This is a genomic window from Thermotoga sp. RQ2, assembly GCF_000019625.1.
Classification (GTDB): Bacteria; Thermotogota; Thermotogae; order Thermotogales; family Thermotogaceae; genus Thermotoga; species Thermotoga maritima.
Genome location: NC_010483.1, coordinates 458,504 through 919,876, shown reverse-complemented (window position 1 = coordinate 919,876; position 461,373 = coordinate 458,504). Strand labels below are relative to the sequence as shown.

417 protein-coding genes, 17 tRNA genes, 3 rRNA genes, 2 pseudogenes, 3 CRISPR repeat arrays and 1 riboswitch (1 of these 443 running past the window's edge) are annotated in these 461,373 nt (G+C 46.1%); of the genes and pseudogenes, 272 read left to right on the top strand and 167 right to left on the bottom strand.

Annotation, left to right across the window (positions count from 1 at the left end; genetic code table 11):
• Positions 1 to 13: 13 nt before the first annotated feature.
• On the bottom strand, positions 14 to 1,102 hold the full coding sequence (locus TRQ2_RS04575) for an ABC transporter permease (RefSeq protein WP_012896099.1): 1,089 nt from the start codon (positions 1,100 to 1,102) through the stop codon (positions 14 to 16).
• 28 nt (positions 1,103 to 1,130) lie between these two features.
• Positions 1,131 to 2,117 (bottom strand): ABC transporter permease, encoded by a 987-nt coding sequence (locus TRQ2_RS04570; protein WP_004082548.1) that lies wholly within the window; start codon positions 2,115 to 2,117, stop codon positions 1,131 to 1,133.
• A gap of 318 nt (positions 2,118 to 2,435) precedes the next feature.
• Between TRQ2_RS04570 and xynA the strand changes: the two genes are divergently transcribed.
• Positions 2,436 to 5,615, top strand: a complete 3,180-nt coding sequence (gene xynA, locus TRQ2_RS04565) for an endo-1,4-beta-xylanase XynA (RefSeq protein WP_012310801.1) — start codon at positions 2,436 to 2,438, stop codon at positions 5,613 to 5,615.
• Positions 5,616 to 5,650: 35 nt separating this feature from the next.
• On the opposite strand, the gene TRQ2_RS04560 is transcribed toward xynA, so the two are convergent.
• Both TRQ2_RS04560 and uxaC read right to left on the bottom strand, forming a co-directional pair.
• Complete coding sequence (locus tag TRQ2_RS04560) at positions 5,651 to 6,097, bottom strand: hypothetical protein (protein ID WP_012310800.1); 447 nt, start codon at positions 6,095 to 6,097, stop codon at positions 5,651 to 5,653.
• An 11-nt stretch (positions 6,098 to 6,108) separates the two neighbouring features.
• Positions 6,109 to 7,464, bottom strand: coding sequence for a glucuronate isomerase (gene uxaC, locus TRQ2_RS04555; protein WP_012310799.1), 1,356 nt, complete (start codon positions 7,462 to 7,464; stop codon positions 6,109 to 6,111).
• A gap of 101 nt (positions 7,465 to 7,565) precedes the next feature.
• On the opposite strand from uxaC, the gene TRQ2_RS04550 reads away from it, so the two are divergent.
• From TRQ2_RS04550 to uxuA, 5 genes are all read left to right on the top strand, one after another.
• Positions 7,566 to 8,306 (top strand): IclR family transcriptional regulator, encoded by a 741-nt coding sequence (locus TRQ2_RS04550; RefSeq protein WP_011943443.1) that lies wholly within the window; start codon positions 7,566 to 7,568, stop codon positions 8,304 to 8,306.
• Positions 8,307 to 8,375: 69 nt separating this feature from the next.
• On the top strand, positions 8,376 to 8,987 hold the full coding sequence (locus TRQ2_RS04545; RefSeq protein WP_004082560.1) for a bifunctional 4-hydroxy-2-oxoglutarate aldolase/2-dehydro-3-deoxy-phosphogluconate aldolase: 612 nt from the start codon (positions 8,376 to 8,378) through the stop codon (positions 8,985 to 8,987).
• Positions 8,984 to 10,003, top strand: coding sequence for a sugar kinase (locus tag TRQ2_RS04540; RefSeq protein WP_012310798.1), 1,020 nt, complete (start codon positions 8,984 to 8,986; stop codon positions 10,001 to 10,003). The genes TRQ2_RS04545 and TRQ2_RS04540 overlap by 4 nt, the downstream gene beginning before the upstream one ends.
• Before the next feature lie 12 nt (positions 10,004 to 10,015).
• Entirely contained in the window at positions 10,016 to 11,635 is a 1,620-nt protein-coding gene (gene uxuB / locus TRQ2_RS04535) for a D-mannonate dehydrogenase UxuB (RefSeq protein ID WP_012310797.1), read from the top strand.
• Positions 11,632 to 12,714, top strand: coding sequence for a mannonate dehydratase (uxuA, locus tag TRQ2_RS04530; RefSeq protein WP_011943439.1), 1,083 nt, complete (start codon positions 11,632 to 11,634; stop codon positions 12,712 to 12,714). Before uxuB ends, uxuA begins: the two co-directional genes overlap by 4 nt.
• Positions 12,715 to 12,735: 21 nt before the next feature.
• Here the strand turns inward: uxuA and TRQ2_RS04525 are convergent, their stop codons facing one another.
• A complete protein-coding gene (locus TRQ2_RS04525; protein WP_012310796.1) occupies positions 12,736 to 13,779 on the bottom strand; it encodes an endo-1,4-beta-xylanase in 1,044 nt (347 codons plus the stop codon).
• A 219-nt stretch (positions 13,780 to 13,998) separates the two neighbouring features.
• Here TRQ2_RS04525 and TRQ2_RS04520 point away from each other — a divergent pair, with 219 nt between their 5' ends.
• The 7 genes from TRQ2_RS04520 (at position 13,999) to axeA (ending at position 23,147) form a co-directional block, all read left to right on the top strand.
• The gene (locus TRQ2_RS04520; protein WP_012310795.1) at positions 13,999 to 15,876 is read left to right on the top strand and encodes an ABC transporter substrate-binding protein; all 1,878 of its coding nucleotides are present in this window, start codon (positions 13,999 to 14,001) and stop codon (positions 15,874 to 15,876) included.
• A gap of 76 nt (positions 15,877 to 15,952) precedes the next feature.
• Positions 15,953 to 16,960 carry an ABC transporter permease gene (locus TRQ2_RS04515; protein ID WP_012310794.1) on the top strand — a complete coding sequence of 336 codons (1,008 nt, stop codon included), beginning with the start codon at positions 15,953 to 15,955 and terminating at the stop codon, positions 16,958 to 16,960.
• A 16-nt stretch (positions 16,961 to 16,976) separates the two neighbouring features.
• Positions 16,977 to 17,831 (top strand): ABC transporter permease, encoded by an 855-nt coding sequence (locus TRQ2_RS04510; protein ID WP_012310793.1) that lies wholly within the window; start codon positions 16,977 to 16,979, stop codon positions 17,829 to 17,831.
• Between the two features lies 1 nt (position 17,832).
• On the top strand, positions 17,833 to 18,840 hold the full coding sequence (locus TRQ2_RS04505; protein WP_012310792.1) for an ABC transporter ATP-binding protein: 1,008 nt from the start codon (positions 17,833 to 17,835) through the stop codon (positions 18,838 to 18,840).
• Positions 18,827 to 19,789, top strand: a complete 963-nt coding sequence (locus TRQ2_RS04500) for an ABC transporter ATP-binding protein (RefSeq protein ID WP_012310791.1) — start codon at positions 18,827 to 18,829, stop codon at positions 19,787 to 19,789. Before TRQ2_RS04505 ends, TRQ2_RS04500 begins: the two co-directional genes overlap by 14 nt.
• A gap of 37 nt (positions 19,790 to 19,826) precedes the next feature.
• Positions 19,827 to 22,163: a glycoside hydrolase family 3 N-terminal domain-containing protein gene (locus TRQ2_RS04495; protein ID WP_012310790.1), complete on the top strand. Its 2,337-nt coding sequence runs from the start codon at positions 19,827 to 19,829 to the stop codon at positions 22,161 to 22,163.
• Between the two features lie 6 nt (positions 22,164 to 22,169).
• Positions 22,170 to 23,147: a cephalosporin-C deacetylase gene (gene axeA / locus TRQ2_RS04490; protein WP_012310789.1), complete on the top strand. Its 978-nt coding sequence runs from the start codon at positions 22,170 to 22,172 to the stop codon at positions 23,145 to 23,147.
• On the opposite strand, the gene TRQ2_RS04485 is transcribed toward axeA, so the two are convergent.
• The 8 genes from TRQ2_RS04485 to flgM form a co-directional block, all read right to left on the bottom strand.
• Positions 23,130 to 23,900 carry an ABC transporter ATP-binding protein gene (locus tag TRQ2_RS04485; RefSeq protein ID WP_011943432.1) on the bottom strand — a complete coding sequence of 257 codons (771 nt, stop codon included), beginning with the start codon at positions 23,898 to 23,900 and terminating at the stop codon, positions 23,130 to 23,132. The genes axeA and TRQ2_RS04485 overlap by 18 nt on opposite strands.
• A gap of 1 nt (position 23,901) precedes the next feature.
• Positions 23,902 to 24,870 (bottom strand): iron ABC transporter permease, encoded by a 969-nt coding sequence (locus tag TRQ2_RS04480; RefSeq protein ID WP_012310788.1) that lies wholly within the window; start codon positions 24,868 to 24,870, stop codon positions 23,902 to 23,904.
• Positions 24,867 to 25,760 carry a cobalamin-binding protein gene (locus TRQ2_RS04475; RefSeq protein ID WP_012310787.1) on the bottom strand — a complete coding sequence of 298 codons (894 nt, stop codon included), beginning with the start codon at positions 25,758 to 25,760 and terminating at the stop codon, positions 24,867 to 24,869. The genes TRQ2_RS04480 and TRQ2_RS04475 overlap by 4 nt, the downstream gene beginning before the upstream one ends.
• A 52-nt stretch (positions 25,761 to 25,812) precedes the next feature.
• A riboswitch (cobalamin riboswitch) is annotated at positions 25,813 to 26,013 on the bottom strand.
• Positions 26,009 to 26,458 carry a flagellar assembly protein FliW gene (fliW, locus tag TRQ2_RS04470; RefSeq protein ID WP_012310786.1) on the bottom strand — a complete coding sequence of 150 codons (450 nt, stop codon included), beginning with the start codon at positions 26,456 to 26,458 and terminating at the stop codon, positions 26,009 to 26,011. It overlaps the preceding riboswitch by 5 nt.
• A gap of 4 nt (positions 26,459 to 26,462) precedes the next feature.
• Entirely contained in the window at positions 26,463 to 27,377 is a 915-nt protein-coding gene (gene flgL, locus TRQ2_RS04465) for a flagellar hook-associated protein FlgL (protein WP_012310785.1), read from the bottom strand.
• A 5-nt stretch (positions 27,378 to 27,382) separates the two neighbouring features.
• Complete coding sequence (flgK, locus tag TRQ2_RS04460) at positions 27,383 to 29,959, bottom strand: flagellar hook-associated protein FlgK (protein ID WP_012310784.1); 2,577 nt, start codon at positions 29,957 to 29,959, stop codon at positions 27,383 to 27,385.
• Positions 29,960 to 29,962: 3 nt separating this feature from the next.
• Positions 29,963 to 30,409, bottom strand: a complete 447-nt coding sequence (gene flgN / locus TRQ2_RS04455) for a flagellar export chaperone FlgN (RefSeq protein ID WP_012310783.1) — start codon at positions 30,407 to 30,409, stop codon at positions 29,963 to 29,965.
• A complete protein-coding gene (gene flgM, locus TRQ2_RS04450) occupies positions 30,406 to 30,684 on the bottom strand; it encodes a flagellar biosynthesis anti-sigma factor FlgM (RefSeq protein WP_011943425.1) in 279 nt (92 codons plus the stop codon). Before flgM ends, flgN begins: the two co-directional genes overlap by 4 nt.
• Before the next feature lie 67 nt (positions 30,685 to 30,751).
• On the opposite strand from flgM, the gene murJ reads away from it, so the two are divergent.
• Positions 30,752 to 32,173: a murein biosynthesis integral membrane protein MurJ gene (gene murJ, locus TRQ2_RS04445; RefSeq protein ID WP_012310782.1), complete on the top strand. Its 1,422-nt coding sequence runs from the start codon at positions 30,752 to 30,754 to the stop codon at positions 32,171 to 32,173.
• Here the strand turns inward: murJ and amrB are convergent.
• The 14 genes from amrB to ligA all read right to left on the bottom strand — a co-directional run bounded on the left by amrB (position 32,154) and on the right by ligA (position 46,884).
• Positions 32,154 to 32,987: an AmmeMemoRadiSam system protein B gene (gene amrB, locus TRQ2_RS04440; RefSeq protein ID WP_012310781.1), complete on the bottom strand. Its 834-nt coding sequence runs from the start codon at positions 32,985 to 32,987 to the stop codon at positions 32,154 to 32,156. The genes murJ and amrB overlap by 20 nt on opposite strands.
• Positions 32,984 to 36,832 carry a type II secretion system protein GspD gene (locus tag TRQ2_RS04435; RefSeq protein ID WP_012310780.1) on the bottom strand — a complete coding sequence of 1,283 codons (3,849 nt, stop codon included), beginning with the start codon at positions 36,830 to 36,832 and terminating at the stop codon, positions 32,984 to 32,986. Before TRQ2_RS04435 ends, amrB begins: the two co-directional genes overlap by 4 nt.
• 15 nt (positions 36,833 to 36,847) lie before the next feature.
• The gene (locus TRQ2_RS04430; protein WP_231556614.1) at positions 36,848 to 37,276 is read right to left on the bottom strand and encodes a hypothetical protein; all 429 of its coding nucleotides are present in this window, start codon (positions 37,274 to 37,276) and stop codon (positions 36,848 to 36,850) included.
• A 29-nt stretch (positions 37,277 to 37,305) separates the two neighbouring features.
• The gene (locus TRQ2_RS04425) at positions 37,306 to 37,722 is read right to left on the bottom strand and encodes a hypothetical protein (RefSeq protein ID WP_011943420.1); all 417 of its coding nucleotides are present in this window, start codon (positions 37,720 to 37,722) and stop codon (positions 37,306 to 37,308) included.
• Positions 37,719 to 38,138, bottom strand: coding sequence for a hypothetical protein (locus TRQ2_RS04420; protein WP_235280273.1), 420 nt, complete (start codon positions 38,136 to 38,138; stop codon positions 37,719 to 37,721). Before TRQ2_RS04420 ends, TRQ2_RS04425 begins: the two co-directional genes overlap by 4 nt.
• 100 nt (positions 38,139 to 38,238) lie before the next feature.
• Positions 38,239 to 39,219, bottom strand: a complete 981-nt coding sequence (locus tag TRQ2_RS04415) for a hypothetical protein (protein ID WP_011943418.1) — start codon at positions 39,217 to 39,219, stop codon at positions 38,239 to 38,241.
• 1 nt (position 39,220) lies between these two features.
• Positions 39,221 to 39,604, bottom strand: coding sequence for a hypothetical protein (locus tag TRQ2_RS04410; protein WP_011943417.1), 384 nt, complete (start codon positions 39,602 to 39,604; stop codon positions 39,221 to 39,223).
• A complete protein-coding gene (locus TRQ2_RS04405) occupies positions 39,601 to 40,800 on the bottom strand; it encodes a type II secretion system F family protein (protein ID WP_011943416.1) in 1,200 nt (399 codons plus the stop codon). The genes TRQ2_RS04410 and TRQ2_RS04405 overlap by 4 nt, the downstream gene beginning before the upstream one ends.
• Position 40,801: 1 nt before the next feature.
• Positions 40,802 to 41,272 (bottom strand): ferritin family protein, encoded by a 471-nt coding sequence (locus TRQ2_RS04400; protein WP_012310779.1) that lies wholly within the window; start codon positions 41,270 to 41,272, stop codon positions 40,802 to 40,804.
• A 2-nt stretch (positions 41,273 to 41,274) separates the two neighbouring features.
• The gene (gene dusB / locus TRQ2_RS04395) at positions 41,275 to 42,195 is read right to left on the bottom strand and encodes a tRNA dihydrouridine synthase DusB (RefSeq protein WP_011943414.1); all 921 of its coding nucleotides are present in this window, start codon (positions 42,193 to 42,195) and stop codon (positions 41,275 to 41,277) included.
• Positions 42,185 to 42,802 (bottom strand): nicotinate (nicotinamide) nucleotide adenylyltransferase, encoded by a 618-nt coding sequence (gene nadD / locus TRQ2_RS04390; protein WP_038033216.1) that lies wholly within the window; start codon positions 42,800 to 42,802, stop codon positions 42,185 to 42,187. Before nadD ends, dusB begins: the two co-directional genes overlap by 11 nt.
• Positions 42,759 to 44,066 (bottom strand): GTPase ObgE, encoded by a 1,308-nt coding sequence (obgE, locus tag TRQ2_RS04385; protein WP_012310777.1) that lies wholly within the window; start codon positions 44,064 to 44,066, stop codon positions 42,759 to 42,761. Before obgE ends, nadD begins: the two co-directional genes overlap by 44 nt.
• On the bottom strand, positions 44,063 to 44,827 hold the full coding sequence (locus tag TRQ2_RS04380; protein ID WP_011943411.1) for a hypothetical protein: 765 nt from the start codon (positions 44,825 to 44,827) through the stop codon (positions 44,063 to 44,065). The genes obgE and TRQ2_RS04380 overlap by 4 nt, the downstream gene beginning before the upstream one ends.
• Positions 44,818 to 46,884, bottom strand: a complete 2,067-nt coding sequence (ligA, locus tag TRQ2_RS04375) for an NAD-dependent DNA ligase LigA (protein WP_011943410.1) — start codon at positions 46,882 to 46,884, stop codon at positions 44,818 to 44,820. Before ligA ends, TRQ2_RS04380 begins: the two co-directional genes overlap by 10 nt.
• Positions 46,885 to 46,934: 50 nt before the next feature.
• On the opposite strand from ligA, the gene TRQ2_RS04370 reads away from it, so the two are divergent.
• From TRQ2_RS04370 to TRQ2_RS04350, 5 genes are read left to right on the top strand one after another with little or no spacing between them, the layout of a single operon-like run.
• Positions 46,935 to 48,803, top strand: a complete 1,869-nt coding sequence (locus TRQ2_RS04370) for a hypothetical protein (RefSeq protein WP_012310776.1) — start codon at positions 46,935 to 46,937, stop codon at positions 48,801 to 48,803.
• Positions 48,800 to 49,879: a BMP family protein gene (locus TRQ2_RS04365; RefSeq protein ID WP_011943408.1), complete on the top strand. Its 1,080-nt coding sequence runs from the start codon at positions 48,800 to 48,802 to the stop codon at positions 49,877 to 49,879. The genes TRQ2_RS04370 and TRQ2_RS04365 overlap by 4 nt, the downstream gene beginning before the upstream one ends.
• A 35-nt stretch (positions 49,880 to 49,914) precedes the next feature.
• A complete protein-coding gene (locus TRQ2_RS04360; RefSeq protein ID WP_011943407.1) occupies positions 49,915 to 51,438 on the top strand; it encodes an ABC transporter ATP-binding protein in 1,524 nt (507 codons plus the stop codon).
• Positions 51,435 to 52,469 (top strand): ABC transporter permease, encoded by a 1,035-nt coding sequence (locus tag TRQ2_RS04355; RefSeq protein WP_011943406.1) that lies wholly within the window; start codon positions 51,435 to 51,437, stop codon positions 52,467 to 52,469. Before TRQ2_RS04360 ends, TRQ2_RS04355 begins: the two co-directional genes overlap by 4 nt.
• Complete coding sequence (locus TRQ2_RS04350) at positions 52,466 to 53,425, top strand: ABC transporter permease (RefSeq protein ID WP_008194051.1); 960 nt, start codon at positions 52,466 to 52,468, stop codon at positions 53,423 to 53,425. Before TRQ2_RS04355 ends, TRQ2_RS04350 begins: the two co-directional genes overlap by 4 nt.
• Here the strand turns inward: TRQ2_RS04350 and TRQ2_RS04345 are convergent.
• Complete coding sequence (locus TRQ2_RS04345) at positions 53,407 to 54,591, bottom strand: TM0106 family RecB-like putative nuclease (RefSeq protein ID WP_011943405.1); 1,185 nt, start codon at positions 54,589 to 54,591, stop codon at positions 53,407 to 53,409. The two genes, TRQ2_RS04350 and TRQ2_RS04345, sit on opposite strands and share 19 nt — an antisense overlap.
• A gap of 76 nt (positions 54,592 to 54,667) precedes the next feature.
• Between TRQ2_RS04345 and TRQ2_RS04340 the strand changes: the two genes are divergently transcribed.
• The 10 genes from TRQ2_RS04340 to xylB all read left to right on the top strand — a co-directional run bounded on the left by TRQ2_RS04340 (position 54,668) and on the right by xylB (position 65,622).
• A complete protein-coding gene (locus TRQ2_RS04340) occupies positions 54,668 to 55,240 on the top strand; it encodes a diguanylate cyclase domain-containing protein (protein WP_011943404.1) in 573 nt (190 codons plus the stop codon).
• Positions 55,241 to 56,506 (top strand): UDP-N-acetylglucosamine 1-carboxyvinyltransferase, encoded by a 1,266-nt coding sequence (murA, locus tag TRQ2_RS04335; RefSeq protein WP_011943403.1) that lies wholly within the window; start codon positions 55,241 to 55,243, stop codon positions 56,504 to 56,506.
• Positions 56,487 to 57,449, top strand: coding sequence for a radical SAM protein (locus tag TRQ2_RS04330; protein ID WP_011943402.1), 963 nt, complete (start codon positions 56,487 to 56,489; stop codon positions 57,447 to 57,449). Before murA ends, TRQ2_RS04330 begins: the two co-directional genes overlap by 20 nt.
• 107 nt (positions 57,450 to 57,556) lie before the next feature.
• Positions 57,557 to 58,693 carry an ROK family transcriptional regulator gene (locus TRQ2_RS04325; RefSeq protein ID WP_012310775.1) on the top strand — a complete coding sequence of 379 codons (1,137 nt, stop codon included), beginning with the start codon at positions 57,557 to 57,559 and terminating at the stop codon, positions 58,691 to 58,693.
• Positions 58,694 to 58,706: 13 nt separating this feature from the next.
• Positions 58,707 to 59,870: an iron-containing alcohol dehydrogenase gene (locus TRQ2_RS04320; protein WP_012310774.1), complete on the top strand. Its 1,164-nt coding sequence runs from the start codon at positions 58,707 to 58,709 to the stop codon at positions 59,868 to 59,870.
• A gap of 12 nt (positions 59,871 to 59,882) precedes the next feature.
• Entirely contained in the window at positions 59,883 to 60,836 is a 954-nt protein-coding gene (locus tag TRQ2_RS04315; RefSeq protein ID WP_011943399.1) for an ABC transporter permease, read from the top strand.
• Positions 60,837 to 60,850: 14 nt separating this feature from the next.
• Positions 60,851 to 61,570, top strand: coding sequence for a polysaccharide deacetylase family protein (locus TRQ2_RS04310; protein WP_012310773.1), 720 nt, complete (start codon positions 60,851 to 60,853; stop codon positions 61,568 to 61,570).
• Positions 61,571 to 61,594: 24 nt separating this feature from the next.
• Complete coding sequence (locus tag TRQ2_RS04305; protein WP_011943397.1) at positions 61,595 to 62,566, top strand: sugar-binding protein; 972 nt, start codon at positions 61,595 to 61,597, stop codon at positions 62,564 to 62,566.
• 15 nt (positions 62,567 to 62,581) lie between these two features.
• Positions 62,582 to 64,144 (top strand): sugar ABC transporter ATP-binding protein, encoded by a 1,563-nt coding sequence (locus tag TRQ2_RS04300; RefSeq protein WP_012310772.1) that lies wholly within the window; start codon positions 62,582 to 62,584, stop codon positions 64,142 to 64,144.
• Positions 64,144 to 65,622: a xylulokinase gene (xylB, locus tag TRQ2_RS04295; RefSeq protein WP_011943395.1), complete on the top strand. Its 1,479-nt coding sequence runs from the start codon at positions 64,144 to 64,146 to the stop codon at positions 65,620 to 65,622. Before TRQ2_RS04300 ends, xylB begins: the two co-directional genes overlap by 1 nt.
• A gap of 21 nt (positions 65,623 to 65,643) precedes the next feature.
• On the opposite strand, the gene TRQ2_RS04290 is transcribed toward xylB, so the two are convergent.
• Entirely contained in the window at positions 65,644 to 66,372 is a 729-nt protein-coding gene (locus TRQ2_RS04290; protein WP_011943394.1) for a DUF5131 family protein, read from the bottom strand.
• A 158-nt stretch (positions 66,373 to 66,530) separates the two neighbouring features.
• Between TRQ2_RS04290 and TRQ2_RS04285 the strand changes: the two genes are divergently transcribed.
• Genes TRQ2_RS04285 through TRQ2_RS04275 form a run of 3 tightly spaced genes read left to right on the top strand, consistent with a single transcriptional unit; the run spans position 66,531 to position 70,441 of the window.
• On the top strand, positions 66,531 to 69,014 hold the full coding sequence (locus TRQ2_RS04285; protein WP_012310771.1) for an adenosylcobalamin-dependent ribonucleoside-diphosphate reductase: 2,484 nt from the start codon (positions 66,531 to 66,533) through the stop codon (positions 69,012 to 69,014).
• Positions 69,015 to 69,026: 12 nt separating this feature from the next.
• Entirely contained in the window at positions 69,027 to 69,884 is an 858-nt protein-coding gene (locus TRQ2_RS04280) for an acetamidase/formamidase family protein (protein ID WP_012310770.1), read from the top strand.
• A 2-nt stretch (positions 69,885 to 69,886) separates the two neighbouring features.
• Positions 69,887 to 70,441 carry a nitroreductase family protein gene (locus tag TRQ2_RS04275; protein ID WP_011943391.1) on the top strand — a complete coding sequence of 185 codons (555 nt, stop codon included), beginning with the start codon at positions 69,887 to 69,889 and terminating at the stop codon, positions 70,439 to 70,441.
• Positions 70,442 to 70,457: 16 nt separating this feature from the next.
• Here the strand turns inward: TRQ2_RS04275 and TRQ2_RS04270 are convergent, their stop codons facing one another.
• Positions 70,458 to 71,555 (bottom strand): KamA family radical SAM protein, encoded by a 1,098-nt coding sequence (locus tag TRQ2_RS04270; RefSeq protein ID WP_012310769.1) that lies wholly within the window; start codon positions 71,553 to 71,555, stop codon positions 70,458 to 70,460.
• A gap of 255 nt (positions 71,556 to 71,810) precedes the next feature.
• Between TRQ2_RS04270 and TRQ2_RS04265 the strand changes: the two genes are divergently transcribed.
• The 6 genes from TRQ2_RS04265 to TRQ2_RS04240 are packed head-to-tail and all read left to right on the top strand — an operon-like array spanning position 71,811 to position 76,002.
• Positions 71,811 to 72,176: a Fur family transcriptional regulator gene (locus TRQ2_RS04265; protein ID WP_011943389.1), complete on the top strand. Its 366-nt coding sequence runs from the start codon at positions 71,811 to 71,813 to the stop codon at positions 72,174 to 72,176.
• A complete protein-coding gene (locus TRQ2_RS04260; RefSeq protein WP_012310768.1) occupies positions 72,173 to 72,976 on the top strand; it encodes a metal ABC transporter substrate-binding protein in 804 nt (267 codons plus the stop codon). Before TRQ2_RS04265 ends, TRQ2_RS04260 begins: the two co-directional genes overlap by 4 nt.
• Complete coding sequence (locus TRQ2_RS04255; RefSeq protein ID WP_011943387.1) at positions 72,973 to 73,695, top strand: metal ABC transporter ATP-binding protein; 723 nt, start codon at positions 72,973 to 72,975, stop codon at positions 73,693 to 73,695. Before TRQ2_RS04260 ends, TRQ2_RS04255 begins: the two co-directional genes overlap by 4 nt.
• Positions 73,692 to 74,489 carry a metal ABC transporter permease gene (locus TRQ2_RS04250; RefSeq protein ID WP_011943386.1) on the top strand — a complete coding sequence of 266 codons (798 nt, stop codon included), beginning with the start codon at positions 73,692 to 73,694 and terminating at the stop codon, positions 74,487 to 74,489. Before TRQ2_RS04255 ends, TRQ2_RS04250 begins: the two co-directional genes overlap by 4 nt.
• A complete protein-coding gene (locus TRQ2_RS04245; RefSeq protein WP_011943385.1) occupies positions 74,486 to 75,148 on the top strand; it encodes a response regulator transcription factor in 663 nt (220 codons plus the stop codon). Before TRQ2_RS04250 ends, TRQ2_RS04245 begins: the two co-directional genes overlap by 4 nt.
• The gene (locus TRQ2_RS04240; RefSeq protein WP_011943384.1) at positions 75,145 to 76,002 is read left to right on the top strand and encodes a HAMP domain-containing sensor histidine kinase; all 858 of its coding nucleotides are present in this window, start codon (positions 75,145 to 75,147) and stop codon (positions 76,000 to 76,002) included. Before TRQ2_RS04245 ends, TRQ2_RS04240 begins: the two co-directional genes overlap by 4 nt.
• Here TRQ2_RS04240 and TRQ2_RS04235 read toward each other — a convergent pair.
• Both TRQ2_RS04235 and TRQ2_RS04230 read right to left on the bottom strand, forming a co-directional pair.
• Positions 75,948 to 77,336: a pyruvate carboxylase subunit B gene (locus tag TRQ2_RS04235; RefSeq protein ID WP_012310767.1), complete on the bottom strand. Its 1,389-nt coding sequence runs from the start codon at positions 77,334 to 77,336 to the stop codon at positions 75,948 to 75,950. The genes TRQ2_RS04240 and TRQ2_RS04235 overlap by 55 nt on opposite strands.
• A complete protein-coding gene (locus TRQ2_RS04230) occupies positions 77,326 to 78,402 on the bottom strand; it encodes a M20 family metallopeptidase (protein WP_011943382.1) in 1,077 nt (358 codons plus the stop codon). Before TRQ2_RS04230 ends, TRQ2_RS04235 begins: the two co-directional genes overlap by 11 nt.
• Positions 78,403 to 78,462: 60 nt before the next feature.
• On the opposite strand from TRQ2_RS04230, the gene TRQ2_RS04225 reads away from it, so the two are divergent.
• The 6 genes from TRQ2_RS04225 to TRQ2_RS04200 all read left to right on the top strand — a co-directional run bounded on the left by TRQ2_RS04225 (position 78,463) and on the right by TRQ2_RS04200 (position 83,461).
• A complete protein-coding gene (locus tag TRQ2_RS04225; protein WP_011943381.1) occupies positions 78,463 to 79,617 on the top strand; it encodes an MFS transporter in 1,155 nt (384 codons plus the stop codon).
• Between the two features lie 216 nt (positions 79,618 to 79,833).
• Positions 79,834 to 80,610, top strand: a complete 777-nt coding sequence (locus tag TRQ2_RS04220) for a flagellin (RefSeq protein ID WP_011943380.1) — start codon at positions 79,834 to 79,836, stop codon at positions 80,608 to 80,610.
• Position 80,611: 1 nt separating this feature from the next.
• Positions 80,612 to 81,196, top strand: a complete 585-nt coding sequence (locus TRQ2_RS04215) for an isochorismatase family protein (protein ID WP_011943379.1) — start codon at positions 80,612 to 80,614, stop codon at positions 81,194 to 81,196.
• Positions 81,157 to 81,951, top strand: a complete 795-nt coding sequence (locus tag TRQ2_RS04210; protein ID WP_012310766.1) for an NAD(P)/FAD-dependent oxidoreductase — start codon at positions 81,157 to 81,159, stop codon at positions 81,949 to 81,951. Before TRQ2_RS04215 ends, TRQ2_RS04210 begins: the two co-directional genes overlap by 40 nt.
• Positions 81,948 to 82,520, top strand: coding sequence for an MBL fold metallo-hydrolase (locus TRQ2_RS04205; RefSeq protein WP_011943377.1), 573 nt, complete (start codon positions 81,948 to 81,950; stop codon positions 82,518 to 82,520). Before TRQ2_RS04210 ends, TRQ2_RS04205 begins: the two co-directional genes overlap by 4 nt.
• 5 nt (positions 82,521 to 82,525) lie before the next feature.
• Positions 82,526 to 83,461 carry a radical SAM protein gene (locus TRQ2_RS04200; RefSeq protein ID WP_011943376.1) on the top strand — a complete coding sequence of 312 codons (936 nt, stop codon included), beginning with the start codon at positions 82,526 to 82,528 and terminating at the stop codon, positions 83,459 to 83,461.
• A 22-nt stretch (positions 83,462 to 83,483) separates the two neighbouring features.
• Here TRQ2_RS04200 and trpA read toward each other — a convergent pair whose 3' ends face one another.
• From trpA to TRQ2_RS04165, 7 genes are read right to left on the bottom strand one after another with little or no spacing between them, the layout of a single operon-like run.
• Positions 83,484 to 84,203, bottom strand: coding sequence for a tryptophan synthase subunit alpha (gene trpA, locus TRQ2_RS04195; RefSeq protein ID WP_011943375.1), 720 nt, complete (start codon positions 84,201 to 84,203; stop codon positions 83,484 to 83,486).
• Positions 84,200 to 85,369: a tryptophan synthase subunit beta gene (gene trpB / locus TRQ2_RS04190; RefSeq protein WP_011943374.1), complete on the bottom strand. Its 1,170-nt coding sequence runs from the start codon at positions 85,367 to 85,369 to the stop codon at positions 84,200 to 84,202. The genes trpA and trpB overlap by 4 nt, the downstream gene beginning before the upstream one ends.
• 2 nt (positions 85,370 to 85,371) lie before the next feature.
• Complete coding sequence (locus TRQ2_RS04185) at positions 85,372 to 85,989, bottom strand: phosphoribosylanthranilate isomerase (RefSeq protein ID WP_011943373.1); 618 nt, start codon at positions 85,987 to 85,989, stop codon at positions 85,372 to 85,374.
• On the bottom strand, positions 85,977 to 86,735 hold the full coding sequence (locus tag TRQ2_RS04180) for an indole-3-glycerol-phosphate synthase (protein WP_012896140.1): 759 nt from the start codon (positions 86,733 to 86,735) through the stop codon (positions 85,977 to 85,979). The genes TRQ2_RS04185 and TRQ2_RS04180 overlap by 13 nt, the downstream gene beginning before the upstream one ends.
• Positions 86,710 to 88,341 (bottom strand): bifunctional anthranilate synthase component II/anthranilate phosphoribosyltransferase, encoded by a 1,632-nt coding sequence (locus TRQ2_RS04175; protein WP_238514483.1) that lies wholly within the window; start codon positions 88,339 to 88,341, stop codon positions 86,710 to 86,712. The genes TRQ2_RS04180 and TRQ2_RS04175 overlap by 26 nt, the downstream gene beginning before the upstream one ends.
• A 5-nt stretch (positions 88,342 to 88,346) precedes the next feature.
• The gene (locus tag TRQ2_RS04170) at positions 88,347 to 89,720 is read right to left on the bottom strand and encodes an anthranilate synthase component I family protein (RefSeq protein ID WP_011943370.1); all 1,374 of its coding nucleotides are present in this window, start codon (positions 89,718 to 89,720) and stop codon (positions 88,347 to 88,349) included.
• A 28-nt stretch (positions 89,721 to 89,748) separates the two neighbouring features.
• On the bottom strand, positions 89,749 to 91,101 hold the full coding sequence (locus tag TRQ2_RS04165) for a PleD family two-component system response regulator (protein WP_012310764.1): 1,353 nt from the start codon (positions 91,099 to 91,101) through the stop codon (positions 89,749 to 89,751).
• Between the two features lie 99 nt (positions 91,102 to 91,200).
• On the opposite strand from TRQ2_RS04165, the gene TRQ2_RS04160 reads away from it, so the two are divergent.
• Together TRQ2_RS04160 and TRQ2_RS04155 are read left to right on the top strand one after the other, a co-directional pair.
• Positions 91,201 to 91,277, top strand: a tRNA-Pro gene (locus TRQ2_RS04160).
• Positions 91,278 to 91,323: 46 nt separating this feature from the next.
• Entirely contained in the window at positions 91,324 to 91,551 is a 228-nt protein-coding gene (locus TRQ2_RS04155; RefSeq protein WP_011943368.1) for an FmdB family zinc ribbon protein, read from the top strand.
• Here TRQ2_RS04155 and tsaD read toward each other — a convergent pair.
• Genes tsaD through TRQ2_RS04120 form a run of 7 tightly spaced genes read right to left on the bottom strand, consistent with a single transcriptional unit; the run spans position 91,548 to position 97,626 of the window.
• Positions 91,548 to 92,531 (bottom strand): tRNA (adenosine(37)-N6)-threonylcarbamoyltransferase complex transferase subunit TsaD, encoded by a 984-nt coding sequence (tsaD, locus tag TRQ2_RS04150; protein WP_011943367.1) that lies wholly within the window; start codon positions 92,529 to 92,531, stop codon positions 91,548 to 91,550. The two genes, TRQ2_RS04155 and tsaD, sit on opposite strands and share 4 nt — an antisense overlap.
• Positions 92,528 to 93,748, bottom strand: coding sequence for an ATP-dependent Clp protease ATP-binding subunit ClpX (gene clpX, locus TRQ2_RS04145; RefSeq protein ID WP_011943366.1), 1,221 nt, complete (start codon positions 93,746 to 93,748; stop codon positions 92,528 to 92,530). The genes tsaD and clpX overlap by 4 nt, the downstream gene beginning before the upstream one ends.
• 13 nt (positions 93,749 to 93,761) lie before the next feature.
• Positions 93,762 to 94,094: a ribosome silencing factor gene (gene rsfS / locus TRQ2_RS04140; protein ID WP_004082754.1), complete on the bottom strand. Its 333-nt coding sequence runs from the start codon at positions 94,092 to 94,094 to the stop codon at positions 93,762 to 93,764.
• Positions 94,095 to 94,111: 17 nt separating this feature from the next.
• A complete protein-coding gene (glmS, locus tag TRQ2_RS04135) occupies positions 94,112 to 95,932 on the bottom strand; it encodes a glutamine--fructose-6-phosphate transaminase (isomerizing) (protein ID WP_012310763.1) in 1,821 nt (606 codons plus the stop codon).
• Positions 95,904 to 96,887: a phosphate acyltransferase PlsX gene (gene plsX, locus TRQ2_RS04130; RefSeq protein WP_012310762.1), complete on the bottom strand. Its 984-nt coding sequence runs from the start codon at positions 96,885 to 96,887 to the stop codon at positions 95,904 to 95,906. The genes glmS and plsX overlap by 29 nt, the downstream gene beginning before the upstream one ends.
• Positions 96,888 to 96,891: 4 nt before the next feature.
• Positions 96,892 to 97,074, bottom strand: a complete 183-nt coding sequence (gene rpmF, locus TRQ2_RS04125) for a 50S ribosomal protein L32 (RefSeq protein ID WP_004082761.1) — start codon at positions 97,072 to 97,074, stop codon at positions 96,892 to 96,894.
• 3 nt (positions 97,075 to 97,077) lie between these two features.
• Positions 97,078 to 97,626 (bottom strand): DUF177 domain-containing protein, encoded by a 549-nt coding sequence (locus tag TRQ2_RS04120; RefSeq protein ID WP_012310761.1) that lies wholly within the window; start codon positions 97,624 to 97,626, stop codon positions 97,078 to 97,080.
• 557 nt (positions 97,627 to 98,183) lie between these two features.
• On the opposite strand from TRQ2_RS04120, the gene TRQ2_RS04115 reads away from it, so the two are divergent.
• The gene (locus tag TRQ2_RS04115; protein ID WP_004082766.1) at positions 98,184 to 98,831 is read left to right on the top strand and encodes a lactate utilization protein; all 648 of its coding nucleotides are present in this window, start codon (positions 98,184 to 98,186) and stop codon (positions 98,829 to 98,831) included.
• A 23-nt stretch (positions 98,832 to 98,854) separates the two neighbouring features.
• Here TRQ2_RS04115 and TRQ2_RS04110 read toward each other — a convergent pair whose 3' ends face one another.
• Positions 98,855 to 100,726, bottom strand: coding sequence for a DUF4914 family protein (locus TRQ2_RS04110; RefSeq protein ID WP_004082768.1), 1,872 nt, complete (start codon positions 100,724 to 100,726; stop codon positions 98,855 to 98,857).
• 197 nt (positions 100,727 to 100,923) lie between these two features.
• Here TRQ2_RS04110 and pheA point away from each other — a divergent pair, with 197 nt between their 5' ends.
• Positions 100,924 to 102,582 carry a prephenate dehydratase gene (gene pheA, locus TRQ2_RS04105; RefSeq protein WP_012310760.1) on the top strand — a complete coding sequence of 553 codons (1,659 nt, stop codon included), beginning with the start codon at positions 100,924 to 100,926 and terminating at the stop codon, positions 102,580 to 102,582.
• Between the two features lie 16 nt (positions 102,583 to 102,598).
• On the opposite strand, the gene TRQ2_RS04100 is transcribed toward pheA, so the two are convergent.
• A complete protein-coding gene (locus TRQ2_RS04100) occupies positions 102,599 to 103,903 on the bottom strand; it encodes an alkaline phosphatase (RefSeq protein ID WP_012310759.1) in 1,305 nt (434 codons plus the stop codon).
• Between the two features lie 92 nt (positions 103,904 to 103,995).
• Positions 103,996 to 104,445: a flavin reductase family protein gene (locus TRQ2_RS04095; protein WP_012310758.1), complete on the bottom strand. Its 450-nt coding sequence runs from the start codon at positions 104,443 to 104,445 to the stop codon at positions 103,996 to 103,998.
• A 51-nt stretch (positions 104,446 to 104,496) separates the two neighbouring features.
• Here TRQ2_RS04095 and TRQ2_RS04090 point away from each other — a divergent pair, with 51 nt between their 5' ends.
• Entirely contained in the window at positions 104,497 to 104,742 is a 246-nt protein-coding gene (locus TRQ2_RS04090; protein WP_004082776.1) for a DUF370 domain-containing protein, read from the top strand.
• A complete protein-coding gene (gene lgt, locus TRQ2_RS04085) occupies positions 104,739 to 105,620 on the top strand; it encodes a prolipoprotein diacylglyceryl transferase (RefSeq protein ID WP_011943360.1) in 882 nt (293 codons plus the stop codon). Before TRQ2_RS04090 ends, lgt begins: the two co-directional genes overlap by 4 nt.
• Here lgt and rdgB read toward each other — a convergent pair.
• On the bottom strand, positions 105,568 to 106,158 hold the full coding sequence (gene rdgB, locus TRQ2_RS04080; RefSeq protein WP_004082779.1) for an RdgB/HAM1 family non-canonical purine NTP pyrophosphatase: 591 nt from the start codon (positions 106,156 to 106,158) through the stop codon (positions 105,568 to 105,570). The two genes, lgt and rdgB, sit on opposite strands and share 53 nt — an antisense overlap.
• Before the next feature lie 117 nt (positions 106,159 to 106,275).
• On the opposite strand from rdgB, the gene TRQ2_RS04075 reads away from it, so the two are divergent.
• From TRQ2_RS04075 to TRQ2_RS04055, 5 genes are read left to right on the top strand one after another with little or no spacing between them, the layout of a single operon-like run.
• The gene (locus TRQ2_RS04075) at positions 106,276 to 106,821 is read left to right on the top strand and encodes a bifunctional nuclease family protein (protein ID WP_004082781.1); all 546 of its coding nucleotides are present in this window, start codon (positions 106,276 to 106,278) and stop codon (positions 106,819 to 106,821) included.
• Positions 106,802 to 107,620: a polyprenyl synthetase family protein gene (locus TRQ2_RS04070; protein ID WP_012310757.1), complete on the top strand. Its 819-nt coding sequence runs from the start codon at positions 106,802 to 106,804 to the stop codon at positions 107,618 to 107,620. The genes TRQ2_RS04075 and TRQ2_RS04070 overlap by 20 nt, the downstream gene beginning before the upstream one ends.
• A complete protein-coding gene (locus TRQ2_RS04065) occupies positions 107,617 to 109,932 on the top strand; it encodes an alpha/beta fold hydrolase (RefSeq protein ID WP_012310756.1) in 2,316 nt (771 codons plus the stop codon). Before TRQ2_RS04070 ends, TRQ2_RS04065 begins: the two co-directional genes overlap by 4 nt.
• Entirely contained in the window at positions 109,911 to 110,747 is an 837-nt protein-coding gene (locus TRQ2_RS04060; RefSeq protein WP_038033289.1) for a tol-pal system YbgF family protein, read from the top strand. Before TRQ2_RS04065 ends, TRQ2_RS04060 begins: the two co-directional genes overlap by 22 nt.
• A gap of 2 nt (positions 110,748 to 110,749) precedes the next feature.
• Positions 110,750 to 111,538 (top strand): DUF368 domain-containing protein, encoded by a 789-nt coding sequence (locus TRQ2_RS04055; protein WP_012310754.1) that lies wholly within the window; start codon positions 110,750 to 110,752, stop codon positions 111,536 to 111,538.
• Here the strand turns inward: TRQ2_RS04055 and ruvA are convergent.
• From ruvA to TRQ2_RS04040, 3 genes are read right to left on the bottom strand one after another with little or no spacing between them, the layout of a single operon-like run.
• Positions 111,515 to 112,081: a Holliday junction branch migration protein RuvA gene (gene ruvA / locus TRQ2_RS04050; protein ID WP_012310753.1), complete on the bottom strand. Its 567-nt coding sequence runs from the start codon at positions 112,079 to 112,081 to the stop codon at positions 111,515 to 111,517. The genes TRQ2_RS04055 and ruvA overlap by 24 nt on opposite strands.
• On the bottom strand, positions 112,078 to 113,370 hold the full coding sequence (locus TRQ2_RS04045; protein ID WP_148186749.1) for a folylpolyglutamate synthase/dihydrofolate synthase family protein: 1,293 nt from the start codon (positions 113,368 to 113,370) through the stop codon (positions 112,078 to 112,080). Before TRQ2_RS04045 ends, ruvA begins: the two co-directional genes overlap by 4 nt.
• Positions 113,371 to 113,381: 11 nt before the next feature.
• Positions 113,382 to 114,554 carry a phosphopentomutase gene (locus tag TRQ2_RS04040; protein ID WP_012310751.1) on the bottom strand — a complete coding sequence of 391 codons (1,173 nt, stop codon included), beginning with the start codon at positions 114,552 to 114,554 and terminating at the stop codon, positions 113,382 to 113,384.
• Positions 114,555 to 114,645: 91 nt separating this feature from the next.
• Here TRQ2_RS04040 and leuS point away from each other — a divergent pair, with 91 nt between their 5' ends.
• From leuS to TRQ2_RS03955, 17 genes are all read left to right on the top strand, one after another.
• Positions 114,646 to 117,120 (top strand): leucine--tRNA ligase, encoded by a 2,475-nt coding sequence (leuS, locus tag TRQ2_RS04035; protein WP_012310750.1) that lies wholly within the window; start codon positions 114,646 to 114,648, stop codon positions 117,118 to 117,120.
• A gap of 9 nt (positions 117,121 to 117,129) precedes the next feature.
• Positions 117,130 to 117,756, top strand: a complete 627-nt coding sequence (locus TRQ2_RS04030; RefSeq protein WP_012310749.1) for a redox-sensing transcriptional repressor Rex — start codon at positions 117,130 to 117,132, stop codon at positions 117,754 to 117,756.
• A gap of 1 nt (position 117,757) precedes the next feature.
• On the top strand, positions 117,758 to 117,979 hold the full coding sequence (locus tag TRQ2_RS04025) for a DUF4911 domain-containing protein (RefSeq protein ID WP_004082801.1): 222 nt from the start codon (positions 117,758 to 117,760) through the stop codon (positions 117,977 to 117,979).
• Entirely contained in the window at positions 117,976 to 118,431 is a 456-nt protein-coding gene (locus tag TRQ2_RS04020) for a YqeG family HAD IIIA-type phosphatase (protein ID WP_012310748.1), read from the top strand. Before TRQ2_RS04025 ends, TRQ2_RS04020 begins: the two co-directional genes overlap by 4 nt.
• On the top strand, positions 118,428 to 119,642 hold the full coding sequence (locus TRQ2_RS04015) for an adenosylhomocysteinase (RefSeq protein WP_012310747.1): 1,215 nt from the start codon (positions 118,428 to 118,430) through the stop codon (positions 119,640 to 119,642). The genes TRQ2_RS04020 and TRQ2_RS04015 overlap by 4 nt, the downstream gene beginning before the upstream one ends.
• Positions 119,639 to 122,947: a reverse gyrase gene (gene rgy / locus TRQ2_RS04010; protein ID WP_238514482.1), complete on the top strand. Its 3,309-nt coding sequence runs from the start codon at positions 119,639 to 119,641 to the stop codon at positions 122,945 to 122,947. The genes TRQ2_RS04015 and rgy overlap by 4 nt, the downstream gene beginning before the upstream one ends.
• 3 nt (positions 122,948 to 122,950) lie before the next feature.
• A complete protein-coding gene (locus tag TRQ2_RS04005) occupies positions 122,951 to 125,122 on the top strand; it encodes a sodium-translocating pyrophosphatase (protein WP_012310745.1) in 2,172 nt (723 codons plus the stop codon).
• Between the two features lie 58 nt (positions 125,123 to 125,180).
• The gene (locus TRQ2_RS04000) at positions 125,181 to 125,447 is read left to right on the top strand and encodes an acyl carrier protein (protein ID WP_029683257.1); all 267 of its coding nucleotides are present in this window, start codon (positions 125,181 to 125,183) and stop codon (positions 125,445 to 125,447) included.
• Positions 125,428 to 126,309, top strand: a complete 882-nt coding sequence (locus tag TRQ2_RS03995) for a DUF89 domain-containing protein (RefSeq protein WP_012310743.1) — start codon at positions 125,428 to 125,430, stop codon at positions 126,307 to 126,309. The genes TRQ2_RS04000 and TRQ2_RS03995 overlap by 20 nt, the downstream gene beginning before the upstream one ends.
• A 24-nt stretch (positions 126,310 to 126,333) precedes the next feature.
• Positions 126,334 to 127,185: a YitT family protein gene (locus tag TRQ2_RS03990; protein ID WP_012310742.1), complete on the top strand. Its 852-nt coding sequence runs from the start codon at positions 126,334 to 126,336 to the stop codon at positions 127,183 to 127,185.
• Position 127,186: 1 nt separating this feature from the next.
• A complete protein-coding gene (gene priA, locus TRQ2_RS03985) occupies positions 127,187 to 129,397 on the top strand; it encodes a primosomal protein N' (protein WP_011943343.1) in 2,211 nt (736 codons plus the stop codon).
• 230 nt (positions 129,398 to 129,627) lie between these two features.
• Positions 129,628 to 131,188: ribosomal RNA gene (locus TRQ2_RS03980) — 16S ribosomal RNA — on the top strand.
• A gap of 42 nt (positions 131,189 to 131,230) precedes the next feature.
• A tRNA-Ile gene (locus tag TRQ2_RS03975) sits at positions 131,231 to 131,307 on the top strand.
• 5 nt (positions 131,308 to 131,312) lie between these two features.
• Positions 131,313 to 131,388: transfer RNA gene (locus tag TRQ2_RS03970), tRNA-Ala, on the top strand.
• A 40-nt stretch (positions 131,389 to 131,428) separates the two neighbouring features.
• Positions 131,429 to 134,450, top strand: a 23S ribosomal RNA gene (locus TRQ2_RS03965).
• A gap of 42 nt (positions 134,451 to 134,492) precedes the next feature.
• Positions 134,493 to 134,609: ribosomal RNA gene (gene rrf / locus TRQ2_RS03960) — 5S ribosomal RNA — on the top strand.
• Together the 16S, 23S and 5S rRNA genes with 2 tRNA genes alongside form the textbook arrangement of a ribosomal RNA operon.
• Before the next feature lie 57 nt (positions 134,610 to 134,666).
• Positions 134,667 to 134,945 carry a hypothetical protein gene (locus tag TRQ2_RS03955; RefSeq protein WP_008193941.1) on the top strand — a complete coding sequence of 93 codons (279 nt, stop codon included), beginning with the start codon at positions 134,667 to 134,669 and terminating at the stop codon, positions 134,943 to 134,945.
• Positions 134,946 to 134,972: 27 nt separating this feature from the next.
• On the opposite strand, the gene TRQ2_RS03950 is transcribed toward TRQ2_RS03955, so the two are convergent.
• The gene (locus TRQ2_RS03950; RefSeq protein ID WP_012310741.1) at positions 134,973 to 135,542 is read right to left on the bottom strand and encodes a hypothetical protein; all 570 of its coding nucleotides are present in this window, start codon (positions 135,540 to 135,542) and stop codon (positions 134,973 to 134,975) included.
• Positions 135,543 to 135,624: 82 nt separating this feature from the next.
• On the opposite strand from TRQ2_RS03950, the gene holA reads away from it, so the two are divergent.
• From holA to glmM, 4 genes are read left to right on the top strand one after another with little or no spacing between them, the layout of a single operon-like run.
• Positions 135,625 to 136,599, top strand: a complete 975-nt coding sequence (holA, locus tag TRQ2_RS03945) for a DNA polymerase III subunit delta (RefSeq protein ID WP_012310740.1) — start codon at positions 135,625 to 135,627, stop codon at positions 136,597 to 136,599.
• Positions 136,568 to 137,761 carry a TIGR04013 family B12-binding domain/radical SAM domain-containing protein gene (locus TRQ2_RS03940; protein WP_012310739.1) on the top strand — a complete coding sequence of 398 codons (1,194 nt, stop codon included), beginning with the start codon at positions 136,568 to 136,570 and terminating at the stop codon, positions 137,759 to 137,761. Before holA ends, TRQ2_RS03940 begins: the two co-directional genes overlap by 32 nt.
• Positions 137,742 to 138,524 carry a carbon-nitrogen hydrolase family protein gene (locus TRQ2_RS03935; RefSeq protein WP_012310738.1) on the top strand — a complete coding sequence of 261 codons (783 nt, stop codon included), beginning with the start codon at positions 137,742 to 137,744 and terminating at the stop codon, positions 138,522 to 138,524. Before TRQ2_RS03940 ends, TRQ2_RS03935 begins: the two co-directional genes overlap by 20 nt.
• The gene (gene glmM, locus TRQ2_RS03930; RefSeq protein ID WP_041434300.1) at positions 138,521 to 139,810 is read left to right on the top strand and encodes a phosphoglucosamine mutase; all 1,290 of its coding nucleotides are present in this window, start codon (positions 138,521 to 138,523) and stop codon (positions 139,808 to 139,810) included. Before TRQ2_RS03935 ends, glmM begins: the two co-directional genes overlap by 4 nt.
• Here glmM and TRQ2_RS03925 read toward each other — a convergent pair.
• Genes TRQ2_RS03925 through TRQ2_RS03915 form a run of 3 tightly spaced genes read right to left on the bottom strand, consistent with a single transcriptional unit; the run spans position 139,790 to position 142,482 of the window.
• Positions 139,790 to 140,239 carry an SRPBCC domain-containing protein gene (locus tag TRQ2_RS03925; protein WP_012310736.1) on the bottom strand — a complete coding sequence of 150 codons (450 nt, stop codon included), beginning with the start codon at positions 140,237 to 140,239 and terminating at the stop codon, positions 139,790 to 139,792. The genes glmM and TRQ2_RS03925 overlap by 21 nt on opposite strands.
• Complete coding sequence (locus tag TRQ2_RS03920) at positions 140,166 to 141,272, bottom strand: cyclic di-GMP phosphodiesterase (RefSeq protein WP_012310735.1); 1,107 nt, start codon at positions 141,270 to 141,272, stop codon at positions 140,166 to 140,168. The genes TRQ2_RS03925 and TRQ2_RS03920 overlap by 74 nt, the downstream gene beginning before the upstream one ends.
• Positions 141,247 to 142,482 carry a HAMP domain-containing sensor histidine kinase gene (locus tag TRQ2_RS03915; RefSeq protein WP_238514467.1) on the bottom strand — a complete coding sequence of 412 codons (1,236 nt, stop codon included), beginning with the start codon at positions 142,480 to 142,482 and terminating at the stop codon, positions 141,247 to 141,249. The genes TRQ2_RS03920 and TRQ2_RS03915 overlap by 26 nt, the downstream gene beginning before the upstream one ends.
• 485 nt (positions 142,483 to 142,967) lie before the next feature.
• Between TRQ2_RS03915 and TRQ2_RS03910 the strand changes: the two genes are divergently transcribed.
• The 5 genes from TRQ2_RS03910 (at position 142,968) to TRQ2_RS03890 (ending at position 146,421) form a co-directional block, all read left to right on the top strand.
• A tRNA-Ala gene (locus TRQ2_RS03910) sits at positions 142,968 to 143,043 on the top strand.
• 55 nt (positions 143,044 to 143,098) lie between these two features.
• Positions 143,099 to 143,530, top strand: coding sequence for a tRNA (N6-threonylcarbamoyladenosine(37)-N6)-methyltransferase TrmO (gene tsaA, locus TRQ2_RS03905; RefSeq protein ID WP_004082829.1), 432 nt, complete (start codon positions 143,099 to 143,101; stop codon positions 143,528 to 143,530).
• Between the two features lie 4 nt (positions 143,531 to 143,534).
• Positions 143,535 to 144,611 carry an iron ABC transporter substrate-binding protein gene (locus TRQ2_RS03900; RefSeq protein WP_012310733.1) on the top strand — a complete coding sequence of 359 codons (1,077 nt, stop codon included), beginning with the start codon at positions 143,535 to 143,537 and terminating at the stop codon, positions 144,609 to 144,611.
• The gene (locus TRQ2_RS03895) at positions 144,605 to 145,639 is read left to right on the top strand and encodes an iron ABC transporter permease (protein ID WP_012310732.1); all 1,035 of its coding nucleotides are present in this window, start codon (positions 144,605 to 144,607) and stop codon (positions 145,637 to 145,639) included. The genes TRQ2_RS03900 and TRQ2_RS03895 overlap by 7 nt, the downstream gene beginning before the upstream one ends.
• 5 nt (positions 145,640 to 145,644) lie before the next feature.
• Positions 145,645 to 146,421 carry an ABC transporter ATP-binding protein gene (locus TRQ2_RS03890; RefSeq protein ID WP_012310731.1) on the top strand — a complete coding sequence of 259 codons (777 nt, stop codon included), beginning with the start codon at positions 145,645 to 145,647 and terminating at the stop codon, positions 146,419 to 146,421.
• A 56-nt stretch (positions 146,422 to 146,477) separates the two neighbouring features.
• Here the strand turns inward: TRQ2_RS03890 and TRQ2_RS03885 are convergent, their stop codons facing one another.
• From TRQ2_RS03885 to TRQ2_RS03855, 7 genes are all read right to left on the bottom strand, one after another.
• Entirely contained in the window at positions 146,478 to 146,741 is a 264-nt protein-coding gene (locus TRQ2_RS03885; RefSeq protein WP_004082838.1) for a stage V sporulation protein S, read from the bottom strand.
• Positions 146,742 to 146,811: 70 nt separating this feature from the next.
• A tRNA-Arg gene (locus TRQ2_RS03880) sits at positions 146,812 to 146,888 on the bottom strand.
• 5 nt (positions 146,889 to 146,893) lie between these two features.
• A tRNA-His gene (locus TRQ2_RS03875) sits at positions 146,894 to 146,969 on the bottom strand.
• Between the two features lie 11 nt (positions 146,970 to 146,980).
• Positions 146,981 to 147,057 (bottom strand) — tRNA-Arg (locus TRQ2_RS03870).
• Between the two features lie 11 nt (positions 147,058 to 147,068).
• Positions 147,069 to 147,144, bottom strand: a tRNA-Gly gene (locus TRQ2_RS03865).
• Positions 147,145 to 147,232: 88 nt separating this feature from the next.
• Positions 147,233 to 148,021 (bottom strand): iron export ABC transporter permease subunit FetB, encoded by a 789-nt coding sequence (fetB, locus tag TRQ2_RS03860; RefSeq protein WP_011943334.1) that lies wholly within the window; start codon positions 148,019 to 148,021, stop codon positions 147,233 to 147,235.
• Positions 148,021 to 148,641: an ATP-binding cassette domain-containing protein gene (locus tag TRQ2_RS03855; RefSeq protein WP_012310730.1), complete on the bottom strand. Its 621-nt coding sequence runs from the start codon at positions 148,639 to 148,641 to the stop codon at positions 148,021 to 148,023. The genes fetB and TRQ2_RS03855 overlap by 1 nt, the downstream gene beginning before the upstream one ends.
• Positions 148,642 to 148,696: 55 nt before the next feature.
• Between TRQ2_RS03855 and TRQ2_RS03850 the strand changes: the two genes are divergently transcribed.
• Positions 148,697 to 148,786, top strand: a tRNA-Ser gene (locus TRQ2_RS03850).
• Positions 148,787 to 148,799: 13 nt separating this feature from the next.
• A tRNA-Arg gene (locus TRQ2_RS03845) sits at positions 148,800 to 148,876 on the top strand.
• A 15-nt stretch (positions 148,877 to 148,891) separates the two neighbouring features.
• On the opposite strand, the pseudogene TRQ2_RS10025 reads toward TRQ2_RS03845, so the two are convergent.
• Positions 148,892 to 149,659 (bottom strand): annotated as a pseudogene (locus TRQ2_RS10025) (guanosine polyphosphate pyrophosphohydrolase); the annotation flags it as partial.
• A 61-nt stretch (positions 149,660 to 149,720) separates the two neighbouring features.
• Between TRQ2_RS10025 and TRQ2_RS03835 the strand changes: the two are divergent.
• The gene (locus TRQ2_RS03835) at positions 149,721 to 150,212 is read left to right on the top strand and encodes an adenosine-specific kinase (protein WP_012310728.1); all 492 of its coding nucleotides are present in this window, start codon (positions 149,721 to 149,723) and stop codon (positions 150,210 to 150,212) included.
• A gap of 8 nt (positions 150,213 to 150,220) precedes the next feature.
• On the opposite strand, the gene ttuA is transcribed toward TRQ2_RS03835, so the two are convergent.
• Positions 150,221 to 151,135 carry a tRNA-5-methyluridine(54) 2-sulfurtransferase gene (gene ttuA, locus TRQ2_RS03830; RefSeq protein WP_012310727.1) on the bottom strand — a complete coding sequence of 305 codons (915 nt, stop codon included), beginning with the start codon at positions 151,133 to 151,135 and terminating at the stop codon, positions 150,221 to 150,223.
• 214 nt (positions 151,136 to 151,349) lie between these two features.
• Here ttuA and TRQ2_RS03825 point away from each other — a divergent pair, with 214 nt between their 5' ends.
• The 7 genes from TRQ2_RS03825 to TRQ2_RS03795 all read left to right on the top strand — a co-directional run bounded on the left by TRQ2_RS03825 (position 151,350) and on the right by TRQ2_RS03795 (position 160,367).
• The gene (locus TRQ2_RS03825; protein WP_012310726.1) at positions 151,350 to 153,812 is read left to right on the top strand and encodes an ATP-dependent Clp protease ATP-binding subunit; all 2,463 of its coding nucleotides are present in this window, start codon (positions 151,350 to 151,352) and stop codon (positions 153,810 to 153,812) included.
• Positions 153,809 to 155,134, top strand: coding sequence for a DNA repair protein RadA (radA, locus tag TRQ2_RS03820; protein WP_012310725.1), 1,326 nt, complete (start codon positions 153,809 to 153,811; stop codon positions 155,132 to 155,134). Before TRQ2_RS03825 ends, radA begins: the two co-directional genes overlap by 4 nt.
• Entirely contained in the window at positions 155,112 to 156,170 is a 1,059-nt protein-coding gene (gene disA, locus TRQ2_RS03815) for a DNA integrity scanning diadenylate cyclase DisA (protein ID WP_012310724.1), read from the top strand. The genes radA and disA overlap by 23 nt, the downstream gene beginning before the upstream one ends.
• A 96-nt stretch (positions 156,171 to 156,266) precedes the next feature.
• Positions 156,267 to 158,015, top strand: a complete 1,749-nt coding sequence (locus tag TRQ2_RS03810) for an NADH-dependent [FeFe] hydrogenase, group A6 (RefSeq protein ID WP_012310723.1) — start codon at positions 156,267 to 156,269, stop codon at positions 158,013 to 158,015.
• Between the two features lie 44 nt (positions 158,016 to 158,059).
• Positions 158,060 to 158,962, top strand: a complete 903-nt coding sequence (locus TRQ2_RS03805; RefSeq protein ID WP_012310722.1) for an ABC transporter substrate-binding protein — start codon at positions 158,060 to 158,062, stop codon at positions 158,960 to 158,962.
• The gene (locus TRQ2_RS03800; protein ID WP_012310721.1) at positions 158,959 to 159,690 is read left to right on the top strand and encodes an ABC transporter permease; all 732 of its coding nucleotides are present in this window, start codon (positions 158,959 to 158,961) and stop codon (positions 159,688 to 159,690) included. The genes TRQ2_RS03805 and TRQ2_RS03800 overlap by 4 nt, the downstream gene beginning before the upstream one ends.
• The gene (locus TRQ2_RS03795; protein ID WP_012310720.1) at positions 159,675 to 160,367 is read left to right on the top strand and encodes an ABC transporter ATP-binding protein; all 693 of its coding nucleotides are present in this window, start codon (positions 159,675 to 159,677) and stop codon (positions 160,365 to 160,367) included. Before TRQ2_RS03800 ends, TRQ2_RS03795 begins: the two co-directional genes overlap by 16 nt.
• Here the strand turns inward: TRQ2_RS03795 and recG are convergent.
• The 5 genes from recG to pfkA all read right to left on the bottom strand — a co-directional run bounded on the left by recG (position 160,351) and on the right by pfkA (position 166,265).
• A complete protein-coding gene (gene recG, locus TRQ2_RS03790) occupies positions 160,351 to 162,642 on the bottom strand; it encodes an ATP-dependent DNA helicase RecG (protein ID WP_012310719.1) in 2,292 nt (763 codons plus the stop codon). The two genes, TRQ2_RS03795 and recG, sit on opposite strands and share 17 nt — an antisense overlap.
• A 98-nt stretch (positions 162,643 to 162,740) precedes the next feature.
• Complete coding sequence (gene hpt, locus TRQ2_RS03785; protein ID WP_012310718.1) at positions 162,741 to 163,253, bottom strand: hypoxanthine phosphoribosyltransferase; 513 nt, start codon at positions 163,251 to 163,253, stop codon at positions 162,741 to 162,743.
• Complete coding sequence (locus tag TRQ2_RS03780; protein WP_012310717.1) at positions 163,253 to 163,879, bottom strand: MBL fold metallo-hydrolase; 627 nt, start codon at positions 163,877 to 163,879, stop codon at positions 163,253 to 163,255. The genes hpt and TRQ2_RS03780 overlap by 1 nt, the downstream gene beginning before the upstream one ends.
• Positions 163,880 to 163,891: 12 nt before the next feature.
• Positions 163,892 to 165,292, bottom strand: a complete 1,401-nt coding sequence (gene pyk / locus TRQ2_RS03775) for a pyruvate kinase (RefSeq protein ID WP_012310716.1) — start codon at positions 165,290 to 165,292, stop codon at positions 163,892 to 163,894.
• A 13-nt stretch (positions 165,293 to 165,305) separates the two neighbouring features.
• Positions 165,306 to 166,265, bottom strand: a complete 960-nt coding sequence (gene pfkA / locus TRQ2_RS03770) for a 6-phosphofructokinase (RefSeq protein WP_012310715.1) — start codon at positions 166,263 to 166,265, stop codon at positions 165,306 to 165,308.
• Positions 166,266 to 166,420: 155 nt separating this feature from the next.
• On the opposite strand from pfkA, the gene TRQ2_RS03765 reads away from it, so the two are divergent.
• Genes TRQ2_RS03765 through glyS form a run of 8 tightly spaced genes read left to right on the top strand, consistent with a single transcriptional unit; the run spans position 166,421 to position 174,106 of the window.
• A complete protein-coding gene (locus tag TRQ2_RS03765) occupies positions 166,421 to 166,630 on the top strand; it encodes a putative signal transducing protein (RefSeq protein WP_008193898.1) in 210 nt (69 codons plus the stop codon).
• Positions 166,627 to 167,721, top strand: coding sequence for a glycine cleavage system aminomethyltransferase GcvT (gene gcvT, locus TRQ2_RS03760; RefSeq protein ID WP_012310714.1), 1,095 nt, complete (start codon positions 166,627 to 166,629; stop codon positions 167,719 to 167,721). The genes TRQ2_RS03765 and gcvT overlap by 4 nt, the downstream gene beginning before the upstream one ends.
• A complete protein-coding gene (gene gcvH / locus TRQ2_RS03755; RefSeq protein WP_148202910.1) occupies positions 167,718 to 168,092 on the top strand; it encodes a glycine cleavage system protein GcvH in 375 nt (124 codons plus the stop codon). Before gcvT ends, gcvH begins: the two co-directional genes overlap by 4 nt.
• Positions 168,093 to 168,120: 28 nt before the next feature.
• A complete protein-coding gene (gcvPA, locus tag TRQ2_RS03750) occupies positions 168,121 to 169,434 on the top strand; it encodes an aminomethyl-transferring glycine dehydrogenase subunit GcvPA (RefSeq protein ID WP_012310712.1) in 1,314 nt (437 codons plus the stop codon).
• Positions 169,431 to 170,855 (top strand): aminomethyl-transferring glycine dehydrogenase subunit GcvPB, encoded by a 1,425-nt coding sequence (gene gcvPB, locus TRQ2_RS03745; protein WP_012310711.1) that lies wholly within the window; start codon positions 169,431 to 169,433, stop codon positions 170,853 to 170,855. The genes gcvPA and gcvPB overlap by 4 nt, the downstream gene beginning before the upstream one ends.
• A gap of 1 nt (position 170,856) precedes the next feature.
• Positions 170,857 to 171,243, top strand: a complete 387-nt coding sequence (locus tag TRQ2_RS03740; RefSeq protein ID WP_012310710.1) for a RidA family protein — start codon at positions 170,857 to 170,859, stop codon at positions 171,241 to 171,243.
• A 3-nt stretch (positions 171,244 to 171,246) separates the two neighbouring features.
• Complete coding sequence (locus tag TRQ2_RS03735; RefSeq protein ID WP_012310709.1) at positions 171,247 to 172,107, top strand: glycine--tRNA ligase subunit alpha; 861 nt, start codon at positions 171,247 to 171,249, stop codon at positions 172,105 to 172,107.
• The gene (gene glyS / locus TRQ2_RS03730) at positions 172,088 to 174,106 is read left to right on the top strand and encodes a glycine--tRNA ligase subunit beta (RefSeq protein ID WP_012310708.1); all 2,019 of its coding nucleotides are present in this window, start codon (positions 172,088 to 172,090) and stop codon (positions 174,104 to 174,106) included. The genes TRQ2_RS03735 and glyS overlap by 20 nt, the downstream gene beginning before the upstream one ends.
• Here the strand turns inward: glyS and fliI are convergent.
• From fliI to fliF, 5 genes are read right to left on the bottom strand one after another with little or no spacing between them, the layout of a single operon-like run.
• Entirely contained in the window at positions 174,083 to 175,399 is a 1,317-nt protein-coding gene (gene fliI, locus TRQ2_RS03725; protein WP_012310707.1) for a flagellar protein export ATPase FliI, read from the bottom strand. The two genes, glyS and fliI, sit on opposite strands and share 24 nt — an antisense overlap.
• Positions 175,359 to 175,565 carry a FliH/SctL family protein gene (locus TRQ2_RS09955; protein WP_238514465.1) on the bottom strand — a complete coding sequence of 69 codons (207 nt, stop codon included), beginning with the start codon at positions 175,563 to 175,565 and terminating at the stop codon, positions 175,359 to 175,361. Before TRQ2_RS09955 ends, fliI begins: the two co-directional genes overlap by 41 nt.
• A complete protein-coding gene (locus tag TRQ2_RS03720; RefSeq protein ID WP_238514464.1) occupies positions 175,540 to 176,070 on the bottom strand; it encodes a flagellar export protein FliJ in 531 nt (176 codons plus the stop codon). Before TRQ2_RS03720 ends, TRQ2_RS09955 begins: the two co-directional genes overlap by 26 nt.
• Before the next feature lies 1 nt (position 176,071).
• Positions 176,072 to 177,079 (bottom strand): flagellar motor switch protein FliG, encoded by a 1,008-nt coding sequence (fliG, locus tag TRQ2_RS03715; protein ID WP_012310706.1) that lies wholly within the window; start codon positions 177,077 to 177,079, stop codon positions 176,072 to 176,074.
• A gap of 4 nt (positions 177,080 to 177,083) precedes the next feature.
• Positions 177,084 to 178,682 (bottom strand): flagellar basal-body MS-ring/collar protein FliF, encoded by a 1,599-nt coding sequence (gene fliF / locus TRQ2_RS03710; protein ID WP_012310705.1) that lies wholly within the window; start codon positions 178,680 to 178,682, stop codon positions 177,084 to 177,086.
• Positions 178,683 to 178,731: 49 nt separating this feature from the next.
• Between fliF and ecfA2 the strand changes: the two genes are divergently transcribed.
• Both ecfA2 and TRQ2_RS03700 read left to right on the top strand, forming a co-directional pair.
• Entirely contained in the window at positions 178,732 to 179,532 is an 801-nt protein-coding gene (ecfA2, locus tag TRQ2_RS03705; protein ID WP_038033346.1) for an energy-coupling factor ABC transporter ATP-binding protein EcfA2, read from the top strand.
• Positions 179,529 to 179,762: an RNA-binding S4 domain-containing protein gene (locus tag TRQ2_RS03700; RefSeq protein WP_011943305.1), complete on the top strand. Its 234-nt coding sequence runs from the start codon at positions 179,529 to 179,531 to the stop codon at positions 179,760 to 179,762. The genes ecfA2 and TRQ2_RS03700 overlap by 4 nt, the downstream gene beginning before the upstream one ends.
• Here the strand turns inward: TRQ2_RS03700 and TRQ2_RS03695 are convergent.
• Positions 179,731 to 180,426 carry a biotin--[acetyl-CoA-carboxylase] ligase gene (locus tag TRQ2_RS03695; RefSeq protein ID WP_011943304.1) on the bottom strand — a complete coding sequence of 232 codons (696 nt, stop codon included), beginning with the start codon at positions 180,424 to 180,426 and terminating at the stop codon, positions 179,731 to 179,733. The genes TRQ2_RS03700 and TRQ2_RS03695 overlap by 32 nt on opposite strands.
• Before the next feature lie 52 nt (positions 180,427 to 180,478).
• Here TRQ2_RS03695 and TRQ2_RS03690 point away from each other — a divergent pair, with 52 nt between their 5' ends.
• From TRQ2_RS03690 to TRQ2_RS03665, 6 genes are all read left to right on the top strand, one after another.
• Entirely contained in the window at positions 180,479 to 181,417 is a 939-nt protein-coding gene (locus TRQ2_RS03690) for a pyridoxal-phosphate dependent enzyme (protein ID WP_011943303.1), read from the top strand.
• Positions 181,417 to 182,091, top strand: coding sequence for a DUF554 domain-containing protein (locus TRQ2_RS03685; protein ID WP_011943302.1), 675 nt, complete (start codon positions 181,417 to 181,419; stop codon positions 182,089 to 182,091). The genes TRQ2_RS03690 and TRQ2_RS03685 overlap by 1 nt, the downstream gene beginning before the upstream one ends.
• 67 nt (positions 182,092 to 182,158) lie before the next feature.
• The gene (nuoE, locus tag TRQ2_RS03680; RefSeq protein WP_011943301.1) at positions 182,159 to 182,632 is read left to right on the top strand and encodes an NADH-quinone oxidoreductase subunit NuoE; all 474 of its coding nucleotides are present in this window, start codon (positions 182,159 to 182,161) and stop codon (positions 182,630 to 182,632) included.
• The gene (nuoF, locus tag TRQ2_RS03675; RefSeq protein WP_012310703.1) at positions 182,629 to 184,266 is read left to right on the top strand and encodes an NADH-quinone oxidoreductase subunit NuoF; all 1,638 of its coding nucleotides are present in this window, start codon (positions 182,629 to 182,631) and stop codon (positions 184,264 to 184,266) included. The genes nuoE and nuoF overlap by 4 nt, the downstream gene beginning before the upstream one ends.
• 59 nt (positions 184,267 to 184,325) lie before the next feature.
• On the top strand, positions 184,326 to 185,183 hold the full coding sequence (locus tag TRQ2_RS03670; RefSeq protein ID WP_012310702.1) for an AEC family transporter: 858 nt from the start codon (positions 184,326 to 184,328) through the stop codon (positions 185,181 to 185,183).
• A gap of 5 nt (positions 185,184 to 185,188) precedes the next feature.
• Positions 185,189 to 185,665: a metallophosphoesterase gene (locus TRQ2_RS03665; RefSeq protein ID WP_011943298.1), complete on the top strand. Its 477-nt coding sequence runs from the start codon at positions 185,189 to 185,191 to the stop codon at positions 185,663 to 185,665.
• Here the strand turns inward: TRQ2_RS03665 and murC are convergent.
• Genes murC through TRQ2_RS03630 form a run of 7 tightly spaced genes read right to left on the bottom strand, consistent with a single transcriptional unit; the run spans position 185,617 to position 194,037 of the window.
• The gene (gene murC, locus TRQ2_RS03660; RefSeq protein ID WP_012310701.1) at positions 185,617 to 186,990 is read right to left on the bottom strand and encodes a UDP-N-acetylmuramate--L-alanine ligase; all 1,374 of its coding nucleotides are present in this window, start codon (positions 186,988 to 186,990) and stop codon (positions 185,617 to 185,619) included. The genes TRQ2_RS03665 and murC overlap by 49 nt on opposite strands.
• Entirely contained in the window at positions 186,987 to 188,006 is a 1,020-nt protein-coding gene (gene murG, locus TRQ2_RS03655) for an undecaprenyldiphospho-muramoylpentapeptide beta-N-acetylglucosaminyltransferase (RefSeq protein WP_012310700.1), read from the bottom strand. Before murG ends, murC begins: the two co-directional genes overlap by 4 nt.
• Positions 188,003 to 189,097: an FtsW/RodA/SpoVE family cell cycle protein gene (locus TRQ2_RS03650; protein WP_012310699.1), complete on the bottom strand. Its 1,095-nt coding sequence runs from the start codon at positions 189,095 to 189,097 to the stop codon at positions 188,003 to 188,005. Before TRQ2_RS03650 ends, murG begins: the two co-directional genes overlap by 4 nt.
• The gene (murD, locus tag TRQ2_RS03645) at positions 189,094 to 190,386 is read right to left on the bottom strand and encodes a UDP-N-acetylmuramoyl-L-alanine--D-glutamate ligase (RefSeq protein ID WP_012310698.1); all 1,293 of its coding nucleotides are present in this window, start codon (positions 190,384 to 190,386) and stop codon (positions 189,094 to 189,096) included. The genes TRQ2_RS03650 and murD overlap by 4 nt, the downstream gene beginning before the upstream one ends.
• The gene (mraY, locus tag TRQ2_RS03640) at positions 190,383 to 191,291 is read right to left on the bottom strand and encodes a phospho-N-acetylmuramoyl-pentapeptide-transferase (protein WP_012310697.1); all 909 of its coding nucleotides are present in this window, start codon (positions 191,289 to 191,291) and stop codon (positions 190,383 to 190,385) included. Before mraY ends, murD begins: the two co-directional genes overlap by 4 nt.
• Positions 191,288 to 192,568, bottom strand: coding sequence for a UDP-N-acetylmuramoyl-tripeptide--D-alanyl-D-alanine ligase (murF, locus tag TRQ2_RS03635; RefSeq protein WP_012310696.1), 1,281 nt, complete (start codon positions 192,566 to 192,568; stop codon positions 191,288 to 191,290). Before murF ends, mraY begins: the two co-directional genes overlap by 4 nt.
• Entirely contained in the window at positions 192,565 to 194,037 is a 1,473-nt protein-coding gene (locus TRQ2_RS03630; protein ID WP_012310695.1) for a UDP-N-acetylmuramoyl-L-alanyl-D-glutamate--2,6-diaminopimelate ligase, read from the bottom strand. Before TRQ2_RS03630 ends, murF begins: the two co-directional genes overlap by 4 nt.
• 67 nt (positions 194,038 to 194,104) lie before the next feature.
• On the opposite strand from TRQ2_RS03630, the gene TRQ2_RS03625 reads away from it, so the two are divergent.
• From TRQ2_RS03625 to hup, 28 genes are all read left to right on the top strand, one after another.
• Entirely contained in the window at positions 194,105 to 194,647 is a 543-nt protein-coding gene (locus TRQ2_RS03625; RefSeq protein ID WP_011943291.1) for a hypothetical protein, read from the top strand.
• Positions 194,648 to 194,686: 39 nt separating this feature from the next.
• A complete protein-coding gene (gene glgD, locus TRQ2_RS03620; protein WP_012310694.1) occupies positions 194,687 to 195,799 on the top strand; it encodes a glucose-1-phosphate adenylyltransferase subunit GlgD in 1,113 nt (370 codons plus the stop codon).
• Positions 195,800 to 195,810: 11 nt separating this feature from the next.
• Positions 195,811 to 197,082, top strand: coding sequence for a glucose-1-phosphate adenylyltransferase (locus TRQ2_RS03615; RefSeq protein WP_012310693.1), 1,272 nt, complete (start codon positions 195,811 to 195,813; stop codon positions 197,080 to 197,082).
• A gap of 3 nt (positions 197,083 to 197,085) precedes the next feature.
• Positions 197,086 to 198,111, top strand: a complete 1,026-nt coding sequence (locus tag TRQ2_RS03610; RefSeq protein ID WP_012310692.1) for a DUF4899 domain-containing protein — start codon at positions 197,086 to 197,088, stop codon at positions 198,109 to 198,111.
• A gap of 11 nt (positions 198,112 to 198,122) precedes the next feature.
• Positions 198,123 to 198,380, top strand: coding sequence for a hypothetical protein (locus TRQ2_RS03605; protein WP_012310691.1), 258 nt, complete (start codon positions 198,123 to 198,125; stop codon positions 198,378 to 198,380).
• Positions 198,377 to 199,228, top strand: coding sequence for a radical SAM protein (locus tag TRQ2_RS03600; protein WP_012310690.1), 852 nt, complete (start codon positions 198,377 to 198,379; stop codon positions 199,226 to 199,228). Before TRQ2_RS03605 ends, TRQ2_RS03600 begins: the two co-directional genes overlap by 4 nt.
• 4 nt (positions 199,229 to 199,232) lie before the next feature.
• A complete protein-coding gene (gene rsxC, locus TRQ2_RS03595) occupies positions 199,233 to 200,540 on the top strand; it encodes an electron transport complex subunit RsxC (protein ID WP_012310689.1) in 1,308 nt (435 codons plus the stop codon).
• On the top strand, positions 200,537 to 201,493 hold the full coding sequence (locus TRQ2_RS03590) for an RnfABCDGE type electron transport complex subunit D (RefSeq protein WP_004082949.1): 957 nt from the start codon (positions 200,537 to 200,539) through the stop codon (positions 201,491 to 201,493). The genes rsxC and TRQ2_RS03590 overlap by 4 nt, the downstream gene beginning before the upstream one ends.
• Positions 201,490 to 202,164, top strand: a complete 675-nt coding sequence (locus TRQ2_RS03585) for an RnfABCDGE type electron transport complex subunit G (protein WP_004082950.1) — start codon at positions 201,490 to 201,492, stop codon at positions 202,162 to 202,164. Before TRQ2_RS03590 ends, TRQ2_RS03585 begins: the two co-directional genes overlap by 4 nt.
• On the top strand, positions 202,161 to 202,763 hold the full coding sequence (gene rsxE / locus TRQ2_RS03580) for an electron transport complex subunit RsxE (protein ID WP_004082951.1): 603 nt from the start codon (positions 202,161 to 202,163) through the stop codon (positions 202,761 to 202,763). Before TRQ2_RS03585 ends, rsxE begins: the two co-directional genes overlap by 4 nt.
• Entirely contained in the window at positions 202,760 to 203,335 is a 576-nt protein-coding gene (gene rsxA / locus TRQ2_RS03575; protein WP_004082952.1) for an electron transport complex subunit RsxA, read from the top strand. Before rsxE ends, rsxA begins: the two co-directional genes overlap by 4 nt.
• 13 nt (positions 203,336 to 203,348) lie before the next feature.
• Positions 203,349 to 203,642, top strand: coding sequence for an RnfABCDGE type electron transport complex subunit B (locus tag TRQ2_RS03570; RefSeq protein WP_004082953.1), 294 nt, complete (start codon positions 203,349 to 203,351; stop codon positions 203,640 to 203,642).
• Positions 203,629 to 204,642 carry a DNA-processing protein DprA gene (dprA, locus tag TRQ2_RS03565; protein ID WP_004082954.1) on the top strand — a complete coding sequence of 338 codons (1,014 nt, stop codon included), beginning with the start codon at positions 203,629 to 203,631 and terminating at the stop codon, positions 204,640 to 204,642. The genes TRQ2_RS03570 and dprA overlap by 14 nt, the downstream gene beginning before the upstream one ends.
• A gap of 4 nt (positions 204,643 to 204,646) precedes the next feature.
• A complete protein-coding gene (csrA, locus tag TRQ2_RS03560; RefSeq protein ID WP_011943281.1) occupies positions 204,647 to 204,898 on the top strand; it encodes a carbon storage regulator CsrA in 252 nt (83 codons plus the stop codon).
• Positions 204,861 to 205,151: an Asp-tRNA(Asn)/Glu-tRNA(Gln) amidotransferase subunit GatC gene (gene gatC / locus TRQ2_RS03555; protein ID WP_004082956.1), complete on the top strand. Its 291-nt coding sequence runs from the start codon at positions 204,861 to 204,863 to the stop codon at positions 205,149 to 205,151. Before csrA ends, gatC begins: the two co-directional genes overlap by 38 nt.
• Positions 205,148 to 205,474, top strand: coding sequence for a YraN family protein (locus TRQ2_RS03550; RefSeq protein ID WP_004082957.1), 327 nt, complete (start codon positions 205,148 to 205,150; stop codon positions 205,472 to 205,474). The genes gatC and TRQ2_RS03550 overlap by 4 nt, the downstream gene beginning before the upstream one ends.
• A 1-nt stretch (position 205,475) precedes the next feature.
• Entirely contained in the window at positions 205,476 to 205,928 is a 453-nt protein-coding gene (gene smpB / locus TRQ2_RS03545; protein ID WP_011943280.1) for an SsrA-binding protein SmpB, read from the top strand.
• 50 nt (positions 205,929 to 205,978) lie between these two features.
• On the top strand, positions 205,979 to 206,191 hold the full coding sequence (gene rpmB / locus TRQ2_RS03540) for a 50S ribosomal protein L28 (protein WP_008193812.1): 213 nt from the start codon (positions 205,979 to 205,981) through the stop codon (positions 206,189 to 206,191).
• Between the two features lie 403 nt (positions 206,192 to 206,594).
• Entirely contained in the window at positions 206,595 to 207,605 is a 1,011-nt protein-coding gene (locus TRQ2_RS03530) for a 3'-5' exoribonuclease YhaM family protein (RefSeq protein ID WP_008193805.1), read from the top strand.
• Positions 207,598 to 209,499, top strand: a complete 1,902-nt coding sequence (topA, locus tag TRQ2_RS03525) for a type I DNA topoisomerase (protein WP_004082962.1) — start codon at positions 207,598 to 207,600, stop codon at positions 209,497 to 209,499. Before TRQ2_RS03530 ends, topA begins: the two co-directional genes overlap by 8 nt.
• Entirely contained in the window at positions 209,414 to 210,325 is a 912-nt protein-coding gene (locus TRQ2_RS03520) for a D-alanine--D-alanine ligase (protein ID WP_010865083.1), read from the top strand. Before topA ends, TRQ2_RS03520 begins: the two co-directional genes overlap by 86 nt.
• Positions 210,322 to 210,990 carry a DUF47 domain-containing protein gene (locus TRQ2_RS03515; RefSeq protein WP_012310688.1) on the top strand — a complete coding sequence of 223 codons (669 nt, stop codon included), beginning with the start codon at positions 210,322 to 210,324 and terminating at the stop codon, positions 210,988 to 210,990. Before TRQ2_RS03520 ends, TRQ2_RS03515 begins: the two co-directional genes overlap by 4 nt.
• 12 nt (positions 210,991 to 211,002) lie before the next feature.
• Positions 211,003 to 212,211, top strand: coding sequence for an inorganic phosphate transporter (locus TRQ2_RS03510; RefSeq protein ID WP_012310687.1), 1,209 nt, complete (start codon positions 211,003 to 211,005; stop codon positions 212,209 to 212,211).
• A 13-nt stretch (positions 212,212 to 212,224) separates the two neighbouring features.
• Positions 212,225 to 213,325 carry a DNA polymerase III subunit beta gene (gene dnaN, locus TRQ2_RS03505; protein WP_012310686.1) on the top strand — a complete coding sequence of 367 codons (1,101 nt, stop codon included), beginning with the start codon at positions 212,225 to 212,227 and terminating at the stop codon, positions 213,323 to 213,325.
• Between the two features lie 10 nt (positions 213,326 to 213,335).
• Positions 213,336 to 215,216, top strand: coding sequence for a tRNA uridine-5-carboxymethylaminomethyl(34) synthesis enzyme MnmG (gene mnmG / locus TRQ2_RS03500; RefSeq protein ID WP_012310685.1), 1,881 nt, complete (start codon positions 213,336 to 213,338; stop codon positions 215,214 to 215,216).
• Positions 215,213 to 215,932, top strand: coding sequence for a pseudouridine synthase (locus TRQ2_RS03495; RefSeq protein ID WP_012310684.1), 720 nt, complete (start codon positions 215,213 to 215,215; stop codon positions 215,930 to 215,932). Before mnmG ends, TRQ2_RS03495 begins: the two co-directional genes overlap by 4 nt.
• Entirely contained in the window at positions 215,892 to 217,565 is a 1,674-nt protein-coding gene (gene uvrC, locus TRQ2_RS03490) for an excinuclease ABC subunit UvrC (RefSeq protein WP_012310683.1), read from the top strand. The genes TRQ2_RS03495 and uvrC overlap by 41 nt, the downstream gene beginning before the upstream one ends.
• 180 nt (positions 217,566 to 217,745) lie before the next feature.
• Positions 217,746 to 218,018, top strand: coding sequence for a DNA-binding protein HU (gene hup, locus TRQ2_RS03485; RefSeq protein WP_004082970.1), 273 nt, complete (start codon positions 217,746 to 217,748; stop codon positions 218,016 to 218,018).
• A gap of 28 nt (positions 218,019 to 218,046) precedes the next feature.
• Here the strand turns inward: hup and mnmE are convergent, their stop codons facing one another.
• Genes mnmE through TRQ2_RS03465 form a run of 4 tightly spaced genes read right to left on the bottom strand, consistent with a single transcriptional unit; the run spans position 218,047 to position 223,134 of the window.
• On the bottom strand, positions 218,047 to 219,399 hold the full coding sequence (gene mnmE / locus TRQ2_RS03480) for a tRNA uridine-5-carboxymethylaminomethyl(34) synthesis GTPase MnmE (RefSeq protein ID WP_012310682.1): 1,353 nt from the start codon (positions 219,397 to 219,399) through the stop codon (positions 218,047 to 218,049).
• 4 nt (positions 219,400 to 219,403) lie between these two features.
• Positions 219,404 to 221,710 (bottom strand): homocysteine S-methyltransferase family protein, encoded by a 2,307-nt coding sequence (locus TRQ2_RS03475; RefSeq protein WP_012310681.1) that lies wholly within the window; start codon positions 221,708 to 221,710, stop codon positions 219,404 to 219,406.
• Positions 221,694 to 222,302: a vitamin B12 dependent methionine synthase activation region gene (locus tag TRQ2_RS03470; protein ID WP_012310680.1), complete on the bottom strand. Its 609-nt coding sequence runs from the start codon at positions 222,300 to 222,302 to the stop codon at positions 221,694 to 221,696. Before TRQ2_RS03470 ends, TRQ2_RS03475 begins: the two co-directional genes overlap by 17 nt.
• On the bottom strand, positions 222,289 to 223,134 hold the full coding sequence (locus TRQ2_RS03465) for a methylenetetrahydrofolate reductase (RefSeq protein WP_012310679.1): 846 nt from the start codon (positions 223,132 to 223,134) through the stop codon (positions 222,289 to 222,291). The genes TRQ2_RS03470 and TRQ2_RS03465 overlap by 14 nt, the downstream gene beginning before the upstream one ends.
• A gap of 64 nt (positions 223,135 to 223,198) precedes the next feature.
• On the opposite strand from TRQ2_RS03465, the gene TRQ2_RS03460 reads away from it, so the two are divergent.
• The 5 genes from TRQ2_RS03460 to TRQ2_RS03440 all read left to right on the top strand — a co-directional run bounded on the left by TRQ2_RS03460 (position 223,199) and on the right by TRQ2_RS03440 (position 230,437).
• Positions 223,199 to 224,431 carry a hypothetical protein gene (locus TRQ2_RS03460; RefSeq protein WP_012310678.1) on the top strand — a complete coding sequence of 411 codons (1,233 nt, stop codon included), beginning with the start codon at positions 223,199 to 223,201 and terminating at the stop codon, positions 224,429 to 224,431.
• Positions 224,432 to 224,505: 74 nt separating this feature from the next.
• Positions 224,506 to 227,151: a pyruvate, phosphate dikinase gene (gene ppdK / locus TRQ2_RS03455; RefSeq protein WP_012310677.1), complete on the top strand. Its 2,646-nt coding sequence runs from the start codon at positions 224,506 to 224,508 to the stop codon at positions 227,149 to 227,151.
• A gap of 47 nt (positions 227,152 to 227,198) precedes the next feature.
• Entirely contained in the window at positions 227,199 to 228,140 is a 942-nt protein-coding gene (fba, locus tag TRQ2_RS03450) for a class II fructose-1,6-bisphosphate aldolase (protein WP_012310676.1), read from the top strand.
• A 12-nt stretch (positions 228,141 to 228,152) separates the two neighbouring features.
• Positions 228,153 to 229,364, top strand: coding sequence for an acetate kinase (gene ackA, locus TRQ2_RS03445; protein ID WP_012310675.1), 1,212 nt, complete (start codon positions 228,153 to 228,155; stop codon positions 229,362 to 229,364).
• A 17-nt stretch (positions 229,365 to 229,381) separates the two neighbouring features.
• A complete protein-coding gene (locus TRQ2_RS03440) occupies positions 229,382 to 230,437 on the top strand; it encodes a GntR family transcriptional regulator (protein WP_012310674.1) in 1,056 nt (351 codons plus the stop codon).
• Between the two features lie 18 nt (positions 230,438 to 230,455).
• Here TRQ2_RS03440 and araA read toward each other — a convergent pair whose 3' ends face one another.
• Positions 230,456 to 231,946: an L-arabinose isomerase gene (gene araA / locus TRQ2_RS03435; RefSeq protein WP_012310673.1), complete on the bottom strand. Its 1,491-nt coding sequence runs from the start codon at positions 231,944 to 231,946 to the stop codon at positions 230,456 to 230,458.
• A gap of 192 nt (positions 231,947 to 232,138) precedes the next feature.
• Here araA and TRQ2_RS03430 point away from each other — a divergent pair, with 192 nt between their 5' ends.
• From TRQ2_RS03430 to TRQ2_RS03415, 4 genes are all read left to right on the top strand, one after another.
• The gene (locus TRQ2_RS03430) at positions 232,139 to 233,449 is read left to right on the top strand and encodes a sugar ABC transporter substrate-binding protein (protein WP_012310672.1); all 1,311 of its coding nucleotides are present in this window, start codon (positions 232,139 to 232,141) and stop codon (positions 233,447 to 233,449) included.
• Positions 233,450 to 233,511: 62 nt separating this feature from the next.
• On the top strand, positions 233,512 to 234,369 hold the full coding sequence (locus TRQ2_RS03425) for a carbohydrate ABC transporter permease (protein WP_238514478.1): 858 nt from the start codon (positions 233,512 to 233,514) through the stop codon (positions 234,367 to 234,369).
• Positions 234,369 to 235,220 carry a carbohydrate ABC transporter permease gene (locus TRQ2_RS03420; protein WP_012310670.1) on the top strand — a complete coding sequence of 284 codons (852 nt, stop codon included), beginning with the start codon at positions 234,369 to 234,371 and terminating at the stop codon, positions 235,218 to 235,220. Before TRQ2_RS03425 ends, TRQ2_RS03420 begins: the two co-directional genes overlap by 1 nt.
• A 202-nt stretch (positions 235,221 to 235,422) precedes the next feature.
• Positions 235,423 to 237,285 (top strand): glycoside hydrolase family 127 protein, encoded by a 1,863-nt coding sequence (locus tag TRQ2_RS03415; RefSeq protein ID WP_012310669.1) that lies wholly within the window; start codon positions 235,423 to 235,425, stop codon positions 237,283 to 237,285.
• 25 nt (positions 237,286 to 237,310) lie between these two features.
• On the opposite strand, the gene TRQ2_RS03410 is transcribed toward TRQ2_RS03415, so the two are convergent.
• The 6 genes from TRQ2_RS03410 to TRQ2_RS03385 form a co-directional block, all read right to left on the bottom strand.
• Positions 237,311 to 238,054 (bottom strand): LamG domain-containing protein, encoded by a 744-nt coding sequence (locus tag TRQ2_RS03410; RefSeq protein WP_012310668.1) that lies wholly within the window; start codon positions 238,052 to 238,054, stop codon positions 237,311 to 237,313.
• Between the two features lie 5 nt (positions 238,055 to 238,059).
• The gene (locus TRQ2_RS03405; protein WP_012310667.1) at positions 238,060 to 238,836 is read right to left on the bottom strand and encodes a LamG domain-containing protein; all 777 of its coding nucleotides are present in this window, start codon (positions 238,834 to 238,836) and stop codon (positions 238,060 to 238,062) included.
• Positions 238,837 to 238,851: 15 nt separating this feature from the next.
• On the bottom strand, positions 238,852 to 239,604 hold the full coding sequence (locus TRQ2_RS03400) for a LamG domain-containing protein (protein WP_012310666.1): 753 nt from the start codon (positions 239,602 to 239,604) through the stop codon (positions 238,852 to 238,854).
• Positions 239,605 to 239,620: 16 nt separating this feature from the next.
• Positions 239,621 to 240,991: a glycoside hydrolase family 43 protein gene (locus TRQ2_RS03395; protein WP_304411910.1), complete on the bottom strand. Its 1,371-nt coding sequence runs from the start codon at positions 240,989 to 240,991 to the stop codon at positions 239,621 to 239,623.
• A 70-nt stretch (positions 240,992 to 241,061) separates the two neighbouring features.
• Complete coding sequence (locus TRQ2_RS03390; protein WP_012310664.1) at positions 241,062 to 241,814, bottom strand: LamG domain-containing protein; 753 nt, start codon at positions 241,812 to 241,814, stop codon at positions 241,062 to 241,064.
• A 30-nt stretch (positions 241,815 to 241,844) separates the two neighbouring features.
• Entirely contained in the window at positions 241,845 to 243,260 is a 1,416-nt protein-coding gene (locus tag TRQ2_RS03385; RefSeq protein ID WP_012310663.1) for an arabinan endo-1,5-alpha-L-arabinosidase, read from the bottom strand.
• Between the two features lie 251 nt (positions 243,261 to 243,511).
• Here TRQ2_RS03385 and TRQ2_RS03380 point away from each other — a divergent pair, with 251 nt between their 5' ends.
• From TRQ2_RS03380 to TRQ2_RS03320, 13 genes are all read left to right on the top strand, one after another.
• Positions 243,512 to 244,759, top strand: coding sequence for an extracellular solute-binding protein (locus TRQ2_RS03380; RefSeq protein WP_012310662.1), 1,248 nt, complete (start codon positions 243,512 to 243,514; stop codon positions 244,757 to 244,759).
• 21 nt (positions 244,760 to 244,780) lie between these two features.
• The gene (locus TRQ2_RS03375; RefSeq protein WP_012310661.1) at positions 244,781 to 245,725 is read left to right on the top strand and encodes a carbohydrate ABC transporter permease; all 945 of its coding nucleotides are present in this window, start codon (positions 244,781 to 244,783) and stop codon (positions 245,723 to 245,725) included.
• Position 245,726: 1 nt separating this feature from the next.
• Complete coding sequence (locus TRQ2_RS03370) at positions 245,727 to 246,581, top strand: carbohydrate ABC transporter permease (RefSeq protein ID WP_011943244.1); 855 nt, start codon at positions 245,727 to 245,729, stop codon at positions 246,579 to 246,581.
• A gap of 16 nt (positions 246,582 to 246,597) precedes the next feature.
• Positions 246,598 to 248,502, top strand: a complete 1,905-nt coding sequence (locus tag TRQ2_RS03365) for an alpha-L-arabinofuranosidase C-terminal domain-containing protein (protein WP_012310660.1) — start codon at positions 246,598 to 246,600, stop codon at positions 248,500 to 248,502.
• The gene (locus TRQ2_RS03360; protein WP_238374316.1) at positions 248,502 to 250,943 is read left to right on the top strand and encodes a hypothetical protein; all 2,442 of its coding nucleotides are present in this window, start codon (positions 248,502 to 248,504) and stop codon (positions 250,941 to 250,943) included. Before TRQ2_RS03365 ends, TRQ2_RS03360 begins: the two co-directional genes overlap by 1 nt.
• Before the next feature lie 14 nt (positions 250,944 to 250,957).
• Positions 250,958 to 252,412 carry an alpha-N-arabinofuranosidase gene (locus TRQ2_RS03355; protein WP_012310659.1) on the top strand — a complete coding sequence of 485 codons (1,455 nt, stop codon included), beginning with the start codon at positions 250,958 to 250,960 and terminating at the stop codon, positions 252,410 to 252,412.
• Between the two features lie 28 nt (positions 252,413 to 252,440).
• The gene (locus tag TRQ2_RS03350; RefSeq protein WP_011943240.1) at positions 252,441 to 253,511 is read left to right on the top strand and encodes an aldose epimerase family protein; all 1,071 of its coding nucleotides are present in this window, start codon (positions 252,441 to 252,443) and stop codon (positions 253,509 to 253,511) included.
• 76 nt (positions 253,512 to 253,587) lie between these two features.
• Positions 253,588 to 254,226, top strand: a complete 639-nt coding sequence (locus TRQ2_RS03345; protein WP_012310658.1) for an L-ribulose-5-phosphate 4-epimerase — start codon at positions 253,588 to 253,590, stop codon at positions 254,224 to 254,226.
• Between the two features lie 11 nt (positions 254,227 to 254,237).
• Complete coding sequence (locus TRQ2_RS03340) at positions 254,238 to 255,758, top strand: FGGY-family carbohydrate kinase (RefSeq protein WP_012310657.1); 1,521 nt, start codon at positions 254,238 to 254,240, stop codon at positions 255,756 to 255,758.
• A 3-nt stretch (positions 255,759 to 255,761) separates the two neighbouring features.
• Positions 255,762 to 256,973: a sn-glycerol-1-phosphate dehydrogenase gene (locus TRQ2_RS03335; RefSeq protein ID WP_012310656.1), complete on the top strand. Its 1,212-nt coding sequence runs from the start codon at positions 255,762 to 255,764 to the stop codon at positions 256,971 to 256,973.
• A 67-nt stretch (positions 256,974 to 257,040) separates the two neighbouring features.
• The gene (locus tag TRQ2_RS03330) at positions 257,041 to 257,493 is read left to right on the top strand and encodes a PadR family transcriptional regulator (RefSeq protein WP_004082997.1); all 453 of its coding nucleotides are present in this window, start codon (positions 257,041 to 257,043) and stop codon (positions 257,491 to 257,493) included.
• Positions 257,490 to 259,223, top strand: coding sequence for an ABC transporter ATP-binding protein (locus tag TRQ2_RS03325; protein WP_012310655.1), 1,734 nt, complete (start codon positions 257,490 to 257,492; stop codon positions 259,221 to 259,223). Before TRQ2_RS03330 ends, TRQ2_RS03325 begins: the two co-directional genes overlap by 4 nt.
• On the top strand, positions 259,216 to 261,009 hold the full coding sequence (locus TRQ2_RS03320; RefSeq protein WP_012310654.1) for an ABC transporter ATP-binding protein: 1,794 nt from the start codon (positions 259,216 to 259,218) through the stop codon (positions 261,007 to 261,009). The genes TRQ2_RS03325 and TRQ2_RS03320 overlap by 8 nt, the downstream gene beginning before the upstream one ends.
• A gap of 29 nt (positions 261,010 to 261,038) precedes the next feature.
• Here the strand turns inward: TRQ2_RS03320 and pfp are convergent, their stop codons facing one another.
• Entirely contained in the window at positions 261,039 to 262,298 is a 1,260-nt protein-coding gene (gene pfp / locus TRQ2_RS03315; protein ID WP_012310653.1) for a diphosphate--fructose-6-phosphate 1-phosphotransferase, read from the bottom strand.
• Positions 262,299 to 262,515: 217 nt separating this feature from the next.
• On the opposite strand from pfp, the gene TRQ2_RS03310 reads away from it, so the two are divergent.
• The 11 genes from TRQ2_RS03310 (at position 262,516) to ptsP (ending at position 273,717) form a co-directional block, all read left to right on the top strand.
• Positions 262,516 to 263,619 (top strand): citrate synthase/methylcitrate synthase, encoded by a 1,104-nt coding sequence (locus TRQ2_RS03310; protein ID WP_011943233.1) that lies wholly within the window; start codon positions 262,516 to 262,518, stop codon positions 263,617 to 263,619.
• The gene (locus tag TRQ2_RS03305) at positions 263,612 to 264,868 is read left to right on the top strand and encodes a 3-isopropylmalate dehydratase large subunit (RefSeq protein WP_012310652.1); all 1,257 of its coding nucleotides are present in this window, start codon (positions 263,612 to 263,614) and stop codon (positions 264,866 to 264,868) included. Before TRQ2_RS03310 ends, TRQ2_RS03305 begins: the two co-directional genes overlap by 8 nt.
• A gap of 13 nt (positions 264,869 to 264,881) precedes the next feature.
• Complete coding sequence (locus TRQ2_RS03300; protein ID WP_004083008.1) at positions 264,882 to 265,382, top strand: 3-isopropylmalate dehydratase small subunit; 501 nt, start codon at positions 264,882 to 264,884, stop codon at positions 265,380 to 265,382.
• Between the two features lie 12 nt (positions 265,383 to 265,394).
• Positions 265,395 to 266,642, top strand: coding sequence for a glutamate-5-semialdehyde dehydrogenase (locus TRQ2_RS03295; protein WP_012310651.1), 1,248 nt, complete (start codon positions 265,395 to 265,397; stop codon positions 266,640 to 266,642).
• A 2-nt stretch (positions 266,643 to 266,644) separates the two neighbouring features.
• On the top strand, positions 266,645 to 267,700 hold the full coding sequence (gene proB, locus TRQ2_RS03290; RefSeq protein WP_012310650.1) for a glutamate 5-kinase: 1,056 nt from the start codon (positions 266,645 to 266,647) through the stop codon (positions 267,698 to 267,700).
• A gap of 525 nt (positions 267,701 to 268,225) precedes the next feature.
• Positions 268,226 to 268,996 (top strand): DeoR/GlpR family DNA-binding transcription regulator, encoded by a 771-nt coding sequence (locus tag TRQ2_RS03285; RefSeq protein ID WP_008193719.1) that lies wholly within the window; start codon positions 268,226 to 268,228, stop codon positions 268,994 to 268,996.
• Positions 268,993 to 269,928 carry a 1-phosphofructokinase gene (gene pfkB / locus TRQ2_RS03280; RefSeq protein WP_012310649.1) on the top strand — a complete coding sequence of 312 codons (936 nt, stop codon included), beginning with the start codon at positions 268,993 to 268,995 and terminating at the stop codon, positions 269,926 to 269,928. Before TRQ2_RS03285 ends, pfkB begins: the two co-directional genes overlap by 4 nt.
• Positions 269,928 to 270,380 carry a PTS sugar transporter subunit IIA gene (locus TRQ2_RS03275; protein WP_008193715.1) on the top strand — a complete coding sequence of 151 codons (453 nt, stop codon included), beginning with the start codon at positions 269,928 to 269,930 and terminating at the stop codon, positions 270,378 to 270,380. The genes pfkB and TRQ2_RS03275 overlap by 1 nt, the downstream gene beginning before the upstream one ends.
• A gap of 17 nt (positions 270,381 to 270,397) precedes the next feature.
• A complete protein-coding gene (locus tag TRQ2_RS03270; protein WP_008193714.1) occupies positions 270,398 to 271,768 on the top strand; it encodes a PTS fructose transporter subunit IIC in 1,371 nt (456 codons plus the stop codon).
• A 16-nt stretch (positions 271,769 to 271,784) separates the two neighbouring features.
• Positions 271,785 to 272,045: an HPr family phosphocarrier protein gene (locus tag TRQ2_RS03265; RefSeq protein ID WP_008193712.1), complete on the top strand. Its 261-nt coding sequence runs from the start codon at positions 271,785 to 271,787 to the stop codon at positions 272,043 to 272,045.
• A 19-nt stretch (positions 272,046 to 272,064) separates the two neighbouring features.
• A complete protein-coding gene (gene ptsP, locus TRQ2_RS03260) occupies positions 272,065 to 273,717 on the top strand; it encodes a phosphoenolpyruvate--protein phosphotransferase (RefSeq protein WP_008193710.1) in 1,653 nt (550 codons plus the stop codon).
• A 32-nt stretch (positions 273,718 to 273,749) separates the two neighbouring features.
• Here ptsP and fsa read toward each other — a convergent pair whose 3' ends face one another.
• Together fsa and TRQ2_RS03250 are read right to left on the bottom strand one after the other, a co-directional pair.
• A complete protein-coding gene (gene fsa, locus TRQ2_RS03255; protein WP_012310648.1) occupies positions 273,750 to 274,406 on the bottom strand; it encodes a fructose-6-phosphate aldolase in 657 nt (218 codons plus the stop codon).
• A 98-nt stretch (positions 274,407 to 274,504) separates the two neighbouring features.
• Positions 274,505 to 275,452, bottom strand: a complete 948-nt coding sequence (locus tag TRQ2_RS03250; RefSeq protein ID WP_012310647.1) for a carbohydrate kinase — start codon at positions 275,450 to 275,452, stop codon at positions 274,505 to 274,507.
• 108 nt (positions 275,453 to 275,560) lie between these two features.
• On the opposite strand from TRQ2_RS03250, the gene TRQ2_RS03245 reads away from it, so the two are divergent.
• A complete protein-coding gene (locus TRQ2_RS03245; protein ID WP_004083016.1) occupies positions 275,561 to 276,334 on the top strand; it encodes an SDR family NAD(P)-dependent oxidoreductase in 774 nt (257 codons plus the stop codon).
• A 12-nt stretch (positions 276,335 to 276,346) separates the two neighbouring features.
• On the top strand, positions 276,347 to 277,300 hold the full coding sequence (locus tag TRQ2_RS03240; protein WP_004083017.1) for a mannitol dehydrogenase: 954 nt from the start codon (positions 276,347 to 276,349) through the stop codon (positions 277,298 to 277,300).
• 43 nt (positions 277,301 to 277,343) lie between these two features.
• Here the strand turns inward: TRQ2_RS03240 and TRQ2_RS03235 are convergent, their stop codons facing one another.
• Positions 277,344 to 278,378, bottom strand: coding sequence for a LacI family DNA-binding transcriptional regulator (locus TRQ2_RS03235; protein WP_004083018.1), 1,035 nt, complete (start codon positions 278,376 to 278,378; stop codon positions 277,344 to 277,346).
• Between the two features lie 237 nt (positions 278,379 to 278,615).
• Between TRQ2_RS03235 and TRQ2_RS03230 the strand changes: the two genes are divergently transcribed.
• The 8 genes from TRQ2_RS03230 (at position 278,616) to TRQ2_RS03195 (ending at position 289,247) form a co-directional block, all read left to right on the top strand.
• Entirely contained in the window at positions 278,616 to 280,451 is a 1,836-nt protein-coding gene (locus tag TRQ2_RS03230) for an ABC transporter substrate-binding protein (protein ID WP_004083020.1), read from the top strand.
• Positions 280,452 to 280,515: 64 nt separating this feature from the next.
• Positions 280,516 to 281,520, top strand: a complete 1,005-nt coding sequence (locus TRQ2_RS03225; RefSeq protein WP_004083023.1) for an ABC transporter permease — start codon at positions 280,516 to 280,518, stop codon at positions 281,518 to 281,520.
• Between the two features lie 18 nt (positions 281,521 to 281,538).
• Positions 281,539 to 282,408 (top strand): ABC transporter permease, encoded by an 870-nt coding sequence (locus TRQ2_RS03220; protein WP_004083025.1) that lies wholly within the window; start codon positions 281,539 to 281,541, stop codon positions 282,406 to 282,408.
• A gap of 2 nt (positions 282,409 to 282,410) precedes the next feature.
• The gene (locus tag TRQ2_RS03215) at positions 282,411 to 283,397 is read left to right on the top strand and encodes an ABC transporter ATP-binding protein (protein ID WP_004083027.1); all 987 of its coding nucleotides are present in this window, start codon (positions 282,411 to 282,413) and stop codon (positions 283,395 to 283,397) included.
• Positions 283,394 to 284,344 carry an ABC transporter ATP-binding protein gene (locus TRQ2_RS03210; RefSeq protein ID WP_004083029.1) on the top strand — a complete coding sequence of 317 codons (951 nt, stop codon included), beginning with the start codon at positions 283,394 to 283,396 and terminating at the stop codon, positions 284,342 to 284,344. Before TRQ2_RS03215 ends, TRQ2_RS03210 begins: the two co-directional genes overlap by 4 nt.
• A gap of 15 nt (positions 284,345 to 284,359) precedes the next feature.
• Entirely contained in the window at positions 284,360 to 286,483 is a 2,124-nt protein-coding gene (locus TRQ2_RS03205) for an endoglucanase (RefSeq protein ID WP_004083030.1), read from the top strand.
• A 5-nt stretch (positions 286,484 to 286,488) separates the two neighbouring features.
• Positions 286,489 to 287,829, top strand: coding sequence for an alpha-L-fucosidase (locus TRQ2_RS03200; protein ID WP_012310645.1), 1,341 nt, complete (start codon positions 286,489 to 286,491; stop codon positions 287,827 to 287,829).
• Positions 287,826 to 289,247, top strand: a complete 1,422-nt coding sequence (locus TRQ2_RS03195; protein WP_012310644.1) for an L-fucose/L-arabinose isomerase family protein — start codon at positions 287,826 to 287,828, stop codon at positions 289,245 to 289,247. The genes TRQ2_RS03200 and TRQ2_RS03195 overlap by 4 nt, the downstream gene beginning before the upstream one ends.
• Positions 289,248 to 289,263: 16 nt before the next feature.
• Here TRQ2_RS03195 and yicI read toward each other — a convergent pair whose 3' ends face one another.
• Positions 289,264 to 291,558 (bottom strand): alpha-xylosidase, encoded by a 2,295-nt coding sequence (gene yicI, locus TRQ2_RS03190; protein ID WP_012310643.1) that lies wholly within the window; start codon positions 291,556 to 291,558, stop codon positions 289,264 to 289,266.
• 319 nt (positions 291,559 to 291,877) lie between these two features.
• Between yicI and TRQ2_RS03185 the strand changes: the two genes are divergently transcribed.
• The 5 genes from TRQ2_RS03185 to TRQ2_RS03165 all read left to right on the top strand — a co-directional run bounded on the left by TRQ2_RS03185 (position 291,878) and on the right by TRQ2_RS03165 (position 298,512).
• Positions 291,878 to 293,854: an ABC transporter substrate-binding protein gene (locus tag TRQ2_RS03185; protein WP_012310642.1), complete on the top strand. Its 1,977-nt coding sequence runs from the start codon at positions 291,878 to 291,880 to the stop codon at positions 293,852 to 293,854.
• 43 nt (positions 293,855 to 293,897) lie between these two features.
• Positions 293,898 to 295,916: a beta-galactosidase gene (locus tag TRQ2_RS03180; RefSeq protein ID WP_012310641.1), complete on the top strand. Its 2,019-nt coding sequence runs from the start codon at positions 293,898 to 293,900 to the stop codon at positions 295,914 to 295,916.
• A 97-nt stretch (positions 295,917 to 296,013) separates the two neighbouring features.
• On the top strand, positions 296,014 to 296,502 hold the full coding sequence (locus tag TRQ2_RS03175; protein WP_011943218.1) for a DUF6512 family protein: 489 nt from the start codon (positions 296,014 to 296,016) through the stop codon (positions 296,500 to 296,502).
• 59 nt (positions 296,503 to 296,561) lie between these two features.
• Positions 296,562 to 297,539: a Gfo/Idh/MocA family protein gene (locus TRQ2_RS03170; RefSeq protein ID WP_012310640.1), complete on the top strand. Its 978-nt coding sequence runs from the start codon at positions 296,562 to 296,564 to the stop codon at positions 297,537 to 297,539.
• 13 nt (positions 297,540 to 297,552) lie between these two features.
• Positions 297,553 to 298,512, top strand: a complete 960-nt coding sequence (locus tag TRQ2_RS03165) for an aldo/keto reductase (RefSeq protein ID WP_012310639.1) — start codon at positions 297,553 to 297,555, stop codon at positions 298,510 to 298,512.
• A 22-nt stretch (positions 298,513 to 298,534) separates the two neighbouring features.
• Here the strand turns inward: TRQ2_RS03165 and TRQ2_RS09615 are convergent, their stop codons facing one another.
• A complete protein-coding gene (locus TRQ2_RS09615) occupies positions 298,535 to 298,708 on the bottom strand; it encodes a YHS domain-containing protein (protein WP_012310638.1) in 174 nt (57 codons plus the stop codon).
• A gap of 94 nt (positions 298,709 to 298,802) precedes the next feature.
• Between TRQ2_RS09615 and TRQ2_RS03160 the strand changes: the two genes are divergently transcribed.
• Genes TRQ2_RS03160 through TRQ2_RS03145 form a run of 4 tightly spaced genes read left to right on the top strand, consistent with a single transcriptional unit; the run spans position 298,803 to position 301,747 of the window.
• On the top strand, positions 298,803 to 299,060 hold the full coding sequence (locus tag TRQ2_RS03160) for a PLB family transporter (protein WP_012310637.1): 258 nt from the start codon (positions 298,803 to 298,805) through the stop codon (positions 299,058 to 299,060).
• A complete protein-coding gene (locus tag TRQ2_RS03155; protein WP_012310636.1) occupies positions 299,053 to 299,379 on the top strand; it encodes a carboxymuconolactone decarboxylase family protein in 327 nt (108 codons plus the stop codon). The genes TRQ2_RS03160 and TRQ2_RS03155 overlap by 8 nt, the downstream gene beginning before the upstream one ends.
• A complete protein-coding gene (locus TRQ2_RS03150) occupies positions 299,336 to 301,516 on the top strand; it encodes a cation-translocating P-type ATPase (RefSeq protein WP_012310635.1) in 2,181 nt (726 codons plus the stop codon). The genes TRQ2_RS03155 and TRQ2_RS03150 overlap by 44 nt, the downstream gene beginning before the upstream one ends.
• Positions 301,517 to 301,543: 27 nt before the next feature.
• Positions 301,544 to 301,747 carry a heavy-metal-associated domain-containing protein gene (locus TRQ2_RS03145; RefSeq protein WP_011943213.1) on the top strand — a complete coding sequence of 68 codons (204 nt, stop codon included), beginning with the start codon at positions 301,544 to 301,546 and terminating at the stop codon, positions 301,745 to 301,747.
• Here the strand turns inward: TRQ2_RS03145 and TRQ2_RS03140 are convergent.
• On the bottom strand, positions 301,732 to 302,316 hold the full coding sequence (locus TRQ2_RS03140) for a ThuA domain-containing protein (RefSeq protein WP_011943212.1): 585 nt from the start codon (positions 302,314 to 302,316) through the stop codon (positions 301,732 to 301,734). The genes TRQ2_RS03145 and TRQ2_RS03140 overlap by 16 nt on opposite strands.
• A gap of 152 nt (positions 302,317 to 302,468) precedes the next feature.
• Here TRQ2_RS03140 and TRQ2_RS03135 point away from each other — a divergent pair, with 152 nt between their 5' ends.
• The 8 genes from TRQ2_RS03135 (at position 302,469) to TRQ2_RS03100 (ending at position 309,009) form a co-directional block, all read left to right on the top strand.
• A complete protein-coding gene (locus tag TRQ2_RS03135) occupies positions 302,469 to 303,479 on the top strand; it encodes a C4-dicarboxylate TRAP transporter substrate-binding protein (RefSeq protein ID WP_011943211.1) in 1,011 nt (336 codons plus the stop codon).
• 62 nt (positions 303,480 to 303,541) lie between these two features.
• Positions 303,542 to 304,021, top strand: a complete 480-nt coding sequence (locus TRQ2_RS03130; protein ID WP_011943210.1) for a TRAP transporter small permease — start codon at positions 303,542 to 303,544, stop codon at positions 304,019 to 304,021.
• Position 304,022: 1 nt separating this feature from the next.
• The gene (locus TRQ2_RS03125; protein WP_011943209.1) at positions 304,023 to 305,306 is read left to right on the top strand and encodes a TRAP transporter large permease subunit; all 1,284 of its coding nucleotides are present in this window, start codon (positions 304,023 to 304,025) and stop codon (positions 305,304 to 305,306) included.
• Positions 305,307 to 305,321: 15 nt separating this feature from the next.
• Positions 305,322 to 306,077, top strand: coding sequence for an SDR family NAD(P)-dependent oxidoreductase (locus TRQ2_RS03120; protein WP_011943208.1), 756 nt, complete (start codon positions 305,322 to 305,324; stop codon positions 306,075 to 306,077).
• Positions 306,078 to 306,089: 12 nt separating this feature from the next.
• The gene (locus TRQ2_RS03115; protein WP_011943207.1) at positions 306,090 to 306,932 is read left to right on the top strand and encodes a MurR/RpiR family transcriptional regulator; all 843 of its coding nucleotides are present in this window, start codon (positions 306,090 to 306,092) and stop codon (positions 306,930 to 306,932) included.
• A gap of 17 nt (positions 306,933 to 306,949) precedes the next feature.
• Positions 306,950 to 307,933 carry a phosphoglycerate dehydrogenase gene (locus TRQ2_RS03110; protein ID WP_011943206.1) on the top strand — a complete coding sequence of 328 codons (984 nt, stop codon included), beginning with the start codon at positions 306,950 to 306,952 and terminating at the stop codon, positions 307,931 to 307,933.
• 39 nt (positions 307,934 to 307,972) lie between these two features.
• Positions 307,973 to 308,049 (top strand) — tRNA-Thr (locus tag TRQ2_RS03105).
• A 33-nt stretch (positions 308,050 to 308,082) separates the two neighbouring features.
• The gene (locus TRQ2_RS03100) at positions 308,083 to 309,009 is read left to right on the top strand and encodes a site-specific DNA-methyltransferase (protein WP_008193633.1); all 927 of its coding nucleotides are present in this window, start codon (positions 308,083 to 308,085) and stop codon (positions 309,007 to 309,009) included.
• Here the strand turns inward: TRQ2_RS03100 and TRQ2_RS03095 are convergent.
• Genes TRQ2_RS03095 through TRQ2_RS03055 form a run of 9 tightly spaced genes read right to left on the bottom strand, consistent with a single transcriptional unit; the run spans position 309,000 to position 317,623 of the window.
• Complete coding sequence (locus TRQ2_RS03095) at positions 309,000 to 309,674, bottom strand: hypothetical protein (protein ID WP_004083091.1); 675 nt, start codon at positions 309,672 to 309,674, stop codon at positions 309,000 to 309,002. The genes TRQ2_RS03100 and TRQ2_RS03095 overlap by 10 nt on opposite strands.
• Complete coding sequence (locus TRQ2_RS03090; RefSeq protein ID WP_011943205.1) at positions 309,649 to 310,953, bottom strand: amidohydrolase family protein; 1,305 nt, start codon at positions 310,951 to 310,953, stop codon at positions 309,649 to 309,651. Before TRQ2_RS03090 ends, TRQ2_RS03095 begins: the two co-directional genes overlap by 26 nt.
• Positions 310,950 to 311,513 (bottom strand): orotate phosphoribosyltransferase, encoded by a 564-nt coding sequence (gene pyrE / locus TRQ2_RS03085; RefSeq protein ID WP_011943204.1) that lies wholly within the window; start codon positions 311,511 to 311,513, stop codon positions 310,950 to 310,952. The genes TRQ2_RS03090 and pyrE overlap by 4 nt, the downstream gene beginning before the upstream one ends.
• The gene (pyrF, locus tag TRQ2_RS03080) at positions 311,510 to 312,115 is read right to left on the bottom strand and encodes an orotidine-5'-phosphate decarboxylase (RefSeq protein ID WP_011943203.1); all 606 of its coding nucleotides are present in this window, start codon (positions 312,113 to 312,115) and stop codon (positions 311,510 to 311,512) included. The genes pyrE and pyrF overlap by 4 nt, the downstream gene beginning before the upstream one ends.
• Positions 312,112 to 312,924, bottom strand: a complete 813-nt coding sequence (locus TRQ2_RS03075) for a dihydroorotate dehydrogenase (protein ID WP_012310634.1) — start codon at positions 312,922 to 312,924, stop codon at positions 312,112 to 312,114. Before TRQ2_RS03075 ends, pyrF begins: the two co-directional genes overlap by 4 nt.
• Entirely contained in the window at positions 312,912 to 313,565 is a 654-nt protein-coding gene (locus tag TRQ2_RS03070; protein ID WP_010865096.1) for a dihydroorotate dehydrogenase, read from the bottom strand. Before TRQ2_RS03070 ends, TRQ2_RS03075 begins: the two co-directional genes overlap by 13 nt.
• The gene (locus TRQ2_RS03065; RefSeq protein ID WP_004083103.1) at positions 313,528 to 314,658 is read right to left on the bottom strand and encodes a dihydroorotase; all 1,131 of its coding nucleotides are present in this window, start codon (positions 314,656 to 314,658) and stop codon (positions 313,528 to 313,530) included. Before TRQ2_RS03065 ends, TRQ2_RS03070 begins: the two co-directional genes overlap by 38 nt.
• A gap of 26 nt (positions 314,659 to 314,684) precedes the next feature.
• The gene (gene estD, locus TRQ2_RS03060) at positions 314,685 to 315,923 is read right to left on the bottom strand and encodes an esterase EstD (RefSeq protein WP_004083104.1); all 1,239 of its coding nucleotides are present in this window, start codon (positions 315,921 to 315,923) and stop codon (positions 314,685 to 314,687) included.
• Entirely contained in the window at positions 315,920 to 317,623 is a 1,704-nt protein-coding gene (locus TRQ2_RS03055; RefSeq protein WP_011943201.1) for a YgiQ family radical SAM protein, read from the bottom strand. Before TRQ2_RS03055 ends, estD begins: the two co-directional genes overlap by 4 nt.
• 371 nt (positions 317,624 to 317,994) lie before the next feature.
• Here TRQ2_RS03055 and TRQ2_RS03050 point away from each other — a divergent pair, with 371 nt between their 5' ends.
• From TRQ2_RS03050 to aroQ, 11 genes are all read left to right on the top strand, one after another.
• Positions 317,995 to 318,378, top strand: a complete 384-nt coding sequence (locus TRQ2_RS03050; protein ID WP_011943199.1) for a DUF2089 domain-containing protein — start codon at positions 317,995 to 317,997, stop codon at positions 318,376 to 318,378.
• Positions 318,371 to 318,871: a hypothetical protein gene (locus TRQ2_RS03045; RefSeq protein ID WP_011943198.1), complete on the top strand. Its 501-nt coding sequence runs from the start codon at positions 318,371 to 318,373 to the stop codon at positions 318,869 to 318,871. Before TRQ2_RS03050 ends, TRQ2_RS03045 begins: the two co-directional genes overlap by 8 nt.
• 21 nt (positions 318,872 to 318,892) lie before the next feature.
• Positions 318,893 to 319,054 (top strand): hypothetical protein, encoded by a 162-nt coding sequence (locus TRQ2_RS09875; RefSeq protein WP_162009635.1) that lies wholly within the window; start codon positions 318,893 to 318,895, stop codon positions 319,052 to 319,054.
• A 12-nt stretch (positions 319,055 to 319,066) separates the two neighbouring features.
• Entirely contained in the window at positions 319,067 to 320,308 is a 1,242-nt protein-coding gene (locus TRQ2_RS03035; RefSeq protein WP_011943197.1) for an MFS transporter, read from the top strand.
• Positions 320,309 to 320,564: 256 nt separating this feature from the next.
• A complete protein-coding gene (aroF, locus tag TRQ2_RS03030) occupies positions 320,565 to 321,581 on the top strand; it encodes a 3-deoxy-7-phosphoheptulonate synthase (protein ID WP_004083125.1) in 1,017 nt (338 codons plus the stop codon).
• Positions 321,578 to 322,339, top strand: a complete 762-nt coding sequence (locus TRQ2_RS03025) for a prephenate dehydrogenase (protein ID WP_004083127.1) — start codon at positions 321,578 to 321,580, stop codon at positions 322,337 to 322,339. Before aroF ends, TRQ2_RS03025 begins: the two co-directional genes overlap by 4 nt.
• Complete coding sequence (gene aroA / locus TRQ2_RS03020; RefSeq protein WP_011943196.1) at positions 322,336 to 323,601, top strand: 3-phosphoshikimate 1-carboxyvinyltransferase; 1,266 nt, start codon at positions 322,336 to 322,338, stop codon at positions 323,599 to 323,601. The genes TRQ2_RS03025 and aroA overlap by 4 nt, the downstream gene beginning before the upstream one ends.
• Positions 323,598 to 324,359: a shikimate 5-dehydrogenase gene (gene aroE / locus TRQ2_RS03015; protein WP_011943195.1), complete on the top strand. Its 762-nt coding sequence runs from the start codon at positions 323,598 to 323,600 to the stop codon at positions 324,357 to 324,359. The genes aroA and aroE overlap by 4 nt, the downstream gene beginning before the upstream one ends.
• The gene (gene aroC / locus TRQ2_RS03010; protein WP_011943194.1) at positions 324,356 to 325,486 is read left to right on the top strand and encodes a chorismate synthase; all 1,131 of its coding nucleotides are present in this window, start codon (positions 324,356 to 324,358) and stop codon (positions 325,484 to 325,486) included. The genes aroE and aroC overlap by 4 nt, the downstream gene beginning before the upstream one ends.
• Complete coding sequence (gene aroB / locus TRQ2_RS03005; protein ID WP_012310633.1) at positions 325,434 to 326,912, top strand: bifunctional shikimate kinase AroK/3-dehydroquinate synthase AroB; 1,479 nt, start codon at positions 325,434 to 325,436, stop codon at positions 326,910 to 326,912. Before aroC ends, aroB begins: the two co-directional genes overlap by 53 nt.
• Positions 326,909 to 327,343 carry a type II 3-dehydroquinate dehydratase gene (gene aroQ / locus TRQ2_RS03000; RefSeq protein ID WP_011943192.1) on the top strand — a complete coding sequence of 145 codons (435 nt, stop codon included), beginning with the start codon at positions 326,909 to 326,911 and terminating at the stop codon, positions 327,341 to 327,343. Before aroB ends, aroQ begins: the two co-directional genes overlap by 4 nt.
• Here aroQ and TRQ2_RS10000 read toward each other — a convergent pair.
• From TRQ2_RS10000 to TRQ2_RS02970, 7 genes and pseudogenes are all read right to left on the bottom strand, one after another.
• Positions 327,336 to 327,593, bottom strand: coding sequence for a LysE family transporter (locus TRQ2_RS10000; RefSeq protein ID WP_369700800.1), 258 nt, complete (start codon positions 327,591 to 327,593; stop codon positions 327,336 to 327,338). The two genes, aroQ and TRQ2_RS10000, sit on opposite strands and share 8 nt — an antisense overlap.
• A 97-nt stretch (positions 327,594 to 327,690) precedes the next feature.
• A pseudogene (locus TRQ2_RS09995) lies at positions 327,691 to 327,870 on the bottom strand (LysE family transporter); the annotation flags it as partial.
• Between the two features lie 691 nt (positions 327,871 to 328,561).
• A CRISPR array of direct repeats spans positions 328,562 to 328,990; the repeat unit is 20 nt; unit sequence TTCCTTAGAGGTATGGAAAC.
• Between the two features lie 69 nt (positions 328,991 to 329,059).
• Positions 329,060 to 330,274 (bottom strand): ABC transporter permease, encoded by a 1,215-nt coding sequence (locus TRQ2_RS02990; RefSeq protein ID WP_012310632.1) that lies wholly within the window; start codon positions 330,272 to 330,274, stop codon positions 329,060 to 329,062.
• Positions 330,261 to 330,965: an ABC transporter ATP-binding protein gene (locus TRQ2_RS02985; RefSeq protein WP_008193575.1), complete on the bottom strand. Its 705-nt coding sequence runs from the start codon at positions 330,963 to 330,965 to the stop codon at positions 330,261 to 330,263. Before TRQ2_RS02985 ends, TRQ2_RS02990 begins: the two co-directional genes overlap by 14 nt.
• Positions 330,962 to 331,969, bottom strand: coding sequence for an efflux RND transporter periplasmic adaptor subunit (locus TRQ2_RS02980; RefSeq protein WP_012310631.1), 1,008 nt, complete (start codon positions 331,967 to 331,969; stop codon positions 330,962 to 330,964). The genes TRQ2_RS02985 and TRQ2_RS02980 overlap by 4 nt, the downstream gene beginning before the upstream one ends.
• The gene (locus TRQ2_RS02975) at positions 331,966 to 333,228 is read right to left on the bottom strand and encodes a TolC family protein (RefSeq protein ID WP_012310630.1); all 1,263 of its coding nucleotides are present in this window, start codon (positions 333,226 to 333,228) and stop codon (positions 331,966 to 331,968) included. The genes TRQ2_RS02980 and TRQ2_RS02975 overlap by 4 nt, the downstream gene beginning before the upstream one ends.
• 15 nt (positions 333,229 to 333,243) lie before the next feature.
• Entirely contained in the window at positions 333,244 to 334,230 is a 987-nt protein-coding gene (locus tag TRQ2_RS02970) for a TolC family protein (RefSeq protein WP_012310629.1), read from the bottom strand.
• Between the two features lie 167 nt (positions 334,231 to 334,397).
• Here TRQ2_RS02970 and ilvA point away from each other — a divergent pair, with 167 nt between their 5' ends.
• From ilvA to TRQ2_RS02950, 4 genes are all read left to right on the top strand, one after another.
• Positions 334,398 to 335,603 carry a threonine ammonia-lyase gene (gene ilvA / locus TRQ2_RS02965; RefSeq protein WP_011943186.1) on the top strand — a complete coding sequence of 402 codons (1,206 nt, stop codon included), beginning with the start codon at positions 334,398 to 334,400 and terminating at the stop codon, positions 335,601 to 335,603.
• A gap of 81 nt (positions 335,604 to 335,684) precedes the next feature.
• Positions 335,685 to 336,893, top strand: a complete 1,209-nt coding sequence (locus TRQ2_RS02960; protein WP_008193562.1) for an iron-containing alcohol dehydrogenase — start codon at positions 335,685 to 335,687, stop codon at positions 336,891 to 336,893.
• Positions 336,894 to 336,974: 81 nt separating this feature from the next.
• The gene (locus TRQ2_RS02955) at positions 336,975 to 337,181 is read left to right on the top strand and encodes a hypothetical protein (protein ID WP_004083158.1); all 207 of its coding nucleotides are present in this window, start codon (positions 336,975 to 336,977) and stop codon (positions 337,179 to 337,181) included.
• Between the two features lie 2 nt (positions 337,182 to 337,183).
• Positions 337,184 to 338,092: a diacylglycerol kinase family protein gene (locus tag TRQ2_RS02950; protein ID WP_012310628.1), complete on the top strand. Its 909-nt coding sequence runs from the start codon at positions 337,184 to 337,186 to the stop codon at positions 338,090 to 338,092.
• A gap of 13 nt (positions 338,093 to 338,105) precedes the next feature.
• Here TRQ2_RS02950 and mds read toward each other — a convergent pair whose 3' ends face one another.
• The gene (gene mds / locus TRQ2_RS02945) at positions 338,106 to 339,176 is read right to left on the bottom strand and encodes a GDP-mannose:di-myo-inositol-1,3'-phosphate beta-1,2-mannosyltransferase (RefSeq protein ID WP_011943183.1); all 1,071 of its coding nucleotides are present in this window, start codon (positions 339,174 to 339,176) and stop codon (positions 338,106 to 338,108) included.
• A gap of 234 nt (positions 339,177 to 339,410) precedes the next feature.
• Here mds and tnpA point away from each other — a divergent pair, with 234 nt between their 5' ends.
• Genes tnpA through TRQ2_RS02930 form a run of 3 tightly spaced genes read left to right on the top strand, consistent with a single transcriptional unit; the run spans position 339,411 to position 341,394 of the window.
• Entirely contained in the window at positions 339,411 to 339,800 is a 390-nt protein-coding gene (gene tnpA, locus TRQ2_RS02940) for an IS200/IS605 family transposase (protein ID WP_012310627.1), read from the top strand.
• Positions 339,785 to 340,993: an RNA-guided endonuclease TnpB family protein gene (locus TRQ2_RS02935; protein ID WP_012310626.1), complete on the top strand. Its 1,209-nt coding sequence runs from the start codon at positions 339,785 to 339,787 to the stop codon at positions 340,991 to 340,993. The genes tnpA and TRQ2_RS02935 overlap by 16 nt, the downstream gene beginning before the upstream one ends.
• Positions 340,994 to 341,043: 50 nt before the next feature.
• Positions 341,044 to 341,394 carry a MazG nucleotide pyrophosphohydrolase domain-containing protein gene (locus TRQ2_RS02930; protein ID WP_012310625.1) on the top strand — a complete coding sequence of 117 codons (351 nt, stop codon included), beginning with the start codon at positions 341,044 to 341,046 and terminating at the stop codon, positions 341,392 to 341,394.
• Here TRQ2_RS02930 and TRQ2_RS02925 read toward each other — a convergent pair.
• The gene (locus TRQ2_RS02925) at positions 341,391 to 341,714 is read right to left on the bottom strand and encodes a hypothetical protein (RefSeq protein ID WP_012310624.1); all 324 of its coding nucleotides are present in this window, start codon (positions 341,712 to 341,714) and stop codon (positions 341,391 to 341,393) included. The two genes, TRQ2_RS02930 and TRQ2_RS02925, sit on opposite strands and share 4 nt — an antisense overlap.
• Before the next feature lie 55 nt (positions 341,715 to 341,769).
• Between TRQ2_RS02925 and TRQ2_RS02920 the strand changes: the two genes are divergently transcribed.
• From TRQ2_RS02920 to TRQ2_RS02885, 8 genes are all read left to right on the top strand, one after another.
• Positions 341,770 to 342,633 (top strand): deoxyribonuclease IV, encoded by an 864-nt coding sequence (locus TRQ2_RS02920; RefSeq protein ID WP_012310623.1) that lies wholly within the window; start codon positions 341,770 to 341,772, stop codon positions 342,631 to 342,633.
• A 1-nt stretch (position 342,634) separates the two neighbouring features.
• Positions 342,635 to 344,284, top strand: a complete 1,650-nt coding sequence (locus TRQ2_RS02915; protein WP_012310622.1) for an NFACT family protein — start codon at positions 342,635 to 342,637, stop codon at positions 344,282 to 344,284.
• Positions 344,281 to 345,606 carry a 4-alpha-glucanotransferase gene (mgt, locus tag TRQ2_RS02910; RefSeq protein WP_012310621.1) on the top strand — a complete coding sequence of 442 codons (1,326 nt, stop codon included), beginning with the start codon at positions 344,281 to 344,283 and terminating at the stop codon, positions 345,604 to 345,606. The genes TRQ2_RS02915 and mgt overlap by 4 nt, the downstream gene beginning before the upstream one ends.
• Positions 345,606 to 346,961 (top strand): aminopeptidase, encoded by a 1,356-nt coding sequence (locus TRQ2_RS02905; RefSeq protein ID WP_012310620.1) that lies wholly within the window; start codon positions 345,606 to 345,608, stop codon positions 346,959 to 346,961. Before mgt ends, TRQ2_RS02905 begins: the two co-directional genes overlap by 1 nt.
• A gap of 9 nt (positions 346,962 to 346,970) precedes the next feature.
• Complete coding sequence (nth, locus tag TRQ2_RS02900; protein WP_011943175.1) at positions 346,971 to 347,612, top strand: endonuclease III; 642 nt, start codon at positions 346,971 to 346,973, stop codon at positions 347,610 to 347,612.
• Complete coding sequence (locus TRQ2_RS02895; RefSeq protein WP_008193539.1) at positions 347,584 to 348,261, top strand: TIGR00266 family protein; 678 nt, start codon at positions 347,584 to 347,586, stop codon at positions 348,259 to 348,261. The genes nth and TRQ2_RS02895 overlap by 29 nt, the downstream gene beginning before the upstream one ends.
• Positions 348,262 to 348,308: 47 nt before the next feature.
• The gene (locus TRQ2_RS02890) at positions 348,309 to 350,291 is read left to right on the top strand and encodes a methyl-accepting chemotaxis protein (RefSeq protein WP_012310619.1); all 1,983 of its coding nucleotides are present in this window, start codon (positions 348,309 to 348,311) and stop codon (positions 350,289 to 350,291) included.
• A 139-nt stretch (positions 350,292 to 350,430) separates the two neighbouring features.
• The gene (locus tag TRQ2_RS02885) at positions 350,431 to 351,540 is read left to right on the top strand and encodes an MFS transporter (RefSeq protein ID WP_011943172.1); all 1,110 of its coding nucleotides are present in this window, start codon (positions 350,431 to 350,433) and stop codon (positions 351,538 to 351,540) included.
• Positions 351,541 to 351,549: 9 nt separating this feature from the next.
• Here the strand turns inward: TRQ2_RS02885 and TRQ2_RS02880 are convergent, their stop codons facing one another.
• Positions 351,550 to 351,993 carry a transcriptional regulator gene (locus TRQ2_RS02880; protein WP_012310618.1) on the bottom strand — a complete coding sequence of 148 codons (444 nt, stop codon included), beginning with the start codon at positions 351,991 to 351,993 and terminating at the stop codon, positions 351,550 to 351,552.
• Complete coding sequence (locus tag TRQ2_RS02875; RefSeq protein WP_011943170.1) at positions 351,990 to 352,718, bottom strand: KaiC domain-containing protein; 729 nt, start codon at positions 352,716 to 352,718, stop codon at positions 351,990 to 351,992. Before TRQ2_RS02875 ends, TRQ2_RS02880 begins: the two co-directional genes overlap by 4 nt.
• Positions 352,719 to 352,889: 171 nt before the next feature.
• Here TRQ2_RS02875 and argR point away from each other — a divergent pair, with 171 nt between their 5' ends.
• Positions 352,890 to 353,348, top strand: a complete 459-nt coding sequence (argR, locus tag TRQ2_RS02870; RefSeq protein WP_004083185.1) for an arginine repressor — start codon at positions 352,890 to 352,892, stop codon at positions 353,346 to 353,348.
• On the opposite strand, the gene TRQ2_RS02865 is transcribed toward argR, so the two are convergent.
• Positions 353,338 to 356,340, bottom strand: coding sequence for an efflux RND transporter permease subunit (locus tag TRQ2_RS02865; protein ID WP_012310617.1), 3,003 nt, complete (start codon positions 356,338 to 356,340; stop codon positions 353,338 to 353,340). The genes argR and TRQ2_RS02865 overlap by 11 nt on opposite strands.
• A 233-nt stretch (positions 356,341 to 356,573) precedes the next feature.
• Between TRQ2_RS02865 and dnaK the strand changes: the two genes are divergently transcribed.
• Together dnaK and TRQ2_RS02855 are read left to right on the top strand one after the other, a co-directional pair.
• On the top strand, positions 356,574 to 358,364 hold the full coding sequence (dnaK, locus tag TRQ2_RS02860) for a molecular chaperone DnaK (RefSeq protein WP_004083187.1): 1,791 nt from the start codon (positions 356,574 to 356,576) through the stop codon (positions 358,362 to 358,364).
• A gap of 15 nt (positions 358,365 to 358,379) precedes the next feature.
• Positions 358,380 to 358,823, top strand: coding sequence for an Hsp20/alpha crystallin family protein (locus tag TRQ2_RS02855; RefSeq protein ID WP_004083188.1), 444 nt, complete (start codon positions 358,380 to 358,382; stop codon positions 358,821 to 358,823).
• A 29-nt stretch (positions 358,824 to 358,852) separates the two neighbouring features.
• Here the strand turns inward: TRQ2_RS02855 and TRQ2_RS02850 are convergent, their stop codons facing one another.
• Both TRQ2_RS02850 and TRQ2_RS02845 read right to left on the bottom strand, forming a co-directional pair.
• Positions 358,853 to 359,440 (bottom strand): phosphate propanoyltransferase, encoded by a 588-nt coding sequence (locus tag TRQ2_RS02850; protein ID WP_008193527.1) that lies wholly within the window; start codon positions 359,438 to 359,440, stop codon positions 358,853 to 358,855.
• A 78-nt stretch (positions 359,441 to 359,518) separates the two neighbouring features.
• Positions 359,519 to 360,244 (bottom strand): sulfite exporter TauE/SafE family protein, encoded by a 726-nt coding sequence (locus TRQ2_RS02845; RefSeq protein ID WP_004083192.1) that lies wholly within the window; start codon positions 360,242 to 360,244, stop codon positions 359,519 to 359,521.
• A 626-nt stretch (positions 360,245 to 360,870) separates the two neighbouring features.
• A CRISPR array of direct repeats spans positions 360,871 to 362,510; the repeat unit is 30 nt; unit sequence GTTTCAATAGTTCCTTAGAGGTATGGAAAC.
• A 94-nt stretch (positions 362,511 to 362,604) separates the two neighbouring features.
• On the opposite strand from TRQ2_RS02845, the gene TRQ2_RS02840 reads away from it, so the two are divergent.
• Genes TRQ2_RS02840 through TRQ2_RS02830 form a run of 3 tightly spaced genes read left to right on the top strand, consistent with a single transcriptional unit; the run spans position 362,605 to position 365,595 of the window.
• Positions 362,605 to 363,510: an ABC transporter ATP-binding protein gene (locus TRQ2_RS02840; protein WP_010865109.1), complete on the top strand. Its 906-nt coding sequence runs from the start codon at positions 362,605 to 362,607 to the stop codon at positions 363,508 to 363,510.
• Positions 363,507 to 364,592, top strand: a complete 1,086-nt coding sequence (locus TRQ2_RS02835) for an ABC transporter permease (RefSeq protein WP_012310616.1) — start codon at positions 363,507 to 363,509, stop codon at positions 364,590 to 364,592. Before TRQ2_RS02840 ends, TRQ2_RS02835 begins: the two co-directional genes overlap by 4 nt.
• Positions 364,585 to 365,595: an ABC transporter permease gene (locus tag TRQ2_RS02830; RefSeq protein WP_004083210.1), complete on the top strand. Its 1,011-nt coding sequence runs from the start codon at positions 364,585 to 364,587 to the stop codon at positions 365,593 to 365,595. The genes TRQ2_RS02835 and TRQ2_RS02830 overlap by 8 nt, the downstream gene beginning before the upstream one ends.
• On the opposite strand, the gene TRQ2_RS02825 is transcribed toward TRQ2_RS02830, so the two are convergent.
• The 4 genes from TRQ2_RS02825 to TRQ2_RS02810 form a co-directional block, all read right to left on the bottom strand.
• Positions 365,592 to 366,557, bottom strand: a complete 966-nt coding sequence (locus TRQ2_RS02825; protein ID WP_004083209.1) for a nitroreductase family protein — start codon at positions 366,555 to 366,557, stop codon at positions 365,592 to 365,594. The genes TRQ2_RS02830 and TRQ2_RS02825 overlap by 4 nt on opposite strands.
• Before the next feature lie 81 nt (positions 366,558 to 366,638).
• A complete protein-coding gene (locus tag TRQ2_RS02820) occupies positions 366,639 to 368,594 on the bottom strand; it encodes an anaerobic ribonucleoside-triphosphate reductase (RefSeq protein WP_012310615.1) in 1,956 nt (651 codons plus the stop codon).
• On the bottom strand, positions 368,560 to 369,111 hold the full coding sequence (nrdG, locus tag TRQ2_RS02815; protein ID WP_012310614.1) for an anaerobic ribonucleoside-triphosphate reductase activating protein: 552 nt from the start codon (positions 369,109 to 369,111) through the stop codon (positions 368,560 to 368,562). The genes TRQ2_RS02820 and nrdG overlap by 35 nt, the downstream gene beginning before the upstream one ends.
• Positions 369,112 to 369,236: 125 nt before the next feature.
• Complete coding sequence (locus TRQ2_RS02810; RefSeq protein ID WP_012310613.1) at positions 369,237 to 369,737, bottom strand: nitroreductase family protein; 501 nt, start codon at positions 369,735 to 369,737, stop codon at positions 369,237 to 369,239.
• A gap of 27 nt (positions 369,738 to 369,764) precedes the next feature.
• Here TRQ2_RS02810 and TRQ2_RS02805 point away from each other — a divergent pair, with 27 nt between their 5' ends.
• Positions 369,765 to 370,427, top strand: a complete 663-nt coding sequence (locus tag TRQ2_RS02805; protein WP_012310612.1) for an endonuclease III domain-containing protein — start codon at positions 369,765 to 369,767, stop codon at positions 370,425 to 370,427.
• On the opposite strand, the gene lpdA is transcribed toward TRQ2_RS02805, so the two are convergent.
• The 4 genes from lpdA to TRQ2_RS02785 all read right to left on the bottom strand — a co-directional run bounded on the left by lpdA (position 370,404) and on the right by TRQ2_RS02785 (position 374,563).
• Complete coding sequence (gene lpdA / locus TRQ2_RS02800) at positions 370,404 to 371,753, bottom strand: dihydrolipoyl dehydrogenase (protein ID WP_012310611.1); 1,350 nt, start codon at positions 371,751 to 371,753, stop codon at positions 370,404 to 370,406. The two genes, TRQ2_RS02805 and lpdA, sit on opposite strands and share 24 nt — an antisense overlap.
• Before the next feature lie 45 nt (positions 371,754 to 371,798).
• Positions 371,799 to 372,134 carry a carboxymuconolactone decarboxylase family protein gene (locus TRQ2_RS02795; RefSeq protein ID WP_012310610.1) on the bottom strand — a complete coding sequence of 112 codons (336 nt, stop codon included), beginning with the start codon at positions 372,132 to 372,134 and terminating at the stop codon, positions 371,799 to 371,801.
• 24 nt (positions 372,135 to 372,158) lie between these two features.
• A complete protein-coding gene (locus tag TRQ2_RS02790) occupies positions 372,159 to 373,490 on the bottom strand; it encodes an FAD-dependent oxidoreductase (RefSeq protein ID WP_012310609.1) in 1,332 nt (443 codons plus the stop codon).
• A gap of 107 nt (positions 373,491 to 373,597) precedes the next feature.
• Positions 373,598 to 374,563, bottom strand: a complete 966-nt coding sequence (locus tag TRQ2_RS02785) for an NAD(P)H-dependent glycerol-3-phosphate dehydrogenase (protein ID WP_012310608.1) — start codon at positions 374,561 to 374,563, stop codon at positions 373,598 to 373,600.
• 109 nt (positions 374,564 to 374,672) lie between these two features.
• Positions 374,673 to 375,694: a CRISPR direct-repeat array (repeat unit 30 nt; unit sequence GTTTCCATACCTCTAAGGAAGTATTGAAAC).
• 656 nt (positions 375,695 to 376,350) lie between these two features.
• On the opposite strand from TRQ2_RS02785, the gene TRQ2_RS02775 reads away from it, so the two are divergent.
• A complete protein-coding gene (locus TRQ2_RS02775; protein ID WP_012310607.1) occupies positions 376,351 to 377,571 on the top strand; it encodes a glycosyltransferase in 1,221 nt (406 codons plus the stop codon).
• Between the two features lie 4 nt (positions 377,572 to 377,575).
• Positions 377,576 to 378,691: an ROK family transcriptional regulator gene (locus tag TRQ2_RS02770; RefSeq protein WP_012310606.1), complete on the top strand. Its 1,116-nt coding sequence runs from the start codon at positions 377,576 to 377,578 to the stop codon at positions 378,689 to 378,691.
• A gap of 26 nt (positions 378,692 to 378,717) precedes the next feature.
• On the opposite strand, the gene TRQ2_RS02765 is transcribed toward TRQ2_RS02770, so the two are convergent.
• The 6 genes from TRQ2_RS02765 to TRQ2_RS02740 form a co-directional block, all read right to left on the bottom strand.
• Positions 378,718 to 379,455, bottom strand: a complete 738-nt coding sequence (locus TRQ2_RS02765) for a hypothetical protein (protein ID WP_008191950.1) — start codon at positions 379,453 to 379,455, stop codon at positions 378,718 to 378,720.
• Positions 379,443 to 380,720 carry an NAD(P)/FAD-dependent oxidoreductase gene (locus TRQ2_RS02760; protein WP_011943153.1) on the bottom strand — a complete coding sequence of 426 codons (1,278 nt, stop codon included), beginning with the start codon at positions 380,718 to 380,720 and terminating at the stop codon, positions 379,443 to 379,445. The genes TRQ2_RS02765 and TRQ2_RS02760 overlap by 13 nt, the downstream gene beginning before the upstream one ends.
• Positions 380,717 to 381,163, bottom strand: a complete 447-nt coding sequence (locus TRQ2_RS02755) for a 4Fe-4S dicluster domain-containing protein (protein WP_024103735.1) — start codon at positions 381,161 to 381,163, stop codon at positions 380,717 to 380,719. Before TRQ2_RS02755 ends, TRQ2_RS02760 begins: the two co-directional genes overlap by 4 nt.
• Positions 381,164 to 381,168: 5 nt before the next feature.
• A complete protein-coding gene (locus tag TRQ2_RS02750) occupies positions 381,169 to 382,692 on the bottom strand; it encodes a glutamate synthase-related protein (RefSeq protein WP_004083229.1) in 1,524 nt (507 codons plus the stop codon).
• 7 nt (positions 382,693 to 382,699) lie between these two features.
• The gene (locus tag TRQ2_RS02745) at positions 382,700 to 383,818 is read right to left on the bottom strand and encodes a glutamine amidotransferase family protein (RefSeq protein ID WP_012310605.1); all 1,119 of its coding nucleotides are present in this window, start codon (positions 383,816 to 383,818) and stop codon (positions 382,700 to 382,702) included.
• Between the two features lie 217 nt (positions 383,819 to 384,035).
• Positions 384,036 to 384,109, bottom strand: a tRNA-Gln gene (locus TRQ2_RS02740).
• A 115-nt stretch (positions 384,110 to 384,224) separates the two neighbouring features.
• Between TRQ2_RS02740 and TRQ2_RS02735 the strand changes: the two genes are divergently transcribed.
• The gene (locus tag TRQ2_RS02735; RefSeq protein ID WP_012310604.1) at positions 384,225 to 384,896 is read left to right on the top strand and encodes a response regulator transcription factor; all 672 of its coding nucleotides are present in this window, start codon (positions 384,225 to 384,227) and stop codon (positions 384,894 to 384,896) included.
• The gene (locus tag TRQ2_RS02730) at positions 384,877 to 386,094 is read left to right on the top strand and encodes a HAMP domain-containing sensor histidine kinase (protein ID WP_012310603.1); all 1,218 of its coding nucleotides are present in this window, start codon (positions 384,877 to 384,879) and stop codon (positions 386,092 to 386,094) included. Before TRQ2_RS02735 ends, TRQ2_RS02730 begins: the two co-directional genes overlap by 20 nt.
• On the opposite strand, the gene TRQ2_RS02725 is transcribed toward TRQ2_RS02730, so the two are convergent.
• Positions 386,078 to 386,632, bottom strand: a complete 555-nt coding sequence (locus TRQ2_RS02725) for a thymidine kinase (RefSeq protein ID WP_012310602.1) — start codon at positions 386,630 to 386,632, stop codon at positions 386,078 to 386,080. The genes TRQ2_RS02730 and TRQ2_RS02725 overlap by 17 nt on opposite strands.
• A gap of 307 nt (positions 386,633 to 386,939) precedes the next feature.
• On the opposite strand from TRQ2_RS02725, the gene TRQ2_RS02720 reads away from it, so the two are divergent.
• The 9 genes from TRQ2_RS02720 (at position 386,940) to TRQ2_RS02680 (ending at position 393,385) form a co-directional block, all read left to right on the top strand.
• The gene (locus TRQ2_RS02720) at positions 386,940 to 388,247 is read left to right on the top strand and encodes an ammonium transporter (protein ID WP_011943148.1); all 1,308 of its coding nucleotides are present in this window, start codon (positions 386,940 to 386,942) and stop codon (positions 388,245 to 388,247) included.
• A gap of 13 nt (positions 388,248 to 388,260) precedes the next feature.
• Positions 388,261 to 388,602, top strand: coding sequence for a P-II family nitrogen regulator (locus TRQ2_RS02715; RefSeq protein ID WP_011943147.1), 342 nt, complete (start codon positions 388,261 to 388,263; stop codon positions 388,600 to 388,602).
• A 142-nt stretch (positions 388,603 to 388,744) separates the two neighbouring features.
• Positions 388,745 to 389,254, top strand: a complete 510-nt coding sequence (locus TRQ2_RS02710) for a cytidine/deoxycytidylate deaminase family protein (RefSeq protein WP_004083243.1) — start codon at positions 388,745 to 388,747, stop codon at positions 389,252 to 389,254.
• A complete protein-coding gene (locus TRQ2_RS02705; RefSeq protein ID WP_004083245.1) occupies positions 389,251 to 390,051 on the top strand; it encodes a 2-oxoacid:ferredoxin oxidoreductase subunit beta in 801 nt (266 codons plus the stop codon). The genes TRQ2_RS02710 and TRQ2_RS02705 overlap by 4 nt, the downstream gene beginning before the upstream one ends.
• Positions 390,048 to 390,650, top strand: a complete 603-nt coding sequence (locus tag TRQ2_RS02700; protein WP_004083247.1) for a 2-oxoacid:acceptor oxidoreductase family protein — start codon at positions 390,048 to 390,050, stop codon at positions 390,648 to 390,650. The genes TRQ2_RS02705 and TRQ2_RS02700 overlap by 4 nt, the downstream gene beginning before the upstream one ends.
• Positions 390,631 to 391,113 (top strand): diacylglycerol kinase family protein, encoded by a 483-nt coding sequence (locus tag TRQ2_RS02695; RefSeq protein ID WP_012310601.1) that lies wholly within the window; start codon positions 390,631 to 390,633, stop codon positions 391,111 to 391,113. Before TRQ2_RS02700 ends, TRQ2_RS02695 begins: the two co-directional genes overlap by 20 nt.
• Positions 391,076 to 392,110, top strand: coding sequence for a chemotaxis response regulator protein-glutamate methylesterase (locus tag TRQ2_RS02690; RefSeq protein WP_012310600.1), 1,035 nt, complete (start codon positions 391,076 to 391,078; stop codon positions 392,108 to 392,110). Before TRQ2_RS02695 ends, TRQ2_RS02690 begins: the two co-directional genes overlap by 38 nt.
• Positions 392,111 to 392,123: 13 nt before the next feature.
• Positions 392,124 to 392,939, top strand: a complete 816-nt coding sequence (locus TRQ2_RS02685) for a peptidoglycan DD-metalloendopeptidase family protein (RefSeq protein ID WP_012310599.1) — start codon at positions 392,124 to 392,126, stop codon at positions 392,937 to 392,939.
• The gene (locus tag TRQ2_RS02680; RefSeq protein ID WP_008191986.1) at positions 392,936 to 393,385 is read left to right on the top strand and encodes a DUF523 domain-containing protein; all 450 of its coding nucleotides are present in this window, start codon (positions 392,936 to 392,938) and stop codon (positions 393,383 to 393,385) included. The genes TRQ2_RS02685 and TRQ2_RS02680 overlap by 4 nt, the downstream gene beginning before the upstream one ends.
• 139 nt (positions 393,386 to 393,524) lie before the next feature.
• Here the strand turns inward: TRQ2_RS02680 and TRQ2_RS02675 are convergent, their stop codons facing one another.
• The 10 genes from TRQ2_RS02675 to TRQ2_RS02630 form a co-directional block, all read right to left on the bottom strand.
• The gene (locus TRQ2_RS02675) at positions 393,525 to 394,619 is read right to left on the bottom strand and encodes a glycerol dehydrogenase (RefSeq protein WP_011943134.1); all 1,095 of its coding nucleotides are present in this window, start codon (positions 394,617 to 394,619) and stop codon (positions 393,525 to 393,527) included.
• 286 nt (positions 394,620 to 394,905) lie between these two features.
• The gene (locus TRQ2_RS02670; protein WP_012310598.1) at positions 394,906 to 395,796 is read right to left on the bottom strand and encodes an AEC family transporter; all 891 of its coding nucleotides are present in this window, start codon (positions 395,794 to 395,796) and stop codon (positions 394,906 to 394,908) included.
• Between the two features lie 12 nt (positions 395,797 to 395,808).
• Positions 395,809 to 396,795 carry a Gfo/Idh/MocA family protein gene (locus tag TRQ2_RS02665; protein WP_011943132.1) on the bottom strand — a complete coding sequence of 329 codons (987 nt, stop codon included), beginning with the start codon at positions 396,793 to 396,795 and terminating at the stop codon, positions 395,809 to 395,811.
• Positions 396,789 to 398,006: a Gfo/Idh/MocA family protein gene (locus TRQ2_RS02660; protein WP_012310597.1), complete on the bottom strand. Its 1,218-nt coding sequence runs from the start codon at positions 398,004 to 398,006 to the stop codon at positions 396,789 to 396,791. The genes TRQ2_RS02665 and TRQ2_RS02660 overlap by 7 nt, the downstream gene beginning before the upstream one ends.
• Before the next feature lie 17 nt (positions 398,007 to 398,023).
• The gene (locus TRQ2_RS02655; RefSeq protein WP_012310596.1) at positions 398,024 to 400,018 is read right to left on the bottom strand and encodes an FAD-binding protein; all 1,995 of its coding nucleotides are present in this window, start codon (positions 400,016 to 400,018) and stop codon (positions 398,024 to 398,026) included.
• Positions 400,015 to 401,322, bottom strand: a complete 1,308-nt coding sequence (locus tag TRQ2_RS02650) for an NADH:flavin oxidoreductase (RefSeq protein ID WP_012310595.1) — start codon at positions 401,320 to 401,322, stop codon at positions 400,015 to 400,017. The genes TRQ2_RS02655 and TRQ2_RS02650 overlap by 4 nt, the downstream gene beginning before the upstream one ends.
• Before the next feature lie 11 nt (positions 401,323 to 401,333).
• Positions 401,334 to 403,304, bottom strand: a complete 1,971-nt coding sequence (locus TRQ2_RS02645) for a methyl-accepting chemotaxis protein (protein WP_012310594.1) — start codon at positions 403,302 to 403,304, stop codon at positions 401,334 to 401,336.
• 28 nt (positions 403,305 to 403,332) lie between these two features.
• Positions 403,333 to 404,151, bottom strand: coding sequence for a carbohydrate ABC transporter permease (locus tag TRQ2_RS02640; protein ID WP_012310593.1), 819 nt, complete (start codon positions 404,149 to 404,151; stop codon positions 403,333 to 403,335).
• Between the two features lie 6 nt (positions 404,152 to 404,157).
• Positions 404,158 to 405,015 (bottom strand): carbohydrate ABC transporter permease, encoded by an 858-nt coding sequence (locus TRQ2_RS02635; RefSeq protein WP_012310592.1) that lies wholly within the window; start codon positions 405,013 to 405,015, stop codon positions 404,158 to 404,160.
• A gap of 61 nt (positions 405,016 to 405,076) precedes the next feature.
• Entirely contained in the window at positions 405,077 to 406,348 is a 1,272-nt protein-coding gene (locus TRQ2_RS02630) for an ABC transporter substrate-binding protein (protein WP_012310591.1), read from the bottom strand.
• Positions 406,349 to 406,594: 246 nt separating this feature from the next.
• Between TRQ2_RS02630 and pelA the strand changes: the two genes are divergently transcribed.
• The 9 genes from pelA to TRQ2_RS02585 are packed head-to-tail and all read left to right on the top strand — an operon-like array spanning position 406,595 to position 417,404.
• On the top strand, positions 406,595 to 407,698 hold the full coding sequence (gene pelA / locus TRQ2_RS02625; RefSeq protein WP_148202898.1) for a pectate trisaccharide-lyase: 1,104 nt from the start codon (positions 406,595 to 406,597) through the stop codon (positions 407,696 to 407,698).
• A 57-nt stretch (positions 407,699 to 407,755) separates the two neighbouring features.
• On the top strand, positions 407,756 to 409,723 hold the full coding sequence (locus TRQ2_RS02620) for an ABC transporter substrate-binding protein (protein ID WP_012310589.1): 1,968 nt from the start codon (positions 407,756 to 407,758) through the stop codon (positions 409,721 to 409,723).
• Positions 409,724 to 409,781: 58 nt separating this feature from the next.
• A complete protein-coding gene (locus TRQ2_RS02615; RefSeq protein ID WP_011944095.1) occupies positions 409,782 to 410,765 on the top strand; it encodes an ABC transporter permease in 984 nt (327 codons plus the stop codon).
• A 10-nt stretch (positions 410,766 to 410,775) separates the two neighbouring features.
• The gene (locus TRQ2_RS02610) at positions 410,776 to 411,879 is read left to right on the top strand and encodes an ABC transporter permease (protein WP_012310588.1); all 1,104 of its coding nucleotides are present in this window, start codon (positions 410,776 to 410,778) and stop codon (positions 411,877 to 411,879) included.
• Positions 411,880 to 411,890: 11 nt separating this feature from the next.
• Positions 411,891 to 412,886, top strand: a complete 996-nt coding sequence (locus TRQ2_RS02605; RefSeq protein ID WP_012310587.1) for an ABC transporter ATP-binding protein — start codon at positions 411,891 to 411,893, stop codon at positions 412,884 to 412,886.
• On the top strand, positions 412,873 to 413,895 hold the full coding sequence (locus TRQ2_RS02600; RefSeq protein WP_012310586.1) for an ABC transporter ATP-binding protein: 1,023 nt from the start codon (positions 412,873 to 412,875) through the stop codon (positions 413,893 to 413,895). Before TRQ2_RS02605 ends, TRQ2_RS02600 begins: the two co-directional genes overlap by 14 nt.
• A gap of 20 nt (positions 413,896 to 413,915) precedes the next feature.
• Entirely contained in the window at positions 413,916 to 415,328 is a 1,413-nt protein-coding gene (gene aglA / locus TRQ2_RS02595) for an alpha-glucosidase AglA (RefSeq protein ID WP_012310585.1), read from the top strand.
• A gap of 1 nt (position 415,329) precedes the next feature.
• On the top strand, positions 415,330 to 416,319 hold the full coding sequence (locus TRQ2_RS02590; RefSeq protein WP_012310584.1) for an acetylxylan esterase: 990 nt from the start codon (positions 415,330 to 415,332) through the stop codon (positions 416,317 to 416,319).
• Positions 416,316 to 417,404 carry a dienelactone hydrolase family protein gene (locus tag TRQ2_RS02585; RefSeq protein WP_012310583.1) on the top strand — a complete coding sequence of 363 codons (1,089 nt, stop codon included), beginning with the start codon at positions 416,316 to 416,318 and terminating at the stop codon, positions 417,402 to 417,404. Before TRQ2_RS02590 ends, TRQ2_RS02585 begins: the two co-directional genes overlap by 4 nt.
• A gap of 4 nt (positions 417,405 to 417,408) precedes the next feature.
• Here the strand turns inward: TRQ2_RS02585 and TRQ2_RS02580 are convergent, their stop codons facing one another.
• The 3 genes from TRQ2_RS02580 to TRQ2_RS02570 form a co-directional block, all read right to left on the bottom strand.
• A complete protein-coding gene (locus TRQ2_RS02580) occupies positions 417,409 to 419,727 on the bottom strand; it encodes a glycoside hydrolase family 3 N-terminal domain-containing protein (protein WP_012310582.1) in 2,319 nt (772 codons plus the stop codon).
• A gap of 83 nt (positions 419,728 to 419,810) precedes the next feature.
• Positions 419,811 to 421,160 (bottom strand): pectinesterase family protein, encoded by a 1,350-nt coding sequence (locus tag TRQ2_RS02575; RefSeq protein ID WP_148202897.1) that lies wholly within the window; start codon positions 421,158 to 421,160, stop codon positions 419,811 to 419,813.
• A 12-nt stretch (positions 421,161 to 421,172) separates the two neighbouring features.
• A complete protein-coding gene (locus tag TRQ2_RS02570) occupies positions 421,173 to 423,104 on the bottom strand; it encodes an ABC transporter substrate-binding protein (RefSeq protein ID WP_012310580.1) in 1,932 nt (643 codons plus the stop codon).
• A 220-nt stretch (positions 423,105 to 423,324) separates the two neighbouring features.
• Here TRQ2_RS02570 and TRQ2_RS02565 point away from each other — a divergent pair, with 220 nt between their 5' ends.
• The 8 genes from TRQ2_RS02565 to TRQ2_RS02530 are packed head-to-tail and all read left to right on the top strand — an operon-like array spanning position 423,325 to position 432,779.
• Positions 423,325 to 424,428 (top strand): zinc-binding dehydrogenase, encoded by a 1,104-nt coding sequence (locus TRQ2_RS02565; RefSeq protein WP_012310579.1) that lies wholly within the window; start codon positions 423,325 to 423,327, stop codon positions 424,426 to 424,428.
• Positions 424,425 to 425,771: an exopolygalacturonase PelB gene (pelB, locus tag TRQ2_RS02560; RefSeq protein WP_148202895.1), complete on the top strand. Its 1,347-nt coding sequence runs from the start codon at positions 424,425 to 424,427 to the stop codon at positions 425,769 to 425,771. The genes TRQ2_RS02565 and pelB overlap by 4 nt, the downstream gene beginning before the upstream one ends.
• A 17-nt stretch (positions 425,772 to 425,788) precedes the next feature.
• A complete protein-coding gene (gndA, locus tag TRQ2_RS02555; RefSeq protein WP_012310577.1) occupies positions 425,789 to 427,198 on the top strand; it encodes an NADP-dependent phosphogluconate dehydrogenase in 1,410 nt (469 codons plus the stop codon).
• A complete protein-coding gene (locus TRQ2_RS02550) occupies positions 427,195 to 427,839 on the top strand; it encodes a GntR family transcriptional regulator (RefSeq protein ID WP_012310576.1) in 645 nt (214 codons plus the stop codon). Before gndA ends, TRQ2_RS02550 begins: the two co-directional genes overlap by 4 nt.
• 6 nt (positions 427,840 to 427,845) lie before the next feature.
• On the top strand, positions 427,846 to 429,291 hold the full coding sequence (uxaE, locus tag TRQ2_RS02545; RefSeq protein WP_011943119.1) for a D-tagaturonate epimerase UxaE: 1,446 nt from the start codon (positions 427,846 to 427,848) through the stop codon (positions 429,289 to 429,291).
• Between the two features lie 5 nt (positions 429,292 to 429,296).
• Positions 429,297 to 430,055 (top strand): SDR family oxidoreductase, encoded by a 759-nt coding sequence (locus TRQ2_RS02540; RefSeq protein ID WP_004081525.1) that lies wholly within the window; start codon positions 429,297 to 429,299, stop codon positions 430,053 to 430,055.
• A 13-nt stretch (positions 430,056 to 430,068) separates the two neighbouring features.
• Positions 430,069 to 431,352, top strand: a complete 1,284-nt coding sequence (locus TRQ2_RS02535) for a lactate racemase domain-containing protein (protein ID WP_011943117.1) — start codon at positions 430,069 to 430,071, stop codon at positions 431,350 to 431,352.
• Positions 431,349 to 432,779, top strand: coding sequence for a gluconokinase (locus TRQ2_RS02530; RefSeq protein ID WP_011943116.1), 1,431 nt, complete (start codon positions 431,349 to 431,351; stop codon positions 432,777 to 432,779). Before TRQ2_RS02535 ends, TRQ2_RS02530 begins: the two co-directional genes overlap by 4 nt.
• Here the strand turns inward: TRQ2_RS02530 and TRQ2_RS02525 are convergent.
• From TRQ2_RS02525 to TRQ2_RS09840, 7 genes are all read right to left on the bottom strand, one after another.
• Positions 432,767 to 434,143: an aspartate ammonia-lyase gene (locus TRQ2_RS02525; RefSeq protein ID WP_011943115.1), complete on the bottom strand. Its 1,377-nt coding sequence runs from the start codon at positions 434,141 to 434,143 to the stop codon at positions 432,767 to 432,769. The genes TRQ2_RS02530 and TRQ2_RS02525 overlap by 13 nt on opposite strands.
• Complete coding sequence (gene hydF, locus TRQ2_RS02520; protein WP_011943114.1) at positions 434,140 to 435,354, bottom strand: [FeFe] hydrogenase H-cluster maturation GTPase HydF; 1,215 nt, start codon at positions 435,352 to 435,354, stop codon at positions 434,140 to 434,142. The genes TRQ2_RS02525 and hydF overlap by 4 nt, the downstream gene beginning before the upstream one ends.
• Before the next feature lie 120 nt (positions 435,355 to 435,474).
• Positions 435,475 to 435,990, bottom strand: a complete 516-nt coding sequence (purE, locus tag TRQ2_RS02515) for a 5-(carboxyamino)imidazole ribonucleotide mutase (RefSeq protein ID WP_004081520.1) — start codon at positions 435,988 to 435,990, stop codon at positions 435,475 to 435,477.
• Positions 435,978 to 437,120: a 5-(carboxyamino)imidazole ribonucleotide synthase gene (purK, locus tag TRQ2_RS02510; RefSeq protein ID WP_012310575.1), complete on the bottom strand. Its 1,143-nt coding sequence runs from the start codon at positions 437,118 to 437,120 to the stop codon at positions 435,978 to 435,980. The genes purE and purK overlap by 13 nt, the downstream gene beginning before the upstream one ends.
• A 13-nt stretch (positions 437,121 to 437,133) precedes the next feature.
• Positions 437,134 to 439,269 (bottom strand): outer membrane protein assembly factor, encoded by a 2,136-nt coding sequence (locus tag TRQ2_RS02505; RefSeq protein ID WP_012310574.1) that lies wholly within the window; start codon positions 439,267 to 439,269, stop codon positions 437,134 to 437,136.
• Positions 439,266 to 439,928, bottom strand: a complete 663-nt coding sequence (thyX, locus tag TRQ2_RS02500) for an FAD-dependent thymidylate synthase (protein ID WP_012310573.1) — start codon at positions 439,926 to 439,928, stop codon at positions 439,266 to 439,268. The genes TRQ2_RS02505 and thyX overlap by 4 nt, the downstream gene beginning before the upstream one ends.
• 90 nt (positions 439,929 to 440,018) lie before the next feature.
• Positions 440,019 to 440,171 (bottom strand): hypothetical protein, encoded by a 153-nt coding sequence (locus TRQ2_RS09840; RefSeq protein ID WP_004081516.1) that lies wholly within the window; start codon positions 440,169 to 440,171, stop codon positions 440,019 to 440,021.
• 56 nt (positions 440,172 to 440,227) lie between these two features.
• On the opposite strand from TRQ2_RS09840, the gene TRQ2_RS02495 reads away from it, so the two are divergent.
• The 14 genes from TRQ2_RS02495 to rpoC all read left to right on the top strand — a co-directional run bounded on the left by TRQ2_RS02495 (position 440,228) and on the right by rpoC (position 453,581).
• A tRNA-Met gene (locus TRQ2_RS02495) sits at positions 440,228 to 440,303 on the top strand.
• A gap of 106 nt (positions 440,304 to 440,409) precedes the next feature.
• A tRNA-Met gene (locus TRQ2_RS02490) sits at positions 440,410 to 440,482 on the top strand.
• Between the two features lie 23 nt (positions 440,483 to 440,505).
• Positions 440,506 to 440,581, top strand: a tRNA-Thr gene (locus tag TRQ2_RS02485).
• Between the two features lie 9 nt (positions 440,582 to 440,590).
• A tRNA-Tyr gene (locus TRQ2_RS02480) sits at positions 440,591 to 440,677 on the top strand.
• A 25-nt stretch (positions 440,678 to 440,702) separates the two neighbouring features.
• Complete coding sequence (gene rpmG, locus TRQ2_RS02475; protein WP_004081515.1) at positions 440,703 to 440,852, top strand: 50S ribosomal protein L33; 150 nt, start codon at positions 440,703 to 440,705, stop codon at positions 440,850 to 440,852.
• A 4-nt stretch (positions 440,853 to 440,856) separates the two neighbouring features.
• A tRNA-Trp gene (locus TRQ2_RS02470) sits at positions 440,857 to 440,932 on the top strand.
• A 26-nt stretch (positions 440,933 to 440,958) separates the two neighbouring features.
• Positions 440,959 to 441,156, top strand: a complete 198-nt coding sequence (gene secE / locus TRQ2_RS02465; protein WP_004081514.1) for a preprotein translocase subunit SecE — start codon at positions 440,959 to 440,961, stop codon at positions 441,154 to 441,156.
• 11 nt (positions 441,157 to 441,167) lie between these two features.
• A complete protein-coding gene (gene nusG, locus TRQ2_RS02460; RefSeq protein WP_012310572.1) occupies positions 441,168 to 442,229 on the top strand; it encodes a transcription termination/antitermination protein NusG in 1,062 nt (353 codons plus the stop codon).
• Positions 442,230 to 442,276: 47 nt separating this feature from the next.
• A complete protein-coding gene (rplK, locus tag TRQ2_RS02455; protein ID WP_004081512.1) occupies positions 442,277 to 442,702 on the top strand; it encodes a 50S ribosomal protein L11 in 426 nt (141 codons plus the stop codon).
• A 23-nt stretch (positions 442,703 to 442,725) separates the two neighbouring features.
• Positions 442,726 to 443,427 carry a 50S ribosomal protein L1 gene (rplA, locus tag TRQ2_RS02450; RefSeq protein ID WP_012310571.1) on the top strand — a complete coding sequence of 234 codons (702 nt, stop codon included), beginning with the start codon at positions 442,726 to 442,728 and terminating at the stop codon, positions 443,425 to 443,427.
• A 141-nt stretch (positions 443,428 to 443,568) separates the two neighbouring features.
• Positions 443,569 to 444,108: a 50S ribosomal protein L10 gene (gene rplJ / locus TRQ2_RS02445; RefSeq protein WP_011943106.1), complete on the top strand. Its 540-nt coding sequence runs from the start codon at positions 443,569 to 443,571 to the stop codon at positions 444,106 to 444,108.
• Between the two features lie 15 nt (positions 444,109 to 444,123).
• Positions 444,124 to 444,510: a 50S ribosomal protein L7/L12 gene (gene rplL, locus TRQ2_RS02440; RefSeq protein WP_011943105.1), complete on the top strand. Its 387-nt coding sequence runs from the start codon at positions 444,124 to 444,126 to the stop codon at positions 444,508 to 444,510.
• Positions 444,511 to 444,700: 190 nt separating this feature from the next.
• Entirely contained in the window at positions 444,701 to 448,492 is a 3,792-nt protein-coding gene (locus tag TRQ2_RS02435; protein WP_012310570.1) for a DNA-directed RNA polymerase subunit beta, read from the top strand.
• 16 nt (positions 448,493 to 448,508) lie between these two features.
• Positions 448,509 to 453,581 carry a DNA-directed RNA polymerase subunit beta' gene (rpoC, locus tag TRQ2_RS02430; RefSeq protein ID WP_012310569.1) on the top strand — a complete coding sequence of 1,691 codons (5,073 nt, stop codon included), beginning with the start codon at positions 448,509 to 448,511 and terminating at the stop codon, positions 453,579 to 453,581.
• Between the two features lie 50 nt (positions 453,582 to 453,631).
• Here the strand turns inward: rpoC and TRQ2_RS02425 are convergent, their stop codons facing one another.
• From TRQ2_RS02425 to TRQ2_RS02400, 7 genes are all read right to left on the bottom strand, one after another.
• Complete coding sequence (locus TRQ2_RS02425; RefSeq protein ID WP_012310568.1) at positions 453,632 to 455,476, bottom strand: ABC transporter substrate-binding protein; 1,845 nt, start codon at positions 455,474 to 455,476, stop codon at positions 453,632 to 453,634.
• 64 nt (positions 455,477 to 455,540) lie between these two features.
• Entirely contained in the window at positions 455,541 to 458,069 is a 2,529-nt protein-coding gene (locus tag TRQ2_RS02420) for a DNA polymerase III subunit alpha (RefSeq protein WP_012310567.1), read from the bottom strand.
• Positions 458,066 to 458,947: an RluA family pseudouridine synthase gene (locus tag TRQ2_RS02415; protein WP_238514476.1), complete on the bottom strand. Its 882-nt coding sequence runs from the start codon at positions 458,945 to 458,947 to the stop codon at positions 458,066 to 458,068. Before TRQ2_RS02415 ends, TRQ2_RS02420 begins: the two co-directional genes overlap by 4 nt.
• Entirely contained in the window at positions 458,859 to 459,419 is a 561-nt protein-coding gene (lspA, locus tag TRQ2_RS09950; RefSeq protein ID WP_012310565.1) for a signal peptidase II, read from the bottom strand. The genes TRQ2_RS02415 and lspA overlap by 89 nt, the downstream gene beginning before the upstream one ends.
• Positions 459,420 to 460,268 carry a protein-glutamate O-methyltransferase CheR gene (locus TRQ2_RS02410; RefSeq protein ID WP_012310564.1) on the bottom strand — a complete coding sequence of 283 codons (849 nt, stop codon included), beginning with the start codon at positions 460,266 to 460,268 and terminating at the stop codon, positions 459,420 to 459,422. It abuts the gene before it with no gap.
• Positions 460,210 to 460,926 carry a hypothetical protein gene (locus TRQ2_RS02405; protein WP_012310563.1) on the bottom strand — a complete coding sequence of 239 codons (717 nt, stop codon included), beginning with the start codon at positions 460,924 to 460,926 and terminating at the stop codon, positions 460,210 to 460,212. The genes TRQ2_RS02410 and TRQ2_RS02405 overlap by 59 nt, the downstream gene beginning before the upstream one ends.
• 8 nt (positions 460,927 to 460,934) lie before the next feature.
• Positions 460,935 to 461,373, bottom strand: the 3' portion of a protein-coding gene (locus tag TRQ2_RS02400; RefSeq protein ID WP_012310562.1) for a YebC/PmpR family DNA-binding transcriptional regulator. It continues 323 nt past the right edge of the window; 439 of the gene's 762 nt are visible here — the last part of the coding sequence; the start codon falls outside the window, past its right edge; it ends in the stop codon at positions 460,935 to 460,937.

Sequence of the window (461,373 nt, the reverse complement as noted above, 5' to 3'; positions counted from 1 at the left end):
GACTCTCCTCCCTTCATGTCTTGTATGGGTCGGCGGCGTCTCTCAGACCATCACCGACGAAGTTGAAGCAAAGGACAGTGATGATCACAAAGAGACCAGGTATCAGAAGCCATGGATAGAGAGCGACAGTTCTTATGTTCTGTGCTTCCTGTAGAAGAACACCCCAGCTGATTGCTGGTGGTCTGAGTCCCAGTCCCAGAAAGCTGAGCCCAGTCTCACCGAGTATCATCCCGGGTATCGAAAGTGTGGCAGAAGCTATAAGGTGACTCGTCAGAGATGGAAGCATGTGTTTGAAAATGATTCTCCATTCCGAAGCTCCAGCAAGCCTTGCAGCTACAACAAAGTCTTCATCTTTGAGCGAGAGAAATTTACTTCTCACGACTCTCGCAAGCCCTGTCCAGCCTATCAATGAAAGGATCACGGTGATGGCAAAGTACACCTTTATCTGTGACCAGTACCTTGGAAGCGCCGCAGCCAGTGCCATCCAGAGAGGAATGGTTGGAATACTAATCAGAAACTCTATAGTTCTCTGAATGAAGTTATCGATTTTTCCTCCGTAGTATCCGGATATGCCCCCTATGATGATCCCAAGAACCATGCTGAGAAAGACTCCCACCAACCCTATTGTGGTGGAGATCCTGGCACCGTAAAGAATTCTGGAAAAGACATCTCTTCCGAGTCTGTCAGTTCCAAAAAGGAAGATAGTACCTTCTTCTACTCCAAAGAAATGAACGTCGGATTCCCACGTGTTCCAGAGTTTGTATTTGTCACCGTGAACAAAGAGCTTTATTTTATATATCTTCGTCTTATCTTCCTTATAGATTCTTCTGAACGTCTCCGGATCTCTTTCCATCTTGTATCCATAAACAAAGGGACCTATGAATTTTCCTTCGTGGAAGAAGTGAATCTTCTGTGGAGGAGCGTATACGTACCTTGCAAAGATCCTGTTTGGATCGTACGGTGAGAAAAATTCGCAGAAAATACCAAGAACGTAGAGTATTCCGAGAATCACCATTCCAATAACTGCGAGTTTGTTTTTCTTGAACCTCCACCACATCAACTTCCATTCTGAAGCAAGATACAGTTCTTCTGTTTTGTCCATCTTCTTCCTCTTCCACACACCTATCACCTCATTCGAATCTTATTCTGGGATCGAGCCAGGCAAGTAAGATGTCGGATATGAGAGTTCCTATGATCGTGAAGACACTCAATATCAAAACGAGACTCCCTGCGAGGTACATATCCTGGGAAGTGAGTGCGTCAAGAAGAAGCGTACCAACCGTGGGAAGGTTCAAAACGATACCCGTCACAACTGCACCTGAGACTATCTGAGGAAGTGCCCACCCAGCAGTGGAAGCAAAAGGAATGACGGCAACTCTCAACGGGTACTTCCAGACGAGTTCTCTCTCAGGTACTCCTCTTGCTCTCGCTGCAACCACATAAGGCTTGTTTATTTCATCGAGGAGATTCGCTCTCAAAACCCTTATGAGACCGGCCATGCTTCCCGTTCCCAGGACAACTACTGGAATCCAGATGTGCTTCAAGAGATCAACAAATTTGGCCCACGACCAGGGAGCACCGGCATATTCCGGAGAAAATAGTCCACCTAAACTAACACCGGTCGTTACAAACATGAACCACAAAAGAATCAGAGCGAGGAGGAAGTTAGGTGTAGCGAGTCCTATATAACCAAGCACGGTAAAAACATAATCACCGATAGAATACTGATGCGTTCCAGAATAAACACCTATTAAAAATCCGAAAACCCACGCGAAAGCCGTTGAAAGAACGGATATCAGTATTGTCCACCAGACCCTCTGATTCAACAAATCACTGACAGGTTTTTCCCACATGAAAGAGTATCCGAAGTCACCTTTCGTAATGATGTTGCCGATCCAGTAAAAGTATCGGACTATCACTGGTTTGTCCAGACCATACCTTTTCTTCAGAACTTCCAGAGCCGCCTGATCGATGGTCTCTCCACTCTGCCTGAGCGTCATAACATATGTGGTGAGATAGTCTCCTGGAGGAAGTTCGATGATGATGAAAGAGACAATAGAGATAACGAACAACAAAGGAATGGCGTAGAGAACTCGTTTTGCTATATAAGCGAGCACACAGTACACCTCCTCGAAAATTGTTTTCAAAATCAGAAGTTACAATAACAAGTTGCATCGTTTCTTCTTGGAATGAATTCTACACTATCACATCAAAAGAAATCAAGTGCCATTAACGGTGATTACACCACATTAACTGCGAATAGCAGAAATTATTGCAGAATATTTTCGTTTTTCTAATTTGAAAGTTCCTTTCACAATAATGGTATAATTTTTTATCGAAGAAGGTCAATTTTTTCTTTACAAAAAATAACTTTAGGATGATATAATTTCCCAAAAGAAGGTTGGTTAATTTTATGCAGGGAGGTGTGTGGATCTATGCGAGTCAGGAAGAGACGGGGTCTTCTGGATGTTTCAACCGCCGTACTGGTGGGGATTTTAGCGGGTTTTCTCGGTGTCGTACTGGCAGCATCGGGTGTTCTGAGTTTCGGGAAAGAAACCTCTTCTAAGGGAGATTCTTCTCTCGAAACAGTTCTTGCTTTGAGTTTTGAAGAAACAACAGAAGGTGTGGTCCCATTTGGAAAAGGCGTTGTTCTCACAGCTTCGAAGGATGTAGCAGCAGATGGCGCGTACTCTCTAAAGGTCGAGAACAGAGCCTCCCCATGGGATGGGGTAGAAATCGACCTGACCGGAAAGGTGAAATCCGGAGCAGATTACCTTCTTTCCTTCCAGGTCTATCAGTCTTCCGGTGCTCCACAATTGTTCAACGTAGTCGCGAGAACAGAAGATGAGAAGGGAGAGAGGTACGACGTCATACTCGACAAGGTTGTCGTATCAGATCACTGGAAAGAGATCTTAGTACCGTTCTCACCCACGTTCGAAGGCACACCCGCAAAATACTCTCTCATCATCGTAGCGTCTAAAAACACGAATTTCAATTTCTACCTTGACAAGGTTCAGGTACTCGTTCCAAAAGAATCGGGCCCAAAGGCCATCTATGAAACATCCTTTGAAAGCGGTGTTGGAGACTGGCAACCCAGAGGAGACGTGAACATCGAAGTCTCATCTGAAGTAGCACATTCAGGTAAGAGTTCACTCTTTATCTCCAACAGACAGAAGGGCTGGCAGGGTGCCCAGATCAACCTGAAAGGAATTCTGAAAACAGGAAAAACTTACGCCTTTGAAGCCTGGGTCTATCAGAACTCCGGTCAAGATCAAACGATCATCATGACGATGCAGAGAAAGTACTCATCCGACGCGAACACACAGTATGAGTGGATAAAATCAGCTACTGTACCATCTGGTCAGTGGGTACAGCTCTCTGGAACGTACACGATCCCGGCCGGAGTTACCGTGGAAGATCTCACGCTTTACTTCGAATCTCAAAATCCAACCCTTGAGTTCTACGTGGATGACGTGAAGATAGTGGATACAACTTCCGCAGAGATAAAGATTGAAATGGAACCTGAAAAAGAGATACCCGCTCTGAAAGAAGTACTGAAAGATTACTTCAGAGTCGGAGTTGCACTGCCGTCCAAGGTCTTCCTCAACCCGAAGGACATAGAACTCATCACGAAACACTTCAACAGCATCACCGCAGAAAACGAGATGAAACCAGAGAGCCTGCTCGCAGGCATCGAAAACGGTAAGTTGAAGTTCAGGTTTGAAACGGCAGACAAATACGTTCAGTTCGTTGAAGAAAACGGCATGGTCATAAGAGGTCACACTCTTGTGTGGCACAGCCAGACACCCGACTGGTTCTTCAAAGATGAAAACGGGAACCTCCTCTCCAAAGAAGCGATGACGGAAAGACTCAAAGAGTACATCTACACCGTTGTCGGACACTTCAAAGGAAAAGTCTACGCATGGGACGTGGTGAACGAAGCAGTTGATCCGAACCAGCCGGATGGACTGAGAAGATCCACCTGGTACCAGATCATGGGGCCTGACTACATAGAACTCGCCTTCAAGTTCGCAAGAGAAGCAGATCCAGATGCAAAACTCTTCTACAACGACTACAACACATTCGAGCCCAGAAAGAGAGACATCATCTACAACCTCGTGAAAGATCTCAAAGAGAAGGGACTCATCGATGGGATAGGGATGCAGTGTCACATCAGTCTTGCAACAGACATCAAACAGATCGAAGAGGCCATCAAAAAGTTCAGCACCATACCCGGTATAGAAATTCACATCACAGAACTCGATATGAGTGTCTACAGAGATTCCAGTTCCAACTACCCAGAGGCACCGAGGACGGCACTCATCGAACAGGCTCACAAAATGATGCAGCTCTTTGAGATCTTCAAGAAGTACAGCAACGTGATCACGAACGTCACATTCTGGGGTCTCAAGGACGATTACTCCTGGAGAGCAACAAGAAGAAACGACTGGCCGCTCATCTTCGACAAAGATCACCAGGCGAAACTCGCTTACTGGGCGATAGTGGCACCTGAGGTCCTTCCACCACTTCCAAAAGAAAGCAGGATCTCCGAAGGCGAAGCAGTGGTAGTGGGGATGATGGACGACTCGTACCTGATGTCGAAGCCGATAGAGATCCTTGACGAAGAAGGGAACGTGAAGGCAACGATCAGGGCAGTGTGGAAAGACAGCACGATCTACATCTACGGAGAGGTACAGGACAAGACAAAGAAACCAGCAGAAGACGGAGTGGCCATATTCATCAACCCGAACAACGAAAGAACACCCTATCTGCAGCCTGATGATACCTACGTTGTGCTGTGGACGAACTGGAAGACGGAGGTCAACAGAGAAGACGTACAGGTGAAGAAATTCGTTGGGCCTGGCTTTAGAAGATACAGCTTCGAGATGTCGATCACGATACCGGGTGTGGAGTTCAAGAAAGACAGCTACATAGGATTTGACGTTGCGGTGATAGACGACGGGAAGTGGTACAGCTGGAGCGACACGACGAACAGCCAGAAGACGAACACGATGAACTACGGAACGCTGAAGCTCGAAGGAATAATGGTAGCGACAGCAAAATACGGAACACCGGTCATCGATGGAGAGATCGATGAGATCTGGAACACGACAGAGGAGATAGAGACGAAAGCGGTGGCTATGGGATCGCTTGACAAGAATGCGACAGCGAAAGTGAGGGTGCTGTGGGACGAGAACTACCTGTACGTACTTGCGATCGTGAAAGATCCCGTTCTGAACAAAGACAACAGCAACCCGTGGGAGCAGGATTCCGTGGAGATCTTCGTGGATGAGAACAACCACAAGACAGGATACTACGAAGACGACGACGCGCAGTTCAGGGTGAACTACATGAACGAGCAGACCTTTGGAACGGGAGGAAGTCCAGCGAGGTTCAAGACAGCGGTGAAGCTGATCGAAGGAGGATACATAGTTGAGGCAGCGATCAAGTGGAAGACGATCAAGCCAACACCGAACACAGTGATAGGATTCAACATCCAGGTGAACGATGCGAACGAGAAAGGGCAGAGGGTCGGTATCATCTCCTGGAGCGATCCCACAAACAACAGCTGGCAAGATCCTTCAAAGTTCGGAAATCTGAGATTGGTGAAGTGATGGATTAACCCCCCGCACGAGCGGGGGGTTATTCTTCATACACTGTGTAGATACTCATTTTTCAAATATCTGGAGGAAACGAAAATAAGAAGAGATCCACCGATGAGTTTCAGGAGGTAGATGATGATTTCCGGTAATCCCAACTTATAACCGACCGAGAAGAAAAATGGAGCCTGAAACCCTGCCCAAACAAACATGAGGATTCCTGAAACTGTGAGAACCGCCCTTAGAAGATCCTTCATACTATTTTCTGCCCTTTTTCTGAAGTAACCCTCGTTGAACATAAAAAATCCAAGGAACGCGATGCCCAAAACTATCACAACGAATTTGTCTACAGCGTTTATGGTTTGTAAACGAGCACTTGTGAGTCCAAGCAAGGTGAAGAAGAATCTTCTACCTTCTATGAATATCACGTAAAATCCAAGAACACTCGTCACTGCAAGAAAGAGATAGGCCAAAACGTAATTGAAAATTTTTTTCATAATTTCCCCCCTCATCTAAAGAAGAGAGACTTCGGGCCATCGTAACTAACGTGCTTCACGAGTTCTCTTGCTTCCTTAATAGGAATCTGCCCTTTTTCAACCATCTCTCCCACCACATTCGAAAGAACCCTCCTGAACATCTCTGTTCTGGAACCGAAGGAGAGAAGTTTTCTGGAATCTGTGACCATTCCCGCAAGGTTGTACAGAAGATCGACTGAAGCGAGGTATTTCAGGTGCATCTCCATACCGAATGGACTGTCGTTGAACCACCATGGAGCACCGACATAAACATTCGGGAAAGCACGTGCAATGGTGGCTATCGTTGGAAGATGCGTGGGATCGAGTACATAGAGAACGATCTTGAGCTTTCCGTCGAACTCGTTCAGAAAGTACCTCAGCCCTTCTGCAATTCTCAGAAAGTTCGTCGAAATATCTCCTCCTGAGTCCGGTCCGAGTGTTTTGAAAAGACTGTCTCTGTAGTCCCTCAAAGCACCGATGTGAAGCTGTGTCACCCAGTTCGTTTCCTGGTTCATTTTCCCAAACTGAATCATCATGAAAGCCTTGTAATCGTTTATTTCATCCTGAGTGAGTTTCTCCCCACTGAAGGCTTTTTCATGAACTGCCCTTGCTCTGTTTTCGTCCACATAATACACCGATGGCTCCAGGAGAGCATGGTCACTCGCCACACAACCATGCTCTTTGAAATGTTCGTGGGATTTCCAGAGCGCACTCAGGAAACCCTCCAGCGTGGAGGTATCTTCACCGTAACGCTCCCCCATCTTCTCCACGTACTCTTTCCATCCCTCTTTGTCCACGTTCATTGCTCTGTCCGGCCTCCAGGTGGGAAGGATGGTAACACCTTCCACCACTTCTTTTGCCTTCCTGTGATGTTCCAGAGTGGAAACAGGATCATCTGTCGTGCAAAGGATCTCCACCTTCATGTCTCTGAGAAGTTTCTGAGGTGTCATCTCAGGAAGCTTCTTTTTCGTTTCTTCCCATATCTCTTCTGCCGTCTCTTCTGAAATTACCTTCTTTATGTTGAACCTTCTCCAGAGATCAAGGTGTATCCACTCGTAGGTTGGATTCCCCACAAATCTTGGAAACACCTTTGCGAGTGCAAGCCACTTCTCTTTGTTACTTCTCGACCCGGTTATGTACTCTTCTGAAATACCACAGCGTCTCATGAGTTCCCACACATAATGATCTGTTGCACCCTCTACCTCCCAGATATCGCTCCAGGGTTTGTTCTCAACGATGTCTTTCGCATCCAGATGGTTGTGTGGATCCACAATGGGAAGATCCTTGACCTCATTGAACAATCGCACAGCTGCTCTGTTTGTCAGAAGGTAATCCTCTCCAAGAAACATACATCCACCTCCATTTGAAAATGGTTTTCTCAAAAAGAAAATCTTCATGGTATTATTATAATTGATTGTAGACAAAGAAGAAAATCAGGGAGGCAGATAATTTGAATACCCTCAAAAAAGCCTTTGAAATACTGGATTTCATCGTAAAGAATCCTGGCGATGTAAGTGTTTCTGAAATAGCCGAAAAGTTCAATATGAGCGTTTCAAACGCATACAAATACATGATCGTTCTCGAAGAGAAAGGGTTTGTTCTCAGAAAAAAAGACAAGAGATACGTACCGGGGTACAAATTGATAGAGTACGGTTCATTCGTTCTGAGGCGCTTCAACATTAGGGATATAGCTCACGACCATCTCGTGGATATCATGAAAAGAACGGGGGAAACAGTACACCTGATTTTGAAAGATGGCTTCGAGGGAGTTTACATAGACAAGGTGGAGGGTGAGCAGAGCATTCCTATGGTCTCAAGACTTGGTATGAAAGTCGACCTTTACTCCACAGCCTCTGGTAAATCCATTCTCGCCTTCGTTCCCGAAAAAGAATTGAAGGAATACCTGAAAATTGTGGAACTAAAACCAAAAACCCCAAACACCATCACGAATCCCAGAGTACTGAAGAGAGAGCTTGAAAAAATTAGAAAGCGAGGATACGCCGTAGACAACGAAGAAAACGAAATAGGTATCATGTGTGTGGGAGTTCCTATATTTGATCACAACGGATATCCGGTGGCTGGAGTGAGTATTTCCGGGGTTGCACGAAAGTTCACAGAGGAAAAAATAGAAGAATACTCCGATGTACTCAAAGAAAAGGCAGAAGAAATATCCAGAAAACTTGGATATTGAAATCCGTAGATCTATGATTTTTGGTTTTTTCGAAACATTATTAAACATCACATATCAGGAGGGATGAAGATGGAAGAGCTCTTCAAAAAACACAAGATTGTAGCCGTGCTGAGGGCAAACAGCGTGGAAGAAGCGAAAGAAAAGGCGTTGGCTGTTTTTGAAGGAGGAGTTCACCTCATCGAAATCACCTTCACTGTTCCAGACGCTGACACAGTCATCAAAGAACTCTCGTTCCTCAAGGAAAAAGGTGCCATAATAGGTGCAGGTACAGTGACGAGTGTCGAACAGTGCAGAAAAGCTGTAGAAAGTGGAGCAGAGTTCATCGTCAGTCCACACCTTGACGAGGAAATCTCTCAATTCTGCAAAGAAAAAGGTGTCTTCTACATGCCCGGTGTGATGACACCCACCGAACTTGTAAAAGCCATGAAACTCGGTCACACGATTTTGAAACTCTTCCCTGGAGAAGTGGTGGGACCTCAGTTTGTAAAAGCGATGAAAGGACCGTTCCCCAATGTGAAATTCGTGCCCACTGGAGGCGTGAATCTGGACAACGTGTGTGAGTGGTTCAAAGCCGGAGTCCTCGCTGTTGGTGTTGGAAGTGCTCTTGTGAAAGGAACACCAGACGAGGTGAGAGAAAAAGCAAAAGCGTTCGTAGAAAAGATCAGGGGGTGCACAGAATGAAGGTGGTAACTTTTGGAGAGATCATGTTGAGACTCTCACCACCAGATCATAAGAGGATCTTCCAGACAGACAGCTTCGACGTCACCTACGGCGGAGCAGAAGCGAACGTAGCGGCTTTTCTTGCTCAGATGGGACTCGATGCGTACTTTGTGACAAAACTACCAAACAACCCGCTGGGGGACGCTGCAGCAGGACATCTCAGAAAGTTCGGTGTGAAGACAGACTACATAGCAAGAGGTGGAAATCGAATAGGTATTTACTTCCTCGAAATAGGGGCTTCTCAGAGACCGAGTAAAGTTGTCTACGACAGAGCACACTCTGCCATTTCTGAGGCAAAAAGGGAAGACTTCGACTGGGAGAAAATTTTGGATGGTGCCAGATGGTTCCACTTCTCAGGAATTACTCCTCCCCTTGGAAAAGAACTTCCTTTCATCCTTGAAGACGCCTTGAAAGTCGCCAGAGAAAAAGGTGTGACGGTGAGCTGTGATCTCAACTACAGAGCAAGACTCTGGACAAAAGAAGAGGCACAGAAGGTGATGATTCCATTCATGGAATACGTGGATGTTCTGATTGCAAACGAAGAAGACATAGAAAAAGTCCTTGGTATCTCGGTTGAAGGTCTCGATCTTAAGACAGGAAAACTGAACAGAGAATCGTACGCGAAGATAGCAGAAGAAGTCACCAGGAAATACAACTTCAAGACGGTTGGTATCACTCTCAGAGAAAGCATATCCGCAACTGTGAATTACTGGTCTGTCATGGTTTTTGAAAATGGTCAGCCCCATTTCTCAAACAGATATGAAATACATATCGTGGACAGAGTGGGAGCCGGAGACAGCTTTGCAGGAGCTCTCATCTACGGAAGTTTGATGGGATTTGACTCGCAGAAAAAGGCCGAATTTGCGGCAGCCGCTTCCTGTCTCAAGCACACAATACCCGGGGATTTTGCGGTGCTCAGCATAGAAGAAATAGAGAAACTCGCGTCCGGTGCTACCTCCGGTCGAGTGGAAAGATAAGGAGGTGAAAACGTGCGTCTCAACAGGGAAACGATAAAAGATAGAGCAGCTTGGGAAAAGATAGGTGTCAGGCCTCCGTATTTCGATCTCGACGAAGTAGAGAAAAATACAAAAGAACAACCGAAATGGGTTCATTTCGGTGGTGGAAACATATTCAGGGGATTCGTTGCGGCAGTGCTTCAGAATCTCCTCGAAGAGGGAAAGGAAGATACCGGAATCAATGTGATAGAGCTTTTCGACTACGAAGTCATAGACAAAGTCTACAAACCGTACGACAATTTATCGATAGCGGTCACAATAAAACCCGACGGAGATTTTGAAAAGAGAATCATAGCGAGCGTGATGGAAGCCCTCAAAGGAGATCCTTTGCATCCAGACTGGGAAAGAGCAAAAGAAATCTTCAGAAATCCTTCTCTTCAGCTCGCTTCTCTCACCATCACAGAAAAAGGCTACAACATAGAAGATCAGGCCGGGAACCTCTTTCCTCAGGTGATGGAGGACATGAAAAACGGTCCTGTCTCACCCCAAACATCGATGGGAAAAGTGGCTGCACTTCTTTACGAAAGATTCAAAGCAGGAAGACTTCCTATCGCTCTTCTCAGCCTCGATAATTTCTCAAGAAATGGCGAAAAACTCTACAGCTCTGTGAAAAGAATTTCCGAGGAGTGGGTTAAAAACGGTCTGGTGGAAAAAGATTTTATTGATTATCTGGAAAAAGACGTTGCTTTCCCATGGAGTATGATAGACAAGATTGTACCGGGTCCTTCAGAATTCATAAAAGAGCACTTAGAAAAACTTGGAATAGAGGGAATGGAAATCTTTGTTACTTCCAAGAGGACCCACATCGCTCCTTTCGTAAACATGGAATGGGCTCAGTATCTGGTGATAGAAGACAGCTTTCCGAACGGCCGGCCAAAACTCGAAGGAGCAGATAGGAACGTTTTTCTGACAGACAGAGAAACTGTTGAGAAGGCAGAAAGAATGAAGGTGACAACCTGTCTCAATCCTCTTCACACAGCGCTGGCCATCTTCGGTTGCCTTCTGGGATACAAAAAGATCGCAGACGAAATGAAAGACCCCCTCCTGAAAAAACTTGTAGAAGGTGTGGGAGAAGAGGGAATAAAAGTTGTGGTAGATCCCGGCATCATAAATCCAAGAGAATTCTTGAACGAAGTGATAAACATCAGACTTCCCAATCCATATCTGCCAGACACACCGCAGAGAATAGCAACGGATACCTCTCAAAAGATGCCTATCAGGTTCGGCGAAACTATAAAGGCATACCACGAAAGACCAGATCTGGATCCAAGGAATCTGAAATACATACCACTTGTGATAGCGGGATGGTGCAGATACCTCATGGGAATAGACGATGAAGGAAAAGAAATGCAGCTCAGTCCAGATCCCCTTCTTGAGAACCTGAGGTCTTACGTTTCAAAGATAAAATTCGGCGATCCCGAATCCACGGATGATCATCTGAAACCAATCCTTTCCAGCCAGCAGCTTTTCAGAGTGAACCTGTACGAAGTAGGACTTGGAGAAAAAATAGAAGAACTGTTCAAGAAAATGATCACAGGGCCACGAGCTGTGAGGAAAACACTCGAAGAAGTCGTTGGGAGGGAAAATGAATGAAGCTTGTCTTCAGATGGTATGGTGAAAAACACGATACCGTGACACTGGAACAAATACGTCAGATCCCAGGAGTAGAAGGAGTCGTAGGGGCTTTGTTTGACATACCTGTGGGAGAAGTCTGGCCACTTGAGGAAATAATGAAGCTGAAAGAAACCGTTGAAAAAGCGGGATTGAAACTCGAAGTTATCGAGAGTGTGAACGTCCACGAAGACATAAAACTGGGTCTTCCCACAAGGGACAGGTATATAGAGAACTACAAGGAAACGATCAGAAACCTGGCAAAGGCCGGTGTGAAGGTAGTCTGCTACAACTTCATGCCCGTATTCGACTGGATGAGAACGGATCTACACAAAAAACTCCCGGATGGTTCTGAAACGATGGAGTACGATCACCGTCTCATCGAAGGGGTAACACCAGACGAACTCATAAAACGAGTGAAAGAGGGCTCTCAGGGTTTCGTCCTCCCAGGATGGGAATGGGACAGACTGGAGAAACTGAGAGAAACCTTCGAACTCTACAAGAACGTAGATGAAGAAAAACTCTTCGAAAACCTGGTTTATTTTCTCGAAAGAGTTATCCCCGTTTGTGAAGAATGCGATGTGAAACTCGCAATACACCCGGATGATCCACCATGGAGTATTTTTGGCCTGCCAAGGATTATAACAAACAAGGAAAACATAGAGAGAATGTTGAAAGCTGTTGACAGCCCCTACAACGGAATAACGTTCTGCATGGGATCACTCGGAGCAAATCCTGAGAACAACATACCTGAGATGATCAGATATTTCGGAAAAATGGGAAGAATTCATTTTGCACACGTGAGAAACCTGAAGTTCACCGGTGAGAAGAGTTTCTACGAAACTGCACATCCTTCCTTCTGCGGTTCTCACGATCTCTTTGAAGTGATGAAAGCGTTCCATGACATAGGCTACGAAGGGTACATACGTCCTGATCATGGAAGGCTGATCTGGGGTGAAAAGGCACGTCCCGGCTATGGACTCTACGACAGGGCACTCGGAGCAACCTACATTCTCGGTCTCTGGGAAGCTATCGACAAAATGAAAAAGAGATACTGCTGAAAATAAGGGGGCATCGCCCCCTCATTTTCTTTCTTCTATCTTTTTCTCCAGCACCTCTTTTATCGCGTAATAACAAGGCTTGGGATTGTAATTCTCGTCGAATAGCAACGCTTTTCCGTACCCTTTGAAAAAGCCGGGAACCCAGGAGTATTTGTCTGTGAATCCCCAAAACTGGATCGCTTTAACTGCAGGGTTGTCCAAGCATATATCGAAGATCTTCGCACAAACTTCAGCCTGTTTTTTCAAATAATACTCCTCCGAACCACTGAGAGGAATTCTCACATCCATCTCTGTGATGTATATTTGAAGACCGAGTTTCGCAAATCTCTCCAAATTCCTTCTGAAACTGTCATAATTGAGCCCTCTGTAGTCTATGTGCATCTGAAATCCTATTCCATCTACAGGTACTCCCTTTTCTTTCAGCTCTTTTATCATGTTGTAGACGAAGTTCGATTTTGCGTTGATTTCTTCTATGCTGTAGTCGTTGTAGATGAGAATCGCATCTGGATCGGCTTCTTTTGCCCATCTGAACGCTTTTTCAATGTATTCAGGACCGATCGTCTTGTACCAGATACTTTCTCTGTATGTTCCAGAGTCGCTCACCGCTTCGTTCACCACATCCCAGATCTTCACTCTACCTTTGAAATGAGACACCACCGTTTTTATGTGGTCTTCAAGAACGTTCAAAAGTTCTTCCTTTGTCCATTCCCTACCAGTGATCCATCCAGGAAGCTGGTTGTGCCAGACAAGAGTGTGCCCATGCACGATCATGTTGTTTTCTTCTGCAAACTCAACGTGTTTTTCAGCGGGAGTGAAATTGTATCTGTCTCTTTCTGGATGGATCGTATCCCACTTCATCTGGTTCTCGGGAGTCAGGATGTTGAATTCTCTTCTTGCAACTTCCATGTACTTTTCTGCGTCGGAAAGAGACCAAAAGTTGTTGATTGCGGCAAAACCGACATAGATGTTCAGCTTTTCTGCGAGCTCTCTCAGAGATACATTTTGAGAGCTGAAAACCGGAACACATCCCAACAAAAGGATCAGCACAGAAGGTAATATTTTCATAACATGAAACCTCCTTCCCTATGATTTAACGAAAATATGATACCAGAAAGGAAAAAAGAGAAAAAAGAAGAAAAACGACAATATTTTGAAATAATCCTCTACAAACGCGAATAACCTCCATTATCACGAAAAAACGTACCTTGATTTTCTCGGAGATTTACATTAAAATATTTCCCGAAAGGAAAAAATATAACATACAATCAAGGGAGGTGAGTTTTCATGAAGAAGTTTCTTGTAGTTTTGTTCGTCGTTTCCATGTTCAGTCTGTTCTTTGCACAGCTTCCACCCAATATTCCGAGAAATGAGACTTTCATAGCACAGGTTTTGACCGGAAGAGCAGCCAACCCCACCAACTTCAACGTGTGGACAGGATGGGTTTGGCAAGACAGGGGTGTTCAGAACCTGCTTCTGGAACCGCTCTGGTACGTGGATTTCGCAACTGGAGAGATCATAAACGCACTTGCCGAATCTCTCCCGACCTACAATTCTGACTTCACAGAACTCACCATCAAATTCAGAAAAGGTGTATACTGGAGCGACGGAGAGCCGTTCACAGCAGATGACATTGTGTTCACAATCGAAACAATCATGAGCACTCCAGCGTTCGGATACCATCAGGAACTGGTCAACGAAGTTGAAAGCGTCGAGAAATTGGACGACTACACCGTGAAAATAAAACTCAAGAGACCAAATGCCAGATTCCACGGCTACTTCATCGACAGATGGGGCGGAATAAGACCTATGCCAAAACACGTTTTTGAGAAAGTAGAAGATCCCGTTAACTTTGAATTCAATCCACCCGTTGGAACTGGTCCATACGTGCTCCATTCTGTCGATCCAGGAGGATACTGGACACTCTGGCAGAGAAGAGAAGACTGGGACAGAACACCGACTGGTATGCTCTTTGGAATGCCACAGCCCAAGTACGTACTCTTCATAGATTACGGTTCCCCGGAAAAACAGGTACTTGCTATGGCACAGCATCAGCTTGACGAAGCAATCCTCACGATAGAAGCGCTCAAAGCGGTTCTCAGCAGAGTCAAAACAGCCAGAGCCTGGAGGAAAAACTTCCCGTGGACTGTAAACAACGATCCGTGTGTGACGGGATTTGTCTTCAACACGGCGAAAGAACCATTCAACAACATCGAAGTAAGATGGGCTCTCACACTCGCAATTGATATTGTTGAATACGCTGCCAACGCTTTCGATGGTGCCGTAACACTTTCGCCTATCCACATACCACTTTCAACCGCATACTACAACTGGTATTTCACAAGACTTGAAGACTGGCTCAAAAATTACGAAATCGATCTTGGAAACGGAGAGAAATTCAAGCCATACGATCCAGAAGCAGGCCTTAGGTTAGCAGAATATGCAAAGAAGAGAGGCTATTCTGTACCTGATAATCCTGAAATAATTAAGAGAACTTTCGGACCTGGTTGGTGGAAGTATGCCCCCGATGTTGCAACAAAACTTCTGGAAAAGAACGGATTCTACAGAGATAAGAATGGAAAATGGCATCTGCCGAATGGAGATCTGTGGCAGATAACGATAATTGCCCCCACCAATCCATCTGATCCTGCTTACAGAAACGCATTTGCTCTCTCCCAGGCGTGGAAGAAATTCGGAATAGATGCGGTCGTTCAGACTTCCGAAAATGCAAACTCGTTTGGTTCGGAGGGTAACTTCGATGTTCACACCGCATGGCCAGCCGCAGAACCTTGGGGTGGTCATCCAGACCTTTACAGAACACTTTATCCATTCCATTCTGAGTACGTTGTTCCAATAGGTGAAAATGCACCATGGGGTAATTACTGCAGATGGTCTGATCCAAGGCTTGACAAAATAATCGAAGAGCTTAAGAACACACCATGGGGTAACACTCAAAAACTCATAGAACTCGGCACCGAAGCTCTTAAGATAATCGTTGAAGGACTTCCAAGTGTTCCGACATTCAACTATCCTGGTGTTATCGCATGGGATGAATACTACTGGACGAATTATCCTGGAGCAGAAAATCCATACTCGCAGCCCTATCAGCACTGGCCGAACTTCAAGTACATGCTTCCGTTCTTGAAACCTACCGGTAGAAAATAATGATGTAAAATACTTTCAAACAGGGGGCCGGGGGGACAACCCCCGGTCCTTTAAAGAGAAGAGGAGGGCAGATACCTTGAGCTTTGTAAGGAGATACCTGCTTCCAAGATTGATAACTTACTTTCTCGTAGTTTTTGTGGGTTTAACGATTGTGTTTTTCTTGCCAAGATTTCTTCCGAGTGATCCTATACAGGCTTACATCGATCGACTTATAACACAGGGAGGAAATATGAATCCAGAGTACTTCGACAAACTTGTGGAAACGATCAAGGAACTTTATGGTTTGCAGGGAAGCCTGTGGGATCAGTACATCAACTTCTGGAAAAGACTTTTAAAAGGTGATTTTGGTCCTTCATACTTTCAGTTTCCAACCCCTGTGATGAAGTTAATAAGACAATCACTGCCCTGGACCGCCTGGCTTTTGTTTGTAACAACTGTCATTTCCTGGATCATAGGAAACATTCTTGGAGGACTCGCAGGATACTTCTCTGACAGAAAATGGGTGAAAATTCTCGATGGTATTGCGATGGTGATAAGACCGATGCCGTACTACATCCTCGCTCTCGGACTTTTGATCCTCCTTGCGTATATACTTCCCATCTTTCCAATCGGCGGAGGTTTTGCAATAGGAATGAAATTCACCTTCAACTGGGAAAATCTGTTGATACTCCTAAAACACGCTTTCCTTCCAGCTCTTTCTTTAGTTCTAATAGGTGTGTTTTCCTGGTTTCAAGCCATGAAGCTTGTGGTTCAAAGTGTGAAAACAGAAGATTATGTGAAATACGCAAAGATGGGAGGAGTAGAGGAGAGAAGAATCGTTCGAAGATATGTAATAAGAAACGCCATGTTACCACAGATAACGGGACTTGCTCTCTCTCTGGGACAGATCTTCGGAGGTGCTTTGATAACAGAGATCGTGTTCTCCTATCCCGGTATTGGATCTCTCCTTTATAATGCCATTTTCACAGGTGATTACAATCTACTGATGGGTATAAGTACCCTCTCCATACTTCTCGTCACAACCAGTATACTCGTTATAGATCTGTTGTATCCACTTTTCGATCCAAGGGTGAGATACAGATGAAAAAGGAGTGGAAAGAATGCAGGTGTTGAAAGATCTGTTGAGAGATACACGTTTCAGATTCGGTTTCATAGTTCTTCTGGTACTTTTGACACTCTCTATCCTGTCTTTCTTTTCACCGTACAACCCGTACCTGTGGAATCAGGTCCCGAGGGATCTTCCACCCCATTGGCCTCACATACTTGGAACCAACTCGATGGGACAGGACATTTTCTGGAAACTCACTTTCGCTGTGAGAAACTCACTTGTCATGTCACTGATCGCGGGACTTGTATCGAGAGTCATAGCCATGATCGTCGGTATGATAGCCGGATACAAAGGAGGAGCCGCAGATAGGGTCCTGACATTTCTCAGCGATTCTTTCCTTGTGATACCACTTTTCATAATAATAGTTCTGGTTGCTTCTATTGTAAAGGGACGTTTGAGTCTTCCCATGCTTGGGCTTCTCCTTGGAGTCTTTGGTTGGGCATGGGATGCGAGAGTGATCAGGTCTCAGGTTTTGAGTTTGAGGGAAAGAGATTTCACCTACACTGCTCTTCTCTCTGGATCAAAAGCTCTTTCGATCGTTTTCAAAGAGTATCTACCGTTTCTGATACCGCTCATATTCGCCACTCTCATAGGTAACATGTCCTGGGCTATTGGAATGGAAATCACACTCGCGATACTGGGTGTGTCGAACCTGGACATACCCACACTCGGTACCATGCTTCAATGGTCGATAAACTACCAGGCCCTTCTACTGGGATACTGGTGGTGGGTGCTGACTCCTGTTTTAACGTCTATCTTTTTGTTCATAGCGCTGTATCTGATCTCAATCAGCATCAGTGAGTACTTGGATCCGAGGATGAGGATACAGAGAATAGGACAGGCATGAGGTGATAGCGGTGGAAGTGTTGAGAACAGAAAATCTCAAGTCTTATTACATTCTGGACATATTCGGAAAAAAGAGAGTAGTGAAGGCAGTGGACGACGTGAACATTTCGATCATGGAGAACGAGATATACGGTATCGCAGGAGAGAGCGGATGTGGAAAGAGCACTCTTTTGAGAGCTCTCTTTGCTGCAATAGAACCACCACAGAGAATAGTGGGAGGAAAGGTCTTGTACAGAGAAAACGGAAAAGAAGTGGATGTTTATTCTCTGAACGATGAAGAGAGAAGAAGGCTCAGATGGAGTTTCATTTCTTACGTTCCACAGGGATCTATGAGCGTTCTCAATCCCGTGGTGAAGATAAAGGAGACCTTCAAAGACTTCATAGAGAGCCACACGACCGGAAAGACGAAAGAAGAAGCCTATGAGATGGCAAAAGAACACATAAGAGAGCTTGGCCTTCCGATAGAAATTCTCAACGCCTATCCACACCAGCTATCCGGTGGAATGAGGCAGAGGGTGACGATCGCCCTTGCAACTGTTCTGTCACCGAAGGTGATCATAGCAGACGAACCAACGACCGCTCTCGATGTTGTGACTCAGAGAGGCGTGGTCCAGCTCCTTAAGGAGATACAATCTTCAAGACAGAACACCATCATCCTTGTCACACACGATATGGGGGTTCATGCGAACGTGACAGACAGGATAGCGATCATGTACGCAGGAAAGATCATAGAAGAAGGGAAAACAGAAGAGATCTTTGAAAACCCCATGCATCCCTACACGAAGTATCTGATCTACTCGCTTCCAAAGTTTGGAGACAAAGGAAGAAGAGAAAGCGCTCCTGGAAGTCCTCCATCACTCGCCGATCTTCCACCAGGATGCAGTTTCCATCCAAGATGTCCACATGCGTTCGACAGGTGTAAAAAAGAAGTACCCCCTCTCAAGGAATACCTGCCGGGCCACAGAGTTGCATGCTGGTTAGTAGAGGAGGGAAAGAATGCCGCTTCTTGAGATAAAAAATCTGACGAAGATCTTCACCATAGGGAGTATCTTCTCCAGAACGAGGATAGTGGCTGTAGACAACGTGAACTTCGATATAAACGAAGCAGAGATCTTCACCCTCGCTGGAGAGAGCGGCTGTGGAAAGACCACGACCGCCAAGATCATCCTTGGCTTTGAAGAACCCACCTCTGGTGAGATCGTCTACAAAGGAAGAAAAATCGATCGGGTGCATCAAAAAGAGAAAGAAAGAAGAGAACTTCTGAAGGAAATACAGGCTGTCTTCCAGAATCCGTTCTCCACGTTCAACCCCCTCAGGAAGGTGGACAGGTACTTCTATGAGACACTCTTCAACCTTGGCATAGCGGATACAAAAAAGAAGGCAGAAGAGATCATCAAAGAGAAACTCTCCGCAGTCGGTATCTCCTTTGAAGAATTCTCCGAGAAGTACCCAAGTGAGTTCTCAGGAGGTCAGCTTCAAAGAATTTCCATCGCAAGGGCGCTTCTCACGAATCCTTCTCTTCTTGTCGCAGACGAACCCGTCTCGATGGTCGACGCTTCTTTGAGAATGTCGATCGTGAACCTCTTCAAGGATCTCAAAGAACAGTACGGTGTGAGCGTGCTCTACATCACCCACGATCTCACAACGGCTTATTACGTCTCTGACAGAATCGCCGTCATGTTCAGAGGAAATATAGTGGAACTGGGACCTGCAGAGAAAGTTCTCATGGAACCAAAGCATCCATATACCCAGCTTTTGAGGGAATCCGTCCCAGAGCCGGATCCGAAGAAAAAGTGGGACATCAGGATAAAACTGTCCGAGACAGAGCAGGCAGAGTATCTGAGACAGGGCTGCAAGTTCGCAGGAAGATGTCCAAAGGCCATGGATATATGCAGAAAGGAGCCTCCTCCATATTTTGAAGTAGATGGTGTGCAGGTGAAGTGCTGGTTGTACAGATGATCTTTATGGTTTCAATAACGGATGAGGAGGGAAAAATATGGAACCGTACAGGGATCCTTCGCAACCCATCGAAGTGAGAGTGAGAGATCTTCTTTCCAGAATGACGCTGGAAGAGAAAGTAGCCCAGCTTGGGTCTGTCTGGGGTTACGAACTGATAGACGAGAGGGGAAAGTTCAGTAGAGAAAAAGCAAAAGAACTCCTCAAAAATGGTATTGGTCAGGTCACGAGGCCCGGTGGATCAACGAACCTTGAACCTCAAGAAGCCGCGGAACTTGTGAACGAAATACAGAGATTTCTCGTGGAAGAAACACGTCTTGGAATTCCTGCGATGATACACGAGGAATGTCTCACCGGTTACATGGGACTTGGAGGAACCAACTTCCCTCAGGCAATAGCAATGGCGAGTACATGGGATCCAGATCTCATAGAAAAAATGACCACCGCCATCAGAGAGGATATGAGAAAGATAGGAGCACATCAGGGTCTCGCACCTGTTCTGGATGTCGCAAGAGACCCGAGGTGGGGGAGAACAGAAGAGACGTTCGGAGAATCTCCCTATCTGGTGGCGAGGATGGGAGTCTCTTACGTGAAAGGCCTCCAGGGGGAGGATATCAAAAAAGGTGTCGTTGCCACAGTGAAACACTTCGCCGGATACAGCGCTTCTGAAGGCGGAAAGAACTGGGCACCAACGAACATTCCAGAGAGGGAATTCAAAGAGGTCTTTCTCTTTCCGTTCGAAGCGGCCGTTAAAGAAGCGAATGTGCTTTCTGTGATGAACTCCTACAGCGAAATAGACGGTGTCCCATGTGCAGCGAACAGGAAACTCCTCACAGACATTCTCAGAAAAGACTGGGGATTCGAAGGAATCGTCGTTTCTGACTATTTCGCTGTGAAAGTTCTGGAAGATTATCACAGAATAGCAAGGGATAAGTCAGAAGCCGCAAGACTCGCACTTGAAGCGGGGATAGATGTTGAACTTCCGAAGACAGAATGTTATCAATATTTGAAAGACCTTGTTGAAAAAGGCATCATCTCCGAAGCTTTGATCGACGAGGCAGTCGCCAGGGTGCTGAGGCTGAAGTTCATGCTTGGGCTCTTCGAAAATCCCTACGTTGAGGTGGAAAAAGCAAAGATAGAAAGCCACAGAGACATCGCGCTCGAGATAGCAAGGAAATCTATCATACTCCTCAAAAACGATGGGATACTGCCGCTTTCGAAAGAAAAGAAAGTGGCGTTGATCGGACCGAACGCGGGTGAGGTGAGAAATCTCCTCGGAGATTACATGTATCTTGCACACATAAGGGCTCTCCTCGACAACATAGACGATGTCTTTGGAAATCCTCAGATCCCGAGAGAAAACTACGAAAGACTGAAGAAGAGCATAGAAGAACATATGAAGAGTATTCCGAGTGTTCTCGACGCCTTCAAAGAAGAAGGGATCGAATTCGAATACGCAAAGGGCTGTGAAGTGACAGGGGAAGACAGAAGCGGCTTCGAAGAGGCGATAGAAATTGCAAAGAAATCCGACGTTGCCATCGTTGTCGTAGGAGACAAATCTGGACTCACCCTTGATTGCACAACCGGTGAGTCCAGAGACATGGCAAACCTCAAGCTTCCAGGAGTCCAGGAAGAACTCGTCCTCGAAGTCGCAAAGACAGGAAAACCCGTCGTTCTTGTCCTCATCACGGGAAGACCCTACTCACTCAAAAACGTCGTCGACAAGGTGAACGCCATCCTTCAGGTGTGGCTTCCGGGGGAGGCGGGAGGAAGATCGATCGTTGACATCATCTACGGAAAGGTGAATCCCTCTGGAAAACTCCCGATCAGCTTTCCAAGAAGCGCTGGTCAGATTCCTGTCTTCCACTACGTCAAACCCTCCGGAGGAAGGTCTCACTGGCACGGAGACTACGTAGACGAGAGCACAAAGCCTCTTTTCCCGTTTGGGCACGGTTTGTCTTACACGAAGTTCGAGTACAGCAACCTCCGGATCGAGCCGAAGGAAGTGCCACCGGCCGGTGAGGTGGTGATAAAGGTGGACGTGGAAAACACTGGAGACAGAGACGGAGACGAGGTGGTTCAGCTTTACATCGGTCGTGAGTTTGCGAGCGTCACAAGGCCTGTGAAAGAGCTGAAGGGCTTCAAGAGGGTTTCTTTGAAGGCGAAAGAGAAGAAGACTGTTGTGTTCAGGCTTCACATGGACGTGCTCGCCTACTACGACAGAGACATGAAACTTGTAGTTGAACCCGGTGAGTTCAGGGTGATGGTGGGAAGCTCTTCTGAAGACATAAGACTCACAGGTTCTTTCTCCGTCGTCGGTGAAAAAAGAGAAGTGGTGGGAATGAGGAAATTCTTCACGGAAGCCTGCGAGGAGTGATAAAAGATGGCCTTTTTCGATTTACCACTCGAAGAACTGAAGAAATACCGTCCGGAGCGGTACGAAGAGAAAGACTTCGATGAGTTCTGGAAAGAAACACTCGCAGAGAGCGAAAAGTTTCCCCTGGACCCCGTCTTCGAGAGGATGGAGTCTCACCTCAAAACGGTCGAAGTGTACGATGTCACCTTCTCCGGATACAGAGGACAGAGGATCAAGGGGTGGCTCCTTGTTCCAAAATTGGAAGAAGAAAAACTTCCCTGCGTTGTGCAGTACATAGGATACAACGGTGGAAGAGGATTCCCTCACGACTGGCTGTTCTGGCCTTCTATGGGTTACATATGTTTCGTCATGGATACTCGAGGACAGGGAAGCGGCTGGCTGAAAGGAGATACACCGGATTACCCTGAGGATCCCGTTGACCCTCAGTATCCAGGATTCATGACAAGAGGAATACTGGATCCCAGAACTTACTACTACAGACGAGTCTTCACGGACGCTGTCAGAGCCGTTGAAGCCGCTGCTTCTTTTCCTCGGGTAGATCACGAAAGAATCGTGATAGCTGGAGGCAGTCAGGGTGGCGGAATAGCCCTTGCGGTGAGCGCTCTCTCAAAGAAAGCAAAGGCTCTTCTGTGCGATGTGCCGTTTCTGTGTCACTTCAGAAGGGCAGTGCAGCTTGTGGATACGCATCCATACGCGGAGATCACGAACTTTCTAAAGACTCACAGGGACAAGGAAGAAATCGTGTTCAGGACTCTTTCCTATTTCGATGGAGTGAACTTCGCAGTCAGAGCGAAGATCCCTGCGCTGTTTTCTGTGGGTCTCATGGACAACATTTGTCCTCCTTCAACGGTTTTTGCTGCCTACAATCACTACGCTGGGCCGAAGGAAATCAGAATCTATCCGTACAACAACCACGAGGGAGGAGGCTCTTTCCAGGCAATTGAACAGGTGAAATTCTTGAAGAGACTATTTGAGAAAGGCTAGCGGTCTTCCTGTGACAGGATGTTCGAGTACCACGAATTCCGTTTCGAATGTATTCCGGAGCACCTCTTCGGTCACCACCTCTGGGGGTGCTCCGGTTTTTATCATCTCACCGTTTTTCATAACGCCTATTCGATCACACAGAGCAGATGCCACGTTTATGTCGTGGAAAACGGAGATGATGGTTTTTCCCGATTCTTTCAACCTTTTCAACACGTTTCCCACAAGACTCACGTTGTTGTAATCCAGATGGGCTGTGAGTTCATCGATGAGTAGGATTTCCGTGTCCTGCGCAATCGCTTTCGATAGCACAACCTTTCTACGCTCTCCAGAGCTCAATGTCCAGAAGTTTCTGTCGACAAATTTCAGTGTTCCGGTTAGCTTCAGACTTTTCAGGACTATCTCCTCATCCTTTCTGGACGTTCCACTCAGAAGACTCAAGTGTGGAAGCCGTCCCATTTCGACTATCTCTTTTACAGTGAAGTCGTAGGAGGGAAAGAAATCCTGAGAAACGAGGGTTACTATCTTCGCCATCTCTTTTCTCGAAGTCTCCCACGGTATCCTACCGAGGAGCTGAACCGTTCCTTTCTGAGGACGAAAAATCCCCACAAGGATCTTTAAAAGAGTAGTCTTTCCGGAGCCGTTCGGTCCGACGATGCCGAAAAACTCCCCTTTTTTCACAGAAAGGTTTATGTTTTTCAGAGAGAATCCGCCTCTGTATTGGAAGAACAAATTTTCAATCCTTACAATCTCCACTTCACACACCTCTTTTCATGAGGAAAGCAAGGAAAGGTGCTCCAATCAACGCCGTTACAACGCCGACTGGAAGCTCCGTGGGAGAAAAGAAGGTTCTGGCTGCCGTGTCGCATAGTGTAAGGAGAACTCCTCCCACAATCAAACTTGAAAGGACGGACTTCAGAAAATTCGGACCAACGAGGTAACGAGAGATGTGAGGAACTATGAGACCGACGAAACCGATAACACCGCTTCTGGAGACGAGAAATGCCGTGATGAGATTCCCAAAAAGAAAAGTGACAACCTTCAATCTCTCAACGTTGACTCCGAGAACGAAGGCCTCTTCTTCTCCAAGCGCCATGGCGTTCAGATGTTTGGAGAAGATCAAAGAGTAAAGTAGAAACGGGATGACTACCACCAGGTAGAAGAGAACATCCCCCCACGTGCTCCCTGAAAAGCTTCCAAAGAGCCACATAGAAATGGTGGTCACATTCCTTTTCAAAAGAACGATCGTCATGTAAGTGAGAGAGCTGAACAACGTGCTTACCACCACTCCAGAAAGCACGATGGTTGTTACCGGAAAGCGGCCCTCTTTCCTTGCAATGAGAAGGGTCAAGAGTGACGCTATCATAGAGAAACCAAAGCTGAGAAGTGGAATTCTGTATATCCAGGAGATTCCAAGGGTTTCAGCGAGGTAAAACGACACAACAGTACCGAAAGATGCACCCGAGGAGATTCCAAGGAGATACGGATCAACAAGAGGATTCTTCAAAAGATTCTGAAACGAATTTCCCACGATCGAAAGACCGGCTCCAACCAGAAAACTTGCCAGAACCCTTGGAATTCTGAGAGAAAGAATCCTTTCGACCCCGGGGTTTTCTTTCAAACCAAAGAGGACCCCCAGCACTTCAAGGGGGTCCAGAGGCACACTTCCAAAGAAGATTCCAAGAAGAAAACTGAGTATCAGTATCGGAAAAACGAGTTTTCTCACTCACCTTTTCCTCCGTAGAAAAATTCATAGAACAAATCGAGGAGTTCAAACACATCGGGAGAAGGTTGAGAGGCCACGTTTCCATCCACTGCAAAGACCCTTTTGTTCTTCACTGCGTTTATTTCTTTGAAAGGTTCAAAATTGAGTATTTTCTTTATCTCTTCGTTCTCCGTTCCAGAGATGTAAACTCCAACTATTATCACATCAGGATTTTGAGACACAACATACTCAAGAGAAAGCTGTGGCCAGCCGTTCGGCCCTGCGATTCCAGAAGCAATGTTCACCCCGCCCGCCAGTGAGATGATCTCGTTGAGATAGGATCCCATACCACACGTCCAGATCTCTTTCACATCAGGACCGGGAGATGAGATCAGGTAGAGTACCTTGGGACGCTTCGATGGAGGAACGTTGTAGGTCTTCTTTCCTATCTCAAGCATTTTCTCTCTCAGCTTTTCCGATTTCTCCAGGGCAAGGTCTCGACGATCAAAGATCGTTCCAAGAAGGACCACGTCTCTAATGATGTCGTTGAGAGAATTCGGATTCACAACAAGGACCTTTAAGCCTGCTTTCTCAAGTTTTGGAACTTCGGGAAGCTGAAATCCGCCGAACATCAGAACGAGATCGGGATTCAGACTCACCACCTTTTCGATGTTCACAGGAACCATTGCACCGACTCTTTCAGCTTCGTAGCTGTCGTAATCTGTGACTCCAACAATTTTGTCTTCCAGTCCGAGGAACACAAGAAACCTCGTTGCGGCGGGAGACAGACTGACCACCCTTTCGGGTGCGGATGTGATCTCCACCACTCTCCCAGCATCGTCCACAACCGTTACGGCGAGCGCAACGGCGGTGGCAAAAAGAAGGATCAAAGAAACCAGTTTTCTGAACACTTCCATCCCTCCCTGAAAAAGAATATTCCCACCTTCCTGGTGCCGAGGAAGGTGGTTTCCCTTCACCGTGGGCGGGTTTCCCGGCTTCCGGATCATCCTACTCCCCGCGCCTTCCCAGGGTGATCACCCCAGTGGCGTTCTGCGGGTTTCGTCCCCGGTCACGGTGGCGGCCCCGCGCCGGATTCTCACCGGCTTCCCCTTTGAACCCCGAAGGGTACCGCACGGTGAGGGAGGCCTCTATTTGAAGATCATACCACAGTCTTTGAACGCTCCATCTCTTCGGAAAGAAGGTGTCTCAACTGGTAATCTTCGTTCTCCAGTATCGTTTGAATTCCCTTCTTTTTCTTTTGATTCAAAATTATCGGTGCCCTGAGATTTATCGTGGTCTTTTCCGGTTTCCCTGGGGGAATCGTTAACACACAGAAGAAAAGGAGCGCTTCCTGATTTTCGGCTTCGATCTCCTCGAGATCCTCACTTGGCACTACAGGATCGTAATCGGCTCTCACGAGCTTTGGATCCACAACGGGAAGTCCCACTTCCGGATCCTCGAGTGAAAGCAGCCATCCTATGGGAAAGGTTTCCTGAGGAAAAACGAGCGCGAACTTTCGCAGATGTTCGAATCCGGGAATTCCTTTTTCGAACGTGAAGATACTTTCATCCGAAATTTCCATCTCTCCGAGTTTGGTTTTGTAAACCACGTTATCACCTCACGAAGTCTACCAGGGTCGCCTGAAGCACTCGACTGGCCGATTTCAAAGCAGCTTCAAGAACCGACTGCTGCATAGCAAGATCTGTCACGAGTTCTGTGATGTCCGCGTCTCTCTCCTTTGAAAGGTACTCGGTGAAGAAGAAATCGAGATCCTGCACCCTCGAGTTCACCATATCGATGAACCTGCTCACACCACCGACCTTTCCTATCGTTTTGATTATACGCTCTTCGAAGGAGGACAGTTCCTCCAAGAAAACGTTCGACACACGTTCAGATATCTGAGTTTCGTTGAGATTGGAACGGAGAGTGGCAGAAACTTCTTCAAGCATCTGGAACACATTCTTTCCGCTGTCCAGTTCAAAAACCTCACTGGCCGTGACACCGTAATCAATGGAATGTCCCAGCACCAGAATAGAGCGACTCTTATCTGAGGCCGGAAGTGTTGAGATCTTCCAGGTGCCGTTTTCGTTTTCGACCGGCTGACTGAAAACATCGTATCCAGAAAAGATGTACTCGTTCCCTATTCTTGTGTTCGCCACTTCCACCAGATTCTCTTTGATTTTATCGATCTCCTCTGCTATAGCCTCTCTCTCTGCTTTCGAAAGAGTCCCATTCGCTGCTCTAACCAGCAGCTCTCTGAGTCTTTGAGTAATGGAGGAAACGGTTTGAAGGGCACTGTCGTACGCGTTTACGTAGGTTTGGACGTGATCCACGCTTCTTTGAAACTGCTCGAGTTCCCTCTTTCTCGTCAGAATGTCACTGGCCCTCTTCGCAACGACGGCATCGTCACTCGGATACCTCACCTTGTATCCCGAAGAGAGTTGATCGTGGAGCTTCGCTATTCTTTTCAAACTCGTCTGTATGTTGAACAGTACCCTATCACTGATCATTTTGTTTGTAACCCTCATTCAGATCACCCCACCATGTTGATCACGGTCTGTATCATCTGATCGACAGCGGTGATGACTTTGGCAGCAGCGCTGAACGCGTGCTGATACTCTATCATGTTCGCCATCTCCTCGTCGAGAGAGACTCCCTTCACTTCTTCACGGGCATTGTCGATCTCCTGTCTGAGGATTTCCGTGTTGTTCTTGAGATTGCTGGCAGTTTCCGCCTCCACACCGAGCTCCGAGATCACTCCACCGAAGAACTCGTAGAAACTCTCCTTGCCGTTCGATAACATCTTTTTAGTGTAAAGATTCTGTATGGTTTCGAGAAGCTCTGGATTGGCTCCACCCGAAGGTTTGATGCTCGTCGCGTTCCAGTCGGAATTTTCCAGAGCGTATCCCACATCGACCGCGAGATTTGCCGGGTTCGTAGCGAGAGAAGAACTCACCTCGAACTGATTGACGATGTTCAGGGGTTCATCGTACAGTGCCCTGTCAAAAGTCAGAATGTCCGCAACCTTGAAACGTTCGCTCAACGTGGTGAAATCGTCAGATTTTGAAACCAGGGTGAAGGAAGAGCTCCAGTCAAAAGTAGTGGGGTCACCGTCTGGATCAATAAATCCAACGGCTTCGAAAAATCCCTGCGGACCTTTTATTTCCATCATTCTGAGATCGAAATCGTAGAGCGACGACGCCCTGAAGACGAGCGAATGATGGGGTGTCAAATCCGCGAGAACTCCCGTGTTCTTTTCGTTGATCTTTTCAACGAGTGTTTCCAGAGTGTCCACAGCTGGATCTATTTCTATATCCGTGGAGTTAATAGTGATCGTGAAAGGCCTTGTTGGGTCAAAACCGGTTTGACCGTAGAAAATGTTTTCCAGAGTGTCTTTGTATTCCAGCACCTCGTAATTTCTCACGAACGCGTTCGATTTCGTGAAGAAGTCATCGTCGCTCAACACCTTGACGGCCGAAGGATCGAAACTGAGCTGCTCATCTGGAACGATCACAAGCATGTTTTCTCCAGTGGATGGATCCGCGTAAATCTGCGCCCTCAGATGCGAAGAAGAATTTATGGAAGCTTCTATATTCGAAAGGTTCACCCCGGAAGAAAGATCCACGCTGATTGTTTCTGTCTGCCTTGTGCCATCTTCAAGAGTGTACTCCACGTTTATGTTGTAAACACCGGAAGACAACCCGGAAAGGTCGGATTCTTTTATGGTTATATACCCTTTTGTCTCGGTGTCGAATCCCATCTGCGATAGAGAATCCCCCAGTGAGAGGAAAAGCTTGTTCCTCAAAGAACCGGTGCTGTCCTCCAGGTAAAGTCTGTATCCTCCCGCATGTGAACCCACCCTAAGAGAGGTACCGAGCAGGTTCCACGAACCAACGAGGTCACCAATGGTCGTTCCAGCCGAGACGTTCAAAACGTTCGATGAGCCACCACCGAAAGAGAGAACGATGTCATCAGAGTTGAAGCGTCTTCCTTCTATTTCAACTTGGCTGCTTGCGGAATGAATTCCTGTTACAGTGTGGTAAGGTCCCATCTCGAGCTTTCTACTTCCTTTGATTCTGAAGATGGAAGGATCATCGCTGAAGGCCTCAATTTTCTTGAAGAAGTTGAGGTTCGTTGTCACTCCGTTCGACTCAAAACCATCCCTGTGAACAAGATTCAATGAGTCCGTTATAAAAAGCACGAATTCATCGAGTTTTCTCATGTACTTCACTATGCTGGAATCCCTCAGATCCATCAACGCTTTCAGCTTCCCATCCGAGAGAATCAACTGAGAGTTTCCAACGAAGAGCTCATGGTATCCTTTTCCGTAAGGTCTCTCCAGTGCCCTGAGTTCTCTATAAGTAGAACCGTTCAAAACGATCTGATTTCCTATCCTCAGGGTAATCTGTCCGTCCTCCGCTTCGGTGTAGTTGATATTCGCAAGATTGGAGAGCTCGTCAAGGATCCTGTCTCTTTCATCGAGAAGGTCGTTCGGTGGAGAGTTGAGCATCATGCTGGTTCTGATCTTGTTGTTGAGATCTGCCAGTCTTTTTATCATCTGGTTTATCTCGGACACTCTCTGAACGATCTCATCGTCTATATCTTCCCTAAGCTGCTCCAGTCTTCCGTAGAGATCTTTTATCTGAGAAACCATCTGTTGTGCTCTGGAAACAACCTCCGCCTTCGAGGCTGTGCTACTGGGGTCGGACATGACTTCTTTGAAAGCGTTCCAGAAGTTGTCCACAAGGCTTCTTATACCATCTTCACCTGGCTCTGCCAGAAGCTGCTCTATGAAGTGAAGGTTGGAAAGGACAGTGTCCCAGTAGTTGTATCTGTTGTTCACCTGTCTGTACTGCACGTCGAGGAAGGCATCTCTCAACCTCACAATCGTTTTAACCTTTGCACCGGTTCCCATCTGCAAGGGAAAAGAAGGCTGTGTCAGGGTAGTGAGGGGAATGGGGGGATTCGCCTCTATGACTGGTCTCTGTCTCGAGTAACCGGGTGTGCTGGCATTCGCGATGTTGTGCCCCACAACGTTCATCGCCAGCTTGTGCGCGTGTATTCCTGTGAGCGCCGTGTTGAGTATTCCAAACATGGACATATCGGGCATTTTTCAGGACCTCCCGTTGAACATCGAAGGACCATCTCTATCGAAGGATCCATTTCGATTGTAGGTGAGTTCATTCCTTTGAAGATTGAACACAAAATCTATGTAATTCAAATGAAAACCTATTGCCTGTTTTAACTTTTCTATCTCGAAGACCAACTTGTTCAGCGTTTCAAAGAAACTCCTTAGCTCTGAAAGCATTTCTTCATCGTCCTTGTAGATTTCCAGAAGATCGATGAGCTTTGTGCCATTTCCGTGTGATTCCAGTGAAGATTTCAATATTTCGTTGCAGGTTTCCATCGAAACGGAAAGCTCCTCAATGTGCGGCAGGATGCTTTCAAGACGTTCGAAGTCCTTATTTACAATCGCTTCCAGTTCTTCTTCCAGAAGATTTCTCATATTCTCCATGAGTCTTATCTTCTCTGTGAGAACCCTCTTCAATTCCTCTCTCATTCGGACAGCTCCTCCAGAATTTTTCGGGCAAGCCTTTCAGTATCGACGAAGTAATTTCCACTCTCTATGGCCTTTTTCAGCTCTTCTACCAGCTGCTCGCGGACAGTTGATATGTTTTTCGCCTCTTCAGCGAATTTTCTGACATCTTCGACGTGCCGAAGCTCAACATTATCGGTGCTTTCCTTTTTCCTCTTCTCCTTTGATTTTTCTACAGAAGGCTTCTTTATTCCTTCGATAGGATTTATATCTCCCGGTCCGTTTATTCTGTCTATCATTCCCTCACCTCCTTCCGTATAATATTATCGGGTGCTTTTCCGCAAACTTAAATCAGGAGGAAGAAGAGTGTCCAGCATAAAGAAAACGCTCGCTTTCTCTCTGGGAACCTTTTTCTCGCGTATCACGGGCCTCGTTCGTGATGTAATTCTCGCAAAAACTTTTGGTGCTTCCTCTACTCTTGATGCCTACTATGTTTCCATAGTCTTTCCGTTCTTCCTCAGGAGGACCTTCGCTGAGGGTGCGATGAGCTCAGCCTTCATGGCAATCTACAAAAAGCTGAAGAACAAAGAAGAAAAAGCACAATTCACCTCGGCCGTACTCACCTCTCTCGGGCTTGTTACTCTCGTCATTGTCTTTCTTTCCGAAGTTTTTCCTTACTTCATGGCATCTATCTTCGCCACAGGTGCCGATGAAGAAGTGAAATCGCTGGCAGCCGATCTCATACGCCTGACAGCTCCGTTCATAACCATCGTTTTTGTGTGGGCAGTTTTTTATTCGGTACACAACGCCTCACACAGATACTTCCTTCCCGCGTTGACTCCGATGTTCTCGAACGTAGGTGTGATAGTGGGATGTCTATTCGGCGATGTAAGGTGGGCAGCCGCTGGATTCACGATAGGAGGTCTGGCTGCACTACTGGTTTTACTTCCCTTCGGAAAATTTCGATACAGACCAACATTCAAAGGCCTTGGAGAATTCTACAGACTCTTCTTTGGAACGTTTATGACAATGGCAGTCTCCCAGATAACCACACTGATCGACGTAAACGTTGCCTCTTTTTTAGACCCGGGTTCACTCTCTTTGATCCAGCTTTCCAGCCGGCTCTACCAGCTTCCACTCGGTATCTTCGGTGTTGCGGTATCCACCGTTGCGTTATCCACCCTCAGCGAAAGCGAAGGGGATTTTCACGAAAATCTGAAAGATTTCATAAGCAAAAGCCTCTTTCTGACCCTTCCTTCCTCGATTGGATTGATGATTCTTTCCGAGAGAATCATTTCCCTACTTTTCGGATATGGAGCGTTCACCCATGAAGACGTGAAAAAATCGGCTCAGATACTCCTCATGTACGCAATTGGATTGTGTTTTGTGTCTCTGTTCAATCTCTTATCTCGTGCTTACCATGCTTCAAAAGAAGTGAAGACTCCCTTCTTTGCCACTCTGCTTGTCTCTGCTGTGAACATATCGCTCGACGTGATACTTGGTTTCACCATGGGAGCCTCGGGTATTGCACTTGCAACGAGTGTTTCATACATTGCTGGATTCGTTTTTCTCGCTCTAAGAATGAAACCCTCCTTCGACAAAAAGATTTTCAAAATCAGCCTGGCTTCTGCAGTCATGGGAATTGTGATTCTTCTGCTGAAAGATTCATTCAAAGGGAATCTCGGAACGATCTTTCTGGTACTGATCGGTGTTTTTGTCTATGTGTTACTTTCAAAACTTCTGAAAATAGAAGAGCTCGAAGAAATCCTCAGAAGAGGATCGCACTGAGATACCCAACGACTTCTAATTTATCACCGGATACATCTCCACTGGTAGCATGTTTCAAAATCCTGGCGTTTTTGAAATTCATATTCAAAAGGGTGGCCACTCCACCGTACCCACACATGCTGATATCTTCTTTCACGAGATATTCGTACAGAAGGCGTGGGTCATTACTCTTTATCGCTTCTATGATATAGGAATCTTTCCTCAGAGTTGTTCTCTGATCTTCATAGTGATTCAGATCTGTTGAGGCTATTATCAGAACACCCGGAAACTCGGCTGCAAGTTTCATCAAAGCACTTGCAAGATCTTCAGCAACCGCAGGACTCTGATCCATCAGACATATGGGAACCATGGAAACCTCTCCAAACACGAACTGAAGAAACGGAATTTGGACCTCAATAGAATGCTCTCTGATGTGAGACATGAAGTCTTCCTCGGCGTATCTAGAATTGCTCAAGATGACCTCTACTGCACGCTGATTCACCGGAACAGTTCCAAGCGGGGTTTCCCACTCCCCCTCTGGCCACACACCCACGGGTCTTCCCAGACCCGTGTGATTTGGTCCGATAATAACCACGACAGAAGGTTCGCCGAACTTAACTGCCTCGAGAAATCCCCACGCAGCAACAGGCCCACTGTAGATGTAACCAGCATGGGGAGAGACAAGGCCAATGGGATTTTGAAGCTTTGTTTCGACAGGGACAGGCAGCTCGCCCGGTCCAATCCTTTTGTCAAGAAAGCACATCCTGATTTGTTCGATGAGTTCATCTCTCCTGGAGGGATAAAAAAGGCCGGCCACGGCCGGCTTTCTTTTCATGGTTCCACCACCCTCACGGTGAGGAATATGACAAGATCTCGCTTTTCTTTGTTTTCGGACTTTGTTCTGAAGAACTGACCTATCACCGGTAGATCACCGAGGAAAGGTAGCTTACTTTCTGTTACGTTCGTTACTTCTCTGATCAGACCTCCTATCGTTATGGTACTTCCGTTCTTCACGATGAGGTGCGTTTGGGCTTCTCGCGTCCTTTCCCCCGGCACTTCATTTATGTAGTTTCCAGGCTCACTGGCCTTCACAAAGAGATCGAGCTCTATGGTGTCGTCGCTTCGTACGAACGGTGTGATACTGAGTTCTATACCGGTCTCGAGGAATTGCACTTCTGGAGTTCCGTCTCCGTTGGTATCTGTAACGTACGGTATTCTGTCACCTATCAATATTCTCGCCTCTTTTCCGCTGGTGGTGACGATTCTGGGGCTCGCAAGAATGTCATCGAGAGTGTTGGTCTTTTGATCTGAGAACTGAAGAGAAAGAGTGCTGTTCAAAATTTCTCCGAGGATCTTTTCGAAATCAAGGTAGTCGGTCACGAAGAAAGATATCCCTGCACCAGAGGACCCTACATTCACATTTCCTCCAGTCAATTCGAGAACAGTTTCTTTGCTCAATCTGTCGATCAAAGATCTATCCACTATCTTTGCAGATATCTCTACCTGTTTCGTCGGTTTTTTCAATTTTTCTATGATGTCATCCAGCTCTTTTTTTATCGTCTCAGAAATCCCTGTTACCACCATGAAGTTGTTCAGGGAATCCACATAGACCGTTCCTCCGTAGAATTCGATCAAAGCTTTTATTTGATCGAAATTGTGCGGCACATCGTAGATGTAGCGCCTTGCAAGATCCTGTTTGGGTTTTGAGACAACGTACACACCGTTTTTGTTGTCAAATAAATAACCATAGTTCTGAGAGATCAGATCAATAAACTTTTCCCATGCGACATTATCTGCCTTCATCGTGATCTTCTCCGAAGGGATGGAGACAAACATCACCGAAATTCCAAGTTCACCGGCGATCTCTTCGAGAAGATCGTAAAGCGGAGCATCCTCTGCGTTTATAGTCAGCTTACCATCAGAAACCTTTACGTAATCTTTCTTTTCCTTCAAAACGATCTTTTCTTTTTCCGTTTCTACGAGTTCTACAGCTTTTCTCACTTCGTTCTCTGGTCCCTCTACGATCATCTGCCCCATGTTCGGAAAGACCGTGATCTCGACATTTCTGAGGAGTTTCTTCAAGTAAGAAGAAAGTTCGTCAGGGTTCACACCGGAAGGTATGGTGACACTTTTCACCGCTTTCTTTTCTGATACAGCTTCTTCCTTTTTCAAGAACGTATCGAGGAGACTTTTCACTTTCTCCGATTGTGAAACAGGAACTTCCACCAGAAGCAGGTTCAACTTGTCAAGATAGACAACTTGTTTGACTTCTGGAACGAGAACTTCCAGGAAGGTCTTGAATTCCTCGAAAGAAAAACCGCTCGGAACTTCCAGCATGAGTCGATCGAACACGTTTTCTTTGACTATCTTTTGGTGCCTCTCGAAGAAAGAACGGTAAATGCTCGAAAGATCTTCCACCGCTTCTGAAGATCCCTTGAGAACCAGAAGGCCCAGTTGATCAAGATTGAAACAGGTAACATCCGGATACAGCTTGCTGGAGAGGTTTATAAATTCTTCAACAGGGAAGGAAGAATCCACTTCGAGGAATTCCACTGTTTCTTCCTTACGTACTTCTCCAAGTTTTTCCACTATGTCTGAGAAGAGTTCCTTTGCCTTTTCGACATTCTCCTTTGTCCCTTCAAAGTAAACTACTCCGTCCAGTATTTCGTAAGTGATCCCGGCGCTGTTTTTCACAACTTCGAGGAGTTTCTCTTGTTCATCAATCCAGCTGGGCAACTTCACAAAGTCACGCGAGATCTCTACTTCGGAAGAGAAGATTTTCTGAAGAAGATCAGCAGCCTTTTCGACCTCTTCTCTTTCACCGATGACGGCAAGTTCATTCCCTAACTCTTCTATTGATACACTGTACAGTTGCGAAACAACATTTTTCGCTTTATCGATCGGTACATTCTCAGTTTTTTTCACGAACCTTATGATCCTCTCCTCCGAAGAAATTATCTGCAATTCCTCAGCGGCCTTTTGAACGTTTTCTTCTTCCTTCCCACTCAGCATTGCCATCTTCAGAGAAGAAAAGTACTCGAATTCAACACCGTACTTTTCCTTCATGAATCTGCTCAAATCTTCCACATTCTCAGTTTTTAAGGCGATTTTCAGAAATTGTGTGTGTTCAATCTGAAGTTTCTTCAGCTGCTCTTCAGCGTTTTCAACGGAACTCCTGGCTCCCTCTATGAAGAGGAAGTTCCCTATTTTTTCCATAGAAACCCCGTACATTCTCGTTATCGCGTCTATCATTTCCTGCTGAATCTCCTTTTTCAATTCCACACTTTTCACGATGAAGTTCTTTCTTCTGAGTGACAACAATTTTTCCAGAATGGGGGATACTTTCTCATAGACTGCTTTTGAAACTGACAGTCCTGCCTTTACATTCTCACCATCAATGTTGAGAAATCTCAGCCTTGAATCCGGTACTCCAAGAAATTGTGCCACTTCTCTGAGAAAGTCCTCTTCACCTTTTTTGATATCCAGATAGAACATCTCACCGAGTTCCAGGTTGTTTTCTGCAATGAAATCAACCAGTTCCTGCTCCTTGTCTATCGGCACCTGGCACACCACCAGATTCATGTCCTTGAAAGGCTGGGCATCTATTCCGAGGAGCAAAGTGATAAGCGAAGCAGCGGATTCTGGGTCGTAGGCATAAAAAACGAATTTTTTAGCCGGAATCTGGACCTGTTCTTCTACAGACACCTGCTCACGAGTTTCCAAAATCCTGATATATCTTTCCACTTTCGAAATCGTCTCAGAATCTCCCACAAGAATCACTCTGGATACCGGCTTTAAGAGATGATACTCGAACTGATACACACTTTTGAGAGCGGTCAGGAGTTCTTCCACTCTCGCTGAATCTACCGAGAAGGAAACTTCTTTTTGCCGAAGGGGTGGAGAAACAGAAAGAAGGCTCGCCACGAGGTCATGTTCTTCCGAAGTTCCATAGACGAAGAGAACAGATTTTGACGGAAGGTAGTCTATCATGGCTTCCTGAGAAATGAGACTCTTTATCCTGTCGGCAACTGTTTGATTCTCTACTCTGTATATACCCCAGAATCTCTGAAACCTTCCGGATACTTCTTCGTATTTTCCTATGAACATAGTCCCATCCGGAAAATAAGCGTAGGCAACTTCTCCGAATGTAACGAGAAGGTCTCTCAGCGCATCTTCGGGTGTGACATCGTTCAGTTTCAAACTCGTTGTTGCACTTTTGACACTATCTGAAACGATTACGTTGAGATTCAATCTCTCAGAGAGGTACTTTACCATATCTTCAAAAGGCATGTTTTCAAAGGACACATCGATTCTTTCCTTACTTCTTGGAAATTCCATCACTATCGTCTTGTCTTCTAAACGGTAGCTTCCTGGGAATGGAACCAGCAGACTCGCGGACACCATAACTCCATTGCCAACGTTCACCACTCGTACACCTTCAACAGGACCAACACCAACGGGAACCATGAATCTGCTGATCTTCATTTGAACCCCTTTCATGAAAATGGAGAACACAGTCTTTGAAGAATTCATTTCTGCCGAAACATCTTCAACCGGTGAAGAAACCTGAATCTTTATGATCACTCGATCATTCTCTATCTTAGGAAGTACCCCTACGAGCTCTGCAGAGAACAACACACTGAACATCAACATGACAAGAATAAGAAGTATTCTCCTCACAGATACCACCCCTCCTCATCTTATTGAAAAAAATCTACCATTTTCCACGTCGAGAACCAGAACACCGAGACTCGAAACGTAGGTGACCACATAATTTCCAAAAGATGGGCTCTCGCCCGACACCTCAAAGAGTTTTTCTCCATCGGAGAGAAATACTTTTAATCCATCACCTGTTCTTATGAAACCCAGGAATCGATACTTCAGAGGAGGAAGCGTCACGATCAGAGTGTCGGCTGCCTCTTTCCCAAAGCTGAGCGTCACGGGATTGAAAACCCTGTACGAGAATTCTGGAGGATTTTCCTGAGCCGTTTTCTTGAGCAAGGGGTTGATCTGTATTTTGTTCACCAGCGCCGTAAAATCCGTTGGCCTTTCCACCTGAAGAGTTCCGGACTCCCTGTTGCCAGCGAACAAATAGAAAAGAACAAATGACCACACAACCCCCATAATTACGAGAAGAATCACCGTTCTTCGGTTCATTGTTTCACCCTTTCTAATTCAAGGGTGATCTTCACACTGGGTTGAGATATTGGGGTACCGAAGAAATTGATCGGTATAACTCTTTTCGCATCAATGGTCAAGGTCTTCACTGTCACCCTTCGTGTCTCAGCAAGTTCCTTTAAGAGATCTTCAACTTCTTCAACACTGATTTCTTTTTCGGTGAAATTGTATTGAAACTCAGGTGTACTCATGATCGTCTTTATTATTTCCTCGTATTCCCTTTGCTTCAAGGTGAAAACCTTGAAAGCAGGTGCCAGGTTTTGAAGTTTCTGTTCCAGTTTTTTGGTGTTGGACATGAAGATCACAAAATCTGGCACCACAAGTCCAAAGACCAGCACGAGGAGAGTCAAAACAGCGAACCAGATAGCGAACTTTCTGTTTATTCCCCTCACTTTCCCACCGCCTTGTACTCAAGCCTGTACTTTCTCAGATAAAAACCTTCCGGTAGTTTTTCTTCAAACAGGAGACTTGTACTCACATTCGAGTTTTGAAAAGTACTACTTACAACGTTTTTGGAAACTTCGTAAAACTCAACAATGGCTTTTTCTTGAGAGAAATCAAGATAGCACAGAGTTCGATTTTGATCTTCAAAAATGTTCAGCAAAACCTTCAAAAAATCTTCCCATTTCTTCCTTTTGTCAAGGAAAGCATTCAGTTGATTGACTCTCACTTCCAATGATTTTATTTGGTTCATAAAAACGCTTTCCACACGGGAGATTTCCTCCAGATTTTTGGAAGAATCTTTCGAAAGCTTCACAGAATACGCTCTCAAAACCTCGGAGTAATCACTTTGCAGTCTTTCTATCATTTGCTCTTTCGCATAACTAAAGTAGATATTAAAGGAAACAGGAGGAAGCAACATGACGACCAACAGTACCAGAAAAGTAGATAACTTTACCTTTCGTTTCTTAAACGGATAGATGTTTAACTTTTCCAATTTCCCTGCCCCCCCTTATCATCAAACCAAGGGTTCCTAAGGATACACCAGGTTTAAAAGAAGGAACGATTCCTTGCTTCAACGCTACTCCCTCGAACTTTTCCAGCGTCTGAGAAAGAACTGGTGAAAGGATTGGGGGATCAACGATGTAGAAGAACTGATCGACCCTGCTCAGATTAACTTCATCCAAAGACACTTTGACTTCTCTGTCGAGTTCAATCAGGAAATCACCAAAATATGGTTGTAAAAAGTCAAGATCTACATTCACTGTTCCTTCCATCAATTCCTTGGGCTGAACTCCCGTGTTCTCCACCACAATGTCCATATAGTCCCAGAACATCGAAAAAAGCAACCTGAGAGAACGATAGTGGTTGTTCTCGAGAACAACTATGGAATAATAGTCACTCAAGAAAGAAATCACCGTAAGAACACTGGTTCCTTTCAAACGCTTCCCAAAATAGAATTCGAACACTTCAAGATATTTAACGATATCGGGAATAACCACATCCGTTTCTGGGAACTCTTTTTTCATGAGGTCTGTTACAAAACTCTTCACCTGGTCAACCTTTGAAACAAAAAACAATCCCTCACCACCGTGAATATCCAGAGGAGCAACAACAAGCTGTTCAGGGAGTATACCAAGATTTCTTGATATTTCCATCGTGGCATACTCTACAGCATTTTGCCTGTTCAACGTAGGAGGAACTTTTATATTCATCACCAGCACGTTCTCCATGGACACGTTCGCAACGACTATATCTTCAAGATCTTTTTTCACGTTTCTTGAAAGATTCAGTATAATTTCATCTGATTTCTCCTCATCTGTTATTTCCAGAAGAGATAATTTGTGATCTAACAGCTTCAATTTGGACCCTCTCATTCTCGCACGGGATATCTCCACACAATGTGAACACCAATTCAGGGAAAGGATATCATTGTAGAAAAGCTGCAAGCTATCTCCCCCCGTACAATCTCATTCTGCCAGTGACTGGTTCCACGGTGATCCACCACCCATCTCCATAGACAGTACCTGCTGTGGAGACAAACCCATTTTTGAAAGTGATGTCTTCTCCATCTACAGCCGTTTTGGAGAGAAAAGTGAATGGAAATTCATAGATTTTCTTTTCATTCTTATGAGGATCGTAAGTTACTATTTTCCCATTATCTTCTATTATCAAAAGTCCGTTTCTGGATGTTCTTTCAATCATTCTAATCGCCATGATCTTAAAAGCAACAGCCTGATGATCTTTTCCCAGCTTGAACATCAGAGTCGGTATGAAAAATCCCATTATCATCAATGAAATAGCGATGACTATGAGAACTTCGATAATGTTCATCCACCTATACTCCTCTGAAGCTGAAATACCGTGGTGTATATCGAATACGCGAGGAAAGCCACAAATCCACCAACACCTGCTATCAATAGAGGCTCTACCAGAGAAACAAGCTGCTTCACACTGTTTTTCACTATGTCCTCGTAGAAGTCGGCCACTCTTTCCATCACTTCGTCGACTTTTCCAGTCTCTTCTCCTGTTCCGATCATCTCATAAATCAACTGTGGAAAAACTCCACTTTCTGCAAAAGTATCTCGAAGGGTTTTCCCTTCGGATATCTTCCGAACCATTTCTTCGGTTTTTCTGATAATGGAAGGTGAACTGGAAGCCTGAGCGGCCATCTTTATGGCATCGGTTATTCTGACACCGCTTCCCACAAGAATTCCCAGTGTTCTGGCGAATCGTTCGAGCCCCATGTTCTGTCTGAGCTTCCTGACAGGTGGAAAAATAAAGGATAGATATTCCTTTATGTAAACACCGTATCTTGATTTCATCAAAACGAAAATACCGGCTATGATACCCACCACAAGCACCGAGAACCACGGCCAGTTTTCACTCAAAAATTCGTTGGCTTTTAGAAGAGATTGAATCGTGGGTGAGAGTGGAATAGAAGTTCCAAAAGCCCTGACGAGGTTGGGGAGTATGTAAAAACTGATCACAAGTACGATTACCACTGCAAAGAAGAGAACAAAGAGAGGATAAGCCATGGCGGATTTTACCTCATCCTGAAGCCTTTTCATACTTTCGTAAAAGTCCGCAGCCCTCTTCAGGGTTCTGTCAAGGACTCCACCTTCTTCTCCTGCTTCTAACATACTGATCAAAACACTGTCGAAAACACCTGTTTTTCTGAAAGCTTCTGCTAAAGAATCCCCTGTTTCAACGCTGAGAGCGATTTCCAGTATAACTTTTCTGAAACGCTTTGAAAAAACCGTCTGACGAGCCAGAATGTTCAACGCTTCTTTTATCCTTATACCGGCCGAAATCATTATGGAAAGCTGTCGGCAGAACGTGGCTATTTCGCTGATTGAAATCTGAAAGAACGGCGAACTTTTCTTTGGATTTTTTTTCTCCTCCACACGAACAACCATCAATCCTCTCTCAGAAAGGATCGATATCGCCTTCAACTTGTTCTCTGCCTCTATGACCCCCGTTATCTTCTTACCGCTCCCCTCCACGGCCACGTATTTGTAAAAAGGCATATCAGGCGATCATCCCCTTTATCCTGAGAAGTTTTACCACGTGCTGTTTCTCCTGCTCTATAATACCTTTAACAAGGGATCTTGCTTTTTCATTCTTCAAGAGCTCTAAAATTTCGTAATAAAAGATGATGGTTTCCTTTTCAACCGATATGGAAAAATCTACTGCTTCCTCGACAGACTTCTCTTTCAGATATTTTTCCATAACTTCAGGAGATGGAAAGAATCTTCCCTCCACAAAGCTTTTGAGATACTCTTCGGCATCTTCCATGTCGAGGTAAGTCTCCTCTTCGGCTCCCACTTCTTCTCCGATCTTTTCAAAGGTTCTGGCATGTTCGGCTTCCTGCCTGGACATGTAAGAGAAAAATTCCTTTATGTCCGGCTGAGTGAAACGCTCGGCAATCCTTCTGTAGAATTCTTCTCCCTCTTTCTCTACTCTTACTGCTATGTTCAGCAATTCCTTTGCAGAAAACATGCTCACACCTCCTTGATGAAATTATAAAACATCTCTTTTAAAATTTGAACTTTTTCTATTTTCATAACTTTCTCTCTGAATCTCCTTGCGCCTTTCAAATCTTTTGTATAACCTGCCAGAAACTTTCTCATTTCCACAACTGCTTTTCTTTCACCCTTCGTCTTTATCAACAATTCGAGATGTCTTTCGAACGTTCTAAGAATTTCTTCCCGGGACGGTTCAGAGTACCTTCCGCTTCGGAGGAAATCCTTTATCTGTTTGAAAATCCAAGGCCTTCCTATCGCGCCTCTCGCTACCAGAAGGCCATCACATCCGCTTTCTTCCAGAGCCCTTTTGGCGTCTTCTGGGGTGAAAACATCACCACTCACAAAGGTAGGAACTCTCTTTTCCAGAACACTCAACGCCTTCCATTCAGCCTTCCCAGTGAAACCCTGAACCACCGTTCTCGTGTGAATGAATACCTCATCCACTCCTTCCTCAACGAGTATTCGATATATCTCCTCGACTTCATTTTTCTCCCATCCAAGGCGAGTTTTCACAGAAAATTTGCCAGAAACACTCTTTCTGAGCTCCCTCACAATGTATCGAAAATGTCTCAAATCTTTCAACAAAGCTCCGCCTGCTCCTTTTTTTACAACTTTTCTCACAGGACAACCAGCGTTCAAATCTATCCACTTGTACTTTTCAGAGAGAATCCTCGCTGCCTCAGAAAGTTCGCTCGGTTCGCTTCCAAAGATCTGGACCGCCACGTTTCTTTCATGTGGTTGTGGTAAGAGTTCTTCTGTCTTCTGAGAATTCATGAGAAAACCCTTTGCACTCACCATTTCAGAGAACGCAAAATCCGCACCCCATTCGAAAGCCAGAGTGCGGAATGCCGAATCAGTGTATCCTGCCATCGGCGCAAGACCGACTTTAAGCTCCATAGAAAACCTCCACTTCCTCCCTGATCTCCTCTGGTACGAACCCTTTCAAAGTCTTCCCAATTCTGGCCCTTTCACGAATCTCCGTAGAAGAAATTTGAACGATAGGCATATCCAGAAACACAATCTCGCTCAGATCTCCTAATACTCTCCTGGCGTGCTCATGATAAGGTTTCCCGCAGTACCTCGGATAAACAACCAGGGTGGATTTTTCCAGGATATCGCGGTATCTGTACCATTTCTCAAAGTAAGAAAGCGCATCTTCGCCAACGATAAAGAACGGTTTTGTCTTGTAGATCTCTGAAAAATACTCTATTGTGAAGATAGAGTAAGAAACGCCTCCTCTCCCTTTCTCATAATCACTCACTTCCACCTTTTCCATTCCTTCGAAAACTTTTTTCAACCACTCGAATCTCTTTTCAAAGGGGGCGACCGTTTTCTTGTGCGGCGGATTGAAAACGGGTACAACGATCAACCGATCCAGATCGAGAATTTCAAGCGTGTAGACACTCACAAGTACATGACCGGTATGAACGGGATCGAACGAACCTCCAAATATGCCTATTCTATTCCCTGTATTCAAACTCGAAATCTCCGATCCTGACAACATCCCCTTCCTTCACCCCGGCTTCTTTCAATTTATTGTTCAAACCGTTTTTCTCCAGAACCTGTAAAAGCATCAATCTCGCATCCCTCTGATTCAGGTCGAATCTCTCTATCCAGACTCTAAGGTTCTCTCCTTCAACCACCCAGTATCCCTCATCTTCTTTGACAACTTCTAAATGGAACTTCTCAGGAAGCCTCCTCCAGACAGGTGAAGGCTTCACGAATTTTTCTTCTTTTCTTTCCGATTTCTCTACTTTCATTTCCCTGACAATGGAGGCTAGCTTTGAAACTAGCAGATCTATTCCCTCACCTGTCAAGGCAGAGACGGGGATCACCTCTCGGTTGGTAGCATCTCTCAGTCTCTTCAGAATCTTCTCCAATTCTTCTTTACCGATAAGGTCTATCTTGTTTGCAACCACTATCTCGGGTTTCTCCAAAAGGAATGGAGAATACTTCTTCATTTCTTCTCTTATGACGAAGTAATCTCTCACCGGATCTTCCCTCTCATAGCCACTCACATCGATCACATGGGCTATCAAGTAGCACCTTTCAACGTGCCTCAAAAATACGTTTCCGAGACCTACACCCTCACTTGCACCTTCGATGAGACCGGGAATGTCCGCTACCACAAAGCTGAAGTCATCGTATTTCACCACTCCCAGATTAGGTATGAGTGTTGTGAACGGATAATTCGCTATTTTGGGTCTTGCGTTGCTGATGCGCGATATGAGGGAAGACTTTCCCACGTTCGGGTATCCAACGAGTCCAACATCTGCCAGTATCTTCAGTTCAAGTTCGAGCCATCTGGACTCACCTTTCTCGCCGCGTTCTGCTATCAAAGGAGCCTGCTTTGTGGATGTTGCAAAATGGGCGTTCCCTCTTCCGCCCTTTCCACCGCGCGCCACACACACGATTTTTCCCGGTTCGTTCAGATCAGCGATGATCTCTCCGGTAACGGCGTCTTTGACCACAGTTCCTACCGGCACGTCTATGAAAAGATCCTTACCGTTTCTTCCTTTCATTTTCTTTCCCATGCCGTGTTTTCCGTTTTCCGCCACGAATTTTCTTTTGTTCACAAATTCTATCAGTGTGGAAACAGAAGGATTGGCCCTGAGGAAGACGAACCCTCCATCGCCGCCGTCTCCACCATCAGGACCGCCCTTTGGAACGTATTTCTCTCTTCTGAAGCTCACACAACCGTTTCCTCCGTCACCGGCTTTCACGAAGATTTTCACTCTGTCAACAAAATCCGCTCTCTCTATGTTCAACTCGAGACCCTCCTGAACATCTTTTCAATCGCGTCTATCTTTTTCAAAAGATCCAGATTTTCCAGTTCCTCCAATGCATCTCTTATCGAGACCTTTTCCTTTTTGAAAATGTTCAGATTTATAAGGAGATCAACCGTTCCTTCTGTTGTCTCCAGTTGTTTAGCCAGTGAAGCCTTGAATCTGTCCTTGTATTTAGAGATTTCATGGAATGGAGGAAGACGGAAATTCTTTCCATAGTGTATCCTATCCCCGATCGGCGAAAGCTCCAGGAAGACCTCTCCCGCTGTTTCTTTTAGGAAACTATAAAGGAAAATCGTTTCCAACCTGCTCAGGTTAAACGTCTTGAAGAAATTTCTCGGTTTGATATGAACCTTTGGAGCTTTTGAAGGCTTGGGAAATTTCATTCTTTCCAGTTCATTCAACACTTCCGATTTCATAGCACCGGCTGCCACCGAAAAGATCAATCCACCACCAATTTCCAGGAAGATCTGTGGGGGAAGCGCCAGCACTTTATGAACTGCCTCCAGAAGGATTTCCGCTTTGTCAGAGGTTCCCCAGATCTTGAGTTTAGAGAATTCTGCATCAATGTGCTTTGAAACATCGAAGTATTCGGGAAGTTCTTTCTTCAGAATTCCCACAAGGTCATCGAAGGTTCTCAACAGAGAACCTCGTAATTCAGGTGGTTCGTGTCTCCAGCCAATGTTGAAAACCATCGAAAAACAAAAGCTCTTCAGTGGTTTTCCTTCGAATATCAACTCCATTCCTTCCAACTCCTCATTATCTCATCGAAGTTGTACCCTTTCAATTCTGCTCTTTTTCTGACAAACTCGAGGAATTCTTCCTCACTCATCGTTTTTACTTTCAACATCTTCGCTTTTTCGTACTTGGAACCGGGATTTTCACCCACTATGAGATAGTCCGTGTTCCTGCTCACAGAGTTGACGACTTTCGCTCCCAGCTTCTCGAAAAACTCTACTATTTCTTCTCTCGTAAAGTTCTTCAAGGTACCTGTCACGGCGAAAGTCAATCCCTTCAGAATATCGAGTTTCATAACTCTCTCTTCGAGTTTCACTCCAGCTTTTTTGAGTTTTTCAATGATTTCCCTTGTTTTTGGATTTCGGAAGTACTCAACGATGCTCTTTGCGATTTCTGGACCGATTCCCGGTATGTCCTTCAGTGTTTCATAAGAAGCATCTGCGATTGCTTCCAGGGATTTGAAATGTTCCGCGAGGATTTTCGCCGTCTTCTGACCTACCATGGGAATTCCAAGACCCGTTATCAGTTTATGGAGCGGCCTCTTCTTCGCCTCTTCTATCTCTTGGAGAATCTTAGCTATCGTTCGCTGACCGATCCCCGGTCCAAGCTGAGCGAGATCGAAAGGAGTGAGGTAGAAGATATCCGCTATATCCTTTACAAGGCCAGCATCGACCAATCTGTCTATCAGCTTCTCCCCGAGTCCTTCAATATCGAGAGCCTCTCTGGAAACCAGAGTCCTCAAAGCCCTCTTCAGTTTGGCAGGACAATGCGGGTTTAGACACCTGAGAGCAACCTCTTCGGGATCCAACTTTCCTACTTTCCCGCCGCAGACAGGACACTTATCGGGTGGTTTTATTTCCTTTTCGCTTCCGGTTCTCAATTCCGGTATCGATTTGACTATTTGAGGAATGATTCCACCGGCTTTTTCCACAAAGACATAGTCTCCTATCCTGATATCTTTTTCTCTTATGTACTCGAAATTGTGCAGCGAAGCTCTCTTCACAATCGTTCCAGCGAGCTGAACGGGTTCGAGCTCGGCAACGGGTGTGAGAACACCTGTTCGTCCAACCTGGATGGTGACATCCAGCACCCTGGTTCTTGCCTGCTCAGCAGGAAATTTGAATGCGATAGCCCATCGCGGTGCTTTCGATGTTTCGCCGAGAATTCTCTGGAAATCGAATCTGTTCACCTTCACCACAACGCCATCAACCCAATAATCCAGCTCCTTCTTTCTTTCTTCCCACTCCCTCCAGTAATCGATCACTTCCTGAATGTTTTTACACAGTTTAGAGTGTGGATTCACCTTGAAACCGAGTTCTTTCAGAAACTGGAGAGCTTCCCATTGTGTCTTCAAACCGTAGTTTTCGGGATGAACCACATAGTAAATGAACGAATCCAGACGCCTTGCCGCAACGAGTGCCGTGTTCAACTGCCGAAGCGTTCCTGCAGCGGCATTCCTCGGATTGGCAAAAGGAGGTAGTCCTTCTTCTTCTCTTTCGTCGTTCAACCTTTTGAATTCATCCACAGGCATGTATATTTCCCCTCTCACTTCTACGGTGACGGGCTTTCTCAGACGAAGTGGAATACTGCGTACGGTCTTCACATTCTCAGAGACATCCTCTCCTTCTATCCCATCTCCCCGTGTCGCTCCCAAGACGAACTTTCCGTTCTCATATCTGAGAGCTATGGAAACGCCGTCTATCTTCAGCTCGGCAACGTACTCGACTTCTGCCTCCTGAAGAGTTTTTTTAACACGCCGATCGAATTCGAGAATCTCTTCTTCGTTGTACGTGTTATCCAGACTCAACATAGGAACGGAATGCTTTACCGTTTTAAAACCTTCGAGTACCTTTCCCCCTACCCTCTGAGTTGGCGAATCCGGTGTAACCAGTTCTGGATACATCCTTTCCAGTTCAATGAGCCTTCTCATGAGTTTGTCATATTCCTCGTCCGTAATAACTGGATCGTTCAAAACGTAGTATCTGTAGTTGTGATACTCGATCTCCTCTCTGAGCCTTTCCACTTCTTCAATTACTTCCTTTGGGATCTTTCTCTCACTCATTCTTGATCACCCCTTGTCTATAGTATAATCCCGAATGGGGAGTTGAGACGATGAAAAAATGGATTTTTCTGTTCTTGTTATTTCTGGTTGTACCCGTTCTTTCCCTTGCCATCGATTTAGAAAATGTCACCGCACAGTTTCAAAAGCTGGTGGAAGATTACGAAAGTGGATCCCCGCAGGATCCATTCGTGAGTTATGTAAAAGAAAACATCCCTCAACTTCAAAAGTACAGAATCTTTCGAAGATTTCTTGCAGGAAGTGTGGAAAAAACTGAATTTGCAAAAACACCGGGTGACTACCTTTTCGTGCTCTATCAAAGCTGGAAAGAAACCAACTGGGAAAGAAAACTCTCCAACGTTCTTTTCCTCTCTTACTTTCAGTCCACGATGTCCGGCTCAAAGCCTTCAGAGAGTGTCCTGAAAAATTCTCCTGCCTTCAATTCCTTCTTTGCCGAATACAGAATGTTCGTTCGCTCCAACGCGTTGAACTTGATTAGATGGATCTTAGCCTACTACACAGGAGGAACAAACACTCCCCCACCTGTTGAATTCAACCTTGGCATCAGAAAATTAGGGTTCTCTTTCAATGTGAATCATGATGTTCATCCAGATATTTTGAAACTCCTCCCTGAAGATCTGGAAACAAAATTAAAAGAAGCGATCGAGGAAATCGCCTCTTCGAAAAACCAAGCCGAGTACACTCGAAACATAAACAGGCAGGCGAGTCTTCTGTGGAAAGAATTCGAAAGTAATATCTCCGCACTCCAGAACGAAGTAGCGGGTATCTTTGAAAACACATCACTATCGATATCCAACTTCTGGTGGATCCGGTTTGTCGTCTACGGTGTTCTTCTGGTGATTTTCCTGAGAAAGTATCGAACGATACTGCAGTTCATCATCGCCGCAGAGATTCTGTTCATCTGGGTGACAAAATCGCTGTATCTCAACACCGTTGAAAACATGATCTTTTCAACTTTTGTCGTTTTCACGTTCATCTTTTTCAATTTTATCTTTCTTGTCAGGAAAAGGTATCTCTATCCACTGCTATCACTGATATTTGTCTTCCTCCTTTTCATCCCGTCGTACATCTCAGTCAGAGAAATGGGTATGGATAGTGCTTTTGAGAACTCACCGTATTACAATCAGCTGAAAGTTGAGATATTTGAAGATCCTGACTCACACGTAAAAACGATCATAAACAGAATAAACACGATAGCCCTTTCAAGTAAAGAACACACAAAGCAAATAGTGGAAACCCTTGGATCTTTACCGGAAGAACTGCTAAAAATCGAAGCTCTAAAATCGATAGAATCCACTAAAAACGGCATTTTCCTTCAGCTGAATGATCGCTCAAAATTCTTCACCACAGCCGGGTTCGAAGACAGATTGAATTTAACCGGTAAAATCGAAGGCGATCTGAGTGATTACCTCTCACAGGAAAAATCCAGGTATAGAAAGTACAAAAGAGAAATCAAATCACTGGACCAATTTGTAGAAAGGATCACCTCGTACACTTCCGAAAAATTCTCACAGGATTTCGAAAGAGAACTGACAAACACCATTGAAAGGTACCCACTCATTGAAGGTGTTTCTTTCTCCTATTCAACGGAGAAAAGGTATCTCTCGCTGAAACCTTATCGCACCGTGAATGGATTGATCGGCATCTTCACTTTCTTTTTGCTTTTCTTCTCCGCTGTTCTTGGAGGAAGATATCTGATCTTTCCCGCAGCAGCGACTCTGTTCACCTCCATCCTTTCGATGATCAAATGGAAACACCTCGAAGTTTTCGTTGAAAGCGGAATTTTCCCTCTGATCATCGAAACTTCGTCCACTCACACCTTCCACATCGAAGTGTTTTTGATATTCGTTTCTCTGTTTCTTCTCTATAAAAACTTCATGAAAAGGAGGGTGAAAGCATGAAAAAGTTTCTCGTGATTTCTTTGATGATTTTCGCGGTTGCTCTGTTTGGTTTCAAAGTCATCATGGTGACGGACGTCGGGGGACTCGGTGACAAATCCTTCAACGATGGAACGTGGGCAGGAGTAAAGCAAGCTGCAGAAGAACTCGGAATAGAAGCGAAAGTGATACAATCTTACGAGCAGTCCGACTACATACCGAACCTCAGCAAAGCAGCGGAAGAAGCTGATCTCGTGTTCGCTGTTGGTTTCATGATGACGGATGCCCTCTTTAAAGTGGCAAAACAGTACCCAGACACGTACTTTGTGGGAATAGACATCACGCCTCCCGAGGGCCAGATTCTCCCGAACGTACTCACATTCACCTTCAAAGAACAGGAAGCCGCCTTCCTGGTAGGTTACGTGGCGGCCGCCATGACGAAGACCGGAACGGTTGGATTCGTCGGAGGAATTCCGATACCTCCTGTGGAAAGGTTCAGATACGGTTACGAGGCCGGTATAAAGACTTACTCGGTTCTCCACAAAAAGAACGTGAAGATCTTGAGAGGCTACACACAGGACTTCGAAGATCCGAAGAAGGGTAAGGACCTCGCCATGTCCCAGTTTGCGGAAGGAGCCGATATTGTGTTCCACGCCTCCGGCGCCTGTGGAAACGGCGTTATAGAAGCTGCCAGGGAGAAATTCTCAGCACTGGCCGGTTCTGACAAACTCGTTGACCTTATAGATTACTACACGACGAACGGAAAAGGATTCTTCGCCATAGGAGTGGACATGGATCAGGATTACATGGCTCCCGGTGCAGTTCTGACGAGTGCCATGAAGAGAGTGGACGTTGCGTCTTATTACGGAGTTGTCTGGGCTTACGAGGGAACGTTCGAAGGTGGACACAGGGTTCTTGGAATCTCCGAAGATGCAGTTGGAATAAGTCCTATGAAGTACACGAAAGGACTCGTTCCCAACAGAGTCATAGCCGAACTCCTTTACCTTGAAAAATTGATGAAAGAAGGCACTCTGAAAGTCCCAGAGACTCAGGAAGAACTCGATGCTTTTGAAGTGCCACAAATCGAATTCCCATTCTGAGGGGGAGTCCTCCCCCTCTTTTCAGGGGTGATCCGGTGGAGTACGCAGTTGTGATGAAGGGAATCGTTAAAAGGTTTCCAGGAGTTCTGGCAAATGATCACGTGGATCTCTTCGTCGAAAAGGGTGAAATCCACGCTATCGTTGGTGAAAACGGCGCTGGAAAAACCACTCTCATGAAACAACTCTACGGCCTCTTAAAGCCCGATGAGGGGGAAATCTACATAAACGGAAAAAGAGTAGAATTTTCCGGTCCCGCTGACGCGATAAAAAATGGTATAGGTATGGTTCACCAGCATTTCATGCTCGTTGACAACCTGACGGCTTACGAGAACGTGATCATCGGGATGGAACCAAGGAAAGGAATTCTTCTGGATAGGAAAAAGGCGAGAAAAGAAGTTAAAAAACTCTCGGAAGAGTACGGATTAACAATAGACGTCGATATGAAAATAGAGGACATGCCCGTGGGGTTGCAGCAGAGAGTAGAGATCATCAAGACACTCTACAGAGGAGCAGAGATTCTCATATTAGATGAACCTACTGCCGTCCTCACTCCACAGGAAACAGAGGAACTCTTCGAAGTCTTGAGACGATTGAAAAAGAGCGGGAAGACGATCATATTCATTTCGCATAAATTGAACGAAGTGATGGAGATCTCCGATAGAATCACCGTTATGAGACAGGGAAGGGTCACAGGAAACCTCATTACTTCACAAACCACACCACAGGAAATAGCGAGATTGATGGTGGGAAGGGAAGTCGTTCTCACGGTTGAGAAAAAGCCAAAAGAAGCCGGTGAAACACTCCTCAAAATAGAAGATCTCTGGGTCAAGGACAACAGGAAACTGGACGTTGTAAAGGGAGTTTCTTTCGAGGTAAAGAGGGGAGAGATAGTAGGGATAGCCGGTGTTGCTGGAAACGGTCAGTCCGAACTGGTAGAAGCGATCACAGGACTTCGCAGAGCGGAACGCGGAAGAGTCCTCTTCAGAGGTGAAGATATAACGGGATACGACCCAAAAAGATTGCGAGATCTCGGAATGTTCCACGTTCCAGAAGATCGACTCAAAAGAGGTTTGATAGTGGATTTTCCGGCATATTTCAACACCATTTTGGGAAGGCACATGATAGAGCCTTTCGTGAAGAGCGGTTTTCTCAACATGAAGGAAATAAAAAGATTTTCAAAACAACTTTTTGAAAAGTTCGATATCAGGCCGAGAAATATAGAACTCCTCGCGGGAAGTTTCTCCGGTGGGAATCAGCAGAAGATCATCGTTGCGCGTGAAATGAGTTTCTCCCCCGAACTTCTCGTTGTGGCTCAACCGACACGTGGTCTGGACGTGGGTGCGATAGAATTCATCCACAAAACACTCGTATCGATGAGAGACGCAGGTGTTGGTATTCTTCTCATATCCATGGAACTGGACGAAATCTTCTCGCTCAGCGACAGAATACTGGTTATGTACGAAGGACAGATAATGGGAGAAGTCAGACCGGAAAAAACCACTCCAGAGGAAGTAGGGCTCATGATGGCAGGTAAAAGACTGGAGGAGATCAGAAGATGAACAACAGGGTGTGGTCATTTCTTGTCCCGTTCTTTTCGGTCATCATAGCACTTCTTATAGCAGCCGTGGTGATCATTCTGATCGGGCAGAACCCCGTGATAGCGTACAAAGCCATGATCGAAGGGGCTTTCGGAAATATCCAGGCTCTGGCCGATACGGTGATAAAAACCACGCCGCTCATCCTAACAGGACTCGCCGTTGGATTTGGTTTCAGAGCAGGGCTATTCAACATAGGAGCGGAAGGACAGATGATCATGGGAGGGATTCTGGCAACTGTCGTTGGAATGCACATGAGAGGAATACCGCCATTACTCGCTATCCCTCTTACGATGATTGCCGGCATGCTGGGAGGTGCCGTCTGGGCCTCTATAGCCGGTTATCTGAAGGCAAAAACGGGAGCACACGAAGTTGTGTCAACCATAATGCTGAACTGGATTGCAACCTACATATCCTCCTACCTCATCACGGGACCACTGGCAGTGGGATCGGGTACCCCAAAAAGCCCAGAAATTGCTCCTTCTGCCAAACTTCCTCCTATTGTTACAGTTGGCGCCTTAGAAATGACCTCCGGTATTCTGATTTCAATCCTTTCAGCGGTGGTTATATACATCGTTCTGGAGAAGACGAAAACTGGCTATGAGGTGAAAGCAGTTGGATTCAATCCGTACGCGGCAGAATATGGAGGAATAAACATCTCAAAGAACATCGTCATGTGTATGGCAATAAGCGGAGCGCTGGCGGGTCTTGCTGGAGCCCTGGAAGTGATGGGGTTACATCACAGGTTCCTAGGAACACTCTCCGGCGGAAAGGGCTTCGATGGAATCTCGATCGCGCTGATCGGACAAAACCATCCCATAGGCATCATCTTCGCCTCATTTCTCATAGCTGCTCTGCGAACTGGATCGAGCAACATGCAGTTCGTTGGGGTACCAAAACACATCGTCACAATCATACAGGGTATCGTCATATTCCTCGTCGCAGCCGACAGGATTGTTAAAACCCTTCTCAGGTTCAGGAAGGTGAAAAGATGAAAATACTGGAAGTGCTCTGGAACATTTTCTCGAATCCCCTCTTTTACAAGCTCACTCTCACAGCTTCCACTCCTCTTCTTTTCGCATCCCTTGGAGGTGTTTTCAGTGAAGTTACAGGGGTTGTGAACATCGCCCTTGAAGGAATAATGCTCCTTGGAGCGTTTTCTTCGGTGGTGATCACATACTACACCGGAAACGTGTGGCTCGGTTTCTTGCTTTCCATCCCCATAGGGATCGGATTTTCCTGGTTCCACGCCTGGGCGAGTATCAAATGGAGAGGTAACCAGATAGTGAGCGCGACGGCGTTGATACTGGTCGCGCAGGGTCTGACAGGTTTTCTCATGGAACCGATATTCGGTCAGCCGGGGCAGACACCTTATGTGGGTCGAATCGAAGAGATCACACTACCTGGAATTTCCTCCATTCCTTTCATCGGAGAAGCCATCGGAACCATCAGTCCAATAGTTCTCATAGCCTTCGCAATGGTCTTTTTTGCGTGGTTTTTGATCTACAAGACCCCACTGGGTCTCAGAATGAGGGCAGTAGGTGAAAATCCCGAGGCCGCCGATACTCTCGGTGTTGACGTCTTCAAAATAAGGTACTTCGGAGTTCTCATGAGCGGTGCTCTGGCGTCCATGGGAGGAGCGTTCCTTTCCATAGGAGAGGTCGGTAACTTCAGGGAACTCATGACGGGAGGAAGGGGCTTCATTGCCCTTGCGGCCATGATCCTTGGAAATTGGAATCCCATAGGTGCCATGTGGGCCTGCCTCATGTTTGGTATGTCAGAAGCTCTGGCCAATCAACTTCAGAGCAGTCCCATTCTCAACGTACCCGCTACGGCAAAACCGTTGTTCAATCTCTTTCCGTTCGTTGTTACCCTCGTTGTCGTGGCTGGCCTGATAGGAAGAACTAGACCACCAGCAGCCGATGGTGTTCCCTATGAAAAAGAAGAGTAAGACCTCATGAAATCCAGGACCAACTTCGTTGCCCTCACATCATCTTCGTTGTACAGGAGCATCTGCTTTAGAAGCTCCTCGTTTCTCGTTTTTTTCCATTTCTCATAAAGCCGCAGTATTTCATAACCATTCAGAGACGTTCTCCAATCGTACCCCAGATACTTAGCGATTCTTTTGAGTGAGTAGGACATAACCGGAAAAACGAAGTGATTCCTCAGAATTGAGAACACATCGAGAAAATTCATCCTTTTGTTTCTGCCGATCAATGAAATCAGCTTTCTCTTCTCTGGTCCATGATAATGGTAGAGAACACTTCCATCATCCAGAGAGTTCAAAAATGCGATCAGATCTTCTTGATCTTCTTCCAGAAAATATCTGTACTCATCACCTATTAAAAACCCATAGAGAAAATCACTCTCTTCCGCTGGATGATACTCTATGTCAACTATTGTTCCTTCTGGAAGATCTTCCGGAGGAGTTATCATTATCACTCTATTCTCGAGAAACGCCCTCGCCGCCATGATGAACCTTTTTCCCTTCTCTTTTCCAAATACCTTTTCCAGGATTCTCTGGTCCGCCCCTGCGAGATCTTCCAGCGTTTCTATACCCATTCCATAGAGAACCCTGTACGTTTCTTCTCCTATCCCGTTCACCAGAAGCAAACTCTTCTCTTCAAGAAGCTTCCCTTCGCAATCTTCGAGAAAATCACAGTATCTACAGTGTTTTCCCACTCTGGGATGAGGATCATCATCTAATGTCAACATTTCTCTCAAAACATCTTCGACGATGGGTATCAGATTTTTCCAGTTTTCCATCTTTCTTGAGAAGCTGTCGGATACGATCTCCACTCCAGAAACCTTCAGACCAGCTTTTGAGAAAACCAGGGCATGATAAGCGCTCTCAAGGATGTATTTGTCTTTAAACCTTTTTGCGTTCTTTCTTAGAATAATTCTCCATCCATCCCTTTCTTTCACAACCAGATCGGGATTTGAAACCAATCCATGACCCTCAAACTCACACACGATCACAGGATTTTCGAGAGGGAATCCAGCCTCCATTAACTCCTCCGAAAAATTCGGAGAAACCTCTTTTGAAATTTTTTTTGAAAGGTAATATCGCCTTGGACACACCAAGAAATTTTCCATATCTTCGTAGCTTATTGTCATCGAATAATCCCTCCACAATTTCGACGTGGTAGAATATTTCTGAAGTTTATTATACTGACAATCGGAGGTGCTCAACATGGATGAACGCACGGAACTTTTGAAAAGAATAGAAGAGCTGGAAGAGAAGCTGCGGCAATGCCAGCAGAGAGAGCAGGAGCTCGAGGCTCTGATAGAAGAATACAACGAAGTCATGAAGAAACAATTCCAGGTGTTCGACGATTTCTTTGAAAAGCTGGGAACTACAAAAATGATCGATCCACTGACAAGAGTGTACGCGAAAGACCATTTCCTGAGACTCCTATCTTATCAACATCAGAGGGCCTTCGAAGAGAACACACCTTACACGATATTCTTTGTGAAAACAAAGGTATCTGAGAATGAAAGAGAAAAAGCGCTGATGAAGATAGGAAAAGTTCTCAAAGAATGCGTGAGGGTACCCTTAGATAGTGTGGGCAGATACTCCGATGATACTTTTGCACTCTTCGTAATCGGTGTTGGAAAAGAAACGGCTCCGAATATAGAAGAGAGAATAAAAAATCACATCGAAAGTATAGGAGACATCGAATACTCGATTGCATACAAAAGCTATCCTGAAGATTTCATGGATCTGGAAAAGGCGATCCTCGATCTTGAAAAGGCGGTGGCTTGATTGGGCAAACTGGTCGTTCAGGGTGGTACCGTTCTCGAAGGAGAAGTGGAGATATCGGGTTCAAAAAACGCTGCTCTTCCAATAATGGCAGCGGCGATTCTATGCGATGAAGAGATAATTCTCAAAAACGTACCGAGACTCCAAGATGTCTTCGTCATGATAGACATCCTGAGATCCATTGGATTCAGAGTGGAATTCGACGAGAACGAACTGAAGATCAAAAGAGAAAACGATATCTCACAGGAAGTACCTTACGAACTTGTCAGGAAGATGAGGGCGTCCTTCAACGTGCTCGGTCCGATCGCTGTGAGAACTGGAAGGGCGAAAGTTGCTCTTCCAGGCGGGTGTTCCATAGGTGTCAGACCTGTGGACTTTCATCTTGAAGGTCTCAAAAAAATGGGATTCTCGATAAAAGTGGAACACGGCTTTGTTGAAGCCACCTTTGAAAGAAGAACCGACCAGGTGACGATTACCCTTCCTTTTCCAAGCGTTGGTGCCACGGAACACCTGATGACCACAGCGGCTCTCCTGGAAGGCACTCGTGTGGTGATAGAAAACGCCGCCATGGAACCTGAAATCGTGGACCTTCAAAATTTCATAAACAGAATGGGTGGACGTATTGAAGGAGCCGGAACCAGCCGAATAGTGATTGAAGGCGTGGAGAAAATGCAGGGAGTTGAATACAGCATCATTCCCGATCGAATAGAAGCTGGAACGTACCTGGTAGCCATCGCAGCAAGTCGAGGAAAAGGTCTGGTGAAGAACGTGAACCCGGATCATCTCACGAACTTTTTTGAGAAACTAGAAGAAACAGGGGTAAAACTTAAAGTTTTTGGAAACGAAGTAGAGATCGAAATGAGAGAAAGACCAGAAGCGGTGGATGTTACAACGAATCCGTACCCTGGTTTTCCCACGGATCTCCAACCTCAGATGATGGCGTATCTATCGATAGCGTCGGGAGTCTCGGTTATAACCGAAAACGTCTTCAAAACGAGGTTCTTACACGTGGACGAGTTGAAAAGAATGGGAGCGGACATAGAAGTTTCTGGAAACGTTGCCATAGTGAAAGGAGTTGAAAAGCTCAGCGGTGCCCCTGTTGAGGGAACGGATCTCAGAGCAACCGCTGCCCTTCTCATAGCGGGAATCATAGCGGATGGTGTTACAGAGATAAGCAACGTTGAACACATATTCAGAGGTTACGAAGATGTCATAGACAAATTCAGTAAACTGGGAGCAAAAATCGAGTATGTCGAAAAAGAAAATTGAGAGAATAAAAGAGATCGAAACCACACTTTGGGACAACCTTGAAAAGTGCGAACTCTGTCCTCGAAAGTGTGGTGTTGATAGATACAGAACCACCGGAATCTGTGGACTGCCCGCCAGAGCGAAGATATCCAACGCGGTTCTTCACTTCGGTGAAGAACCTCCCATCTCTGGAAAAACGGGTGCGGGTACGGTGTTCTTCAGCGGTTGTAACATGAAATGTGTATACTGTCAAAACATGGGATTCAGTCAGAAAGGAATAGGAACAGAGGTTGAAGTGGAAGACCTTGCGGAGATATTCTTGATCCTGCAAAAACACGGTGCGAAGACCCTGAATCTTGTCACCCCCACACCACACCTTCCGTTCATAATCTCAGCCCTGAGAATCGCCATTGAAAATGGATTGAACCTTCCCATCGTCTACAACACCAGCGGATACGAAGACCTCGAGATTCTCAGACTTTTAGAAGGTGCCGTTGATATCTATCTTTCCGATGTGAGATATTCGGACAACGAAGCTTCTAAAAAGTACTCAAAAACCCCGGATTACTGGACAGTTGTTCAGAAGGCCATCATCGAGATGTTCAGACAGGTGGGTGTCTTCGACGAAGAAAAAATGAAAGGCCTCATTGTGAGAATTCTTGTTCTTCCTGGAAACGTGGTGGATTATTCTGAAATTTTTTCTTTCCTTTCAAGCCTGTCCACACGAATTCCTCTCTCCATAATGAATCAGTACATCCCTCACTTTGACGCCCAGAAATTTCCCGAAATAAGCAGAAAACTGAACCAGGACGAGTACGAAAAAATTTTAGAACTGGCTGAAAGATACGGTTTTACCGAAGGATGGTATCAATCTGAAGAAAAAGAGAGAGTGACCGCCAGAGGCCTGAAGGAAATCTCCGAAAAATTACAATTTTTAAGGTTAAAAACCCATAATTCCTATTAAGCAGTCGAAAATGGAGAAAACAACAGATATCCGACCTTGATTTTAAATTATTTCCCGCATATAATTAATGAGAAGATAATATTACGATCCAAAAGGAGGAATCGAAGTTGAAATACAACTCTCCGAGAATAAAAATCCTCAACAAAAAGAGCATCCTCAAGGTGATTCACGAAAACCATCCCATCTCCAGATCAGACATATCGGAGGTCACAGGGCTCACGCCGAGCAGTGTAACAAGACTCACGAAAGAACTCATAGATGAAGGTTATATAAGAGAGATCGGTACGATGGGGAAAAATTCTCCCGGAAGAAGAAGAATTCTCCTCGATCTAAGAAAGAACGCCTTTTTGAGTTTAGTCTTCGATATAGGAGTGAATATAACGACCTACGGTGTTGGATTTTTCGACGGAGAAGTAGAACCGAGGGGAACTTTCAACACACCGAGGGAACCAGTGGAATTCTTCAACATAGTCAAAGAAATCTACGAACGCATCTCAGGTGAATATAGAATTTCAAGAATCTCTCTTTCCGTTCCAGGAATGGTTGATATGGAAGAAAAGAAAATACTTCTCGCCCCAAACCTTGAGTGGGAGAACGTGAGTATAAAAGAACTCCTCAAAGTCGATGTTCCCGTTCTTGCGGACAACGAGGCGAATCTTTCCATGCTCGCCGAAAAGTACCACTCAGAAGATCTGAGAAACGTGAAAGAAGCCGTTTTTATCATCATAAGAGAGGGTGTTGGAGCGGGATTGATGATCGATGGAAAGATCTTCAGAGGTCCTTCTTTTACAGCGGGTGAAGCAGGGCACATGACAGTGAACATGTACTCCGACAGGCAGTGCCACTGTTCCAACTGGGGTTGCTGGGAACTCGTCTCTTCGATCAACTGGGCGATCGAGCAGTACGGGAAAGAACTCCCTGGAAAAAACGCAATAGAGAAATTCCAGGCGCTGAAGCAGAGAAACGATGCAAAAAGAATACTGATGAAATTTGCGGAAAACATAGCGGTCGGCATCGTGAACCTGGTGAACATATTGAATCCTGAACTCGTGATCCTTGGTGGGGAAGTCGTCGATCTTGGTGATAGTTTTCTCGATATTGTAAAAGACTTTGTCCATCAAAGAGCTTTGAAGGCCGCTGTGAAGGATCTGAAAATCAGAACCACAGAATTCAGAAACATCAGTTCCAACCTCGTGGGTGCGGCCGTACTGGCTGTCGAGGACATAATAGAAGAAGTCAAATAAAGGAGGTGACAGTATGTTCAAAATTTCATCCTATCTTCCAACGGAGATCATTTTCAGGGTGGGAGCGGTGGACGAACTGGAAGAAAGGGCAAAAAAGCTCGGAAAAAAAGCATTGATTGTGACAGGGCGCTCCAGCACTAAGAAGACCGGCCTTTTGCAGAGAGTGGTAGATCTTCTCAAGAAAGCAGGAGTGGAAAGTTTCGTCTTCGACAAAATAATTCCCAACCCGATATCGGATCACGTCGATGAGGCTGCAGAAATCGTGAGAAAAGAGAAAATAGATTTCATCATAGGACTTGGTGGAGGAAGTCCAATAGACAGCGCAAAAGCGATTTCTATTACCGCTCCGAATGAAGGAAAATTCTGGGATTACGTTCCCGTAGGTGGTGGAAAGATTCCAGAAAAATCCATCCCCGTTGTTGCTATACCCACCACACACGGAACGGGAACCGAGGCAGATCCATTTGCGGTGATCACAAATCCCCAAACGAAAGAAAAAGTGGGAATAGGCTATAGAAACACCTTTCCCGTTCTCTCCCTTGTGGATCCTGAAGTGATGAAGACATTACCGAAAGACCAGACCGCGTACACCTCTATGGATGCGTTCTATCACGCTATAGAAGCCTTCCTCAACGTGAATGCGAATCCTTACTCGGATGTCCTCGCCCTGGACGCCATGAAAAGGATTGTGACATATCTCCCAGTTGCTTACGAGAACGGAGAAGATATGGAAGCCAGAACGAACCTCGCCTGGGCCAGTACTGAAGCAGGAATCACAGAGACTCTGACCGGTGTGATCGCAAACCACGCGCTGGAGCATGGTCTCAGTGGTTTCTATCCAGAAATCACCCATGGTCTTGGTCTGTGCATCACAGGTCCGTACCTGTTCGAATACATCTTCGATCACGCCTACGAGAGACTCGCCATCGTTGGAAGGGAAGTGTTCGGCGTTTACGAAACAGACGATAGAAAAGCTGGAAGGATCGCTATCAAGAAACTGAGAGACTTCCAGGAAATGTTCGGTCTCAACAAGAGACTCAGTGAACTGGGTGTGAAAAAAGAGGATATTCCAAAGATGGCAGAAACCGGCTACAGGATACTGAATGGAGTGGTTGTTGTAACTCCCGGTAACTTAACCGCGAAGGACATGGAAGAAATATTCAACAGGTGTTACTGAGGAGGAGATAGCTTGGCTTCGAAATTTAAGAAGAGAACTTTCAGAGAACTCGGCCCTTTAGTTGCTCTCGTCAGTCTGGCTGTCTTCACGGCTATCCTGAATCCCCGCTTTCTGACGGCATTCAATCTTCAGGCTCTCGGAAGGCAGATAGCGATCTTTGGCCTGTTAGCTATCGGTGAAACCTTTGTCATCATCTCCGGGGGAGGAGCCATCGACCTCTCCCCCGGTTCTATGGTGGCGCTCACAGGGGTAATGGTCGCCTGGCTCATGACTCACAGTGTTCCCGTGTGGATCTCTGTGATTCTCATTCTATTGTTTTCTATAGGAGCAGGTGCGTGGCACGGCTTGTTCGTCACAAAACTCAGGGTTCCCGCCTTTATCATCACCCTTGGAACACTGACAATCGCCCGAGGCATGGCAGCCGTGATCACAAAGGGATGGCCTATAATCGGACTCCCGTCTTCTTTTTTGAAAATCGGGCAGGGTGAATTTTTGAAGATACCGATCCCGGTGTGGATTCTCCTTGCAGTGGCTCTTGTGGCAGATTTCTTCCTCAGAAAGACCGTTTACGGAAAACACCTGAGGGCTTCCGGCGGTAACGAAGTCGCCGCAAGATTTTCCGGGGTGAACGTGGACAGGGTGAGAATGATAGCGTTCATGGTATCAGGGTTCCTTGCCGGTGTGGTGGGGATAATCATTGCGGCAAGGCTTTCTCAAGGGCAACCAGGTGTTGGTAATATGTACGAACTCTATGCCATAGCCTCTACCGTGATCGGTGGAACGAGTCTCACGGGAGGAGAAGGAAGTGTTTTAGGAGCAATCGTAGGCGCGAGTATCATTAGTCTTCTCTGGAACGCTCTCGTTCTTCTCAACGTTTCGACGTACTGGCACAATGTAGTCATCGGAATCGTCATAGTTGTGGCAGTAACTCTCGACATATTGAGAAGGAGACTTGCAAGCAAATAACAGGTGGGTGGGTCATGAAAAGACTTCTGGTTTTTCTTTCGATCTTTTTGACAACAGTTTTGCTTTTTTCAATTGATTCAAAAGTGAACTCCAAGGAGGAAAACGGAGTGAAACTGGTGGCGCTCACTTTCGATGACGGTCCTGATGTAAAACTCACCTCCGCAGTACTGGACACTCTTGAAAAACACGGTGTTGTAGCTACCTTTTTCGTTGTGGGACAGAGGTTGAACGAAAGTACTCGAGCTATCCTCGAAAGAATGATATCCATGGGATGTGAAATAGGAAATCACTCGTGGAATTATGAACCACTTGACAAAAAAGATCCTGAGACGATAAAAGATCACATCGAACGCACGAACAAGCTTATCAAGAAATACGCAGGAAAAGAACCTCGATTCTTCAGGCCACCAAACTTGGCAGTGAGCGGTACCATGTTCGATGTGATAAACATGCCGTTTGTGAGTGGCGTTCTCGGTTACGACTGGGCAGGATGCGATAGAGATCCCCAAAAGATAGTAAACAACGTACTGAAAGGCGTAAGAGATGGTGCAATAATTCTTCTTCACGACGTACAGCCGGAGCCGCATCCGATCGTCGAAGTCCTGGAGATACTGATCCCAGAATTGAAAAAACGTGGATACGAATTCGTCACTCTGAGCGAGCTTTTCAAAAGAAAAGGAGTGAACCCTGAAGATCCGGTGTACAGAAAAAAGATGTGGGTGTATGTGGAATAAACCATCTTTCAAGGGGGTGTTATCATGAGGAAACTTCTGGTTTTTCTTTCGGTTCTCCTGGTTGCTGGTCTGTCGCTGGCTCTCACCATAGGTGTTATCGGAAAATCCGTCCATCCTTACTGGTCACAGGTGGAACAGGGTGTTAAAGCGGCGGGGAAGGCCCTCGGAGTGGATACGAAGTTCTTCGTCCCACAAAAGGAAGATATCAACGCCCAGCTTCAGATGCTCGAATCTTTCATAGCCGAGGGCGTGGACGGTATTGCGATCGCACCGTCCGATCCAACTGCAGTCATCCCCACCATCAAGAAAGCCCTTGAGATGGGTATTCCTGTTGTCACTCTCGATACAGACTCTCCAGACAGCGGAAGGTACGTCTACATCGGAACGGACAACTACCAGGCGGGTTACACAGCCGGTCTCATCATGAAGGAGCTCCTTGGAGGAAAGGGTAAGGTCGTCATAGGAACGGGTTCACTGACGGCTATGAATTCCCTTCAGAGAATCCAGGGGTTCAAAGACGCCATCAAGGATTCAGAGATAGAAATAGTCGACATTCTCAACGATGAAGAAGACGGTGCAAGGGCTGTGTCTCTGGCGGAAGCTGCCCTCAATGCCCATCCAGATCTCGATGCATTTTTCGGTGTGTACGCCTACAACGGACCTTCTCAGGCACTCGTGGTGAAAAATGCTGGAAAAGTTGGGAAAGTGAAGATCGTCTGTTTCGATACAACACCCGATATTCTTCAGTACGTGAAAGAGGGAGTTATTCAGGCAACAATGGGGCAGAGACCTTACATGATGGGATACCTGTCAGTCACAGTTCTTTATCTGATGAACAAGATAGGTGTTCAGAACACTCTGATGATGCTTCCGAAAGTCAAGGTTGATGGAAAGGTTGACTACGTGATCGACACAGGTGTTGACGTGGTCACACCAGAGAACCTCGATGAATATTTGAAGAAGATGGAAGAACTCGGAATTCCAATAAAATTCTGAAAAACACGAGGAGGGGTGTTTCCCCTCCTCGTTTTCAGGGGTGATCGAATGGAGATACTGAAAGCAAAGGGCATAGTGAAAAGATTCCCTGGAGTTGTGGCTGTGGACAACGTCGATTTTGAGGTTTACGAAAACGAGATTGTCTCTCTGATAGGTGAAAATGGTGCTGGTAAATCCACCCTCATAAAAATTCTGACGGGTGTCCTCAAACCTGATGCGGGAGAAATTCTGGTCAACGGCGAAAGGGTAGAATTTCACTCTCCGGTCGACGCGTTCAAAAAGGGTATAAGTGTTATCCATCAGGAACTGAACCTGTGTGACAACATGACTGTGGCGGAAAACATCTTTCTCGCCTATGAAGCTGTCAGAGGACAGAAAAGAACCCTTTCCAGTAGAGTTGATGAGAACTATATGTACACAAGATCTAAAGAACTGCTCGATCTCATCGGCGCCAAATTCTCTCCAGACGCTCTGGTGAGAAATCTCACCACCGCCCAGAGACAGATGGTGGAGATATGTAAGGCACTGGTTAAAGAACCCAGGATCATCTTCATGGATGAACCCACATCATTTCTCACTGTCGAAGAGACAGAAAGACTCTTCGAAATCATAGAAATGTTGAAAAGTAGAGGTATTTCTGTCGTTTTCGTTTCACATAGACTGGACGAAGTTATGAGGATAAGTGACAGGATCGTTGTGATGAGAGACGGAAAAAGAGTCGGCGAGTTGAAAAAAGGAGAATTCGATGTGGACACGATCATAAAAATGATGGTAGGACGTGAAGTGGAGTTTTTCCCACACGGAATTGAGACCAGACCCGGAGAAATTGCACTCGAAGTCAAAAACCTGAGATGGAAGGATAAAGTGAAGAATGTTTCTTTTGAAGTGAGAAAGGGAGAAGTTCTGGGATTCGCGGGACTTGTGGGGGCTGGAAGAACTGAAACGATGCTCTTGGTGTTCGGAGTGAATCAAAAGGAATCTGGAGACATATACGTTAACGGAAGGAAAGTTGAAATAAAAAATCCGGAAGATGCCATAAAGATGGGGATAGGACTCATTCCTGAAGACAGAAAACTTCAGGGACTCGTTTTGAGAATGACTGTGAAGGACAACATCGTGCTCCCATCACTGAAAAAAATCAGCAAATGGAGGCTCGTGCTCGATGAAAGAAAAGAAGAAGAGATCTCAGAAGACTATGTAAAAAGACTCTCCATAAAAACGCCTTCCATTTATCAAATAACAGAAAATCTATCGGGCGGAAACCAGCAGAAAGTGGTCCTTGCCAAATGGCTCGCCACGAATGTGGATATTCTGATCTTCGACGAACCAACACGCGGAATAGACGTTGGTGCAAAGGCAGAAATACACAGAATGATCAGAGAACTCGCCGCACAGGGAAAAGCTGTGATCATGATCTCTTCGGAACTCCCAGAAATACTGAATCTCAGCGATAGAATAATCGTCATGTGGGAAGGTGAAATCACAGCCGTTCTGGACAACAGAGAGAAAAAAGTCACCCAGGAGGAAATAATGTACTACGCATCTGGACAGAAAAAACAGAACGGGAGGGTCGCATAATGAACCTGTACGTGGGACTCGATGTGGGAACGACCGGCGTCAAGGGAATTCTTGTGAACGAGAAGGGAGAGATTCTCGCTACTGCGAACGAAAGACTAATGATGCTCACTCCTCAGCCCGCCTGGGCAGAGCAGGATCCCTTCTCCTGGTGGGAGGCGGTGAGAAAAATACTGAAAAACCTCTCCGACAGATCGAAAGAAATGGGCGGCAAAATAAGAGCGATCTCCACCAGCGGGCAGATGCACAGTCTTGTAGCAATAGATGACAACGGTAAAGTCCTGAGAAATGCCATCCTCTGGTGCGATCAGAGAACATACAAAGAGTGTGAAGAAGCCACCCAGATCCTCGGCGGAGAGGAAAACGTTCTCAAGCTCGTCGGAAATCCTATTTTGCCCGGTTTCACACTCCCAAAAATACTCTGGATCCGAAAGCATGAACCTGAGATCTACGAAAAAATCTCAAAAATCATGCTTCCGAAAGATTTCATAAACTACATGCTCACCGGTGAGGTGAAAACGGAGCATTCCGACGCCTCCGGAACGGTGATGTACAGTGTGTCAAAGATGGAATGGAACAAGGACGTATTGAAAGAACTCAACATACCGGAAAGTGTTCTTCCAGAGATAATACCGTCGAACGGCGTGGTTGGAAATGTGAAACCCGAAGTAGCGTCGGATCTCGGTCTCTCCGAAGACACGCTTGTGATAGGCGGAGGAGCCGACAACGCCTGTGCAGCTCTTGGAATAGCCGTCGTAGAACCGGGTGACGTGATGGTGAGTCTCGGTACTTCAGGAACCGTTCTGGCACCCACAAAAGGGAATCAGCCCGATCCAAAGGGTAGAGTACATTTCTTTGCACACACCGTTCCAGAAACAAGATACCACATGGGTGTGATGCTCTCCGCTACCTATTCACTGGAGTGGTTCAAGGAAAAATTCCTGAGCGAAGATTACGAAACAATCAACGAAGAGGTGGATAAAATTCCTGCAGGATCAAACGGGATAATCTTCCTGCCGTATCTCAACGGTGAAAGGACACCACACAGAGATCCATTCGCGAGGGGTGTTTTCTTCGGTATATCCTCGTACAACACCAAGTGGGATATGGTGAGAGCCATATTCGAAGGCGTTGCCTTCGGTATCAAAGATTCGTTCGATATACTGAGAGAACTCAAGGTGGTTCTCAACAGTGTGAGAATTACAGGAGGAGGTTCAAAGAGCAGGGTATGGAACAAAATGCTCGCAGATATGACAGGATTGAGAATACAAAAACCAGCCGTGGATGAAGGGGCGTCTTACGGTGCAGCGATCCTCGCAGTGTCTGGCTCAATGGGAGAAAATCCCGCGAAAATTTCGAAAGAGTGGTTCCGCGTGAAGAGTTACACTGACCCTGCTGTTGAAAACACAGAAACCTACGAAAAACTACACGAGAAATTCAAAAAACTCTACACATCTCTCAAAGAGATGTTCAGATCTTGAAAAGAGGGCGCTCTGCCCTCTTTATTGAAAGAGTTCAAGTAGTTCTTTTCGAGTTCTTTCGAAGTACTCATTCTCAAGTGCCCAGGAAAACCCTAGTTTTTCGTAAAAATCCTTCACACGCCATCGATAGTGCATGTCGTCGATAAACACGCAATCCACGTGAGGTTTCAACACGCTCGCCAGCTTTTTCGGGTTCATGGGAAGCATGGGACTGATGAAAACACAGGTCCTTATTCCATTTTCTTTCAGCACCTTCAAAACCTCCACTCTCTCCTCTATGGAACTCGCGTTGGGCTCGAACATCTTCCGGATTTCGTCGTCATCAGTTGTGACGCTGAGTCCAACCGAGATTCTTCTCATCTTCTTAAACAGGTCCAGGTCCCTTAAAACGAGTGTGGATTTTGTGAGAATCATCACCTCGATTTCCAGAAGCGGGAACTCCAGAAAGACTTCGAGACATCTTCGAGTGAGCTTGTACTCTTTCTCGATAGGTTGATACGGATCACACATGGTGCTCATGAAAACGTGGTGTGGTTTCTTCTTGATGATATCTTTTCTGAGAACTTCGGCTATGTTTCGTTTCACGATGATTTCTGACTTCCAGTTCATCTCTCTGTATCGCCGTGCGTAATCACTGGCGTAACAGTACACACAGGCATTGGTACAGCCCACGTAAGGGCTGAGAGTGTACCTTCTTTTCGATTCGGAATAAGTCAGTGCGCTCTTAACATTTATCTCTTTTACTCTCATCTTCAAAAGGATACCATGGGAAATTCTTTAGAAATTTTCCGATACTGTTTCAGAATATCCACCGGGATGGTGATGTATAATTTCTCGGGAAACCCTACCAAATGTTGAATCGCTGTGAAAAAATACACAATATGTTGTTAAAAAATAGGAGGGAGAGCATGAAGTTGTCCGATTTGATCTCAAAGTGGATCGATGTTGAACCTTCAAAAAATGCTCAGATAATCCTCAGAGACAGGTATTTCATGAAGGATCTGGATGGGAATTATCTGGAAACGAAATGGGAAGACGTGGCAAGAAGGGTGGCAAGAGTTGTAGCAACGGCAGAGCTTCTGAACCCATCGTACAAGAAGAACGAAAAACTCGACAGAATAAAAGAATGGGAGGATACCTTCTTCAGAGTTTTGAAAGCGAGGATCTTCATTCCAAACAGTCCCACCCTCTTCAACGCAGGACTCGGGGTGAAGCACGATCTCCTGTGGAAGCCCATCGATCAGATGACACTGGAAGATTACGAAGAAATTTACAGATCGAGAAACCATCTTCATATGCTCTCCGCGTGCTTCGTAGTACCCGTTGGCGACAGCATCGAAGAGATCTTTGAAGCGGTGAAAGAGTACGCACTCATAACGAAAGTGGGAGGAGGAGTGGGGAGTAACTTTTCTGAGTTGAGGCCGAAGGGCAGTTTTGTGGCAGGCACACACGGAAAAGCGTCCGGTCCCGTTTCTTTCATGCACGTTTTCAACTCCGCCATCTCCGTTGTGAAACAGGGTTACAGAAGACGCGGGGCACTGATGGGCATCTTGAACATAAACCATCCCGACATAGAAGAATTCATAGACGCAAAGAAAGAAAACACGGGAGAAGCGGTGCTGAACTTCTTCAACCTCTCTGTTGGATTTCCAATGGACAAGAAAGAGATTCTGAAACTCTACGAAGAAGACGGTGAACTCGAGCTTTCTCATCCAAGAAGCACGATCAGGAAGAAGGTTAAGATCAGAGAACTCTTCAGAAAGATCGCTACAAATGCCTGGAAGAGTGGAGACCCGGGACTTGCCTTCCTCGGAGAGATGAACAAATACTATCCACTCTACCCGCACAGAAAGATCAACTCGACCAATCCGTGCGGTGAAATCGGGCTTTCAGATTACGAAGCCTGCAACCTCGGTTCCATCGACGTTGCAAAGTTCTATAACAATGGTTTTGTGGATTTAGAAGCGCTTCAGGAACTCGTCCAGATAGCCGTTCGTTTCCTCGACAACGTCATCGATGTGAACGTGTTTCCAATAGACAAGATCACAAAAGCAGTCAAAGAGAGCAGAAGGCTCGGTCTTGGAATAATGGGATTTGCCGATCTCCTCTACAAGCTCGAAATTCCTTACAATTCTCAGGAAGCTCGTGATTTCGCGGCCAATCTCATGGCTTTCATAGCGCTCCAAGCACACAGAACTTCCTATGAACTCGGAAAAGAAAAAGGGAACTTCCCGCTCCTTGAGATCTCGAGGTACAGAACGGAAGACAACTTCGTGCCTTTCGCTATGGGTATGAGCAACTACGACGATGAAATAAGAGAAGTCATGAAGATGACAAAAGAGTTCAGAAGAAACGTCGCTCTTCTGACGATCGCACCCACCGGTTCGATCTCGAACATAGCAGACACTTCGTCAGGATTGGAACCAAACTTCCTCCTCGCATACACCAGATTCGTGACGAAGGAAGACGGGACGAAAGAGCCTCTTCTCTACGTGAACCAGGTGCTCAGAGAGAAATTGAATCCGGAGATCCTCAAGAAGATAGAGAAAGAACTCATAGAGAAGGGAAGCTTGAAGGATATCCCGGATGTTCCGGAGAAAATAAAGAAAGTCTTTGTGGTCGCACTCGATATAGATCCGATGGATCACCTGCTCATGCAGGATGCATTCCAGAGGTACGTTGATAACAACATCTCCAAAACGATCAACATGCCTCAGAGCGCAACCGTGGATGATGTTCTCAACGTGTACCTTGAAGCCCTCAGAACAAACGTTAGGGGCATCACCGTGTACAGAGATGGCTCTCTGCAAACGCAAGTGCTGACGAAAGCCTTGAAGACACCGGAGGCTCCAAAGGTCCAGTTCTTCGTCGTCGATGAGAAGCTGAAGCTCCACCCAAGACCGAGAAAAGATACTCTCAGAAGTGTCACAAGGAAGTACAAGAGGCCCGATGGTACCACTTACATAACGATATCTTTCGACGACACGGGAGAAGCAGTGGAGATATTCATTTCCAACGGCAGTGAAATGGCCGAAGCGATAGGAAGACTCTCTTCAGTAGCGCTCAGAGCTGGAGTTTCAATAGATGAAATAGTGGAACAGCTTTCGAAGGTGAAAGGAGAATACTGCAAGGGTCTCGCCGAAGAAATCAAGAAAGCGCTTGAAGACTTCGCAAAACTGTGGCTCAGAACGGGTAAAGAGGCACCAGAGAGCGAGGAAGAGCCGATCGAAAGAGAAAAGTTCATAGTGGCACACAACCTCAGATGGCAAAGCGGTTACTACGTGGACGACGAAGGAAACGTGTACTGTCCCGTTTGTCTCTCGAAGAACTCTCTGATAAAGCAAGAAGGATGTGTGAGCTGTAAGAACTGCGGCTGGTCAAAGTGTGAGTGAGGAGATGAGAACATGAAGATTGTACCAGCCCAGAGGTGTGTATACTCGTTTTCTGCGAGCATGGTACCCGTGGAAGAGGTATACCCTGGTGAACAGGTCGTGTTCGAAACACTCGATGCACTTGGTGGTAATTACGATAAAATCGATTTTTCGAAGGTGAATCCAGCGGCGGGACCTGTATTTGTCAACGGTGCAAAGCCCGGAGACACACTGAAGGTTCGGATAAAGAGGATAGAACTTCCTCGAAGAGGAGTGATCGTAACTGGCAAGGGGTTCGGAGTTCTCGGTGACGAAGTGGAGGGTTTTCACACAAAAGAACTGGAAATAGAGAAATGGGCCGTTCTGTTCGATGGTATGAGGATTCCAATTCACCCGATGGTAGGAGTGATCGGTGTCGCACCTCAGGAAGGAGAGTACCCAACAGGAACAGCCCACAGACATGGGGGAAACATGGACACGAAAGAGATAACAGAGAACGTCACGGTGCACCTTCCAGTGTTCCAGGAAGGTGCACTTCTTGCTCTGGGAGACGTCCACGCAACGATGGGAGACGGAGAAGTGTGCGTCTCCGCGTGCGAAGTCCCTGCAAAAGTGGTTGTGGAGATCGATGTATCCAAGGAAGAAATCAAATGGCCCGTGATTGAAACGAACGATGCCTACTACATCATCGTTTCTCTTCCAGATATCGAAGAGGCTCTGAAAGAAGTCACACGCGAAGCGGTGTGGTTCATCCAGAGGAGGAAAACCGTTCCCTTCACAGATGCCTACATGCTTGCCAGTCTCTCCGTCGATGTGGGTATCTCTCAGCTCGTGAATCCCGCTAAGACTGTGAAGGCTCGCATTCCAAAATACATCTTCACGGGGGTATGAGGATGCTCTACGACCTTGCAAAACAGCGAAAGACCGTGAGAAAATTCAGAGAAGAAAAGCCTTCCATTGAGAAGTTGATGTACTGTCTGAAGATGGCGAACGAGGCTCCCTCGGGAATGAATGCTCAACCCTGGAGATTTCTCGTCGTAGAAGATGAAGAAATGAAAAGACAAATCAGGGAAACCTGTGAAAAGGCCGAGAAAGACTTCTACGAAAACGTGAGAGGAAAACTTAAAGAATGGCTCAACGAAAACAGTTTCAACTGGAAAAAACCCTTTCTCGAAGAAGCACCATATCTTCTGCTCGTGTTCTCAAAAAAAGACGCACCCTATTCGAGAGAATCTGTCTGGCTCGCGATCGGATATCTTCTCCTCGCATTGGAAGAACAGGGACTTGGAACCGTCCCGTACACACCGCCGAATCCAAATGAAATAGCAAAAATCGTGAACACACCATCAGATTTGAGATTTGAGGTAATACTCCCGGTTGGATACCCGGACGATCCGAAACCCAAGTATCCAAGAGAAGAAGTGAAAGTGAGTTTCAACCACTTTTAATCTCCGGCAGGGGGATTCACACGGTGTATTCTTCCAAAAGTTCACTGTAGTCGTCGAACCAGAGCGCCTGGGAATTCCTCTTGTACACCATGACTTTTCCTCTATTCTTCTCATCGTGTGCTCTATGGTATTTGAAAACGATGAAATTTTTCGTGAGGGCTGCGATTTCTATCTTCCCTGTTCTGTGAGACATAACGTATCTGACCCGCTTGGCGACACCAGATATGTTCGAAATCGCCTTCGTGAAGATCTCGTAACCCTCTTCAATCGGAACGGCGAATTTCCTGTTTCCAGAAACAGGCCTGTTCTGGAACACGTAGTAGGGAGTCACTCCAACAAAGGAAAGTCTGTCCAGAAGCTCACCGAGCACTTCAGGATCGTCGTTTATTCCCCTCAGAAGAGGAGTCTGATTGCAAAGCATCGCTCCTGCGTCTTTCAAAAGATTCACCGCTTCTATCGCTTCCCTGGTCAGTTCCCGGGGGTGGTTGAACTGTGTCATCACGTATATCTTCTTCTCTTTTGTGCTGTACTTTCTGATCATCATCAACAGATCCGGATCGTCTATTATTCTGTAAGGGTTAAACGCTGGTATCTTGCTACCTATTCTGATAATTTGAACGTGATTTATCTCTCTCAAGGAACTCACTATCTTTTCCAGCTTTTCTGTCGATAAAAGCAGCGGATCTCCTCCCGTGAGCAAAACGTTCGTTATCTCTTTGTGAGTGCGGATGTAATCGAGTTGAGGTGTGATGTCTCGTATGACTTCGGCTCCAACGTTTATGAAGAGTCTCTTCCTGAAACAAAATCTGCAAAATCCACCACAAACATCGTTCACAAGAAAGAGGGCCGTGTCCGGGTATTTGTGCTGAAGCCCCTTCGCAACGGTGTAAGATTTTTCGTTAGAAGCATCCAGCGTTCCCCACTCCTCAAGTTCATCCTCCTCGGGTACTACGATCTTCCTGATAGGGTCATCAGGGTCTGACCAGTCTATGAGACTCAAGTAATAAGAGTTGGCTCTGAATCGGTACTTTTCCTCTATCCTCTTCAACCTCTCTCTTTCTTCAGGAGACAATTGTTCCACCTGTGTTATGCTGGTGTAGTATTTCACCTTCAATCGAATCACCTCCTGATTTTTGTTTTAACAAAGTTATATTTTCTAAAATAAACCCCTTAAAAAATCGAAGAACTCAGCTTCGACGAATACGACATCTGCCATCCATTTTCATTATACCATAATACGGTATAATCGGAGAGCACGATGAATACTGAGAAATATATCATCAGTACAATGTTTGAATGATATCTTGAAATCAGCGACTGTGTGTAGTACAATATAACTTGCAAATGCTTTGCATTTGCAGGTGAGAGTATGAGGATGACAAAAAACAGGGAAGCCGTTTTCGAAATAATCGAATCTTCCAGAGTTCCTCTCACTGCCGAGGAGATACATCGAAAACTGGATGTGAACCTCTCCACGGTCTACAGGGCTTTGAAGTTTTTAGAGGAAAGAAATCTCGTGGGTTCTTTCAGTGTGGGTGGCCCGAGATACTTCTTCAAGAAGAAAAGACACTATCACTTTTTGATCTGTGAGAAATGCGGGAAGCTCTTTCCTTTCGAAGAATGCGTGGATGAATTTCTTAAAAAACTCCAGGAAAAGTACGATTTTTCTGAAGAAAGTCATCTGTTTTTGATTCACGGAATCTGTAAGGAATGCAAAAAGGAGGTGGAAAAATGAGGAGGATTCTTCTCCTTCTAGTACTCGCTGTCACCGTTTTGAGTTTCGGCAAAACTATCGTGACCACGATAAACCCGTACTACCTCATCGTTTTTCAACTGCTCGGCGATACGGCGAGCGTAAAGCTCCTTGTTCCCCCTGGAGCGAATCCACACTTGTTTTCACTAAAGCCTTCCGACGCTAAGACTCTGGAAGAAGCGGATCTGATCGTAGCGAACGGACTCGGATTGGAAACGTATTTGGAAAAATACAAAGAAAAGACAGTTTTCGTTTCAGACTTCATTCCAGCACTTCTTCTCGTCGACGAGAACCCTCACATCTGGCTCGATCCTTTCTTCCTCAAATACTACATTGTTCCTGGACTGTACCAGGTTCTCATCGAGAAATTCCCGGAAAAACAGAGTGAAATAAGACAGAAAGCAGAAGAGATCGTAAGCGGACTGGACACCGTGATCAGAGAATCTTTCGAAACTCTCCTTCCCTACACCGGAAAAACAGTGGTGATGGCTCATCCGAGTTTTACGTACTTCTTCAAGGAATTCGGCCTGGAATTGATACCACTCTCCAGCGGTCATGAACACAGCACGAGTTTTTCCACGATCAAAGAGATCCTCAGGAAAAAAGAACAGATTGCTGCCCTGTTCAGAGAACCACAGCAGCCGGCAGAGATTCTTTCGAGCCTCGAAAAAGAACTGAGAATGAAGAGCTTCGTGCTCGATCCCCTCGGAGTGAACGGAGAAAAGACGATCGTGGAACTCCTGAGAAAGAATCTTTCTGTGATCCAGGAGGCGCTGAAATGAAAATCGTGGAAGTGAAGAATCTGACCTACAGAATAAACGATTTTGAGATCCTGAAGAATGTAACCTTCTCCGTGGAAGAAGGTGAATTCGTTGGAGTAATCGGCCCGAACGGAGCAGGAAAAACCACACTTGTGAGAATTCTGGTGGGGGAGATAAAGAATTACGAAGGCAAGGTAGAAGTCAGAGGGAAGATAGGATACCTTCCACAGCTCCATCAGGTTCAGAGAGAGTTTCCCATCACCGTAAAAGAGTTCGCTGCGATGGGAATGTACGGCAGGTACAGAAAGATAGACTGGGAAAAGGTGAGATCGACCTTGAAAGATGTGGGGATCCTTCACAAAGAAAACGATCCGATAAAGAACCTCTCAGGTGGTGAATTCCAGAGACTCTCACTCGCGAGGGCCCTTCTTTCAGATCCGGATATTCTCGTATTGGACGAACCTGAGGCTGGAGTGGATGAAATGGGAAAGGCTTCCTTTTACGAGCTTCTGAACCGATTGAGGAAAGAAAAAAATATCACAGTCATCATGGTCAGCCACGACATCGGAATGGTGTTCAAAGAATGCAGCACCATCATGTGTCTCAACAGGACCCTTCACTGTCATGGTCCAACTGAAACGATCAACCCTGAAGACCTCAAGAGAATCTTCACAGACTTCGACATATGGATCAGAGGAACAAGACACTACGAGATCTACCATGGGAGGGAGAGAGATTGAGCTTCTTTCACGATCTCGTTGAGTACAGTTTCTTAAGGACAGCTTTCGTTGGGGGAATCCTGGTCGCGTCTTTATCCGGCCTTGTTTCTCCAATAGTGGTTTTTAGAAGGATGGAGTTCATAGGAGATGGAACCGCACACGCAGTCTTTGCCGGGCTTGCTGTAGCCACTCTCATCGGAGCGGATCACAGATTGATTGCCTTTGCCACGGCTCTTCTTTTCGCTTTTGCGGTGAGTCTCTTTTCTCGCTCCAGGATCAGCGAAAGCAGTGCCATAGGCATCCTCCTTCCCTTCTTCATGGCCGTTGGAGTGGTTCTCTTTTCTGTTTCGGGAAGGTATCAGACAGATGTGATGGGGTATCTGTTCGGTGACGTACTTCTTGTGAACAGCACCGACGTCGCGATAACGGCCGTTGTCCTTTCCCTGAGCGTGATCCTCACCGTGGTGTTCAGATGGGACATCAAGTATTTCATAGTAGATGAAAAAATGGCCAGGTTTTATGGCATAAAAACAGATCTCATCCGTTTTCTGATCACCTCGTTCATCGCTATCACCGTGGTGACGACCGTCAAAGTGGTTGGTGTGATTCTCACAGGTGCTCTTCTGATCCTTCCCGGACTCGTCTCGAAAATATTTGGAAAATCCTTCTGGTCACTCACAACAATATCCGTCATCTTCAGCACCGGCGTTTTCTTCGCGGGGTTTCTGACCGCTTACAATCTCGACCTGCCACCAGGTCCGGTCATTGTGATCATCGCTTTCGTTTCTTTCCTTCCAATGCTAAAATTCTCATGATGTGGGAGATAGCCGTTGTGGATGACGACAAAAATATTCTGAAAACGGTGAGTGAAAAACTCCAGCAGTTGGGACAGGTGAAAACCTTCCTCACAGGAGAAGATTTTTTGAACGACGAGGAAGTCTTTCATGTTGTGGTTCTGGACGTCATGCTTCCAGACTACAGTGGTTACGAGATCTGCAGGATGATAAAAGAAACCCGACCCGAAACCTGGGTGATACTCCTAACGCTCCTTTCCGATGATGAAAGCGTTCTGAAAGGATTCGAAGCGGGGGCGGACGACTACGTGACAAAACCGTTCAATCCAGAGATTCTCCTCGTGAGAGTGAAAAGATTTCTGGAGAGGGAAAAGAAGGGACTGTACGACTTCGGGGATCTGAAGATAGATGCCTCTGGTTTTACTGTGTTTTTGAAGGGGAAAAGAATACATCTTCCCAAAAAAGAATTCGAGATACTGCTCTTTCTCGCAGAAAACGCCGGAAAAGTCGTCACGCGAGAGAAACTCCTGGAAACCTTTTGGGAAGACCCTGTCTCACCAAGGGTTGTGGACACAGTCATAAAGAGAATCAGAAAAGCCATAGAGGACGACCCAAACCGTCCTCGATACATAAAGACCATCTGGGGTGTGGGTTACATGTTCACGGGGGGAGAAAGATGATATCTTTGAGAACCTTTCTTATCACCTTTCTTGTGAATATAGCCTTACTTGGAATCTTCTGGGGAAACAGGATGAACTTTGTGGATGTCGTTATTTTCTCTTTCTTTTCAGCGCTCTTTGTTAGTCTCGCTACTCATATTCTGGTGACCAGCAGACTGAGGAAGCTCAGAGAAGCTGTAGCCAGAAAAAGTCGATTCGAAGATTTCCTGAACGATGAGATCACAAAACTTGCCGAAGAGGTGAATTCGATAGTCGAAAATTCGCTGATTCAGGAAAAAGAAACGGAAAAATTGAAAGACATCGTCACCGGTTTTGTGCACGATGTGAAATCGCTCGTATGGAATGAGGTTGAGGACGAAAATTTGCAGAAAATCATAGAAGAATTCTACGAATTTGCCAAGCTCGAAGCTGGTCTTGAAAGGTTGAGAAAAGAGCCGGTTAATCTCGTCGAACTCGTGAACGACGTGGTGGAAAAATTCCCAGGAAAAGTCATTTTCAAGTACGATGACGTCGTGGAAGTCGAAGCTGATCCCATGAAGCTTTTCAGAGCCTTTTACAACGTGATAGAAAACGCTGTGAAGTATTCTGCGGGACCGGTGGAGGTCCACGTGAAAAAAGACAAAGTCATCGTGAAAGGTCCCGGACCAGAGATCCCCTATGAGGTGCGTGCAAATCTTTTCGAGAAAAAGAAAAAAAGCAAAGGTACAGGACTGGGCCTGTACCTCGCAAGAGAATTCTTCGAAATGCATGGCTTCAGAATCGCTTACAGGAGAGAAGGAGATTACAACGTTTTTGAGATTTACACTGGATACACCGGCATGTCATCGGTAAAGTCAGAGAGAGACTCGAGATAGTTGAAGTCCACACCGATCTTCTCCTCGTACTTCTTCCTCAAAAATTTCTTACCAACCTCTCCCAGGATCACAGCAATGAGGAGATCTTCGTCTGTTTCAGCAAGAATTCCCAATTCTTTCCTTGCTTTGTCCAGTTCGGGTTCCAAAAGATCAGCAGGTCTGAAATCTATGGGCTTCTCATCACCGAGAATTTTTCTCATCAGTTCTGGATCGATCGGTGCGGGTGGCCTACCATAGAGTCCCTTCACGTAATTCTTCGTTTCGTTGGTTATCCGCTCGTATCTACCATAGACCACGTTGAGAAACGCCTGAACACCCACGATCTGACTTGTTGGTGTGACGAGTGGTGGATAACCGAGGTCTTTTTGGACCCTCGGAACCTCCTCGAGCACCTTATCAAGCAGGTGTTCCATCCTCTGCTCCTTCAGTTGCTTGAGAAGGTTGGAGTACATACCACCGGGAATCTGCGAGAATATGATCCTCGAATCTGGATACTTCATCCCCACATCGTACTCAACGTATTTCATTCTCACCTTCGTGAAATGATCCACCAGAAACTTCAGCGCTTCTCTGTCAAAATCCTCTTTTCCGTTTCCTCTGAAAGCGTAATACATGGTTTCAAAAGTTGGCTGAGACGTTCCCATAGAAAACGGAGAAATAGCCGTATCGAAAAAATCCGCCCCTGCTTCGTAAGCCGCTTGATACGCAAGGGGAGCAAAGCCTGTGGTACAGTGAGAGTGGACCTCAACGGGAACACCGAACTTCTCTTTCAAAGCCCTGACGAGTTCGTAAGCCCTTTTTGGAGTGAGAAGCCCCGCCATGTCCTTTATACAAATCGAGTCCACTCCCATATCCAGAAGTTTTCTTGCGAAGTCAAGATAGTAATCGAGAGTGTGGACAGGACTCACCGTGTAACTGATCGCTACCTGAACATGAAGACCGTGCTTTTTTGACTCTTCAATAGATTTCTGCAGGTTTCTTTCATCGTTCAGCGCATCGAAGATACGTATGATATCCAGTCCATACTCCGCCACTTTCTTTATGAAAAGCTCCACAACATCGTCCGCGTAGTGCCTGTAGCCAACGAGATTCTGTCCTCTCAGAAGCATCTGAATCTTCGTGTTCTTCAAACCCTCTCTTATCTTTTTCAACCTCTCCCATGGATTTTCGTTCAGAAATCTAACGGCGACATCGAAGGTTGCTCCTCCCCAGACTTCCATGGAGTGAAAATTCATTCTGTCGAACGCTTCGAGAGCAGGCAGCATATCTTCCGTTCTCATCCTCGTCGCAATCAGAGATTGATGTCCATCTCTTAAGGTTGTATCAACGAACATTTTTTTCACCTCCAAGTTTTCTCAAAAGATGTACAACCAGATTCACCCTATCTTCAAATTGATCGAGTCTCGCGTATTCATCCTCGGAGTGCATCTTACCACCGGGAATACCCAGGCCGTCTATGGAAGGAACGCCGTTCTGCGAGAAAAACGCCACGTCTCCTCCACCAGTTGCCCTCACAAAACTCACAGTCATTCCAATCTCTTCGGCAGACATCTTCACGATGTTCACAAAATCAGGATCTTCTTTCATAGGAAGCCTTCTGAGTTTCAAGCTGTAAGAAACGTTCGCTTCAGGATGTACAGCAGAGAGTCGTTTCAGTGTTTCTTCGAGAAACTCGTACTCTTTGTCATCGTAGTACCTGACATCGAAATAAACCTCCGCTTTGTCCGGTGTCACGTTGCTTTCCGCACCACCCTTTACGATCGTTGGATTCAGAGTAAGGTTTGGAAATCTCCCGTTCAGTGAAGTGAGTTCCATCACTTTGAAAGCCAGTTCAACGATCGCGTTGGCTCCTTCGTCCAGTCTCGAAGCGTGTCCTTTTTTTCCGCGAGCGAACAACCACAGGGAGATGATTCCCTTCCTGGAGGATATGAGCTCTCCGTTTTCTCTTCCCGGCTCGAAGGATAGACAGTGGGAACTCATACCGGCAACTTCTTTGAACAATTCTCCACTGAGCGGTGATCCCAGTTCTTCATCCACATTCAGAACCACACAGAGATCGGTGTCGTTCTGTTGGAGGAATCTTTTCAAAGACTCAAGGAGAATCACAACTCCCCCTTTCATGTCACAAACACCAGGACCCTTGGCGATGTTTCCTTCTATTGTGAAAGGTCTTCTCTTCGATTCACCTTCGGGAAAGACGGTGTCGAGATGTCCTATGAGGGTAATGTAAGGCGGTTTCCCACGGAAGGCCACGTAAGCGGCTTCCCTTTTTTCCACTCTGAAACCAAGGTCTTCGAGGATTTCTGTCAGAAACGACGTTCGCCTCAGCTTCTCTTCGAATGGAAGATCGGGTCCTGTGTCGATGTTCACGAGTTTTTTGTAAATTTCGATCCACTTCATTTTTATCCCTCCAATTACATTATACTATCTTTTGAGAAAACCCTGGTGAGGAGGGATGTTATGTCCAGAAAAAAGGCCTTTCTATTCATCGTGCTTTTGGGGCTGGTCAGTCTCTTCGCGGACGTTACTTACGAAGGGGCAAGGAGCATCATTGGACCGTTCATGAAGACACTGGGAGCGAGCGCCGCCGCTCTTGGATTTGCCGTAGGACTCGGTGAGCTCACAGGATACGCCTTCAGATTGATTTCGGGAATTCTGAGCGATAAGACACGGAAGTACTGGCTTTTCACCATCCTGGGATACGCGATAAATCTCTTTGCGGTACCGGCTCTCGCACTTGCAGGAAACTGGCAGACAGCGCTTGTTCTCATCATCGCCGAAAGATTTGGGAAGGCCCTGAGAACTCCCGCAAGGGATGTCTTGCTCTCTTTCGCTTCTGAAGAAGTTGGAATGGGCAAAGGCTTTGGCATTCATGAGGCACTAGATCAGATCGGTGCCATCTTGGGACCTCTTGCGCTCACATTCGCCCTCGCATTTGGAAAAAGTTACAGATTTTGCTTTTTCATCCTTCTCATACCGGCTCTCGTTGCAATGGTTCTTCTCCTCACGGCACGTATAACTTTCCCAGCTCCTCAGGAAATGAAGAAGAGAAAAGACAATCCAGTGGATCGAAATCTGGGAAAGACTTACTGGTTCTATCTTGCCATCGTTTCGATGGTGGCCTTTGCCTTCGTTGATTTTCCTATCATCGCATACCACATGAAGAGTTTTGAAGTCACGAAAGATTTCTTCGCCCCTGCGACTTACTCACTCGCGATGGCCGTGGATGCGGTGGCTGCGCTGGTTTTCGGTCATTTGTTCGATAAAAAGGGTTTCGTTGCCCTGGCCTACGCGCTTCTTCTCTCTTCTTTCTTTCCCTTGCTTTCTTTTTCGAACAGTTTTCCGCTCATCTTTGCCGGAGTGATTCTCTGGGGAATCGGTATGGGAGCGCAGGAATCGATCATGAGAGCGGTTGTAGCGAAGATCGTACCTGCAGAAAAGCGTGGATTCGCTTACGGAATGTTCTTCACCGTGTACGGTGTTTTCTGGTTCTCTGGATCGTGGATCATGGGAACGCTCTACGATATCAACCGGTTCTATCTGATACTGTTCTCTTTCGTAATACAGTTTGCAGCGGCTCTGCTCCTTCTTAGAATGAAAAGATACGAATGGTGAACCATCCTGCCTCTTATGAGGCAGGGTTTTCTGCTTCAACCCGTGATGGCTCGTAGACCCTTTTTAGGTTCCGCCGCCAGAGCACGGTCAACGGGCATGAACTCGGACAGCTCCCGCCCTACTCAACGATCGTGATTTTTGGCCGCAATTTCATTATGGCGTATTAAGGTGGAGCCTTAGTCTGATAAAATTCATTATGGAAAGGGGGGATTCAGGATGAGGGTGAACGATGTAAGTCTGATGCGGTACATTCAGCAACTCAGCCTTGAAAGAAAAGCCCCCACACCGGGAAGTTTTCTCTTCAACACAGTATCCGAACTTACCATTCAGCAGAAATTGAGAGGACAGATAGAAGGATACAAAACGACACTTTCACAAATATACAACGGAATAGGTCTTCTGAACACGGCCGATTCGGGACTTGAAAGCATATCAACATCGCTTCAGAGGGCAAGAGAACTCGCCGTTCAGGCTTCGAACGCTACTCTCACAGACGTAGAAAGATCCATGACACAGAAAGAATACGAAGAAATAATGCGCGGTGTGAAAAGGATTATCCAGCAGACAACTTACAACGAACAGAGGGTGCTCGCTGGAGACGTTCGAAACCTTGTGATCCAGACGGGACCCAATGAAGGACAGAACGTAACGGTGAACATACCAAACCTCGAAGAGACTCTCTCCGAACTGTTTGAAGTGGACCTTTCCACCTTCGAAGGAGCACAAAGATCTCTTGAAACCATAGATCAAGCTCTGGAAAACATCTCTCAGATCAGAGGAAACGTTGGATCCTGGATGAACAGGCTGGAGTCTTCAGCGAGAAGTGTGATGAACAGCTACACGGAGCTCTTCAAAACAGAAAGCCTTTTCGAACCGAACGTGGCAGAACTTCTCCTCGAGTCAACGAAGGAAGACATTTTGAGACAGACGGCACTGACCGGAATTCTCTTCAGAATGGAAAATGCGGGAAACGTACTCAAACTCTTGATGTAGTATGTTTTATTTCCCAGAAAGAGAAAAGAAAAGATTCACTTTGAAAAGGCCAGCACTTCTCATCATCGATCTTCAAAGTTATTTCACCTCTCCTGACTCCCCAGCATACCTCCGGGGAGTGGAGGTTGCTATCGAAAACATCAGAAAACTGAAGATCTCCTTCGAAAGAGCGAAACTTCCCGTGATAGCCACAGTCCACGTAGGAGCGTCCCCGATGATGAAGAAGTGGTGGGGAAACGAAGTGGATAAAAGGTGGGCCGTTCCCGTTTTTTCCGATGTTCTTCTTTTTGAAAAGAACACGTACGACGCGTTTTATTCAACGAAACTCGAAGAGGAGCTCAGATCAAGAAACGTCAACCAGCTGATCATAACAGGTGTGATGACACATCTTTGCTGTGAAACTACAGCCCGAAGCGCTTTTGTGAGAAACTTCGAAGTGATAATGGTGGAGGACGCGCTGTGGGATAAAAACGAATGGTACCACTTCTCTTCACTGAAAAACCTGGCACATGGAGTCGCGTACATCGCAAAGACGGAGGAGATCCTGTGCGCGTTGGAATCGTTGGAGCAGGGCCAGCAGGAGTAGCAGCCGCTGTGTTTCTGAGGAGGTACAACGTTCACGTTACAGTGTTCGAAAAAAACAGGGTGGGGGGACTTTTGCGGAACGCCCATCTCGTTGAAAACATCCCGGTTTTGCCTCCAGCCCCCGGTGAAGAGATCTGCAAAACACTGGAGAAAAGATTATTTGAATCTGGTGCTGAACTCATAAGGGAAGAAGTTGTAAAGGTGGAAAACGAAAAGATTCTGACAGAAAGAGAAACTTATTCGTTCGATTACGTGATCGTTGCAAGTGGCACGATTCCAAAGAGGATTCCAGAGTTCGAAGTATCTAAGAATGTGGTCTATGAATTCATCGATCTTCCAGAATTCGAGCAACTCGCAATCTATGGAGCAGGAGACGCTGCATTCGACAGCGCTTTGAACGCTCTCAGGAGAGGAAAAGAGGTACATCTTTTCAACAGAGGCAGCAGAATCAGAGCGCTTCCCCTCCTGGTCGAGAGAGCGAAAAAATACGAGAAATTCTATTATCATGAAAGATGCCCCATCCTCAAGGTGGAAGAAGAGGGCAAAATGGTTAAACTGAAAACAGAACACGGTGTTTTCACCTTCGACGCTCTCCTTTTGTCTGTGGGCAGGGTCCCAAATACTTCTTTCGTTGAACCTGGAGAAAGAACTTTCATTGTTGGGGATGCGAGAGGTGGTTTCAGACAGGCATCGATAGCGATGGGCAGTGCCATCGAAACAGCGATGGAGATCCTGAGAAGAGAGGGAACAGTATGAAAGTCAGCAGATACACAACTTCGCCGCCGTTCGATGTGAACACCTACGTGTTTGAGATTGATGGTACTCTCTACGTGATAGATCCAGGAGAAGGGATCTCTCAATTCGTCAGCAAGCCAGTCGTTGTCCTCGTCACACACGGCCACTGTGACCACATATCGGGAATCCTGGAACTGGATGTGAGAGGTCTTTTCATCTCTCCCGAAGACGCCTTCACGCTGACAGATCCTGCCGCGAACCTTTCCAGTGATTTCATGGACCATTCGGTGATCGTCGATCTTCCATGGGAGAACATCGATCTTCATTTCAGAACCCTTAAGGTGCCAGGTCACACAAAAGGGTCTCGATTCATCATCTTCGACGGAGTGGTTTTCACCGGAGATACGGTCTTTGCCGACACGATCGGAAGAATAGACCTTGGAGGATCGGAAGAGAAAATGAAAACCACGCTGAAAAAGGTGAAAGAGTTCTTCAAAAATCTTCCAGAGGACTGGCTCGTGTGTCCGGGCCACGGCGAGATCACAACTGTGGGAGATCTTCTGAAAAGGAACATATTCCTGGGGAGGTAAAAGCTGTGAAAATTCTCAAGAGAGTGGGAAAAGAAGAAGTCGCATACGTGTATCTTGGAGAAACTTCCAGAGGGAATCTGGTGGAATTCGTTGAATCGATTCAGCCGCCCATTCCCCGCGAAAAGAAATGGGTTCTTATTGTTTCAACACTCGCTGGATGTCCCGTGGGATGTCTCATGTGCGACGCAGGAGGTTTTTACAAAGGTAAACTCTCCGCCGATGAAATCTTCGAACAGATCGATTTTCTGGTGAAGAGCAGGTACCCAAACGGAAGGATCCCTTCGGAGAAGTTCAAAATACAGTTTGCAAGGATGGGAGAACCCGCCCTAAACGAAGCCGTTCTCGATGTTCTGAAGGAACTTCCAGTAAGGTACGAAGCGCCTGGACTGATGCCTTCGATTTCCACAGTCGCCCCTCACGGGACGGATTCTTTCTTCGAAGAGCTTCTTAAAATAAAGGAAAAACACTATAGAGGTAAGTTCCAGCTTCAGTTTTCCATTCACTCCACAGACGAGAAAGAAAGAGATCGGATCATTCCCGTAAAAAAATGGTCTCTCGACAAGATATCAGAGTTCGGAAAGCGGTTTGTGAAAGAAAACGACAGAAAAATCACCTTGAATTTCGCTGTGGCACAAGAGTACTCGCTGGACCCGGAAGTGATCATAGAAGTCTTCGATCCTGAGAAGTTCCTTGTGAAAATCACACCGGTGAACCCTACCTATCGTTCAAAGGAGAACAATCTGAATTCAGATGTTGACGTCGAAAGAAAAGGACTTCTGAAGCATCAGAACTTCATAGAAGAGCTCAAAAACGCTGGTTTTGAGGTGATCCTGAGTATCGGTGAACTCGAGGAGAACAAGATCGGCAGCAACTGCGGTCAATACGTCCAGAGACACTTGATGAGCGAAAAAAAGATCGTGGATGGTTACCAGTACGTGTGAAAACCCCGCGCAGGCGGGGTTTTTATTTTCCGAGGAGTTCTTTCACTTTCTCAACAACCTTCTTAGGAATCTCATCCTTCGGACTTTCTTCCATTATTCTCACAAGCGCGCTCCCGACGATCGCACCGTCGGCGATCTCCCACACCTTCTCCACCTGTTCGTGCCTGGAGATTCCAAAACCCACGAAGAGAGGAAGTTTTATTCTTTCTTTCACCCTCTTTATGTGATCCGCGAAAGGAAGGTCTTCCCTCTCACCTGTGACGCCGTACCGGGATATGTAATAGACGAACGGAGCCTGAACGGAATTGATAAACTCTATTTCCTCATCTTTGGTGTTCGGTGCAACGAAGGGAACTATGGGATACGCTATATTGACGTTCTTTACCTCCCTCAAGGGCAGGTCAGGTATGATCAAGCCCTTCACACCGAGTTTTTTCAATTCATCGAGGAGTTTTTCTTTTCCCTCTGGATAGTTCACTATCGGATTCAGATAACTCATCAGGTAGAGATCGTAATCAACAGATATTTCACCCAGCATCTCCAGGATCTTCTTCATAGTGACTCCATTTCTCAGAGCCACGCTGTGGGCAAGCTGAATAACAGGACCGTCAGCCACCGGATCGGAGAACGGAACTCCTATCTCCACACCTGTGATGCCGAGTTCGTTGAGAGCGATAAGTATTTTCCTTGTGGTTTCAAGATCGGGAAATCCAGCGGGGATGTATGCAATAAAGCCCTTCATCCTATCCTCTCCCTGACGTACGGATGGTTCAAAACTGATTCTAAATCCTTGTCGCCGCGCCCTGAAAGGTTCACAACGACGACCTTACCCTTTATATTGATCTTCTTCAGGTAAGCCAGTGCGTGAGAGCTTTCGAGTGCTGGAATGATCCCTTCCAGCCTTGAAAGTTCGATGAAGGCATCGAGAGCTTCTTCATCCGTCACCGCATCGTACAGAACTTTTCCAGTCTCCCTCCAATAAGCGTGTTCAGGCCCCACACCGGAATAGTCCAGTCCCGCCGAAACCGAGTGTGTCACCTGAACCTGGCCCCAGTCATCCTGAAGAACGAAGGTCTTACTTCCGTGTAGGTATCCAATTTTCCCTTTGAGAAGAGAAGCTGCGTGCTTTCCGGTTTCGAGGCCTTCTCCACCGGCTTCCACTCCGATCAGCTTCACACCGGAATCTATGAACGGGTAGAAGATACCGGCAGCGTTGCTTCCTCCTCCAACACACGCAACGATGTAATCCGGCAATCTCCCTTCCTTCTCAAGGATCTGCTTTTTTGTTTCCTCACCAATCACCTTCTGAAAGTTTCTCACTATGATCGGATACGGGTGAGGTCCCACGACGGATCCGATAACGTAGTAGGTGGTCTGAAGGTTCGTGATCCAATCCCGAAGGGCTTCGTTTATGGCGTCTTTCAGCGTTCTGCTTCCGCTCTTCACGGGAACCACTTTCGCGCCGAGGAGTTTCATTCTCTCAACGTTGGGTTTCTGTCTGATCGTGTCTTCTTCGCCCATGTATATGACGCACTCCATTCCAAAGAGCGCAGCGGCCGTCGCGGTGGCAACGCCGTGCTGCCCCGCTCCTGTTTCCGCTATTATTCTTGTTTTTCCCATCCTCTTCGCGAGAAGCACCTGACCTATGGCGTTGTTTATCTTGTGAGCACCTGTGTGAAGAAGATCTTCACGCTTCAAATAAATCCTGGCGTTGTACTTTTCACTCAACCTTCTGGCGAAGTAAAGAGGAGTGGGGCGTCCAGCGTAATCCCTTAGAAGGTCGTTGAACTCTCTCCAGAACGATCCATCCTTCATGATTCCCTCGTAAGCCGCCTCGAGTTCTTCAAGGGCAGGCATGAGAATCTCGGGAACGTACTGACCTCCGTAAGGACCAAAGTAACCTTTCATTCTCACAACCCCTTTGCATTTTTAATGAACGTCTTTATTGAATCGTGATCTTTCTTTCCCGGAAAGGCCTCAACACCGGAAGACACATCCACCGCGAAAGGCCTAACCATATCTATCGCACTTCTGACGTTATCAGGATTCAAACCTCCCGATAGTACAAGATACCTGAACTGGTCTCTGTAGGGGAGGATCAGAGACCAGTCGAACGTTTTTCCACTTCCCCCATACTCCGGTGTCTTCGTATCGAGAAGAACCGGAAACTCCCTGTAATTCAAAGCACGCTCTATATCCCTTTCGTTCGAAATCCCAACCGCTTTTATCACCAGGATTCTCTCCGCTATTTTTCTGCACAGTTCGATCGGTTCTTCTCCATGTAACTGGACCGCGTTCAGCTGAACATAAGAGGCCACATCCAGAATCTTTTCTGGTTCTTCGTTCACAAAGACCCCCACACGAAAAACGAAAGGAGGTAATTCAACAGAAATCCTCCTGGCATCTTCAGGAGAGATGTACCTTTTGCTCTTCGGATAGAAAACGAATCCCACAGCGTCAGCGCCACTCTCCACAGAAAACAGCGCATCTTCCAGATTAGTTATCCCACAGATCTTCACTCTGACCATGCTCTCATCTCTTCCAGAAATCTTCTTGGATTCTCGGCTTTCATGATGGATGTACCAACGAGAACAGCGTTCACCTTCCCCCGCAGATCCTTGAGTTCTCTGGGATCTTTTATGCCACTTTCAGCGACCACAACCGTATCATCCGGCACGAGTGGTAGAAGTTCCCACAGCACATTCTTCCTTATCTCGAAAGTGTCCAGATCTCTCGTGTTGATACCGATTATCTTCGGTCTGATCACCGAAAAGACCTTCTCCAGATCTTCTCTGGAGTGGACTTCTACGAGACTGTCCATTCCGAGCTCTTCCGCCGCTTCATAGATCTCTTTTATCTGCTCTGCAGTGAGTATTCGGGCGATAATAAGAACGGCGTCTGCTCCCACACTGGAAGCCAGTTTCACCTGGACCTTGTCTATGTAGAAGTCCTTAGCGAGAATGGGTCTGCAGGTCAAGGCCCTCGCTGCTTTTACGAAAGAAATATCTCCTTTGAAATAATGCTTTTCCGTGAGGATGCTGATCGCATCCACCAGCTCGTCGTACATCCTTATGAAATATTCCAGAGAAGCATCAGCGTTTATATCTCCAGCAGATGGAGAAGCCTTCTTGAATTCCGCTATGATCTTTACTTTCTCTTTTCCCGACAGAACCTCCAGAAATCTGTGGTTTCTTCTTTGAACGATCAAGTTCTCGCCGTCTATCTCCAGAATATCTTTCTTTTTGGCTTCAACTATTTCCCAGAGTCTTCTGATAGTCCATTACCTCCCTCAATTTTTTGTAGGCCTCACCCGTTCTGATGAGATCAAGTGCCTTCCCGACACCGTCCTTTATAGTGTCACATTCACCCACCAGCCAGAAAACAACCCCTGCGTTCAAAGCCACCGTCTCCACCTGTGTTCTGCTGGCTTCTCCTTTCAGAACACTTTCCATCATCCGGTACGCCTCTTTGGGATCGGAAGGACCTTTCAGCTCCTTGGGATCTCCCCTCTTCAATCCGAGTTCTTCGGGATCCAGCGTCATAGGTACGATCTCTTCCTGGGTAACGAGGAGTACGTTGTTCTTACCACACGTGGTGAGTTCGTCTGTGAAACCTCCGTTGACCACTGCCGAGCGTTCCGTACCAAGACGTTGAAGGGCCGTTGCAAGTTTGGAAGCGAAAGAAAGATCGAAGACCCCCACCACCTGGTACTTCACCCTGGCAGGGTTCGTTATGGGACCAAGAAGGTTGAAAGCCGTTCTTATCTTCAGCTGTCTTCTCGCGGGCATCACGTGCTTCATCGCTGGATGAAGAAGCGGTGCGAAAAGGAAAGAAAAACCAGTCTCTCTGAGCTCTCTTTCCATCTCCTCCGGTGTCTTTTCAAGTTTGTACCCACCGGCTTCGAGAACGTCGGCACTCCCCACCTTGCTTGAGACAGATCGGTTACCGTGTTTTGCAACGGGAATACCAGCCGCAGCAACGACAAAGGCCGTTGTCGTTGAAATGTTGAACGTGCCAAAACCGTCTCCACCGGTTCCACAGGTGTCGACCGTTCTCGGAGAAGGTGCTCTTATATGAACCGATTTCTCTCGCATTACGCTGGCCATTCCACCGAGTTCGTCTCCCGTTTCCCCTTTCATCCTGAGCGCCACAAGGAAACCTGCGATTTGAGCGTCCGTGGCATTCCCAGACATGATGAAGTTCATCACTTGACGGCTCTCTTCGAAAGTGAGATCTTCGAACTCCACAAGTTTTTTGAGAGCGGAAACGATGTCAATTTCCACTTCTTCGGAAACTTTCTTTTCCTGAATATTCTGGATGTTCAGGAAGTTTTTTATGATTCTCTTTCCTTCTTCGGTCAGTACGGATTCTGGATGAAACTGAACTCCAAAGGTTGGGTGTTCTTTGTGCTGGAGTCCCATGATCTCTCCATCGTCACTTTTGGCGGTGATTTCCAGAACCTCAGGAAGGGATGCCTCCTCAACGACGAGTGAATGGTACCGCGTAGCAACGAGTGGATTTCTCACACCAGAGAATACACCCTTTCCGTTGTGTACGATCTTCGATGTCTTTCCATGAAGAATCCTCTTTGCATGCACGATCTTTTCACCAAAAGCGTAGCCGATCACCTGGTGTCCAAGACACACACCGAGTATTGGGACCTTCCCGCTGAAGTGTCTTACAACATCAACAGAAATACCCGCTTCTTCGGGTCTTCCGGGACCAGGAGATATAACTATGTGAGTAGGATTTTTTCTCTCTATCTCTTCAATCGTTATCTCATCGTTTCTGAAGACTTCGATTTCACAGCCCGGTTCTACCTCACCGATGTACTGAACGATGTTGTAAACGAACGAATCGTAGTTGTCTATAACGATCACTCTTTTCAAAACAATCCCCCCTGGATCTTCTGCGCAACTTCCAGGCTTCTGAACAACGCCCTGAGTTTGTTCAGAGTCTCCTGATACTCACGCTCCGGAACGGAATCGTAAACGATACCCGCTCCTGCCTGGAGCCATCCCTGTTTACCTTTGAAGAAAAAGGACCTGATGGTGATAGCAGAATCCATGTTCATCTTTCCTTTATCATCGGGGAAAGAGAAATACCCGACGGCTCCAGCGTATGGCCCTCGTGGGGTGGGTTCGAGTTCTTCTATGATCTCCATTGCCCTCACTTTGGGTGCGCCAGAGACTGTCCCCGCAGGGAAAGTCGCTTCGAACACATCCACAGCATCTTTATCGTCCTTCAATTCACCGCTCACCTGCGAGACTATGTGCATAACATGGGAGTACCTTTCGATAACCATCTTCTTCTCCACTCGCACGGTTCCTTCTTTACAGACTCTTCCAAGGTCGTTTCTTCCAAGATCCACAAGCATAACGTGCTCTGCTATCTCTTTTTCGTCGTTCAAAAGTTCTCTCTCCAGCTTCAGATCTTCTTCAACAGTTCTTCCCCGCGGTCTGGTGCCGGCAATTGGCTTCACAGTGGCCTTGTCTCCTTCCACCTTCGCCATGGTTTCGGGAGAAGATCCCAAAACGACCGTGTCTCCGAACTTCAGATAAAACATGTAGGGAGAAGGATTGATCATTCTGAGCGCCCTGTAGATGTAGAACGGATCCAGCGTCGTTTTGAATGTGAAAGCCTGAGAGAGAACCACCTGGAATATGTCACCTTCTACAATGTACTTTTTGGCCTTTTCAACCACTTTGTAGAACTGCTCTCTTTCGAAGTTCGATTCCGGTTCTGTCACAAAAACGTTCTTCTCTGGTTCCTCTTCAAAAGGGCTCAAGACCTTCGATGCGAGTTCCTCAGGACTATCGCTGATGATGAAGACGTTGTTCTTCAGGTGATCGAATATTATGAGATGCTCAGGCACCACGAAATAAAACGTGGGAAACACAGAGGCTCTGACTTTGACTTTCTCTATGTAAGAAATGTAGTCATAACTGACGAAGCCAACTGCTCCTCCCCTGAACGAAGGGAGTTCGTCGTGTTTGACGTTGTATCTATAGACCTCAAGCCAGTCTTTTATCGCTTTGAGAGGAGAGGAAGTATAATCGAGCTGCTGATTCGAAGTTCTCAAGATTCCCTTTTCGAAAACGAGCACGTCTTTTTTTCCTATACCTATGAAGGAATGCCTTCCGAAAGCGGAACCGAGCTCCACGCTTTCAAGCAGGAAAGCGAATTCTTCTCCTCTGGAAACCTTCATAAAAGTGGAAACCGGTGTTTCCAGATCCGAAACGAGCTTCAGCACGTGCATGCTATCACCCACTGTGATTTTTCAGTTATTATATCACGTAACGATCTTTCCCAGAACGCTTAGCTGTGTAAAGTTTTTTGTCTGCTTCCTCTATCAATTCCACCGGTGAGGACTCTTTCTTTGAAAACGCAACTCCTCCACTCAAAGTTACTTTCTTTTCACTTCCGAATATCTTCTGCCAGTCGAAGTTTCTGATGTTCTCCATGATGCTATTCATCGTTTTTACCACCGCGTCTCGTTCACCTGTTTCAAACACCACCATGAACTCCTCTCCACCGTATCTTCCCACTTTTCCGCTTTTCACAGTTTCCCTCAGTATGTTTGCCACCGCCCTCAACACTTCATCTCCCACAGGATGGCCGAACGTGTCGTTTATCTTCTTGAAATCGTCTATATCCATCATAGCCACTGCGATATTCTTTCCGCTTCGAAGAACCTCCTCCAGAAATCTCATGATGGCCCTCTTGTTGAACAAACCCGTCAGTCCGTCTGTTTCTGAAGCGATCACGTAATCTCGAAAGTCGTTCAGATTTCTGAAAAGAACCATGAGACTCGAAAGAGAATCTTCTAAAGCATTTCTCAAGAGGAATGGATTTTCAACATCTTCGAATAGGACAACCCCGAGTTCTGTTCCGTCATCTTTCACGACTGCAGAAATGTTATCATCCGAAATCGAGCCCTCACCGAAAACACCATGAAAGGACCAGAAAGATGGAGATGTCGGTTTTTCCAGTTTGGAGATCAAAAACTTTCTGAGAACTTCTTTATCAACCGGCTTTCCAAAGGAGTAAATCCTTCCTTCACTCGTGGAAATAAGAAGCGCTCTGAAGCTTCCAAACAGAGAGAAATTTCTGAACAACACGGCAAGAAGGGAAATCACGTATCTCTCGTCACGGGAGTACCTTAGATAAGAAAGAATTTCTTTCTCAAGAATCTCCCTTTTCAATCGCTTTTCAACGATATGAAAAACGTTTCCAGATTCGCTGCTCTCATAGTTTTTGAGAGACTCGTATGGAGTGTTCAGAAAAACCTGAAGTTCCTTCTCGATTTCCTCTTTTTTTCCTTTGTTTATGAACAGATTCGCTCCACTCTTTTTCGCCCAGAAGGGATTGATCGTGTCAGAGGATGCCGTTAATATGACTATTCCTGAGTCTTTGAAAGCTTTCATTTCTCTCAAAACAACAGAAAGATACAGCCCAGAAAAATCAGGCATGTTGTAATCGATGATGAAGTAGTCAGGTCTGTGATTCAAAGCCTTCTGTAACCCGTCCATTCCACCCTCTGCGAGGAGGATCTCTACGTCTTTCTTGATGTTTTTTACGATATCAGAAACGACAAGCCGCCAGAATTTGCTGTCGTCAACGATGAGAACTTTCTTCATCAATCTCCACCCTATCCCTGAGTTTTCATAATAATATATTATCAGAAGAAAAAGCGAGTTGAACTGGCGACAGATTAATGGTATCATTTAAAAATGGATCGGGGCGTAGCGCAGGTGGCTAGCGCGCCTGCCTTGGGAGCAGGAGGTCGCTGGTTCAAGTCCAGTCGCCCCGACCATTTTTTTATCGAAGAAGACAAAGCATTATTGAAGGAGGTGAAAGACATGCCAATCTATAGATACGTGTGCGAAGAATGTGGATACGAAACAACGGTTATGCACGGCATAAACGAATCACCGGAGGTTATCTGTGAAGAGTGTGGTGCTAAAATGAAAAGAACGATAGGAAGAGTGGGAATTATTTTCAAAGGAAGCGGTTTTTACATAACAGATTCGAGGAAGAGTGAGAAAAAGAAAGAAACGGCGTCCGCTTCAAGCGAAAAGAAAGACTAAACATTCAAGTTGGGATCGGCGTTCAAATTCAAGGGGGAAAACATCCCCCTTTTCGCTTTTTCATAGCCCGCCTTTGCGACCATCAGAGCGTTGTCCGTGCAGAGTTCTAACGGTGGGAAGAAAACCTCGTAATTCCATCTTTCCGCCCTTTTCCGTACCTCTTCTCTCAACATAGAATTCGCGGCAACTCCTCCGACGAACGCTATTTTTCTGATTCCAAGATTTCTCGCCAGTCGGAAGGTTTTTTCAACGAGAATATCAACGACCGCCTTCTGGAAAGAAGCCGCAACATCTTCTACCTTGTAGTCTTTTTCCCTCTGAAGGAAATAGAGAACAGAAGTCTTCAAACCCGCAAAGCTGAAGTTGTAACTGTCATCATCCAGCATTGGACGAGGGAAGCTGTACTTTTCAGGATCTCCTTTCTTTGCCACTCTGTCGATCACAGGACCTCCAGGATATCCGAGTCCGAGGAGGCGAGCTACCTTATCGAACGCCTCTCCCGCTGAATCATCGAGAGTCTCCCCCAGTACTTCCATAGAATAGTCCTCATTCACTTTCATCAGCTGTGTGTGCCCACCTGAAACCATCAAAACAACGAGGGGTGGTTTCAGATCAGGGTTTGCCAAAAAAACCGCCTGCACATGAGCTTCTACGTGATTCACTCCAACAAAGGGTTTTTCAAGCGAAATGGCGAGTCCTTTTGCTGCGGACAGACCAACGAGGAGGGCACCGATTAGGCCAGGTCCATAGGTGGCCGCAACGACATCTACTGTTTCCGGTGGGACTTTTTCAAAAGCTTTCTTCAAAAGAATGGGTAAATTTTTGAGGTGGTGCCTGGCCGCCACTTCAGGCACCACCCCTCCAAACTTCTGGTGGATTTCTATCTGAGAAACTGTGAAATTCACAACAACGTTTTTACCATTGTCCAGAACAGCGACCGCCGTTTCATCGCAGGACGTTTCTATTCCAAGAACTCTCATGCCGATTCCCTCATAACAACGATGGGTTTTTCCTTTCCAAGAGCAACTTCTTCCGTGATAACGACCTTTTCCACGTTCTTCAAATTTGGAAGTTCAAACATCATATCTATCATCATTTCCTCAAACACGTTCTTCAGAGCGCGTGCACCTGTGCCTCTCTTGATCGCCTTCTTCGCTATGATCCTGAGGGCTTCGTCCGTTACTTCCAGTTTCACACCGTCGATCTCGAACAGTTTTTGATACTGCCTCACAACGGCGTTCTTCGGTTCTTTCAGTATCCTAACGAGATCGTCTTCCGACAGATCATCGAGCGTCGCTATCACAGGAAATCTTCCAACAAATTCTGGAATGAGACCGTACTGTACCAGATCGTCCGGTGTTACATGTTTCAGGATCTCTCCAAGTCTCATCTCTTTTTTGCTCTTTATCTCCGCACCGAATCCCATGGTGGTACTCTGAATACGCCTCTTTATAATTTCCTCAAGACCGTCGAACGCTCCTCCGGCTATGAAAAGGATGTTCCTTGTGTCCACCTTTATGAACTCCTGGTACGGATGTTTCCTTCCACCCTGTGGTGGAACGTTCGCTATCGTTCCCTCCAGTATCTTGAGGAGAGCTTGCTGCACTCCTTCACCGGAGACATCTCTTGTTATCGAAGGATTTGGGGATTTCTTGGCTATCTTGTCGATTTCATCTATGTAGATGATTCCGTACTGTGCTCTCTCAATGTCGAAGTTCGCTGCTTCCAGCAGCCTGAGAACAACGTTTTCCACGTCCTCTCCCACATATCCTGCCTCTGTGAGAGGTGTTGCATCGGCTATGGCGAATGGAACATTGAGAATTTTGGCGAGAATTCTCGCAAGATAGGTTTTCCCGGTGCCTGTGGGACCAATGAGAAGAACGTTCGATTTCTCTATCTCCACATCGTTAGAATCCAGGTTTGAGAACACCCGTTTGTAATGGTTGTAAACAGCCACAGAAAGGACTTTCTTCGCCCTTTCCTGTCCTATTATGTACTTGTCGAGTTCGGCCTTGATTTCCGCAGGTGTTGGAATTTCTTTTATCTCGTTTTTTATACGGACTTTTCTATCGCTTCTCAGAAGATCGTGAAACAGATCGATACACTCGTTACATATGTAAACGTTGTTTGGGCCTGCTATCAGCCTTTCCACCTGCTGAATATCGCGTCCACAAAAACTACAGAACTTTCCTGCCATTCTCTCATCCTCCTCAAACACTTATCCTGTCCGCGTCTATCCAGAGTCCTTCAAGGTCGTAGAAATCTCTTCCTTTCTCCGTGAAGATGTGGATCACAACACTGCCTGCATCTATGATCAACCATTCGTATTCTTCGCCTTTGTCATAGTAGATCAAGGGTAGCGACAATTCCTTTATCAGATCGATCAGTTCGTCCCTCATCGCCCTCATATGGGTGTAGGAATTCGCCGTAAAAATCACAAAGTAATCCGTTGGAACAGGTGTTTTTCTCATATCGAGCACAACTGGGTTCTCTCCGCCTTTCTCAGAGATCTTTTTCAGGATCTTCCTCAAAACATCTATCACCTGGTTTCACCTCCAGATCACTCCACAGTGACACTCTTCGCAAGATTTCTGGGCTTATCCGGATCCAGTCCTTTCAAATCCGCTATATGATAAGCAAACAGCTGTATAACCGGAGCCATCATGAGCGGATAGAGACTCTCATGGGTTGGGGGAACATGAATGATATCACCTGTGATCTCTTCGAGACTTCTGTTACCCTCCGTTCCCAGAACAATCACAGGTGCATTCCTCGATTTAGACTCGATCACGTTGCTCTTGGTTTTGAAGAATAGGCTATCGTCCGGCATCACAGCGAAAACTGGAAAATCAACATCCAGAAGGGCTATGGGACCGTGTTTGAGTTCGCCCGCCTGATAGGCTGTGGCATGTATGTACGTTATTTCCTTCAGTTTCAAAGCGCCTTCCAGTGCAGTAGGATAACCGTATCCTCTTCCTATGTACATGAAGTTCCTGTAATCTTTGTATTTTTCAGAAAGCTCCCTTATTTGAGGATCCTTTCTCAGCACGTTCTCCAGAAGTTCTGGCATACGAACGAGCTTGTCCAGAATCTCTTCTGCTTCCCTATCCCAGTAGCCGTTTATCTCCATTACTTTCAGTCCAAGAAGGTACAGCACAGCGAGTTCAGCCACGTAGGTTTTCGTCGCGGCAACTCCTATTTCGGGACCCGCGTTCATGAAGAGCGTCACATCGGATTCTCTATCGAGTGTGGAACCCACCACGTTCACAATTGAAACGATCTTTGCACCGTGTTTCTTGGCAAGTCTAACGGATTCAAGGGTATCTGCCGTTTCCCCAGATTGTGAGATGGCTATCAGAACATCTCCTTCCTTTATGTGAGGCCTCTTGTATCTGAATTCAGAAGAGACCTCGACTTCAACATCTATATCTGTGTGATTTTCCAGAAAATATTTGAACACCAACCCTGCATAGTAACTGGTTCCACACGACACCACACGGATTCTATCTGCATCCTTTAGAAGCTCTTCGTAGTACTCGAGCTCTTCAAAAAATGGTCGATTGTTCTTCACTCTTCCAACGAGTGCATTCACAAGGGCTTGCGGATCCTCCATTATTTCCTTGTACATGAAGTGTTTGTATCCACCCTTCTCTGCCGCTTTTTCATCCCAGTCAACGTGGTAAACCCTTCTTTGCTGCTTCACTCCGTCCGTGTTGTAAATTTCAAATCCATCCTTTCTCAAAACCATCACGTCGCCGTCTTCCAGAAAAACGACGTCTTTCGTAAATCTCAAAAGGGGAGTCACATCCGACGCGAGAATCCCCACACCGCTTCCAATCCCAGCAACAAGGGGACTGCCTTTCCTTGCAGCAACAATGGTGTCAGGAACATTTTTGTGAACAACCGCGATCGCGTAGGCTCCTTTCAACTTCTTGACGGCTTTCAGGACGGCATCAAGCAGATCGCCTTCGAACTCTTCTTCCACAAGATGAGCGATCACTTCGGTATCCGTTTCCGACGAAAAAACGTGTCCTCGTTGTTCCAAAAACTCCCTTATCTCTCTATAATTTTCAATTATGCCGTTGTGAACCACCGCGATTTCTTCCTTACAATCCATATGAGGATGGGCATTCATATCGTTCGGCTCACCATGTGTGGCCCATCTTGTGTGAGCGATCCCAACGAAGAATCTATCGTTCAGCTTTTGTTTGAGTCCGTTCTTTAGAACATCTATCCTTCCTTTCTTTTTGTACACTCCGAAACTATCACCCAAATAAGCGATACCCGCTGAATCGTAACCTCTGTATTCGAGCTTCTGAAGCGATGTCACAAGATCTTCGAGTTTCAAATTCTCACCGACCATCCCCACTATTCCGCACATGGGAGATCCCCCTCTCTATCTCCTGAACGATGTTCACTCTAATACCCTTCTCCGCAACTTTTATAGCATGCTTTATGGCCTTTGCATCTGAAGATCCATGCGCTTTCACAACGATTCCTTTCACTCCCAATATAAAAGTACCTCCATAGGACCTGGGGTCGAGCTTCTCTTTCATCTTGTCAAAACTTCTCTTCATGAGAAGCGCCCCAAGGAGGGAAAGAAAACCTCCATCCTTTATAGACTCCTTCAACACACTCGTGACCAACTTTGCAGTACCCTCCATGGTTTTCAACGCGACGTTCCCTGAGAAACCATCAGCCACCACAACATCAACGGTGCCAAGGTTTATATCGTGGCCTTCAACGTTTCCAAAAAACGTATCTCCGAGAAACTCCTTCAAAAGCTGATAGGCTCTTTTGATATCATCTGGTCCTTTGTTTTCCTCAGATCCCATATTCAGAAGACCAACTCTTGGGTTTTCTGCTCCCAGAACCTTGGAGTAAGCGATTCCCATGAAAGCAAAATCAACCAGATGCTCTGGTCTGACCTTGGCGTTCGCCCCCGCGTCGATGAGAACAGTAGCTCCCTTGAGCGAAGGTACGGCTACTCCAAGTGCGGGTCTTTCGATGCCTTCCAGTTTACCCACGATTGAAGTGGCACCAAGAAAGAGAGGACCAGTGGCACCAGCGCTCACAAACGCATTCACTTTTCCCTCGGAGAGCAACTTCAAGCCCACATGCATCGAAGAGTTCTTTTTTCTGAGAACTTCCAGAGGAGGATCGTCCATTTTAACGATTTCAGAGGCAGAAACAAAGGGAAGACCTTTGTTCTTCACTATTTCTTCGGGTCCGATGAGTACTATCTCTCCCTCAACTTCTTTTGAAGCCAAAAGAGCGCCCTTCAAAATTTCATCGGGCGCTCTGTCACCACCCATCACATCGATCGCTATCTTCACTCTATCACTCCGATATCTCAAGCACCTGTTTTCCTTTGTAGTAACCGCAGTGTAGACAGACCCTGTGTGGCATCTTGTATTCTCCACAGTTTGGACACTTTTCAAGAGGCACGCTTATCGCTCTGTAGATCTTCGCTCTCTTGTGATGAGTTCTCGATCTGGACCTCTTTTGCTTTGGAACAGCCATCTTTTATACCTCCTCGTTTTTGAGTTTATTTTTTAACTCGGCAAGGATTTCGAATCTGCTGTCAACCACAGGAATTTTATCACATTTATGATCGGGCTCTTCATTCAAATTGGCACCGCAGTAGGGACACAACCCTTTGCAGTCCGGTTTGCACAGAACTTTTTCTGGAACGGCGACCACTATTGCTTCAATGATTCTTTCCGACAGATCGAATTCCGTTTCATGATAGTATATGATGTTTTTCAAAGATTCAAGTTTCTCTTCTTTTACATTTTTTCTCATGCTTTCCGGTAGATAAAGAGCTTCTATAACTCCACTTATTTCGACACGAGCGGGTTCAAGACATCTGGCACAGGGGTGTTCTATTGCCGTGTGAACGTATCCACCGACTGTAAAACCATCTTTCGTTTTTGCAACGACCATTTTCACCTGAACAGGTTCCAGGAATCTACAAAAGCCAACATCGAGTTCTATACCGTCTTTCTCAAAAATGCCTTCTAGAAAGAATCGCTTCTTTTTTTCTATTTCCGAGAGCTCTACCTTCCAGTTCATTTTTTTACCACCTCTTTTCAGATCAATTATACTGCTATTATTAGTAGTAGTAAATAATAGGGGACGCAGGTGGTAGGTTTCGAGTATTGAAATTTTTGAACAAGCTTCTGATGAGGTTTTTAATAATGTCTGCAACTTACCACCCGGGTGGTAGGTAAGTGGTAGGTAAGTGGTAGGTTTCTCTGAAATCGGCTTGGATACTGGATTTTAGGTGGTAGGTTTTCTGCAACGCTCATTAAAAGGACGTTGTAGAATCTTGAATCTGAACGGTAATATTGTTTGTAAAGACTAAAATAGTCTATTGATGAGAGCTTCAGAAACCTACCACCCTGAAGTTGTCCTAAAATGGTCAATACAGAGTTTGGTGGTAGGTTTGCTTTGCATATATTCAGTTTCATGCAATTGTTCGTCAATTTAATACAATATACGGTATGTAATTAAAAATCAGATACTACAAAATGTATACAAAACCTACCACCAAACCTACCATTTTAGTTTCAGTTAATAAGATTTTCTCTATAAATCACACAAATTCGACAAAAAGGAGGTATAGAGTTATGAGCTTGAGAGAGGAACTATGGCTATGGAAAAAAGAGAAACTCGCAGAGCACGTGGCTAACAACTTAAGAAAAAAGAAACATGAGGTATGGATTGCTCGTGATCGTGAAGAAATTCTTGAGAGAGTGAAAGAGCTTATCCCGGAGGGTGCAACGGTATCGGCTGGTGGTTCCCTCACCCTGGCAGATACAGGTGTGATTGAACTTTTGCGCAGCGGCAGGTACAACTTCCTTGACAGGGCAGCTGCCAAAACGAGGGAGGAAGTGGAGGAGATATACAGAAAGAGTTTCTGGGCCGACTATTACTTCACCAGTGTGAATGCCATAACGGAAGATGGAAAATTGGTCTTTCTCGATGGGAACGGTAACAGGGTAGCCGCCGTTGTTTTTGGACCAAAAAACGTGGTTGTGATAGCGAGTGTGAACAAGGTGGTGAAAGACGTAGAGGAGGCGAGAGAAAGGCTGAGATACATCTCTCCGATGAATTCGAAACGACTGAATCTGGAAACACCGTGCACAAAAACAGGATTCTGTGCAGACTGTTCTTCTCCTCAGAGGATCTGTGACTACTTTCTGGTAGTGGAATCTGGGGTGAGACAGCCGGGAAGGTTCAAGGTGATTCTGACGCTGGAAGACTTCGGACTTTAAAAAAGCGGGGAATTCTCCCCGCTTTAAAAATTCATCGGTATGATCTTGAGATAGTCATCGAGAGATCCGTCGTCGAGACAGCACTGGATGATTTCTCTTCCCACGGGATTCAGGTCTTCGGTCAGGAATTTTTTCAGTTCTCTCTTGAAGAAGTCTTTCAACTCTTGGGCACCTTTTTCATAAGCTTCCTCACCTACTTCGGATTGCAAGTGTGGCTGCAGAAGTTCTTTCGGAATGGTGTTTCCTTCGATCTTCATCTCTTTGAGAGAAAAACCGAGGAGCGAACATTTCGATGGAACGAGCTGGTCTGGTCTGAATCTGACGCCGCCCCTCCTTGAGAGATACTCTCTTGCAATCCACTCCGGCATGAACCCTACTTTGTAAGCGCCGATGTACTGATTTGGTACGAGGATGTATCTTGTCTCTGGTGTATCTATGATCTGTTCGAGAAGAATGTTAGCGAGTCTTACCATTTTTCCAGAAGAGAAGGGCCAGAAGGATCCTACTCCTTCGCTGGTCATACCTTTGGTGCTGACAATGCTTGGATTTGCGTGTCCTCTTGGTGCTACCAGTCTCCAGAGCCATGCCAGCGCAGGGGGCAGAATCTGCATCAAACCCACGATCCCGTACGTTGGTTTTTCTTTCGTGCAAGGAGGAGTTCTCACTCCAAAGCTTCTCACATCCACTTTCACGGGTTCGGAAACCGCGTTCTTCATAAAACGTTTCGGTATGATGACACGCGGGTTCGGACATGGTTTTCCTGGCTCATCTTCGATGTGTTCCCAGATCAATGCGGTTGAGTTTGGAACGGCGTAGATGTTGAGGAATATGAGCGGTTCAGGTGGATGTATGGTCAGCCTTTCCAGATCCGGAGCGCTTCCGTATTCTGTTATGTGGTCGACCCTTATGAACCATCCAGCTTCCGCGTCTTTGGCCACGAGTTTCTTTCCCGTCTGGAGCTTTGGATGGCACATAAACATGTCATCCGCTACAGGCATGAGTACACAGGATTGTTTCAGTTCCATATAGAATTTTTCACCGGTCACAATGTTTTCGGCGAGCTTTATTCTTCCATCCGGTTCTCTGTGTATCTCTTCGAGGATTTCACTCTTTCCTCCTCCGCTTGCTCCTTCATGCATGATCACGAGCTCGTTTTCGTAGGGTGTGATAACCTTCACTGCAGATGCGTGCGCGGTGACCCATTTTTCTTTCTCGCCTACGTGGAGAAGAAATCCATAGACTCCTTTCTTGGCGCTGGGACCTGGATAAAGATTGTAGGAGAAGATCTCGTAGTGGGAGTTGTGTCTGTAGTGGACGACCACCTGTTTGCCGTCGAAGTGTGTGTGTCTGAAAGGCGGGGCTAAGAACATGTAGAGTTTGGGTTTGAAATTCTCGGGGACTTCGCTGGCCGGTACGAAGAACTGGAGATCGGCAAGACCGCCGACGAAGAACCCGGCGTTTTTGGGGGCTATCAGAACGGCAGGATATCCGTAATCGTATCCACCGGCCATGAAAGGTAGCAGGATCAACTCCTGTTTTTTCAGCCACTCGAAGGTTTCCTGTCGAATAGGTTCGAATTCTTTTCCGAATCTTTCTCTGAAACGCGGCTTGTCCGTTTCCAGATTGTCACCAACTACGAGTGCGTTTGGGTCTCTTCGTCTCATGTAGGGTTCGGGGTAATTGACCACCAGACCATTTTTACAGCGGGTAACTGTTGCTTCGACCACGAAGCCTTTGCCAGGAACTTCGTAGCCTACTTCGAAAAGGTCTCTACCGGCTATGGCAAGGTCAAGTATTTCTTTTCTGCTCTCTGGTATTATTATCTCGGGGGCGTTTTCTATGATATCTCTAACTTCGTCAGAAAACACGAATCTGTCGAGAATAGCTGTTTTCACTTTATCACCCCTCCACGATATGGTGTTCAAGCCAGATTATACCACGCATCATTATGTAATAATTATGTGTGAATTCAAATTTCCTTATACGTAATTTGAAGTTTCCTTTAATAGAACCAACGAAAAAGCGATTGATGATTAAAAATTCCGTGTTGTAGAATATTTTGAGAGATCAGAGTTCAAGGAGGTAGGATAATTTGAAAGTTTATGTTTCCGGGAAAGGAACTCTTATGGACGCTTTGAGAAAGGAACTGGAAGATTCAGAGTGGCAGCTTTCCGAATCGATTGAAGACGCGGGTCTCATCGTCTCGAGTGAGATTCTCGAGATATTATCTTCGAATCAGAGAATCGTTGATCTCTATCCCATCAAGGAAAAATCAATTCCGTTTTATAAGGAAGAATCGATTCGTTTTGCAAGCATCTTTCCGGTCTTTCACGGAGAATTCGCTTACTCTGAGTTTTATGTTGTTGAGAAGGTCTCCGATGAAGCAATCGAGAATTTTCTTGATTTTCTGAGAAAATTGGGTGTTGTGTTAAAGGACGTGTTATGGGATGATTATGTGAAACTTCTGGACAGGTCGTGTGCTGTTTTCTATCTTGGCTCAGCGTTTCGGGATCCCTTTTTGATCGATCACGTTTCTCATCTTCTTTCTTGGGAGGAAGAGAAGGAATCGTTTCTGAGACGGGGGAAAGAAGTCATTGCAAACCTCAGCGAAGGAAGTACTCCTGAAGAGACACCCAACATCGTCTCAAAAGTCCTCGCTGCTTTGAGAGATCCTTCCAATATCACTGAGATGAGGCACAAAATCAGGTTGATAGATTTCATACTGCTCAGGTTTATCGAAGAGAGAATGAAAGTGGCAAGAGATGTCGCAAGGGAAAAGAAAAAGACAGACTCTCCCATCGATATAAGGGATATAGAAGAACAGAAGATAAAGGAGATTCTAGACAGAACAGACCTCAATCCTGTTAGAATGAGACGCATATTCGAGGAGATAATGAAACTTGCCAAAGAAGAAGAGTACAGATTACTTGGAATTTCCAGGACGGTGGCAGTGCTGGGGCCCATGGGAAGTTTCAGTGATGAGATGGCCATGAAACTGATAGGTTCAAGAATACCCCTGAAGTACTGTTCCACAACTGACGAGATCATAGAAATGGTGGAAAAAGGTGAGGTAGATTATGGAATCGTGCCTATTGAGAATTCCACCTACGGGACAGTCATCCCTGTACTGGACGCCTTGCTCAACCACGAAGTAGAGGTGTTTGGCGAGGCAAAGCTCGAGATACACCACTGTCTCGTGTCAAAGAAAAAACTGGATCTGAAGGAGATAAAAAGGATCTACTCTCATCCCCAGGCCATATCTCAGTCTCTTGGATTCATCAACACGTACCTTTCGCACGCTGAGATTCGGTACACTTCTTCGACGAGCGACGCTGTGAACCTCCTGGATGACGAATCCGCTGCCATCATGTCAGAGAGTGCTGCAAAGATGTATGGGTTACTCATATTGCGGAGGAGCATTCAGGACTTGAAAGAAAAGAATATAACGAGGTTCTACATCATAAGAAGGAAAACAGGAAAGATGGAAGGGAAATACACCTCCCTTTTCTTTGGAGTTCAGGACAGACCGGGCTCTTTGAAGGCAGTTCTGGATATCTTCGCAAGCAGAGGAATAAACCTCAGAAAGCTGGAGTCAAGGCCCGCAAGGACGTTCTTGGGAGATTACGTGTTCTTTGTGGAAGTTGAGGCACCTTTGAAAGAAGAGGATATTAGGGACCTGGAAAAGGTCACGGCGTTTTACAAGATCATAGGTGTGTTTGATGAGGTAGAAGAGCTCGATGTGTTCAAATGAGGGGGCAGATCGCCCCTCATTTCGTTACGGGTTCTTTCAGAAGTGGATATTGAAGAGAGTACCCTGTGAGTTTCATTATGATCCTTGGAATCTCGGTGTTGTCGAGAAATCCGGTGAAGTTTTCGGCACCCGGACCAAAAGCGAAGATGGGAACGGGAGTTCCTGAATGTGTTGTGGTGGTCCACCCAACGCTAACCTTTTCTCCCAGGATCCTTCCAAGTTCGATCTTTGGATTTTTGGACATGGAAATCCTGTTCAGATCCTCATCAGAAAGAGTCAAACCGAAATACTCTTCGATGGCCTTTTTGAATTTCTCTTGATCTTTTGGAGAGTAATTTGCCATGATCCAGTCCGTTGTTTTTTTGAAGTTTCTGATTTTGTCCACATCTACTCTGTAGTCGCCCGAAGAAAGCCCTAATCCACCCGTTTCGTGGTCGGCAGTTACAATGACGAGGGTGTCTCCCCTCTTGAGGGCGAAATCAAGCGCCACCTGAACGGCTTTGTCGAATTCCTTGACTTCTTTCCAGACCCCGTAGATGTCGTTATCGTGGGCTTCCCAGTCTATCTGGGAGCCTTCCACCATGAGGAAGAAGGGTTCATCATCTTTCGACAGTATCTCGAGCACTTTTTCCACCATTTCATAGAGCATCGGCTGCTCCTTTCTGCTACTTGCAGGATCCAGGTGACTTGGTGCAAAGAGAGCGAGTATTTTATCTGAATCCGCGGAGATTTTTGAGAGTTCCTCTCTGGTTTTCACGTATATATACCCTTTTTCTTTTGCAAGTTCAATCAAGTTGAGGTTGTCATCTCGTTTTCCACCGAGATCCTTGGGAAGAAAGTTTGCCCAACCTCCCCCCATCACCACATCGACTGTTTCATTCTCAACGAGTTGTCTTGCTATTTCGTTCTCTTCATCTCTACTTTTAACGTGTGCGTAGAAAGCAGCCGGCGTCGCATGTGTTACTCTGCAGGTAACAACGATACCCGTTCGAACTCCGTAGGTCTTTGCCACTTCGAAGATAGTGGGTACCACCGTTCCATCGGGGAGAATGTTGATCATACCGTTGTTCGTTTTGAACCCCGATGCCAGCGCTGTGCCCGCTGCTGCGGAATCAGTCACCCAGCTGTTTGCGGAGTGTGTCTTCACAAGTCCGATGTAAGGAGTCTTCATGAGCGAGAGTGGTCTTCCTTCGAGCATGCTGGTGAGATAGACTTGAGAAAGACCCATACCATCTCCAATGAAATAGATAACGTTTTTCACCTGAGAAAAAACGAGCGCGACCAGCAGGGAAATCAGTATCAGCGTAAAAAGCCTTTTCATCCTCGATCACCTCCCGCCTCCAGTGTACGGGGACTTTTTTCGAGCTGTTTTAAGAAACGTGAAAAAATAAAGGCAGGGGCGAGCCCTGCCTTTCACAACAGTTCGTGTTCTCCGAATATGAGAGGAGGCTCATCTTTCAGTGCTTTCTGCCTTCGCACAGTTCCGATGTAGACGATGTGATCCCCCGCTTCAAACTGTCCAGTCTTGTCGCACTCAATGTAAGCGATTGTTCCTTCTGGAATGGGAAGGTTCCCTTCGCTCATCGTGTAGGGATATTTTTTGAATTTGTCTGTGTTTCTGCCAGAAACAGTTCCGAAGTATTCAGCTATTTCTTTTGCGTCTTTTCCGAGAATGCACACAGCAAAGGAATCTGTCCTGTCCATGAGTTCTCTTGTGTATCTGGTTTTTCCTATCGAAACGGCCACCATGGGAGGTTGCCAGGAAACTCTCGTCACCCACGCTACAGTGATCCCGTTGAGTTTCCCTTCCACGTTCACGGTTACTATAGCGGTCGAGGTGTAAAGTTTTCCCAGAGCATCCATTATTTCACCCCCCTAAAAAATGGTATCATACTCACTGTGGGGGGTGGAAAAGTGAGTTTTGTTTCCTTTGGAAGAAAGGTGTTTCTTCCAAGAGAAAGAGTGATAGCCGTTATGCCTATCAGTACTTCTGTGGAAAAGAGGCTCAAGAACGTGGATTTTTACGCGAACAAAATAATAAACGCGACGTTTGGAAAACAAGCAAGAACCGCGGTAGTTATGGATAGTGGACATGTTGTACTCATTCCTACCAGATACAAAATAGCACTGAGGGTTATCTGGGGGCGGAGAAGAAAATGAAAAAAATCCTCGCCTTTCTCTCAATTGCTGCTGGATCGACGCTTTTCTTCGTTTTTCTGTTTATTTTTCTATCAAAGGTTTTCAGCGGAGAAATTCTGCTCAGCAGGTACATATTTCGAATCGGCGGTTTTGAACTCAGATGGTATTCCACTTTGATCCTCACGGGCTTTTTGATCAGCTACTTTGTGGCAAGAAAGAGAGCGAAGAATGAAGGCATAAACTTGGAAGAATTCGATGAGCTCATTTTCTATGGAGTGATAGCCGGTATTGTTGGAGCGCGCCTTTATTATGTCTTGTTCAATTTGAAGTATTACAGAAGTTTGTGGGATGCTTTGAAGATCTGGGAAGGAGGACTTGCCATACATGGAGCTGTGATTGGTGCTCTTCTCACAGGCTTCTTGTATGTTCGATTGAAAAAGCCTTCCTTCACTTTTTTGCAGGCAACAGACTTGTTCACCTCCGTATTGCCGCTGGGGCAGGCGATAGGAAGATGGGGAAACTTCTTCAACTACGAGGCATTCGGTGTTCCCACGAACCTTCCGTGGAAAATGTTTGTGCCAGAGCCCTACAGACCCGTTGTGTACAAAGATTATTCCTTTTTTCATCCTACGTTTCTTTATGAGTCCATATGGGATCTGCTGGTGTTTTTCATGTTGAGTGTTTATTTCAAAAGGTACAGGAAAAGGCACGGCGAAGTAACGTGCCTCTATTTTGTCCTCTACTCACTTGGAAGAATCGTGATAGAGAGATTGAGGGTCGATAGCCTCATGATTGGAAACATAAAAGCTGCTCAGCTGCTGAGTGCCGTGCTGATTCTCCTGGGATTCACCGGTTTTCTGATTCTAAGATCTTCTCAAGAACCGAAAAGAGCTTTCTGAAGGCCTTTGATCTGTGACTGATTTTTTCTTTGAGATGAGGAATTTCGCCGAAGGTCTTATCGTATCCATCCGGTATGAAGAACGGATCGTATCCGAAACCGCCTGTCCCTCTTATTTCGTTGGCTATTCGGCCTTCTACTCTGTCTTCAACAGAAATAAGGGTGTTTTCCACAGGATCGAAAAAGGTAGCACTGCACACGAAAGCAGCTCTTCTATCTTTTCCTTCAAGCATCTTCAGTATGGTTCTCATCTTCTCTTTGTAGGAATGTTCCTCCATGAACCGGGCAGACATGACACCGGGGAATCCTCCCAGGGAATAGATGACCAGTCCGGAATCGTCCGCCATCACAGGATGTTTGAGTTTTTTCCCGTAGACCACGGCCTTTTTCACGGAGTTTTCCAGAAACGTTTCACCGTCCTCGACTACTTCGATTTTTTCGGGAGAGGGCAGAATCTCCATCCATTCTGGAGCGATCATCTTTATTTCTTCAACTTTGTGCGGATTCGTCGTTGCAAGGTAGACGGTCAGTTTTTTCATGTTCTCTTCCCCCTTTCAAATAGGATTCTACAGGAACTGGTTGGTTCCTTTTTCGTATTGAAATTTAGTTGTAAAATAAAGTCTGGTGCGGAGTGTTTCAGAAAGGAGGGAACTGTCTTGAGGAAGGCATGGGTGAAGACTCTGGCGCTCGATAGAGTGAGTAACACGCCAGTAGTTATTCTCGGCATTGAAGGTACAAATAGAGTGCTTCCCATCTGGATAGGAGCGTGTGAAGGGCATGCTCTGGCCCTCGCGATGGAGAAGATGGAGTTTCCGCGTCCTCTGACTCACGATCTCCTTTTGAGTGTTCTTGAATCTCTCGAAGCACGCGTGGATAAGGTGATCATTCACTCTTTGAAGGATAACACCTTCTACGCAACCCTCGTGATAAGAGATCTCACGTACACGGACGAGGAAGATGAAGAGGCTGCTTTGATAGATATCGATTCCAGACCTTCCGATGCGATCATACTCGCTGTGAAGACCGGGGCACCCATTTTCGTATCGGACAATCTGGTGGAGAAACACTCTATCGAGTTGGAAGTAAACGAAACACAGGACGAGGAAGAGGAATTCAAGAAGTTCGTTGAAAATCTGAACATAGATACGTTCAAACAGATGATAGAAAAGAAGAGGGAAGAAGATGAAGAAGGAGAAAGTTGAAGAAAGAATACGCGAGATTTTGAGGCCTGGATGGGATCTTCTCACAGAAGAAGCCATGCTGTACTCCGCGACGGTTGGAGGAAAGAGGATCCGTCCTCTCCTCGTCTTGACACTGGGTGAGGATTTGGGAGTGGAAGAGGAAAAGCTTCTCGATGTGGCGGTGGCCGTTGAACTCTTTCACACGGCTTCTCTGATACACGATGATCTTCCCCCAATAGATAACGCGGATTTTCGAAGAGGGAAGCCTTCTTGTCATAGGACCTATGGTGAAGATATCGCCCTTCTTGCGGGAGATGGTCTGTTCTTCCTCGCTTTTTCTCAGATATCTAAAATCGGAAATTCAAAGATTTTTGAAGAGTTTTCGGAAACGGCCTACAAACTTCTTTTGGGGGAAGCGATGGATGTGGAATTCGAAAGAAGAAAGATGGAAATCTCGCAGGAGATGGTGGAGAGAATGTACGCTTTCAAAACGGGAGCGCTATTTGCTTTCTGTTTCTCAGCTCCATTTATCCTGAAAGGAAAGGATCACACCAAGATGAAACTCCTCGGAGAGAAGTTCGGGGTGGCTTTCCAGATATACGACGATCTGAAAGACATTCTTGGGTCTTTCGAAAAGGTGGGAAAGGACCTCGGAAAAGACACAGAAAAAGTGACGCTTGTGAAAAAGGTGGGGATTCAGAAAGCTCGTGAGATGGCCGATAAGTATTATGAAGAAGTTTTGAAAGGTATCGAATCAGAAGGTCTCTTTCGCACGCTGTTTCTTCTGAAAGAACTCAAACAGATGGTGGAGGAGAGATGAGTTTTTTAAAAAAACTCCTAGAAATTGTTTTGAAAAGGAAGATTCTGTTTTTTACCCTGGTGTTTATAAGCATAACGGTGTTTTTCCTTCTGATCTTTTTTCAAAAAGAAGGCTCCTTGAAGATTGGAAAAGAAGGAGCGGAATCTGGTTTTATCAATTTGAGGGTGGAGATACCACCTGGAGCTTTTGGAAAACAAAAGGTTTTGAAAATCACGAGGCTTTCCGATGAAGAAAGAAAGCTTTATCCGGATGTGTTCGTGGGAGATCTTTACAGGGTGGAATTTGCGGACGGCGTAGATGAGTTTGCTCTGAAACCGATACGTCTCAAATACTATTTCGACGCCAAATACCTCAGAGGGGAGAATTACAACAATCTCACCTTTGCGTACGCGACAGAGGATGGTGGATACCGTATCATTCCCGGATCGATGATAGGAAAGGACGAAAGAGGATATTATGTGGAGGCCTTCACGTACCATCTTTCCGTTTTTGGAGTGGTTTTGAGATCGGCCGGTTTTCAAAAACATGGGATAAGGCTTCTGAGGGAAGCTGTGAACAGCTCCGGGCCAGCTGTTCTTCTGGTACCTGGAGAAGATCCTACCTTTGAAGGTGTCGTTAAGGACAACAACATATGGGAGACGATTTTCCCCGACAGAACGATCATGACGTACGAATACGCCCTTTATGAACCGCGTTCCCTGGCTTACAGTGAGATGTACAGAAGCTTCATAGAAAAAGAAGGAAGAAGAAGCTTCATTGACTTCGAATCGGATTTTCTCTCCCAAGAGATCTTGAAATATTCACAGTACGAGTTCGACATCCTTGCACATGGAACGGGTGGACTGATCGTCTTGAGGATGCTGCAACGTCATCCTGAGGTGAACAACGTCAGAAAAGTCGTTCTTCTTTCAACGCCGGTTCAGGGTACCAACGTGGTGAATCCCCTCTACTTCTCTTCTATCTTCTACGGCAAAGACCCAGAGGTGTTGGAAGACATATTCGGAATAGAGTGGACGAAGCTGAAGATGTTGACATTGCACATCAGAAATCTCATAGACACCCTGGGTGAGGTGGTGCAGGAAATCCTTCCGGATTCTCAACTTGTGAAAGAACTCAGGGAATTTGCAAGAAACGATGTGGAAATAGTATCCATCTGTGGAGACACACCGCCTTACGGAGTTGATGTGTCCGGAACGGAACTTGAGAGGTTCTATCCGGAGTTCGTGAAAGGAAAAGGAGATGGTTTCGTTTCCATTCAGTCCTGTCGGGTGGGTAAAGTTGAGCAGTTGAGCGGGAATTTTTACGATCTCTATTCCCGTGAGGAGAACGTAGCCTACATAAGAAAACTTTTGAAGTACGAGGTTCAGGTTTTTTCCGGTTTCAGGAGCGATGATTACGAGGAATACCTTCCATCGAAAAACCCGGAGCTCTCTGAGGAAAGTGTTCAAAAGGTTGTTGAAGCTAAAGAGACGAAAGGTACTGAACTTTCTGTGCTGCCAGTTAAGATTCTCTTTGAAAACTTTTTAGAACGGATCAGGTCTCTGGAGCTTTCTTCCTATTTGTCTGGAGCCCTGGTGGGTAAGGAAGTCTACATCGCTACCGAGTCGGGAGTTTTTGCCTGGGACAAGAAAGTTTTCGACAAGAAAATAGAGTTTTTTAAAAAGGTAGAAGATTACGCGTCGTTCGTAGATGAAGGCGACATTTTCATAGTGGACAACATAGGAATAAAGAAATACGCACCCTTTCCTCTTGTCGGTGATATCAGTGATGCTCTGATAACAAGGAATGCGATTATCTATGCCAGAGTGGTTCCGGGTGGTGTGAGGTACTATCTTTTCAGGAATGGAGCGGAAAAACTTCTCGCTACCTCTCCCGGTACAACGGTTCGAATGAAATCAGAGAATGGAAACTACCTTCTCATAACGGATGGAGAGGTTGTTGCAATAGGTTCGGATTTCAAGGAGAAAGGAAGAGTGTTAAGTTCTCTGTTCGGAGAGAAGGTGAAAATAGTAGATGCTTCTTTCAAAGACGATGCGTTCTATATTTTGCTCAACGATGGATCTATCGCCTTCGTTTCCAGCAGCAGATCGGAAACAAAAAATTACGGTCTCACTGTTCCAAAAAAGGTCCTGAACTTTCAGGGCAGGATACTGGTTGTTTACGATGGCGTCATTCTGGATCTTTCTGCTGGAAAAGCTCAGCGGTTCGACAGGGGGATCATCGATGTGTTCCCGGGGAACGAGGGTCTTTTCATTGTGTTTGATGAGAAGGTGAGAGTATCGGTAGAAGAGTGGCGGTTGTCAAAGGATTGATTTTGATTTTCATCTTGCTTTCTCTTGTTTCTGTTGCCAATGATCTCTATTCCAATGCTTTGAGTGCATACCTCGAAGGTGACTACAGAAGGGCACTCGAACTTTTTGAGAATGCGCTTCGAGAGGATCCAACCATTGAAGAAAGAGATTCCCTTGTGAAACTGAAAATGGGAATCTGTGCCTACGCAATAGGTGACTACGAGAAAGCCCGTGCTTACCTTTCAAATTTTCCGGATAACGTAGTGGCACAAGAAATTCTGAAAAGATTGAGTGTCCCGGAAGAGGTCTGGAAAAAATATATAGAAACCGGGAAGGCAGGTTCTGAATCAAAAAAGGTTGAAGCTACAAAGAGTATCCCTTTCTGGCTGCCGATGGTTGTTTCTGCTGCCACCTTCTTATCAGTTTTCTTTCTTCAAAGGTTCTTGATGAAACGCCTGGCGATGCGCTCTGAGAAGAAATCCAGTGTTGCTAAAGAGACTCCAGAAGTTGTTGAGGAACTGCCAGAGGGTACCGTCGAAGGGATTCCGGAGGAGAAACCAAGTGAAGCCTTTGCGGAAAAACTCGATTTTCTGGAAGAACTCCTCGGTAAAGTTCAGGAATCTAATCGTGAAGAATATGTAGATGTCGATGAGGTGAAAAACAGAGCCAGAGAAATTCTCGAAAATTCAGAGGAGATACCAGATGATCTCACGGCAGAAGAAGTGAACCTTGATGTGGAAGAAGTCATCAAAGAGTTGGAAGAGAAAGAAGCGTACGATGAAGAGGATGCAAGGAAGCTAGTTCTTGTGGCCAAGAATAAACTCAGGGAGGAATGAAGGTGTGGTTCTTCTTTTCAGGTGTTCTTATGGGAATAGCGAACGTGGTACCGGGTGTCAGCGGTGGTACAATCGCCGTTCTCATGGGTATCTATGAGAAACTGATAGAATCGGTGAATTCTTTTTTTCATGGAAATTCGAAATCTCTGAAGGTGCTGATACCTGTGGGAACAGGTGTTTTGGTGGGAGTATTTGGTATAGCGCGCTTCTTAGAAATCTCCCTTTCGAAGTATCCGATTCCAACACATTTCTTTTTTTTGGGACTCGTCATCGTTAGCTTTGTGAAAACAAAGGAGTATTTCTCGATCAAACCTGTGAACATATTCTTCGTCTTGCTTGGAATGTTTTTGATTTTTATGTTGCATTTTTCAGGTGGAACAACTGCAAAAGAAAACATGTTCCTTCTCGTCTTGGCGGGTTTCGTAGCGGCGATGGCCATGGTAGTGCCCGGTATCAGTGGTTCGCTGATCCTTCTGATTTTCGGTGTTTACGATCACGTTCTTTATCTGGTTTCGCACCTGATAATTGGTGAGCTTCTGATATTCTCCATCGGAGTTGTCGCCGGAATTCTTGTCTCCGTAAAGATCATGAACTTTCTTTTGAAAAGATTCCGGGAGGAAACTTACAGTTTCATCGGTGGGATGATTCTCGCGTCTCTCTACGAGGTCCTTCCGAAAAAGATGAATACAAACGTCGTTCTGCCATCTATCTTGAGTCTTGTACTCTCACTAACTCTTGGATTCTTTCTGCTTTACATTGAAAAGAAACTATCTGTGACTCAGAAACTTTAAAGCTTCTTTTATCAACTCGGATGTTTTCATTCCCTCTCTGTACACGTGTTTCACCGCTTCTCTTGCCTGTTTCTCCGGGTATCCCAGTGATATCAGGGCCTCTAAGGATTCATGATAGATCCTCATGTCTTTTATTCCAGCACTTTCGAATTCATCTTTCAGTTCCATCACGATCCGTTCCGCTGTTTTCTTACTGATGCCGGGAAGTTTTGAAAGGCCTTCCACGTCCTGAGAGGCGATCATTGCTACCAGTGTTTCCGCATCTTCGTTCGAGATGATCTTCAAGGCCGTTTTTGGCCCAAGCCTGGAAACCTTTGTGAGAGAAAGGAAGAGTTCCTTCTTCATCTCGTTTGAAAACCCGTAGAGGGTGATGCCATCCTGTGAAACGCTCAAAAACGTGTGGAGAAAACATTCCCCGCCTTCTTCCACTTCCTCACTGGTTTGAACATCGCAGACGATTTCAAAAACGACTCCAGATTTTGTCTCTACGAGGAGAACGTTTCCACTCTTTTTCAAAACCCTTCCAGAGATTCCCGCTATCATAGTTTCCACTCCTCATTTATCTTTCCGGTTGTCAGGAACTCCCTTACGTATCCCACCAGAAACAGTGATCCTGTAACAACTGTGTCTCCCTCACTGGATTCGATCGCTTCCAGGGGATCTTCTATGACTTCCACGTTTTTGAAGAATTTCTTTGCCGTGTCAACAAGGCTGTTCATGTCTTTCATACGAGGTGAAGGAACACAGGTGACTATGACCCTTTCGAAGATTCCGGTGTACTTTCGAAGAATGTCCTCCCGGTTCTTGTCGTCCAGAATGCCTATTACCAGGTTCAAGGGTTTGTCGTTGAAGTACAATTTCAAGCTTCTGACAAGGCTTTCCGCTCCGTGAGGGTTGTGCGCTCCATCGAGGATGTACGTCTTTCCATCTTTCTCCAGGATTTCAAATCTTCCCAGATTTTTCGCATTTTTCAAGCCTTCGCGTATTGCTTTCTCGCTCAACGGAAGTCCTGTTGCTTCAAGAGTCTTCAGGGCAACACCGGCGTTTTCTATCTGGTGAGGACCGTTCATGGTCAGGACGAGATCTTCGAAGGTGTTTTCCCCACAGTAATCGAATCTGTTTTCGTGAAGTTTCAGAGATTTAACCTTAACGGAAAAATCCTTGTCGATGACGTACATCCTTGAGCTCTTCTTTCGGGCAACATCTTCCATCACTTTGAGGGCTTCTCTTTTTCTTTCCCCTGTCACAAGGGGAACTCTTTCTTTTATTATTCCGGATTTTTCCCACGCGATCTGTTCTATGGTGTATCCCAGCGTTTTTTCGTGATCTCTGTCCACCGTGACGATGGTGGAACAAAGAGGGAACACCACGTTCGTTGCGTCCAGCCTGCCTCCAAGACCAACTTCCAGGACGGCGATGTCAACGTTTTTTTCCGCAAAGTAGAGGAAAGCCATCGCCGTTACAACTTCAAAAAAGCTTGGGGAGAATATTTCTTCTTTGTCGAGCTCGTTCAGAATCGGCTCCATTTTTTCGTAGATCTTCACCACGTCCTCTTCGGATATGTACTCTTCGTTTAACCTTATCCTTTCTCTGAACGTGCTCAGATGAGGGGAGTAATAGGATCCCACTCTGTACCCTTGAGATATCAAGATATGACTTATCATGTTCGTTACGGAACCTTTCCCATTCGTGCCACCTACGTGTATGCTTTTGTATTTCAGATGGGGATTTCCCAGTTTTGAAAGTAGCATTGAGATCCTCTCAAGACCTGGTTTCACCTTTCCCATAGGTCTTTTGTGATAGAGATATTTGAGAACTTCGAGGTATGCCATGGTCTCATCTTTCACTCCCATATGAGGTTTTTGAAGGAGGTTCCGTTTTCAAGAGGGGGAACTCCGAAGATATCGGCGATGGTTTGGCCCAGGTCGGCAAAGGTTTCCCTGATGCCAACGTAAACGTCTTTTTTCAGTCTTCCTCCGTATCCAAGGAGGGGGACCATTTCCCGGGAATGGTCCGTTGAGGGAGTCGTGGGATCACATCCGTGATCTGCCGTGATGAAAAGAACGTCGTCCTCGTTCAGATTATGCATGATCTCAGGTAATCTTGCGTCGAACTCCTCGAGGGCTTTGGCGTAAGAAACGGGGTCGTTTCTGTGGCCGTATTTGGTGTCAAAATCCACAAGATTTGTGAAGATCAGACAGTCATGATTTTTCTCCTTCATGAGTGAGATCGTTTTGTCTATTCCATCGTTGTTATCCTTCGTCTTGTAATTTTCCGTCACGCCTCTTCCAGCGAATATATCTGCGATCTTGCCAACACCGTAAACGGGTATTCCATTCTCTGTGAGGACATCGAGAAGTGTTTTACCTTCCGGTTCGAGCGAGAAGTCTTTCCTTTCGGGTGTTCGAACGTAGTTGGGCCACTCTCCTGTGAAGGGTCTTGCGATAACCCTGGCAACTTTGTATCCCATTTCGTTCAGAAGTTCCCTGGCGATTTTGCAGTACCTGTAAAGTTCCTCCAGGGGAACGATTTCTTTCTTTGCCGCTATTTGAAACACACTGTCCGCTGATGTGTACACGATCAGAGCACCGGTCTTCTCGTGGATCGGACCAAGTTCTTTTATGATTTCCGTACCGGATGCAGGTTTGTTACCTATGACTTTCCTCCCCGTTCTTCTCTCGAACTCTTTTATCAGTTCCTTGGGAAAACCATTTGGAAACAGGTCAAACGGCTTCTTGAGGATGACTCCCGCTATTTCCCAGTGTCCGGTCGTCGTGTCTTTACCGGGGCTTTTTTCCATCATTTTCCCGTAGATGCCTTCTGCGGGTTTCACAGGCTCAACACCTGGTATGTCGTCGAGGTTGCCGAGACCCAGTTTTGCCATATTTGGAAGGTGCAACCCACCCACCGCTTTTGCGGTGTTCACAATGGTGTTGCTCCCTTCATCGCCGTACAGATGAGCGTCGGGCATCTCACCTATTCCCACACTGTCCAGAACTATCAGTACCACCCTCATACTTCCAGCTCCTTTCCGAAAAATTCTATCACAAATGGCTGAAAAATCTGATATTATTAACTTTGAGAAGGAAATATCAGGAGGTGTAGACATGAAGGAATACAGACCACAGGAAATAGAGAAAAAATGGCAGGAAGTATGGGAAGAAAAGAAGGTTTTTTATACACCTCAGAGGTCTGAGAAACCCAAGTATTACGCTCTCGTGATGTTTCCGTATCCCTCTGGAACCCTCCACGTAGGGCACGTGAAAAACTACGTCATAGGTGACATAGTCGCAAGATACAAGAGGATGAGAGGATACAACGTCCTCCACCCGTTTGGATACGACGCATTCGGACTTCCCGCCGAGAACGCCGCAATCGAAAAGGGAATTCATCCTGAAGAGTGGACAAGGAAGAACATCAACACTATTCGAGGACAGGTGAAAAAACTCGGTATAAGCTACGACTGGAGCAGAGAAATCGCGACCTGCGACGAGGAGTACTACAAATGGACCCAGTGGATATTTCTCCAGCTCTACAAGAATGGTTTGGCCTACAAGAAGAAGGCAGCTGTCAACTGGTGCCCCAAGTGTAAAACTGTTCTTGCGAACGAGCAGGTGAAAGACGGAAAATGTGAAAGGTGTGGGACGAGCGTCACCATAAGGCACCTCGAACAGTGGTTTTTCAAGATCACGGATTACGCGGAAAGGCTGCTGAACGACCTGGACAAGCTCACAGGATGGCCGGAGCACGTCAAGACCATGCAGAGAAACTGGATAGGAAAGAGCACCGGTGCGGAAATAGATTTTCCTGTCGAAGGATCGGATACAAAGATCAGGGTCTTCACAACCAGGCCCGACACACTCTGGGGTGTCACTTTCATGGCTCTTGCACCGGAGTCTCCCCTTGTTGAAGAGCTCGTTCCTGAGGAGAAGAAAGAAGAGCTTCAGGAGTTTCTTGAACGTGTAAAGCAACAGGACAGATTCAGAAGAACCTCTGTCGAGGCCGAAAAAGAAGGGTTCTTCCTGGGAAGGTACGCCATAAACCCCGTGACCGGCGAGAGGATACCGATCTACGTGGCAAACTACATCCTCATGGAGTATGGAACGGGTGCCATCATGGGAGTTCCTGCCCACGATCAGAGGGACTTCTCCTTCGCTAAAAAATACGGAATTCCGATAAAGGTTGTGATTAAACCAGCAGACAGAGATCTCGATCCGGAGAAGATGGAAGAAGCCTACGAAGGCGAGGGTATCATGGTGAACTCCGGACCGTTCGATGGAACACCGAGCGGCGAAGGAATAGAAAAAGTCATAAATTGGCTCGAGGAAAAAGGCATTGGAAAGAGGTCGGTCCAGTACAAGTTGAGAGACTGGCTCATATCGAGGCAGAGATACTGGGGCGCTCCAATCCCCATCATCTACTGTGAAAAATGTGGTATTGTACCCGTCCCAGAGGAGGACCTTCCAGTGAGACTTCCAAAAGACGTGGAATTTCTTCCAACGGGTCAATCTCCTCTTTCTTTCCACGAAGGTTTCAAGAGGACAAAGTGTCCCATCTGTGGTGGAGAAGCCCAGAGAGAAACGGACACCATGGACACTTTCGTTGATTCTTCCTGGTACTTCCTCAGATACGTGAATCCTCACCTGGAGGACAAACCGTTCGAGCCCGATGATGTGAACTACTGGTTACCGGTGGATCAGTACATCGGAGGGGTGGAACACGCCGTACTGCATTTGCTGTACTCCAGATTCGTAACCAAGGTACTGCACGATCTGGGTTATCTCAATTTCGACGAACCCTTCACCAACCTCTTCACACAGGGAATGATTTACAAAGACGGTGCCAAGATGTCCAAGTCGAAGGGGAACGTGGTGTCCCCGGATGAGATGATAGAGAAATACGGGGCGGATACCTTGAGAATGTACATACTCTTCATGGCACCTCCAGAGAAAGACGCCGAATGGAGTGACGCCGGTATCGAAGGTGTTCACAGGTTCATCAAAAGGCTCTGGAACACTTTCTACACGGTTCTTCCGTTTGTGAAAGAAGAAAACACGGAGAATCTTGTGTTGAAAAACTCCACAGAGAAGGAACTCAGAAGAAAGCTTCACAGTATTATCAAGAAGATAACGGAGGATATAGAAGGTGGATTCAAGTTCAACACCGCTATAAGTGGTCTGATGGAACTCGTGAACCACCTGAGCCAGTACTTGAACAGTGTACCGCAGGAGGAATGGAACAGAAAACTCCTGCGAGAGATAGTAGAAAAACTCACACTCGCTCTTTCACCTTTCGCACCGCACCTTGCAGAGGAGTTCTGGCACGATCTCGGAAACGATAGTCTTGTTGTCCAGCAGGCCTGGCCTTCCTACGATCCAAAAGCGCTCGAAGTGGAGGAAGTCGAAATCGCCATCCAGATAAATGGAAAGGTGAGAGACAAAGTGGTTGTGCCTGTGGATATCTCTGAAGAGGCTCTGAAGAGGATCGTCCTCGAAAGAGAAAGGGTCAAGGAATACGTCGATGGCAAACCAATAAGGAAATTCATTTACGTGAAGGGAAGAATCGTAAATATCGTGGTATGAGGTGATAGAATGGCGGAAAAGATACCGAAGCCTGTTTCAAAAAGGTTGGTAAGTTACTACATGTGCCTTGAAAGGCTCCTCGATGAGGGTGTAGAGGTGGTATCCTCGGAAGAGCTCGCAAGAAGGCTCGATCTCAAAGCGAGTCAGATAAGAAAGGATCTGTCATATTTTGGAGAGTTTGGAAAGCGCGGGGTTGGCTACAACGTGGAACATCTTTACGATGCGATTGGTGAGATTCTCGGTGTCAAAAAGGAGTGGAAGCTGGTCGTTGTGGGAGCTGGAAACATAGGAAGAGCAGTTGCGAACTACACAGTGATGAAGGAAAAGGGTTTCAGGATAATAGGAATTTTTGATAGTGATCCGTCAAAGATAGGAAAAGAAGTGGCACCTGGCCTCGCTGTGAGTGATGTGAGTGAACTCGAAAAATTTGTTGAAGAACACGGTGTCGAAATAGGAGTGATAGCCGTTCCCGCTGAACACGCTCAGGAGATAGCTGAAAGATTGGAAAAAGCAGGCATCAAGGGGATTCTGAATTTCGCCCCCGTGAAGATAAAGGTATCTGTCCCGGTAGAGAACATAGACATAACCGCTTCTTTGAGAGTTCTTACCTTCGAGATTGTGAGGAGGAATTCTTGATATGGAATACGATGTTTACGTGAGGGTTTCAAAAGAGGATGTTCACCTTCTGAACTACCTTCTTGAGGTGGAAGAGCATATGTTCAACATCAGAAAATACGAAGATGGAGTTTTGAAAATTATCACTCCTTTTCCTGAGGAGGCCATAAAGCTCCTTGAAGGATGTAAGGAGATGGTGGATCTTGAAATCCTTGAGGTAAAGGAGAATCCCGGCGAGGCATGAAAGTCGAAAGAGTTGAAAGGGTCGAAGACATAGACTTCGAAGGTCTCTTGAAAGAAGGCTACACCTGTTTCTTTTTTGACTTCGATAACACTCTTGTTCCGTGGAAAGAGAGCAAACTTGAAGAGAGTAAGAGAAGATTGTTGATCGAACTGGCAAAAAGAGCTCGTGTGATTGTTGTTTCTAATGGAAAACCAAGAAAGGTCGATCTTCCAGTCACGTTCATCTGGAGGGCGGGGAAGCCTTTCAGCCTGAAGCTCTGGAGATTCCTGAAAAAGGAAAAAATCGATCCAGAGCGCTGCGTGATGATAGGAGATCAGATTTTTACAGATGTGCTCACTGGTAAGATTTTCGGATTTCGTGTGATAAAAGTAGAACCGATCAGTGCGAAAGAATTTTTTGGTACGAAGATTCTGAGGTTCTTCGAGAAAATAGTGGAGGGAAAAGTACGATGAACACAGGTGAAATGAAGATAAACTGGGTTTCCAGATACATGCCCCTTCTGAACAAAATCGCCGAGGAGTATTCGAGCGAAAAGCCGCTATCTGGTTTCACCGTTGGAATGAGCATACACCTTGAAGCAAAGACGGCCTATCTCGCGATTACTCTGTCAAAGCTTGGAGCAAAAGTGGTGATCACAGGAAGCAACCCACTTTCAACGCAAGATGATGTAGCGGAAGCGCTCAGATCAAAGGGAATAACCGTTTATGCGAGAAGAACACACGACGAGAACATTTATCGAGAAAATCTCATGAAAGTTCTCGACGAAAGACCGGACTTCATAATAGACGACGGAGGAGATCTCACGGTGATTTCTCACACCGAAAAAGAAGAGGTTCTCGAAAATCTCAAAGGGGTATCCGAAGAAACCACGACGGGCGTGAGACGTTTAAAGGCATTGGAAGAGACAGGAAAACTGAAAGTACCCGTTATCGCTGTGAATGATTCCAAGATGAAGTATCTCTTCGATAACAGATACGGGACGGGTCAGTCCACATGGGATGCCATCATGAGAAACACAAATCTTCTCGTTGCTGGAAAAAACGTTGTGGTGGCGGGATACGGCTGGTGCGGACGAGGGATCGCTCTCCGTGCAGCGGGACTAGGAGCCAGGGTGATCGTAACGGAGGTCGATCCTGTAAAAGCCGTCGAAGCGATCATGGATGGGTTCACAGTTATGCCTATGAAGGAGGCCGTGAAGATTGCCGATTTCTTGGTGACGGCCACAGGAAACACCGACGTTCTCTCAAAGGAAGATATTCTTTCTCTCAAAGACGGGGCAGTTCTGGCAAACGCTGGGCATTTCAATGTGGAGATCCCGGTGAGGGTACTGGAAGAAATTGCGGTTGAAAAGTTCGAAGCACGGCCGAACGTGACAGGATACACTCTTGAGAATGGTAAAACGGTCTTTCTTCTTGCGGAGGGAAGGCTGGTCAACCTGGCAGCGGGAGATGGCCACCCAGTAGAAATAATGGATCTGTCCTTTGCACTTCAGATCCTCGCCGTGCTTTATCTTCTTGAAAATCACGGAAAGATGTCACCGAAGGTGTACACGCTCCCAGATGAAATAGACGAAAGAGTGGCCAGGATGAAACTGGATTCTCTAGGAATAAAGATAGATGAGCTGACAGAGAAACAGAGGAGGTATCTGAGAAGTTGGCAGTGAATTCCAAATACCATCATTCCTGTATCAACTGTGGGGGATTGAACACCGATGAAAGAAACGAAAGGGGACTTCCTTGTGAAGTTTGTCTTCTCGAGGAGTCCCCTTCTGATATTTATAGGGCTCTTCTTGAAAGAAAGACTCTGAAAGAGTATCGTTTCTATCACGATTTCTGGAACGAGTACGAAGATTTCAGGAGTTTCTTCAAGAAAAAATTCGGAAAGGATTTGACGGGTTATCAGAGGTTGTGGGCAAAGAGGATTGTTCAGGGAAAAAGTTTCACGATGGTTGCACCAACCGGTGTAGGGAAAACGACTTTTGGAATGATGACAGCCCTGTGGCTGGCAAGGAAAGGGAAAAAATCCGCTCTCGTTTTCCCAACGGTTACTCTGGTGAAGCAAACTCTCGAAAGGCTTCAAGAGTTTGCCGATGAAAAGGTGAAAATCCTCGGTTTTTATTCCTCGATGAAAAAAGAAGAGAAAGAAAAGTTCGAGAAAAGCTTTGAGGAAGACGATTACCATATCCTGGTTTTCTCCACTCAGTTCGTTTCGAAAAACAGAGAAAAGCTTTCCCAAAAAAGATTTGACTTTGTTTTCGTGGACGATGTGGATGCTGTCCTAAAGGCCTCCCGGAACATAGACACTTTGCTCATGATGGTTGGAATACCGGAGGAGATCATAAGAAAGGCTTTCTCGACTATAAAGCAGGGAAAGATTTACGAAAGGCCCAAAAGCTTGAAGCCAGGTATTCTTGTGGTTTCTTCTGCCACCGCCAAACCGCGTGGTATAAGGCCCCTTCTCTTCAGAGATCTCCTTAATTTCACCGTCGGAAGGCTGGTTTCGGTAGCAAGAAACATCACCCATGTCAGGATCTCCACCAGATCGAAAGAGAAATTGATAGAGCTGCTGGAGATTTTCAGAGATGGGATATTGATCTTCACACAAACTGAAGAAGAGGGTAAAGAGCTTTATGAGTACTTGAAAAGATTCAAATTCAATGTTGGGGAAACATGGTCTGAATTTGAGAAGAATTTCGAAGATTTCAAAGTTGGAAAACTCAACATTCTGATAGGTGTTCAGGCGTACTACGGAAAACTCACAAGAGGTGTCGATCTTCCCGAAAGAATAAAATACGTGATCTTCTGGGGAACTCCTTCCATGAGATTTTCACTGGAATTTGACAGAGCACCGAGGTTTGTTCTTGCCAGGGTTTTAAAGGAAATGGGTTTGATAAAAGCTCAGGAGAACCCAGATGTCGAGGAGCTCAGAAAGATAGCGAAAGAGCATTTAACTCAAAAAGAATTCGTTGAGAAAATAAAAGAAATTTTCAGAGGAGTGGTTGTTAAAGATGAAGACCTGGAGATGACCATCCCAGATGTTTACACATACATACAGGCGTCTGGGAGATCCTCCCGAATACTGAACGGTGTACTGGTCAAGGGTGTTTCTGTGATCTTCGAAGAAGACGAAGAAATTTTCGAATCGCTGAAAACAAGGCTCCTTCTTATCGCAGAAGAAGAAATAATAGAGGAGTCCGAAACGAACTGGAAAGAACTGGTTCACGAGGTAGAGGAAAGCAGAAAAAGAATTGAAGGGGAACTGACCGACACATCAAAATCTCTCCTGATCATTGTGGAGTCTCCGACCAAAGCAGAGACGCTCTCCAGGTTCCTTGGAAGGGCTTCTTCTCGGAAAGAGAGAAACATAATTGTCCATGAAGCGGTGACAGGCGAGGGAGTGATACTCTTCACCGCGACGAGGGGACACGTCTACGATCTTGTTACAAAGGGAGGAATCCACGGAGTAGAGGAAGAAAATGGAAAATTTGTTCCCGTGTACAACTCTCTGAAAAGATGCAGAGATTGTGGATACCAGTTCACGGAGGATAGGGATGAGTGTCCTGTATGTTCTTCGAAAAACATAGATGATAAGACAGAAACGCTCAGAGCCCTAAGAGAGATTTCACTGGAGGCAGACGAAATCCTTGTGGCAACAGACCCAGATGTTGAAGGAGAGAAAATATCCTGGGATGTGACTCAGTATCTTCTTCCAGCCACCAGATCTTTGAGGAGAATAGAAATGCACGAAATCACAAGGTACGGTTTCAAAAAAGCGAGGGAAAGCGTCCGGTTCGTTGATTTCAATCTGGTGAAGGCACAGATCGTGAGGAGAGTGCAGGACAGGTGGATAGGGTTTGAACTCAGTGGAAAACTGCAGAAAAGATTTGGAAGATCGAATCTCTCGGCAGGCCGGGTGCAATCCACCGTTCTGGGATGGATAGTAGAGAGAGAAGAAGAATACAAAAAAAGCGAAAAGGATTTCACTCTCCTTGTTCTGGAAAACGGTGTGAATCTGGAAGTCGAAGGGAAAATCGCAGATGACGTGGTAACCGTTGTGGAACTACAGGAAGTCGAAGAAGAAAGAAATCCGCTACCACCTTACACGACATCTTCGGCATTATCAGAGATTTCACAAAAATTGCGGCTCGGTGTTCAAGAAGTGATGGACATCCTTCAAGATCTTTTTGAAAAAGGTTTCATCACCTATCACAGAACGGATTCAACAAGGATTTCTCTTGAGGGTCAGAACGTCGCGCGAACCTACCTCAGGAAGATAGGAAAAGAGGATATATTCATGGGAAGAAGCTGGTCAACAGAAGGTGCTCATGAGGCGATAAGGCCCGTGAAGCCTATAGATGCCAGGGAACTTGAGGAGATGGTCGAGGAAGGTTTGATAGCCGATCTCACCAAGAAACATTTGAGAGTTTATGAACTCATCTTCAACCGCTTTCTTGCCAGTCAATCCGCGGCTGTGAAGGTGAAAAAACAGATCGTGACAGTCGATGTGGATGGTAAGCGGATTGGAATAGAACAGATAGTCGAGATTTTGAGAGACGGCTGGAATCTCTTCGTGCCGTTAACAGTTTCTCCAAGATTTGAACACAGAAACTACAAGATAAAAGAAAAAAAGTTTTACAAAAAACACACCGTTCCTCTCTTTACTCAGGCTTCTATTGTGGAAGAAATGAAGAAAAGAGGTATTGGGAGACCTTCTACTTATGCAAAAATAGTAGAGGTGCTTTTCAGAAGAGGCTATGTGTACGAAGACAAATACAAAAGAGTTCGACCAACCAGACTTGGTGTAATGGTTTATTCCTATCTGAAAGAGCGTTATGAGAAATACGTCACAGAAGAGACCACACGAAGATTAGAGGAGATCATGGATAAGGTGGAAAGGGGAGAGGAAGATTATCAGGCAACTCTGAGGCTTTTATATGAAGAAATAAAATCTCTCATGGAGGAGGGGTAATGTATGTGGCTGCTCTTTTTAATTCCGCTTGTTGCACTCGGTTTTGCTGCCGCAAACTTCGCAGCCGTCGTCAGAAAACCAGAGGGGACCGAGCGGATGAAAGAGATTTCCTCTTACATCAGAAGTGGAGCAGATTCCTTCCTTGCACACGAAACAAAAGCCATTTTTAAAGTTGCCATCGTCATAGCGATACTCCTCATGATCTTCACAACCTGGCAGACGGGCGTGGCGTTTCTTCTGGGAGCCGTTATGAGTGCATCTGCTGGTATCGTGGGAATGAAGATGGCCACCAGGGCAAACGTCAGGGTGGCGGAGGCTGCCAGAACCACAAAGAAGATAGGCCCCGCTCTGAAAGTGGCGTATCAAGGTGGAAGCGTTATGGGTCTTTCCGTTGGTGGATTCGCTCTGCTTGGACTCGTCCTGGTGTATCTGATTTTCGGAAAGTGGATGGGACAGGTGGACAATCTGAACATATACACGAACTGGCTTGGAATAAACTTTGTTCCTTTTGCGATGCCCGTTTCTGGATACGCCCTTGGATGTTCAATCATTGCCATGTTCGATAGGGTCGGTGGAGGAGTTTACACGAAGGCCGCTGACATGGCAGCTGACCTCGTTGGAAAAACCGAATTGAACCTCCCGGAAGACGATCCCAGGAATCCGGCAACGATCGCAGACAATGTGGGAGACAACGTGGGAGACGTTGCGGGGCTCGGAGCGGACCTTTTGGAGAGCTTTGTTGGAGCGATAGTTTCTTCCATAATCCTCGCTTCTTACATGTTCCCAATCTACGTTCAGAAGATAGGCGAGAATCTGGTACATCAAGTACCGAAAGAAACGATACAAGCTCTCATCAGCTATCCTATCTTCTTTGCTCTTGCTGGTCTTGGCTGTTCGATGCTTGGAATACTGTACGTGATCGTGAAGAAACCATCTGATAATCCTCAAAGAGAACTCAACATCAGTCTCTGGACATCTGCGCTGCTCACAGTTGTCCTCACAGCCTTTCTGACGTATTTCTATCTGAAAGATCTTCAGGGACTCGATGTAGTTGGATTCCGATTTGGAGCCATCTCACCTTGGTTCTCAGCGATTATAGGCATCTTCTCAGGGATTCTCATAGGATTCTGGGCCGAGTACTACACGAGTTACCACTACAAACCGACCCAGTTTCTGAGTAAATCTTCTATCGAAGGGACCGGAATGGTCATTTCGAACGGACTTTCACTGGGAATGAAGAGCGTGTTTCTCCCCACTCTAACACTTGTTCTTGGTATCCTCTTTGCTGATTATTTTGCGGGTCTCTACGGTGTGGCGATTGCCGCGCTTGGAATGCTTTCGTTTGTTGCAACATCCGTCTCTGTTGACAGCTACGGTCCCATTGCGGACAACGCGGGTGGAATAAGCGAAATGTGTGAACTGGATCCCGAGGTCAGAAAGATCACGGATCACCTCGACGCGGTCGGTAACACCACCGCAGCCATAGGAAAGGGATTCGCTATAGGATCCGCTATATTTGCAGCGCTTTCGCTCTTTGCGTCTTACATGTTCTCCCAGATCAGTCCTTCTGATATTGGGAAGCCTCCTTCACTCGTGCTTCTTCTGAACATGCTCGATGCGAGGGTCATAGCAGGCGCCCTCCTTGGTGCAGCCATCACATATTACTTCAGTGGATATCTTATTTCGGCAGTTACCAAGGCAGCTATGAAGATGGTGGATGAGATCAGAAGACAGGCTCGAGAAATCCCAGGACTGCTGGAAGGTAAGGCCAAGCCTGACTACAACAGGTGTATTGAAATCACCAGTGACAACGCTCTGAAGCAGATGGGTTATCCTGCGTTCATAGCGATTCTCACACCGCTTGTGACTGGTTTCCTCCTCGGAGCGGAGTTCGTTGGAGGGGTGTTGATAGGAACGGTCCTCAGCGGTGCGATGCTCGCAATTCTGACGGCCAATTCTGGAGGAGCCTGGGACAACGCGAAGAAGTATCTGGAAGCGGGTAATCTGGAAGGGTACGGAAAAGGTTCCGAGCCGCACAAGGCACTGGTTATAGGAGACACGGTTGGAGATCCTCTCAAGGACACCGTTGGACCTTCCCTTGACATTCTCATAAAGATCATGTCGGTGGTCTCGGTGATAGCTGTCTCCATATTCAAACACGTTCACCTGTTCTGATAAACGGGGGCTTCGGCCCCCTTTAAAATTGTGGTAGGATTTCATGGGGGGACTTCACGTGGAAAGGAAAAAGCTCATGGCGAAATTTGTCGAAATCGCGTCAGAGAAAATGGGGAAAGATCTTGAAACGGTTGATGAAGAAAACACATTTGAAGAGCTTGGATTCGATTCGATAGACGTGATAGATCTTGTGATGTTCTTTGAAGATGAATTTGCCTTGAGAATAGAAGATGAGGAGATATCGAAAATTCGAAAGGTTAAGGATCTGATCGATATCGTAATCAAGAAGCTGGAGGAGATCGACGATGAGGTATCTGAGGGCTGACGAAAGGTGTCTGATCTGCAGTCTCAGACAGGCGGAGAATCTTCTGAAGAAAACCATCACTTCTCCTGAAAAGAGATGGGTGATCTTCAGGGAAGTTTTCAGGATTATGAGTGAAATGAAGTGGGGTATGAAGCCTCTCGAAGTGAACGGAGAGGTTCACAGGTTCATAATGGAGTACATAAAGGAAGAAGATCCTTTCAAAGAGGAGAAAAGAAGATCGAACGATATGGCCATGAAACTCGTTGAAATGTTCAGACCAGAGATTTTGAACTCTCCCGATCCTGTGTATTCCGCCGCAAAACTCGCCGTTTCTGGGAATCTGATAGATCTCGGGATACCGGGATGGAGTGTTGATGAAATCTTTGAAAAACTACACGAGGCTTACGAAAGGCCGTTCGACAGAGAAGACTTCGAGGAATTCAGGAATGTGTTGATGAACGCTTCCACTCTGTTCTATGTGGCTGACAACGCGGGAGAAATCGTGTTTGACAAGTTCTTCATAGAAGTCCTGAAGATGGAGAATCCATCGCTGGAGGTAGTTGTGGCGGTTCGTGGCAAACCCATTATCAACGATGCAACCATTGAGGACGCGAAGTACATCGGTCTGGAAGAGATCGCCACTGTTATTAGCTCTGGAGTGGACGAACCTGGTGTCATGCTTGATAAGGCGAGTGAGGAGTTCAGAAAGGCATTCTTTGAGTTCGATGTTGTGATCTCCAAAGGCCAGGGAAACTTCGAAGGTCTCTACGAAGAGGAGAAAAAGAATCTCTTCTTCCTCCTGACAGCAAAGTGTGATTTCGTTGCCGAAGTACTGAACGTTCCTCTGGGCGGTAAGGTCTTCATCTCTTCTTCCTCCCTCTGATTTCTCTTGTGGAGGTGAAAGAAGTTGATAGGAAAAATCAAAGAGTACGTGCTGAGTACTCTTGGAACGTTGATCACTGCCGTTGGACTCGTTGTTTTCCTCATACCGAACGATATAGCGGCTGGTGGGGTGAGTGGACTTTCGATAATACTTCACAGTTTTGTGCCGATCCCCGTTGGTGTGTGGATGTACATACTCAACGGTTTGCTCTTTTTGATAGCTTTCTTGACGATAGGATTCGATTTCAGCGCGAAGACTATTTATTGCACCTTTGTTTTTAACTTCTTCGTGGATCTTTTCGACCGCATTATTCCCCTTCCAAAGTACACCGGTGATGATCTGTTTCTTGCCGTGTTTTTTGGAACCATCCTCACAGCTTCCGGCCTTGCCATAACTTTCTCTCAGAACGCTTCCACAGGAGGAACGGATATTCTGGCCAGGATTCTGAACAAGTACTTCTGGATATCTATGGGAACGGGGCTGCTCATGGTGGATGTCGCGATAGCGGTACTTGCAGGACTTGTTTTCAGTGCCAGAACAGGTATGTACGCACTTCTTGGAGTTATTTTGAACGGTATAATGGTGGATTTCATGATGAGAGGTATTGAGCAGTCGAGTGAGGTGATCATTATCTCTGAAAAATGCGACGATATAAAAGACTTTGTGCTGAACGTTCTTCAAAGAGGGGCTACTTACATTCCCGCAAAGGGAGCTTACACCGGCAAAGAAAGGAAGATACTTCTGGTGGTGGTGAGGAGAAGGGAATTGAACGAACTGATCAGGTTCATAAAGAAGGCTGATCCAAAAGCCTTCGTCATAATCAAGGAAGTGAGGCAGGCCCTTGGAGAAGGGTTCAAAGAACTGGAGGAGTTGTGAGATGTACTACAAGGTGGCTGTCTCCGGTTCGGGAAAAGTGCTTAATGTTTTCTCTTCAGAAGAGCTTTTGACTGGTGAAAGAGTGTGGTTGAAGTGGCGAAATGAAAAAGTCAAGGGCTACGTACTGGAACGATCATTTTCACACGAAAACGAAGCAACGCTCAGTGAAAGGGACGGTAAAAGTTTTCTAAGCGAAGGACATGTGAAAATAGCAGAATGGGTGTCTGAAAGGTTTTTCTCACCTGTAGGAATGGTTTTCGATCTGTTTTTCCCACAGGGTATCGACGATTACAAGGAGGAAGTGGTTGTTTCGGAGAGTCCGTTTCTGGATTTCGACAGGATGACTCTGCGCGATTTTCTTGAAACTTTCGGGGAAAAAGCTCTGAAAGAAATGGTGAAAAAAGGCCTGGTGAGGGTGGAGAAAAATTTCTATGTGAAAGAGCCAAGACCTCGTGTGAAAAAACGATTGTTTCTGAAAAAGGGAATAAGTGAAATCGTTCGAGAACATCTAACTGTGAAGCAGAGAATGGTGGTGGAATACCTTCAATTCAACGATGGGGTCCCTCTTGAGGAGCTGCTGGAGGATCTGGAGGTTTCAAAGAGTGTGATTGAAACTCTTCAAAGGAAGAATATAGTAGAAATAGTGAGTGGTGACGTTCTTCCAAAAAAGAGAAGGATCCTTCGCGGTGATTTCAAAGGAAATATCTCGAAGGAAAATCTTTTTTTTGGTCCTACTGGAAGTGGAAAAACCGAGGCTTTGTTCGAGTTGATCGATGTGTATTCGAGGAAAGGAACTGTGCTTTTCCTCGTACCGGAAGTTTCTGTTCTCACCCACACGCTTTCACGTCTGAAGGGAGCCTTCCCGGACTTGAAAATAGGGATTTATCACAGCTACCTTTCCAGAGCGAGGAAAAATCTGGAATGGTACAGGGCGGTTAGCGGAAAAATCGATGTGCTTTTGGGAACACGCAGTGCTGTTTTTGTTCCAGTTAAGAATCTTTCCCTCTTGATAGTCGACGAAGAACACGATGAGAGTTTTTATCAACACACTCGACCTTCTTACGATGCCATCGTGGTTGCAAGGAAAATCTCTGAAGTTTTCGATGTTCCCATAATTCTGTCTTCTGCAACACCGGATTTGTGGACCTACAGAGAGGCAAAAGAGGGTCGCATCAGGACGTTCAATTTTACGAGAAGGTTCGGGAGTTTGTCTGTGGAAGTTGTCGATATGCGAAATGAAGAGAAGATAGGAAGTTTTGCGAAAAAGACCCTTGACAGAATAGAGGAGACCCTCGAGGAAGGCAAGAGAGTTCTCATCTACGTAAGGAGAAAAGGTTTCTGGGGTCGTGTCCAGTGTGAAGTGTGTGGGTACGTGCTCAAATGTGAGAATTGTGATGTGTCTCTGGTGTACCATTCAGATACGCATTCCTTGAAATGTCATCAATGTGGGCGTGAGTACGGATTGGTTGAATCCTGTCCTCGCTGTGGAGGGCGTCTCGTCGGAAGAACAGCGGGAACAGAAAGAGTGGAAAGGGAACTGAAAAGGTACTTTCCGACTCGCAGGATAGCGAGAGTCGATAGAGAGGTTGTCGATAACATCATGGAGCTGGAAAGTTACATAGACAAATTGATCAGAGGCGAGATAGATATACTCGTTGGAACCAGGTTGATCACAAAGAGTCTCAGTGTACCCGAAATAGGTCTCGTATGTATCATGGATGTGGATTCTTTGATCTTCAACCCTGATTATTCGTCTTCGCTTCGTACGTTTCAGTTGGTCGTTCAGGCACTTGGGAGAGCATCAAGAGGAGATCAGGGGAAGGCGATTATCCAGACTTACAACCCGGAGGACACGATCATCAGAAAAGCTCTGGAAGAAGATGTGAACGGTTTTTATGCCGAGGAACTCGAAAGAAGAAAAGCCCTTGGTTATCCTCCATATCGTCACCTCATTCAGGTTGCTGTGAAGTCCAAGAATCCGGAAGTTGGAAAGAATTCTCTGACTTCTCTAAAAGAATTTCTGAAAGGCGAGGAGGTTCTTGGACCCGTTGAGCACTGGGTTTTCAAACTGAGAGGATTCTACAGGCACCATCTCATTGTGAAAACAGAAGACTTGGAGAGAGTACTTCCAAAACTGGAAAAAGCGTTGAGAATACTGGGAATCGATGCGATTGTTCGGGTCGATCCACCCACGCTCGAGGTATCAGATTAATCTTGATGTTACTTTATCGTATCTTTTTCTTAATTGAAAGAGGTTGAAGGGGGTGCTATTATTAATCTCGGCGACGTTGAGATGAAGGGTCTTCAGAAAGCAGAAAAGAAGAATAGAACCCGGAAAGAGAAGTTACGAACTCAGAGCCGAAGCAAACTTCAAGGTTTTTGTCCCCGGGTCATTGAAATATGGATAGCAGCCCCCCAGTTTGTTGAGCCTGGATCGAATCTTATATGGAGGGTTTGATCCTGGCTCAGGGTGAACGCTGGCGGCGTGCCTAACACATGCAAGTCGAGCGGGGGAAACTCCCTTCGGGGAGGAGTACCCAGCGGCGGACGGGTGAGTAACACGTGGGTAACCTGCCCTCCGGAGGGGGATAACCAGGGGAAACCCTGGCTAATACCCCATACGCTCCATCAACGCAAGTTGGTGGAGGAAAGGGGCGCTTGCCCCGCCGGAGGAGGGGCCCGCGGCCCATCAGGTAGTTGGTGGGGTAACGGCCCACCAAGCCGACGACGGGTAGCCGGCCTGAGAGGGTGGTCGGCCACAGGGGCACTGAGACACGGGCCCCACTCCTACGGGAGGCAGCAGTGGGGAATCTTGGACAATGGGGGAAACCCTGATCCAGCGACGCCGCGTGCGGGACGAAGCCCTTCGGGGTGTAAACCGCTGTGGCGGGGGAAGAATAAGGTAGGGAGGAAATGCCCTACCGATGACGGTACCCCGCTAGAAAGCCCCGGCTAACTACGTGCCAGCAGCCGCGGTAATACGTAGGGGGCAAGCGTTACCCGGATTTACTGGGCGTAAAGGGGGCGTAGGCGGCCTGGTGTGTCGGATGTGAAATCCCACGGCTCAACCGTGGGGCTGCATCCGAAACTACCAGGCTTGGGGGCGGTAGAGGGAGACGGAACTGCCGGTGTAGGGGTGAAATCCGTAGATATCGGCAGGAACGCCGGTGGGGAAGCCGGTCTCCTGGGCCGACCCCGACGCTGAGGCCCGAAAGCCAGGGGAGCAAACCGGATTAGATACCCGGGTAGTCCTGGCTGTAAACGATGCCCACTAGGTGTGGGGGGGGTAATCCCTCCGTGCTGAAGCTAACGCGTTAAGTGGGCCGCCTGGGGAGTACGCCCGCAAGGGTGAAACTCAAAGGAATTGACGGGGGCCCGCACAAGCGGTGGAGCGTGTGGTTTAATTGGATGCTAAGCCAAGAACCTTACCAGGGCTTGACATGCCGGTGGTACCTCCCCGAAAGGGGTAGGGACCCAGTCCTTCGGGACTGGGAGCCGGCACAGGTGGTGCACGGCCGTCGTCAGCTCGTGCCGTGAGGTGTTGGGTTAAGTCCCGCAACGAGCGCAACCCCTGCCCCTAGTTGCCAGCGGTTCGGCCGGGCACTCTAGGGGGACTGCCGGCGACGAGCCGGAGGAAGGAGGGGATGACGTCAGGTACTCGTGCCCCTTATGCCCTGGGCGACACACGCGCTACAATGGGCGGTACAATGGGTTGCGACCCCGCGAGGGGGAGCCAATCCCCAAAGCCGCCCTCAGTTCGGATCGCAGGCTGCAACCCGCCTGCGTGAAGCCGGAATCGCTAGTAATCGCGGATCAGCCATGCCGCGGTGAATACGTTCCCGGGCCTTGTACACACCGCCCGTCACGCCACCCGAGTCGGGGGCTCCCGAAGACACCTACCCCAACCCGAAAGGGAGGGGGGGTGTCGAGGGAGAACCTGGCGAGGGGGGCGAAGTCGTAACAAGGTAGCCGTACCGGAAGGTGCGGCTGGATCACCTCCTTTCTAGGAGATGAATGGGGGCTGCTATCCATATTCCAATGGCTCGGGCTCGTAGCTCAGTCGGTCAGAGCGCACGCCTGATAAGCGTGAGGTCGGTGGTTCGAGTCCACCCGAGCCCACCATTGGTGGGGACGTAGCTCAGCTGGGAGAGCGCCTGCTTTGCAAGCAGGAGGTCAGGGGTTCGAATCCCCTCGTCTCCACCAAGGTGAAGGGTCATTGAAAACTGCATAGGGGAAAGTAGGAGGTCAAGGTACTAAGGGCACGCGGTGGATGCCTTGGCGGCGGGAGGCGATGAAGGGCGTGGCAAGCTGCGATAAGCCCGGGGGAGCCGCAAGCAGGCGTTGATCCCGGGATTCCCGAATGGGGAAACCTGGGTGGCCGTTGAGGCCACTCGCCGCCGAAAGGCGGTGCGACACCGGGGGAAGTGAAACATCTCAGTACCCCGAGGAAAAGAAATCAACCGAGATTCCCCTAGTAGCGGCGAGCGAACGGGGAGGAGCCCAAACCAGCGTGGTGTCAAAGCCCGTGGGCGTTGCCACGCTGGGGTTGTGGGACACGGCCGGGCGAGGCCACGGACTCGCCGGGGAGTTACAAATCCCTCCTCTAGCCGAACCACCTGGGAAGGTGGGCCGGAGAGGGTGACAGCCCCGTAGGCGAAAGGGGAGGGACTCCCTGGGCCGTGCTCCCGAGTACCACGGGACACGTGGAATCCCGTGGGAAGCTGGGGGGACCACCCTCCAAGGCTAAATACTACCCGCCGTCCGATAGCGCACCAGTACCGTGAGGGAAAGGTGAAAAGCACCCCGGAAGGGGAGTGAAAGAGGACCTGAAACCGCGTGCCTACAAGAAGTCGGAGCCCCCATTTGGGGGTGACGGCGTGCCTTTTGATTAATGAGCCCGCGAGTTGCCGTCGGTGGCGAGGTTAAGCCGACGAAGGCGTAGCCGTAGCGAAAGCGAGTCCGAACAGGGCGCTCAGTCACCGGCGGCAGACCCGAAGCCGGGTGAGCTACCCCTGGGCAGGGTGAAGGTGGGTTAAAACCCACTGGAGGCCCGAACCGGTGGACAGTGAAAAGTCCTCGGATGACCTGGGGGTAGGAGTGAAAAGCTAACCGAACCCGGTGATAGCTGGTTCTCCCCGAAATGCATTGAGGTGCAGCCTCGGGCGGTCTGTGCAGGGGGTAGAGCACTGATGGGGCTAGGGGGGTTTCCTCCGAACCCCGTCAAACTCCGAATTCCTGCACACAAAGCCCGGGAGTGAGCCCGCGGGGGATAAGCTCCGCGGACGAGAGGGGAACAACCCAGACCGCCGGCTAAGGGCCCGAAGAGGTGGCTAAGTGGTAAAGGATGTGGAGCGCCTAAGACAGCTGGGATGTTGGCTTAGAAGCAGCCATCATTTAAAGAGTGCGTAACAGCTCACCAGCCGAGGCGCTCTGCACCGAAAATGTAACGGGGCTCAAGCCACCCCCCGAAGCCGCGGGTCAGTACCTCCGCTGGAGGTACTGGCGGTAGGGGAGCTTTCCGCTGTAGGGTGAAGGCGGACCCGCGAGGGCCGCTGGACGAGGCGGAAGTGAGAATGCGGGCATGAGTACGCGAAAGGAGGGTGAGAATCCCTCCCCCCGTAAGCCCAAGGGTACCTGGGGAAGGTTCGTCCGCCCAGGGTTAGCCGGGACCCTAAGGTGAACCCGAAAGGGGTAGCCGAAGGGAAGCCGGTTAATATTCCGGCGCCACCTGCGGTCGATGGTACGAGGGGTGACGCAGGAGGGTAGGCGCCGGGGGCAAGTGGCATGCCCCTCCAAGCGGTTAGGGCGATGACGGGCGTAGGTAAATCCGCGCCCCGAGCCTGAGCCGTGATGGGGAGGTCCCTTCGGGGACCAACGGCGCTGACCCCACACTGCCGAGAAAAACCTCGCGTACCGCTTGAGACCGTAGGTGCCCGTTCCGCAAACCGACACAGGTGGGCGGGCTGAGAAGGCTCAGGGGAGCGGGTTAACCCTCGCCAAGGAACTCGGCAAATTGGCCCCGTAACTTCGGGAGAAGGGGTGCCGCGTTAGGGTGAACCCAGGGGAAGGGGCAACCCGGAAACTGGGGGAGCCCGAGGCGGTCGCAGTGACAAGGCCCTGGCGACTGTTTACCAAAAACACAGGTCTCTGCTAACTCGAAAAGAGGAAGTATAGGGACTGACGCCTGCCCAGTGCCGGAAGGTTAAGGGGAGGGGTGAGGCTCCCCTTGTGGGAGCGTAGCTCCGACCCGAAGCCCCGGTAAACGGCGGCCGTAACTATAACGGTCCTAAGGTAGCGAAATTCCTTGTCGGGTAAGTTCCGACCTGCATGAATGGCGTAACGACTGGGGCACTGTCTCGGCGGGGGGCCCGGCGAAATTTCAGTCTGGGTGAAGATGCCCAGTACCCGCGGCTAGACGGAAAGACCCCGTGGAGCTTTACTGCAGCCTGGTATTGGGCTCCGGTGCATCGTGTATAGAATAGGTGGGAGGCTGTGAAGCCGCCTCGCCAGGGGCGGTGGAGCCGCCAGTGGAATACCACCCTCGGTGCACTGGAGTCCTAACCTGACCCTGTGAAGAGCAGGGTGGGGACAGTGCCAGGTGGGCAGTTTGACTGGGGCGGTCACCTCCTAAAAGGTAACGGAGGTGTGCAAAGGTCGGCTCAGGTGGGTTGGAAATCCACCGCAGAGTGCAAGGGCATAAGCCGGCCTGACTGCGAGGCCGACAGGCCGAGCAGGGGGGAAACCCGGCCCTAGTGACCCGGCGGTCCCGTGTGGAAGGGCCGTCGATCAACGGATAAAAGTTACCCCGGGGATAACAGGCTGGTCCCGCCCGAGAGTTCACATCGACGGCGGGGTTCGGCACCTCGATGTCGGCTCATCCCATCCTGGGGCTGAAGCAGGTCCCAAGGGTTGGGCTGTTCGCCCATTAAAGGGGTACGTGAGCTGGGTTCAGACCGTCGTGAGACAGGTCGGTCCCTATCTGCCGCGGGCGTAGGAGGCTTGAGGGGGGTCCTCCCTTGTACGAGAGGACCGGGAGGAGGGGGCCTCTGGTGTACCGGCTGTCGCGCCAGCGGCATACGCCGGGTAGCTACGCCCCTAAGCGATAACCGCTGAAAGCATCTAAGCGGGAAGCGCGCCCCAAGATTAGGCCTCCCATCCCGTTAAGGGAGTAAGGCCGGTCCGAGAAGAGGACCTTGATAGGCCGGGGGTGTAAGCGCCGCAAGGCGTTGAGCCCACCGGTACTAATCGGCCGAGGCCTTGACCTCCGAAATCCCCTATGCAGTTTCCAGTGACCCTTCGAAGTATCCCCGGGTGCCGATACTGGGGCGGGAAACACCCGGTTCCATTCCGAACCCGGCCGTTAAGCCGCCCTGGGCCGATGGTAGTATGGGGGCAGCCCCATGCGAGAGTAGGTAGCGCCCGGGGATTTGTTTTTTTTTATAGATCACCTTTTGTTATAATAGTAACAAGGGGGTGATCTCGTGGCGGAAAAACTTCCTATAAAAACTGTGATGGCAATCCTTGTGGAAAACAGAAGAGAAACGGCAGAGAAAGTTCAGAAGATTCTCACAGCCTGGGGCTGTCTGATCAAGACAAGGCTCGGACTTCACGATGGTGTTCTCGATAACTGCTCAGAAGCGGGTCTCATAGTTCTTGAACTTGTGGGAAGTCCCGAGCAGCACAGAGAACTGTGTGACAAACTCAACAAACTCCCGGGTGTGAAAGCAGATTACATGGAACTTTCATTCGACGAAGAATGAAGCCCCTCGAAAAGAGGGGCTTTTGTTTTACCAGGCGGTCCAGGTGACCCAGAGCCTCACGTTGGTGATGGTGACCGTGACGGTGGCATCAGTGGTGGACTCGTATTCGTTTTGACCAAAAATCACCCATAGAGTGACATCTTCGCCGTTGTTTATCTTGTCGAGTGCTGCTTTCAAGGCGCTTGAGTTGTTGGCGGAGATGGAAAGAGGGTATTCGCTCTGCTGCGAGGTGTCAATTCTGATAGTCACATCACCGGTTGTGGGCGTAGATGATGGCTCCTCAAGCGCAAATCCTATGAATCCATCGAATCTGAGATCTCCTTCAACTGTGATCTTTCCAGACACTTCGATGTTGTGGAAATGTACTGTTCCAGGAACTCCCGCACTTTGCTGTGCGTTTTTCACATCTTCTGCTTTAATTGTGAAGCTTGTCCACGTTGCTTCTAGTGTAGAAGAACTTCCCGCCGGCACTTTGAACGCCTGAGGTTCGATACCGAGGTTTCCAAGATCGATGGGAATGGGCACCGGGATACATCCAGAAACCAGCACGAGAATACCAGCTGTGATCAGAGCCGACCAGATGAGCACCCTTTTCATATTTTCACCTCCTTCTCTCTGAATGATAACACTTTGAAATTGTTTCTCAAAGCGTGTTAAAATCACCATGAGAGGTGGTTGTATGCCAGTCACGTTTCTCACAGGTACTGCAGAAACTCAGAAGGAAGAATTGATAAAGAAACTCCTGAAGGATGGTAACGTGGAGTACATAAGGATCCATCCTGAGGATCCTGACAAGATCGATTTCATAAGGTCTTTACTCAGGACAAAGACGATCTTTTCTAACAAGACGATCATTGATATCGTCAATTTCGATGAGTGGAAAGCACAGGAGCAGAAGCGTCTCGTTGAACTTTTGAAAAATGTACCGGAAGACGTTCATATTTTCATCCGTTCTCAAAAAACAGGTGGAAAGGGAGTAGCGCTGGAGCTTCCAAAGCCATGGGAAACGGACAAATGGCTTGAATGGATAGAAAAGCGCTTCAGGGAAAATGGTTTGCTCATCGATAAAGATGCCCTTCAGCTGTTTTTCTCCAAGGTCGGAACGAACGACCTGATCATAGAAAGGGAGATTGAAAAGCTGAAAGCTTATTCCGAGGACAAAAAGATAACGGTAGAGGACGTGGAAGAGGTCGTTTTCACCTATCAGACTCCGGGATACGATGATTTTTGCTTTGCCGTTTCCGAAGGAAAAAGGAAGCTCGCTCACTCTCTTCTGTCGCAGTTGTGGAAAACCACAGAGCCCGTGGTGATTGCCACTGTCCTTGCGAATCACTTCCTGGATCTCTTCAAAATCCTCGTTCTTGTGACAAAGAAAAGATACTACACCTGGCCTGATGTGTCCAGGGTGTCCAAAGAGCTGGGAATTCCCGTTCCTCGTGTGGCTCGTTTCCTCGGTTTCTCCTTTAAGACCTGGAAATTCAAGGTGATAAACCACCTCCTTTATTACGATGTGAAGAAGGTTAGAAAGATACTGAGGGATCTCTACGATCTGGACAGAGTCGTGAAAAGCGAAGAAGATCCAAAGCCGTTCTTCCACGAGTTCATAGAAGAGGTGGCACTGGATGTATATTCTCTTCAGAGAGATGAAGAATAACTGGTACAGCCTCGCGGCCCTTCTCTCAACCATATACAGCAGGCACCTCGATGTGGAAGCAAGACCTGTGAAGTTTGAGGAAATAAAGAAGTTCCCTCCAGAAAAGACCATCGTTGCCTATTCCTTCATGAGTTTTGACCTTGATACCGTCAGAGAAGAAGTCAAAGCGTTGAAAGAACAGGGATACACGCTCATCGCGGGAGGACCGCATGTGACAGCCGATCCAGAAGGCTGCTTGAGAATGGGATTCGATCACGTTTTCACGGGGGATGGAGAGGAGAATATTTTGAGGTTCTTGATGGGGGAGAGAAAAAAGATCTTCGATGGTATCTCAAAGAGGGTCAACTTGAACCACTACCCACCTTTCCTACCTTCGAAAGGAATCTACATGCCCATCGAAATCACAAGGGGATGCCCGTTTTCTTGTGCGTACTGTCAGACACCGATCATCGCTGGAAGACAGGTGAGACACCGTGATGTGGACGTCGTTGTTCACTACGCGAAACTCGGTGTGAAACACGGAAGGAAGCTCGCTCGTTTCATAGCTCCCAACTCCTTCGGCTATGGTTCGAAGAATGGAGTAACACCCAATGTAGAGAAGATAGAAGAACTCCTGTATGGACTCAAAAGGGTTGGTATCGAAGAAATATATTTCGGAACGTTTCCTTCCGAAGTGAGGCCAGAGTCTGTGACCGACGAAGTACTCAAAGTGGTGAAAAAGTACGTCAACAACCGTTCCATAGTGATAGGTGCCCAGAGCGGAAGCGACAGGATCTTGAAGATCATAAAGCGTGGCCACACGGTTGAACAGGTAGAGGAAGCGATAGAAAAGATCTCTCTTCACGGTTTTATTCCACACGTTGATTTCATATTCGGCTTCCCGTTCGAAACGGAAGAGGATGTGGAGAAAACTTTCAGCTTTATTGTTAAAATAGTGGAGAGATACGGCGCAAAGATCCATGCGCACACCTTCATGCCGCTTCCCGGGACGGAACTTTTCAATGCTGGGCCCGGAAGACTCACAGAGGTTCATTACAAATTTCTGGGGAGGCTCGCTTCAAAGGGTATTCTCGACGGTTACTGGATGAAGCAGGAAATGCTTGCGAGGAAGGTGTACGAAATTGCGAGTGGCGGCAGTACAGATGTTACCAGCGATCGGTGACTTCGAAGGAAATCTGGAGAGAATAGAACAGTTCATAGAGATGGCTGTTTCGGAAGGAGCCGAAGTCGTTGTCTTTCCGGAGCTCACAATCAGTGGGTACACCTGGGACGAGGCGATTCTGAAAAGGGGAGCCTTGTTTTTTTCAGAAGTCGCAAAGAAAAAGCTCTTGAAGCTTTCAAGGGAAGGACAGATACTGATAGCTGTTGGTACACCAAGGATCGTTCTGGGAAAGCTCAGAAACTCGCTTGTGATTTTCAAGAAGAAAAAGGAATTGCTTTTCTACGATAAAACACATCTCTTTCGTGGAGAGAAAAACGTCTTTGAACCTGGGGAGTATTTTCTTGTGTTTTCTTACAGAGGGGTAGTTTTTGGCACGTTGATCTGTTATGAGATCGGCTTCCCTGAAATATCACGTATTTTAACATTCAAAGGGAGTAAAGTGATTCTCTCAGCCTTTGCTTTTGGGAAGGCTCGGGGGTACACGTACGATGTTGCCACGAGATCCAGGGCAGTTGAGAACGGAGTTTTCCTTGTGGCATCCTCCATGTGCGGCGAAGGTTTTGTGGAATTCGTCGGAAGAACGAGGATAGTGGGTCCAAACGGAAAGGTTATGAACGAGATAGAGAGCGGTGAAGGTTTGATCTGTGAAGATCTCGATCTAGATGCTGTTTATCATTACAGATACGACGAAGAAGGAGATTCTCACGCTTACCTTAGAAACTACATGTCCCACCTTTACACGCTTCAGAAGGGGAGGTTATGAGGGTGAAATACTTCGGAACCGACGGAATAAGGGGAATCTTTGGTGAAACACTCACAGATGAGCTGGCCTTCAAGGTGGGCAAAGCGCTGGGAGAGATTGTCGGAGAAGGAAGAGTCATTGTGGGAAAGGACACGAGAGTTTCGGGGGATTCGCTCGAGGCGGCTATTTCCGCTGGCCTCACGTCTATGGGGGTGGACGTCCTTCTGTGCGGCATCATTCCAACACCAGCGGTGGCTCTCCTCACGAGGATCACCAGGTCGTTCGGTGTTGTCATTTCGGCTTCTCACAATCCTCCAGAATACAACGGTATAAAGGTGTTGAAGGGTGGATACAAGATACCGGACGAGATGGAAGCGGAGATAGAGGAGAGACTGGAAAACGGGAGTTTCCCGCCCCGCTTGGTTGTCGGCAGGACAAAATCGTTCAGAGAAGGAAGAGACATGTACATCGGAGCGGTTCTTGAAATATTCAGGGATCTCGATCTCACGGGTGAGATGGTATCCCTTGACCTTGCGAACGGTGCCACCACGACAACGGCCAAAGAGGTTTTTGAATTCCTTGGAGCGAAGGTAGAGGTGTTCAATGACTCCCAGGACGGACTTCTCATAAATCAAGGGTGTGGCGCCACTCATCCCAGGTTTTTGGCTGAAGAGATGAAGAACGGGAAGGTAGGATTCACCTTCGATGGTGATGGAGACCGTGTGATAGCTGTAGACGAAGAAAGAAACGTTGTGAACGGAGATAGGATCATAGGAATCCTCGCAGTTGGGTTGAAAGAAGAGGGGCGTCTAAACAGCGATACCGTGGTGGGTACCGTTATGACGAATGGAGGCCTCGAAGATTTTCTCAAAGAAAAAGGAATAAAGCTTCTTCGAACGAAAGTTGGGGACAAATACGTCCTTGAAAAGATGCTCGAAAGTGGAGCGAATCTGGGAGGAGAGAGATCCGGTCACATAATAATCCTCGACAGAAGCACTACGGGAGATGGTTTGATAACCGCTTTGGAGCTGATGAGAGTTCTCAGGCGATCAGGAAGAAATCTTTCTGATTTTGCGAAGGAGATACCAGATTATCCGCAGATCACAAAGAACGTAAGGAGAACGGAGCGAATGTCTCTCGAAAATGAGAATCTGAGAAAGATCGTTGAAGAGAGCACTTCCAGGGGCTACCGTGTGGTGATAAGACCGTCCGGTACAGAGCCCGTTATAAGAATCACGGTTGAAGGGAAAGACAGAGAGGAGATAGAAAAGATCGTGGAGGAGATTTCAAGGGTTCTCGAGAGTTGATATCCCGTATTCTATCCATATCTTCGCGAGGGTCAACATTTCTCCCCATCCGACTGCACACTCGAGCTTTATTTTCATGTCCTCTTCGTTGAGGACAATTGTGTGGTCTTCCACTTGAACCCAGGTGCCGGTGTAGCTTGAAGGGAAGAACTCCATCTTGACGCGGGATCTGAATCCATCTTCGTATGTGTTCCAGGAGAACTCTATGAGATTGGGGGGTTCTAACCTATGGATGATGCCTTCGTCCGTCACTTCCTCCCCGAACGTTTTTCTGAACCACCTGAAGAAGATCTTTCCCCCTTCTTTGAGTTCCATCTTCATACCATCGGTGAACCAGCCGTCCCAGCCGTTTTCGTTAACGAATACCCTCCACACCTTCTCCAGAGGAGCTCTGATGTGAACGCCTGCCGTTGTTGGAGGTATCTTCATCCTTCTCCCTCCTGTAGACATCAGTTATTTCTTTTTCCAGTTTCAGGAAGGCTTCGACTACTTCTGGTGAATAGAGCTTTCCGGAGAGGGATTCTATCTCTCTGAACGCTTCTTCAAGTGGTTTTGGGTTTTTGTAGGGTCTTTTGGAAACCATGGCGTCGAAACTGTCCGCCACCGCTACGATGAGACCAGAAATGGGTATTTCTCTCCCCTTCAGTCCCCTGGGATACCCGGCCCCATTCCATCTTTCGTGGTGCGTGAGAGCGATCTCCGCTCCGAGTTGAAGGATAGGGGAGTTGCTCCGGCTGAGGATTCTGAATCCGATGGTGGTGTGCTGTTTCATGATTTCGAACTCTTCCGGTGTGAGAATACCGGGCTTCAACAGAATTCTATCGGGTATTCCGATCTTTCCAATATCGTGGAGGGGAGCAGCGAACTGAATCTCTGTGACGAAAACCTCGCTCATTCCCATCTCTTCAGCGATCCTTCCTGAGAGCCATCCAACCCTCTCTGTGTGTTTGTGTGTCTCCATGTCCCTGTATTCGGAAAGCATGTTCAGTATTTCCAGAACTTCGAAGAGAAAGTCTTCGTATTCTGTGAAGAACTCCTCCGCAGTTTTTTCCAAAAGGAAAAGTTTTTTCTTCAACGATTTCAGATAGCTGTTTCTGTACATATGGAAGACTCTGTTTCTGAGGGCGTGGGTTATTTTCAGTCTCAAAAGTTCGAGATTGACGGGTTTTTTGATGAAATCATCGGCTCCCACTTCCACACATTTCTTTACTACTTCAGTGTCGTCGTACGCGGTTACGACGAAGACCACACAGGATGGATTCTTCGCTTTTATCTCGTTCACCACTTCTATTCCACTCATCCCTGGAAGCATCACATCCACCAACGCGACATCGACGTTTTCCGAAAGCTTGACAGCTTTTTCTCCGTTCTCTGCTTCGATCACGTCGAAACCGGAGAGCTTCAGGTACTGTCCCATGGCTTCCCGTGTGATGTCATCATCTTCCACGATCATTACTGTCATCTTTATCCCTCCTGAGGGGAAGGGTTATTACGAATGTGGTCCCGTCCTTTTTTATGACTTCCATCGAACCGTTTAGATAGTTCACCAGTTTCTTCACTGTGAAGAGTCCAAATCCGTTTTGTTCCTTCAAACCCGGTCCTGTGTCAGAAACACGCAAGTTGATTTTATCATTTTTCTTTTCTATTTTGAGAACCACTCTTCCAGAAGGTGTGTACTTCACCGCGTTTGAAAACAGGTTCAAAACCAGTGCGAGGAAAGCATCTTTGTCGATTTCGAGTTCGTTGAATTCCATTTCGATGTCTGTTTCAAGGTTTTTGAGCCGAGCCATTTCCAGAATCGGTTCCAGGGCTTTTTCCACGTCATTCTTCCTCAGAACTTCGCTTCTTCCTATCGACGTTTTGAGGACCCTTTCTATCTCTTCTGTCATTTCGTGACAGAGTTTTTCTATGTTTCTAACCACAGGCGAGGTCTCTGGGAACTGTCGTTTCAAAAGTTGAGCACTCACGTAGATGGCGTTCACCGGGTTTTTCAAATTGTGGGTGAGGTTCTTGGTGAGTACAACGTACATATCCTGAAATTTTTGTTTTTCTTCCAGAAAGGATATGTACTCCTCGACAAACTTTGAAAAAGCATCTCTTAACTTTGGAAAGTAAGAAGACGCTTCTTGTGAAAAATATTTGCTGAACATCTCTCTCACTCTGTTTTGATCATATTCGCGCAGAATTTCCGGTATGATTCGCAGGATTTCGATGAGAAAGTTGTAAAGGTTCGTGACGGCAGAAGAGATTCGTTCGGGAGGAATCTCGAGTTCCTTTGAGAGCTTTTCTGCTTCTTCTTTGAGTGTCTCCACGTACTTTTTAACAAAGTGCCACATCAAAAAGATACTGCCCGATGCCACATGGTAAGGATATGCACTTCTGAAAAAATAGAAAAAAATCGAAGAAATGGAATAAAGAAACAAACTCACTGAAAGGAGTGTTGTCTGCGGTTTTCTGATGAGTAGAAGAAGTGAAAAAAGAGCGAGCGAAATGCTTTCGAAGTAGATGAGAAGGTCAAATCTCAAAACTGATACAGCGAAAAGAATAACAAATGTGAGAACAACGAGCCATTTGAAAGAATTCTTTTTCTTCCCGATCAGAAAGAAAAAGAAACCTTCAGCGAGGATCAGCTTGGAGCTACTCAGAAACATCCACGCGTTTTTCGGATCCATGAGGAAAACCCGAAGAAAAAAGAGAGAAAGTAGAGAAGAGAACAAACAGGAAAAAGCGAGGATGGTTAAATCCTCGTCCTTTCTTGAGCTGGTGTAGTGTGTGAAAAATGAGAGAAAGAGCGCCACAAAGTTCAAAGCGGAGACAATCACCACATTTGTCGTTTCAGGAAATAGGAAATACATAACGACCATGCCAAAAAGTGAAATTACGATAAAGGGTCCATGCTATCTACCCCCTGATTTAATCTAACACATGAGTTTGTAATGTGTCAATAATTCACTGTTGTTTCGTCAATTGATTCAGTTGAAAACTATCATTTGTTAAAGCAGTTTCGTTTGATGCTGAATTTAATAAAATGAATCAAAACGAAAGACTGGGCAGGCAGTATGCTGAGAGTCATAAAGATCAACAGAGTCTTCAGGAATGGCTCTCAGGATAGGACTTGAATAAATAGAAGAGATCGAGTATAATAAATCACGGATGTGGGGCCGTAGCTCAGCTGGGAGAGCGCTACCTTCGCACGGTAGAGGTCGTGGGTTCAAGTCCCATCGGCTCCACCAAAAAGCCCCTGCGCGTGCAGGGGGTTATTTTTTTAATTTAAAGGGGGAGTTGGATGTGTTTCTGTTGAAACAGATCGGTGTAATTAGATCTCCTTTCAAAAGTCCATCCGAGTGCCCTTTCCAGGGGAGATTTTCTCAGGAGAGATTCACGATCGAACTCTTTCCTGAATACGAAGAAGGGCTGAAGGACATCGAAACGTGTACACATCTGATCGTTCTTTACTGGCTTGACAGAGCGAACAGAGACAGATTGATCGCTATTCCTCCGTTTGACAAGCGTGAGCACGGTGTTTTCGCGACACGCTCTCCCCACAGACCGAATCCCATCGGTTTTTCTGTTGTGAAACTTTTAGAGGTGAGAGGTAGAGAACTGGTTGTGGAGGGGCTGGACGCTGTTGATGGAACCCCCGTTGTCGATATCAAACCCTACTCTTCGAAAATAGACTGCGTAGAGAACGCCAGAATTGGATGGTTCGAGGAGGTGTAGAGAAATGAAATTCAAGGTTTTCATCTCTGTTTTTCTGATTCTCTCGGTCGTGTTGTTTTCAGAAGGGATCGTGATAAAGGATCTTCTTGGAAGAGAAGTGGAGGTTCCTTCGAACGTGAATCGAATCGTGGCAGTGGGTCCCGGGGCGCTCAGGTTGATTGCGTATTTGAAAGCCACCGATATGGTTGTCGGTGTGGAAGACTTTGAAAAACTCAGACCTTCCGGGAGGCCCTACATACTTGCGTATCCAGAGCTCAAGGAACTTCCGAGTGTTGGACCTGGAGGACCGGGGAAGCTTCCAGATCTGGAGTCTTTGATAGCCCTGCAACCCGACGTTGTTTTCATCACGTACGTTGACAGGAAGACAGCGCAGGACATACAGGAGAAAACGGGGATTCCCGTTGTCGTTCTCAGTTATGGGAATCTGGGGACATTTGAAGACGAGGATCTCTTCAGATCGATCGAGCTGGCAGGAAAGATTCTTGGAAGAGAAGAAAAGGCCCATGAAGTGGTTGATTTCATAAAGAAAGCGCAGGAGGATCTCACGACTCGATCTGAGGGTGTCGAAAGCCCTACCGTCTACGTTGGTGGAATCGGATACAAAGGAGCTCATGGAATCGATAGCACGGAGGCGAAGTATCCTCCTTTCGTGGTCCTACAAGCAAGGAACGTTGTGGACGAGCTGGGAGAAGGACACAAATTCATAGATCCTGAGAAGCTACTCGTTTGGGATCCAGAGTACATTTTCATCGATGAAAACGGTTTGAACCTCGTACTGGACGATTATTCGAAACACAGAGAGTTCTACGAGAGTTTGAGTGCTGTCAAAAGAGGAAAAGTTTACGGCATTCTTCCTTACAATTACTACACCACCAACATCGGAACAGCTCTGGCCGATGCGTACTTCATCGGAAAAATCCTCTATCCCGAACGTTTTACCGACATCGATCCGGAGGAAAAGGCGGATGAAATTTATGAATTCCTCCTCGGGAAAAGGGTTTATGGGGAGATGGCTGAGCAATTTGGAGGATTTGGAAGGATAGATTTTTCTTCAGGAAGGATCCTCCGTGGAACGTGGTGATTTACAAGAATTACGTTGCGAAAAGAATTTTCACGATTCTGTTTTTATCATTTTTGCTGGTGCTTGTAGGGATCTATTCTCTATCACATGGTGGATACTCTCTGTCGCTCAAAGATATTATCGGCGCATTTCTGGGGAAGGGTGACAGGAAGGCGCAACTTGTGATCTGGAGTGTCAGATTTCCAAGAGTAGTCACCGGTATCCTAGTTGGTGCTTCTTTGGCGGTCTCTGGAGCTGTTATGCAGGGAGTTTTGAAAAATCCTCTTGCCAGTCCCTTTACAACGGGTACATCTCATGGCGCCATGTTCGGTGCTTCCTTAGCCATCGCACTGGGAGCAGGGTATTCTGAGAGCACTGGTAGTGTCACACTGAACAATCCCTACACCATCGCTCTCTTCGCTTTTCTTGGGGCGATGAGTTCTTCTCTTGTCATTCTTTTGATTGGAAAACTAAAGGAAATCACTCCAGAAGCGATAGTGCTGATGGGTGTCGCCATGGGTTCTCTCTTCACGGCTGCCACCACGTTGATCCAGTACTTTGCCGATGATCTGGAACTCGCCACGATGGTTTACTGGAGCTTTGGAGATCTTGGAAGGACAACCTGGAGAGAAAACCTCATACTTCTGGTGGTCTTTTTGACGGTTTTCGCTTATTTCCTCTGGAAGGCGTGGGATATCAATGCGATGGTTGTGGGAGACGAAATCGCAAAGTCGACGGGGATTGAAGTGGAAAAAGTGAGATTGATTCTGGTAATGCTCTCTACTTTGCTGACAGCCATCAGTGTGGCGTTCGTCGGTATAATCGGCTTCATAGGACTGCTGGCACCCCACATGATGAGAATCCTCTTTGGAGAAGATTACAGATTTTTGATTCCTCTTTCCGCACTGTGTGGTAGTGTTTTGCTGTTATCGGCCGATACTGTGGCACGCGTTCTTCTATCTCCCACAGTTCTTCCTGTGGGGATTGTGACTTCTTTTCTCGGTGCACCTCTTTTCATCTATCTGCTCCTTCACGGGGAAGAAAGGTGACAGAGATGCTCCGAATAAGAAACCTTTCGTTCAGTTACAGAAACAAAAAAGTTCTGGATAATGTCACTTTTAGCGCACAGAAGGGAGAACTCATTGTTATCCTGGGGCCAAACGGTGCAGGAAAGAGCACGTTGTTGAAGTGCATAGCAGGTATCCTGAAGTGCCAGGGCGTAGAGATTTTTAGTAAACCTCTCGAACAATACACCAGAAGAGATCTGGCCAGGATAGTTGGGTACGTTCCACAGAGATTCGATCCCGGTATGTTGAACGTTTACAATCTGATCCTTCTCGGGAGGAAGCCATACGTAAGTGTAAGTCCTTCAAAGAAGGATATCGAGATTGTAAACAGGGTGGTAGAACGATTGAATCTCCAACATCTGATGTTTCAGAGAGCGAAGAATTTGAGCGGTGGCGAACTTCAAAAGGTGAGTATTGCCAGGGCACTCGTTCAAGAGCCGGAGATACTTTTGCTGGACGAGCCAACGAACGATCTCGACCCGAAGAATCAGATCGAGATCATGGAGATAGTTCAAGATTTTGTGAAATCAGGAAAGATTGCGTTGGTCGTGATGCATGAGATAAATCTGGCTCTGCGATTTGCTGATAGGTTCATTTTCATGAAGGATGGAAAGATTGTAAGCGACGGTGAAAGAGCGATTTTGACACCAGATCTGTTCTGGGAAGTGTACGGGGTGAACGGAGTTGTGAAAGAGATTCTTGATACACCTGTTTTTGTTCTGAAAGGCAAGGAATCTCCGGAATCCCGTGAAAATACTGGCTAACAAAAACAAAAATCCCCGCAAAAGCGGGGATTTTGTTTGCTTTTTCTTGTGAAAACTCAGTCTTTCGGGAAGACGATAAATTTGATTGCCGTTCTGGTTTCTCCGTTGATCTGAACTTCTGCAAAGGCAGGAACGCAAACGAGGTTAATACCACTTGGAGCAAGATAACCCCTTGCGATGGCTATGGCCTTCACGGCCTGGTTAACGGCACCCGCTCCAATTGCCTGAAGTTCGGCCTTTCCCTTTTCTCTGATAACTCCCGCGAGAGCTCCTGCGACTTTGTTGGGGTTGGAATTAGAAGCAACCTTGAGTACTTCCATGTGTTTCTACCTCCTCTACGGTGAGTGTTCTTCTATGCCTTTCAACGACATTGGTTTATTGGTTTTCGGGTGGCGCGCCCGGCAGGACTCGAACCCGCAACCATCGGATCCGAAGTCCGACGCTCTATCCAGTTGAGCTACGGGCGCGTAGCTGGGGTGACCAGCGGGACTCGAACCCGCGACCACCTGATCCACAGTCAGGCGCTCTACCAACTGAGCTATGGTCACCACGAAAAAAATGGCGCGCCCGGCAGGACTCGAACCTGCAGCCCTCGGATTAGAAATCCGATGCTCTATCCTGTTGAGCTACGGGCGCACCAGAAACGTTGGAGCGGGCGACGGGACTCGAACCCGCAACCCTCGGCTTGGAAGGCCGATGCTCTACCAGTTGAGCTACACCCGCCCTTCAAAGACCCTCCAAGCACTAAAAATATTATCATAACTCTTTGGGAACGTCAAGTGGGGTGCGTAACACGTGAGTTTTGAAGTTCTCAAACGATCAGCTGATCTTCTCTGTTGAAGAAAGCTTTGTATCCCAGATAGAGAAACACGCTCACACTGATCGTGACTCCACCGAGTATTCCAAGCATTATTGCGATCTGATACTTTATCGCAGTGATCGGAGAAGCTCCAGAGAGGATCTGTCCCGTCATCATGCCTGGGAGAAACACGATACCCATGCCAATCATGGAGTTGAGAGTTGGCAGTATCGCCGAATCGAACGCCCTGTCACTGAACATTCTCACAGCGTCTTTTGGCCTTGCCCCCAGCATCAAAGCGGCTTCCACAATATCTTTTTGAATTGTTATTGACTCAGAGAGTGTCTTCACTCCTAGTGAAACACCGGTCATGGAGTTTCCGATGATCATACCCGCAAGAGGGATCACGTACCTCGGATCGAACCAGGGAGAGATCCTGACTACCACATACAGAAAGTACACAAGGCTGAGAAGCGTTCCCGTACTCACGGAGATCGCTATGAAGAACTCCAGACGTTTTTTCACCTTCGATGGAAGAGAAAGCCTTGCCCTTTTGTAAACGTTGTAGATGGCGAATATCTCCATAACGAGAACTGCCAGAACTGTGTAGAGAGGTGAAGGATGATCGAGTATGTAACTCAGTACAAATCCTGCCAGCACCAGCTGGAAAGTCATCCTGATGGATGCCACCAGAACTTCTTTTTCCCGCGGTATCCTTCTTATTCTCAATATGAACATCAGAATCACAACGAAAATGTAGGCGCTCAAAAGCTGTATCAGGCCGATATCAACTGGTCCCATCACAAAACCCTCCCGTTTTTGAGTTCGATCAACACGTCTGCGAATTTTCTCAATTCCGGGTTATGAGTCACTATGACAAGCGTTTTCTCCCGATTTTTTGCAAAGTTAGACACTTTTTTGATGATTTCAATGCCGGTTTTTTCGTCCAGAGAGGAAGTGGGTTCATCGAGGAGCAGCACCTCGGGATCCATGAGAAGAACCCTTGCCAGAGCGAGACGTTGTTTTTCACCACCGGAGAACTTTTCTGGATCATCGTTCAGGTCTTTTTCGAGTATGACAAACCTTAGAATGTTTCTCAATTCTTCATCGTGTGGTATATCTTTTCCAGAAAATTTCAAGCCTATGAGGAGATTCTCCTTCACGTTACCGGGAAACACAACGGGAAACTGAGGAAGCATCACTACCTTTCTTCTGAGTTCAACCGAGTCGATCTCCTTCAACGGTGTGCCCTTGAATAAAATTTCTCCACTGTCCGGTGAAATCAGTTTGTTCAGCATCTTCAGAAGAGTTGTTTTTCCTGTGCCGCTTTTTCCTGTAATAACGGTAATTTTTCGAGCCGGTATGTGGAGTTCCTCGATGTTCAATATATCCTTGTATTTCACATTCTTTAGAACAAACACGATTTTTTCCTCCCCTTGAATATTCCTGGATGTGTTGCTATAATAGATGACAGGTGGAGAGGTGGCCGAGCGGCCGAAGGCGCTTGCCTGCTAAGCAAGTGTGGGGGTTTCCCCACCGTGGGTTCGAATCCCACCCTCTCCGCCAGTTTTTTGTATATGTGCCCGTAGCTCAGTTGGATAGAGCGCCAGACTGCGGATCTGGAGGTTGGGGGTTCGAATCCCCCCGGGCACGCCACCTTTTCTCAAGGATCTCCCACACTATTCCGTATCTGTAACCCCTAGTGCTCACTGTCATCTTCGGCGAATATTTTCTCAAAAGAGCAACGGTTACGATTCCTCCTGCGAGTATTGTTTTCTCTCGTCCTACGGGAAGCACATTCAAATTCTTCACGTCTTCAAAACTCAGCCTTTTGATCTTGTCCACGAGTCTTTCAACCTCTTCTAATTTTAAAACGCTTCCGTGAAGAATTTCCAGGTCCCATTTTCCTTTCATCAATGCAGCGAGCGCGACAAAACTTCCTCCAACTCCAAAAAGTTCGTCCTTTTTTACCTCGGGAAGTTGCTTCATCACGTACTCAACTATTCTATCCACCGGTTCGATGTAGGGAAGTGTCAGGGAAAAAGTGCGGTTCAAAACGTGTGTTCCAAGCTCTAAACTCACGTATCCATCTTTCCAAGCAAGTTCGAGGCTACCCCCACCGAGGTCAGCTACCAGGATATCCTTTTTCCCGAAATCTTTCGCTACAGAAACATAAGAATAGTACGCTTCTTTTTCTTCCGGTAAAATCTCTCCCCGGTCCCCTGTTATCTGTTGGAAGATGTCGGGATGCCTTCTGAAAAATGCCGTTCCAAATACGTGAAGTTCCGCCCCCATTTTTTCAGCTTTTTCCACACATTCTTTGAACACCTCTTTCGCCTTCTCGAGGTTTCCGGAGGCTATTCCGACTTCGTAAACCTCTTCAAGAACGGTCTTCCCTTTCTCCGAAACGACAAGGAGAATGAAGGAGTTGCTCCCCATATCCAGCACTGCGATCATTTCCCCACCTCCTGGTGTTAGAATATTCCTGGGAGGTGAAAGCGTGAGTATACAGCTCGAGGTCGTGGACGTTGCCATTCCGGAAAATGCCAATATTATTCTGGGACATTCTCATTTTATCAAGACGGTTGAGGATCTGTACGAGGTGATGGTGACAACGAATCCAAACCTCAAGTTCGGTATAGCCTTCAACGAAGCGAGTGGGCCGTGTCTCATCAGGCACGAAGGAAACGACGAAGAGTTAGTGAATCAGGCGATCGAAACGGCGAAGAAAATAGGTGCCGGCCACACCTTTGTGATCTACGTAAGAGGTGGTTACCCCATCAACATCCTGAACCAGATCAAGAACGTTCAGGAGGTATGCAGGATATACACGGCAACAGCGAATCCTTTACAGGTGATCGTGGGTATCACTTCTCAGGGAAGAGCGGTACTCGGAGTGGTTGACGGGTACTCACCCAAAGGTGTGGAAGGCGATGAAGACAAAAGGAAAAGACACGCGTTTCTCAGGGAGATCACAAAGTACAAAAAATGATCCCCCGCTCATGCGGGGGCCTTGTTTTTTCTTTTCTCTACCTGTTTTCTGAGTCTGCAGAAGGAACACACCTCTGCCGTCGTTGGATATCCACACTCTTTACATTCCCTGAGTCCTTCCACTTCGAGTTTCGGCTCTTTCTTTCTTTTCAAAAATCCAAGATAAAAATTCAGAGTGATTCCGGGTTGTTCTTCTTCGAGTTCCCGCAGGATCTTCTTGTACACAAGCGAAGTCGCGCCCACAGAGAATGGGCAAGCCATCTCTAGGTGTGGTATCTCGTTCAGAGTTGCGTACAGTTTTATGTCTTCTTCGTAGTTCAAAACGAGTGGTTTGGCCTTTGGAACGAGTTTTTCATGGGTTTTTGGAAGGAGCGGCCACTGCCTTTCCAGATATCCTTCCTGCCAGTGAAGGATGTTCCCCAGCAAAACAGACGCTTCATCGTTCAGGTTGTGCCCCGTGACCACCACGTCGTAACCGTTTTCGTAAGCGAATTTGTTCATCAGATACCTTCTCACGACCCCACAAATAGAACAAACAGGCCTCCTCAACATGATGGAGATTTCCTGAGTGGAAAGGCCTTCGAAGTATTCCGTTGCATCGACTATGTGAAGTTTAGTGTTGAGAAGCTCTGCGTTTTTTTCAACGATTTCCTGAGCTTTCTGGACCATTCCGCTTTTTCCGGCTCTGATGAACAGTGCGTCCACCTCGTAGCCAAGTTTTTTCAACATGTGCCACAGGGAAACACTGTCCTTTCCACCGGAAACAGCTATCAATATTTTCGAATTTCTGCCGAACATTTTGAACTTTTTTATCGCTTTCTCCACCCTTTGTTCTATGAATTCGTTGAAGTGTTCTTTGCAGAGCTTTATGTTGTAGTGTCTCAACTTAACCGAGGCGGGTTTTCCACACTTGGTACACTTCATTTTTTCCCTCCTTTCGAGAAAAGTGTCGTTTAAATTCGGTTCGATTAAATTGTATCATGGATATTTCACCGGTTGTAGATCCGTACGAAAAATCGAATTTGGTGAATCTAATTGTTACCTTTTGCTTTACTTCTGAGAGAACTTTGAACATTTCTGAAAGATGTTATGTCCATAAGGGTGATATAATGAAATTGGAAGACCCGGAGGTGATACTATGTTTGATAAGTTCTCGGAGAAGACAGCTCAGATATTTGTAACAGCCCAGGAGGAGGCAAAAGAACTCGGGCATTCGTACGTCGGAACGGAGCACCTTCTGCTTGCAATTCTAAAAGTAGATAGAAGCCCGGCCGTCGAACTCCTGGAAGAAATGGGAGCCTCGTACTCCAAGGTGAGATCCGAGATCATCTCCATGGTTGGCATGGGGATGAGAGGCTTTGTCCCTTCTCCTCAGATGACTCCAAGAGCCAAAAGAGTGACCGAACTCGCATACGAAGAGGCGAAGATTCTTGGAAGTGACAAGATAAACCCGGAGCATCTTCTCCTTGGTATTCTGAGAGAGGGAGAAGGGATTGCAATACACATTCTGAGGAAACTCGGAGTAGATATCGCTACTCTGAGAAGAGAGATCATAGATATCTACTCCTACTCCTCGAACAAAAATCTGGAGTATGAGGAAGAGGAGGATTACACTTACAGAAGCGTGAAGCAACTTGAAGGCTTCGGTGTGAATCTCACAGAACTTGCAGCCAAAAAAGAGCTCGACCCAGTTATTGGAAGAGAAGAAGAAATAGAGAGAGTGATGCAGGTCCTCGTCAGAAGGAAGAAAAACAATCCTGTTCTCATTGGAGATCCTGGAGTTGGAAAGACAGCGATAGTCGAAGGTCTGGCTCAGAGGATAGTCGCTGGAGATGTGCCCGAGATCTTGAAAAACAAGGTGATCTTCTCTCTTGACGTGGCAGCGCTGGTTGCGGGAACCAAATACAGAGGTGAATTCGAAAAGAGGATGAAGAAGCTCCTTCAGATCGTGACCAAGGATAAGAACATTATCCTCTTCATAGACGAGATACACACCATAGTTGGTGCTGGATCGGCTGAGGGAGCAATCGATGCTGCGAACATTTTGAAGCCTGCTCTCGCACGTGGAGAGATAAGCTGTATAGGTGCCACCACACCGGACGAATACAGAAGGTACATTGAAAAGGATGCGGCTCTGGAGAGAAGGTTTCAGAAGATATATGTGAAAGAACCAACTGAGGAAGAAACGCTCGAAATATTGAAAGGTTTGAAGAGAAAATACGAAGCGCATCATAAAGTGATTTATACCGACAAGGCTCTGGAGGCGGCCGTTTACCTTTCCAAGAGATACATAACCGATCACTATCTACCTGACAAGGCGATCGATGTGATAGACGAGGCAGGTGCCAGAGCGAGATTGAAGGTGTTCGTGCTTCCTCCAGAACTGAAGGATATGAAGCTAGAACTGGAAAGAATAAGAAGCGATAAGGAGCTCGCTGTTCTGAACCAGGATTACGAAAAGGCTGCACAACTGAAAGAAGAAGAGATGGAGCTGGAGGCGGAATACAGAAAAAGGTACGCAGAGTGGAGAAGACGCGCAGAAACAGCTGTGGTAAAGGTGGATGTAGACGACGTGGCTGAAGTGGTGTCTTCCTGGACGGGTGTTCCTCTCAGAAAGATCGAGGAAACAGAAGTCGAAAAGCTTCTCAATCTCGAAGAGGCTCTCCACCAGAGAATCGTTGCTCAGGACGAAGCTATAAAAGCTGTAGCCAGGGCCATAAGAAGAGCAAGAAGCGGTTTGAAAGATCCGAGAAGGCCGATAGGTGTGTTCCTGTTCCTTGGTCCAACGGGTGTTGGAAAGACAGAACTCGCAAAGGCGCTCGCAGAGTACCTGTTCGGGGATGAAAGGGCCCTCATCAGGTTCGACATGAGCGAATACATGGAGAGGTTCTCCGTTTCAAGGCTCATAGGAGCACCTCCAGGGTACGTGGGTTACGAAGAAGGCGGTACTCTCACGGAGAAAGTGAGAAGAAGACCGTTCTCGGTGATCCTGTTCGACGAAATAGAGAAGGCACATCCGGACGTGTTCAACATACTGCTCCAGATAATGGACGATGGAAGACTCACGGATTCCCAGGGACGTGAAGTTGATTTCAGGAACACGATCATCATCATGACCAGCAACATCGGAAGCTCTTACATCAACAAATCCAAGAGAACTCTTGGGTTTGTGGGTGACAACAACGAAGAGAGGGAATTCGAGAAAATAAAGGATCTCGTTCTGGAAGAGGTGAAAAGAACGTTCAGACCTGAGTTCCTGAACAGGATCGATGAAACGATCATATTCCATCCGTTGAAGAAGGAACACATCGAACAGATCATCGACATACTCTTGAGAGACCTCAGAAAGAGACTCTCGGAGAAGAACATGAAGCTTGTACTGACAAAGAGTGCAAAAGAGTTCCTGGTCGAAAAAGGATTCGATCCGGTGTACGGGGCAAGACCTCTGAAGAGAGCGATACAGAGATACGTGGAAGATCCTCTCTCTGAAGAGATCCTGAGAGGTAAGTTCAACGAAGGAGATACGATTGTCTGTAGGGCTCGCAAAGATGCTCTTCGATTCACCAGAAAGGGTGAAAAGAAGGAGAAGGTGGTCCAGTGAAAAAGTTCGTCTGTTCCAACTGTGGCTACGTTTCTCCAAAATGGTTCGGAAGGTGCCCTCAGTGCGGTGAATACGATACAGCAGAAGAAGTGGTTCAAAGAAGGAAAAACAGGGAGGGAAGCCCCTCCCTGTTTTTAAATTTAGAAGACGCTGGAGAAATTTCCCTTGAAAGGCTATCCACGGGTTTTTCAGAACTGGACAGGGCTTTCAGGGGAGGAATTGTTCCCGGACAGGTGATCCTGCTCTCCGGTGAACCCGGGATAGGAAAGAGTACGATAGCGCTTCAGATCGCTGAAAGGTTCGCTGAAAGAGGGCTGGTTGTTTACGTTTCTGGTGAAGAGTCCCCCCAGCAGTTGAAATTGAGGGCGGACAGGCTTTTGTTGAAGAGGAAAAAGGACATCCTTTTGACCTTGGAGAACGACATCGATGAAATAATATCTTCTCTACAAAACAAAAGAGTGAGTTTTATGGTGGTTGACTCTATTCAAACGGTTTTTTCTTCGGATCTTGGAAGCAGTCCTGGAAGCATCTCTCAGGTAAAAAACGTGACGATGAAAACGATCGACTTCGCGAAGAGAAGAGGTGTGCCAGTTCTCCTGGTGGGACATGTGACGAAAGAAGGGGAAATAGCAGGACCGAAACTGGTGGAACACATGGTGGACACCGTGGCGTATTTTGAAGGGGACAGACGTACAGGATTGAGACTCTTGAAGATTACAAAGAACAGATTCGGACCTTCCGACGAAGTGGCGGTTTTTGAGCTCAAAGAAAACGGTTTCGTCCAGGTGGAGAATCCTTCCTTTACTGAAGGAGATGCGGATCTTCCAGGAAATGTCCTCACGTGTGTTTTTGAAGGCACGAAGCCCTTTGTTGTGCAGATACAGGCACTCGTCTCCAAGAACAGAACGTTCTCTCCCAAGAGGGTGTGTAAAGGCGTAGATGCGAACAGAGTGATGCTTTTGATTGCCGTGATCAGTAAATATCTGAAGCTTCCCATAGAAACACACGATGTTTATGTCAACGTTGTAGGGGGACTCAGAGTAACGGATCCCGCAGCGGATCTTGCGATAGCGCTTTCCATTGTGTCTTCCTATCTGGAAGTTTCCCTGCACAACACGGCGGCCGTTGGCGAAATTGGTTTGGATGGAAAGGTGAGGAAGGTTTACAATATTAATAGAAGATTGAACTCTTTGAAGAGTTCTGGAAGGATAATAGTTCCTCCGATCGAAGAAGAGCAAAAAGGAGTTTTTGAGGTGCGTGACCTCAAAGAGGCCGTCTCTATAATTGGGGGTGAAATCCTTGGTACCCCAGGAGCTGATTGAAAAGATAAAACTCATATCACCGGGAACGGAGTTGAGAAAAGCACTGGATGACATAATCAATGCCAACTTTGGTGCGCTTATTTTTCTTGTTGATGATCCAAAAAAATACGAAGATGTTATCCAAGGGGGATTCTGGCTGGACACCGATTTTTCGGCGGAGAAACTGTACGAGCTTTCAAAAATGGATGGTGCGATAGTTCTTTCTGAGGATATCACAAAGATATACTACGCGAATGTTCATCTTGTGCCGGATCCTACGATACCAACGGGAGAAACCGGTACAAGACACAGAACGGCAGAAAGGCTGGCGAAACAAACGGGAAAAGTCGTGATAGCAGTTTCAAGAAGGAGGAATATCATCTCACTCTACTATAAAAATTACAAGTACGTTGTGAACCAGGTGGATTTTCTCATATCGAAAGTGACACAGGCGATCAGCACTCTGGAAAAATACAAGGACAATTTCAACAAACTTCTTTCGGAACTTGAAGTTCTGGAACTGGAGAACAGAGTTACTCTCGCTGACGTGGTGAGGACACTGGCAAAAGGGTTCGAGCTTTTGAGGATAGTAGAGGAGATAAGACCCTACATAGTAGAGCTCGGTGAGGAAGGAAGACTCGCAAGGATGCAGCTCAGGGAGTTGACGGAAGACGTGGACGACCTTTTGGTTCTTCTCATAATGGATTACTCTTCCGAAGAGGTGGAAGAAGAAACGGCTCAAAATATCTTGCAGGATTTCATCACAAGGAGAGAACCGTCTCCCATTTCGATTTCCAGAGTTTTGGGATACGACGTGCAGCAAGCTGCACAGTTGGACGATGTGCTTGTTTCCGCAAGAGGCTACAGACTCCTTAAAACAGTGGCGAGGATTCCGCTCAGCATCGGTTACAATGTGGTCAAGATGTTCAAAACACTCGATCAGATCAGTAAAGCCTCTGTTGAGGATTTGAAGAAAGTCGAGGGAATAGGAGAGAAAAGAGCGCGTGCCATTTCAGAAAGTATCAGTTCCTTGAAGCATAGAAAAACTTCCGAGTAGTTGTGGTAATATATCCCAATGAGGAGGTTTTTTAAAAATAATTTGAGAAATTTATCACAAAATGGTGAAACCAATTCTGTGAGGAGGTGCTTTGCCTTGGCGGACGTGACGGTTGTTATAAATGGTAGAACGCTTGCGGTACCTGACAACTTGACGGTCATTGAAGCCTGTGAAAAGGCGGGAATAGAGATTCCTGCTTTGTGTCACCACCCAAGGCTTGGGGAATCAATAGGTGCGTGTAGAGTCTGTGTCGTTGAGGTGGAAGGAGCGAGGAATCTTCAACCTGCGTGTGTGACAAAAGTGAGAGATGGTATGGTGATAAAGACCTCTTCTGACAGGGTAAAAACAGCCAGGAAGTTCAACCTCGCGCTTCTTCTCTCTGAACACCCCAACGATTGTATGACGTGTGAAGCGAATGGAAGGTGTGAGTTCCAGGATCTGATCTACAAGTACGATGTGGAACCCATTTTCGGATACGGTACCAAAGAAGGGTTGGTCGACAGGAGCAGTCCTGCTATAGTCAGAGATCTTTCCAAATGTATCAAGTGCCAGCGTTGTGTTAGAGCATGTTCCGAACTTCAGGGAATGCACATCTACTCTATGGTGGAGAGGGGTCACAGAACTTATCCCGGAACTCCTTTCGACATGCCCGTTTATGAAACAGATTGTATAGGTTGTGGTCAGTGTGCTGCGTTCTGTCCAACGGGCGCTATAGTTGAAAATTCGGCGGTAAAGGTTGTTCTGGAAGAACTGGAAAAGAAAGAAAAGATCCTCGTCGTTCAAACCGCACCATCGGTGAGAGTGGCGATTGGCGAAGAATTTGGATACGCCCCTGGTACCATTTCTACTGGCCAGATGGTTGCTGCTCTCAGAAGACTCGGCTTCGATTACGTCTTCGACACGAACTTTGGGGCAGACCTTACCATAATGGAAGAAGGAAGTGAATTTCTCGAAAGACTTGAAAAAGGCGACCTTGAGGACCTTCCCATGTTCACTTCCTGTTGTCCTGGATGGGTGAACCTTGTGGAAAAGGTCTATCCCGAACTCAGGACGAGACTTTCTTCTGCCAAGTCACCACAGGGAATGCTCTCTGCTCTGGTGAAAACCTACTTTGCGGAAAAACTCGGAGTGAAACCGGAAGACATTTTCCACGTATCCATCATGCCCTGCACCGCGAAGAAGGACGAGGCTCTGAGAAAACAGCTCATGGTGAACGGAGTTCCAGCGGTGGATGTTGTTCTCACCACAAGGGAACTTGGGAAGCTCATAAGGATGAAGAAGATACCGTTCGCGAACCTTCCAGAAGAAGAATACGACGCACCGCTTGGAATCTCCACGGGAGCGGCGGCACTCTTTGGTGTTACAGGTGGTGTGATGGAGGCTGCTTTGAGAACTGCGTACGAACTCAAAACGGGAAAGACACTACCGAAGATCGTTTTTGAAGATGTGAGAGGACTCAAAGGTGTCAAGGAAGCCGAAATAGATCTGGATGGCAAAAAGATAAGGATTGCTGTGGTTCACGGTACAGCCAACGTGAGAAATCTGGTGGAAAAGATTCTGAGAAGAGAAGTGAAGTATCATTTCGTTGAAGTGATGGCGTGTCCCGGTGGATGTATCGGTGGAGGAGGTCAGCCCTACAGCAGAGATCCAGAGATCCTCAGAAAGAGGGCGGAAGCCATCTACACCATCGACGAGAGAATGACTCTGAGGAAGTCTCACGAGAACCCTGCCATAAAGAAACTGTACGAAGAGTACCTCGAACATCCGCTCAGTCACAAAGCTCACGAGCTGCTTCACACCTACTACGAAGACAGATCGAGGAAGAAAAAACTTGCGGTAAAATAAACAGGGAGGGGAAACCCTCCCTTTCTTTTTCAGGAGGTGATTAGATGAAGAAAGTAACGATCGTGGTTTTGCTCCTGACGATATCCATTCTTTTCGGAGAAACACTTTTGAATCCATTCGGGCCCGCGTTGATTCCTGTTGTTCCTATCATGGACGGGAAGATACCGACGGATGTGAAGATCGAAATCTGGAAAAATCCAGAGGAAGCGGTTGCGAAGATAGTTTCAAAAGAGGTTGATTTCGCTGTCCTTCCCGTGACCGTTGGTGCGAATCTATACGGAAAGGGAGTAAGGATAAAACTCGTGGGTGTACACGAGTGGAAGGTGTTCTATCTTGTTGCATCCGATGATGCTACCTTTGATGGATGGGAGAGTCTTCGAGGGCAGGAAATTTACACACCTCACGGAAGAGGACAGACGGTGGATGTTCTGATGAGGTACTTTTTATCAAAAGCAGGACTCACTCCCGACAGAGATGTGAAGATACTCTACGCACCTCCCCAGGAAATAGTCGCACTCTTCAAATCTGGAAAGGTGAAGTACGCAGCTCTCCCCGAGCCATTCGTTTCCATGTGTCTTGACAGGGGAAAAGTGGTTCTCGATTTTCAGAAAGAGTGGGGAAAAGAACTGGGAGTACCCGGAAGGATTCCGATTGCCGGTCTGTTTGTGAGGGAAGGTGTGGACGAAGAAACCGTTGAAAAAGCAGAGAAGGCCCTCATAGATTCTATCAGGTGGATGAAAGAAAATCTCGATGAAACCGTTCAACTTTCTTCTGAAAAATTGGGTATTCCCGCAAAGATTCTGAAATCCTCACTGGAGAGAATAGAGTTCGAATATGTACCTGTTGAAAAATGCAGAGAGGAAGTCGAGACCTTTCTGAAAAAGCTGAACGAACTCTATCCCGAAGGGCTTGAAAAGGTACCAGACGAAGGATTCTACTGGAAATGAGAGCGGTTTTTGGAATACTTCTTGTTCTGATAGCGTGGTACCTTTTGCACTTTCTTTTCCCATCTTCTCTCATATTGCCGGGTCCTGTGGAAACCTTCGAAGTCTTCGTTAAAATGTTGAATCGTGAAACCTTCGAGGCCCTTTTGAGCACACTCTTGAAGGGCCTTGCTTCCACTCTCATCGTCATCGCTGTGGGACTTCCCGTTGGTTTCTTCATGGGTATCAGCGACAGGGTGTACGAATTTCTACGTCCTTTGGTCACGGTGGTGCAGGCGGTACCCGTTGTTTCCTGGCTTGTCGTCGTGATCTTTCTGTGGGGAATAGGCTGGCAGGGTCCTGTCGTCATCTCTTCCCTTTCCCTCATTCCAGTTGCCATTTTCACAACGGTTTCCGGGGTAAGAAGCGTGGACAGAAAGCTGTTGGAAGTGATGAAGGTCTACAGGGTGCCGCGGAGGATGATTTTGAAGGAGGTGTATCTTGGTTCGATCTGGCCCTTCGTTCTCTCGATTCTGGAGGTGTCTTCTGGAAACGTGTGGAAAGCGGTTGTTATGGGGGAGTACCTTTGCGGTGACAGTGGACTGGGAGTTCTGATATCCTGGGCACGGCAGTACGTGGACGTTCCTCGGGTGTACGCACTCACCATTTTCACAGTGGTTCTGGGGATATCTTTTGAAAGATCTGTGAAGGTTCTCGCAAGGAGAGTGTGGAAGAAGTGGAGGTTATCCTGAAGGTAGAAGGATTGAGGAAAGACTTCAACGGTGTTAAGGTGATAGAAAACTGGGGTTTTTCAGTTGGTAAGGGTGAGAGGGTGGCTCTTCTTGGGCCGTCTGGCTGTGGAAAAACAACCTTTTTGAGGATTGTATCAGGTCTTGAAGACTATCAGGGAAAGGTGAAGGTTTTCACGGATAAAATCGGATACGTGTTTCAGGAACCCAGGCTGATTCCGTGGAAAACGATAACGGAGAATTTGATGTTGATCAGAAGAGATCCAGACAGAATAGCATCCCTTCTTGAGAAAGTGGAGCTGAAAGGTTTTGAAAATCACTATCCATGGCAACTCAGCGAGGGAATGAAACAGAGGGTAAACTTTGTGAGGGCACTCCTTGTGGATCCTGATCTTCTCCTTCTCGACGAACCTTTCGACGCACTGGACTTGAAGACAAAGATGAAGGTGATGGATTTGCTGATTGATTTGTGGCAGAAGAGGAGGTTCTCCATCGTTTTTGTGACACACAACGTGAAGGAAGCTGTTTTTCTGTCGGAAAGGATCTTTCTCCTCTCGGGAAGGCCTTCAAAGATACTCGACGAAGTGAAGCTGAAAGAGAAAGCCATAGATTTCACTGATGAGAAATTGTTCAGGCTGGAAAAGATGGTGATCGAAAGGCTCCTCAGCCTACTTCGATGAGTTTTATCTCTTCCGGGAGTTCTATTCCTTCCACGTCGATTTCCTGAACGTCTTCTCTTGCCCACTCCAAGAGTTTCAGATCTCTGTATAGATCGGCCACTTTGAAGCCGCTCAAACCGTGCTGTTTCACACCGAAGAACTCTCCAGGGCCCCTCGTTTTCAGGTCGTACTCGGCTATTTTGAACCCATCTGTGTTGAGTGTGAAGAATCTCAGCCTCTCCATTGCCTCCTCTCCCACGTCTCCAACAACGAGGAAGCAGTAAGCCTCCTGACCTCCCCTTCCCACTCTTCCACGAAGCTGGTGGAGCTGGGCGAGGCCAAACCTCTCTGGGTTTTCTATCACCATCACGTTCGCTCTCGGAACGTCTATCCCGACTTCTATAACCGTTGTGGAAACGAGGATGTCGTATCTTCCTTCTGCGAATTCCAACATGACTCTGTCCTTTTCCTCCTGAGAAAGCCGTCCGTGCATGAGACCCAGTTTGAACTCCGGGAAGACTTCTTTCGAGAGGTATTCGTACATCTCCACAGCGGACTTCACGTTCAGTTTGTCCGACTCTTCGATGAGCGGATAAACGATGAAAGCCTGTCCTCCCTTCATCACTTCTTGCCTCACGAACTCGTAGATTTCGTTCACTCTATCCATCGGAACGAGCATGGTTTGCACTTCTTTCCTTCCAGGAGGCATCTCGTCTATCACTGTGACATCGAGGTCCCCGTAGAAGGCAAGGGCCATGCTTCTGGGAATGGGAGTGGCACTCATCACCAGTGTGTCCACCATTTTTCCCTTGTTCATGAGGGCTTCTCTTTGCTTCACACCGAAGCGGTGCTGTTCGTCGATTATGACCAGTCCCAGGTTCTTGAAATGAACGTCTTCCTGTATCAGTGCATGTGTTCCTATCACCACGTCTATCTGACCGTTCCTGAGGCCGGATTTTATTTTCTCCTTCTCTGAGGGCGTGGTTGCTCCTATGAGGAGTGCCACGTGGATGTTGAACTTCGAAAAACTCTCGACGGTTCTTCTGTAGTGCTGGATCGCGAGGATCGAGGTTGGCACCATGAAGGCCGTCTGGAAACCCGCTTCGTAGTTGTCGAGTATGGCAAGCTGTGCCACGACGGTCTTTCCAGAACCCACATCTCCTTGAAGAAGCCTGTTCATCGGTTTTTCAGAGATCATATCGTTTCTTATCTCCTGGTGAGCTCTTTTTTGAGCATTTGTCAGCTTGAAGGGAAGGGACTTTATAAACTCCTCTGCGAGTTTTCCTTCTATTTTCTTTGGAATCCCTCCGTGCTTTTCCCGCTCTTTTCTGATCTTCTGGAAAGCCAACTGAAGTACGAAGAGTTCTTCGTAAGCCAGTCTCTCTCGGGCCTTTTCGAGGTGATAGAAGGTTTTGGGAAAGTGCATGCCGTAGTACGCGTCTTTCACACCAAGCAGTTTTCTCTTCTCAAGAATCCTTTCTGGAAGGGTTTCTTTCAACGAACAGCAGAGCGATGGGATGTTTTCCTCGAAGATCTTTCTCATTTGTTTTTGTGAAATTCCCGAGGTCAAACGGTATATGGGAAGTATCCTTCTTACGTATTCTCCCTCTTTCGGTGTTACCTCGGCGTTGTGAATTTCGTACTGGCCCGTGTACGCGTTCGATTTCACGGTGCCGGTCACGAAAACTTCTTTTCCAGTGAGCTGTTTCAGATAGGTCTGGAGGTATTCCTGGTTGAACCATTTCAAGGGGACGTGCACCAAACCGTCAGACAGAACGGCAGTCAAGATGTTCATGTTCTGGAATCTTTTTGTCTCAACGCTCACGATCTTTCCCTGGGTTGTCACCTTTTCACCTGGAAGAAGATCGTTCAGTTTGAAGATCTTCCTTCTGTCTTCGTAATCCCTTGGGAAAAACTCGAGGAGGTCTCTCAGCGTTTCTATTCCGAGTTTTTTTAGTTTCTTCTTTCTGTTGGGTCCCACTCCTTTTGCGTACTGGATATCCGTTGAGAGATCGACTTCTTCTCCAGAACATTCCAAATAGTCTATGAGAAACCAGCTTCTCAGCTTTTCTATCATTTCCAGAGATTTCTGGATTCTGTACCTTTTTCTTGCTTCCGGAAGGTTGGGAATTTCTTTCACGTAGTCAAGAAAAGCTTGAAGTTTCTCCTCGAGGTCTTTGTTTTCCAGTAAAGGATCATCCAGCTCCTTCAGGAGCTGGTGAATTCTCCGCGTGTTCACCTGATTCTTGAGCATTTTCTCGACTTCGTTGAGGAATTCTTCTAACAGTGTCGGCAACGCTTCACCCCACAAGAAAAGAGAGGATGTAAAGTATCTGGAACACAACGAAAGACACCATCATCAAAACGATGAGGGCGAAGACAAGCACGAACCCCTTATTCCACATAGCCTATGTAGGGAAGATTTCGGTATTTTTCATCGATGTCGAGTCCGTAACCGACCAGGAACTTATCGTCCACTCTGAATCCCACGAAATCCAAGGGAACTCCGTGATCGTGAACTGTTTTTTCTATGAGACTCACTATCCTGAAATCTCTTGGGTTGTATTTTTTCAGGTATCGAACTATGTACTGCAAGGTGAGGCCGGTGTCAACGATGTCTTCCACAAGGAGCACGTATTCATCGTGTATCGACTCATCGATCCAGGATTTCACTCTGATCCTTCCCGTTGAAGAGGTACCTTGATAGCTCGAGACATGAATGAAGGAGTATTTGACATTCAGTTTTCTTATGTTCAACATGAGGTCGCTGAAGAAGTGTATGGATCCCTTCAAGATGCATACAGCGTGTATGGTGTCTGTTTTACCCAGGTAGTACTCTTCTATTTCCCGTGCCAGTTCCTTGATTCTCTTCTTGAGAGTCTCTTCGTCTATCAGCACCTTTATCATCACTGCACCTCCATGACGACTACTTTTCTTTCTTTCGGCTTTTCAAAGAGCTCGAGGATGTTTCCCACACGTTCGTACGAATCGAAGAGTTTCAAAAAATCATCAACGGGCAGGAGATTGAATTTCAGGTACTTCGTCTTGTAGTGCATCGGAATGATGACTTTCGCATTCAGCAAATCCGCTACTTCCTTTGCCTCCTTCGGCCCAATGGTGTAAGTTCCACCGACGGGTACCAGCAGGACATCGACCTCACCTATTTCTTTTACCTGAGCAGGAGTAAGCACGTGTCCAAGGTCTCCCAGGTGGCATACTTTTATGCCTTCCCCTTCGAATACGAAGACGATGTTTTTGCCCCTTTCTCTTCCATGTAATGGATCGTGAAAGGTCTCCATACCTTTTATCCTTACACCGTTCACGGTGTAAGTACCGGGCTTGTCTATCACACGAAAGTTTCCCTTCACAAGATGATGTGCGTTGTGATCGAAATGCTGATGACTTTCCGTTACAACATCAGCGGTTACGTTTGGTATGGGATATCCCACACTCTCATCGAAAGGATCTGTAACGATCGTTTTCCCTTCCATCTCCAGGGCAAAACATGCGTGTCCAAACCAGGTGATCTTCATAGCGATCCCCCCTCAATCCACCTTCAACACCCTTATGGTGTTCGTCGTTCCCACCTTCCCTGGAACGCCGGAAGTGAGAACCACCAGATCCCCTTTTTCTGCTAAACCCATTTCTTCCACTTTCTTCAATCCTTTTTCGATGAACTCCAGCTCCTGAGAGCACTTTTCGGCGAGAACGGGTATCACCTTCCTCACGAGAGAAAGTCTGTAGTAAGTTCTCTCTTCTGGTGTCAGAGCCACGATAGGTTGAGAAACGTTGTACTTTGAAACACGAACAGCGGTACTCCCGGATATGGTAGGTGTGATGATCAGCTTCGCGTTTAGAGATTCAGAGAGCTGCCAGCAGGCGTGTGATATAGCCTCAGATATGTCGCTGGTATCGTATTCTATCGTTCTGAAGAATTCCAGTTTCTTCTCGGCTTCTTTTGCTACTTTACTCAGCACCTTTATGGCTTCAAGGGGATGTTTTCCAACCGCTGTTTCCGCTGTGAGGAGCAGGGCGTCCGCTCCATCGAAGATGGCGTTGGCTATGTCGGTGACCTCTGCCCTCGTGGGGAACGGATTTTCTATCATCGATTCGAGTATTTGAGTTGCGACTATAACTGGTTTGGAGTAGTACTTGGAGAGTTTGATGATTTCTTTTTGAACGATAGGAACTTCTTCTATGGGTATCTCCACTCCCAGGTCACCGCGTGCGACCATGATTCCATCGCTTACCTTTATTATCTCTTCGAGACGTTCCAGAGCCTTTTTCGTTTCTATTTTGGAGATTACAGGTATTTCCTTTCCGTGTTTTCTGATCTCTTCTTTTGCCTTGAGCACGTCCTCTGGTTTTCTCACGAAAGAGAGAGCGAAAAACTCAACGTCGTGCAACGTTCCGAGTTTTATGAATTCTCTGTCTCTGTCCGTTATGGATTCCACCGAAAGATCGGCCGTCGGTACGTTCACACCTCTCCTGTGTGTGATCTTTCCACCGACTTTCACCACTGTTTTCACTTCTGTATCGGTTGTTTCAATTACCTCAAGCACTATCTCTCCATCGCTCAGCAGAATGGTGTCTCCTTTCTTCACGTCCTTTGGAAGAGAGCTGAGATTCACCGAGACTATGTGTTCGTTTCCAAGTATTTCCTTTGTGGTGAGAGTGAAGATCTGGCCCTCTTTCAATTCCACAAACTCTTTTTCGAGGTATCCGGTTCTGATCTTCGGCCCCGCAAGATCGATCAGAATGGCTACGGGTTTTTTCTTTTTCTCTCTCAGATCTTTTATTTTGAGTATTTTCTGTTCCTGCTCGTTCCAGTCGCCGTGTGAGGTGTTTATTCTGAAGACGTTCACTCCAAGGTCTATCATCTTTTCTATCATTTCGTAGCTGTCTGTTCTTGGTCCGACTGTACATACGATCTTTGTACTTCGCACGATTTCACCCCGTTCATGAAAGCATATAGGCTATTTCGTAGAGTTTCTTGTCGATCGTTTTTTTCGTAGAGAGCGCTTCCATTATGGGGACTCTCACGAGCTTGTTCCCTTGGAGCGCTATCATCACGTCTACCTCTCCGTCCAGAAGAGCATCGACCGCTTCAACTCCCATACTCAGTGCCAGTCTTCTGTCGAAAGCCGTTGGAGAGCCACCTCTCTGTACGTGTCCGAGGATGGTAATCCTTGTTTCGTAGCCTATCCTGTATTCGAGGTGTCTTGCGACGGTATAAGCGCTCGCTGCACCTTCAGCGACTATGATTATGCTGTTGATCTTTCCTCTTCTCCTTTCTTCGAGAATTCTATCGGCGAGCTGTGAATAATCCACCGGAATCTCTGGTACGATGATGGCTTCTGCACCAGTCACCAGTCCTGCCATGAGGGCGATGTAGCCGGAATGCCTCCCCATGACTTCCACAATGAAGGCTCTCTCATGCGAGCTGGCGGTGTCCTTGAGCTTTTGAACAGCATCCATCACCGTGTTCAAACACGTGTCCACGCCTATGCACATGTCGGTCAACCCAATGTCGTTGTCTATGGTTGCTGGTATACCGACAACAGGTATTTTGTGTTCTTCGTAAAGAAGATGAGCGCCGGTGAGACTTCCTTCACCACCTATGACGACGAGTCCTTCTATACCATGTTTTTTTATCTGTTTCGCAGCGAGTTCTCTACCCTCTTCTGTCTTGAATTCCTCACATCTGGAAGTTCTCAGAATTGTTCCTCCCTTTTCTGTAATTCCTGCCACATCTTTGTACTCGAGTTTTACAAAATCGCCGTCGATGAGACCCGAGTAACCTCTTCTCACTCCGATCACTTCCAGTCCCTGCCTGACACCGTACCTGACCACGGCTCTCACAGCTGCGTTCATTCCAGGTGCGTCTCCGCCGCTTGTAAGTACTGCTATCTTCTTCAAGGCGATCAGCCTCCCCGTGAACTGTTTGTTCTCTTCAATGAGAGTTTAGCATATGCGTCAAAAGTGATAAAATGTACATGGGTTCCCTATGTCAATTTACCACTTCTTCGTGATGTTAACAAACCCTGAATCTTGGTGTAAGGAGGATTAAAATTTTGAGGTGGGAAACTTTAATTGAGGGAAGTGAACTGGAGGTAAAGATGATCGAAGATATATTGAAAGAAAACGAAATACCTTACGTAGTTGAAACGTGTGATGATGTTACACCGAGAGCGATTTTTGGTTCTTCAGCCCTCATGGTGATAAAGGTACCAGAGGAATTTTTAGAAGAAGCAAAGAGAATTCTGGAGGAGATGCGGGAATGAAGAGAACGCCTCTATTTGAAAAGCACGTTGAACTCGGTGCGAAAATGGTAGATTTCGCGGGGTGGGAGATGCCTCTTTATTACACATCCATATTCGAAGAAGTGATGGCAGTCAGAAAATCGGTGGGGATGTTCGATGTCTCTCACATGGGGGAATTTCTCGTTAAAGGGCCCGAAGCGGTTTCTTTTATTGACTTTCTTATAACGAACAACTTTTCTTCACTTCCGGATGGTAAAGCGCTTTACTCTGTCATGTGCAATGAAAACGGTGGAATCATCGATGATCTTGTTGTGTACAAGGTAAGTCCTGATGAGGCTCTCATGGTGGTAAACGCGGCAAACATTGAAAAGGACTTCAACTGGATAAAATCCCATTCGAAGAATTTCAATGTCGAAGTATCGAACATTTCAGATACGACCGCCCTCATAGCGTTCCAGGGCCCCAGGGCACAGGAGGCCCTCCAGGAGCTTGTTGAAGACAGTCTCGAGGAAATTGCCTATTATTCTTTCAAAAAGAGTATTGTAGCCGGTGTAGAGGCTATTGTCTCAAGAACGGGATACACGGGTGAGGACGGTTTCGAACTGATGATTGAAGCGAAGAATTCACCGAAAGTCTGGGATGCTTTGATGAATCTGCTCAGAAAAATCGACGGCAGACCAGCAGGTCTTGGGGCGAGAGACGTTTGCCGACTCGAGGCGACTTATTTGCTGTACGGTCAGGACATGGATGAGAACACGAATCCTTTCGAAGTGGGACTTTCTTGGGTTGTAAAACTGGACAAAGACTTCGTGGGGAAGGAAGCGCTGCTGAAAGCGAAGGAAAAAGTGGAAAGAAAACTTGTGGCGCTTGAGCTCTCTGGAAAAAGAATAGCAAGAAAAGGCTATGAAGTTTCAAAGAATGGAGAGAGAGTGGGAGAGATCACAAGTGGTAACTTCTCTCCAACTCTTGGGAAGTCGATAGCGCTGGCTCTCGTTTCAAAATCGGTGAAGATAGGAGACCAACTGGGAGTGGTGTTTCCTGGTGGAAAGCTTGTAGAAGCTCTGGTAGTAAAAAAACCATTTTACAGAGGCAGTGTGAGGAGGGAGGTTTGAAGATGAAAAAGTACACGAAAACTCACGAATGGGTGGTGGTTGAGGACAAAGTGGCAACGGTTGGGATCACGAATCACGCTCAGGAACAGCTCGGCGATGTGGTCTACGTGGATCTTCCTGAAGTCGGCAGAGAGGTGAAGAAAGGGGAAGTTGTGGCGAGTATAGAGTCTGTGAAAGCCGCAGCGGACGTGTACGCTCCTCTCAGTGGGAAGATCGTGGAAGTGAACGAGAAACTCGATACTGAACCTGAACTCATAAACAAGGATCCAGAAGGAGAAGGCTGGCTTTTCAAAATGGAAATATCCGATGAAGGCGAACTCGAAGATCTTCTGGATGAACAGGCTTATCAGGAATTCTGTGCTCAGGAGTAGTTTCTCATAGAAATCCGGAGGTGTCCTGATGAACTATCCTTACATTCCCCACACGGATGAAGACGTCCGTGCCATGTTGGACTTCATAGGGGTTTCTTCCATAGAAGAACTGTTTTCTTCGATTCCTGTTTCTGCCAGGTCGTCTCTGAATCTTCCAGAGTCCAGAGATGAGTTCGGTGTTTTCAAGCGGTTGAAAGAGATTTCTGAGATGAACACTTCTCTTGAAGACCACGCTGTTTTTCTCGGAGCTGGTGTTTATAAAAGGTACGTTCCCATGGTTGTTTACGATCTTGCGATGAAGCCCGATTTTCTCACTGCTTATACACCGTATCAGGCGGAGGTATCCCAGGGAACCCTCCAGGCTCTGTTTGAATACCAGACCATGGTATGCGAACTAACGGGAATGGAAGTGGCGAACGCGTCCATGTACGATGGAGCCACCGCTCTGGCAGAAGCGGCTTTGATGAGTTTTCGACTCACCGGAAAGGAAAAAGTGGTTGTGGCAAGGTCCGTTCATCCCGAGTACAGAGCAGTTTTGAGAACTTATCTCGAAAAAAGAGGTTTCACCGTGGTGGAAGCCGGATACGACGAAACGGGAAGGGTCTTGTTAGAAGAGGTCGATGAGGAAACGGCAGCGATAGCCGTTCAGTATCCCAATTTCTTTGGAGTCATAGAAGATCTCGATTATGTCAGGAGCCGATCGGGTAACGCTCTGCTGATAGTGGTTGTAGAACCAGTTTCACTCGCTCTTCTGGAACCTCCAGGAAGCTACGGGGCAGACATCGTGGTTGGTGAGGGCCAGTCGCTGGGACTTCCCATGTGGTTCGGAGGATATTCCCTTGGAATCTTTGCCACAAGAGAGAAGTACGTGAGGCAGATGCCAGGGAGATTGATTGGACAGACCGTGGATCAAGCCGGTAACACAGCCTACACCATGATCCTTCAGACCAGAGAACAGCACATAAGGCGCGCCAGAGCCACTTCGAACATATGTTCCAACCATGCCCACGCCGCTCTGATCGCGGCTGTTTACATGAGTGTGATGGGGCCTGACGGTCTGAGGGAGGTAGCCAGGCGTTCTTACAGCGCCGCTCATTACCTCCAGGAAAGACTGGAAGAAATGGGATTCAAACTGCGCTTTTCGGGAGAATTTTTCAACGAGTTCGTTTTCAACGTGCCGGAGGATTATCCTGAGCGGTGGAAGTGGATGATGGCGAAAAAGATCCTTGGGCCTTTGCCTCTGAAGGGTTTTTACCCGGAACTTGGAGACACAGCACTCGCGTGTGCCACAGAGGTGACTTCCAAAGAGGATATAGAAAAGCTCCTGGAGGCGATGAAATGACGATATTCGAGAGGTCCAAAAAGGGAAGAAAAGCATTCCGGCTTCCCGAGAGTGACATTCCAGAATATTCGCTTCCGGATCGATTTCTCAGGAGCACACCTCCGAAGCTTCCCGAGGTTAGCGAGCCTGATGTGGTGAGGCATTACACCGATCTTGCCAGAAAGAACTACTCTGTGGATCTCGGAATCTACCCCCTCGGTTCCTGCACCATGAAGTACAATCCCAAATTGAACGAAAAAGCTGCGAATCTCGAAGGATTCAGAGAGATACACCCGTATCAGCCCGTCGAAACTGTTCAGGGCAGTCTTCGGCTCATGTACGAGCTGAAAGAAATGCTGTGTGAGATAACGGGAATGGATGACATGACACTTCAGCCCGCTGCCGGAGCTCACGGGGAGCTCACAGGAATGCTGATAGTGAGAGAGTACTTTAAAAACAGAGGAGACACTGGGAGAAAGAAAGTTCTCGTACCGGATTCTGCACACGGTACTAATCCAGCATCCGCTTCGATGGTTGGTTTTGAGGTGGTGGAGATAAAGAGCAAAAACGGTATGGTGGATGTGGAGGATCTTAGAAAACTACTGGATGAAGAAGTGGCTGCGGTGATGCTCACAAATCCAAACACGCTTGGGCTCTTCGAAAAGGACATTCTGAAAATAGCGGAAATGACGCATGAGTGTGGTGCTCTTCTCTATTACGATGGTGCGAACCTCAACGCGATCATGGGTAAAGTGAGACCAGGAGACATGGGGTTCGACATCGTCCATTTGAACCTGCACAAGACGTTTTCCACTCCCCACGGAATGGGAGGACCTGGATCTGGACCAGTTGGTGTGAAAAAGCATCTGGTGGATTTTCTGCCCTTCCCCCAGGTAAAGAAGAACGGAGAACTTTACGAACTCTTCGTTCCTGAAAAGACCATAGGACGTGTGAGGAGTTTCTTTGGAAATTTCCCGGTTCTCGTAAAAGCGTACACGTACATTCTCACGATGGGAAGAGACGGCCTTGAAAGAGTGAGTGAAATGGCCGTTTTGAACGCGAACTACTTGAAGAAAAAAATAGAGAAGTTCTTGGAGATTCCATACAACGGGTTCTGCATGCATGAATTCGTGGCGAGCGCGGAGAAAGTGTTCAGGGAAACCGGTGTGAGAACACTGGATATTGCGAAGCGAATACTGGACTTCGGTGTGCATCCTCCCACAGTTTACTTTCCACTCATCGTTCCGGAAGCGCTCATGATAGAACCAACTGAGACTGAAAACAAAGAAACGCTGGATAAGTACGCCGAAATCCTTGAAAGAGTGGTAAAAGAAGCCTATGAGAATCCTGATGCTTTGAAAAACGCTCCTCACAACACACCGGTTCGAAGGGTCAACGAAGTGCTCGCTTCGAAGAAACCCGTGTTCAGGTGGAGGGGGTAGTATGAGGTACTTTGTCGAAACCGATAAGGCTCCAAAGGCCATAGGCCCGTACTCTCAGGCGGTCGTTGTCGGAAACATGATGTTCGTTTCGGGTCAAATTCCCATAGATCCAGAAACTGGTGATCTCGTTCAGGGTACCATAGAAGAAAAGACTGAAAGAGTTTTGGAAAATCTGAAAGCAATACTGGAGGCGGGCGGTTTCTCCCTGAAAGACGTCGTGAAGGTGACTGTGTTCACGACCAGTATGGGCTACTTCCAGAGAGTCAACGAGGTGTATTCCAGATACTTTGGAGACCACAGGCCCGCTAGGTCGTTTGTGGCGGTTGCTCAACTTCCGAGAAACGTAGAAATAGAAATAGAAGCGATCGCTGTGAAGGAAGGGGAGTGAAGGATGTATCTTCAGGATGTGATAATGAAACTGAACGATTTCTGGGCGTCTAAAGGTTGTCTTCTGGAACAACCTTATGATATGGAGGTTGGCGCCGGGACGTTTCATCCCGCCACGTTCTTTGGAAGTCTGAGAAAAGGTCCATGGAAAGTAGCCTACGTTCAGCCGAGCAGAAGGCCAACCGATGGTAGATATGGAGAGAATCCCAACAGATTGCAGAGGTACTTCCAGTACCAAGTGATCATAAAGCCCTCCCCTGAAAACTCTCAAGAACTGTACCTTGAGTCCTTGGAGTACCTCGGTATAAACCTGAAGGAACACGACATCAGATTTGTAGAGGACAACTGGGAGTCTCCCACCCTCGGAGCGTGGGGCGTTGGCTGGGAAGTGTGGCTGGACGGCATGGAGATAACTCAGTTCACATATTTCCAGCAGATTGGTGGAATTTCCCTGAAGGACATTCCTCTCGAGATAACCTACGGTCTGGAAAGGATCGCCATGTATCTTCAGGGAGTCGATAACGTCTACGAGGTGCAGTGGAACGAGAACGTGAAATACGGTGATGTGTTCCTTGAAAACGAAAGAGAATTTTCGGTTTTCAACTTCGAAGAAGCCAACGTAGGACTCCTTTTCAGGCATTTCGATGAATACGAGAAGGAGTTTTACAGACTTGTGGAAAAAAATCTTTACCTTCCCGCTTACGATTACATTTTGAAATGTTCTCACACGTTCAATCTTCTCGATGCGCGCGGAGCGATAAGTGTGTCTCAGCGACAAACCTACGTGAAACGTATTCAGGCGATGGCAAGAAAGGTTGCGAGAGTTTTTCTGGAGGTGCAGGCTAATGAGAACAGCCCTGCTTGAGGTGGGACTCGAAGAACTTCCCGCGAGCGAATTCCACAGTATTCTGAGGCAGCTCGAGGAAAAATCGGCTGAGCTTCTCAAAGCGTACAGAATTTCTTCCGGATCTGTTGAAGTCTTCGTTGGAAGCAGACGTTTTGGTGTGATTCTCAATAATCTTCCGGAGAGACAGGAGGATTTTACCGAAGAGAAGAAAGGTCCTCCACTGAACATTGCTTACGATGAAAACGGAAAACCAACCAGAGCTCTTGAGGGGTTTTTGAGGAACAACAACGCTTCCTTGGAGAACGTGGTTCACAGGGAGGGGTACGTCTATTTATCGCGAGTTGTTGAAGGAAAGCCTGTCGAAGAAGTTCTCCCAGATCTGTTCAGAGATCTCGTTTTGGGTTTGAATTTTAGAAAACCCATGAGGTGGGGTTCCGGTGAACACGAATACGTCAGACCTGTTCACTGGATTGTGGCGATGGTTGATGGAAGAGTTCTTGACCTAGAAATCTTCGGTCTTAGATCGTCCAGAATCTCTTACGGCAAAAGGTATCACGCTGGATCGATCGAAATTCCCGATCCGGAAAGGTACTACGAATCTCTCAAAAAAGGATTCGTGATTTCTTCCCACCTGGAGAGAAAAAAATTCGTCCTCGAACAGATCGATGAATTTGAAAAAAGAAGTGGTATGAAGATTGAACGCGATGAAGAACTCATCGAAGAGATAGTGGCGATAACGGAGTATCCCAGGATCGTTGTTGGACAGTTCGATCGAAAATATCTTGAACTTCCAGAGGAGATCATAGTAACCGCCGTGAAACATCATCAACGCTCTTTTATAGCGCATAAAGAGACCCTGACGAACATCTTTGTGGCTTTTCAAGACGGTCCACAACCACCGGAGAACGTGGTTAAGGGATACGAGAGAGTCATAAACGCTCGATTGGAAGACGCGCGGTACTACTTCCAGAAGGATCTCGAGACTTCGCTGGAAAAGATGAATGAAAAGCTCAAAGAAATCGTTTTTCAGGAGAAACTCGGAACACTCTACGACAAGGTGGAAAGGATAAAGAAAATATCGCAGAGGCTCTGTGAAGATCTGAAACTTCCAGAGATGTTCACACAGAAGGTCCTGGAAGCCGCTTCTATATGCAAAGCAGACATCGCTTCGAAGGTGGTGTACGAGTTCCCGGAGCTACAAGGTGTTATGGGCAGGATCTATGCCCTGAGGGAGGGAATAAACGAAGAAATAGCAACGGCCATAGAAGATCATTACTCCGAAGAGCCACAGACAGTGATAGGTTCCATTCTTGGAATAGCGGATAGAATCGACACCATCGTGGGAAATTTCGCCATAGGCAACGTTCCCACGAGTTCTAAAGATCCGTATGGCCTGAAAAGTAAAGCTGACACAATCTTCAGGATCATAAGGAAGAACGAGTGGGATATTTCTCTGGAAGAGCTTCTCACTTTCGCTTCTTCACTGGTGAAGTACCATCTTTCTGAAGAACTGGAAACGTTCTTTGCAGGCAGGTTCTATCAGTTTCTGATCAACGAACTTGGAATATCCTTCGACGTGGCAAGAGCGGTGAATCACCTGTGGAAGAAGCCCCTTCGCGGGATCCTCTCTGCGGAAGCCCTCCAGGAGATATCTGAAAAACCCGAGTTTCAAGACCTGTTCGTTGGATTTGAGCGAGTCCACAACATAACGAAGAATCACGACTCCACCAAATTCGATGGAGCCCTCTTTGAGAAAGAAGAAGAGAAAAAGCTGATGAACAAGTTCTACGAAGTCAAAGAAAAAGTTTTGAAAGCTCTGGAGAGGTTGAACTACCGTGAGGCGCTTCAGTATCTGATCGAATTGAAACCCTACATAGACGAGTACTTCGACAATGTCTTTGTGATGGTGAAGAGGGACGACTTGAGAGTGAACAGGTTGAGCTTTCTGAAAAACATCGACGAACTCTTCATGATGGTAGGAGACATGACTTACTTAGTCAAGAGATCTCAGGTATAGATCCAGAAGTTTCTGAAGGGTTTCCTCGAATGAAGCTTTTTCAAAGACACCCTGTTTCAGAAAGGAATCGATCTCGTCTTTCATTTCCACAGCTTTGTCAACGAGTGGATTGGTCCCACTCTTGTAAGCACCGATTTCAATCAGATCTTTTGCGGATTCATAAGCCGACATCAGCGATCGGAGGCGGTTCGCCGCCTCTCTGTGTTCTTCGGTGACGATATCGTTCATCAATCGGCTCACACTTGCAAGAACGTCGACTGCTGGGTAGTGATTCGATTCGGCAAGTCTCCTCGAAAGAATTATGTGTCCATCTACGATGGATCTGACAGTGTCGGAAATGGGTTCGTTGAAATCGTCCGCTTCAACGAGCACGGTGTAAATCGCTGTTATGCTGCCTTTATCTGAGTTTCCTGCCCTTTCGAGTATTTTTGGAAGGCCGGCAAAGACACTTGGTGGATATCCCCTGGTGGTGGGAGGTTCTCCCACTGCGAGCCCCACTTCTCTCTGAGCCATGGCCCATCTGGTGAGAGAGTCCACCATCAGAAGGACATCGTATCCCAGATCTCTGAAGAATTCCGCTATACTGGTGGCGGTGAGGAGAGATTTCACTCTGGCAAGGGCAGGCTGATCGGATGTTGAGACCACCAGTATGGACCGCTTCAGTCCCTCTTCTCCGAGGTCCCTCTCTATGAATTCTCTGACCTCTCTTCCGCGCTCACCGATGAGAGCCAGCACGTTAATGTCCGCCGTCGTGTTTCGTGCGATCATTCCAAGAAGTGTGCTTTTTCCAACACCGCTACCCGCGAAAATTCCAATTCTCTGGCCTTTGCCCACTGTTATGAAGCCATCTATCGATCGTATGCCCACTGGTAGAGGATCTTTTATTCTTCGTCTTTTCAGAGGGTTTGGAGGGGTGTTGGTCAAAGGATATCTGTCTTCCGGAACGAAGGGCTTTCCGTCTATTGGACGACCCAGACCATCGAACACCCTTCCGATCATCTTTCTGCTGACACCAACTTCGAGTACTTTGTTGGTCCTGATGACTTCACAGCCCATCTTCAACCCGGAGACATCCTCGTAGGGCATGAGAATAACACTTTCTTCCCTGAAACCAACCACCTCTGCGAGTGCGTTCTTACCGTTCTGAAGTGAGATTTTACACATTTCTCCAAGAAAAGCGTCTGGACCTTTCGATTCCACAGTGAGTCCTACTACTCGTGTGACCCTTCCGTTGAATTTATTGAAATCTTCTTCAATCAACTTCTTTTTCAGTTCTTTCAGTATATCCTTCAAAACCTATCACCTCTTCGAAGATGTCCTCCACGAGTTCCCATTGATGAGAGAAAGTTTTGTCCAGGATTCCGAAATCTGTCTCGACAATGACGCCGCCTCTTTCTACATTGGGATCCGGTATCAAAGTTTCTTTGCTGATATCACTGAGATCCAGTTTTTTTTGCATCTTCTGGATTTATCCTGATCTTCACATTTTTGATGCCCACTAATTTTGATAAGGCGCTCCTCAACTTTCTTTCCACTACTGACTCGTCCATTTCCTTTTCGAGGATCTTCTTGAAGAGGATCCTGAGTATATCGAGAAGTTCTGGAAGTATCTCTTCTATTTTCAGGTTTATCTGTTTTTGGATCTCTTTTTTCAAACCGAGAATGTACTTCTGAAGATCGTTCCTCATCGTTTTTGCTTCTTCTAAGACTTTCTTCGCTTCGAGCTTTAAAGCTTCAGCCTCACTGGAGGCGCTTCTTAGGATTCCTTCCGCGTCTTTTCTGGCGCCTTCAATGATTTTTCTGGCCTCTTCCTGAGCTTCGGAGAGGATCTTTTCTCTAATTTCTTTGATCTTTTGGATTTCCTCTGCTGTGTTCTCTTTTGTTTTTTCTTCTTCCGCTTTTTCTTCTTTTTCTATTTTTCTCGGAAGGTCTATGTAGAACACATCATCCTTTCTGAGAAGCATACTACATGATCAGCTCCTCTCCTCCACCTCTTGCGATAACGATCTCGCCGGCCTCTTCCAGCCTTCTTATGATGTTTATTATCTTCTGCTGGGCTTCCTCCACATCTTTGAGTCTCACAGGACCCATGTATTCGAGTTCGTCTTTCAGTAGCGCAGCGGCTCTCTTTGACATGTTCTTGAATATCTTCTCTTTCAGCTCGTCGGAGGCTCCTTTCAAAGCGAGGGCCAGGTCCCTCGTGTCCACTTCCCTCAGCACAAGCTGTATCGATCTGTCGTCGAGCTTCAGAATGTCTTCGAAGACGAACATCCTTCTTCTTATCTCATCGGCCAGTTCGGGGGTCTCCTGAACCAGCTTGTCCATGATCTTCTTCTCAGTGGTTCTGTCCAGGCTGTTCATTATCTCTGCAGCTGTATCGATTCCACCTACCTTGCTGAACGTTCGGCTCACGAATCCAGAGATCTTTTTCTCCAGGTTCCTTTCTATCTCTTTAACAACTTCTGGAGAAGTGCGTTCGAGCAGGGCTATTCTCTTCAGAACTTCTGTCTGAAGCTCTTCGGGAAGCGCTCCAAGAATCTGAGCCGCGACAGGGGGATCAAGGTAACTCAGAACAACCGCTATAGTCTGCGGATGTTCGCTTTGGAGAAAGTTCACGAGCTGGACAGGATCTGTGTCTCTTACGAAGCTGAAAGGTTTGACCTGCAAGGAAGAGGTTAACCTTTCTATGATTTTTCTTGCTCTTTCAGGCCCGAATGCTTTTTCCAGAACTTTTTTTGCGTACTCTATACCACCTTCTGATATCATTTCTTTTGCTTTGGCGAGGCTCAGGAATTCTTCCAAAACCTGCTTTTTTTCCTCTGGAGAAACCCTTCCAATATTTGCGATTTCCACCACCAACTGTTCCACCGTTTCCTCATCAAGGTGTTTCATCACCTGGGCTGCTTTTTCGGGTCCAAGGGCCACCAGAAGGACTGCGGCCTTTCTTTTACCATCAGTCTTTTTCTCGGGCATATCCTCATCCCCTTTCAAAGAACCACAGTCGGACTATCTCGGCAATGTCGGAAGGTGAACGGGAAAAGATGTTCTCCAGCTCTTCTACAAGTTCGAGCAGTTCCTTTTCTTCTGGCGATACCTCTTCCTCCTTCAATTCTTCCTGGAGGATTTCTTTCACCTCTTCTTCCAGTTTTCTTCTCCGTTCTTCTGCGAGTCTTCTTGCCCTTATTCTTCTTATTTGAACGATCACAAGATAGATGAGTATGAACGTGAGAAATCCAAGCAGGGCTATTCCCACCGAGTACAGGATGAACCTTCTTCTCGTTTCAATCTGTTTCAACTCTTCCTGAAGAGCTCTTTCGATGGAGCGATCGAATGGCAAAAAGGCAACCGCGACGCTGAGAGAGGCGGAAGACGTTATGGAGCCCACCCCTTTTTCCACGAGATCGTTTATTACACTGCTCCAGTCACTGTTGTTTTGAAGAACAGAAGAAGAGGCATCGATTATGACGGCGACGGAAAGCGAGGAGATCTCCCCTTCGCGGTTCTGTATTATCTTCTGATACACTTCGTTCAATTCGTAGTTGGTGATGGTATGGGTTCGTTCGTAGGTACTCGTTCCTTCGGATGTGGCTGATGGATAGGTGAAAGGCGGTATGTTCGAATCCGTTCCCGCTGGTCCTCCGGTTGGAGAAAGGTTTTGGCTCTTCTCCACCTGCGTCTCCTGACTCCTCACCAGACCTTCTCTTCTGGCAGGTGCTTCGTACTTTTTCATCTCCGTTTCTATCTTGGACCAATTGATCGATATGTCGGGTATTACCTCCACCCTTCCAGGACCGAAGACACTTTCCAGTGCTTTCTTTATTTTGCTTTCGTAGTATTTTTCAAGCTGTTGCTTCAATTCCAGTTTGCTGGAGGCAAGGAAAGTTCCTTCGTCTGTTTCCAACATGTCGCTCAGCGATCTGGAGTAGTTATCCACTACCCTCACGTTCTCCGGTTTCAACCCTTCAACGGCTCCTGAGACGAGCTCAACGATTCCTCTCACCTGTTCGCGGGTGAGTTCTGCACCGGGCTCCAAGACCACGAGAACTGATGCTCGGGGTTCTGCCATCTCACCACGAACGTAATAGGTGTACTTCGGAAGGACCAGGTGAACTCTTGCATCTTTCACACCTTTTATCGTCATGATGCTTCTTTCGAGTTCCTCCTGTAAAGCGATCTGATATTTGACCTGCTTGTCGAAGCTCGTGGCTCCGAAAGAGTTTTCACTGAGTATCGAAAAACCTTTCCTTGAACTTCCAAGAACCCCTTCAGACGCCAGTTTCATTCTGAGTTCATAGACGTTGTAACTGTCAGGAACGTATATATCTCCCCCAGGGGATACTTTGTAAGGAATGTTCATCTCCTCGAGCTTCTGGATGATCACACCTGCCTCGTCTTCGTTGAGGCCAGCCACAAGGAGTCTGTAGTGAGGAACGGACGTTACAACGGCGAACAGAACGATCGTTATTACAAGGGCAATCCCTATTCCTCCCACGAGGAATTTCCTTTCCCGAGGCATGGAGCTCCACATGTCTACTATCTTTTTCCACAGGTCTCTCAATCGTTCAACAATGTTCATAGAGTCATTCACCTCTCGTTAAATTTTACCACGTGATATAATCTTCAACATGAGGATAGAAGTGGTCAACGTCTCTCACATCTTTCACAGGGGAACACCCTTGGAGAAAAAAGCACTCGAGAATGTAAGCCTTGTGATAAACGAAGGAGAATGTCTCCTTGTTGCTGGGAACACGGGATCTGGGAAGTCGACCCTTCTTCAAATTGTAGCAGGTTTGATAGAACCCACTTCAGGTGCCGTGCTTTACGACGGAGAAAGAAAGAAAGGTTACGAGATAAGAAGGAACATAGGAATCGCTTTCCAGTATCCCGAGGATCAGTTCTTCGCGGAGAAGGTTTTTGACGAAGTGGCTTTCGCCGTGAAAAACTTCTATCCAGATAGGGATCCTGTTCCCCTGGTGAAGAAAGCGATGGAGTTCGTGGGACTGGATTTCGACTCTTTCAAAGACAGAGTGCCGTTTTTCCTGTCCGGCGGTGAGAAGAGAAGAGTAGCGATCGCTTCTGTGATCGTTCACGAACCGGATATTCTCATCCTCGATGAGCCTTTAGTGGGGCTGGACCGGGAAGGGAAAACAGACCTTCTGAGAATTGTTGAGAAGTGGAAGACCCTTGGAAAGACGGTCATTCTCATTTCTCACGATATCGAAACAGTTATAAATCACGTGGATCGTGTGGTGGTACTCGAGAAGGGAAAGAAGGTCTTCGACGGGACCAGAATGGAATTCCTTGAAAAATACGACCCTCGCTTCTTCACGAGCAAGATGCTGGTTATGAGAAGATTAGTTTTGAAAGGAGAAGACCCCTTCTCAATGAGCGACGATGAGCTTTTGGAAAGGGTGTGCAATTCATGAGATTAGATTTGTTTCTCAAGATCTCGGTGGTGAAGAGAAGAACGATTGCCCAGAAACTGCTGAAGGGGCAGAGGGTCCTGGTGAACGGAAGACCCGCGAAAGCCTCGTACGAGGTAAAGGACGGAGACATCGTGGAGGTGTTCTTACCAACCAAGAAAATAACCCTAAGGGTTGTGGGAAACGGAGGCTACGAAGTCCTCAGTGAGGAGAGAGTGAGTAAACCTTTTTGATCTCTCCGTCGAAGTCTATTAACAGACTATCAGGGTTTATCTTTACGATCTTTCCTTTCTTTCCTTCCAGAGATATGATATCTCCTTCTTTCTGAAGAAGGTATCTTTTCCAGATCCTCGTCAGAGCTTCTTTTTTCTTTGAATACTTTCTGAAAATCACGCGTGCGTTCTTCAATATCGACTCTATGAGTTTCACAACGCTGATTTCTTTTCCCGTGATTTCCTTCAGACTGATCGCTCTTGTTTTCAACTCGGCTGGGATTTCGTTGTTCACGTTCATCCCCACTCCCACGACAACGGCGAGAGGTTTTGCACCTTCAAAAATTCCCTCTGAGAGAACTCCTGCGAGCTTTCTCCCGTTTATGTACACGTCGTTGGGCCACTTTATGTTCGCGTGTATTTTCATGTTTTCAAGAGTCTTCACAACCGCTACTGAGAACACCCTTGTGTAAAACGAAAGCTCCAGTGACTTTCTCGGTTTGAAAAGCACAGAGAACCATAGTCCACCCCTTGGAGAGTGCCAGTGTCTTCCGTTTCTTCCGTATCCTGAGGTCTGCTCCAACGCAACCACTACCGTGCCATCGGGATAGAAGCGGTAATTCTCTTTCAAGAAACGATTCGTGGAGTCTATGGATTCGAAAGAAATGATCTTTTCTCCTATCAATCTCTCTCCCTCCCGTGCTACAATTCTAACAAACAAAAAGAGGGGGAGACGAATGAGAATCGATCTTTCCCTTAAACCCACACCTGTTCAGTTTCTCAAAAGACTCTCGGAAGAATACGGGTTCAACATCTACGTTAAAAGAGACGATCTCACAGAGCTTGTGGGATCGGGCAACAAAATCAGAAAGCTGGAGTATCTTCTCTGGGAAGCTCTTAAAAAAGGAGCAACAACTGTCTTCACCTGTGGAGGTCTTCAGTCGAACCATGCCAGAGCAACGGCATACGTTTCGAGAAAACACGGTTTGAAACCTGTTCTCTTCCTCAGAAAAGGAGAGAAGGTTCTGAACGGAAATCTTCTCCTCGACATTCTCCTCGGTGCTGAAATAGTGGAAGTTTCCCAGGAAGAGTACGAACGCATCGATGAGATCTTCGATGTTCACAAAAAGATGAGAGAGAAGAAAGGTGAAAAGGTGTACGTGATACCCGAAGGGGGATCGAACTCCCTTGGGGCCTTTGGCTACTTCAATGCGGTGCTGGAGATGAAAGATCAATTGAACCTCGAATCTTTCGATGCTATCGTGTGTGCTGTTGGAAGTGGTGGAACCATAGCGGGTTTGTCAGCTGGAATTTCCTTTCTGGAATATCACGTACCTGTGGTGGGTGTGAACGTCACCACGAAAAACTCGGATTATTTTGTGGGGAAGGTGAAAAGAATAATTAGTGGTATGGAAGAGCATGGTCTGAAGATCAACGAAACTGTTTTCAAAGTGGTGGACGATTACAGAGGGCCGGGATATGCGATTCCGTCCAGTGAGGATGTGGAGATCTTGAAAGAAGTAGCTTCGATAGAAAGTATCATCCTCGATCCGGTCTACACGGCAAAAGCCTTCAGAGGAATGATCGAAATGTTCAGAAATTCAGGAAAGAACGTTCTTTTCATCCACACGGGGGGAATATTCGGTCTGTTCGCGCAGAGCGGGAGGTTGGTATAATGTTTCACTACGCTGTTCTTCTGAACGCACTTGGAGTTTTGATCGGTGCGTCCGTGGGTTTCCTGTTCAAAAGAAAGATTCCTCAGAGATTACACGACATCCTTTTCACGGTGATAGGACTCACCACAATGGGTATAGGTATCCGGATGGTCACGCAGGGTGATGATTTTTTGATGATTCTCCTCGCACTCGTTGCAGGCGGCATCATCGGAGAGTTGTTCAGAATAGAGGACAGAATAGAAGGTATTGGGAAGAAGTTCAGTAATTCTCAGGGGTTTGCGGAGAGTTTTCTCACTTCTTCGCTTCTCTTTCTGGTTGGTCCCATGACCATAGTGGGATCCATAAACATAGGACTCACGGGAAACGCGGATTTGATACTCGTGAAAACGGTGCTAGACACAGTGTCAGCCACAGTGCTCACGGCAACCTTAGGAACAGGGGTTTTTCTCTCGGCAGTTTCTGTGTTCCTCGTTCAGGGACTTCTCGTTGTTTTCGCAAAGAGTTTGACTTTTCTCACAGGTGATGCGTTTATCTCCGATTTTGTTGGCACAGGTGGTGTCATGATTCTGGGTCTTGGAATAAGGATTCTTAAACTGAAAGAGGTAAAGGTTGGGAACCTACTTCCGGCGCTGGTTTTGATTCCTATTTTTGACTGGTTGAAAAACCTTTTTTAAATGGCACAGAAAAAGTGGTATAATTTTTCGTGAATAATTGTGAAATTTTTGACGAGGGGGAGTGAAGATGAGGGAGGTAATAGTAGAGATCGTCCAGAAAGCTAAAGAGACAGCAGAAGAGAGAGACGTTTTGATAAACACCCTGCACGAGATACAGAAGCGCTTTGACAACTTCATACCACCGGAGGCTGCTGAGATCGTGGCTGAAGAGCTTGGCGTGCCGCTCTCCAGAGTGTACGAGGTGTTGACGTTCTACACCATGTTCTCGACAAAACCGAAGGGAAAATACGTGATAAGGGTTTGTGAGAGTCTTCCGTGTCATGTTGAAAACGGGAGAGAAGTGGTCAAAGCCCTCAAGGAAATTCTGAAAATCGACTTTGGCCAGACCACTTCTGATGGTCTTTTCACACTCGAAATGACGAGTTGTCTGGGCCTTTGTGGTGTTGCACCGGTGATCATGGTGAACGACGAGTATTACGGTAATATGACACCTGGTCGTGTGAAGGATCTCATAGATAGACTGAGAGGTGAGTCGCTATGAAACCGATAACAGTTCTGGTCTCAGTTGATTCGAACAGTGTGTTGATGGGTGCTCGTCACTTTCTCAATTACTTCAGGGATCTTGTGAAGGAACACAATCTCGAAGATACCGTCGATGTACTGGAAACGGGTAGCATGGGAATTTATCCAGAAGGAGTGATTGTTTCCGTTCTTCCCGACGGTGTTTTCTACGTTGTGAGGAATGAATTGGATGTGAAGAGGATCTTCGAAGAGCACATTCTCAAGGGAAGGAGAGTGTTCGATCTTGAAGTTCCCGAGAGTCAAATAAAAGGAACCGTTGAGGTAGAGAAGGTGGCCGAAGAAACTCGTATCGTTCTAAAGAACGTAGGAGAGATAGATCCCACTCGTATAGAGGAATACATCGCAAGAGACGGTTATTTTGCCCTCGCCAAGGCACTCCAGATGGAACCAGGAGAGGTAATCGAAGAGATAAAGAGAAGTGGGCTGAGGGGAAGAGGTGGAGCCGGTTTTCCAACAGGTCTGAAATGGGAATTCACCTACAAAGCTTCTGCCGACCAGAAATATGTTCTGTGCAACGCCGATGAAGGAGAACCCGGTACCTTTAAAGACAGGCTCATCATGGAGGGTGATCCTCATTCTTTGATAGAGGGCATGATCATAGCGGGGTACGCGGTTGGTGCAACGAAGGGTTACATATACATAAGGGGAGAGTATCACAGTTCGATAGAAATCTTGAAAAAAGCTGTAGAACGGGCTTACGAGTACGGATTCCTCGGTGAGAACATCCTCGGAAGTGGATTCAACTTCGATCTGAAAATAAGGCTCGGGGCGGGAGCTTACGTGGCGGGAGAGGAGACGGCGTTGATAGAGTCCATAGAGGGGAAACCCGCTCGACCCAGGCTGAAACCTCCTTACCCTCCCACCTTTGGTCTCTTTGGAAAACCCACCGTTGTGAACAACGTGGAAACTTTTGTGAACGTTCCAAGGATAATAATGAACGGTGCGGAGTGGTTCAAAAAGTTCGGCACCGAGTCTTCTCCTGGGACGAAAGTGTTCTCCCTCGTGGGTAATGTGGTGAGAAAGGGAATCGTGGAAGTGCCAATGGGAGTGACGGTGAGAGATCTCATCTTCAAATTTGGTGGGGGGATTGAGGGTGGCAGGAAGTTGAAAGTGGTGCAAACGGGTGGTAGTGCAGGAACGTTCATCGGACCAGACAAACTCGACGTTCCACTCGATTTTGATTCTTACGCAAAGTACGGAGTTTCTCTCGGATCAGGAGTGATTCTCGTTGCTGACGAGACTCACTGTGTGGTGGATCTCGCACTCACCGTTATGAGGTTCTTCGAACACGAGTCGTGTGGGAAGTGTACACCGTGTCGGGAAGGTACGAGGATGATCGTCAATATTTTGGAGAGAATAAGCAGAGGCGAAGGCAAAAAAGAGGATCTCGATACGTTGAGGGAGATCGCTCGAAACGCAGGGGAAACTTCTTTCTGCGGACTGGGTCAAAGCATTCCGGTTCCTCTGCTCTCGATCGTTGACAACTTCGAGGAAGAATTCAGAGCCCACATAGGCGCTGATAAATGTCCGGTGGGTGTGTGTGAGTTCAAGAAAAAGAAGGAAAAGAAGAAAATTGGTGTTAGAAAACCATAAAGAGGGCGTCAAAGAGACGCCCTCTTTTTCTGGTAGAATTCCTCTCAGGGGTGCACTGAATGGAATTTTCGGTCATCATACTGATCGGTTATCTGACGAAGAAATTTTTCGAAAGAGATACTGGTAAGGTCCTTTCGAAACTGGTGGTGAATTTCACACTGCCTGCGGCGATCTTCTACAGTTTTTCCACTTCGCGTTTTCACTTTTCGAAGTTCGCCTTCACTGCAACGGGTATTTTGAGTAACCTTCTTCTCATCTTTCTTGCCTTTCTGTTTTTCTCGAGAATAAAGGACCCAAGAGTGAGAATCCCGATCATTCTCTCTTTCGTTGGTTTCAACACAGGTTTGTTCATGTATCCTCTGGCGGAAAGCCTCTGGGGAGAAGCATCGGTGGTTAACTTCGCCCTGTTCGACTTGGGGAATTCTTTCTTCATATTTGGTGTGGGGAAAGCAGTGGCTGAGCAGAACAAAAAGGGAATACTGAAGGTTTTCACCTTTCCACCGTTTCTGTTCCTCCTTGTCGGAATAACGATGAACAGCCTCAAAGTGGTTCCACCTGGTATTGTTCTCGATGTTGCGCGGACGATAAAGAACGCTAATGCCTTCCTCGTGTTTTTTCTTGTGGGATACTATCTCAGCTTCAGATCGGTTTACGACAAATTCCGTCTGATTTTAATGGCGGGACTCGTAAAGTATGCCGCCGGGTTGCTTGTTGCTCTGATCGCAGTGAAGATCTTCTCTCTTTCTTCTTTCGAGGAAATGAACCTGTTTCTTTCACCGCTTCTTCCTTCTGCCATCATGACACTCGTGTACTCGGTTGAAAAGGGTTACGATGCGGAACTCGCGAGCGGGCTCATCACTTTCTTCACGATCGTTTCAACGTCCATAATCATGGCGGTAAACTATACATGGGGGTGATGCGAATGTGGCTGATACTCAGTGACACTCACGATAACATGGAGGTTCTGAAAAAGGTGGAAGAACTTCTATCTGAGAAGAATATAGAAAAAGTTTTTCACTGTGGAGACTTCGTTGCGCCGTTCACACTTGGAAGATTGATCAAAGAAGGGGTAGATTTCTACGGTGTTTTTGGAAACAACGACGGAGAGGTACTGCTGTTGGACAAAAGATCCGGCGGAAGAATCAAAAAACCACCCATTTCCCTGGAGGTCGATGGTTTAAGAATAGCGATGATGCACGAACCCATTCTTCTGGATGCGATCGTTCGCTCCCAGGAGTTCGATCTGATTCTCTACGGGCATACTCATAGAGTAGATGTGAGAAAAGAAGGAAAAACTCTCGTGGTGAATCCTGGAGAAGCGTGTGGTTATCTTTCCGGTAAGAGCACCGTCTATTTGTTCGATCCCAGGACGCGCGAAGGAGAACTTTTGGAGCTCTGATAACGTTCCACGAACCTTCTGGAAGAGTAGATGATATCTCCGGCACCAACGAAAAGAAAGACAGTGTTCTCACTCACGGGGATTACCTTTTCCAGTTCCGGAAGCTTCTCAACGAAATATGCCTCTTTACCGAGCGACTTGAGAGAGTCCCAGATCATCTTCCCTGAGACGCCGTTTTTCTTTTCTTCGAACGCGTCGTAGACTTCCGTGACCACAACTTCATCCGCCAGCTGAAGCGCCTTTGCGAAGTTTCCATCTTCTCTTTCCAGTCTGGAATATCGGTGCGGCTGGAATATCACCACGATTTTTTCGTTTTCGAAGACTTCTTTTGCTGTCTGAAGAAGGTTTCTTATCTCGTCTGGTGTGTGAGCATAATCGTCTATCACATAGATGTTCGTTTCCGGATCGTGAAACGCGATGGAGAAGCGCCTGTGAACTCCCCGGAATTCTTCCAGTGCTTCAAGCACTGGCGCCAGATCGTACCCGAGCGAGTCGAAGAGTGCTATCACTGCCAGTGCGTTCAAAACGTTGTGAAAACCGGGAACCTTGAGTTTGAGTTCGAGATATCTCTTTCCATTTTTCTCCACCACTGCTTTTTGTTCGGCGCGAGAAGCGCTTCTCATTTCAAGGGTGTACGTGCCTTTCTTCACGCCAAAAGTTACATCACCCAGATGGGATGTGAGTTCGTCCTCTGCGAAGGTGACTACCAGATCGGTGTTCCTGCTGATCTTTTCGAAGGCCGATCTGTATCTGGACAGAGAGTTGCCGTAGTTTTCCAGATGATCTCCTCTGGCGTTTGTGATTATGAGATAGTTTGGGGAGAACTCTGAGAAAAACTCTTCGCTCTCGTCGAGTTCGTAAACTACGGGCCCGTTTCCTTTCTCGTAGTTTCCGTGTTCGAGGGAATCCATTATGCCTCCAAGGAACACCGTTGGAGACTTTTTCAAATGTTTCAAAACGTGCGCAACCATAGCGGTTGTTGTGGTTTTTCCATCGGTTCCGGTTACAGCGAACTCTTCCTTTTTCTCCCGTTTCAGAATGTCTCGGAAATAATGCAGTCTGTTTTCGATCGGGACCCTTTCCATCCTGGCGCGTACTATCTCCGGGTTGTCGTCACGAACAGCGGGGGTTTTTATAACCAGATCGGGATCGTACCAGTTGTCTGCGGAGTGTGGCACAAAAATCGGAATTCCTAATTTTCTTAGATAAGCGGTTCTTTCTGTTTCCTCTATATTTGAACCGTAAACATCGTTTCCATTCAAGAATTCGTGTAAAGCCACGGCACTCATTCCAATTCCACCAATTCCTACGAAATGAATTTTCACATTATCTCCCCCAGTATTTCCTCAGATATTTTGGAAGCAGGGTTTTCTTTCATCTTCTCTATTTTACCTTTTTTCACTACTTTATCAATAGACTCGATTATTTTCCGAGGAGACGCCTCGTTTTCTCTGATAACGATACCATACCCCAGCCTTTCCGCTTCCAGAGCGTTTTCAAGCTGGTGTGATTCGGCGGAACTTTCCCACGGTATCAGTATTCCGGGAACACCGTAGTACATCATCTCTGCGATTGTACTCGCCCCTGCCCTTGAAATGGACGCGATCGCTTTCTTCCAGTAGGCTCCCATGGGGTCTATGTAAGTGAGTGCTGTTACATTTGGAAAAGCGGAAAGCCTTTTTGTCCAATCGTCTGATCCCGTGGAATGTACGAATTGAGTTTCCTGAAGTTCTGGATACACCTTTTCCATCAACTCGTTTATCGCTTCGCTTCCCAGACTTCCACCTAGGACAAGCACGAAATCCTTCAGAGGTGCTTCTTTTTCCGTTTCTCTCACCGGACATCCAGTGACGACGATTTTATCCTGCCATTCTCTCAGATAATTTCGGGTTCTTTCGAAAGAGACGAAAACTTTCTTCGCGTACTGTGAGAGAACTTTCACTGCGAGTCCTGGAACGACGTTTTGTTCGTGAACAAAGATGGGTATCCCAAGATCCTTAGCGGCTAGCCCCACAACTCCAGATATGTATCCACCCGTGAGAACCACTAAATCCGGTTTGAAGCGCTTCAAATGTTTCTTTACTTCGATCGTAGCAATTCCTATCTTCAAGGTTCTCCACAGGTTTTTTGGATGATGGAGTGGCCTGAGCAAACCTCTGACATCGATTGAAACTGTTTCGAACTCTGGATGATCTTTTCTCACAACTCTCTCATCGATTTTGCCTTTTACAGCGAAGAACAGGACCTTCACGTCAACTCTTTTCGCGAGCGTCTCGAGGATAGCCAGAAGTGGATAGAGATGTCCACCAGTTCCACCGCCAGCTGCAGCGATCTTTATCACTCTCTTTCACTCTCCAGAATCATATTTCCGACTATTCCAAAGCCTATCATGATAGAAAGAAGTGAACTCCCTCCATAGCTTACTAGAGGAAGAGTTACTCCCGTGACTGGAAGAATTCCGGATATGACACCGACGTTCGTCATCACCTGAAGCATTATCAAAATAGCGAAACCGGAGATGAACGTTCTGACTGATGGAACCGTGTGCATTTTCGTAGCGACCTTCACAAGGCTGTGAACCAATCCGTAAAATGAGAACAGGACAACTCCCAGACCTATGAAGCCAAGCTCTTCTCCCACTATAGCTAACACGAAGTCGCTTGTCACCACAGGCACGAAGAGCTTTTCCTCGCCGAGAACCAGTCCTTTACCAAGCGTACCACCGTTTCTTATAGCGTTCACTGCTTCAACAACCTGTTCTGAAACGTTCCCTCTCAGATACGATATGAGTCTTTCCATCTGGTAATTTTTCAGGAAATGTTCCAGAACACCGGTTTTATACATGGAAATAAAAAGAAAAATTATCACCAGAAAGAAACTCAGCACGTAAATCCCGCGAGTTTCAGCAGCGTAGAGTGTGAGGATAACCATGAAAACAAGAAGCACAAAAGTACTGAAATCGGGTTCTATCAGAACAAGGAAGAGTGGAGGAGAAACAAGAAGAATCGGCTTCAAAAATCCCCTGAAGAATTTTTTCATGAACAGGGAGTTTTTTTCAACGTACCACGCGAGAAACAGAAGAATGTAGATTTTGACCAGTTCGGATGGCTGGAATGAAAAGCTACCAAGATCTATCCACCTGTGTGCACCTCTCTCACCCGAGGGGAGAAACAGCACGACCGTCAGAAGAACAAGGGAGAGGACGTATCCCCCCACGATGATTTGTTTTGAGAAAAGCAATCTGTGGTCCGTGTAGAGGAAGACAACGAAAAAAGCGATGGCCACCGCGAGCTTCATCAAATGGTTCAGCACCACATGTGTGCTGTCGCTGACTGGCTTCACGTAATCCTGAACTATTTCAAAACTGCTGAGAGATATGAAGCCCACGCACAAAAGTACGATGACAAAGAACACGAGAGATTTTTCGTTCAAACTTTATCCCCTCCGTGTCGTTCGAAGAGCTCTCTGAAGTGTTCACCTCTTTTTGCGTAGTTTTCGTACATGTCAAAGCTCGCTCCTCCCGGGCTGAGAAGAATCACATCACCTTTTTCAGAGACTTCCATTGCTTTCTCAAAGGCTTCTTCCATGTTTTCGACGATGCTGTGAGGAATTTTCCCCACAAACGGAGCAAGTTCCTTAGATATCTCTCCGAACATGATGAGATGTTTCAGCTTTGGACTGGCTTTTTCCACGAAGAGAGAATAGTTTTCTTTTTTGCCGATTCCACACATTATGAGAACCACCTTGTCGAAGTTGGAGAGTGCACCCAGTACCGCGTGTGTCGACGTAGCTTTCGAGTCGTTGTAAAAATGTCTTCCATCTATTTGACCCAGGTATTCCATTCTGTGCGGGAGCGGTTTGAAATCTCTGAGAAGTTCCAGAAAACTTTCCAGTTCGTTGAACATTTCCATGTAAAGAATGGAAACTGCCAGTATGTTTTCCCTCGTCTGATACGGATAGTTCCCAGGAAGTGTGTATTTCTTCCCGTGGACGATCAGTTCTCTTTCTGTGGCAAAGTTTTCACCTGTCCAGAAAGGGATTTTTCTGGATCTCACACCCTCCAGATTCCTCAAACGTTCGATGTGCTTGTTGTAGACGAACAGATCTCCTTCTGTCTGGAGAAAAGCCGGTTTCAACTTTGAATCAACGTATTCTTCGAAAGAGGAGTGCCAATCCAGATGATCTTCGGATATGTTCAGAACGAGGAAGTTTGAAAGATACGGTCTTTCGCTCCAGAAAAGCTGGAAACTGCTCATTTCCAGTACGTAATAGTCGTACTCTCCTTCCAGGGCTTCCACAGCCGGTGTACCAAAGTTTCCACCAAGGAAAGTCTTGAATCCTCTTCTGGAAAGCACATGATGCATGAGGGCGGTAGCGGTGCTTTTTCCGTCAGTCCCCGTGATGCCCACGACCTTTTTTGGATCTACATTGTCCAGGAAAAGCTGAAGTTCTGTGGATAGTTTCGCACCTCTGGAGGAGAGGAGTTTGATTATGCTCGTGTCTGGTTTTATTCCGGGACTCACGTAAACAACATCACAATCCAGGAGTTTTTCGGTGTGGCCTCCTTCTTCGTATTCCACGGAGTGTTCTTCCAGAAATTTTTTCGTTTCACCGTCCAGAGTTTTTGCTTCGCTCACGAAAAATTTCGCTTCTTGATGCTTCAAAAGATATTTCAGAAGGGACCTGTTGCTCTTTCCAAAACCCAGAAAGCCTATTCTCACGCTATCACCCCGAAGATCTCAAGAACGACAAGAGAAGACACCAGATTGAAAACGGTGAACACTGCCACGATTTTTTCCTCGCTCCATCCGATCAATTCGAAGTGATGGTGCAGAGGAGACATTCTGAATATCCTGCGTTTGAAGATCTTGAAAGATCCCACCTGAAGAATAACGCTCAATGTTTCGATGACGGGGATCAAAAAGAAAAGCACCAGATAGAACTCCGTTTTCGTTAGAACGGAAACAGTTCCCAAAACCCCACCGAGTGTGATAGAACCTGTGTCTCCCATGAAGATCTTTGCGGGTTTCGAATTGAACACTAGAAAGGCAAGAACACCGGCTCCAAGGATCAGCAGAATGTCCTCTGAGACTCCCCTTTCTTTGAGGAAAAACCAGTAAGGGATGCTTCCGCTCACGTATATCCAACCGGCCAGCCCATCCAGTCCGTCCGTCAGGTTCATGGCGTTCGAGCTTCCCACGATGACCAGGAGCGCGAAGAGGTAATACCACTTTCCCATCTCAATCGTGAAGCCAAAGAAATCGACGTTCGTTTCAGGACGTATCAGAAGCAACATAATGAGGGCTGATAGAGTCTGAAGCAGAGCCTTCTGATAAGTTTTCAACCCCGTGGAGTCTTTTCTTACCACACTGAGAAAGTCATCCAGAAAACCGATGAGGAAGAAGAGAAACATGCCGAGCAACACCATCGTAGTTGTCTTCGAAATCATTCCAAACAGAAAACCGGTCAGAACGAACAGAATACCTCCCATGGTGGGGGTACCCTCTTTGTAGCCGTGAAGGTCTGGGCCTTCTTTCCTTATGTACTGCCCGATTCTTCTTCGTCTGAAGAGTTTTATGAGGATCGGATAAAGAAAAAGGTTCAGAAGAAAATTTGCTGCTATCATTTTCTCTCCAGCTCCTTTTCAAACATTTCCAGAACTTTTTCTATTCTCACCGCTCTTGAAGCTTTGAAGAGAACCACATCCCCTTCTGTTACCCTGGAAGCAAGATCTTTCGCTATCTTTTCGGGATCGTCTGACTTCAGAATGATCTTCTTGGACTTGATCCATTCCGCTTCGGGTTCTGACAAGAAAATGTACACCCCATCCAGAACGTTCAATCTCTCTCCGAGCTCTTCGTGAAATTCCTTCGACCTCTCCCCAAGCTCTTTCATTGCTCCAACAACGGCGAATCTCCTTCCAGGAAAGCGAAGAAGCGCCTCTATAGAAGTTTGAAACGCTTCAGGGCTTGCGTTGTACGTATCGTCCACGATCAGCACACCTTTTTTTTCTCTCACATTGAAACGGCCGGGAACTGTTTTCAGGCTGGCAAGATCGAAGATATCCACAGTTTCGCCCAAAGCTCTCATGACACACAGAGAAGCGGCGATGTTCAAGAGTTGCCCTCCGTTCCAGTATCCGGAGAGTTTCACTGTAAAAAGAGAATCAAAAGCTTCGAACTCTGCGATCGTGGAACCCTCATAGTACCACCAATCCTTTAGAACCGAGTCACCGCCTTCTTTGCCGAAGAACAACGTTTTTCTGTAACAAGGTACTTCCCTTCTCAAATCGGGATCGTCAAAGAGTGTTACGGCTGTCGCATTTTCTTTCGAGTGCTTGATGATCTCCATCTTGGTTTCCATGATTCTTTCTCGTGTTCCAAAAAACTCGAGGTGAGCGCTTCCAACGTTGAGGAGAACGGCGACATCCGGAGGAGCGATTTTACACAGGTGAGCGATATCACCGGGCCTGCTCGCGGCCATTTCGAGAACCAGGATTTCCTCTCCTTTGTAATCGTTGAGGATGGAGAGTGGCAACCCGTACTCCGTGTTCATGTTTCCCGGTGTTTTGAAAACACTTCTCTTGTTTTTGAGAAGGTTGTACAATATCTCTTTCGTGGTGGTTTTTCCCGATGAACCTGTTACACCAACGACTGTACCGGAAAAATTCCCGAGCTTTTCTCGGGCCAGCTTAGCAAGCGTGTCAACGGAGCTTTCTACGAGAAAGATTCTATCAGAATCCACCGTTTTTCTCTCGGCAATGATCGCGTAAGCACCGTTCCTGAGGGCTTCATCTATAAAATCGTGACCATCGAATTTTTTCCCCTTCACAGCGACGAACACATCACCTTCTCTCACTTCTTTCGAGTTCAGAACAAAGCGCCTTGTGAGGAGATCTTTCATTGGGCGTATTTCCTCCCCTTCAGCTTTTCTCTCAAGATCTCTTCCACGACCTCTCTGTCCTTGAACGGCACCTTCTTTTCTTCGTCAATTATTTGGTATCTTTCATGGCCTCTCCCCGCTATGACAACAGAATCTCCTCTGTTGGCGATGGTAAGAGCTGTTTCAATGGCTTCTCTTCTGTCGAAGAGCACCAGATAAGGTTTACGTTTATCTATACCCTTTATCAGGTCTTCCATTATCTGTTCCGGGTCTTCCCCTCGTGGATCGTCGGTTGTGAGAATAACAACGTTAGCGAGTTTTGATGCGACTTCGGACATCATGGGACGTTTCCCTCTGTCGCTGTTTCCCCCGGCCCCGAAGACAACTATCACTCTTCCCTGAGAGATCTTCCTGACATTTTTCAGTAATTTTTCCAGTGCATCTGGAGAATGGGCAAAATCGACGACAACGTTGAGGCCAATCTTCTTTGCTCCCCGTACTACTTCGAACCTTCCCTCGACTCCTGTGAACGTCTCAAGGGAACTCGCCAATTCTTTTGGATCGTATCCGAGCTGGTGGAGAGCTGCGATAGCGGCCGCGGCGTTGTAAGCGTTGAAATCTCCTATTGCTTTCGTGAAAACTTTCAACAAACCATCGGGAGTTTCCAGAACGAACTGTGTCCCTTCCCAGTTCACTTCTATGTTTCCCAACCTGTAATCGGCGTTTTTCGATGTTCCAAAGGTGATTTTTCGCGACTTCCGATTGAAAGCGTCTGCCAGTGATTCGTTCAGAACAGCAACCCCATCATCTTTCAGCAGATCAAAGAGATGAAGCTTTGCTTTCAGATAGTTTTCGAATGTGCCGTGAAAATCGAGGTGATCGCGTGATATGTTGGTGAATATTCCTACATCGAATCTGACTCCTTCGACCCTTTTCTGGACCAGTGCGTGAGAGGAGACTTCGAGGGCGAAGAACTTTCCTCCACCTTCCTTGTTCTCTTTCATGGCGGAAAGGATGGTGATCGCATCCGGTGTGGTGATGTCGTCGTAGTAGGAGCTTCCAAGAATTCTCTTCACAGCGGTGGTGAGAACGCTTCCTCTTTCCCCAAGGGAGGTGAGCATGTGGTAGATCATCATGGTTGTTGTGGTTTTGCCGTTTGTTCCTGTGACTCCAAAGGTTAAAACGTCTTTCCAGGGGTCTTCGAAGAAGAGGCTGGCTACCTTTGCCTCAAAATAGCGAGAATCGAAAACCTGAATGTGGGGAAAATCCAGATCTATCTCTTTTTCGACGACAACAGCCACTGCTCCTTTTTCCATCACTTCGGGTATTATCTCGTGGGAATCGAACTTTTCCCCTCTTCTGCAGATGAAGAGATCTCCTTTTTTTACCTTAGAAGAGTGGTTGGACACACCTGTTATTTCGAGATCGTAGGGTGCACGAACTTCTAAAATGAGATCCTTTAAATTCGACACGATAGTTGATATATTCATAGTAGAACCACCTCTGAAGGAATTTTAACACTTTATTTAAAGCTTTTCCAGACAGGGGGTAGGAAAAATGATTCTAACTTATCATCTTGAAAAATGGAGAGACAGAGAAATTGTGAAGTTAGAACTGATGGAAGATGAATTCAAGGGAGGATCGACCATAGTTCCCGAAAGATCGCTGGGAGAGCATTACAAGATTTTTGTGGCCGTTCTTGAAGAATATGAGGGGATTCTCAAGGAAGCAAAATCAAGTCAGATTTTTGGTCTCTTCGAGAGACTCGAGGCGCATTTTCCAGAACATCCGAAAGTGCTTTTCTCGTTATCGTGTGCCATGTTAGAACTCTTTTCCAGACGTTATGGAGTAAAGCTCAAGGAAATGTTCGATCTGCCGGACTTCGAGCCAGAAAAGCTTGATTTTCCTTCTGGTGATTTTCTGATCTTCCCCGAAATGATCGGTCACGTTCTCAGGGTGATGGGATTCATGTCTGCCATGAGAAGTTTTGGAGAGAGAGTTTATCTTGTCGTGAGGGAATATCCGGATTCTAACACCAATTTCATTGTAGATTTACTGAAAAAACTTTCGGACGGTTTTATAGAAGAAGAGTGGAGGTGATAGAATTCTTTAGTGAACGAAGGAAGAGAGGTGTGAAGAATGAGGGTGCTTGGATTGATTCTTGCTGGGGGAAAAAGTGATCGTTTGTGGCCTCTGACGAAGGTGAGAGCCAGTGCGGCGGTTCCTGTGTTTGGAAAGTACAGGGCTATAGACTTCACTTTGAGCAACATGGTGAATTCCGGCATCAGGAAAGTGGGTATCCTTACTCAGTACAATCCAAGGAGTTTGATGGACCATCTGGGTTCTGGAAAGGAATGGGACCTCGATCGGAAAAGCGGAGGATTGTTCATTCTCCAGCCCTACGTTGGGCCGAACAGAGAAGTTTGGTACAGGGGAACGGCGGATGCCATCTTCCAGAATATGACCATTCTAAGAAGGGGCGAGGAAGATCACGTTTTGATAGGTTCGGGAGATCACATCTACAAGATGATCTACAGGGATCTTTTCAACTACCATCTAAAAAAGGGAGCGGACATAACTCTCGTAGTTAAAGAACTCGATGAGACGTACAACTTGAGTGAATATGGAATAGTTCAGCTCGACGATGATATGAGAGTGGTGGAGATAGAAGAAAAACCTGCGCATCCAAAAGGGAACATCGCGTTTCTTGGGGTTTACTTCATGAACAAAGAACTGCTCAAGGAACTTCTTTATGCAACAGTTCCCCAGGGGAAGTACGATCTCCTTCTCGACATAGTGATTCCCAACCTTGATAGATTGAAGGTCTACGCTTACAGGTTCGATGGTTACTGGAGAAACGTGAAGAAGGGAATAAAAGAGTATTACAGGATAAACATGGATATATTGAAAAAAGAAGTACGCGATGAGCTCTTCTACAGAAACGGGAAGGTTTATACGAAGCTGAAGGATCTCCCCCCTCCAAAATTCACGACCACGGCTGTTGTTGAGAATTCTTTGATCGCAGATGGGAGCATAGTTTCCGGTACGGTGAGAAATTCTGTCATTTTCAGAAACGTGCGAATAAAAGTTGGGGCAGTAGTGGAGAATTCCATCATCATGGAAAGCACTGTCGTGGAAGAAGGCGCAGTTCTGAGAAACGTGATCCTGGACAAGAACTGTATCGTGAGAGAAGGTCGTGTCATCGAAGGAGACACAGAGTTACCTGTTTTCGAAAAAAGAGCAGTTTTGTGAGGTGAAATCTTATGGGAAATACCGTTGCGATGATACTGGCGGGTGGTCAGGGGACGCGGCTCGGAGTTCTCACGGAGAGAATAGCGAAACCTGCGGTTCCTTTTGGAGGGAAATACCGTCTCATAGATTTTACTCTGAGCAATTGTGTGAATTCTGGAATCTATAGGGTAGGAGTTTTGACCCAGTACAGACCCCATGTTCTCTCGAAACACATAGGTATTGGAAGACCCTGGGATCTGGACAGAAAGGACGGAGGGGTTGAAATTCTTCCACCTTACGTTGGAAGGCATGAGTCTGACTGGTACAAAGGGACTGCCAATGCCGTCTATCAGAATCTTGAATTTCTCGAAGAAAACGATGCGGAACTCGTCCTCATCCTCTCGGGAGATCACGTGTATGCCATGAATTACAACGATCTCATAGATTATCATCTGCTCAAAGAGGCGGATGGAACGATAGCCTGCATGGAAGTGCCCATCGAAGAAGCGAGCAGGTTCGGTATCATGATAACGGATGTGGATGGGAGGATCGTCGATTTTGAAGAAAAACCGGCAAAACCCCGATCGAACCTGGCATCTCTGGGAATCTATGTCTTCAACTATGAATTCCTGAAGAAAGTTCTCATCGAAGACGAGAACGATCCAAACAGTTCCCACGATTTTGGAAAAGACGTGATTCCAAGAATTTTGAGAGAAAATCTCGGTTCTCTCTACGCGTTCAGATTCGACGGGTACTGGAGAGATGTTGGTACGCTCAGATCTTACTGGGAAGCCAATCTGGAGCTTGTTCTTCCAGTGCCGCCTTTCAATCTCTACGATCCAAACTGGAGATTTTTCACCCATACCGAAGAGATGCCGCCTGCTTACGTGGCTCCTGGTTCGAAGGTCTCCACCTCTCTTGTGAGTGAAGGAGCAGAGGTTTACGGCAACGTTTTCAACTCTGTTATTTTCCAGGGTGTGAAGATCGGTAGAGGAACGGTGGTGAAAAATTCAGTCATAATGACCAGAACTGAGATAGGAGAGAACTGCTATCTAGAGAACGTGATAATAGCGGAAAATGTAAAAGTAGGAAACAACGTCAGGATGGGAGTAGGTGAAGACGCTGAAAGCAAACTGGATCCAAAGGTGTACTCGGGTCTTCTGACAGTGGTTGGGATGAACTCTGTGATTCCCGACGACATGGTGATAGGAAAGAACTGTGTTATAGGTATTGGTGTAAGACCTGAAGACTTCAAATCGAAAACTTTAGAATCGGGAGATTATGTGATAGTCAGGGAGGAGTAGTGAGTGGATCTCTATTTTGTGAAGTTCAGAGTCACATCGAAACTCACATCCGAAATCGTTCAGGGGTATTTCCTCGGCAAACTCAACCAGATCCCCGAGTACGATTTTTTCGTGATACCGGGTCGGTACGTCCGGAAATATTCTGTAGATTTGAATCTTGGATTTGAAGAGTTCCTTGAGGATTTTAAAGCAAAAAAGGAATCGGCTTTGAAAGAAGTACTGGAAGCTTCTGCCATAACGGATGAATTCTTCAATTTCTGGCTGATTCAAAGCAGAAAACAGAACCTCCGGTTGGTGGGGAGCGAGTTTTTCAGGCTCGTTGAAAGTGGTGATCACGAGGCGCTCAGGGTCTTCATAGCCGACCTTTTCAGGGAGTGGTCTGAAAAACTAGAGGTTGAAGTGGTAGGAGTACCTCTGGACTATGAAGACGTTTCCATTGAAGTGGTGAAAGAACACTTCGAAGAACTCTCGACTGATGAAGTTTTCAAATTGTTTCAGAGAGAAGACTTGAGAAATCTGCCGGAAGTGTTTCCGGTTCTTGATCCTTTGAACGGCGTGACCATAAAAGAGATAGATGTGGAAGAGAGGATAGATTTCGTGATCCTGAACTATGGAAGCCAAGAGTTTTCGGAGAAGTTCAAGAGGTTTCTGAAGGAAAAGTTCGGAACAGAAAACGTAGCGAGTCTCCCCGGAAAAATCCTTTCAAAAGAAATCGTAAAGACCCGGGAAGGAAATCTTTATCTTTTGAAAGTAGAGTTTGAAGAGGGAATAATTGGAAAAGCCATAGTATCCCCGAATTTGAAGATAAAACGCGGTGAAAGCAGGGTGAAGATTTCCGATGAAGAATGGATGGAAAAAATAGGAGAGATGCTCAAGGAGGGGGAAGAATCGAAGCAAGAAAAGTTGAAACTGAGAAACTCTCCTCAGCCCGTTCAGAAAACGACGAGTTCGGATTTTCTCCTCGCTCTCGTGCTGGCGCTTCTTGTCATGGGAATTCTTCTGATACTTTCTTATCTTCTTTTCAGTTAGGTTCTCTTGTCATGGAAGTTCTTTTTGCTCTTCTCATCGTCACAGTGATCTTTTTCACGGTTTGCAGTGTTTCCATTCATGCGAGAAGGATATTTTTACTTTACAGGGAAAGAGAAATAGCTGAAAGAACCGCAGATGGTGTGCTCATGCGATTGGAAGCAAAACAGTCGATTCCTGAATTTTTGAACGGCTTCGAGATCAGTGTGGAAGGGAGCAGGGTTCATCTGAGAAACCAAGAAAGAGAATACGAGTTTGAGGTGGAGAAATGATACTCAGAGCATCTTACGGAACAATTCAGAAAGTGAATGGAAGATTGTCTTTAGAGATGGACACAGCTTATCTCATGCTTGGAGAAAGGTGCGTTTACAACTGCCTTTATTGTGCGCAGTCACGCTCTTCCACAAGCCCATCTCATTTTCTCTCCAGGGTCACCTGGAAAGAGGTTTCGGAAGATCTACTCGACGAATTGAACGATCGTTTCAAGAGGGTTTGTATCCAGGTTGTTTCTTATCCTGGCTACGGAAAGGATCTCAGGTTGATCATTCCGAGGTTTCGAATACCGGTTTCAGTGAGTGTCAGAGCTATCAGTGTGGAGGAAGTTACAGAGTATTTCGAACTTGGGGCGGACAGAGTGAGTATCGCTGTGGATGTCCCCAACAAAGATCTTTTTGAAAAAATCAGAGGAGGAAAGTACGAGAGACACCTCCATATTTTGGAAAAATCAGCGGAAATGTTCCCTGGAAAGATCACAACGCACGTGATAGTTGGACTGGGTGAAAGCGATAAAGACATCGTTGATTTTATAGTGTGGGCAAGAGAAAGAAATATCGTGGTTTCTCTGTTTGCTTTCACACCCATCAGGGGAACGGCCTTTGAAAACAGGGAAAGACCTTCCCTGGAGCGTTACAGGAAAATTCAGTTGGTAACTTACCTTCTCGAGAAAAACCTGATAAAACCGGAGAATATAATTTTCGACTCAAATGGTAAAATTATTGACGTTGAATGGAACGGCGAGTTCCCGGAAGAGGCTTTGAAAACTCGCGGATGCCCTCACTGCACGCGCCCCTACTACAACGAAAGTCCAAGAGGCCCTATTTACAACATTCACTGGAGGTGAAAATGTGCTTACTTTCAAGGGAGGGGTTCATCCCCCGGAATTGAAGGAATGGTCGAAAGATAAACCCATTGAAAGGGCACCTCTACCTCAGAAGGTTTTCGTCTTTCTTTCCAATCACGCGGGGAACCCGGCGAAACCAGTAGTTTCTCCTGGTGACGAAGTGAAGACCGGTCAGGTCATAGGAGAGCCTGAGGGTTTCATTTCCGCTTATCTTCACTCTCCCGTGACAGGAAAGGTGATCGAGATAAAAAAAATCCTTCATCCAATCCTTGGAAAGCCTATCGAAGCGATCGTTATAGAAAGAACCTCTGACGATGAGTGGGTTCACATGGAAACTGGAGATTTTGAACGTATGTCGAAGGAGGAAATCCTGGAAATCATCAAAAAAGCGGGAATCGTTGGTCTGGGTGGAGCGATGTTTCCAACCCACGTTAAACTCTCACCTCCTCCCGAGAAAAAAGTGGATACCTTGATCGTCAACGGGGCGGAGTGTGAACCCGTTCTCACGATAGATCACAGACTCATGCTGGAAAGAGCCGAGGACATCCTCCAGGGAATCCTGATAATGATGAAGGTTCTGGGCGTTCAAGAAGCCGTAGTCGGTGTGGAGAGCAACAAGATGGATGCGTACCACAATTTGAAGAAGGTTTTCAAGGGGTATCCCGTCGATGTTGCTCTTCTCAAGACCAAATATCCGCAGGGTGCAGAAAAGCAGCTCATATACGCGATAACCGGAAGGGTGGTACCGAGGGGAGGCCTTCCAATGGATGTTGGAGTGGTGGTTCAGAACGTCGGTACCTGCGTCGCAGTGAAGGAAGCGGTTGTCGATGGAAAACCGCTCGTGGAAAGAGGTATGACAGTCAGCGGTGATGCCGTGAAAAATCCGAAAAATCTGGTCGTCAGGATAGGGACACCTGTGAAGGATGTTATCGATTACTGTGGTGGAATAGATGAGAACACGGAGCGTGTCATCCTTGGTGGTCCAATGATGGGAATATCCATCACAAATCTGGACATCCCAGTTATGAAAGGAACTTCTGGAATAACAGCGTTTCTTCCTGAGAAACCTCAACCCCAGAAACCCTGTATTAGATGCAGTGAATGTGTTCAGGTGTGTCCGATGAACCTTCAGCCTTATCTTCTCTATCTCCTCTCCACGAAGAAAAAGTATGACGAAGCGGTGGAGAACGGTTTGATGGACTGTATAGAGTGCGGCTCGTGTACCTACACCTGTCCTTCGAAGATAGAACACGTAAGGTACATAAAACTCGCAAAAACAGTGTATCGCGCCACAAGGAGGGGTAGAAGATGAAGCTGATAAGCGCTTACGCTCCACACCTTCGAGAAGAGGATGATGTGAGAAAGATCATGCTGGATGTGCTCATAGCCCTATCACCAGCGGTTATTGGGGCGGCTTATTTCTTCGGATGGTATGCTCTATTTCTCTGTATCGCAGGAGCGGTGATAGGTGAGCTGTTCGATATATTCGTCATGAGATACCTGAGAGGAGTGAAGGATTTCGTCCCGGATGGCAGCGGGGCAGTGACAGGACTGCTTCTGGCGATGAACGTGAGCACAAGGCTTCCTTTCTGGGCTTTTTTGTTGGGACTCGTTTTCGCTCTGGGGATCGGGAAACACGTGTTCGGAGGACTCGGCCAGAACATTTTCAACCCTGCGCTCGTCGGAAGAGCGTTTCTGCTCATTTCTTTTCCCACTTACATGACCACCTGGGTTGTACCCGGGGCAGGATTCTGGAAATCTCCAGCGGATGTGGTAACGGCAGCAACTCCTCTTGCACTTTTCAAGGAACACGGTGTTTTCACACCCTATTGGGATCTGTTCATAGGTAAGGTTGGAGGATCCTTAGGTGAAACGAGTGCACTTCTTCTCATAATTGGTTTCATCTATCTTCTCTTGAGAAAGAGAGTGAAGATATTCATTCCTGTCTCCTATATAGGAACTGTTCTTGTGTTTTCTTCGATAGCTTATTTGATGAATCCAAGGTACGGTGATCCTCTCTTTCACCTCCTCAGTGGTGGTCTCATGCTCGGTGCACTTTTCATGGCCACCGATATGGTGACGAGTCCCATCACCGCGAAGGGACAGGTGATCTTCGGGATTGGATGTGGCGTTCTCACGATGGCTATAAGACTCTTTGGAGCGTATCCTGAAGGCGTTTCATTTTCGATCCTTTTCATGAATGCACTGGTTCCCCTGATAGACAGGTACACCAGACCGCGCATCTTCGGTGAGGTGAAAAAATGAAGGATATCCTGAAGACTGGATTGATTCTGATGGTTTTCACGGCTATTTCTGGACTCTTTCTTGGACTCGTGTATGTGGGAGTCAAAGGAAAGATCCAGGAAGCGGATAACGCAGCTAAGTTGAGCGCCATCAAATTCGTTCTGAAAGATCCCCTCACGGGAGATTATCTGGTGGATGAAAAAGAAATCGAGGAAATCGTCAAAAAAACAGGCATAGAAACGGTTGTTCTGAAAGAGTACAAAGAAGGGGTAGTCCTTGGTCCCTTGTATGAATTCGTGACGAAGGATGGCAGAAACGCATACGTTCTGTCGGGATACGCACCCGGTTTTGGAGGAAACGTGACCGTTGTAGCCTGTTTTATAAAAACGGAAGATGGATTCATGCTCAATTCCGTGAGAGTAATAGATTATTCTCAGGAGACGCCTGGACTCGGCGCAAAGATAGGAGAAGAAAGTATACAGAGGCGTTTCTTTCCAGTTCCACCCGAAGGACTGAAGAACGGCCTGAGGGTCGACAAAGATGCGGGACTTCCGAAGGGTTCTCCTGAGGAGTTGAAAAAGCAGGGTATTGTGAAGGTAAGCGATGTAATGACGGGAGCAACGATCACACCAAGGGCCGTGGTGACCGCTCTGAATCTCATGTACAGGTACCTCGAGGAGGTGTCGAAATGAGCCGCTTGAGAGAATTAACTAAGGGGATCATAAAAGAAAATCCCACTTATGTTCAGGTTCTTGGAATGTGTCCCACACTCGCCGTCACCACGAGTGCCATCAACGGTCTGGGGATGGGGCTTGCTACGACAGCCGTTCTCACCATGTCAAACGTGGTTATTTCACTGATAAGAAAGATCGTTCCTGATAAGATCAGAATTCCTATATTCATCGTTGTTATCGCGTCTTTCGTTACCATGATAGATCTCCTCATGCACGGTTTTGCCTACGATCTGTGGAAGACCCTGGGACTTTTCATTCCTCTCATAGTGGTGAACTGTATCATAATGGGAAGGGCGGAATCGTTCGCTTCCAAGCATGGTGTTCTGGATTCCATGCTCGATGGCCTGGGAGTGGGTCTCGGTTTCACAGGTTCGCTTGTTCTCCTTGGAAGCGTCAGAGAACTCTTCGGTAACGGTACGATCTTCGGTTACAAAGTGTGGGAGTTGAAGATATTTCTTGAAATTCTTCCACCGGGAGCCTACATAACACTCGGTCTTCTCTCTGCACTCTTCACCTACATCGGCATCAGGAGAAAGAAAAGAGGTGAAGCGAAATGAAGGTGTTTTTGCTCTTCTTTTCTGCCATATTCGTGAACAACTTCGTTCTGGCGAGGTTTCTCGGGATTTGTCCCTTCCTGGGGGTCTCCAAAAGGTTGGAAACGGCAACAGGAATGGGTATAGCCGTTACGTTCGTTATGACGGTTTCTGCTGCCATCAGCTGGTTTCTGGACAAGCTCCTTATCTCCACAGGACTTGAATTTCTGAGAACGATCGTCTTCATACTCGTCATCGCTTCTTTCGTCCAGTTCGTCGAACTGTTTTTGAAGAAAACCAGCCCGGATCTCTACGAAGCGCTTGGTATTTTCCTGCCTCTCATCACCACAAACTGTGCGATCCTCGGTATGGTGCTTTTGAACAGTCTCATGAAGCTCAACTTTGTTGAGGCGGTCTTCCACGCACTGGGATCTGGTCTTGGATTCGCTCTTGCTCTTGTGATATTCGCCGGAATAAGGGAAAAAATGGATCTCTACGATCTGCCGGAGCCTTTCAAAGGCACCGCCATAGCCCTCATCACCGCGGGACTTCTTTCGCTTGCTTTCATGGGATTCCAGGGAATGGTGAAGCTGTGAGGAGGTGAAGGAGTTGGAAGTCATCTACTCGACGCTCTTGCTCGCTGTTCTGGGTTTTGGGTTCGGGGCTTTTCTTGCCTATTCTGCGCAAAGATTCAAGGTGGAAGAAGATCCACGTGTGAAGATGATAACGGAGGTTCTTCCTGGAATAAACTGTGGCGCGTGCGGTTTTGCCGGGTGTGAAGCCTACGCGAAGGCGATCGTGAAGGGTCAGGCGGAAACGAACAGGTGTCTCCCCGGAAGACCTCAGGGTGTCGAAGAGAAGATAAAGAAGATTCTCGAGGAGTACAAGAATGTCTCCTCTTGAGATGGCTCTGCTCGTTCATCGTGGTGAGTTCCATCTTCGGGAACTGGAACCGGAGTTACCTCTCGAAAAATTTCTGAAGAACGCGGATCCAAAAAAGACGAGGAAGTTTCTTGAAAAGTGCGGAAAAGAAGAATTAGAAAGGCAAAAGGAACTGATAAGGAAACACAATGTGAAGCTCGTTTCGTTCTGGGAAGATGACTACCCCCAGCACTTGAGGGAGATCAGGTATCCGCCAGCTGTTCTTTTTGTGAGGGGCGATGCTGAGCTCTTGAAAGAAAAGTGTGTGGGAGTTGTGGGAACAAGAAGACCCACAAGTTATGGAGTGAATGTCACAAAGCGCTTTGTTAAACTGCTGAGCGAATACTTTGTGATCGTTTCCGGCATGGCGTTTGGAATAGATTCCGTTGCACACAAGGAAGCCCTGAGTTCTGGAGGAAAGACGGTGGCGGTTCTCGGCACAGGAGTGGATGTTGTTTATCCGCGATCGAACGAACGACTCTTCCATGAAATTGTGAAAAACGGGTGTGTTGTCAGTGAGTATCCAATGGGAACTCGTGCTCGAAAACATCATTTTCCAGCGAGAAATCGAATCATAGCGGGTCTTTCTGATGCGATCATCGTCACAGAGGCTCCCATCAAAAGCGGTGCACTCATAACGGTGAAGTTTGCTCTGGAAAGCGGTCGTGATGTGTTCGCCGTTCCCGGTGATATAGATAGGAAGACCAGCGAAGGTACGAACTATCTGATAAAGTCAGGTGCCTATCCCCTCACCGACGAGGAAGACCTTGAAACTCATTTTGGAATCAGAAGAATCGCTTCCCCATCGCTCGATGATGACAAAAAGAAGATCTACGATCTGTTGAGAAGTTCGCCAAAAACAGTCGATGAGCTTGTTGAAGAATTGGGGTGGAGCGTTTCGGAGGTCCTCAGGGTGATATCGGAGATGGAACTGATGGGAATGATCTGGTTCGACGGCGGTGCATACAGATTGCTGGGGTGATAACGTGCTGGTTCTCACTAGAAGAGTAGGGGAAAAGATCGTGATTGGTGAGGACATAGTGATTACTGTCCTGAAGATAGAAGGAAATTCTGTTAAAATTGGTATAGAGGCACCAAGGCATGTGAAGATTCTTCGTGAGGAACTTTACGAAGAACTCAAGAGTGAGAACATAAAAGCTTCTGAAGTTTCAAAAGATGACCTGAAGGGGGTTTTAAAAAATGATAAAGGTTACAAAGGACCTGGTACTTCATCTTGAAAATCTGGCAAGGTTAGAACTCTCCGAAGACCAGAGAGAAAGTCTGATGAAAGATTTTCAGGAGATACTCGATTACGTGGAGCTCCTCAACGAAGTCGACGTGGAGGGTGTGGAGCCAATGTACACACCCGTTGAGGACAGCGCCAAACTCAGAAAAGGAGATCCGAGGTTCTTTGAAATGCGGGACCTCATAAAGAAGAACTTCCCGGAAGAAAAAGACGGTCACATAAAAGTCCCCGGAATCCACAGATGATGGACTGGAAGGAAGCGGAAGAACTCGCATGTAAATTTTTGAAGAAAAAAGGTTACAAAATTCTTGAAAGAAACTACAGAACGAAGTACGGTGAGATAGACATAGTGGCGCGCGATGGGAGAGAGATAGTTTTCGTGGAAGTCAAAAGCGGAAGTGGGAAAGTGGATCCTCTTGAAAGAATAGATCTCAAAAAGGTGAGGAACCTGGAACAGACAGCGAGATTTTACATGATTCAGAACAAATTAAAAGGACCAGCGCGGGTTGATTTTGTGAGGGTGACCCCGGAAGGAATAGACCATTTTGAAGGTATCTGGCTGGGGTGAGATGGTGAAGGTTGTTGCCACGAACAAAAAAGCCTACACGGACTACGAGATCCTGGAAACTTACGAAGCGGGAATCGTTCTCACAGGAACGGAAGTGAAATCCCTGAGGAACGGCTCAGTCAATTTCAAGGATTCCTTCTGTAGATTCAAGAACGGGGAGCTTTACCTTTTGAATTTACACATTCCACCCTACAGTCACGGTGGAGTTTACAACCACGATCCTGAAAGGCCGAGGAAACTGCTTCTTCACAAAAGAGAACTGAAGAGACTCATGGGTAAGGTACAGGAAGAGGGAGTAACGATAGTTCCACTGAAGATATACTTCAACGATCGCGGGATTGCAAAAGTGGAGATAGCCGTTGCTCGAGGAAAAAAGAAGTATGACAAGAGAGAAGCGATAAAAAAGAGGGAAATGGAAAGAAAGATCAGGGAGTACATGAAGTATTCGAGATAGTTATGGTATACTCTTGGAGAGAGAAATCAGACTCACGGGAGGGCATGATCATGGCAAAGAGATGTGAAGTGTGCGGAAAAGCTCCTAGATCCGGAAACACCGTTAGTCACTCAGACAAGAAGTCAGGAAGATGGTTCAGACCCAATCTCCAGAAAGTAAGAGTGGTGCTTCCAGATGGAACGATTAAAAGGATGAGAGTCTGTACATCCTGTTTGAAGTCTGGGAAAGTGAAAAAGTACGTTGGACAAGTTTCGGAGGTGTGAGCGGGCTGTTGGCCCGCATTATTTATGGCTGTAATAAGATTCAGGGTCCCTTTCTGGTATAAGTTCATCATGATTCTGCTATGGGTTGTGAGCTTTGACCTCACAATTTTCCTTTTTTATAAACCTCTCCATTCAGTCTTGCGATATTCCATTCTGATTTTGGATATAATCTTTGGTGTATGGGTGTTCTCACTCTTCAAAAAAGAGATAGTGATCGATGTAGAAAAAAGCAGACTGATTCTGGGAAAGGAATCGTTTGACCTTTCTTCGATTGAGAGAGTTGAAAGGTACGGGATGTCAATTGTTTTTTATTTAAGTGATGGAACACGTCGTGTTTTCTCTCATCCCATAGAGGACTTTGAACTTTTGAGGAAATTGATTGACGAGAAGGGAAGTGGTTGGTTTGAAACTCGGTGATTTGATGCCAAGAGATCTGCTAAAACAGGAACTGTTTGTTCAGGATTTGAAAAGTCATATCAACGACAACGTAGAAATTATCTTGAAGATTAGGAGTAAAAAACTCCAGGAAACAAAAGACAGTAAGAAATTCCTGATCATGACACTGGAGGACAGGACGGGAACCGTCAGGGCTGTGGACTGGTACAACGCTGAACTCAACGATCAGCGTCTGAAGGAAGGAAACGTCGTCAGAGTGAAGGGCAGAGTGGTATTTTTTGAGAACAGGATACAGATAAACGTGGATAACGATTACGGTGCCATAAAGATTCTGAAGAGCGACGAGTACGATTACACGAAATTCGTCGCACAGTCGAAAAAAGACCTGGAGATTTTGAAGAAAAAGCTCTTTGTCCTTCTGGATCAAATAAAGGATCAACACTACAAAAAACTTCTGAAGGCATTCTTTGAAAATAAAGAGTTCTCCGAAAAATTCTTCAGATCACCGGCGGGTATGAGAGTACATCATGCCTACATAGGAGGACTTCTAGAGCACAGCGTCACGGTCGCTGAGATTTGCAAAGAGATCAGTAAATATTACTCCCTCGATAGAGATCTTCTCATAACTGGTGCCCTCCTCCATGATGTTGGAAAGGTGGAAGAATACAGAATCACAGAATCCGGGATCGAAGTGACTACCGAAGGGGAGTTGAAAGGGCATATAGCAATAGGGGCGGCTATGGTTAGAGAAATGGCGAAGAAATTGTCTATTCCAGAGCACAAGATCCTCGAGTTAGAGCACATAATTCTTTCGCACCACGGAGAGCTCGAATGGGGTTCACCCGTGGTTCCAAAGACGATAGAGGCTTTAATAGTTCATCACGTTGAGAACCTGGATTCCAAGATAGCTCGATTCATCGAGGTTATGGAAAGTTCCGAATCGAATCAGGGTTGGACGGAGTACGACAGGAATTTGGGAAGAAGAATCTTTTTAAGAGGTGGAGGAACTGATGAGTAAGAAAGTGAAGAAATATATCGTTGTTGAATCTCCTGCCAAGGCGAAGACGATCAAGAGTATTCTTGGGAATGAGTACGAAGTATTCGCTTCGATGGGGCACATCATAGACCTTCCCAAGAGCAAGTTCGGTGTGGATCTGGAAAAGGATTTCGAACCGGAATTCGCGGTGATAAAAGGGAAAGAGAAGGTAGTTGAAAAGCTGAAGGATCTTGCAAAAAAAGGCGAACTGCTCATCGCTTCTGATATGGATAGAGAAGGGGAAGCCATAGCCTGGCACATAGCCAGGGTAACGAACACACTGGGGAGAAAGAACAGGATCGTGTTCTCTGAGATCACTCCTCGTGTGATAAGAGAAGCCGTTAAGAATCCTCGAGAGATTGACATGAAGAAAGTTCGTGCGCAGCTTGCAAGAAGGATTTTAGACAGGATCGTTGGTTATTCTCTGAGTCCGGTTCTCTGGAGAAACTTCAAATCCAATTTGAGCGCTGGTAGAGTCCAATCAGCAACCTTGAAGCTCGTTTGTGACAGAGAGAGAGAAATCCTCAGGTTTGTGCCAAAGAAGTACCACAGGATCACCGTCAATTTCGATGGTCTCACAGCAGAAATAGATGTGAAAGAAAAGAAGTTCTTCGACGCTGAAACGTTGAAAGAAATCCAGAGCATAGACGAACTCGTTGTAGAAGAGAAAAAGGTTTCTGTGAAAAAGTTTGCGCCTCCAGAACCCTTCAAAACCAGTACCCTCCAGCAGGAAGCGTATTCTAAACTGGGTTTCTCCGTTTCCAAAACCATGATGATTGCCCAGCAGTTGTATGAAGGCGTGGAAACAAAAGATGGGCATATCGCGTTCATAACCTATATGAGAACAGATTCAACGCGTGTTTCGGACTACGCGAAAGAAGAAGCCAGAAATCTGATAACGGAGGTCTTTGGAGAAGAGTACGTTGGTTCAAAGAGAGAAAGGAGAAAGAGCAACGCAAAAATACAGGATGCGCATGAGGCGATTCGTCCCACGAACGTTTTCATGACACCTGAAGAAGCGGGAAAATACCTGAATTCTGACCAGAAAAAACTCTACGAGTTGATATGGAAGAGATTTCTCGCATCGCAAATGAAGCCTTCTCAATACGAGGAAACTCGTTTTGTCCTGAGAACAAAGGATGGGAAGTACAGATTCAAGGGAACGGTGCTGAAGAAGATTTTCGATGGGTACGAAAAGGTGTGGAAGACGGAAAGAAACACGGGAGAGTTTCCTTTCGAAGAGGGAGAATCTGTGAAACCGGTGGTTGTAAAAATAGAGGAACAGGAAACCAAACCGAAACCAAGGTACACAGAGGGTTCTCTTGTAAAAGAAATGGAAAGACTCGGTATAGGTCGTCCCAGCACATATGCGTCCACGATAAAGCTTTTGCTGAACAGGGGTTACATAAAAAAGATCAGGGGCTATCTCTATCCAACGATCGTTGGAAGCGTTGTCATGGATTATCTGGAGAAAAAGTACTCTGATGTTGTTAGCGTTTCCTTCACAGCTGAAATGGAAAAGGACCTCGATGAAGTCGAACAGGGTAAGAAAACAGACAAAATCGTTCTGCGGGAGTTTTATGAATCCTTTTCCAGTGTGTTCGACAGGAACGACAGAATTGTGGTTGATTTTCCGACGAACCAGAAATGTTCGTGTGGAAAGGAAATGAGGCTCTCTTTTGGAAAATACGGCTTCTATTTGAAATGCGAGTGTGGTAAAACCAGAAGCGTGAAAAACGATGAAATTGCGGTCATAGACGATGGAAAAATATTCCTGGGGAGGAAAGACAGTGAGAGTGGCTCTCCTGATGGGAGGAGTGTCGAGGGAAAGGGAAATCTCTCTGAGAAGCGGAGAAAGGGTAAAAAAGGCTCTTGAAAAACTCGGGTATGAACACACCGTTTTTGACGTTAGAGAAGATTTTCTCAAGAAAGTGGATCAGTTGAAAAGTTTTGATGTGGTCTTCAACGTTCTCCATGGAACTTTCGGTGAGGATGGAACGCTTCAGGCAATTCTGGATTTTTTGGGGATCAGATACACCGGGTCCGATGCGTTTTCAAGCATGATATGTTTTGATAAACTCGTGACTTACAGGTTTTTAAAGGGCACCGTCGAGATACCTGATTTTGTGGAGATCAAGGAATTCATGAAAACTTCTCCCCTTGGGTATCCCTGTGTGGTAAAACCGAGGAGAGAGGGTTCAAGCATAGGAGTGTTCGTTTGTGAATCGGATGAAGAGTTTCAACACGCGCTCAAGGAAGATTTACCACGATATGGGAGTGTGATTGTTCAAAAGTACATCCCCGGCAGGGAAATGACTGTGTCTATTTTAGAAACGGAAAAGGGCTTCGAAATTCTTCCCGTTCTTGAGTTGCGACCAAAGCGTCGTTTCTACGATTACGTTGCGAAGTACACGAAAGGTGAAACGGAGTTCATTCTTCCTGCTCCTTTGAATCCTTCAGAAGAACGCCTTGTCAAGGAAATGGCTCTCAAAGCGTTTGTAGAAGCTGGTTGCAGAGGTTTTGGGAGGGTGGATGGTATTTTCAGCGATGGCAGGTTCTACTTTCTGGAAATCAACACGGTACCGGGTCTAACGGAAACCAGTGATCTCCCAGCGAGCGCGAAAGCGGGAGGAATCGAGTTCGAGGAACTCGTTGAGATCATCTTAAAGAGCGCTTTTTTGAAAGAAGGGGTGAGAGTATGAGGTTCATAGAAAAAATGCTCCCGGAGGAGTCTCCCATCGATCTTCTCATAAATCTTTCCAGAAGAGGCGAAGCGGCCGTCGTGCTTCTCAAGGATGCCATCGAGGATTACTTCACCGGAAAATTCGGGGAAGGTCACCTCAATCGTGTAATCTCTCTGGAGCGAGAGTCAGATGAGATCAAATCAAAGCTGAAGAAGATGTATCTCAAAATGAAGTACACCTACTTCGAAAAAGACGACTTTCTTTACATAGTTCACAAAGCGGATGAGATTCTTGACGTTGTCAGGGACATCGTCATCATGCTCGACATGAACAGAGTTGAAGATGTACCGGAGAATATCAAAGAGTTATTCGCAGAACTCGTTGAAAACGTTCTGGATACTATCAGAGAAACCACCGAGGCAATCGAACAGCTTCGCACACTCGCGGAGAGCGGTTTTTCACCTTTTGAAAAAGAAAAGGAAGAAAGAGAAATCTTTGACGTGTCCATGGAGGAGAGGGAAGTCGACACAATATCGAGGAATCTTGGTAAAAAACTCTATTCCCTCAAAAACAGTATGAATCCGGTAGATCTGATTTTCTTGAACAAAGTGGCAAGACTTATTTCAAAGATTGCCGATCAGGGCAAAGATATCACAAAGAGGATAAATTCCATCCTTAGGTGAGGAGGGAATAACGTGACAATACTCATCATAGCTGGCATACTTGGTTTCATCATGGCTTTCTCCATAGGAGCCAACGATGTGGCGAACTCCATGGCGACAGCTGTTGGGGCAAGGGCTATAACTGTGAGACAGGCAGCTCTTATAGCGATGTTTCTCGAGTTTCTTGGAGCAGTTATGTTCGGCTCCCATGTCTCCCAGACGATCGTCAAAGGAATAGTGGAAGTGGAGAAAGTTCAACCGGTAGAACTCATGTATGGTGCACTGTCAGCCTTGATCGCAGCTTCATTCTGGATTCTGATAGCGACCAACTGGGGTTATCCCGTTTCCACCACCCATTCTATAGTCGGAGGAATGATGGGATTCGGTCTTGTGGCGGTGGGTATAAATGGCGTGAACTGGAAAACGTTTCTCTTCATAGTACTTTCCTGGGTTGTTTCACCTGTTCTCGGCGGTTTGATTTCCTTTGTGATGTTCAAACTGATCTCTCTTTCGGTGTTCCACACAAAAAATCCGAAGAAATCTTCCACTGTCGCTATTCCGTTTTTCATATCTCTTGCGATTTTCACAATGATATCTCTTTTTGTAAAAAAGACGCTCAAACAGCCTCTTAGTGAATCTCTTCTGCTCGGTATCGCTTTCTCTCTCGTAACATTTTTTGTGGTTCACTTCGCTGTGAGAAAGTTGATAAACGAAAAGAAAGATGTGTACGATGCGGTTGAAAATGTGTTCAAGCGCGCTCAGATTCTCACTTCATGCTACGTTTCTTTTTCTCATGGAGCCAACGACGTTGCCAACGCGGCGGGCCCTGTAGCGGCGGTCATGATCGTTGCGTCAACGGGTGTTGTTCCAAAAACCGTCGAGATTCCGTTTCTGGCGCTTCTTCTTGGGGGAATCGGTATCTCGCTCGGTGTGTTCTTCCTTGGACAGAAGGTCATGGAAACGGTGGGTGAAAAGATAACTACGCTCACAAATTCCAGGGGATTCACAGTGGATTTTTCCACTGCGACGACGGTTCTACTCGCTTCGTCACTAGGGCTTCCTATCTCCACGACACACGTTGTGGTGGGAGCTGTCACGGGTGTTGGCTTCGCCAGAGGGCTTGAGATGGTGAACGTTGGTGTGTTGAAGAACATCGTTATATCCTGGCTTCTCATAGTACCAACGGTGGCTGCGACTTCCGCGGCTGTCTATTGGGTTTTGAAACTGATACTAAAATTCTAATGGGGGTGAGACGATGAAAGTAACCGTCACGACTCTTGAATTGAAAGACAAAATAACCATCGCCTCAAAAGCGCTCGCAAAGAAATCCGTGAAACCCATTCTTGCTGGATTTCTTTTCGAAGTGAAAGATGGAAATTTCTACATCTGCGCGACCGATCTCGAGACCGGAGTCAAAGCAACCGTGAATGCCGCTGAAATCTCCGGTGAGGCACGTTTTGTGGTACCAGGAGATGTCATTCAGAAGATGGTCAAGGTTCTCCCAGATGAGATAACGGAACTTTCTTTAGAGGGGGATGCTCTTGTTATAAGTTCTGGAAGCACCGTTTTCAGGATCACCACCATGCCCGCGGACGAATTTCCAGAGATAACGCCTGCCGAGTCTGGAATAACCTTCGAAGTTGACACTTCGCTCCTCGAGGAAATGGTTGAAAAGGTCATCTTCGCCGCTGCCAAAGACGAGTTCATGCGAAATCTGAATGGAGTTTTCTGGGAACTCCACAAGAATCTTCTCAGGCTGGTTGCAAGTGATGGTTTCAGACTTGCACTTGCTGAAGAGCAGATAGAAAACGAGGAAGAGGCGAGTTTCTTGCTCTCTTTGAAGAGCATGAAAGAAGTTCAAAACGTGCTGGACAACACAACGGAGCCGACTATAACGGTGAGGTACGATGGAAGAAGGGTTTCTCTGTCGACAAATGATGTAGAAACGGTGATGAGAGTGGTCGACGCTGAATTTCCCGATTACAAAAGGGTGATCCCCGAAACTTTCAAAACGAAAGTGGTGGTTTCCAGAAAAGAACTCAGGGAATCTTTGAAGAGGGTGATGGTGATTGCCAGCAAGGGAAGCGAGTCCGTGAAGTTCGAAATAGAAGAAAACGTTATGAGACTTGTGAGCAAGAGCCCGGATTATGGTGAAGTGGTTGATGAGATTGAGGTTCAAAAAGAAGGGGAAGATCTCGTGATCGCTTTCAACCCGAAGTTCATCGAGGACGTTTTGAAGCACATTGAGACTGAAGAAATCGAAATGAACTTCGTTGATTCTACCAGTCCATGTCAGATAAATCCACTCGATATTTCTGGATACCTTTACATAGTGATGCCCATCAGACTGGCATGAGGTGATTGGTTTGAGGCCTGAGGACGATCGTGTCTATGATGTGATCGTTGTGGGAGCCGGTCATGCGGGAATAGAGGCGGCTCTTGCGGCTGCCAGAATGGGTTTCAGAGTACTTGTCCTCACGGTGAATCCGGACACCGTGGGATGGGCCCCGTGCAATCCCGCCATAGGTGGTCCGGCAAAGGGTGTTGTGGTTCGTGAAATAGACGCTCTCGGTGGAGAGATGGCCAAAACCACCGACGAGACGATGATAAACGTGCGAATGCTGAACGTGAGCAAAGGGCCCGCTGTGAGGGCTTTGAGGGCTCAGATAGACAAGATTTCGTACAGCAGAACGATGAAAAGAAAGCTGGAAACGAATCCGAACATAGTGTTGAGACACGGTATCGTTGAAAGGATTCTAACGGAGAAGGGAAGAGTTAAGGGAGTTGTAGACAATTACGGGATAGACTACCTGGGAAAAGCCGTGATCGTGACAACAGGGACTTTTCTGAGGGGAAAGATATTCATCGGCCGTTCCACGTTCCCAGCGGGTCGTATGGGAGAGTTTCCAGCGACAAAACTCACGGAAAGTCTCATAGAACTGGGATTCGAAGTTGGTAGATTCAAAACAGGAACGCCGGCTCGTGTGTTGAAGCGCTCTATAAACTTTTCCGTTATGGAAAGGCAGGACACCTCGGATGAACCCCTTGCTTTTTCCTTCTTTGACGAACCGAGAGTTCTCCCGAAGGATTACCCCTGCTGGCTGACCAGAACGAACCCGGAAACCCACAGCATAATAAAACAGTATCTGGAATTTTCGCCCCTTTATGGAACGGTCAAACTCATAGAAGGAATAGGACCAAGGTACTGTCCTTCTATAGAGGACAAGGTTGTCAAATTCAAAGACAAAGAATCGCATCAAGTCTTCGTAGAGCCAGAAGGAAGAGACACGGAGGAATACTATCTGAACGGTTTGAGTACGAGTCTTCCCTATGAAGCACAGATAAAGATGATAAGAAGCGTGAAAGGACTCGAGAACGCAATCGTTACTCGTCCTGCCTACGCGATAGAGTACGACTACATAGATCCCAGGCAGCTCTATCCCACACTTGAATCCAAGCTTGTGGAGAATCTCTATTTCGCAGGTCAGGTGAACGGGACGAGCGGATATGAAGAAGCGGCTGGTCAGGGCATAATCGCTGGTATAAACGCTGCTCTCAAACTCCGGGGAGAGCCTCCTCTCATTTTGAAGAGATCTGAGGCTTACATTGGTGTTCTGATAGATGATCTGGTAACAAAGGGAGTGGATGAACCATATCGGCTTCTCACTTCGAGGGCTGAGTATCGTCTTCTTCTACGCCATGACAACGCTCATCTGCGCCTGGCAAAGTACGGCTATCGGGTGGGGCTGATTCCCAAGTGGTTCTACGAAAAGGTGCTGAGTCTTGAGCGTAGAATAAACGAAGAGATCGAACGTTTGAAGAAGGTCATTGTGAAACCTTCTGACAGGGTCAACGATCTTTTAACTTCTCTGGGAACCAGTCCTCTCAAAGAGTCGGTCTCCCTATATCAGCTCTTGAAACGTCCTCAATTGAGTTACAGTGCGCTGAAGTTTCTGGATCCGAATCCTATAGACGATCCGGAAGTTGTGGAACAGGTGGAAATAAATGTGAAATACGAGGGATACATTCAGAAGATGTTTGAAGAGGTCGCCGTCTTTGAGAAGTATGAAAATTACGAGATACCACACGATTTAGATTACGACGCGGTTCCAAATCTCTCCACAGAAGCGAGAGATAAATTGAAGAAGATCAGGCCAAGATCCATCGGTCAGGCCATGAGAATCCCGGGAATAAATCCTTCCGATATTTCGAACCTCATAATCTACCTGGACAGGAAGAAACAATGAGACTGGACAGGTATCTTTCGAATAGTGGTGTGGGAACGAGAAAAGAAGTGAAAAAACTGATAAAACAGGGCAGGGTGACCGTTAACGGGAGAGTAGTGCTCGATCCTGGACATCCTGTGTTGGAGAACGACGCAGTTGCGCTCGATGGTGAGGTGGTGAGATTTCACAAAAAGGTTTACATTCTCTTCTACAAGCCTTCAGGATACGTGACCAGCACGAAAGATCCACATTCGGAAACCATCATGGAATTTCTCCCTCCATTGAAAGGAATTTTCCCCGTTGGAAGACTCGACAAAGATGCCGAAGGTCTCCTGATAATAACGAACGATGGTGATTTCGCTCATCGTGTGATTTCACCGAAATGGTCTGTAGAAAAAGAGTACATTGTGAAGGTAGAAGGAGAAGTCACAGAAGACAAGATAGAAAAGTTGAAAAATGGTGTGACTTTAAGGGATGGTTTTTTCGCGAAGGCAAAGTGCGTGGAGAAGCTGTCGAACGACACGTTGAAGATAGTTATAACGGAGGGTAAGTATCATCAGATCAAACGAATGACAGCCGCTGTGGGTCTAAAAACAGTGCACTTGAAGAGAACAAGAATCGGTGGACTCGTTTTACCCGATGACATGAAACCTGGAGAGTACAGATTCTTGAGTGAAGAGGAGGTGAAGAAGGTTTTTGAAAGAGAAGATCAGAAAGAAGATACTCCTCGCTTCTGAAGAACCTGGTGTTTACATCTTCAAAAACAAAGGTGTTCCCATCTACATAGGAAAAGCAAAGAGATTGTCCAGTAGATTGAGGAGTTACCTCAATCCCCAGACGGAGAAAGTGTTCAGAATCGTCGAAGAAGCTGACGAACTGGAAACGATCGTTGTGATGAACGAAAGGGAAGCGTTCATACTCGAGGCGAATCTCATAAAGAAGTACAGGCCGAAGTACAACGTTCGTCTCAAAGACACGAATTTCTATCCTTACATCAGGATATCCGATGACGAGATACCGTACGTTGAGATCGTGAAGAGAAAACTGAGGGATGGAACGTACTTCGGCCCCTACACCAGTGTTCAATTCGTCAGAAATCTGCTGGAAATCCTTCAGAAAATAATGGGATTCAGAACCTGTAAATCCGATTTGAAAAGGATAAAGAGGCCCTGTTTTCTTTACCATCTTGGCAGATGTATCGGCCCGTGCATTGGAAACATAGAATCGCATGAAGAAGCAATAAGAAAGCTGAGAGAGTTTCTCTCGGGAAACATGGAAGAAGTCTTCGATTATCTGAAAGAAAAGATGGAAACTCACAGCAAAATGCTCGATTTTGAGAACGCTGCAAAGTACAGGGACCTTCTTTTGAATCTGTCGAATGTTCTGGAATCTCAGGGTGTGGTTTTTGAAGAAAATATCAATTGTGATGTTCTGGTCCATGCACACGACCTGTTCGTGGTTCTGAGAGTCAGGAATGGTTACTTGGTGGGAAAGATCTCCTTTGAAATGGAAGGGGGAAGTGTGGAAGATTTCATCAGAGAATACTACATATCTGGGAGAGGTGATATCCCGAAAACTCTCATTCTGGAGAGTGATCTGGACGAAATGGATTACTCGTCTCTCGGTTTTGAGTATGTAGGACCGCCACGCTCCACCACAGAAGAAGATCTTCTTGAGAAAGCAAAGAAAAACCTGGAAAACGAGTTAAAAATGAGAGGATTGAGGAAGGAAGCGCTCGAAGAATTGATGAAGCTCCTGAACATGAAGGATTTTCCGTACAGGATAGAAGGGATCGATATTTCTCATCTTCAGGGAAAATACACCGTGGCTTCTCTGGTGGTGTTTGAAGATGGATTTCCCAAAAAGAGCGATTACAGACGTTACAAGATCGAACAGGATCATCCCGATGATTACGAATCGATAAGAACAGTTGTGAAAAGAAGATATTCGAAACACCCGCTTCCGAATCTTCTGTTCGTGGATGGAGGAATAGGTCAGGTGAACGCTGCTATCGAAGCGTTGAAGGAAATAGGAAAGGACTGTCCTGTGGTTGGCCTCGCGAAGAAGGAAGAGACCGTTGTCTTTGAAAACAGAGAAATACACCTTCCACACGATCACCCGGTTTTGAGGCTTCTCGTTCAGATAAGAGACGAAACACATAGATTCGCTGTGAGTTACCACAGAAAGCGGAGGGAGAAAGAATCACTCAGGTCTGTTCTTGACAATGTACCCGGAATAGGTCCCATCAGAAAGAAAAAGCTCATTGAACACTTTGGTTCCCTGGAGAATATTCGTTCTGCATCCCTAGAGGAAATAGCAAGGGTCATTGGTAGTACTGAGATAGCACGAAGGGTCCTGGATATTTTGTAAATTTTCTGTAACTGATTCTAATTTTTGTCCTATTTTTCGAAATCCCGCTTTTTATGGGGATTTTAGAACTTTCAGACTTCGAAGTGCTTTTCTAAAGGGGCTTGCAACACCCCGCTGTAAAATGGTATATTTACAAGCAGTGAGAAGAGTGCTTTACAACCCTAGAAAGGAGGGGGTTTCATGAACAAGAAGGAACTCATCGACAGGGTGGCAAAGAAAGCAGGTGCGAAGAAAAAGGATGTAAAATTGATTCTCGACACCATCCTTGAAACGATCACAGAAGCTCTCGCAAAGGGTGAAAAGGTTCAGATCGTTGGATTCGGAAGCTTCGAAGTGAGGAAGGCCGCTGCAAGAAAAGGCGTGAATCCTCAGACAAGAAAACCCATCACCATTCCCGAAAGAAAGGTCCCGAAGTTCAAACCCGGAAAAGCCCTCAAAGAGAAGGTCAAGTGATAGGGGAAGGGGAAACCCTTCCCCTCATTCATTTTCCAACGCAGAAATTGGAGAATATGGTATCCAGCAGATCTTCCCTGAAGCTCCTTCCTGTCACTTCATCGAGAAGATTGAGAGCCCTCTCTAGATCTATAGAAGCCATATCAACCGGCATTCCTTCCTTCAAAGACTTTATAGCGTCTTCCAGATATCCTTTAACGTTTTCAAGCAACTGTTTTTGTCGAAGATTTGTGATGAGAGAATCAGAACCTCTTTCAAAGATCTCCTGAGTTTCTCTGTAGATGGATTCTTCCAGCTTTTCAAGTCCTTCTCCTTTCAGGGCAGATATCTTCACCATGTGTCTGTCTGTTCCGAGTTTGTTTTTTATCTCCTCTTCATTTATCTTCTCCACCACATCTACTTTGTTTATCACCACAAGATAGCGTTTGTTCTTTATCCTTTCGAGGATTTTTCTGTCCTCTTCGTCAAGTGGTGAAGAAGCATCGAGCACAAACAGTACTATGTCAGCTTTCTCTATTTCCTGAAGAGTTCTCTCTATCCCCAGTCTCTCGACCAGATCGTTCGTTTCCGATCTCACACCCGCTGTGTCGACTATCCTGAAAAGAATTCCTCTTATGACGATTTCTTCACTGATAACATCCCTTGTTGTTCCGGGTATATCTGTGACGATCGCCCTGTCCTCGTTCAAAAGTCGATTCAGAAGAGTAGATTTTCCCACGTTGGGCTTTCCCACGATGACCATCCTGAGTCCTCTGTTGAGAAGAATACCCGCATCTGCTTTTTTCAGTTCTTCTGTGAGCTTTTCTTTTATTCGCTCCAGTCTGGTCACCACTTCGCCTGTGTTCGTTTCTATCTCGTCTGGATAATCGAGCTCTACCCGTATCTCAGCAAGGACTTCTATGAGTTCTCTTCTCAAGCTATCAACGAAGTCTCTCAATCCTCCCTTGAGGTTCCTCAGGGAGAGTTTCAAACTAGTTTCACTTTTCGCCTCTATGAGATCTCTCACAGCCTCCGCTGAAGTGAGGTCCATCTTCCCGTTCAAAAAAGCTCGTTTTGTGAACTCGCCGGGTTCAGCCATTCTCGCTCCAGATTTCAAGAAGAGATCCAGCAGCTTTTTCACCACGAGCGGTCCTCCGTGGCACATCACCTCTACCATGTCCTCTCCTGTGTAACTCTTCGGTGATTTGTAGAAAACGACCACTACCTCATCCACATCTTCTCCGTTTTCGTGGATCCAGCCGTGGATTGCCTTTCGTGGAACGATTTTCGATCGCGTCCGAAGGTGTTTCTGAACGATCTTCCAGCTATCTGGACCGCTCAACCTGAGAATCGCTATTGCTCCTTTTCCGGGAGGGGTAGCTACAGCGACAATGGTATCCACACTCTCATCTCCCGAGAGATTTCAATATTTTTACCGCTTCGGAAGCATTCTTTGCGTAATAGTCCGCTCCAAGTTCTTTTACTAGTTTTTCGTTCAGGGAAGCACCACCCACTATGACAGGGATTTTCAGGTTCTTTTCTTTGAGCTTTTCCACAACTTCCTTTATTCTGCCGACGGTGGTTGTCATCATTGCAGACAGACCGAGTGCAACGGGTCTTTCTTTTTCCACGGCTTCCACTATTTCCGATGTGTCCACGTCCTTTCCAAGGTCCACCACGCGGTACCCGCTGCTTCTGATGACAGACGCCACTATGTTCTTTCCTATGTCGTGCACATCACCCTTGACTGTTGCAATGACGAACGTTTCACCCTGACTGTCTGATGGAAGCATCGATGTCAGTTTGTCGAACACGGGTTTCACCGTTTGAGCGGCGAGGATGAGTTGCGGAAGAAAGATCTTTCCCTTATCGTAGAGTTCTCCAATACGTTCCATCGCTGGTCTCAGGTGTTCTTCTATGACGGAAAGAGGATCTTTTTCCTTCAGAAAATCCTCCACAAGCTTCTCGAGTTCCGACCGGTTCCCGGAGAGTATGATTTCAACCAGTTTTTCTTCCTTCACTTCAGCCCTGGGAAGTTCCTTCTTTTCAAGTATCACAAGTGTAGCGTTCAAGGTCTTCATCAGTGTTTCGTCGAGGGGATTCATGATGGCAGAGCTCAGGCCTTTAGATATTCCAAGAACGAGAAAAGCGGTGTTGTAATAGCTTCTGTCAGGAAGGCCGAAAGACAGGTTGGAAAGACCAACAGTCGTGTTGAAACCCCTGCTTGAAATGAATTCTATAGTCTTCAATACTTCTACCGGTTTTCCTTCTGCACCGAGAGGCAGAACTCCTGGATCGAAGATCACCCTGTCTGAGAAATCGTGTCTCTCCAGGATTTTCAGAGCATTTTCGAAGTACTCTTTTCTCTCTTCGAAGCTTTTTGGAACGTCTTTTCCCATCAATAGTACGATGAGTGTACCTCCGTATTTCTTCAACAGGTTTATTTTCATTTCGAGTTCTTCTTCATCCACCTTGGACGAGTTGAAAAGAGGTCTTCCCGGATAGGCTCTGAGCGCTCTCTCTGTGAGGTCGACGTTCTGGATGTCCAAGGAGAGAGGAACGTTCGAAACATACGGAAGTGCCTGAACGATCTTTTCCACGTATCGTACGTCTATCTGAGATTCTATCCCGAAGTTCACATCGAGTACTTCCGCGCCTTTTTCCACCTGTGTTTTCGCTTCCTTGATCACAATTTCTTCGTTTCCTTTCTGCATCTCCGCCCATAGCTTCTTTCTACCTGCCGGGTTTATCCTCTCTCCTATGACGACGAAATGATCGAACGTCACGAGTTTTGAAGGGGAAGAGACAGCGAATATTCTCTTTTTCTTTCTTTGAAGAGGCTTTCTGTTTCCGAGAACTTTTCTGAAGAGCTTCACGTGTTCAGGAGTGGTTCCGCAACAGCCTCCGAATATGTTCACACCGAGTTCGTAATAGGAATCTATATGAACGGCAAAGTCATGTGGTTTCAAAGGATACACGGTTTTCCCGTTTTCCACGATGGGCTTTCCCGCGTTCGGTTCCACTACGAGAAACTTGTCTGTATACTGGGACAGTTCCTGAAAAATGGGAAGGATCTCTTCGGGCCCGAGTGAACAGTTTATACCGAGGGCATCGACATCCAGTTCATCGAACGTGATGGCAAAGTTTGCGGGATCTGTCCCTGTGAGACTTCTTCCCTTCTCATCGAACGTCATGTGGGCAATCAGGAAAACATCCCGGGATACTTCCCTTGCCGCAAGCACAGCGGCTTTCAGCTCGAGAATGTCCGAGAACGTCTCAAAGATGATTCCGTCCACACCTTCTTCGACCATTATCTTCACGGTTTCTCTGAAGTTCTCGTAGAATTCCTCGAACAAAGTGCTTCCGAGTGGATAGGGAAGTTCTCCCGTCGGTCCGATATCTCCAAAAACAAGCTTTTCTCCAGCTGCTCTTCTTGCGATTCTCACAGCGTTTCTCACAATAGGATCCAGTTTGTCCTCCAGGCCGTGTTTTCTCAGTTTCATCCTTGTGGCACCGAACGTGTTCGTCAGAATGGCATCCGATCCACTCTCTATATAACTTCTATGAACTTTCAGCACCACATCGGGTGCTTTTATATTCAGCTCTTCGGGAAGGTCATCGTATCCGTACTTCATGAACTCTGTTCCGTAAGCACCATCTAGGAGCAACACCCTTTCTGAAAGCAATTTTGAAACCTCACGTCTGTTTCTCATTCTTCTCCCTCCAGCCCACGAACGCTGTGATGGTTTTTCTGGGAACGAGCACGTAGGAGTCTTCGATCACATTGACGTCCACTTCTTCCTTGAAAATTTCGACGATCTTTTTGTTCAAGGAAAGTGGAAGGTCTCCATATCCGGGTGAAATCCTAAAACTTCCCTCCAGGTTGGATCTTTTCATTCTGAGCTCCGCATCCACCTTTCTCAAAGCGTACTCCACCATCTCTGAAGCGATTCCATCGATGAAAAACGCGAGAAGATCCTCTCCTTTTCTAAAGTATTCCTCTATCTTTTCGTCCACCTTTTTTCCGAGGGTCGCAAGAAAAACTGTGATGATCTTACTCCCAGAAAGGTGTTTCGTTGCAAGTTCACCCGTGAGTTCCATGTCGTCGAAAGAGAGAGAACCGTCCACCTCGAAATCTCGCCACAGAACCACAGGTTTTGCCGCATCGAGAAGCTCTTCGTAAGCCCTGTTCACCGTTTTCCTGAATTCTTCAGGTATCTCCTCTGCTCCTCCAAAACCGAGCTTTGCCTTCAAAACGTTGTCTGGAATCTTTATCTCGCTGGGGTCTATTTCAACTTTTGGCAATTTCTACCACCTTCCTGATTTTTTCGAGATCTTTCACTATGGCCACTATGTAGAAACCATCCAGTACACCTTTTGTCTCTTCAACGAATCTGAGTACACTTTCAAAACTTTTTTCTTTCAGGTAATCGTCACCCTTCTCCGCGGAATTCACTATCTCATCGGGTATTTCTATTCCAGGAACGTTCGAGAAGTAGCTCATCTGTTTTGCGTTTTCAAAGAAGACTATAGAAGCGAGAATTTTCGTGTTCAGTTCTTCCTTGATCTTTTTTGCCACCTCGCTGTTGAAAAGTGGCTGGGTGACAAGGAAATCCACACCGGCTTCAATCTTCTGTTTAGCTCTTTTTATATCCTTATCACTGAAAGGGTTCAGCGCACCACCGACGAAGAAATCGGTTTTTCCATAGATCTTGTTTCCGGCAAGATCTGTTCCTTCGTTCATGAGCTTTGTGAGTCTTATGAGGTCTAAGATATCTATATCGTTAACGGAGGTCGTTTCAGGGTAATCACCGTGGGAAGGATTGTCCCCAGACAGAAGAAGCAGATTCTTCACTCCGAGGGCATGACAGCCCAGAAGGTCAGATTGTATTCTTATCATATTCCTTGTGTTCCTCGTGAAATGCATGAGAACATCTTTTCCGCTTTCCACAAGAAGGTGGGAAGCAGCCCAGGGAGCCATTCTCACTCTTCCCATCGGCATGTCGGTCACCGTGAACGCGTCGATGCCAGTCTTCCAGGCTTCTTCGGTGAACTCCATGAACCTACCCAGATTTGTGCCTCTTGGTGTCAGCACTTCCAGAACAACACATTTTCCTATCTCGAGAGATTTTCTCAACGTGCTACCTCCTTTCCTGTGTTATCATAAGTTTTGGTGAAGAAAAAAGAAGGAGGTTCTGAACATGAAGAAAGGGATAATTTTTATCCTGCTGATTCTCACGGCCCTCTCTTTTTCACAAATATTAAACTATGTACCGGAGAATTTCAAGGTGATTCGATATGTGAAGGATTTATCAGAGTTCTACTCCGAGATCAAAAGCCTTCCTACCGGCCGTTTCCTGACAGAGAGCCTCGGTCTTGAGATGATGATACAAGGTGTTCTGGAGTCCCAGCTTCTCAGCAGGGATATAGAGCCTTCCGACTTCTACGATCTCCTCTCTCACGAATTTCTCTTTGTACAGCTCGACAGCGAAGACACTTGCTTCGTTCTGGGACCTTCTGAAAAGGCAAAGAAACTGAAAGACAGCATAAAGTCTCTTGTGGTTGATCTGCTGGGAACGGAAGATGTGGTCGTTGTTGAAAAAGATGGGTATCTCTTCTTAGGAACAGCTAAAGCAGTGAACGCTTCTTTGAAAGGTGGAGGGAAGATTCCCGACACTCTGAAGACCGCAGATTTCTTTGGCTACGGTTTACTGCAAGGTGAGAAGTATTCCTTCACCGTTGTGAGTACAAAAGAATCCGCGGGTGATCATCTCTCGATAAAGGTGGAAATCGCTCCAGCGGATGATACTTCCAGAAACTTCCTCGAAAAAGTAGGACAGCCAAGGAAAGTCCCATCTGATTACTACACGTTCGGAGAATTGACGGTGATTTTCAACACGGAGAATTACGATGGACTGTTGGATGTTCTCTCCAGCGCTGGATTTTCTATAGAAAGCGAGAATCTACCTGTTCAACTTCCCGAATCGGACATTGAGAAAGTTGTCAAAAATCTCTTTGAAGAACTCGAACCTCCAATGTTCTTGAGTGCGAATGTATCTTCAGCGGTTATGGACCTGATAGCCGGATCCACTCCCACCAATCTCGAAGTTGTTGCAAAAGCCAGGCTGAAAACCCCTGATGCAGTGGAAAACGCTTTAAAAACCGCGGGAGTTCAGTACAGGAAGGAAGGCAGGTGTTTTGTTCTGGAAAATGGATTATCGATTTGCACAGAGGGAGACACAGTCGTTCTGAAAAGCGAGCAATTTTCTCCCAGAGATCTCGATATCACGCCTGCAAAGAACGACGTTTTCTTCCTCTTTCTCGATATGAAAGCTGTCATGGAATCGCTTGTGGGAGAGGGTGAGGAGGCTTACATCTTTGCGAGGGGCTTCTACAAAGATGGGAAGATGGTTTTCTATGTTAACGTGAAATGATACCGAAGTTAATCGTGCGGTTTTGATTTTATAATAAATTCTTGGATACGAAAGGAAAAGGAGGGAGTCAGAAGATGGCAAAGAAATACGTGTATTTCTTCGCAAACGGTAAGGCAGAAGGCCGAGCGGACATGAAAGATATCCTCGGTGGAAAAGGTGCCAACCTCGCAGAGATGACCAACCTTGGAATTCCTGTTCCTCCCGGATTCACCATTTCTGCGGAAGTTTGTAAGTACTACTACGACCACGGAAGAACTTATCCAGAAGAACTGAAAGAACAGGTTGAAGAGGCAATGAAGAGACTCGAGGAGGTTACTGGAAAAAAGTTCGGTGACCCCAACAATCCACTCCTTGTTTCCGTCAGATCTGGTGCAGCCATTTCAATGCCTGGAATGATGGACACCGTTCTCAATCTTGGTCTCAACGATGAGACAGTGAAAGGATTAGCAAAACTGACGAACAACGAAAGGTTTGCCTACGACGCTTACAGAAGATTCCTTCAGATGTTCGGTGATGTGGTTCTGAAGATACCTCACGAGAAATTCGAAAAGGCACTCGAAGAACTCAAGAAGGAAAAAGGTGTGAAGCTCGACACCGAACTGGATGCAGAAGACCTCAAAAAACTCGTTGAAAGATACAAACAGATCTACAAGGAAGAAGGAAAAGAATTTCCGCAGGATCCCTGGAAACAGCTCTGGCTTGCGATCGATGCGGTGTTCGGTAGCTGGATGAACGAGAGAGCTATCAAGTACAGGCAGATTCACGGAATCAAGGAAGGAGATCTCCTCGGTACGGCCGTGAACATCGTCGCGATGGTGTTTGGAAACATGGGAGAAGACTCCGGAACGGGTGTCGCCTTCACAAGAGACCCGAACACTGGAGAGAAGAAACCTTACGGAGAGTTCCTGCCCAATGCTCAGGGTGAGGACGTTGTTGCAGGTATCAGAACTCCTCTCAAACTTGAAGAGTTGAAAAACAGAATGCCAGAGGTCTACAATCAGCTCCTTGAAATAATGGACAAACTGGAAAAACACTACAGAGATATGCAGGACATCGAGTTCACCGTTGAGAGAGGAAAGCTCTACATCTTGCAGACAAGAAATGGAAAGAGAACCTCTCAGGCAGCTATCAGGATCGCCGTTGACATGGTCCACGAAGGACTCATCACCAAAGAGGAAGCTATTCTCAGAGTGAGACCTGAAGACGTCGAACAGGTGCTTCATCCCGTGTTCGATCCAAAAGAAAAGGCCCAGGCAAAAGTCATCGCGAAAGGGCTTCCTGCATCTCCAGGTGCCGCAACGGGTAAGGTCGTCTTCAACGCGAAGAAAGCTGAGGAGCTCGGCAAAGCAGGTGAACAGGTCATTCTTGTGAGACCTGAAACCAGCCCCGAAGACGTTGGAGGAATGGCCGCTGCGCAGGGAATTTTGACCTCCAGAGGGGGAATGACCTCTCACGCTGCCGTTGTCGCAAGAGGAATGGGTAAGCCAGCAGTCGTCGGAGCAGAATCCATAGAAGTCCATCCTGAGGAAGGCTACTTCAAAGTGGGAGACGTCGTTGTAAAAGAAGGAGAATGGATCTCCATCGATGGGACTACCGGTGAGGTCCTCCTTGGAAAAGTAACAACAATAAAACCACAGGGTCTTGAAGGACCAGTCGCAGAACTTCTGCAGTGGGCCGATGAGATCAGAAGACTCGGTGTGAGAACCAACGCAGACATACCGAGAGACGCGGAAATTGCGAGAAAATTCGGTGCTGAAGGAATTGGGCTCTGCAGAACAGAACACATGTTCTTCGAAAAGGATAGAATACCCAAGGTTAGAAGGATGATCCTCGCAAAGACAAAAGAAGAAAGAGAAAAGGCTCTGGATGAACTTCTGCCACTTCAGAAAGAGGACTTCAAGGGATTATTCAGAGTGATGAAAGGACTTCCTGTCACCATAAGGCTCATAGATCCTCCTCTCCATGAATTCCTGCCGCAAGAAGATGAACAGATCAAGGAAGTTGCCGAACAGATGGGAGTCTCCTTTGAGGAACTCAAGAACGTCGTGGAGAATCTCAGAGAACTCAACCCGATGCTCGGACACAGAGGTTGTAGGCTCACCATCACCTATCCTGAGATCGCTGTGATGCAGACCAAAGCAATAATTGGAGCGGCCATCGAACTCAAGAAAGAGGAAGGAATAGATGTGATACCTGAAATCATGATTCCTCTTGTGGGACACGTTAACGAACTCAGGTACCTGAAGAAGATCATCAAGGAAACGGCCGACGCTCTCATAAAAGAAGCTGGTGTCGAGCTCACTTACAAGATCGGAACCATGATCGAAGTTCCAAGGGCTGCTGTCACCGCCCATCAGATAGCGGAAGAAGCTGAATTCTTCAGCTTCGGTACCAACGACCTCACACAGATGACCTTCGGATTCAGCCGAGACGACGTTGGAAAGTTCCTGCCTGAGTACCTTGAAAAGGGCATCCTCGAACACGATCCGTTCAAGACGCTGGACTACGACGGTGTTGGAGAACTGGTGAGGATGGGTAAAGAGAAAGGAAGAAGCACAAGGCCCGATCTCAAAGTTGGCGTCTGTGGAGAACACGGTGGAGATCCGAGATCCATACTGTTCTTCGACAAGATCGGACTCGACTACGTTTCCTGTTCGCCGTACAGAGTACCCGTTGCCAGACTTGCAGCAGCTCAGGCAGCTCTCAAAAACAAGAAATAATTGAAGGCCGGGCTTGTCCCGGCCTTTACATTGAAGGAGGTGTGACAATGCCTTATGTAAAGAGCACAAAAGAAATTCTGGAAAAAGCCAGCAAAGAGAGATACGCTGTTGGTGCGTTCAATTTCAACAACATGGAATTCCTTCAGGCGATTCTTGAAGCCGCTGAGGAAGAAAAAGCACCGGTCATCGTCGCCACATCGGAAGGGGCAATAAAGTACATAGGAAAAGGCGATATAGAAACAGGAGCAAAACTTGCCGTTGAAATGGTGAGAACTTACGCTGAGAAACTTTCGGTTCCTGTCGCACTCCACCTGGACCACGGAAGGGACTTTAAAATCATCATGGCCGCCATAAAAGCGGGTTACTCTTCGGTGATGATCGACGCTTCACATCTTCCCTTCGAGGAAAACCTCAGAGAGACGAAGAGAATCGTGGAGATAGCTCACGCGGTTGGTATAAGTGTAGAAGCGGAACTCGGAAAACTCAAGGGAATAGAGGACAATGTGGTGGAAAAAGAGTCCGTGCTCGTAGATCCAGAGGAAGCAAAGGTATTTGTGAAGGAAACAGAAGTGGATTTCTTAGCTCCAGCCATTGGAACCAGTCATGGTGCGTTCAAGTTCAAAGGGGAAGCACAGCTCGACTTTGAACGACTGAAGAAAGTGAAAGAATACACCCAGATACCGCTCGTTCTTCACGGAGCTTCCATGGTACCGCAGGATATTGTGAAACTGGCGAACGAATACGGTGCCGAGCTTTCCGGTGCGAAAGGCGTTCCGGAAGACATGCTGAAGAAAGCTATAGAACTTGGTATCAACAAGATAAACACAGACACCGATCTGAGAATCACCTTCGTCGCGTATCTCAGGAAGGTTCTCTCAGAAGACAAGTCTCAGATAGATCCCAGAAAAATCTTCAAACCTGTCTTCGAACAGGTGAAAGAAATCGTCAAGGAGAGAATCAGAATATTCGGATCTAGCGGAAAGGCGTGAGGTGAAAATAGGATGAGAGTACTGGTGATAAACTCGGGAAGTTCCTCAATAAAGTACCAGCTCATCGAGATGGACGGTGAGAAAGTTCTTTGTAAGGGTATCGCAGAAAGAATCGGCATTGAAGGCAGCAGGCTCGTTCACAGAGTGAACGACGAAAAGTATGTGATAGAAAGAGAACTTCCGGATCACGAGGAAGCATTGAAACTCATATTGAACACATTGGTCGATGAAAAACTTGGAGTCATAAAAGATCTAAAGGAGATCGATGCCGTTGGTCACAGGGTGGTTCACGGTGGTGAAAGATTCAAAGAATCGGTGCTTGTGGACGAGGAAGTGCTCAAAGCGATCGAAGAGGTTTCACCTCTTGCACCGCTTCACAACCCTGCGAATCTCATGGGAATAAAAGCTGCCATGAAGCTCCTTCCAGGAGTACCAAATGTGGTTGTTTTCGACACAGCTTTCCACCAGACGATTCCTCAGAAAGCATATCTTTACGCTATACCGTACGAATACTACGAGAAGCACAGAATCAGACGCTACGGTTTTCACGGTACAAGTCACAGGTACGTTTCGAAAAGAGCGGCGGAGATCCTTGGTAAAAAGCTGGAAGAACTCAAGATCATCACCTGTCACATAGGAAACGGAGCTTCAGTAGCCGCTGTGAAATATGGAAAGTGCGTCGATACCTCCATGGGATTCACACCGCTTGAAGGACTCGTTATGGGTACAAGGTCCGGTGATTTGGATCCGGCAATTCCCTTCTTCATCATGGAAAAAGAAGGTATATCCCCCCAGGAGATGTACGATATACTTAACAAAAAGAGTGGTGTCTACGGACTTTCAAAGGGCTTCAGCTCCGACATGAGGGACATCGAAGAGGCTGCCTTGAAAGGAGACGAATGGTGCAAGCTCATCCTCGACATCTACCACTACAGGATCGCCAAATACATAGGCGCGTACGCTGCTGCGATGAACGGTGTTGATGCCATAGTCTTCACAGCCGGTGTTGGAGAAAACTCTCCAATCACAAGGGAAGATGTGTGTTCTTACCTGGAATTTCTCGGAGTGAAGCTTGACAAACAGAAGAACGAAGAAACAATAAGAGGAAAGGAAGGCATAATCTCCACTCTCGATTCCCGTGTGAAAGTACTGGTTGTTCCAACAAACGAGGAGCTCATGATAGCGAGGGATACGAAAGAAATAGTCGAGAAGATTGGCAGGTAAAGGAGAGGTGATTTGCAATCCTTCCAAAATACAGAATAATTGAAAAATTTCTGATCGATGAAATAAAATCTGGAAAGTACAAACACGGAGACAAACTCCCCACCGAGAAAGAGTTAATGGAAAGATTCAACGCCAGTCGGGAAACGGTGAGAAAGGCCCTTGAAAGACTGGTAGTTAAAAACCTGGTCATCAGAAAGCCAGGACTTGGAACGTTTGTGAACATAGAAAAGAAAAACAAGGTCGTTGGCATTCTTGTCCAGCAGATCACAAGTTACATATTTCCATATATAGCACTCGGCGCCGAAGAGGTTCTGTTTGCAAACGGGTACAAGATGCTTCTTGGAAACGCTTCTGAGGACCCCCACAAGGAGAAACAGATCATAAACGAATGGCTGGAAGTTGGTGTGGATGGTCTAATAATAGACCCTGTCTACAGTGCCACCAAACGTTCCAACAGAGATTTGATAGAAGACATGGCAAAAAAAGGCACGAAGGTAGTTCTGGTACACACCAACTGGGACATAGAAGGTGTGGGAAGTGTTGTTCTCGACGACTGGTACGGAGGAGAAAAAGCAGCGGAAATATTTTATCAGTATGGACACAGGAATGTGGCTGTATTGTATAAAACGATACACCTTCCCAGTGTTGTGAGAGCCCAGGCTTTTCTGAAACGAGGAAGAGAACTCGGTTTCGAGAAAGTCCACGAGAAATCTTTTCATGTTTCGGAGTTCACCGGTATTGTTATGCAGAGTGCTTTTGAGCTTCTATCTTTACCGAAGGATCAGCGTCCAACTGCGGTTTTCTGCTACAATGATGCAACGGCTCTTCAGTTTTTCCTTGCAGCAAAGAGAATGGGTCTGAAGATACCAGAGGACGTTTCAGTTATAGGTTTCGACGATGCTCCCATAGGTGATTTCAGAGAGATTCTGACCACCTTCGAACATCCCAAGGAAGAAGTTGGAAAGAAAGCAGTCGAGATCCTTTTGAAGATGATCGATGGAGAAAAACCTGAGAAATATGTTTTCAAACCAAAACTCATTATGAGAGAGTCGGTGACGTATCCAAAAAAATGAGGGGCTTTCGCCCCTCTTTCATCTTTTCAAAAGCCCCCAGTAGAGTTCGTTCCATCTCAGTTCTTTTTTGAAGTCCTCGAGATCCAAATTCTCATCGATGACGACGTATTCGATTTCCAATGCCTCCGCCCAGTCGATGAGGTATTCTATGTCAATGGCTGTTGAGAAGGCAGTGTGGTGTGATCCTCCAGCGAGTATCCATGCAGTAGTTGCCCTCTTGAAATCAGGCATCGGTTTCCAGAGGACCCTGGCTGTTGGGAGTTTTGGCATCTTCCTCTCTATGGGAACGGATAAAACCTTGTTCACAACCAGTCTGAACCTGTTACCCATGTCAACGATCGATGCGTTAACGGCTGGTCCTTCCTGACCGTCGAAGACAAGACGGGCAGGATCTGCTTTCCCGCCGATGCTGAGAGGGTGAACCTCTATTCGTGGTTTTTCCTTTGCTATCGTTGGACATACCTCGAGCATGTGAGCCCCTAAAACGAGTTCGTTCCCGGGAGTGAGGTGGTAAGTGTAGTCTTCCATAAAGGAAGTTCCGCCGGGAAGACCCGTTCCCATTACCTTGATGGCCCTAACCAATCCCGCTGCTTTCCAGTCACCTTCTGCACCAAAACCGTATCCTTCCTCCATGAGTCTCTGGACCGCGAGCCCGGGAAGCTGTGGAAGATCGTGCAGGTCCTCGAACGTGGTGGTGAAGGCAATAGCGTTCTTTTCTTTCAAAAATTCTCTCAGTGCAATTTCTATCTTCGCCTGCTCTCTTATTGCCTTGAGACTGTATTCATCCTCTGGCATGATGTATTTTTCTCTGTATTCTGTGAGAAGTTCCTCTACTTCGCGCTCTGGAACAGCTTTCACTCTCTCTGCAAGTTCTCCAACTCCCCAAGTGTTTATGGACCAGCCGAGTTTTATCTGTGCTTCTACCTTGTCGCCTTCGGTGCTGGCGACTTCTCTCATGTTGTCACCGAACCTGACTATCTGTCCCATTCTTCCATCCTGTATCGCACAGGCCACTCTCATCCACTTTGCGATCTTTTCTCTGACTTCTTTCTCTTCCCAGTGTCCCACCACAACTTTCCTTGGAAGTCTCATCCTTGCATGTATGAACCCATGCTCTCTGTCTCCGTGTGCAGACTGGTTCAGGTTCATGTAATCCATATCGATCGTATCCCATGGAATCTCTCTGTTGTACTGCGTGTGAAGGTGAAGCAGGGGTTTTTTGTTTATAGAGAGTCCCCGTATCCACATCTTCGATGGGGAAAAAGTGTGCATCCAAACGATAACCCCTGCACATTTTGGGTCTGCGTTTGCTTTCTCAAAGATTTCCGTGATTTCAGAAGAACTCTTCAAAACCGGCTTCAGAACGATCTTTGAAGGGAAGATGGGGTCATCGTTCAGTGAATCCACGATCTTACTTGCCTGTTGTTCCACCTTTTTCAGGGTTTCCAGACCGTAAAGATACTGACTTCCAACGAGAAACCAGAACTCGTACTGCTTGAGATCTATCATTCTCCGACCTCCTTTCTCATGGTTTCATCCTTTTAGTATAACATAAAAGTACGTACCTTTATACGTATCATGTCCGTTTCTGCGGAGATTTATGTTAACTAATTGACTATAAGATAATTCTTTGTTGACAGATATGATATACTACCATCGGTACGTACCGTTATCCACTATTTTTAGGCAGGGGGGATTTGTATGAAGAGATTTTTACTGTTGATCTTTCTCATCATCACCTCGTTGATCTTCTCGGTTAAAATCTCCGTTCTCTGTTCTCCAGACAACGCGGACGCCCTGAAGTGGCTTGCCCAGGAGTTCATGAAACAGAATCCCGAAATTCAGGTTGAGATCGTACCTCTTTCGTGGGAAGTGTTGTATCCAAAACTACTGCAGGATCTCAGATCTCAGGCTGGATCGTTCGATGCTTTCACTTACGATGTGATGACCACTGGAGCCGTCTCTTTCGGACTGGTTGACCTTGGAGAGTTCATGAAACAACATCCAGAACTTGTTCCAGAAGATTATGATTTGAACGATTTTATCCCACAGGTTCTGGAAGAATCTGGAAAGTGGCAGGGAAAACTCGTCGGGCTTCCGTTCTACAACAACACAATGCTCTTCTATTACAGAAAAGATCTCTTTGAAGATCCAAAGATAAAACAAGCGTTCAAGGAAAAATACGGTAGAGAACTCACCCTCCCGACCACCTGGGAAGAAGTTGTAGAAATAGCGGAATTCTTCACCAAAAAATACAACAAGAGCTCTCCAACAGACTACGGAATCGCCCTCATGTTCCCGAGAACCCACACACTCTTCTACATGTATCTGCTGTTTTTCGGTGAGTACAGGAACGCACCACTCGGTATCATGAGGCACGGAACTGCGGATCTTGAATTCGGTGAATACTTCACAGCGGATCACAAACCGGCCTTCAACAGTGAAGAGGGATTGAAAGCGCTCGAAATGATGAAAAAACTCATGCCTTACAGTCCAGATCCGCTCGGCTCTGATTACGGTGAAACGATTGAGTACTTCAACCAGGGACTCGTTGCTATGGTACCTCAATGGACGGGGCCGTATCTGATCTTCAAGAGCACACTCGGTGAAGATAAAGTCGGGATCATTCCCATGCCGGGTCGATCTGTGAGTGGTCAATGGGCACTCGGCATCAACAAATTCATACCCGAGGACAAGAAACTCGCTGCGTTCAAATTCATCATTTTCGCCACCAGCAAATGGGCTGACAAGAACAAGTTCCTGAGATTCGCCGTCGCTCCTGCCAGAATCTCAACACTCCAGGATCCCGAGGTGAGGGCCGCTGACCCGAGAGTTCCCGCCCTCGAGGTAACATACGTTTCTCAGACCCACAGGCCAAGGATTCCAGAGGAACCGAGACTCGAAGACATCACCGTTGAGACCTTCTCCAAGATCCTCTCTGGAGAACTCCCGCTCTCCATGGAAACGCTGAACGATCTTGCAAAAAAATGGGAAGAGATTCTTGGAAAATAAGGAGGTGAAGAGGGGGCGCTCTGCCCCCTTTTGCCATGAGAAAAAGAATTGTTCCCTGGTTGATGGTTCTTCCCGTTCTCGCTCTTTTCCTTGCAATGACAATCTATCCCTTTGGTTTCATGATCTGGGCTTCTTTCAGAGATTACGATCTTTCAAAGAGTGCGGAGACTCACTTCATAGGTCTCTTGAATTACTTTCAAATTTTTAGAGATTCGACTGCTATCGAATCCATGAAATTCACCGCAAAGCTCCTCTCGATAGCAGTTCCCGTAGAACTTGTTCTCGGTGTTCTCATCGCTTTTCTGATAAGGGGCGTCAAGGGAGAAAAGATAATCAGGTCTTCCCTTCTCATTCCCATGATGATTCCACCGGCGGTTTCCGGTGTTGCCTGGAAGATGTTGTACAACTTTGCCTTTGGACCGGTGAACTGGTTCCTGTCACTCTTCGGTGTTCCCAAAATTTCGTGGCTTGGAGATCCATTCTATGCACAACTGGGGATCATTATCATAGACGTCTGGCAGTGGACCCCTTTCATTTTTCTCATGATATACGCAGGTCTTCAGTCGATACCTCAGGATCTCATAGACGCGGCCCGGGTGGATGGAGCCGATTGGGGAAGAGTCTTTTTGCACGTGGAGTTTCCTCTTCTAAGACCTTTGATCCTGGTCGCTCTTGTTTTGAGAATCATAGACTGTCTGAAGACCTTTGATATTGTCTTCATGACAACCTGGGGTGGTCCAGGATCTGCGACCCACACTTACAGTTTCTACATCTACAAGGTAGGTATTTCTTTTGGGTGGAACATCGGTTACGCCTCTGCGTTGAGTGTTTTGCTATTGATTGTGGCGATAGTCCTTGTGAATGCAGTGTTCAGGCTTGTGAGAATGAGACAACAACTGGGGTTTGGGGGTGAAGAGTGATGAAAAAAATCCTGACAATTGTGAGATACATCCTGATCGCCGTTTGTTTGATATTTTTCCTTTTTCCCGTTTACTGGCTTGTGATCACGGCCTTTAAGCCTTCAGACGAGTGGTTCACCATGCCTCCTAGATTCTTTCCGACAAAGCCCACGCTTGCTAATTTCTTTGGAGCAAAAGAGACAGAAGTTTTCGGTGGAACAACTGGTTCTATTGAGAACATCTTTCCGTACTTGAGAAACAGTATCGTGGTTGGTGTATCTGTAGCACTTATAGGAACGGTAATCAGTGCCCTCGCTGCCTATGCTATTGCCCGATACAAGGTAGGAGGTCCATTCCTGGCAGAGTGGATCATCTCCATCAGAATGCTCCCACCTATTGTGTCAGCCGTTCCCCTGTACGTGATATTCACGAAACTGAGACTCATCAACACCTGGTGGGCTCTCATTCTGTCCCATCTTGTCATAGTTGTGCCTCTCGGGGTCTGGCTTCTTATCAGCTTTTTCAGAGAGATTCCAAGAGAGATAGATGAAGCGGCCTATGTAGATGGGGCTACTCCTTTTCAAACGTTCTTCTATGTGGTTCTTCCGCTCAGTGCCCCAGGACTCGCAGCGGTCGCAGTGCTTTCTCTCATTCAAAGCTGGGGAGAGTTCCTTCTGGCCCTTGTTTTAACGAACGATGCACGTGCTCAAACGCTACCCATTTTCCTTGGAAGATACATCACTGGATGGAGGGTTGCATGGGGACCACTTTCCGCGGCCGGTATAGTCACAATGCTTCCCGTTGTGGTCTTTGCTCTTATTGCCCAGAGGTATCTAATCAGAGGACTCACCTTCGGAGCGGTGAAAGGATAGTTTGTGAAAAAAATGAGAAAACATGAGAAAAGAGCTTTTAAACGGAAATATTTGTATCTATTAAGGTATAACATGCAATATTTATCCAGAAATATACTTGATTCATCAAAAGCGTGCAATGTAAAATTCACGTAAAGAATAAAGAATAATGTACGTACCTAAATATATAAAAAAGAACGTATAAAAAGGAGGAATATCGTTTATGTCCAAAATCGTAGAAGTTTCCAAAAGCCCTTATACAAAGTTCAAAACGATACCCGTTGGTTCTGTGAAGTTAAATGGATTCATGGGTAAATACTTTGAAACCCTCGTCAACGTGACTCTTCCCACACAGTACGATCTTTTGGAGAACACAGGAAGGCTCGACAATTTTAGAATCGCCGCTGGCAAGATGGAAGGATCTTACAAAACTCTCTTTCCCTTCGACGACACAGACGTGTACAAATGGGCTGAGGCAGTGTCCTTCGCCTTGGCGAACAGGAAACTTCCGGAGCTGGAGAAGATCCTTGACAGCGTGATAGAAGAGGTGAAAGCTGCTCAGGATGAAGACGGTTACCTTGGAACCTATCTTTCTGGAGAGAGAAAAAAAGAGCGATGGACTAACCTTGCGTGGAATCATGAGTTGTACAACGCAGGTCATTTGATTCAGGCTGCTGTTGCGCACAGAAGGGTGACAGGAAAGAACTCTCTCTTTGAAGTGGCAAAAAGATTCGCAGATCACATTTGTAACACCTTCGGTCCTGGAAAGAAGGAAGGGGCACCGGGACATCCTGAAGTGGAAATGGCACTTGTAGAGCTCTACAGAGAAACAGGAGACAGAAAATATTTGGATCTTGCAAGATACTTCATTTACACACGTGGAAAAGGGCTTGCCAGCGTCCCAAGAAATCCTGGACCAGAGTACTTCATCGACCACAAACCCTTTGTGGAGCTAGAAGAGATCACAGGCCATGCGGTGAGGGCTCTGTATCTTTGCTCTGGTGCTACCGATCTTTATCTTGAAACAGGTGATGAAAAGATCTGGCAGGCTCTCAACAGACTCTGGGAGAATTTCGTAACGAAGAAGATGTACATCACAGGAGGAGCGGGTTCCAGGCACGACTGGGAATCCTTCGGAGAAGAATACGAACTTCCAAACAGAAGATCTTACGCCGAGTCCTGTGCCTCGATAGCGAACTTCATGTGGAACTTCAGGATGCTTCTTGCAACGGGCGATGGGAAATTCGCAGATGTGATGGAACAGGTACTGTACAACGGACTTCTCTCCGGTATATCCCTCGATGGGAAGCACTATTTCTACTTCAACCCGCTGGAGGACTACGGGAGAACAAGAAGACAGAAATGGTTCGACTGTGCGTGCTGCCCACCGAATCTTGCCAGATTCATAGCGTCTTTTCCGGGATACATGTACACCACATCGGACGACGGTGTTCAGGTCCATCTGTACGAGAAAAGTACAGCCAGGCTTGATTTCAAAGGTTCGGTTGTGGAGATAGAACAGGAAACAGACTATCCATGGAGTGGCGAAATAGCTTTCACGATTAAAACGGACATTGAAGAACCATTCTCCATTTATCTCAGGCTTCCTTCCTGGGCAGACGACTTTGTTCTCAGGGTGGGCGGAAAAACGGTGACTGCAAAGCCACAGAACGGCTATGTGAAATTGAGCCAGAACTGGAAAGGAAAACACACAGTGGAACTCTCGCTTCCTATGAAAGCGGAGTTCATCGAAGCACATCCGTTCGTGAGAGATGACCTTGAAAAAGTTGCAGTGAAAAGAGGCCCCGTTGTCTACTGTATAGAACAAGCAGATAACCCAGATTTCCATGTTTGGGCGCTGGTTTTGAACTCAGAGAGCCTGAAGGAAGAAAAAGGAAAGATACTGGACAGGGAAGCTGTTTTCCTCAAAGGAACTGGAAGAGCACTGGACATCTCTGAATGGGAGGGGAAACTGTACAGAAAGCTGTCTGAGGTCAAGGAAAAAACGGTAGAGTTCACTCTCATTCCCTACCATATGTGGGCCAACAGAGAACCGGGTGCAATGGCGGTGTGGTTGAAAAAATAAAAAAGAGCCCCACGAAGGGGCTCTTTTATCTTTTCTGGAAAAGTTCCTTTACCTCTTCAGCTGTCAACGGCCGATCATAGATTCTCAATTCGTCTATCATTCCTTTGAAAGGTGGATCCCAGAAATTTACACCCAGCGCGAATACACCACCAGGCCCCACAGAGAACACATCTGGTACCAGTCCATTGGGATCAGGTTGTCCGTTGATCTGTACTTTCAGAGGCACTTCCTTTCCGTCTATGAACAGGTGTGCTTTTCCTTTGTCTACGATTATTACAACGTGATACCACCTGTCTTTTTCTAGATTGAATGGAGGAATTCCATCGAACCAGATATTTTTCCTGTCATCTCTGGCCCACAGAAGGGTTCCATTGTTCCAGCCATATGGTACAAAGCTCAACCAGTAGAAGTAGTTTTCTTCGTCTACATAGCATCCAAAGAATGTAGTGGTATGTTGTGTGAAATCTTCGATTTTGAGCCAGAAAGAAACAGAATAATCGTAATCGGTTATGAGGTCATCTCCCAAAACAACACCCTTTTTTCCATCGAAGACCAAAGCTTGTCCTACCACTCCTTCATCAAACTTGGGATTTCCAAGTGCCGGAACATTTATCCTATTTCCAACAAGATACCCTTCTTCGAAATTTCCTGTTTTGTCTTCTAAATCTCCATCGAACGGATAATATGCTATCAGTCCTTCATTGATATTCCCTGATACAGCGATCACAAATGAAAGTAATAGGATAGCGATAAAGAAATATTTCCTCATAATGATCACCTCTTTCCATAGAGTACCTCAATCTCGGATTTCGAGAGGGGCCTGTCGTAAATTCTCAGATCATCAACTACTCCCTTGAACGTGGGATCCCACCAGTTTACACCCACTGTGAATATCCCACCGGGTTTCTTCCTAAAGACGTCGGGAACTTTTCCTGTCATATCTTCAACACCGTTTATCTGTATCTTCGAAAGAACATATTTACCGTTCACATAAACTCTTGCTCTTCCGTTGTTTACAACGGCAGCGACATGGTACCAGGTACCGGGTTTGAAAGAAACGTTTAGAATACCATCATACCAGTAGTCACTGAAGGACCATAGAAGGAAAGATCCGCCAGCCACCGCTGAATGGTAAGGAGGGATACTGATCCAGCTGTTCGGATCGTAAGCACCAAAGAACACCGGTGTGAACGGGGTAATATCTCCTTCCCATTTCATCCAGAACGAGACGGTGTAGTCGTAGTCTTTTATGAGATCATCCGGAAGCTGTATACCCTTCGTACCATCGAGATAGACTGCTTGTCCAGAAACACCTTCCACGAATTCTACCGTTCCATCCGCTGTTTCTTTTTCTATTTTGTCTCCTATTACCTTGCCCGATCCGAACTTTCCTGTCTTGTCAGCAAGATCGCCGTCAAAAGGGAACCACGCTGTGAGTGCTTCGTCTCTGTCTGGATCAAACGATTCCGCTGATTCCGCTCTAAAACACTGGGCTGCGAGGGTCAACAGAACAATGGAGGCTACAAGAATCACCAGCAGTGATTTCTTCATCTGACCACCTCCTGATCATTCACCGTAACCGAGATTGTAAAGCGTCAGTATTTCGGACCTGCTGAGGGACCTGTCGAAGATGAAGAGTTCGTCGATCATCCCCTGGAAGGGCGGGTCCCAGTAGTTAACACCAACCGCAATGGTGGCGGTGGCATCTGTGAAGATATCAGGTAGTGGGAGGCCCTCTATCGATGATAGGGAGACCGTGGCACCGTTCACATAAGCTTTTGGATTTCCTTCATCCACAACGATGGCTACATGGTACCATGTGTTCGAACTCAGTAATGTGTCCATTTCATAAGTAGACCACTGCTCACCAGAAAGTGACCATATAGCCGGTTCTCCTGGGTTCCTCCACCACGGTTTCGGTACCATGTAACTTATCCACCCTACTTCGGAGGAACCGAACACTGTCGGAGTGTGATCTGTAAAGGCGTGCATGTTCACCCAGAATGCGATTGTGTAATCGTAGTCGTTTACAATATCGTCAGGTAACACTACTCCACTGGTTCCATCAAAGACAGCGGCTTCTCCTTTTTTTCCTTCAACGTAAGTGATGGTTCCTCCTGGTGTGCCGATTGTGGACCCGCAGGTGATAGCAGTGGCTGTGGCGCCTTTCACGATACCTTCTAGAGTCCCGTCAAATGGGAAATAAACCAGAAGGGACTCATCGGCGAAGGGATCGAAGCTCACCGGCTGCTGGATTAGAGCGCAGGCTCCCAGTAGTATGAGGAGTCCCAGAGTTACAACCCAGAAGGACTTCTTCATGAGAAACACCCCCTAGCTACTCAGAAGTTTTTATACCCCACACTGATACTCCCTTCTGTGATAGAGCAGAGAACACTGTCACCCATTTTTTCTCGGAGTAGTGCCACTGCTTCAAAGCCACCCCTTTGTAGATCTCTCCATCGAGTTTCAGAGTTATATAATGTCCCTTCTTTTCCCATTCACCAGTTTGAGCTCCAGTAACAGTTCCGTCCGGATTCAGAGCGATTCTCACGGGTTTCCTTATCTCGTTCGTCATCTCTTTGTCGTGTATTACCAGCTGATATTCCCCAACCACCTCCTGCAGAGGCAGTTCTTCAATAGTTTCACCCGCGTAGGGGAAGGGAGCCATGACGAACCAACCGTCTTCGTTGAGGAAGAGCTGGTGGACCCTGATCTGGTACGTCTCTCCCCTGCCGGGGAACCTCGTGTGGAAGAAGATGAAATACTTCCCCGTCTCCGGATCGTAATAGGCGGAGTTGTGCCCCGGAGATACGTATCCGAACGCGCGAAAATCTATGATACTTCCTTCGCTCAAGGTGAAGTTACCCACCAGTTTCACACCGAACGGTGCTATGTAGGGATCGTTTCCTTCCAGGAACGATGGGCCGTAACAATCTGTCATGTTGTGGCCTTCCGCGTCATAGTAAGGACCGTCAGGGTTTTTGGACCTTGCGACCCTAATGTTGTATCCTCCTCTGTAGTCGAGCCCTCCAAAGCTCAGAAAGAGATAGTAATAACCTGTATCAGGACTGTAGAAAATGAAAGGACCCTCAATCCTGCTGTGATTTCCTCCTGTGAGTTTCTTTCCGTATCCCTGTTCCGGAAGAGGAAAACCGGTTTCTGGATCGAGCTTTAGAATGTAGATGCCACCGGAATAGGACCCGTAAACCATCCACAGGTTACCTTCTTTGTCGTAAAAAACATGCGGATCCACAACATTTGGATGGATCCTCGCATCGTATGGTACTCCTTCTTCACACATTCCTTCTCCGGGGCGATATCCAGACCTCAGAATTATCCCGAGGTTTCTGTAAGGGCCTTCGATGCTATCAGAGACTGCTATTCCCATAGCAGATCGGGGTGAGTCACCTCTGCACGCGCAGTAGTAGAAGTAGTACCTACCATCTTGAAGCTGAATCACATGGGGTGCCCAGAGAGTGTTTGTTTCAGCCCATTCGAAAGTTTCTTTCAACTCGGTGAATATATTTGGGATTATAGGGTTGTTGTTATAAACCCCTACATTCACTTGTGTCCAGTGCATCAGATCGCTCGATTTGGCAATTTGAAGGTGTGAGCCAAAGACATAGAAAGTATCGCCAACCTTCGTAACGGATGGATCGTGGACTGTGGCCCATCTGAAACTTGGTACATGGTCTTCGCTTCCCAAAGTAAGGCATCCGCTCAGTAAGCTGAAAAGCAAAATGGCCAGCAGTGAAAATGCCCTCATTTTGTGGTTATCACCTGCCGTAGTTGTACAGTATTCTTACTTCGTCCGGCCCAAGGGGTCTGTCATAGATCCTGAGTTCATCAAACATCCCATCGAATGGGGCATCCCAGTAATTGGCTCCGAGAGCGAACACTCCTCCTGGTTTCAGACTGAATACATCTGGAAGTTTTCCGTTGAGATTCTCCTGTCCGTTTATCTGGATCTTCGTGAGTACCTGTTCACCGTTGATGTAAACCCGAACAATACCGTTCAATACAGAGATTGCAACGTGATACCACTTTCCAGGTTCAATGTTTTTGCTGAGAATTCCATCGTACCACACGTTCTGGGCTTCATCTCTTGCCCAGAGCATTGTACCGTTGTTCCAGCAGAGAGGAACAAAACTGATCCAGTGGATTTTCAGGTCTTTGTCTATGTAGGCTCCAAAGAACGTTGTTGTGAATCTTGTGAGTTTGTTGGCGTACACCCAGAACGCTACTGTGTAGTCATAATCCTTTATAAGGTCTTCAGGAAGAAGGAGACCTCTACTTCCTGGAAGTTTCACAGCTTGTCCAACGACACCGTCTACAAATGTTATCTGTCCTCTTCCTACACTTCCAATGGTTCTACCAGTTTTGACAACTTCCCCAAAATGACCTGTTGCATCCTTCAAGCTTCCATCGAACGGAAAGTAGGCGATTAGAGAGGGATCGTTGTTGGGATCAAAAGCGAACCCCACAACAAGTAGCACTGTCAGCGTAAACAAAAACAATACCTTTCTCATGACCTAACACCTCCGTTTAGAGTATTGGGATCATTCTTCTACTCTTATTCCCCATACAGAGACCCCGTGGTTGGAAAGAGCTGTAAACACCGTCACCCATTTTTTCTCTGAGTAATGCCACTGTTTCAGGACTACTCCTTTGTAAATAACAGTTGTATTTCCTTCGTTGATTTTCAAGGTGATGTAGTGTCCCTTTCTCTCCCACTTTCCCTCGACTGATCCGGTTATAGTTCCATCTCTGTTTAGCTTTATTCTCACAGGTTGTTTGATTTTACTCGTGATATCCTTTCCGTGATTAATGAACTGATATTCACCTACTATCTCTTCATCTGGCAATTCTGAGATCGTCTCACCGGCATATGGGAATGGAGCCATAACGAACCATCCATCTTCGTTGAGGAAGAGCTGATGGACTCTGAGCTGGTAGGTCTCCCCTCTGCCGGGGAATCTTGTGTGGAAGAAGATGAAGTACCTCCCAGTTTCTGGATCGTAATAGGCAGAGTTGTGACCAGGAGATACGTATCCAAAAGCCCTGAAATCGATTGTGTTACTTTCGCTCAAGATAAAGTTACCTATTAGCTTTGCACCGTAGTTTGATATCACTGTTTTACTTCCTATGCAGTTTTCCATACTCTTTCCCTCAGGATCATAGTAAGGTCCGTCTGGGTTCTTGGACCTTGCAACTCTGATGTTGTAACCTCCTCTGTAATCAAGACCTCCAAAGCTCAGAAAGAGATAGTAGTAATCTGTATCAGGACTGTAAAGAACGTATGGTCCCTCCATGGAACTGTGATTTCCACCCGCTAACCTTTTACCATAACCCTGTCCAGGAAGGGGAAGGCCTGTGTTAGGATCGAGCTTTAGAATATAAATTCCTCCAAACCAGGACCCGTAAACCATCCATAAATTTCCCTCTTTGTCATAAAAAACACCAGGATCGAGTGCGTTGGGATGCTTTCTGGAATCGTATTGTGTTCCATCTTCACTCGGACCGTCCACAGAGTACACCTGACCGGATTTCACAATAACTGTATAATGTTTATACGGGCCTTCCACATCATCAGAGACGGCGATTCCTATGGCAGATCTTGGTGAACCAAAAGTGGAAGCGCAGTAGTACATGTAGTATCTTCTATCGGAAAGCTGGATAACCTGGGGTGCCCAGATGTCGTTTCGAGTCCTTGCCCAACTCAGAGCTTCTTTTAATTCTTCATTTATATTAGGAATGATAGGGTTCTTATCATGAGCACTCGTGTTTATTTGTTCCCAATGCATTAGATCTTCCGATTTTGCGACTTGAAGATGTGTCCCAAAAACGTAATACATGTTTCCTACCTTAATAACCGATGGATCATGTACCACTGCCCATCGAAACGTTGGTTGTTCGTTGGCGAGAATATAACCTGCCAATGCTGTTAGCATAATCATCAAAAAAAGGAGTCTCATTGCTGCACCTCCTAAATCCATTTTGTACGTACATATATTATATAGACTGTGACATCTCGGTTCAAAATATTGAACGAAGGTGAAAAAATGAGAAATCGGGGAATAATTATTTCTAGTTGTCTGCAGTTGGCTCTAAAAGAAAATATTTCCAAAAATTTCACCTTGAATTGTTTGAGATGGAAAGGTTATAATTACAACCGAAAATTGGTACGTACCTATCTTTGAATATACTCGAATGGAGGTGAACTTTCATGAGGAAGTTACTGGTATTTCTGGTAGTTCTTGTTTTAGCTCTTCCACTCATAGCCAAGATTCAAATTACGTTCATGACGCCACTCTCCGGTGCTGATGGAGCGTATATGGACCAGATCATTCAGAAGTTCAACGAAACACATCCTGATATTGAGATTGTTCATCTTGTCGTAGGAAGTTCCCTGGAATACAAGCAGAAGCTTGCCACGGGTATTTCCACGAAATCTGCTCCCCAGGTTCTGTTTATTAGGAAGCATGACATGCCGCTGTTTCTTGATCACTTCAGAACCTTCACAAAAGAAGAGCTCCAAAAGTTGGGTATCGATATCGATGATATTTATCCCTCTGTCCTCGAAGGACTTGTAACAAAAGACGGTAAGTACTATGGAATACCAATTGACGTATGGATTTTCTACATGGCCTACAGGAAAGACAATTTCAAAAAGGCTGATCTTGATCCAGACCTTCCATTGAAGGAAGGGCCACTCAACAGAGAACAGTTTGTGAACGTTCTAAGGGCTCTCAGAAAAGTCACACCAGAAGGTTCATTCCCGTGGTGTGAGTCTCCAAGCTGGGATTGGGAATTTGTACATTTGCTGTGGCAATTTGGTGGAGATATTCTGACACCTGACTTCAAGCACCCTGCATTCAAAGAAGCTGGTATAAAAGTTCTCAAATTCCTCCAGGAACTTCAAAAAGAAGGATTGTATCCTGATCAACCTATCGATGCAGGGCCAACCTTTGAGTCTGGAGCGGGTTCTGTGTTGATAACCGGTATCTGGACGATCAATCCATGGCTTGATCTGCTTGGAGATGACTTTGGCTACGCACCAGCTCCTCAGCTTGGAACAACAAAATCTGTGTTTGGTGGTTCACATGTGATCGCAATTCCAAAGGTCATGGTGGAAGACGAAAAGACCTTCAACGCCGTGATGACCTGGGTTAAGTATCTGTGGGATCACGCAATCGAATGGTATGCGGCTGGTCAGACACCCGCCAGGAAATCCATAGCTGAGAGCGAAGAATTTAAAGAAAAGTTCCCACATCTGTACGTTGCGGCTCAGCAGGTATCTTATGTTAAAACCTTCCAGATGTTCCCGTACATAGCCGAGATCCTTGCCGAGATAGTGCCATATATTGAAGAAGTGCTTATCAACAAGAGCATGACGCCTGAGGAAGCAATGGAGGAAGCCGAAATGGTTGCTCAGGAAATAATTGACGATTACTGGGCAACAGTTGGAGAATGAGCAGGCCGGAGGGTTGAAAGGATGGCAGAAAAAACCGATATTCTCATGGAAAAACAATTAAAGAAAATGAGAATGAAACGTATTTTGAAGAGGGAGTTGGGAGCGTGGGGGTTCCTGCTCCCCCACTTCTTTTTCTTTGTTCTTTTCATAGTTATACCAGTTGTTTATGGCTTTGTGATGAGTTTTTATAGGTGGTCCCTTTTGGGAACAACACGATTTGTGGGGCTGGATAACTACGTGAGAATCTGGAACGATTCTAGATTCTGGCAATCCGTTAAAAACACAGTGTTGTTTGCCATCATAAGCATTCCTCTTGTCATGGCTGTTTCGATGATATTCGCTCTCTTATTGAAAAAGAAATGGTACGGTAAGCTGTGGCTTCTGGTTGCCTTTGTCTCGCCCACATTTTTCAGCTCTGTTGGTGTTCTGACAACCTGGAGGTGGATTTTTTCGTCCGCTCCAAACGGGTTGTTAAACTACTATCTCACCAAGCTAGGTTTTCTCAAACAACCAATTTCATGGTTCGAAACACCTGCGCGTGCCTGGGCGTGTATCATCGGTGTTACTGTCTGGTGGATCATCGGGTTCAGTATCCTGCTGTACCTGGGAGCGCTTCAGAGAATTCCTCCGGAACAATACGAAGCGGCAAAAATAGATGGAGCAGGTCCATGGGCTCAATTCATACACATTACACTACCCTGGATGAGGAATGTGCTGTTCTTCGATGTTGTACGACAGGTTCTTCTAGCTTTTGGACTATTCGATCAGGTGTATTTCTTCACTGCTGGAGGGCCCGCGGGAAGTACAAGAACAATGGTCTATTATCTCTACATGGTTGGCTTTGAAAGACAACAACTTGGTCGCGCAGCAGCAATCTCTTGGTACATGTTCATCATTATCTTCGGATTCGCATTGATAAATCTCTTTATTCTCACAAAGTCAATCCGTGGTGCGGAGGGAGAATGAGATGTCGAAGAAAAAGAATAAACTGTTAAGAGTTATCATCTCTGTTGCTTTATGGCTTTTTGCTGCTCTCTGGTATGCACCCATATTCTGGATGTTTTCCACGTCTTTGAAAGAATCAACAACGGCAACCTCTGAGTATCCACCCAAGTGGATCCCTGATAATCCCACGCTGGATAATTATAAGCGAATCTTTGCACCTGCGAGCGGTATAAGTGTTTCAAAGGGAATAATCAATAGTTTGATTGTCTCCATTCTGGGAACATTGGCAGGATTGGTAGTGGCTGTCCCGGCTGCTTATGCTCTTTCCAGATTGAAGTTCAAAGGAAAGAAAGTCGTATTTTGGAGCTATGTAGCGGTTCTTGCTTTTCCCGGGATCATCTTTCTAATACCTCATTATTTTATTATCTATCGTTTAGGGCTCATGGATACACTTGCGGCTCTCATTCTTCCAGGACTCGGAGGAACTTTTGGGGTCTTTCTCCTGAGACAGTATATGCTTGGCATACCCAGAGAACTGGAGGATGCCGCATGGATAGATGGTTGTTCAAAACTCAGATTTCTTGTGACCATAGTAGTGCCGTACATCAAACCCGCAATGATTGTTCTGGGATTGATGTCTTTCTTAGGATACTGGAACAGTTTTCTCTGGCCTCTCCTTGTTCTTTCTTCACCTGAGAAATTCACACTGCCAATAGCTCTCGTTCGATTCAATGCAGGATGGGGTGATCCTTACAGAGGAATAGGAACTCTTATGGCTGGCGCATTCATTTCTGTGGCTCCCGTTCTTGTGATATTTATCGTTTTCAGGAAGTATCTCATGCAGGGAATCTACCTGGGATCCGTTGGAAAAGAATGATTTGAGGGGTGAGAAAGTGAAAAGATTCCTGTTTGTTTTGACTTTAACAATTTCGGTCCTCCTCGTCGGAGAGGTTCAACATGTGTTGAGGATTGACTTTTCTCGGCAGGGGCCGGAAATTCCAGAGACATTTCATGGAATATTTTTCGAAGATATAAATCACGCAGTCGATGGAGGACTTTACGTAGAACTTGTGAGAAACAGATCGTTTGAGCAGAAAACGAGAAAGTACGAAGGGTGGCAGATCGAAAGAGGAGATTCTGTGAAATCTTCCATAGAAGAAACGTATCCTCTCAACGAAAACAACACTCATTATTTTGAATTGAAATTTCCCGAAACAGATAGAGCGACTCTCACGAACCTGGGATACGGTGGAATTGTGGTGTTTCAGGGTCAGGAATACACCTTCTCCACCTATCTCAGTGGTGATTTCACAGGAACGATCACCGCTTTGATCACTGATGACAACGAAGTTCTGGCTTCAGGGAATGTTTTGCTTCATCAACCGGCTGGTGGCTGGAAAAAGTACATGTTGAATCTCATTCCCACAAAGACATCCACCAACTCGAGACTTTCGATTTCCATTCTGGGCAGTGGAACCCTCAGAATCGACATGGTTTCTCTGATGCCCAGAAAGAACTGGAACGGCATGAGAGAAGATCTTTTGAGAATGCTCGAGGATCTAAAGCCAGGTTTTATAAGGTTTCCGGGAGGATGTCTGGTTCAGGGTAACACCCTGGAGAACGCGTACCGATGGAAAGAGAGCATTGGATCAGTTGAACAGAGGAAGACAAAGTGGAATTTCTGGGGATACTATCAGACACTTGGTATCGGTTTTTACGAGTATTTGCTCCTCTGTGAAAGACTGGAAGCAGAACCTGTTCCTATATTCAATCCTGGTATATCTTTCCAGATAGAATCACCGGAATACGCTTCCGAAGAAGAGCTCAAAGAATGGATTCAAGACGTTCTAGATTTCCTCGAGTTTGCCAACGATGCAACAGACACGTACTGGGGAGGTGTCAGAGCGTCTCTTGGTCATCCAGAACCCTTCAACGTGAAATACATTGGTGTTGGTAATGAAAACTGGGGGCCAAGATACTGGGAGAATTTCGAAAAGTTCAGAGAAGCGATAAAAAAAAGATATCCCGATGTAAAGATCATATTCAGCGGACCGCCTTCCTACGAAGGAACCGATTTCAGACAGGCGTGGCGCTGGGCAAGGGAAAACAACGTGGAAATCTTCGACGAGCACATCTATGCCTCACCGGAATGGATGCTGGCAAACACTGATAGATACAACAGATATGACAGAAACGGTCCGAAAGTTATGCTTGGAGAGTACGCGGCGCATACAGATGGAAAGAGAAACAACTGGCAGGCAGCACTCGCTGAAGCAGCTTTTCTTACAGGAGTCGAGAGGAATTCCGATGTTGTCATAATGGCTTCCTACGCTCCCCTCTTCAACAGAGTGGGCTGGTCTCAGTGGGTACCGGATCTGATCTGGTTCGATGGATACAGGGTTTTCGGTACACCGAGTTACTATGTCCAGAGAGTTTTCGCTGAGAACAGAGGAGATGTGGTGATTCACTCCGAACTCACCAACGAAGAGTACAGGATGTTCGGCTACAGATACAAACATCTCTATCATGTAGTAACGTACGATGAAAAATCTAAGGAATTGATCATAAAAGTTGTCAATCCCTGGCCTGAAGATAGGACCGTTCGTCTGGAAATTCAGGGAATTGGGCTCGAAGGAAATGGAAAGGAGATTCTCATCAGTGGTGGCCCAAAGGATGAAAACAGTTTCGATGAACTAAAGATCGTTCCAAAAGAAAGAATAATAACCGGTCTCAACACTTCCTTTGAATACACCTTTAAAGCTTACACAGTGACGGTTTTGAGATTGAAGGTGAGATAATGAGGTGGTTGATGTTGATACTTTGTTTTTCCACGCTGGTTTTTGCTGATGAACTCGTTTTCGATCTTTCTCGAACAAATGGGCCCCTTGGCTTTGGAGCGGTTGGTGCCCACTATGCCCTTTCCGAACCCGATGTTCCTTCTGTCATCTCTCTGGTACCTATAAGGGTAAGGACGGTGAACCAGAAACCTCCGTATGGTTTACAGCATCCCGGTGCTGATGCTTTCAGGGTCATGGAGAGCTTTGTAAAGGCAGGGGGAGAATACCTCCAGGTTTATCTTCAGGATATTTACCTAAATTGGCCATATGAAAAAAATCCTGACAACAACAGGGATTATGTGCCAGATGATTACCTCGAGAAAGTAAGGGAGTCTGTACGAATTTTAGAGATGCTACCGTACAGAGATAAGATTGTTTACGTTCCTTTCAATGAACCTGATGCGATCTGGTATGGAGGTCTTTTCTGGTCCTCTAAAAGGATGAAGGAGTTCTTCACAGCCTGGAAGGCCGTCTACAATACGATAAAAGAAGTAGCACCGAGTGCGAAGATAGCAGGTCCGAATACAACTACTTACAACTCGAGATTCATGAAGAAATTCTTCGAATTCTGTCTCCAAGAGAATTGTCTTCCTGATCTGATCACATGGCATGAACTGAATCTTATGGACGCAGAAGCAGGACACGCTTATTACCAGGATTTCCGAAAAATTGAAAAAGAGCTTGGCATCAGATCTCTTCCCATCTGTATAAACGAATATGCCCTTGGAAAAGAACTATCCGTTCCAGGAAGGCTTATGAAATGGCTTGCAAGATTTGAACAATCGAAGGTTGATGGATGCCTTGCTTACTGGCATGCTGCGGGTAACTTTTCGGGGCTCGTAGAAGGGAATGTACCAAATAGTGCATGGTGGTTGTTCAGAGAATATGTGAACATGTCTGGAGAACTGGTTTCAGCAACACCAAGTTATACTTCCATTTCTACACTGGCTGTGTACGATCGAAACACGAAGACTTTGAAAGTTCTCCTGGGAGGAGATGATCAGGAAGAACTCACTCTCACGTTCAGGAACACTCCATTCAAAGAAAGGGTTTATTACGAAGTCTGGGAGATCGAATGGTCTGGTTACACAGGTATCTACATTTCACCAGATCTTCTGGAAAAAGGTTACACCGAGGTTCTCAATGGAGGATTCTCTTTAAAACTCCAGAATTTGAGTGAAATGTCTGCTTATCTTATCCTGGTAAGGAAAGATGAAGGTTCCAGACAGATCTACCAGTCTGTATGGAAGTGGAGACAAGAGGCTGAAAATGCTTTCTTAGAAAACTGTACGGTAGAGATCCATGGAGGAGGAAACAATCCACCTTATTCTGGAGAAAAAGTGGTGTTTCTTGATAATACTAAGAGTGCTCTTTCCTTCAAGGTTGAAGTACCAAAAGATAGTTTGTATCTCCTCGAGATATGGTACCTGAACGGTAATGCTAAGTCTGTAAAACACAAACTGGAGATAAATGACGAAACTTTTGAAGTGATTTTTCCTCCTACGCTCTCTGGAAGTTACGTTGGAAAAGTTGAAATACCTGTTTGGCTTAAAAAAGGGATGAATACAGTGAAAATATCCAGAGAAAGTGGTTCTCAGAGTGTTGGTGTTGATCGCGTGGGGTTAAGACTTTATCCGAAAGAGCAAAAGTTCCTGATATGTGATTACCTGACCACCAAGGATGGTTTTCTCGATAGCGAAAAGATCACTCTGAAAAGAAACGATGAAGTCGAGTTTTTTGTGGTAGTGGAGAACGATGGTTATTATTCTGTGAAGCTGAACAATGATGCAATCAGAGAATTGGAAGTAGAAATCAACAGAGTAGCCAGAGAGAAAGTAACGAGCAATCAGTTCACCGTTTTTCTTCAAAAAGGTGTGAATCTATTAAGGCTGAGAAATCCTTCTGATAATGCGATCGTTTTGGGTTCTATTTCTTTCGAGAAAGTGGAAAAGGACGTGAAAACCTATGAAGCAGAAGAAGGTACACTAACAGGAAATACACGCGTGGAGAATTCTGAGTATGCTTCATCCGGTAAGTTTGTCGCTGGTATTGGAAGAGGAAAAGAAAATGCTCTTGAAATACGGTTCGAAGTACCTGAAGGTAATTATTACTCTCTCGTAATTCGCTACAGTAACGAGGAAACGCTGGGGACTCATGCTTATAACCTCAACGTGGTGGACAGGTACTGTAGATTGATCATCGATGGGGAAGAAAGGGATCTCTTTTTCAGGTATACCGGAGGAATGGACGGCTTTTCCACAAGGATTCTGTACCTCTATCTTGAAAAAGGTGTTCATACTTTGAGATTTGAAAATCCAAACACTGAAGTTTCACCTGCTTATGTGTCTGTTTATGGACCCAATGTAGACTGTATTTCTATAACACCAACTTTTGTGAAGTGAGGAGGGAAAAGAGTATGTCCTACAGGATAGTGGTTGATCCAAAAAAAGTTGTCAAGCCGATTAGTAGACACATCTACGGTCATTTCACGGAACATCTGGGAAGGTGTATCTACGGCGGAATTTATGAAGAAGGTTCTCCGCTCTCCGATGAAAGGGGTTTCAGAAAGGACGTTCTGGAGGCTGTAAAGAGGATAAAAGTTCCGAACTTGAGATGGCCCGGTGGAAACTTTGTGTCGAACTACCACTGGGAAGACGGAATAGGTCCCAAAGATCAGAGGCCTGTCAGGTTCGATCTCGCCTGGCAACAGGAAGAGACGAATAGATTTGGAACGGACGAATTCATTGAGTACTGTCGTGAGATAGGAGCAGAACCTTACATCAGTATAAACATGGGAACTGGAACACTCGACGAAGCTCTCCACTGGCTTGAATACTGCAATGGAAAGGGTAATACCTACTACGCTCAACTCAGAAGAAAGTACGGTCATCCAGAACCTTACAACGTAAAGTTCTGGGGAATAGGCAACGAGATGTACGGGGAATGGCAGGTAGGCCACATGACGGCGGACGAATACGCAAGAGCCGCCAAAGAATACACGAAATGGATGAAGGTTTTCGACCCTACAATTAAAGCGATCGCCGTGGGCTGTGACGACCCCATATGGAATCTCAGGGTTCTTCAAGAAGCAGGTGATGTGATTGACTTCATATCCTACCATTTCTACACAGGGTCCGACGATTACTACGAAACGGTCTCTACGGTTTACCTTCTCAAAGAAAGACTCATCGGAGTGAAAAAGCTCATTGATATGGTGGATACTGCTAGAAAGAGAGGTGTCAAAATCGCCCTTGATGAATGGAACGTATGGTACAGAGTGTCCGATAACAAGCTCGAAGAACCTTACGATCTCAAAGATGGTATCTTTGCATGTGGAGTGCTTGTACTTCTTCAAAAGATGAGCGACATAGTCCCACTTGCCAATCTCGCACAGCTTGTAAACGCCCTTGGAGCTATACACACCGAGAAAGACGGTCTCATTCTCACACCCGTTTACAAGGCTTTTGAACTCATCGTGAATCATTCCGGAGAAAAGCTTGTCAAGACCCATGTTGAATCGGAGACTTACAACATAGAAGGAGTCATGTTCATCAACAAAATGCCTTTCTCTGTCGAGAACGCACCGTTCCTTGATGCCGCCGCTTCCATCTCAGAAGATGGCAAGAAACTTTTCATCGCTGTTGTAAACTACAGGAAAGAAGACGCTTTGAAGGTTCCAATCAGAGTGGAAGGTCTGGGACAGAAAAAAGCCACCGTTTATACACTCACAGGTCCGGACGTGAACGCGAGAAACACCATGGAAAATCCGAACGTCGTTGATATTACCTCCGAAACCATCACCGTTGACACCGAATTTGAACACACGTTTAAACCATTCTCTTGCAGTGTGATTGAGGTAGAATTGGAGTAAGAAAAACTGTTGCCAGGAGGAGAAAGAAATGGAATATCTGATGAGCCACATTGAAAAGGAGTTCTTCGGAGCAACTTCTGAGGGAATACCTGTATATCAGTACACACTCATAAACAAAAATGGAATGATGGCAAAGATCATCACTTATGGTGCGATAGTGAGAGAATTGTGGGTGCCAGACAGTTCTGGCACCCTTTCTGATGTTGTTTTGGGATTTGACACACTCCAGGAGTACGAAGCAAAGAACTCGAACTTCTTCTTCGGGGCGATAGTGGGAAGATACGCGAACAGAATAGCCGGTGGAAGATTCGAGATCGACGGAGTCACCTATCAGCTTGCCCTGAACGATGGAGATCGTCCAAACGCGCTCCACGGTGGTGTGAAGGGATTCTACACCAGGGTCTTCAAAGCCGTTCCCATAAAAACGCCCACTGGACCTTCCCTTGTTCTGAAGTATTTGAGCCACGATGGCGAAGAAGGCTATCCTGGCAATCTGGATCTCACAGTTATCTACACTCTCACAAACGAAAACGAGCTGAAGGTAGAGTATCGTGCCACAACGGATAAACCCACCGTTGTGAACCTCACACAACATTCCTATTTTAACCTTGCCGGTGATGGTTCAATACTTGATCACGAGCTTATGATAAACGCAGATAACTACACCCCCGTTGATGATAACCTCATACCAACAGGAGAGATTGCACCGGTTGAAGGCACACCGTTCGATTTGAGATCTTTCAAAGTTCTGAGAGACGCCATCGAACCGTTGAAAAGCACTACAACAAAAGGTTTCGATATAAACTACGTTTTAAACGGTGAAGATGGAAAGCTGAAGCTTGCAGCTGTTCTAAGAGACAAGAGATCTCGTCGAAGGATGGAGGTCTACACAACAGAGCCGGGTCTTCAACTCTACACGGGAAACTTCCTCGATGTGAAGGGAAAATGCGGTACATACTACGGACCGTACTCAGGTTTGTGTCTTGAAGCACAGCACTTCCCCGATTCTCCAAATCATGCAAACTTTCCAAGCACCATCTTGAGACCAGGTGAGGAGTACAGACAGGTTACTGTTTATAGATTTTCTGTTGAAGTTTGAAAACAAAAACGGAACTGTGATGCCTTGTTGTGTGGATAATTTTGACTGTACGTTTACCCATAAAGGAGGTAAAAGCATGTACGAAAAAGAAAGGAAAGAGCTATACAATGCCCATCTTCTGTTGGAAAAATACGGTCTTGTCGCTTACACAAGCGGTAACGTGAGTGTGAGAATCGGTGATCATGTTCTGATAAAGCCCTCCGGTGTTCCATACACCGAGCTGAAACCAGAGGACTTCGTCGTGGTGGACCTTGAAGGAAACGTGATCGAGGGAGAGAAGAAACCCTCCGTCGATACAGCCACACATCTGTATCTCTACAAACACCTCGACTGGGCAAAATCCGTGATTCACACTCATTCAACATTCGCCATGGTGTGGGCAATTCTCGAAAAATCAATCCCCGTTCTTTGCACGGCACATGCGGATGTTTTCGGAGAGGAGATTCCTCTTACAGAATACGCTCCTGTAGGATCCGAGGCGATTGGAAAAGCTGTCGTGAAAGTGATTGGAAAATCCGGTGCTGTTCTTCTCAGAAAACACGGTGTTATGATCGTGGGGACCTCTGTGGACGATGCAGTGAAAAAGGCGATTTTCCTTGAGGAGGTAGCAAAGGCAGCGTACTTTGCAACACTTGCAGGAAAACCCACACCATTGCCACCTGACGAAGTGGATCGTCTCTACAATCAGTATCACACCAAGTACGGTCAGAAGTGAGGAGGGGGAATATGTACCTCATCGGAAGTGATATAGGAACTCAGGGTACGAAATCCGTCATTGTGAACGAGAAAGGAGAAGTGCTCGCTGAGGCTTTCAGAGAGTACGAAGTCATAACTCCAAAACCGAACTGGGCAGAACAGTGGCCTGATGTCTGGGTTAAAGCAGTCTTTGAAACTGTAAAAGAAGTGGTGGAGAAGTCTGTGGTATCAAAGAAAGAAATAGCTGGGATTGCCATTAGCGGACTCTACGGTGGATCGGGCATTCCAGTTGACAGGAACATGCAACCGCTCAGACCCTGCCTCATCTGGATGGACAGAAGAGCGGTGAAAGAGACGGAGTGGGTGAAACAGAACGTTCCCAAGGAAAAGCTCTTCGAAATCACAGGAAATTACGTGGATTCGTACTTTGGCTTTACGAAAATCATGTGGATCAGAAACAACGAACCAGAGATCTGGGAAAAGATCTACAAGTTCATCACTCCTAAGGACTACGTGATCTATCAAATGACGGGAGAAGTTGTCATCGACTATTCCTCCGCTGGAAACCTGGGTGGTGTTTTTGACATCAGAAAGCTCACCTGGTCCAAGGAGATGTGCGATGTTCTCGGAATACCAATTGAGTTCCTCCCCGAGAGAATAGTGAAGTCTTCTGACGTGGTTGGAAGAGTGACGAAAGAAGCTTCAGAATTGTGCGGACTCCTCGAGGGAACACCCGTAGTGGCCGGTGGAATAGACGCTCCAGTTGCCCAGCTTTCTGCCGGTGCACTTGAAGAGGGAGAACACGTTGCGATGGTGGGTACTTCCACCTGCTGGGGAACGGTCCACGATGGTTCGAAACTGGCTTTCGGGCTTGTGAATTATCCTTATGTGGTTTACGACACTGAAAGGATCTACACATTTGGAGGGTCCGCTACAACGGGGGCTCTCGCCAGGTGGTTTAAAGAACAGTTCGGTGAGAGCGAGACAATCGTCGGTGAAAGAACTGGCATCTCACCGTACCAGCTCTTTGACAAGGAGGTAGCAAACATCCCTGCTGGAAGCGAGGGTATCATCGTTCTTCCATACTTCATGGGTGAAAGATCTCCGATATGGGATCCTACCGCAAGGGGTGTGTTCTTTGGGGTCACTCTCTATCACAAGAGAGCACACCTCTACAGGGCACTAATGGAAGGAGGAGCGTATGCCCTGAGACACAACATGGAAGAGGGCTTGAAAGCTGGTTTGAAACTGAACGACGAATGCTGGATCGTCGGTGGCGTTTCCAAATCTTCTGTGTGGGTTAAAATATTCGCGGATGTTACTGGTTTCAAGATGAGGCAGGTTGCAAGCCTTGTGGAGGCTCCTTACGGAGATGCCTTCCTTGCGGGACTCGGAACAGGCGTTATAGACAAGCCCGAGAGAATAAAAGAGTGGGTGAAATACAGAGATCCCGTGGAACCAGACCCGGAGAACAAGAAGATCTACGACAGGTACTACGAAATATACAGAGAGCTCTATGAGAGAACAAAAGACCTGATGGCGAGGTTGTGAGGGATGAAGGATATCCTGGGAAAAACCTTCGAGTGCAGTTGCGGGAAAACTCATGAGGTTCCGAATATAGAAATCCTGGAGGCATCCATAAGAGAGGCACCGGATGTTTTTTCGGATGCGTTTTTCATAGCAGACCTGAACACCGCTTCCCTGGTGGACTTGCCCGGGAAGCGGTCTTTCGTTTTCAACGAGAGAAGACCCCTTGCAACGATGGAAAACGTTGAAAAAATAGTGAAAGCATCTGGAGATTTCCCAGAGATCGTATCGATTGGATCTGGCAGCCTCACAGACATAGCAAGATACGCGGCATATCTTTCTGGAAAGCGTTTCTCGTGTGTTCCTACAGCGCCTTCTGTGGATGCTTATACTTCCACCGTGGCGCCCATCCTGGTGAACGGTGTGAAAAAGACCTTCATGGCGATTCCCCCCAGGAGAATCCTTTTAGATATCGAGGTGTTGAGAAACGCACCAATGGACCTTTTGAGGGCTGGTGTAGGAGACATTGTTGCCAAGATTCCCGCAAGAATGGATTGGATTCTCTCACATATCGTTACGGGCGAATACATCTGTGACTTCGTCTGGAACGACATGAAAGATCTGTTGAAAGAAATTCTTTTGAAGTCAAAAGACATTCTCAACAGAGAAAGAAATGCCATCAAAACACTCATGGAGGCCCATCTTGTTTCAGGAATCAACATGGTCATCATGGGAAATTCAAGGCCGGCGTCCGGTGCAGAACACATGGTTTCTCATCTGATAGAAATGTTTCACGAAGAAAAAGAGGAGATGCCTCCTTTCCATGGCTTGACAGTGATGATAGGAGTTTTTGTTTCGATGAAGGCGTACGAGGCACTTGTAGAGAAGAAAGAGATACCTCTAAAAGACTACTCCATTGAGGAAAGAAGGAAAGAACTTCTTGAGCTCTTCGAAGAAAGAAAAGTAGAAGAATTTTTAAAAACATACGCTGAGAAGAAATTCCCAAAAATCGAAGCAGATATAGTCAGAGAACCAATGGAAAGCATCTATAAGGAATTTTTCCCCCATCTCAAAAGAACTCTTGAGACTATAGATGTGAACTCAGTGATCAACAGTTACAGCAAAGACTTTCTGTCAAGAGTTGTACGTCTCGCAAACACCATAAGGGACAGGTTCACCGTCCTGGATGTCTTTGATGAGATGAAGATCCTCAAGAATTTTTCCGAAATGGTGTTTTGAGATATTCCAGAAATCCGGTATAATTCTTGTTGAAAATCATAACTCTATAGATATATCTGGTGACAGTATGAGAGATACGAAAGGGCATCTGAAATTTCTGGTTCTTCACATAATTTCTCAACAACCCTCTCATGGGTACTACATAATGAAGAAGATCTCCCAGATAATAGGGGCAGAGCCTCCGAGTCCTGGTGCGCTCTACCCGATACTCTCTTCTCTCAGGAAGCAAAAGTACATCGAAACATACAACGAGGGGAAAAGAAAGGTTTACCGTTTGACTGATAAGGGGAGAAAGTACCTGGAAGAACACAAAGAGGAAATCAAGAAGGCACTGGATTTCGCAGAGAGATTCAGAGTCTTTTCTGAAATTTGTGGTCTTTCCTTGAGAAATGTAGTGGATGTGATTTTCAAAAACGCGAAAGATCTCACACCGGAACAAAAGAAGAAATTAAAACACGCCACGGAAGACTTTGAAAGGAACGTATACAACATCATCTACGGAGGGAAAAACTCGAAATGAAAACACTCGCCAGATATTTAAAGCCGTACTGGATATTTGCCGTTCTCGCACCGCTTTTCATGGTTGTAGAAGTGATATGTGATCTTTCACAACCCACTCTTTTGGCACGTATCGTCGACGAAGGAATCGCGCGTGGAGACTTTTCTCTGGTTTTGAAAACAGGGATCCTCATGTTGATAGTGGCACTGATAGGTGCGGTGGGAGGAATAGGCTGCACGGTCTTCGCGAGTTACGCCAGTCAGAACTTTGGAGCCGACTTGAGGCGAGATCTCTTCAGAAAAGTTCTGAGCTTTTCTATTTCCAACGTGAACAGATTCCACACTTCATCTTTGATAACGCGTCTCACCAACGACGTCACGCAGCTTCAAAACTTGGTGATGATGCTTCTCAGGATCGTTGTCAGAGCGCCTCTTCTCTTTGTGGGTGGAATAGTCATGGCAGTGTCTATCAACGTGAAGCTTTCTTCCGTTTTGATCTTTTTGATACCTCCCATCATTCTTCTCTTTGTGTGGCTCACTAAGAAAGGGAATCCTCTTTTTCGAAAGATTCAAGAGAGCACCGACGAGGTCAACAGAGTCGTGAGAGAAAACCTCATGGGTGTCAGGGTAGTGAGGGCCTTTCGAAGAGAAGAATACGAGAATGAGAACTTTCGGAAAGCAAACGAGTCTCTGAGAAGATCCATCATCAGTGCCTTTTCACTCATTGTTTTCGCACTGCCCCTTTTCATATTCATCGTGAATATGGGGATGATCGCCGTCCTGTGGTTTGGAGGGGTTCTCGTTAGAAACAACCAGATGGAGATAGGAAGCATCATGGCATACACGAATTACCTCATGCAGATCATGTTCTCTCTCATGATGATCGGAAACATTCTCAATTTCATTGTAAGAGCCAGTGCTTCTGCAAAGAGAGTTCTGGAGGTGCTGAACGAAAAACCTGCAATTGAAGAAGCGGACAACGCCTTAGCACTTCCAAATGTGGAGGGGAGCGTTTCCTTCGAAAATGTCGAATTCAGATACTTCGAAAACACCGATCCTGTTCTCAGTGGAGTGAACTTCTCCGTTGAACCAGGATCACTCGTTGCCGTTCTGGGTGAAACAGGGTCCGGAAAGACCACCCTCATGAGCCTCATTCCAAGGCTCATCGATCCAGAGCGTGGACGTGTGGAAGTCGATGAATTGGATGTTCGGACGGTGAAGCTGAAAGATCTGAGAAGTCACATATCTGTTGTTCCTCAGGAAACCGTGCTGTTTTCGGGAACCATCAAAGAGAACCTGAAATGGGGAAGAGAAGACGCCACAGATGATGAAATCGTGGAGGCGGCGAAGATCGCTCAGATACACGATTTCATAATCAGTCTGCCCGAAGGATACGATTCTCGCGTCGAAAGAGGGGGGAGAAACTTCTCGGGAGGTCAGAAACAGAGACTTTCCATAGCCCGTGCTCTTGTAAAAAAACCAAAGGTACTGATACTCGACGACTGCACGAGTTCAGTGGATCCCATAACTGAGAAAAGAATACTGGATGGGTTGAAGCGATACACGAAGGGATGTACGACCTTCATCATCACTCAGAAGATCCCAACGGCTCTTCTCGCCGATAAGATCCTGGTCCTTCATGAAGGGAAAGTAGCGGGATTTGGCACCCACAAAGAGTTGCTCGAACACTGCAAACCCTATCGAGAGATATATGAATCCCAGTTTGGAAACGGGGTGATGAACGATGCCTGAGATCAGAAGAAGGCCACACGGACCAATTTTAGAAAAACCCGCACTGAAAAATCCCACGGCCACGTTGAGAAGACTCCTCGGTTATCTGAGACCTCACACTTTCACTTTGATCATGGTCTTTGTTTTCGTCACCGTTTCTTCCATACTTGGTGTTCTCTCACCGTATCTCATAGGAAAAACGATCGATGTTGTCTTCGTTCCAAGAAAATTCGATCTTCTTCCCAGATACATGCTGATTCTCGGAACGATTTATGCGCTTACGTCTCTTCTCTTCTGGCTTCAGGGAAAAATCATGTTAACGCTTTCCCAAGATGTTGTTTTTCGTTTGAGAAAGGAGCTTTTCGAGAAGCTTCAAAGAGTTCCGGTCGGCTTCTTCGACAGAACACCTCACGGAGACATCATAAGCAGAGTCATAAACGATGTGGACAATATAAACAACGTTCTTGGAAACAGTATCATTCAGTTCTTCTCGGGAATTGTGACACTCGCAGGCGCTGTGATCATGATGTTCAGAGTGAATGTGATCCTTTCACTCGTCACACTCTCAATAGTTCCCTTGACCGTTCTCATCACGCAGATCGTCTCCAGCCGAACCAGAAAATACTTCTACGAAAATCAAAGAGTCCTCGGCCAGCTCAATGGGATCATAGAAGAAGACATCTCCGGCCTCACTGTGATAAAACTCTTCACCCGTGAGGAAAAAGAGATGGAGAAGTTCGACCGGGTGAACGAGAGTCTCAGAAAGGTGGGAACGAAGGCTCAGATCTTTTCAGGTGTTCTCCCTCCTCTTATGAACATGGTCAACAACCTTGGATTTGCCCTGATCAGCGGTTTTGGAGGATGGCTCGCCTTGAAAGACATAATCACAGTGGGTACCATAGCCACCTTCATAGGTTACTCAAGGCAGTTCACAAGACCGTTGAACGAGCTTTCTAACCAGTTCAACATGATCCAGATGGCACTTGCAAGCGCTGAAAGAATCTTCGAGATTCTCGATCTGGAGGAAGAAAAAGACGATCCTGATGCTGTGGAACTGAGAGAAGTCAGAGGAGAAATCGAGTTCAGGAACGTGTGGTTCTCCTACGACAAGAAAAAGCCTGTTCTTAAAGACATAACCTTTCACATAAAACCGGGTCAGAAGGTTGCACTGGTGGGTCCCACAGGGTCCGGAAAGACGACGATCGTGAATCTGTTGATGAGATTCTACGACGTGGACAGAGGGCAGATCCTCGTGGATGGTATAGATATAAGAAAAATAAAGAGGAGTTCTCTGAGATCCAGCGTAGGTATCGTCCTTCAGGATACTATTTTGTTTTCCACCACCGTGAAAGAAAACCTCAAATACGGAAATCCTGACGCTACCGACGAAGAAATAAAAGAAGCAGCGAAACTGACACATTCCGACCACTTCATAAAACACCTGCCTGAGGGTTACGAAACGGTCCTCACCGACAACGGTGAAGATCTGAGTCAGGGTCAAAGACAGCTTCTTGCCATAACAAGAGCTTTCCTTGCGAATCCAAAGATCCTGATACTGGACGAAGCCACCAGCAACGTTGACACAAAGACGGAGAAAAGCATACAGGCAGCCATGTGGAAACTCATGGAGGGGAAGACCAGCATCATCATAGCTCACAGATTGAACACGATAAAAAACGCAGATCTGATCATCGTTTTAAGAGACGGAGAAATTGTGGAGATGGGAAAACACGATGAGTTGATTCAAAAGCGAGGCTTTTATTACGAGCTCTTCACAAGCCAATACGGTCTCGTTGTAGAAAGATAATGAGCCCCAAGATGGGGCTCATAAAAGTTTTATGGAAGCTCTGTCGTGTGCCAGTATTTCTTTTTGAATTCTTCAGGTTCCATCTTTGCGAGCTTTGCTAGTTTTTCGAGAGTTTCGGGATCTTCGAGATCTTTCTTTTCCAGCCTTATCATGTATTTTCTTGCTACTCTGTAATCTTCCGATCGAACATCCACCACTCTCACCTTTGTCCTTCCGGTCTTTGGATCCATGAAAGCGTCGAAGGGAAGAATCTTGATTCTGCCACCAACCACGCACACCATCCCGCCAGGGAGATCGGAATAATCTCCAAGGAGAAATCTCACAGCACCGTAACCGAGTGTTCTGGTGTATACTATGTCGAAGGGTATGGGACGTGCGCTTCTGAGTTCGTATCCTATTGTGACATCGACGATATGGATTCTTTCACCTCTTTCAGCGTATCTCCTCTCGATCGCCCGTTTCAGAATGGTGGCGAGCGGGATCTCTGCAAGTCTCAGGTGTCCGTGCGGGTCTTTTTCGACTATCACACCGGGAGTGTTGGCAAGTTCCTCAGGATCCATCTTTTCTGCGATACCTTCACCTATTATTGCTACTCCATCGTCTCTTCCCATGAGTTTTCTCTTGAGAATCGCCCCATCGAGAACGTCGCACACTTCTTCGAGTGTCACTCCCTCTTTGAACTCTTCAGGAATGATCGTGATCGTTGCACTCGCTGCTTTTCCAACGCCGAGTGCGAGGTGCCCGGCTTCCCTTCCCATCATGGCCACAAAGTACCATCTGTTCGTTGTTCTTGAGTCCTGCATGAGATTGTAAACGAGCTCTGTGGCCACGTGGCGGGCTGTTTCAAAACCGAACGTGGGCATGTTCTCCGGAAGAGGGAGGTCGTTGTCTATAGTCTTTGGAACGTGGACCACCTTTATTTCGCCCTGCGATCTTTCACACACTTTGCTCGCAGAAAACGCGGTGTCGTCCCCTCCGATAGTAACAAGATACTTTATCCCGAGCTTTTTGAGAGTCTGAACGGTCTTCTCGAGGGTTTCTTCGGATTTGGCAGGATTCACCCTCGAGGTTCTGAGAATGGATCCACCTTCGATGTGGATTCTAGAGACATCTTCGATGGAAAGTTTTTTCACCATATTCGTTTTTCCCTCTACGAGGTGTTTGAATCCATCGTATATTCCGATCACTTCGAGTCCGTTGTTTATAGCTTCGATGGTAACAGAACTTATCACACTGTTGATTCCAGGTGCCGGCCCTCCGCCAACGAGTATTCCCAATCTTTCAGCCACTTCAACCCCTCCCCTTGCTTAATGTCTTCAAAACATATTCTACCAATTTTTCTGCGAAAGTGTTAAATCTTTTTCAAAACGAAAAGCATTAAAATGCCAGCCTGTGCCATGCAGTACTGTTTAACTTTACCTTCAAGTTTGTATGGTAAAATTTCCCAAAGCCCTCCTTCATTTTTAATCGTTCCAGTGTATAGTTATACAACACGGAGGTGTTATTTTGATACAAAAGGGACTGGAAGGCGTCAAAATATGTGAAAGTTCGATATGCTATCTGGACGGCATCAACGGAAGACTCTACTACCGAGGAATACCGGTTGAGGAACTCGCGGAAAAATCGACTTTCGAAGAAACGGCCTACTTTCTCTGGTACGGAAAGCTTCCCACAAAGAGTGAGCTTGAAGAATTCAAAAGGAAAATGGCAGATTACAGAGAGCTTCCTGATGAAGCCCTTGAAATTCTTTACCATCTTCCGAAAGACCTTCATTACATTGATGTTTTGAAGATATTCCTTTCCATTCACGGTTCCATGGATGGGAACGATGAGGATCTCAGAGAAAAAGCCATCAGGGTTGCCAGCGTCTTTCCCACAATACTGGCGTATTACTACAGATACTCTAAAGGAAAAGAACTGATAAAGCCAAGAAAAGACTTATCACACGTTGAGAACTTCTACTACATGATGTTCGGAGAGAGAAACGAAAAGATCCGTCTTCTGGAATCTGCGTTCATTCTTCTCATGGAGCAAGATATAAACGCTTCCACCTTTGCCGCGCTTGTGATAGCTTCCACACTCTCCGATCTTTATTCCTGTATTGTAGGGGCTCTCGGTGCGCTCAAGGGTCCTCTCCACGGTGGTGCGAGTGAAAAGGTTCCGCCCATGCTAGAAGAGATCGGAAGTGAAGACAGGGTGGAAGAGTTCGTTCAAAAGTGTCTGAAAGAGAAAAGAAAGATCATGGGATTCGGGCATCGAGTTTACAAAACTTACGATCCGAGAGCGGTGTTTTTGAAGAGAGTTCTTCAGGAACACTTTCCAGATAGCAAACTGTTCAGAATCGCCAGCAAGCTGGAAGAATACATCGTTTCTAACAAGATCAAAAACATATACCCGAATGTGGATCTGTATTCGAGCGTTCTCTTCGAAGAGCTCGGTTTTCCAAGGAACATGTTCACTGCCCTGTTTGCAACTGCTCGCGTTGTCGGATGGACCGCTCATGTGATCGAATACGTGAGCGACAACAAGCTGATCAGACCAACTAGTGAGTACGTGGGTCCTATGGATGTCGAATACATTCCTATCGAGCGGAGGGATGAGAATGGGTAAGACACTCGCAGAAAAGATCTTTTCTGAACATGTTGGAAGAGACGTGAAAGCAGGTGAAATCGTACTCGCGAGAGTGGATATAGCCATGGCCCAGGATGGAACAGGCCCTCTGATGATAAACGAATTCAGAGAACTCGGTTTCAAAGAAGTGAAGGTCCCGAAGGCCTTCCTCTTCATCGATCATGCTTCTCCGAGCCCGAGGAAAGAGCTTTCGAACTCGCAGAAGATGATGAGAGAATTTGGAAAAGAGATGGGAGTCAAGGTTTTCGATGCGGGAGACGGGATATCCCACCAGATCCTCGCGGAAAAATACGTGAAACCCGGCGATCTGGTAGCAGGTGCGGATTCGCACACCTGCACTGCCGGTGGGCTCGGTGCTTTCGGAACGGGAATGGGGTCCACAGATGTTGCGATCATCTTCGGGCTTGGACAGAACTGGTTCAAAGTACCTGAGTCGATCAAAGTTGTGGTGAACGGGAAGTTACAGGATGGAGTTTACGCGAAAGACATTATTCTCGAGATCGCGAGAATTCTGGGAAGCGACGGCGCAACTTACAAAGCGTTGGAGTTCCACGGAAGCTGTATCGAAAATATGAATGTGGAGGACAGACTCACCATTTCCAACATGGCGGTGGAAGTGGGAGCGAAAGCAGGTCTCATGCCTTCTGATGAGAAGACCAGAGAGTTCCTGAAAAAGATGGGAAGAGAGGAGGACTTCAGAGAGTTGAAAGCAGATCCAGACGCGGTTTACGAGACAGAGATAGAGATAGATGCCACCACACTCGAACCACTCGTCTCTTTGCCTCACTATGTGGACAACGTGAGAAAGGTAAGCGAGGTTGAAAAGGAAAAGATAAAGATAGATCAAGTGTTCATAGGAACCTGTACGAACGGAAGACTCCAGGATCTTGAGATCGCTTTGAAGATTCTTGAGAAACACGGAAAGCATCCGGATGTGAGGCTGATCGTTGGCCCTGCTTCAAGGAAGGTCTACATGGACGCCCTTGAAAAGGGAATAATCAAGAAATTCGTTGAACTCGGAGCGGCAGTTATACCACCAGGTTGCGGCCCGTGTGTTGGAATTCACATGGGTGTTCTTGGAGACGGAGAGAGGGTACTTTCCACGCAGAACAGAAACTTCAAGGGAAGGATGGGGAATCCCAATGCGGAGATATACCTTGCTTCTCCTGCAACGGCGGCAGCCACCGCGGTAACCGGATACATCACAGATCCGAGAAGGTTCATTTGAAGGAGGGTGAATCATGATAAGGGGAAGAGTCTGGAAGTTCGGTGACAATATATCGACTGATCATATAGCGCCTGGAAGGTACTTTCATCTGAGGAACAATCTTGAGGAGCTCGCAAAACACGTCTTGGAAGATGCCATGGAGGATTTCGCGAAGAAGGTGCAGAAAGGTGACATCATCGTGGCTGGCAAGAACTTCGGACTTGGTTCTTCCAGAGAGCACGCTGCGCGTATCATAAAGATCGCTGGTGTTTCCTGTATCGTGGCGAAGTCTTTCGCAAGGATCTTCTACCGAAACGCCATCAATGTGGGCCTTCCAGTCATAGAGCTCAAAGAAGTCGACGAGATCAACCAGGGAGACGAACTTGAGATAGATCTCGAAAACGGTGTTTTGAAGAACCTCACAACAGGAAAAGAATACAGATTCACTCCGATTCCGAAGTTTCTCCTCGAGATACTGAAAGAAGACGGTATAGTGAACTATCTGAAAAAACACGGTTCCTTCCCGAAGGTTTAGGGGGTGAGAGTTGTGGATGAACTCCTCGAGAAGGCGAAGAAGGTACGAGAGGCTTGGGATGTTCTGAGAAACGCGACGACGAGGGAAAAGAACAAAGCGATAAAGAAGATAGCCGAGAAACTCGATGAGAGGAGAAAAGAAATCCTCGAGGCGAACAGAATCGACGTGGAAAAGGCCCGCGAGCGGGGTGTGAAAGAATCCCTTGTCGATAGACTCGCCCTGAACGATAAAAGAATCGATGAGATGATAAAAGCTTGCGAGACGGTGATTGGACTGAAAGATCCCGTGGGAGAAGTAATCGATTCTTGGGTGAGAGAAGACGGACTCAGAATCGCGAGGGTGAGGGTTCCCATCGGTCCGATAGGGATCATTTACGAATCCAGGCCGAACGTCACTGTGGAGACCACGATCTTGGCCCTGAAGAGCGGTAACACCATACTGCTCAGGGGCGGATCCGACGCTCTTAACTCGAACAAGGCGATAGTCTCAGCCATAAAGGAAGCGCTCAAAGAAACAGAGATTCCAGAAAGCTCCGTTGAATTCATAGAGAACACCGACAGATCCCTCGTTCTTGAGATGATACGGCTCAGAGAGTATCTCTCCCTCGTCATTCCACGTGGTGGATACGGCCTCATCAGCTTTGTGCGTGACAACGCGACTGTTCCGGTACTGGAAACAGGTGTTGGAAACTGTCACATCTTCGTCGATGAGAGCGCCGATCTGAAGAAGGCTGTTCCGGTCATAATAAACGCGAAGACACAAAGGCCTGGTACCTGTAACGCTGCAGAGAAACTGCTCGTTCATGAGAAGATAGCGAAGGAGTTTCTTCCTGTGATCGTGGAGGAGCTGAGAAAACACGGCGTCGAAGTGAGAGGCTGTGAAAAGACCAGAGAAATCGTGCCGGACGTGGTACCGGCTACTGAAGATGACTGGCCCACCGAGTATCTGGACCTCATCATCGCCATCAAAGTGGTCAAGAATGTGGACGAGGCGATTGAGCACATAAAGAAATATTCCACGGGACATTCCGAATCGATTCTGACTGAAAACTATTCGAACGCTAAAAAGTTCGTTTCAGAAATCGATGCCGCAGCCGTTTACGTGAACGCTTCGACCAGGTTCACAGACGGTGGACAGTTCGGATTCGGTGCCGAGATCGGAATCAGCACTCAGAGATTCCACGCAAGAGGTCCTGTGGGACTCAGAGAGCTCACCACGTACAAATTCGTCGTTCTTGGAAATTATCATGTGAGGGAATGATTATGAAAGTCGTTGTAAAGGTTGGAAGCAACCTGCTTGTGGGAAGTTCTGGCTTGAGAAAGTCTTACATCGCAGAACTCTGTCGCGAGGTTGCACGTTTGAAAAGTCAAGGGCACGAAATTTCCATCATCACATCTGGGGCCCGCGCTGCGGGCTTTACTTATCTTGGAAAAGGAAAGAGAACACAGGACCTTCACATAAAACAGGCTCTCTGCGCTGTGGGACAGGTCCAGCTCATGAAGGTGTACGAAAACGCCTTCGATTTCTATGGCATCAAAATCGCCCAGATCCTGCTCACAAGGGACACTTTTTCCAACAGAAAAAGGTACCTGAACCTCAGAAACACACTGATCGGACTCTCGGAGTTCGATGTTGTACCCATCGTGAACGAAAACGACACAGTTGCAACAGAGGAGATCACACTCGGTGACAACGACACGCTCGCTGCCATGTTCTCGATAGCCTGGGATGCGGACTTCCTTGTGCTTTTCACAACGGTGGATGGAGTCATCGATGAGAACGGAAAACTCGTCGAAAGATTCGACGAGTCGGTGAAACTGAAAGATATGGGAAAGAGCAGCTGGGGAACTGGTGGTATCAGATCCAAGATAGAATCTGCGTTGATAGCTTCAAGATGCGGTGTGAAAGCGACCATATGCAGCGGAAACGACGTTTCAAACCTCACAAGGTTTGTGAAGGGAGAACCTGTCGGTACTGTTTTTGAACCACAAGGACGCTTGAAAGCAAAAAAAGCCTGGATTGCCTTTCTCTCAGAACCTGCAGGAAAGATATACGTAAACAAAGGAGCTGAAGAGGCACTCAAAAGCGGTAATAGCCTTCTGCCTGTTGGTGTCACAGGTGTGGAAGGAACGTTCGATGTGGGAGATGTGGTGGAGATAGTGAACGAAGAAGGAGAACTCGTCGGTCGAGGAATCGTGAATTACTCGTCTTCGGATCTGGAGAAAATAGCGGGTCACAAATCTTCCGATTTGAGAAAGATCCTCGGATACGAAGGAAACAAGGTGGTCGTTCACATAGACAACATGTGGGTAGCTTAAAAAAGCCCGCCGGGTGGCGGGCTTTTTTCTCCTCATCACTAAGGAAAAACTCTCCAAAATCCCTTTTGTTCCCACCTTATTTTTTCATGAATTACCGCACCTTACAGAAGGTGTGACTTCCCGTTTCAACCCCTGATGGCTCGTAGACCCCTTTCGGGTTCCGCCGCCAGAACACGGTCCACGGGTATGAACTCGGACGGTTCCCACCCTACTCGACGACAGCGATTTTTGGTCGTAGTTGTAATCGTATTATAGCATATTTCACAAATTCATCCCCACCTTAAGATGGTGTCTTCTTTGCACTTTGTTTGATAAAAAGTTCAAAATCTTTTGCCCACCTCAATTTTTATATTTTCCACCTGGATACCATGTTTGTTTCTGTAATCTAATCGTTATCTGTATTTAATTAAAAATCTTGACTCATGGCATCTTTATAATCTAGAATGAGAAATGATCATGAACAATCACAATATGTCATAATCAATCATAAAGCGATCACAATCGATCAAAAAAGGAGGAATGAGTATGTTCGCGGAAGAAAGAAGAAATCGAATAGCACAGATCATAAAAAGTGGAAAAAGTGTGAGAGTTTCGGAACTTGCAAAGCTTTTTGAGGTATCTGAGTCTACCATCAGAAGAGATCTCAGAGAACTTGAGAATCTGGGGATATTAAAGAGAACACATGGAGGAGCCATTGATAGTTCCCTCACATCTTTTGAACTTTCTTTTGATGAAAAAGAAGAAAAATTTAAGAAGGAGAAAGAGTGCATTGGAAAGATAGCCGCTTCTTTCGTGAGAGATGGCGATACCATAATTTTGGATGCAGGGACAACAACAAAATACATTGCTCAGAACATAGTAGCTAAAAATGTGACCATAATAACAAATTCTGTAAATATAGCGAATGATTTATCCAATAACGATAACTTTGAAGTGATTGTAACAGGAGGGATCATAAGGACGAAAACCAAAGCACTTGTTGGGGATATTGCACAGATGGTTCTCAGACAGTTTAGAGTTGACAAAGCCTTTATTGGTGCGAACGGTGTATCTATAAAATATGGAGTAACAACTCCTAGTCTTATCGAAGCAATGATAAAAAGAACCATGATAGAAATATCTAAAGAAAGATTTTTAGTCGTTGATAGTTCAAAATTTGACCAGGTGACTTTTTCTTTCATATGTTCTGTAGAAGACTTAGACTATATCATCACTGATAGTATTTCAGAAGATCAAAAACGTGAGTATGAAAAGCTAGGAATAAATATTATCACAGGGAAGGTGATGACGGATTGATTTATACAGTTACACCCAACCCTGCAATTGATATCACCATTTACATTGACACATTGGAAAGAGGGAAAGTTAATAGAAGTCGCTATTTCTTGATGGATGCTGGTGGAAAGGGGATCAATGTTTCAAAAGTGATAAAAATCCTGGGGGGAAAATCAAAAGTACTTGGTTTTCTTGGCAAGGAGAATAGTTCCTGGTTCACAAAATATCTTCAAGATATGAAATTAGACTTCGACTTCGTCTTGGTTGAAGGTTTTACAAGAACGAACATAAAGATAGTTGAGGAAAAAGATGAGGTATATACAGATCTTAATCAGAATGGATTTGAAATAACAGAAAAAGACAAGAATGTTCTGTTAGATAAACTGAGAACCCTGGCAAATCCAAATGACATTTTCGTCTTGTCCGGAAGCCTTCCCTCGGGAGTAAAAGCGGATTTCTATGTCGAGATTATCAGACTTTTGAAAAGGAAGGGAACAGTTGTTATTTTCGATGCAGATGGAACAGCCCTTAAATATGGTTTGGAGGGGAACCCCGATATTCTAAAGCCAAATATCAACGAACTTCAGAGTGTTCTAACTCTCAACGAAGAAAATCCATTGGCCATAGCTAGATCTGCAAAATCACTCTTTCAGAAAGGTGTAAAAAAGGTACTCGTTTCAATGGGTGATAAAGGGGCAGTTTTTGTTACAGAACAAATATCTCTTTATTCAAAAGGAATTCCCGTTGAAGTAAAAAGTACCGCTGGAGCAGGAGATTCCATGGTCGCAGCCATTTCTTATGGTCTTTCAAAAGGGATGAACGATGAGGAAATTTTTAAATTGGCAGTTGCCTGTGCCACAGCAAAGGTAGCAACAGAAGGAGTAAAGCCTCCTATCAAGAAAGATATAGAAAGATTCCTTAAAAAAATAAAATTAGAAAGGTTGGTGATGTAATGGAGTTGGAAAAACTCTTTTCTCCAGGATGTATGAGTTTTGATCTTAGGTCAAAGTCAAAGATAGAAGTCATTGATGAGCTGATCGATCTTCTCCACAAAAGTGGAAAAATAACCAACAAAGAAAAGTTTAAAAAAGCAGTTTTAAAAAGAGAAGAAGAATTTTCAACAGGAATCGGTATGGGAATAGCGGTTCCACATGGTAAGGATAGTTCAGTTAAAGAACCTTGTATCGCTTTTGGTGTATCGAAAAATGGTGTTGATTTCGATTCTATGGATGGAAAACCCGCGTATATTTTCTTTTTGATAGCAGTTCCAGAAGACTCAAGTGACGAACATCTTAGAATATTGAGTTTCATTTCTAGAAAATTAATGCACGAGAATGTTAGAAACAAACTTTTTAATGCAAAATCTTTTGAGGATGTTATAGATGCCTTTACAGAAAGTGAGTAGAAAGGAGGAAGGGGAAAATGAAAAAGAAGATTGTGGCTGTAACATCCTGTCCAACTGGGATTGCACATACTTATATGGCAGCAGAAGCGCTTCAGATGGCTGCAAAGAAAATGGGTGTGGAAATCAAGGTTGAAACCCAGGGATCTGTTGGCGCAGAAAATGTAATAACGTCTGAAGATCTGAGGGAAGCACACGCGGTTATTCTGGCCTGTGATACGAAAATAGACGAAGAGAGATTCGCTGGATTGCCCATTTTGAAGGCAAGTGTGCAAGACGCTATAAAAAATGCAGAAAGCCTCATTCAGAAAGCTCTGAACATGGAAAGAAAAAATTTTGTTGATGAAGTTTACAAGGTTAAATCTGAGAGAAAGGAAAAAGCAAAGGGCGTTTATAAACATTTGATGACCGGTGTTTCACACATGATTCCGTTTGTTGTGGCAGGAGGGATTTTAATAGCAATTTCTTTCGCATTCGGTATCAGAGCATTTGAACAAGAAGGATCTTTCGCAGCTGCCCTTATGGAAATAGGAGGGAATGCTGCATTTTCACTGATGGTACCGATCTTGGCTGGTTTTATAGCGTTTTCAATTGCGGATAGACCAGGCCTTGCACCGGGAATGATAGGAGGACTGCTTGCTAGCAGAATAGGAGCTGGTTTTCTTGGTGGAATAGCAGCTGGTTTTGGAGCAGGATATTTGACGGCGTGGCTAAAAAAGACCATAAAACTTCCCAAATCTCTCGAGGGATTGAAACCAGTTCTTATAATTCCTGTTCTCTCCACATTAATTGTGGGGCTTGGAATGCTTTATGTTGTAGGAAAACCAGTCGCTGCTTTGAACAGTTCCTTGACAAGCTGGCTTAATAGTATGAATGACACCAGTATGGTTCTCCTTGGGATACTCCTTGGTTTGATGATGGCTTTTGATATGGGAGGACCTGTAAACAAAGCTGCTTATACTTTTGCAGTGTCAACACTTTCTTCTGGGCAGCCCTCGGTTGTGATGGCAGCAGTGATGGCGGCAGGTATGACTCCTCCTCTTGGAGTGGCACTGGCGACTATTCTTGCAAAGGACAAATTTACCACAGAAGAAAGAGAAGCTGGAAAGGCGGCATTCTTCCTCGGACTTTCCTTTATAACAGAGGGAGCGATTCCATTCGCCGCGGCGGATCCTATTAGAGTGATTCCTTCTATCATGGCGGGATCGGCAGTTGCATCTGTTTTAAGCATGCTGTTTGGATGTACTCTTGCAGTGCCACACGGTGGAATATTCGTTCTTCCAATACCAAATGCTGTTAGCAATCTGTTCATGTACTTGATTTCAATAACAGCAGGTACTTTGGTAACTGCTTTGATACTCTCCACACTGAAACCTAAAAGATCTGAGTAAGGAGGTAGATTATCTGATGGTTGAAGCGAAGATTACATTAAAAAATCCAACGGGACTACATGCGAGACCTGCCAGTATCTTTGTATCGGAAGCTGGAAAACTTAAAAGTGATATCTTCATAGTAAAAGAAGGGAAGGAAGCGAATGCGAAGAGCATCCTCCAAGTTTTGGCAATGGGAATAAAACAGGGTGACGAGATCATTCTTAGAGCTTCCGGTGAAGACGAGGAAGAGGCAATAAAGAGACTGACAGAATTGCTGGAAAACCTAGCAGAATGATATGGGGGTAAGAGACATTATGTTAATGAAAGGAATTCCAGCATCTGAGGGTATTGAACTGGGAAAAGCATATGTTCTGCAAGAAGAAGCCGACACCGATAGCGGTTTCCAAGAATATAATGGGAAGCATTATGAACTGGAAAGATTCTTTAAGGCAATAGATGAAGCAAAGAAACAAATAAGGGAATTGAAAAAAAAGGCTCAGGAGGAATTGAGTGAAAAGGATGCAATGATATTCGAAGCCCATTTATTGATACTTGATGATCCCGAGTTTCTAAAAATGGTTGAGAGAAAGATAGATGAAGGAAAGAACGTTTCAGTAGCTGTTAAAGAATCTATTCGCTTTTTTGAGGAAATGCTTTTGGGTTTGAATGACGAATATATGAAGGAACGAGCGGTTGATGTAAAAGATGTTGGAATAAGACTCATCAGAATATTATCAGGGAAATCGGAGCCTGATCTTTGGAATATACCTGAGGATTGTGTTTTGGTAGCAAAAGACCTGACACCATCTCAAACAGCAAAAATGAGAAAAGAACGCATCAAAGCCATTGTGCTGGAAAAAGGCGGGAAAACCTCTCATGCTGTTATTATTGCCAGATCTTTTGGTATTCCGCTGATTTTGGGAGTTAAGGAAGCCACCCGAATGATTAAAAATGGAGATCTTCTAATTGTTGATGGCAACATAGGATTAGTTCATGTGAATCCCGAAAAAAGTGTTTTGGAAAATTACAGAGAACGAATAATAGATCAATACAAGGAAAGAATGGAATTGAGAGATATTCTTCACCTTGAAACCAGAACATCTGATGGGAGAAGAATAAAACTTTTTGCAAACATAGGAAATTTGGAGGAGCTTGACATCGCTTTAAAGAATAACGCAGAGGGAATAGGACTTATGAGAACAGAAATTCTATTCATGAATAGAGAAAAGCCACCATCTGAAGAAGAGCAGTTCAAGTTCTATAGGACTGTTTTGGAAAGAATGAGGGGTAAGCCTGTTATAATAAGAACCCTGGACGTTGGCGGAGATAAGATAATACCTTATTTGTATGCAGAGATAGGAAAAGAAGAAAATCCCTTTCTTGGATATCGATCCATAAGATTGTGTTTGAACAGAAAAGATATTTTTAAAACACAGCTGAGAGCTCTTTTAAGAGCTTCTATTTATGGAAATCTAAAGATTATGTTTCCAATGATAAGTTGTGAAGAGGAAGTTTTAAAAGCAAAAACCATATTGGAAGAGTGTAAAGAAGAATTGCGAAAGGAAGGAATATCTTTCGATAGGAATGTAAAGGTTGGAATAATGGTAGAAACTCCAGCGGCTGCTCTCATATCTGATATCCTTGCAAAAGAAGTTGACTTCTTCAGTATTGGTACAAATGATCTAATTCAATACACTCTGGCAGTCGATAGAACAAATGAATCTGTCTCCTACTTGTACAATCCATCTCACCCTGCTATTTTACGACTCATCAAAATGACGATTGAGAATGCCCATAAAAATGGTATCGAGGTTGGTGTGTGTGGTGAAGTTGCTTCAGATGAGAATTTTGTTCCTAAATTAATTAAATTAGGAGTAGATGAGTTGAGTGTAAATCCTTCTAAAATACTTGTGATAAAAAAGAAAGTTCTTCAAACAAAATCTAATGAAGATATCATCAACATGTAGCTCATGAAAAAGCCCGCCGGGTGGCGGGCTCTTTATTTCTTCAGGTTCTCCAAATACTTTTTCCAGTCTTCCATGAACCTTTCTATTCCAAGATCCGTCATTGGGTGTTTGAAGAGTCTCTCCAGCACGGCAAATGGTATTGTCACGATATCCACACCCATGAGTGCCGCCTCCACAACATGCATCGGATGTCTGATGCTTGCGGCGATGATCTCGGTTTCGAAACCGTAGTTGTTGTAGATCTCGACGATTTCCCCAAGCATCCTCATCCCGTCGTTTGAAAGATCGTCCATCCTTCCAACGAAGGGGCTCACGTAAGTTGCTCCCGCTTTCGCGGCCAGAATAGCCTGGGCTGGGCTGAACACGAGTGTCACGTTTGTCTTTATACCCTCCGCGGAGAGAGTCTTCACCGCTTTGATGCCATCGGGTGTCATTGGTATTTTGATCACCACGTATTCGCTGATCTGAGCGAGCTCTCTCGCCTCTCTCACCATACCTTCGTAGTCGAGAGACACAACTTCCGCAGAAACGGGACCTTTCACCAGATCACAGATCTCTTTTACTCTCTGTTTGAACTCTGCTCCTTCCTTTGAAATCAGCGTTGGGTTCGTCGTTACTCCATCCACGATACCCCATTCGACACCTTTTTTGATCTCTTCTAAGTTTGCTGTGTCCAGAAAGATCTTCATCGTTTCACCTCCCAGAAGCTATTCTCCCTTATTTTCTTTAAGAGCTCGATAGGAATTTTTGAAAATCTCTGTTAGTCTTTGATTGATAAGAAGTTAACTCAACGTTCCTGATTTGATAGAAACATTTCAACTTCATCTAAAACCGGCATCGCATCTACACCGCCCACTCTTGTGATAACGATAGCGGCGACGGCGTTGGCGAACTTTCCAATCTCGACAGCGTCTTCGATCGTTTCAGGTGTTTTCTCCAGATACTTGTGTATCACTGCGGCTGTGAACGAGTCTCCGCATCCCGTAGCATCCACAGGTTTTACTTTGAAAGAAGAAACCACACGTTTTTCTCCTTTGAACTTCACAAGACATCCCCTTTCTCCCATGGTCACAAAAAGCAGGCCGTTTTCCTTGATCGGAATTCTGTCAACGGCCGTTTCTAAATCTTCCTGGAAGATGTATTCCAGATCCTTGTCGCTGAGTTTCACAATATCTACCTTCGAAGAGATCTCGAGAAAGTCCTTCACGAAGGTGTTTCTGTCTTCTATCAGTGAGGGTCTCACGTTCGGATCGTAAGAGACGGGCTTCCCTTCTTCCAAAAACGTTTCCATCACTTTCAAATAGGCGCTTCTCGATGGTTCAACGGCAAGAGAATATGATCCGATGTGAAGGAAAGAAAATTGTGCGGGGTTGATGTTCACTTCTTCCGGTCTCAGATTCGTATCGGCTGGTTTTTCTCTGAAGAAGACGAAATCCGGATTTCCCTGAGCGTCTCTTGCCACAAAAGCGAGGGTAGTCTTACAAGAAGAATCGAAGATGATGTGTGTTGTGTCTATGCCTTCTTTTTTCATCACCTCAAGTAGGAACTCGGAGAACTGGTCTCCTCCAAGTTTTCCGAGAAAGGAAACTTCTCTTCCCAGTCTTCTGAGGGCAACGGCGACGTTCAGGGGAGAACCTCCCGCTTTCTTTCTGAAGAGCTCACTCTGTGAAAGGTTCTTTCCTTTGTCCTCTGAGATGAAATCAATGAGGATTTCACCGGTGCAGAGAACATTCACAAGAATACACCTCCGCCGGAAAACGATTTTCTATTTCATCTTCATTATACTTCAAGGCGAAGTGTGTTAATATTGTGTTGAACTGTTATTTTTCCGGGAGGGATCGTTGTGAATATTCTTGAAAAGCTTTTCTCTTTGAAAAGAAAGGTAGCTCTGGTGACTGGTGGAGGACAGGGCATCGGGAAGGCCATCGCCCAGGCGCTGGCAGCGGCGGGTGCAGCTGTTTTGATCATGGACATAAACGAAGAAACAGCCAGAAGAACGGTCGAAGAGATAAAAGAGAAAGGTGGCGAAGCAGATTTCTATGTTGGGGATGTGACGAAAGAAGAAGATTGTTTTGGAGCGGTCAAAAAGGCGCTGGATAGGTGGGGGAAACTCGACATAGGAGTCAACAACGCGGGAATAGGAGACTGGTGTGAAGCGGAGAATTATCCGGTTGAGAAGTGGAAAAAGGTCATAGACGTGAATCTGGTTGGGGTGTTTCTTTCCGCAAAAGCGGAGTTCCACGCTATGAAGGAAAGAAAATACGGAAAGATCATAAACATCGCGTCCATGTCCGGACACATCGTGAACAAACCTCAGAAGCAGACAGCTTACAACGCTTCGAAAGCGGGTGTGATCCATCTCACCAGATCTCTGGCCGCCGAGTGGGCCCCGTACGGAATCAGGGTGAACAGCATAAGCCCCGGATACATCAGAACACCTCTCATAGAATCTCCAAACGTGAAAGATCTTGTTCCCCTCTGGCTCGACATGATCCCTCTTGGAAGACTGGGAGAGGTGGACGATCTGATAGGAGCTGCTATCTTCCTTGCAAGTCCCGCCTCAGATTACATGACAGGGCACGATCTTGTGATAGACGGAGGCTACACCGTCTGGTGAGGAGGTTAGAATATGAAAGTACTTTTGATAGAAAAACCCGGTGTTGCGAGTGTTGTGGAGAAAGAGATACCCGTTCCCGGTGAAGATCAGACCCTCGTGAAAGTACTCGCGTGCGGTATCTGTGGAACCGACTACAAGATATTCTCAGGAGGCACCAACGCCAACTATCCAGTTGTTCCAGGGCATGAGATCGTCGGCGTCGTTGAAAGATCGGGTGTTTTCGAAAAGGGGCAGATGGTTGTGATCGATCCCAACAGATCCTGTGGGAAGTGTGACTACTGTAGAAAAGGTATGTCTCAGTTCTGTGAAAACCTTCAGGCAACGGGCGTGACAGAACCAGGAGGATTTGCGGAATACGTGCTCGTGGAGAACTCACAGGTTTATCCTGTGAGAAATGTACCCGCAGAGAGAGCCGTTTTCGCAGAACCGCTTTCCTGTGTTCTCGAAGGAGTGAAGATGGTGAAACATGGATTCTACGACAGAATCCTCGTAGTCGGAGCAGGTAGTATAGGTGTGATTTTTGGTCTGATCTTCAAGAAAATTTTTCCGGGTGCAGAAATAGTCCTTGCGGAGAAAGACGAGAAACGTGCGGAATACGTTGTGCAAACTTTTGGATTGAAAGTGGATGAACCAAAAGGAGAGTACGATCTTACTGTCGAGTGTTCTGGTACGGTGGAAGGGTTCAAAACTTGCTTTGAACACACAGGAAAAGGTGGAATGCTCCTTCAGTTCAGCGTCATCTCCAAAGACAAGATGGTTGAGATCTCACCGTTCGAGATCTACCGAAAGGAGATGAAAATACTCGGGTCCTATCTCAATCCTTTCACAATGAAAGAAGCGGTGAAGATCATAGAATCTGGAGAGTTTCCCTTCGAAAAACTTGTCACCGATCGTCTGGATCTTGAAGGGGTGAAAGAATACCTGTCGTCTCACAAAAAGGCATTGATGAAGGGAATTTTTTCTTAATTAAGCTAATTCCCGTCGAGAGTTTTAAAGAAAAACATTCTTGTCACGAGAAATCTTTTAGTGTTTTTATTGTTCTGACGGAAGATCGCTCCACGAATTTTACCTTTAACACAACTTGCATACGGGGAGATGGTTTCTTTCTATTTTTCATTCTGTCTAAAAGAATTGTTGCTGCTATCAACCCTATTTGTTGGGGGTCTTGTCTTACACAAGTTATCGGCGGATCGAAGATTTCGTTCCAATATGCATCATCGAAACTGACAAGGGATATGTCTTCTGGTATTTTTATATTCAGCTCCTTAGCAGCTTTTAATACTCCTAAAGTCATCAGGTTATTTCCAATGACAATAGCTGTCGGTCTTTCCTGACTTGTCATTATCCTCAGAAAGGATTCATATCCACCCTGTTCAGAGGATCTTCCGTCTCTTATCCACTCTTCGCGGATCTCTATGCTGTCCTTGAAGAGGAGAAAGCCCTTTAATCTTTCTTCTCCAGTAAAAGAACCTCTTAAAGGATGTATGAGACCGATTTTTTTATGGCCATGCTTTACAAGGTAATTAACAAGTATTTCCATTCCTTCTCTATTATCTGAAATTACAAAGTCAGAGTCTACACCTTCTACTAGCCTGTCGAAGAAAACCACGGGAATTTTGAAGTGATTGATTATACTGTTGTATATATCCTTATTTTCCTTCACATTCACAGGCGCAGAAAGAATTCCCTCTACTTTTTGATCGAGGAGAAGTTGTAAATGCTCCCTTTCCTTCACAGGATCGTCATCAGTTGAACAAAGTATAAGTCTGTATCCGAGATGAAACAATGATTTCTCTATACTTGAGACGATATCTGCGAAGAAATTAGCGCTTAACTCAGGTATGAGAACACCAACAGTTCTAGTATTTCCCTTTTTTAAACCCAGAGCCATTAAATTTGGGGTATACCCAATTTCTCTGGCTTTTTCCAGTATTTTCTCCCTCAATTCACTGCTGACACCGGGTTTTCCAGAAAGAGCTCTTGAAACAGTGGAAATTGAGACACCAAAATATTCTGCAATGTCTTTTAGAGTAGCTTTTTTCATGTTGTTGCCTCCCTGTACTCTTCTCTTAATCACTTCATTCACTATTATAACGTTTCCCACGAACTAAGCAAACGTTTGCGTAAATGTGATATGAAAAAATATGGAACGATAAGTTATCATATTTCTTTTTAATTTGAAATAATCGTCTTTTTTGAGATTTTGAATGAAAATGTTTTCATAGTAATCTTATGAGTAAGCTTTACTAAAAACAAAACTTTTTTTTAAGGGGGTGTTTTTATGAAAAGGTTTCTTTTTGTGGCGGTGCTGTTCACCATTTTTGCAGCAAGTTTTGCGCAATTTTTGAATGTTCCCAGAGAACAAACAGTTATAGTACCGGGTCCTAAAACAGCAAATCCGGGAGACTTCAACGTGATAGCAGGATGGAAAGATCCACACAGGGGGATTCAGCAGTTGTTGCTCGAACCACTCTGGATGGATGATCCTGTGAGAGGAGAGATTATTAACGCGCTGGCAGAAACTGGCCCTATTTACAATGAAGATTTTACCAAAATGATTGTAAAACTCAGAAAGGGTGTTTACTGGAGCGATGGTGTACCTTTCACAGCGGACGACGTGGTTTTCACAGTAGAAATGTGCATGAAATATCCAGAAATGGCAAGGCACATGGAATTCAACGAATACATAGACAAGGTCTACAAAGAAGACGACTATACCGTGGTTTTTGAACTGAAGAAACCCAACACAAGATTTCACACGTATTTCATAGACAGATGGGGATACTGGTGGCCCATGCCGAAACACGTTTTTGAAAAGGTTGAAGACCCTGTTGGATTCACTTTCAACCCACCCGTTGGCACAGGTCCTTACGTTCTTAAAGACTACGATCCAGCGGGATACTGGGTTCTCTGGGAAAGAAGGGAAGATTGGCAAAGGACACCGACTGGTATGATTTTTGGTATGCCCAAGCCGAAATATGTGCTCTTCTATGCTTACGAAACAGATGAAAAAATTACTTTAGCATTTCTCCAGAATCAACTTGATGCTGCGGGTATAGGTCCTCAAGCCCTCAAGGCACTCCTCAAAAGAAGCAAGTATGTGAAGCTTTATTCAGATTTCCCATTCGTCCCTCTCGTTGATCCCGTCGTCGGAGGAATCACCATCAACACCGCAAAATATCCGTTCAACATGAAAGAAGTAAGATGGGCTCTGGCTCTCGCACTTGATATTGTGAAACTCTCAGAAACCGAAGAAGGTAACATGCTGATATCTGCGCTTCACATACCGCCACTTCCTCTCTACAGGAAGCTCTACTATGAACCTCTGGAGGAATGGTTGCAGAATCTCACCGTGAACGGTGTAAAGGTGTACGATCCAGACGTTCCCTTGAAGATCGCTGAAGTTGCGAAAAGATACGGCTGGAACGTGCCTGATGACCCTGAAAAGATAAAACTAGGTGTTGGAAGTGGCTGGTGGAAGCATCTCCCGGATGTCGCTGAACAGTTGTTGCTCAGTGTAGGTTTCAAGAGAGATAAAAATGGAAAATGGCTGTTGCCGAATGGAACTCCTTGGAAGATCCAGCTTGGAACGAATCCGAACGATCTTGTAGCCTTCGGTGTTGCTCAGCAGTGGAGAGAGTTTGGTATAGATGTTGATGTCATCACAACTTATATTTCAGGTATAAACGAAGGGAACTTTGAGGTGCTGATAACTGGAAACTGGCCTGCTCCAGAGCCATGGGGAGGCCACGCTGATCTTCACAGAACACTTTACTTCTTCCATTCAAAATATCAAAATAAACCTCTTGGAGAAGGTGTAGGACATGTATCAAGATGGTTTGACGAAAGACTGGATAAAATCATAGACGAAATGGAAAAGCTGGATTGGAACGATCCCCGAAATATAGAATTTGGAAGAGAAGGACTGAAAATACTGGCAGAAGAGCTTCCCACCATACCAATTGGAACTATAGGAGTGTTAACCACAGCCCTTGTCTACAACGATTACTACTGGACCAACTGGCCAACTCTTGAAAATCCATACATGATGCCTTATTGGCACTGGTCACAGTTTAAGTATCTCCTCACCTTCCTTGAACCAACTGGAAGGAAATAACATTCCCCCGCCCCAGACGGGGCGGGCTCTTCTTTGAGATTAGACATAAGGAGTGAGAAAAATTATGAAATTTATAAAAAGCTACCTCATTCCAAGATTGATTCAGTATGTGTACATGGTCGTAATAGGTATAACCCTTGTTTTCCTCATACCAAGACTATCACCAGTAGACCCTATCGAACAGATTTTGAACACGAGATTAAGAATACAAAACACAACACCTGAAGCCGTTATCAAGATGAGGGAAGTTATGGAAGAGCTTTATGGACTGAAAGGCACTCTGTGGGAACAGTACGTTAATCTCTGGAAGAGACTCTTAAAAGGAGATTTTGGTCCATCGATGGTCTATTATCCTGCATCGGTAATAAGCTTGATCAGAAACTCTCTTCCGTGGACCATAGGTCTCCTTACTTTGACAACACTGATCTCATGGGTTTTAGGGTTGGTAATAGGCGCTATATTAGGATATTACAAGGAATCTTTTGGTTCCAAGATTCTTACGGGTATTCTTATGGCTATAAATCCGATACCTTACTATATCTTTGCACTTACACTCCTTCTCCTGTTTTGTTACGTGTTTCCAATTTTTCCACTTGGTGGAGGTTTCTCTGTTGGACAAAAGATCTCTCTTAGCTGGTCTTTTATTCTTGATGTTATAAAACATGGGACATTACCAGCACTGTCTCTTATTATTCTTGGTTTTGCAGGTTGGGGATTGGGAACGAAAATACTCGTTCAAAATCTTCGAGAGGAAGATTACGTTGTTTATGCCAGAATGATGGGATTGAGGAATAGCAAGATTTTATTTTCCTACGTTTTGAGAAATGCTATGCTCCCTCAGGTTACCGGTCTTGGTTTATCTCTTGGTGGAATATTCGGAGGTGCGATGATGACAGAAATTCTCTTCACCTATCCAGGTATAGGGACATTGGCTTATAACGCTGTCAGGGCCAACGATTATAATGTCATGATTGCTATAAGTTTTTTCTCAATCATAGCGGTTGCAACTGCTCTGTTGATACTGGACCTTCTTTATCCTCTGATAGATCCTCGTATAAGGTATAGATAAAAGCAAGGAGTGATCCTGATGAAGAGGATTCTGAGATTGTTTTTCGATATGTGGGAAGATCTAAGATTCAAGTACGCAGTCACAGTTCTTACTGCTTTGGTTCTTCTTTCGATTCTTTCCATTTTTTCTCCTTATGATCCTTACAAATGGTATGTGTTACCAACAAATCAACCACCTTCTTTAGAGCATATCCTCGGAACGGATGGGAAAGGTCAGGATATCTTCTGGCTTCTAACTTTTTCCCTGAAGAATTCTCTGATACTTGCAACAATCGCGGCTGTTTTTTCCAGAATCATAGCGATAACAATAGGAATGCTATCAGGATATCTTGGAGGAACTACGGACAGAATCCTCATGGCTCTAACGGATACATTCATGGTCATGCCTGTTTTTCCCCTCTTACTTCTCTTATCTTCTCTCATAAAGAACTATTTAAGCCTTCCAATTTTGGGACTGATAATAGGTGTCTTTGGATGGGCAGGGGATGCCCGCGTAATAAGATCCATGATTCTAAGCTTGAGAGAAAGAGAATTCGTTGTTACTTCGAAATTTTCCGGTATGAGAACCTTTGAAGTCGTCTTTGGTGATTTTGTACCATATTTGATCCCTGTTATCTCGGGTGGATTCATTGGAAGTATGATGGGTGCCATCGGTTTCGAAATTGTCCTGGCGATACTAGGGTTCACTCGCGTGGAGATTCCCACACTTGGATCCATGTTCCACTGGATGATAAATTTCCAGGCCATGCTCCTTGGATACTGGTGGTGGGTTCTAACACCAATAGTAACGGCTGTTTTCCTTTTCACGGCTCTCTACACACTTTCTCTGAGTATAAACGAATACCTCGATCCGCGAACGCGGATGCAAAGAATAGGGGCGGTGAAGTGATCATGGAGAAGATCGCTGTCGCAGAGAACTTGAGAGCCTACTATTTCATCAAATCTGGAGATAAAACGACTTCCATTAGAGCCGTTGATAACGTTTCCCTTCATTTTTTTGAGAATGAAGTCTATGGAATAGCAGGGGAAAGTGGATGCGGAAAGAGCACTCTTTTGAAAGTACTCTTTGGTGAAATAAAACCCCCGCTCAAATTGGTTGATGGAGAAGTTGTTTTCAAGCTCGACGGCGAAGAGTACAGGATAAACTCTATGAGTCTTGATCAGTTAAAAAAAATCCGCTGGAAATACGTGTCTTACGTTCCGCAAGGCTCAATGAGCGTTTTGAATCCTGTTAGAAAAATCAGGAGGATATTTCTTGATGTCATAGAGGAGCATACTTCAATGTCCAGGGAAGAGGCGTTTTCAAGAATAGAAAGCTATTTCGAAGCTCTTGGTCTTCCTGTTAGAGTGCTTGATTCTTATCCCCATCAGCTCTCCGGTGGTATGAGACAAAGAGTCACAATAGCCCTCGCAACCGTTTTGAACCCTAAAGTGATATTCGCGGATGAACCAACAACAGCCCTCGATGTTGTGGTTCAAAGGGGAGTGATACAACTTCTTAAAAAGATACACAAAGAGCAGAAGAATACATTGGTCATCGTCACACACGATATGGGAGTTCACGCACATCTTGCTACTAGAATCGGCGTAATGTACGCGGGAAGATTGATAGAAGAAGCAGAAACCCATGAGATATTCAAAAATCCTCTTCATCCGTACACAAGGTTCCTAATAAACTCACTTCCAAGATTCGGTGATCGCTCCCGCAAAGAAGGAACACCAGGTTCTCCTCCTTCTCTTGCAAATCTTCCTTCTGGATGTCCTTTTCATCCAAGATGTCCTATTGCGGATCAAATTTGTATGGAGATGGAACCTGACCTTATAGAAGTTGCTAGAAATCATAAAGTGGCTTGCTGGAAAGTAGGTGTTGAGCGATGAGGGTGTCTGTTCGAAATTTAACGAAGATATTTAGAGTAGGAAGCATTTTTTCTCTGAAAAAACTTGTAGCAATTGATAACGTTTCTTTTGAAATTGGCTCTGGGGAAATTTTCTCTCTTGCTGGAGAATCAGGTTGCGGAAAGACAACAACCGCAAAGATTCTTCTCGGATTGGAAGAACCAACTAATGGTGAAGTCTTGTATGACGGAATAAAGCTGAAAGACTTTGTAGAAAATGAAATGCATTTTCTCAAGAAAGTTCAAACAGTTCAACAAAATCCATTTTCCACATTTAATCCTTTTAGAAAGGTGGAAGATTATCTTTTTAAAACTGTACTGAGATTTAAAATGGCCAATACTAAAGATGAAGCGCTAAGGTTAATAGAAGAAAAGCTATCTGTGGTTGGATTGAACTTTGATGAGATTAAGGGAAGATACCCAAGTGAATTTTCAGGGGGACAATTACAAAGAATTTCAATTGCGAGAGCTCTTCTCACTAATCCTTCATTCTTGGTGGCAGATGAACCTGTCTCTATGATTGATGCCTCCTTGAGAATTTCTATAGTCAATCTCTTCAGAGATCTAAAGGAAAGATTTGGTATAAGCATACTTTACATAACTCATGATTTATCAACGGCTTATTATGTGGCAGATAAACTTGCGATCATGTTTAGGGGCAGCATAGTTGAAATGGGAAGGGCACAAGACATACTGGACACACCTTTTCACCCGTATACAAAACTTTTAAAAAGTTCTATCCCTGTTCCTGATCCTGAATACGAATGGGATGAAAATATCAACCTTTCATCCACCGAGCGTGAAGAATTTTTTGCGAAAGGGTGCAAATTTGCGAGCCGTTGCCCGGAAGTTATGAGTATTTGTAGAGAAAGTGTTCCTCCAGACTTTGATGTTAATGGTAGAGTGGTGAAATGCTGGTTATACAAATAGTAAGGGGGTGTAAAAATGCTTAGATCTTTCTTGATTTTATTTTTAGCGATACTGGGTGTTGTTTTTGGAGCAACTTTTGAGTGGAAATCGGTGGAAATCAACGGAGGAGGATTTGTACCAGGAATAATATTCCATCCTGCTAGTCCTGGGCTTTTATATGCGAGAACGGATGTTGGTGGACTTTACAGGTGGGATGAGGAAACAAAGAGGTGGAAGCAATTATTTGATTTTTTGAGAAGAGATCAGTCCGATTACATGGGAGTGTTGAGCGTTGCTCTCGATCCTAGTGATCCGAAGAGAATCTACGCGATGACAGGAAAATACACTCAGGATTGGGCAGGATATGGAGCCATTCTTATCTCGGAAGATTACGGTGAAACGTGGACAATTGTAAACCTTGACAAGTATGGGATAAAAGTTGGTGGGAACGAAGATGGAAGAAACGCTGGTGAAAGATTGCAGGTAGATCCAAATTTCAGTAGCGTGCTTTTTATGGGTACAACGAAATATGGTCTGTGGAAATCAGAAGATTTTGGAAAAAATTGGAAAAAAGTGGATAGTTTTCCCTCAACCAGTGTAACGTTTGTGCTATTCGATGAGAAAAGTGGAGAAAAAGGAAGTCCTACTCCTAGAATTTTTGTTGGATGTTCAGAACCCAAGGGGATCTTTGTAACTGAAGATGGTGGAACCACCTGGAATGTTCTTCCAAACCTGCCGAACGATCTCATTCCATTGCGTGGAAAAATACATGACGGGATCCTTTACGTTACACTTTCCAATGCTTTGGGACCGAATGGTGCTACGAGAGGGGCTGTTATGAAGTATGTGATTGCTGATCAAAAATGGTACGATGTAACACCAATGAAAGGAGATTTCGGATATTGTGGAATAGATGTTCAAGAGAACGTGGTGATAGTATCCACACTCGATAGGTGGTATCCACACGATGAGATATTTATTTCCCTGAACGGAGGAGAAACGTGGAGACCTCTTCTGGAAAAGGCAAATTTTGATATCAACAAAGCGCCCTGGATAAAAGATTTAAATCCTCACTGGATATCTGACGTCAAGATAGATCCATTTGACATGAATAGGGCTATTTTCACAACAGGTTATGGTGTGTGGGTGACTTATGAGTTAAAAAAGTCATTCGAAGGTATGGGAAAACCAGTGAAATGGATATTCGAAAATCGAGGGTTAGAAGAAACAGTTGTTTTGCAACTGGTTCCCCCCATAGGAGAAAGGCCTCTTCTCTCTGCAATCGCCGATTGGGGAGGATTCCGTCACGAAAGTTTGGACACCCCACCATCATCTATGTACAAACCCCTAAAATGGACGTCTCTTGGTATAGCTTTTGCCTATCAGAATTCAAAATTCGTGGCAAGAGTGCATACATACACCTATCCTTTCTTGTCTTACTCCGAGGATGGCGGAATCAACTGGAGAGAGATAGAAACTGTCCCGGAGGGAATAACTGACGGCGGGAGGTTAAGTTTGGCAGTCTCGAACGATGGAAAAACACTGGTCTGGAGTCCAGCGAATCATGAGGTAATTGTTTCAAGCGATAAAGGAAAAAGCTGGAAAAAAGCCATTAGTGTTCCAGTTCCAGAATTCAACTATTTTCCTGCATCTGATCCTGTAAATCCGAGTAAATTTTACATCTTCGATTGGAAAAACGGTGACTTCCTCATAAGTAAAGATGGAGGAAAGAGTTTTATGAAAGGTGCTAAACTTCCTTCTTTTGATAACTGGTGGGTATCGCTTTATTCTTTCCCTGTGTTGGCTCCTGACAGAGAAGGAGATATCTGGTTAGCACTTCAATGGAATGGACTTTACAGATCAAAAGATGGTGGAATAACGTTTGAGCGACTAGGAAACGTTGATATAGCCTACGTGATTGGTTTCGGAGCCCCAAAACCAGGTACTGACTATCCAGCAATTTACCTGAACGGTATGGTGAATGGAGTTTATGGTATTTTCATGTCGACAGATGAGGGCAAAACATGGATGAGAATTAACAACGATAAGCATCAATTTGGATGGATACATTACATGATAGGAGATATGAATGAATTCGGGAGAATTTTCCTTGGTACGGAAGGAAGAGGAATCATCGTTGGTGAAGTGAAGGAGGAATGATTTCTATGAAACCCCGTTACAAACCTGACTGGGAATCTCTGAGGGAACACACAGTGCCGAGGTGGTTCGACGAGGCAAAATTTGGGATCTTCATTCACTGGGGGATTTACTCTGTTCCGGGATGGGCGACGCCCACCGGAGAACTCGGTAAAGTGCCAATGGATGTCTGGTTCTTCCAGAACCCGTACGCAGAGTGGTACGAAAATTCCCTCAGGATCAAGGAGAGTCCCACCTGGAAATACCACGTGAAGACCTATGAGGAAGATTTCGAGTACGAGAAGTTTGCAGATCTTTTCACCGCAGAGAAGTGGGATCCACACGAGTGGGCAGATCTCTTCAAAAAAGCAGGAGCGAAGTACGTGATACCGACAACGAAACACCACGATGGATTCTGTCTGTGGGGGACGAAATACACAGATTTCAACTCCGTGAAGAGAGGACCGAAGAGAGATCTCGTAGGAGATCTTGCAAAAGCCGTAAGAGAAGCAGGATTGAGATTTGGAGTGTACTACTCAGGAGGTCTGGACTGGCGCTTCACGACCGAGCCGATAAGATACCCCGAGGATCTCTCCTACATCAGGCCGAACACTTACGAGTACGCAGATTATGCCTACAAACAGGTCATGGAACTTGTGGATCTGTACCTTCCCGACGTTCTCTGGAACGACATGGGCTGGCCGGATAAAGGAAAGGAAGACCTGAAGTATCTCTTCACTTACTACTACAACAAACATCCAGAAGGTTCTGTGAACGACAGGTGGGGAGTGCCGCACTGGGATTTCAAAACGGCCGAGTACCACGTGAACTATCCGGGGGATCTGCCGGGCTACAAATGGGAGTTTACGAGGGGAATAGGGCTCTCTTTTGGATACAACCGAAACGAGGGGCCGGAACACATGCTCTCTGTTGAACAGCTCGTCTACACACTCGTGGACGTTGTGAGCAAGGGAGGAAATCTCCTTTTGAACGTTGGGCCAAAGGGTGACGGAACGATTCCGGATCTGCAAAAAGAAAGACTCCTGGGCCTTGGTGAATGGCTGAGAAAGTACGGAGATGCCATCTACGGTACTTCTGTCTGGGAAAGGTGCTGTGCGAAGACTGAGGATGGAACAGAGATCAGGTTCACCAGAAAATGTAACAGAATCTTTGTCATCTTTCTCGGTATCCCGACCGGAGAAAAAATTGTAATTGAGGATCTCAATCTATCAGCAGGGACAGTGAGACATTTCCTGACGGGGGAGAGATTGAGCTTCAAAAATGTGGGAAAGAACCTGGAAATCACAGTACCCAAAAAGCTCCTTGAAACAGACAGCATAACACTCGTGTTGGAGGCGGTGGAAGAATGAAGGGAAAATACAGGGTGGGACTCATCAGCTTCTCCGATGGAAGAGAGTACGTGCACAGAGAACTTGAAGGCATTGTGAAAAAGTTCGAAGATGAGATAGCAAAAACTCTGGAAGAAACAGGAGAAGTGGAGGTAATCAGAGCAAAAGAAATCGTGTGGAAGCCTTCAATAGCGAAGAGAGAAGCAAGAAGGCTCGCAGAAGAGGGAGCGGAAGTTACCATCTTCAACTACGCAGTTTGGGCGTTCCCTCATTTCACAGTTCTTGCGAGCAAATTCGCACCGGGTCCGTTTCTACTTTTTTCCAACATAAACCCGCAGTATCCTGGTATGGTTGCGATGCTTTCTGCGGCGGGGGCTCTGGAACAGGACGGAACGAAGCACTACAGGATGTGGGGCAGCATAAAAGACGAGAAAGTTCTCAGGAAAGTGATGGCATTCATCAGAGCGGGAAGCACATACAAAAAACTCAGGGGTCAGAGATACGGTGTGTTCGGTGGAAGATCGATGGGTATGTACACCGCCGTTCCTAACGTGGATCTGTGGAACAAGATTTTCGGTGTCGATGTGGAGCATATAGACCAGTTCGAAATCGTTCGAAGAAGCCAGCTGATACCGGACGAGCGCGCAAGGAAAGGAAGGCTCTGGATTGAAGAGAAAGCAAAAGCGTTTCACTACGATGGGAAGTACCTCACACCCGAAAAGCTCGAACTCCAGATAAAGAGCTATCATGCGGTGAGAGAGATCGTGGAGGAGATGGAGCTGGACTTTGTGGGAATAAAAGGCCAGCTCGAACTCACAGAACACTTCGTGACGATGGATGTGACGGAGGCGTTTCTGAACGATCCCTACGACTGGGAAGAAGAGCACGAACCGATCGTGTGCGCGACAGAGTCAGATTCCGATGGGGCACTCACGATGCAGATCTTCAAGCTGATTGCGAAAACACCCGTGCTCTTTGCGGACGTGAGACACTACGTGGAGGAGTACGATGTACTGGATCTGTGCAACTCAGGAAACCACGCAACGTACTTTGCTGCCAGATCGTTCGATCCCGACGAGAACATGAAGAAAGTGGAGTTCTATCCACAGACGTTCTACTTCCCTGCAGGTGGTGCAGCGGTGAAACACATAGCAGCACCCGGAAAAGTGACACTTGGAAGACTCACAAGGGAAGATGGAAGGTACAGATTCACAGTCGTTCCTGGAGAGTTCGTGGACTTTGGGGAGGAGAAAAACTACGAGATAGCAGACAGCATACAGAACAACTGGCCGCACGCGTTTTTGAAGATGGAGACACCTATAGACGAATTCCTGGCCAAATATTCCTCCAACCACATCCACGGCGTCTACGGAGACTACGTGGAGGAGATCAAAACCTTCTGTGAAATAGCCGGTATCGATTTTGTGCTTATGAAATGAGGGCGCAGAAGCGCCCTCATTTTGTCTTTAAAATCGCTTTCTGGAAGCTGAGAACCACCTCTGTTCCTTTTTCTAGTTCTCTTGTCTCAGCGCCTTCCACAGCTTCAAGCCTTTCGTTCCAGAACAGCAGCTTCCATGGTTTTCCGGAGTCCTTCAGGACCTCAACGTGTATCTCGTTTCCTTTTCTCTCTACTTTCACACTCAATTCCACCTCGCCCCGTGTGTTGTAAACATGCGCTGTTTTGTTTGAAATTTCAAAAACGTTCAATGTGACACCGTCTGCGTAATCGTAATCCGGCCTGTCATCGACGGACCCTGCCGGAATTATAGAGTTCGGTCTTGCAAAGAGTGGGAGTCCGAAGTAGTCGTATTTTTCTGTTCTCCACCTTCCTCCTTTCACCCTCTCGCCGGTGAGAAAGTGAGTCCAGACTCCCTCTGGAAGGTAGTAGGTTACCTCTCCCGTCTCGCTGAAGATCGGAGCGACAAGGAGTGATTCTCCCAGCATGTACTGTCTGTCCAGATAGAGACAGGTGGGATCGTCTGGAAACTCAAGAATCATGGGTCTCATGACAGGGATTCCCCTCTCATGTACTTCGACTGCGCTAGCGAATATATAGGGCATGAGCTTGCACTTCAGTTTCGTGAAAAATCTGAGCACCTCCACCGCTTCTTCATCGAAGTTCCAGGGAACCTTGTACATCGAATTTCCGTGGAGCCTGCTGTGAGAGGACAGAAGACCGAATGCCACCCATCTCTTGTACAGATCCGGTGTTGTGATGTCCTCGAATCCTCCAATGTCGTGACTCCAGAAACCGAAACCGCACAGTGCGAGAGAAAGACCCCCTCTCAGGGTTTCCGCCATGGACTCATAGGAAGCCAGACAATCTCCTCCCCAGTGGACCGGGAATTTCTGACTCCCTGCCGTTGCAGACCGCGCGAAGACGACAGCGTTTCTCTTTCCGAGTTTTCTCTCCAGAGTTTCAAAGACGGTTTTGTTGTACAGATAGGTGTAGTAGTTGTGCATTTTCTCAGGATCGGATCCGTCGTAATAGACCACATCTGTGGGGATTCTCTCTCCAAAGTCCGTCTTGAAACAGTCAACCCCCATATCTATCAATCTTTCCAGTTTTGAAGCGAACCACTTTCTGGCTTCTGGATTCGTGAAATCGATGATCGCCATTCCTGGTTGCCAGTCGTCCGTCTGCCAGACATCTCCGTCTGGTTTTTTCAGGAAATAGCCCTTTTCTTTTCCCTCGTCAAAGAGACTCGAAAACTGAGAGACATAGGGGTTTATCCAGACGCACACCTTCAGTCCCTTCTCTTTGAGGCGTTTCAACAACCCTTCAGGGTCGGGGAAGTTCTCCCTGTTCCACTCAAGATCCACCCAGTGAAACTCCTTCATCCAGAAGCAGTCGAAGTGAAAGACATGAAGGGGTATGTCACGTTCTCTCATGCCATCCACGAACTCCATCACAGTTCTCTCATCGTACTGTGTGGTGAAGGATGTGGTGAGCCAGAGTCCAAAGCTCCAGCCAGGAGGAAGTTCTGGCCGTCCTGTGAGAAGTGTGTAGCGTTCCAGAACTTCTTTCAGATCTTTTCCAGCGATGATGAAATAGTCCAGAGTCTCTCCTTTCACACTGAACTGCACCTTTTCCACATGTTCTGTTGCAATTTCGAAGTCCACCTTTCCAGGATCGTTCACGAAGACACCGTACTTTCTGCTGCTCACATAGAACGGGATGTTCTTGTAGGTCATATCGGAGATCGTTCCGGCGTCCTCGTTCCACATGACAACTCTCTGACCGTTTTTGACGAAAGGTGAGAATCTTTCTCCGAGACCGTAGATCATCTCTCCCACACTCAGATGAAGTCTTTCAAGACAGAACCTCCCTTCTGGTGCCACGGCGTATCCCAGATCCGATTTCGTGAGGAAACGATCTTCGTAGAAGAATTCCATCTTGAGAGGATTCTTCCTTATGATCGCTTTTACCTTTCCTGAGGTGAAGATAAAACTTCCTTCTGTTTCTTTGATATCCGGTGTGAAGCTTTCATCCTGGTGGATTTCGTAGTACGGTGACTTTTCGAGTACTCCCTTGAAATGTCTGAACCGAATTCTTATTACGTTTTCAAACGGAGAGGAGATCTCGATCTCGAAGACCGGACCCTGAAGCGTCTGTCCCCGGTGCTCCACCCTCTGAAACGGCGATCGAAGGATCAATCTTTTTCCATCGCAGGAGTATTCGTACACCTGTTCTGGTTTGAACAGCTGTACCCCTTCTCTCAATCTCCACAGCCCTTCTGTGAAACGCATCTTGGCCCACCTCCTTTTGAACTAAGATTATCATGAAACTGTTTTCACGCAGAGTTTGAATAATTCCTCTGAAACCAGATACCAGCGAATTATAGAAGATTAACGTCGAGTATCTTTTCTGAAGGCTTTTTCAAATTAGGAAATACAGTTTCAGATGAGAAAATTGACGGTAAAAATCGATATTTATCGATAGTTGTGAATAATTCCAGAAAATCGGATTTTTTCGTGTTTGGTTCTCTTTGTACAGTGGTGGTAGTATAATAACGAAGAAATTTCTTTAGAGGAAAAAATAAAAACATTCATCAAAGGGGGTGTGTTCATGAGGAAAGTCTTTGTTTTTCTGCTGGTCTCATTGTTCATTGTGATTGGTCTTTCCTGGAGTGTCTACGCAACACCTGAAGACTACTACAAAGCCACGGGTAAAAAGATTGAAAAGTTCAACGAGGCACCCATGCTTGCCGAACTTGTGAAACAAGGAAAGCTCCCACCGGTCGAGCAGAGGCTTCCAAAGGAACCTCTTGTTGTAGTTCCTGAGGAAAGTGTAGGACAGTACGGTGGCACCTGGAGGAGAGTCTGGAAAGGGCCTTCTGACAGGTGGGGTATTCCCAGGATCAACCAAGCGAGTCTTGTGTTCTGGGACAAGAACGGAGAGAAGTTTGTACCGGGAGTAGCGAAAAGCTGGGACATACTTGAAAATGGAAAAGTATATGTCTTTCATCTCAGAGAAGGCATGAAGTGGTCCGATGGTCATCCCTACACTTCCGAAGATATTCTTTTCTGGGTCGACGATATACTGGGGAACGATGAACTCACCCCTGCGAAACCCGCCTGGTACAGACTTCTCGACAGGGTGGAAGCTCCTGATCCCTACACGGTGAAATTCGTGTTCAAACAACCGTACGCTCTGTTTCTGCTTCAGGTGGCGAACAGAGGATTCACAGGCTCTCCCAAACATTTCTTGAAGCAATTCCACCCCAATTACACCCCTATGGAAGAGATCGAAAAGAAAATGGTTGAGGGTGTTCACAACACATGGGTAGATCTTTTCAATGACAAAAGTGATTTTCTCGAAAGTCTTGATCTGCCCGTTTTGACACCCTGGAAACCCATCACAGATCCAACAGAACAGTTCTACATACTCGAGAGAAATCCATACTTCTGGGCGGTTGACATCGAAGGGAATCAACTGCCTTACATCGATAGGATCAGACACGAATACGTTCAAAGTAGTGAGGTTATCATGTTGAAAGCAATCTCCGGAGAAATCGATATGCAGTGGAGGCACATTGGTCTTCTGGGACCCGGCCCGGGTGTTTTGCCGCTTCTTCTCGAAAACGCCAAGAGCGGTGGTTACAAGGTTTTGAGATGGAAAACCGACAATGGATCCGTGAGCATGGTGATGCTGAACATCTCCGATCCACCAGATCCTGTACTCGGAGAAGTTTTCAGGGATGTGAGATTCAGACAGGCGCTTTCACTTGCTATCAACAGAGAGGAGATCAACGAGATTCTCTTCAACGGACTCGCAGAACCAAGGCAAGCCTCGTTCGTGAGTGGATCTCCGTACTACGATCCCGAATGGGAGAAGGCGTATGTGGAGTATGATCCAGACAGAGCAAACAAACTCCTCGACGAAATGGGACTGAAGTGGGACAGCAAACGCGAGTACAGACTTCTTCCCAATGGAAAACCTCTGAGATTCACCGTACAGGTCACTGGTCAGACCCACGTTGATGTCTGGACGATGGTGAAAGAATACTGGAAACAGATAGGTGTGTGGGTCGAAATCGAAAACCTCGAAAGGTCACTCTATGATTCGAGGCTCAGTGCACACGATTTCGATGCACAGGCTTGGGTGATGGACAGGGCAAGTCAGCCCCTTGTGGATCCCCTGTGGATCATTCCTGGAAGCACGGAGTACGCTTCCGCGTGGTACATTGGCTGGGCTGATTGGGCTGGTTCTTACCTTGAAGGAGAAGAATCTCTGAAGGAATATCTACAGCAGGAAGATGCGATCGTTCCACCCGAGGGTATAAAGGAGACTCTCGAAAAGCTACTCGACGTATGGAAGGAGATTCAAAACACTTCCGATCCTGAAAAGATCAAGGAACTCATGAAAGAAGTAACGAAGATCCACAGGGAAAATCTCTGGATGATAGGAACAGTGGGCGAAGATATATCTCCTGCCATCGTTAAGAACAACTTCAAGAACGTACCGGAGGAACTGGTGACGGCAACGCCGTTCTTCAGTCCATGGAACGCCATGCCGATACAATTCTACATAGAACAGAAATGAGAAAGCCCCGGCGATCGCCGGGGTTTTTTGGAGGTGAACGTGGGTGGTAAATCCGAAACTTCCTGTGATCTGGTACGGAGGAGACTACTACCCGGAACAGTGGGACGAGGAAACGTTCGAAAGAGATATCAGGATGTTCAAAGAAGCAGGTATCAACGTGGTCACCCTCGGGGTTTTCTCATGGAGTCTTATCCAACCAGACGAGAACACTTACGATTTTTCGTTCTTCGAAAAAGTGATGGATCGTCTGTACAAAGAAGGTATCTATGTCTGTCTTGCAACTCCCACATCCGCTCCCCCTCACTGGATGACGCAGAAATACCCTGAAATCCTTCTCACAGACGTGAACGGTGTAAAGCGAGAGAAGGGAGGCAGACAGAACTTTTGTCCCAACAGTGAGAAGTACAGATATTTTGCAAGAAACATCGCAGAGAAACTCGCAGAACATTTCAAGGATCACCCTGCTCTCGTTCTTTGGCACGTGAACAACGAATATTTGAACTACTGCTACTGTGATATCTGCAGGGGGAAGTTTCAGAATTGGTTGAAGGAAAAGTACGGCACACTCGATGAATTGAACAGAAGATGGAACACGCGTTTCTGGTCCCAGACCTTCACCGCCTGGGAAGAGATTCCTGTTCCAACAACGAGAAGTGTTCTCTTCTGGAGAAAGGACAGGTATCAATCTGTTCTTCCGGAACTTTATCTGGATTACAGACGCTTCATGACACAGAGTATGCTCGAGTGTTTCCTGGAGGAATACAGGGCAATAAAGAAACACACTCCAGACATACCCGTCACCACGAATCTGATTGCGGCAACTTTCAAGGAGTGGAACTATTTCGAATGGGCGAATCATATGGACGTTGCAGCATGGGACAACTATCCCGGTTACAAAGAAGATTTCTCCGTGATTTCTTTGAGACACTCTCTGATACGCGGTTTGAAAGAAGGAAAACCCTTCGTCCTAATGGAACAGTCTCCTTCGCAGGCGTGCTGGAGATGGTACAATCCCCAGAAAAGACCAGGAGAGATGAGGCTCTGGAGTTATCACGCTCTCGCTCACGGTGCAGAGACTCTCATGTTCTTTCAGCTGAGACAATCAAAGGGAGGAGTAGAAAAATTCCACGGGGCTGTTATCACGCATGTCGACAGTCCGAACACAAGGGTCTTTCAAGAAGTGAAAAGAGTGGGAGAAGAGATAAAGTCCTTATCGGATATTCTCGACACAAGGGTTGTCTCACAGACTGCTCTTCTTTTCGACTGGGAAAGCTGGTGGGCGATGGAAGACACTCTGACACCGAACATAGACTTCAAGTACCTGAACGAAGCAGAAAAGTATTTCAAGGCACTTGTGAAAACCGGCCTTGGAGTCGATGTTGTTGGTAAAGATCAGAATTTTGAGGGATACAGGATCATCGTTGCTCCGGCGCTTTACATGGTGGACGAAGAACTTGCACGGAAGCTGAAAGATTACGTCTCGAACGGAGGAATCTTGATCCTCACAACAATGAGCGGTATTGTCGATGAAGACGATCAGGTTGTTCTGGGAGGTTATCCAGGTTATCTTCGCGATCTTATGGGGGGCTATGTGGAAGAAATAGATGCTTTGCCACCTGAGGAGAAAAACGAAATCTTGATGTTTGGCAAAAGGTACGAGTGTAGTTTGGTGTTTGACTACATAAAAACCACCACAGCGGAAGTGCTCGGAAGATTTGGAAGGGACTATTACATGAACGAACCTGCCGTGTTGAGAAACAGATACGGTGGTGGATGGGTTTACTACGTAGGTTCTTCCGCGTCTTTCGATCTTGTATGGGATCTTGTGAAGTTCATAGAGAGAGAACACGATCTCAGAGCAGAGATCACACCGCCAGATGGTGTAGAGGTGATAAAGAAAGTCAAAGGAGAGAAGACCTTCTACTTTCTCTTCAATCACTCTCATGAACCGCAGATCGTTGACTTGCCGGAAGGAACGTTCAGGGATCTGATCAAAGGAAATTTGTATGAAAAAAAGGCAAGACTGCAACCGCTCGATGTCTTGATCCTTCTGAAAGAGTGAGAGTTTTACCAACAGTAGTGTGTTCAAGGGCGGATTTCCGCCCTTTTTTGTTCTGGTGTTAGAATTTGTACAAGCTTCGTATAGGGGAGGTGTGATGATGCTCTGGAAGGCTTTGATCTTTCTGGGTATCTACGCTGTTCTTCACTTTGGCTACGAACTCTCCGGCTGGGAATTCTTAAAGCCCATCTGTGGAGTTGACGAGTCTGTCTTTGAACATCTCAAGATCGGCTTCTGGGCGTACTTTTTCACGAATATCATCGAGTATTTCTTCGCAAAGAAAAAACACGGGTTCTGGTATCCTCGTATCCTATCAACAGTTCTTCTTCCCTGGTTCATAGTGCTCATCTGGTACATGCTTCCTGTGTTCTTTGGACACATCGAATCGCTTGCTGTGGATCTTTCCTGGGCTTTTGTGGTAACCTTCCTTGCTGCGATCCTGTCGGAAATTTTCGAGAGAAATCTGGAAAGAAATTCTCTCGGAACAGATTTCAAAACAGTGATAGTTGTACTTTTCATCATCTCCATAATCTTCTACACCGCTTTTTCATTTGAAAAACCCTGGATCGACGTCTTCACTGAACATTGAAATGAAAACATTTTCAAACTATAATGTATTTGGAAACCACATGAAAGAAGGTGAAGCCTTTGAGAAAGATCAGATTGGGTGTTGTGGGGTGTGGAATCGCCGCTCGAGAGCTGCACCTTCCTGCTCTGAAGAACCTTTCCCATCTCTTTGAGATCACGGCTGTCACGAGTAGAACGAAGTCTCACGCTGAAGAGTTCGCGAAAATGGTCGGAAATCCTGTTGTTTTCGATAGATACGAGGAACTTTTGGATTCTGGTCTTGTTGACGCGGTCGACCTCACACTTCCCGTTGAATTGAACCTCTCGTTCATTGAAAAGGCCCTTCAAAAAGGAGTCCATGTGATCTGTGAAAAACCCATTTCAACGGACGTAGAAACGGGAAAGAAAGTTGTCGAGTTGTCAAAAAAGTCTGAAAAAACAGTCTACATCGCGGAAAATTTCAGACACGTTCCAGCGTTCTGGAAGGCAAAAGAACTGGTTGAGAGCGGGTCGATAGGTGATCCTGTTTTCATGAGCTGGCAGATCTGGGTGGGAATGGACGAAAACAACAAATACGTTCACACCGACTGGAGGAAGAAACCGAAACACGTTGGAGGTTTTCTCTCGGACGGTGGTGTTCACCACGCGGCGGCGATGAGGTTGATCCTTGGTGAGATAGAATGGGTTTCCGCCGTTGCGAAGGATCTTTCTCCGCTTCTCGGGGGAATGGATTTTCTTTCCTCTATATTCGAGTTCGAAAACGGCACAGTCGGAAACTACACGGTTTCGTACTCTCTGAAGGGAAAAGAGCGGTTTGAAATCACAGGAACGAAGGGAAGAATTTCAATATCCTGGGACAGGATCGTTCTGAACGAAGAGGAAATAAGAGTTCCACAGGAAAACAGCTACCAGAAAGAGTTTGAAGATTTCTATCACGTGGTTGTGGAGGGAAAATCGAACGATCTGGGAAGTCCGGTTCAGGCTCTGAAGGATCTTGCATTTATAGAAGCCTGTGTGAAATCGGGGGGAAACAGAGTGCTCGTTTCAAGTCTACTGTAAGGAGGTGTTTTCAATGGAGTACAGAAAAGTAGGAAAATGGGGCGTCAAGATCAGCGAACTCTCTCTTGGATCCTGGCTCACGTTTGGAAAACAGCTCGACCTCGATACTGCCACAGAAGTGGTGAAAAAGGCGTTCAACAGTGGAATAAACTTCTTCGACACGGCAGAGGCGTACGCAGGTGGAATAGCAGAGGCGATGCTTGGAAAAATACTCAAGAACTTCAGAAGAGAGGACCTCGTCGTTTCCACAAAGATCTTCTGGGGTGGAAGTGGCCCGAACGATCTGGGGCTTTCGAAGAAGCATCTTCTCGAGGGAACCTGGAACTCTTTGAAGAGGCTTCAGATGGACTATGTGGATATCCTCTACTGTCACAGACCCGATCCGAACGTTCCCATGGAAGAAGTTGTCTTCGCGATGGACTACATTTTGAGAGAAGGGCTTGCACTCTACTGGGGAACCTCTGAGTGGAGTGCAAAGGAGATAGAGGAAGCGCACAGGGTTTGTAAGGAACTGGGCGTCATGCCTCCCATCGTGGAGCAACCGCAGTACAACATGTTCGTGAGAGAAAGGGTGGAAAAGGAGTACGCACCTCTCTACGAAAAGTACGGCATGGGGCTGACTACTTATTCACCTCTCGCGTCTGGCCTTCTTTCTGGAAAATACAACAACGGAATTCCAGAGAATTCAAGACTTGCCACGTTCCCGCAGGTGAGGAAGTGGCTTGAAGAGGGAGGTCTTCTCAACGAAAAAACCTTCGAAAAGCTCAGAAAACTCCAGAATATAGCGGACCAGCTCGGAGCGAGCCTTCCACAGCTTGCCATCGCGTGGATCTTGAAAAACAAAAACGTCAGCAGTGTCATTCTCGGAGTGAGCAGACCAGAACAGCTCGAAGAGAACCTGAAAGCAGTCGAGATCAAAGAAAAACTCACAGATGAAGTAATGGAAGAGATAGAAAAGATCCTGAATGAATAAAAGGCGCCGGACGGCGCCTTTTTCAATGACAACAACCGCGTGATCTTCCCTGATGAGCGTACTGTTCTGGATTGTCTTTGAACTTTTCAGCGCATTTGTGAGAACAGAAGTAGTACTCTTTCCCCATGTATTCCACCTTTTCCACCGCCTCTTCCTTTTCGATCTTCATTCCGCAGACGGGATCCTTCACTTTCATAAAATCCACCTCCTTACTGGAAAAATTCGACTTGAATTAGTCTCTCATAATGTGCTACAATTAGTGTAGCATAATTTGAGAGGAGGAATCAACGATGTGTCCTTTTTGTTTTTGGAGCTGGGGCTTCTGGCCCTGGAACTGGGGAGGAGTTATCATGATGATTTTCTGGGCAGTTATTCTGGTGGTTCTCTTTGCCTTTCTCTTCAGGTGGCTTGGAGGAGAAAGACATGAGAAAACGGAAGGAAGAACCAGTAACAAAAAGGCTCTTGAGATACTGAAGGAAAGGTTTGCCCGCGGTGAGATCACCGAAGAAGAGTACGAAAGAATGAAAAGGAGGATCCAGGATGAGTGAATTTGAACGCTGGAGAAAGGAATTCCCTGAAGTGAGTGGTGCCGTTGTAAGAATGAGAAACAAGGCTTTCGCTGACGGTTCTATCCCTGCAAAGTACAAAGTGCTGACGGCTTTAGCCATAGCGGTTGTGGAAAAGTGCAAACCCTGTGCTCAGGGATATTATCAGAAAGCGATCGAAATGGGTGCCACAAAGGATGAAATAAAAGAGATCCTCGAAGTTGCTGTCACCATGGGAGCGTGCATTGCAGAAACCTGGGCGAGGGAGGTGTGGCAAGATGGCCGATCAGAGGACAATGGAGGATCGTGCTGTGAAGAATGAAGGGATAAAGAAGACCTTCACCGTAACAGGAATGACGTGTGCCACATGTGCGAAAACCGTTGAAAAGGCCCTGAGAAAACTCGACGGGGTGAAATTCGCAGCGGTGAATCTGGCAACCTCCACGGGTTTCATCGTGGCAGAAAGAGAGTTATCCTTCGAGGAAATCAAAAAAGCGGTGGAAGAGGTAGGTTATGGAATCAGTACAGAATCACCAGAGGACGTGGAAAGAAAGCGTTACGAAGAATCGAAAAAGAATTTGATCCTTGCCTGGCTCGTCACGGCTCCTCTTGCCCTCCTTATGATTTATCACATGTTTGTTTCCAAGGTGCCGTATTTCACCTGGATAGAGGTCTTCGCAGGTGCGTTCGTTACGTTCTATGTGGGCAGAGGAACGATCAGAGGGGCATGGATAGCCCTCACACATAAGCACACGAACATGGACACACTCATCTTCTTCGGTGCGGTGACTTCCTGGGTAACGGCTGTTCTCGACAGTATAGGACTTCCCGTGATGTCTTTCGGTGCCATAGGTGCCATGATCGTTGCGTTTCATATCACCGGACGTTTCATAGAGTCTTACCTGCGTGACAGGGCCAGCAAAGAAATCAAAGCCCTTCTGAAACTTCAGGCGAAAGAAGCCCGTGTCATCACCGATGAAGGAGAAGTGATGATGCCGATAGAGGCGGTGAAAGAGGATTTCATCGTACTCGTGAAGCCCGGCGAAAGAATACCCGTGGATGGGGTGATCGTGGAAGGCCAGTCTTCAATCGATGAGTCCGTAGTGACGGGAGAATCCATACCGGTTTTGAAGAGAGAAAACGATGAAGTAATCGGTGGTTCTTTGAATGTATCGAGCCCTATCAAAATAAAAGTCGCAAAAGTAGGAGAAGACACCTTTTTGTCTCAAATGATCAAATTGATTCAGGAAGCGCAGGGTTCGAAGGTGCCGATTCAGGCTCTCGCCGATAGAATCACCATGTGGTTTGTCCCCACGATCATCGTCCTTGCGATAGCCAGTGCCCTGGTGTGGTATTTCAACTACGAAACCTTCCTACCCTTTGTAGAAAAGGCAAGAGAAATCTTTCCCTGGATCATACAAACCAGTGACCCGCTGACCTTCTCTGTCTTCGTCTTCGTTGCAACGATCGTCATAGCGTGTCCATGTGCGCTTGGTCTTGCAACTCCCATGGCCCTTGTGACTGGAACGGGACTTGCGGCAAAGAAAGGTCTTCTCATAAGAAACGCCGAGGCGATTCAGACATCGAAGGACATTGGGGTGGTTCTCACAGACAAAACAGGAACGCTCACCGAGGGCAGTCCAAGGGTGGTGGATCACAACCTTTCCGACGAACTGGTGAGGATCGTAGCGAGCGTGGAGAGAAACTCGAACCATCCTCTTGCAAAGGCAATTTCTGAACTTTCTCAGAATGTAGTTGAGGTAGAAAGCGTGGAGGAAGTCCCAGGAGAAGGAGTGAGGGCACGTTACAAGGGAGAAGAGTATTTTGTCGGGAAGCCTCTGGATTATTCAAAGTACGAGTCTCTCCTGGAGGAAGGAAAGACCGTAGTTGAGGTGAGAAGAAACGGTGAAGTTGTAGGATTTCTCGCAATAGAAGATCCGATCAGAGAAGACAGTCCCGAGGCCGTGAGAAGACTCAGGGAGATGGGAATAGAACCTGTCATGATAACGGGAGACAATGAAAAGACTGCAAAAGCGGTTGCAAGACGCCTTGGGATAGAGAAGTTCCACGCGGGTGTGAAACCTTCTGAGAAACTGGACCTTGTGAGATATTACCAGGCCCAGGGAAAGAAAGTTGCGATGGTGGGAGACGGTATGAACGACGCCGCTGCTTTGAAAGGGGCAGATGTTGGAATAGCGATAGGTTCGGGAACAGACCTTGCCATCGACAGCGCAGACATCATCATAACAAAGGGCGGTATATCGAAAGTCGTCGATGCGATAGAAATATCAAGAAAGACTTTCAAAATCATAAAACAGAACCTGTTCTGGGCCTTCTTCTACAATGTGATAGCCATTCCAATGGCGATGATGGGATTGCTTCATCCGGTGATCGCAGAACTCGCCATGGCTTTCAGTTCCATCACTGTGACTCTCAACTCTATGAGGGTGAGAGAGTGAACGATCAAAATCTGAGGAGGTGCTGCCATGAGGTACGTACTCAACGTTCCGGATATTTCCTGCAATCACTGCAAAATGAGAATTTCGAAGGCGCTGGAAGAACTGGGCGTTAAAAACTACGAAGTGAGCGTGGAAGAGAAGAAAGTGGTTGTTGAAACGGAAGATCTGGACAGTGTTTTGAAGAAACTCGAGGAGATCGACTATCCGGTGGAGAGTTACCATGAAGCCTGATTAACAAAGGTGTTGAGAACTTTCTTCAAAAAATCTCTAAAGACCTGATCCTTCAGGCCCTCACTGTGAGCGGGTGTGAGGGCCAGTATTTTTCCGTTGTAATATCTTTTCATCCAGCCCGCGATGGAGGTACCGTCTTCTGATTCACTCCAGAGGAATATCTCCACATCGGAATACAGATCCACGAAATAGTGTTCATCTACGAGTTCAAATTCAACGTCCTTGCCGTAGTATCTCACTTTCTTCTGAGGTGGATGGTGGATGAACCTTCCTCCAACAAGCCTGTTGTAGCTCTCTGGAAAACGTGCAAGGCCGGAGTGCCAGACAAAGAGCATTCCTCCGGATCTCACGTAGTCTTCCAGAATCTTTGTTTCTTCCTCTTTGAACCACGGTGTTTCATCGTCGAGGAGGTTCCAGCGTCCTATGACAACAAGATCTGGGAATTTTCTGATCTCTGGGAAATCCTCAGGACGAAGATCATTGATCTCACAGTTTAAGGCATATTTCAAGGTTTCCAGAAAGAGATCGTGATCGTGGTATTTGTCGCCAAGAAAAGAAAAAACTCCCATCTCATCCCTCCTAATCAGTATACTATCACCACATTATGTAACAGAAATGTTAACCATTGACTTTCTATCCGATTGAGACATAAAATTTTTTTGCAAAGATATGGTTATAGTACCATAAGAAAAAAATATTTTTACCGAGGAGGTGTGGGTTAATGGGTAAAAAGCTTCTTTTGATGCTGATTTTAGGCGTGTTTTTAGTGTCGGCTGTGTTCGGTGCAAAGTACACACTGAGATTTGGACACGTTCTTGCTCCAGGTGAACCGTACCATCAGGCGTTTCTGAAATGGGCCAAGGCAGTTGAGGAGAGAACGAACGGCGATGTTAGAATTGAAGTCTTCCCGAGTTCACAGCTTGGTGTGGAAGAGGACATCATCGAGCAGATCAGAATGGGAGCGCCTGTGGGATGGAACACGGACTCTGCAAGGCTTGGAATGTACGTTAAAGACATCGGCGTCATGAACCTTGCATACTTCATCGATTTCATGGGCGCAAAAACTCCTGAAGAGGCGATGGAGGTTCTGAAGAAGATCAAGCAATCTCCAACAATGCAGAAGTGGTTGAAAGAGTTGGAACAGAAATTCGGTATAAAGGTTCTCTCCTTCTACTGGGTGCAGGGTTACAGACACTTTGTGACAAACAAACCCATCAGGGAACCGGAAGACCTGAATGGTTTGAGAATCAGAACTCCCGGTGCGCCTGCATGGCAGGAATCCATAAGAGCTCTTGGTGCCATCCCTGTTGCCGTCAACTTCGGAGAGATCTACACAGCGGTCCAGACGAAAGCGGTCGATGGAGCAGAACTCACTTACGCGAATGTTTACAACGGTGGTCTATACGAAGTTTTGAAGTACATGTCTGAAACGGGACACTTCCTTCTCATCAACTTCGAAATCGTCAGCGCAGACTGGTTCAACAGCCTGCCCAAGGAATATCAGAAGATTATTGAGGAAGAGATTGACAAAGCGGGAATCGAAGTTTCTCTCAAAATCATGAAAGAACTCGAAGAAGAATACAAACAGAAGTGTATTGAAAAGGGTATGACAGTGATACCAGCTTCTGAAATCGACAAGGAAGCCTTTATGGAAAGGGCAAAACAGGCTTACAAGAATCTCGGTCTTGAGGATGCTCTCAACCAGTTGATCAAGGAAGTGAAGGGAGAGTAATCATCAATTGCCCGGCCCTTTCTGGGTCGGGCTTTCACTCTGTTCAGACAGAGGTGAGAGACGTGAAAAAAGTGGACCAGATTCTTTTGAAGTTTGAAAAACACGCCGCCAAGATTCTCCTTATGGTTATGATTGTTCTCGTTTTTGCTTCAGGAGTTGCCAGATTTCTAAAGCATCCAATAAACTGGGCTGTTGATATGAGTAGCTTTTTCTTTGCCTGGGCCTGTTTCTTTGCGGTGGATGTGGCCTGGCGTGAAAACAAGATGATGTCTGTGGACATCCTTGTGAAGAAATTTTCCGAAAGGACTCAAAAGATCATCAGGGTAGTGAATTACATCATTATCCTTGCTTTCATTGTTTATCTTATCGTGTGGGGCTTTTATCTTTCCTATAAAACAAGATACAGAACCTTCGTGGGGATACCAAACTTCAGCTACACGTGGGTCACACTGAGTGTTCCTGTTGGTGCAATTTTGCTATTCAGAACAACTGTACTGAAGCTGATAGAAGAGTTCAGAGGCAACAAGAAGGAGGAAAGATGACATGATCATAGTGCTCATTGCCTTCGCTGTTTTTCTGATGCTTGGCATGCCTGTTGCCTTCGCTATAGGAATATCCGGATTCCTCTGGTTTCTTCAGCATCCAGAACTTCCCATCACTATTCCGATACAGAGACTGCTTTCTCAAACAGTGAATTTCACGCTGCTTGCTATTCCCATGTTCATTGTGGCTGGTAATGTGATGAATTCTGCCGGTGTGACGAGAAGACTCCTTGATTTTGCCTCTACCCTCGTTGGTCACATGAGAGGAGGACTCGGTCAGGTTTCAGCTGTTCTTTCCACGTTGATGGGAGGAGTTTCCGGATCCAGTATTGCGGACGCGGCGATGGAAACAAGGATGCTCGGTCCAGAGATGCTCAGACGAGGCTATCCAAGAGGATTCGCTGTTGCCGTGAACGTCTGGACGTCCCTGATCACTCCTATTATCCCTCCCGGTATCGCTTTCATCATTTACGGTACAATCGGTCAGGTCTCCATAGGAAGGCTCTTTGCGGCGGGAATAGGACCTGGTCTTCTTTTGATGGTGGTTTACATGATCACCATATGGTTTGTTGCTAAAAGATTGAACCTTGCACCTGAACGAGAGAAACGAGCACCGATAAACGAAGTTTTCAGATCTCTTGGAAAGAGTATCTGGGCTCTTATGTTTCCGGTTTTGCTGATTGTGGGTTTGAGAGGCGGTATCTTCACCCCTTCGGAGGTTGGTTCTTTCGCAGTTTTGTACGGAATGCTGGTGGGATTCATAATACACAGGGAGATGTCTTTCAAAACCTTTTATTGGGAAACCCTGGAGAATTCTCTTGGTGATATCGGTAGTGTGATGTTCATACTTTCAATGTCTACAATCTTTGGTTACGGTATGATATGGGAAAGGATACCGGAAAAGCTCGCGGAATTTCTCCTTGGAATATCTTCCAATCCAAACGTTCTGATGATAATGATCTCCTTGTTCCTGGTCTTCGCTGGTTTGTTTGTGGACGCAACGGCTTTGATTCTCATGCTTACAGCAATCCTGCTTCCTGTGGCAAGACAGGTGGGAATAGATCCCGTTCACTTCGGTTTGGTGTTCATTCTATCTGCTGCTATGGGTAATCAGACACCGCCTGTAGGTGCTTCCATGTATGCCGGTTGCTCTGTGCTCGGTGCAACCATAGAAGAATACATACAGGCATCCTGGCCTTTTCTGTTTGTGGCGATACTGGCAATATTTCTGGTTATTTTCTTTCCGCAGATCGTACTGTTCATTCCGAATCTCATCTTTGGATAAGGAGGGAGCAAAGCTATGAATTTCCAAGGAAAAGTGGTTTTGATAACAGGAGCAGGTTCCGGCATCGGAAAGAAGGCAGCCATTATGTTCGCAGAAAGAGGAGCGAAGGTAGCAATTAACGATATCTCTGAGGAAAAAGGAAAAGAAACAGTGGAGCTGATAAAGGGTCGGGGAGGAGAAGCTGCGTTTATCTTCGGAGATGTGGCGAAAGATGCAGAACAGATAGTGAAGAAAACAGTGGAAACGTTCGGAAGGCTTGACATCCTGGTGAACAACGCTGGTATTGTGCCTTATGGGAACATAGAAGAGACTTCGGAGGAAGACTTTGACAAAACGATAGCCGTGAACGTCAAAGGGCCTTTCCTTCTTTCAAAATATGCTGTCGAGCAGATGAAAAAACAGGGCGGAGGAGTCATTGTGAACGTTTCCTCCGAAGCAGGACTCATAGGGATTCCAAGAAGGTGTGTCTACAGTGTTTCAAAAGCAGCACTCCTGGGACTCACACGATCTCTTGCCGTTGACTACGTCGATTACGGAATCAGGGTCAACGCGGTGTGTCCAGGCACCACTCAGTCTGAGGGGCTCATGGCGAGGGTGAAGGCTTCTCCGAATCCAGAAGAACTCCTGAAAAAGATGACCTCCAGGATCCCCATGAAGAGACTGGGGAAAGAAGAGGAAATTGCCTTCGCAATCCTCTTTGCGGCGTGTGACGAAGCCGGATTTATGACGGGCAGTATCATAAACATAGATGGAGGTTCTACCGCTGTGTAAGGAGGTCTTAGTGTGGATGTTATTCAGAGGATCAAGGAAAAATACGATGAGTTCACGAATGCAGAGAAAAAAATAGCTGATACCATCCTTTCTGATCCGAAGGGAATTATAGAGAGTTCCATCAGCGATCTCAGCGAAAAAGCAGGTGTGAAGAGTGAAGCTTCCGTCGTGAAGTTTTACAAAAAACTGGGATTGAACAGCTTTCAACAGTTCAAGGTGCTTTTGGCTCAGAGCATCTCCAGGGCACCGCTCGAGATCGTCTACGAAGATGTCTCGAGTGAGGACGATACGAAAACCATCACGGAGAAGATATTCAAAGCAACAGTGAGGGCCATCCTGGATACACTGAATTGGATGGATGTCGATTCCATCGAAAAGGCCGTCGATCTGTTTAAAAACGCTCAGAGGATCATATTCATCGGTTTCGCGGCCTCGGCAGCTGTTGCGTTTGATGCGTTTCACAAATTCACAAGAATAGGAAAGAACTGTCTGTTTTCTAACGATGAGCACATCATAGCAACCATTCTTGCTACAGCTTCACCAAACGATCTGCTGGTTGCCATTTCGCACACCGGAGAAACGATCTCTGTGGTGAACTTCGCTAAAAAAGCGAAAGAGATGAAAATGCCGGTTGTTGCTATCACAGGGAATAGAAAATCCACGCTTGCGAAGTACTCGAATGTTGTCCTTGCCACCAACACAAAAGAGACGAAAATAAGAACCGATGCGATGACTTCGAGAATAGTCCAGCTTGTGATTCTCGATACGATATACACGCTTTTAGCAGCAAGAGATCCAAGGGCAATAGAAATTCTCAACAGGAGTAGACTCGCGGTTTCAGAATTGAAGTACTGAATCTGGAGGGGGAAGATATGAAAAAAGTATTGATCGTGACACGAACCTTCGGAAAGTACTCCCAGGAACCTGTTGAATTCCTCAAAAAAGAAGGCTTCGAAATAATAAGATCCGACACTATAGATCCTGACATCCTGAAGGAAGTAGATGCTTTGATTGTGGGAACACACCCAGTAACAGCAGAAATGATAGAAAATTCCAGTCTTAAAGTCATAGCAAAGCACGGTGTGGGGGTGGACAACATAGATTTGGAAGCTGCCACGAAAAAAGGTATTCCCGTTACCATCACAGCCGGTGCAAATTCCCTTTCCGTCGCAGAGCTCACAATCGCTTTCATCTTCGCACTGATTAGAGGTCTTGTATGGGCTCACAACAAACTGTTTCTCGAAAGAAAATGGGAAGGAACGGTGGGACAGGAAGTTTCTGGAAAAACACTGGGTGTGGTGGGGTTTGGCTCGATAGGAAGAGAAGTGGTTAAAAAGGCTGTCTGCCTTGGAATGAACGTGCTGGTCTACGATCCTTATGTGAGTAAAGATAATGTTAGATTACTGGAGGCTACCCCTGTTGATGATCTGGATCAACTTCTAAAAGAGAGTGATTTCGTCTCACTCCATGTTCCGCTGAACGAAAGTACAAAGAACATGATAGGAGAAAGAGAACTCTCACTCATGAAGAAATCTGCTTTTTTGATCAACACCTCCCGCGGAGGACTGGTAGATGAAGAAGCACTCGTGAAAGCTTTGAAAGAGGGAAGAATAGCAGGTGCTGCCTTGGATGTCTTCTCTGAGGAACCTCCGAATCCCAATTCACCTCTTTTCAAATGTCCCAATCTCATCACCACAGCCCATATAGGTGCGCATACAAAGGAATCCATCCTCAGAATGAATATGATGGCTGCTCAATCTGTGGTGGACTTTTTCAAGGGTAATATTCCGAAATACGTGGTGAATAAAGAAGTAGCCCAGATTTTGAAAGAGAAGGGTTATCAAGAAGTATCTTGAACGGAAAAGGTTCGTGTGTTAAAATAACCACAGAAGCGAGCAGGCGTAGCTTCAAGCGGTGGAGCGCCGCCTTGGTAAGGCGGAGGGTGTGGGTTCGAGTCCCACCGCCTGCTCCATTTTCTATTTTCCTATCCCCAGGGGATGACATTGTGAAGAGAAGAAAATCAACAAGAACCAGTTCTTTTGGAGTAAAAGGCCGGGAAAGCCATGATTCATCTCCATTTTATAGTAGAGCGATCTATTCCAACTTTTCCCTTCCAAAACCTTCAGAGGAAGATCTCATCGAGAACCCACTTCCTGAAAATCTCTTAGACAAGGTCATTGAGGGGGATGCCAGAGAAGTTCTGAAAAAAATACCTGACTGTTCGATACATCTCATGGTGACTTCACCTCCGTACAATGTAGGGAAAGAATACGATGAAGATATGACTCTTGATGAATACCTTGAATTCATAGAAGAAATCATGAAAGAAGTGTACAGGGTTCTCGTCTGGGGTGGAAGAGCCTGTTTTAATGTAGCAAATCTTGGAAGAAAACCGTACATTCCTCTTCATGCGTATCTCATCCATTTGTTTGAAAAGATAGGCTTTTTGATACGTGGAGAGATCATTTGGGACAAAGGGGAAGCGGTGAGTGGTTCTTCGACTGCGTGGGGTTCGTGGATGTCTCCTGTAAATCCCGTGCTAAGAGATCAACACGAATATATAATTGTAATGAGTAAAGGAGATCTAAAGCGAAGAAAACCCAGTGATAGAGAAGCAAAATCAACAATAACAAGGGAAGAATTTTTAGAATTCACAAGGAGTGTGTGGAAATTTCCACCAGAGTCAGCTAAGAGAGTAGGACATCCTGCCCCCTTTCCTGAGGAACTTCCTTACCGTTGTATACAGCTCTACACCTTTAAAGGAGATGTCGTTCTCGATCCTTTTGCTGGTGTAGGAACAACTTGTGTGGCTGCCGTTAAAACAGGACGGCATTTTGTTGGAATAGAGATAAATCCCGAATACGTAAAAAAGGCCGAAGAAAGGGTAAAGGATATTCTCAGCAAACCTACTCTTTTTGAAGATCACTGTTGATATTTTTCTATCAACTCTTTTATGAGATCGTACCATCCTTTGAAATATTCTTCTTTTGCTTTGAGTATCAATTCAACGGGAAAAGGTTTGTAATCGATCTCTAAATAGTTTTCCTCTTTTTTTGAAAGCTCGATCAATCTTTTTACAGTAGAACTCTTCAATCCAAAACCACGCGGGTTTGTGTTGCTGCTCGGGAGTGAGTAGTACTCCTCCAACTTTGATTCATTTTTTTCTACTTCTCTCTGTAGGTCTCTCAATTTTTCTAAATCAATAACGCATAGTATTATTTTGTCTTTGTTTCTTGCAATGTAGAATATATCTGCCTGGAAGTTGAAAGTTAAAATTCTATCTTTGGTTGGGAATCCATCCCATGCTATTTTAACGTCGGAAAATCCTTCAGTTGTTTTTATACTGTACCTCTTTGTTGAGTCGTCTTGAAAAGTTATTTCAATATCCCAGTTTCTTTCTGTGTCTGGGGCTTGATTAACGGATTTTATGAAGTGTGAAAGTTCTTTTCTTATCATCTCAACTATGAAATTCTCACGCCTTTTACCTACATCGGGAGCTCTTCCTTCAAAATAAAAGATATCCCATGCTTTTCCAAGGATATCGATTCTCTCTTTGTTCTTTTTGAAAATATCAATGAGAGGATCCGTTTTTCTCATAAATCTTCTCCCCCTCCACAAACACCGCAATGGGATCATCCTCGAAAAGAAGTGGATTTCTCTCGTAGAGACAAAAGTCTGCTCTGTACCCTGCTTCTATCTTTCCTGTTTTTATTCCCACCTGACTTGCCCCCGCTTCCGTCATCAGGTAGAACGTTTCTTCTCTGGAGAAACCCATTTTGAGTGCGTGTTCTGCGATATATTTTGGGTCACACGGTGAAACGGGAGAATCCGAAGAGAAAGAGATAGAAACACCCGCTTTGAACATTCTGTAGAACGGATAGTGAAGAGCGTTCACCTTGACTTTCTTCAAAAGGGGCTGATCTTCGAAGAAGAAATGTGGCTGAACGGAAAAAGTGGTGTTTTTCACCCGTTGTAGATCCTTTTCCTGGACGAACTGAGCGTGGATGATTCTGTGACCGCGGTGTCTTTCGAGAACATCGAGAACAAGGCTCACCGCACTGTCTCCTATGGCGTGAACGTTCAAAATGAGATCGTGTTCGTCGCAGAAGCGAGCCAGTTCTTCGAGTTTTTCTTCTGTGAGAAGTTGCACACCCTGCGTTCCGTCGTCGTATTCACCGGAGATGAGAGCCGTTTTTGCTCCAAGGGAACCGTCCATGAAGACTTTGACTCCTTTAACGTGCACTCTCTTGTTGAGATCTCCGAAGTGTTCGGGTTTTAGATCCTTTGGTTTCAGCTTCTCGAAGAGTCTGATTCTGGAGTGTTTTATAATGGAAAGAAGCCTTTCCACGCTCACACCGTAAAGGTCATCGCTCTGAACGAATGTTACACCGTGTTTGAGAAATTCCTCTTCTCCTACTCTGTAGAATTCTGCTATTTTCTCTTTGAAGACGTATTCGTAGATCTTTTCCAAGTTCTCTACGAGATACCTTTCTTCGACTCCCAGAACCTCCATCGCTTTTTTGTTGAGAAACGCTTTGTGACCGCACCTTCTTATGAGAAAGACAGGCGCTTCGATTCTGTCCAACCTCTCAACAACCGATCCATCTGGTTCTTCGAACCAACCCCTTCCCACCACAACTTCACTGGTGAGATCTCTTTCGAAAAGCTCGTCCCAATCGTTGAACTGGACACTGAGTTTCGAAAAGCCCGTTCCCACAACGTGTGCGTGTGAATCGACAAAGCCCGGAACGAGGAAGTATCCTTTCGCATCAATGACAGGTTCATTTGCTTTTTCGACGAATTCTCCGTTTTCCACGAACAGATCTTTTTGAACAAACTCCCTTCCATTCCACACCAGGGCACCTTTTATTATCATTTCAACCCCCTGCTTCCCGGTTTTTCTGCCGGGATTCCCTGTTTGCAGAGTGGACAGTCTTCAGGATCGTAGACCGGAAGGTCGAGCTTCAGAAGACTTTCGAACGGAACTCCAAAGTCCACTTTTCCGCCGGAGCGATCGATGATGGAACCCACACACACCACGTTTGCTCCATACTCTTTCAAGAGCTCTATCACTTCCTTCACAGAACCACCCGTGGTCACCACGTCTTCAACTACCGCTGCTTTCTCACCAGGTCTTACGAAAAAGCCCCTTCTGAGTTTCATCACTCCGTTTTCTCTTTCCGCGAACAACGACCTCGCTTTCAGGTACCTTGCGACGACGTACGAGAGTATCACTCCTCCCATCGCAGGACCCACTACTGTTTCCACATCGTACTTCCTCAGAAGCTTTGCTAATTCTTCTCCCACGATGTCGCCGTACTCTGGGAACTCGAAAAGACGTGCGCACTGCACGTATCTTGAGGAGTGTTTCCCGGAAGAGAGAATGAAGTGCCCCTCCATCAAAGCACCGGTTTTCTCGAGGATTTCCTTTATCACAGTCTCATCTCCTTTATTCTTTTGATCTTTTCTCCGGGATTTTCGCTCAGGTAGATCTCTCTTCCGAGCACAGCAAAATCCGCTATTCCCTTCATTTCTTCGAGCGTTACGACGTCCTTTTGATCGTCTGCTTTCACTTCCATTCTGATGCCGGGAACGAGAATTTTGCCTTTTATCTTCTCTCTCAGAGCCTTTGCCCATGGACCAGGAAGCACGAAATCACACCCAAGCTTGTTCAGTTTTTCTATCCTGTCCATGTAATCCTCGAGAGATCCTTCCATGGAAGTGAGTTTCACCACAACGAACACATGTTTGTCTGTTGTCCTGAGGGCTCTCTCCACGCTTTCGTATCCAGCGCAGGAGTGAACTGTGAAACCTATGATCGCCGGATGATCCCAGCTCTTTATGGAACGTTCCACCGTTGAAGGGATATCACAGAACTTCAGGTCAAGGATTATCTTCAAATTCCTCTTTGCGAGTTCGTCGAAGATCTTTTTTCCGTGTACGGCGAGGTTGTGCCCCACCTTCACCACTTCGAAACTGCCGTTTTCGTCGATGAATCTGATAGGATCTTCCATGTCCAGACTGAGAACAGGTGTCATCTTTTCACCTCCAGCAGATATTTTCCAATTTCTTCCACAACACCGGGATCTTTGAAGAGAGCGCTTCCGACTCCTATCACGTCCGCTCCCACTTTCAGGAATTCTTCTGCGTCTTTCACGGAGTACACACCACCGCTTGCTATCACAAAGAGTTCTGGGAATCTTTTCTTCACTTCGTACACTGCCCTGAGGGCGATCGGTTTCAGCACGGGACCAGAAAGTCCTCCTAAGATCATCGTGTCTTTTTCAAAATGCAGTCCCCTCACCGTGTTCACGAGCGTGATTCCGTCCCATTCCGCTTTCATCACGAATTCCGCAGCGTCTTCCACGAAGATACCCTCTACTCCCACTTTCGCTATCAGGAAGGAGTCGGGAAGTTCTTTTCTAAGTGTGTTCAGGAGTTTCTTCCACTCTTCCGCGTTTTTGACTATGGAGAGTCCTCCTTCTTTCACGTTCGGACAGGAGAAATTGAACTCCACCGCATAGAATCTGTCCGCTACCTTTTTGAACACACGGGCCACTTCCAGATACTCCTCGAAAGAATCACCGCCGAGACTTGCGATCATGGGAACGGGAAGTTCCGGAATGTTTTCAACGAACGCGTGTATTCCGGGGTTTTCCAGTCCGATCCTGTTTATCACGTAGAAATCGCTGTCTGCCATTCTGGGAGTGGGGTTTCCTTCTTTCGGATGGAGCGTGACGGTTTTCAGCAAAACACCGCCCACGTATCTGTGATCCATGAGCTTCAGATACTCTCCAAAGCCGGCAGGACCGGAGAGAAGAACAAGGGGAGGTTTCAGCTCCAGCACAGTTCATCACCTCTGAATATAGGGCCATCGGTGCAGACGTGTTTCACACCCTCTTTTGTGAAGACGGCACAGGACTTACACGCTCCTATTCCGCATCCCATGTATTCTTCGAGCGAGAAGTAAACTTCTTTTCCTTTCAGGTGTTCCCAGCAGACTTTTTCCATTCCCCGAGAACCGGAGACGAGGTACCAGTCGTACTCTCCCGTGGAGGAGAGTTTACTCAAAAACTCCTCATCACCAACGGCCGTTTCGTGATCAAGTGGTATCTGGAAGGGAGTTCTGCTTCCCACGAGTACATCCACGTTCATCTTCTTTCGGAACGCTTCGGCCATCGTGAGGCATGTGGGAGAGATGATGAGAAGGCCTTTTCCAGGCTTTTCGAAGCCGTTTCCAAGAGGACCGTGACCTTTTATCTTCTCTGCTTCTTCGACGATCCACTTCGTTCCCTTTCCCTTCACCTGAACGGAGATCGCTGTGTGATCTTCCCAGTATCCGAGAACGAAAGGCTTTCTGACGAGTTTCGGTGTCTCCAACATGACGAACTGTCCTGGAGAGAAATCGATCCGCTCCTCGAAGAGAACGATCCAGGTATCCTCGTTCACTCTAATCGTTTTCTTTTTGGTCAGCAATAACCTCTCCATCTATCATCACCCATCTTCCTTTGAGTTTAAGAGCGACCACTTTTCCCTTCAGTCTGACACCGTCGAACATGGAATTCTTCCCTTTGCTTTTGAATTTTTTTGCGTCCACGATGAACTCTGCCTCCGGATCGATGAACACAAGAGTATCTTCTGTGAGACGAGCTTCAACACCGAGCACTTCGAGGGGCTTTTTCGTGAGTTTTTTTACGACGAGTTCGAGATCACCCAGGGCTGTGTAATAGGCAGGAAAGGCGATTTCTATGGATGTTGAGCCGTAGGGAGCGGTGAGAAAATCGTCCGGTTTTTCGTGGTGTGGCGCGTGATCCGTCGCTAGAACATCGATCACATCTTTTTTCACGGCCTCAATGAGAGCTCTTCTATCCTCCGGAGATCCGAGAGGAGGGTTGATCTTGAAGTTCGTGTTTTTGATGTCTTCGTAGCAGAAAAACAGGTGGTGCGGTGTTACTTCACAGCTGACCTTTGCCAGGTTCTTCAAAAACGATATCACTTCTACGGAGTACTTCGTTGTTACATGCTGGATGTGGAATCTTTCGAATCCGTACTCAAGGCCCGTCAGAACGGTTCGTGCTATGGCTATCGCTTCGTTCGATCTCGGTCTTTTCTGAAACGGTAGAGGAGCTCCCTCGTAGAAGATTCCATCCACCTCGTACATCTGGCTGTGGTCGAACCAGAGGGCTTTCTTTTTCTTTTTCATCGTTTCAACGAGTGTAGGGTAGTCGTACTCTATGCCGTCCGTTGAAAAGCCCACCACTCTTTCTCCTTCAGCTTCGATCGATCCGAAGGGAGAAACGGCAAAGAGAAACTCGACCGCTCTGTTTTTGGAGAGATCCAGGTGTCTTTCCAGAACTTCTTTGCTGTCTATGAGTGGCTTTGTATTGGGCTGTACCACCACTTTAAAAAAGCCTCCCACAAGGGAGGCTTCTTCTAAGGAGCTGTAATCTTCTCCACCATTGAGGCGAACATGAACGTGAAGATCGACAAAGGGAAACGTGGCAACCAATCCTTTCGAGGGAAAGGGTGTTTCTATTTCTTCTTCTATCCATTTCTTTCTAAACGGATCGTAGATCCTCACACTTTTCCCTCCGAATTCCTTTCCTGTTATTTTACCATCCACCTGGCGATCTCATCTATTACTCTTTTGTCAACGTGACCTTTCTTCATGTATTCAACCGGCGTTGATTTTCCTTCTCCTGAAATCATCAAGTGATTGAGATCGTCGAAGACGAGTATTTTCACATTTTCCCTGCCTGAAAGTTCCTTCAACCAGATCTCCTGGTCCTTTTCAGTCACCTGGTAGTCTCTGCCGCCGAAGATCAAAAGCATGGGGATGGTTAGTCTCTTCGCAATTGAAGCAGGATCTCTTTCTCTCAGATCGTAAAAGTACTTCGCGGGAGCTCCAAGGACGAATTCATCTGGAGGAATCTCTTTTCTTTTGAGTTTTTCCAGAATGTTCAGAGTTTCTTCTACGTTGCTTGCAAGACCCAGAGACTGAAGATATTTCAACTGATCTTCCATGACTTCTTCGAGCGGTCTTGCGGGCGGTGCTATCATGACAACACCGTCTGCCTTCGATCTTTCCGCTATCTCCGGTGTGAGCATCGCACCGAGGCTGTGTCCCAGCACATAAACTCGGGAGACGTCTTTTCTCTCTTTGAGTATCTTCACCGCTTCCAGTGCGTCTTCTATGACTTCTTTTTCGACGGTCAGGGTGGTAGGGTCTACTTTCTCGACGAACGTTCTTTTGTGGTATCTGAGAACGATGATACCCTTCGAAGACAGACCGTACGCGATGTCCTTGAATATCTTGTTTGGACCGATGGTTTCGTCCATGTCGTTCGGTCCAGAGCCGTGCACGAGGACAACAGCCGGGAACGGTCCGCTTCCTTTTGGGATCGTGATCTTCCCGGGAAGGCCGTTCACGGTGATATCCTTCTCCTCAAAGCTCTCCGGGTCCACGTAGTCTGGAAGTTCGTACTCTGTCTTTGTAGCCTGTTTGAAGAAGAGTCCGGCGACTTTTCCTTCTCTGTCCATGGTGACAAGTGCTGAGATTTCTCCTCTGTCGAACTTCAGAGTGAAGTTGTAGATCTCGTATTCAGCCTGGATGATTTTCTCGTATCCAGCGATTTCTCTGAAGTCACTGAGCTGTGCTTTCAGAGAGTTCCAGATGTTTGAAAGACTCTGGACACTGAGCTGTGCTTTTACCTGATTGGAACACATATTCAAAGCCGATTCGAAGTTTTCAGAGGTGAGATGTTGAACGAAGAGAAACGCTTCCTGATCGAAGGCACCAAACACCATCACACCGAGAAAGAGCGAAAGGAAGACAGTGAGTCTCATCTCTTTTCCCTCCCCTTCTTTTTGAACAGCACGTTCTCCTTCATCTTGTTTCTTACCTTCAGCGATCTTTCGACGTGAACCTTTTCACCTGTGAAGGGATCCAAACCAGAGTAGTACATCGCGGTGCTCACCGTTCCGGGAGTAGGTGTGAATATCTGGATCTGCTGAGGAAAGTACCCGAGGTGTTTGAGTATGAAGTCTCTCAAGTAATTGTTCTCCCTCCAGCCTTCTCCCGGATGTCCCACTATGAAGTAGCCGATCACGTACTTTCTCTTTCCTATCTTCTTTGCGAGTGTTTCAAAGCGCCTTTTGAACTCGAGGAACAGTTCTACAGGCGGTTTTCTCATCAGAGATAGCACCTTTGGATGAGCGTGTTCGGGGGCGAGTTTCAGCTGTCCCGGGGTGTACTTCACGAGTTCCCTTATGAAGACGTCTGGATCTTTTTCGGCAAGGACGAAGTCGTGCCTGATCCCGGAAGAGACAAAGACGTTTCTGACACCTGGTATTTTCCTGATCGACTCGAGAAGAGAGATGAATTCGTCATGGTTCGGTCGGACAATCTTGCACACGCTGGGATACAAACAGAACTTCTGGCACTGTCCTTTCGTTTCTCTGATGGAACAGCTCGAACCGTAGAGGTTCGCAGTCGGCCCTCCAACATCCGTGATGGTACCTTTGAAATCCTTTTTCTTTGTGAGGATCCTCACTTCTTCGAGAATGGAATCTTTGCTGCGGTAGGAAACGTGGGTCGTCTGGTGCTGTGTGAGGGCGCAGAAAGAACAGCTTCCGAAACAACCTCTCACGGCCGTTATCGAGAACTTCACCGTTTCTATCGCCTTCACTCTTCCCATCTTTGCGTAGAAGGGATGAACTTCTCTTTCGAAAGGAAGAAGGTAGAGCCGGTCGAGTTCCTCCTGGGAAAGTGGAAGTTGCGGGGGATTCTGAACAACATATCTTGTGTCCTGTTTCTGGTAGATCAGAATGTTCTTGTATGGATCAGTATACCAGGTCTGAAGTTTCAACGCTTCGGCGTATTTTTCGGGATTCTCTGAGATTTCATCGTAGGAGGGTAGTTCGATGCCTCCTTCAGGTTTTTGAGAGGACCACCAGACAACTCCACGAACACTTTTGCACTTTTCTATATCACCTGTTCTGGAAAGAATCTGTGCAATCTCAAGAACTGCCTTCTCACCCATTCCATAGACGAGGAGATCCACCTTTGAATCGATGAGGATGGATTTTCTCACCTTTTCGCTCCACCAGTCGTAATGTGCGAACCTTCTGAGGCTCGCTTCCAATCCACCAAGGACAACGGGAACTTCCGGGAAGAATCTCTTGATGAGATTCGTATAGACGATGGTTGCTCTGTCAGGTCTTTTTCCACCAGATCCACCCGGTGTGTAGTCGTCCGTTTTTCTCTTTTTCTTTGAGGCCGTGTAATTCGCCACCATCGAGTCAACGTTTCCAGCGGTGACACCGAAGAAAAGACGAGGCCTTCCAAGACGTGTGATGTCTTTTTCTGTTCTCCAGTCCGGCTGAGCTATGATTCCCACTTTGAAGCCGTGAGAGACGAGATAATGACCGATAAGGGCAACACCGAAGGAGGGATGATCCACATAAGCGTCACCTGTGACAAGAATGACATCGAGCTCTCTCCAGCCTAATTTTTTCATTTCCTCACGTGTTGTGGGAAGAAACACAGTATCACCCTATGTATTTTAAAACAAAAAAAGCCTCGTTTCGAGGCCTGGTTAAAAAACAGGGACGCAGGGGCACGACACTTATTTCTTTTGAGGTTGCTTTATCTTTTCATTGTGGATCGAAATCAACACATCTACCGGTATCAACACTAACATTTTCCTCACCTCCTTTTTGAGAATTACTCTCATTTTTCATGTGTAAGTGTATCATCGGGAGATTAAGAGTCAAATAAGGTAACGCTAATTATATGTAAAGAAAGACTCATTTCACGGTGAAGAAGGGAGCAATAAGAATCCTCACAGAAAAATTTTTGGGGACTTGACAAAATATTTGGTGATAGTCTAAAATATTTTGCAGGAGGTGACAAAATATGTTGCCCAAGTGTCCGGTCTGCGGAAAAGAAATGATAGTTACAGAGCTTCACTGCAAAAGAGACGATGTCACTGTGCGGGGACATTTCAAAGCGAGCCCGTTCGATTTTCTCGACAAAGATGAACTCGAGTTCGTGATTCTATTCTTCAAGGCGCGTGGGAATTTGAAGGAGATAGAGCGTTACACAGGACAGGGCTATTTCGCCTTGAGGGGGAAGCTGGAGAGAATCCTGGAGAAGATGAATCTCCAACCCCTTGGAGAAGTGGAGGAAGAAGCTGCAGAAGAGGATCTCTTCAAGCAGGTGAAAGAAGGGAAGATCAGCGTTGAGGAAGCTTTGGAAATTCTGAAGAAGAGGAAAAAAGGAGGAGAGAGCGATGTCTGAGGAGATCAGAAAGATCCTGGAAGCTGTGGCAAGGGGAGAAATCAGTCCAGAAGAAGGGGAGATGCTGATAAAGGCGGTACAGGAAAAGGAAAGAGAAGAAATCGGGCCAAAAGGTGATTTTTCTGAACGGGAGGGCGACTACATCCTCGGCGAAAACGAGATAGTGGAAGAAGATCTCGTCCTTTCTAAAAAGAAAGCGATCATAAGGGGAAAAATCAAAGGAGATCTTGCGCTCATCAACTGTGAAACGTTCTTTTCCGGAGAGGTGGAAGGTGATCTTGCCGTCATCGGCGGAAAGATCGAATTCGATGGAGGAACGGTGAAGGGAGATCTCGCTCTCATCGGCGTCAAAGAATCAGGGAAAACACCGGTGGTGGAAGGTGATATCGCGAGGATATCGAACTTCTTCGTCAGCGGTATTTTGAAAATGGTCTCTCCTTTCATCAGTAACATCTCTGTTTCTTCCAAGAAGAAGGTCGAAGGAAAAGAATGATCTTCCATGAAGGTGTATCTGATGGTTTCGACGATTCTTGTGGTGATGTTGTTTTCTTTGATATGGCTGTATGTGCTGTTTTTTTCTACTGTAGAGACAGCTCCATCTTCACCGGCGGTTTGGGAACTGGGTGTCACAGAAACATCCAGTGCAATGGTACCTGGAAGTCTTCAGGATCGATGAGGAGGGAGTACTGTGAATGAGCTCTTACACTGGAAGAGGAACTTCTTCCTTCTTGCCCTCGGAAGGTTCGTATCGATTCTTGGAAGTTCCATTCAGGCGGTTGCGATTCCTCTTTTTGTACTGGATCTGACACACTCTGGATCTGCTGTTGCCCTGATGACCGTAGCCTACATGGTTCCGAGGATCCTTTTCACACCCATAGCCGGGATCGTGGGAGACAGGGGAGATAGAAAGTTTCTCATGGTCTCGATGGATTTTCTGAGGGGATTTCTCATCTGTTTTCTGGCCCTTCTTGCGTTCAGAAACTCCGTCACCCTTCCCGTTCTCTACGTTTCTCAGATAGCGATGGCTGTCATGGACAATCTCTTCGACATACCGACAGGTGCGATGTTTCCCGATATCGTTCCTCAGGATTTTCTCATGAGAGCCAACTCCATCATGGGTATGGTGAGGATCTTTCCACAGATCCTGGGCCCCGCACTGGGAGGAGTGATCTACGGATTCTACGGTATAGCGATCGTTTTTCTTGTGAATGGGGTGTCTTTTGTCCTCTCTGCTATCAGTGAGATCTTCATCGTTTACAGCCGAAAGGTGGAGAAAAAGCCAGCAAAATTCTCTCAGATCCTTGAAGATCTCAAAGAAGGATTTCTCTTCATCTGGAACCACGAGCTCATACGAACCATTCTGATCTTCGCACTTTTTCTGAATCTGCTCATCTCTCCGCTGTTCATGGTGGTGTATCCTTACACGATCAGGGAAGTGATGAAATTTTCGGCTCAGGAATTTGGTTTCCTGGAGACTTCCTTCACCTTAGGGGCGCTTCTTGGGAACTTTCTGATCGCATCGTACCTGTCAAAGAAGAACATGTGGAAGGCCATGAAGATTTCTATCTTTCTTTTTGAACTTCCCATCGTCTTCCTTGGCTTTCTCGTCATGCCTGATTTTTCCTTGAACAGACTGGTTCTTTTCTCGCTGTTTTTCATCACGTTCCTGATAATGGGTTTTTTGAATCCCATCATCAACGTTCCTCTGGACACGGCGTTTCAAAAGATGACACCTTCTCACATCAGAGCGAGGGCCTTTTCTTTCCTCATTCTCGTAGCAAACGGAGTCACTCCGCTCGGATCGGTTCTCTACGGATACCTCGTTGATAGAGTGCCGGTCCATTTTCTTTACTATATTGTCGGAGCGCTTTCTTTTCTGGTCGCTGTGCTGCTTCTGGTAGCTTTGAGGGGAAAAGAGCTTCCCACTTGATTTTTCCAGCGTTGTTTGTTAGAATAGTAACCAAACAGGGGTGAAAGGTTATGCGATGTGGAAGAATAATATGTCTCAAATCGATTGAACACAATTATTATTACTTTTGGTTTAACAGGGGCACCTGTCCGTGAGTGCTACCGCTCCGGGCAGGTGCCTCTTTCGGTATCTGCCCGGAGCGATAGAAAACACTGAAGGGCTCCGGGCAGCGGAGCCCTTTTTTTATTACCAAAATCCCGTAGGAGGTGGTAGATCTATGATAGTCGTTTTGAAACCCGGTTCCACAGAAGAAGATATAAGGAAGGTGGTGAAGTTGGCTGAGAGTTACAACTTGAAGTGTCACATTTCCAAAGGTCAGGAAAGAACGGTTATTGGGATCATCGGGGACGATAGGTACGTGGTGGCGGACAAGTTCGAATCTTTGGACTGTGTGGAAAGCGTTGTGAGGGTGCTCAAGCCTTACAAACTCGTCTCTCGTGAGTTCCATCCGGAGGACACGGTGATCGACCTCGGAGATGTGAAGATAGGAAACGGCTACTTCACCATCATAGCGGGACCGTGCTCAGTTGAGGGCAGGGAAATGCTCATGGAAACCGCGCACTTTTTGAGCGAACTCGGTGTCAAGGTTTTGAGGGGAGGGGCTTACAAGCCTCGAACATCTCCTTACTCTTTCCAAGGACTCGGAGAGAAAGGGTTGGAGTACCTGAGAGAAGCTGCCGACAAGTACGGTATGTACGTGGTGACGGAGGCTCTCGGAGAAGACGATCTTCCAAAAGTGGCCGAGTACGCTGATATCATTCAGATAGGAGCGAGAAACGCTCAGAACTTCAGATTGCTCTCTAAAGCGGGAAGCTACAACAAACCCGTTCTTCTGAAAAGGGGTTTCATGAACACCATCGAAGAGTTCCTTCTCTCCGCTGAATACATCGCAAACTCTGGAAACACGAAGATCATACTGTGTGAAAGGGGAATCAGAACGTTCGAAAAGGCCACGAGGAACACACTCGATATATCCGCTGTTCCTATAATCAGAAAGGAATCCCATCTTCCCATTCTGGTGGATCCGAGCCACTCTGGGGGAAGAAGAGACCTCGTTATTCCACTCTCCCGGGCCGCTATAGCGGTTGGAGCTCATGGAATCATTGTGGAGGTTCATCCGGAGCCGGAGAAGGCACTTTCGGATGGAAAACAGAGTCTTGACTTCGAGCTCTTCAAGGAACTGGTTCAGGAAATGAAGAAACTCGCTGATGCCCTGGGGGTGAAGGTGAATTGAAAATTTCTGTGCTCGGAGCGGGATGCATCGGTGGATCGATCGCACTTAAATTGAAAGAAAAGCATCATGTCACAGCCTTCGACAGAGATGAAGAAACGATGAAAGCATTGGAAGAAAACGGAATAGAAACTGTTTCAAAGGAAAGCGATCTCTACGATACAGACCTTCTCGTTCTTGCGCTTCCCATGAGCGTCGAGGAGAGATTCCTGAAAGAAACGGACTTTTCAGGGAAGATTCTCGATGTGGCGAGCGTGAAGACACCTTTCATGGAAATAGCCAGAGAGAGGGGATTGAACTTCACAGGAGGACATCCCATGGCCGGAAACGAACGAAAGGGAAAATCAGGTTGGGATCGAGAAATGTTCGACGGAAAGATCTTCTTTCTCTGCTCTCTCGACGGAAAAGAGGATGGGATGATTGAAAACATCGTGAAAGATCTTGGTGCCAGACCTTTGTGGATAGACTACAGGATCCACGACGAGATCGTCGCTGCGGTGAGCCACGTTCAGTACTTGATCTCACTGAGCGCACGGTACGTAGGGAAACCCTTTGAAGAATACGCGGGACCTGGTTATCTTTCCAACACGAGACTTTCGAAACAGAACATGGAGATGGCGCTGGATATGATCAGATATAATAAAGAAAACATCCTCAAATACCTGGAGAACGCAAGAAACTTTCTGAATGTTTTATATCATCTCACAGAGAAAGAGGATTTCGAAAACCTGAAAAAAGTGATAAGGGAAGTGATATCTTGAAGGTACTTCCGGCGAAGAAGGTTGAAGGAGTGCTGAGCGTTCCTCCGGACAAATCCATAACTCACAGGGCTCTCATTCTGTCCGCTTTGGCGGAAACGGAAAGCACCCTGTACAACCTCTTGAGGTGTCTCGACACAGAGAGAACCCACGATATTCTCGAAAAACTCGGTACACGTTTTGAAGGCGATTGGGAAAAGATGAAGGTCTTTCCGAAGCCCTTCGCTGAGCCAATAGAACCTCTCTTCTGTGGAAACTCCGGAACAACCACGAGGTTGATGAGTGGAGTTCTTGCTTCATACGAGATGTTCACAGTGCTTTACGGGGATTCTTCTCTTTCCAGAAGGCCGATGAGAAGAGTGATCGAACCTCTGGAGATGATGGGAGCGCGTTTCATGGCGAGGCAGAACAACTACCTTCCCATGGCTATCAAGGGAAATCACCTTTCCGGTATCAGCTATAAAACACCGGTGGCGAGCGCTCAAGTGAAGAGCGCGGTTCTTCTGGCGGGGCTCAGAGCCAGCGGACGAACAATCGTTATCGAACCAGCAAAAAGCAGAGATCACACGGAAAGGATGCTCAAAAACCTCGGTGTTCCCGTCGAGGTGGAGGGAACACGTGTGGTTCTGGAGCCTGCTACCTTCAGGGGTTTCACGATGAAAGTCCCTGGTGATATCTCGTCGGCTGCTTTCTTCGTGGTTCTCGGCGCCATTCATCCCAACGCTCGAATCACAGTAACGGACGTTGGCCTGAATCCCACCCGAACGGGACTCCTCGAAGTTATGAAACTCATGGGAGCCAACCTGGAGTGGGAGATCACGGAAGAAAATCTTGAACCGATAGGAACTGTGAGGGTTGAGACATCTCCAAACCTGAAAGGTGTGGTTGTTCCCGAACACCTCGTACCTCTCATGATAGATGAACTGCCTCTTGTGGCGCTTCTCGGTGTTTTTGCGGAAGGAGAAACGGTTGTGAGAAACGCGGAGGAGTTGAGAAAGAAGGAATCCGACAGGATAAGGGTTCTGGTGGAAAACTTCAAACGGCTCGGTGTCGAAATAGAAGAGTTCAAAGATGGTTTCAAGATCGTTGGAAAGCAGAGCATAAAAGGTGGATCGGTGGATCCAGAAGGCGACCACAGAATGGCTATGCTCTTTTCCATAGCAGGGCTCGTGAGTGAAGAGGGGGTTGATGTGAAAGATCACGAATGCGTGGCGGTGTCTTTCCCGAACTTTTACGAACTGCTGGAGAGAGTGGTGATATCATGAAATTCTGCATCATAGGGTATCCGGTGAGTCACAGCATATCACCAAGGCTTTACAACGAGTATTTCAAAAGGGCGGGAATGAACCACTCGTACGGTATGGAAGAGATACCACCTGAATCTTTCGACACGGAGATAAGAAGGATTCTCGAAGAATACGATGGTTTCAACGCGACAATTCCTCACAAAGAAAGAGTGATGCGGTACGTCGAACCATCTGAAGATGCGCAGAGAATAAAAGCCGTGAACTGCGTCTTTCGGGGAAAGGGATACAACACCGACTGGGTTGGCGTTGTGAAATCGCTCGAGGGTGTAGAGGTGAAAGAACCCGTTGTCGTTGTGGGAGCGGGCGGAGCCGCACGTGCTGTGATCTACGCTCTCCTCCAGATGGGCGTGAAAGACATCTGGGTGGTGAACAGAACGATCGAAAGGGCGAAGGCTCTCGATTTTCCTGTGAAAATTTTCTCTCTCGATCAGCTCGACGAGGTTGTGAAAAAGGCGAAGAGTCTCTTCAACACCACTTCCGTTGGAATGAAGGGAGAGAAACTGACCGTTTCCGAAGCTTCTTTGAAAGGTCTGTATCTTGTTTACGACGTGGTGTACTTTGAGACTCCTCTCGTTTCTGATGCGAAGAGATTGGGAGTGGAACACGTTGTAAAGGGAAACCTCATGTTTTACTATCAGGCGATGGAGAATCTCAAAATATGGGGAATCTACGATGAAAGATCGTTCAAAGAAGTGTTCGAGGAGGTACTGAGATGAGGCTCACAATAGCGGGAGATTCCCACGGAAAGTACATGATAGCGGTTTTGGAAGGGATTCCTGCGGGTTTGAAGATCGACGAAGAAATCATAAGAAGAGAGCTTTTCAGGAGAAGAAATTGCTACGGTAGAGGAAAGAGGATGAGCATGGAAGAAGATGCCTTCGAGATCGTCTCCGGAGTGTGGGGAGGTATCACAACGGGAGCACCGGTGACGATTCTCGTTCCAAACAAAGCGGGCAACCCGGTGAAAGACGTTCGAAGCGTGCCGAGACCGGGTCACATAGATTACGCTGCCTTTGTGAAGTACAAACTGCCGGATCTGAACGTCTACGTGGAACGATCCAGTGCCAGATGGACGGTGGCTCTCACGGCGGCGGGTGCTCTTCTGAAGAGTCTCCTCAGAGAGTTCAACATAGATGTTCTCGGGTTTGTCACAAGACTTGGAAACGTGGAAGCGAAGAATATCCCAGACAATTTTGAGGAGTTGAGAAGAAAGAGGGACGAATCGGCCGTTTTCTGTCCAGATCCAGAGGCAACGGAAGGAATGATCTCCGAGATCGACAGGGCGAAAGAAGAGGGAAACACCCTCGGCGGCAAGGTGAAGGTCATTGCAAGAGGTGTCCCGGCAGGCATCGGGAGCTACTCCGATCTTTTCAAAAAGCTCGACTCGAAGATAGGTTCCCTCTTTTTTGCCATTCCCGCTGTGAAGGGAGTGGTGATTGGAAGTGAAGAGATGTGGTACGGCTTTGACTATCTGGATGAGTTCGAACTGGAAGACGGCAGGATAAAGAGAAGAACAAACAATCTGGGAGGAATAGAAGGGGGCATCACCAACGGAGAAGACGTGTGGGTGAACGTCTTCGTGAAACCCATTCCTACCACAGGAAAGCCGTTGAACTCCGTTGATTTGAGAACAATGGAACCGGCGAAAACACCGTACGTGAGATCTGACGTGACGGCCGTTCCTCCCGCTTCCGTCGTGTGTGAAGCCGCGCTCGCTGTGGTGATTTCGGACGCCTTGCTCGAACACCTGGGCGATGGAAACATCGACGACCTGAAAAGGAGGTTCGGGAATGAGAATCTTCCTCGTTGGGATGATGGGTTCTGGAAAGAGTACGATCGGTAAAAGGGTTTCCGAGGTGCTCGACCTTCAGTTCATAGATATGGACGAAGAGATAGAAAGAAGAGAGGGAAGAAGCGTTCGAAGGATTTTCGAAGAAGACGGTGAAGAGTACTTCCGATTGAAAGAGAAAGAACTTCTTAGGGAACTTGTGGAAAGAGACAACGTGGTCGTGGCAACGGGTGGAGGTGTTGTGATCGATCCAGAGAACAGGGAGCTTTTGAAGAAAGAGAAGACTCTCTTTCTCTACGCTCCCCCTGAAGTGTTGATGGAAAGAGTAACAACAGAGAACAGGCCTCTTCTGAGAGAAGGAAAAGAGAGAATACGAGAGATCTGGGAAAGGAGAAAACAGTTCTACACGGAGTTTAGAGGGATCGACACCTCCAAGTTGAACGAGTGGGAAACAACCGCACTCGTTGTGCTGGAGGCTCTGGACGAGAAAGAAATCTCAACGATAGAAAAACCACACCTGGTGAAGATCATCCTCGGTGGTTTCAAGAGGGTGAGGAACGAAGAGCTGGTTTTCACCACGGAGAGGGTGGAGAAGATATACGGAAGGTACCTTCCAGAGAATCGGCTTCTTTTTCCGGATGGAGAGGAAGTGAAGACGCTGGAGCATGTCTCCAGAGCGTACTACGAACTTGTGAGGATGGACTTTCCCAGGGGAAAGACCATAGCGGGTGTCGGAGGAGGTGCTCTCACCGACTTCACTGGCTTTGTGGCGAGCACGTTCAAAAGGGGAGTGGGACTTTCTTTCTATCCGACAACACTTCTGGCTCAGGTGGACGCTTCCGTTGGTGGAAAGAATGCCATCGATTTCGCTGGAGTGAAAAACGTCGTTGGGACTTTCAGAATGCCAGACTACGTCATCATAGATCCCACCGTCACGCTTTCGATGGATGAGGGCAGGTTCGAAGAGGGAGTCGTGGAAGCCTTCAAGATGACGATTCTATCGGGTCGCGGGGTAGAACTCTTCGATGAGCCGGAGAAGATTGAGAAGAGAAATCTCAGAGTTCTCAGCGAGATGGTAAAAATCTCCGTCGAAGATAAAGCGAGGATAGTAATGGAAGATCCCTACGACATGGGTTTGAGACACGCCCTGAATCTGGGACACACGCTCGGTCATGTGTACGAGATGCTGGAAGGGGTACCTCACGGTATAGCGGTAGCGTGGGGCATCGAAAAAGAGACGATGTACCTGTACAGAAAGGGAATAGTGCCTAAGGAAACCATGAGATGGATCGTAGAAAAGGTCAAACAGATCGTACCAATTCCTGTTCCATCCGTCGATGTTGAGAAAGCCAGAAATCTCATTCTGAACGACAAGAAGATCCTGAAAGGTTCCAGAGTTAGGCTTCCTTACGTGAAAGAAATCGGAAAGATCGAATTCTTAGAGGTCGATCCGCTCGAACTTTTGGAGGTGGTAGATTGAAAGTACTCGTGGTGAACGGACCCAACTTGAACATGCTCGGAAAAAGAGACAAAAACATCTATGGAAACTTTTCTCATGAGGATCTTGTGAAGATGATAGAAGATTGGGGAAGGAAAAACGATGTGGAAGTGGAGGTCTTTCAGTCGAACCACGAGGGAGAAATTTTGGATAGACTGCACAGGCTCGATTTCGATGGTCTTGTGATAAACCCGGGGGCTTTCACCCACTACAGCTACGCCATAAGGGATGCCCTGGAGATCGTGAAGGTGCCGAAGGTGGAGGTTCACATATCGAACATACACAGGAGGGAAGAGTTCAGAAGAAGGAGCGTTACGGCTGAGGTGTGCGACGGTCAGATAAGCGGACTTGGTGTGTACGGTTACCTTCTGGCTCTGGAGTACATAAAAAAGAAACTGGAAGAACTCACCTGAAAGAATCAAGCACGAAGAAAAGACCAAAACCGATGAGGAACAGACCGGTCACGGCCATCACTATTTTATAGATCCGTGAGGATTTCAATATGGTGTTTCCAAAGACACCTATCAGAGAGTACCAGAGAATGTCTGAGAGAATGTGGCCGAAGTAGAAGGCAGTAACCCCAGCCAGAAACGATGTCTGCGCTTTGACAAGGAAAGCGCTGCCGACGGACATCCACCAAAGAAGAAAGTACGGGTTGGACAGTGAAACGAGAGCTCCTGTGATGGGAAGGGGGATTTTCAGATCGTTTTTTTTCTACCTGTGAGATCTCACCTTTGATGGCTGTTAGCTGAGAAATCCCCATGAAAGCAAGGAAAGATCCTCCAAGAAGACCTATCACTTTTGTCACAAGCGGAGATTTCAGGACCCATTGAAAGCCAAGAACCAGCAGGAGAACAAGAAAAGCTTCCAGAACAACGTGGCCGGATATCAGTTTTATAGAGTTTTTCCAACCTTTTGCACTCTGGGATATGGCTATCATCATTAGAGGGCCCGGTGCGACCGCACCGGAAAGCCCCACAAGGAAACTCCCGAAGAATATGGAAATCATCATCTTCCTCCCCAAGAATTTTGAAAAATTTTACCACTCTGTTCTTTGCTTTTGTGTTAGTGTGAAATATATTTGTTTTAACATATTATGTTTTATGCATACAAACCAGGTTAGTTCCAATCATTCACAAAGTAGGTGATGCGTGTATCTGGCACTGGAAGAACGATACAGAGTATGCAATTACCGGTAACGAAAAATTTCATGCGGGTTTGTGGTACCGGAAGCTATGCGTTAAAAAAGGAATAATGGATGATATTAAGAGACAATATGAAGAGAATTTGTGGTAATCGATGACGTGTAAGTGCTTTGAATTCGAGAAATTAGTAGTTAACTTCTAACACACTGAGGAATACCTTCTTTCATCTATTTGTGAAACATGGAACTAATCGATTTTTACCAGAAACACCTCAAAACACCCTGACGTAGGTTGATATAATTTATCTTCTGTTTTTTGCTTGTGTTCTTTTCTTGTTTGACTATGCAATTATTCCATTTTTCCAAACAGTACTTGAAGATGCTCTCTTGTGTGTTAGAATGGTTTATGGAAAGGGAGGATATGGAAGGTCAAAAAACATCTTGCTTTCAGAGTGTGTTTGTGGTATAATTTCTCTTGAACTCAACGGTTTCAATAGTTCCTTAGAGGTATGGAAACATTCCTCGACCGTTGGCCAGACCTCTTTCCTGATCCGTTTCAATAGTTCCTTAGAGGTATGGAAACTCTTTTCCTTTCGCGACGACTTTTCCGTCTTTTGTGAGTTTCAATAGTTCCTTAGAGGTATGGAAACTCGTATCTACTACCTGAAAGAACAATTACATCATCATCGTTTCAATAGTTCCTTAGAGGTATGGAAACTCGGTTTCTGGATTCATTGCCGCAGCAACCCATGTACGTTTCAATAGTTCCTTAGAGGTATGGAAACACTATTCACCCGAAAATCCTGACGAATGGTCTCAACGTTTCAATAATTCCTTAGAGGTATGGAAACGCTGTTTTGTAGAATGCCCGGTATAGACATCTTAAGTTTCAATACTTCCTTAGAGGCATGGAAATCTGATACAAAACAAAAAATGCCCCTTTCGGGGCAAATGTTTGTTTTTGTGTTTCCGCTATCCGGTTAAATTACTCGTACCTCAGGGCTTCTATTGGACTCAGTCTGGAGGCTCTGTATGCGGGATAGAACCCAAAGAACAATCCAACGCTTGCCGAAACTCCAAATGCAACAATCACAGAGAGCGGATCTATCACGGCTTTCAATCCGTACTGACTGCCAAAGGTGTTAACTATCGTGTTCGAACCTAAGATACCCAGAGCAACACCTATGGCACCAGCAACGAATGTGATCACAACGCTTTCCACAAGAAACTCCAAAAGAATTCTGAGTCTTGATGCTCCTATAGCCATCTTTATACCTATTTCCCTGGTTCTTTCAACAACAGAGACGAGCATGATGTTCATGATACCGATACCACCAACGATCAGCGACACAGCGGCGATTGCAACGAGAACAAGGTTGATGATAGACACACTCTCAGAGACCACGTTCAAGATGGCTTGCTGACTGATGATGTTGTAGTAACTTTCTTCCTCGTGAAACTTTGTGTAGAGCAGGTGATCTATCTCCATGACTGCCCTTTGAGCAACATCCGCGGATTTACTTGTTGCGAGTATCATGGAAACCTTCCCGTGTGTCTGGAAGACCCTGAATTTTCCCGTTTCATAGGGGATCAGAATCATGTTGTCTGGGTTGAACATGAGAATGCTACCGGTTCTTTCGAAGATTCCAATGATTTCAAAGACGAGTTTTCTATTTCCCTGAACGAGGTAAATCTTTTTGCCCAGAGGATTTTCGTTTCCGAACAGGTTGTACGCCACTTCTTGTCCGATGATCGCGACGTTGGCAGTGTTGTCCTCCTGGGAGAAGGTCCTTCCAGAAGAGACTTTCAGATTCAAAATGTGGAAAATATCAGCTGGTGCAGAGTACACGTTAGATCTGGTGTTTGTCTCTCTGTACTGAACAAGGAAACTTCCATTCACAAGACCGATCGCTTTGTCAACACTCGGGCACATCTTCAGGATATCTTCTACATCGTCTTCCTCGAGCGATTCCACCGATTGAGCGATCGTACCTCCTCTTCCTCCAGTGAATCCAGGTGTGATCATGATGATGTTCGATCCAAGCGAAGTGAGCCTCTCTGTCACGCTTTCTTTCATACCTGCCCCAAGAGACATCACCATGATAACGGCGGTCACTCCGATCACAATACCGAGCATCGATAGAAACGTTCTCATCTTGTTGGCAAGAAGTGATCTCAGAACCTCTTTAAGTATCTCCATACACAACACCTCGACGTTCTACACCTTCGATTTTTCCATCTCTGATTCTCACGATGCACGTTCCTTCGTCCACCATCTCGAGGTTGTGAGTCACAACAACCAGCGTTTTTCCCATCTCGTGGAGTTTTCTGAACAGCTCCAGTATCTCTTCGCCAGTTTTTGTGTCCAGATTTCCCGTTGGTTCGTCTGCGAGGATGAAGACAGGATCGTTTGCCAGAGCCCTCGCTATCGCAACTCTTTGTTGCTGACCTCCTGAAAGCTGATTCGGCCGGTGATGGAGTCTGTCTCCCAGACCGACCAATTCCAGAAGCTCTTTTGCCCTCCTTTTTCTCTCCTTCGCCGGTACACCCGCGTAGATCATTGGAAGCTCCACATTTTCCAAAGCGGTGAGACGGGGAAGAAGGTTGTAACTCTGAAAGACAAAGCCTATTTTCCTGTTTCTAACCTGCGCGAGCCTTCGATCACCCATCCTCGAAACCTCTTCTCCTTCTATGAGTACCTTTCCCTTTGTAGGACGATCGAGACATCCAAGAATGTGAAGGAGTGTAGACTTTCCGCTTCCAGATGGTCCTATTATGATCACGTATTCTCCTTCGAACACCTCGAAAGAAACACCACGAAGAGCCTCGACCTTCACCTCACCCAGGTCATATATTTTCCACACATCGACAAGCTCCATCACCTTTTTCATCTTGCTCGTCCCCCTCCGGGGCCGAACATTGGAAGACCTTGTCTTGTTCGAAGTCTCTGGATTTCCTGCTGTGACGGGATGAGAAGCAAAACGTCTCCTTCGGAAACACCCTTTTTGATTTCTATCTTATCGTTCAGCTCTTCACCCACCTCAACATACACCTTTTGAGGTCCTTGGGGTGTTTGTTTCATCACGTAGTAACCGTTTTGATCCTGACTGACCGCTTCTTTTGGTACAAAGAAAGAACTTGTAGCTTCTTTGATGATTATTTCCACGTCGCACGTGAGACCAGGTATCACTAAGCTGGGAGGTATCTGATCGAAAGAAAACTCCACCGGTATCACGGTAACTCCACCGGACGTTTCCGCAACAGGACTGATTCTTTTCACCTTTCCGGTCAGGGTGAGGCCAAGCTGTTCGAAGGTGAAAACAGCCTTCATTCCTTCTTTGACGTTCTTGAGGTCGTATTCACTGATGGAACCTTCTACTCTGAGGGTATCTGTTTCCACTATAGTGACTATGCTGGTACCAACCGACACACTGTCTCCCACATCCACATTGACCGATTGAACTACTCCATTCACAGGCGAAACCACCGTTGTGTTCTCCAGGTTCTCTTTTGCTTTCTCCAGATTCAAACGGTTGATCTCGGTGGGAGAAGTTTTGTAGCTGTTGAGAGCGGAAAGATAACTGATTTGATAATCTGTGTCGTCTATCTTTGCTATTTTCTGACCTACCTGAACCACATCTCCCTCTTCCACGTAAATTTCCAGAACGTCTCCAGATACTTTGGAAGTGACTTTCTTCGTATCGGCGGTGACCTGACCCACTATTTCTACAGTTTCATTCTCTTTCGTCACAGTGTAGGTGAGATAGACAGGAGCCTGTGTTGAAGTGGCGTCTTTTTCAGAAACGGTCTGGGCACTGGCTCTGTTCAAAAAGATCACAACGATCACCAGGACCACCAGTACTGCTATGATCAGCAGGGTTATCCACTTTTTCAATTCTGATCACCTTCCTTGAGGAATTTCTCAAGATCGTATCCTAAGATGCTTATGTATTTCAGTTTTTCCAGAATCAATGAATTTTCCAGATTTTCTTTCTCGAGAGTTCCTTCCACGTAGTCGAGTTTCGAGAGAGTGTAGTCTTCTTCACTCAGGAAGCCTTTCCTGAAAAGCTGATCGTTTGTTTTGGAGCTTTCCTCCAGATCTTCCAGTTCGATTTCTTTTTGTCTCAGCTGAGACTCGAGATTGGCAATGTTGACAAGCTCTTGGCTCAACGAGTTTTCTATGTTTCGCACCTTTTCCTGATATTCCAGAGAAACCAGCTGGGATTTTCTTTTCTCTGCTTCCAGTTTTCTTTCTCCAAAGTCCCAGAGCGTCATCTGAAATCCTATTCCGATCGACCACTCGCTATCTTCGAAGTCGTAGTTGAACGAGAACGTCAGTTCCGGAAGATACGGAAGAAACCATGTTTTCTTTTCTATCTCTTCGGCTTTCTTTTGAAGCTCCAGAGCTTTCAGGTCTTCTCTGTACTCCAGAGTGGTGGCCGGCAGAGTGACCCCCTCGAGAAACTTTCTTGTTTTCTGATACACTTCTTCGTCGATGTTCTTTGTTTGAATCGTCTGAAGACTGTATTCTGCACTTCTCAGGGTTTGTTCAGTGGAGAGTATCTGCTTTTCCAGAGCTTTCTTTTCGTCGTCATCTTTTGCCTTGCTGAGTTTTTCGTTCAACACCTGAAGTCTCTGCGAGAGTATTTCGATCTTCTTTGTGTAGTAGTACCAGTCGAATATGTCCTGGACGGTCTGGATGAAAATGCTGTTCTTTGTGGATTTCAAAGAATACTTGCTGGAAAGGTAGTTTGCCTCTGTCTTCAACTTGTCCACTGTGTATTCCGTTTTGAGATTTCTGGACACACTGAGCTGTGTTCCTTCGAAGTTAAAAGACCAGTCGTCAGTGTTCACGGAGATCGGAAAGGAAAGTCCGAGCTCGAATCCGTAGATGTTTACAAAGTTGACAATTGGAGATATTGAGAAATCAGAGATACCATCCTCTGTTATGGTGATACCTGTCTTTCCCAATGAAACGGATATCTCAGGATTCCAGAAGTTTGTGTAACGTTTGTAGTTGAGCTGTGCTTCTTTGAACTTTTCCACACTCGACCAGTAACCGGACGAATTTTTCAGGTTCTCCTCGAACAGATCGAAGACGTTCCCCACGAGGAAAACCGGAACAAGGAGAAAAACCAGAAAAAATCGTTTCATTTCTTACCACCTTCTTCAAAAGGAGACTTCTTTTCCAGCGTCTATCAGGAAGTTCACGATCGAAGTGTAGTAGCTGCGTAGCGAATTGAAGTAGTTCTTTTTGGTGTTGAGAAGATTGATCTTCTGGGTGTTCAGTTCTTTCTTTGAGATCAGTCCCTTTTCGTATCTTTCCTGGTAATCTTTGAGGATGTTCTCGTTGAGGTCAACCTTTTCTTTCAGTACTTTCAAATTCAAGAAGGCGATTTCCAGAGAATCGAGGGTGCTCTTATAGCTGTCTTTTGCTTCTTTCAAAGCTTCGTCGTAGTTCATCTTTGATTTCTTGTAATTCAGCTCTGCCTTTTTCTGTTCGTACTTCGAAGCGGAAGCGGAGAGGTTGTTGAGATCGTATTCAGCGATCTTCATGTTCAGCTCCGCGATCTTGACGGAAGAAAGATTGTCGAGGTATTCGTCTTCACTCACAAGGTTCTGATAATCGATGAGAGGAAGCTCTATTTCACTCACTTCCACGCTGAAGATCTCCTCATAATCTTTTTGGGCTTCTTCAAGGTCTTTTTGGGCGGAAAGGAGGTTGTTGCTGGCTTCTTCGAGGGTGAGCTCTGAATCTTTCAGGTCGTTCTCGGAAATGAGATTCTTCTTGAAAAGCTCCTGACTGGTTTTGTAGTCTTCCTGGGCGTTTTCGAAGTTCAGCTGTGCGATTTCGTAGGAAAGGTCAGCGGTCAGGAGATTGAAAATCCTTCCCAGAACATCTTGATAAGCGGATTTCAGCGAGTTTCTGTAGCTTTGAAGGTTGTTGTAGTAGCTGAGTTCTGCGGAGAGTTCTGATCTCTTGTTCGTTGCTTCGAGTTTTGCTTTTTCGTAGTCCATCGTCGCGGATTCTAAGTTGATCTGCGCGATTTGATAATCTGTACTGCTTGCAAGAGCGGTTTGAAGAACATCATTCAGAGAAACAGAAAAGCTCAGCACAGAAACGAGAGACAACAGCGCCACGAAGAGATTTTTCATACGAATACCTCCTTTTTCGATTGTTTGACGGTAAAATTCTATACTCTTCTTTGTGAAAAAAGTGTGAATTTCTCACAAGCAAAATGAGAAACTCCTTCTTTCAAACGAGTTCGGGCCTGGAGTAAGATTAAAACTGTGGTTGCTCAGAAAACCGGGAGGTGTTTCTCGTGATCACACTCGAGGATATAAAAGAAGCCCAAAGAACGCTGAAGAATGTGGTGCACAGGACCGCTCTTGCTTACAGCTCTGTTCTGAGCGAAGTGACAGGTGGAGAGATCTACCTGAAGATGGAAAATCTCCAGAAGACCGGTTCGTTCAAAATAAGGGGAGCGTACAATAAAATAGCCCACCTGAGCGAAGAGGAAAGAAAGAGAGGAGTCGTTGCCGCGTCCGCTGGAAACCACGCGCAGGGAGTGGCACTTGCTGCTCAAATCTTCGGTATTCCCGCTACCATCGTGATGCCGAAGTACGCTCCTCTTTCTAAAATCACCAAAACGAGGAATCTTGGAGCTCAAGTGATTCTTGAGGGGAACATCTTTGATGAGGCCTACGAAGCAGCTCTCAGAATACAGGAGAAAACAGGTGCGGTTTTTGTGCATCCCTTCAACGATCCTCATGTCATCGCTGGGCAGGGAACCATAGGGTTGGAAATAATGGAAGATCTTCCGGATGTGGAAGTGGTGGTAGTGCCCGTTGGTGGAGGTGGTTTGATTTCGGGAGTATCCGTTGCGATCAAATCGATGAATCCTGAGGTTAAAGTAATAGGCGTTCAAACGGAGAACATGCCTTCCATGATCGCTTCACTGAGAAGGGGCAGGGCAGAGCGGGTCGAGGGTAAACCCACGCTTGCCGATGGAATAGCCGTGAAAAAGCCCGGTGACCTGACCTTCGAGCTGGTGAAGAAGTACGTCGATGAGATGGTCGTGGTGAACGAAGAAGAAATAGCGGATGCCATCCTTTTCCTTCTTGAGCAAGCAAAGGTGGTTGCTGAAGGTGCAGGAGCAGTGGGGGTGGCCGCTGTTTTGAACAAACTGGATGTGAAGGGAAAGAAGGTAGCGATCGTGATAAGCGGTGGCAACATAGATGTGAACATGATAGACAGAATCATAAACAAAGGACTCGTGAAGAGCGGAAGGAAAGTGTTCATAGAAACGTTCGTGATGGACAGACCTGGTGCCCTGAAAGAGCTTCTCGGGATAGTGGCGGAACTCGGCGCAAACGTCCTTTCCGTTTTTCACAATCGCTCCGCAAAGGAAGTTCCCATTGGTTTTGCCAAAATAGAGCTCGAGCTTGAGACGGTCGATGAAAAACACGTTGAAGAGATAGAGAGGGTGTTGATCGCAAAGGGATACGAGGTGAGAATAGTCGTGTGAGAAAATTTTCACAAATGTAATTGTTATGAAATTCACAATGAAGAAAGTCCGGGTACAATGAAAATCAGGAGGTGATAGATTATGTGGTCCAAAGAGATTAACATCAAAAATGTAATTGAAATAAGAACAAAAACGACTTGTTACTTTGGGGCGGGTGCATTAGCTAAAATCGAGGATATACTGGATTTTCTGAAGGAAAGAGGTATAAAGTCTGTGGTAGTTGTTAGTGACAAAGTTGCGTACAAAGTTACAGGTGCATGGGATAAAGTGAAGCCTGCTTTGGAAAAGAGAGGTATAGAATACGTAGTTTATGATGATGTGACACCAAATCCCACAACCGAACAGATAAACGAGGCTACAAAAAAAGCGCTTGAAATAAACGCTCAAGCCGTGATAGGAATAGGCGGAGGAAGCCCTATCGACACTGCAAAAAGTGTCGCAATATTACTTGAGTATCCTGAAAAAACAGCTGAAGAATTGTATGAACAAAAGTTCATACCCGAAAAAGCAAAACCCATAATTGCCATAAACACAACACATGGTACAGGAACAGAAGTCGATAGATTTGCAGTGGCATCTATTCTGGAAAAAGAATACAAACCACCAATAGCCTATGATTGCATTTATCCAACCTTCTCTATCGATGATCCAGAGCTAACTAAAAGTCTTCCAGAAAAACAAAGTATTTATACCTCTCTTGATGCACTGAATCATATCACAGAAGCAGCTACAACTTCTTTAGGAAATCCATTTTCAATAAATCTTGCAAGAAATACTGTGGAATTGATATCTGAATACTTACCCGAGGTTCTCAAAAAACCTGATAACTTAGAAGCGCGTTACTTCCTGATGTATGCTTCTGCAATAGCAGGTATCTCTTTCGATAATGGTATGCTACATCTCACGCATGCTCTTGAACATCCGCTGAGTGCTATCAAACCCGATCTTCCCCATGGTTTGGGACTTGCTATGCTGCTTCCAGCTGTTTTTAAATACACATATAAAGCGAAACCACAAATACTTGCTTACGTATATCAGCCTATAATTCCTGATTTAAAAGGAAGACCGAATGAAGCGGAAGAAGCTGCTTCAAAACTTGAACAGTGGATTTTTAACTTGGGTGTCAAAGAGAAACTGGCGGATGTTGGATTTTCTGAAAAAGACATCCCTAAACTTGTAAGGCTTGCTTTTGAAACTCCTGCATTAGATCTTCTGCTGAATTTGGCACCAATGAAAGTAGATGAGAATCTGGTGGAAGCAATCTATAAAGAATCCTTGAAGCCTTATTGAGTAAAGGAATCAGAAACACTAAAGAAGGGCAGGGATTTCCTGCCCTTTTTTTGGTAGAATATCCCCTGCGGAGGTGAGACTTTGAGATTTGTATCGGATTTTCTGTTCTTTGCCGGATTTGGACTTTTGTTCATCGCGATAGTGTTTTTCGATCTTGGAACACGTGCTATAAAGAAGAAGCAGAATCAAAAGAAAAAGTTCTACGATAAAAAAGGATGGCAGTTCCTCTCTGTGAGTCTTGGAGCCTTTGCTGTATCTATTCTGCTTGCTCTGATCGGAAGGGGATGAACATGGTATTCCTGATCTACAATCCCGCTGCGGGTGGAGGAAGAGCTGGAAAAATCTGGGACAGAGTCGAAGATCTTCTGAAGAAACACGGGATAGATCACAAGGTTGCCTTCACAGAAAGGCCAGGTCGCGCGATGGAAATTTCAAAGAAGGCTTTCAAAGAGGGATACAGAAGAATAGCAGCGTTCGGTGGAGATGGAACGGTAAACGAGGTGGTAAACGGGATCTTCTTGAACGGATACGATTTAAGAGAAGTTGTCTTCGGGTGGATACCGTTCGGAAGCGGCAAAGACTGGGCGAGAACGATCGGCGTTCCTCTTGAGATCGAAGAAGCGATCAAAACATTGAAAGATGGAAAAGAATTCGTTCAGGATCTGGGAGTAGGTGAATACGAAAAAGCGAGCGGAGAGATAGAAAAGCGCGCGTTCGTGAATGTTGCAGGCCTTTTCTTCGACGGATTTGTGACCTACAGGACCAACCTTCTCAAGAGGAAGAACCGCGTTTCTTACTTCTCGAGGATTTTCTCCTCTATCATCGAATACGATCCCCCTACTGCCAGGATCCAGATCGATGAAAAGGTGTGGGAGAAGAGGGTTTTTTCCATGAACGTTGGGATCTGTAAATACAATGGAGGAGGCATGAACCAACTTCCCCACGCTGTGCCAGACGACGGCCTTCTTGCTGTGACAGTGATAAACGACATAGGAAAGTTGAGAATCCTGGCTAACCTGCACAGGGTGTTCAACGGAAAGCTGTTGGAACATCCCGGGGTGGAGGGTTATCAGGCGAAAAAGGTGGTGGTGGAGTTTCAAAGAGATGAACCGGTGGAATTCGATGGTGAATCTTTCTGGGCCAAGAAGATTTTCTTTTCAATAATCCCCGGGGTTATAAGGGTGCTGGTGAAAAAATGAGGAGGCTACCCCCTCATTTGGTGATGGTCTTTGCAAGATCCAGGAATTCCTGAGCGATCTTGTCACCGCCGTACTTTTCCACAAAAACCCTCACTTCTTTCTTGATATCCTCGACCTGCTCTCTGTCCAGCATCAAAAGCTCGAGCTTGTGAACCAGATCGTGAATATTTCTGTACTTCACGATGGGGCCGAATCCGTACGCGTCGGTCTCTATGGTTTCAACGAATCTACTGTCTCTTATGACGATGGGGGTTTCACTCGCTATGATCTGATACAGGGTAGAAGACACAACAACGTTCGGAGTGTTTCCTTTTGGTAGAAGGTGTACGTTCGATCCCTTCAGATAACTGTAGAGTTTTTCGACGGTTGGTCTTTTCTGCCACTGAGTGATCCACTCAGCCTCGTAATCCACCCTTCCATCTGACCTGATGATCCAGTAGTGAACGTTGTCGAATCTCTTTCTGAGTTTTTTCAGGGCGTTGAGGAAGTCACAGTATTCTTCGACGGGTTGTCTTCCAAACGAAAAGAACAGGAACTTGTCTTCACTGACGGGTCTTTCTGGTTCCACATCGTAGGGTTTCATAACCGGGTAGCTGATCACTTCGACCTTTTCCCGGGGGATCTCGTAAAACTCCAGAATCTCATCGTAAAACCTTCTATCGAAAACCACGATTTTATCGCAGGGCAGTTTCACCACTTCTCTTGCTTTGAAGATGTTTGCTTCATGGAAAACGGAAATAACCGGAATCTTCAGCTTTTCTATGAGCCTGGTGAGTGGTTTTACCGGAACTCTCCAGAAGGTTTCTATTATGAGCAGGTCCAGGTTTTCCTTTAAAATCTCTTCTTCTTTCACCCAGCCCTCCTCTGTTACGTTGTCCACTTCCGTGTAGATCTCTCTCTTCACGAACTCCGGATCCTGGGCTTCCGTTCTTTTGTAGTATTTAACTTCCTTGCTGGCACTCTCTTCTGTTGGTGCAAAGACCACAACTTCGTGTCCCATTCTGATGAACTCTCTTGCAAGTATCTCTGCGTGCATCCCCACACCGCACGTGGCACCCCATCTGCTGAGGAATCCGATTTTCATACTCTCACCTCCTTTTTGTGATGCAAATTTTAAGAACTTCCTATAATATATTATAGAATTCATCGAATTTAGGAGCGTGATGAAATTGAAAGAAATTTTGAGCATGGAAACAAAAGAGCTGATTCTAAAAGCAAATAGAATGACAGAACCCCAACCACTTACTATCCCCCTTCAGGGGGATAGGTTTGTTGTGGTGTTAATTATCTTATGATATAATTGAATGTGGTGATAGGTATGCATATCAAGAAGACAAGGTGGAGTCATTATAATCTGAACTATCATTTTGTGTGGATACCTAAATACCGCAGAAAAATCCTGGTCGGCTCCATAGCTGAAGAACTTGAACGAATACTCCGCAACACAGCAAAACAACACGGAATAGAAATACTGGCCCTCTCTATTCAGCCTGATCATGTTCATTTGTTTGTATCGGCGCCTCCGAGATTTTCACCGGCTGAGATAGCAAACCTATTCAAGGGTGTTTCAGCGAGGAAACTGCTGGAGAAATTTCCAGAGCTTAGAACCAAAGAGGGCCTTTGGGCTCGAAGTTACTACGTTGGAACAGCTGGTGATGCCTCTGAAGAAACTATCAGGAGGTACATCGAGGAATGTCAAGACGTGTGATACGAACCTACAAACTCGCCGTACCAAGACACCTGAGTCAAACATGCGAAGAACTCAACCGCACAGCAGCAAGAATCTACAACAAAACGATGTCTCTCGTGCAAAAGATACACCAAAAGAAAGGCTTCTGGCTGTCCTGGCCTGCCGCAGACAAATACATCCTCCGCTGGGCAGAAAACATCAAAATCCACGTCCATTCAAAGCAGGCATTTGTTCAGCTCTACTTTCAAGCCCTCAAAGGGTACTTCAAAGCAGCCAAAAAGAATCAAGATGCAAAACCTCCCCACAAGAAAAAACGCTATCTGCCGTTCATATGGAAAGAAAGCGCTGTAAAACTTCTGCCAGACGGTACCCTAAGACTGTCTTTGGGCAAAGAACGAGAATCATTTGTTGTACAAACACCTCTCAAACCTCCCCTTCGCATCAAACAGGCAAGACTTGTCTTTGAAGATGGATACTATCTCCACCTTGCGATAGAGGTGGAGATTGAAGAGAAGAATGCTGGCTCTGGTGTTATGGCGGTCGACCTTGGAGTGCTCCGTCCCATCACGTGCTTTGATGGAAAAGAAGTCATCAGCTACCACGGAGGAGTCCTCAGCAGCACTCTTCGCTATCGAAACAAACGCCTTGCAAGTTTTCAGTCTGCCATAGCAGAGTGCAAGAAGGGATCAAGAAGGTACAACAAGCTTGTTAGTGCAAAGAAAAGAGCCCTGAGACGGCTCAGAAACCAGATCAACGACATCATGCACAAGATCACAAGCAGTTTCATCGGACTGTGCCTCAGAAAACAAATCAGAACCATCGTGATAGGAGACGTCACAGGGATCAGAGAAAGAGCAGACTACAGCGACAACGCGAACCAAAAGATCCACCAGTGGCAGTTCAGAAAACTCATCGAGATGATAAGGTACAAAGCAGAGCAGTTCGGAATCGAAGTGAAACTCATCTCAGAAGCGAATACAAGCAAGACGTGTCCTGTCTGTGGTGCAAAGAACAATCCGAACGGAAGAAGATACCACTGCAAAGCCTGCGGTTTTGAGTATCACAGGGACGGAGTTGGAGCAATCAACATCTGGAAAAGGTATCCTGGCACAGGCCAGGTAGTAGCGGGCTTGGCCCCCGTCAGAGGTGTGAGGTTTCATCCACACCTCTGTGGCCATGGAGCATCTTTGGCTCCATGGAAGGTGGCCTGAGAGCCACCAAAAGTCCCATCCCCTTCAGGGGATTGGGAGGAGGTCAAGGGATGGTAGAGAGACTTCTTGAAATCATCGAAAGAAGTTTGAGAAAGTGCCCTTGGTTAGAGAAACAGAGCATTGAAACTCTGCTTGAAGCCCTCGCTTCTGAAATAGAAGAAGTCGCTGAAGCTGTGAAGAAAAACGACCTCGTAAATCTCGAGGAAGAGATAGGAGATCTCATCTACGACGCGCTTCTCGTGGCAGCAGTGGCACAGAGAGATTACGGAATAGACCTTGAAAGTGCCATTCAGAAGGTGGTGGAAAAGATCTCACACAGGAAGCCCTGGCTGTTCTGGGAAGAAAAGATTTCCTTAGAAGAGGCGGAAAAGATATGGAAAGAGCGCAAAAAGAAAATTTAATCTTTCTTCTCCAAGGGAACCTCTCCAAAAAGCTTTGCAGGTATGAAATAAAGAGGTGATTTGAGTTTCCTGTTGAATTTCTCTACCTCAAAGTTGTAGTCTTCCTTGGCCCTTTCAAGGAGCTTCAGAATTTTCTCGTATTTTTCTTTGACAAAGTCATTTCCTGAGGCAACTTCTCTTCTGAAGAGCTTCTCTCTTTCTTCCAACTCCAAAATATCCCTTTCTATGTACGAGATGATCTTTCTGTGACGAACAAGAAACGCCCAGGTGTAAAATGAATATAGAGTGAATCCGAGAACAACGAGTGCGGTGATCCACACGATGTCACCTCCATGCACTGTTTCATTATATCACCGCGGGAAAGGGGTAAGAAGCATGATAAAAATAGGAGCTCACATGCCCATCTCGAAAGGATTTGACAGGGTACCACAAGACACAGTGAACATTGGGGGGAACTCCTTCCAGATCTTCCCGCACAACGCCCGGTCCTGGGGTGCAAAACTCCCTTCTGACGAGGTCGCCACGAAATTCAAAAGGGAAATGAAAAAAAACGGTATCGACTGGGAAAATGCGTTCTGTCACAGTGGATACCTCATAAACCTTGCCAGTCCAAAGGAGGACATCTGGCAGAAATCCGTTGAACTTTTGAAAAAAGAAGTGGAAATTTGCAGAAAGCTGGGTATAAGGTATCTGAACATTCACCCCGGAAGCCATCTCGGGACAGGAGAGGAAGAGGGAATAGACAGAATAGTAAGAGGACTGAACGAAGTGCTGAACAACACCGAAGGTGTGGTAATTCTCCTTGAGAACGTTTCACAAAAAGGAGGAAATATCGGATACAAATTGGAACAGCTAAAGAAGATCAGAGATCTCGTCGATCAAAAAGACCGTGTGGCTGTCACCTACGATACGTGTCACGGGTTCGACTCTGGATACGACATCACAAAAAAGGAGGGTGTCGAAGCCTTGCTAAACGAAATAGAAACCCTGTTTGGCCTGGAAAGACTCAAGATGATACACCTGAACGATTCTAAATACCCCCTCGGAGCGGCAAAAGACAGACACGAAAGAATAGGAAGCGGATTCATAGGTGAAGAAGGTTTTGCCGTGTTTTTCTCCTTCAAAGAGATCCAGGAAGTTCCGTGGATCCTGGAAACCCCCGGTGGAAACGAAGAGCACGCGGAGGATATAAAGAAAGTGTTTGAGATCATAGAAAAATTCGGTATAGAGGTCGATTGATATGCCCTTCGATGGGTTGCTTCTGCACAAAGCAGTCAGAGAGTTAAAGGAACTCGAAGGAGAACACTTGAGGCAGATCTATCAACCAACAACGGTTGATTATTATTTTCTTTTCAGAAGTGCGACCGTTCGGGTGTGTTTGAGACCCGATGTTTCCCATGTAACGATCGCTGAAAAAGAAGAGGCATCGGAGAAGATGCCCTCTTCGTTCACGATGCTTCTGAGAAAGGAACTGAAAGGTGCGAAACTTCTAAAGGTAGAACAAATTGGGATGGACAGAACACTGCGGTTTTCCTTCGAGAAATTCGATGAGATAGAGGGAATCGTTCAAAAAGATCTCTACATCGAAATAATGGGGATCCACTCGAACATGATACTGGTCAGAGACGGGAGAATCGTTGACGCACACAGACGCATTGTAACGAAAAAGAGAGAAATCCTCCCCGGAAGGGAGTTCGTGATTTTTCCCTCTGGAAAGTTATCTATTTTTGAATTGAAAGAACTTCCCCCAGAGAGTGAAAAAACGATTCGAAACGTTCTCCTTTCACTTCTTGAAGGCTTTTCTCCCGCCTCCGTGGAGGAGTTGATCCACAGAACCGGCTACGAGCTGAATACTCCGTGGAGGTCTGTGAATCGAGGGAAGATACTCGAAGTTCTTGAGGAGATAAAAAAGGAGCTGGAACTCCCGGGGGTGTTTGTTTATTACGAAGCTTCACACCCTGTGGAAGTTTCTGCCTTCAGGTTCACCATGCTGGGCCCCAAAGAAAGGTACTTTGAAAAACCCTCCGAGGGTATCAACGAATTTGTGAGATGGAAAGAAGAAAAATCCACCTTTGAAAACACCAAAAATCGTTTTATCAAAGTGGTTGTGAATAGAATTGAAGATCTGGAGGATCTTGAAGAAAAACTTTCGAGGGAACTTTCCGAAGCAGAGAAAGCCGAAAGATACAAAAAACTCGGCGATCTCATCGTTCAGAACCTCTGGAGTATAAAGGGAAAATCCGGAGAGGTCGAACTCACGGACTGGGAGACAAACGAAAAGATCGTTGTGGATGTGGGAAAAGATCCTGCCCAGACGGCTCAGAAGTTCTACAATACCTACAAAAAACTGCAGAGAAAGAAAGAACAGGTAGAAAAACGGCTCGAAGAGATACAGCGGGAAAAAGAGTATCTCTATCAGCTGTGGCAGACGATCGAAGACGCGGAAGATCTGGAAACACTCGAAGAGATAGAAGAAGAAATGAGAGAATTTGGACTCCTGAAAGAGAGGAAAACGAAAAAACAAAAATCAAAGAAAACCCGTTTCAGAGAGGTGTACTACGGCGGATTCAAAATTCTCATAGGAAGAAACAACAAACAGAACGATGAACTCGTGAGAACTTCCTCGAAGGAGGACCTGTGGTTCCACGCTCATGAAATGCCGGGAGCTCACGTTGTGGTGAAGACAGAAGGAAAGGAGGTGCCTCAGGAAGTCGTGGAGTATGCGGCGAGTCTCGCAGCCGGTTACTCGAAGGGAAAAAACTCCGGGAAAGTGTCGGTCGATTACACGTTTATAAAATATGTAAGAAAACCTAAGGGGTTCAAACCCGGTATGGTGATATACACGAACTACAAAACCATTCTTGTTGAGCCAAGGAGGATAGAGGGATGATAGGCTATCAGATCTACGTGAGATCTTTCAGGGATGGAAACCTCGACGGTGTGGGAGATTTCAGGGGATTGAAAAACGCTGTTTCCTACCTGAAAGAACTGGGGATTGACTTTGTCTGGCTCATGCCTGTTTTTTCCTCCATATCTTTTCACGGGTACGACGTGGTGGATTTTTATTCTTTCAAAGCTGAGTACGGTAGCGTGAGAGAGTTCAAAGAGATGCTCGAGGCGTTCCACGACAGCGGAATAAAAGTCGTTCTTGACCTTCCCATCCATCACACAGGCTTTCTCCACACGTGGTTCCAGAAGGCGCTGAAAGGAGATCCACACTACAGAGATTACTACGTATGGGCAAACAAAGAGACGGATCTGGACGAGAGAAGAGAGTGGGATGGAGAAAAGATCTGGCATCCCCTGGAAGATGGAAGGTTCTACAGAGGACTCTTTGGACCTTTTTCACCCGATTTGAACTACGACAACCCACAGGTATTCGATGAAATGAAAAAGCTGGTTCTCCACCTTCTTGATATGGGAGTGGATGGTTTCAGGTTCGACGCAGCAAAGCACATGAGGGACACGATCGAACAGAACGTTCGCTTCTGGAAGTACTTTCTTTCCGATTTGAAGGGCATCTTCCTCGCGGAAATATGGGCAGAGGCCAGAATGGTGGATGAACACGGCAGAATATTTGGCTACATGCTCAACTTTGACACATCCCACTGTATAAAGGAAGCTGTATGGAAAGAGAACACAAGAGTTCTGATAGAGTCGATCGAAAGGGCCGTTGTCGGCAAAGACTACCTCCCGGTGAATTTTACTTCGAATCACGACATGTCAAGGCTTGCAAGCTTTGAAGGAGGCTTCAGCAAAGAAAAGATCAAACTTTCGATTTCCATTCTTTTCACTCTCCCGGGAGTTCCTCTCGTGTTCTATGGGGATGAGCTTGGAATGAAAGGAATTTACCAGAAACCGAACACAGAAGTCGTTCTGGATCCGTTTCCGTGGAATGAGAGTATGTGCGTTGAGGGACAGACCTTCTGGAAGTGGCCCGCGTACAACGGGCCTTTCTCTGGTGTCTCTGTGGAATACCAGAAGAAAGATCCCGATTCGATTCTTTCACACACGCTGGGATGGACGAGATTCAGAAAGGAAAACCAGTGGATCGATCGGGCAAAGCTCGAATTTTTGTGCAAAGAGGACAAGTTCCTTGTGTACAGACTCTACGATGATCAGCATTCTTTGAAGGTGTTTCACAATCTTTCAGGGGAAGAGGTTGTCTTTGAGGGAGTTAAAATGAAGCCTTACAAAACGGAGGTGGTTTGATGAAAATGGAAAGGAAAAACGTCTGGCACCACAGGAAGAAGAAGGAGATAGAAGCCTTTTCGAAAGAGTACATAGAATTCATGAGCAAAGCAAAAACCGAAAGGATGACGGTGAAAGAAATCAAGAGAATCCTCGACGAATCGGGATTCGTTCCTCTTGAAGACTTCGCGGGGGATCCCATGAACATGACAGTTTACGCTGTGAACCGGGGAAAAGCCATCGCCGCCTTTCGTGTGGTGGATGACCTGAAAAGAGGTCTGAACCTTGTGGTTGCGCACATAGATTCTCCGAGGCTGGATTTCAAACCCAATCCGTTGATAGAAGACGAACAAATAGCCCTGTTCAAAACACACTACTACGGAGGAATAAAGAAGTATCACTGGCTGAGCATTCCTCTTGAAATACACGGTGTTCTCTTCAAAAACGATGGAACGGAGATAGAGATTCACATAGGGGATAAACCGGAGGATCCCGTCTTCACGATTCCAGATCTTCTTCCGCATCTCGACAAGGAAGACGCGAAGATCTCTGAGAAGTTCAAAGGAGAAAACCTCATGCTCATAGCCGGAACGATCCCCCTCAGTGGAGAAGAAAAAGAAGCGGTGAAGACGAACGTTCTCAAGATTTTGAACGAGATGTACGGTATCACCGAAGAGGACTTCGTGAGCGGTGAGATAGAAGTGGTTCCTGTTTTCTCACCGAGAGAGGTAGGAATAGACAGAAGTCTCATAGGAGCGTATGGACAGGACGACAGGATATGTGCCTACACAGCTCTTCGAGCGCTTCTGTCTGCAAATTCCGAAAAATCGATAGGTGTGATCTTCTTCGACAAGGAAGAAATAGGAAGCGACGGAAACACGGGAGCAAAAGCCAGATTCTACTTGAAAGCCCTCAGACAAATTCTGAAAATGCAGGGTGCGAAAGATTCGGAGTTCGTGCTCGATGAAGTTCTTGAGAATACCTCTGTCATCTCCGGAGATGTGTGCGCTGCCGTGAATCCTCCTTACAAAGATGTCCACGATCTTCACAACGCTCCGAAACTGGGATACGGAGTTGCTCTTGTGAAGTACACGGGTGCAAGGGGAAAATACTCCACGAACGACGCGCACGCTGAATTTGTAGCTCGTGTGAGAAAAGTGCTGAACGAACAGGGAGTCATCTGGCAGGTGGCCACCCTCGGGAAGGTGGACCAGGGCGGAGGAGGAACAATTGCCAAGTTCTTTGCTGAGAGAGGATCCGATGTGATCGATATGGGACCTGCCCTTCTCGGAATGCACTCTCCTTTTGAAATCTCCTCGAAGGCGGACCTCTTCGAAACCTACGTTGCTTACAGGAGTCTCATGGAAAAACTGTGAGGTGGTACTTTGATAGAAGAGCTGGCAAGAGAAATCGTGAAGCGATTTCCAAGGAACCACAAAGAAACGGATCCATTCAGAGTTCTCATCTCCACTGTCCTGAGCCAGAGAACGCGCGACGAGAACACAGAGAAAGCGTCGAAGAAGCTCTTCGAAGTTTACAGAACACCGCAGGAACTCGCAAAGGCAAAACCAGAGGATCTCTACAATTTGATAAAGGAGTCCGGGATGTACAGGCAAAAAGCCGCGAGAATCGTGGAGATATCCAGGATCCTCGTGGAAAGGTACGGCGGAAGAGTTCCCGATTCGCTGGAAGAACTGCTCAAACTTCCCGGTGTGGGAAGAAAAACAGCGAACATAGTGCTGTGGGTGGGTTTCAGAAAACCTGCCCTCGCGGTTGATACGCATGTTCACAGAATCAGCAACAGACTGGGTTGGGTGAAGACAAGAACACCGGAAGAAACAGAAGAAGCCCTCAAGAAATTGCTCCCGGAAGATCTCTGGGGGCCGATCAACGGTTCTATGGTCGAATTCGGAAGAAGAATCTGCAAACCGCAGAATCCTCTGTGTGAAGAGTGCTTTCTGAAGAATCACTGTGAGTTTTACAGAAGGAGGGGAAAGGGTGAAGTACGAAATCGTACTGAAAGGTAGCTACGCTCTTTTGAAGGTGTTTCTTTCGATTGGGGAGAGTGTTGTGGTAGAACCGGGTGCGATGGTTTACATGAAAGGACCCATCGAAGTTAACACTTCAGCAACGGGAGGTGTCTGGAAAGCCCTCAAAAGAGCCATTTTGGGCGGGGAGAACTTTTTCATGAACACGTACATCTCCCGCGGAGAAAGTGAAGTCGGTCTGGCTCCTCAGCTTCCGGGAGATATAGACGTGATACCTCTGAAAGACATCCTCTACGTTCAATCGACTTCTTTCCTGGCATGTGATCCTTCGGTGGAAATGGACGTTTCATTCGGTGGTTTGAAGTCATTCTTCTCTGGTGAAGGAATATTTCTCTTGAAATTCGTTGGTCACGGTGATGTGGCCGTTTCTTCTTTTGGAGGAATAAAATCTATAGAACTCCAGTCGGGAGAGGAGTTTACCGTTGACACAGGACATGTCGTGGCGTTCGATGGAACGGTGAAGTGGAACGTCAGAACATTTGGTGGCCTGAAATCCACACTCTTCGGTGGAGAAGGTCTGGTGTGTACCTTCACAGGCCCAGGAAGAATTTATGTCCAGACGAGGAATTATCCCGCTTTTGTCGAGTGGATAAAGTCTCTTGTTCCTAGGCAGACGGGTAGCAGATGAAAATACAATGAACTGCAGTTATAATTTTACGCAAAGGAGGTGTTGCCGTGAAAAACTTACCTGTTTTCTGGAAAATCATGATCTTAGTGCTGATACTTGGTGCAGGTATAACGTTTGTTGGTACTTTGAGTACGATAACGATTAGAAGCAAGATGCTGGAACACACTGATATGAACCTTCTGACCCAGTCAGAAGGAAGCGCCGATGCACTGTGGAACTTCTTACAGGCTCACACACAACTTGTGGATTTGCTTTCCCGCGATGAGGGTGTGATCAATCTGTACAGGGATGAAACCAACGAAGAAGATGTGAAAAGCTTGTTCGAGAAAGTTCTGAAGAGCTACCCAAACGTTATGAATGTCTATGTAGGTTTGAAAGATGGAAGGATGTATTTGGTTCCAGAGCAAGAACTTCCAGAAGGATACGATCCAAGGGTGAGACCATGGTACAAAGACGCAGTTGCTAAGTTAGGTAAAATCGTCATCACCGATCCTTACGCGGATGCTTCAACTGGAAAAACCATCATAACAATCGCAAAAGCGGTCCAGATCGGTCAGGAAATCGTAGGTGTTCTTGGCCTTGATTTTGACTGTTCAAAACTGGTTGATGAGCTCTTCAAAAAAGGTGTAGAAAAGGGATATATGAGCGCTCTTGTCGATGAAAATGGTACTATCACTCTTCACAGCAAAAAGGATTACATAGGCGAAAACATAAAAGACACGGATTTCTTTAAAAAGTGGCATGCAGGATCGGAAAGCGGCGTGTTTGGATACGTGTTCGATGGTATTCCAAGAAGAACTGGGTACAAAAAACTACCGAACGGCTGGATATACGCTATCGTGGTACCAGAAGAAATCGTTTACAGCGAAGTGAAAGAATCCACGGTGGTTCTTATAACCATCACTCTTGTTTCTTTGGTTGCTGCAATAGTCTTTGCGCTCTTCATGTCGAGAAGATATATTTCGGAACCGCTCAAACACCTTGCATCTATCTCAGATAAGATTGCTGGAGGTGATTTGACTGTCGAAATCCAGCTCAATTCAAAGGATGAAATCGGAAAACTTGGAAATGCTCTAACACATATGGTTAAATCCCTCAGAGAAATAGCTTTAAACATAAAGAACAATTCATCTGAAATAAAACGAAACGCAGAAAGTGTGGCTTCCGTAGCTCAGGAAGTCAGTTCAACTATCGAGGAAGTAACATCGCAGGTGGAAAATGTAGAATCGAACGTGAGTAACACATCGGCATCGATTCAGGAATTGACGAGTGGGGTTGAGGAAGTAGCAGCGAGCGCTCAAAACGTTTCCAGAGCAGCTCAGGATCTCTCAGAAAAATCTACACAGGTCAGCGAATCAGCAAAAGAAGGTGAGAAGGCCATCAAAGAAATAGTCGAGATGATAAAACAGGCAAGAAGCAGGGCAGAACAAACAGCAAGTGTTGTAGAGGAGTTGAACGAACACGCAAGGAACATAGGACAGATACTCGATACGATCAACTCGATAGCAGAGCAGACGAACCTTCTTGCCTTGAACGCGGCAATAGAGGCGGCGAGAGCGGGAGAAGCGGGAAGAGGATTCGCAGTTGTGGCGGATGAAATAAGAAAACTTGCAGAAGAGAGCAAGAGTGCGACGGAAAAAATAGGACAGATATTGAATCAGATCAGCCAGGAAGTGGTGAAAGCGAACGAAGAGACGAGAGGAACGGTGCAGGCAGTGGAGAACATAAGCAGTAGAGCAGAAGTTGTAGCGAGCCAGTTTGACAGGATAGCTCAGGGAATATCCAGCATAGTGTCGCAGATTCAAAATCTCGCAGCAATAGCTGAAGAGCAGAGCGCGGCGGCTGAAGAAATGAGCAGCGCCATGGACAACGCAAGCAGATCAATGGTAGAAGTAGCGGAGCAAATGAACGAAATCGCAGAAGCGATGAAACAACAGGCCAAGGCTGTCAATACACTGTCCGAAGCCATGAATAAACTGGATCAGATTGCAGAAAAATTAGAAAAAGGGATGGAAGTATTTAAATTGTAATCTTTAAAATGATCTTCAAATTCATTAGAAACCCGCTTCAGGCGGGTTTCTTCTACACTTCATTTTTCTGATGTTTGATGTTTCTCATTGTTGTGATAAAATAATTCACATGCCGAACTAATTGCTGGAGGGTTGAAGGATGTTCTTTCTCACCAATGTTTTTCGTTCTATGGGCACCATGAGTTTCAATCTTCTGATACAGCTTCGCATGAAAGAAATAGGAGCAACTCTCTTTATGATAGGGCTCCTTTCCAGTTTGCAAGGGGCAATGAACACCTTTTCTAACGTTTTCTGGGGAAGAATTTCGGACAAAATTGGGAAAAGAAAGGTATTCATCATATTGAGCCTCGTTCTAGCATCTGCTTTTTATCCTCTGTACGCGGTCATAAACGTTCCCTCTGCTTTTCTGTTCGTCTCTATGATCATAGCGTTCTTCAACGGAATGTATCCTCCCGCTGCCATGGCGCTCAGCAGCACTGCAAAGAGAATGTCACTTGGATTTTCACTTTACAACTCTTCAAATTCACTTGGGATGCTTCTGAGCAGGATTTCCATAGGTTTTCTGCTGATGTTCATGGATCTGAAACTCGCTTTTGTTTTCTTTTCGATAGTCGTGGCAGTATCCGTGATTCCTGCTCTCGGGTTGAAAGAAGAGAAGATCCAAAAGAAGAAAGAGGAAGACTTTCATTTTGGAAGAAAGGTAATGGAGCATGGAATCTGGGCACTGTACCTGGGGAGTCTCTTGAGGCAGATGGGAACTTCCGGCTCCATGTCATTGATAGCTGTCTATCTAAACGAAAGATTTCATTATAGTGCTTCAACGATAGGTTTCGTCACGGCTGTGAATCCACTCATCCAGATACCATCACATTTTTTCTTTGGAAAACTCGTTGAAAAAACAGATCCGAAGTTCATAAGTGTTCTAGGCATTTTCATGTCTTCACTGGTTCCCTTTCTCATGATGATACCTGAGAACTGGGCACCAGTGCTGGCTTATGCCTTTTTGGGAGCGAGTTTTGGAGCTTTCATCAACGGATCGAACAATTTTCTTGGAAGAAGATTCCACTACCTTCAGAGGGGAAGAGCACTTGGTCTTTTGAGCTCTGCCAGATTTCTTGGAGCAACCATCGGACCTTTCCTGGCGGGATTGCTCGCAGAAAAGTCTTACTCTCTTATGTTTTCGACACTGGGTCTTGCTGTGCTTTCAGGAGGAATAGTGGTTCTTCTGTTCACAAAAGACGGGGATTGATTCCCCGCCTCACAGTTTCTGAATCACACTTTCAAGTTTCTGTTTGATTTCTTCGAGCTCTTTCTTGACTTCCTGGAGCTTTTCGTCACTACCAGTAGTAGTAGTGACTACCTTGATACCCTCACCTATCAATCCTTCCACACTCAACTTTCCTTCCTTCAGAAGTTCATAAGTTTCGTTCACCAGCTTTCCGGCTTTGGTTTCTCCCTTGACGTGTTCTCTGATTGTTGCTTCTGTCCTTCCGAGTTCCTCTGCTATTTCGGAAGCTGTCATTCCTGCCTTTGCCCTTGCGAGGGCACCGGCGGCCACCGCCAGGCTGTCAACCCAGGTGAGCCTCTCAGCAGAATTTCTGATCTCCTCGAGCACTTCCTTTCTGAAAAGTGTACCAACGAGCAAAGCGATCTCGAGCTGGTGAATCTCCTCTTTGGTCACGGGATTGAAGTTGAGTTTCATTTTTCTTCACCCCCCTCCGAAGGATGTATGACGATTCCTTTATCGGTTATTTCGAACGGATGCCTCCTCATCGAGTGAGACGTTCCTCTCATCTTCCAGACGATCAAACTTCTTTTGAGCTCTCCATCGATTTCATCAAGATCCAGTCTGATGATACCGTCCACTCCGTGTTCAACACCAGGACCTCCGAATCCCTTCTCAGTGACTGACACCTGACTCACAAAGAGCGATGTACATCCAAGACCGGAGAGTATTCTCTTGAGCTGGAAGATAATACTTCTTGCCATTGCGGGTTTCGTGATATAGAGAGTGGTTACAGAATCGATCACAACTCTTTTTGCCTGTGTTTCCTTCACCGCTCTCTTCAGCACTTCGGCGAGCTCTCTGACATCGTCTATGTCTTTTACGACGTATTTTTCTTTCTCGGCATATTCACCGATTCCACCAGTGAACGCGTCCACTATGGCGAACTTTCCTTCCTTCTCAAAAGGATCAACGTTCCAGCCGAAAACTTCCATGTTTTTCTTCACCTGAACGGGGTGTTCCTCGAGTGCAACATAGATGCCGGGTTCCCCCATCTGAAGTCCGTTCCATATGAACTGCTGAGAGAAGATCGTCTTTCCGGTACCGGGTCCTCCAGAGATGAGCACGATGTTTCTCTCAGGAATTCCGCCGTGAAGGATTTCGTCCATCCCCGGAATTCCCGTCTTGACCTTCTTGATCATATTCCCCCCCCCACAATTATCTTAGCAATCATTTTTTTTCGTTTGATAAACCAATACGTTACTTTTTTGATAACAACATCATAAAAATTGAATTTTCTGTTCATATTTTTCATATTTATGCTATATATATAGTTGTATGCTTTCAAAAATGTTCTTCGGAGGTGTTTTCAATTGAAAATTTCAAAGAAGAGAAGACAGGAACTGATAAGGAAGATTATACATGAGAAAAAAATAAGTAATCAATTCCAGATCGTAGAAGAACTGAAAAAATATGGAATAAAAGCTGTTCAACCGACCGTCGCTCGAGATCTGAAAGAGATAGGTGCCGTGAAGATCATGGACGAGAGCGGAAACTACGTGTACAAACTTCTCGATGAAACCCCTGTGATCGATCCATGGAAAGAGCTGAAAAGAAACTTCAAATCCTTCGTTGAGAGTATAGACAGGGCAGGGAATCTCATCGTCATAAAGACGATACCAGGTACCGCAAGCGGTATCGCTCGGGTTATAGACAGACTCGACATAGACGAGATAGTGGGCACTCTCGCAGGAGACGATACCATATTCGTTGCTGTGCGCGATCCAGAAAGCTGTGAGAAGATAGTTGAGAAGCTCTCATCTATACTCTGACTTTTCTTCTGATCGCAGTGTAGATCACAGGGATCACAAACAAAGTGAACAGCATGGATATAAGCATTCCAAAGATCACCACCCACGATATTGGAGACTCTATTTCCGATCCTTCTGCGTGGCTAAGTGCAGTTGGTAGAAGCGCAACGATCGTGGTGAAGGTGGTCATCAGGATGGGTCTCAACCTGCTCTGAGCACCTTCAAGTGTGGCCTCTAAGAGACCTTTTTCCTGTCTTATCTGTTCTATTCTTGTCAGCATCACGATGGCGTTGTTCACAACCGTTCCCGAAAGGGTGAGAAGACCAACAAGAACGGGTACATTCAGTGAGTATCCGTTCACGAAAACCGCGAAGGCAACCCCAACGACAGCGAAGGGTATGGTGAAGAATATAATGAAAGGCAGTGTGAAAGACTCGAACTGCGCAGCGAGAATCATGTATACGAGTGCGATCGCTATGTAAACAACATACTGAAGCTCCGAAAACGCTTCGTCCATGAAACTTTTCTGTCCGGTGATTTCCACTTTTACACCAGAAAGATCAATTTCATTTAAGAGATTTTCTACTTTCTTTGCAACTTCGCCGATCGAACCTTCTATACTCACCAGATCCACGTAAACAACACGTTCTCCATCGGAGTGTTCCACTATAGAAGGAAGTGTTTCCCTCGATATGTTTGAAACTGCACCAAGAGAGACATCCCCTTTGAGACCAGTAAGCGAAATCTTCGATAAGTCTTCGGGAGATAAAGATTTTGCCTTTTTCAAAACGATGGGAAGTGTTCCTTCTTCCGTTCTCAGTGTTCCGATTTTCTTCCCGAGAAGGTAGGTCTGGAGATCCAAAAAGACCTGGCCTGTCACCACACCGTTCATGAGGGCTTTGTTCCGGTCTATTTTCACATGAAGGACTTCCTTTTCAAAGGAATTTCTTATCTGAATCTTTTTGACTTCCTGCAGTTCCCTTAAACGCTCGAAGATTTCTTTTGCTTTTTCCTGTATCAGAGAAAGATCATCTCCTCTCACTTCGATCGTCACAGGATAGCCCAGAATTTCGTATATCTGCTGTGATTGCTCAAGAACTTCTATTTTCGCTTCTGGAATGTTCAGCTGGGAGATGGCATTCTTCAGTTTCTCTCTGTTTTTCGCGAATTCCCTCCTGCTTCCTCCGAGGTTCACCATTATTCTTGCTTCGTTCTGTCCCCTTCCCATTATTTGAGAGTAGATATTCGTTATTCCAACTTCCGAGTAGAAAGAAGAGATTTTGTACTCGTTTCTGTGTTTGTTCAGGTAATCTTCTATTTGCTCTACAGCTTCGGTGGTTTTTTCATAAGACGACTGAGAGGGAAGTTTCACATCTATCACCATGAGATTCGTCTGGAAAGACGGGAGAAAACCCAGAGGTTTCGAAAGAAGGTAAATCACGGAGATTGCAACCAGAGCAAAAGAAATCACCAGGACCAGTTTCTTTCTCTTCAAACACCATTCCAATGCCTTCCGATAATGCTTTTGCAGTGCTTCGGTGAGTTTTCCCCTTCTTGGCTTTATCCACCTTGTACCCGCTGGAACGACGACTGTAGATACGAACAGCGAAGAAGAAAGTGCGAAGACGAACGCAATGGCGAAATACTTGAACAGTCTCACTACAAAACCTGTGAAGAACACTATGGGAAGAAAAACAGAAACGGTTGTGAGTGTGGAAGCAAGAATCGCCAGCCACACCTCTCCCGCACCTTTTCTCGCAGCGTCCGGTATTGGATCACCGAGGGAGCGATGGCGGTATATGTTCTCAAACACGACTATGGAATTGTCCACCAGCATTCCCAGTGCCATGATGAGACCGCCCAGCGTGAGCGTGTCGAGGTTCAAGCCGAAGGCGTAAAGAAGAACAAAGGTGATCGTGAGGGACAGCGGAATGGAAAACGAAGTGACGATGGTTGACGTGAAATCCTTCAAAAAGATCAAAACCACCACGAAAGCCGCGATGAAGCCGTAGAGAAGATTCTTGAGAAGATTGTCGATCGCTCTTTCAGTGTAATAAGCCTGGTTCATGGCCTCTATGTAATTTATTTTGGAATCTCTCAGTATCCTCTTTATTTCACGGACAGTTTTGACGGTGTTCGCACCGCTTCTTTTGTAGATAGCGATGAGAGAAGCCTTCTTTCCGTTGACCCTGACTTCTCCCTGAACGCTTTCGTTCGTTATATTAACCTCGGCTATGTTTCTCAATCTCACGGGAACGAGTATGTTCGGTACCTTACCCTGCAGAAGGGACTGGTATTTCACTCCCCTGAAACCAACGATTGTGTTTTTGAGATCTTCTATGTTCTCAAACCGGCCATCGACGGAAACGGGGTAAATGTTTCCTTCAGAATCGCTCACATAGCCGAACGGGTAAACGAGATTCCCTGAAAGGATGGTCTCTATCAACGAAGGATCGACATCGAACCGTTTTATTTTCTCCTGATCAAGTATAACCTCGACGATTTTTTCTGGTTTTCCCATCAATTCTACACTGGCGACTTCCGGCAGTCTTTTGATTTTCGACACGACATCTTCGTAGTCATCTTCCGTTGAGAAAGCATACACGGGAAGTAAGGAAGGATCGAACTCTACGACCACAGGATTCGCACCCTCTGGCAGGTCGCGAGTGGCAAGATCTACGTACCTTGAGAGTCTTCCAACGGCTTCGGAGGTTTTCACATTCCAGTCGAACTCGACGAGGATGAAAGAAACGGAATCCATCGACATGGAGGTGAACCTTCTAACACCCGGAGTTGAGGAAATGTACCCTTCAAGAGGTTTGGTTACGAGTTCTTCGACTTCTTCCGTGCCCGCTCCCATGTACGTGGTTATAACAACAGCGTAAGGGTACTCTATCTGAGGAAGAAGATCCAGCTTGAGATGCTGAAACGAAATGAAACCAAGGAAGACAACAGCTGTCAACAGCATAAAGATGGCTATGGGTCTTCTCGAAGAGATTTCCGCGATCTTCACTTCGATCCCTCCCCGACAGAACAAATTATAGCTCACTTTCGATCTGAATTGTTATTATCATTCAAAAGTTTCATTTGCTATACGATATTGTTTCTAAAAAATTATATATTCGATTTCCATCATTATGAGACGAATATATGTTTGTACAAATTCTCATACGACCCCTTGACATCCCATTCTGTGCCTCACTATAATTTCTCATGGATGAGAAAAGGTTCTGAGGAGGTGGCACAATGGCAGAAAAGAAAGAATTCGTTGTGGGAATAGACCTTGGAACGACAAATTCTGTTATAGCTTGGATGAAACCGGACGGTACAGTTGAAGTGATACCGAACGCTGAAGGAAGCAGGGTCACACCATCCGTGGTTGCGTTCACAAAGAGTGGAGAGATACTCGTAGGAGAACCCGCCAAGAGACAGATGATACTCAATCCTGAACGAACGATAAAATCCATAAAGAGAAAAATGGGAACTGATTACAAAGTGAGAATAGACGATAAAGAATACACTCCTCAGGAGATCAGCGCGTTCATTCTCAAGAAGCTGAAGAACGACGCGGAAGCGTACCTCGGTGGTGAAATAAAGAAAGCCGTCATCACCTGTCCCGCTTACTTCAACGATGCCCAAAGACAGGCAACGAAAGAGGCTGGAATCATAGCAGGTCTTGAGGTCTTGAGGATCATCAACGAACCAACCGCAGCGGCCCTCGCTTACGGACTCGATAAAGCTGGAAAAGAAGAGAAAGTGCTGGTTTACGACCTCGGTGGTGGAACGTTCGATGTCTCCATACTCGAGATAGGAGAAGGTGTGATCGAGGTCATCGCTACAGCTGGTAACAACCACCTCGGTGGAGACGACTTCGATCAGAGACTCATCGACTGGATGGCAGAGGAATTCAAAAAACAGCACGGAATAGATCTCAGAGAAGACAGACAGGCGCTTCAGAGATTGAGAGACGCTGCCGAAAAGGCCAAGATAGAGCTTTCAACGAAGATGGAAACCGATGTGAGTTTGCCGTTCATCGCTGTTTCTCCGAGCGGACAGCCTCTGCACCTTGAAATGAGAATCACCAGAAGTCTCTTCGAATCGCTCACAAGAGATCTCGTTGAAATGACAAGAGGCCCAATCGAACAGGCACTGAACGATGCAAAGCTCTCACCACAGGATATCGACGAAATCATACTCGTCGGCGGTATGACCAGAGTTCCAATGGTGCAGAGGTTCATAAAGGAGTTCTTCGGAAAAGAACCCAACAAGAGCGTCAACCCGGACGAAGCAGTTGCTATCGGAGCGGCGATCCAGGCGGCGATACTTGCGGGCACCGAAGGAGCAAAGGGAAGAGATATCGTTCTCGTCGATGTAACACCACTAACACTCGGAATAGAAGTCAAAGGCGGACTCTTCGAACCGATAATCCCAAGAAATACCAAGATACCCGTGAGGAAGAGCAAGATCTTCACAACGGTTGAAGACGGTCAGACCGAAGTAGAAATCAGAGTCTATCAGGGTGAAAGGCCGATTGCGAGGGAAAACATCTTCCTTGGAAGCTTCAAACTCGTTGGAATTCCACCGGCACCGAGGGGTGTTCCTCAGATAGAGGTCACGTTCGACATAGACAGCGACGGAATAGTCCACGTTTCCGCAAAAGATCTCGGTTCTGGAAAAGAACAGTCCATGGTAGTCACAGGAAGACACAAGCTCTCCGAAGACGAAATAAAGAGAATGATAGAAGATGCGAAAAGATACGAAGAACAGGACAAACGTCTCAAAGAAGAAATCGAACTCAAGAACAGAGCAGACGATCTCGCATACAGCGTAGAAAAGACTCTGAAAGAACACGGAGATAAGATACCAGCGGATCTCAAGTCCAGACTTGAAGACATGATCAGAGAACTCAGAGACGCGATAAACAGAAACGACATACCAAAAGTGAAGATGCTCTTCGATGATCTCCAGAAGGAAAGTATGAAGATAGGAGAATACCTCTACAAATCTGCAACTGGTGGAGAAACATCGAACCAGTGAAAAGGGGGTGACACGATGCTCCTTGGAAGAAGAGAAGACATCTTCAGGCCGTTCAGGGAACTCCAGAGGGAGATCGACAGGCTCTTCGATGACTTCTTCAGGACGGAGGTCAGACCCGCTAAGGAGTTCTTTGCACCAGACATGGATGTGTACGAAACAGACGATGAAGTAGTGATAGAAGTAGAAATCCCAGGCATAGACAGAAAAGACGTCAAAATAACGGTTGAAGAGAACATTTTGAAGATCTCTGGTGAAAAGAAACTCGAAAGAGAACAGAAAGGTAAAAACTATTACTACGTTGAAAGAAGCGCTGGAAAATTCGAAAGGGCAATCAGACTCCCAGACTACGTTGACGTAGAAAAGATCAAAGCAGAGTACAAGAACGGTGTTCTCACGATAAGGGTACCAAAGAAAGAAGAAAGGAAGAAGAAAGTGATCGAGGTGGAAGTTCAAGAGTAAGGGGAGCGAACGCTCCCCTTTTTATTTTTTTAGAACTCCACGATATAAACGAAGTCCCCGGTGTTGAGCATCGCTGCGTTCGCTTCATCTGTGTCCACGTGGAATTCCAGTGCGAAGTCTTCCCTCACTCTTATGAGAACATCATCGAAGATCAGTTTTCTGTCTCCGCTTTCAACGATCACCTTCACAAGATCTTTGTCTTTAACTCCATAGTGTTCGGCATCCTTTGGGTGCATGTGTATGTGTCTTTTTGCTATGATGACTCCCTTCTCTTTAACCAGAATGCCGTTTGGACCTATGATGACTATTCCCGGTGTTCCCTCGAGATCTCCCGAGTCTCTAACAGGGGGTCTGAGTCCGAGTTTGAAGGCATCCGTTCTGGAGATCTCGACCTGTGTTTCTCTTCTGACAGGTCCCAGTACGCGAACGTTCTCTATCGCGCCTTTCGGTCCTACTATGGTCACTGTCTCTTTCGCTGCGTACTGACCGGGCTGTCTGAGATCTTTTATGGGGGTGAGTTCGTAGCCTTTGCCGAAGAGAATCTCCAGGTCCTCTTTTGAGAGATGGACATGCCTGTTGCTTACACCAACGATTATTCCAGGTTCTTTCTTTGTCACTGGTACACCTCCCTCACTTTATGCATTATTCCATCTTCTATCATGGCACACTTCTATTTCTTTTTGATTGAAAGTTAATTAAAAAACGTATCTTATTCCAACCACGATTACTGCTGTAAAGACGATCCATCTCACCCAATTTGCACCTTTTTTGATGGAGAAAGTGGCAGCGAGCCACGCACCAGTCATATTCCCAAGAGCAAGAATGAAACCGTAGAGGAAGTTCACCTTTCCGTTCAGAATGAAGATCACAAGTGAGATTATATTGTAAGAAGCCACGATGAAAACTTTTACAGCGTTTGTTTTGACCAGTTCATATCCAAGAAGAAGAGCGATCGCAGGCATGAGAAGAAAACCGACCCCCGCTTGAATGAACCCACCGTAGATACCGATCAGAAAAAAGACGATGTATATGAGAACCCAGTTTCTTTTGACGAATCTATCCTCAAGCCAGATTCTGGGTTTCCAGACAAGAGAAACGGCCATAACGAGGAAGATAACACCTACGATTTTCTGAAGCATCTCTTTTTCTATCTGAACCGCTATGGAGCTTCCCAGAATCGCTCCCACTATGGCCGGCAAAGCAACAAGAATCGCTTCTTTTATTTTCAAAACCTTCTTGGCTTTGAACCTTTCAATTGCCACAAGATTTTGAAGTATTATGGCGATCCTGTTTGTTCCGTTTGCAACATCTATTCCGAGTCCCAGAGCAGTTAAGATAGGAAGTGTGATCATTGAGCCACCACCTGCAAGAACATTTAAAAAGCCCGCGAGGATACCCCCAAGGAACACAAGAACGATCACCTCAGAACACCTCCAAAAAAGTTTTGAAAAATTTTACCACTCTGTTCTTTGCTTTTGTGTTAGTGTGAAATATATTTGTTTTAACATATTATGTTTTATGCATACAAACCAGGTTAGTTCCAATCATTCACAAAGTAGGTGATGTGTGTATCTGGCACTGGAAGATAGATATAGAGTATGCAATTACCGGTAACGAAAAATTTCATGCGGGTTTGTGGTACCGGAAGCTATGCGTTAAAAAGGGAATAATGGATGATATGAAGAGACAATATGAAGAGAATTTGTGGTAATCGATGATGCGTAAGTGCTTTGAATTCGAGAAGTTAACAGTTAACTTCTAACACACTGAGGAATACCTTCTTTCATCTATTTGTGAAACATGGAACTAATCGATTTTTACCAGAAACACCCCAAAATGCCCTGACGTAGGTTGATATAATTTATCTTCTGTTTTTTGCTTGTGTTCTTTTCTTGTTTGACTATGCAATTATTCCATTTTTCCAAACAGTACTTGAAGGTGCTCTCTTGTGTGTTAGAATGGTTTATGGAAAGGGAGGATATGGAAGATAAAAAAACATCTTGCTTTCAGAGTGTGTTTGTGGTATAATTTCTCTTGAACTCAACGGGTTTCAATAGTTCCTTAGAGGTATGGAAACAATCTGGACGATTTAATTTAAAAAAGGAGGCGAGCTTAGTTTCAATAGTTCCTTAGAGGTATGGAAACCCTGGCGACGGTATTTGAGTTCGGAAGATGGTGCCAGCGTTTCAATAGTTCCTTAGAGGTATGGAAACATGTTTGTAGTGGATATGAAAGAGTAAGGGAGCACGTTTCAATAGTTCCTTAGAGGTATGGAAACATGTTTGTAGTGGATATGAAAGAGTAAGGGAGCACGTTTCAATAGTTCCTTAGAGGTATGGAAACCTTCATAATCCCTTCTCTCTTGTGAAAGGTCAAACTGTTTCAATAGTTCCTTAGAGGTATGGAAACCAATCCCCACGTGCTTTGGTGACGCAGAAAATCGCTTGCGTTTCAATAGTTCCTTAGAGGTATGGAAACCTTCGTCTGTGTCGATAAGCCAGTACCAGGACACGGTTTCAATAGTTCCTTAGAGGTATGGAAACAACTCTACAGCTATCCAGCCATCGTTCGTTTTAAACCGTTTCAATAGTTCCTTAGAGGTATGGAAACAAGGTGATTTCGTCAGCAAGTTGCTTAATGCTGGAGGTTTCAATAGTTCCTTAGAGGTATGGAAACTTTGTGCGTGCAGAGGGAATTCGATGAACGGGTTTCCCTGTTTCAATAGTTCCTTAGAGGTATGGAAACCCTTCTTTTTCTTCTTGATCTTCTCCTTTTTGTTCTTCTCGTTTCAATAGTTCCTTAGAGGTATGGAAACTGGGGGATATGTATCCTTCTTCCCCAAGGACGTGGATCGTTTCAATAGTTCCTTAGAGGTATGGAAACAAGCCTGGCTGTGGTGCAAGTGTCCATTCATGCTTGGTTTCAATAGTTCCTTAGAGGTATGGAAACGCCGACTTTCCCTTCATCAATCTGTTTGCACGTTTAAGTTTCAATAGTTCCTTAGAGGTATGGAAACCACTTTTCGTGCTACTGTTGTTCCTTGTTTTCAGGAGTTTCAATAGTTCCTTAGAGGTATGGAAACTCGAAAAACCAGTCGAGTTTCTTATAAAGGTCGCATGTTTCAATAGTTCCTTAGAGGTATGGAAACGAAAGAAAGGATTGAAGAATTCTTACTATGCATACAAGGTTTCAATAGTTCCTTAGAGGTATGGAAACACCTTTTAGAACTCGCAGACTTGCTGTGAGGGAGGGTTTCAATAGTTCCTTAGAGGTATGGAAACTATGTTTCTTTGGCAATTTTGACCCAGCTCATTACTTTGTTTCAATAGTTCCTTAGAGGTATGGAAACTTGGGCATTTCCGCCGGAGCACTCGTTTACAGTCCCGAGTTTCAATAGTTCCTTAGAGGTATGGAAACAAAATTACTCTGCCATCTTGCAAACTCCTTTTGATCACGTTTCAATAGTTCCTTAGAGGTATGGAAACTAGAATGCCCTGCTAAGAGCTTGCAAAAGTTCCTGCTTCGTTTCAATAGTTCCTTAGAGGTATGGAAACCGTTATAATAGATTGTTACGCTTCTCCATTCCTTCAGTTTCAATAGTTCCTTAGAGGTATGGAAACACGATTTTTCCGTCGAATGTTTCGAATTTCTTTGCGAGTTTCAATACTTCCTTAGAGGTACGGAAACTTGTCTTGTATCGATGATCTCCGCTAAGCTCAACAAATTTCAATGCATCCTTTAAACAAAAGTGCCCGTGAGGGGCGCTTTTTTGTTTCAATGTATGGTAGTATTACATTCAAAGGGGGGATTTTTTCTGGAGATTTTGAAAGTCGTTGATCTGAAGAAACACTACGGTGACGTGAAGGCCGTGGACGGGATAAGTTTCACCGTGGAGCGTGGAACTGTTTTCTCCTTTCTTGGACCCAACGGTGCGGGAAAAACCACGACCGTTGAGATACTCGAAGGTCTCAGAAAGAAAGACTCCGGGGAGATCTACTATTTCGGTGAGAGAAAGGATGTCTTGGATAGAGAAACGAAGAGAAAAATTGGTGTGTGTCTCCAGAAAAGTGCGTTTTTTGAAAACCTCACCGTTTGGGAAACCCTCAAATTGTTCCGCGGGCTGTACGGAACGGGATTGGATCTCAAAGAAGTGATGGGATTGTTTTCTCTTGAAAACATAGAGAAAAAAATGGTGAAAACACTCTCTGGGGGTCAGCTTCAGAGGCTCGCAGTGGCTGTGGCGTTCATCAACGATCCGGAGATTGTTTTCCTCGACGAACCAACGACAGGTCTTGACCCACAGGCGAGAAGGCAGATATGGGACACCATAGAACACTTCAAAAATCTTGGAAAGACCATCTTTCTCACCACCCATTACATGGAAGAGGCAGAGAGACTATCTGACCACGTCTGCATCATAGACCACGGGAAGATCATAGCAGAAGGAACTCCTTCCTCTCTCATAAGCTCTTCCGGGCTGAAAACCGTCGTCGAGTTTGACTGTGATCAGGACGTGAACGTGAGATACTTGGAGAAAAAAGAGAACCACTACGTCGTGGAAACTGACGCCCCAGAAGAACTCATAAAAGATCTCCTGAAAAATTGGAACGTTTCAAACATCGTGATAAGAAAACCGAATCTTGAAGATGTTTTCCTGAAGCTCACAGGCAGGGATCTCAGAGAATGAGGCATCTTGTTGTTTCTATTCTGAAAAACGATTACTTCAGAACTAAGAGCGTTCTTTTTTGGAATTTCCTTTTTCCAATACTCCTCTATCTCATTCTCGTATCCATCTTCGGAGATATGTCTTCTAACATGAACCTGAGGATAGGACTTGTGGGAGAGAGTAGTTTGGTAGAGAGTGTGTTCAGCCATCTCCCATCCGGTATCGAGATCATCAGAACACAGAACCCTGAAAGAGACCTCAAATACGGAAAGATCGATGTTTGTGTGATCCTGCCAGAAAACTTAGACAATCTTTTCACAAAAGCTATCATCTTTTCCAAAACGAAGATCTCTGTTCCTGTGGAGATCACCATTCTTTACGCTCCGGAGAGGCAGGAATCCATTGTCCTTGCGAACGTTGTTTCTAACATACTCGAGTCGCTTGATCTTCAACTCAGAAAGGTTAAGGAGGTAGAAGTGGAGTACAGAAAAAAAGAAAGGCAGGCTATTAATTACTCTCACTACATTCTTCCTGCCGTTCTTCTTGTGGGTGTGATGTCCGTCGGCCTTTTCACTGTTCCGTATCAGCTCGCTCTCTACAGAGAGCAGGGAATTTTGAAAAGAATTCTTGCTTCTCCACTGAGAGGTCATCACTACTTTTTCTCCATAGTCGTCTGCGGACTTTTTGCCATGTCCATCACTTCCGCTTCTGTGACGCTCTTTGCACGTTTTGTGTACGGAATAGAGTTCCCCATCAATGTATCCTTCTTAGGCGGTGTGCTTCTTTCCTTTCTTACGTTTCTGAGTGTGTCTCTGCTCATGGTGTCTTTGTTCAAAACCTTCTCCGCTTTGAGTGCAGCTTCGCAGGTGTTCAACCAGGTGTTCATGTTCCTCGGAGGTTTTTACTTCGATGTCTCCGGAATTCCTTGGCCGATCAAAGCGGTTGTTCTTGGAAATCCTGCAACCTACTTGGTGGATTATCTGAGGGGATCTTTCGGATACAGAACGATTTACTCGAATCACTTTTTAGTGCCGATCGTGTGGATAGTACTCTCTTTAGTTCTCTTTTTTTTGAACTGGAGGAGGGTGATGATGGTTGAGTGAGTTTTTGGCTCTGTTCTCTGCTATGTGGAAAGAATCGTGGAGGGATAAAATTTCCACTTTTTTCAGCATTGCTTTTCCCGTCATGTTTCTTCTGATTTTTGGTTTTCTTTTTGGCGGTTCCGGCAATTCTGTGAAAACAGCAGTTGTGACCGTCGATTACGATCTTTCGGATTTTGGAGATGTTTACACCTCGCTCGAGGAGTTGAAGGGCTACTACCACGAAGTGGCGGTGGTGGAGAAAGAAAGAATCATCTTTATAAGAAACACAACGGACGAATACTATCAATCGCTTCTCGACTCCTGGGAAATCTCCCTCAAAAACAAGGTCACAAGGCTCCTCAACGGTCTGAATCCCGTCATCATGGTGAAAAAAGAAGTTCTGAAAACCGCAAGAGAGCTCACATCTTTCGATTATACCCTCACGGGTGTGATCGCCGTATCTCTACTCTCGATCGGGCTCTTTGGAACCGTGGACGTGTTCTCCCGCTATCGTGAAAGAGGCTTTTTGAAGAGGCTCAAAGCAACTCCCGTTGGAAACTTTTCCTTTGTCTTTGGTCTCATCTCAGCGAGGATGTTCTACGGAATTTTGAGCACCGCTCTCATAATGCTGCTGGGAACTTTGATCTTTAAAGCAAGCTACGAACTGAACGTGTTTCTCTTTTTGATATCCGTCGTCAGTTCTGTTCTATCCTTCATCGCGCTTGGAGCTTTGATATCAATTCTGTTCAAGAAATCCGATGTGGCAACGGATGCTGCTGTGATTCTCTTCACCATTATGATGTTTCTAACAGGTGTTTATTTTCCGGTCTCGTTCCTCCCTGATTATCTGAGAGTTGTCTCTTACTTCCTACCTGTGAAATATGGTGTGGAACTCATCAGGTACTCATTGGGCTTTGAGATATTTCCGTTCAGCAGGTACCTTATCACCGCAGTGATCATGTTCTTAGCTGGTCTTATGTTTGTCTTTTACACAGCGTCACTCGTTCTGAGAAAAGAAGACTAAAGGTTCCACCTGACAATTTCGGAGAGCTCTTTTCTCACCCTTTCTGAGCGTTCCAGCTCCCTGTGTTTCTCGGAAAGCTCACTTTCGTCTCCCAGGTATCCTACAGCGATCAAGGTTATCAGCACGTGATCTTCAGGGATTTTCAAGATTTCTTTGACCTTCACAGGATCGTAGCCTGCAACGGGATGAGCCACAAGGCCCATCTGTGTTGCCTGAACAAGGAGGTTTCCCACGGCAAGCCCAGTGTCGAACAGGAAGTAATCTCTGTTATCTGGGAGTGCACAATCGAAGTCTTTTTTCGAATGAACCGCTATCAAAGCGGGTGCGTTCTTCATCCAGTAGTTTCCACCGGGAAGTGCTTCGTGTATCTTTTTGAGGAGTTCCTCTTCATCCACTACCACGAACCTCCACGGCTGGTTGTTCATGCACGAAGGAGCAAGATGAGCTGCTTTTATGAGGAGTTCTAACTCCTCTCTCGGTACTCTGTCTTTTTTCAACGCTCTCCTTGCCCTTCTCCACTCTATGTGCTTGTTCAGTGAAAGGTCTTCTTCTATCAGTCGATCTAAAGCTTCTTTCACTTCCTGAACATGTCCTTCGACCTTCACTCTTCTCCACTCTTTCCTCACAAAGCCCCACCTGTCTATTAAGAAGGTGGATCGAACTGTTTTTCCGTTTTCCAGAACGTTGAAAAACTCATGGAGAATTCCTTCCGGATCTGAAAGGAGAGTCACTTTGAGATCGTTCTTTTCCTTGAATCTCTTCAATGCTTCAACACTGTCTCTGGAGATCCCTACTACCTGAGCCTTCTCGAAGTTTTCCCTGGAGAATTCGACGGCTTCTCTCGTGCAACCGCTCGTTCCTGCTTTAGGAAAAAAGAAGAGGATGGTGTACTTCCCGTAAAGATCAACGTGAGTGAATGTTTTCCCTTCGTCCGTGAGGAGTTCAAAGTGCTTCACCCTCATGAAACTCACCTCCAAAAAAGTTGAAACTAATTCTCAATAATAATTGTACCACAAAAAACCCCCGCGTTGTGCGGGGGCTGATCACCTTCTGATTGTCAGCGAATCGTAGAACTGTCTTCTGGGATACTCTATTTCTCTTCTTTCTTTGTTGAAAGCGGAAACGGGAACGAGATACCCTACGATTCTCATGTATTCATCTACTTTGGCTTTTCCACAGACAGGACATCTCTCTCCGTAGAACGCGTGTCCATCCTCACACACGCTGATCTTCGTGTTGAACGCAAAGTACATTACACCCATGTCCGCGATCATTTTCACCATGTTGAAGGATTCTTCCTCCGTCTTGAAAGATTCTCCGAGGTTGATATGCAGAATCGCTCCTCCACTCACCTTTTTGTCCCATTTTCCGGAGTAGCGGATTCTGTTGAGAACATCCGTGTTCGCCATGAGAGGCACCCACTGGTTGGAGTAGATCTCGAACGGCTGTTTCTCACCGAAGAGAAATCTGTCTTTCTGAGCAAGAGTCACAGCCGCTTTCTCTGCGGGTACCTGTTCTATGTTGAAGGTGAAGCCGTACTCATGGTATCCCTTTTCCGCTTCTTCTCGGATGGTGTCCAAAACGTTGTCTACGAACACTTCTCCTTCTTCTGTGTACTTCAGACCGTCGATGTCTTCCGTGGTCAATCCCATGATCGAGGCGCTCTCCCAGACACCAGTGACACCGATGGTTCCGTACTGTCTGTTCAAAAGCATTAGACCGTTTTCGTAGAGAGGAAGAAGTCCTTCGGATATTCTCTCTTTTATGATCTCCCTGACTGCGGCGAGGGCTTTTTTGATGAGCTGAACGCGGTGCCTGAGAATCTGAAGATACTTTTCTCTGTCTCCGCCGCTTTCAAGAGCGATTCTTGGAAGGTTCATCGTGATCACTTTGAAGGATCCGATGTTCAGGTCCGATCCACCGATAGAGTTCATCCTTCCTTTCAGTTTTTCTTCTTCTTCGCTCGAGAGTGAGAACTTCTTCAGAGTTTGAGTAGACGATGTGAGCCTGCAGCAGGACGCCACAGCGTCTATTGAGTCGGAGATGTACCAGTTCGTGTCCTGCCACTTCATGTTGATTTTGTTTATGAAGCGAGCGCTGTCCTCGTCGAGGAACTTGCCGTCTCTATAGAGAAGGCTTGCTGTGAGTACAGGGAAAGTGAACATCTGGCGCTCTCTTTCCTTTGACACCCACTCCCAGTAGTGTTTCTGCAGAGCGATGATGTCTTCCACGTGGTCTGTGATCAAAGAACCATCTGGGTATCTTTCCCCTTCGAAAATCGCTTTTATGTAGTTTCTGTCGAGGTACGTGAAGTTCGTGTACGGAGACTGCGTTGTTCTGATGGGCTGGTTCAGCGAGTAGGTGAGTATCTGGAAATGCTGTTCTATGTACCAGTCGAGTTTGTCGCGAGGAATAATTCCTTCCTCGAGGTCTTTCTTGACGAAGTACCACATCCAGACGAAAAAGTCAGGAAGTCCAACCGCACCAGAGCTTTGGTTGGACGCGAACATCACGAACTGAATGACATGCTGAATGAATGTGGACAGGTGCTTTGCGGGCTCGGATTTTATGGTTTTTATGAACGGAAGCCCCTTCTCCACTATGGGCTGCAGGGTGTAGGCGAAACAGTAAGGCATGAGAGCTGCGTGGTGTCTGTCGTGAAGATAGACGGCACCGTTTATCTGCGCTTCAACAAACTCGTCTGCGACCTCTTTTCCGAACATCTCCTTCATCTTTTGCCAGATCCTGTACAGCGAGTAGAGGTACGTGTGCGGCTTAGATATCTCGATGAAGTAAGTACTGATGTTTGTGACCCTGACGTTCGCGTTTGCGTCGATCGTAGACTCGATGATTCCCCGTCTCACGAAGTCTTCTGTGAACTTTACCACATCGAGCTGGTCGCCGAGGCCGTCCATCTGGAACATCTCATAACCGTACTTGGAAAGAAGATCACTCATCAGTTCTTCAAATTCTCTTTCGAACGAATACTGAACCTTCATAGTGTCCCCTCCTCAACACTGCTTCGATCATTCTCTCAAAAGTTCTCCTGTCAATATGAATCTGGTTTTTAGAAGCTGGAAATCCATCTTGACGATAAGCGTGGAGGTACCTTCCCATGACAAACTCATCCACGTATTGAACGTACTTGAGAAGGTTCTCTTTTACGATGTCCTTCGGAAGCCTCCAGGTGAACAGCACTACCGTCAAGCGTTCTCCGTACTTTTCCTTGAACATCTTCGAAAGAGAAAGCGTCTCTTCTCTGTTGTACGGTGCGAGGGGTTCTCCCCCGAGAAAGACGAGGGCGGCTTTTGGGAAGTACCTCAAAAGACTCGAGAGTTTTTCATCGATGATCTTTGTCACAACCTCTGCGGGTCTTTTGTATTCTTCTGAAAGATGCCATGTTTCTGGATTGTGGCACATGTAGCATTTTGGTTTCGCATCGCACCCCTGGAAGTAAACCGACACCCCATAGAGATCTGGATGATCCCGGAAAGTTCCTATTCGGTTCACATACAAGGGAAGGACCCCCTTCCGGTGAGATCTGTTAAGATTTTACCACAATATATTGTGGTTTGTTTAGTTACATCTCAAAAAATTGTTGGTGGAGATTCTAAAAAGATGGATCTGTTTGTTAATGTTTTTCACCATTTTTCGTAATGGATCCTTTCGGGCTTGAACCTGTCCACCTGGGCAGGTTGCTCTGCGGGGTATCCCACAGGAACAATGGCGAAAGGAACGACATGTTCGGGTATTCCAAGAAGCTCTCTGAAGGCTTTCACTCTTTCCTCTCTTGGATAAACTCCACACCACACGGCTCCAAGACCGAGTTCTGTCGCTCTCAGAAGAAGGTTCTCCACGGCGGCAGAGCAATCCTGGACCCAGTAGCCTTTGCATTTTTCAAGTGTGGGATCTCCACAGACAAGGATTACAACGGGCGCCTCTGCAGACATTTGTGCATGAGGGTGGATCTCCGCGATTTTCTTTTTTGTTTCTTCGTTTCTGATAACAACGAAATGCCACGGTTGTTGATTGCACGCAGAAGGAGCGTGCATGGCGGCACGGATGATCTCTCCCACCAGTTCGTCCGGAACGTCCTTTTTCTGATACTTTCTGATACTCCTTCTCCTGTAGATGATGCTCATCTGGTTCACCCCCGTATAATTTTAAGTATGAGACTGACAGAACTCTACAGAAAGTTATTGGAAATACACGGATCGGTTGGGAAATGGTGGCCCGGAACACCTGAGGAAATCGTAATAACTGCCATCCTCACCCAGAACACGAACTGGAAGAACGTTGAACGTGTCATGGAAAACATCAAAAACGCAGTCAAAGGAAACAACCTGCTGAAAGAACTGGATTCTCTTCCCGAGGAGAAGGTAGCAGAGCTCATAAAACCAGCGGGGTTCTTCAACATCAAAACAAAGCGTCTCAAGGCACTGTTGAAATTTCTCAAAGAATACAACTACAATCTATCTCGTCTGAGAGATCTTCCAACACATATTTTACGAGAAAGACTCCTCAAAATAAAAGGCATCGGCAAAGAAACCGCCGATGCCATTCTGCTCTACGCCTTGGAAAAACCGATTTTCGTCGTTGACAGCTACACAAGAAGACTTTTGAAGAGAATCTTCAACATCGAACTGAACGACTACGACGAAGTGCAAAAGCTTTTTATGACTCACTATCCAGAAGATGTTCGTCTTTACCAGGAATTTCACGGGCTCATCGTGGAACACGCGAAAAAATTTTGCAACAAAACTCCGAAGTGCGGTGTCTGCCCTTTAAGGAAAGAGTGCTACCACGTATCACAGATGAATGGGTTTTCCTGAGACCCCTTCAAGAGCCCCGAGGATGGTTTCTGTCAGCGTTGGATGCGGGTGAATGGCTTTCTCCAGATCTTCCGCTTTCATTCTGAACTTCACGGCTATGACACCTTCCATGATCATATCGGTAGCCGATGGTGAAACGATGCTCATGCCGAGAACTGTTCTATCCTTCTTGTCCGCTATGACCTTGGCAAACCCTATGTTTTCAAGCATCGTTCTTGCCCTTCCGTTTGCAGAAACCGGGAACTTGGAGATCACAACTTCTTCGGAGTTCACGTCTTTTTCTCTCACACCGACAGATGCCACTTCCGGAGAGGAGAAGATGATACTCGGAACGGCCGAGTAATCCATTTCTTCCTCTTCTCCCGCGATGTTCTTTGCAGCGACTATTCCCTCGTACATGGCCACATGAGCGAGCATGATTCCACTTCTGATATCTCCTATCGCGTAAACGTTTTCCACGTTCGTTCTCATCCTGCTATCAGTGACGACTCCTTTTTCTATCTTCACTCCGAGAGCCTTCACGTCCTCCGGTATGTTGGGCTTTCTTCCTGCGGCGAGCAGGACCTTTTCTGCCTTCAGGGTTTCTCCATTTTCGAGTGCGACTTCAAAGCCGTCACTGACTCTGTTCAGGGAGGAAACTTTTGTTTTTTCCAGGATCTTAACACCTTTCCTTTTGAGGGCCTTTTTCACTTCTTCTGCCACATCCGAATCTTCGTAAGGGAGGATGTGTTCTGCGATCTCCACGATCGTCACATCCACACCGAAAGAACCGAAGAACGTTGCGAATTCAACACCTATGACACCACCGCCTATTATCACAAGCGACTTTGGAAATTCTTTCAAATTGAACACGTCATCACTCGTCCAGACTCCGTCGATATCGAAGGGAGAAAAAACGGAGGGAACGGATCCGTGTGCGAGAACAAGATTCTTTGCTTCCAGTTTCTCTCCCGTTTCTTGGACGACAACCGTGTTTTTGTTTTCCACGACGGCCGTTCCTTTGAAGACTTCAACTCCGTTCTTGTTCAACAGATACTCTATTCCCTTTCTTGACATCATCACACTCTTTTGAACGTGTTTCATTATGGTATCAACGTCGTATTCGACTCCTGAGACTTTCAAGCCGTACTTTGAAGCTTTCTCTTTCATTTCATCCATGAGATGAGAGACTGTGAGCATCGCCTTCGTTGGAATGCATCCCCTGTTGGTACAGGTTCCCCCGAGGGCATCTTTTTCGACAAGTGCGACCTTCTTTCCAAGCTGTACAAGTTTTATGGCGCAGACGTAACCTCCGGGTCCTCCTCCTATGATTACCGCATCGTACATCCTCTTTCCCTCCTGAGAAAACCCCTCCCAAAGGGAGGGGTTATTTCATTTTCCGAGGAATTCGAGGGCGATTTCGTATGCCTTCAAACCATACATGAGTGCAGGACCACCGCCCATACAGACTGCCACTTTGATTGTGTCGAGGATCTCTTCTTCTGTCGCTCCCGCTTTCACTGCGGCTCCCGTATGCCAGACGATACACGGTTCACATCTCACTGCCACAGCTATTCCAAGAGATATGAGTTCCTTCGTTTTTGTGTCGAGTGCTTTTGTGCTTTCAGCCATGTGAACGTATTCTGCGAACTTTCCGATCTCAGGTGCCTTTCCGATGATTTCCTGAAGCTGCTTCTGAATCTGTTCCAGTTTTTCTTTCGCTGCCATGAGCAACACCTCCATATGAGAAATTTATAATACCATTTCAGCCGCTTTCGCCAATGGATACACCGTTGGAGCGGATGTGAGAAGCGGGTGTGTCCCGATCTGCATGGTGAACAGATCGTTGGCTGTGATGCCTTTCTGTATGCCGAGGCTTATTAGGTTCACTATCTCACCGACGCTCTTTCCACCGCACACCTGCGCACCGAGCAGGATCTTGCTGTCTTCCGAGAAGATGAGTTTCACCACGAGTTTTGAGGTATCTTCGAACTTTCCAGGATGTCTGTCTGGTGCCTCTGCCTTTCCAACGACAACTTCGAATCCTTCTTCCTTCGCTATTCTCTCCGTTATTCCCACAGAGCCGAAGGCCTTGCTTCCTATGACGGTCGAGTACGCGTTCAGAGAACCCTTGTTCGTTCTGATCACCTTCAGACCGTACAGGTTGGACGCTGCAATTCTGGCATCAAAAACAGCAGCGGAGGCAAGCATAAGTCTGGAAGGCTTTCCAGTGAGGAAGTCTTTGTGCTGTACGCAGTCGCCTGCAGCGAAGATATCAGGTTTTGAAGTTCTCATGTACTCATCCGTTTCTATGAAGCCGAGTTCTGTCACCTTGAGTCCGAGTTTTCTGGCGAGTTCAGAATTCGGTTTGTAACCCGTTGCGAGCACGACCACATCGGCCGGGATCGTTTCTCCGCTGTCCAGCTTTACTCCCTCCACTTTTTCCGTTCCGAGGATCTCTGTTACTTTTCTTCCTGTGAGGACTTTGACGTTGTCCGATTCGAGTTCCTTTCTCGCGAGTTCTCCAAAATCCGGGTCGAACGACACGGGAAGGAGGCTGTCCATTATTTCCACGAGGGTGACGTTCTTCCCGGACTTTTTGATCTCGTCAGCCACTTCAACACCTATGAAACCGCCCCCGATGATGACCACATCGTTGGCATCCTTCACTTTCTCGTGCAGTAGTTTGAGATAGTCGGCCTCTTTTGGAACGGTGAACACGCCTTTTAGATCCACACCTGGGATCTTCGGTGTGTTCGGTGAAGATCCAGTTGCGATGATGAGCTTGTCGTAAGAAATCTCTTTTCCGCTCTTCGTGAAAAGCTTCTTTTCATCTGGGTTTCCATCGACAACTTCGTCTATCAGAAGATCTATGCCTGCACCTTTGAAGCGGTCTTCAATTCCCATGTAGTCGTTTTCCACACTGCCGAGAGTGTGAAAGATGTACGGTATTCCACAGGGTACCATTTCTTTCTCGGTCTTCTTGACAACGAGAATTTTTTTGTCTCCAAAGAATCTTTTTGTGGTGAATGCCGCCACAAGACCGGCTGGTCCACCTCCAACAACTACAACATCGTACCTCATGTTTTCCCCTCCAAAAGAGAAATTTTTCACGATCTTCCATTCACAATTCTACTACTTTTCGGATTAAATTTCAACTGCAAAGGTAGAGAAATTACGGTGTCTAATAATCAGCTCGCCCAGAATTCGTCTTTCAGGCTTCTTCTCATGAGATCTCTCATCGACTGAAGAGGTGGTTTCCCTTCGTAAACGACTCGGTAAACCTCTTCGGAGATGGGCATATCTATTTTGTTTTCTTTGGCTATCTTCATCACAGCTTTCACAGTGAAGGCACCTTCTACAACCTGGTTTGAGCTTTCAAGGAGTTTCAGCGGGTTGAATCCCCGCGCTATCAATTCTCCGAAGCGTCTATTTCTGCTGTAACGACTGTTGCAGGTGACCATGAGATCGCCTATTCCTGCAAGACCCATGAAGGTCTTCTGATCCGCTCCAAAAAACATTCCAAATCTTGCTATTTCGTATATACCGCGAGTTTCGAGTGCTGCTTTTGCGTTGTCCCAACCACCGAATCCATCCAGGATCCCCGCGGCGATAGCGATGACATTTTTCAATGCTCCAGCGATTTCCACACCCACCACATCTTCGCAAGTGTACACCCTGAAGTACTCGGTGGAGATCCTCTTTTGAAGTTCTTTCGAATTTTCTCCAGCGAGTGTGACGGCAGTTGGAAGTTTTTTTGCGACCTCTTCGGCATGTGAAGGGCCGGAGAGGACAGCGTAAGGACAACCCAGTATCTCTTCAACGATCTCAGACACTCTTTTACCTGTTTTGATCTCTATTCCCTTTGAAAGATTCAGCACCATGGAAGGCTTCACAGGTAGTCTCAGAAGATGTTCTCTTATGTATTGAACGGGAATCGCTATAACGAGAATGTCTTCTTTTTTGATTTCTTCAAGATCGTTTGTGGCTCTTACGGTGATCTTCGATTCCTCCACATAAGGGCTCGTGTGTGAAACATTTATGAGATCGACGATCTCTTTCCTTCTTGCCCAGAGAACCACTTCTTCTCCGTTTTCATGCAGTATCTGTGCAAAAACTGTCCCCCAGCTCCCTGCACCGAGAACAAAAAATCTCATCTCCATTCCTCCTCGAAGATAGAATTCCCCAAGAATTTTAACAAAAAACAAAAAGCAGGGTTTTCCCCTGCTTCGTGAAATGGTTCTCTCATATCTCACGGAATCGGGTGGTTCCATACCTCTAAGGAAGTATTGAAACGGTCCCAAGCAAGTGGTAGATATTTTGTTGGATCTCGTTTCCATACCTCTAAGGAAGTATTGAAACGTTTCCGTTCATTTTTATCCATGTCGCCCGCCGGTTGTTTCCATACCTCTAAGGAAGTATTGAAACGCAAACAGGAAGGTGGTTACACAGGGCCTGGTCCTGTGTTTCCATACCTCTAAGGAAGTATTGAAACCGAAGGTTCTACCAGACCCTGCTTTTTGAGGTCGCGTTTCCATACCTCTAAGGAAGTATTGAAACCGAAAACTCTGATGATGAGGAATACTTCAAAAATGGTTTCCATACCTCTAAGGAAGTATTGAAACATAGTGATGACGGTCGACGACGACTTCGCTGTTGTGTTTCCATACCTCTAAGGAAGTATTGAAACAGAGTGGAGAGGACAACTAAAGGGCACAATAAATTGGTTTCCATACCTCTAAGGAAGTATTGAAACAGCGAAACGCAATACATTTATGTAACATTCACAGAAACGTTTCCATACCTCTAAGGAAGTATTGAAACATTTCCCGATATTCATTTTGTTGTCCGAATTTACCAGTTTCCATACCTCTAAGGAACTATTGAAACGCGATTTCTTTAGCGGATATAGATTTATCTCTACTTCGTTTCCATACCTCTAAGGAACTATTGAAACTGATTGTCTTCATCTGTAGCACCCTCCCCCAGTTTGTTTCCATACCTCTAAGGAACTATTGAAACAAACTCAAGGAACTTGAGGGAGAAAAGGAAGTGCTGTTTCCATACCTCTAAGGAACTATTGAAACAATCATACATCGGATATCCTGACACGGCAAAATATAGTTTCCATACCTCTAAGGAACTATTGAAACCATTTTTCCATTATTCGAGCTCTTTTTCAATATCGGGTTTCCATACCTCTAAGGAACTATTGAAACATGAAAACAAGTTGGACTGGTCATACATCATATAAGAAAGTTTCCATACCTCTAAGGAACTATTGAAACCCGTTGAGTTCAAGAGAAATTATACCACAAACACAATCTGAAAGCAAGATGTTTTTTTATCTTCCATATCCTCCCTTTCCATAAACCATTCTAACACACAAGAGAGCACCTTCAAGTACTGTTTGGAAAAATGGAATAATTGCATAGTCAAACAAGAAAAGAACACAAGCAAAAAACAGAAGATAAATTATATCAACCTACGTCAGGGCATTTTGGGGTGTTTCTGGTAAAAATCGATTAGTTCCATGTTTCACAAATAGATGAAAGAAGGCATTCCTCAATGTGTTAGAAGTTAACTATTAACTTCTCGAATTCAAAGCGCTTACACGTCATCGATTACCACAAATTCTCTTCATATTGTCTCTTCATATCATCCATTATTCCCTTTTTAACGCATAGCTTCCGGTACCACAAACCCGCATGAAATTTTTCGTTACCGGTAATTGCATACTCCGTATCGACCTTCCAATGCCAAGTACACACATCACCTACTTTGTGAATGATTGGAACTAACCTGGTTTGTATGCATAAAACAATATTGTTCAAAACTACCTTTATTTTCGCTAACTCGAAAAAACCTCTTGAAACATTTCCATCCTGTGGTATGATTAATTGTGTATTAATTCAAGTTACGAATAAATTCGGGAGGGATCACCGTGGATGTTGTGTTGAGAGAGCGAAACATAGAGGAGTACCGCACCATAATCGGAAACGAGGTGGACGAGATAAAAAAACTTGCAGAACCTCTTAAAGGAAAAAAGGTTCTTCACGTCAATGCGACTGCCTACGGTGGAGGAGTTGCCGAAATCCTCCACAATCTCGTTCCGCTTATGAGATCGGTTGGTCTGGACGCCAGGTGGAGGGTCATAGAGGCACCCGATGAGTTTTTCAACGTCACAAAAAAGTTTCACAACACGCTTCAAGGTGCTGATATAGAGATTTCAGAGGAAGAGTGGAACCTTTACGAAGAGGTCTGCAGAAAAAACGCAGAACTGATCCAGGACGAAGAGTTATTCGTGATCCACGATCCCCAACCAGCAGCTCTGAGAAAATTCGTGGATTTGAACGACAGAAAGTGGATCTGGAGATGTCATATAGATCTATCCACTCCAAACATGAAGGTCTGGCAGAGATTTTCCCAGTATTTGGAGGGATACGACAGACTTGTTTTCCATCTCGAGGAGTATTTCCCGCAGGGATGGAAAGAAAGGAGCATAGCTTTCCCACCGAGTATAGATCCCCTGAGTGAAAAGAATCGAGATCTTGATGAAGACACAATAAGAAAAACTCTCGAAAGACTCGAAATAGACCCGGAAAGGCCTCTGATAACTGTTGTGTCTCGATTTGATCCATGGAAAGATCTTTTCAGTGCCATCGACGTCTATAGACTGGTGAAGAAAGAGATCCCGGAGGTTCAGCTTGCCGTAGTTTCCGCCATGGCAACGGACGATCCGGAGGGATGGTTCTTCTTTGAAAAGGTCCTCAGATACGCCGGAACGGACGAAGATATAAAATTCTGCACGAACCTGAAAGGTGTTGGAAACAAGGAAGTGAACGCTATTCAGAGGGCCACGACTGTCGCTCTGCACACGGCAACAAGAGAAGGCTTCGGTCTCGTCATAAGTGAAGCACTTTACAAGAGAGTTCCGGTCGTAGCAAGGCCAGTTGGTGGTGTTAAGATACAGGTGAAACATGGAGAAAATGGTTATTTGGCATGGGAAAGAGAGGACCTTGCAGGATACGTGGTAAAACTCATAAAGGATGAAGAACTCAGAAGAAAAATGGGAGAAAAAGGAAGGCAAACTGTGGTGGAGAATTTCATTATCACGGTGCATCTGAAGAACTATCTGAAACTCTTCTTAGATCTGTTGAGGTGAGAGAGTGCCTTCACCGCTTCTTCGAAGAGAGAACAAGATAAAGATTTTGAGGTACATACTGAGAAATGGAAAAACTACCAGAAACCAGCTTGCCAGCAATTTGAACCTCGCACACAGCACTCTGAGCTACATAATCGACGAGTTGCTCGATGAAGGTTTCCTCGTCTTTGAAGAGATCAGGAAGAGGAGAGGAAGACCATATCAGATTTTGAAAGTCAATCCAGAGAAATTCACCGCGATCGGGGTGAAGGTGGGTCGCGAAGAGGTACGGGGTGTACTCTTTGACGCAAGCATGAATCCTTTGAAAGAACACAGAGTGCAGATTCTGTCCGGTATGAGAAACAACGACGGTTATACTCGTGCTCTCAGAGAAACCATCGAACAACTTCACAGTGAAAATCTTCTCGGAGTGGGTATTTGCTCTTCTGGAATCGTGAAAGAAGGAAAAGTGATCGTTTCCCATGTGATGAACGTGAAAGACTGGGATCCAAGGAAAGTCCTGAAAGATCTTGAAAGGATCCTCGTCATGAACGATTCGGATGCTCTCTGCCGGGAAATTTCCCAGAGAGTGAACGCAGACTTTCTTCTGGTGAGCTACGGCATCGGCATAGGTGCGAGTCTCTGGAAAGATAAGAGGATTCATCACTTAGAAATGGGACACATGCTGGCTTCTTCAGAAGGAAAGTGCTACTGTGGACAGACAGGTTGTCTGGAGTATCATTCTTCAGAGTACGCTGTTTTGAAGTCTTGCCTTGGAAAAGAGATTGATTTCGAAGATTTCATCACAAGCGAAGAAGAAAAGTACAGGCAGACAATCGAAGAATTGAGAGAAAAAGCCAGAAAGGATTTTGATTCTGTGAAAGTGCACTACGAAAAGGCATTCAAAACCTTTTCTGTGGTCTTGGGGAACGTTATCATGGGTTCGGGTGTTTCTCGGGTGTTCTTCGCGGGAGAGGGTGTGGTCAACGAAGAAATGATCAAGATCTTGGAAGAGATGGTTAGAGCTCGATTCAATCGCGATTTTGTGGGAGAAGTGCAATTTCAGGTGGCCAATGCGAACTGGATGCTCGGCGCGGCTCGGGCGGTTGTTGACAAATACCTTCCTTATATTGTGAAATAAGCTCCCGGAATCCCGGGAGCTCTTTTTTAATACGCATACAATCTTCCGTACGGTCTGTGTGTGTAGGGTTTGAGGATGATGAATTCTCCGTTCAGAATCTCCTCTGAGTCGTAGTCAAAGAGTCTGCAGAACTCTTCAACATAAGGCTTGATCCTGTTGATATCCTCTTCGGTGGGCTGGAAGATTTTCACTTCTTTTCCGAGTTTGTGCTCTTCTACGGTTCCTCTGAGAAAGATCTCCCCACCGTGCATTCCTGTTCCAACGTAGTTTCCTGCGATGTTTCCATCTTCATCTTTTTCCAGTCCCAGCACTATGAGAAGTCCTCCTGCCATGTATTCTCCGAGGAAGTCTCTCGCAAAGCCTCCTATGACGACAACGGGGTAATTTTCTTTGTAGGCCTTCATGTGTATTCCCACTCGATATCCAGCATTTCTTTTTATGTAGATGTGTCCACCCCTCATGGCGTATCCTATGATGTCGCCCGCGTGCCCGTGAACCACGATTTTTCCTGCGTTCATGGTGTTTCCTACACCGTCTTGTGCGTTTCCGTTCACGATGATTTCAGGACCGTCCATGAAAACACCAAGATCGTTCCCCGGAACGCCGTTTATTTCTATTTTTACTTTCTTTCTGATTCCGGCTCCGATGTATCTCTGACCGCAAACGTTGTCCAGAACTATTTCTTCTTCTCCGTTTTCTATCGCTTCCCAGATCAAGTCGTTCAGTTTTTTGTAGTGGAGGCCTTTCGCGTCTATTCTAACCATATCTTGATTTCCCCCTCCAGCATCTTCTTTCTGAACTCTTTTGGAAGGTAAACGAGGCCGAAGTTCTCGTCGAGTAGTCTGTCTTTGAAAGAAGACACGTCGAGTTTTTGAAGGATGAGGCCTGTGTAGATTCCGGCCCTGTCTATGTCGTTCACAAGGATGGCACCTATGAGTCTGTTGTCCTTCAACACCATTTTTTTGTAGGTGTTTCCTTCTTCGAAGGTGAGGATTTCATACCCATCGTCTTCCACGTTCGAGTGCCCGACCGATATGGTTGGAATACCGGCGAGTTCAACGGAGTTCATCGGGATACCGCCGGGATACCTCACGTTTCTCCCAGCCATGTTGTAGCCAGCCACTCTTCCCTGCGCAACAGCCACAGGCCAGATGGCGATCGTTTTTCTCTGACCATCTATCAGATCGTAGAATTCAGTGCAGTCTCCCGCAGCGTAAACACCTTCCACGTTTGTTTCCATCTTTTCGTTCACCACAATACCACGGTTTATCTCTATCCCGGAGTCTTTGAGAAATTCCACATTCGGCTTTACTCCAATAGCGATGACGAGAAGCTTTGTTGGGATCTCCTTTCCGCTTTTTAGAACAACGGAGGAAACCGTGTCATCACCGTTCACTTTCACCACTGTGTCGTTCGTTATAACACTGCATCCTTCTTTTTTCAAAGCTTCGGTGATGATCTCAGATGCCTTTCTGTCGAAGGTAACGGAGAGTATCCTATCTGCCAGTTCAACAATGGTGACCTTTACTCCAAGTTCCATCAGCGCTTCCGTTGTTTTAAGACCGATCAGACCTCCACCGAGCACCACGGCTTCTTTCACATCGTTTTCTTCTATGTACTTTTCTACCTTCTCTTCGTCTTCCCACGTGGTGAATGTGAACACACCTTTCTTTCCAGTGAGTCCTTCTATGTTTGGAACAAACGGCTTTCCACCGGTGGCAATCAGGAGTTTGTCGTAGCGAATTTCTTCTCCGCTGTCTGTTACTACTGTTTTCTCCTCTGGTATCACCTTTTCGACTCTTGTAGCGGGTTTTATATCGACCCTCATTTCTCTCAGATAGTCTTCCGTTCTGTAATACATCTTCTCCTCTGTGACCTTTCTTCCAAGCAAGTAGGTGATCAAAGGTCTTGAGTATCCCACGTATTTCTCTGCCGTGATCAGAAGGATTTCTCCTTCTTTGTCAACTTCTCTGATCGCTTCTATCGCGTTCAAACCGGCTGGTCCGGATCCAACTATCACGTACCTCATTCTCTCACCTCAACCAGAACGAGCGCTTCGTTTGGACAGCCTTCGACACAGCCAGGAGTTCCTCTATCGGCACAGAGATCACACTTTGAGGCAACTTTCTTTTCTTTCGTGTTCCTTCTTATCACACCGAAGGGACAGGCCATCACACACATCCAGCATCCTACACACTTTTCTTGATTCACTCTGATGGCTCCTGTTTTTGGATCTCTGTGCATCGCGCCCGTCATACAGGCCTTCAGACAGGATGGATCATCACAGTTTCTGCACTGAAGTGCGAAAGTGACGTAATCGTGCTCTTCCACTATCACGTTTGGTTCGGGAAGTTCCGGGACGTATCTGTACACCTTTATGAGGTTTCCCGTTCCCACCTGTGCAGCGACGCAGTTTATCTCACACAGCTTACATCCCATGCAGTACTCTTCCCTGATAAGTATTCTTCTCACCGCTATCACCACGCCTCTCCTGCGGGTTTAATACCAAGGAGTTTCAACTCGTATTCGTGGAGTCCCACACCCCTGAGGACTTCCCTGTTGCCTCTCAGTGACTCTATGGCGTTGATACCCATTCCACCGAGGATTTCTTTTATCTCATGAGCCCAGGCTCTCAGAAGGTTCGCGGCTCTTCTTGCGCCTATCTCTGGATTCAGTCTCTTTGTGAGTTTTGGATCCTGGGTGGCGATTCCCCAGTTACACTTTCCAAGGTAACACGTCTGACAGAGATGACAGCCGAGTGAAATGAGAGCGGCCGTTCCTATGTAAACCGCGTCCGCTCCGAGTGCGATCGCTTTGATCACATCGGCACTGTTTCTGATTCCACCCGCAACCACGATAGAGGCCATGTGCCTTATGCCTTCCTCTCTGAGCCTCTGATCAACAACGGCTACAGCGAATTCTATGGGAATTCCGACGTGATCTCTTGTTATCTTGGGAGCGGCTCCTGTACCACCCCTTATACCGTCTATCACTATGTAGTCCGCACCGGCTCTGACTGCACCGGCAGCGATTGGAGCCACGTTGTGGACTGCAGCGATCTTGACACCAACTGGTTTTTCGTATCTTGTGGCTTCCTTTATGGCGTAGATGAGCTGTCTCAGGTCTTCTATGGAGTAGATGTCGTGGTGCGGTGCGGGAGAGAGAGCATCGGTTCCAACGGGAATCATTCTGGTTTCCGATATGGGCTCGGTGACCTTTTCTCCCGGAAGGTGTCCACCGATACCCGGCTTTGCACCCTGCCCTATCTTTATCTCAACCGCAGATCCAGCGTTCAGATAATCTGCACTCACACCGAAGCGTCCGGATGCAACCTGAACGATCATGTTGTCCTTGAACTCTCTCAGTTCTTTCGGGAGTCCTCCTTCACCTGTGTTGAAGAAGGTTCCCACGGTCCTTGCAGCTCTTGCGAGTGAAAGGATTGCGTTCAAACTGATCGAACCGTAGGACATGGCGGTGAACATGACTGGAACTTCCAGTTTGAGCTGAGGAGCGATCTCTGTTTTGAGTTTCACTGTTCCATCCTCGTCTTCTTCAATTTCCAGTTTTTCTTCTTTTCTTCCGATGTACGTTCTGATTTCCATGGGTTCTCTGAGGGGGTCTATCGAAGGATTCGTCACCTGACTCGCGTTGAGCACTATGCGGTCGAAATAGCTGAAATAAGGTCGGTCGTTGCCCATGCTGGTGAGAAGAACTCCTCCGGTTTCTGCCTGCTTCATGATGCCTATGAGATGCTCTGGAGTCCAGTGGGCAAGAGGTCTGATGTCGAAATCGTTCTTTCGAACCGTGATGGCCTCTGTTGGACAGATAGCCTCACAGAAGTGACATCCAACACACTTGGTGTTTTCTGTGTACACTCTGTTGGCGTTTTCATCGTAGAAATTCGCACCGTAGGAACAAACCCTCACACAGGCGAGACACCTTATACATTTATAATCATCGCGTTCCACAACAAATTCGGGGGGTACTTTTCTCTTAGCCATTTTCTCCCTACAGTACCACCTGAGTTTTCCTGGCGGATTTCAGCACTCCAACGACGGGATCACCGGCTTTTGGAGCCCAGACCTCATCAGGTTCCGGACAAACAACTCTTATAGCGGACTCCTCGGAAGCGATGTATAGAAAGTCGTCTTTTGTAGCGGCGACGAGTGGTCTGAGCTTTATTCTGTCGTTCAGCCCCATCATCATGTTGTTGTTCGCAACGATAATGGCAAACGGTCCGTTCAAAAGTGCTCCTCCGTAGTTCATTCTCAAAGCGGTGTAGAGTTTTCTTTCCTCTTCTGGCATGAGGTCTATATCTTTCCAGAGAGGCGCTGCGAGGATCTTTGCCGTGAGCTGAGGACTGTAGCCGAACCGTCTCATGAAGAGATCCACCAGGTACGCCACCACTTCAGTGTCCGTCATGAGTGTACATTTGTAGCCGTACGCTTCCAAAAACCTTCTGTTTATACCGTAGGAAGATATTTCTCCGTTGTGAACGACCGTCCAGTCGAGAATACCGAACGGATGTGCTCCTCCCCACCATCCGACGGTGTTCGTGGGGAACCTGTTGTGCGCGGTCCAGATGTAACCCTTGTACTCGTCTATTCTGTAGAAATCAGCGATGTCTTCCGGGAATCCCACTCCTTTGAAAACACCCATGTTCTTTCCACTGGACATGACGAAGGCTCCGTTAATTTTTTCGTTTATGAACATGACAGTGCTGACGACAAAGTCCTCTTCGCTCATGTCTTCAGGAATGAATTTTGGCTTCAAAAAGTATCGCCAGAGGATGTGGACTTCCTTGATGTGGGGATTTTTCCTGGTGGGGATGGGTTCACTTTCGATGATTTCGTAGTGATCTTTTATGTATTCTTCGGCATTTTTCTTATCGAGATCGCTGTCGTAGAGCATGTGGAAACAGTAAAGATCTTTCAACTCCGGATATATTCCATACGCAGCGTATCCAGCCCCAAGCCCGTTTCCTCTTTCTCTCATGAGCGCCATGCTTTCCACGATCATGTTTCCACTGAATCTCTTTCCAGAGGTGTTCATTATCCCGGAGACTCCACAGGCGGATGGGACTTTGAAATCTTTATCTGGTATCAGACGGGGAAGGTCATAGGACAAGGCATTCACCTCCTGAAGGAGAAGAGCATGAATATAAAATCTTGTGTATAACATTTATACCATATGTGTTCTCTCAATCAAAGGACTGTATCAGTATTGTTTCGTTTGAGAAAAGTAAAAGTCTGTTATGAAACATCCGTGTAATTATTCCAGTTATGGCATAAAAATTAATTTAGTCTGTGGATAAAGAAAAAGGGGATGCATTGCATCCCCTTTCTGGCTGGGAGGGGAGGACTCGAACCTCCACCAGCGGATCCAGAGTCCGCCGTCCTACCGTTAGACGACCTCCCAACGGCCTTTCAAATTATACATCAAGAACAGGGATAGTTCAAGGGGTGGTGTTTCACGTTTTTTTCACGTTCAAATTGATAGAATTTAATCAAGGTCAAAAATCGGGGTGATGAACGTGAGAGTTCTTGTGGTAGAAGACGAAAGAGATCTCGCCGATCTGATAGCCGAGGCTTTAAAGAAAGAAATGTTCACCGTCGATGTTTGTTACGATGGAGAAGAGGGTATGTACATGGCTCTGAACGAACCTTTCGATGTTGTGATTCTTGATATAATGCTTTCCGTCCACGATGGGTGGGAGATCCTGAAGTCTATGAGGGAAAACGGAGTGAACACTCCTGTTTTGATGCTCACAGCTCTTTCAGATGTGGAGTACCGTGTGAAAGGTCTCAACATGGGGGCGGACGATTACCTTCCCAAACCTTTCGATCTCAGAGAGCTCATAGCCAGGGTGAGAGCTCTCATCAGAAGAAAAAGCGAAAGCAAAAGCACAAAACTCGTGTGCGGTGACTTGATTTTGGATACAGCCACTAAAAAGGCATACAGGGGCGGTAAAGAAATAGATTTGACAAAGAAGGAGTACCAAATTTTGGAATACCTTGTGATGAACAAAAACAGAGTTGTCACAAAGGAGGAGCTCCAGGAACACCTGTGGAGCTTCGATGATGAAGTTTTCTCCGATGTTTTGAGAAGTCATATAAAGAATTTGAGGAAGAAAGTGGACAAAGGGTTTAAAAAGAAAATAATTCACACGGTGAGAGGTATCGGTTATGTTGCCCGTGACGAATGAGAAGAAGGCATTCAGAAAAACACAGCTTATCTGGACGGCCGTGTTCACACTCTCTATAGTTCTCATAGTGGCCATCACGGTGGGCGCTGTTTTCATTGTAGAAAAGAGAAGAATAACCACCCAATTCGATGGTGAACTGAGGAGAACAGCGGATCTCATCGAAAGAAGACTGAAAGCGCCCGGTATGATGGGCATGCTCCGCACGTTTAGAGGAGTGGATCCTCTCTTTGTTCCACGTGGTGAGGCGTTTCAGTTCCTGCTTCCCTCGGGAGAGGTCTTTCTGGAGGTGGGAGAACAGATAGGAACTCCCGAAACTCCCGTGGAAGAGGGGTTTTCCACGGAAGGGAACTACAGGATTTTCACCAAAAAGATAGATCTGGGAGACACCACAATATTCCTGAGGGTGGGAAAGGACATCTCCGATCTCATAGAGCGAAGCAGAAGACTTCTTTCCATGTATTTGCTCGTGATTCTGTTTTCTGCGGGGGGAGCCGCTGTATTCGGATATTTCGTGTCCAGCCTGGCTCTGCTTCCCGTGAGGAATGCCTACAACAGCCTGAAAAGATTCTCGATGGACGCCTCCCATGAGCTGAAAACGCCTCTCTCTGTTCTGAGAACAAGTCTCGATGTTTTGAAGTATCGAGAAGATTTACCAGATGATGTGAAAAACAAGCTGGGCATAATGGAAAAGAACGTCGAGAAGATGAGTAAACAAATAAATCAGCTGCTTCTTCTCGTGAAAAGCGAAAGTTCTTTCAACGGTGTTGTGAAAGAGAGAATAAACCTCAAGGAGTTTCTCCAGCAGATCGTGAATGAATTCAAACCGAAAGCAGAATCAAAGGGTTTGGTGCTGGAAATAGATTGCCCAGAAGATCTATTTTTAGAAACCGAGAAAGATACCTTGAGGGTGATACTGGAGAATCTGATCGATAACGCTGTGAAGTTCACAGAGAAAGGGAAAGTGATCGTCGGTGCAAGAAAGGAAGGTAGATTAACCATCTACGTTCAGGACACAGGACCTGGAATTCCGAAAAAAGAACAGAAGAGAATCTTTGAGAGATTCTACAGAATATCCAGAAACACAGAGGGTTCTGGACTTGGCCTTTCCATAGTCAAAGAACTCGCTTCCAGATTGAAAGCGAAGGTAATTCTTGAAAGCGAAGAAGGAAAAGGTAGCACCTTCAAACTCGTTTTTTGAGGGTGTTGTAACAATCCCTGCAGACCGCAATGTATTTCTCCTGTCCCCCAACGTCTATTTCTTCTTCGCCTCCTGCTACTTTTAATGTGAGAGTAGCGTTGTACTCACCACATCGGTGACAGACTGCCTTCTTTTTGATCACGGTGTCGGCGAGGCTGAGAAGCAGAGCGGTTGTTTCAAAGGGATTTTGCTTGTGTGTGAGATCGAGTCCCGCACAGAAAACATCTATTCCTCTGTCAAGGAGGTCTTTCACCACTTCAAACAAACCGGGGCTGAAGAACTGCACCTCATCTATGAAAACTCCCCGGGTGTCTTCTTCGATGTACTTTCGCATTTCTTCAGGACGTTCTATCACGTGTGCTTCAACACCGTTTCCAGAATGAGAGACGATCATGGTGGAGTGATATCTGCTGTCGATTTTTGGTTTAAAAACAGCGACTTTTTTCTTTCCCAGTTTGTATATCTCCACAAAGGAGAGAAGCTCGGTTGTCTTTCCGGAGTACATGGGACCCGTGATTACGGTCAATTTTCCCGACATGTCGATCCCTCCCCGACGATTATACAACCCGGAGTGTTAACAATCTTCCCAGTCAAACTGAAACATTCTCATAATTGACAGCGGTTTTTTGAATTGATAGTATTGAGACATATAAAATCCTCCAGAAATTTATTCCCGGAAATTAGTAATAAATATCCAATCCAACATGGGGTTTGTACCCTCAAGAAAACGAACCCCATGGTGTTTGTTTTTTTGTTTTTCAAGAATATTGTTTATTTGTATCATATTGATAGAGAATTAATCTTAAAAGAGTCAACAAACATATTTACCAAAAGGAGGTGTTTTTATGCGAAAGAGAGTTTTTTCCTTGTTGCTAGTTCTTGCTTTTCTTTCTGTGGGTTTCGCCCAGAACGGTGTCACAGATGTCGGCTGGTCACTCGACATGGTCTGGATCCTCATTTCCGCAGCGCTGGTCTTCTTCATGCAGGCGGGTTTTGCCATGGTAGAGTCCGGTTTCACCCGCGCAAAGAACACGGTGAATGTGCTCATGAAAAACCTCATGGATTTTGCGATCGGATCTGTGGTCTTCTTCATCTTCGGTTACTGGATTATGTTCGGGAAACATCCTCTCACCTTTGATCCCTCCACAAAAGAAGGTCTCTGGGATTTTGCCATGTGGATGTTTCAGATGGCTTTCGCAGGTACGGCCGCGACGATTGTGTCCGGAGCGATGGCAGAGCGCACTAAGTTTTCCGCGTACCTCGCTTACACAGGTTTCATAACAGGAATCATCTATTCGGTTGTTGGAAGGTGGATCTGGGGAGGAGGATGGCTTGCACAGAAAGGTTTTATCGATTTTGCAGGTTCCACAGTTGTTCATTCTGTTGGTGGATGGGCTGCCATGATAGGTGCGGCTCTTCTTGGGCCCAGGTTTGGAAAGTACGACAGTCAGGGAAATCCCAGGCCTATTCCAGGGCATAACATTCCTCTTGCTGCTCTTGGAACCTTCATCCTCTGGTTTGGATGGTTCGGGTTCAATGGAGGGAGTACCCTTGCCGGAACGAACGGTGCGATAGGGATGATCATATTGAACACCAACCTCGCTGCTGCCACTGGAGCACTTGCCGCGATGTTCACCGTATGGGCAAAATATGGAAAGCCGGATGCAAGTATGACGATGAACGGTGCTCTTGCTGGCCTTGTTGCCATCACCGCACCGTGTGCTGTGGTGTCTCCTGTGAGTTCTTTGATCATAGGAGCGATCGGAGGGGTGCTCGTAGTGTTTGCGGTTGAGTTCTTCGACAAAGTTTTGAAAATCGACGATCCCGTTGGGGCCATATCCGTTCACGGTGTCAACGGTGCTTGGGGGACTCTCGCCGTGGGGCTCTTTGCGGAGAGCAAGTACGCTCTTGCAAGCGGGATGGGGGATGTGAACGGACTCTTCTTCGGAGGAGGAGTGCATCAACTTGGAGTTCAGTTTCTGGGGGTGGTCAGTGTGTTTGCCTGGACAGTAGTGACCAGTTTCCTTGTTTTCTGGTTCATCAAAAAGACAATTGGTTTGAGGGTGGACAGAGACATAGAGTTGAAGGGGCTGGATATAGAGGAGCACGGCATGGAAGGATACGCTGATTTTGAAATCTTCACCACAAGATGAAGGAGGTGACAGTATGAAACTGATCATAGCTGTTATACAACCCCACAAGTTACCGGATGTGAAAAAGGCACTTTTCGATGCTCAGATTTACAAGATGACTGTCATGAACGTTCTTGGATGTGGTCAACAGAAGGGATACACAGAAACGTATCGAGGTGAAGTAGAAGAGGTGAATCTTCTCAAAAAGGTGATGCTTCTCATAGCGGTCAATGAAGAATTCGTTGAACCAACTATCGAGGCGATTCAAAAAGGAGCAAGGACAGGAAACATAGGAGATGGGAAAATTTTTGTGCTGGATCTGCTGGATTGCATTAGGATCAGAACGGGAGAAAGAGGACGGGAGGCCATAGGATAAGGTTTCCTTTCGGGAGGAGAAACCTCCTCCCTTTTTTCGGCCTCCCTTAAAACGACGTCTGGGATTGAAATTATACTACAGAAGGCGAGGGTACGTAAAGCCCTCGCTTTTGTTTGTGATACAATCTCATAAGGGTGAGTTTGTGAAAGACAGGCTGGAGGAATACCTGAACAATCTGAAAATAGAGAAGAAACCGGATAGTAGAGAATCCTGGGACTCCTACTTCATGAGGATTGCCAGGATGGTTAGTGAGCGATCGACCTGTGTTCACAGAAAAGTGGGAGCTGTGATTGTGAAAGATCACAGAATCCTCGCCACCGGATACAACCAGCCTCCCTCGAAATTTCCCCACTGCAACGAAATCGGATGTATCCGCGATGACCTTGAAATAAATTCTGGAGAACACCAGGAGATATGCTACGCGCTACACGCGGAGCAGAACGCATTGATGCAAGCGGCAAAGTTCGGTATAGCGGTCAACGGTGCTACCATATATGTCACGCACAAACCGTGTTCAATCTGTGCAAGACTCATAGTTAACGCTGGAATAAAGAGAGTCGTTTACGAGAAGGATTATCCTGATCCTCTGACAGATTTCTTCTTCAAGTTCACGGGAGTGGAAAGTGTTCGCTTTGTAGGTGATGAGATGTGAAGACGGAAAGACTCATTTCTTACCTCAGGCCGGGCAGGTGGCCGAGCGTCTGGTGCCCGGGTTGTGGGAACGGAATAGTCCTGAAAGCGTTCCTGGAAGCCGTGGATGACCTCGCACTTCCAAAAGAAAAAGTGGCTGTGGTGTCTGGAATCGGTTGTTCCTCGAGGGCTACAGGGTACCTCGATTTCAACACGTTGCACACCCTTCATGGAAGGGCAATCGCCTTCGCAACGGGAGTGAAGCTGGCAAAGCCGGATTTCGAAGTGGTTGTGATGGGAGGAGACGGAGACATTCTCTCGATAGGTGGGAACCATTTCATACACGCGTGTAGGAGGAACATAGATATAACCGTTGTCATTTTCAACAACATGATATACGGCATGACAGGTGGCCAGGTTTCTTCAACGACTCCTCAGTATTATCAGACTTCGACAACTCCTCTTGGGGCCTTTGAAAAACCGTTCGACGCGGTGGAGATAGCTCTCTCCGCTGGAGCCACTTTCGTTGCGAGAAGTACCGTTTATCACTACGATCACCTGGTGAGAGTCCTAAAAAAGGCCCTTCAGCACCGGGGAATTTCTGTTGTTGACGTTCTAACGAACTGTCACACCTACTTTGGACGGTACAACGGCATGCCCGAACCTCATCAGATGATGGAATACTTCAAGAACAACACGTGTTTTCTGGAACGACCCGAAGAAGGTAAAATAAAGATAGGAATCTTCCGTGAGGAAGAAAAAGAAGACTTTCTGACTGTTTACAGGCGTTTGACCAGAAAAGAAGGTGCGATGGAATGACAGAGCCTGTTTCCATACGAATAGCGGGTATCAGCGGACAGGGAAACATACTGGCGGGTTTGATACTCGCGAAGGCTCTCGTTTATGAAGGTAAATGGGTTGTCCAAACGCAGTCTTACAGCGCTCAGGTGAGAGGAGATGTCAGTTACTGCGACGTGCTTTACGACGACTCACCGATAGACTATCCAGAGAGTGAATATTTCGACATTGTGTGTATTCTTCATCAGAAAGCGATGGACGAGCTTTACAAGTCGGTGAAAGTAAACGGTGTGGTCATTCTCGATCAAACTTTTGTGAAGAACGTTCCTGACTTCGTAAAGAGAATAACCCGAAAGATTCTGTTTGTACCCGCTACAGAAAGGGCCATTTCAGAATTCAAGACGGCTATGGTTTCTAACGTCATAATGGTGGGGGTACTTGCCAAAGTTTGTAACATAGTGAAGCTCGATTCTTTGAAAAGAGCACTGAAAGATCACGTGAGGAGGCCTCTGTGGGACATAAACTTGAAGGCTTTGGAGTTCGGCTACAACATGTTCGAAAAACAGTTCAAGATAAAAACAGAGAGGGTGTGGAAGAGGCTTGCAGCGGGATTCGAATAATATTTTGAAGTCCTTCAAAAACGCCTTTGAAGGAATAGAAAATGCCTTAAAACTTGAGAGAAATCTCAAAATACATTTCTTCATAGGGATCGTTGTGGCTATTTTTTCTCTCTTTTTGCCGTTGAGTGCGAATGATATTTTGTGGATATACTTTGCCATATTCTCTGTCATTGGAGCGGAGCTTCTCAACACGGTGGTGGAAAAATTTCTCGATCTTTTCTTCAAGGAGTACAGTGAATCGGTAAAGCTCGTGAAAGATATAGCGGCCGGTGTGGTTCTCTGGTATTCACTTTTTTCAGTGGTTGTGGGTATTTTGATACTGGGAAAAGCTCTTTTCTCCTGGGAACCTTCGTTTGCCAAGTTCTTCGTTTCTGGTGTTTTGATATTCTTTCCTGTAATCTCTTTTTCCATGAGGAGGTACAGAAATGACAGACAGGGTGATAAGAGTACTGGTGGTAGATGACTCGGCGTTCATGAGGATGGTACTCAAAGATATCATAGATTCTCAGCCAGACATGAAGGTAGTGGGATTCGCTAAAGACGGTTTGGAAGCCGTTGAAAAGGCTGTAGAACTCAAACCAGACGTCATAACCATGGACATCGAAATGCCGAATCTGAACGGAATTGAAGCGCTGAAACTCATCATGAAAAAAGTCCCCACACGAGTCATCATGGTGAGCAGTTTGACGGAAGAAGGCGCGGCGATCACAATAGAAGCTCTCAGAAACGGTGCGGTGGATTTCATCACCAAGCCGCACGGTTCGGTTTCTCTCACTTTCAGACAAGTTGCCCCGGAACTTCTGGAAAAGATCAGACAGGCGATGAACGTGGATCCACGCACTCTCCTCTTTAAGCCGAAGGTTTCACGGCTCACCATAACCAAACCAGCTGTAAGTGGGAAAATCGTGGTTATAGGTTCCTCAACCGGAGGGCCCAGATCGCTCGACATGATCATCCCAAACCTTCCGAAAAACTTCCCAGCTCCAATAGTTGTGGTCCAGCACATGCCTCCTGGTTTCACAAAATCGCTCGCAATGAGGCTGGATAGCACCTCTGAACTCACCGTGAAAGAGGCTGAAGACGGAGAAGAGGTCAAGCCCGGTTTTGTTTATATCGCTCCCGGGGACTTCCATCTTGGTTTGAAAGCCCAGAACGGCAAGGTTTTTTTCTTCCTGGACAAGTCTGATAAAATAAACAACGTGAGGCCATCGGTGGATTTCACCCTGGACAAAGCAGCGGAGATATACAAATCCAAAACGATAGCTGTAATTCTCACGGGTATGGGCAAAGATGGCACCAAGGGAGCATTCAAGGTCAAGTTTTACGGTGGAACGGTAATAGCCGAGGACAAAGAAACATGTGTCGTCTTTGGAATGCCCAAGTCGGTGATCGAAGAAGGTTACGCTGATTACGTCCTTCCGGCCTATAAGATACCTGAGAAGCTGATAGAACTCGTATGAAAGGATGGGGAGGATGAAGAGAGGCTTCTTTTTGCTTTTTCTGGTTGTCTTTTTCGTACATGGATTTTCATCCTACTTTCTGATTCATTACAAGGTCCAGAAGAACGACACCCTTTACAGTATTTCCCTCAACTTTGGGATTTCCCCCTCTCTCCTTCTTGACTGGAATCCCGGACTCGATCCTCACAGCCTCAGAGTGGGGCAGGAGATCGTGATTCCTCAACCTCCTGGCTACCTTTACACAGTGAAAAAAGGAGACACCCTCGATACTATTGCAAAAAGGTTCTTCACAACCGCTACTTTCATAAAGGAAGCGAATCAGCTCAAGTCTTACACCATATATGCGGGACAGAAGCTTTTCATACCTGAAAGTATCATTGGAAAGGCGTTCAACGATGAGAAATTCTTCATCTGGCCTGTTTATGGTGTCATTTCCTCCGGTTTTGGCTGGAGGATTCACCCCATAACCGGGAAATATTCCTTTCACTCAGGGGTTGATATAGCGGCACCGGAGGGTACACCCATATTCGCCGCCGAAAGCGGAGTGGTGGAGTTCGCCGGGGAAAACGGCGGATATGGCCTCATGATAAAAATAAAATCTGCTTCTTACGAACACATATACGGGCATCTTTCCCAAATAGATGTATACGAGGGTCAGTACGTAAAGAAAGGTCAGATAATAGGAAGGGTTGGAAACACCGGTTTGAGTACAGGGCCTCACCTTCATTTCGAGGTTAGAGTGAATGAGAAAGCCGTGAATCCGATCAATTACCTGCCAAACCAGATCTGGGTGTTGAAAAAAGAACTCATAGGAACCGGTGGAGAATGAAGATCCTGGTAAGCGCGTGCCTTCTGGGACTTCCCACAAGATACGACGGACGTTCAGCAGCAGATGAAAGAGTTCTTTCGCTGCTGGAAAGGCACGATCTGATACCTGTCTGTCCCGAGCAACTTGGTGGTCTTCCAACTCCAAGGCCCCGGTGTGAGATTTATGGAGGCTGCGGATGGACCGGGAAGGAAAGAGTTCTCGATGAGTTTGGAAGCGACAGAACTGAGAATTTTTTGAAAGGCGCGGAAACCACCCTCAAGGTTGCTCGCCTTCTGAAAGTAGACCTCGCCATTCTGAAATCTAAAAGTCCCTCCTGTGGAAAAAAATTCGTCTACGATGGAAGTTTTTCCGGAAGATTGGTTCCGGGAAAGGGAGTTACCGCTTTCGTTCTGGAAAGAAACGGTGTGGAGGTACTGGACGAAACAGAAATACCAGGTGATTTGTAGAACTGGGATTTGTCAAAGAAATTGGAGTAGATAAACTCCATGGACAGATTCGCTGATGAGTATGCGGACTCCCTCAACCTTCTGAGAAGGCGTCTGATTCTTGCAGCAGACAACAACAAGACTAAAAAAAGAAGAAAGGTCAAGTGAGGTTTTTTCTCATCCTTCCGTACCTGTCTGCTGCTTTTAGGGCGAAAAACACATCTTTTGATGTCAAAGGTTGGGGTTCGTTGTGTATTGTTTCATTCTTGTCACAGGCTTTCTCAGCCACTTTCATCAGATCCTCGTCCGAAACACCATCAAGTCCTATCTCTGCCAGAGTAGTAGGTAATCCCACTTCTTCACAGAAAGAGTAGACCTCTTCGATCATCTTTCTGGGTTTGTCAGTCAAAAACAGTGATGCGAGAACTCCTATGGCCACTTTTTCCCCGTGTAAATACTTGTGGGTATTTTCCAGAACGGTGAGACCGTTGTGAATAGCATGTGCAGCTGCCAGTCCTCCACTTTCGAATCCCAGACCACTTAAAAGGGTGTTCGCCTCAACGATTTTTTCAAGGGCAGGTGTGACAGACTTTTCCTCCACCGACCTTTTCGCGAGTACACCGTATTCTAAAAGTGTCTCATAGCAAAGTCTTGCGAGTGCGTAGGCTGTCATCGAACCAAGTCTTCCCGTCATATTTGGAGCATATTTCTGTTTACAAGATTCTGCCTCAAACCACGTGGCAAGGGCATCTCCCATTCCGGCAACGAGAAATCTCGCGGGGGCTTTCGCTACAATCTCCGTGTCTACTAGAACGACATCTGGATTCTTTGGCAAAAACAGGTATCTTTTGAACTCCCCGTTTGGTGTGTAAATCACGGAAAGGGCACTGCATGGAGCATCTGTAGAGGCAATAGTTGGAACAATCACAACAGGCTTCTTCAACTTATAGGCGACCGCTTTAGCGGTATCGAGTGTTTTTCCGCCACCTATGCCCACCACCACGTCTGTTTCTTCTTCAACAAGACCTGAAAGTCTCTCTATCTCTTCGTCTGAACACTCTCCACCAAAGATCTGTTTGTTTACCCTGACGTTTATAAAAGAGCTGAAGAAATTTTCTCCTAGCACGTTTTTGTCCACAAAATCATCGATCACCACAAATGCCCTTCCTCCAAAACGAGAAAGTTCTTCTTCTAGAATGTCGATAGCACCTGCCCCCTGAACATATCTACCTGGAAATATGGTGGTTGTTATCATGATTATCACCTCCTACCATTATTATCAACCTTAATTGTTAAATTTTTCACGAAGTATAGAAAAATTTTTATTAAGACTTGCAAAGAGGACTCCATCTTCTACAAGGTGCTTGAATGTTAGAGAATGGACGTGAAGTGCATGTGGAACGCATCACGATAGGGACAGGAACCGTCCGAGTTCATGCCCGTGGAACGTACTCTGGCGGCAGAACCCGAAAAGAGGCTACGATCTATCACGGGTCGAAGCGGAGAGCCTTGCCTCCTATGGAACAGGGTAGCTGACAATATCAACTGAATATTCTCTCTAAGATGACAGCCCAGACAGGAAGAGTGAAGATGGCAAAGAAAGTGGTGAGAGTAACACCGTAACCCACTGTTTCACTGTCTCCACCGAGGGCAGAAGTGAGAACCACTGCGTTCACAGCAGCAGGCATCGCGGTTTCCAGCACGAAAACCTTGGCTGTGAGTCCTTCAAGACCGTAAATCAGAGCGAAAACCAGTGCAATGAGGGGGGCAAGGAAGAGCTTATTCACAACGATGATCCCGCCAATCTTCGAAAGATGTCTTCCCAGTTTCAGTTTGGAAACAGACAATCCCACGTAAAGAAGAAGGTACGGTATGGCAGATTGCTTCAACATCAAAATAGCATTTACAAGCCATTCGGGAAGTTCTCGAAAACTCCAGCCCAATTTTCCGGTTAGAAATCCTGCAATCAGAGCGTACACGTAAGGAAGTCTGAACAGATTTTTAATGTTCACTTTCTCACCAAGGAACATGGGAAGAACTGCGGAGAACATGATGATGTTCAGGGTGGCGTAAACCACTCCGAGAGAAAGTGCTTCTTCTCCCCACAAAGAAAGAAGGATAGGATATCCCAAATAGCCAACGTTTGCGGTAACTGCGGTGACGTGAATCACTTCTTTTTTCTCCTTGAAGAGTCTGGAATAAAGATAGAAGATAACAAAAATAATAGCCACTCCAAGTCCGAATTCTCCAAGAGTTGAAAAACTGGGAGTGTATTCGTTTATAAAGGTAAACGTTACCGTTGGAACCATGACCCAGATTGCAACTTTTGAAGCAAGACCCATTGTTTCTTCAGAAAAAACTTTCCCCAAAGTGTAGCCGATGAGGATTATGAGAAAAGAAGGAATTATCGCCGAGAACGTCGTATAGAGCATTTTTTTCCTCCTTCAAATCCTAACGATTTGCCCTGTATCTGCTGAAAGTCTTGCTTTCAATGCGATCTCGGTGGTGAGAATAGAGTCTTCCGGGGTTACCATGCACTTTCCTTGACCACGAATTTCCCTCAAGAAATCTTCGAAAATCTGCCCTTTTTCAACGAGTGGTACTTCTCTGTGTCCTTTCTCGTCAGTGAGAAACACTCTTTCATTAATGACCTCGACGATTCCCTTGGTCCCCACTATTCTCATTCTGTCGTCGTCGTGGGTAGGGGCACCATGGGGTCTGAGATAATCTATGGAAAGGGATGCGAAAACTTCGTCTTCCAATGTGAAGTGGCAGAGTGCCGTCGTTTCGAGTTCTCCATGGCCTGAATTGTGAAGACGTGAGTGAGTAGCATAAACGGAGAGAAATTTTTTTTCGGTGATCCAGTGGATCCAGTCAATCGCGTGTATTCCAACCCAGGGAATGGTCCCTCCGTATGTTTCCCTCTTTTTGTAAAAATCTGGTCTTTGTCCGAGTTTGTATGACTTCTGTGTGTTCACGAGTCTGATTTCACCCACAGCACCTTCACTGACAAGTTTTTTGGCGGTGAGAAAATGTGGCCGGTATCTGATACCAAACATGGCTGTGAAGAAAACCTCGTTCCTCACCTTCTGATAGACAGACCTGATCTTTTCCAGATCTTCGAAGGTGGTAGCTATGGGTTTCTCTACGAAGGCATGGATTTTTCTCTCTAAAGCTTCTAGCAGGATCTTTCCGTTCAGAGAAAAAACGGTATTTATAACCAGAATATCGGGTTTTTCTTTTTCTAACATTTCCCACCAGTTGTTGTATTTCTTCGGTTTTATGTTCATTTCAGATATAGCTTTTTCCAGCTTTGACAAATCTTCTTCTGGTACCCCTGGTGCGATTCCGGTAACGGAACACTCCTCGTCGAGTCCTTCTAAAGCATATCTGAAATGACCAGAGGAGCCAATTACGCATATCTTCAGCATGTTATCTCCCCTTCGAGCCCCTCGAAGTTTTCAAGCTTTACTTCTTCACCACGCTTCGCCCACGGTAGATTCAGTTCAGAAAAGATTTTTTCCTCCTCGTAGGCTCTCTCCATGGCCTCTTTTAATCCTTCTACCCAAATCAGAGGAGGTTCTCCCTCTACTCTTTTCAGTTCTGTTGGAAAATCCTGGATTTCTTTCATGGAAACGTGTGCTTCATTTATAGCAATTGTGTGGGCCATGGCCGATTCAAGGGTACAGATGAATTCCTTTTGCCCCCTCACTGCATCTACCACAACCCAGAGTTTTCTCATACTACCGTGATCTGTTGGACCGTAAATCTCTTTTCTGCCATCTTCATAAACAACGAGAAGATTCTCTTCACTTTCAGGATATTCCGGGTAATTACATATGACCCGGGCCTTTTCAAATCTGTATTCAAAAACAGGTCCTTTACGTTCTTTTACAGCGTGTGTTGCGAAGAAAAGAACGGGTATCTTTCTCACAGTCATTTTCAAAGCACAGGTGTCGAAACTTTCTATGTCGTTGGCTCTGTAGAGCTCCGCAACTATACTTTCAGGATACGCACTTTCTTCCATTTTTTCACCCAGCAAGAAAAGCATGTTGTGGAGAAAGTGTGCTGTAGCGTTTCCCGCCACACTGTCTAAAACCCATCGATTGTTCACCTTCAATTTTCCTGCCCAGGAGTTTCTTCTGTAATAAGCCGTATCTCTTGGCCAGAGGACAAGAGTTTTAAAAAGAACCGGCTTTCCAAATTTTCCAGCGAGAATATCCTCCTTGAGCTTGAGAACCGCAGGATTATAGGACCACTGATAACCTATCGCTACGATCTTTCCGTATTTTTCTCTGCATTCGATCATCTTTTTTACTTCCTTTACAGTAGCTGCAGCGGGTTTTTCACAGAGCACGTGACTTCCGTTTCTGACTGCCGTACAGGTTTGCTCGCAGTGATAATGGATAGGAGAAGAAATGATAGCAAGATCTGCTGTATGGTGAGAGTAAAATTCTTCGAGTGTGTTGTACATAGGAACGTTTAACGAACGGAGTTCATCATAGAACCTGCTGTTCTGTGGATACGGATCTACCACACCAGATATTCGAACACCTTTTTCTCTTCCTTCTCTCAGTATGTACTCTACATATTTGTTACCGTAACCCCCGATGCCTACGAGAACCACAGAGACTTCTTTCATGAGTTGTTGCCTCCTTCTCATCTGAGAACTTCTCTCCTCATGAAGCTATTCCATACCGTTTCGAACCAGGTATCTTCCCTTGGAATTTCCTTCACAGGATCCCAGAAAAATTCACACCTGTTTTCTTTGCAACGAACTCTCTGAATTTTCTTGTTAAAAGATTCGCCAGCCAGGCTGTATCTGAACATCTCTGGTAGATTCGGGATGGGAAGTTCTCCGGTCGGATCGTGAACGATGTAAGAACCTCTACTCTTTCCACCCGATTCTATGTAATTTTCAACTGCTGAAAGATACACGTATTGTGTGAGAAGAACGTCGTAAAGTCTGAATGCGAAAGGAAGTTGTCTTATAGAGGAGAGTTCTACTTTTTCAATCAGATTATTGAAATCTCTGAGGGTCTCGTTTTTCCCTTTTCTCGCTTCTTCAAGAGATCTCACTATACCCATACTTCTCATGGAACGCTCGCTTATCTCTTTGAGAATGGATGACACATTGGATTTTCCAGTGATTCTTTTCACAAAACTTTCGCCCAGTTCAATTTTTTTGAGGATTTGATCTTTCGCCTCTTCCAGAATTTTCTCTTCGCACAGAGGATCACCAGAGTAGTTCTCTACTATGTACTGGGCGGCCCTCACTCCTCCCACCTGTCCAGAGTTCAGAGCGCTACCACCGGGTCTGTATACTCCATGGGATCCGTTCACTTCTCCCACCGGGAAGAAATGTTTCAGATTGCTTTCCCACCAAATGTTTCCATGAAGACCTCCGTTGTTATGCTGGGCGCAGACTCCGATTTCTAAGTATTCTTTTCTCAGATCTATTCCGTGCTGTAAATAGACTTCTATCGCGGGTCCGTTCATTTTTTCAAGCCTGTCTATGGGTCGACCGAAGAGAGCACCTGAATTTTTCAGGTATTCGTACGCTTCTTTTCCAAGAAGGGAGAAGTCCAGTTCCCCGTTTTTGCTTCCCCAGCTGGGGTTTCTTGTGAAATCCAACCAGACCCTTCTACCTTTGATTACTGTTTCGTAGAACACGAGGATATCTATCAGAGAGGAACCGTAGTTTTTTATCTTTCTCACATCGAACGGCCACTGGTAACCTTTCAGAAAAATGGCGTTCAGCATCGTGGAAGGATCCGGGAAGTACTCTTCAAGGAACTCTCTTTCATCGTTTCCATTTTCATCCGTAGAAACGTACCTCGGTATGACCTGTTGATAGGTACCAGACAGGTTCCATCTGAACTTTTTGGAAGCGATTCCAAACTGCCATTCCGTCAGATTCTTCCCCATAACCCCCGCTTCGAAAGCGATACCAGTGGCTCCAAAATGCACAGGAGGATAAACCGAGTGGAAATAGAACATTCCCGCAGGTCCACCGGTTGCATAGATTATGTTTTTCACGTTGAAGAGAACGTATCTCTTTTCCGGATCATAGAGGTTGTTCAGATCGAGCGCGATGAGACCAATTGTTTTTTCTTCGTTTCTGTCTGTTAAGATACCAATCGCCTGGTAACCTTCAAAGATCTTTATACCCTTTCTTCTGATCTCCTCCAGGAGTTTTTCGCACATGTAATAGGAAGTCAGAGGACCTGCAGAGGTAGCGCGCTGTTTGGGATCATGATCTGTCTTGTATCCAACGTACTCACCGTACCTCGAATGGGGAAAAGGAACCCCAAGTTCCACGAGCCTGAAAAACGCCCGGGCCGAAAGGGCAGCTTCAACGAGTGCGATGTCACCGTCCATACTTCCTCCGTTGAACAATGTTTCAGCAAGTTCATAAACGGAATCAGGTACATTACCTGCGAGCGTGAGCTTGTAGTATGTTTGCTTGTCAGAGCCAGTGTTTCTGGATGTTCCCCATTTCAGGTTGTCCGTTAAAAGTGCCACATCTTTCTGACCAAAAGAGAAAACCCTGTCTACTGCATTCAAACCCGCAGCACCAGAACCCACCACGATAGTATTGAGAGAGAAAATTCTCAGGGTGTGTTCGTTTAACTTAACAACCGACTCTCTCATGATTTCTTGTTCTCCTCCATCTTTCTGTATATGGGAAGGTACACTTCACTGTCTCTGACAACGCAACCACAGCTTTCTCCCGCGGCTTTCAGTTCTGCACATTTGTTACAGGTGATACAGACCTTCTTCGGATCGAGTTCCCCCTTTGTCAGTATGTCTTTTGGATAGTCTGGATAAGCGAATGTCATTCTTCCAAAACCCACAAGGTCGCACCAGCTGTTCTTCAGCATACCGGCTGCAACGTAGGGTGCGAACTGTCTGAACCAGGTGAAGCCGCTCGCAACAACGAGCGTTCTTGAAAGAGTTTCTTTGGCCAGTTTCGCCAGGTTCAGAAGTCTCATGGCTCCAACGATGGGATGCTCAGGGGGATTGTACTTTCCCATTTCATCATACGGTCTGTTTATATGAGGTTTCAGATACGGTGTGGAAGCGGTCACGTTGATTATTTTCACACCGAGTTCTTCCAGTTCTTTCAGAAGTCTTCCAGGTTCTGTGAAATCGAGTGTTCCTTCTTCTGTCGATCCCCATCCGTATGGGTAAGGAATGAAGTCAGAAAGGTTCAATCGCACGGTAATATCTATTTCGACTTCCTCTCTAACGAGTCTTACGATGTCTTTCAGAAGTTTTGTTCTGTTTTCGTAGGAACCCCCATATTTTCCCTCGCGTGTGTGTGCTGCAAGTAGTTCGGAAAGAAGGTATCTGTGACACGCTTTGATATCAACCGCATCGAATCCAGCTATTTTTGCGAATTTTGCAGCTCTCAGGTACTGTTCTTTCAAGCTGTCCAGTTCTTCATCGGACATGAGGGGGAAATCTTCTGTTATACCGTATTTTTCATCCAAGAATTTATCGTGGAAGAGAATCTTTCTGTTCTTTCCAAATCTTCCAGGATGGGTAAGCTGGGCTACAACGTACGGTTCAAAGTTGTTTGTTTTCAAGGAAGCACTTTTTATCTCTGCAACAAAGCTTCTGAAAGAGTTCACAGTTTCTTCTGTTAACATTAGTTGTCTGTCGTTTCCCCTCGCTTCCCTGGAAATGGCGATGGCTTCCACCCATATCACACCAGCTCCACCTTCGGCGAGTCTTCTGTAACGTCTCAGTGTGAGGGGACCAGGGGTTCCATCGAGCTGTGCGTCGTTTCCTTCCATGGGTTGATCAACGAACCTGTTCGGTATTGTCTTTGAACCAAGATCAACAGGATCTCTGAAAACATCGAAATCACCCGACAGTGGAAGATCGATTCCCAACGTAATAGCTTCCCAGCGCATCTCTTCGAGTGTTCTGTATTTGAACCTTTTTTTCACCCAGATTCACCTCACACTTTGAACTTCTGAACGAGTGCTGAGAGCTGTTCAGAAAGCTCAGACAGTCTTTCAGCGGCCTGAAAGACCTTGGCAGCAGATTCGGTCTGATCTTCTATGAGAGACTCCATTCTGTTTAGACTTTCCACAACTCCTTCGACTATCTTTGTGACGTTGTCCATAGCGCTTGCCATTTCTTCTGCAGCCGCTCCCTGCTCCTGCGCAGTGGCAGCTGTGTTCTCTATCATGCTGTTGATCTCTTCTATCCTTCCAAGGATCTCCCTGAACCTCTTTGTGACTTCTTCTCCCATCACCGCTATCTCGTCCACTCCTTCGAACATCTCTTTCGAGCCGTTCTCCACGTGTTCTATCGTTGCCCTCAAACTGCTCAACATCTTCGCTATGTCTTCTGTCGCCCTCTGGCTCTCTTCTGCAAGTTTCCTTATCTCGTCTGCCACAACCGCAAAGCCCCTTCCCGCTTCCCCAGCTCGAGCTGCTTCTATCGCTGCGTTCAAGGCAAGTAGGTTCGTCTGCTCTGCTATCGAGCTGATCGTGTCCACTATCTCCCCTATCGTCTTGGCTGAGTCAACGAGTTCTCTCAGGTAGTCCCTCTGTCTTTCTGCTGACCCTTTGAGTTTGTTTATGACTCCTCCCACCGCTTCTACTCTCTCTGTTCCTTCTCTTGCCGCTTTCGTCACCGCTTCTGACCTTTCTGTCAGATCCTGGGTGATCTTTGAAATGTTCTGCGCACTCGCTGCCACTTCTTCTACGCCACTCGTCACTTCTGTCAGCGCACTGCTCATGTTGTTCGCCTCGTCCAGTATCTTCTTGGCTTCTTCGTGCAGGTTCTCTGACATCTTGTGGCTCTCTTCTGAGAGAACTTTTATCTCTTCTGATGCTCCGCTAAGCTCTTTCGAAGCTTCTATGATGCTCACTATCATCTCTTTGAGTGATAGTACCGCTTCTTTCAGGCTCTCTTCTATCTGGGTCAGTTCATCTTTCCCTTTCGCTTCGAACTCTACTGTCAGGTCCCCTTCTCCGAATCTCTTCACTTTCTCTACCTGCTGCCTCATTCTCTTCACTATCGGCATCATCGAAACAAACAACACCGCAAAGATCACGCCGCCAAACACTACATACGTCACTATCGTCCCAAAGGTCGCTTTCCTTCCTTCTGCAAGAAGTTCATCCAGGTACCCCGTCGAGAAGATGTAGAAGTCGTATCCGGGCACTTTCTCCCACACGGTGTATTTCTTCTCTCCGTTGTATTCGTACTCTACGTATTTCTCTCCACCTTTCTTTGCTTCCTCGAATGCTCTCTCAAAGTCTCCAAGCTCCTTCACGTCTTTCATGAAGTTTCCCATGTCTTTGTGAATCAGTACTTTCCCGTCGCTTGTGACAAGAAGCCCGTAGCCGCTCTTGCTCGCTTTCCCTTCTTCTACAACTGCCTTCCAGAGATCAGAGTTTTCGGAAAGATTTATTCCAAAACCCACAATCCCGGTACGGGTATTCATAGTTTCTATGGGAACCACTACGGTCAGGACGGGCGTTCCCTGAAAGGTTTCTGGTATCAAAACGTAATCTTTGTTTTCGACCAGTTTAACGTACCTCTCATATTTACTGTAATCTTCTCTCACCGTTCTTTCTTTGGTAACAGTGGCGGCACTTTTGTTCAGGGTAAGGACAGCAAAACCAAAAGCAAAAGTTCCCTGATCTTTCTCAACAGTTGGCTTCATCTGATTCGCTATCATGAATGCCTCAAAAAATTGCGAACCAAGATAGGTGGCAGCTGCTTTTGATATGTTTGTGATGTTCACGATTTTTTCGGAAATGAATTTTGAGAGAGCACTCGTTTGGTTTGATATGCTTTCTTTAACAGTGTTAATTATCGATGTAGAGACATTATTGTAGAGGAAACCAAAGCTTATGATCAATCCAGATGCGAGGACTAACATTATAATTAAGACTTTCAATCTCAAAGACATACTTTCTCCTCCCCTTCCAGATTTTTGTTCAGTATTTCAATCCACCTGCCATTATACCTCTCATGAAGAATCTCTGGAAGAGGAGGAAAATGATCAAAGTAGGTATTATCGTCAGAGTTGAGAAGGCCAGAATCACGTTCCATGGAGTTCCGCCGTATTCTCCCTGTATAGTTGCGAGAGCAAGCTGGAGAGTGTAAAGACTTCTTTTGTTGACAACAAGGAGTGGAAGAACAAAATCGTTCCATCTCCAGGTGAAAGAGAAAATCGAAAGAGCAGCTACCAGTGGCTTCGAGAGCGGGAAGACTATTCTCCAGAAAATTTGCCATTCATTTGCTCCGTCGATTTTGGCACTTTCCAGTATTTCATCAGGAATTTCCTTCATGTATTGTATAGCGGTGAACATGCCAGTGGGGGTATAAACTGCTGGTATAATCAATCCCCAGAGACTGTTTATGAGTCCCAGGTTCTTAATCATGACAAAGAGGGGAACCATGATAACCTGTGCTGAGACAAACAGTGTCATTACAACAACTCTGTTGAGGGCTATTTTCCCGAGAAAGGTACCCTTGGCGAGGCCATATCCTCCCATTACACAAACTACGACAGTTATTACAGTTGCTACGACTGCGACGAATAGAGTATTTTTGAGATAGATCAAAAGGTCCTGTCCCTGGATGGCTTCTTTATAAGCCTTCAAGGTGAATACCTTAGGAATTATGGTTGGGGGATAGGAATAGATCTCACCCAAACTTTTGAAAGATGAAATGATAGCATAGTACACAGGTAACATGTAAAGAATGAGGAGCGTTATGAGAAAAAACCATTTTATTATAGAAGATATTTTCATCTCTTCTCACCTCGATTCTCTAATTCTTAGAGATATCATAGCTATTACGAAGGATATAAGTAAGAAAACGACAGAAAGGGTGTATGCATAACCTATTCTGAACTGGGTGAAGGCAGTGAGATAAATGTAAAGAGGTGTGACAGTTGTGGCATAACCGGGACCTCCACCTGTCAAAACATATATAGTCGCAAAATCTCTGAATACATGCGCAATGGACGTGACAAGGACCAGAAGATTGGTATTTTTCAAAAGAGGAAACGTAATTTTCCAGAATATCTGCCATCGATTCGCACCATCTATCATGGCTGCTTCATAATATTCATTTGGAATGTTTTGCAGACCTGTTATAAACATCATCATAAGTAATCCCGTCATTCCCCAGGTCCTGACAAATACTATGGACATAGTAGCAGGTGTAGGGGATAGGAGCCAGGGTACAGGTTTCAATCCTACAATTCTGAGCAAATAGTTCAGCAATCCTGTGTCATAGGAAAGTAACCATTTCCACATGGTTGTTCCCGCCACAGCTGGCATCATGTAAGGCCAGTAAAAGAGCGCTCTTAACACCTTCGAGGATGTTGTCTCTCTGTGAAGCGCAAGTGCTAAAAAAAGTGGTATAAAGAATGTGAAAGGCACTGTGATGATCAGTATTTTGAGTGATATAAGAATAGAGTTCCAGAACATTCTGTCTTTGAACATCATCAAAAAGTTTTTGATGCCGGCAAACTGAGGGGGAGATAGTAAATCCCAATCGTAAAAACTCATAACAAAAACACTGACGATGGGTATCAGAACGAAAAGACTAAGGAAAACAAGCGCGGGTATGACGAATATGAATCTGCTTTTCACCAGCTTATATAACATCAAACTACCTCCTCAGTCTTTTGTGTTTTGTGAAAAAGGAGGGGGGTGTTCCCCTCCGGGCTTATTTCTTTCCAACTTCGGCTACTATTTTGTCGTATTCATTTCGAAGCGCCTTTATAACATTGTCCACTGTTGTTTGACCCGCCACCAGAGCGGACATCTGACTGACAATTGGAGACTGCAATCTGGACCAGGCAACAGAATTCCTTATGGTGACAACCCATTCCGGTGTACTAGCTATCATATCGCCACAGACTTTCTGAACCTGATCCATGATTGGATTTCCATAGTCCACATGGTGATTCTTGTAGGCAGACATATGAAATGTAGTCTTCAAATAGATGTCATAGCCGAGACCTTTCCAACCAGCCCACAGTGCGAATTTAGCGGCTGCTTCTTCTCTGGCTTTATCGCCCGTTTTGAAGGTACCAAAGAACCTTCCACCTTCGAGACTCAGCCAGTACATATCCTTTGGAAGATAAGCAGGCACAAAGTTTTTACCTTCAATCGAAAGAAGATCGGCTGTGCTCCAGCTTCCAGCCCACAGAACTGCTGTCAATCCTCCTCCAAATGCCATGTTTGGATCCTGAGCAGAGATCCATTCGGCGGGAACCATGAGACCTTCTTTAAACATGTTTGCAAAATCCTGAAGCAGCTGTTTTGCTCTTGGATCCTTATCCAGTGTAAAATCGAGATTTTCATCAATTATTTTGACTCCTCTGATTGCCATGTATGCGAACAATCTTTCAGCAGTTCTCTGCATTGAGAGAGCGTAAGGAATGCCATTTGCTTCTTTCACTTTTTTCAAAGCCGAAATGAATTCTTCCCATGTCCAGGGTTCTTCTCTTCCTCCAAAAGGTGGATAGGGGACGCCTGCTTTTTCGAAATAATCCTTGTTTACCCAGAGACACTGTGCCGTGAAGTGCAAAGGAACATATTTGATTTCTCCTTCGTTTGTGGTTATACGAATTCTTACAACATCGTAGAGAGATTTTAGGAAATCATCTGGTGTGATTCCAAGATACTTCTGAATGTAAGGTCTCAGATCGAGCATGTACTGCATGTATCCAGGTGCATATGGGTACGTAATTGTTACAAGATCTGGGAGATCACCACTCAGTATTCCCAATCTTATCTTCTGCTCATAAGAACTGTAAGGAACATCCACAAGTTCGATCTCGACATCTGGATTCAATTTCTTGTATTCAGCAACCACCGCTTCCAGACCCTTTCTTTCAGTACCTCCTCCACACCATATGGTGAGTTTCACAGCACTGACCAGCACCGGTAGAAGTATCAAAGAGATCAAAAGAACAACTGCGAGTTTCCGCATAACTCTCCCCTCCTAACATAAGATTTTCGATTTTGATGTCTGATACTTCAAAGGGATTTTATCACCGAATTTTCATCCGTGTCAAGTTTGATTAACTTGAAGAACGATCGATTACGAGTGATTAGAAACAATTATATCCAATTATTGTGTGTGTTCTTATGAAACCAAATATTGACTTGAATCGAAAAGATGTGGTAACATCACTGACGTGAAAATTTGAAACATCAGATATCTCAGTAGGGAGGGATGCTCATGAGGTTTTCTCGTGTGGTTTCTTTAGTACTGCTTCTTGTTTTCACAGCTGTTCTAACTGGTGCTGTAAAAGCTTCTCTCAATGACAAACCTGTGGGATTTGCATCCGTACCGACGGCGGATTTACCGGAGGGCACAGTTGGTGGATTGGGTGGTGAGATCGTTTTCGTCAGAACAGCGGAAGAACTGGAGAAATACACAACAGCAGAAGGAAAGTACGTAATAGTCGTTGATGGAACGATCGTTTTTGAACCAAAGAGAGAAATTAAAGTTCTTTCAGACAAAACGATCGTGGGAATAAACGATGCAAAGATAGTCGGTGGAGGTCTTGTAATAAAGGATGCCCAGAATGTGATCATAAGAAATATTCATTTTGAGGGTTTTTACATGGAGGACGATCCTCAAGGTAAGAAGTATGATTTCGACTATATCAACGCAGAAAATTCTCATCATATCTGGATCGACCACTGTACCTTCGTCAACGGCAACGATGGTGCAGTGGATATTAAAAAATACTCAAACTACATCACTGTTTCTTGGTGTAAATTTGTGGATCACGACAAAGTCTCCCTCGTTGGTTCCTCCGACAAAGAAGATCCGGAACAGGCAGGTCAGGCTTACAAGGTCACGTACCACCATAACTACTTCAAGAACTGTATTCAGAGAATGCCCAGAATTAGATTTGGAATGGCACACGTGTTCAATAACTTCTACAGCATGGGCCTGAGAACAGGTGTCTCTGGAAATGTCTTTCCCATTTATGGCGTGGCTTCAGCGATGGGAGCAAAAGTTCACGTTGAGGGAAACTACTTCATGGGATACGGTGCTGTCATGGCAGAAGCCGGCATTGCGTTCCTTCCCACCAGAATCATGGGGCCTGTGGAAGGTTATCTGACACTGGGTGAGGGCGATGCGAAGAACAAGTTCTACTACTGCAAGGAACCTGAAACCCGTCCTGTTGAGGAAGGAAAGCCTGCTTTTGATCCTCACGAATACTACGACTACACACTCGATCCCGTCGATGATGTTCCAAAGATAGTAGTGGATGGTGCAGGAGCAGGCAAACTGGTTTTTGAAGATCTCATGTCTTCTAAATGATCTCTCCGGGCGGGGACTCCCCGCCCGGAAATCATCAATTTGAAGGGAGGTTTTCTTATGAAACGGTTTGTGTTGGTCCTCGTTGCACTTCTTGTTTTTCAAATTCTTGTGATGGGTTTTGGCCTCAAAGAGATCAGGCCGGGGGAATATTACAACCTTTCCGACTATGAACGTCTGACGGGGAAGAAGATCACAAAGTTCAACGAGGCTCCTATGCTGAAAGAGATGGTTGAGAAGGGATTGTTACCACCTGTTGAAGAAAGACTTCCGAAAAACCCCCTTGTTGTGACTCCCGTAAAAGAGATCGGACAGTACGGTGGCACATGGAGGAGAGCCTGGTACGGTTTTTCTGACAAATGGGGACCAAACAAGATCTGCTTTGAGTATCCAATATTCAGAAGTAATGATGGAAGTGAACTTGTGCCGAATGTCTTTGAAAGTATGATAGTGTCGCCAGATGGAAGATCCTTTACTTTCAAAATTAGAGAGGGTTTGAAGTGGTCTGATGGAGTTCCTGTCACAACTGAGGATGTCAGGTTCTGGTATGAAGACATACTTTTGAACGAGGAAATAACACCATCTATATCTGCCGATTTGAGATCTGGGGGAGAAGTTTTCAAACTGGAGATAGTGGACGACTATACTTTCAGAATGATCTTTAAAGAACCAAATATGGTACTGCCCTGGAGAATAACCAAGTCCTGGGTGGCTGGAACGAGTTTCGTCGTTCCCTCTCACTACATCAAACAATTTCATCCGAAATATGTAGGAGAGGAAAAAGCCCAGCAGATAGCAAAAGAAAACGGTTTCGATAACTGGTGGCAGTTTGTGCAAGCAAGATGTCTGAACAGTGATTCCTGGTTGAGGAACCCCGATCTTCCAGTTCTTTTCCCATGGAAGTTGTCCAGAAGGACCACCGACACCATGCTGGTTCTTGAAAGAAATCCGTACTACTTCAAAATCGATCCAGAAGGCAATCAACTTCCCTATATCGATGAGATAGTTCATTACCTCGTTCAGAACTCTCAAATGCTTGTCTTCAAGGCGATAACCGGAGAGATAGATATGCAGGGCAGGAATCTGTCAGTGGCGGATCTTCAGCTGCTGCTGGCTAATCAGGAAAAAGGAGGATACAGAGTCATTTTCGAAAGACAGGCTATAGGAAGTGATGTTACACTCTGGTTCAACCAGAATTACGAGGAAGATGAAATACTTGCGTCTATTCTCAGGGATGTGAGATTCAGGCAGGCTATTTCTCTTGCGATCAACAGGGAAGAGATATGGCAGCTTGTGTACCACGGACTAGGAGAACCGCGCCAGGCGTCTCTGATCAAAGGAGTGAAATACTACGATCCTGAATGGGAAAAGGCGTATGCCGAGTACGACCCCGAAAGAGCCAATAAACTTCTCGATGAAATGGGACTCACCAAACGCGATTCGGAAGGTTATCGTCTCAGACCTGATGGAAAGAGGCTTGAAATAACCATCGAGTATCCAACCGGTGTATTCACAGCGTGGGACGATGCTCTTCAGATGATAAAGAATTATGTGGAGAAAATAGGTGTGAAAGTGCTTCTTAAATCAGAAGAGAGGAGCCTCTGGGATACAAGGAATCAAACGGGCCAGATACAAATAGCCGCATGGTGGTTCGACAGAAATTCCGACGTTTTTGGTGATCCTTCACTTCTTCTGGGATACAGAACCTGGGCTCCTCTCAGTTACATTTGGTACAACCAGGGCAGACAGGGTGGAAAGGCTCCTGAGGAAGGAACTGATATGTGGAAGATTTATGAACTGTATGACCTGGCAAGGAAGGAACCTGACGATCAGAAAAGAGATGAGTACATGAGGCAACTTCTGGAAATACACAAGAAAAATCTGTGGGCGATAGGCACCGTTGGAGCCTTACCACAGCCAGTGGTTGTCAAGAACAATTTTGAAAACGTTCCCGAAGACTTCCTTTGGGACGATCCTCTCAGGAGTCCCAAGAATTTGAGACCGGAACAGTTTTTCTTCAAGAAATGATGCGGGGGGTCTCCGCCCCCTTCCTTTACAAATTCGTTCGATTCGGGAGTGATGGATCTTGCTGGGCTACATTCTACGTCGGTTGGTACAGATGCTGGTGACATTGTTTGTGATATCGGTGATATCGTTTGTGATCATACAGCTTCCACCTGGGGACTATCTGACATCGTACATAGCGTCACTGGCAGCGACGGGAGAGACAGTGGATCAAGCGACGATAGAGGCATTGAGGAAGCAATATGGACTGGATTTACCGATATACGTACAGTATTTCAAGTGGCTGTGGGGGATACTGCACGGGGACTTTGGCTACTCGTTTTCGTGGAACAGGCCGGTATCGGAACTTTTGTGGGGAAGACTTGGGCTTTCGGTTCTTGTGTCGACGGTTGCTGTGATCTTCAGCTGGGTGAGTGGCTTTTTGATAGGCATGTACTCTGCGACACATCAGTATTCGATAGGGGACTATCTTGCGACATTTTTGGGCTACATTGGGCTTGCCACACCGAACTTTTTGCTGGCACTGGTACTTCTGTGGCTTGTTTACAGCACGACAGGGGTGAACCTTGGAGGGCTGTTTTCACCGCAGTACCTTGATGCACCGTGGAGTTTTGCAAAGTTTGTGGACATGCTGAAGCACCTGTGGCTTCCGATGATCGTTGTGGGAACGGCGGGCATGGCAGGGCTCATCAGGACGCTGAGGGCGAACCTTCTCGATGAGCTTCACAAGCCCTATGTGGAGGCAGCACTCTCCAAGGGGCTTCCAGAGAACAAAGTGTTCTGGAAGTATCCTTTGAGGATAGCGATGATACCGTTCATCAGCACGGTGGGATGGTCACTGCCGGGGATCTTTTCCGGTGAGACGATCACGGCGATAGTTCTGAACCTTCCGACCGTTGGGCCACTTCTTCTGGGGGCGCTTCAGAGTCAGGACATGTACCTTGCGGGGAGTTTGGTGATGTTTTTGAGCTTTTTCACGGTGATAGGGACACTGATCTCAGACATACTTCTTGCGTGGGTGGATCCGAGGATCAGGTTCGAGTAGGAGGGGAAGCATGAAGAAGAAAGAGAGGATGGAAGAAAAGTTCTATTACGCATCACAATGGCAGCTCATCTGGTGGAGGTTCAAAAGACACAAACTTGCGGTGATAGGAGGAGTGGTGCTTTTAATAATCTACGTTCTTGCGATATTCTGCGAGTTTTTTGCTCCGTACGATCCGAACAAGTACAACTACAGGTTTCCCTACGCACCGCCGCAGAGGATACACTTTTTCCACGAGGGAAAGTTCATAGGGCCTTTTGTGTACGGCTACACCTCCACGGTGGACCTTGAGACCCTGAGGAGGATCTACAGGGAAGATAAGAGCAAGATCTTCAGGATAAAGTTTTTTGTTCGGGGAGACGAGTACAAACTTTGGGGCATATGGAAGACGAACGTACACTTCATCGGAGTGGAAGAAGGCTACATGTTCCTTCTTGGAACAGACAGACTGGGAAGGGATATGCTCTCAAGGATCATCTACGGTGCCCGCATCTCGACATCGATCGGTCTTATAGGGGTCTTTTTGAGCTTTGTTCTTGGTATCACCATAGGGGGCATCTCAGGATACTTTGGAGGTACAGTGGACAACTTCATCCAGAGAACGATAGAGATCATAAGGAGCATTCCCACAATTCCCCTCTGGATGGCACTCAGTGCGGCTCTTCCTGAGAACTGGTCACCTCTTAAGGTCTACTTTGCGATCACGATCATTCTGTCCCTTACAGGCTGGACAGGTCTTGCAAGGGTTGTAAGGAGCAGATTTTTGTCTTTGAGGGAAGAAGACTTCGTGATGGCAGCAAGGTTCATGGGGGCTTCAGAAGCAAGGATCATCTTTCGTCACATGCTTCCTTCCTTTATGAGCCATCTGATAGCGAGCATCACACTTTCCATTCCCGGGATGATACTTGGTGAGACGAGTCTCAGTTTTCTTGGACTTGGTCTGAGGCCGCCTGTGATCAGCTGGGGAGTGCTGCTTCAGGAGGCACAGAATCTGACGGTTGTTGCCCTGTATCCATGGCTTTTGATACCCGTTGTGTTTGTGATCACAACCGTTCTGTGCTTCAACTTCGTTGGGGACGGGCTCAGGGATGCAGCAGATCCGTATGCGAACATGTAGGAGGGAAGAGGATGGCACTTCTTGAGGTGAAGAACCTGAAGACCTACTTTTTTACAGACGAAGGCGTTGTGAAGGCGGTCGATGGGGTGAGTTTTGAGATAGAGGAAGGAAAGACACTGGGTGTTGTCGGTGAGAGTGGCTGTGGAAAGAGTGTGACGGCAAGGTCGATCATAAAGCTTCTTGGCACAACAGGAAGGATAGTCTCCGGAGAGATCCTCTACAACATGGACGGGAAGGTGGTGGATCTTGCAAAGTTCTCGAAGGAGGAGATCAGAAAGGTCAGGGGAAGACACATAGCGATGATCTTTCAGGAGCCGATGGCTGCCTTCTCTCCTGTCTACACGGTGGGAGACCAGATTATAGAAGGTATGGTCTATCACTTCAAGATATCAAAGGAAGAGGCAAGAGAGCGTGCGATAGAACTCTTAAGAAGAGTTGGTATTCCAAAGCCGGAGAAGATGATAGACGCCTATCCGTTCGAGTACTCGGGTGGTATGAGGCAGCGTGCGATGATTGCGATGGCCCTTTCGTGTAATCCGCGCCTTTTGATCGCAGACGAGCCGACTACAGCCCTCGATGTGACGATACAGGCTCAGGTTCTTGATCTTTTGAGGGAGCTTCAAAAAGATTACAACATGTCGATCATGATGATCACACACAACATGGGAGTCGTTGCGGAGATGTCTGATCATGTTGTGGTGATGTACCTTGGAAGGGTGGTGGAGAGTGCACCCGTTGAGGAGCTCTTTTACAATCCAAAGCATCCATACACGTCGCTTCTTTTGAGGTCCATTCCTGTTGTGGGAAAGAGGGTGGAAAGGCTCGAGGTGATAGAAGGGGATGTACCAGATCCAAGGAACATGCCAAAAGGTTGCAGGTTCCATCCAAGGTGCCCCTACAGGATGAAGGGTCTTTGTGATGAGAAAGAGCCAGTTGAGGTTGAGGTAGGACCAGGACACAAAGTCAGTTGTTTTCTCTATGGAGGGACAGAAGATGGCGCTTCTTGAAGTGGAGAACTTGAAGAAGTACTTTCCCATTGTAAAGCGTGGCTTTAGAAGGAAGGTTGTTGGATATTTGAAGGCGGTGGATGGTATTTCTTTCCACATAGAAGAGGGGGAAACCCTCGGGCTTGTTGGAGAGAGCGGTTGTGGTAAGACCACAACGGCAAAACTCATCATGAGAGGGATCGAGCCAACAGAGGGAAAGATTATTTTGAGTATGAACGGAGAGAAGGTCGATATCACAAAGCTTTCTGAGAGAGAACTCAGGGAAAAGGGTGTGAGAAGGTTCGTTCAGATGATCTTCCAGGATCCTTATTCTTCTTTGAATCCAAGAATGACCGTGAGGGATATCATAGCAGAACCCCTTGTTGTAAACAAACTGGTGAAGTCGAAGGAGGAGATAGACCAGATCGTATCAGATCTTTTGAGGGCTGTCGGCCTGAGGCCAGAGTACATGCAAAGGTATCCCCACGCCTTCTCGGGTGGGCAGAGACAGAGAATCGCCATCGCACGTGCGATCGCTTTGAAGCCAAAGCTTGTTCTGTGTGATGAGCCAACTTCCGCTCTGGATGTGTCCGTTCAGGCACAGATCATAAATCTTCTCAAGGACCTTCAGAAAGAGTACAATCTCACCTATCTGTTCATCTCACACGATCTTGGTGTGGTGGAACACATCACAAACAGGGTGGCCGTGATGTACGTGGGAAGGATCGTGGAGCTTGCAGAGACTGAAGATCTCTTTTCTTCTCCAAAGCACCCCTACACGGAAGCACTTCTTTCTGCTGTTCCAAAACCTGATCCAAAGAGGAAGAGAAAGAAAGTTCAGCTCACAGGTGAGGTGCCGGATCCTTCCAATCCACCGTCTGGTTGTTATTTCCACCCCAGGTGTCCTTACGCTAAAGCCATCTGTAAGGAGGTGTACCCAGAGCTCAGAAACGTCGGCTCTGACCAAAATCCTCACTTCGTGGCGTGTCACTTTGCTGAAAGATTGAATTTAGTTGGAGTAAAAATATAAGAGAATAAGGAGGTATCTACATGCCCAACATCGTATTTGTAGGTGCAGGGAGTGTGAGGTACACGATAAAACTGGTAGGTGATCTGGCAAAGACAAAAGAGCTATACGGGTCAAGACTGGTTTTGATGGACATCGACGAAGAAAGGCTGAAGGCAACCTTCACACTCGTGAAGAAGTACCTGAAGGAGTTGAAGGCAGAATATGAGGTGGAAGAGACGACAAGCCTTGAGAAGGCACTTGAAGGGGCAGAGTTTGTCATCAACACAGCACTCTACAGGGCACCTGGACATGAAGACGGGTACGTGCACTACGAGATCATGAGGGAAGTAGGGGAAAGACACGGTTACTACAGGGGAATAGACAGCCAGGAGCTGAACATGGTATCGGACTACTACACTTTGAGCAACTACAACCATCTGAAGATGAGCCTTGATATAGCAAAAGCTGTGGAGAAAATCTCACCGGATGCATGGATACTGCAGACGGCAAATCCCGTCTTTGAGATCACCCAACTTGTGAAGAGGCTGACGAAGGCGAAGATAGTGGGGTTCTGCCATGGATACGCACACGTGTTTCACCTTGCGAAGGTGCTTGGGGTAGAACCGGAAGAACTCGACTGGCAGGTAGCAGGGGTAAACCATGCGATATGGCTGAACAGGTTCAGGTGGAAAGGAGAGGACCTCTATCCCAGGCTGGATGAGTGGATAGAGAAGAACGCGTCGAACTGGGAGCCGAAGAGTCCATGGGACGTGGACTTTTCACCTGCTGCGATAGACATGTACAGGTTTTACGGGATGTATCCGATAGGAGACACGGTGAGGAGTGGGACGTGGAAGTACCACTACGATCTTGAGACGAAGAAGAAGTGGTTCGGAAAGTATGGAGGAATAGACAACGAAGTGGAAAGGCCGAAGTTCTACGAGAGTTTGAGGAAGCAGAGAAAGAGGCTGATGGAACTTGCGAAAGAAGTGGAGAAAGATCCGACGATAGAGCTCACGAAGGTATGGCCTGAGGTGTTCACAACAGGAAGTGAAAGTGTAGAGCAGCACATACCTTTCATCAACGCCCTTGTGAACGGGAAGAAAGCAAGGCTGGTTTTGAACGTGGAGAACAGAGGGACGATAAAGGGGATACCGGACGATGTGGTTGTGGAGGTGCCGGTGATAGTGGACAAGGAAGGGATACATCCGGAGAAGATAGAGCCTGATCTTACGGAGAGGGTCAAGAAGTTCTATCTTCTTCCGAGGATTTTGAGGATGGAATGGGCACTTGAGGCGTTCATCAGTGGTGACAGGAGGGTTTTTGAGGAGATTCTCATCAGAGATCCCAGAACAAAATCCTACGAACAGGTCGTTGCCGTCATCGACGATATCCTCAACCTGCCTTTTAACGAGGAAATGAAAAAGCATTATTCAAGAGGAGGAAAGAATTGATATGGCGCTATTTGATATGCCTCTGGAAAAGTTAAGATCATACCTTCCCGATAGATACGAGGAGGAAGATTTTGATCTGTTCTGGAAAGAGACTCTTGAGGAGTCAAGAAAATTCCCACTGGATCCTATTTTTGAAAGAGTAGATTATCTGCTGGAGAACGTGGAAGTATACGATGTCACCTTCTCCGGTTACAGGGGTCAAAGAATAAAGGCGTGGTTGATTCTACCGGTTGTTAAGAAGGAAGAAAGGCTTCCCTGCATCGTTGAATTCATAGGTTACAGGGGAGGAAGAGGTTTTCCCTTCGATTGGCTCTTCTGGAGCAGTGCGGGGTATGCCCATTTCGTGATGGACACTCGCGGCCAGGGAACCAGTAGAGTAAAGGGTGATACTCCTGACTACTGTGATGAACCCATAAATCCTCAATTCCCCGGATTCATGACGCGGGGAATACTGGATCCCAGGACTTACTATTACAGAAGAGTTTTTACCGATGCTGTAAGAGCAGTGGAAACCGCTTCGAGTTTCCCGGGAATAGATCCCGAAAGGATAGCCGTCGTGGGAACAAGCCAGGGTGGGGGAATTGCATTGGCGGTGGCGGCGCTTTCCGAAATTCCAAAGGCTCTTGTATCGAATGTTCCGTTTCTGTGTCATTTCAGAAGAGCGGTTCAGATAACAGATAACGCTCCTTACAGTGAGATAGTGAATTATTTGAAAGTCCACAGAGACAAAGAGGAAATTGTGTTCAGAACGCTTTCGTACTTTGATGGAGTGAACTTTGCTGCGAGGGCAAAAATACCAGCACTTTTCTCTGTTGCTCTCATGGACAAAACCTGTCCACCTTCTACAGTTTTTGCTGCTTACAACCATTACGCTGGTCCAAAAGAAATCAAAGTGTATCCATTCAACGAACATGAAGGTGGAGAATCTTTCCAGAGAATGGAGGAACTTCGCTTTATGAAAAGGATTCTAAAAGGGGAATTCAAAGCATGAGGAAGAAATTTCTTGAGTTTGTGGGACAGCACAACACAGTCCAGAAAAACAGGATACAAGATGACGGCTATGTTAGGAAAGTCCTTCTCTCTCTTCTTCCCGTCGATCTGAAACTTCATTTTGTGGAAAAGGAGAAATTTTCTATCGAAAAAGAATTTTATTATGAAGAACACATAGTAGCTGAGTTGAACTCTGTAAGATCTGAGAGTGTTCTGTTGAGGCCTAAGGATGCAAGATCTCCTCTTCCTGTTGTAATAGCCTTTCACGATCATGGAGGTTATTACTTTCACGGTAAGGAGCGTCTCTACATGGACGCTCCTTTTGGTTCATTCATGTTTGAATATCGAAAGAAGGGATATCAGGGAAAAAGATGGGTACTGGATCTGGTGAAGAATGGATTTGCCGTCTTTTGTCCAGATGCGTTTTACTTTGGAAGTAGACGGTTAAGCATGGAAATAATTGAGAAATTTGTGGGAAACGATATTTATCAGGAGTTACTATCTATGGAAGAAGGTACCGACGAATACATAAAACTTTTTAACAGAATCTCTTCGCAGTTAGAACCGATTGTCTGGAAGAATATAAACCTCCTTGGAACAAACTGGCCAACCGTTCTTTTGAATGAGGATATCGCATGGGTGAATTATTTGCTTGCAAGAGAAGATGTTGACAAAAATAGAATAGGAAGCGTTGGTTTTTCTCTTGGAGGATTCAGATCTTTCCTTGTCTCGGCTTTGAAAACAGAGATCAAGACGTGTGCTGTGGTATGTTTTATGGGAGAGTTCGATGAGAATATGTTGGGGAAATATGCGGTTCATACGTTCATGGTTCATATACCATTTTTGTCAAGATACATATCCTTCCCGGATATAGCAAGATTGATATTTCCAAGAGATCTTTTGATTATAGCAGGAGAAGAGGATCATCTGTTCCCAAAGGAAAGGATCTCCGTTATTAAAGAAAGACTCGAGAAAATCTATGAACAGTCGCCCGAAAACCTTTCCTTCAGAGTGTTCCCTGAAGGACATGTCTTCTCCCTGGAGATGCAGAAAGAAATCGAATTGTTTTTTGTAAGAAAACTGTAGAAATTCAATCCAGTTTAATGGTTTCTTCAAAACTATCTGTGAAAAACTTTCTCATTCCGAAGACCTCTCTTTTTTTGCCGATGACGGAGAAAGAACCGGAGAGTCTGATGTCCTCAGAGGAACTACCCACCATCACCCTGAACTCACCGGGTTCCACAACAAGCTTCATGTCCCTGTCGTAATATGCGAGAACATCCGTGTGAAGTCTGAACACAACCGTCTTCTTCTCTTTTGCCTTCAAAGAAACCCTCTTGAACCCCTTCAACTCCTTCACAGGCCTTGTGACACTTGCAAACTCACGACCGATGTAAAGTTGGACCACCTCGTCCCCATCCATGTCTCCCACGTTTTCCACATCGACCTTTATCACAACCTCCCCCGCAGATGGTACCTCCTCTGGTTCTATTCTCAGGTTGCTGTACTCAAACCTCGTGTAGGACAGACCGTGTCCGAAGGGAAAGAGGGGCTTTGTGCTCTCGTCCACATAGTCTCCATGCCAGTGAGACCTTCCTCCAGAGGGTTTGACGTAGTGAAAGACGGGGATCTGGCCTGCACTCCTTGGGAAACTGATCGGGAGCTTTCCGGAGGGATTCACCTTTCCGTAGATGACATCGACGATCGCTCTTCCACCTGCCTCTCCAGGGAGCCACACCTGAAGGATGGCGTTCACCCTGTCGACCAGGTTTTTGGGTGAGTAGGGTCTTCCTGTGATGAGGACAAGAACGACGGGTTTTCCTGTTTTTGCAATTTCGAGGACGAGTTCTTCCTGTACGCCGGGGAGTTTCAGGTTTGCCATGTCTCTGGATTCACCCGTTGTGCAGTCGAGGGTGAGGCCGGATCTGTCTCCGACCACAACGATGGCAACGTCTGACCTTTTTGCAACCTCGATCGCTCCTTTGAACCCGCTTCTGTCCTCTCCTGTTACTTCGCATCCCTTCGCATACTCAAATTCGATGCCTTCTTCTTTGAAGATGTCTCCAACAGAAGGAATCTTTGAAAGTTCCTCTTCGAAGATCTGTTTCATTCTCTCCTTCTGAATCTTTGGAAGCACCACGGCGGGATCCCATATCTTTTCTGAGGTGATTCTCATGTGCCCAAGGAAGGTGTAATCACCGAAAAAGAGTCGTGGATCAGAAACATGCGGTCCTATCAGGGCGACTTTTTTGTTTTTCTGGAGGGGTAGTGTTCCGTCGTTTTTGAGGAGGGTGATGGATTTTCTAGCGATTTCGAGGGCAATGTCTCTGTGGCTTTCTATCTTTGCCTTTTCCACGTCGACGTATGGATTCTCGAAAAGACCGAGCATGAACTTGAGTTTCAGTACCCTGGAAACGGCCTCATCTATGAGGGTTTCGGGTAAAATACCTTCTTCCACCATCTCTTTTAAGTGTACGTAGCATTTGATGGATGGAAGTTCCAGATCTAAACCTGCTGTGAAGGAAAGCAAAGCCGCTTCTTTTTCATCCTTTGCCACCCTGTGATGTTCTTTTAATCTTATCACCGCTCCATAATCTGCTACTACAATGCCTTTGAATCCCCATTCTTTTCTTAAGATGTCTGTAAGAAGCCATCTGTTCATCACACAGGGTACTCCATCTATTTCACTGTAAGAATTCATAACAGATAAAGCCCCTGCTTCTTTCACGGCCGCTTCAAATGGAAAGAGAAAGACTTCTCTGAGTTCCCTTTCCGGTATGTTCGTGGGGTTGCAATTTCTGCCGCCCTCTGGGACACCGTGCCCGGCAAAATGCTTCAATGTGGCTATCACACCGTGTTTTATATTCCCCTGAAGACCTCTCACGTAGGAAACGCCCATTCTTGCGACAAGGTAAGGAGACTCTCCGAACGTCTCCTCCGTTCTTCCCCATCTTGGATCTCTTGCCACGTCCAGAACGGGAGCGAGTCCCTGGTGTGCTCCTATCTTCCTCATGTCCTCTCTGATGGCCGCTGCCATCTTCTCTATGAGATCTGGATCCCAGGTGCTCGCCATCGCTATTGCCTGCGGGAAATTCGTACTACCCGGTCCCATGTAACCGCTCAGACATTCTTCATGTACTATGGCAGGTATTTTAAGGTTCGTTTCTTCTATGAGAAAACGCTGGATCTCGTTTACAAGCTTTGCCACTCTTTCCGGAGGAAGGTTCGTTGATCCGCCAGGTCTTGTTATTTCTCCTATGCCGTGTTTTAAAAGATCTTTAGCTCTCTCTATATTGAAGTTCCCATCAGAATCTACCAGGTCTTTTCCCTGAACTGATCCAAGCTGTGCAATCTTTTCTTCCAGTGTCATTCTGGAAAGAAGAGAATTCACTTTCTCCTCCAGATCCATGTTAGCTCCCCCTTCTTTAGACTTTCAAAATGCGGGGCATCAGGCCCCGCTGTTTTTAAAGATTTGTTTGGAAAGAAGGCTTTTTACTGATAGAGTTGTTCTATGAACCTTTCTACGTCCCAATCGTCAAGGAATTTTTCTTTACTGTAGAGTTCTACATTCTCCCCTTCAAGTTGAGGTCTTTTTTCGTTTATTATGGCTCCCGGTCCGTAGTTTTGGTACTCAAAGAACCTTTCTGTCTCAGGGTAGAACCATATTTTCTCTCCTGTTTTGGGATCTTTAGAACTCATACTGGTCCAGCCATCCATGTGGATATGTTCTCCAAGGTAGCTTTCTCTTATCACAACGTTAGAATTCACACTGTAAGGATCGGAACTTGGATGCCACGGTCTTCCAAGATAGACAGAATTTTTATCCGTTACGTTCGATGTGAAGACACAGTTTGTGAAAAGAAAACCCAGATTGTCTTTTTTAGTACTGGCCGCTGTGATGTATCCTTTGGGTTTGATTCCGGGTCTATCGACCGAGAATATGACACAATCTTCGAAAACTGCCCGTCCATCGCCAAATATGAAATCGACATCGCCCTCTATATAGCAATCTCTGAAATAATGTAACCCATTTCTCACGTAAAGAGTATCCTGGTTTCCTATGAAACGACAATTGATGAAAACGGCTCTATCAGACTGGGTTAAAACCGCTACCGCCTGTTTGCTGGTGATTTCAGGGTTGTTCTGTTCATCGAACGAATTTTCGAAAGTGATGTTTTCTGCTGTGAACCCTGTAGCACTACCTTTTATGGTTACACTTGCACTCTTTGATGTTCCTATTTTTTTCCCATCTGGGAGCGTTTTCCCTGCTGCGTCATCGTAGTAAATCTTTGTTGAAAGAACATCTTCTCCCACAAGGCTCAGATTTGGTATGTCAATGGTGATCTTTTCGTAATAGTTTCCGCTCTTGATGAAGATGTATTTTCTCTTCTCTTCATCATTTTTGCTGTTCTTCAAAAACTCAAGAGCTGCGCTTATGCTTGTGAAGTGCGGTACACCGTTCACTGATTCTCCGTCGTTTCCTGTGAAGTTTTTATCTACGACCGCATCCACTTGTGAAAGGTACAGGATTTTTTTAACAAAAATCTGCTCTTCGTTTAAGTTGTTCATATTTCTCACCACAATTCTGATGGTGTTTCTCGGCACTTCAAATTTCAGGTCCACACTCAGACTGTTTCCTGCTTTAAGAAGAGTTTCTTGAAGAACAGTTTTGTCGTTCATGAAGATGGATATAACCACATCTGCTTGACTTTGAATGGTTAGAGTGTAAGGATTGTCCATAGTAGCGTCCGGTAGTTTTTCCATGGATATCAGTGCACCTCCAAAAAACGATGCAGAGAAAAGGACAATAATGAGGAGTGATACCACTTTCTTCACAACCATCCCTCCCTGTGACTATTTTTTGAAGAAGAACTGTTCTGGCCTGAAGTTTTTTGGTGTTTTTAACAAATGAAAATCAAAAAGTAATCCTTCAGGGACATTTTTAAGATTGTCTTTCACTACTGCAGGAAGAGGGAATTCACCTACTGTACCAATTATCCATATGTTTTTTTTGAAGAGATTTATGAGTTCTTTTACGAGTGCATCTCTTTTTTCCTCATTGGGTTCAAACAATATTTGGTCCCACAAATCGTAAAGTTTTCTGAGGTCAGTTCCTTTTTCTGGTTCAATACCTCCTTTTTTTCCATTAACATACCATTGATAAGCTAAAGGAGCCCATTTATATCCCATCATATCTGGATCTAAGAAAATCGAAATGGATCCAAACACCCAAACACCTATTTGCATCTCTCCTGCTTCCAGCCTTGTAAACCATAGTGATCTTTCTTCCTGTTTTAGAAGAACCTTTATTCCTAAGGATTCAATGTAGGATTTTATAAGTTCTAATTCAGATCGTGGTTCAGTATATTCTATAATGAGCTCTAGTCTTTTGCCATCTGGTCTTAGTCGGTATCCTTCTTTATCACGTTTTTCAAGTCCTATTTCATCAAGAAGTTTATTTGCTCTTTCTGGATCGTATTCAGCAAATGCCTTTTCCCATTCAGGATCGTAGTATTTAACTCCTGTCACAAGCGAAGCTTGACGTGGTTCTCCAAGACCTAAATAGGCAAGATGTAGTATTTCTTCACGGTTTATTGCTAAAGAGATAGCATATCTAAACTTTGGATTCTTTAATAATTCAGCTATGATAGGATCCCCGGTGTAAGTCTGGTTCATGAAGAGAGAGGTCCCACTACCAGTGGTTTTCTTTACCAGAATAACTCTGTATCCTCCTTTTTCGGCATTCGAAGTTAGAATTTGATAATCATCAGTTGTAAATCCCCTCATTTGGAAGTCAATTTCACCCGCAAGAGCCTTCATAAGGAGTATTTGCTTATTTGCTACTCTGTAGAGGTGTATTTCGTCAATATAAGGCAATTGATTTCCTTCAGTATCAACTTTGAAATAATAAGGATTTCTTTCGAAAATGGTAAGCTCGTCTGTAGAACGATCGGAAAGTTTCCAAGGGAAAAGAACAGGAAGGTCAGGATTTCTCACCCAAGCGTTTTCTAATAAACAATAATCAAGCACAAACTGTTGCCATGAAGAGTATCCCTTTTCTTTAGCTTGTTTCTCGATTTTGTCTTGACCAATATATTCTGGAAGGAAATTTCTGACATAATGGGAAGGAAGCAGAATAGCCGAATATATTTGGTCAGTTAGAAATAGTGGGAAAAGTGGATAGGGTTTCTGAAAGATAATTTTAAAAGTATAGGTATCCACAGCTTCTATTGTGAAATCTCCGCCAGGCTTAAAAAAGTCCGGAATGGCAGATGTAAAGTTTTTGTTTTGAAAGATATCATGATACCAGAAAAGAACATCTTCTGTTGTTACTGGTACTCCATCAGACCACTTCAAGCCTTCTCTTATTTTGGCTATAAACACTTTACCATTTTCTTCCATTCTCAAATCCTCGAATATATTCGGTAAGAACTCGCTTCCGGTTTTATCCGCCATAATTAATCCTTCGAAACATATTCTTCCTATGTTCCACCAATCTGCTATGCCGTACCAAACTCTTCTTAAAACACCCCCGTACTCTCCAATTTCCTCGTGAGGAGTTACAACAAGTGGGTTTTTCGGAAGTCTTTCTTCAACAGGTGGGAGTTTGCCCTGCTTTACAAGTTCTGATAGCGCAGGGGCTTCGTGAAACTCTGTGATCTTCTTCCCTGTCAGACGTTCATAGTCAGAAAGATTGTACTGTTCTCCGGGCACAACCTCTTTCAGGCCGAGGCCAAACATCATCAATGAAAAAAGAACCAGAGCAACTACAAGCGATCTTCTCATACCTTCACCCCCATTCAAGTGATATCTGATATTTTGGATTCAGAACATCAAATATTTTACAAATGTGCTTTCGAATACTCAAAGTAAATTTACTGTTAATTTTCTAAAATTTTTCTCGTTGCAGTGCTGGAAATATCTGAAAAAAATTGACATATTCTTTGACAGAAATATGAATTATGGTAAACTATACCTGAAACATCAAACATCTTAGGGGAGAGTGATGGATTTGAAAGCACACGCCATGGTGCTGGAAAAGTTCAATCAACCTCTTGTATGTAAAGAATTCGAGATCTCAGACATTCCACGAGGATCTATTCTGGTTGAAATTCTCTCTGCAGGTGTTTGTGGTTCCGATGTTCACATGTTTCGCGGAGAAGATCCCAGAGTACCCCTTCCCATCATCCTGGGACACGAGGGTGCAGGAAGAGTTGTCGAAGTGAACGGAGAAAAGAGGGATCTCAACGGAGAACTTCTTAAACCCGGTGATTTGATCGTCTGGAACAGAGGTATCACCTGTGGTGAATGCTACTGGTGTAAGGTGTCAAAAGAACCTTATCTCTGTCCGAACAGAATGGTCTATGGAATAAACAGGGGATGTTCTGAGTATCCTCACCTCAGAGGATGCTACAGTTCTCACATTGTGCTGGACCCAGAAACAGATGTTTTGAAAGTATCGGAAAAAGACGATCTTGATGTTCTTGCCATGGCGATGTGTTCAGGAGCAACTGCATATCACGCATTTGATGAGTATCCTGAATCCTTTGCTGGGAAGACCGTTGTTATACAGGGAGCGGGACCTTTGGGATTGTTTGGAGTTGTTATAGCAAGGAGTCTTGGTGCGGAGAAGGTGGTTGTAATAGCGGGTTCTCCGAACAGGCTGAAACTCGCCGAAGAAATAGGAGCAGATCTCACATTGAACAGAAGAGAAACGAGTGTTGAGGAGAGAAGAAAAACAATAATGGATATCACACACGGTAGAGGAGCAGACTTTGTCCTGGAAGCGACGGGGGACAGCAGAGCGCTTCTCGAAGGAGCTGAGTTACTGAGAAGAGGAGGATTTTACGCTGTTGCGGGGGTAGCTGTGCCACAGGATCCTGTACCTTTTAAAGTTTACGAATGGCTTGTTTTGAAGAGCGCGACTTTCAAGGGAATTTGGGTCAGTGATACTTCACACTTTGTGAAGACGGTTTCAATCACGTCCAGGAATTATCAACTTCTTTCCAAACTCATCACGCACAGACTTCCTTTGAAAGAGGCAAACAGAGCACTGGAACTCATGGAATCGAGAGAGGCTTTGAAGGTAATCCTTTATCCGGAGGGATGATCATGGAAGAACTGGCAAAAAAGATTGAAGAAGAGATTTTGAATCACGTGAGAGAGCCTGAGATACCCGATCGGGAGGTTAACCTCCTTGATTTTGGAGCGAGAGGGGATGAAAGAACCGACTGTTCTGAGAGCTTCAAAAGGGCCATAGAAGAACTTTCAAAACAGGGCGGAGGAAGACTGATTGTTCCCGAAGGTGTGTTTCTAACGGGACCAATTCATTTGAAGAGCAACATCGAACTCCACGTGAAGGGAACCATAAAATTCATTCCTGATCCTGAGAGATACCTTCCCGTCGTTCTCACCAAGTTCGAGGGAATCGAACTGTACAATTATTCTCCCCTGGTTTACGCCTTGGATTGTAAAAACGTGGCTATCACCGGAAGTGGGGTTTTAGACGGTTCAGCAGACAACGAACACTGGTGGCCCTGGAAAGGAAAGAAAGATTTCGGATGGAAGGAAGGACTTCCCAACCAGCAGGAGGATGTAAAAAAACTGAAAGAGATGGCAGAGAGAGGAACACCAGTTGAAGAGAGAGTGTTCGGAAAGGGACATTATCTGAGACCGAGTTTTGTTCAGTTTTACAGATGCAGGAATGTTTTGGTAGAAGATGTGAAGATCATCAACTCTCCTATGTGGTGTGTACATCCTGTTCTTTCTGAAAATGTGATCATAAGAAACATTGAAATTTCAAGCACGGGCCCAAACAATGATGGTATCGATCCTGAATCCTGCAAGTATATGCTCATTGAGAAATGCAGATTCGACACAGGTGATGATTCTGTGGTCATCAAATCGGGGAGAGACGCGGACGGAAGGCGAATCGGAGTGCCTTCTGAATACATTCTTGTGAGGGACAACCTGGTGATCAGTCAGGCGAGTCATGGTGGACTTGTGATTGGGAGTGAAATGTCCGGTGGTGTGAGAAACGTCGTTGCAAGGAACAACGTCTACATGAATGTGGAAAGGGCTCTCAGGTTGAAAACGAATTCCAGGCGTGGAGGATACATGGAGAACATCTTCTTTATAGACAACGTGGCTGTGAACGTTTCGGAAGAGGTGATCAGAATAAATCTCAGATACGATAACGAAGAGGGGGAATATCTCCCTGTAGTCAGAAGCGTTTTTGTTAAGAACCTGAAGGCGACAGGTGGAAAATACGCTCTACGGATTGAGGGTCTGGAGAATGATTATGTAAAAGATATCATGATATCTGATACTATAATGGAAGGAGCGAAGATCTCTGTTCTTCTTGAGTTCGGTCAGTTGGGGATGGAGAATGTTATCATGAATGGATCAAGATTCGAAAAGCTTTACATCGAAGGTAAAGCTCTGCTGAAATAAAAAGGGGGGTGACACCGGTGAAATCTCATATCGGTCTCATCGGTCTTGCGGTGATGGGTCAGAATCTTGCACTGAACATTGCGAGGAAAGGCTACAAAGTTTCGGTTTACAACAGAACAGCACAGAGAACGGAAGAATTTGTGAAAAATCGTGTAACGAATGAAGAGATAGAACCTCATTACGATATCGAAAGCTTCGTGAAGTCTCTCGAAAGGCCAAGAAAGATAATCTTAATGGTAAAGGCAGGTAAACCCGTGGATGATACGATTTCTCAGCTTCTTCCTCACCTCGAACCAGGTGATTTGATAATAGACGGTGGTAATTCCCATTACATGGATACCGAAAGACGCTTCAAGGAACTCTCTGAAAAGGGAATACTTTTCCTCGGTATGGGAGTTTCTGGTGGTGAGTACGGGGCTCTTTACGGGCCTTCTCTCATGCCTGGAGGAAGTAGAGAAGCGTACAACCTGGTTGAGGAGATTCTTTTGAAAATAGCAGCGAAAACAGAGGAGGGACCATGCTGTACATACGTTGGGGAAAGATCAGCGGGCCACTTTGTGAAGATGGTTCACAACGGCATAGAATACGCCATCATGCAGGCGATAGCGGAAGTTTATCACATTATGAGAGATGTTTTGAGCCTATCATCTGAAGAAATGTCCAGTATCTTTGAAGAGTGGAACAGAGGAGAACTCAGCTCGTTCCTGGTGGAGATCACCTACAAGATTTTGAGAAAGAAAGATGAAGAAACAGGAAAACCGATGGTCGATGTGATTCTGGACAAGGCAGAACAGAAGGGAACTGGAAAGTGGACATCCCAAGCAGCCCTTGACCTCGGAATACCTACCCCTTCCATAAACCTGGCGGTGGTTGAAAGGGTGATTTCCCATTTCAAAGACATAAGAACAAGGCTTTCGAAACTGTATAATAAGAGAAGAAGCGCTACTCAGGGTAGCGAGGAATTTTTGAGAGATCTCCGAAACTCTCTCTTCTTTGCCATGTTCATGGCCTTTTCTCAGGGCATGTGGTTGATCGCAGAAGCATCGAAAGAGTTCGGCTATGGGGTGAACCTCTCGGAGGTGCTCAGAATATGGAAGGGTGGATGTATCATAAGGGCGAAGTTGATAGACACACTCAGAAGGTACATATCTAACGAGAACGCGTATTTGCTGGAGAACGAAGAAGTGATGAATCTATTGAAAGGCAAAATCGATTCTCTAAAGAACATATTGAAGGCGTCCATAGAGAACGAAATCCCCGTTCCTGTTTTGAATTCCTCTTACAACTACTTCATGAGTCTTACCGAAGAGAGACTGCCGGCGAATCTCATACAGGCTCAAAGAGACTTCTTCGGAGCACACACTTTTGAGAGAGTAGACAGAGAAGGTGTGTTCCACATCAACTGGGAGGAAGGAGAGATAGGATGAAAAAAATCGAAGTGGACCTCGTGAGAACGAAGGTCTACAATCTTCTCAAAGAAATGATACTGAACCACGAATTGAAGCTTGGAGAGAAACTAAACGTGAGAGAACTCTCCGAAAAACTTGGTATCAGCTTTACTCCTGTGCGGGATGCCCTTCTCCAGCTTGCAACTGAGGGTCTTGTGAAGGTGGTTCCAAGGGTTGGTTTTTTTGTAACCGACGTCGATGAGAAATTCATAAGAGAAACCATAGAAACGAGAATCATGATGGAAGTCTTCTGTCTTGAAAATTACTTCGATAAAATTGCTGGTTCCGAAGAACTTTTAGAGATAAAGGGAGAAATCGATGATGTGGAGAAAAGTGCAAAGAGAGAGATTTTCGACGATTCCGATGAAAGACTGCACAAACTCTTTATCAGAGCCTCAGGGAATGATCTCATCATATCTTTGTATGAAAAGATATGGGATCGTATAGACCTCGTAAGGCATCTGAACGAAAGATACGTCGTTTCGAACAGAGAACACAAAGAACTCATAGAGAGAATCATCAGCGGCGATAAAGAAGGCGCTATAGAAAAGTTGAAAGAACACTTGAAAAATGTGGAGGCGGAGACCATAAAGAACCTGTACACATATGAAAGGAGTTGAGAAGTTATGGTCTTGAAAGTGTTCAAAGATCACTTTGGAAGGGGATACGAAGTTTACGAAAAGTCTTATAGAGAAAAGGATTCTCTCTCTTTCTTCTTGACAAAGGGAGAGGAAGGAAAAATTCTGGTAGTGGCTGGAGAAAAGGCACCTGAGGGTCTGTCGTTTTTCAAAAAACAGCGGGTGGAGGGTGTTTCGTTCTTTTTCTGTGAGAGAAATCATGAGAACTTGGAAGTTCTCAGAAAATACTTTCCAGATCTCAAACCAGTTCGAGCGGGATTGAGAGCGTCTTTTGGAACAGGTGACAGACTCGGTATCACCACACCGGCTCACGTGAGGGCGTTGAAGGATTCAGGGCTTTTTCCCATCTTTGCGCAGCAGTCGGTGAGGGAGAACGAGAGAACGGGAAGGACCTGGAGAGATGTGCTGGACGATGCCACATGGGGAGTTTTCCAGGAGGGATACAGTGAGGGATTCGGAGCAGACGCCGATCACGTGAAGCGGCCGGAGGATCTTGTTTCGGCTGCAAGGGAAGGTTTCACCATGTTCACAATCGATCCTTCGGATCATGTGAGGAATCTTTCAAAACTTACAGAAAAGGAAAGAAATGAGAAATTCGAAGAGATTCTGAGAAAGGAAAGGATCGACAGGATCTATCTCGGTAAGAAATACTCTGTTCTCGGTGAGAAGATCGAATTCGATGAGAAGAATCTCAGAGATGCGGCGCTCGTGTATTACGATGCGATTGCCCACGTGGATATGATGTATCAAATTTTGAAAGACGAAACCCCGGATTTCGACTTCGAAGTGTCAGTTGACGAAACAGAAACTCCCACGAGTCCTCTCTTCCACATTTTCGTTGTGGAAGAACTCAGACGAAGAGGTGTGGAGTTCACCAATCTTGCCCTGAGATTCATCGGCGAATGGGAAAAGGGAATAGATTACAAGGGGGATCTTGCACAGTTCGAGAGAGAAATCAAAATGCACGCAGAAATCGCAAGGATGTTCGAAGGATACAAAATATCACTCCACTCTGGAAGCGACAAATTTTCCGTGTATCCTGCTTTTGCTTCCGCGACAGGAGGCCTTTTCCACGTGAAGACAGCCGGAACGAGTTATCTTGAGGCGGTGAAGGTCATATCCATGGTCAACCCGGAGCTCTTCCGGGAGATCTACAGGTGTGCTCTCGATCACTTTGAGGAAGACAGAAAGTCCTATCACATATCTGCGGATCTGTCGAAAGTTCCGGAAGTAGAGAAAGTGAAAGATGAAGATCTTCCAGGTCTTTTTGAAGACATCAACGTGAGACAGTTGATCCATGTCACCTATGGCTCTGTTCTGAAAGATGCATCTTTGAAAGAACGGCTGTTTAAGACGCTTGAACAAAATGAGGAACTCTTCTACGAGACCGTGGCAAAACATATAAAAAGGCACGTAGACCTGTTGAAGGGGTGATTTGTGTGTTCGATCTCAGGGGGAGGGTTGCCCTCGTAACCGGTGGCTCTCGTGGGCTGGGTTTTGGAATCGCTCAGGGGCTGGCAGAGGCCGGATGTTCAGTGGTCGTTGCAAGCAGAAATCTGGAGGAAGCATCAGAAGCGGCTCAAAAGTTGACAGAAAAATACGGCGTTGAAACGATGGCTTTCCGATGCGATGTTTCAAACTATGAGGAAGTGAAAAAACTTTTGGAAGCAGTGAAAGAGAAATTTGGAAAGCTCGATACGGTGGTCAACGCTGCGGGGATAAACAGAAGACATCCAGCGGAAGAATTTCCTCTCGATGAGTTCAGACAGGTGATAGAGGTGAACCTTTTTGGAACTTACTACGTGTGTAGGGAGGCCTTTTCACTCCTGAGAGAATCCGATAACCCCTCTATCATAAACATAGGATCTCTCACCGTTGAAGAAGTCACCATGCCCAACATATCCGCGTACGCTGCTTCGAAAGGGGGCGTAGCTTCTCTCACAAAAGCTCTGGCGAAGGAGTGGGGAAGGTACGGCATAAGGGTGAATGTGATAGCGCCGGGCTGGTACAGAACCAAGATGACAGAGGCTGTATTCAGCGATCCAGAAAAACTGGACTACATGCTCAAGAGGATACCCCTTGGCAGAACGGGTGTACCAGAGGATTTGAAGGGTGTGGCAGTCTTCCTTGCTTCCGAAGAGGCGAAGTACGTGACTGGACAGATCATATTTGTAGACGGTGGTTGGACTGCGAATTGAAGGGGTGAGGCCAGTGACGGTGTATCTGGAAGGAGATCCTTTGACCGAAGAGAAGATAAAAGAAGGTCTTTCAAAATTGGTTGAAGATCTTGGAAAAGTGAAAAAAGTGCTGGTGGTGCACACAGATTACACCCGCGTGGATTTCACCCACTTAGTGGCAAAGAACCTCTACAGATTTCTCCTTGAAAGAGGTCTGAAAGAGTTTCATACGCTCAACGCGAGCGGTACACACAGGGCCATGAAAATTGAAGAGTTCGAAAAGAAACTCGGTATCTCAAGAAACGAAAGAGGAGTGTTTTTCCACAACCATGAGTTTTTCAATCCTGAAGCACTGGCGTTTGTTGGCACACTACCGGCTGATTTCGTTTCAGAGATGACCGAGGGAGATCTGGAAGAGGAGATACCGATAAAGGTGAACAGAATCCTCTTTGAAGATTTCGACGCGATCTTTTTCATAAACGGTACAGTTCCTCACGAATCGACAGGTTTTTCCGGTGGCTTGAAGATCGTTATTCCGGGAATCGCCAGCACGGAAGTTGTAGATACTTTCCACTGGGCAGCAGTTCTCATGGGCATTCCAAAACTCATAGGCACGGTGGACAATCCCGCGCGTAAGATCATAAACAGGGCATCGGAGATGATTTTTGAGAAGATAAAAGCAAGATCCTTCACACTCAACATGGTGTACGAAGAGGAAGAAGAAGTGATTCCAAGAGCTCTCTACATAGATGAAGGATACAAAGGCTTTTTAAGGGCATACGAAAAAGCTTGCGAGCTCAGCTCTCAACTTCACGTGAAATACATAGACCGACCTCTCAGAAGGGCTGTCCAGGTGATAGGAGAGGAATACGACGAGGTCTGGACGGCGGGGAAGGGGTCCTACAAGCTTCAAAAACCAGGTGTGATGGCAAAGGGCGGTCAGATCATCATCTACGCACCGCACATAAAGAGGTTCCACTCCAACCCGCAGATGGACAAGTGGATCAGGGAAATAGGATACCACTGCAAAGACTACGTGAAATGGTATCTGAAGAAACATCCCGATTTCAACAAGAACGTTGCAGCACATGTGATCAACGTAAGAGGAGCTGGAACGTTCGATCCAGAAACGGGTAAAGAGGAGTTCGAATTCGATGTGATTCTCGCTACCTCCATTCCTGAAGACGAATGCAGGGCAGTGAACCTTGGATACATGGATCCGTCGAAGATCAGAAAAGAAGATTTCATGGATGAGGATAGTCTCTGGATAGTCCCGGGTGGAAAGTACCTCTACGATCTGAAGGGGAGGAGAGGATGATAGCGGCCATAGACATTGGAACAGAGAGCGCTCGTCTTATGTTCAAAAGTAACGGTGAGTGGAAAGTTCTGAAAAAGTCATATAGAATCTTCTTTCCATCACCCGAGGCGGCAGAACAGGACCCGAATGAGATCTTTTCCGCTGTTTTCGATCTTTTAAAGCAAGTACCCAACGAGGACGAGGTTCTCTACGTTGGTATGAGCTCTGTGTTCCACAGCATCATCGGTCTTGATGAAAATCTCAATCCGGTTACTCCCCTCCTCAACTGGGCAGACAGGAGATCCTTTAGGGAAAAGGAAGAACTGGAGAAGAAGTACGGTGTCAGGTTCTTTTATGAAAAAACCGCGTGCCCGCTCCATCCGATGTACTGGCCTTCAAAGATCCTGTGGATGAAGAAAAACTCGAATGCGAAAAAGTTCTGTTCGATAAAAGCCTACATCGTCAACAAGATGACTGGAGAATTTGTGGAAGAGCTTTCTCTCGCATCTGGAACCGGTATGATGAACATACATTCCCTCGAATGGGACGGGGAAATCCTGGAGATCACGGGAGTGAGGAAAGAAGATCTTCCTGAGATCAAATCACCTTACACACAGGTGAGGGTGAAAGACGAGATAGCAAAAGAGCTTGGCTTCAAGAAAGTCTACCTGATCCTTGGCGGTGGAGACGGAGTGATGACGAACGTGGGATTGAGCGCGATGGATCCTGATTCAGCCACCGTGACGATCGGAACGAGCGGCGCGTTTCGTGTTGTCATGGACAGACCGGTGATCGATCGGGAGGGGATTTCCACCTGGTGCTATCTGATCGATGAGGAAAACTACGTTCTCGGCGGGGCGATAAACAATGGCGGTATCGTGTTGATGTGGCTTAAAGATGTCATGAGGTTCGACAGTTACGACGATATCATAGAAGAAGCAAAGGAGTCTCCAGCTGGTGCGAACGGACTGGTATTCCTGCCGTTTCTCAACGGGGAAAGGGCACCGCACTGGAGAGAAAGATACAGGGGCGTTCTGGTAGGGCTCACTTCCTCTCACAGAAGGAGTGACATTGCAAGAGCGGCACTCGAGGGAATCTGCTTCAGGATAAAGGACATACACAACGCGGTTAAAAGAGTGGGAAGTGTTGATCCCAATCGAATCGTTGCGACGGGAGGTTTCACCAGCTCTCCGTACTGGGTCCAGCTCTTATCGGACGTTCTTGGAAAGGATATAATCGTCACAAACGTGGAGAATCCTTCCGCTTTTGGAGCCTACGTAATGGCTTTGAAATCGCTGGGAGAAGATGTGGAAGGCTTTATCGAAAAAGAGGTTCGGGTAGAGCGGGTGTTTCACCCTGATTCTGAAAGAAACGCGGTGTACGAGAGACTGTACAGTGATTATAAGTTCCTGTACGAAAAACTCGTGGACTATTATTACAAGGAGTAGCCAAGCCCCGTCATCTTTTTGAGGTTGAGAACCTTCAGTATCTCTTCGACAGGAATGTTTTTCTCCTGGGATAGAATTTCAACGGCTTTCTTTATGTCCCAATTCGCTTTTTTTATTGCTTCAGAGACCGCTTCGTATCCAAACAACTTTATCAAAGGTGTGAGGTTCGAAACAGACCTTCGAAGGTGTTCCTCGCACCGCTCGTTGTTCGCTTTTATTTTTGAGATGTAGCTGGCGAGTGATCTACAGGCGTTTGTGAGGAGTGTGAGAGATTTCAGTGTTAGGTGAACTATCAGAGGAGCGAACTGGTTGAGTTCTAAATTCCCAAGTGCGCAGGCATGGTTCAGGATCATGTCGTGACCGAAAACCATGTGACAGATTTGCATCACGTACTCGGGAACAACCGGGTTTATTTTTCCTGGCATGATGGAGCTTCCCGCCTGCACAGCTGGAAGAATCAGTTCCCCGATCACGGTGTTTGGTCCGCTTCCCAGCAGTCTGATGTCATTTGAGATCTTGTAGAGGTTCACAGCAAGAGATTTCAAAAGACCATGAACCTCAGCAAAAACGTCCCAGTTCTGCGTGGCGTCTATGAGGTTTTCTGCTTTAGCAATCTTCACTTTCGTTACTTCTCTCACTTTTTCGACGATCTTGAGGATGTAGTCTTTCGGCGCCCCAACTCCCGTTCCGATGGCCGTTCCCCCGATGTTTACACTTCTTATTCTTTCTTCGACTTTGTAGAGCCTCCATCTGTCTCTTGCGAGGGCATCCGCGAAAGCGCCGAATTCCTGCCCTAACATGATGGGCGGTCCATCCATGAGCTGTGTTCTTCCTGGTTTTCTTATGGAGTAGAACTCCTTCTCTTTCTCCTGAATCTTCTCCTGAAGGTTTATCACTTCATCTATGAGTTTTCTGAGTTTCACGATGGTGGCGATTTTCGCACTCGTTGGGAAGGTATCGTTCGTGGACTGGTGCAGGTTCACATGGTCTATGGGATCGACCAGGTATTCTCCTTTCTTTCCACCGAGTATTTCCGTAGCCCTGTTTGCGATCACTTCGTTTACGTTCATGTTTATGGAAGTTCCAGCCCCACCAGAGAGTGGATCCACAACCACGTGTTTTTTCAGGTCTTCCCATTCGTCACAGGCCTTCACGATGGCGTTTCCTGTTCGTTCGTCCAGATAACCGAGCTCTGTGTTCAAAAGGGCGCAGGCTTTTTTCACCATGAAATAGGCCCAGATGAAAGTTTCGTCAAGCTTTTCACCTGTGGATGGGAAGTTCATGAGGGCTCTCTTTGTGTGTATTCCATAGTAGGCTTCGTCTTCTATCTCCAGTTCCCCGAGGTAATCGTGTTCCTTTCTCACACCTTCACTTCCTCTCTGAAGGGACGTATCGCCCGGTCGAGTACTCCATGGAGGTAAGAGATCGTCACACCGTAGTTCGTCATGGGAATACCGAGTCTTTTTGCCATTCTCACCCTTCTCATCATAGCTGCCCTGTTCAGAACACATCCTCCGCAGTGAATGATGAGTTTGGCATCTTCGATCTCTTCGAGATCCGGGAAATCCTTTCCCGCTATGACTTTGAAGTTCAACTGGGCTCCCGTGTGGTTCACAAGCCACCTTGGAATCTTCACCCTTCCGATGTCTTCGGTGAGAGGTCTGTGGGTGCAGCCTTCCATGATGACAACAGTGTCTCCGTCTTCCAGCTCTTCTATCTTTCTCACGCTTTCCACAAAGTAGGCCAGATCGCCTCGATATCGTGACTCCACAATGGAAAAGGTGGTGAGTTCCACGTCTTCCGGGACATCAGACGCTACTTTCATTACCACCTGAGAGTCTGTGATGACGAGTTTTGGTTTCATCCCTATGTTTTCCATCACGTACCTGAGCTCTCTTTCCTTCACCACGAGGGCGATGGCTTCTCTGTCGAGGGCTTCCCTGATCGCGTGGACCTGAGGCATGATGAGCCTCCCCTTTGGAGCACCGAGATCTATAGGGACCACGAGGATCACAAGATCGCCGCCATCTATCAGATCACCGAGGTAAGGAATCTCTTCATCACCCGGAAGAATTTCGGAGATGGTCTTCCCGATATCGTCGAATCCCTTTTTCTGCAAAGCCGAGACAAGGAGTACTTTCGCTTCGTAACGGCTTTCGTAGAGTCCCTTCAGCTCTTCGGCCTTTTCTCCAAGAACGTCGATTTTGTTTACGACAACTACGAAGGGAATTTCCATCTCTTTGAAAAGATTGACAACGTCGTCTTCGTACGGTGTCGGTTCGCTGTCTGTTACGAGTATTCCACAGTCCGCTCTATAGAATACTCTCCTTGCTTTCTCCACTCTGAGTCTTCCAAGTTCTCCCACATCATCGAGCCCAGGAGTGTCGACCAGCGTTACAGGGCCTACGGGGTAAAGCTCCATGGATTTGTAAACGGGATCTGTCGTGGTGCCTGCGTATTCACTCACGATGGACACGTTTTGTCCAACGAGTGCGTTCATGAAGGATGATTTCCCGACGTTTCTTCTTCCGGCGACAACGATGTATCTCCTGAAACCAGCGTCCGGCAATCTCACGATATCACCCTCTATAAAGAAAAATCCCCTTCGCACGACCGAAGGGGTGAGTTCCCCCTCGGTGTCGGGTGCCCTCCACCTCAGGTGGAACGGTCTTTTTCATGTTAATTTTATCACAAGTTACTCTTTCTGGTTCAGATATTCTTTGTAACCAATTTGTTCTAATCTTTGGGCTTTTTCCAGAACTTCCCGTTTCATTCTTTCTTTATACTCTTTTACCTTCCTTGCGATCTCCGGATATTTGATTCCCAGAATAGACGCAGCGAGGATTCCCGCGTTCTTCGCGTTGTTTATGGCAACGGTGGCAACGGGCACACCCCCTGGCATCTGAACTATGGAGAAAAGTGAATCCAGACCGTTCAGTGTGGATGTTTTCACGGGAACACCTATCACAGGAAGGTGGGTGATGCTTGCCACCATTCCCGGGAGGTGAGCTGCTCCTCCCGCTCCCGCAATGATCACTTCTATTCCCCGTTCTTCGGCGTTCTTTGCGTACTCGAACATGCGATCCGGTGTCCTGTGGGCAGAAACGATCGTAATCTCGTAATCTATTCCGAATTCTTCCAAAATTTCAGCTGCCTGCTTCATTACAGGAAGATCGGAGTCACTTCCCATGATGATTCCTACCCTTGGCACATCGCTCCCTCCTCCGAGACGACTTTCAGTATTTTCTTCGCTCTGAGCGCTTTTTCGAGCGCTCTTTCAACGTCTCTGTCCACCACCGTGAAATGTCCCATTTTTCTGTACGGTCTGGTTTCTTTTTTTCCATAGAAATGAAGCGAAAGACCTTCTATGGCCAGAGCTTCTTCCAATCCAATGAGGGCGGGTTTCCCATAATATCCTTCCTTACCGAGGAGATTCACCATCACCGCGGGGATGAGAAGCTCCGTTGATCCGAGAGGCAGGTTCATGATCGCCCTTATGTGCTGTTCGAACTGGCTCGTCACACACGCTTCAATGGTGTAATGGCCGGAATTGTGTGGGCGTGGAGCGATCTCGTTGACGAGTATCTCACCCTGTTTTGTGAGAAACATCTCTATTCCAAAGATACCGACACCTTCTAACGCCTCTACAACACTCGTTGCGATTTCTCTGGCGATCTTCGAATGTTTTTCTTCTATTCTGGCAGGTGCTATCACCGTATCGCAGATGTTCGCATCTTCGTCGAAGTACATCTCCACCACGGGATAACACGCTGTTTCTCCTTTTTCGTTTCTCGCCACCATGACAGCGAGTTCTTTCTCTATCTCAACGAACTCCTCAAGGTAGGTCTCGCCTTTTATAGCGTTTTCGAGATCTTTTTCGTTTTTTATGATGAACACACCTCTGCCGTCGTATCCTCCTTTTCTCGCCTTTTGAACAACAGGGAAACCGAACTCCCTGACGTCGCTTTCCAGATCCTTCACCGGTTTGTATCTGGGAACTGGGATGCCGTTTTTCTTCAAAAATTCTTTTTGAATGAACTTATCCTGTATGATTTCCAGAGTGTACGGAGAGGGATGTATTTTGTAGCCCTCGTCGTAGAGTTTCTTCAATGTCTGAACGTCGATGTGTTCAAGATCGTAGGTGGTAACATCTGAACCTTTTACCAGATCTTCAATTCTTTCTGAGTCGAAAAAACCTGCGACTATCTGCTCATCCGCCACCTGTCCGGCGGGGCTTCTGGGGGTTGGATCGAGCACTATCACGTAAAAACCCATCTTCTTCGCTTCGAGGGTCATCATCTTGCCAAGCTGGCCACCGCCGATGATACCGATCTTTTTCAAATCTCCTCCCTCCTCACCAGCTTCCCATGAAGAAGTAGAACTGCCAGTCTTTCTCGTTGAATCTGTAGGCACCGCCAACTTCCACGCTCCCAAGAAGGGGAACGACGAGATCGAGTTTCACGCCTGCTGAAGAGAGAGTGTTCATATTTCCGTTCTCTTCTATTCCGCCGTAGTCAACGAACAGTCCGGTGACGACGGGTACGTTTTCTTTCTGAAGAATCCAGTTCAGATCGGCTGAGAGTTTGAACATCTTTTCAGTCTCAAAGTAGTTGTAGCCACGCACTGCGTAAGGTCCGGAAACTTCCAAAAGTTCCGTTCCAATTTCGTTGCGGACCATTCCGCCTGTACCTTTGAAGCTCCAGAAGAGACTTTCAAAGATCGGATAGTACGCTTCTCCCGAGAGGATGCCCTTCCAGTACTTTTGATCGTCCAGTCCGAAAAGACCCGCGCGCGTCAGGTCGAGCGAGAGGTAGTACCCTTCGGTTGGAAGGATTGCGGAGTTCTTGGTGTTGTATCTGTATCTCGTGAGGATTGCGAGAGTTCCCTTGCTTCCGTCGACCAATGTTTTTTCGTAGATAGGACCGATACCGAAGGAATGCCCCTTGTACGGAAGAGAAGAGATCAAGCCTTTGAGGCTGATCGTATCGGTGCCGCTGGAGGTGGTGTAATCTGTGTATCCAATCCCCAGTTCAAGGTTCATTGGAACTTCGAATTTGACAGGGAGTTTCACGCTTCCTTCAACGCTTCTTTCGGTGAAACCGAGGTTGAGATTCACTGAGAAGGACTCTCCGTATCCGAAAGTGTTCACTGCGGAGAGCTGAACCATTCCGCTGAAGCCCTGCCACCAATCGCCTTCTTTCGGCATGGTCCATCCAATTCCACCGATGAAATTCCTCGTTTTTTCCGCTTCTTTGAGATCTATTACGACATCCACCTGAGTTGCGCTTGGAGAAAGCTGTGGATATATGTTCACAGAATCGAAGTACCTGCTGTTCTGCAGATAAGAGTAGGTGAGCATGATCTCTTCTTTGTTCAGAGGTTCTCCTTCTTTTATGGTGACCAGGTTCTCCACCACGTAGGGTTTTGTTTTCTTGAGTCCTTCGATTTTAACGGAGCGAACGTATTTCTCGTAGATATCGAACACGAGGCTGTCGTCTTCTATCTTTGCTTCCACCCACGTGTATGGGAAATTGTTCTTCTCGTAAAAATCAACTATTCTGTTCATCGCGAGAAGCACCTGAGCATTCGTGTAGGTCTGATCTGGAGACACCCCGGACGCTTTCAAAAGCTCCTGATCCGTGAAGATCGTGTTACCGTGGAATAGGATCTCTTTGAAAGCTTTCTCTCCTTCAAACAGTCTTCTCTGTACTACATTGACCACCATGATCACGACATTCTTTTCTTCGATATCCTTCACTGTAGTTTTCTTGAAATTAACCGCTGTTTCTTTCGAGAAGAACGGGTAGGAGTTTATAACTGAGATGAGGTTGTTTATATCGGAGTACTTTGGATAGAAATCTTTCTTGCTCATGGTGAAAAACCTCACCAGTGGAGAGGAAGAATAGAAGTCTCTCAGGGTTTTTATCTTCGCTTTCGAAAGGATGGAAACGAAATCAAGGCCATCCACTTCTCCGTTGAAAACGATGTCCCATAGAGCGTATTCTTTCACAACGATTTTATAAGTACCGTCCTCAAAGTTTCCGTTTATCTCCACAAGAAAGTATCCTGCTTCCTGATACTTGTTTCTCATAGCTTCGAACGTTTCTTTCAAAAGGTTCACGTTCAACGGCATGCCTTTCTCGATTTTAACGAGCTCTTCGAGTTCTTTTTTGTCCACCAGACCTGGACCATCTATTTCCAGTTTCCAATCTTTGACAACTGGATTTTCCTCCAGTGAGACAACAAGTCTGTAACCCACATCGGCTGGTTCCAGAGAGGGTGTTAGAGAGGAGAAATATCCAAGGTCGAAGACTTTTTTCAGATACTCCTGAATTTCATCGGATGATACCTCTCCGAAGAGTTTTCCGACTTTTTGAACTATGAATTCGGAATTGAGAGTGTTCAATCCCTTGAAATCGACTTCCGAGATGTAAATTGCCATCGCGGAAACAGCCAGCAGAACCATCAGAAGAACCAGCTCTCTTTTCATACCTGTACCTCCTTCAGGATATCTCCCTTATAAGCATACTTGAGAAATGCCTCGAAAGTCCAGGGACACTTCTCTTTGAAAATCCTCGCGATTGCCAGAGCGTACTGTTGAATTTCCCACTGAGCGTGAGAATCTGCCCTCAGGTTCAAAAAGTTCATGAGACTTCTTGCATTCACAGTCCAGAAAAACCTCGTGTACAGATTCAAAGGGAGCACTATCCTTGCCACTTCTCGAGGAACACCGCTTTCTATCAACTCCAGATACGTTCGATACGCTTTATCGACTATTTCTGAGATCTTCTCCGTCACCTGTTCGGGAGGGATGGTCGTTTTGTACCCTTCCAGGCGTTCGGGAGAGGGAATGTAGAATTCATAGGAGAGTTTTGAATACCTGCCGCTCAATTCGTTGTAGGATGCGATCCTGTGTCTGAACCACTGCCTCGCCACGAATATGGGAGCTTTCACGTGGAAGGTGAAGACAATGTGTTCGAAAGGAGTCTCGTGGCCGTACCTCATGAGGTATTCGATGAGATGTCTATCCCTTTCTTCGTCTTTCAAACCCATATCGAAAGAAACGCGGGCAGCCCGTACAGCGGAGAGGTCGTTTCCCATCACATCCACAAGTTCAACGAATCCTTTGTCCAAGATATCGATCTTCATCGATATCCTCCCTTCTGGAAAGTGCTCGTTGTTGGAGGGTGCCGGTCTTTTATAACAATACTAACATATAAGCTTAGAGGGCTGAAGTTTTCAGCCCTCCTTTTTGGTCATGATCTTGACGATCGTTTTTTCGATCCGTTCTCGGTCTATCTTATTTCCGTCCTTTAAAATCTTCAGAGCGGCTTTTATCACGAGAATTCTCGGATATTTTACGAGCATTTCCTTGATGGGATCTTTCTTCATGCTGATCACACTCCTTGACAACGGGGTTTTGTTAGAATATAATCTGATAGCGGTGTGGGCTCGTAGCTCAGTTGGCAGAGCGCCCGGCTCATAACCGGGTGGTCGGGGGTTCGAATCCTCCCGAGCCCACCAGTTCCTGAAGGAGAGCACGGCTCTCCTTATTATTTTAACACATCGTTCAAAGATGTTCGAGGTTGACAAAGAAAAGCTCTGATAGTAAAATTAATGAACGGTCTTGGGCGGCGTAGCTCAGCGGCGAGAGCGGGTGATTCATAATCACCGTGTCGTGGGTTCGAGTCCCACCGCCGCCATAGGTCATCGGAAAGGAAATAGGGCCAGCGTAGCTCAACCGGTAGAGCGACTGATTTGTAATCAGTAGGTTGTGGGTTCGAGTCCCACCGCTGGCTCCAAAAGTATGTGGTGGGGTGCCCGAGTGGCCAAAGGGGGCGGACTGTAAATCCGCTGGCAGAATGCCTTCGGAGGTTCAAATCCTCCCCCCACCACCAGATTTTTTGAGAAAGGGTGGAAGATATGCGAGTGAAAGTGGCTCTGAAATGTTCTCAGTGCGGTAACAAGAACTACTACACCACAAGGAACAAGGACAAAAGAGCAAAGCTCGAACTGAGAAAGTACTGTCCAAAGTGCAACGCCCACACGATTCATACCGAAACGAAAGCGTAATCGCAGGGCCGTAGCTCAACTGGTAGAGCGCCGGTCTCCAAAACCGGTGGTTGCGGGTTCGAGTCCTGCCGGCCCTGCCATTTTTTGATCTGAGGGGGCATCGAGAATGGAGAAACTCCGAAAGTTCTTCAGGGAAGTCATCGCCGAAGCAAAGAAAATTTCCTGGCCCTCCCGAAAGGAGTTGCTCACTTCTTTTGGTGTTGTTCTCGTGATACTCGCTGTTACAAGTGTTTATTTTTTTGTGCTTGATTTCATCTTCTCAGGAGTTGTAAGTGCGATTTTCAAAGCGCTGGGAATAGGATAAGGTGATAGGTGATGAAGAAAAAGTGGTACATAGTCCTTACTATGTCCGGTTACGAGGAAAAGGTTAAAGAAAATATCGAAAAGAAAGTCGAAGCCACCGGGATAAAAAATCTGGTGGGCCGTATTGTTATTCCTGAAGAGGTAGTTTTGGACGCCACCAGCCCTTCCGAGAGGCTCATACTTTCTCCGAAGGCCAAATTACATGTGAACAATGGAAAAGATGTTAACAAAGGGGATTTGATAGCTGAAGAACCTCCTATTTATGCTCGAAGAAGCGGTGTGATCGTTGACGTGAAGAACGTCAGAAAGATTGTTGTGGAAACCATCGATAGGAAGTATACGAAGACGTATTACATTCCCGAGTCTGCGGGAATCGAGCCGGGTTTGAGGGTTGGAACGAAAGTGAAGCAGGGACTGCCGCTTTCGAAAAACGAAGAGTACATCTGTGAACTGGATGGAAAGATCGTTGAGATAGAACGAATGAAAAAAGTGGTCGTTCAGACACCCGATGGTGAGCAGGACGTTTATTACATTCCTTTGGATGTTTTCGACAGGGATAGGATAAAAAAAGGAAAAGAAGTGAAACAGGGGGAAATGCTTGCGGAAGCCAGGAAGTTCTTCGCCAAGGTTTCGGGAAGAGTCGAAGTGGTGGATTATTCAACAAGAAAAGAGATCAGAATCTACAAGACGAAAAGAAGAAAACTCTTCCCGGGTTATGTGTTCGTGGAAATGATCATGAACGATGAGGCCTACAATTTCGTTCGTTCCGTGCCATACGTTATGGGGTTTGTTAGTTCAGGTGGACAACCTATTCCCGTAAAAGACAGAGAAATGAGACCTATTTTGAGACTCGCGGGCCTCGAAGAGTATGAAGAGAAGAAGAAACCTGTGAAGGTCGAACTCGGTTTCAAGGTTGGAGACATGGTGAAGATAATAAGCGGTCCCTTCGAAGATTTTGCGGGTGTTATAAAGGAAATCGATCCAGAGAGACAGGAATTGAAAGTAAACGTAACTATATTCGGACGTGAAACTCCTGTTGTTCTTCATGTTTCTGAAGTGGAGAAAATCGAGTGAGAAAACGTGGGAGGAGGAATCCGCACCACGCATAGGGAGGTTCGAACATGGCGAAGAAAGTAGCGGCTCAGATTAAATTACAACTGCCTGCCGGAAAAGCCACGCCGGCTCCACCCGTTGGACCCGCCTTGGGTCAGCACGGTGTTAACATCATGGAGTTTTGTAAAAGGTTCAATGCCGAAACAGCGGATAAAGCAGGCATGATACTTCCTGTTGTTATCACAGTGTACGAAGACAAGTCGTTCACTTTCATCATCAAAACACCACCTGCTTCCTTCCTTCTCAAGAAAGCAGCGGGTATAGAGAAGGGTTCTTCCGAGCCAAAAAGAAAGATAGTTGGAAAAGTTACCAGAAAACAGATTGAAGAAATAGCGAAAACAAAGATGCCAGATTTGAACGCAAACAGCTTGGAAGCAGCCATGAAGATCATTGAAGGAACCGCTAAGAGTATGGGAATAGAAGTAGTGGACTGATGTAACGGAAAGGAGGAGGCGCAATGCCGAAGCACTCCAAGAGGTATCTTGAAGCAAGGAAACTGGTGGACAGAACAAAGTACTACGATCTTGACGAAGCCATAGAACTCGTTAAAAAAACTGCCACGGCGAAATTCGATGAAACGATAGAACTCCACATTCAAACTGGAATAGACTACAGGAAACCTGAACAGCACATCAGAGGAACGATCGTGCTTCCACACGGGACAGGTAAGGAAGTCAAGGTTCTGGTGTTTGCCAAAGGTGAAAAGGCAAAAGAGGCTTTGGAAGCGGGCGCGGATTACGTAGGAGCTGAGGATCTTGTAGAAAAAATAGAAAAAGAAGGTTTTCTCGATTTCGATGTTGCAATAGCCACACCTGATATGATGAGAATAATCGGAAGGCTCGGAAAGATTCTGGGACCAAGAGGTTTGATGCCATCGCCCAAATCAGGAACGGTAACTCAGGAAGTAGCAGAAGCGGTTAAAGAGTTTAAAAAAGGAAGAATCGAGGTCAGAACGGACAAAACTGGGAACATCCACATACCCGTTGGTAAGAGGAGCTTTGATAACGAGAAACTGAAGGAAAACATAATCGCGGCAATAAAACAGATCATGCAGATGAAACCCGCAGGTGTGAAAGGACAGTTCATTAAAAAAGCGGTTTTGTCTTCTACAATGGGACCCGGTATAAAGTTGAATCTTCAGAGCCTGTTGAAAGAGTAAAGCAATCGAAAACTCAATAAGACGCCGTAGATGGCAGGGCCCTTGGGGTTAAAGATCCTGCCGGAGGCGTCCCAGAAAGGTTCTATGACCTTTTTGTGGACCCTCCGGGGTCCACAAAATTTTTTTTGGGAGGTGAATCCTTTGCTGACCAGGCAACAAAAAGAACTCATAGTTGAAGAAATGAGTGAAATATTCAAAAAAACATCGCTGATACTCTTTGCCGATTTCCTGGGTTTCACGGTGGCTGATCTCACCGAACTTCGCTCCAAATTGAGAGAAAAGTACGGAGATGGAGCAAGGTTCAGGGTTGTGAAAAATACTCTCTTGAATCTTGCGCTCAAGAACGCTGAATACGAAGGCTACGAAGAATTTCTCAAAGGACCTACAGCTGTACTCTACGTCACGGAAGGAGATCCTGTGGAGGCTGTCAAGATAGTTTACAACTTTTACAAAGATAAAAAGGCTGATCTTTCGAGGCTCAAGGGTGGTTTCCTCGAAGGAAAGAAATTCACGGCAGAAGAAGTGGAAAACATCGCAAAACTCCCATCCAAAGAAGAGCTCTACGCTATGCTCGTTGGTCGTGTGAAAGCTCCTATTACCGGTCTTGTGTTTGTTCTGAGTGGTATTTTGAGGAATCTCGTGTATGTGCTCAATGCCATTAAAGAGAAAAAATCCGAATGATGGAGGTGTTTGAAGATGACGATTGATGAAATCATCGAAGCGATTGAGAAACTCACGGTTTCAGAGCTTGCAGAACTCGTGAAGAAGCTCGAAGACAAATTTGGAGTGACTGCTGCAGCACCTGTGGCCGTTGCTGCCGCTCCAGTTGCCGGAGCCGCTGCCGGTGCCGCTCAGGAAGAGAAAACAGAATTTGACGTTGTTTTGAAGAGCTTCGGTCAGAACAAGATTCAGGTCATCAAGGTTGTCAGAGAGATCACCGGACTCGGTCTCAAGGAAGCCAAAGATCTCGTTGAAAAAGCCGGTTCACCCGACGCAATCATTAAGAGCGGTGTTCCCAAACAGGAAGCAGAAGATATCAAGAAAAAGCTTGAAGAAGCCGGTGCTGAGGTAGAACTGAAGTAAATTTTCGTTTGTGAAAAAAGAATGTTTCAACCCTGTACCGCCTCTTGCCGGTACAGGGTTTTTGTGTTTTAATAAATAGAGTGTGGTACAAAAGCTCTTCCTCACCCTATTGTTTCCTTTCCGTTCAATCTAAGCAAAACCCGGGAGAGAAATCCTGGGAGTTTCTTATTCCACATTGAGAGGTGAGAAAATGAAAGAGATCTCTTGCGGTAGGAGGACAAGGGTTTCTTTCGGCAAGAGCCGAGAGCCCCTACCAATTCCAGACCTTGTGGAGATTCAGAAGATTTCCTACCGAAGATTCCTCGAAGAAGGTTTGCTCGAAGTCCTCAAAAAATTTTCCCCCATTTATTCGCAGGCGACTCGCTCAGATTTGAAAAAATCGGACAGAGGATTTGCCCTTGAATTTGTTTCAACCAGGATAGGAGAACCTGTTGTTGATCCCCTTGAATGTAAAGCAAAGGGTTTAACTTACAGTGTTCCAATATACGCAACGGCTCGCCTTACCGACATGAAAAGCGGTGAAATGAAGGAAGAAGAAGTGTTCCTTGGCTACATTCCCTACATGACAGATCGTGGAACGTTCATAATAAATGGAGCAGAAAGAGTTGTGGTCAATCAGATAGTAGTTTCTCCAGGGCTTTACTTCTCGTCTGAGTACATCGACAGAGAAGAGTACGGCGGATACTTTCTTCCATCTCGAGGCGCATGGCTTGAAGTTATCCTCGATCCCTACGATGGAGTTCTTTACGCGGGTCTTGACGGAAAGAAGGTCAATCTTTTCCTCTTTCTGAAAACGATCGGTTATGAAAAGGATGAGGATATCCTCTCTCTTTATCCCACCTATCTGGATGCCGACGATGAAGACAGTCTCCTGCTCCATGTGGGTTCCATTCTGCTTGAAGACATCTACGATGGTGACAGGAAGATCGCCGAAAAATGGGATATCCTGACCAAAGATCTCGCGGAAAGGATTTTGATGATAGATGACATAAATCAGATAAAAATAGTTCATCCAATAGCTCAAAATACATTTGAAAAGATGCTGGAATTGGTGTCTTCCTCGGGCGAAGAGGGAGAGGAAGAAGAGGAAAAGACAAAGATTTACGGTTTAAACGAAGTTACCGTTGTGGACGCTTATCTGGAGATATTTAGAAGATTGCGACCCGAAGAACTTCCAAGAATAAACGCGGCAAAAAGGTATCTGCACGACCTCTTCTTCAATCCAGAAAGGTACGATCTTTCCGAGGTGGGAAGATACAAAGTCAACGAAAGACTCAGAAACGCTTACATCAGGTACCTCATAGAGGTTGAAGGGGAAGATCCCGAAGAGGCGAGGAAGAAGGTTTACAACGAAACTTCTCTCGTTCTGAAACCACTTGATATAGTCCTCGCTTCCAGAATTCTCTTCGACTACTTTGAGAGAAGATACGTCAACGATTTTGAAATAGATTCCTACGAGTTGAAGAATCTGATCAGAATCTTCAAGGAAGAATACTTGGAAAAGAGAAAAACGGCTCCCTACGATCTCAGAAAACTTGTATCTGTGTTCCGGAGAAACTACGGAGTAACATCTGATCTCGGTGTGTTTGCTGCTATCAGGTATGTTTCCAACATAAACAAAGAGCTTCCTTCGATACCTTTCGATACGAAGGATCACCTCGGGAACAAACGTGTTAGAACCGTTGGAGAACTCGTTCAGAGAGAGTTCGAGAGATTGTTCGCAAGGGCGCAGAAGGCCATTCAGGAAAGACTCACACTCATAAACTCTCTGAGTAAGGTTTCCATTCAGAGCCTTATAAACATAAAATCCATCATATCAACGGTCAACCAGTTCTTCGCGATGAACCAGCTTTCTCAGTTCATGGATCAGGTGAATCCTCTGTCAGAACTCACTCACAAAAGAAGGGTTTCTGCTGTTGGACCCGGTGGATTGAGAAGAGAATCCAAAGTCTTCGAAGCAAGAAACGTGCACTACTCTCAGTACGGAAGGCTGTGTCCCATTGAAACACCCGAAGGCGCGAACATAGGATTCATAACATCTCTGGCTATATACGCTAAAATCGATGAATACGGATTTCTCATGACTCCTTATAGAAAGGTAGTCAATGGAAAAGTAACGGATGAAGTGGTCTATCTGAGGGCCAACGAGGAAGAAGAGTACAAAATCATACCTGCCACCACACCTGTAGACGAAGAGGGTAACATAATACCAGAGAGAGTAGTGGCTCGAATGGGTGAAGATATCAGGCTTGTTCCCAAAGAAGAAGTAGATTTCATGGATGTATCGACGAAGCAACCCTTCAGTGTCTCGGCTTCACTCATTCCGTTCCTCGAACACGACGACGCTAGCCGAGCCCTCATGGGTTCGAACATGCAGAGGCAGGCCGTCCCACTTCTGAAAACAGAAGCACCCCTCGTTGGAACTGGAATGGAATGGGAAGCAGCGAAAAATTCTGGTTATGTTGTTCTCGCAGAACACGATGGAATAGTGAAAGAGGTCGACGCCGCCAGAGTTGTTGTTCACAGAACGGACGAGAATGGAAATCTCATGTACGACGATAAAGGCAACCCAGTGGTTGATGAATACAGACTTCTAAAGTTTGTGAGATCCAACCAGGATACGATGATAAATCAAAAACCCATTGTCAACGAAGGCGATTTTGTGAAGAAGGGTGATCCCATAGCCGACGGTCCGGCAACCGACATGGGAGAACTGGCACTTGGAAGGAACATCCTCGTTGCCTTCATGCCATGGGAAGGTTACAACTACGAGGACGCCATCCTTGTGAGTCAGGAGCTTCTCGAAGAAGACGTCTTCACATCGATCCACATAGAAGTTTATGAAACCCAGGCAAGGGAAACGAGGCTCGGTCCTGAAGAAATCACCGCTGATATACCGAACGTGAGCAAAGAACTTCTGAAAAATCTCGATGAGAACGGAATCATCAGAGTTGGAGCGTACGTTGTGAGTGACTATGGAGTGGGTTCTCAGGCGATACTGGTTGGAAAGGTGACGCCGAAAGGTGAAGGAGACACAACACCCGAAGAAAAGATCATCAGATCCGTTTTTGGTGAACGCGGAAGAGACGTGAAGGATACATCCCTCAGGTTGCCTCATGGGGTTGAGGGAAGAGTTATAAGGGTTGATGTTTACGATCAAAACGATATAGCAGAACTGGGAGCAGGAGTTTTGAAGCTGGTCAGGGTGTACGTTGCTTCGAGAAAGACGCTCGACATCGGAGACAAGCTCGCAGGACGTCACGGAAACAAAGGAGTCGTTTCAAACATACTTCCAAAAGAAGACATGCCGTTCCTACCTGATGGAACACCGGTTCAGATGGTGCTGAACCCGCTGGGAATACCTTCACGTATGAACGTCGGTCAGATTCTGGAAACGCACCTTGGATGGCTCGCCAAACTGACCGGAAAATGGTTCGCAACTCCTGTGTTCGAAGGGGCAAAGGAAGACGAGATTCTCAGACCGCTTTACGAAGAAAGGAAGAAGAGGGGCCTTCACCTTGGAGACGACGAAAACAATCCGAATGGAAAAGTGGTTCTCAGAGATGGAAGAACGGGAGAACCCTTCGACAATCCTGTGGTGGTTGGTTACATGTACATGCTGAAACTCATCCATATAGCCAAAGAAAAGATTCACGCAAGGTCCACAGGGCCGTACTCTCTCATTCACCAGCAGCCTCTCGGTGGAAAGTCTCACTTCGGTGGACAGAGGCTTGGAGAAATGGAGGTCTGGGCTCTGGAGGCCTATGGAGCTGCTCATACTCTTGCGGAGATGCTCACCATAAAATCCGACGACATAAAAGGAAGAAACGAAGCCTACAAAGCCATACTGAAAAACATGAATATACCTGAACCTGGTGTTCCCGAAAGCTTTAGGGTTCTCATCAAAGAACTCAGAGGTCTCGCGCTCGATGTGAGACTCTACGATGAGAACGGTAACGAAATAGATATCGACAAGTACTGATTGGGAGGTTGGTAGAATGCCAATGTCCTCTTTCAAGAGGAAGATAAAGGCAATTCAGATAAAGATAGCCTCTCCAGAAGTGATAAGAAGCTGGTCTGGAGGAGAGGTCAAGAAACCAGAAACGATCAACTACAGGACATTCAAGCCCGAGAGAGACGGCCTTTTCTGTGAGAGGATTTTTGGTCCTGTGAAGGACTACGAATGTGCCTGTGGTAAGTACAAGGGGAAGAAATACGAAGGTACCGTCTGTGAAAGGTGTGGAGTCAGAGTCGAATCCAGAGAAGCCAGGAGAAAAAGGATGGGGCACATAGAACTGGCAGCACCCGCTGTGCACATCTGGTATCTCGAGAGCATACCGAGTGTTCTCGGAACACTCTTGAACATGAGCACTTCAGACCTGGAAAACATCATCTACTACGGCAGTCGCCGTGTCATAGAAAGGGTTTTCATTGTAACTGATCCCAAAGATACTCCGTTCTCCCAGGGGGATGTGATCTACGAGACCGAGTACAGGATATACAGAAAAAAGTGGGATTTCGATGTTGAACAGGCGTTCGTGGTGAAGAATCCAAAATCTCCTGTTCTTTCCGATATCGATGGAGAAGTGACTTTGAAGACAGAAAAGTCCATCACAGGAAGGGAAATCACCTGGATCATTGTGAAGAACATTACCAGAGCCACACACACGGTGCTCCCTGGAATGATTCTCGTTGTGAAAGATGGCCAAGAAGTGGAAAAAGGACAGGATCTGACAAAAGAAATGACAATCGACCCTGTTTACGCTCCGTTTGACGGTCACGTGGAAATAGATGAACTTTCGAATACTATTACGTTGAAACCTCTCACAACCAGTAAGGATCAGCCGGTTGTTTTCACGGTTCCTTATGGAGCGAAGATTCTTGTTTCGAACGGCCAGAAAGTGAAAAAAGGTGATCAGATCACGACTTCTACCAGCCTCCCATCCGTCAAATCGAGCATATCTGGTACAGTGAGATTTGGTTCCAACCTCAACATAAGAGCGCTTGAAGACGGAAACTTCGAAGTGCTCTCCACCGGTGAAGTCTATGTAGAACAGGTTATAGAGGAGAGAAAATATCCTGTCTTTGAAGGAGCGCTTGTCTACGTTAACAACGGCGACCAGGTGAAGAAAGGGGATCACTTAGCTGACAGATTCCTCTTCGAGGAAGAGTATCTCTCTGCCACCGAGTACAAAATCTTCGAGTCCCACTATCCAACCATGTTCGATGTTGAAGAGAGAACGGAAAACGACAGACCGATCGTGGTCATAACGGATATAGATCCCGAGGTTTCCAAAGAGACAGGCTTGAAAGTTGGCGATATAGTCACAGAAAACGAGTACGAAGCGTATCTTCAGATATATCCAGAAAAGATAGTGGCTGATGCCGGAGCGCAGGCGATAAAGAAACTGCTTCAGAATCTGGATCTGGAAGCGCTTCAGGCGGAAATCGAAGCGGAACTCAAAAAGTTACCTTCTTCCAGCTCGAAGGCGATAAAGCTCAGAAGAAGGTTGAAGATGGTGAAGGATTTCCTTAAATCTGGCAACAAACCCGAATGGATGGTTCTTGAGGTCGTTCCCGTGATTCCACCCGATCTCAGGCCGATGATACAGATTGAGGGAGGAAGGTTCGCCACAACAGATCTCAACGAACTTTACAGAAGACTCATAAACAGAAACAACAGACTCAAAAAACTCCTGGAACTCGGGGCACCTGAGATCATTCTGAGAAACGAGAAAAGAATGCTTCAGGAAGCGGTTGATGCTCTCATTCACAACGGCTCTGATTCGGAGGGAAAGAGAAGCAGAAGAGCCGTTTTGAAAGACAGAAACGGCAGGCCTCTGAAATCGCTCACCGATCTACTGAAAGGAAAGAAGGGAAGGTTCAGAAGGAACCTGCTTGGAAAGCGTGTGGATTACTCTGGAAGAGCGGTTATTGTCGTGGGCCCAAATCTGAAGATACACCAGTGCGGTATTCCAAAGAAAATGGCAATGGAGCTCTTCAAACCGTTTGTTCTGGCGAAACTCCTTGGAGAGGGTTCTTCCAGCAAAACCATGAGAAAGGTCAAGAAAGCGATCATAGAAAAAGAGATGCCGGAAGCCTGGGAAGTGCTTGAAGAAGTGATAAAGGGAAGCGTCGTTCTTCTGAACAGAGCTCCCACACTCCACAGGATGTCAATTCAGGCGTTTGAACCAAAACTCGTTGAAGGAAACGCCATACAGCTCCATCCTGTCGTGTGTCCACCATTCAACGCGGATTTTGACGGTGACCAGATGGCGGTTCATGTACCGCTTTCGGCCGCGGCGCAGGCAGAGGCAAGATTTCTCATGCTTTCGAGATACAACATCATCTCCCCAGCACACGGGAAGCCGATTTCGCTGCCGACGCAGGATATCATCATAGGTTCTTACTACCTCACAACAGTTGGTAAAGAATTCGACTCACTGAAAGAAGAAGATGTGAAATGGAAGTTCTCTTCGCCCGAAGAGGCGATGCTGGCTTACCACCTTGGATTCATAAAACTTCACACTCCGATTCTGATAAAGGTCGTTATCAACGGCGAAGAAAAACGAATAAAGACGACTCTGGGAAGAGTGATCTTCAACGGCATTCTCCCGGAAGATTTGAGGGATTACAATAGAATTTTCGACAAAAAACAGATAAACGCTCTCGTCTATGAAACGTTCAAGAGACACGGTATAGACAGAGCTGCGGATCTCCTGGATGACATAAAAGACATCGGTTTCCACTACGCAACCGTTTCCGGTCTGACTCTCTCGTTGAAAGATCTGAAGATACCACCAGAGAGAGATGAGATTCTCAGGAAGACCTGGGAGAAGGTCAGAATAATCGAAGAGAATTACGAAAAGGGCTTCCTGACGGAGGAACAGAGAAAGAGTGAAATCATACGACTCTGGATGAGTGTGACGGAGGAGATCACAAAACTCACATCCAAAACACTCGCAGAGGATCCGTTCAACCCCATATACATGATGGTGAACTCTGGTGCTAGAGGTAACATAGATCAGGTGAAACAGCTCGCCGGTATCAGAGGTTTGATGATCAAGGCGTACGACCCGCGATCCAGGGAAATAAAGTCCAAGATCTTCAAAGGTCAGGCAATACACGAAGCACTCACCTTCGATTATCCAGTCGATAAGAACCTCAGAGAAGGTGTTGACATCCTGCAGTTCTTCATATCCACCTACGGTGCTAGAAAGGGACAGGTTGACACGGCAATGAACACATCCTTTGCGGGATATCTGACGAGGCGTCTTGTGGATGTAGCCCAGAGCGTCACAGTATCGGAACCCGACTGTGGAACACATGAGGGAATCAGAGCCATGGATCTGATAAAAGAAGGAACAGTCGTGGAAAAGATGAACGAGTTCCTCTTCGGTAGAGTGCTCGCAAGGGACGTGCTTGATCCAGAAACAAAAGAAGTTTTAAAGAATCCAGAAACGGGCAAGGAATACACGAGAAACACCATGCTCACAGACGACGATGCGAACTTCCTGGCTTCTTACAAGAAAATGGTTGACGTTGTGAGGTACGAAGAGATAGACATAACAGAACTCTCACTCCCCAACATGTACGCCGAGATAGCAGAACCCGTTGGAGAGTACGAAGAAGGAACGGAACTCACCTGGGATGTGGTAAAAGCTGCTAAGAACGAAGGGAAATACCGCATAAAGGTGAAGGTCTATCCTGTCGTTGGAACCGTTTACGCGGAAGAGGAACCTTTGTACGATAAAAAAGGTGAAAGACAGCTTCTCGTGTACCAGGAAGTGATAAACGAGATCGTGGCGAAGATGCTCGAAGAGAATGGAATAGAAAAAGTTCCCGTGAGACCCGATATCATTGTGAGATCACCTCTCACCTGTGAGTCTGAGTACGGCGTCTGCGCTGCCTGCTACGGTATGGATCTTTCCAACCACAAGATAGTGAACGTCGGTGAGGCTGTGGGAATCGTGGCCGCTCAGTCCATAGGAGAGCCCGGCACACAGCTCACAATGAGAACATTCCACGTTGGAGGAGTCATGGGTGCGAGCGACATCGTCAGCGGTCTCACAACTGTGGAGAAGACGTTCGAACCGTACGCGTTCTTGAGAGAAGAAAAGAGCGGTGGAAAGAAAGAAATCAGAAAATACTATGGATCCGAAGCCATTCTGTGTGAGGTCGATGGTTTCGTTAAAGACATAGCAACCGATGAAAGTGGTAGAACGGTGATTTACATCGAGGATTACGCCGGTAACATCCACGCTTACAAAGTACCGAAGAGAGCGAAAGTAAGGGTAGAAAAAGGCCAGAAAGTCCTGAGAGGAGAAACCCTCACCAGCGGCGCCATTGTGTGGTGGAAACTCCTGGAGCTCGAATCAGAAAAAGGTGTAATGACGGCGATGAATCTTTTGAAGATCATAAAGAACGCCTACGTCCAGCAGGGTGTGAGTATACACGACAAGCACTTCGAGATCATATTCAAACAGATGCTAAGCATGGCAACGATCGTCGATCCTGGAGACAGCGATTATCTACCGGACCAGCTTGTACCACTTGTGGATATAAAGAGATTCAACAGGGAAATCCTCGAAGGAAATGCGAAAGTGGAAGAGAACAGGAAGTGGGTCATAGGAAAGACGCTCGCAAAGAGGATCATCGCGGAAACAGAAGAGGGAGAACTCGTGGAACTCGCGCAAAAAGGCGATGAAGTGACCGAGGAACTTTTGAAGAAGATCATAGAAGCGGGAATAAAAGAGATCGACGTCTTCGAAAAAGATAAAGTTGTGACGTACCAGATTCTCCCGAAGGAACCTATCAAGTACAAGAGAAGACTCCTGTCGCTCAAGAAAGCGGCTCTTAACTACCCCGGCTGGCTCAGCGCGGCTGCGTTCGAAGAAACTGCGTGGGTGTTGACCGCAGCGGCGATCGAAGGAAAGGTCGATCCGCTCATTGGATTGAAGGAAAACGTGATCGTTGGTCAGCTGATACCCGCAGGAACCGGTCTCGATGTCTTCGCGGGAATCCAGGTGGAAGAAACCCCAAGGGCCGCGGTGGAAGAAGAACTCGCGTGAGAAACAAAGAGAAAAGAAGAAGGGGCTCCGAAAGGAGCCCCTTTTATTTTTTACTCTTCTGCTTTCCAGAGCACGTAGTAGTCGTCACCAGGTCTCATTGGATTGTAGTACCATCCTTTGACCCAGCTTCTCTGGACTCTCACACCGAGCGGCTGGTAGAGAGGCATACCAAGGGCGTGCTTCATTGCGAACCTCTGGATCTCTTCGTAGAGTGCCTGTCTTTCTGCGGGATCGGTCTTCGCGATCGCTTCTTCTATGAGCTCGTCGAGGCTTCTACCACCAAGGTCGGGATGTGGTGTGGAAATGAACTTCCTGAAGTTCTCACCCTGTCTTCCAGAGTAAACTCCTGCACTATGGTAGTATGTGAAGATGAAGTTGTGAGGATCCGGATAATCTGCGAGCCATCCTATGATGAAGACAGGCACTTCTCCTCTCTTGGTTGCGTCGAGATACGTAGGCCACTGAACGCCTCTCACTTCGACCTTGAACTTCGGATTGATCATCTCGATGTATGCCTTCAGCATTTCTGCGGCTGCTCTTCTCACATCGTTACCGGTGTTGTAAAGCAACGTGATCTTGAATCCTTTCTTCCAGACCTCACCGTTCCACGCTTTCTGGAAGTACTCCGTTGCTTTCACAATATCGAAGTGTGGAGCGTCTGGATCGTTCAGCAGCTCTTCGTTGAATCCGAGGAGTCCTTCTGGAAGGTCTGTTGGTATCTTTCTACCAAGACCTTTGAGCACTTCGTTTATGAATGTGTCGTAGTCGAACGCGTAGATGAAGGCTTTTCTCACGTTTTCATCAGTGAAGAAATCGGGTGGTATTCCGTTTCCGTCGAGTTTTCCAGAGCCTATGTACTTGCTGTCTTCGGGAACGCTCCACGCGAAGTGAAGGGATGTTATTGCAAGTTCAGGAAGTCCCTTTATAACGGTGACACCGGGTTTTCCTTCCACCTGCTCGAGGTACTGGGTTGGGACAGCACAGATATCGGCGTCTCCCTGAAGGAACATCGCCCTTCTTGTGCTCCACTCGTCGATTCCCCAGATGATAACTCTTTTGATCTTCGCGGGTTCTCTCCAGTAGTTGTCGTTTCGCTCGAGGATGACTTTCTGCTGAGCTCTGTCCCATTCGACGAATTTGAAGGGTCCAGTTCCGTTCATTCTCGCGTAGAGAGGAGAATCTTCTTTTCTGATATCGTGATACTTCCACCAGGTATCGGCTCTTCCGTCCCAGCATCCTATCTCTATACACCACTCTTTGTCGAGGACAGCACTCCAGCTGGCGCTCTGGGCGAGTATGTACATGAACGGTGCGAAGGGTCTCACGAGGTGGAACACAACGGCGTCACCTTCAACTTCAATGGTGGGATCGATGTAATCCGTGTAGATCTTTATGAGAGCGTCTCTGTACTCTGGAAGCGGTTCACCGTTTTCGTCGAAGAGTTCGCTGTAAGGCTTACCGATCTTTTCCTCAACGAAAGTTTCCAGTGAATCCACACCGAACAGGGCTTCCCAGAGCATCCACATAGGACCCGCTGTTGGATCGAAGATGAGGCCTCTCTCAAAGCTGTATTCCACGTCTTCTGGTGTGAGATCTCCTCCTTCGTGGAACTTCACACCTTTTCTGATGTAGAACTTGTAAGTTTTCCCGTCGTCCAGAATTTCCCATCTTTCTGCAAGGCGTGGTTCGAATTCTTTGAGGCTCTCTCCTTTGTAGGCGATCAGGTTCTCGTACACGTTGTAGATAACTTCACCACTTGCTGTGTCGTAGGCGTAGTGTGGGTCGAGAGTGTCGGGTTCTCCAATGGTGGCGTCGATTATGGTGTCCGGGTTTTTCACTTCGGCCAGTACCAGAACTGATAGGACTGCCAGAAACAGCACAAACAGTTTCTTCATAGCGAAACCCCCTTTCCAAAAATGTGATGACTCCTTACTATATTTGAATTATAGCATACTGTGCCTATCGGGGAACGATTCTGTAGCGATATTCATCCGTTAGAGGTCGGTAGCCTTCATACCTTACAACAGCCCCGTTTTTAAGGACTTCCGTTATCTCGTTTTGACCGGCCTTTTCCAGCATCGCGGTGGGATCCACTCTGTACACGAACCTGGTGTTTTCGTTGAAGGGCCAGATTTTGATGATCTTCTGAAGGGGAGAGAGGAGCACAAGGTGAACACCATCGGGAACGTCTGTTCTCAGACGGCAAACGGAAAGGCCATCCGTCACGATGTTTCTCGAAACTCTTTTGACGAGCACAGGAAGGATCCTACCATACGTGAAGACATCGGCTATACGGGCAAAGAGTCCTGTGGGAACTTCATGAACGGGTGTCAACGGGAATCCCATGCTCTTTTCCTCGAGCTCGGTGATGTCTCCTATTTTGACGGTTGAGCTTTCCTGCTCCACCTTTTCTCCGAAGAGGCTTCGAATCTCAAGAATATCTTTCTCAACCTTTTTGTTCAGTTCTTCCAGTGCCAGTTTTCTGTTTTCATAAAGTTTGTCGAAGGCGCCTGCTGTGATCAGGTTTTCCACAACGTTTCTCGGAACTCCGGTTACCCTTTCCTGAAGTTCTCTCACACTGTTGATCGGCCTGATTTTTTCGATTTGTTCAACCAGGGTTGCTCCCACTCCTTTCACAACCGTCAGGGGAAGGTAAACGTCTTTACCGTGAAAGACCAGTTCTTTTCCAGAGGTGTTGATATCTGGAGGATGTACTCTGTATCCTTCGCTTCTCAGTTCCTGAACGGCAAGGAAGATCTTTTCGGTGTCTGAAGAATTGTACGCGAAGTAGAGCTTGAAGAATTCTTCAAGATGATGGACTTTCAAATATGCCGTCTGGTATGTGATGTGGGCGTATGCGACGCTGTGAGACTTGTTGAAGGCATAGGAGGAAAAGTTCAGGAGGATCTCGAGGATCTGTTCTGCGTTCTCCATACCTTTTTCAAGAAGGCCTTTTTTCATCTTTTCAAGGAGAGGTTCCATTTTTTCTCTTTCTTTCTTTGCAATGGCCCTTCTCAAAATATCCGCTTCGGTGCCTGAGAGACCCGCGAACATGGCGAGTCGCATGATCTGTTCCTGATAGATCAGAACCCCTCTTGTCTCTGGAAACGTCTTCCTGAAAAACTCGGGAACGTTCTTCGGATTCGAAAACATAACATCCAGGCCAGACCTCAATGGACCAGGTCTGTTGAGGGCAAGGAGAATGGAGAGTTCGTCCATGTTTCTGGGAGAGATTCTTCTGCATAGTTTTCTTGCCTGGAGACCTTCGAGCTGAAACACACCGAGAGTTTTTCCCTTGGAGATGAGATGATACGTTTTTTCATCAGAGTAATCGAAAATCTCTTTTTTGAAATCCTTTATGAACGAGAGTGTTTTAAGACCCAGTATATCGATCTTCACAACACCTATTTCTTGAAGATCGTACATGTCGTAGTCCGTTATTGGGATATCTTCTTCCATTCTTGTAGGCAACGGCAGGGGGTTTTCTGAGATCACGACTCCCGCGGCGTGAACACTGGGGTGGTGCGGCAGTCCGTAAACGGTTTTGTAGATTTCGTTTTTCTCTTCAAGAGACGCATCTGGAAGAACGGAGTTTATGAGGTTTTTCAGAGATTTCTCTGTGAGGTTTCCAAAGGTTGAAACCTGATAGACTTGAAAAGACTTTGATAATTCCTTTATCAGGTCTTTTCTTCTCCTGTCTTCCACATCCACATCTATATCGGGGGGTTCCTGCCTTTCTTCGTTCAAGAAGCGTTCGAAGAGAAGGTCGTATTTTATTGGATCTACCTCTGTTATTCCGCACAGGTATGCAACGAGGGAACCAACCGCACTTCCTCTTCCAGGCCCAACTTTTATGCCCATTTTCTTTGCGATCTCTACCACTTTTTCCACCGTGTAGATGTACGGGGTGAAACCCTTTCTTTTTATCACCTCGAGTTCTCTTTTCAGACGGCTAATGTACTCTTCACCCAATGGTTCTGCCTTTTTTATGAGTGATTCGTTCCAACCCTTTGGGGGAGTGGGGAATCTGTGATTCACTCTGAGATCGTAGGCTTCTGCGTTCAGAATGTCGGCCACATCTTCACATTTTTCTGGAAAACCCTGAACGTCTTCGTCGAGTCCGAAGACTTTTCTCATGAAGATGCTTGCCTTTTTTTCATAGACATCGAGATATCTTACAGGTGTGAGTTCGCTTTCGTGGAAAACAGGTATGTCTTCGAGTTCATGCGTTTCTCCACTGTAGTACCTGACCAGTCTGTCGAATTCCTCTCTGTTTCTCGCGACGAAGATTCTGCCGCCTTTCCAGAGGCCGTGAACCGGTATCAGGCCGTGTTTTCTCATGATCGTGTTGAACTTCACAGCGGCGTGGAAGTTTCTGTCGGCGAGGATGACAGATTTCAATCCCTTACTTTTCAAGAGAAGGGCCAGTTTTTCGAATCGAACGACTGAGCCATCGAAAGAATAGGGAGATATCACCCATGGAATCATGATCTTTCCCTCACGTACTCATGGATCCTTCTGATGGCTTCTTTGAAGTCCTCTGGCAGAGGTGAGACGAACTCCATCCATTTGCCCGTTCGAGGGTGGAAGAAACCGAGTTTCAGGGCGTGAAGCATCTGCCTTTTTATTCCGAAGATCTCATCCTCTTTCGGCTTCCCGTAGATTTTGTCTCCCATGATCGGATGCCCAAGGCTTTTCATGTGTACTCTGATCTGGTGCGTTCTACCTGTTTTAGGAAAGGCGAGAACGAGTGTAGCAACATCATCGAACCTTTTCAGAACTCTGTACTCCGTGATCGCTTCCTTCCCTGTTTCAACGACAGCCATTTTTATCCTCAGAACGGGGTGCCTTGCGAGAGGAAGGTCTATAACTCCTTCATCACTCTTCACTCTACCTTTCACTAGGAGTATATAGGTCTTCTTCACCTTTCGATCTTTGAACTGCTTCGAAAGGCTTTGATGAGCAAAGTCGTTCTTGGCAACCACTATAACACCGGAGGTCTCTTTGTCGAGTCTGTGAACTATCCCCGGCCGGAGCTTTCCTCCCACTCCCTGAAGATCTTTGCAGTGATGAAGAAGGGCATTCACGAGAGTTCCGCTGAGTTTGGAGGGAACAGGATGAACGATCATGTCTCCGGGTTTGTCGATAACTACGATGTCTCTATCTTCATAAAGAACTTTCAATTCTATCTCTTCGGGTTGAACGGTCGCTTCCTGCGGCTTTTCAGGGAGGTCAACCTCTACTATTTCACCCTCTTTCAACTTGTAACTTGGCTTTTTAATCTGACCGTTGACCTTCACTTTGCCCTCTTTTATCGCTTTTTGAATCAGTGATCTCGAAATCCACGACGGTGTCTTCTCCTTCAAAAACTGATCCAGTCTCCAGCCCTCTTCTCTTTTTTCGACTCTCCAAACTTTCATTGTCTCCACCTCTGAAAACTCCCAGTATCATAAGTGCTCCTCCGACTATGATGAACACATCCGCTAGGTTGAATATCGTTGGGAGAAAGGTCAAGTTCAGAAAATCAAGAACGTATCCGAATCTGATTCTGTCGAGAAGGTTGCCGAGAGCTCCCCCAAGAATGAAGCCCATGGCTATTCTTTCCAGCCTGCTGAACTTGAAAATATAAGGAAGCAGGGAGAGAAAAACAACAACGAACATCACGGTCCAGAGAAGCTGTTCGGAAAGATTTTTAAACAACCCGAGTGCGATTCCTCGGTTGGTTGCCTTCACGAATCTCAAAAAACCCGGAACTATAAAGAAAGTTCCGTGTATCTCGCTTGCTATCCGCTTTGTAAGCTGATCCAGAACAATTGTGAGAACCATCACAAAAGTCATTTACTCCACCTTTCTGTAGATGAACGGTTTGTATATCTCAAATCCCAGTTCTTTGTAGTTGAAAATTCTTTCGGTGTTTCCGACGAAGAGGAACCCTCCCGGTTTCAGAGATTCAGCGAACTTTCGGTAAAGCTCATTTTTCGCTTCTGGTTCGAAGTAAATAACCACGTTTCGACACACTATCAGGTCGAAGTTCTTTTCGAACGGATCCTTCAAAAGATCGTGCCTTTTGAATTCCACGATTTTCTTCACAGAATCTTTTATCCTGTACCTTCCATCCGGTAGTTTCTCGAAATATTTTTCCAGGTATTCCTTTGGAGTACTGACGAAGGCCCTTTCTTCGTAAATCCCTTCCTGGGCCCTTCTTAGCACGCCGATGTCGATGTCCGTTGCCAGAATACGTGTTTTATAGGAAAGATTGAGTTCGTGAACCAGGATGGCCAGAGAATACGGTTCTTCTCCAGAGGAGCAGCCCGCACTCCAGAACTTCATTCTCAGAGAATTTTTTGCAATCAAAGGAATGATCTCATCTCTCAGTTCCCACCACTTTTCCGGATTTCTGAAAAACTCTGTCACGTTTATCGTCATCTTATCCATGAATTCATCGAGGTATTTCTTGTCCTTTATGAGCATGTTCAAATACTCTCTGTATCCCACGTTGTACTTTCTGAGAAGAAGTTCTGTTCTGCGCTTTACCCTCTGTGGTTTGTAAGAAGAGAGGTTCAGTCCGAACCTCTTTTCAACCTCTTTCACGAACCATTCGAATTCTTCCTGAGGGAATTCCTTCCACTCAAAATTCGACTGAAATTTGAAAGGCCCAATTTTCTTTTCCGATCTTTCCTCCTGCATGAAATCTACCCACCTTCCAGCTTCCTTCTACGTAGTCACTGTTGATGAAGATCCAACCATTTTCCTCCAGCAATGCCAAACCGGGTTTGAATTCTCCATCGTAAAGAAAACGAACCACCGTTTTTTTGTGTTCAAAGATCAAACCAATCCAGTTCGAAACACCAACTTTTAAACTTCCAAGTTCTAACCAGACACCGGGCTTTTCGTTTTCAACGAAGAGTTCAAGACCTGTATCGAACACTTTGAAGTTTAGGCCAACGTGGTAGTTATCATCGTTCGACAAAACGAGAAACACGGGTTTCTCCGTGAAAAAGAAAATATTTTCTCCGTTCCAGATTCCACCCATGAAACCAAGTCTCACATTCCAGCTCTTTTTGAACGGCACAAAGGTCGCTTTCAAAACTGCCGGTGCGTGATATTCGAACGAAAAATCATCGATTCCGAATCGGAAATAAACAGGATTGTCATAAATGAAAGGAAGGAGAGAGGGCTCCCCTTCCGAAAAACTTGCAAAGAAATCGAATCTGAACTTTCCTTCTATGAAATCTGTTTTGAGTTCAGGAGACAGTACAAAACCCACTATGGGAGTTTCATCATAAACTCCTGCTCCCACTTCGGTGAAACCAGCGTATGCAGAAACAGTTGCCAGAATAAACAAAATCAGGATTATCCTTCCAGTCTGGAAAGTATCTCCTCCATCTCTTTGTCGTCCATTTCAAAGTTCGAATACACTTCCTGCACGTCGTCCATATCTTCCAGTGCGTTGAGGAATTCGAGGACTTTTTCGGCATCTTTACCCGTGACTTTCACCGTGTTTTTCGGGATGAATGTTACCTTTGCTTCCACTTCGTAACCGGCCTCTTCCAGCTTGCTCTTCACTTCTGAAAGATTCTCAGGTGCTGTGATTATCTGTATCGGATCTTCTGTGTCTTTTATGTCTTCCGCTCCCGCGTCTATAGCAATCATCATGAGCTCTTCCAGGTCTTTCACCTTGTCTCTCGAGATTTCGATAACTCCCTTTCTTTCGAATATCCAGCTCACCGAACCGCTTTCTGCAAGACTGCCACCGTATTTGTTGAACAGGTGCCTAAGCTCCTGAGCAGTT

Coding starts and splice junctions, on each gene's coding strand:
- TRQ2_RS04575 (WP_012896099.1), bottom strand. CDS start 1,102: ATGGACAAAACAGAAGAACTGTATCTTGCTTCAGAATGGAAGTTGATG.
- xynA (WP_012310801.1), top strand. CDS start 2,436: ATGCGAGTCAGGAAGAGACGGGGTCTTCTGGATGTTTCAACCGCCGTA.
- TRQ2_RS04560 (WP_012310800.1), bottom strand. CDS start 6,097: ATGAAAAAAATTTTCAATTACGTTTTGGCCTATCTCTTTCTTGCAGTG.
- uxaC (WP_012310799.1), bottom strand. CDS start 7,464: ATGTTTCTTGGAGAGGATTACCTTCTGACAAACAGAGCAGCTGTGCGA.
- TRQ2_RS04545 (WP_004082560.1), top strand. CDS start 8,376: ATGGAAGAGCTCTTCAAAAAACACAAGATTGTAGCCGTGCTGAGGGCA.
- TRQ2_RS04540 (WP_012310798.1), top strand. CDS start 8,984: ATGAAGGTGGTAACTTTTGGAGAGATCATGTTGAGACTCTCACCACCA.
- uxuA (WP_011943439.1), top strand. CDS start 11,632: ATGAAGCTTGTCTTCAGATGGTATGGTGAAAAACACGATACCGTGACA.
- TRQ2_RS04525 (WP_012310796.1), bottom strand. CDS start 13,779: ATGAAAATATTACCTTCTGTGCTGATCCTTTTGTTGGGATGTGTTCCG.
- TRQ2_RS04520 (WP_012310795.1), top strand. CDS start 13,999: ATGAAGAAGTTTCTTGTAGTTTTGTTCGTCGTTTCCATGTTCAGTCTG.
- TRQ2_RS04510 (WP_012310793.1), top strand. CDS start 16,977: ATGCAGGTGTTGAAAGATCTGTTGAGAGATACACGTTTCAGATTCGGT.
- TRQ2_RS04500 (WP_012310791.1), top strand. CDS start 18,827: ATGCCGCTTCTTGAGATAAAAAATCTGACGAAGATCTTCACCATAGGG.
- TRQ2_RS04495 (WP_012310790.1), top strand. CDS start 19,827: ATGGAACCGTACAGGGATCCTTCGCAACCCATCGAAGTGAGAGTGAGA.
- axeA (WP_012310789.1), top strand. CDS start 22,170: ATGGCCTTTTTCGATTTACCACTCGAAGAACTGAAGAAATACCGTCCG.
- flgL (WP_012310785.1), bottom strand. CDS start 27,377: ATGAGGGTTACAAACAAAATGATCAGTGATAGGGTACTGTTCAACATA.
- flgK (WP_012310784.1), bottom strand. CDS start 29,959: ATGCCCGATATGTCCATGTTTGGAATACTCAACACGGCGCTCACAGGA.
- flgN (WP_012310783.1), bottom strand. CDS start 30,409: ATGAGAGAGGAATTGAAGAGGGTTCTCACAGAGAAGATAAGACTCATG.
- flgM (WP_011943425.1), bottom strand. CDS start 30,684: ATGATAGACAGAATAAACGGACCGGGAGATATAAATCCTATCGAAGGA.
- amrB (WP_012310781.1), bottom strand. CDS start 32,987: ATGAAAAGAAAGCCGGCCGTGGCCGGCCTTTTTTATCCCTCCAGGAGA.
- TRQ2_RS04430 (WP_231556614.1), bottom strand. CDS start 37,276: ATGGGGGTTGTGTGGTCATTTGTTCTTTTCTATTTGTTCGCTGGCAAC.
- TRQ2_RS04420 (WP_235280273.1), bottom strand. CDS start 38,138: ATGATAGAAAGACTGCAAAGTGATTACTCCGAGGTTTTGAGAGCGTAT.
- TRQ2_RS04410 (WP_011943417.1), bottom strand. CDS start 39,604: ATGAACATTATCGAAGTTCTCATAGTCATCGCTATTTCATTGATGATA.
- TRQ2_RS04405 (WP_011943416.1), bottom strand. CDS start 40,800: ATGCCTTTTTACAAATACGTGGCCGTGGAGGGGAGCGGTAAGAAGATA.
- TRQ2_RS04400 (WP_012310779.1), bottom strand. CDS start 41,272: ATGTTTTCTGCAAAGGAATTGCTGAACATAGCAGTAAGAGTAGAGAAA.
- dusB (WP_011943414.1), bottom strand. CDS start 42,195: ATGGAGCTTAAAGTCGGTCTTGCGCCGATGGCAGGATACACTGATTCG.
- nadD (WP_038033216.1), bottom strand. CDS start 42,802: ATGTTGTCAGGATCGGAGATTTCGAGTTTGAATACAGGGAATAGAATA.
- TRQ2_RS04380 (WP_011943411.1), bottom strand. CDS start 44,827: ATGGAGTTGATATTCGAAGGAAAACCACTGAAGAGCTTTTGTTTTTCG.
- ligA (WP_011943410.1), bottom strand. CDS start 46,884: ATGAGTGAGAGAAAGATCCCAAAGGAAGTAATTGAAGAAGTGGAAAGG.
- TRQ2_RS04370 (WP_012310776.1), top strand. CDS start 46,935: ATGAAAAAATGGATTTTTCTGTTCTTGTTATTTCTGGTTGTACCCGTT.
- TRQ2_RS04365 (WP_011943408.1), top strand. CDS start 48,800: ATGAAAAAGTTTCTCGTGATTTCTTTGATGATTTTCGCGGTTGCTCTG.
- TRQ2_RS04355 (WP_011943406.1), top strand. CDS start 51,435: ATGAACAACAGGGTGTGGTCATTTCTTGTCCCGTTCTTTTCGGTCATC.
- TRQ2_RS04350 (WP_008194051.1), top strand. CDS start 52,466: ATGAAAATACTGGAAGTGCTCTGGAACATTTTCTCGAATCCCCTCTTT.
- TRQ2_RS04345 (WP_011943405.1), bottom strand. CDS start 54,591: ATGACAATAAGCTACGAAGATATGGAAAATTTCTTGGTGTGTCCAAGG.
- TRQ2_RS04340 (WP_011943404.1), top strand. CDS start 54,668: ATGGATGAACGCACGGAACTTTTGAAAAGAATAGAAGAGCTGGAAGAG.
- TRQ2_RS04330 (WP_011943402.1), top strand. CDS start 56,487: ATGTCGAAAAAGAAAATTGAGAGAATAAAAGAGATCGAAACCACACTT.
- TRQ2_RS04320 (WP_012310774.1), top strand. CDS start 58,707: ATGTTCAAAATTTCATCCTATCTTCCAACGGAGATCATTTTCAGGGTG.
- TRQ2_RS04310 (WP_012310773.1), top strand. CDS start 60,851: ATGAAAAGACTTCTGGTTTTTCTTTCGATCTTTTTGACAACAGTTTTG.
- TRQ2_RS04305 (WP_011943397.1), top strand. CDS start 61,595: ATGAGGAAACTTCTGGTTTTTCTTTCGGTTCTCCTGGTTGCTGGTCTG.
- xylB (WP_011943395.1), top strand. CDS start 64,144: ATGAACCTGTACGTGGGACTCGATGTGGGAACGACCGGCGTCAAGGGA.
- TRQ2_RS04290 (WP_011943394.1), bottom strand. CDS start 66,372: ATGAGAGTAAAAGAGATAAATGTTAAGAGCGCACTGACTTATTCCGAA.
- TRQ2_RS04285 (WP_012310771.1), top strand. CDS start 66,531: ATGAAGTTGTCCGATTTGATCTCAAAGTGGATCGATGTTGAACCTTCA.
- TRQ2_RS04280 (WP_012310770.1), top strand. CDS start 69,027: ATGAAGATTGTACCAGCCCAGAGGTGTGTATACTCGTTTTCTGCGAGC.
- TRQ2_RS04275 (WP_011943391.1), top strand. CDS start 69,887: ATGCTCTACGACCTTGCAAAACAGCGAAAGACCGTGAGAAAATTCAGA.
- TRQ2_RS04265 (WP_011943389.1), top strand. CDS start 71,811: ATGAGGATGACAAAAAACAGGGAAGCCGTTTTCGAAATAATCGAATCT.
- TRQ2_RS04260 (WP_012310768.1), top strand. CDS start 72,173: ATGAGGAGGATTCTTCTCCTTCTAGTACTCGCTGTCACCGTTTTGAGT.
- TRQ2_RS04255 (WP_011943387.1), top strand. CDS start 72,973: ATGAAAATCGTGGAAGTGAAGAATCTGACCTACAGAATAAACGATTTT.
- TRQ2_RS04245 (WP_011943385.1), top strand. CDS start 74,486: ATGATGTGGGAGATAGCCGTTGTGGATGACGACAAAAATATTCTGAAA.
- TRQ2_RS04240 (WP_011943384.1), top strand. CDS start 75,145: ATGATATCTTTGAGAACCTTTCTTATCACCTTTCTTGTGAATATAGCC.
- TRQ2_RS04235 (WP_012310767.1), bottom strand. CDS start 77,336: ATGTTCGTTGATACAACCTTAAGAGATGGACATCAATCTCTGATTGCG.
- TRQ2_RS04230 (WP_011943382.1), bottom strand. CDS start 78,402: ATGAAGTGGATCGAAATTTACAAAAAACTCGTGAACATCGACACAGGA.
- TRQ2_RS04225 (WP_011943381.1), top strand. CDS start 78,463: ATGTCCAGAAAAAAGGCCTTTCTATTCATCGTGCTTTTGGGGCTGGTC.
- TRQ2_RS04220 (WP_011943380.1), top strand. CDS start 79,834: ATGAGGGTGAACGATGTAAGTCTGATGCGGTACATTCAGCAACTCAGC.
- TRQ2_RS04215 (WP_011943379.1), top strand. CDS start 80,612: ATGTTTTATTTCCCAGAAAGAGAAAAGAAAAGATTCACTTTGAAAAGG.
- TRQ2_RS04205 (WP_011943377.1), top strand. CDS start 81,948: ATGAAAGTCAGCAGATACACAACTTCGCCGCCGTTCGATGTGAACACC.
- trpA (WP_011943375.1), bottom strand. CDS start 84,203: ATGAAGGGCTTTATTGCATACATCCCCGCTGGATTTCCCGATCTTGAA.
- trpB (WP_011943374.1), bottom strand. CDS start 85,369: ATGAAAGGTTACTTTGGTCCTTACGGAGGTCAGTACGTTCCCGAGATT.
- TRQ2_RS04185 (WP_011943373.1), bottom strand. CDS start 85,989: ATGGTCAGAGTGAAGATCTGTGGGATAACTAATCTGGAAGATGCGCTG.
- TRQ2_RS04170 (WP_011943370.1), bottom strand. CDS start 89,720: ATGCACGTGCTGAAGCTCGTTTCGGATCTGGAAACACCGGTTTCCACT.
- TRQ2_RS04165 (WP_012310764.1), bottom strand. CDS start 91,101: ATGAAGAAAGTTCTCATCGTTGACGACAGCAAATTCTGGCGGCTTGTC.
- TRQ2_RS04155 (WP_011943368.1), top strand. CDS start 91,324: ATGCCAATCTATAGATACGTGTGCGAAGAATGTGGATACGAAACAACG.
- tsaD (WP_011943367.1), bottom strand. CDS start 92,531: ATGAGAGTTCTTGGAATAGAAACGTCCTGCGATGAAACGGCGGTCGCT.
- clpX (WP_011943366.1), bottom strand. CDS start 93,748: ATGGCAGGAAAGTTCTGTAGTTTTTGTGGACGCGATATTCAGCAGGTG.
- glmS (WP_012310763.1), bottom strand. CDS start 95,932: ATGTGCGGAATAGTGGGGATGGTCGGTGAGAATTTGAAACTCGAAGAT.
- rpmF (WP_004082761.1), bottom strand. CDS start 97,074: ATGGCTGTTCCAAAGCAAAAGAGGTCCAGATCGAGAACTCATCACAAG.
- TRQ2_RS04120 (WP_012310761.1), bottom strand. CDS start 97,626: ATGAACTGGAAGGTAGAGCTCTCGGAAATAGAAAAAAAGAAGCGATTC.
- TRQ2_RS04115 (WP_004082766.1), top strand. CDS start 98,184: ATGAGCTTGAGAGAGGAACTATGGCTATGGAAAAAAGAGAAACTCGCA.
- TRQ2_RS04100 (WP_012310759.1), bottom strand. CDS start 103,903: ATGAAAAGGCTTTTTACGCTGATACTGATTTCCCTGCTGGTCGCGCTC.
- TRQ2_RS04095 (WP_012310758.1), bottom strand. CDS start 104,445: ATGGATGCTCTGGGAAAACTTTACACCTCGACCGCTATAGTAACCGTG.
- lgt (WP_011943360.1), top strand. CDS start 104,739: ATGAAAAAAATCCTCGCCTTTCTCTCAATTGCTGCTGGATCGACGCTT.
- rdgB (WP_004082779.1), bottom strand. CDS start 106,158: ATGAAAAAACTGACCGTCTACCTTGCAACGACGAATCCGCACAAAGTT.
- TRQ2_RS04070 (WP_012310757.1), top strand. CDS start 106,802: ATGAAGAAGGAGAAAGTTGAAGAAAGAATACGCGAGATTTTGAGGCCT.
- TRQ2_RS04065 (WP_012310756.1), top strand. CDS start 107,617: ATGAGTTTTTTAAAAAAACTCCTAGAAATTGTTTTGAAAAGGAAGATT.
- ruvA (WP_012310753.1), bottom strand. CDS start 112,081: ATGATAGCGGGAATCTCTGGAAGGGTTTTGAAAAAGAGTGGAAACGTT.
- TRQ2_RS04045 (WP_148186749.1), bottom strand. CDS start 113,370: ATGGCATACCTCGAAGTTCTCAAATATCTCTATCACAAAAGACCTATG.
- TRQ2_RS04040 (WP_012310751.1), bottom strand. CDS start 114,554: ATGAGGGTGGTACTGATAGTTCTGGACAGTGTGGGAATAGGTGAGATG.
- leuS (WP_012310750.1), top strand. CDS start 114,646: ATGAAGGAATACAGACCACAGGAAATAGAGAAAAAATGGCAGGAAGTA.
- TRQ2_RS04030 (WP_012310749.1), top strand. CDS start 117,130: ATGGCGGAAAAGATACCGAAGCCTGTTTCAAAAAGGTTGGTAAGTTAC.
- TRQ2_RS04025 (WP_004082801.1), top strand. CDS start 117,758: ATGGAATACGATGTTTACGTGAGGGTTTCAAAAGAGGATGTTCACCTT.
- TRQ2_RS04020 (WP_012310748.1), top strand. CDS start 117,976: ATGAAAGTCGAAAGAGTTGAAAGGGTCGAAGACATAGACTTCGAAGGT.
- TRQ2_RS04015 (WP_012310747.1), top strand. CDS start 118,428: ATGAACACAGGTGAAATGAAGATAAACTGGGTTTCCAGATACATGCCC.
- TRQ2_RS04005 (WP_012310745.1), top strand. CDS start 122,951: ATGTGGCTGCTCTTTTTAATTCCGCTTGTTGCACTCGGTTTTGCTGCC.
- TRQ2_RS03995 (WP_012310743.1), top strand. CDS start 125,428: ATGAGGTATCTGAGGGCTGACGAAAGGTGTCTGATCTGCAGTCTCAGA.
- priA (WP_011943343.1), top strand. CDS start 127,187: ATGTACTACAAGGTGGCTGTCTCCGGTTCGGGAAAAGTGCTTAATGTT.
- TRQ2_RS03950 (WP_012310741.1), bottom strand. CDS start 135,542: ATGAAAAGGGTGCTCATCTGGTCGGCTCTGATCACAGCTGGTATTCTC.
- holA (WP_012310740.1), top strand. CDS start 135,625: ATGCCAGTCACGTTTCTCACAGGTACTGCAGAAACTCAGAAGGAAGAA.
- TRQ2_RS03940 (WP_012310739.1), top strand. CDS start 136,568: ATGTATATTCTCTTCAGAGAGATGAAGAATAACTGGTACAGCCTCGCG.
- TRQ2_RS03935 (WP_012310738.1), top strand. CDS start 137,742: ATGTTACCAGCGATCGGTGACTTCGAAGGAAATCTGGAGAGAATAGAA.
- glmM (WP_041434300.1), top strand. CDS start 138,521: ATGAGGGTGAAATACTTCGGAACCGACGGAATAAGGGGAATCTTTGGT.
- TRQ2_RS03925 (WP_012310736.1), bottom strand. CDS start 140,239: ATGAAGATACCTCCAACAACGGCAGGCGTTCACATCAGAGCTCCTCTG.
- TRQ2_RS03920 (WP_012310735.1), bottom strand. CDS start 141,272: ATGACAGTAATGATCGTGGAAGATGATGACATCACACGGGAAGCCATG.
- TRQ2_RS03915 (WP_238514467.1), bottom strand. CDS start 142,482: ATGGATCCGAAAAACGCGTGGATGTTTCTGAGTAGCTCCAAGCTGATC.
- TRQ2_RS03900 (WP_012310733.1), top strand. CDS start 143,535: ATGAAATTCAAGGTTTTCATCTCTGTTTTTCTGATTCTCTCGGTCGTG.
- TRQ2_RS03890 (WP_012310731.1), top strand. CDS start 145,645: ATGCTCCGAATAAGAAACCTTTCGTTCAGTTACAGAAACAAAAAAGTT.
- TRQ2_RS03885 (WP_004082838.1), bottom strand. CDS start 146,741: ATGGAAGTACTCAAGGTTGCTTCTAATTCCAACCCCAACAAAGTCGCA.
- fetB (WP_011943334.1), bottom strand. CDS start 148,021: ATGGGACCAGTTGATATCGGCCTGATACAGCTTTTGAGCGCCTACATT.
- ttuA (WP_012310727.1), bottom strand. CDS start 151,135: ATGAAGTGTACCAAGTGTGGAAAACCCGCCTCGGTTAAGTTGAGACAC.
- TRQ2_RS03825 (WP_012310726.1), top strand. CDS start 151,350: ATGTTTGATAAGTTCTCGGAGAAGACAGCTCAGATATTTGTAACAGCC.
- TRQ2_RS03805 (WP_012310722.1), top strand. CDS start 158,060: ATGAAGAAAGTAACGATCGTGGTTTTGCTCCTGACGATATCCATTCTT.
- TRQ2_RS03800 (WP_012310721.1), top strand. CDS start 158,959: ATGAGAGCGGTTTTTGGAATACTTCTTGTTCTGATAGCGTGGTACCTT.
- hpt (WP_012310718.1), bottom strand. CDS start 163,253: ATGATAAAGGTGCTGATAGACGAAGAGACTCTCAAGAAGAGAATCAAG.
- TRQ2_RS03780 (WP_012310717.1), bottom strand. CDS start 163,879: ATGAAGATCACCTGGTTTGGACACGCATGTTTTGCCCTGGAGATGGAA.
- gcvT (WP_012310714.1), top strand. CDS start 166,627: ATGAAGAGAACGCCTCTATTTGAAAAGCACGTTGAACTCGGTGCGAAA.
- gcvPA (WP_012310712.1), top strand. CDS start 168,121: ATGAACTATCCTTACATTCCCCACACGGATGAAGACGTCCGTGCCATG.
- gcvPB (WP_012310711.1), top strand. CDS start 169,431: ATGACGATATTCGAGAGGTCCAAAAAGGGAAGAAAAGCATTCCGGCTT.
- TRQ2_RS03740 (WP_012310710.1), top strand. CDS start 170,857: ATGAGGTACTTTGTCGAAACCGATAAGGCTCCAAAGGCCATAGGCCCG.
- TRQ2_RS03735 (WP_012310709.1), top strand. CDS start 171,247: ATGTATCTTCAGGATGTGATAATGAAACTGAACGATTTCTGGGCGTCT.
- glyS (WP_012310708.1), top strand. CDS start 172,088: ATGAGAACAGCCCTGCTTGAGGTGGGACTCGAAGAACTTCCCGCGAGC.
- TRQ2_RS09955 (WP_238514465.1), bottom strand. CDS start 175,565: ATGCAAAAAAAACTGGATCTCAGTGATATCAGCAAAGAAACTTTGATA.
- TRQ2_RS03720 (WP_238514464.1), bottom strand. CDS start 176,070: ATGCTTCTCAGAAAGGATGATGTGTTCTACATAGACCTTCCGAGAAAA.
- fliG (WP_012310706.1), bottom strand. CDS start 177,079: ATGCCCGAGAAAAAGACTGATGGTAAAAGAAAGGCCGCAGTCCTTCTG.
- fliF (WP_012310705.1), bottom strand. CDS start 178,682: ATGAACATTGTTGAACGATTGAGAGACCTGTGGAAAAAGATAGTAGAC.
- ecfA2 (WP_038033346.1), top strand. CDS start 178,732: ATGAGGATAGAAGTGGTCAACGTCTCTCACATCTTTCACAGGGGAACA.
- TRQ2_RS03700 (WP_011943305.1), top strand. CDS start 179,529: ATGAGATTAGATTTGTTTCTCAAGATCTCGGTGGTGAAGAGAAGAACG.
- TRQ2_RS03690 (WP_011943303.1), top strand. CDS start 180,479: ATGAGAATCGATCTTTCCCTTAAACCCACACCTGTTCAGTTTCTCAAA.
- TRQ2_RS03685 (WP_011943302.1), top strand. CDS start 181,417: ATGTTTCACTACGCTGTTCTTCTGAACGCACTTGGAGTTTTGATCGGT.
- nuoE (WP_011943301.1), top strand. CDS start 182,159: ATGAGGGAGGTAATAGTAGAGATCGTCCAGAAAGCTAAAGAGACAGCA.
- nuoF (WP_012310703.1), top strand. CDS start 182,629: ATGAAACCGATAACAGTTCTGGTCTCAGTTGATTCGAACAGTGTGTTG.
- TRQ2_RS03670 (WP_012310702.1), top strand. CDS start 184,326: ATGGAATTTTCGGTCATCATACTGATCGGTTATCTGACGAAGAAATTT.
- TRQ2_RS03665 (WP_011943298.1), top strand. CDS start 185,189: ATGTGGCTGATACTCAGTGACACTCACGATAACATGGAGGTTCTGAAA.
- mraY (WP_012310697.1), bottom strand. CDS start 191,291: ATGATAGCAGCAAATTTTCTTCTGAACCTTTTTCTTTATCCGATCCTC.
- murF (WP_012310696.1), bottom strand. CDS start 192,568: ATGAAAGATCTCCTCACAAGGCGCTTTGTTCTGAACTCGAAAGAAGTG.
- TRQ2_RS03630 (WP_012310695.1), bottom strand. CDS start 194,037: ATGAATATATCAACTATCGTGTCGAATTTAAAGGATCTCATTTTAGAA.
- TRQ2_RS03625 (WP_011943291.1), top strand. CDS start 194,105: ATGATTCTAACTTATCATCTTGAAAAATGGAGAGACAGAGAAATTGTG.
- glgD (WP_012310694.1), top strand. CDS start 194,687: ATGAGGGTGCTTGGATTGATTCTTGCTGGGGGAAAAAGTGATCGTTTG.
- TRQ2_RS03615 (WP_012310693.1), top strand. CDS start 195,811: ATGGGAAATACCGTTGCGATGATACTGGCGGGTGGTCAGGGGACGCGG.
- TRQ2_RS03605 (WP_012310691.1), top strand. CDS start 198,123: ATGGAAGTTCTTTTTGCTCTTCTCATCGTCACAGTGATCTTTTTCACG.
- TRQ2_RS03600 (WP_012310690.1), top strand. CDS start 198,377: ATGATACTCAGAGCATCTTACGGAACAATTCAGAAAGTGAATGGAAGA.
- TRQ2_RS03590 (WP_004082949.1), top strand. CDS start 200,537: ATGAAGCTGATAAGCGCTTACGCTCCACACCTTCGAGAAGAGGATGAT.
- TRQ2_RS03585 (WP_004082950.1), top strand. CDS start 201,490: ATGAAGGATATCCTGAAGACTGGATTGATTCTGATGGTTTTCACGGCT.
- rsxE (WP_004082951.1), top strand. CDS start 202,161: ATGAGCCGCTTGAGAGAATTAACTAAGGGGATCATAAAAGAAAATCCC.
- rsxA (WP_004082952.1), top strand. CDS start 202,760: ATGAAGGTGTTTTTGCTCTTCTTTTCTGCCATATTCGTGAACAACTTC.
- dprA (WP_004082954.1), top strand. CDS start 203,629: ATGTCTCCTCTTGAGATGGCTCTGCTCGTTCATCGTGGTGAGTTCCAT.
- gatC (WP_004082956.1), top strand. CDS start 204,861: ATGATAAAGGTTACAAAGGACCTGGTACTTCATCTTGAAAATCTGGCA.
- TRQ2_RS03550 (WP_004082957.1), top strand. CDS start 205,148: ATGATGGACTGGAAGGAAGCGGAAGAACTCGCATGTAAATTTTTGAAG.
- smpB (WP_011943280.1), top strand. CDS start 205,476: ATGGTGAAGGTTGTTGCCACGAACAAAAAAGCCTACACGGACTACGAG.
- rpmB (WP_008193812.1), top strand. CDS start 205,979: ATGGCAAAGAGATGTGAAGTGTGCGGAAAAGCTCCTAGATCCGGAAAC.
- topA (WP_004082962.1), top strand. CDS start 207,598: ATGAGTAAGAAAGTGAAGAAATATATCGTTGTTGAATCTCCTGCCAAG.
- TRQ2_RS03515 (WP_012310688.1), top strand. CDS start 210,322: ATGAGGTTCATAGAAAAAATGCTCCCGGAGGAGTCTCCCATCGATCTT.
- dnaN (WP_012310686.1), top strand. CDS start 212,225: ATGAAAGTAACCGTCACGACTCTTGAATTGAAAGACAAAATAACCATC.
- TRQ2_RS03495 (WP_012310684.1), top strand. CDS start 215,213: ATGAGACTGGACAGGTATCTTTCGAATAGTGGTGTGGGAACGAGAAAA.
- hup (WP_004082970.1), top strand. CDS start 217,746: ATGAACAAGAAGGAACTCATCGACAGGGTGGCAAAGAAAGCAGGTGCG.
- TRQ2_RS03475 (WP_012310681.1), bottom strand. CDS start 221,710: ATGAGAAACAGACGTGAGGTTTCAAAATTGCTTTCAGAAAGGGTGTTG.
- TRQ2_RS03460 (WP_012310678.1), top strand. CDS start 223,199: ATGAAGAAAGGGATAATTTTTATCCTGCTGATTCTCACGGCCCTCTCT.
- ppdK (WP_012310677.1), top strand. CDS start 224,506: ATGGCAAAGAAATACGTGTATTTCTTCGCAAACGGTAAGGCAGAAGGC.
- fba (WP_012310676.1), top strand. CDS start 227,199: ATGCCTTATGTAAAGAGCACAAAAGAAATTCTGGAAAAAGCCAGCAAA.
- ackA (WP_012310675.1), top strand. CDS start 228,153: ATGAGAGTACTGGTGATAAACTCGGGAAGTTCCTCAATAAAGTACCAG.
- araA (WP_012310673.1), bottom strand. CDS start 231,946: ATGATAGATCTCAAGCAGTACGAGTTCTGGTTTCTCGTTGGAAGTCAG.
- TRQ2_RS03430 (WP_012310672.1), top strand. CDS start 232,139: ATGAAGAGATTTTTACTGTTGATCTTTCTCATCATCACCTCGTTGATC.
- TRQ2_RS03425 (WP_238514478.1), top strand. CDS start 233,512: ATGGTTCTTCCCGTTCTCGCTCTTTTCCTTGCAATGACAATCTATCCC.
- TRQ2_RS03420 (WP_012310670.1), top strand. CDS start 234,369: ATGAAAAAAATCCTGACAATTGTGAGATACATCCTGATCGCCGTTTGT.
- TRQ2_RS03415 (WP_012310669.1), top strand. CDS start 235,423: ATGTCCAAAATCGTAGAAGTTTCCAAAAGCCCTTATACAAAGTTCAAA.
- TRQ2_RS03410 (WP_012310668.1), bottom strand. CDS start 238,054: ATGAGGAAATATTTCTTTATCGCTATCCTATTACTTTCATTTGTGATC.
- TRQ2_RS03405 (WP_012310667.1), bottom strand. CDS start 238,836: ATGAAGAAATCACTGCTGGTGATTCTTGTAGCCTCCATTGTTCTGTTG.
- TRQ2_RS03400 (WP_012310666.1), bottom strand. CDS start 239,604: ATGAAGAAGTCCTTCTGGGTTGTAACTCTGGGACTCCTCATACTACTG.
- TRQ2_RS03390 (WP_012310664.1), bottom strand. CDS start 241,814: ATGAGAAAGGTATTGTTTTTGTTTACGCTGACAGTGCTACTTGTTGTG.
- TRQ2_RS03385 (WP_012310663.1), bottom strand. CDS start 243,260: ATGAGACTCCTTTTTTTGATGATTATGCTAACAGCATTGGCAGGTTAT.
- TRQ2_RS03380 (WP_012310662.1), top strand. CDS start 243,512: ATGAGGAAGTTACTGGTATTTCTGGTAGTTCTTGTTTTAGCTCTTCCA.
- TRQ2_RS03375 (WP_012310661.1), top strand. CDS start 244,781: ATGGCAGAAAAAACCGATATTCTCATGGAAAAACAATTAAAGAAAATG.
- TRQ2_RS03370 (WP_011943244.1), top strand. CDS start 245,727: ATGTCGAAGAAAAAGAATAAACTGTTAAGAGTTATCATCTCTGTTGCT.
- TRQ2_RS03360 (WP_238374316.1), top strand. CDS start 248,502: ATGAGGTGGTTGATGTTGATACTTTGTTTTTCCACGCTGGTTTTTGCT.
- TRQ2_RS03355 (WP_012310659.1), top strand. CDS start 250,958: ATGTCCTACAGGATAGTGGTTGATCCAAAAAAAGTTGTCAAGCCGATT.
- TRQ2_RS03350 (WP_011943240.1), top strand. CDS start 252,441: ATGGAATATCTGATGAGCCACATTGAAAAGGAGTTCTTCGGAGCAACT.
- TRQ2_RS03345 (WP_012310658.1), top strand. CDS start 253,588: ATGTACGAAAAAGAAAGGAAAGAGCTATACAATGCCCATCTTCTGTTG.
- TRQ2_RS03340 (WP_012310657.1), top strand. CDS start 254,238: ATGTACCTCATCGGAAGTGATATAGGAACTCAGGGTACGAAATCCGTC.
- TRQ2_RS03335 (WP_012310656.1), top strand. CDS start 255,762: ATGAAGGATATCCTGGGAAAAACCTTCGAGTGCAGTTGCGGGAAAACT.
- TRQ2_RS03330 (WP_004082997.1), top strand. CDS start 257,041: ATGAGAGATACGAAAGGGCATCTGAAATTTCTGGTTCTTCACATAATT.
- TRQ2_RS03325 (WP_012310655.1), top strand. CDS start 257,490: ATGAAAACACTCGCCAGATATTTAAAGCCGTACTGGATATTTGCCGTT.
- TRQ2_RS03320 (WP_012310654.1), top strand. CDS start 259,216: ATGCCTGAGATCAGAAGAAGGCCACACGGACCAATTTTAGAAAAACCC.
- TRQ2_RS03305 (WP_012310652.1), top strand. CDS start 263,612: ATGGGTAAGACACTCGCAGAAAAGATCTTTTCTGAACATGTTGGAAGA.
- TRQ2_RS03300 (WP_004083008.1), top strand. CDS start 264,882: ATGATAAGGGGAAGAGTCTGGAAGTTCGGTGACAATATATCGACTGAT.
- proB (WP_012310650.1), top strand. CDS start 266,645: ATGAAAGTCGTTGTAAAGGTTGGAAGCAACCTGCTTGTGGGAAGTTCT.
- TRQ2_RS03285 (WP_008193719.1), top strand. CDS start 268,226: ATGTTCGCGGAAGAAAGAAGAAATCGAATAGCACAGATCATAAAAAGT.
- TRQ2_RS03275 (WP_008193715.1), top strand. CDS start 269,928: ATGGAGTTGGAAAAACTCTTTTCTCCAGGATGTATGAGTTTTGATCTT.
- TRQ2_RS03270 (WP_008193714.1), top strand. CDS start 270,398: ATGAAAAAGAAGATTGTGGCTGTAACATCCTGTCCAACTGGGATTGCA.
- TRQ2_RS03265 (WP_008193712.1), top strand. CDS start 271,785: ATGGTTGAAGCGAAGATTACATTAAAAAATCCAACGGGACTACATGCG.
- ptsP (WP_008193710.1), top strand. CDS start 272,065: ATGTTAATGAAAGGAATTCCAGCATCTGAGGGTATTGAACTGGGAAAA.
- fsa (WP_012310648.1), bottom strand. CDS start 274,406: ATGAAGATCTTTCTGGACACAGCAAACTTAGAAGAGATCAAAAAAGGT.
- TRQ2_RS03240 (WP_004083017.1), top strand. CDS start 276,347: ATGAAAGTACTTTTGATAGAAAAACCCGGTGTTGCGAGTGTTGTGGAG.
- TRQ2_RS03235 (WP_004083018.1), bottom strand. CDS start 278,378: ATGAAAAAAGCTACTCTAAAAGACATTGCAGAATATTTTGGTGTCTCA.
- TRQ2_RS03230 (WP_004083020.1), top strand. CDS start 278,616: ATGAAAAGGTTTCTTTTTGTGGCGGTGCTGTTCACCATTTTTGCAGCA.
- TRQ2_RS03225 (WP_004083023.1), top strand. CDS start 280,516: ATGAAATTTATAAAAAGCTACCTCATTCCAAGATTGATTCAGTATGTG.
- TRQ2_RS03220 (WP_004083025.1), top strand. CDS start 281,539: ATGAAGAGGATTCTGAGATTGTTTTTCGATATGTGGGAAGATCTAAGA.
- TRQ2_RS03215 (WP_004083027.1), top strand. CDS start 282,411: ATGGAGAAGATCGCTGTCGCAGAGAACTTGAGAGCCTACTATTTCATC.
- TRQ2_RS03210 (WP_004083029.1), top strand. CDS start 283,394: ATGAGGGTGTCTGTTCGAAATTTAACGAAGATATTTAGAGTAGGAAGC.
- TRQ2_RS03205 (WP_004083030.1), top strand. CDS start 284,360: ATGCTTAGATCTTTCTTGATTTTATTTTTAGCGATACTGGGTGTTGTT.
- TRQ2_RS03200 (WP_012310645.1), top strand. CDS start 286,489: ATGAAACCCCGTTACAAACCTGACTGGGAATCTCTGAGGGAACACACA.
- TRQ2_RS03195 (WP_012310644.1), top strand. CDS start 287,826: ATGAAGGGAAAATACAGGGTGGGACTCATCAGCTTCTCCGATGGAAGA.
- yicI (WP_012310643.1), bottom strand. CDS start 291,558: ATGCGTTTCACAGAAGGGCTGTGGAGATTGAGAGAAGGGGTACAGCTG.
- TRQ2_RS03185 (WP_012310642.1), top strand. CDS start 291,878: ATGAGGAAAGTCTTTGTTTTTCTGCTGGTCTCATTGTTCATTGTGATT.
- TRQ2_RS03175 (WP_011943218.1), top strand. CDS start 296,014: ATGCTCTGGAAGGCTTTGATCTTTCTGGGTATCTACGCTGTTCTTCAC.
- TRQ2_RS03165 (WP_012310639.1), top strand. CDS start 297,553: ATGGAGTACAGAAAAGTAGGAAAATGGGGCGTCAAGATCAGCGAACTC.
- TRQ2_RS09615 (WP_012310638.1), bottom strand. CDS start 298,708: ATGAAAGTGAAGGATCCCGTCTGCGGAATGAAGATCGAAAAGGAAGAG.
- TRQ2_RS03160 (WP_012310637.1), top strand. CDS start 298,803: ATGTGTCCTTTTTGTTTTTGGAGCTGGGGCTTCTGGCCCTGGAACTGG.
- TRQ2_RS03155 (WP_012310636.1), top strand. CDS start 299,053: ATGAGTGAATTTGAACGCTGGAGAAAGGAATTCCCTGAAGTGAGTGGT.
- TRQ2_RS03150 (WP_012310635.1), top strand. CDS start 299,336: ATGGCCGATCAGAGGACAATGGAGGATCGTGCTGTGAAGAATGAAGGG.
- TRQ2_RS03145 (WP_011943213.1), top strand. CDS start 301,544: ATGAGGTACGTACTCAACGTTCCGGATATTTCCTGCAATCACTGCAAA.
- TRQ2_RS03140 (WP_011943212.1), bottom strand. CDS start 302,316: ATGGGAGTTTTTTCTTTTCTTGGCGACAAATACCACGATCACGATCTC.
- TRQ2_RS03135 (WP_011943211.1), top strand. CDS start 302,469: ATGGGTAAAAAGCTTCTTTTGATGCTGATTTTAGGCGTGTTTTTAGTG.
- TRQ2_RS03125 (WP_011943209.1), top strand. CDS start 304,023: ATGATCATAGTGCTCATTGCCTTCGCTGTTTTTCTGATGCTTGGCATG.
- TRQ2_RS03120 (WP_011943208.1), top strand. CDS start 305,322: ATGAATTTCCAAGGAAAAGTGGTTTTGATAACAGGAGCAGGTTCCGGC.
- TRQ2_RS03110 (WP_011943206.1), top strand. CDS start 306,950: ATGAAAAAAGTATTGATCGTGACACGAACCTTCGGAAAGTACTCCCAG.
- TRQ2_RS03095 (WP_004083091.1), bottom strand. CDS start 309,674: ATGAGAAAAACGGATCCTCTCATTGATATTTTCAAAAAGAACAAAGAG.
- TRQ2_RS03090 (WP_011943205.1), bottom strand. CDS start 310,953: ATGATAATAAAAGGTGCCCTGGTGTGGAATGGAAGGGAGTTTGTTCAA.
- pyrF (WP_011943203.1), bottom strand. CDS start 312,115: ATGACACCTGTTCTCAGTCTGGACATGGAAGATCCTATCAGATTCATC.
- TRQ2_RS03070 (WP_010865096.1), bottom strand. CDS start 313,565: ATGGAGAGGTTATTGCTGACCAAAAAGAAAACGATTAGAGTGAACGAG.
- estD (WP_004083104.1), bottom strand. CDS start 315,923: ATGAGACTCACTGTCTTCCTTTCGCTCTTTCTCGGTGTGATGGTGTTT.
- TRQ2_RS03050 (WP_011943199.1), top strand. CDS start 317,995: ATGTTGCCCAAGTGTCCGGTCTGCGGAAAAGAAATGATAGTTACAGAG.
- TRQ2_RS03045 (WP_011943198.1), top strand. CDS start 318,371: ATGTCTGAGGAGATCAGAAAGATCCTGGAAGCTGTGGCAAGGGGAGAA.
- TRQ2_RS09875 (WP_162009635.1), top strand. CDS start 318,893: ATGGTTTCGACGATTCTTGTGGTGATGTTGTTTTCTTTGATATGGCTG.
- aroF (WP_004083125.1), top strand. CDS start 320,565: ATGATAGTCGTTTTGAAACCCGGTTCCACAGAAGAAGATATAAGGAAG.
- aroE (WP_011943195.1), top strand. CDS start 323,598: ATGAAATTCTGCATCATAGGGTATCCGGTGAGTCACAGCATATCACCA.
- aroC (WP_011943194.1), top strand. CDS start 324,356: ATGAGGCTCACAATAGCGGGAGATTCCCACGGAAAGTACATGATAGCG.
- aroB (WP_012310633.1), top strand. CDS start 325,434: ATGAGAATCTTCCTCGTTGGGATGATGGGTTCTGGAAAGAGTACGATC.
- TRQ2_RS02990 (WP_012310632.1), bottom strand. CDS start 330,274: ATGGAGATACTTAAAGAGGTTCTGAGATCACTTCTTGCCAACAAGATG.
- TRQ2_RS02985 (WP_008193575.1), bottom strand. CDS start 330,965: ATGAAAAAGGTGATGGAGCTTGTCGATGTGTGGAAAATATATGACCTG.
- TRQ2_RS02975 (WP_012310630.1), bottom strand. CDS start 333,228: ATGAAACGATTTTTTCTGGTTTTTCTCCTTGTTCCGGTTTTCCTCGTG.
- TRQ2_RS02970 (WP_012310629.1), bottom strand. CDS start 334,230: ATGAAAAATCTCTTCGTGGCGCTGTTGTCTCTCGTTTCTGTGCTGAGC.
- TRQ2_RS02960 (WP_008193562.1), top strand. CDS start 335,685: ATGTGGTCCAAAGAGATTAACATCAAAAATGTAATTGAAATAAGAACA.
- TRQ2_RS02950 (WP_012310628.1), top strand. CDS start 337,184: ATGGTATTCCTGATCTACAATCCCGCTGCGGGTGGAGGAAGAGCTGGA.
- mds (WP_011943183.1), bottom strand. CDS start 339,176: ATGAAAATCGGATTCCTCAGCAGATGGGGTGCCACGTGCGGTGTGGGG.
- tnpA (WP_012310627.1), top strand. CDS start 339,411: ATGCATATCAAGAAGACAAGGTGGAGTCATTATAATCTGAACTATCAT.
- TRQ2_RS02935 (WP_012310626.1), top strand. CDS start 339,785: ATGTCAAGACGTGTGATACGAACCTACAAACTCGCCGTACCAAGACAC.
- TRQ2_RS02930 (WP_012310625.1), top strand. CDS start 341,044: ATGGTAGAGAGACTTCTTGAAATCATCGAAAGAAGTTTGAGAAAGTGC.
- TRQ2_RS02920 (WP_012310623.1), top strand. CDS start 341,770: ATGATAAAAATAGGAGCTCACATGCCCATCTCGAAAGGATTTGACAGG.
- TRQ2_RS02915 (WP_012310622.1), top strand. CDS start 342,635: ATGCCCTTCGATGGGTTGCTTCTGCACAAAGCAGTCAGAGAGTTAAAG.
- mgt (WP_012310621.1), top strand. CDS start 344,281: ATGATAGGCTATCAGATCTACGTGAGATCTTTCAGGGATGGAAACCTC.
- TRQ2_RS02905 (WP_012310620.1), top strand. CDS start 345,606: ATGAAAATGGAAAGGAAAAACGTCTGGCACCACAGGAAGAAGAAGGAG.
- TRQ2_RS02885 (WP_011943172.1), top strand. CDS start 350,431: ATGTTCTTTCTCACCAATGTTTTTCGTTCTATGGGCACCATGAGTTTC.
- TRQ2_RS02880 (WP_012310618.1), bottom strand. CDS start 351,993: ATGAAACTCAACTTCAATCCCGTGACCAAAGAGGAGATTCACCAGCTC.
- TRQ2_RS02875 (WP_011943170.1), bottom strand. CDS start 352,718: ATGATCAAGAAGGTCAAGACGGGAATTCCGGGGATGGACGAAATCCTT.
- dnaK (WP_004083187.1), top strand. CDS start 356,574: ATGGCAGAAAAGAAAGAATTCGTTGTGGGAATAGACCTTGGAACGACA.
- TRQ2_RS02855 (WP_004083188.1), top strand. CDS start 358,380: ATGCTCCTTGGAAGAAGAGAAGACATCTTCAGGCCGTTCAGGGAACTC.
- TRQ2_RS02840 (WP_010865109.1), top strand. CDS start 362,605: ATGGTAGTATTACATTCAAAGGGGGGATTTTTTCTGGAGATTTTGAAA.
- TRQ2_RS02835 (WP_012310616.1), top strand. CDS start 363,507: ATGAGGCATCTTGTTGTTTCTATTCTGAAAAACGATTACTTCAGAACT.
- TRQ2_RS02825 (WP_004083209.1), bottom strand. CDS start 366,557: ATGAGGGTGAAGCACTTTGAACTCCTCACGGACGAAGGGAAAACATTC.
- TRQ2_RS02820 (WP_012310615.1), bottom strand. CDS start 368,594: ATGAAGGTTCAGTATTCGTTCGAAAGAGAATTTGAAGAACTGATGAGT.
- TRQ2_RS02810 (WP_012310613.1), bottom strand. CDS start 369,737: ATGAGCATCATCTACAGGAGAAGGAGTATCAGAAAGTATCAGAAAAAG.
- TRQ2_RS02805 (WP_012310612.1), top strand. CDS start 369,765: ATGAGACTGACAGAACTCTACAGAAAGTTATTGGAAATACACGGATCG.
- lpdA (WP_012310611.1), bottom strand. CDS start 371,753: ATGTACGATGCGGTAATCATAGGAGGAGGACCCGGAGGTTACGTCTGC.
- TRQ2_RS02795 (WP_012310610.1), bottom strand. CDS start 372,134: ATGGCAGCGAAAGAAAAACTGGAACAGATTCAGAAGCAGCTTCAGGAA.
- TRQ2_RS02790 (WP_012310609.1), bottom strand. CDS start 373,490: ATGAGGTACGATGTTGTAGTTGTTGGAGGTGGACCAGCCGGTCTTGTG.
- TRQ2_RS02785 (WP_012310608.1), bottom strand. CDS start 374,563: ATGAGATTTTTTGTTCTCGGTGCAGGGAGCTGGGGGACAGTTTTTGCA.
- TRQ2_RS02765 (WP_008191950.1), bottom strand. CDS start 379,455: ATGGTTAGAATAGACGCGAAAGGCCTCCACTACAAAAAACTGAACGAC.
- TRQ2_RS02760 (WP_011943153.1), bottom strand. CDS start 380,720: ATGAGGTACGTGATAGTTGGATCCGGACCAGCCGGTTTGAACGCGATA.
- TRQ2_RS02750 (WP_004083229.1), bottom strand. CDS start 382,692: ATGGCTAAGAGAAAAGTACCCCCCGAATTTGTTGTGGAACGCGATGAT.
- TRQ2_RS02730 (WP_012310603.1), top strand. CDS start 384,877: ATGTTGCCCGTGACGAATGAGAAGAAGGCATTCAGAAAAACACAGCTT.
- TRQ2_RS02725 (WP_012310602.1), bottom strand. CDS start 386,632: ATGTCGGGAAAATTGACCGTAATCACGGGTCCCATGTACTCCGGAAAG.
- TRQ2_RS02720 (WP_011943148.1), top strand. CDS start 386,940: ATGCGAAAGAGAGTTTTTTCCTTGTTGCTAGTTCTTGCTTTTCTTTCT.
- TRQ2_RS02715 (WP_011943147.1), top strand. CDS start 388,261: ATGAAACTGATCATAGCTGTTATACAACCCCACAAGTTACCGGATGTG.
- TRQ2_RS02700 (WP_004083247.1), top strand. CDS start 390,048: ATGACAGAGCCTGTTTCCATACGAATAGCGGGTATCAGCGGACAGGGA.
- TRQ2_RS02690 (WP_012310600.1), top strand. CDS start 391,076: ATGACAGACAGGGTGATAAGAGTACTGGTGGTAGATGACTCGGCGTTC.
- TRQ2_RS02685 (WP_012310599.1), top strand. CDS start 392,124: ATGAAGAGAGGCTTCTTTTTGCTTTTTCTGGTTGTCTTTTTCGTACAT.
- TRQ2_RS02680 (WP_008191986.1), top strand. CDS start 392,936: ATGAAGATCCTGGTAAGCGCGTGCCTTCTGGGACTTCCCACAAGATAC.
- TRQ2_RS02675 (WP_011943134.1), bottom strand. CDS start 394,619: ATGATAACAACCACCATATTTCCAGGTAGATATGTTCAGGGGGCAGGT.
- TRQ2_RS02670 (WP_012310598.1), bottom strand. CDS start 395,796: ATGCTCTATACGACGTTCTCGGCGATAATTCCTTCTTTTCTCATAATC.
- TRQ2_RS02665 (WP_011943132.1), bottom strand. CDS start 396,795: ATGCTGAAGATATGCGTAATTGGCTCCTCTGGTCATTTCAGATATGCT.
- TRQ2_RS02660 (WP_012310597.1), bottom strand. CDS start 398,006: ATGAAAGAAGTCTCTGTGGTTCTCGTAGGCATCGGGGGTTACGGTAAC.
- TRQ2_RS02655 (WP_012310596.1), bottom strand. CDS start 400,018: ATGAGAGAGTCGGTTGTTAAGTTAAACGAACACACCCTGAGAATTTTC.
- TRQ2_RS02645 (WP_012310594.1), bottom strand. CDS start 403,304: ATGTCTTTGAGATTGAAAGTCTTAATTATAATGTTAGTCCTCGCATCT.
- TRQ2_RS02640 (WP_012310593.1), bottom strand. CDS start 404,151: ATGAAAATATCTTCTATAATAAAATGGTTTTTTCTCATAACGCTCCTC.
- TRQ2_RS02635 (WP_012310592.1), bottom strand. CDS start 405,015: ATGTTATATAAGCTGGTGAAAAGCAGATTCATATTCGTCATACCCGCG.
- TRQ2_RS02630 (WP_012310591.1), bottom strand. CDS start 406,348: ATGCGGAAACTCGCAGTTGTTCTTTTGATCTCTTTGATACTTCTACCG.
- pelA (WP_148202898.1), top strand. CDS start 406,595: ATGCTCATGAGGTTTTCTCGTGTGGTTTCTTTAGTACTGCTTCTTGTT.
- TRQ2_RS02620 (WP_012310589.1), top strand. CDS start 407,756: ATGAAACGGTTTGTGTTGGTCCTCGTTGCACTTCTTGTTTTTCAAATT.
- TRQ2_RS02610 (WP_012310588.1), top strand. CDS start 410,776: ATGAAGAAGAAAGAGAGGATGGAAGAAAAGTTCTATTACGCATCACAA.
- TRQ2_RS02605 (WP_012310587.1), top strand. CDS start 411,891: ATGGCACTTCTTGAGGTGAAGAACCTGAAGACCTACTTTTTTACAGAC.
- TRQ2_RS02600 (WP_012310586.1), top strand. CDS start 412,873: ATGGCGCTTCTTGAAGTGGAGAACTTGAAGAAGTACTTTCCCATTGTA.
- aglA (WP_012310585.1), top strand. CDS start 413,916: ATGCCCAACATCGTATTTGTAGGTGCAGGGAGTGTGAGGTACACGATA.
- TRQ2_RS02590 (WP_012310584.1), top strand. CDS start 415,330: ATGGCGCTATTTGATATGCCTCTGGAAAAGTTAAGATCATACCTTCCC.
- TRQ2_RS02585 (WP_012310583.1), top strand. CDS start 416,316: ATGAGGAAGAAATTTCTTGAGTTTGTGGGACAGCACAACACAGTCCAG.
- TRQ2_RS02580 (WP_012310582.1), bottom strand. CDS start 419,727: ATGGATCTGGAGGAGAAAGTGAATTCTCTTCTTTCCAGAATGACACTG.
- TRQ2_RS02575 (WP_148202897.1), bottom strand. CDS start 421,160: ATGGTTGTGAAGAAAGTGGTATCACTCCTCATTATTGTCCTTTTCTCT.
- TRQ2_RS02570 (WP_012310580.1), bottom strand. CDS start 423,104: ATGAGAAGATCGCTTGTAGTTGCTCTGGTTCTTTTTTCATTGATGATG.
- TRQ2_RS02565 (WP_012310579.1), top strand. CDS start 423,325: ATGGATTTGAAAGCACACGCCATGGTGCTGGAAAAGTTCAATCAACCT.
- pelB (WP_148202895.1), top strand. CDS start 424,425: ATGATCATGGAAGAACTGGCAAAAAAGATTGAAGAAGAGATTTTGAAT.
- TRQ2_RS02550 (WP_012310576.1), top strand. CDS start 427,195: ATGAAAAAAATCGAAGTGGACCTCGTGAGAACGAAGGTCTACAATCTT.
- uxaE (WP_011943119.1), top strand. CDS start 427,846: ATGGTCTTGAAAGTGTTCAAAGATCACTTTGGAAGGGGATACGAAGTT.
- TRQ2_RS02530 (WP_011943116.1), top strand. CDS start 431,349: ATGATAGCGGCCATAGACATTGGAACAGAGAGCGCTCGTCTTATGTTC.
- TRQ2_RS02505 (WP_012310574.1), bottom strand. CDS start 439,269: ATGAAAAGAGAGCTGGTTCTTCTGATGGTTCTGCTGGCTGTTTCCGCG.
- thyX (WP_012310573.1), bottom strand. CDS start 439,928: ATGAAGATCGATATCTTGGACAAAGGATTCGTTGAACTTGTGGATGTG.
- TRQ2_RS09840 (WP_004081516.1), bottom strand. CDS start 440,171: ATGAAGAAAGATCCCATCAAGGAAATGCTCGTAAAATATCCGAGAATT.
- rpmG (WP_004081515.1), top strand. CDS start 440,703: ATGCGAGTGAAAGTGGCTCTGAAATGTTCTCAGTGCGGTAACAAGAAC.
- secE (WP_004081514.1), top strand. CDS start 440,959: ATGGAGAAACTCCGAAAGTTCTTCAGGGAAGTCATCGCCGAAGCAAAG.
- nusG (WP_012310572.1), top strand. CDS start 441,168: ATGAAGAAAAAGTGGTACATAGTCCTTACTATGTCCGGTTACGAGGAA.
- rplK (WP_004081512.1), top strand. CDS start 442,277: ATGGCGAAGAAAGTAGCGGCTCAGATTAAATTACAACTGCCTGCCGGA.
- rplA (WP_012310571.1), top strand. CDS start 442,726: ATGCCGAAGCACTCCAAGAGGTATCTTGAAGCAAGGAAACTGGTGGAC.
- rplL (WP_011943105.1), top strand. CDS start 444,124: ATGACGATTGATGAAATCATCGAAGCGATTGAGAAACTCACGGTTTCA.
- TRQ2_RS02435 (WP_012310570.1), top strand. CDS start 444,701: ATGAAAGAGATCTCTTGCGGTAGGAGGACAAGGGTTTCTTTCGGCAAG.
- rpoC (WP_012310569.1), top strand. CDS start 448,509: ATGCCAATGTCCTCTTTCAAGAGGAAGATAAAGGCAATTCAGATAAAG.
- TRQ2_RS02425 (WP_012310568.1), bottom strand. CDS start 455,476: ATGAAGAAACTGTTTGTGCTGTTTCTGGCAGTCCTATCAGTTCTGGTA.
- TRQ2_RS02420 (WP_012310567.1), bottom strand. CDS start 458,069: ATGATTCCATGGGTGATATCTCCCTATTCTTTCGATGGCTCAGTCGTT.
- lspA (WP_012310565.1), bottom strand. CDS start 459,419: ATGACTTTTGTGATGGTTCTCACAATTGTTCTGGATCAGCTTACAAAG.
- TRQ2_RS02410 (WP_012310564.1), bottom strand. CDS start 460,268: ATGCAGGAGGAAAGATCGGAAAAGAAAATTGGGCCTTTCAAATTTCAG.